Raw genomic sequence first — 324,380 nt, 5'->3', positions numbered from 1 at the left:
TGCGCGAGCTGCTGAGCAAGTACGACTTCCCGGGCGATGACACCCCGATCGTGTCGGGCTCGGCGCGTCTGGCGCTGGAAGGCGACCAGAGCGAGATCGGCGTGCCGGCGATCCTGAAGCTGGTGGACGCGCTGGACACCTGGATCCCGACCCCGGAGCGTGACGTCGACAAGGCGTTCCTGATGCCGGTGGAAGACGTGTTCTCGATCTCCGGCCGCGGCACCGTGGTGACCGGCCGCATCGAGCGCGGGATCATCAAGGTGGGCGACGAAATCGAGATCGTCGGTATCCGTCCGACCCAGAAGACCACCGTGACCGGCGTGGAAATGTTCCGCAAGCTGCTGGACCAGGGCCAGGCGGGCGACAACGCGGGCCTGCTGCTGCGCGGCACCAAGCGTGACGACGTGGAGCGCGGCCAGGTGCTGGCCAAGCCGGGTTCGATCACCCCGCACACCGGCTTCGAGGCCGAGGTGTACGTGCTGTCCAAGGATGAAGGCGGCCGTCACACCCCGTTCTTCAAGGGCTACCGTCCGCAGTTCTACTTCCGCACCACCGACATCACCGGTGCGGTGGAGCTGCCGGAGGGCGTGGAGATGGTGATGCCGGGCGACAACGTGAAGATGGCGGTCACCCTGATCAACCCGGTGGCGATGGACGAAGGCCTGCGTTTCGCGATCCGCGAAGGCGGCCGTACCGTCGGCGCCGGCGTGGTCGCCAAGATCACCAAGTAATCGCCAGGCGATCGCATGCTCCCCGTCCATGGGGAGCATGGAAGAAGGGCGGCCTCGGGGCCGCCCTTTTTTTGTGCCCGCGTCTGCTCCGTTGATGATCCTCCTTACGGGCATGCCATGCAGCTGGCGGCAGGGATGGCGTGGCCGGTGTCGAGGTCGATGCGCGTGGCGGCGGATGACGGGCCGGCGTGCCGCTGTCCGGGCGGCGGGTTCCGATCATCCGGCGCGGTCGGATTCCGGCGGCCTCCCTGTTCCGGGATGGCGGAAAAAGCGCGCAGCCCGCCTCTTGTAGGTACGGGCCGCGCAGCCGCGCGCCCTGGCCGCGGCATCCGCATGACCTTTGCTACGTGAAGCGGGGCCGCGACCCCGGCTAAGGTGGGTGCGATGGCCGCGGCCATCGGCAAGACAAACGCAAGGAGAACACGGGATGGTGCGAAGAGCACGACACGGGCGGCGCAGGGCGACGCTGGCATTGGCGCTGGCGGCATTGGCCGCCGTGGCACAGGCAGCGGTACCGGCGCCGAAGGAGCACTTCGGCTTCACCATCGGCGACGACTACATGCTCGCCACCTATACCCAGACCGAGGCGTACTTCCGCAAGATCGCGGCGAGTTCCGATCGCTTCCGGCTGGTCGAACTGGGCGAGACGTCGGAGGGGCGTCCGCAGTTGATGCTGGTCGCATCGTCGCCGGCCAACCTGGCCAAGCTGGACGAGTACCGGGACATTTCCGAGCGGTTGGCGCGGGCGCGCGATGACGAAGCCGTCGCACGCCGCCTGGCCGAGCAGGGCAAGGCGGTGGTGTGGATCGATGGCGGCCTGCATGCCAACGAGACCGTCGGCGCGCACCAGCTGATCGAGACCGTATGGCAGCTGGCCAGCCGCGACGACGCCGAGACCCGGCGCATCCTCGACGACACCATCGTGCTGCTGGTGCATGCGAATCCGGACGGCCAGGAGCTGTATTCCAGCTGGTACATGCGCGAGTCCGAGCCGTCCAAGCGCGTGCTGGACAAGCCGCCGCGCCTGTACCAGAAGTACGCCGGGCACGACAACAACCGTGACTTCTACATGGCCGCGCTGCAGGAAACGCGCAACCTCAACCTGGCCATGTACACCCGCTGGTACCCGCAGATCGTCTACAACCACCACCAGACCTCGCCGAAGGGCACGGTCATCGTCATTCCGCCGTACCGCGATCCGTACAACTACAACATCGACGCGATGATCCCGGTCGGGCTGGAGGCGCTGGGTTCGGCGATGAACCTGCGCTACCTGCAGGAGAACAAGCCGGGGGCGGTGTCCAAGGGCGGCAGCGTGTATTCCACCTGGTGGAACGGTGGCCTGCGCACCATGCCGTACTTCCACAACATGCTCGGGGTGCTGACCGAGATCACCGGCAACCCGACGCCGATGCAGATTCCGTTCCTGCCGGAGCGGCAGCTGCCCGACAGCAACCTGCCGGCGCCGGTGCCGGCGCAGACCTGGCATTTCCGCCAGTCCATCGACTACAGCCTGACCGCGAACTGGGCGCTGCTGGACTACGCGTCGCGCAACCGCGAGCAGCTGCTGTGGAACATCTACCGCATGGGCCGCAACTCCATCGAGCGCGGCAGTGCCGACTACTGGACGGCCAGCCCGAGCGCGCTGGCCGCGGCCAAGGAGGCGGCGGCACGCAATGCGCCTGGGCAGGTGGGGCTGGAGGCGGCACAGGTCGAGTCGATGCTGCGGCGTCCGGAACAGCGTGACCCGCGCGGCTACATCATCCCGGCGGGCCAGGCCGACTTCCCGACGGCAACGGCCTTCGTCAACGCCCTGCAGTTGGCCGGCGTGGAGGTGCAGCGTGCATCGCGGCCGTTCACCGTCGCCGGGCGCAAGTACGCCGCCGGTTCGTACGTGGTCAAGGCCGACCAGGCTTTCCGGCCGCACCTGCGTGACATGTTCGAGCCGCAGGACCATCCGCATGACTTCGAATACGACGGCGGACCGCCGATCGCGCCCTACGACTCGGCGGGCTGGACGCTGGCGCTGCAGATGGGGGTCGCTTTCGACCGCGTGCTGGAGGGCTTCGACGGCCCGTTCGAGCCGCTGCCGGCCGGGCAGTTGCAGGTGCCGGCGGATGCGCCGGTGCCGGCCTCGAACAGCGGCTATGTGCTCGACGCGCGCGCCAACAACAGCGTGATCGCCGTCAATCGCCTGCTCAAGGCGGGCGTGGCGGTGCAGCGCCTGCCGGCGCGTGATGGCGCGTTCTTCGTGCCCCGGGCCACGCCGGAGGCGATGGCGTCGGCGCTGCATGGAACCGGGGTGGTGGCCACGGCCGCCGGTCGCGGCGTCGGGGAGGGTGTGCCGGTCCGGGCGCCCCGGATCGCGCTGTGGGACCACTACGGTGGCTCCATGATCTCCGGTTGGACCCGCCTGGTGCTGGAGAACTTCGGCTTCGACTATGAGGTGGTGTATCCGCGGCAGATCCTGCAGGGGGACCTGCGCCGCCGCTTCGATGTGGTGATCCTGCCCAGCGGTGCCCTGCCGCTGCCCGAGGCGCTGGCGATCGAGGGCAAGGCCGGGCGCACCCAGAAATCGCCCGATCCGGCCGGCATCCCCGCCGAGTTTCACCCGATGCTCGGTGAGCTGGAGGGCGAGCCTGCGCTCGCCGCGCTGCGCGGTTTCCTGCAGGAAGGGGGGCATGTCGTCGCCACCGGTTCGTCCAGCGGGCTGGCGCTGCAGCTGGGCCTGCCGCTGCAGAGCCACCTGCGGGTGAAGGAGGGCGACGGCCGCCTGCGTCCGCTGAACCCGCGCGAGTACTACATCCCCGGCAGCGTGCTGGAAGTGGCGGTCGACAAGTCGCAGCCCGTCGCATGGGGGCTGCCGGCGCGGCTGGATGTCTATTTCTCCGATGGCCGCTGGGACAACGCGCCGGTATTCGACCTGCCGGCGGGGCGCGACGACATCCGCCCGCTGCTGCGCTTCGATTCGGCCGCGCCGCTGCGCAGCGGCTGGGCCTGGGGCCAGGGGTACCTGGAGGGCGGGGTGCTGGCGGCCGAGGCCGACGTCGGCCCGGGTCGGCTGACCTTCTTCGGTACCGACATCACCTTCCGCTCGCAGACCCACGGCTCGTTCAAGCTGCTGTTCAACAGCCTGCTGCAGGCTGGCGCCGGAGCGGTGGACTGAAGGATGGGGCGGGGCGCTGAACGGCGCCCCGCCCGCCCGGCGGCCGGCCGAGTGGCGGCCTGTCGCCGGCGCTTGCAAAGCGGAAAGAATGCTGACAGAATGCACGACCACTCGCGAAGATGCATGCCCTGCATGTGCTTCGCAGCCAGCGAAAGGAGGGGCAGGACGCGCCTCGTATTCGCCAGACTAAGGACAGGTCGCGTGGGGTCGCTCCGGAGCGTATCGGGGTGTTTCCGCGCGTTTGTTTGTGTCTGGGCGGGCCGGGTAACCGGGCCGCCTTGTCGTTTTGAAGGGATGCGCGCGTCGCACCGGGCCGGTTCGGGACGGGTGGCGCATTCACTGGGGGCCGGTACACAAGAGGCCGGGCCTGTCGCTCTTTAGACCTATAGGAACACCGTCATGGCGGACCAAAAGATCCGGATTCGGCTGAAGGCGTTCGATCATCGTCTGATCGATCGTTCGGCCAGCGAGATCGTTGAAACGGCCAAGCGGACCGGCGCGCAAGTGCGTGGCCCGATCCCGCTGCCGACCAAGATCGAGCGCTACACCATTCTCGTCTCCCCGCACGTCGACAAGGACGCGCGTGACCAGTACGAGACCCGCACGCACAAGCGCGTGCTCGACATCGTCGACCCCAACGACAAGACCGTGGACGCGCTGATGAAGCTCGAACTGGCTGCCGGCGTCGACGTTCAGATCAAGCTGACCTGAGGGCTGCGACCATGACGAAGAAGTATTCGTTGGGCTTCGTGGGCCGCAAGGCCGGCATGAGCCGCGTGTTCACCGAAGATGGCCGTTCCATCCCGGTGACCCTGATCGAAGCCACCCCGAACCGCATCGCGCAGGTCAAGACCGTCGAGAGCGACGGCTACAGTGCCGTGCAGGTGACCGTCGGCGCCCGCCGGGCCGCCCTGGTGAACAAGCCGCAGGCCGGCCACTTCGCCAAGGCCAAGGTCGAGGCCGGCCGTGGTCTGTGGGAGTTCCGCGTCGACGACGCCAATGTCGGCGACTACGCCGTCGGTGGCGAGGTCAAGGCGGACATCTTCGCCGTCGGCCAGAAGGTCGATGTCCAGGGTGTCACCAAGGGCAAGGGTTTCCAGGGCACCATCAAGCGCCACAACTTCACCATGGGCGACGCCACCCACGGCAACTCGCTGTCGCATCGCGCGCCGGGTTCGCTGGGCCAGCGCCAGACCCCGGGCCGCGTTTTCCCGGGCAAGAAGATGGCGGGTCACATGGGTGCCGTGCAGCAGAGCACGCAGAACCTGGAAGTGGTCAAGGTCGACGTCGAGCGTGGTCTGATCGCCATCCGCGGCGCCGTGCCTGGCGCAGCCGGTGGCGACGTGATCGTGCGTCCGGCGAGCAAGGCATAAGGAGAGATGACGATGGAACTCGTTATCACGGGTAGCAACAACAAGGTCTCGGTCTCCGACGCCGTGTTCGGCCGCGATTTCAGCGAGGATCTGGTCCACCAGGTCGTCGTTGCCTACCGCAACGCCGCGCGTGCCGGCACCAAGGCACAGAAGACGCGCTCGGAAGTGGCCGGCACCACCAAGAAGTCGAAGAAGCAGAAGGGTGGTGGCGCACGCCACGGTGCCCTGACCGCTCCGATCTTCGTCGGCGGTGGCGTCACCTTCGCGGCCAAGCCGCGCAGCTTCGAGCAGAAGGTCAACCGCAAGCAGTACCGCGCCGCCATGTGCGCCATCCTGTCCGAGCTGAACCGCCAGGGCCGCCTGACCATCGTGGAGTCCTTCGACGTCGAAGCGACCAGCACGAAGGGCCTGGTCGCCAAGCTGGCCGGCCTGGAAGTGGGCAAGCGCCCGCTGATCGTCACCGAAGAGGCTTCCGAGCACCTGTACCTGTCGGCACGCAACGTTCCCTACGTGGAAGTGCGTGACGTCCAGGGCCTGGACCCGGTGGCGCTGGTGGGTGCCGACACGGTCGTCATCACCGCCGATGCGGTCAAGAAGGTCGAGGAGTGGCTGGCATGAGCAGCAACGAAAAAATCTTCAGCGTGCTGCGCGCTCCGCGGGTTTCCGAGAAGACCGCGCGCCTGCAGGAACTCTCCAATCAGTACGTCTTCGAAGTTTCGAACGAAGCCACCAAGGCCGATGTAAAGGCCGCGGTCGAGCAGCTGTTCGACGTCAAGGTCGAGGCCGTCAACGTGGTCAACGTCAAGGGCAAGAACAAGTCCTTCCGTAACCGCGCTGGCCGTCGCGGCGATTGGCGCAAGGCGTACGTGCGTCTGGCCGATGGCCAGTCCATCGATGTAACGGCCAAGGCCTGAGGTACATCCCATGCCATTGATGAAATTCAAGCCCACCTCCGCAGGCCGCCGCTCGGCCCTGCGCGTGGTCACGCCCGATCTGCACAAGGGCGCGCCGCACGCGGCACTGGTGGAGCCGCAGAGCCGGTCCGGTGGCCGCAACCACCACGGCCGCATCACCACCCGCCACGTCGGCGGCGGTCACAAGCAGCACTACCGCATCATCGACTTCAAGCGCAACAAGGAAGGCATTCCGGCGCGCGTGGAACGCATCGAATACGATCCGAACCGCACCGCCCATATCGCCCTGCTGTGCTATGTCGACGGCGAGCGCCGCTACATCATCGCCCCGAAGGGCCTGAAGGCCGGTGACCAGGTCATCTCGGGTGCGCATGCCCCGATCAAGACCGGCAACACCCTGCCGCTGCGCAACATCCCGGTCGGTACCACGATCCACGGTATCGAGCTGAAGCCGGGCAAGGGTGCCCAGATCGCCCGCGCCGCCGGTGCTTCGGTGCAGCTGGTGGCCCGTGAAGGCGTCTACGCCACCCTGCGCCTGCGCTCGGGTGAGATGCGCAAGGTGCCGGTCGAGTGCCGCGCCACCATCGGCGAGGTCAGCAACGACGAGCACAACCTGCAGAAGCTGGGCAAGGCCGGTGCAGCGCGTTGGCGCGGCGTCAAGCCGACCGTCCGCGGTGCCGCCATGAACCCGGTGGACCACCCGCACGGTGGTGGTGAGGCCAAGGCCGGCCAGGGCAACCCGCACCCGGTCACCCCGTGGGGCGTGCCGACCAAGGGCTACAAGACGCGCCATAACAAGCGCACCCAGCAATTCATTGTTCGCGATCGTAGGGGTTAATCGACCATGGCACGTTCACTCAAGAAGGGTCCGTTCGTCGATCACCACCTCGTCAAGAAGGTGGAGGCCGCTGCGGGCAGCAAGAGGCCGATCAAGACCTGGTCGCGCCGCTCCATGATCCTGCCGGAAATGGTTGGATTCACCATCGCCGTGCACAACGGCAAGAACCACGTCCCGGTTCTCATCAACGAGAACATGGTCGGTCACAAGCTCGGCGAGTTCGCCATCACCCGGACCTTCAAGGGCCACGGTGGCGACAAGAAGTCGGGCAGGTAAGGAGAGATGACGATGGAAGCGAAAGCAATCCTGCGCACCGCGCGCATCTCCCCGCAGAAGGCCCGTCTGGTCGCCGACCAGGTGCGTGGCCTTCCGGCCGAGCGTGCGGTCAACCTGCTGAAGTTCTCGGACAAGAAGGCCGCCGCCCTCATCAAGAAGGTGGTGGAGTCGGCTATCGCCAACGCCGAGAACAACCAGGGCGCCGACGTCGACGAGCTCAAGGTCAAGACCATCATGGTCGACGAGGGTCCGACGCTGAAGCGCTTCATGGCCCGGGCCAAGGGCCGCGGCACGCGCATTCTCAAGCGCACCAGCCACATCACCGTGGTCGTGGGCGAGGGCAAATAAGATGGGTCACAAAGTACATCCGATTGGTATCCGCCTCGGCATCGCCAAGGACTGGAACTCCAAGTGGTACGCCAACAAGGCCGAGTTCGCCAGCTACCTGGCGGCCGACCTGAAGGTCCGCGAGATGCTTCGCAAGAAGCTGGCGCAGGCCGGTATCTCCAAGATCCTGATCGAGCGTCCGGCCAAGACCGCGCGCGTGACGATCCACACCGCCCGCCCGGGCGTGGTGATCGGCAAGCGTGGCGAGGACATCGAGAAGCTGCGCAAGGAAGTGAGCGAAGTGATGGGCGTTCCGGCGCACATCAACGTCACCGAAGTGCGCAAGCCGGAGCTGGACGCGCAGCTGGTTGCCGAGTCGATCGCGCAGCAGCTGGAACGCCGCATCATGTTCCGCCGTGCCATGAAGCGCGCGGTCGGCAATGCGATGCGTCTGGGCGGGCTGGGCATCAAGGTCAACGTCTCCGGCCGCTTGAACGGTGCTGAAATCGCCCGTTCGGAGTGGTACCGCGAGGGCCGTGTGCCGCTGCACACCCTGCGTGCCGACATCGACTACGGATTCGCCGAAGCCAGCACCACCTACGGCATCATCGGCATCAAGGTCTGGATCTACAAGGGTGAGATCTTCGATTTCGCCCAGGTTGGCCAGGAGAAGCAGGACGACAGCCCGCGCGGCGATCGCGGCGATCGCGGTGACCGTGGCGACCGTCCGTCGCGCCCGGCGCGTGAAGCGAGGTAACGGCAATGTTGCAACCCAAGCGAACCAAATACCGCAAGATGTTCAAGGGCCGCAACGACGGCCTGAGCTGGAGTGCGAATGCCGTCAGCTTCGGCGAGTACGGCCTCAAGGCCACCGCTCACGGCCAGCTGACCGCGCGCCAGATCGAGGCGGCCCGCCGCTCGATCAGCCGCTACGTCAAGCGCGGCGGCAAGATGTGGATCCGCGTGTTCCCCGACAAGCCCATCACCAAGAAGCCCATCGAAGTGCGTATGGGTGCCGGTAAGGGTGGCGTGGAGTACTGGGTCGCGCAGATCCAGCCGGGCCGCATGATCTATGAAATCGAGGGTGTCTCCGAGGAAGTGGCGCGCGAGGCGTTCCGCCTGGCGTCGGCCAAGCTCTCGGTCACCACCACTTTCGTGACCCGTACGGTGCGCTGATGGACATCAAACAACTCCGCGAGAAGTCGGCCGACGAACTGAAGGCCCACCTGACCGACCTGCGCAAGGAGCAGTTCTCGCTCCGCATGCAGGCCGCCACCGGCCAGTTGCCGAAGACCCACGAAACCCGCCGGGTGCGCCGCGAGATCGCTCGCGTCAAGCACCTGATCGGCAGCACGAAGTAAGGATGGCTGCTATGAGCGAAAATACCGAAAGCAAGACGCTGCGCACGGTCGAAGGCCGTGTCGTCAGCAACAAGATGGACAAGACGGTCACCGTGCTGGTGGAGCGCCAGGTCAAGCATGCGTTGTACGGCAAGTACATCAAGCGCTCGACCAAGCTGCACGCCCACGACGCCGAGAACACCTGCAACGAGGGTGATTTCGTGCGCGTGACCGAGATTGCGCCGCTGTCCAAGACCAAGAACTGGCGGGTGGTGGAAGTCCTCACCCGCGCAGCGAAATAAGGAGCCTGAATCATGATCCAGATGCAGAGCTACCTCGACGTCGCTGACAACTCCGGTGCCAAGGAAGTGATGTGCATCAAGGTGTTGGGCGGCTCGAAGCGCCGTTATGCCCACATCGGCGACATCATCAAGGTCACCGTGAAGGACGCGATCCCGCGCGGCAAGGTCAAGAAGGGCGAAGTGTACGACGCCGTCGTGGTCCGCACCCGCAAGGGTGTGCGCCGCGCCGATGGTTCGCTGATCCGTTTCGACGGCAACGCCGCCGTCCTGCTCAACAGCAAGCAGGAGCCGATCGGCACCCGCATCTTCGGGCCGGTGACCCGTGAACTTCGCAACGAGAAGTTCATGAAGATCGTCTCGCTCGCTCCCGAAGTGCTGTGAGCGACAGGAGATAATCATGGCTAACCGTATCAAGAAGGGCGACCAGGTCGTCGTCAACACCGGCAAGGACAAGGGCAAGCAGGGCGAAGTCGTCCGCGTCGACGGCGACCGCGTGGTCGTCGCCAACGTGAACATCGTCAAGCGCCACACCAAGCCGAACCCGCAGGCAGGTGTTGCCGGCGGCGTGGTCGAGCGTGAAGCGTCGATCCATATCTCCAACGTCAATGTCCTGAACCCGGCTTCGGGCAAGGGCGAGCGCGTTGGCTTCAAGGTGCTGGAGGATGGACGCAAACTGCGTGTGTTCCGCTCCAGCGGAGAGGCGATTGACGCCTGAGGAATGAGCTGATGACTCCCCGTCTCGAAAAAATCTACAAGGAAGAAGTGGTGCCGGCGCTGATGAAGCAGTTCGGCTACACCAATCCGATGGAAGTGCCGAAGCTGGTCAAGGTCACGCTCAACATGGGCGTCGGCGAAGCGGCCACCAACAAGAAGGTCCTGGAGAACGCCGTGGCCGACATGGCCAAGGTCACCGGCCAGAAGCCGGTGGTCACCAAGTCGCGCGTCTCGGTGGCTTCGTTCAAGATCCGTGATGGCTGGCCGATCGGTTGCAAGGTCACCCTGCGCCGCAAGACCATGTACGAGTTCCTCGACCGCCTGATCAACATCTCGCTGCCGCGCGTGCGTGACTTCCGCGGCGTGTCGGGGCGTTCGTTCGACGGCCGCGGCAACTACAACATGGGCGTGAAGGAACAGATCATCTTCCCGGAAATCGATTTCGACGCCGTCGATGCGATCCGCGGCATGGATATCGCCATCACCACCACCGCCAACAGCGATGCGGAAGCGAAGGCGCTGCTTGCAGCGTTCAAGTTCCCGTTCCGCAACTGATCCGTCGAGGAAACCGAAATGGCAAAGACCTCCATGGTCAACCGCGACATCAAGCGGAAGAAGCTGGCCGCAAAGTACGCTGAGAAGCGTGCGGCTCTGAAGAAGATCGTGTCCTCGGTGGACGCGAGCTACGACGAGAAGATCGAGGCTGCGACCAAGCTGGCCAAGCTGCCGCGCGATTCGTCGCCGTGCCGCCACCGCAACCGCTGCGAGCTGTCGGGTCGTCCGCGTGGCGTGTACAGCAAGTTCGGCCTCGGCCGCAACAAGCTGCGCGAAGCCACCATGCGTGGCGACGTGCCGGGCCTGCGCAAGGCCAGCTGGTAACTCCCCACCGGCCGGGCCGCAGGGTCCGGCCGGCGGACTTCCCGCCGGGTGCGGGAAGCGATTCAAAAAGTCCGACGCCAGTCGGACTTTTTGTCGTATAATCCCGCCCTTGCCCGTCCTGGGAACGGGGCGGGACACGCGACACAGGGCCCCGGCCCATTCCGGGAAAACTCGAGATTTTCGCGAAAGCGGATATCGGTGCACTCAGAGGTAGACACATGAGCATGACTGATCCCATCGCCGACCTGCTGGTCCGCATCAAGAATGCGGCCGCGGTGGGCAAGCAGACGGTGAAGGCGCCGTCGTCCAAGATCAAGGTGGCGATCGCCCAGGTCCTGAAGGACGAGGGCTACATCACCGACCTGCGCGTCAACGCGCTGGAAAACAACAAGGCCGAGCTGGAAATCGTCCTGAAGTACTACGAGGGCAAGCCGGTCATCGCGACCCTGAAGCGCTATTCGCGTTCGGGCCTGCGCCAGTACCGCGGCAAGAGCGAACTGCCGAAGGTCCTCAACGGCCTCGGCGTCGCCATCATTTCCACTTCCAAGGGCATCATGACCGATGCGCAGGCGCGCCAGCAGGGCGTCGGCGGTGAAGTCCTGTGCTTCGTGGCCTAAGCGAGAAGGAGTAGACCATGTCCCGCGTAGCCAAGAAGCCGATCAACCTGCCCAAGGGCGTTGAACTGAACATCCAGCCGGAATCCGTGAGCGTGAAGGGCCCGAAGGGCGCCCTGTCGCTGAACAAGGCCGCCGGCGTCGAAATCACCCTGGACAACGGCGTTGCCACGCTGAACCCGAAGGACGATACCTTCGCGGCGCTGACCGGCACCGTCCGCTCGCTGCTGGCCAACATGGTCCATGGCGTGTCCGAAGGCTTCGAGAAGAAGCTGGAGCTGGTGGGCGTGGGTTACCGCGCCGCCATGCAGGGCAAGGACCTGAACCTGTCGCTGGGCTTCTCGCACCCGGTGGTGTTCGTGGCGCCGGAAGGCATCACCCTGTCGACCCCGTCGCAGACGGAAGTCGTCGTGCAGGGCGCCGACAAGCAGGTGGTCGGCGAAGTCGCCGCCAAGATCCGCGGCTACCGTCCGCCGGAGCCCTACAAGGGCAAGGGTGTGAAGTACGTCGGTGAGAACATCATTCGCAAGGAAGCCAAGAAGGCGTAATGCGGATCCCCGACAGACGTCCGCCGCCTGCGTGCGGACGTCCCGGGGCAAGCAAGCCTTCAGCTTTCGAGGATAAAGACCATGAACAAGAACATCGCCCGCCTGCGCCGCGCCAAGTCGACCCGTTCGCACATCCGCACCCTGGGCGTTCCGCGCCTGTCGGTGCTGCGTACCGGCCAGCACCTGTACGCGCAGGTTTTCACCGCCGACGGCTCCAAGGTCCTGGCCTCGGCCAGCACCACCCAGGCCGACGTCAAGGATGGCCTGAAGAACGGCAAGAACGCCGACGCCGCCGCCAAGGTCGGCCGCATCGTCGCCGAGCGTGCCAAGGCCGCCGGCGTCGAGAAGGTCGCGTTCGACCGCTCCGGCTACCGCTACCACGGCCGCATCAAGGCCCTGGCGGATGCCGCGCGCGAGGCCGGCCTGCAGTTCTAAGGGATCAGGGCAGGGGGCTCCGGGCCTCCTGTCCGCCTGCTCGCCCGCCTGAGTGAGGCGGGGCGGCGCCGCTCTTCTGCAGCGGCCCACCGGAACGACGCGTCATTCCACAACCATAAGCGGCCCCGAGCCGTACATATCCAGACAACCAAGGAATCAACATGGCAGAAGAGCGTCAGCCGCGGGGTCGCGATCGCGACCGCAACCGCGAAGAAAAGATCGACGACGGCATGATCGAGAAGCTGGTCGCGGTCAACCGCGTCAGCAAGACCGTCAAGGGCGGCCGCCAGTTCACCTTCACCGCGCTGACCGTGGTCGGCGACGGCGAAGGCCGCGTCGGCTTCGGCTACGGCAAGGCCCGCGAAGTGCCGGTCGCCATCCAGAAGTCGATGGAGCAGGCCCGCAAGAACCTGGTCAGCGTGGACCTGCACAACGGCACCCTGTGGCACACCGTCAAGGACGGCCACGGCGCGGCCCGCGTGTTCATGCAGCCGGCGTCGGAAGGTACCGGTGTCATCGCCGGTGGCGCCATGCGCGCCGTGCTGGAAGCCGTCGGCGTGAAGGACGTGCTGGCCAAGGCCACCGGTTCGCGCAATCCGATCAACCTGGTGCGCGCCACCGTGAAGGGCCTGGCGGGCATGCAGTCGCCGGCACGCATCGCGGCCAAGCGCGGCAAGTCGGTGGAGGAACTCAACCATGGCTAATGAGTCCAACAAGACCGTAAAGGTGCGCCTGGTGCGCGGCCTGCGTGGAACCCAGTCGCGCCACCGCCTGTCGGTGCGGGCCCTGGGCCTGAACAAGCTCAACGATGTGCGTGAACTGAAGGACAGCCCGCAGGTGCGGGGTCTGATCAACACTGTTCACTACCTCGTCAAGGTTGAGGAGTAATCGATCATGACTCTGCGTCTCAATGAACTGAGCCCGGCACCGGGCGCCCGTACCGAGCGCACCCGCGTCGGTCGCGGCATCGGCTCGGGCCTGGGCAAGACCGCCGGCCGCGGCCACAAGGGTTCGTTCGCCCGCAAGGGTGGCGGCAAGATCAAGGCCGGCTTCGAAGGCGGCCAGACCCCGATGCAGCGCCGTCTGCCGAAGATCGGCTTCCGCTCGCGGATCGCCAAGGACACCGCCGAAGTGCTGTCCTACCACCTGGAGCGCCTGGAAGCGGGCGAGATCGATTTCGCGGCCCTGCGTGCGGCGAAGCTGGTCCCCTCGACGGCCAAGAAGGCCAAGATCGTCCTCAAGGGCGAGCTGACCAAGGCGTTCACCCTGAAGGGTGTTGCGGCGACCGCCGGCGCGAAGGCCGCGATCGAAGCTGCCGGCGGCAGCGTACAGGAGTAACGGAAACATGGCGCAAGCTGGCATCGGTAACCTCGCGGGCGGAATGGGCAAGTTCACCGAACTTCGCCAGCGTCTTCTGTTCGTACTCGGGGCATTGCTCGTCTACCGCATCGGCTGCTACGTGCCGGTGCCGGGCGTCAATCCCGATGCCATGCTTGCGCTGATGCAGGCGCAGGGCGGCGGAATCGTGGACATGTTCAACATGTTCTCGGGCGGCGCCCTGCACCGTTTCAGCATCTTCGCGCTGAACGTGATGCCGTACATCTCGGCCTCGATCGTGATGCAGCTGGCGGTGCACATCTTCCCGGCCCTGAAGGCCATGCAGAAGGAAGGCGAGTCCGGCCGGCGCAAGATCACCCAGTACTCGCGCATCGGCGCGGTGCTGCTGGCGATCGTGCAGGGCGGCAGCATCGCGCTGGCGCTGCAGAACCAGCTGTCCCCGGGCGGCGCGGCGGTGGTCTACAACCCCGGCGTGGCGTTCGTCTTCACCGCCGTGGTGGCGCTGACGGCCGGTACCATCTTCCTGATGTGGGTCGGTGAGCAGGTCACCGAGCGCGGCATCGGCAACGGCGTTTCGCTGATCATCTTCGCCGGCATCGTCGCCGGTCTCCCGGCCGCGGTGATCAGCACCCTGGGTGCCTACCGTGACGGCAACATGAGCTTCATCTCGCTGCTGCTGATCGTCATCGTGGTCCTGGCGTTCACCTATTTCGTGGTGTTCGTGGAGCGCGGCCAGCGCCGCATCACCGTGAACTACGCACGGCGCCAGGGCGGCCGCAACGCCTACATGAACCAGACCTCGTTCCTGCCGCTGAAGCTGAACATGGCCGGCGTGATCCCGGCAATCTTCGCCTCCAGCATCCTCGCCTTCCCGGCGACGCTGGCGATGTGGTCGGGTCAGGCCAGCTCGGCCACCTGGCTGCAGCGCGTGGCCAACGCGCTCGGCCCGGGCGAGCCGCTGCACATGATCGTGTTCGCGGCGCTGATCAGCGGTTTCGCGTTCTTCTACACCGCGCTGGTGTTCAATTCGCAGGAAACCGCCGACAACCTGAAGAAGTCGGGTGCGCTGATCCCGGGCATCCGTCCGGGCAAGGCGACCGCCGAGTACATCGACGGCGTGCTGACCCGCCTGACTGCGGCCGGCTCGGCGTACCTGGTGATCGTCTGCCTGCTGCCGGAACTGATGCGCACGCAGCTGAACGCCTCGTTCTACTTCGGCGGCACCTCGCTGCTGATCGTGGTGGTGGTGGTGATGGACTTCATCGCCCAGGTGCAGGCGCACCTGATGTCGCACCAGTACGAGAGCCTGTTGAAGAAGGCGAACCTGAAGGGCGGCAACCGCGGTGGTTTTGCGCGCGGTTGAGCTTGCCGTTATACTTTCCGCTTCATAGCGCGAAGGCCGCCCCGGTTCCCGGGGACGGCCTTCAAAACAGAAGGGCGGTCCCCGCAGCGGTCTCGGGTGGGGGTGTGATGTGGTTGTTCCGCGCAGGAGTAGCGCGGGCGGCCCGGGGAATCCTCTCCCCCGGCCAGGCACATCCGGCGCCGGAGCATGGGCACACTCCCCATGCCGGGCACATGGAACCTCGTGTTCCACGGGCTTACGCACGAACCGAGACCTTTGCTAGAATCGCTAGTTCACTTTTTTGATCCATCCTGCCGGAACGGCGCGCCGCGCGGTGCGCATTCGGCCATCACTCAGCTGGAGAACCGCGTCATGGCGCGTATTGCAGGCGTCAACCTGCCAGCCCAGAAGCATGTCTGGGTCGGGTTGCAAAGCATCTACGGCATCGGCCGTACCCGCTCGAAGAAGGTCTGCGAAGCCGCAGGCGTTACTTCCACCACCAAGATCCGCGACCTGTCGGAGCCGGAAGTTGACCGTCTGCGCGCCGAAGTCGGCAAGTACATCGTCGAAGGCGACCTGCGCCGCGAGATCGGCATCGCCATCAAGCGCCTGATGGACCTGGGCTGCTACCGCGGCCTGCGTCACCGTCGCGGCCTGCCGCTGCGTGGCCAGCGTACCAAGACCAATGCCCGTACCCGCAAGGGTCCGCGCAAGGCTCTGAAGAAGTAAGGGACCCTAGAAAATGGCTAAGCCCGCAGCTGCTAAGACCAAGAAGAAGATCAAGCGCGTCATCACCGATGGCGTCGCCCATGTCCATGCTTCTTTCAACAACACCATCGTGACCATCACCGACCGCCAGGGCAATGCACTGTCCTGGGCGACCTCCGGTGGTGCCGGCTTCCGCGGTTCGCGCAAGTCGACTCCGTTCGCCGCGCAGGTCGCCGCCGAGAAGGCCGGCAAGGCCGCGCTGGATTACGGCGTGAAGTCGCTGGAAGTCCGTATCAAGGGTCCGGGTCCGGGCCGTGAGTCGGCCGTGCGTTCGCTGAACAACGTCGGCTACAAGATCACCAACATCATCGACGTGACGCCGATCCCGCACAACGGGTGCCGTCCGCCGAAGAAGCGTCGCGTCTAAAGGAGCGATAAGAAATGGCTCGTTATATCGGTCCTACCTGTAAGCTCGCCCGTCGCGAAGGCGCCGACCTGTTGCTGAAGAGCCCCGCGCGTGCGCTGGACTCCAAGTGCAAGCTGGAGCAGAAGCCCGGCCAGCACGGCGCCACCGCCCGCAAGGGCAAGCTGTCCGACTACGCCACCCAGCTGCGCGAGAAGCAGAAGGTCAAGCGCATCTACGGCCTGCTGGAGCGCCAGTTCCGCAACTACTACAAGAAAGCGTCGACCAAGAAGGGCAACACCGGCGAGAACCTGCTTCAGCTGCTGGAAACCCGCCTGGACAACGTCGTCTACCGCATGGGCTTCGCCGTGACCCGCCCGGCCGCGCGCCAGCTGGTCTCGCACCGTGGCGTCACGGTCAACGGCAAGTCGGTCAACCTGGCCTCGTACCAGGTCAAGGCCGGGGACGCGATCGCCCTGTCGGAGAAGGCCCAGAAGCAGCTGCGCGTGCAGGAAGCTCTGACCATCGCCGAGCAGCATGACCTGAGCCCGTCGTGGGTCGAGGTCGATTCGAAGAAGTTCAGCGGCGTCTTCAAGGCCATCCCGGATCGTGCCGATCTGCCGGCAGACATCAACGAAGCGCTGATCGTCGAGCTGTATTCGAAGTAATTCACATTGGAGAATTCCTGGCGACGGCCAGGAATTCACTAGGAGAACCCGCAACATGACGGTTACCGCCAACCAGGTTCTGCGTCCTCGCGGCCCGCAGATCGAACGCCTCACCGACACCCGCGCCAAGGTCGTGATCGAGCCTTTGGAGCGGGGTTACGGGCATACGCTGGGCAACGCCCTGCGTCGCGTGCTGCTGTCGTCCATCCCGGGCTTCGCCATCACGGAAGTTGAAATCGACGGCGTGCTGCACGAATACACCACGTTCGAGGGGCTGCAGGAGGACGTGCTGGAAGTCCTGCTCAACCTGAAGGATGTGGCCATCCGCATGCATTCCGGCGACAGCGCCACCCTGTCCCTGTCCAAGCAGGGTCCGGGCGTGGTGACCGCTGCCGACATCAAGGTCGACCACAATGTCGAGGTCCTCAACGGGGAGCAGGTGATCTGCAACCTGACCAAGGACACGGCGATCAACATGCGCCTGAAGGTCGAGCGTGGCTTCGGCTACCAGCCGGCCGCCTCGCGCCGCCGTCCGGACGAAGAAACCCGCGCCATCGGCCGCCTGGTCCTGGATGCCTCGTTCTCGCCGGTCCGCCGGGTCGCCTACGCCGTGGAAGCGGCGCGCGTCGAGCAGCGCACCGACCTGGACAAGCTGGTCATCGACATCGAGACCAACGGCACGATCGACGCCGAGGAAGCCGTCCGCACCGCGGCCGACATCCTCAGCGACCAGCTGTCGGTGTTCGGCGACTTCACCCACCGCGACCGTGGTGCGGCCAAGCCGGCCAACAACGGCGTGGACCCGGTGCTGCTGCGTCCGATCGACGACCTGGAACTGACCGTCCGCTCGGCCAACTGCCTGAAGGCCGAGAGCATCTACTACATCGGCGATCTGATCCAGAAGACCGAAGTGGAACTGCTCAAGACCCCGAACCTCGGCAAGAAGTCGCTGACCGAGATCAAGGAAGTGCTGGCCCAGCGTGGCCTGTCGCTTGGCATGAAGCTGGAGAACTGGCCGCCGGCCGGCGTTGCCGCCCACGGCATGCTGGGCTGACACCGGCCGGGCCTGGAGGCTCCACCGCCTGCGGTGGAGCCTCAGGCGATTGCAGGGTCGGGCGATGCCCGACAGTTGTAACCGCGCGTCGAGCACGGCTCGGCGCCGCGGATTGCCACGACGGACCCCAGGTCCGCGGGCAGGTCGTCCAGGAGGGGCGGCCGGGACCATCCGCAGTCCATGCAGCAACGCCAGGAAGGCGACAACGACGTTCAACGCTCCACCATTCAACTTCAAGGACTCCATCCCATGCGCCACCAGAAATCCGGCCGCAAGTTCAGCCGCACCAGCGCCCACCGCGAAGCGATGTTCAAGAACATGGCCGCCTCGCTGTTCAAGCACGAGCTGATCAAGACCACCCTGCCGAAGGCCAAGGAACTGCGCCGCGTCGCCGAGCCGCTGATCACCCTGGCCAAGGTCGACTCCGTCGCCAACCGCCGCCTGGCGTTCGCGCGCCTGCGCGACAAGGAAGCCGTCGGCAACCTGTTCACCATCCTCGGCCCGCGTTATGCCGTCCGTCCGGGCGGTTACCTGCGCCTGCTGAAGTGCGGTTTCCGCGCCGGTGACAATGCGCCGATGGCCTATGTCGAACTGGTCGACCGCCCGGCCGTGGTTGCCGAGGAAGTCGCCGAGTAATCGGCCACCTCCGCTCCGCGATGCGGCAAGCAGAAGCCCGGCCCTGGCCGGGCTTCGTGCTTATGCGCGTTGGTCATGGCGGGTCTGCTGCTTAGCAGCGGCGGGCCTGTTACGCTTGCAGGCTCACTGGGTCGGAATGACGTGATGAACCCTCTGCGTTGGACTTTCCGCGCGCAGTTCCTGCTGGGCTTCCTGGCCTGTGCGGGGCTGTTGGCGTTCGCGATCTACATGCAGCTGCAGATGGGGCTGGAGCCCTGTCCGCTGTGCATCTTCCAGCGCATCGCGTTCGCTGCGCTGGGGCTGTTGTTCCTGCTGGGTGCGCTGCATGGCCCATCCTCGCGCGCGGGCCGCGGCCTGCACGGCACGCTGGCCTTCATCGCGGCGGCGGTCGGTGCCGGCATCGCCGCACGGCATGTCTATGTCCAGCTGCTGCCGAAAGACCTGGGCAGCAGCTGCGGCCCCCCGCTGAGCTTCCTCAGCCAGACCATGGGGCCGTTCGAAGTGTTCCGCACGGTCCTCACCGGTACTGCGGACTGCGGCAACATCGACTGGGTCTTCCTGGGCCTGAGCATGCCGATGTGGAGCCTGGTGTGGTTCGTCCTGCTGGCCGCCTGGGCGCTGTTCGCCGGGCTGCGCGCGCGCAAGACGCGGCTGTTCTGAGTCCCCCCGTATCTCCTTGCACCAAACGGTAACCGCATGAACCTGTCTCCGTCGTTGTCCCCGGCCGCCTCCCCATCGCACTGGGCGCCGGACAGCTGGCGTGGGCGGCCGGCGCTGCAGATGCCGAGCTATCCCGATGCGCAGGCGCTCGAGGCGGCACTGGCGCAGCTGCGGCAGCTGCCGCCGCTGGTGACCTCCTGGGAAATCCTGGCGCTGAAGCAGCAGCTGGCCGAGGCCCAGGAAGGACGCCGCTTCCTGCTGCAGGGCGGGGACTGCGCGGAGAACTTCGGCGACTGCGAATCCGCCACCATCTCCAACCGGCTCAAGGTGCTGCTGCAGATGAGCCTGGTGCTGGTGCACGGGCTGCGCCAGCCGGTGATCCGGGTCGGACGCTTCGCGGGGCAGTACGCCAAGCCGCGTTCGGCCGATACCGAGACCCGCGAGGGGCTGACCCTGCCCAGCTACCGGGGCGACGTGATCAACGGCCCGGCCTTCACCGCGGTGGCGCGGGTGCCGGATCCGCAGCGGATGATCACCGCGCATTCGCACTCGGCGTTGACGATGAACTTCGTGCGGGCGCTGATCGATGGCGGTTTCGCCGACCTGCACCATCCCGAATACTGGAACCTGGACTGGATGGGCTGCTCGCCGTTGGCGGCCGAGTACCAGAAGATGGTCGGTGGCATCGGCGATGCGGTGCGGTTCATGGAAACGCTGTCCGGCGCGCAGGTGCACAACCTCAACCGGGTCGACTTCTACACCTCGCACGAGGCGCTGCTGCTGCCCTACGAGCAGGCGCTGACACGCCAGGTGCCGCGCCAGTCCGGCTGGTTCAACCTGAGCACCCATTACCCCTGGATCGGCATGCGCACGGCGGCGCTGGACGGCGCGCACGTGGAATACCTGCGCGGGGTGCGCAATCCGGTCGCGCTCAAGGTCGGGCCGTCGGTGCAGCCGGACCAGCTGCTGCGGTTGATCGACGTGCTCAATCCGGACGACGAGCCGGGGCGCCTGAGCTTCATCCACCGCATGGGGGCGGGGCAGATCGCCGAGAAGCTGCCGCCGCTGCTGGAGGCGGTCAAGCGCGACGGCCGGCGGGTGCTGTGGGTATGCGACGCCATGCACGGGAATACCGAGAGCACCCGCAACGGCTACAAGACCCGCCGCTTCGACAACATCCGCCGCGAAGTGGAGCTGTCCTTCGAGCTGCATGCGGCGGCCGGCACCCGGCTTGGCGGCGTGCACCTGGAGCTGACCGGCGAGGACGTCACCGAGTGCACCGGCGGTGCGCGGGCGTTGACCGAGGTGGACCTGGAGCGGGCCTACCGGTCGACCGTGGATCCGCGCCTGAACTATGAGCAGTCGCTGGAGATCGCGATGGCGATCGTGCGCAAGCAGGGCGGTTGAGCGCAGGCGGCGGACGCTGCTTCTCCCTCGGGAGAAGCTGCCCGGAGGGCGGATGAGGTGCGGACGGCGGCGGTGATGCCCGCTCCGTCAGGACGCCATTTTCCCTTGCCGCACCGCCTCTCCCGGAGGGGGCGGGGCGCGATGCCCCGGGGGTCTACGGCGGCGTCCTGCCGCTGGCGAAGGTCGGTGGCCTGCGCGCGCGGGTGAGCTGTTCATAAGTGTGCCCCAGTTCCAGCAGGCGCGCGTCGCTCCAGGCGCCGCCCATGAACAGCAGCCCCAGCGGCAGTCCGTTGGCATGGCCCATGGGCACGCTCAGGCTCGGGTAGCCTGCGACGGCGGCCGCACCGTAGTTGCCGTCCGGGTAGCCATCGCCGTCGCCGAGGGCGGTAAGCCAGGCCGGGCCGCTGGTTGCAGCCACCAGTGCGTCGAGCCGGTCGGCGCGCAGCGTGGCATCGATGCCTTCCGGCCCGGCCAGGCGGCGCGCATTGGCACGGGCGGCGATGTAGGCCGGATCGTTGAGCGAGCCGCTGTCGCGTGCCTGCTCCAGCAGTTCCTGGCCGAAGAAGGCCAGCTCCCGGGAGGCGTGCGCACGGTTGAAGGCGATCACCGCGTCCAGCGAATCCACCGGTGTGCGCCATTCCCGGAAATAGCGCTCCAGCCCGGCCTTGAATTCATGCAGCAGGACGGTCAGTTCATCGCGGGCCCAGGCGTCCTCGTTGACCAGCCGGGTTTCCACCACGGTCGCGCCGGCCGCGCGCAGGGTGGCCACCGCCTGGTCGAGGACCGGGCGGATGGCAGGGTGGTCCGACAAGGCATTGCGCAGCACGCCGATACGCGCACCGCGCAGGGCATCGCCGTGCAACCGGGCGCCGTAGTCGTAGACCGCGCGCCCCGGGGTCGCCGCGGTGGCCGGGTCGGCTTCGTCGCGGCCGGCCATCGCGCCCAGCAGCAGCGCGGCGTCGGCGACGGTGCGCGCCATCGGTCCGGCGGTGTCCTGGCTGAAGGAGAGGGGGATGATGCCATCGCGGCTGACCAGGCCGACGGTGGGCTTGAAGCCGACGATGCCGTTGACCGCCGCCGGGCAGACGATGCTGCCGTCGGTCTCGGTGCCGACGGCGGCGGCGGCCAGGCTGGCGGCGACGGCCACGGCGCTGCCGGAGCTGGAGCCACAGGGATTGTGGTCCAGTGCATACGGGTTGCGGGTCTGCCCGCCGACCGCACTCCAGCCCGAGGTGGACCGGGGAGAGCGGAAGTTGGCCCATTCGCTCAGGTTGGTTTTGCCCAGGATCACCGCGCCGGCCTGTCGCAGGCGTTGCACCAGGAATGCATCGCGCTCGGGACGGAAGTCCTTCAGCGCCAGCGATCCGGCGGTGTTGTGCATTGGGGTGGCGCCGATGTTGTCCTTGAGCAGGATCGGCATGCCGTGCAGTGGGCCGCGGACGCGTCCCGCGCGCCGTTCGGCATCGCGCTGCGCGGCTTCCCGGCGTGCATCCGGGTTGATCTCCACCACCGACCGCAGGGTCGGGCCAGCGTGGTCGAGCAGGGCGATGCGCCCCAGGTAGGCCTCGGTGAGGGTGGTGCTGTCCAGCTCGCCGGCGGTCATGCGCGCCTGCAGTTCGGCGATGCCGGTTTCCTGGTAGGGGAAGACCGCTTCCGGGGCCGGTGCGGCGGTCTGCTGGCAACCGCTGGCGAAGGAGGCCGCGAGGAGGGGCAGGAGTGCCAAGTGTGCAGGGGTCCGGAAGTACGGCATGCCGGGCAGGCTATCGGGCCGCGACGGGCTTGGCAATCGGCCCCTCAGCGGTGCCCGCTAGGGCAGCGCGCGGGTGCCGCGGCGGCGGCCGAGATCGCGTGCCAGCACCCAGACCACCAGCAGGTTGACCGCGAGCAGCAGCCAGGAGGCCCAGCCGGGATGGCGGACGATGGCGTACACGTCCAGCGGCAGGTAGAGCGCGGCGGAAATGCAGCCCAGCCACGAGGCCCAGGCCCTGGCGCGCCACAGGCCCCAGGCCTCCAGTGCCCGCAGCAGGCCGTAGGCGGACAGGACCACGGCGCCGACATGCACGGTGTCCGGGGTGATCATTCCCAGCAGGGTGGAGAACGCGCCCTGCTCGGGATCGGCACCGATGCGCCGGATCAGCGCATCGATGAGGGTGCGCAGCGGCGCCGGCCCGGACACCTCCAGGCCGGCGGCGGCGAGGAAGGCCAGCAGGGCCTTCCCCGCTTCCAGCAGGGCGATGGCGGCAAGGCCCGGATGCGCGTGCGGATCCGGGTTGTAGGGCTTGCGCGCGTCCACCGCGTCAGGCGCTGCGCGAGGCCCGCTTGCGGTCGTTCTCGGTGAGGTGCTTCTTGCGCAGGCGGATCTCCTTGGGAGTGACCTCGACCAGCTCGTCGTCCTCGATGAAGTCCAGCGCCTGCTCCAGCGAGTACTTGATCGCCGGGGTCAGCTTGATCGCGTCGTCCTTGCCGGAGGCGCGCATGTTGGTCAGCGGCTTGGTCTTGATCGCGTTGACGGTCAGGTCGTTGTCCTTGGAGTGGATGCCGATCAGCTGGCCCTCGTAGACGTTGTCGCCCTCGGCGGCGAACAGGCGTCCGCGTTCTTCCAGCGGGCCCAGCGCATAGGCCGGGGTGGCGCCCGGCGCGTTGGCGATCATGACCCCGTTCGGGCGCTTGGCGATGGCGCCCTGTTCCTTCGGTCCGTAGTGGTCGAACACGTGGAACAGCAGGCCCGAGCCCTGGGTCAGGGTCTTGAACTCGTTCTGGAAGCCGATCAGGCCGCGCGCCGGAATCATGTAGTCCAGGCGCACGCGGCCCTTGCCGTCCGACTCCATGTTCTTCAGCTGGCCCTTGCGGATGCCGAGCTTCTCCATCACGCCGCCCTGGTGGATTTCCTCGATGTCCACCACCAGCTGCTCGACCGGCTCCATCAGCTGGCCGTCGATCTCCTTGATGATGACCTCGGGGCGCGACACGGCCAGCTCGTAGCCCTCGCGGCGCATGGTCTCGATCAGCACCGACAGGTGCAGCTCGCCGCGGCCGGACACCAGGAACTTGTCCGCGTCCTCCAGCTGCTCGACCTTCAGCGCCACGTTGTGCACGGTCTCGCGCTCCAGGCGTTCCTTGAGCTGGCGGCTGGTCAGGAACTTGCCGCCGGACAGGTCCTTGTTGCCGGCGAACGGCGAGTTGTTGACCTGGAAGGTCATGGAGATGGTCGGCTCGTCGACGGTCAGTGCCGGCAGCGCCTCGGGAGCGTCGGGGTGGCAGAGGGTGTCGGAGATGGTCAGCTCCTGGATGCCGGAGATGGCCACGATGTCGCCGGCCTGGGCCTCCTCGACTTCGATCCGCTCCAGGCCCATGAAGCCCAGCACCTGCAGCACCTTGCCCTGGCGCTTCTTGCCTTCGCGGTCGATGACCGTGACCGGCATGTTCTTCTTGAGCTTGCCGCGCTGGATGCGGCCGATGCCGATCACGCCGACGAAGTTGTTGTAGTCCAGCTGGCTGATGCGCATCTGGAACGGGCCCTCCGGATCCACGTCCGGCTGCGGCACGTACTTCATGATCGCGTCGAACAGCGGGGTCATGTCGCCGGAGCGCACCGTGTCCTCCAGGCCCGCATAGCCGTTCAGGCCGGAGGCGTAGACGATCGGGAAGTCGAGCTGCTCGTTGGTGGCGCCGAGCTTGTCGAACAGGTCGAACACCTGGTCGATCACCCATTCCGGGCGGGCGCCGGGGCGGTCGACCTTGTTGACGACCACGATCGGCTTGAAGCCCATCGCGAAGGCCTTCTGGGTGACGAAGCGGGTCTGCGGCATCGGGCCGTCCATCGCGTCCACCAGGATCAGCACCGAGTCGACCATCGACAGCACGCGCTCGACCTCGCCACCGAAGTCGGCGTGTCCGGGGGTGTCGACGATGTTGATGCGGTTGCCGTTCCACTTGATGGCCGTGTTCTTGGCCAGGATGGTGATGCCGCGTTCCTTTTCCTGGTCGTTGCTGTCCATCACGCGCTCGGCCAGCACCGTCCGCTCGGACAGCGTCTCGGAGTTCTTGAGCAGGCAATCGACCAGAGTGGTCTTGCCATGGTCGACGTGGGCGACGATGGCGATGTTGCGGAGATTTTCGATAGACATGCGAAAGACGGCCAGCCGGCGCCGTGGATGGGGAAAAGAAGTCCAAGATTATACCGGCATGCGGCGTATCCGCGAAAAGTACCCGGCCACCGCCGGTCCGGCGGGTATTCAGCCGGCAGCGGGCGGGGTGACGGGGACCGCGATGCCCGGCGGGGGCGGGTGTATCCTATGCCCCCTGCGAAAACCGTCTTCACCCACAAGGATTCCCATGTCCCTGATCGCCAACTTCGACACGTCCCGCGGCCCGATCAAGGTCGAGCTGTTCGCCGACAAGGCACCGCTGACCGTGGCCAATTTCGTCAACCTGGTCCAGCGCGGGTTCTATGACGGCCTGACCTTCCACCGCGTGATCGCCGACTTCATGATCCAGGGCGGCTGCCCGGAGGGCTCCGGCCGTGGCGGCCCGGGCTACCGTTTCGAAGACGAGACCACGAACGGCGTGCCGCATGAGCGCGGTTCGCTGTCGATGGCCAATGCCGGCCCCAACACCAATGGCAGCCAGTTCTTCATCACCCACATCAAGACCGACTGGCTGGACGGCAAGCACACGGTGTTCGGCAAGGTCCTGGAAGGCCAGGACGTGGTCGACTCGGTCAAGCAGGGCGACCTGATCAACGCGATCACCCTGGAAGGCGATGCCGCCGCCGTGCTGGCCGCCCAGGCGGCGCGTGTGGACGAGTGGAACAAGGTGCTCGCCGCCTGACCCGGCGCCGGCCGCCGCCCGGTGGCCGTTCCCGCGCGCCGCGCCGCCCGCGGCCCTGCCTCCGGTGACGTGACGGCAGGGCGCGGCGCCCGGCCTCCCCCTTTCTTAGCAGAGGAAACCCCCATGAAAGCTCCTGTACGTGTTGCCGTGACCGGCGCCGCCGGCAATATCGGTTACGCCCTGCTGTTCCGTATCGCTTCCGGCGAGATGCTGGGCAAGGACCAGCCCGTCGTCCTGCAGCTGCTCGAGATCGACAACGAAAAGGCCCAGGCCGCGCTGAAGGGCGTGGTGATGGAGCTGGAAGACTGCGCGTTCCCGCTGCTGGCCGGCGTGGTGACCACCGCCGATCCGATGGTGGCGTTCAAGGATGCCGACGTGGCCCTGCTGGTCGGCGCCCGTCCGCGCGGTCCGGGCATGGAGCGCAAGGACCTGCTGCTGGAGAACGCCAAGATCTTCACCGTGCAGGGCAAGGCCCTGAACGCCGTGGCCAAGCGCGACGTGAAGGTGCTGGTGGTCGGCAACCCGGCCAACACCAATGCCTACATCGCCATGAAGTCGGCACCGGACCTGGATCCAAAGAACTTCACCGCGATGCTGCGCCTGGACCACAACCGCGCGCTGAGCCAGCTGGCCGCCAAGACCGGCAAGAGCGTGGACAGCTTCGAGCAGTTCACCGTGTGGGGCAACCACAGCCCGACCATGTACCCGGACTACCGCTTCGCCAGCACCGGCGGTGCCAAGGTGGCCGAGCTGATCAACGACCAGGAGTGGAACGCCAACACCTTCATCCCGACCGTCGGCAAGCGGGGCGCGGCCATCATCGCCGCCCGCGGGCTGTCGTCGGCGGCGTCGGCCGCCAATGCCGCCATCGACCATGTCCATGACTGGGTGCTGGGCAGCAAGGGCAAGTGGGTGACCATGGGCGTGCCGTCCGACGGCTCGTACGGCATCCCCGAGGGCGTGGTGTTCGGCTTCCCGGTGACCACCGAGAACGGCAGCTACACCATCGTCAAGGACCTGCCGATCGACGACTTCTCGCAGAAGTACATCGACATCACCCTCGGCGAGCTGGAAGAAGAGCGCGCCGGCGTGGCCGACCTGCTGTAACCGCCCCGGCCTACGATGGAGCGATGAACGGGGAAGCCTTGGCTTCCCCGTTTTTTGTGATGCGGCGGCCGGCTCCGCCGGAGCATCGCCGGGGGGCACGGATGGAGCGGGGAATGACAGAGGAAGCGATCACGCTGCACTACATCGACGCGGCGCTGCTGGTCGTGGAGAAGGCCGCCGGCCTGCTGTCCGTGCCGGGGCGCCTGCCGGAAAACCGGGACTGCCTGGTGACGCGGCTGCAGGCGCTGTACCCCGGCGCGCTGACCGTACACCGGCTGGACCAGGTCACCTCGGGCCTGATGCTGTACGCCCGTGGCGCGCCGGCACAGGCCGCACTGTCGGCGCAGTTCCGCGAGCGCGGCGTGCACAAGCGCTACGAGGCGGTGGTGGAGGGGCTGCTCGAGGCCGATGCGGGCGAGATCGACCTGCCGCTGATCTGCGACTGGCCCAACCGCCCGCGGCAGCGGGTGGATGCGGTGCACGGCAAGCCGTCATTGACCCGCTGGCGCGTGCGTGAGCGGGATGCCGCGGGCCTGCGCACGCGGGTGGCGCTGGAGCCGGTCACCGGCCGCAGCCACCAGCTGCGGGTACACCTGGCCAGCCTGGGGCATCCGATCGTCGGCGATGTCTTCTATGGCGCGCAGGCGTCGTCGCGGGTGCACCTGCACGCCTGCGAGCTGGGGTTCGCGCATCCGGCAACCGGCGCGCCCCTGCGGTTCCGCTCGCCCGCGCCCTTCTGAGCACGGGCGGGGCCGGGTCAACCGGTCAGCCGCCGGTACCGGGCGGTGCGCGGTGGTCCGGGTCGACATCGCCGTCGAGCGTCCACACCACGTCCTTGCCGGCGGCATCGCGGCTCAGCGCGAAACGGGCCGGACGGTCGGTGTCGATGCGGCCGTCCTCGCCCGCCGCCGCCGGCAGCGGGACCAGGTACAGCCCCTGCGCATCGATCACGCGGCGGGCCCGGACCGCGCCGAGGTCGCCGATGTCGCTGATGCGTCCACCGCGTTCGGCCAGCGCATGCTTGAAATTGACCAGGACATCGGCGCGCGCGGTGGCGGTGCCGGGATTGGCCAGGGTCGCTCCCCGCACCAGCAGGTCCGGCCACACCTTGCCGTTCTCCGGAAGGTCGGCGTACAGCGCCCGCGGCGCCTGTGCATGGCTGCCGTCGGCGATGCTCTGCAAGCCCACCAGCAGGGCCAGGAAGTTGAGCTGGCGCAGGCGCTGCTTTTCCGGGTCGCCTTCGATGCCGCCGGATTCGATCAGCACCGTACTGGTGCCCCAGCGGGTCATCAGGTCGCCGAAGGCGCGCGGATTGAACTGGTCGTCCCACTTGGCGATGTGGCCGCCGATGCGCGGCTCCATCGCCGCGCGGATCAGTGCGGCCACGCCGTAGGCACGGCCGCGCACCTCGTTGACGTCGTTGTCCTCGTTGAACGGCGGTGCCAGCAAGGCCATCGCCGCCCCCTTGTCCGAGGCGCCGGCGCGGTAACCGGGGCGCTGGTCATGCAGGTTGAAGCCGAACGGGGGCTGCAGGCGGTCGCGCAGCGCCTTGAGGGCCCGGGCTTCGGGCGAGGCCAGCGCGGCGGCATCGCGGTTGATGTCGATGCCCTGGGCGTTGCGGCGCTGGAAGCGGGCGGCACCGTCGGGATTGAGGATCGGGACGACATGCAGGGTGGTCTCGCGGTGCAGCTGCTGCACCAGCGGATGCCGCGGGTTCTCGCCCAGGAAGCGGAAAAGGTCGGCAAGCGCCATCGTCGCCGTGCTTTCGTCGCCGTGCATCTGCGACCACAGCAGCACGCGGGTCGGGCCCTCGCCCCAGCGCACATGGCGCAGGGGCCGGCCTTCGGCGCTCTGTGCGATCTGTTCCACCGTGAAACCGCGATCGGTTGTCAGGAGCGGCAGTGCGATGGACCACCAGTCCTCGGCGGTGAACACCCGCGATTCGATGCCGGATACACGGTGATGCCGGTCGTAGCCGGCTTCGACATCGGCCAGCCAGGCCGGGGGGGCGGGCAGGGTCATCGCATTCTCGGAAGCCTGGGGCGCGGCCGGTGCGGGGGCTGCGGAAAGGGCGGCAGCGGGGATCGTCAAGGCGGTCAACAGGGCAAGGCGGCGCATGGTCACTCGGCACAGCGGATGAACAAGGAGGGTCGGCCAGCACCGGAGCCGTGTCAACGTGCCGGCCGCGGGACATCCGTGCCCGTGCCCGCGCGGGAAGGCGGGGCCGCGGAGTGTGCTCCGGCCCGTGCAGGAAAGGCGGTGTGCGATGGGACGTGGCAGCGCGGGTGCCGGCAGCGGTACCCGTGCTGCCGGGCCGGGAGAGACGTGGAGCCGTCGGGCCGGAAACGCGAAGGGCCGCCGGCATCGGCGCCGGCGGCCCCCAAGGACGTACCGACCGGGGCGGGGAGGTCAGTCCAGGCCTTCGGCCTTGAGCGCCGCCTTGACGGCCGGGTCGGCCTGCATCTGCTGTTCGAAGCGGTCCAGCGCGGTCATGCCGGCCAGGTCGAGCTTCAGTCCGCGGGCCCAGCGCAGGGTCACATAGGCATAGGCGTCGGCGATCGAGGCGCGCGGCGTGCCGCCCAGCCAGTCGGCCTGCGCCAGGCGGTCATCGAGGCGCTGGTACAGCGCCTGGAGCTTGTCGCGCGAATTCTGCTGGCTGCGCGCGATGGCGGCCTCGTCCTCCAGGTACTTGGTTGCCCCGAACAGCGGGTAGTACACCGGGTGCAGGTCGGCATTGACGAAGGACAGCCAGCGGTTGACCTCGGCACGGGTGCGCGGGTCGCTGCCGCCGTCCAGCCCGGCGCCGGGCGCCTTGTCGCAGATGTAGTGCAGGATCGCCGCGTTCTGGGTCAGTACCCAGCCGTCGTCCTCGAGCACCGGCACCGCGCCGGAGGGATTCATCGCCAGGAAGGCGGGCGACTTCATGGTCGCGCGGTCCACGATCTCCAGCTGGAACGGCAGGCCGGACCAGAGCAGCGCGATGTGGTCGGCCAGGGAGCAGGCGCCGGGCTTGGTGTAGAGCTTCATCGGGTACCTCACGGGAGAATGGCTCCCGCATTATGGCCGCTGCCGTGTGCCCCGGTGCGTGCACCGCGCCGGAAGCGAGACGGCCGGTTCAGGAGGTCCGCGGCTTGAGCGACTGCACCCGGTAGAAGGTATGTCCGCCGATGGTCGCCACCTGGTAGGCGTTGCGCCAGCTCGGGCTGGCGATGGCATGGGCGGCGAAGTGGCTGGCGCCGGGGACGATCTCCTGGCGCTGCCCGGCCGGCAGGGCCCAGTTGCGCTCGGCGGCGAAGGCCACGTCCACGGCCTCGGCCCATGCATCGTTGTTGCGCAGGCGCGTTTCCGGCGCCACCAGGGTGGGGGCGAACTGCTTGCGCGCGGTCACGACCTGGCACATGGAGTCGCCCCACAGGCCGCTGTCGAGGCGCCGCAGGGCGACTTCGGCCACGGCCTGCTGGCCGCGCAGGGTCTGGTCGCGGGCTTCGAGGTAGACGGTCGTGCTCAGGCACAACGAATCGGCGGCCGGCTGCGGCAACAACTGCGACAGCCAGAAAATCCAGGCCAGTTTCATGGTTCTCCTTGCTCCGTTTTGGCCGCAGCCTGCCGGTTCCCTCCTGCTGGAGCCTGGAACCGGGCGACGGGGGCTTGGCGTCATGGGGAGGCGGCGCTGGGATCGGGGCCGCCCCGTGGGCGGTCTCTCGATCAGGATCGGAGCGGCCGCGCCGCGCTCACCGGGTCTGGGGGGTGAGCGGAAAGTGGGGCGCAAGGTAGGGGGGCAATCCGAAACTCATCCTGAATGCGGAATCTTGACATTCAGCTTCGTTGCCGGGCGGCGGACCCCGGCGCTCGGGGTCACAGGGCCGCGGCGAGCCGGCTGCCCTGGTCGATGGCGCGCCGCGCATCCAGCTCCGCGGCGACGTCGGCACCGCCGATCACGTGCACTTCGCGGCCGGCGGCGCGCAACGCGTCGGCCAGGCTGCGCTCCGGCTCCTGGCCGGCGCAGACCACCACGGTGCCGACTTCCAGCAGCTGCTCCCGGCCCTCGACCCGGATGCGCAGGCCGTGGTCGTCCACCCCCAGGTATTCCACTCCGCCCAGCATCTGCACGCCCTTGGCCCTGAGCGTGGCGCGGTGGATCCAGCCGGTGGTCTTGCCCAGCCGGGCGCCGGGCCTGCCCGGGCTGCGCTGCAGCAGCCAGACCTTGCGGGCCGGTGGTTCGGGGCGGGCGTCGGCCAACGCGCCGCGGCTCTCGAAGCGGGCATCCACCCCCCACTCGGCCATCCAGCGCGCGCTGTCCAGCGCCGGTGACGGGCCGGCATGCACCAGGAATTCGCCGACATCGAAGCCGATGCCGCCGGCGCCGATGACGGCAACCGTATCGGCGGCCTCGACCCGGCCCAGCAGCAGGTCCAGGTAGCCGACCACCATCGGGTGATCGGCCCCGGGGAAGGCGGCCTTGCGCGGGGTGATGCCGGTGGCCACCACCACCTCGTCGAACTCCGTCAGCGCGGTCGCGTCGATGCGGGTGCCCAGGCGCAGCTCGACGCCGGTATCGGCCAGGCGGTGGCGGAAATAGCGCAGGGTCTCGTGGAACTCTTCTTTGCCCGGGATGCGCTTGGCGACATTGAACTGGCCGCCGACCTCGCGGGCCGCATCGAACAGGGTGACCCGGTGCCCGCGCTCGGCGGCCACCGTGGCGCAGGCCAGGCCGGCCGGACCCGCGCCGACCACCGCCACGCGCTTGCGGGCGGCGGCGGGACGGTAGACCAGTTCGGTCTCGTGCGCGGCCCGCGGGTTGACCAGGCAGGTGGCGCGCTGGTTGACGAAAATGCGGTCCAGGCAGGCCTGGTTGCAGGCGATGCAGGTGTTGATCGCGTCCGGCCTGCCGGCACGGGCCTTGGCCGGCCACTGCGGGTCGGCCAGCAGCGGGCGTGCCAGCGACACCATGTCGGCCTGGCCGTCGGCCAGCACCCGTTCGGCCACGTCGGGCATGTTGATGCGGTTGACCGCGATCACCGGCACGCCCACGTGCGGGCGCAGCTTGGCGGTGACCCCGGCGAAGGCCGCGCGCGGGACCGAGGTGGCGATGGTCGGTACGCGCGCCTCGTGCCAGCCGATGCCGGAGTTGATCAGGGTCGCGCCGGCGGCTTCGATGGCCCGGGCCTGCTGGAGGATCTCCTCCCAGTTGCTGCCGTCTTCCACCAGGTCCAGCAACGACAACCGGTAGATGAGGATGAAGTCCGGTCCGCAGGCTTCGCGGATGCGGCGTACGATCTCCACGGCGAAGCGCATGCGCCGGGCGGCGTCGCCGCCCCAGGCGTCCTCGCGCCGGTTGGTGCGCGGGGCGATGAATTCATTGATCAGGTAGCCTTCCGAGCCCATCACCTCGACGCCGTCGTAGCCGGCGTCGCGGGCCAGCCTGGCGGCGCGGGCATAGTCCGCGATATGGCGTTCGACCCCGCGTGCCGACAGCGCGCGCGGCGTGAAGCGGTTGATCGGTGCCTTGAGCCGCGACGGCGCCACCTGCAGCGGGTGGTAGCCGTAGCGGCCGGCATGCAGCAGCTGCAGGCAGATCTTGGCGCCGTGGCCGTGCACGGCGCGGGTCACCTGGCGGTGCCGGCTCACTTCCCACGGGCGCGACAGCTTGCTGCCGAACGGGGCCAGCCAGCCGACGACATTCGGCGCGAAGCCGCCGGTGACCAGCAGCGCCGCACCGCCTTCGGCGCGTTCGGCGAAGTAGGCGGCCAGCTTGGGGAAGTCGCGAGCGCGGTCTTCCAACCCGGTATGCATCGAGCCCATCAGGATGCGGTTGCGCAGCTGGGTGAAACCCAGGTCCAGGGGGGCGAAGAGGTGCGGGTAGGGCGTGTCGTTGGCGGGCGTCATGCTGGATACGCTTGCGTACGGATTGCCCCAGCCTGCCGTGAATCGTGCGCGGCGGCAAGTCCGCGCGCACGGTCAGTCGGGCGCGGGTCCGGCCGTGGGCAGCGCCTGGGCGGGCCGGTGGTCGAACAGGGGCAGGGTGATCCCGCACAGGGGGCCGATCAGCAGGGCGAAGGCCACGGTGCCCGGCCCGAGGTTGCCGCCGAGCCACCAGCCGACCGCCAGTGCGCTGGCCTCGATCAGCGTGCGCGCCTTCCAGACCGGCCACCCCAGCCGCGCGTGCAGCCCGGTCATCAGACCATCGCGCGGTCCCGGCCCCAAACGCGCACCTATATAGAGGCCGGTGGCGACGGCCATCAACGCCAGGCCGCCGGCGAACAGCAGCGACTGCCATGCCAAGCCCTGCACGGCGGGAAGGACGTGCAGCCCGAGCTGCGCGCTGGGACCGATCAGCAGGACGTTCAGCACCGTGCCGGCGCCCGGCCGCTGCCGCAGCGGCCACCACATCAGCAGGACCGCGACCCCGACCAGGTTGGTCACCAGGCCGAAACCCCAGCCGCTGCGCAGCGAGATGCCCTGTGCGAGCACATCCCAGGGGGCGATGCCGATGCCGGCACGGATCATCAGCGCCGACGCGATCCCGAACAGGAACAGGCCGAGCAGCAGTTGCAGCAGGCGTAGGGCGAGGGCGCGGCGGGGCATCGGCGGCAGGACCGGTCGGCAGGAGCGGGGCGCAACGGTATCAGGCCGGGGCCGCGCCGGGGGAGCCGCCGCAGCGGCCGCGCCATGGCCGGAAGGCGGACCTCAGTCCCAGCCTTCCAGCACCTGCTTGCCGATGCTGCGGCCGGATTCGGCGAGCCGGTGCGCATCGCGCAGGTTCGCCGCGTTGATCGGGCCGCTGCGCGCGGTCAGCGTGGTGCGCAGCTCGCCGGCGTCGATCAGGCTGGAAGCGCGGGTCAGGATGCGGTGCTGCTCGATCATGTCATCGGTGCGGAAGCGCGCCCGCGCGAACATGAACTCCCAGTGGATGCCGATGCACTTGGCCTTGTAGGGGTCGCCGATGCGCAGCTCGCCCGCCGGTTCGACGACCAGGCCGACATGCCCCTGCGGTGCCAGCAGCTCGCCGAGCGGTTGCCAGTAGCGGTCGGTATCGGCGAGGTTGAGGGCCGCGTCCACTTGCCCGATGCCGAGGGCCTGCAACTGCGGCGCCAGCGGCTGGCGGTGGTCGATCACCTGCTCGGCGCCCATCTGCCGGCACCACGCGCGTGTCGCCTCGCGCGACGCCGTGGCCACCACGGTGAAGCCGGCATGGCGGCCGAGCTGGATCGCCATCGAGCCGACCCCTCCCGCCCCGCCGATCACCAGCAGGACCTTGCCGGCATGGCGGCGGCCGTCCAGCTGGTAGGGCATGCGCTGGAACAGCAGTTCCCAGGCGGTGAGGGTGGTCAGCGGCAGGGCGGCGGCCTCGGCGAAGTCCAGCGTGGCCGGCTTGCGGCCGACCAGGCGCTCGTCGACCAGGTGCAACTGCGCGTTGCAGCCGGAGCGGGTGACATCGCCGGCGTAGTAGACCTCGTCGCCGACCGCGAACGCGGAGACGTCCGGCCCGGTGGCGATGACCGTTCCGGAGGCGTCGAACCCCAGGATGCGGGGCGGAGCCTGCTCCTCCGGCCCGCTGCGGCGCAGCTTGGTGTCCACCGGATTCACCGAGACCGCCTGGACGCGCACCAGCAGGTCGTGGCCGCGCGGCGCACCGGGCTCCGGCAGCACGATATCCTCCAGCGCCAGCGGGGCGTCGATCGGCAGGGGGTGGCGGAAGCCGACAGCGTTCATGGAGGTACCGTTCGGTGGAGGAGGGATGCCGGCATCATACGCAGGCGGCATGCCGTCCCGACGGGTGGAAACCGTGAGCGGCATTCCTTGCATGCTGAATAAATGCCGTATGATGCTGCAGTGCGTCGTATCTGGCCGCAGCCCCCGGCCCGCTTGGCTATTGCGCTGATTGATGAAGCTGTATACGGTGCGTTTCGCAGGTGGCGGGGTGTCGCGGGGGCGTTCTATTTGTTATGCGTCCGTTAACGTCGCCTTCACGGCCCAACGCATAATGTGCACCCCGTTGGCGTGCGGAACGGCCATCTTTCGGACGCGACGAACGAAATCGCTGTGCTCGACCATGCCTCTACCGGTTTCATACCCTCGAAACAAGGAGCTGTATTCATGAATAAGAAGATCCTTACCGCCGCGCTGTTGGGTGGTCTGGCGTTTGCCCAGGCTGCGTCGGCGCAGGAATTCGACGACCGCTGGTACCTGACCGGTTCGGCCGGCTTCAATTTCCAGAACAGCGACCGTGGCACCAATGACGCTCCGTTCGGCACGCTGGGCCTGGGCAAGTTCATCAGCCCGAACTGGTCGCTGGATGGCGAGCTGAACTACCAGAATCCGAACTTCGACGCCAACAAGGACCTGAACTGGTCGCAGTACGGCGCTTCGCTGGACCTGCGTCGCCACTTCATCCAGGACGGCCGTGGCTGGAACCCGTACCTGCTGTTCGGCCTGGGCTACCAGAAGGCCGAGGAAGAGTACGTCATCAATTCGGTGAACTCGCCGGCCAAGCGCAAGGACGGCAACTTCGCCGCCAAGGTCGGCGCCGGTCTGCAGACCACCTTCGACAAGCGCGTCGCCGTGCGTGCCGAAATTGCCTACCGCGGTGACTTCGACGACCAGAGCGTGAACCCGCGCCTGGCCGGCAAGGACAAGGACTGGTTCGGCGACGTGCTGGCCTCGGTCGGTGTCGTGATCCCGCTGGGCCCGGCCCCGGTCGCCGCTCCGGAGCCGGCTCCGGAGCCGGTCGCGCCGAGCTGCGCCGACCTGGACGACGACGGTGACGGCGTCAACAACTGCGACGACCGCTGCCCCGACTCCCAGCCGGGCCAGATCGTCGGTCCGGATGGCTGCCCGGTGCCGGTGTCGATCGACCTGAAGGGCGTGAACTTCGACTTCGACAAGTCGACCCTGCGCCCGGATGCCGTCTCGATCCTCAGCGAGGCCAGCGAGATCCTGAAGCGCTACCCGGAACTGCGCGTCGAAGTGGCTGGCCACACCGACGGCAAGGGCCCGGACGCCTACAACCAGAAGCTGTCGGAGCGTCGCGCCAAGGCCGTGTACGACTACCTGACCACCAATGGTGTGGACGCGTCGCGCCTGCAGGGCCCGATCGGCTACGGCAAGAGCCGTCCGATCGCCCCGAACACCAACCCGGATGGTTCGGACAATCCGGAAGGTCGCGCCAAGAACCGTCGTACCGAGCTGAACGTGCAGAACTAAGCCGCGCCGCGAGCAATCGCAACGCTGCTGAAGGCTCGGCTTTCTCCGAGATGCACGGAGTAGCCCCCTTGCCTGCGGGCGAGGGGGCGCTGTAGACGAAACCCGGCAGAAGCCTTGCGCTTCCGCCGGGTTTTTGTTTTCCGGGCCGCAGGGGAGTTCCTGGTCGCCGGGCAACGGGCAGGGAGCCCGGCCTGCCGACGCGCTGTCGGCCTTCCGCGCTTGGGCGTGTGATGTCCCGGGCAGGCGGCGGCGCTGCTCGTCCGGCGGTGGCGGAGAGCGCCCGGAAGAGCCTTGGGGTGTCCGTGGTGCACCCTGCGCATTTCAGGACCGATAGCCGGGCCGGGCGGTGCCGTGGCGGCGGACTGGTTGCGGTGGGACCCTGTCGCGGAGCAGGGAGAGGGGAATGAGCCCCTCGCGGGCGGACGGTGCGGGCCGGGCGCTGGCCGGCGTCTGGCCCCTGCGTGGCGCCTGGCACGCGAAAGGCGGCCCCGGCGCTGAAGGTCCGGATGCTGGACCCGGCGCGGGATGGACGATGGCGAGGATGGCGCTGCACCGCAGGGGCGGGCGGGTTTCCAGCGGAGGGAAGCGCGGATGCCGGCGGCGGTTGAAAGCCCCCGGGGCCATGCCTACACTCGCCCGATCTTCATTCCGAACTGGAAATAGCGATGCTGCGTACCGCACTGGCTGGCGCCCTGGCCGTGGTTCTTGTTCCCGCGGCGCATGCCGCGGTCGACTGTTCGGCCGGCGCCGTCGTGCCGCCGCCGCTGCCGGCGACGGTGGTCGAGCCGGTGGCGCAGGAGTTCCATGCGCGGCAGGGGCAGCTCGGCATGCCCTCGGGCGTACTGACCTCCAGTTTCAGCGACGACCAGTCCCTGGACCGGGTGTTGATGCGGCTGCGTGTGGAAAGCTGCAACAACGTCGCCAGCGCGGTGCCGGCGCGGCCGGCGATCAGTCCCGACGATCCGGCGGCGTACAAGCCGCAGACCGAGTTCGACAACAGCCCTTGGCGCTTCGACATGAGCCAGGGCGGCAAGCGCATGACCGCCGATGAGTTCGAGGCGTGGATGAAGGCGCGTGGTGTGCGGGTGGTCAAGGCGGCGGTCGCGCCGGTGGCCGAAGGCGCCGCGGCCGAGGCGCCGCCGGCGACCGAGGTCAAGTAAACGGTCAGGCCAGGGCGACCGCTCCGGCGGCGTGGAGAGGCGCAGGTGGCTGGGTACTGGCGTCCTTCAAGCGGCCGGAGAGCCCCGGAGGGGCCTCCGGGGCGGGGCGCAGGCGACAGCCGGGCCGGGTGCCGCGCGGATCCCCGGGGAGGGGCGGCGGCGCTTCTCGGATGGAATCGCAGGCCCCCAATTCATGAAATATCCTATGTATTTCATGCAAATAGCTTGATTTCCTGAGATTCTTGATTAGGCTGTGGTCCTAACTCAACGAAAGGTCCAGGGCCATGCAGGCGTTCGTCCGCACAACAGTCGTTTCATTCGGGGCCGTGGCGATCGCCGCCCTGGCGGGATGCGCCTCTTCCGGCAAGCCCGTGGCCAGTGTCGAGGAAAAGCCGATCACGGTGAGCGTGGAAGCGCCGGCGGTGGAGAAGGATGCGCTGGGCAACTACCGCTTCCTGATGCAGCAGGAAGGCAGGAACATGAGCGCCGACCAGTTCGATGCCTGGATGAAGGCCAATGGAATCCGGGTGGCGCGCGGTAATGGCCCTGCCGCCGATGCGGCGCCGCCGGCCGCCAAGAACTGAGGTTCTCTCGGTTGTCCTCCAGGAAAAAGGCGCCTTGCGGCGCCTTTTCTGTGGGCAGCGGTGCCACGCACGGGTCGGCGTGGACATCGCAGGCCGGAGCGGATCAGTCCTTGAGCACGCCCAGTTCGCGGCCGATCCGGATGAACGCATCGATGGCGCGGTCCAGGTGCGCACGGGTATGCGCGGCGCTCATCTGGGTGCGGATGCGCGCCTGGCCCTTGGGGACCACCGGGAAGAAGAAGCCGATCGCGTAGATGCCTTCTTCCAGCAGCCGCTCGGCGAAGCGCTGCGCCAGCGGCGCGTCGTACAGCATCACCGGGCTGATCGGGTGCACGCCCGGCTTCATGTCGAAACCCGCTGCGGTCATCTTCCCGCGGAAGTAGGCGGTGTTGTCCGCCAGCGTCCGGCGCAGGTCGTCGGCCTTGTCGAGCATGTCGAAGGCCTTGATGCCGGCGGCGACCACGTGCGGCGGCAGCGAGTTGGAGAACAGGTACGGCCGCGAACGCTGGCGCAGCAGCTCGATCACCTCGGCGCTGGCGCAGGTGAAGCCGCCCAGCGCGCCGCCCATGGCCTTGCCCAGGGTGCCGGTGATGATGTCGATCCTGTCCAGCACGCCCTTGACCTCGGCCGAGCCGCGGCCGGTGGCGCCGAGGAAGCCGGTCGCATGGCATTCGTCGATGTGCACCAGTGCGTTGTACTTGTTCGCCAGCGCGGTGATCTCGTCGAGCGGGGCGATGAAGCCGTCCATCGAGAACACGCCATCGGTGGTGATCAGCTTGGTCCTGCAGCCGGCGGCGTCGGCGGCCTGCAGTTGCGCTTCCAGGTCGGCCATGTCGCAGTTGGCGTAGCGGAAGCGCTTGGCCTTGCACAGGCGCACACCGTCGATGATCGAGGCGTGGTTCAGCGCGTCGGAGATGATCGCGTCGTTCTCGCCCAGCAGCGGTTCGAACAGACCGCCGTTGGCATCGAAGCACGCGGCGTAGAGGATCGTGTCGTCCTTGCCGAAGAAGCCGGCGATCTGGGCCTCCAGCCGCTTGTGCAGGTCCTGGGTGCCGCAGATGAAGCGCACCGAGGCCATGCCGAAGCCGTGGCTGTCCAGCGCGTCCTTGGCGGCCTGGACCAGGTCCGGGTGGTCGGCCAGGCCCAGGTAGTTGTTGGCGCAGAAGTTCAGCACGGTGCGGCCGTCGTCGAGGGTGATCTCGGCCGACTGCGGGCTGGTGATGATGCGTTCGGACTTGAACAGCCCCTGCGCGCGGATGGCGTCCAGTTCCTCGGCGTAGTGCCGGGTGAGCGGGGAAAGGTTCGCGGTGGCGGTCATGGCAGGGTCGTGCAGTGGAAAGAAGCCCCGATTCTAGCGGCCGCGGGCGATTGCCGCCGGTTTCATGGGGAATGGCTATAAGGGCGGCGCGCGAAGTCATTTCTCCCTCCGCGTGTGCGCACGCAGCATCGGGGGCCCTCCACGGCACGCAGGCGTCCGCCGATGACCGCACCGGCTTCCTCCCTCATCCCGACCCGGCCGTGCCCTCCGCGCCACCGGGCCGGGCAGGCGGCGTGGACCGTGACGGCCTGCCGGTCCGCTGGGCCGGGCCTCGTGGCCTCCGTTCCCCCATGCGGTGGATGCGCCGCGGTCCGGCGCCTGCCGGTGTCCTCCCGAGTGAGTCGTCCATGAATCCCACGTCCCCCCGCTTCTTCCGTGCCGGCCTGGCCATGCTGGCCGCGCTGTCGATGCTGCTTGCCGGCAGTGTCCAGGCCCGCGATGTCCAGCTGCTCAACGTTTCCTACGATCCGACCCGCGAGTTCTACCGCGATTTCAACGCCGCTTTCGCCCGGCACTGGCAGCAGGCGCGCGGCGAGACCGTCACCGTCGAGACCTCCCACGGGGGCTCGGGCAAGCAGGCGCGCGCGGTGATCGACGGCCTCCAGGCCGACGTGGTGACGCTGGCGCTGGCCTACGACGTGGATGCCCTCGCGCACCGGGCCGGGCTGCTGCCGGCCGGCTGGGCGGAACGCCTGCCCGACCACAGCGCGCCCTATACCTCGACGATCGTCTTCCTGGTGCGCAAGGGCAATCCCAAAGCGATCCGTGATTGGCCGGACCTGCTGCGCGCGGGGGTATCGGTGGTGACGCCGAATCCGAAGACCTCCGGCGGCGCGCGCTGGAACTATCTGGCGGCCTGGGCCTATGCTGACCATATCTTCAAGGGCGACCGCGCGCGCATCCTCGCCTACATGCGCGCGCTGTTCCGCAATGTGCCGGTACTCGACACCGGCGCGCGCGGCGCCACCACCACCTTCGCCCAGCGCGGCATCGGCGACGTGCTGCTGGCCTGGGAGAACGAGGCGCTGCTGGCACAGCAGGAGCTGGGGCCGGACCGCTTCGAGATCGTCGTGCCGCGGCTGTCGATCCTGGCCGAGCCGCCGGTGGCGCTGGTGGACCGCAACGTGGACCGGCATGGCACGCGCGAGGTGGCCCAGGCCTACCTGGAGTACCTGTATTCGGCGGAAGGGCAGCGCATCGCCGCGCGCCACTACTACCGCCCGCGCCATCCCGAACTGGCCGAACCGGCCGATGTCGCGCGCTTTCCCCGGGTGCGGCTGGTGACCATCCGCGACGCGTTCGGCTCGTGGGAGCGGGCCCAGGCCGAACACTTCGCCGACGGCGGCGTGTTCGACCAGATCCAGGCCGGCAGGTAGGCGGTGGATACCGTCGTGCGACCCCTGCCGCAGCGGCGGCGCGCGTGCCGGGTGCTGCCCGGCTTCGGCATCGGCATGGGCATCACCCTGGCCTGGCTGGGGGTGATCGTCCTGTTGCCGCTGGCGGGGGTGTTCCTGCGCGCGGCGGGACTGGGCATCGACGGCGTCTGGCGGATCTGGAGCGAGCCGCGGGTGCTGGCCGCACTGCAGCTGAGCTTCGGCACCGCCTTCGCGGCGGCGGCATTCAACGCCGTGATGGGCACCTGGGTGGCCTGGGTATTCGTGCGCTACCGCTTTCCCGGAAAGCGGCTGTTCGACGCCATGATCGACCTGCCGTTCGCGCTGCCCACGGCGGTGGCCGGCATCGCCCTCACTGCACTGTACGGCGGACAGGGCTGGGTGGGGCGCTGGCTCGAGCCGTTGGGCCTGAAGATCGCCTATACGCCGCTGGGCATCGTGGTGGCGCTGGTGTTCGTCGGCCTGCCGTTCGTGGTGCGCATCGTGCAGCCGGTGCTGGCTGAGGCCGAGCGCGAGCTGGAGGAGGCGGCCGCGGCCCTGGGCGCCAGCCGCTGGCAGACGGTCGTGCGGGTCGTCGTGCCCGCGCTGTGGCCGGCGGTGCTGACCGGCTTCGCGCTGGCCTTCGCGCGCGGCGTGGGCGAGTACGGTTCGGTGATCTTCATCGCCGGCAACCTGCCCAACGCCACCGAGATCGCGCCGCTGCTGATCACCATCCGCCTGGAGGAGTTCGACTATGCGGGGGCCACCGCCATCGCCGCGGCGATGCTGCTGCTGTCCTTCGCGGTGCTGTTGCTGGTCAACAGCCTGCAGGCCGGCCTGCAGCGCCGGGGTGCACGATGAACGGACGGGTGCTGGCCTTGCCGGCCCAGGCCGCGCATGAAACGCGGGCGCGCGCGCCGCACAGCGTCACCACCGAGCCGGCCTGGGCGCGGGGGCTGCTGATCCTCGGAGCGCTGGGGTTCCTGCTCTCGTTCCTGCTGCTGCCGTTGCTGCTGGTGTTCGCCGAAGCACTGCGCGGCGGCCTGCAGGCGTTCTGGAACGCGGTGAGCGATCCGGACGCACTGGCGGCGGTACGCCTGACACTGTTGGTCACGGCCGTGGTGGTCCCGCTGAACCTGGTCTTCGGCGTGGCCGCGGCGTGGGTGGTCAGCAAGCATGCCTTCCCCGGCAAACGCTGGCTGGTGACCCTGATCGACCTGCCGTTCTCGGTGTCGCCGGTGGTGGCCGGGCTGGTGTTCATCCTGCTGTTCGGCCGCGATGGCTGGCTGTGGCCGTTGATCGAGGATGGGCTGCGGGTGCCGCTGCCGCTGGTGGGGGAGGTGCTGCTGCGCTTGCCGCGCATCGTGTTCGCGGTGCCCGGCATCGTGCTGGCCACGGTGTTCATCACCTTTCCCTTCATCGCCCGCGAGCTGATGCCGCTGATGGAGCAGCAGGGCCGCGACGAGGAACTGGCGGCACTGACCCTGGGAGCCAGCGCGTGGCAGATGTTCTGGAAAGTGACCCTGCCCAACATCCGCTGGGGCCTGCTGTATGGCGTGCTGCTGTGCAGTGCGCGGGCCATGGGCGAATTCGGCGCGGTGTCGGTGGTGTCCGGGCACATCCGCGGACGCACCAACACGCTGCCGCTGCACGTGGAGATCCTCTACAACGAATACGCCTACAGTGCCGCGTTCGCCTGTGCTTCGCTGCTGGCGGCCAGCGCATTGCTGACGCTGGTGCTGAAGGCGCTGCTGGAAGCACGCCACGGCCGGAGACACGCATGAACATCCGCATCCAACAGCTGGGCAAGCGCTTCGGCGCGTTCCCGGCCCTCGACGGCGTGAGCCTGGACATCCACAGCGGCGAGCTGCTGGCCCTGCTGGGGCCGTCGGGATCGGGCAAGACCACCCTGCTGCGCGCGCTGGCCGGACTGGAGCCGCCCGACCACGGGCGCATCCTGTTCGATGGCGAGGACGCCACCACGCTGAGCGTGCAGGCGCGCCGCGCGGGCTTCGTGTTCCAGCACTACGCGCTGTTCCGGCATATGGACGTGCGCGCCAACATCGCCTTCGGGCTGGAGGTGCGCCGCGGTGCCGCACGCTGGCCGAAGGCGCGCATCGCCGCGCGTGTCGACGAGCTGCTGGCGCTGGTGCAGCTGGAGGGCCTGGGGGCACGCTACCCGGCGCAGCTCTCCGGCGGCCAGCGCCAGCGCGTGGCACTGGCGCGCGCGCTGGCCATCGAGCCGCGCGTGCTGCTGCTGGACGAGCCGTTCGGCGCTCTCGATGCCCAGGTGCGCCGCGACCTGCGCAGCTGGCTGCGCGCGCTGCATGACCGCACCGGCCTGACCACCGTCTTCGTCACCCATGACCAGGAAGAGGCGCTGGAGCTGGCCGACCGGGTCGCGATCCTCCACCGCGGCCGCATCGAGCAGGTGGGCAGCCCGGACGAGGTCTACGAGCGCCCGGCCTCGCCGTTCGTCTATGGCTTCGTCGGCGAGGTCAACCGGTTGCCGGCACGGCGTGCGGGCGCCGGGCTGGAAGTCGCCGGCGCGCACTGGCCGGGGCCGCTGCGGCTGCCGGCGGAGGATCCGCTGGAAGTCTATGTGCGCCCGCACGATTTCCAGGTGGGCGAGGCCGGCGACTGGGTGGGCACCCTCCTGTCGGTGCAGCGCAGCGGGGGCCGTTCGCGGCTGCGCGCGCGCCTGCAGCCGGCCGGGGTCGAAGTCGAGGTCGAGCTGCCGCCGGGGGCGCCGCCCTACCGGCCCGGGCAGAACGTCGCCCTGGTGGCGCGGCGGCACGGGGTGTTCGCGCGTCCGGCCGCCGCCGAACCACCGGCCCGGGGGCCGGAAGGCGATGTTTAGGAACTGTCCGATTCCGTCACGGGCCGGCGATGGGCACAGTTGACGTGCCAGCAACGGCGTTCTCCCCACGCCGGCCCGGCCCTTCCACTCCCCTGGAGGCCGGGTGCTGGCACCCGCACCTGCCGGGTCGCCGTGGGGCGGCGGATCCGGCCGCCGCCGAGCGCGGGCGACGACGCCCGCGCGCCGTACTACACCCAGCTGAGTACGACCTTGCCGGCCTTGCCCTGTTCCATCAGGTCGAAGCCCTCCTGGAAGCGCTCCACCGGCAACTGGTGGGTCAGCACCTTGCCCAGCGGGAAACCGGACAGCACCAGCTGGGTCATCTTGTACCAGGTCTCGTACATCTTGCGGCCGTAGATGCCCTGCACGGTCAGGCCCTTGAAGATGATCTTGTCCCAGTCGCAGCCGGCGCCCTTGGGCATGATCCCGAGCATGGCGATCTTGCCGCCGTGGTACATGCAGTCGAGCATGTCGTTGAACGCCCGCGGGTTGCCGCTCATCTCCAGGCCGACGTCGAAGCCCTCCATGTGCAGGTCGGCCATCACGTCCTTCAGCGACTGGTTGGCGACGTTGACCACCCGGGTCGCGCCCATGTCGGCGGCCAGCTTCAGGCGGAAATCGTTGACGTCGGTGACCACCACGTTGCGTGCGCCGATGTACTTGCAGATGCCGGCGGCAATGATGCCGATCGGGCCGGCGCCGGTGATCAGCACGTCCTCGCCGATCACGTCGAACTCCAGCGCGCAGTGCGCAGCGTTGCCGTACGGATCGAAGAACGCGGCCAGTTCCGAGGGGATCTGGTCGGGAATCGGCCACAGGTTGCTGGCGGGCATCACCATGTACTCGGCGAATGCGCCGTTGACGTTGACGCCGATGCCGACGGTGTTCGGGCACAGGTGCGGGCGCCCGCCCCGGCAGTTGCGGCAATGGCCGCAGACGATGTGGCCTTCGGCCGAGACCCGCTGCCCGACCTCGTAGCCGGTCACGCCAGGGCCGATCGCCGCGATGCGGCCGACGAACTCGTGGCCGATGGTCAGGCCCGGCGTGATGGTGCGCTGGCTCCACTCGTCCCACAGGTAGATGTGCAGGTCGGTGCCGCAGATCGCGGTCTTCTCCAGCTTGATCAGTACTTCGTTGGCGCCGGGCGTGGGCACCGGCACCTGTTCCATCCAGATGCCCTTGGCCGCTTCGCGCTTCACCAATGCCTTCATCGTCTGTGTCATCGCCGGGAAACCGCAGTGGGAAAGAACGTCGATTATATAGATGGTCTCCTCTGCAACGGTCGCCAATCCGGCCCTGGGCCGCAGCATGCGCGGAGGTCGGCGGCCGGGGCCGGGGCCGGGGATTCCGTTGCGGCCGGGGGCCGCCGGTTGCGGGGGGCGGACGGATATTCGAGAATCCGCAGGATTGGAAGTGGCTTTCGGCAGGCCCGGTGGAACCGGGCCTGATGCCGGCGGCGACGTCGAGCACGTCCGGCCGGATGCACGGTGACACAAGGAGAAGGTGTGGGAAATCAGGGGGCGCGGCCGCATCTGCGGCTTGCGGTAGTGGTCTGTGGCGCGCTGGCGCCATTGTTGCCGGCGATGGCACAGGTGCCGGCGGAACGGGGGACGCAGGAGCTGCTCAGGCAGCAGGAGCGTGAGCGCGCGCTGCGCGAACAGCAGGAGAGCCGGCCCGATGTCCGGCTCGAGCGCGACGCCCCCACCGACAGCGGCCGCCTGCCGCAGGATGAGCAGCCGTGTTTCCCGGTCCAGCGCATCCTCCTTGAGGGAGCGCTGGCCGGACGTTTCGACTGGGCGCTCAAGGCGGCCAACCCGGCCGGCGACCCGGCCATCGGCCGGTGCCTGGGCACCGCCGGCGTGGACACGGTGATGAAGCGCGTGCAGAACGCGCTCATCGCCCGCGGCTACGTCACCACGCGGATCCTTGCCGCCCCGCAGGACCTGACCACGGGCACCTTGACGCTGACGGTGGTGCCGGGGCGGATCCATGCACTGCGCTTCGCCGAGCGTCCGGACGCCGCGCCGGCGCTGTGGAACGCCCTGCCGGCCTCGCCGGGCACGCTGCTCAACCTGCGCGACATCGAGCAGGGGCTGGAGAACCTCCAGCGCGTACCGACGGCCACGGTCGACATCCAGATCGCGGTGCCGGAGTCGGGCGAGGCGGCGCAGCCGGGCGAGAGCGACCTGCTGGTCAGCTGGGCGCAGCGTTCGAGGCTGCGGGTCAACCTGACCCTGGACGACTCGGGCAGCACCGCCACCGGCAAGCTGCAGGCCGGTGCGACGGTCTCGCTGGACAACCCGCTGCGGCTGAACGACCTGTTCTACGTCAACGGCGGACGGTCGGTGTTCAACGGCAGCGGCCGCCAGACCGAGAGCTGGTCGGCGCACTACAGCGTACCGCTCGGCTACTGGCTGCTGGGCGTCAACGCCAGCGACTACGACTACCGGCAGTCCGTCGCCGGCGCCTACGAAACCTATGTCTACAGCGGCGCCAGCCGCAACGCCGAGGTGCGCCTGGGGCGCATGCTGCTGCGCAATGCCAGCGCCAAGACCAGCGCCCATGCGCGGGGCTGGTACCGCGACTCGGACAACTTCATCGACGACACCGAGATCGAGGTGCAGCGGCGGCGCATGGCCGGCTGGGAGCTGGGCCTGACGCACAAGCACTTCATCGGCGACAGCACCCTGGATGCCAGCGTCGCCTACCGCCGCGGCACCCGCGCCTTCGGTGCGCTGCCGGCCCCGGAGGAGGCGTTCGACGAAGGCACCGCGCTGGGGCGGATCTTCACCGCGGACGCACAGCTGACGGTGCCGTTCCGGCTGGGCCGGCAGAGCCTGCGCTACAGCGCCAGCTGGCGCGCGCAGTGGAACCGCTCGCTGCTGGTGCCGCAGGACCGCTTCTCCATCGGTGGCCGTTACAGCGTGCGCGGTTTCGATGGCGAACTGACGCTGACCGGCGAACGCGGCTGGCTGCTGCGCAACGAGCTGGGCGTCGCCCTGGGCGGTGGCCAGGAAGCGTATGTCGGGGCGGACTACGGCCATGTGGGCGGGCCGGCCACGCAATGGCAGATGGGCAATGCCCTGGCCGGCGTGGCGCTGGGCCTGCGCGGCGGGACGCCGCATGCGCACTGGGACGTGTTCGTGGGCAGCCCGGTGCACAAGCCGGTCGGATTTCCCACGGCGTACACGACGTTCGGTTTCAGCCTCGGCGCCTCGTTCTGAGCGGTGCCGGTCGCGGCGGCCGAAGCGGCCGCGACGCAAACGTGCAGGCGCCGGCGGCGGAACGCGCGGCGCCGACACCCTTACAAGGATAGAAAGGAAGCAATGCCATGAATCGTATCTACCGTCTGGTCTTCAACCGCATCCTCGGCGTCTGGCAGGTGGCATCGGAACTGGTGAAGGCGGCGCATGGCGGCGCGGACAGCGGCACGGGGGTGTCCACCGCGCTGCTGCGGCCGGTGAGTTTCGCGCTGTGGCTGGCGCTGGGCTGGGTCGGGCTGGCCGCGCCGCTGGCGGCGGCACCGCCGCAGGCCCGCACGGCCGCGGTGCCCGGGCGCATCGTCGGCGACCGCAGCGCGCCGCCGGCGCAGCGCCCGACCGTGGTCACCTCGGCCAACGGCACCCCGCAGGTCAACATCACCACGCCGAGCGCGGCCGGAGTCTCGCGCAACAGCTACCGGCACTTCGACGTCGGCAGCGACGGCGTCATCCTCAACAATGCCCGCAACAACGTGCAGACCCAGCTGGGCGGCTGGGTGCAGGGCAACCCGTACCTGGCGCGCGGCACCGCGCGGATCATCCTCAACGAGGTCAACAGCGCCGACCCGAGCCAGCTGCGCGGATACGTGGAAGTGGCCGGTGACCGCGCCCAGGTGGTGATCGCCAACCCGTCGGGCATCCAGGTCGACGGCGGCGGCTTCCTCAACGCCAGCCGGGTGACCCTGACCACCGGTACCCCGATCGTCACCGCAGGGGTGCTCGACGGCTACCGCGTCGATGGCGGCAGGATCGGCATCGGCGGCGCCGGGCTGGACGCCAGCCGGGTCGACTACACCGACATCATCACCCGCGCGCTGGACATCAACGCCGGCCTCTGGGCGGACCGCCTGCAGGCCAGCCTGGGCCGCAACACGGTCAGCGCCGACCATGGCCGGGTCACCGCCCATGGCGGTGGCGATGCCGCGCCGGCGCTCGCGCTGGACGTGGGCGCGCTGGGCGGCATGTACGCCAACCGGATCTGGCTGGTCGGCAACGAACATGGTGTGGGGGTACGCAACGCCGGCAGCATCGGCGCGCAGGCCGGCGAGCTGGTGGTCACGGTGGACGGCCGCCTCGAGAACACCGGCGCGCTGCACTCCCAGCAGGATGCGCGGGTGGCGGCGCGGGGCGGGATCGCCAACAGCGGCACGATCAGCGCGGCGCGCGAAGCGCGCCTGGACACGGCCGCCGACCTGGACAACAGCGGCGGCACGCTCAATGCCCTGCGCCTGGACCTGCAGGCGGCTTCGCTGCGCAACCACGGGGGAGCCATCGAGCAGGTCGGCGCGCAGGATCTGTATCTGCAGGCGGCGCATCTGCGCAATCGCGACCAGGGGCGCATCGGGACCCTCGCGCAGCAAGGTGAGGGAGAGCCGGGCCCCGGGGAGGGCGGGGCGACATCGCCAGGTGGCGGCAGCGGTGGCGGGGAGCCGGGGACGGGGGGAGGCGCGGGCGGGGGCGATACCCCGGGCAATGGCCTGTTGGCGGCCGGACGCATTGCCATCCACGGCGTGTTGGACAACAGCGCCGGGCGGCTGGTGGCCGGTGGCGATATCGACGCCACCAGCCATGGACTGGACAACAGCGACGGAAATGCCGTCGTACGTGATCTGCACGTGGAAGGCGACGGCGTGGACAACCAGGCCGGAAGCCTGGCGGTGCAGCGCACGCTGGCACTGGACGCAGAGAGGCTGGACAACCGGGGAGGACGGTTGGAGGTCGCCGATCACCTGGAGGTCCGGGTCGATCGGCTGGACAACCGCGATGGCCGGATCTCGCATGCTGGGGAAGAGGCGACGGCGCTGAGGGTCGCGGGTCTTCTGGACAACCATGGAGGGATGATCGCCAGCAACGCCGTGTCGCTGGACATCCAGGCCGACCGCCTGGACAACGGTGGCGGCGAGCTGCGGCACTCCGGCCGGCAGGGGCTCACCCTGAAGGTCGATCAACTGGATGGCCGGCAAGGGAGGGTCGCGACAGCCGGCGCTCTGCACCTGACTGCCGGGCAGGTGGATCACCGTGGCGCCGACCTGAGTGCCGAGCATCTGCAGCTGGAGGCACGGACGTTCGACAACCGCGGCGGCAGTGTACTGGCCACCGGCAGCGGATCCAGTGCCATCACCGTCCGCGATGCCCTGGACAACAGTGCCGGCGGTCTTATTGCAGGCAATGGCGACCTTGCCCTTTCCGCCCATCTCTTCGGCAATGCCGGCGGTGCCGTGCAGCAGGCGGGCGATGGTCTGCTGTCGATTGCCGCGTTCACGCTGCTGGGGCGGGAGGGGAGTCTGCTGAGCAACGGAACGCTGACGATCACCGGGAGCACCACCGACCTGCGTGGTGCGACCACATCGGCACAGCGCATCAACATCGCCACCGGAGACCTGACCACGGCAGGTGGCCAGCTGATCGCCAGTGGTGGAGAGGCACTTCAGCTCACCGCCCTTGGCACGCTGGACAACCGTGGCGGCGTGGTCGGCAGCAACGGTGTCCTGGCCATCCAGGCACAGGACATCGACAACCATGAGGGAAGGATATCCACCTCTGCGCTGGGCGCATCGACAGTCGCGGCCACCGCGACGCTGGACAACCACGGGGGCGAGATCGTTTCCGCCGGTGACTTGTCGCTGGCCGCGACAGCACTGGACAACCGTGGGGGCAGCGTCGCGCATGCCGGCACCGGCCTGCTCTCGATTGCAGCGCGGACGCTGGACGGAGCCGGAGGCACGGTGCTGGGCAACGGCGAGCTGCAGCTTGAAGGCGGCACCATCGACTTGCGGGGAGGCACGACCCAGGCCGCCCGTATCGAGATGAAGGCCGATGCGCTGACCACGGCCGAAGGCATCCTTGTCGCCACATCGGAGGAGCGGCTCCGGTTGCGGATCCGTGATGCGCTGGACAACGAGGAGGGCCTGATCGCAGGCAACGGTGCGCTGGAGCTCAGTGCGGGCGCACTGTCTAACCGTGCCGGCGGGATCGTCGCGTCGGGCCAGGGCGATACCCGTATCGACATCGCGGGGCTGCTCGACAATACCGGCGGGACCGTGGAGACAAATGCCCGTGTGCTCGATATCCAGGCGGCCCGCCTGTCCAACGAGCGCGGTACGGTCGCGCACGCCGGGGACGAACTGAGGATTGCCACCGGAGCGTTGCTCGGCAATCACGGCACCCTGTCCAGTGCAGGTGCACTGGTACTGCATGCCTCCGACGTGGCGCACCGCCAGGCGCAGCTCAGTGCGGTGCAGCTGACGATCGACACGGCGAGTCTGGACAACGCCGGAGGACGCATCATCGCTACCGGCGAGCAAGCCTCTTCGTTGACCGTGACGGGCCTGTTCGACAATGGGAGCGGGGGAACCCTGGCAGGCAACGGTGATCTTTCGATCCACGCCGGCACGTTCGGCAACGCCGGCGGAACAGTGCAGCATGCAGGTGAGGGTGAGCTGAGAATCGATGCGGCGACGTTGCAGGGCGCCGGAGGCACCTTGCTCGGCAACGGCACACTGCTGCTCAGTGGCGATACCCTCGATCTGCGTGATGGCACCACCTCGGCCAGGCACCTGGCCGTTGAAGCCGGCGACCTGACGACCGCGGGCGGGCAGCTGGTCGCGACCGGCGACGGTGCCTTGGCCCTGCATGTGCTGGGAAAACTGGACAACCGGGAGGGGACGATCGCCAGCAACGGCGTGATCGACCTTCATGCGGGCAACTGGGACAACCGGCAGGGCCTCCTGCAATCGGCGGCGCAGGGACACAGTGCGCTGACGGTCGCCGGTCAGATCGACAACGAGGGCGGAGCGGTCCTTTTTTCGGGCGATGCACGGATCGACGCAGGCAGCCTGTCCAACCGGGGCGGCACGGTGCAGGCCGCCGGTGCTTGGGGGTTGCGCCTGACCGTCGAAGGGCGCCTGGACAACAGCGGACAGGGGATCCTGGCCAGCGCGGGCGACCTGGAGGTCGGTGCGGGCGCACTGGACAACCACGACGGCACCCTCGGGGCGGGCACCGTACTCGATGTGCAGGTGGAAGACGCCGTCGACAACACCGGCGGCACCCTGCAGGCAGGGGAGGGACTCACGCTGCAGGCTGACGGCCTGGACAATACCGGCGGCACGATTGTGGGAGCCGCGGTCCAGGTGGATACCCGCGGTCGGGCCCTGGACAACACCCGCGGCCTGCTTGCCAGCAGTGCAGGCGCACTGGACATCCATAGCGGAGCCCTGCAGAACATCGCCGGCCTGCTCCAGTCGGCGGGTGACCTGTCCCTGGATGCGTCCGGGAAGACGATTGCCAACCGGCAGTCCGGCGACGCTGGCGGGATCGTGAGCGGGGGCCTCCTGGATCTTCGCGGAGGCACCCTGGACAACCGTGGCGGCGTGGTGTCCGCGCAGGCGGATGCGCAGCTCGCCGTCGGCGAGCTCGACAACACTGCCGCCGGCCTGCTTTCCAGCGGCAGGGACCTGGAGGTGTGGGCGACGTCGTTGTCCAACGCCGGAGGCACCGTGCAGGCCGGGGGCGGTGCCGACCTGGTGATTGGGGGCGACCTGCGCAACCGCGGTGGCCTGATCGCGGCCGCGGAGGCATTGACGGTGAGCGCGGCGACCGTGGACAACCGCGATACGTTGGCCGCCACAACCGGCCGGCCCTTGGGGCTGCAGGCTGACAGCCTGCAGGTGGTCGCGGATCGACTGGACAATCGCAATGGCCAGCTGATCGCCGATTCGCAGGCGCGCATCGAGGTCCAGGGACTGCTGGACAACGGTGGCGGCCAGGTGTCCTCGCGCGGGCAGCTGGACATCGGCGCCGATGCGATCACGAACACCGGGGGCACCCTGGTTTCCGGTGGCGACCAGACGCTGGTGGCGCGTGTGCTCGGAGGGGACGGAGCCTTGCTTTCGCGGGGTGACCTGACCGTCTCGTTGCAGCAGGACTTCACCAACAGCGGAGAGGTGAGCGCGAGTGGCACGGTGGCATTGACCACGGCCGGCAGGCTGGTCAATCGCGGTCGCCTCCAGGGCGGGAGCCTCGCGCTCAGTGCCGACAGCATCGACAATGCTGTCGACGGCGAGATCAGCGCCGCGGACAGGGCGTTTCTGGACGCCGCGCACAGCGTGGTGAACCGTGGCCTGATCGATGCGGGTACCGTCCATGTCGATACCAGAACGCTCGACAACCTCGGCACCGGCCGTATCTATGGCGATCATGTCGCTCTTGCCGCCGATACACTGCACAACCGTGCGGAAACCATCGATGGCAGTACCGTCTCTGCCGTGATTGCCGCCCGCGAGCAGCTGGACCTCGGGGCCCGCGTGCTTGCCAACACGGGCGAGGGGCTGATCTACAGCGGCGGCGCTGCCGCCATCGGCGGTGCGCTGGACGGCTCGCTCAGGGCCGTCGGTAGCGCCGAACGGGTGGACAACATCGGTTCGGTGATCGATATCGCCGACGCACTGACGATCGATGCCGGCGTGCTGAGCAACGTACGCGAAAACGTGGAGGTGACCCAGACCACCACCATCAAGGCCCCGGTGCGTCTGGACCAGCCTGCGTGGCACAACAATGGCAGGAACGACACCTACGACATCCGCAGCACCAGCAACTACCAGGCCTACGAGGTCTATTACCTCGACCCTGCCGACATTCTGGAGGACACCCCGTACATCACGCCCGACGGCTACCACGTGCGCAAGGCGGTTGTCCGCCTGACTCCGCAGACCACGGCCTACTTTTTCGGCCGCGGCGGATTGCATGCCGCCAGCGGTGAGCGTTCCCGCCTGTATCCACAGGACGGGACCATCACCCTCTACTATTTCGGACGACAGAATGGCCAGGCCAATCCGGACCAGGTGGCGATCGGCGCGGACGACCCGTTCCTAGAGCTGACCGGCATAGAGCCGGGGTCGCCGGCATTCCACTATGTCGACGACACCCTGACGTACTCCAGCGCCTATGGAACCTGCACGACCAACTGCGTGCAGATATGGGCCCCGCACGCGTACAACGATCCCGGGCGGATCCTGATCCATCCCCAAGGAATCGGTGGTTCCGGACTCGAGAACAACGAGAAGTACCGCGTCGCCAGCGGGACGGTGACCGACGATGTGCTGGTCCCGGGCATCGGTGCCGACGCGGTGATCCGGACCGGCGGGAAGATGAGCCTGACCGTGGACGAGCTGGTCAACCATTATGGTCAGGTCGTTGCGGGCGGCGATCTGGACCTCTTCGGCCACGGCGCGCAGAGCCACGTCGAGAACCTCGGTTTGACGCTCTACCGGACCCACAGTTTCGACAACGTGAGTTACGGCTACAACGGGTCGACCCGCCATTGGAGCAGGCCTTCGATCTCCGAGGAAATCGGCAAGGTCGGTGGCAGCATTGTCGCTGGCGGCACCTTGACGGTGGACGTCGGTGACCTGAGCAACCTGGACAAGGGACGCGACGCGCCGAATGTCCGCACCGGTGCGGCACTGGCGGGCCTGGGAACGCATGCGGAAGGAAGCGAGCTGGACACTTCCGGGCCGGCGATACAGGGGCCGGCACGGGTCGGTGGACGTTTGGCCGATGCGGTTGCCAGCGATCTTCCGGCAGCGGTCGCCGGAAACGGGGGGGCTGGTGCCACCGGCCCCGGTCGCCAGGCTGCCGACGGGGCCGCCCGGGCCGATGGCACATCGGTCGATGGCATCGCCATGGGAGCGGTGGATACCCACGCCCCCGGCAACAGCCTGTTCACCGTGGCCGTCAACGGCAATGGTCCGCTGGTGGAGACCGACCCGCGCTTTGCCGACTACCGGAACTGGCTCGATTCCGATTACCTGCTGTCGAAAATGGGTCTGGACCCGGCCAACACGCACAAGCGTCTTGGCGATGGTTTCTATGAGCAGAAGCTGGTGCGCGAGCAGATCGGCGAGCTCACGGGGCGCCGCTTCCTCGAGGGCCATGCCAACGACGAAGACCAGTACCGGGCACTGCTGGAAGCCGGTGCCACCTTCGCGCAGGCGTATGGTCTGCGCCCCGGCGTCGCCCTGAGTGCGGAGCAGATGGCGCAGCTGACCAGCGACATCGTGTGGCTGGTCGAACAGACCATCACCCTGGCCGATGGCAGCACCACCACGGCGCTGGTGCCGCAGGTCTATCTGCGCGTGCGCCCGGGCGATCTGAACGACAGCGGCGCGTTGCTGGCGGGGACCAATGTCGATCTCCGTCTGAGTGGCGACATGGTCAACGAAGGGAACATAGCCGGCCGCCAGCAGGTGAGGATCGAGGCGGAGAACATCCGCAACCAGGCGGGTGCCCGCATCGAAGGGCGGACAGTAGGCCTCAAGGCGCTGCAGGACATCGACATCACCGGCAGCCAGGTCCGGGCCGGTGAGGCGCTGGACGTGGTGGCGGGCGGGGATATCACGGTTGCCTCCACCCAGCGGACCCATCAGGGAGCGGGGCTGGATGCCACCGTGGTGGAACGCGTGGCGGGCTTGTATGTCACCGGAGGAGGGAGCGATGGTGGACTGAGGGTGTCCGCCGGCGGTGATGTGACCCTGCTGGGAGCCCAGGTGCGCAATGCGGGCGATGGCCTGACCGCACTCGCGGCCGGTGGCGACCTGAACCTGGAGACGCTGACTGTGCGCAGCGGCCAGTCGGTCAGCGGCGACGAGCGCAATTACCGGCGCAGTGAACAGGTGGGACACGTCGCCAGCGCCGTCCAGGGAGGCGGCAGTGTGCTCCTCCATGCCGGCAACGACGTGAACCTGGCCGCCGCCGGCGTGGCGGCGGGTGACGCACTGGTGATCCAGGCCGGACGCGACATCACCAGCACGGTGGTTGTCGACACCTCCACGGTGGAACAGGGTGAAGCGGGCAAGCGCTGGTCGACGAGCAGTTCCGCCACCGACGAGACCGTCCGTGGCAGCACCCTGCAGGCCGGTGGCGACATTGCTCTGGCGGCGGGCCGCGATGCCACGCTCACCGCGGCCGGGGTGTACAGCGAGGAAGGCGGCATCGCGCTGGCCGCCGGTCGCGACGTCAGCCTGCTGAGTGCGCAGGAACAGCACGACCTGAGCATCGACGAGCAGCGCACCAAGAAGGGCTTCCTCAAGCGCAAGACCACCACCACCCACGACGAGTGGCACGAAAGCCTGGCGGTGGGCAGCACCCTCAGCGGTGAGAGCGTGCAGGTGGCTGCCGGCCGCGACCTCATCGCGCAGGCCGCGCAGATCGCCGGGACCGGTGATGTGCTACTGGCGGCCGGGCGCGATCTGACGCTGACCACGGCTGAGAACACCTACAGCGAAGTGCACGACAAGACGGTGAAGAAGTCGGGGTTGTTTGGCAGCGGGGGTGTCGGCTTCACCATCGGTAAGCAGCAGACCGACACCGAGGCCGATGTCACCGGCGTCACTCACAGCGGCAGTACCGTGGGCAGTCTGGAGGGCGACGTGACGCTGGTGGCCGGTAATGCCCTGTCCATCGCCGGCAGTGATGTCGTTGCCTTGGAAGGCAACATCACCGCCAAGGCCAAGTCAATCGCGATCACCGAAGTGCACGACACCAGCACGGCCGGACAGCAGACCCGGTTCAAGCAGGGTGGGTTGACCGTTGCCGTGAGTGCCCCGGTGCTGAGCCTGCTGCAGACGGCGGACGACCTGAACAAGGCATCGAAGCAATCAGGTGGAGATGGCCGCATGCAGGCCTTGGCCGCCGGCGCTGCCGCCCTGAACGCCTACAACTCGGCCGGTGCATTGAGCGAACTCGGCCAGGGACTGGCCAGCGGCAATGCGGGCGACATGGCCAAGAGCGCCAACGTAAGCGTCTCGGCCACCATTGGCGGCAGCAAGAGCGAGAACCAGAGCAAGCAGAGCAGCAGCATGACAAAGGGCTCCACACTGCAGGCCGGTGGGGACGTCACCCTGATCGCCACCGGCGGCGGGCAGGACAGCAACATCGTGGTGCGCGGCAGTGACATCAGTGCAGGCAACGATCTGCTGCTGCTGGCCGACAATGCCATCACCCTTGAATCGGCACAGGACACAGCCGAGCAGCACAGCAGCAGCAAGAGCAGCAGTGCGGCCATCGGCGTGGCAGCCACCATCGGCAGCGGTGGCACGTCCTTCGGTATTACTGCCAGTGCAAGCGCTGCCCGTGGCAATGCCGATGGCGAAGACGTCAGCCAGCGCAACACCCATGTCAGCGCCGGCAACACCGCTACCGTCATCAGTGGGGGCGACACCACGATCAAGGGTGCACAGCTTTCCGCCGAGCGGGTGGTTGCCGACATCGGCGGCGACCTGAATATCGAGAGCCTGCAGGACACCAGTACCTACGACAGCAAGAGCCAGAGCGCTGGCGGCAGCGTGACGGTTGGTGCGGGTTTCAGTGGCAGTGCCAGCTACAGCAGCAGCAAGGTCAGTGGCGATTACGCCAGCGTAGGAGAGCAGAGCGGCATCTTTGCCGGCGATGGCGGCTTTGATATCCGCGTGGAAGGCAACACCGACCTGAAGGGGGCGGTCATCGCCAGTACGCAGGAAGCGGTGGATACCGGGATGAATCGGCTGCAGACCGGCACGCTGACCTATTCGGATATCGAGAACCACAGCGACTACAGCGCCAAGAGCGTGAGCCTGTCCGGTGGATACAGCGCCGGGGGGAGTAAGGGCGGTGATACCGGCTCACCCAGCACCACGAACAACGGTAGCGACTGGTCCTGGCAGAACTTCAACACCGGGGCGCAGGGCGCGGCGGCCGGTTATGGCAGCAAGAGCGGCAGCGACAGTTCCACCACGCACAGTGGTATCAGTGGCGGATCGCTGGTCATTACCGACCAAGCCGGTCAGCAGGAAAGAACCGGGCAAACCGCCGAGGAAGTGCTAGCCGGGCTGAACCGGGGGGTGATCAGCGGTGATGACGCCGATGGCCTGAGCAAAGCATGGGATGGGCAGCAACTGCAACAGCAGGTAGAGGCACAGGCGCAGATCACGGCCGTGTTCGGGCAGCAGGCGAGCAAGGCGGTGGGGGATTTTGCAAGCAAAAAAGCTCTGGAGCTTCGCTTGCAGGGTAATGAGGAGGAAGCTGCCAAATGGGATGAGGGTGGTGCCTATCGCGTGGCGGCCCACACTGTGATGGGCGCACTAGGCGGTGGCCTTGAGGGGGCACTGGGCTCAGGCTCTGCAGCGGCCGCAGCGCCTTACCTAACGGAGCTGACGAGCCACCTGCCGGATGGTGTTAAGGAAGCGGTGGGTGCGGGGCTGGCAGCAGGTCTGGGCGCGGCGGTGGGTGGCGGTTCAGGGGCTTCGATGGCTTTCAATGAAGATGCCAACAACCGAATGCTGCATCCTGATGCGGTGAAGTGGATTCGTGAGCATGCGAGCGAGTTTGCGGAGCAGCAGGGTATCTCCGAGCAAGAGGCTTACCGGATTTTGTTGGTTGAAGGTGCTGCCTATGTGGATCAAGGAATCCAAGACAAGCTGGCGCATTTGGGTAGCTACGACAATGAGGCTGCAATCGAATTCCTCCTGAATAATCAGGATGTCTATGGGAACCTTGCGGCATTCGACGGTGATCATCGAAATGTATCGATGTTTGACAACGAGTTGGGACGTAGTACTCAGGAGTTCATTGATGTATTCAATACGCTTGCCGCAACGGCGGGCACCAAAGATGACTGGCACATGGTTTTGGCCCCGGCAAATAATGCCTTTGCTGATGCTTCGGCCTCGCAATGGGGAGTGGCTAAATTACAAGCAGCCAGTGCAGTGGCAGGTATTTTGGCTGCGGGGGGAGTGGCTTTTTATCCGATGCTCCCGGAGTGGGCTGCAGCTGGAGCAAAAGGGGCCAGCATTAGTTCCTCAATTTATGCTGGCACCGTGGCAGGGAAAGCCACCTCCGAAACATGGGAGGGAGGAAGTTTTCTTGAAGCCTATGGAGATAATTTCTCTTGGGCAAGACTCGGGATTTCGGCGACTACTGGTGCGGTTGGAGGTATGTATACTCAGCAAATGCTGATGTGGTCAGGAGTGCCAGTTGGATTCTTTCCAAGTATCAAGACGGCTGGTGGCCTTGTTATAAGAGTAAATAGCATGCTGAAAAGTGCTGCTGTTTCAAAGGCGGCGAATGCTGTTGTTGATCAGCATGAGAATAATGTCAATGAGGAGGATAAGTGATGGATTTTATTGCTCAATTAATCGCGGCATTGATAAATCCAATTGAAGGTGGTTTTTTTAGAAAAACAGGATATCTAAAGTTGATTATTTGCGGGGTTTTTATTGGAGCTTTAATTTCCGCAATAATTAACACCTATGGATTTTTTTCCATGAGAGGTTCGGGGGGGGATTTGTTATCTTATTATGCATCATTTAATGGAATTTTTTCTATTTTGGTTTTTCCATTGGGAGGGGGCGTTCTTTTTTTTGTGATTAAATGGTTTAGTCTCCAGTGTCAGGAGCAGAGTGGATGGAGTGGTCGTTATAAAAAGTAAGCGGTTGGGGTAATCTGAGATGATGGCAATGATGGTTCCAGGCAATAATCAATAGCGGTCCCGGGTTCACTTATATGTACTGAAATTCGCTTGAAGCGAGGCAGTTGCACGCTCTTTTAAAATTCAGGTGGAACCAAATCGCCGGCAGTGACGTGCTCGGGCATCATCGGCCAGAACGTGACCATCGAGGCGGTGCAGAAATAACGGTTCCGCGTTCACTTGAGTCATCCAGCAAGTGAACGCGGAACCGTTATTGATGGGGAATTCGTCTCGCAAGGGTGCGGCCAAGTTTGGTTTTGTAGGAACGAATGCCAAGGGTGAAGTTCCTACGATTCATGTGGGAAGTGGAAATAGCTTCTGGAAGATGGTGAATGGGGATAGGGCTGATAGGTCATTAAGGAGCGTTTCGTGATTTTCTCTATTCTCGTTAGATCAATCAATTTTGATATTGAAGGGGAGGTTGATGTCGTTGTTGGTGGTATCCGATCGACATGCTATTGCGAGTAGCATCCCTTTCGAAATAAAGGTTGGGGGTTTTTACGAGGTTGAGTTTTATCCGATAGTTTTTGATGAATATTTTGTGGATGATGCCGGGGAGGTGGGTGAGTCCCTCGATGGGTGTGGAGAAAGATATTCATATAAGGTGGTTGGGAGATTGAAAGAAGGGTGTGTCAGTTCCGGTGAGTTAATGTTTTATGGCGAATTTTTGGCGGAAGAATTTGGGTTTCTTGACGGAAATATGGTTTCTTGGGTGATTGATCGAGTGGATGTTAGGTTTGTAAAAGAGATGGAGTGGTGTAAATAAATAACAGTTCCATATACAAATGACGGTTCCAGATTCACTTAAGTAATAAAATAAGTGAGTGTGGGGTCGTTATTGTTTGTTGTGGTTGATTGACTGGGTAATTTTGTTGCTGGATTTAAACTTTCCCCGCGGAGCTCCGCAATCACCGTGCGGACGTAGCAGGGCGCGGGGTTCGACAACACAGTGGTGGAGCGCGTGGCCGGGCTGTACGTCACCGCCGGCAACGGCACCACCCATGCCGAAACCACGGTGGATGCGGCCAACACCCTCACCCTGGTCAGCGGCCGCGACACCACACTGGAAGGGGCGCAGGCCCGTGGTGAAACCGTCATTGCGGACATTGGCCGCAGCCTGACGATGACCAGCCAGCAGGACACGAACGACTATGCGCGCAAGGACCAGAGCGCGGGCATCGACGTGGCCTTCGGCACCGGTGGCGGGCAGGTCAGCGCCAGCTACAACCAGAGCAAGATCGACAGCACCTACACCAGTGTGAAGGAGCAGACCGGCATCCAGGCCGGGGAAGGTGGCTTCGACATCCGCGTGGGAGGGCACACGCAGTTGAATGGCGCGGCCATCGCCTCGGCGGCGGACCCGTTACGCAATCGACTGGAAACCGGCAGCCTGGGCTGGAGCGACCTGGAGAACGAGGCCGAATACAAGGCCAGCAGTTTCGGTATCAGCGCCAGCGGGGGCAGTGGTGGTGGCAGCGTCAGCCCGAACATCAGCGTGCCGCAGCACGAGAAGTCCGGCAGCACGACGCAGGCCGGCATTGCCGATGGCACGTTGATCGTGCATGACGGCAGTGGTGAAGGCATCGCAAGAGGCGTGACCGAACTGCAACAGGACGGCCTCAAGGAAATCTTCGATCAGCAGAAGGTGGCTGAGCGGATGGAGATGGGGCAGGTGGCCGGGCAGGTGGGGATGCGGGCCGCGGGTGATCTGGCCCAGCAAATGGGCTGGGAGGAAGGCAGCAAGGAGAAGGTGATCCTGCACGGCATCGTGGGCGCGGGTATTGCCGCGCTGGGCGGTGGTGACGTGCTGGAAGGGTTGGCTGGCGCGGCGACCAACCAGTTGACGTCAAAGGCGATGCAGGGCTACCTGCGCGGCAACGACATCGATCCGAACTCCCCGGAAGGCAAAACCTTGATGGAGTTGGGTAGCTTGGCGTTGGGCGCTGTTGTTGGTGGTGGCAGTGGTGCTGCAACTGCATTGGCAGCGGAGCAGTTCAATCGGCAGTTGCATCCGGATGAGCGGCACGTCATCGAGAAGTTGATGGAGGAGGGTTATTCCGAAGAGCAACTGATGGCTGTGGCCTGTGTCATGGTCCAGTGTTTGCTCGGAAGAGACATGATTGAGCCGGGGACGTTGCTGGAGGGGGTAGATGGGATGTCCCTTACACCGGCAGGGACGTATCTGGCGTCGCAGTATCAATCAGTCCTGGATGGAATGACTGCTGGGCAGCAAGAAGAAATTACACGGGTACTGGCTGGGAGTGGCCTCTTCAAGTACACGAGAGCGGATGCCTATAAAGACGCCTTCCATGACGTTCAAACTGCCCAGCGCCTCGGTGGTGTGACTCAGGCTGGCCTCGGATTGCTGGGGGCTTGGGCATCAAGTGTGCTTTGTCCCTTCACTGTCTGGGGGTGCGCGGCGGCAGCTGAGTCAGCAGACAATATGTCAGCAGGCCTGACAACTTGGTATCAGGGACGGCCGGCGCTCACTTTGCAGAACCAGGCTTGGCAGGCAGTTGGTCTGTCGCCCGGGAACCCGAATCTGGTGGAGGCGCTAACTGGCATGGGGATAGCCGCAGGTGGAGCTTTTGCGGTTAATCGAACGCTTGCAGGGCAGGGTAAATATGCCGGGGCCGCGAGTGATGGAGCCGGTAGTGGCAGGAATACAGGGCGAACTGAGACGCCAGATCATCTGCTTCCGGATAATGTCAATGGGGATGGGTTGAGTCCTCCAAGTTTGAAGTTTACTGTAGTTCGGCCATCTTCAACCCCCTAAGAACGAGATTGTCTCAACCACTATTGGTGGGCAGAGGATCGAAATAAGTGGTCATGGATATTGTAATTCCCATAGTGGGTCTGGGTATAATTTCAGCGAGATGTCGGGCTTGTCAAAGAGTCGGATTGATAGTGTCATTGCTAATGATGCCGCGACTTTTATTGCGGCGGGAGGGAAGATTCCTGTCTCGGCAGTTCCTTCAACACGCACAGTTGTCGTGGAAGGGCAGAAGATTGAGTATCGTCTGCTCCGGATGCCTGACGGAGCAGTGCGAATTAGCAATTATCATCCTCCCAAGCGTTGAGGGATTTTGATGAAGAGTTATGTTTTTTCTGAGCTTATTCGTGCTTATTTTGTTGCGATAGCCGAAAGCGGGGGAGGGTTGGCTTTTCGAGATCCCATGCCTGAGGAAGGAGGGGATGTTAGAGGCGACATTGTCAGGCTGGGTGTGAATGAGATTGAGTCGTTAATAAGGCGCGAGATTGGCGACGTGGGAGAAGGGTACTCGCTTCTTAAAGTGCTTTATGCGCCTCTGGCTATTAGCATAGTGTTGACTCTTCCTGTGGATGAGATTGCCAAGCCATTTTTCGAGAGGCTTCTGTATTTGGCAGGGGGCGATCCATTGGTTCACTATTATTATGGATTGTTTGTTTTGAATTATAGTGATTCTCTTGAGATGGATGCTGTTGCTGCCAAGCATTATCGGCGCGCTGCTGAGCTGCATGAGGAAAAGGCTAGGAAGCTTCGGGAGTGGGCTGGGGACATTTGATAAGTGAATGAAGAGAGGAATAGGGGTTGGGGTGAATTAAATCCTGGCATCAACGAGCCCCTGCATACCAGCGCGTTGGTCGGTAAAGTTCTGGTTGAGTAAATATAGTTCCGGGCACGTCGTGGTGCAATAAATGTCAGGCTAACTTGAATTCCGAGTGTTTCCGTTCGGCTTGGGAGTGGCCGGTGGTTTGTCATGAGGAGGCCATTTGTTCTTTCAAAATTCGAGCCAAAACAGGGATCAGAGTTAATTAAATTAGCTCAGAGCGTGGCTCTCTGGTGCGGGATTTATCTTGACCTGTTTTCTGGCTCTGCCTGCTTTGCGCGGGGTGACGCTGCGATCGAGCTGGACTTAGATGGTGGTGCGGAAGCGGTCGTTGCCCATCGGCTGTTGGTGGTGCAGGTGCTTGGAAAAAAGCGAGGAAGGCGGCATCGCGCTGGCCGCCGGTCGCGACGTCAGCCTGCTCAGTGCGCAGGAACAGCACGACCTGAGCATCGACGAGCAGCGCACCAAGAAGGGCTTCCTCAAACGCAAGACCACCACCACCCACGACGAGTGGCACGAAAGCCTGGCGGTGGGCAGCACCCTCAGCGGCGAGAGCGTACGCATCGCCGCCGGCAGCGACCTCACCGTGCAGGGATCGCAGGTCATCGGCAGTGGCGATGTGGGATTGGCGGCCGGCAACGACCTGTTGATCGAGTCCGCGCAGGACACGTTTGCCGAACAGCACGCATCCCGGCAGACGAAGTCCGGGCTTACCGGTGGTTTCTCCGGCGGTGTGGCCAGCGTGGGATATGGCAAGTCCAGCAGCGCTGCGCAGAGCACCCTGGAAGGCACCACCCAGGTGGGCTCGGGGGTGGCGTCGCTGGACGGAAACCTGACCCTCAGCGCCGGCAACCAGCTGACCATCGCGGCCCCTGACGTCGCCGCCGGTGAGAACCTGACCCTGGCGGCCAGGGACATCGTGCTGGAAGCGCGGCAGGACACCGTCGAGAGCAGCGCCAGCCAGTCCAGCAAATCCAGCGGCTTTTCCGTGGGCGCCACCTACGACCCGGCCGCGGCCTACCGCAGCGGCCGGGACAACGCGACCGCCGGCAACCCGGGCAGTGGAAGCACGATCGGCAAGCTCACCCGTACCGCCGACGGCATCGCGGCCGGCAGCCATGCCGCGCTCACCCCGGTGGTGCTGAAGGCCGGCAGCCAGCGTTCCGGCGGCAGCCAGAACGAGGCCAGCAGCGACGCCCGCGTCAGCCAGCTGGCCGCCGGCAACAACCTGATCCTGCTGGCCAGCGACGGCTCCATCACCAGCCAGGGAGCGCAACTGTCGGCCGAGGGCGATGCCCTGCTGCTAGCCAGCCGGGACATCGTGTTCGACGTGGCGCACAACACCGTCACCAGCGACCAGCAGCGCAACCGTTCGGGGTGGAGCGTGGATACCAGCGCCTCGTTGCCGGTCGGCATGAATCGGCAACAGGGCGATGGCAGCGGCTACAGCGACACGGTGACCGGAACGCAGCTGTCGGTGGGCGGCAACGCAACGCTGCGCACGACCGAAGGCGACATCGCCCTGACCGCCAGCAACATCGTCGCCGAGGGCGACGTGGACGTGCATGCGGCGCGTGACCTGAGCATCCGCAGCGGACAGGACGTCGTGGGCAATGCCAACCGCTCGGACGACAAGGCCATCGGCACCGTGGCGATTTCCGACACTGAGCGCTTCTCGGGCTACCACACCGAGCGGCACCGCGACGAAGGCACACAGGTGTCGCAGGTGGCCAGCAGCGTGGGCAGCCTGGACGGCAACGTGCGCCTGAGCGCGGGCGGGGCCTACACCCAGCAGGCCAGCCACGTGGTGGCGGCCGGGGACGTGGACATCACCGCGGCCACGATCGACATCACCACCGCGGACGACCTCAACAGCGGCTCGCAGCAGGACAAGAGCCTCAAGGTCGGTGCGTTCGCGCGGGTGAACTCGCCGCTGATCGAGCTGGTGAACAACGTCGATGCCGCCCGCCAGTCCGACGGCCGGCTCAAGGCGATGCAGGGCATGGCCGCCGCGGCCAACGCCTACCAGTCGGCCAGCGCCATCAGCGGGATGGCAGGCGGCGCCGGTGGCGGATCGCTGCTCAGCGCCGAGGCCGGCGTGGGCGTGGCGACCAGCCAGAACCAGAGCCGGTTCAACGAGCGGCTCTCGCAGGGCTCCACGATCAGCGGCGGCGGCAACGTCACTCTGACCAGCACCGACGGGGACATCCACGTCACCCAGGGCAACCTGAGCGCCGGCAATGCCCTCAGCCTGGATTCGGCGGGCGACCTGATCCTGGAAGCGGGGCAGTCGCAGCTCAGCGACCAGAGCAGCGGGCACAGTGCCGGCGCGGAGGTGGGCGTGGGCGTGTCGGTGGGCGCGCAGACCGGCGTGTATGCCTACGCGCAGGCCAACGTGGGCAGCCACCGCAGCAACAGCGACAGCACCACCTACCAGAACACGCAGCTGTCCGGGCAGACGCTCACCCTGCGTTCCAAGGGCGATACCACCCTGCGCGGCGCGACCGGCACTGCGGACACGATCAACGTCGCCACCGGCGGCGACCTGACCATCGAGTCGCTGCAGGACACCGCGCACAGCCAGAGCAAGGACAGCAACGTGGGCGCGCGGGTGCAGGTGTCGTTCGGCACGGCGTGGAACGCCAGCGCCAATGTCAGCCAGTCCAAGGCCAGCGGCGACCATGCGGGCGTGGGCCAGCAGAGCGGGCTGTTCGCTGGCGACGGCGGTTACCATGTCGACGTCGGCGGTGCAGTGAACCTGGTCGGCGGCGCCATTGCCAGCACCAACGCGGGCAACAGCGAATTGAGCGCGGCGGAACTGAACTTCCGCGACCTCCGGAACACGATGGACTACAGCGCCAGCACGGCGAGCCTGGGAGCTGGATTCGGAGGCGCGGCCGGCGAGTACCAGGGTACCGGGACAGGGATGGGCGCCGCGGACCGCGCCAACGTCGGTGGCGGCGTGCCGATGCACGAGAGCGGCAGCGACAGCAGCACCACCTACGCCACCCTGACCGAGGGCGACATCACCATCGGCGGCAAGGCGACCACGGCAGCCGAACTGGGCATCAACACCGACGCGAGCAAGGCACACCAGCAACTGGACGACCTGCCGGACCTGCAGAAGGTGCTGGCCGACCAGCAGGCGATGGCGGCGGCGGCTGGGACGGTGGTTGCGACCAGCAGGCAGGTTGCCGATGACTTGGCGGCCCATGCGCAGGACAAGATGGTTGCAGCGGCCAATGCCTATCTCGATGGCCTGTCACCCGAACAGCAGGCGGCGTTTGGCACGTTGAGCGGGCCGGAGCAGCAGGACTACCTGCTGAGCCATAGTGCCGACTACCGCGATGCCTACGGCTCGTCCCTGCAATGGGGCATCGGCGGTGATTACAACCGTGCCTTGCAGGCGGTGACCACGGCGTTGGTGGGCAGCGTGGCCGGCCAAGGCGGTACGCAGGCCGTTGCCGACGCGCTGGCGCCCTATGCGGCGCAGTTGATCGGCAACAGGTTCGATGAAAACCACGGCAGCGATCCGAATGCAACGGCGCAGTTGCTGTCGCATGCATTGCTGGGCGCGCTGCTGGCGGAAGTGAATGGCGGCAATGCGGCCGGTGGAGCGCTGGCCGGTGCGGGCGGTGAACTGGCGGCCAACTATCTGACCCAGAAGTTGTATGGGGATGATCCCAATGCCTATGACGAGAACGGGCGGTTCGACCCGAATCGGTTGTCGGAAATGGACAAGCAGACGATCTCTGCATTGTCACAAGCCATCGGTGCGCTTGCGGGCGGAGCCAGTGATGGGGAGCTGAGACAAGCTGTAGTGGGGAGTTCCATTGCGCAGAATGCGGTGGAGAACAATTACCTCAGTCATGCCGAAAGGATGGATTACCTGAAAGAGATTCAGGCATGCGAGAAGGGCGATGGAGATGCTTGCGGCCGGGCCGCCAATCTGGAGTCGTTGTCCACCAATCGCAATGACGCCTTCCGTGCCGCCTGTGCGGACAGCGCCAGTGCTGCATGCGCGACGGAACTCCAGAAGGCCTATGACGCTCTCGACACGCAGCTGGCGGGACAGGTCGAATATATGGAGTGGCTATTCAAGAGCCCACTGGAAATGCACGACAGTCGTGACAACGAACGTGCCCTGGCAACGCATACCGGAATAGGTGATCTGGTCTGGAAGATCGATTGTGCTCAGGCCAGTACAAACTGCGGAACGTCTGGCTCGATTTGGTTGGCTGCGCAGGGTGATCCGCTAACGGCGATACGCCATGAGGCTATGCGGACGCTGGCGGAGGGGGCTGGAAAGGCTGATGGCGTTTTTGGTCGAGTGGGAGATTTGCTTTCCGGTGTCTATCAGGTAGGGAAGGATTCCAACGCACTAGTGCAGTTTGGCAAGATGTGGAGTGACGCTTCATTCATCAATGATCAGGGATTTGGGAAATATTTTGATGCAAAGCAGGCCCAGTCCAAGGCGATGCGGGAAGGTATGCTTAGTGGCTTGGAAGGCTACATTGGTGATATCAGTGGTGTGATAAGGGGGAATTTGAATGGGGGGGATTACTGGGATCTATATGACGTCTATGCACATGGCGACGCCGAAGGGCGAGTGGGTTTTGATGTACTGAGCATGTTTGTGGGCGGCGCGGAAGTAAATGCGCTGGCAAAATCGATTCTGGCAGAAAAGGTAATTGCCAAGGCATTCAGGGCGGCTGAAAAAGAGGCGCTGGAGAGTGCAAGGGTGGCAAATAATTTTTACCGTGATGGCAGCCCTCTTTTGTTCCCGCAAGAGCTGACAACATCAAGTGGTGTGATTATTAAGGCAAATCCCGATAAGATGACAACGGTGTTGGGGACCTATCTGGACGACACCAATAGCATCATAAATGGTCAGATTTCCATGCCGAAACGAATGGTCTACGACGGCCCCGCTCAGCCGGGCTCATTCAATCTCTTGAATACACCGGATGGAATTTATAAGGCGCTCGGCCCTGATGGTTTCTGGGAAAGAGTAAATAGGCCATTCATTGACTCTGCAATCAAGCGCGGTGACGATATTGTATTGGCAACAAGGCCTGTGGAGAAATCTCTGTTGAGGCCTGACGGATCTATGAGCGGCTTCGGAAAAGAATATGACTACCTCGTGAAGAAAGGTTATGTCTATGATTTTGATACCGGAAAGATGTGCTTTGGGGGGTGTAAGTGATTAATCTGAAAATTCTGATTGATAGTATGGCGCTGGCTGCCATTGAGCATTTTGCGCATGAATTTTCCCGATTGCCTTTAAGGGTTGAGGCGGGGGGGTATCGTATATCGATCCCTATGGGGAAATTTGAAATATCTATTTCTCAAAATGAGAGGTATGAAAAGTATATTTCATGCACCCTCGATTTTGAGGATGGCTGTTCGTTTCAATTTGAAACCATACGGGCTGCGATTTGTGGGGAGGGTGTGAGGCGGCTGGGGGGGGGGCTGCCGATTGGTAAAGGAGATCAAGTCACCCTTCAATGGAATAGCAAGTATGCGAAAGAGATAATTTATTTTTTAACAAAAAACATTGATTCGCTAGCTGGATTTCCTCCTTCTTGGTTTATTGGCGCTTGTGAGATAGAGCGTGATTTTGTGGGATCGATGTTTCCTGATGTTGCGGAAAAAGAATTGCAAAGAAAAATGTTGATCTGGAATAAGTGGAATAAATCAAAATAACGGTTCGATGTTGACTTGACGAATGGCGGTTCTAGATTCACTTAATCACGGAGAGAAGTGGTGGCTGGCGGTAATCCGAAACTGTCTCCGATGCCTGCCGGCCGACGGCGTCGGTTCCGCCGTAGTTCTGCCGCCACCCTGTGCACGACCGAAGGCGACATCGCCCTGACCGCCAGCAACATCGTCGCCGAGGGCAACGTGGACGTGCATGCGGCGGGCGACCTGAGCATCCGCAGCGGGCAGGACACGGCCGGCAACGCCAACCGCTCGGACGACAAGGCCATCGGCACGGTGGTGATTTCCGACACCGAGCGTTTCTCGGGCTACCACACCGAGCAGCACCGCGACGAAGGCACGCAGGTATCGCAGGTGGCCAGCAGCGTGGGCAGCCTGGACAGCAACGTGCGCCTGAGCGCGGCCAGTCGGCCAGCGCCATCAGCGGGATGGCAGGCGGCGCCGGTGGCGGATCGCTGCTCAGCGCCGAGGCCGGCGTGGGCGTGGCGACCAGCCAGAGCCAGAGCGGGTTCATCCAGGTCAACCTGAGCGCCGGCAACGCCCTCAGCCTGGATTCGGCGGGTGCCCTGATCCTGGAAGCGGAGCAATCACAGGTCAGCGAGCAGAGCAGCGGCCACAACGCCGGCGTGGAAGTGGGCGCGCGGGTGCAGGTGTCGTTCGGCACGGCGTGGAACGCCAGCGCCAACGTCAGCCAGTCCAAGGCCAGCGGCGACCATGCGGGCGTGGGCCAGCAGAGCGGGCTGTTTGCCGGTGACGGCGGCTACCACGTCAACGTCGGCGGTGCAGTGAACCTGGTCGGCGGCGCCATTGCCAGCACCAACGCGGGCAACAGCGAACTGAGCGCGGCGGAACTGAACTTCCGCGACCTCCGGAACACGATGGACTACAGCGCCAGCACGGCGAGCCTTGGTGCTGGGTTCGGAGGCGCGGCCGGCGAGTACCAGGGTACCGGGACAGGGATGGGCGCCGCGGACCGCGCCAACGTCGGTGGCGGCGTGCCGATGCACGAGAGCGGCAGCGACAGCAGCACCACCTACGCCCCCCTGACCGAGGGCGACATCACCATCGGCGGCAAGGCGACCACGGCAGCCGAACTGGGCATCAACACCGACGCGAGCAAGGCACACCAGCAACTGGACGACCTGCCGGACTTGCAGAAGGTGCTGGCCGACCAGCAGGCGATGGCGGCGGCGGCTGGGACGGTGGTTGCGAGCAGCAGGCAGGTTGCCGATGACCTGGCGGCCCATGCGCAGGACAAGATGGTTGCAGCGGCCAATGCCTATCTCGATGGCCTGTCACCCGAACAGCAGGCGGCGTTTGGCACGTTGAGCGGGCCGGAGCAGCAGGACTACCTGCTGAGCCACAGCGCCGACTACCGCGATGCCTACGGCTCGTCCCTGCAATGGGGCATCGGCGGTGATTACAACCGTGCCTTGCAGGCGGTGACCACGGCGTTGGTGGGCAGCGTGGCCGGCCAAGGCGGTACGCAGGCCGTTGCCAACGCGCTGGCGCCCTATGCGGCGCAGTTGATCGGCAACAGGTTCGATGAAAACCACGGCAGCGATCCGAATGCGGCGACGCAGCTGCTGGCGCATGCGCTGCTGGGCGCCGTGTTGGCGGAAGTGAATGGCGGCAATGCGGCCGGTGGAGCACTGGCCGGTGCAGGCGGCGAATTGGCGGCAGGAATGCTGATGAATGCCTTGCCAGGGGCGGACAAGCAGACTATCTCGGCGTTGTCGCAAGCCATAGGTGCGCTATCTGGCAGCCTGATTGGTAGCAGCATGAATGAGGCAGTGACGGGAGGGGATATTGCGAAGAATGCTGTAGAAAACAATCGGCAATTACACTGGGATCAGTATTTTGAGAAATTGGTAGGCTGCCAGGGAAATCCCAATGGCTCTGGTTGCGATGCGACTATGAAAATGGGCGATGGCACCCAGAGTTCTGTTATCTCGAGGGCGCAGGAAGGAGGTGTTGCGTATGGTGTCGTGGTCAACACGGACAGAGAGACGGGGGATGTTGTAAGTTATGTTTTAACTGACATGGAAGGTCGGCCGCGAATAATCATGGAAAAATATGAATGTAATGCATTCATTAATTCTGGGATTGGTTCGTGGTCCTTGGGTATGGCGCCAAGCTATGGGCTTGATCTTGGTTCGGCTGGGGTGCATGTGTTGGAGGGGAATTATTCCGAAGCGATTTCGGATTTGGGGAATATCTTTACCAATGGCGAATACTGGAGAGGTATGGTTATTTCTTTGGCTTTTAGTGCCGCGGCAATTAAGCCTGTTAAAGAGATTAAACTTGTTGGAGGTGCATATGAGGGGGGTTCGTATAAGTAAATCTTATTATGAAAGATTGTGGGGTGAGGGGGGTGCTCCGTTCTTGCAGACAAAGGGAATATTGAATTCATCGCCCAGAATATACCCTGATCCCAGGGGTGTGCCTGGATACTATAAATTCGAGTCCTCTGGATTGGAGATGATTTGTAATCCAAAGACTGGCGATATTTTGCATATTCAGCCAATAAGAGGTGGGTGATTGTGAATGATTTTGCTGATTTTAGAGGTGAGTTGGAAATTTATGCAGGCGCTGTTTTGTCTGTGAGTCGAATGATTCGGGCATTTGAGTTTGAATTAAAGGGTGGGTTTGATAGGGTAAAAAATAGTAATAGTTTTAACGATTGCGTTGATTCTTTTGATTTAATATTTTCTATACAAAGAATGCTTTCCGTTGCCAAGTATAAATATGAATTCCATTTAAGTGATTTTCTTGATGAGTTTGTATATAAGTTTGATAGAGATGATTTGTATAGTAGGGAATATTTGTACGAAGTGATAAAGGGGAGTTGTGGGATTGAGGATGCTGTTTCTAAGATTAGAGTGTGAGAAGGTATTAGTCCTAGGTCTGGAGTGATGCCGCGTATATTCACTTCGAAAGTCGCAGAGACAAATCAGGGCGGCGTTGCGATACCTGGTGGGGCACGGTAGGTGATTGTTCCGAATCGCACGCAATGGATGGATCCTAAAAGAGTAGATTCATTTGCATTTCGTCCTCCGGGTGGGGGTTGAGTATGAATGATGAAGTGGATGGGGAAATTAAATTACTCAAAAGAGGTCTAATGATTTTGAATTTATCTTAAGGCGATGCGCGGAGTTCGATTCGGATGCAAAGGCGGCCTGTCGGCGGCTCATTCATGTTTTTGATCGGATTGCACGTGGGGAGGTTGTGCTGCCATGCCATGTTGAGTATGGGGTGGTTTTAGTGCAGAAGGATCGCTGTTTAAGTATCGCGATCTTTGTGAGGCGGAAGCAAAATTTGTAGCCGCACTTAGAGATTGGTATTCACATTCATGGTTTAAATCCTTAGCGGATAGTAATTCCTAGCCAAATCGGTCGGAGTTATCAAGATGTTCCGTCCGAATTGGCATGAATAGCGGTTCCAAGTTCACTTAGTCACAGAGAGAAGTGGTGGCTGGCGGCAATCCGAAACTGTCTCCGATGCCTGCTGGCCGACGGCGTCGGTTCCGCCGTAGTTCTGCCGCCACCCTGCGCACGACCGAAGGCGACATTGCCCTGGCCGCCAGCAACATCGTCGCCGAGGGCGACGTGGACGTGCATGCGGCGCGTGACCTGAGCATCCGCAGCGGACAGGACGTCGTGGGCAATGCCAACCGCTCGGACGACAAGGCCATCGGCACCGTGGCGATTTCCGACACTGAGCGCTTCTCGGGCTACCACGCCGAGCGGCACCGAGACGAAGGCACACAGGTGTCGCAGGTGGCCAGCAGCGTGGGCAGCCTGGACGGCAACGTGCGCCTGAGCGCGGGCGGGGCCTACATCCAGCAGGCCAGCCACGTGGTGGCGGCCGGGGACGTGGACATCACCGCGGCCACGATCGACATCACCACCGCGGACGACCTCAACAGCGGCTCGCAGCAGGACAAGAGCCTCAAGGTCGGTGCGTTCGCGCGGGTGAACTCGCCGCTGATCGAGCTGGTGAACAACGTCGATGCCGCCCACCAGTCCGATGGCTGGCTCAAGGTGATGCAGGGTATGGCGGCTGCGGCATGCTTATCTCGATGGCCTGTCACCCGACCAGCAGGCCGCATTGGTACGCTGAGTGCGTTGGGCCAGCGGGACTACCTGCTGAGCCATAGTGCAGATTATCGCGATGCCTACAACCGATGCCCCCATTGCAAGCGGAGACCGCCGTTGCGGCCAATATGCTGGCCCCGTATGCAGCACAGCTGATCGATAACAGGTTCGATCTGGGCCACGGCAACGAACCGAATGCGGCGGTGCAGCTGCTGTCGCATGTGCTGCTGGGCGCCGGATGGTGGAGTGATGCGGCCATGGAAATTCTTGGCGGCGTTGAGGATCTCATGGGTGCTCAAGAGAGGATGAAGACAGGGTGCCGAAATATGGGAATGGATGAGAGCTGTGGAAGTGGAGATAAATAATATTTCAGGCCAAGTTGAGATGTGAGTATGCTAATGCTTTCTGGTGGATGGGAGTTTTTAGGGCTGATTGTTCAACCGTTCCTGTGCTTCTTTGGGGGGCTGTTTTTGTTGGTGCGTATTTTTTTGCGTAGAAGTGTGTCGGGATCGGCGCGGTTTTTATTCTTATTGTATTCTTTTAGTTGTATTGCCCAGCTTAGTTTTACAGTAAGGGTCATGGTTAGATTTTTTAAATGGGGTGGTGTTCGAAAGTTTGATTATTTCTCCATATGGATTTTGTGGGGTAGCGTATGCTTTCTGCTGGGGGTCTTGATGTTCTTTATGGAAAAAATTGGGCGGAAATTTGAAGAGAGAGAGTATTTTCTTCTTTTCTTTATTTTTGCAGTATTGCCATGGATTGGTTTATTTTTCTTTGATTGAATGCTTGTAGTTGATCTCCTCCTCGCATTGGGCTCGGGCAGAGCTAGAGAGACTCTGAATATCTTCCTGTCCGAGATGGAGCAGGTTGTGACGTGGAAAGGACTGTTGGCGTTGATCGATTCGCATTACCCAAAGACAGTGCGGCCCCAGCCGGAAGCCGTACTGGCTTGAAACCATTCTGCGTATCCACTTGCTGCAGCAGTGGTGTGCATTGAACGATCCGACGATGGAAGAAGCTTGGAGTGGATTTCCTTGGAAATAATTGGTTCGGGTGGCGTGGGCATTAGTCGGAATAGATCATTTTTTTCATATTTAATAATTTTACTATGGGGGTTGGTGTCGTTATTTTGGCTTTTTGTTTTAATAAGATTTTTATTGTGCGCGTGCTTGGAGGTCTTTTCGTGCCGCTCCTCATGGGGGGCGTTTGGTCGCATGTTTGATTATGCTGGAGTGGTTGCGTTATTTGCACTTCCTGTAATGACAGGGGTGCAGGTGGTTCGCATGTTTTTTGTTCGCAAGATATTGTCACTTGAGTTTGTGTTGATGATATCTGCTTGGGTCTTCTTTGTTTTTTGTTCTTTTTATTTTAGTTCGTCCTGAGGGTGGGGTGCAAAACAACGGCTCCAGATTCACTTAATCCCTGGGAGAAGTGGTGGCTGTCGGCAATCCGAAACTGTCTCCGAATCGTTGTGCGTTCTACGAGGGGGGGGCTCATCAACAAGGCTGGATTCTCTGGTTGTTGATTATTCTATAAATGGGGTTAAATTAAGGAGGTCTTTTAAGAATGAGGCGGGGCGGTGAGTATTGAGGATCAAGTGAAAATCTTGGAGCGCCTTGTTGAGATTATGAAGGCATCTGCTGCTGGCTCATATGAGAGACTTGAGTGTGAATTTGGTTATGAGACGTACGAGAATGGGTGGTCGGTTGGGTCGAAGTACTCGCAGGTTAAGAATGGACAGGTGATGAGTGAGCTCTTGGATGACCCAGGTGATGAAGCGTCTGACTTGGTTCATGAGCTGCATAGGTTGATGAAATCTCATGCTGGGGGGGCTTGGGATGGGTTTTTGTTGTCCGTTGATTTCTCTGGAAAGGCTGATGCGAAATTTATTTATTGATTGAATAATATTTATGTATTCGCAATAACGGTTTTAATGACGGTTCCAGTTTCACTTGATCGCAGGGGGAAGTGGCGGCTGGCGGCAATCCGAAACTGTCTCCGATGCCTGCTGGCCGACGGCGTCGGTTCCGCCGTAGTTCTGCCGCCACCCTGCGCACGACCGAAGGCGACATCGCCCTGACCGCCAACAACATCGTCGCCGTGGGCGACGTGGACGTGCATGCGGCGGGCGACCTGAGTATCCGCAGCGGACAGGACGTCGTCAGCAATGCCAACCGCTCGGACGACAAAGCCATCGGCACCGTGGCGATTTCCGACACTGAACGTTTCTCGGGCTGCCACACCGAGCGGCACCGCGACGAAGGCACACAGGTGTCGCAGGTGGCCAGCAGCATGGGCAGCCTGGACGGCAACGTGCGCCTGAGCGCGGGCGGGGCCTACACCCAGCAGGCCAGCCACGTGGTGGCGGTCAGGAAATAACCTAAAAGCGGCAGGTTCGGGTGAGTGAATCCGTCACTGGCGGCGCCGCAAGCGTTGACGCCCCCGGCTCGCGCTGCGATCGGCGGCGCGCTCCAAAGCCGGTGCGGCATGCTCCAGCCGGTCCAGGCAACCGCGTCCTTTGCCTGCTCAGTTCGTCCAGATCGCCGTCAGGGTGGATGGGTCGATACGGAGCACGGTCTCCAGCTTCTGCAGTTTCCGGAGTATCCGGCGCTGCTGCCCGGGAGTGCTTTCGCGGGCCGCGGCGAGCAGGCGCTCGACGACCGGCCGCAGGCTGCTGCGGGTCAGCCGAAGGTAGTCGTCATAACCGAGGTCCAGTGCGCGCTGTAGGTCCGATTGGAGCAGGGCTTCTGCCCTGTCGACCTGTTCGTCGGCGAGAATCCGCTGCATTTCCTGCGACAGGAGGTCGTGGATGGCCGCTTTCTGCAGGGCCAGCAGGTCGCCTTCTTCAATGGCGTAGATCCGTTTGAGCGCGGAAATGCTGTCCATTTCCGTCGGGGATATCCGGTGGTCGTCCAGGGCGGATGCGATGCAGTGGACGATGAGGGCGGAGGCGCCGTGCCGGACGTCCGGTGCGGAGGCATCCGGATCCCGAAGCAGTGAAAAGCCTTTGTCCTCGAGTCGCGCAAGGCATTGCGCGAAAAGCCCGGTGACGGCGTGTGTCTCACGATAGGCCTGGATGGCCTGCAACAGGCTGGCGTGCATCACGGTCATCTCCCCTCCCTGGCGATTCCGGCATCGGCCCCCTGGGTTCAGGCGTGGGGGCATGGAGAAAGAGTGCGGCGGAATCCGGGTGGTTGCAACCGCTACAATCGATCTACTCATTCTTCGGGGGTCCGCGTCATGCGTTTGAATATTCTCGCTTTTTCCGTATTGGCCGGCTTGGGTGCGGTCCAGTTGGCGCACGCCGCCGAAGGCATGTGGGTGCCGCAGCAGCTGCCGGAGATCGCCGGGCCGCTGAAGCGCGCCGGGCTGGAACTGGATCCGCAGCAGCTGGCCGACCTCACCGGTGATCCGATGGGGGCGGTGGTGGCGCTGGGCGGATGCACCGCCAGCTTCGTGTCGCCGCAGGGATTGGTGGCCACCAACCACCACTGTGCCTATGGCGCCATCCAGCTGAACTCCACCGCCGAGAACAACCTGATCAAGGAGGGTTTCAGCGCCGCGGCGCATGGTGACGAGTTGAGCGCCGGCCCGAATGCACGCATCTATGTGCTGGACAGCATCACCGACGTCACCGCGCAGGCGAAATCCGCGATCGCCGCGGCCGGCGCCGATCCGCTCAAGCGCACCGAGGCGCTGGAGGCGCTGGAGAAGACGCTGGTCGCCGGCTGCGAGGCCGATCCTGGCTACAGCTGCACGCTGTACAGCTTCTCCGGGGGCAACACCTACCGTCTGTTCAAGAACATGGAGATCAAGGATGTGCGGCTGGCCTATGCGCCGCCGGGCAGCGTCGGCAAGTTCGGCGGTGATGTCGACAACTGGATGTGGCCGCGGCATACCGGCGATTTCGCGTTCTACCGTGCCTATGTCGGCAAGGACGGCAAGCCGGCCGCGTTCGCGGCCGACAACGTGCCCTACCAGCCCCGGCATTGGCTGAAGCTGGCCGACCAGCCGTTGGGCGAAGGCGATTTCGTGATGGTGGCCGGGTATCCGGGGCGTACCGACCGTTATGCGCTGGCCAGCGAGTTCGAGAACACCGCGAACTGGACATACCCGGCGGTGGCCAAGGCCTACAAGGACCAGATCGCCCTGGTGGAGGCGGCGGGCCGCGGTGACAAGGACATCGCGGTGAAGTACGCCGCGAACATGGCGGGCTGGAACAACACCAGCAAGAACTTCGACAGCCAGCTGGAAGGCTTCGAGCGCAACGGCCTGGTGGCGCACAAGCGCCGGGAAGAGGCCGCGGTGCTGGAATGGCTGCGCGGGCAGGGCGACGCCGGGGCGCCGGCGCTTGCGGCCCATGCGCGGCTGCAGGCCCTGGGCGAGCAGGCGCGCAGCACCCAGCAGCGCGACTTCACCTTGGGCATGTTCAACCGCACCGGCACCCTCGGGACCGCGGTGCGCCTCTACCGGTTGGCCATTGAAAAGGCCAAGCCGGATGCGCAGCGCGAGGACGGCTACCAGGTGCGCGACCTGCCGGCCATCGAGGGCGGCTTGAAGCAGATGGACCGCCGCTATGTGGCGTCGATGGACCGTGAGCTCCAACAGTACTGGCTGCAGCGGTACATGGAACTGCCCGCCGACCAGCGTGTGCCGGCTTTCGATGCGTGGCTGGGCGGCGGCGATACCGCGGCCGCGGATGCGGCGCTGGCACGGCTCGATGGGTCGCGCCTGGGCGAGCTGGACGAGCGCATGAAATGGTTCGGTGCCGATCGGGCGGCCTTCGAGGCCAGCACCGATCCGGCCATCCAGTATGCGGTGGCGGTGACGCCGGCGCTGCTGGAGATCGAGCGCCAGGCCAAGCGCAAGCGCGGCGAGGAACTGGTGGCGCGGCCGTTGTTCCTGCAGGCCATCGCCGACTACAAGCAGAGCAAGGGCGAATTCGTCTATCCGGATGCCAACCTGTCGCTGCGCATCACCTTCGGCAACGTCAAGGGCTATACCGGCCTGGATGGCACGGTGCAGCCGGCCTTCACCGCGCTGGAGGGGGTGGTCGCCAAGGAAACCGGAGCGGATCCGTTCGATTCGCCGCAGGCGCTGCTCGATGCGGTCAAGGCCAAGCGCCATGGCGGGCTGGAGGACGCGCGCCTCGGCAGCGTGCCGGTGAACTTCCTCGCCGACCTGGACATCACCGGCGGCAACTCCGGCTCGCCGGTGCTGGATGCGCGGGGACGGCTGGTCGGGCTGGCGTTCGACGGCATCTGGGAAGCAGTGGCCAGCAACTGGGTGTTCGACCCGGTGATGACCCGGATGATCTCGGTGGATCAGCGCTACATGCGCTGGATCATGCAGGAAGTGGCCCCGGCCCCGGCATTGCTGCAGGAGCTGGAGGCGGCGGCGAAGTAGGCCGCGTTTCCGCCGGATCGAAAAAGGAACCCCGGGCGGTCTACCCCCCGGGGTTTTTTGTCGCCGGCTCTCCGTCACGGCCAGGTGGAGAGCCGCAGGACCATGATGGCCGGGAGCTCTCGAGAGCAAGGGCAGGGCCGCCCGCCGTTGCCGGCGGGCCGGACGAGCCACCGGCCACGGCCCCTGTAGAGCGGGGCCACGCCCCGCAGGGGCCTTCCCGAGGGATCGCCCAGCGCCACAGCCCACAAGAGCGCCATGCCGCAGTGTCCGGGGATGCGATCCGTCGCAGGAACGCGACCGTCCGTAGAGCGGGGCCACGCCCCGCTGGGGCCTTTCCGAGGGATCGCCCAGCGCCACAGCACACAAGAGCGCCACGCCACAGTGTCCGGGGATGCGATCCGTCGCTGGAACGCGACCGTCCGTAGAGCGGGGCCGCGCCCCGCTGGGGCCTTCCCGAGAGCTGTTCGGCCCACCCTGTCCGCTGCCTGGCGGCGGGCCGGTATGTGCCGCGCGTTGTCGATATGTTCGGATGCGTGGGGCAAGCCCGGCCCGGCGGCCTGCCGCAGCGGCGGGGATCAGCGGTAGGGGCCGGGGCCACGCCAGACCAGTTCGCCGCGCCGGTACACATACATCACGGTGACGACCTGGCGGGCATCGCCGATGGTCTGCAGTTCCGGTGCGTCGGGGGGCAGCAGGCGGCACTTGCTCGAGCCCCGCCTCAGGGCGACTTCCGCGGGGCAGACCATCAGGTAGGTGGTGCCGGGCAGCGGAATGGAGAGTTCCTTCATGCCCTGCGCCATCCAGGTGCGCAGCCGCGTCTCGGAGAGCAGGTCGTAGACGATCTGGTAGCCGCCGACCTCCATCGCCGGCTCGCCGGCCGCCATGTCGTTGCGGTAGCCATCGTCGCTGGGCGGTCCGCTGGTGCGGCCATGCTCGCTGGGTGCGGTGTCCTGCGGTTGCCAACCTGGTGGCCGCCCGGTCCAGGTCCGCGGGTGGCGCTGGGTGCCCTGTGGCGGCCGCGAGGCGGCCGCCGGTTGCGCGGCCTCGGCTTCGCGGCGGTCCTGCGGCTGGGGTTCCGGTTCGGCCGGGGGCTCGATATAGCGGGCCTCCGGCACCGGCTTGCGGGCCTCCGGGGCGCGGCGTGGTGCCGATCGCGGCTCGGGCCGCGGGCGCTGTTCGGGTGCCGGTGCCGGCGGGGTGTCGCTGGGCTCGGGTGTCGCCGGTGCTTCGCCGACGAAGTCCACCTTGACCCGGCCGCCGCCGGCCGTTCCCTGCGGCGTGGTCACCAGTGGCGGCGAGGAGTGCAGCAGCAACAGCACGATGAGTACATGCAGCAGCGCGCTCACAAGCGCGGCGGCCCAGGGGTACAGCCGTTCGCTCAGGGGCGCGGGTGTGGCGGGCGGCGTGGCCGGGGCGGTCGTCATGCGGCCTGGTGGACGTCGAAGTCGCGGACCCTCATCTGGAACTCGCCCTTTGCCGGCATCGGGGGGCGCTTATGGTAGCGCCTGCCCGCGCGTGCCGGCCTGTCCGTGGCCGGTGGCTGGCGGCCGCCTGTCGCCGAGTGCGGAGCAGGCCGGGCCGCGGCACCCGCCAGGCCGGGTTGATAACGGGCGCAACCGAGGCCGGCATCGCGCTGGCGACAGGCTATGATGCGGGCCCCACGACGGACATCCCGATTAAATGCGTATCCTGCTTGCCCGCCACGGTGAAACACCGTGGAACGCCGAAGGCCGCTATCAAGGCCAGATCGACATCCCGCTTTCGCCGACCGGCGAGGCCCAGGCCAAGGCTCTGGGCGAGCGCCTGCGCGCGCTGGACATCACCCGTGCGGTGGCGTCGCCGCTGTCGCGCGCGCAGAGCACGGCACGCGCGGCGCTGGGGACCGGGCGCGAGGGGATGCTGCAGACCGATGCGGACCTGCAGGAGATCGCCCACGGTGAATGGGAAGGCATGCTGTCCAGCGAGATCAATGCGAAGGATCCGGCGCGCCTGCGCGCCTGGCGCGAGGAACCGGACACGGTGCTGATGCCGGGCGGCGAGTCGCTGCGGCAGGTGCTGGACCGCAGCTGGCGTGGCCTGGCCAACGCCGCCGACGGTCTGGGCAAGGACGACACTCTGCTGGTGGTCGCGCACGACGCGGTCAACCGGGTGATCCTGTGCAAGGTGCTCGGCCTGCCGATCGGCAAGCTGTGGACGTTCCGGCAGGCGCCGGCCACCTTGAACCTGCTCGAAGGCCCGGACGTGGAGCACCTGGAGGTCGTGCGGATGAACGACTGCGCGCACCACACCGCATTCTTCGGCGAGGCCAAGCACCGGGCGCTCTGATGGCGGGGCGCCGGGCCAACCGCGGGTGGCTGGCGGCGTTGCTGCTGGCGGTGCCGCCGGTGCACGCCACGCAGGTGGAGCAGCCTCTGCCGGTGGACGCCGGCTGTCCGCCCTTCTCGGCGCAGGACAACCGCGCGCCGTCCTATCCGCCGTCGGAGTTGTGGCGGCTGCTCGGCTACGCGGTCGACATCGTCATCCAGGCCGATGCCTGCGGCCGCGTCACCGACACCGTCGTCGAGCGCTCCTCGGGCGTGGCCACGCTGGACGAGACGGCGCTGGCGGCGGCGCGCGGCTGGACCGTTCCGCCCTCGGCCCGCGGCCAGCCGCGCTACCGGCTGCCGTTCGCTTTCCAGCCCTTGCCGCCGGAGGTGGCCACGCAGGCCGGCCGGCGTCCGCCGGACCCGTTCTTCGACGAGCGCAGCAGCGGCCGCGTGCCGGCGCCGCCCGTCGCGGCCGACGGTGCGCTGCCCGGTTACCTGCCCGACCCGTATCCGATCGGCTACATGTACATCCCCGAGGCGGTCGCGGCGATCGGGCCGCTGGCGCTGTTCCGGCGCTATGGGCCACAGGCCCATTTCTGGCTGCGCGACGAAGAGGGCGTGAGCCTGTTCCAGACCGACGGCACGATGATGGTGCGCAACCGCCTGGTCGACGACGGCCGGCAGCGGTTCGTGGTCACCAGCGTGCTGTGCGGGAGCGACCTGGAGGCCTGCCGCCGCTCGCTGGCCGACCTGCGCGATCGTCGCGGTCCGCAACGGCCGCAACCGCTGCCCTGAGCGGCGCCGTGGGCGGCACTCCCTGAGCGGCCGCGGAGCGGCTGTATCATGTGCGCCCTCCAGCGCCCGCCGGCCGCGTGTGGCGCGACACATCCCCAAGAGGCCGCATGTCTCCGTCCCGTCCCGCCACGCTCGCGCAGTGGCTTGCCCATATCGAACGCCAGCATCGGCAGCCCATCGCGATGGGCCTGGAGCGCGTGCGCGAGGTGGCCGCGCGCATGGGCCTGGCGCGGCCGGCCCGGCACTGCATCGTGGTCGGCGGCACCAATGGCAAGGGGTCGACGGTGGCGTTCATCGAGGCCATCGGCCGGGCGGCCGGGTGGACGGTCGGGGCCTATACCTCGCCGCATCTGCGGGTCTACAACGAGCGGGTGCGCATCGACGGGGCCGAGGTGGACGATGCCGGGCTGGTGGCCGGGTTCAATGCGGTCGAGGACGCGCGTGGCGAGACGCCGCTGACCTACTTCGAGTACGGCACGCTGTGCGCGCTGTGGCTGTTCCAGCAGGCCGGGCTCGACCTGGCGGTGCTGGAGGTCGGACTGGGCGGGCGCCTGGACGCGGTGAACATCGTCGATGCCGACGTGTCGGTGATCACCACGGTGGACATCGACCATGCCGACTGGCTGGGCGGCGACCGCGAGGCCATCGGCGTGGAGAAGGCCGGGATCATCCGCGGCTGGAAGCCGGTGGTGCTCGGCGAGATCGACCCGCCGTCGAGCGTGCTGCGGCGGGCCTACGCGCTGGGCGCCAATGCACTCCGCTTCGGCAGCGACTTCTTCGCCGAGCCGATCGACGCGGGACGCTGGCGCTGGCGCGACGTGTCCTTCCAGGTGGAACTGCCGCAGCCGGCGCTGTGGGCGCCGGTCCAGAGGGCCAATGCCGCCACCGCCATCGCCGCGCTGCAGGCGCTGGACCGGACGGTACCGCGCGCCGCCTGGGCGCAGGGCGTGGCCGCGGCCCAGGTGCGTGGCCGCCTGCAACGCTTCGAGCGCGACGGCGTGGAGGTGCTGGTCGATGTCGGCCACAACCCGCAGGCGGCCGCGGCGCTGGCCGAGGCACTGCGTGCCCGGCCCGCCACCGGTCGCACGCTGGCGGTCTATGCGGCGCTGTCGGACAAGGATGCACCCGGGGTGGTCGCCGCGCTGCAGGCGCGGATCGACCGTTGGTACCTGGCCGGGCTGGGCGGTGAGCGGGGGCAGGACGGCGACCAGCTGCGCGCGCGCCTGGCCGGCACCGCGGCCGCCGCCGGGCTGGCCTGCGCGGATGTCGCCCAGGCCCTGGAAGCGGCCTTCGAGCAGGCCCGCCGTGGCGACCGGGTGCTGGTGTTCGGCTCCTTCCATACTGTCGCCGAGGCGCTGCCGCTGCTGGAGCCGGCAGCCTGAGCACGGTGCGGCCGGCACCTCCGGCGGCGCCGCCGTTCAGCTGATCGCCACGGCGTGGACGGACGCCCGCCTATAATCGCCGGACCCTCCGTTCCGCCGCCCAGACGCCCTGCCGTGGATACTTCCCTGAAACAGCGATTGATTGGCGCCATCGTCCTGGTGGCCCTGGCCGTGATCTTCCTGCCCATGCTGGTCAAAGGCCCGGCGCCGGACAGCGGCGTGCAGGACGTGCCACTGCGTGCGCCCGACGCGCCGGGCGATGGCCAGTTCGAAACCCGCGAGTTGCCGTTGGTCGCGCCCGGGACGCCACCGGCGGGTGGCGCCACCGGCATGCCGGCGGCCTTGCCGGCCACCGCCGCGCCCCCGGCCGGTACCGCCGGCACCGCGCTGCCGCCCAGTGCCGCGGCCGGCAACTATGCGGTGAATTTCGGCGCGTACGCCAGCGAGGCCGATGCCGATGCGGTGATCGCCCACCTCAAGCAGTCCGACCTGCCGGGCTTCCGGCAACCAGACACCATCAATGGGCGGTCGGCCTGGCGCGTGCGCATCGGTCCCTACGCCGACCGCGCGCAAGCCGAGCTTGTGCGGCTGGCGGCCGCCAAGGTCCGCAGCGACGTGAATGCGCAGGTCGTGGTGCTCGATGCGGACAAGGAGCCGGCGATGCCGGTTGCCACCGCCCCGGCACGCAGCGCTCCGCCGGCGGCCGAGCCGGCGCGCCCGGCGCCCGCGCCGCCCAGGACGGAGCCGCGCACCGCCGCCAAGCCGGAGCCGGCGCGGCCGGCCGCCAGCGAACGCCCCGCGCCCGCTGCGACCCCGGCCCCAGCACCGGCCACGCCGGCGGCGCCGTCGGTCGGGTTCGCGGTGCAGCTGGGGGCGTTCGCACAGCCGGCCGATGCCAATGCACTGCGCGACAAGGTCCGCGCTGCCGGTTTCAGCGCCTTCGTCGAGCAGGTGCGTACCGACAACGGGGTGCTCAACCGGGTCCGTGTCGGTCCGGTCGCCAACCGCGCCGAGGCCGAGCGGCTGAAGGCGCAGGTGGCGGCGAAGGTCGGCATCCCGGGCATGGTGCGGCCGCACCCTTGATGCGGCGCCCTGCCTGACGGCCGCCGGGACCGCGCGTGATCGACCTGCTGCTGCTGGGCCTGATCGCCGTGTCGGGGCTGTACGGCCTGAGCCGGGGCCTGCTGGCCACGGTGTTCGGCGTGCTGGCCTGGGTGCTGGCGGGCTGGGCGGCGCTGCGTGCCGGCCAGGAGGTCACGCTGATGCTGAGCGGCGGTGCCGCGCCGACGATGGTGCAGTACGCCACCGGGCATGCGCTGGCCTTCATCGCCGTGCTGCTGGTGGTGTCGGCGTTGGGGGCACTGGTATGCGGGGTGGTGGATTCGACCGTGCTGCTGCGCGGTCCGGACCGCCTGCTCGGGCTGCTCCTGGGCATCGTCCGCGGCGGCCTGCTGGCGGTGCTGGCGGTGCTGGTGCTGGGCTTCACGCCGGCGGCCGACGGCGAACCCTGGCGGCGTTCGCAGGTGGTGCCGTGGCTGCAGCCGGCGGCCGACTGGCTGCGCGGCCGCCTGCCGGCGTTGCCGGAGGTTCCGGATGATCTCCTGCTGGATTTGGGCAAGGCGGTGCTGGCAGGCGATAATGCCGCGCTCAGCGAATACGAAGCGGGCGGCGGGCGGCCGCGGGCGGTGCCGGACGAGGCGGAAGACGCCGGCCCGGCGGCGTCCGGGGACGGACGCCGGGACCCGGCGGAGGCGTGGCCTCCCAACATCGATCCGGCGCAGGTGCGCCCGGATCACACCGGCCCGGCACGGACCGGGCCAACGGGCCAGGCACGGCCTCCTTCACGTTAACCGGGCGCACGCCCAGCGGAGATCGCGCAACATGTGTGGCATCGTCGGAATCGTCGGCAACCAGAACGTCGCCGGACAGCTTTATGACGGCCTGACCGTCCTCCAGCACCGCGGCCAGGATGCGGCGGGCATCGCCACCGCGCACGGCACCCGGCTGCGGGTGGAGAAGGCCAATGGCCTGGTGCGGGACGTGTTCGACGAGCGCCGCATGGCGGTGCTGCAGGGCCGCGTCGGCATCGCCCATGTGCGCTACCCGACCGCCGGTTCGGAGGGGACCGACGAGGCGCAGCCGTTCTACGTCAACTCGCCCTACGGGATCGCGCTGGCGCACAACGGCAACCTGATCAACACCGAGGCGCTGCGTCAGCAGGTGTTCGAGGCCGACCGCCGCAACATCAATACCGATTCGGACAGCGAAGTGCTGCTGAACGTGTTCGCCTATGAGCTGGACGCGCAGCGCATGCTCACCCCGGAAGCAGCGATCCGTGCCGTGGCCGGCGTGCACCGCCGCTGCAAGGGCGGCTATGCGGTGGTCAGCGTGGTGCTGGGCCTGGGCCTGGTGGCTTTCCGCGATCCGCATGGCATCCGCCCGCTGGTGCTGGGCAAGCGCGCGCACGCCGAGGGCGACGAGTACATCGTCGCCTCCGAGTCGGTGGCGCTGGACGTGCTCGGCTTCGAGCGCGTGCGCGACGTCGCGCCGGGCGAGGCGGTGGTGATCACCGAGCGCGGCGAACTGTTCGCCGAGGTCTGCGCGACCACCACCCAGCAGACCCCGTGCATCTTCGAGTACGTGTACTTCGCGCGCCCGGATTCGATGATCGACAACGTCTCGGTGCACAAGGCGCGCATGCGCATGGGCCAGAAGCTGGGCGAGAAGATCCTGCGCCTGCGCCCGGACCACGACATCGACACCATCATCCCGATCCCGGACACCTCGCGCGATGCGGCGCTGGAGATCTCCAACGTGCTCGGGGTGAAGTACCGCGAAGGCTTCGTCAAGAACCGCTACGTCGGCCGCACCTTCATCATGCCGGGGCAGGGCGAGCGGGTGAAATCGGTGCGCCGCAAGCTCAACCCGATCCACCTGGAGTTCCGCAACCGCGTGGTGCTGCTGGTGGACGACTCGATCGTGCGCGGCACCACCAGCCAGCAGATCGTGCAGATGGCGCGCGACGCCGGTGCGCGCAAGGTCTACCTGGCCAGCGCCGCCCCGCCGGTGCGCCATCCCAACATCTACGGCATCGACATGCCCGCGGCCGAGGAGCTGGTGGCGCACGAGCGCAGCGTCGAGGACATCGAGAAGCACCTGGGCTGCGACTGGCTGGTCTACCAGGACCTGGAAGACCTGGAAGCGGCGGTGCGCGAGGGCAATCCGGCCCTGCAGGGGTTCGATTCGTCCTGCTTCAACGGGCACTACGTCACCGGCATCGAGCCGGGGTATTTCGGCCGCATCCAGCAACTGCGCTCGGACGAGGCCAAGACCCAGCGCCGCGCCTGACCGCCGGCCGGCAGCACCAGGCCCTTCCTGCGGATACCGATGAGCAATCCCCGCCGCCCCGTGGTTCCCGGCCCTGCGACCTGCCTGCCCGATGGCGTGCGGGCGCCGTCGGCGGCGGACGATCCCGGCACCGGGGTGGACGATCTCCCGGAAGAGGATCTCCATGCCGCGGCCTGCCACTGCCTGGACGAGGCCGACCCGCTGCGCAAGGTGGCATTGACGCGGGCCTACGCCGCGCGTTTCCGTGCAGGCCGCCTGAAGGCGCCGTTGCAGGCCCCGGCGCCGGCGCCGATCCGCATGCCCGGGCGCCCGGCGCACCTGGTGACGGTGCATCCGCGCGACCTGCCGCGGCGGGGGCTGGGCAGCGCGGAGGGCCGGGCGGCGTTCATCCACGCCATCGCCCATATCGAACTCAACGCCATCGACCTGGCCTGGGATGCGGTCTACCGGTTCCGGGGCCTGCCCGGCAGTTTCCACGCCGACTGGGTGAGCTGCGCCGACGACGAGGCGCGCCATTTCATGCTGCTGCGCGGACGCCTGCAGGCGCATGGCTACGACTACGCCGACTTCCCGGCCCACAACGGCCTGTGGGAGATGTGCGAGAAGACCGCGCACGACGGGCTGGCGCGGATGGCGCTGGTGCCGCGGGTCCTGGAGGCGCGCGGGCTCGACGTGACCCCGGGCATGATCGTCCGGCTGCGCGCGCTGGGCGACGAGGCCACCGCCGACGTGCTGGAGGTGATCCTGCGCGAGGAAGTCGCGCATGTCGCCGCCGGCTCGCGCTGGTACCGCTGGTACTGCGAGCGTGCCGGTGTCGAACCGCGCGCCCGCTTCAAGGAACTGCTGCGCGAATACGCCGGCGGGTACCTGCATGGCCCGTTCAACCTCGAAGCGCGCCTGCTGGCCGGTTTCGACGAGGACGAGCTGGCGGACCTGGTCGAGCAGGCCCGGTGAGCGGCCGGGCCTGACGGGCCCTGTGCGATGATGGCCCCCCAGCCCGTCTCCCTGGAGATCCCGCATGCGTTCCATCCGCCCGTTGTCGATGATCCTGCCGATGCTGTTGCTGCTGGCCTGCACGCCGGCGGTACCGGAGGCGGAGGCTCCGTCCGCAGAGGTGCCGGCGCCGCGTGACGGGGAGGGCACCGCGGTGTTCCCGGACGCGCTGCAGGCCGGCGGTGTCGAGCCGTTCTGGGGAGTGCGGGTGGATGGCCAGGTGCTGACCTACACCACGCCGGATACCCTGGACGCGCCGCGCCGGCTGCAGGCCGAGCGCAGCGTGGATGCCGAGGGCCTGCATCTGTGGGGCGAGGACGGCGGCTCGCCGTTCCGGCTGGATGTGCGCCGTGAACGCTGCTCGGACGGCATGTCCGACCAGGTCCATCCCTTCAGCGTGACCTGGCGGCTGGACGATGAAACCGCGCCGGGGTGCGCGTTCGATCCGGCTTCGCCACCGCCGCCGCAGTAAGCGGTTCCGCGGTGACCGCGGCTTCCCATCGGTGGCGGTGTGCGGCCCGCGCCTCCCGGCGCCTGGCCCGGCGTCGCCCGGGACGCGGAACGCGGTGCCCGTCGTGGCCGCGTGCGGGGAACGGCCGGGGCGCGGTGCCGACGGGGGCCACAGGAGCGGGCGCGGTGGGTTCCGGCCCGGTGCGGTTCCTGGCTCAGGCGGCGCTCAGTGCATCCAGCCGGTAGCCGTGGGCATCCACCCGCAGTACCGAGCCCTGTTCGTACCAGTCGCCCAGCACGATGCGGGTACAGTCCCGTCCGCCGACCTGAACGCGGTGCACCGCGGGGCGATGGGTATGGCCATGGATCATCGTGTCCACGCCGTAGCGGGCGAAGGTGGCGGCGACCTCGGCCGGGGCGACATCGGTGACGACCTCGAACTGCGCGCGGTCGTCCTGTTTCAGCTCCGACTGCCGGGCCTGGCTGGCGGCGCGGGCCTTCTGCGCGAAGGCGATGCGCGCGTCCAGCGGTTGCGAGAGGAACTGGGCGATGAAGGCCGGGTCGCGGGTCTGCGCCCGGAACGCCTGGTAGGCGGTGTCGTCGGTGCACAGCAGGTCGCCGTGCTGCAGCATCACCGGTTTGCCGTACAGCGTGATCACGCAGGGGTCGGGCAGGATGCGCATCCCGGCGCGTGCGGCATAGGCCTCGCCCAGCAGGAAATCACGGTTGCCACGGATGAAGGCCACCGGGACCCCGGCATCGGCCAGGCTGCGCAGCGCCGTGGCGACTGCATCGGCGGCCGGCGAGGGCGTGTCGTCGCCGATCCAGGCTTCGAACAGGTCGCCGAGGATGTACAGCGCCTCGGCCTGGCGCGCTTCCCCGTGCAGGAAATCCAGGAACAGCTCGGTGATGGCCGGACGGCTGGGGTCCAGGTGCAGATCGGAGATGAACAGCGTGGTCATGCCCGCATTGTAGGGGCATTGTCCATGGCGCCGCCCGGGGAGGTGGACGGCGGCCCACGGTCGGCCCCGCCGACGGGGCGGCTCAGGACGGCAGCGGCCACAGCTGCAGCGAGGCGGCGCCCAGCAGCAGGGCGATGCCGGTCGCGGCCAGCACATCGCTGGGATAGTGCAGGCCGAGCACCACCCGCGACACCGCGACGCCGGCGGTGAACGGCAGCAGCAGCGGCGCCAGCCAGGGGTAGTAGGCCAGCGCGACCACCGTGAACGACACCGCGTGCAGCGTGTGGCCGGAGGGGAAGCTGTATTCGTCCAGCGGCGCAACCCAGGCGCGGATGCGCAGGTCGGCGGCGAACGGCCGCGGCCGCCGGGTCCAGCGCTTGAGTACCTTGTACAGGGTGAGCGCGGCCAGGCCGGTGGCGGCCATGTGCGCCGAGGCGCGCAGGCCGTCCATGCCGTCGGCCAGGACCAGGGCGGCCATCAGCAGGTACCAGAACATGCCGTCGCCGAGCCGGCTGATGATGGCGAACACGGTGCGGACGCGGCGGTGGCGGCCGTACTGGTTGGCACGCCGGCACCAGCGCGCCTCGCGCGCGAGCAGGCCGTTACGCGGCAGCGGCGACATGATCGTTCTCCCGGTGGGCGAGCTGGAGCAGCAGGGCTTCGAACTCGGCGACGACCTGGTCGGGATGTAGTTGCTGCATGGCCTGGCAGGCGTGTCGGCCGAGTGCCGCCCGCAGCGGATCGTCGCCGGCCAGGAGCAGCGCCGCGTCGATGAAGCCGGCATCGTCCCCGACCGCCAGGCCGCTGTGCCCGTCCTGCAGGTGCTCGCGGGCGGCGCCGTAGTCGAAGGCGACGGTGGCCACGCCGCTGGCCATGGCCTCCAGGGTGACGTTGCCGAAGGTCTCGCTGCGGCTGGGGAACAGGAACAGGTCACCGCTGGCGAAATGGCGTGCCAGGTCCTGTCCGCGCTGCAGGCCGCAGAACACGAAGTCGGGGTTGTCGCGGGCGAGGCGTTCGCGCAGCGGGCCGTCGCCGACCCACACGAAGCGCGCCTCGGGACGCAGCCGCTGGAGGCGGCGGAACGCCTGCACGGCCAGGTCGAGGTTCTTCTCCGCGGCGATGCGCCCGACATGGATCACCGCCAGGTCGTGGTCGTGCAGGCCCCAGGCGCGGCGCAGGCCGGCATCGCGGTGCCGGGGCGAGAACTGCGATGCGTCCACCGCCCGGGCCAGGTGCCGGGGATGCCGGAAGCCGTTGCGGTGCAGGAAGTCCTGCAGTTCGCGGGTAGGGACCACGGTGGCATCGCCCTGGTTGTGGAAGCGGCGCATCCAGCCCAGCGCGGCCGGTTGCAGCCAGGTGGCGCCATAGTCGGGCAGGTAGCTGTCGAAGCGGGTATGCAGGCCGGTGGCGACCGGGATGCCGAGCCTGCGCGCGGCGCGCAGCGCCGACCAGCCCAGGGGGCCTTCGGTGGCCACGTAGACCGCATCGGGCCGTTCGCGGCGCCACTGCTGGGCAAGCCGGTAGGGGGCGGGCAGCCCGAAGCGCAGGCCCGGATAGCGTGGCAGGGCGAGGCCGGCGACCAGCAGTTCGTGCGGATTCTGCGCAGTGCCCGGCTGGCGTGGACGCACCAGGTCCACGGTGTTGCCGCGCGCGCGCAGGCCGCGCTCCAGGCCCTGGACGGTCAGGGCGACGCCGTTGACCTCCGGCGGATAGGTCTCGGTGACGATGGCATAGCGCATGGCGGCCTCCCTTTGCCGGCAAGCGTGCCGGGCCGCCGTGGCGGGAAGGTGTCCGTCCGGTGACCGCCGCATGACAGCGGCGGGGGCGTCAGGCGATGAACGGGCGGAAGGTGATGCCCAGGCCGCTCATGCCGTCGTGCTCGCCGGCCAGGTCGGCGCGCAGCAGCGGCCGGGCGTCGATGTAGGCCTGGTCCAGCACCAGCGACAGCGTGTTGCCGTCCACGCCCAGGTCCAGCAGCGGGATCGGGTCGTCCTCGCGGGCGCGGTGCAGCAGCACCGCCAGGCGCAGCAGGGCGGCGGTACGCCGGGCCGGCAGCACCAGGCGGTCGGGCAGGGCGTCGAAGACGGTCTTGGGGATGCCGCGGCGGTGGGTGCGGATCAGCGCGGCCAGCATCTGCTGCTCCTGGCGCGAGAACCCGGCGATGTCCGAGTGCTCGATCACGTAGCTGCCGTGGGTGTGGTAGCCGCTGTGGGCGATCATCAACCCCAGTTCGTGCAGGCGCGCGGCCCAGCCGAGCATGCGCGCGTCGTCCGAATCCAGCTTCCAGGACGGGGCGACCTGTTCGAACAGGCGCTGCGCCGTGGCTTCCACACGCTGCGCCTGGGCCTCGTCGATGGCGTACCGCCGGATCAGCGCGGCCACCGATTCGTCGCGCGGGTCGTTGTCGCCGGCACGGCCGACGATGTCGTAGAGGATGCCTTCGCGCATGGCCGCCTTGCTGACCAGCAGCTTCTGCAGGTCCAGCGCCTGGAAGGCGGCCTCCAGCACCAGCACCCCGCCGGCGATGATCGGCCGCCGTTCGCTGGCCAGTGTCGGCAGGTTGATGTCGTCGATGTGCTTGGCGCGCAGCAGCTCCTCGCGCAGTTGCGGGAGAGCCTGCGCGGTGATCGCGCCCTTGCTCAGCTTCATCGCCGCGCAGATCTCGCTGATCGCCTTGTGGGTGCCGGACGAGCCCAGCGCTTCATGCCAGCCCAGTGCCCGGAAGCGGGCGGCGAACGGCTGGAACTCGGCGCCGATCTCGGTCAGCGCCTCTTTCCAGCGCTTGCGGCTCAGCTTGCCGCCGGGGAAGAAGCGGCGGGTGCTGGCGATGCAGCCGGCCTGCAGGCTCTCGCGCTCCAGCGTCTGCATGCCGCTGCCGATGATGAATTCGGTGGAGCCGCCGCCGATGTCGACCACCAGCCGCCGCTGGCCGGTCCGTGGCGGTTGCGCATGCGCCACGCCCAGGTAGATCAGGCGCGCCTCCTCGCGGCCGCTGACCACTTCGATGGCATGGCCCAGCGCGGTCTCGGCCGGCATCAGGAACGACAGCGGCGAGCGCAGCCGGCGCACGGTGTTGGTGGCCAGGGCGCGTACCCGGTGCGGCGGGATGCTGCGGATGCGCTGGCCGAAACGGGCCAGGCATTCCAGCGCGCGCTGCCGCGCCTCGGCGGACAGCCCGCCCTTGCCGTCCAGGCCATCGGCCATGCGCACGGTTTCGCGCAGCCGGTCCACCACCCGCAGCTGGCCCATCAGGTAGCGGGCGATCACCATGTGGAAGCTGTTGGACCCCAGGTCGATGGCGGCCAGCAGGTCGCCGTCCTGCAGCGGGGGGAAGGTCGTGGAAGACTGGGGCATGGGCGAATGGTAGCGGATGGCGGAATCGGGAACATGGATGCCCGTGCCGGACGCGGCGGTGAAGGCGGGCGTGGCGCCGGCGGCTGTTTCCGGCGCCGGCGCGGGGCGGTGCCTACAGCGACTCGAGCAGCGCCAGCTGTGCCGAGTGCAGCGGCTGCCCGGGGGCCGGGACGCACTTGCGGTACTGGCCGTCGGCCTGCAGTTCCCAGGCGTTGAGGTTGTCGTCCAGGTAGTTCTGCAGCGCCTCGCGGTAGATGCGCCGGGCCACGTCGCTGTCCAGGATCGGGAAGCAGGTTTCCACCCGTCGCAGCAGGTTGCGTTCCAGCCAGTCGGCGCTGGCGCAGAACAGCTCCGGCGCGCCGTTGTTGCCGAACCAGTAGACCCGGCTGTGCTCCAGGAAGCGGCCGACGATCGAACGGACGCGGATGTTGTCCGAGACGCCCTCCACGCCCGGCCGCAGGGTGCAGGTGCCGCGCACGATCAGGTCGATCTGCACGCCGGCCTGCGAGGCGGTGTACAGGGCGCGGATCACCTGCGGCTCGTTGAGCGCGTTCATCTTGGCGATGATGCGCCCCGGCTTGCCGTCGCGCGCCAGCTGGGTCTCGCGCTCGATCCGCTGCAGCAGGCCCGGATGCAGGGTGAACGGCGATTGCAGCAGGCGGTCGAGCTTCATCTTCGGCGCCAGCCCGGACAGCTGCTGGAACAGCTGGTGGACATCGTTGCCGATGTCGGCGTCGGCGGTGATCAGGCTCAGGTCGGTGTAGGCGCGCGCGGTGCCGCTGTGGTAGTTGCCGGTGCCTAGGTGGACATAGCGGCGCAGCTTGCGCCCTTCGCGGCGCACGATCAGCAGCATCTTGGCGTGGGTCTTGAAGCCGACCACGCCGTAGACCACCTGCACGCCGGCGTCCTGCAGGCGGTCGGCGAGGCCGAGGTTGGCCTCCTCGTCGAAGCGCGCGCGCAGCTCCACGACCACGGTCACGTCCTTGCCGTTGCGCGCGGCCTGGATCAGCGCCTCGACGATCCCGGAGTCCTTGCCGGTGCGGTACAGGGTCTGCTTGATCGCCAGCACGTTCGGGTCCACCGCCGCCTCGCGGATCAGCTCCAGCACGGTGCTGAACGAATCGAACGGGTGGTGCAGCAGCACGTCGCGGCGCGCCACGGTGGCGAAGATGCCTTCGGAGGTCTTGAGCACCCGCGGCGTCATCGCCGGGTACTTCAGGTCCGGGCGTTGCACCAGGTCGTAGACCTGGATCACCCGGTTGAGGTTGACCGACCCGTCGATGCGGTAGGCGGCGTTCTCGGACAGTCCGAAATTCTGCAGCAGGGTCTGCATGATCGGGCGCGGGCAGTCGTGGGCGATCTCCAGCCGCACCGCGGGGCGGTAGCCGCGGTCGACCAGCTCGTCGCGCAGCGCCAGCGCCAGGTTCTCCACTTCCTCCTCGTCCACCACCAGCTCGGAGTTGCGGGTGACGCGGAACTGGTAGGCGCCGCGCACGTCCATGCCCGGGAACAGTTCATCGACGAAGGTGGACAGCACCGCCGACAGCAGCACGAAGTCCTGCGAGCCGCCCAGCGAGCGCGGCAGCTGGATGATGCGCGGCAGCGAGCGCGGCGCGCGCACCAGCGCCAGGTGGCCGGTGCGGCCGAAGGCGTCGGTGCCCTTGAGCACGACGACGATGTTCAGCGACTTGTTGAGGATCTTCGGGAACGGATGCGACGGGTCCAGTCCCAGCGGCGAGAGCACCGGCATGATCTCGTTGCGGAAATAGGCGCGCAGCCAGCGGCGCTGGCGCGCGGTCCAGGTCGAGGACGAGAGGATGCCGATGCCGGCCTCCTGCAGCGCCGGGCGCAGCACGTCGTTCCAGCAGCGGTACTGCTGGTCGACCAGTTCCGCGGCGCGCTCGTGGATCGCGCCGAGGATCTGCTGCGGGCTCAGTCCGTCCGGTGCCGGCGGCAGCCCGAACTCCTGCGCGTGGCGCACCGCGGCGGCGCGGATCTCGAAGAACTCGTCCAGGTTGGTGCAGGAGATGCAGAGGAAGCGCAGCCGCTCCAGCAGCGGTACCTGCGTGTCCATCGCCTGTGCCAGCACGCGGAAGTTGAAGTCCAGCTGCGACAGTTCGCGGTTGATGTACAGCGCCGGATCGCGCAGCGGATCGCTGGTGGCGCTGGGAGCGGCGGTGGCCAGAGGCGGGAGGGGCGCGTTCATGCCGGAGGGGCTTCCGTGGACGGGGGCGAAAGGGGGGCGCTGCGGGGGCGGACGTGCTCGGCGTCGAAGTGGCAGGCGAAGATGCTGCCGCGGCCGACTTCACTGTGGATCTCCAGCCGCGCCTGGTGGAGACCGAGGATGTGCTTGACGATGGACAGCCCCAGACCGGTGCCGCCGCTCTCGCGCGAGCGGCTGCTGGACACGCGGTAGAAGCGCTCGGTCAGCCGCGGCAGGTGGTTGGCGGGAATGCCGTAGCCGGTGTCGGTCACCGCCAGCAGCGCGCCGTCGCCTTCGTTGGCGAAGCGCAGGGTGATGCAGCCGCCGGCCGGGGTGTAGCGCACCGCGTTGGTGACCAGGTTGGAGAAGGCGCTGTGCAGCTCCTTGTTGGAGCCGGCCAGGTCGACGTCGGCGGTGTCCTCCACGACGATGGTGTGGCGGCCGTGGCTGTGCGCCTCGGCTTCGCGGCGCAGCGAGGCGAGCATAGAGCTCATCGCCACGGTGTCCAGCTCGGTGTGCTGCTGCGATTCCAGCCGCGACAGCGTCAGCAGGTCCTCCACCAGCTGCGCCATGCGCTGGGACTGCTTGCGCATCTCCGCCAGCATCGGCCCGGTGTCGGGGAAGTCCTCCGGGTCCATCATGTCCAGGTAGCCGTGCACCACGGTCAGCGGCGTGCGCAGCTCGTGGGAGACGTTGGCGACGAAATCGCGGCGCACCTGCTCCAGGTGCAGCAGCTTGGTGACGTCGCGCGCCACTAGCAGCCAATGGTGGTCGGAATAGGGGATCAGGCGCAGGTGCAGGCGGATGCCCGGGTCCACCGGCGAGCTGGCGTCCAGGATCGGTTCGGCATTGCGGCCGCCGGCCAGCCAGTGCGACAGCGGCAGCGGCTGCAGGCGTTCGACCAGGGCGGCGTCCATGTCCACGGGATGCCGCAGGCCAAGCAGCGACGTGGCGGCCTCGTTGAACCATTGGATGCGCTGGGTGTTGCGGTCCACCACCACCACCGCGTCGGGCAGCGCGGCGGCCGCGGCGCGGTAGCTGCGCAGCATGTCGATCAGGCGTCGCTTGCGTGCGCGCATTTCCTGCTGGTTGCGGTGGAGCAGGCGGTCCAGTTCGTTCCAGACGCCGGTGCCGTCGGCCGTCTCCCAGCGCTGGCGGGCGGTCAGCCGCCGCAGTACCTGGCGCAGCCGCCAGTAGTGCCAGGCGAGGATGCCCAGCGCGGCCAGCGCCACCACCGTCGCCGGGGCGCCGAGCAGCGCGCCCAGCAGCCCGGCCACCAACAACAGCGCGGCCAGGGTGGCCAGCGTCTTCAACCAGGCGGAGCGGAATTGGCGGGGCATTGCGGTCTCGAAAGGAGCGGCGGGCGCCGGCGGCGGAAGCAACGGGAGAGGCGGACCGGCCGGCGGCCGGCCGGCTCAGACCGACGCCGAGAAGCGGTAGCCGGCACCCCGTACGGTCTGCACCATGTTCTCCGCGCCGAACGGCTCGAGGGTCTTGCGCAGCCGACGGATGTGCACGTCGATGGTGCGTTCCTCCACGTACACGCTGCCACCCCACACGTGATCGAGCAACTGCGAGCGGCTGTAGACGCGCTCGGGATGGGTCATGAAGAAGTGCAGCAGGCGGTACTCGGTGGGACCGATCGCCACCGGCGCGTCGCCGGCGAACACGCGGTGCGCGGCACCGTCGATGCGGATCGGGCCGATGGCCACGCTGCCGTCTTCGTCGTCGTCGCGGGTGCGGCGCATGACCGCGCGGATCCGCGCCAGCAGCTCGCGTGCCGAGAACGGCTTGACCACGTAGTCGTCGACGCCGGCCTCGAGCCCGCCGACGCGGTCGTTCTCCTCGCCGCGGGCGGTGAGCATGATGATGGGGACGTCGCGGGTGAGGCTGTCCTTGCGCCAGCGCCGGGCCAGTTCCAGGCCGCTGGTCCCGGGCAGCATCCAGTCCAGCAGGATCATGTCCGGGACGCGGTCGGCGATGGCCGTCTGCGCCTCCAGCGCGTCACCGGCATGCACCGGCTCGTATTCCCCCTTGCGCAGGGCGAAGGCGACCATGTCACGGATCGCCGGTTCGTCGTCGACAATAAGGATGCGTTTCTGCACGTCGTGTCTACCGTAATGCCTGATCGGACTGGGATGTGCCCAGTAGACTACGGTTTGATGACGGGTTTGTGACAGGCGGGCGGCGGGGTGCGTCCGGCGCCGTCTGCGGTTCAGCAACGGGCCGGCGCGGGCCTCAGTGGCGCTGCATGTCCGGGTCGCGCACGCCCAGCCGACGCATCTCCAGTACGGTCGGCATGATCGCCTCGATCCGGGCATCGACCCGGGCGCGGTTGACGTAGTCCAGCCCCGGCTGCTTGAGCAGTGCCTGGAACTGCAGCAGCGCCTGCTCCGGGCGGCCGTTGAGGTAGGCGGCTTCGGCATAGGCCTCGCTGGCGCGGCTGGTGTCGCCGGCCAGCTCGCAGGCACGGGCGAAGGTGCGCTGGAACACCGGGTCGTCGCCGGCGCGGGCCAGCAGTGGCCGCAGCATCGCCTGGGCACGCTTTCCGGCGTCCACGCCCCCCTGCTCGTTGAGCACCTGGGCGTAGGTCAGGGCCACCGGCCGGCTCTGCGGCAGTTTCTGCAGCAGCGCGTCGAAGCGGCGATTGGCCTCGGCGTGGCGGCCGCTGCGCGACTCGGCCTGGCCCAGGGCCAGGCTCACCCACAGGTTGTCCGGGTGCTCGGCATGCAGCGCCTGCAGTTCCTCCAGCGCCTCGCGCACGGCGCCTCCGCCGTCGCGCAGCCGGGCGATGGCCACACCGTAGCGCTGCGGGTCGCTCAGGCCCTCGGGCTGGCTGCGGCGCAGGTCCTGGTATTCGCGCACCAGCTCGGCCGGCGTCGGCGCGCTGAGCACGCGCAGCCGTTCGCGGGCCCAGTCGAAGCGGCCACTGGCGCCGCGCGGCAGGTCGATCGACGGCAGCGTCAGCTGCATCGAGCCGGGCAGCAGCGGGTTGCCGCTGGCCGAAAGCGGGTCGGGGGCGGGGGCGGCCGGGTCCACCCGTTCGCGGCGGATGCCGGTCGGTGTCTGCGTGGTCAGCAGCACCGTGCCTTTCTTCATCTGCTCGGCGCGGGCCTTGGCCTCGCTGATGCGGGTGACCGTGACCGGGTGGGTGCGCAGGAAGTCCGGGGTGGAGTAACCGCCCTCGTTGCCGCGCATGGCCGCGGACATGCGTTCGAAGAAACCGGCCATCGCATCGACGTCGTAGCCGCTGCGGGCCAGGGTGCGGATGCCCAGCCGGTCCGCTTCGGATTCGTTGGAACGGGTGAAGTTGATCTGCAGCTGCTGCATCAGCCCCATGCCCGAACTGATGGCGGCCATGGTGGCGTCGCCGGACGAATTGCCGCCGGCCTGCTGGGCGGCGACCACCGCCGCCAGCATGCCGAGCAGGATGGGGATCTGGTCGCGCTGGGCCTTCTCCACGCTGCGCAGCACGTGCTGCTGGGTGACGTGGGCGATTTCGTGCGACAGCACCGCCGCGACCTCGTCTTCCTGCTCGGCGGTCAGTACCAGCCCGGCATTCATGCCGATGTAGCCGCCCAGCGTGGCGAAGGCGTTGATCTGCCGGTCCTTGAGCATGAAGAAGGTGAACGTCTGCTGCGGCTGGGCGCTGTTGGATCCCAGCCGGGTGCCCATCGCCTGCAGCCAATCGTCGATCAGCGGGTCATCGAGCAGGTAACCGTAGTTGCGCAGCTCGCGCAGCATCATGCCGCCGTACTCGGCCTGCCGCGCGGGCGTGAGCAGCTCGCCGGCGGACGAACCGATGTCCGGCAGCTTGCTGTCCTGGGCGCGGGACAGGGGCGAGGCCAGGGCCAGGGTGAGGGCAGTGGCGAGCAGCAGCGTGCGCAAGGGAACGCCTCGGGTAGGGTGTGCGGAGGATGGCGGGGAAACCGCGCCCGGGTGTGAAGCACAGGTTAACCCGCAGTGCCGCAGTCGCGGCCGGCGTGATCCGGCGCGCCGCTACCATAATGGGACAACTTTCCACGTCTGGAGTTTCCCGTGACTGGTCGGACCCCCGAAATCACCCTGTATTCCACCGCGGTGTGCCCGTACTGCGTGGCCGCCAAGAATTTCCTCAAGAGCAAGGGCCACAGCTGGACCGAGGTCCGCATCGACCTGGACCCGGTCGAGCGCGAGAAGATGCTCGGCCTGACCCGGCGTACCAGCGTGCCGCAGATCTTCATCGGCGACGTGCACGTCGGCGGTTACGACGACATGATGGCCCTGCATCGCGCCGGCAAGCTCGAACCGCTGCTGGCCGGCTGAAACCGGCATCCGCCGCGCCTGGCCGGCGTTGCCGGAGCGCGGTGCCGAGAGGCAACGCCGCGGGCAGCCGCGGCCCATATGGAAGAGGCCTCACGGAGGCCTGAGCGTAGCGGCGGCGTGGCCGCTGCCGCCGGCTTCCCGGAGCGCATGGGGCGTCATCCTTGCCGGGTCCAGCCGCGGTCGTCGCCCGGCGTTTCCGGGCGTGGGCGTGCCGCCCCGCATCGCCCGCTGGCGGGAGGCGGTCAGCGCCATCGATCCGGCGATCCAGGCGCCGGGGGTGCCTCCGGCCCCGCCCCCATGGCATGCGGTGGATGCCCTCGACCCGTCGGACGCCGTGGGCGCCGCGCCGCCGCCCGCGGAGACGCCTGGTCTGCCGTGGCCGTCGGAGCAGGCCATAGGCCAGCAGGCCGGAGCAGCATGGTCACCCCGGTGGGCGGCGGAATGCCGGCCGGGGCGCCGGTCCCGGGTCCGCGGCCCTGTCGGCGGTGCGGTTCCGGCCGGTCCCCGGGTGGGGACGGTAAAGGGGGGATCGGGCATAATTGTCCATTGAAACTTTCAGATGCGCTTGGATGCGGGCAGCCGAGCCGGCGCACCCCCCTCTCTCGTTCGGAACCCAAATCATGACGCAGACAATCACCGTCATCCGTGGCGATGGCATCGGCCCGGAAATCATGGACGCGACCTTGTTCGTGCTCGACAAGCTCGGTGCCGGGCTGTCCTACGAATTCGCCGACGCCGGTCTGGCCGCGCTGGAAAAGCACGGTGAACTGATTCCCGCCAGCACGCTGGAGTCGATCAAGAAGAACAAGGTGGCGCTGAAGAGCCCGCTGACCACGCCGGTCGGCGGCGGCTTCAGCTCGATCAACGTCGCCCTGCGCCGGCAGTTCGACCTGTACGCCAACGTGCGCCCGGCGATCTCGTTCCCCAATACCCGTGCGCGCTACGAGAACATCGACCTGATCACCGTGCGCGAGAACACCGAAGGCGCCTACCTGTCCGAGGGCCAGGAAGTCTCCGCCGACGGCGAGACCGCGTTCTCGGGCACCCGCATCACCCGCAAGGGTTCCGAGCGCATCGTGCGCTACGCCTTCGAGCTGGCGCGCAGCACCGGCCGCAAGAAGGTCACCGCGGTGCACAAGGCGAACATCATCAAGTCGACCTCGGGCCTGTTCCTGAACGTCGCCCGTGAGGTGGCCGCGAACTACCCGGACATCGAGTTCCAGGAAATGATCGTGGACAACACCTGCATGCAGCTGGTGATGCGTCCGGAGCAGTTCGACGTGATCGTCACGACCAACCTGTTCGGCGACATCATTTCCGACCTGTGTGCCGGCCTGGTGGGCGGCCTGGGGCTGGCGCCGGGTGCCAACATCGGCGAGGAAGCGGCCATTTTCGAGGCCGTCCATGGCACGGCGCCGGACATCGCCGGCAAGGGCATCGCCAACCCCGGCGCGCTGCTGCTGGGCGCGGCGCAGATGCTGGACCATCTTGGCCAGGTGGAGAACGCCGCGCGCCTGCGCAAGGCGATCGTCGCCACCATGGAGGCCAAGGATGCGCTGACCGGCGACCTGGGCGGCACCGGCGGCACGATGGACTTCGCCCGGGCCATCGCCAGCCGCCTGTAATCCAGCGGCCATGTGCTGCCGGGAACGTCGCGCGACGCGCGACGTTCCCGTTCATGGCGGCGCGCCTGCCCGGTCACCCGCCGGGCCGTGCCCCGGACGAAGAAAGGCGCCTCGCGGCGCCTTTCTTCGTTTCCGGAAGCGCGTCAGTTGCGCGACTGCAGCTTGGAGAGCAGGCGCAGGAACTCGATGTACAGCCATACGAGGGTGACCATCAGGCCGAAGGCCCCGTACCACTCCATGTACTTCGGCGCGCCTGCTTCCACGCCGTTCTCGATGAAGTCGAAATCCAGCACCAGGTTCAGTGCGGCGACCACCACCACGAACAGGCTGAAGCCGATGCCGATCAGCCCCGAATCGTGGATGAAGGGGATGCGGACACCGAACAGGCCGAGCACGATGGTCGCCAGGTAGACCAGGGCGATGCCGCCGGTGGCCGCGACCACGCCGAGCTTGAAGTTCTCGGTGGCCTTGACCAGTCCGCTGCGGTAGGCGAACAGCAGTGCGAACAGGGTGCCGAAGGTCAGCAGCACGGCCTGGAACACGATGCCCTGGAAGCGCGCTTCGTAGATCGCCGAGATGGCGCCGAGGAACAGGCCCTCGGCCAGGGCATACAACGGCGCGCTGACCGGCGCCCAGTGCTTCCTGAAGATGGTTGCCAGGGCGAGGATGAAACCGCCGATCGCGCCGCCCCACAGGTACAGCCGCGCGCCGGCGGCCAGCTCGCCGCTGGCGGTGAGGGTCTGGCTCCAGGCGAATGCCGCGGTGAGCACGGTCAGCAGGAGCAGTAGCCCGGTCTTGTTGACGGTGCCGTTGAGGGTCATGGCGTCGGCATGGCGTGCCAGCACCGCGCCGCTGGCGGGATCGAGGAAGGTGGAATCGGAAAGGGCGGGGTTGCCGCTGCGCATGGCCAGGCTCCGGAAGTGGGTGCGGGATGCCCGCAGCATAGCCAAGCGGATCGAACAGGGCATTCCCCCGTTGACAGGTTGCTCCACAATCCCGACAATGGCCGCCCTTTCGGGGGCAACCTCGAGAGATTCACCGCCGGGGTATAGCGCAGTCTGGTAGCGCGCCTGCTTTGGGAGCAGGATGTCGGGGGTTCGAATCCCTCTACCCCGACCATCCAGCGATCCAAGGCGCGTTGGAGTGCGACAATCCGGTCAGAGCGCCCGTAGCTCAACTGGATAGAGCACCGGCCTTCTAAGCCGGCGGTTACAGGTTCGATTCCTGTCGGGCGCGCCATCGGCGCAAGCGGTGGGCAGTTGTTTTTCAGTGGTGGCTGTAGCTCAGTTGGTTAGAGTACTGGATTGTGATTCCAGTGGTCGGGGGTTCGAATCCCCTCAGCCACCCCACTGATCCGAGGAGTCCGCGATGCGGGCTCGCAGGGTTGTAACGGAGGGCGGGTAGCGGTAGTATTCGCCCTCTGGTTTTTCAGGGCCGTTAGCTCAGTTGGTAGAGCAGTTGACTCTTAATCAATTGGTCCAAGGTTCGAATCCTTGACGGCCCACCAATTCGAGACAGCCATCCGGTACGCCGGGTGGCTGTTTTTTTCCGCCGGGCTCCGTCCCGCGGAAGCCGGCGCCGCAGGTGGCGCGGCCGTTGCATACGGGCTGTTAGCTCAGTTGGTAGAGCAGTTGACTCTTAATCAATAGGTCCAAGGTTCGAATCCTTGACAGCCCACCATCCAAGGGCATCCGCCGAGGCGGATGCCCTTTTTTCTGCCGGCAGGAGAGGGCAGTGGCCGGGTGCGGCGCTGAGGGTGCCGCGGCGTGCGGTTTTGCGCGCGGGACTGCGATAATGCCCGCCGGAAGCGAAAGTGGCGGAATTGGTAGACGCCCTGGATTTAGGTTCCAGTGCCGCAAGGCGTGGGGGTTCGAGTCCCCCCTTTCGCACCATCCGCGTGCCGGTCCGGCGGCCGCGCCGCCCTGTGCCGTCCTGCGGCAGGCTGGCAGCGCCGCCCGGAATCGGCGAAACTACAGGGCTGCGACGGAACCGTGTTTTCGTCGGAAACCGTTCATTTTCCACATCGAACCGGGGCACGGGTGCCGCCGGTGGCAGGAGTCCACATGCAAGCATCGATCGAATCCACCGGCAACCTGGAACGCCGCTTGACCTTCTCCCTGCCGGAGGAGCGCTTGCAGGGGCACATCGCGGGCCGGCTCGGCGAAATCGCGCGCACCGTCCGCATCAAGGGCTTCCGCCCGGGCAAGGTGCCGGCCAAGGTGGTCGAGCAGCGCTTCGGGCAGCAGGTCCGTGCCGAGGCGGTGGATGGCCTGCTGCGCGAGACCTTCGATGCCGCGCTGCGCGAGCATGAGCTGCGCATCGCCGGCAATCCCCGCATCGACAAGGCCGGCGAGGGCGAATTCGATTTCGTCGCCACCGTCGAGCTGGTGCCGGACTTCGGCGAGATCGATGTCGCCAAGCTCACCGTGGTGCGCCACACCGCGGAGGTCTCCGACGCCGACATCGAACAGATGATCGAGAACCTGCGCCAGCAGCGCCGCAGCTGGAAGGCGGTGGCGCGCGGTGCACAGCAGGGCGATCTGGTCGCCCTGGAAACCTGGTCGCAGGCCGGCGATGAGCGCCTGCCCGCCGAGGGTGTCGAGAAGGGCAGCATCGTCATCGGCCAGGGCATGATGTTCGAGCAGATCGAGCAGGGCCTGGTCGGGCTGGCCAAGGGTGAGGAAAAGACCCTGGACGTCGCCTTCCCGGCCGATTGGCGCGTTCCGGCGCTGGCGGGCAAGGAGGTCAAGGTCACGGTCAAGGCCACCGACGTGTCCGAGCCGGTGGTGCCGGAGGTCGATGCCGCCTTCATCAAGAGCTTCGGCGTGAAGAACGGCGAGGCGGAGCAGTTCCGCGCCGACATCCGCTCCAACCTGGAGCGCGAGCTGAAGGGGGCGCTGATGAACCGCCTGCGCCGTGAAGTGGGCGAGCAGCTGATCGCCGCCTACGCTTCGGTGGAGCTGCCGCCGCGCCTGGTCGAGAACGAGGCGCGCGGGATGCTGGCGCAGCAGGTCGAGGCCATCCGCAACCAGGGCGGCGACCCGGGCCAGGTGCCCGCCGACGCCCACGAGGGCTTCAAGGAGGCTGCGTCCAAGCGCGTGCTGGTCGGCCTGCTGGTCGGCGAGGTCGCGCGCCGGAACGACCTGCGCCTGGATCCGAAGCGCCTGAACGAAACCATGCGCCTGATCGCCTCCACCTACGAGGAGCCGGAGCAGGTCATTGAGATGTACCGCAATGATCCCCAGTTGATGGGGGGACTGCAGAACCGCGTGATGGAAGAGCAGGTCATCGACTGGATCGCCGAGCGTGCCCAGCACACCGAGCAGCCGCTGTCGTTCCAGGAAGCGATCCGCCCGTAAGGCGGCCGCGCCCCGGTCCGCCCCTGGCGGGCCGGGCGTACCCTCCCAAGATTAGGTGCCCTACGTAATGGACAACCGAGCCAAAGCCCTGAACATGGTGCCGATGGTGGTCGAACAGACCAGCCGTGGCGAGCGCGCCTACGACATCTATTCGCGCCTGCTCAAGGAGCGGATCATCTTCCTGGTCGGCCCGATCGACGACCATGTCGCCAACCTGGTGGTGGCGCAGATGCTGTTCCTCGAGGCGGAGAATCCCGAGAAGGACATCAACCTGTACATCAACTCGCCCGGCGGCGTGGTGACGGCGGGTCTGGCGATCTACGACACCATGCAGTTCATCCGGCCCGACGTCAGCACCATGTGCATCGGCCAGGCCGCCAGCGCCGGCTCGCTGCTGCTGATGGCCGGCGCCAAGGGCAAGCGCCTCGCGCTGCCGAACTCGCGGGTGATGATCCACCAGCCGTCCGGCGGCGCGCAGGGCCAGGCGACCGACATCGAGATCCAGGCGCGCGAGATCCTGTACCTGCGTCAGCGCCTGAACGGGCTCTATGCCAGCCACACCGGGCAGCCGATCGAGCAGATCGAGCGGGACATGGAACGCGACCGTTTCCTCAGCGCCGAGGGCGCCAAGGAATACGGCCTGATCGACCAGGTGGTCGAGCGCCGCTCGGAGGAGTCGATCCAGCTGGCATGACCACGGCAAGTAGCCGGAAATACGGTGTTTTCTGCAGGGTCGGAAGCGGACTGGCGTCCTTCCGGCCCTGTGTTATTCTCGAATTCGAACCCCCTGTTCATGGGGGGAGCAACTGGGTAAGCGAAGCATGAGCGAAGACCGGCAAGGTCGTTCCGGGGACAGCGGCAAGATTCTCTACTGCTCGTTCTGCGGCAAGAGTCAGCATGAGGTACGCAAGCTGATTGCGGGTCCGAGCGTGTTCATCTGCGATGAATGCGTGGAGCTGTGCAACGACATCATCCGCGAGGAGCTGGAGGAGAAGGCGCAGTCCGCGCGCAGCTCGCTGCCCAAGCCGCGCGAGATCCTCGAGGTCCTGGACCAGTACGTGATCGGCCAGAGCCGCGCCAAGCGCACGCTGGCGGTGGCCGTGTACAACCATTACAAGCGCATCGAGAGCCGCCAGAAGAGCGACGACGTCGAGCTGTCCAAGTCCAACATCCTGCTGGTCGGCCCCACCGGGTCGGGCAAGACGCTGCTGGCCGAGACGCTGGCGCGGCTGCTCAACGTGCCGTTCACCATGGCCGACGCGACCACGCTGACCGAAGCCGGCTACGTGGGCGAGGACGTGGAGAACATCATCCAGAAGCTGCTGCAGAAGTGCGACTACGATGTCGAGAAGGCGCAGCAGGGCATCGTCTACATCGACGAGATCGACAAGATCTCGCGCAAGAGTGAGAACCCGTCGATCACCCGCGACGTGTCCGGCGAGGGCGTGCAGCAGGCGCTGCTGAAGCTGATCGAGGGCACGGTGGCCAGCGTGCCGCCGCAGGGCGGGCGCAAGCATCCGCAGCAGGAATTCCTGCAGGTGGACACCAAGAACATCCTGTTCATCTGCGGCGGCGCGTTCGCCGGGCTGGACAAGGTGATCCAGGCCCGTTCCTCGGACAACAGCAGCATCGGCTTCGGCGCCAAGATCAAGAGTTCCGAGCGCAAGCAGGAAGTCGGCAAGGTGCTGGCCGGGGTGGAGCCGGAGGACCTGATCAAGTTCGGGCTGATTCCGGAGTTCGTCGGCCGCCTGCCGGTGGTGGCGACCCTGGAGGAGCTGGACGAGGAAGCCCTGGTCAAGATCCTGACCGAGCCCAAGAACGCCATCACCAAGCAGTTCCGGAAGCTGTTCGAGATGGAGGGCGTGGAGCTGGAGTTCCGCCCGGACGCGCTGTCGGCGATCGCCCGCAAGGCGCTCAAGCGCAAGACCGGTGCCCGCGGCCTGCGCACCATCGTCGAATCGGTGCTGCTGGACACCATGTACGACCTGCCGTCGCAGGACAACGTGAGCAAGGTGGTGGTCGACGAATCGGTCATCGAGCAGACCTCCGAGCCGTACGTGATCTACCAGACACCGCCGGCCAAGGCGGCGTCCGGCGACTGACGCGACGCCGTGGCGGCCGGGTGAAGACCGGTTCAGCTGGCCCCGCGGCCGCCACTTGCATCACCCCGCCGATGGCCCCATAACGGGGCCATCGGCTTTTTTACGGCCGCCCCATTCCTGTATCCCCGCGGAGCCCCCATGGCCCAGTCCCAAACCGAAGTCCTCGACCTGCCGGTCCTGCCACTGCGCGACGTGGTGGTGTTCCCGCACATGGTCATTCCCCTGTTCGTCGGGCGCGACAAGTCGATGCAGGCGCTGGAACGGGCGATGGAGGCGGACAAGCGCATCCTGCTGGTGGCGCAGAAGTCGGCCGAGACCGACGACCCCGCAGCCGCCGACCTGTACACGGTCGGCACGCTGGCCCAGGTGCTGCAGCTGCTCAAGCTTCCCGACGGCACCATCAAGGTGCTGGTCGAAGGGCTGGCGCGGGTGTCCGTTGACGGCATCCGCGAGCACGAGGGCGCGCTGCAGGGCACCGGCACCGAGCTGGAGTCGGGCGAATCGCGCGAGCCGCGCGAGCTGGAGGCGATCGCACGCTCGCTGATGTCGCTGTTCGAGCAGTACGTCAAGACCAACCGCAAGCTGCCGCCGGAGCTGCTGCAGACCCTGAGCGGCATCGACGAGCCGTCACGCCTGGCCGACACCATCGCCGCGCACATCGGCGTGCGCCTGGCCGACAAGCAGCGCCTGCTGGAAATGCTGCAGGTCGGCGACCGGCTGGAAATGCTGGTCGGCCTGGTCGATGGCGAGATCGACGTGCAGCAGCTGGAGAAGCGCATCCGCGGCCGGGTCAAGTCGCAGATGGAGAAGAGCCAGCGCGAGTACTACCTCAACGAGCAGATGAAGGCCATCCAGAAGGAACTGGGCGACCTGGACGATGCGCCGGGCGAGCTGGACGAGCTGGCGCGCAAGATCGCCGAGTCGGGCATGCCCAAGGCGGTCGAGACCAAGGTCAGGAGCGAGTTCAACAAGCTCAAGCAGATGTCGCCGATGTCGGCCGAGGCGGCGGTGGTGCGCAACTACCTGGAATGGGTGCTGGGCGTGCCCTGGAAGAAGCGCACCAAGGTGCGCAAGGACCTGAAGGTCGCGCAGGACACCCTCGATGCCGACCACTACGGCCTGGACAAGGTCAAGGAGCGCATCCTGGAGTACCTGGCGGTGCAGTCGCGGGTGCGGCAGATGAAGGGCCCGATCCTGTGCCTGGTCGGGCCGCCGGGCGTGGGCAAGACCTCGCTGGGCCAGTCCATCGCCAAGGCGACCAACCGCAAGTTCGTGCGCATGTCGCTGGGCGGCGTGCGCGACGAGGCCGAGATCCGCGGCCACCGCCGTACCTATGTCGGTTCCATGCCGGGCCGCATCGTGCAGAACCTCAACAAGGTCGGCAGCAAGAACCCGCTGTTCGTGCTCGACGAGATCGACAAGATGTCGATGGACTTCCGCGGTGACCCGTCCTCGGCGCTGCTGGAGGTGCTCGACCCCGAGCAGAACAACGCCTTCAACGACCACTACCTGGAAGTGGACCTGGACCTGAGCGAAGTGATGTTCGTGGCGACCTCGAACTCGCTCAACATCCCGGGCCCGCTGCTGGACCGCATGGAAGTGATCCGCATCCCCGGCTACACCGAGGACGAGAAGCTCAACATCGCCCTGCGCTACCTGGTGCCCAAGCAGTTCAAGGCCAACGGCCTGAAGCCGGAGGAGCTGGCCATCGAGGAGGATGCCGTCCGCGACATCGTGCGCTACTACACGCGCGAATCGGGCGTGCGCAACCTCGAGCGCGAGATCGCCAAGATCTGCCGGAAGGTGGTCAAGGAGATCGCGCTGGCCGGGCCGCAGCCGGCGAAGAAGGCCGCCAGGAAGACCGCGCGGAAGCCCAGGGCACTGGTCGTGGTCGACGGTGCCAACCTGGACCACTACCTGGGCGTGCGCCGCTTCGATTTCGGTCGCGCCGAGGAGGCCAACGAGATCGGGCTGGTCACCGGCCTGGCCTGGACCGAGGTCGGTGGCGACCTGCTGCACATCGAGTCGACGCTGATTCCGGGCAAGGGCGCGGTGACCCTGACCGGCCAGCTGGGCAACGTCATGAAGGAGTCGGCCACCGCGGCGCTGTCGGTGGTGCGCGCGCGCGCGGAGGTGCTCGGGATCGATGCGGACTTCCTGCAGAAGCAGGATGTGCACCTGCACGTGCCCGACGGCGCCACCCCGAAGGACGGGCCCAGCGCCGGCATCGCCATGGTCACCTCGCTGGTGTCGACCCTGAGCAAGGTGCCGGTCCGCGCCGATGTCGCCATGACCGGCGAGATCACCCTGCGCGGCCGCGTCACCGCCATCGGCGGACTCAAGGAAAAGCTGCTGGCCGCGCTGCGGGGCGGCATCCGCACCGTGATCATCCCCGAGGAGAACCGCAAGGACCTGGCCGACATCCCGGACAACGTGACGCGCGACCTGGAGATCGTCGCGGTGAAGTGGATCGACGAAGTGCTGGACATCGCGCTGGAGGCGCCGCTGGCGCCGAAGAAGGCCGGGAAGAGCGGTCCGCGGGTCTCGGTACGCACCCGTACGAAGGCAGTTCCAGCGGCGCGCGTCAAGCACTGATGATGAACGCGAAAACGCCCGAAACCCCTGTCGTTATTGGCTTTTCGGCTTGCGCGGGTAGGGGGGCGCTGGTATAAAAGTGCGACTCACACGCCCGCCGGATGAGCGGGCGTCGTGTTTGCAGGATCTTACGGTTGCCGCCGCTGCTGTGACGGGCGACGACTAACCCAATCTATTACGCGGGTTGCCGCATAGGGAGTTTTACATAATGAACAAGACCGAATTGATCGATGGCGTCGCTGCTGCCGCTGACCTCTCCAAGGCCGAAGCCGGCCGTGCGGTCGACGCCGTCGTCGCCGAGATCACCAAGGCGCTGAAGAACGGCGACGCCGTGACGCTGGTCGGCTTCGGCACCTTCCAGGTCCGCGAGCGTGCCGAGCGCACCGGCCGCAACCCGAAGACCGGCGACACCATCAAGATCGCCGCCTCGAAGAATCCCGCTTTCAAGGCTGGCAAAGCCCTGAAGGACGCTGTAAACTAAGCGGCTCACCGAGGGTGCTTAGCTCAGCGGTAGAGCGTCTCCCTTACAAGGAGAGGGTCGGGGGTTCGAAACCCTCAGCACCCACCACTAAGCAGCACCATCGAGAAGTATTGAAAGTGGAGCGGTAGTTCAGCTGGTTAGAATGCTGGCCTGTCACGCCGGAGGTCGCGGGTTCGAGTCCCGTCCGCTCCGCCAGTTTCAAGAAGGCCCCTGAGTGATCGGGGGCCTTAGCTTTCTCTACCCTCCCGTGGAGGCCGAGAAGGCGGAAAGTCAAGTGCGGAGCGGTAGTTCAGCTGGTTAGAATGCTGGCCTGTCACGCCGGAGGTCGCGGGTTCGAGTCCCGTCCGCTCCGCCAGTTCCACCCGCCGTCGCGGGCATCGCCTGTCCAGCAGGCATGCGGCGCCGGCCCAGTGTTTCAAGACGCGGAGCGGTAGTTCAGCTGGTTAGAATGCTGGCCTGTCACGCCGGAGGTCGCGGGTTCGAGTCCCGTCCGCTCCGCCATTGAATCCCAAGCCCCGGGCAGTGCCCGGGGCTTTTTTTTACTCCGGGGTGCCGTGCACGTGCCGGCGGCGGGCGGCGCGCCCCTGCCGCCGGGGCCGGTCCGGCTGGGAGTCGGGCGGGAAGCGGGGTACACTGCCGGGCTCGCCAATCAGGCCCGATGTGCCCATGCTGCAGAAACTCCGAGACAAGTCCTCAGGCTGGATCGTGACCGTGATCCTGGGGCTGCTGATGATTCCGTTCCTGTTCGTGATCGACAACAGCTATCTCGGCGGTGTCGGTGCGCAGAACGTGGCCAAGGTGTCCACGCCGCCGGGCTGGTGGCGTTCGGCGCCGTCGTGGTGGCCGATGTCGTTCCTGTGGAACCACCACGAAATCAGCAGCGACGATTTCCGTACCCGTTTCGAACAGGCGCGGATGGAGGCACGCGAGCAGCAGGGCGAGGAATTCGACCCGCGCCTGTTCGAGGCCACCGAGAACAAGCTGGCCGTGCTCGACCAGATGATCGACGAACAGGTGGTGCGGCTGGCCGCCGAGGATGCGCGGATCGTGGTCGGCGATGCCGCCGTGCGCGAGTACATCGCCAACATCCCGGCCTTCCAGCGCGATGGCAAGTTCGATCCGGAACAGTACCGCCTGGTGCTGGCGCAGAGCATGCCGCCGCGCACGCCGGCGATGTTCGACCAGGTCGTGCGTACCAGCCTGCAGCAGTCGATCATCCCGGTCGCGCTGGCGCAGTCGGGGTTTGCGACCAAGGGCGAGAGCGAGCGCCTGCTGAAGCTGCTGGGCGAGACCCGTGATGTGGAGTTCGCGATCCTGCCCGCGCAGCCCGCCGACACCGCGGAGGTCGACGAGGCGCAGGTCAAGCAGTGGTACGACACGCATGCCCGCGACTTCATGGCGCCGGAAAGCCTGGCCATCGAGTATGTCGACCTGGATGCGGCGGCGATGCCGGCACCGCCCGCGGCCGACGAGGCGACCCTGCGCCGCCGCTACGAGGACGAGAAGGCCCGCTTCGTCGCCCCCGAGGAACGGCTGGCCTCGCACATCCTGATCACCGCCGGCAGCGACCCGGCCGCGCAGAAAGCCGCTGAAGCCAAGGCCGCCAAACTGGCCGACGAGGCCCGGCAGCCGGGTGCGGACTTTGCCGCGCTGGCCCGTGCGAACTCCGAGGACCCCGGCTCCAAGGCCACCGGCGGCGACCTGGGCTGGGTGGAGCCGGGCATGATGGTGAAGCCGTTCGAAGAGGCACTGTTCGCGATGCAGCCGGGCGAGATCCGGGGTCCGGTGAAGACCGAGTACGGCTATCACGTGCTGCAGCTGCGCGAAGCCAAGGGCGGTGAAGGCCGGCCGTTCGAACAGGTGCGCGACCAGCTCGCCAGCGAGCAGGCGCAGGCCGATGCCGAGCGTGCGTACAGCGAGCTGAGCGGACGCCTGGTCGACCTCGTGTACAAGAATCCGACGGCGCTGGAGCCGGCGGCCCGGGAAGTGCAGCTGCCGGTGCAGACCCTGGGGCCGTTCACCCGCGCGACCGCCAGCGGCATCGCCGCCAACCCGGCGGTACTGCGCGCGGCGTTCTCCGATGCGCTGAAGGAAGACGGCACCGTCAGCGATCCGATCGAACTCGGGCCGAACCATGCGGTGATGATCCGCGTGACCGCGCATACCCCGGAGCAGGCCATTCCGCTGGCCGAGGCCCGTGACAAGGTGATCGCCGCGGTCCGCACGCAGCGGGCCGAAGAGGCGGCGCTGAAGGCGGCCGATGCCCTGCTGGCCAAGCTGGAGGCGGGGACGGCGCTGGCCGACCTGGCAAAGAGCGACGGCCTGCAGTTGTCGCCGATGCCGGGCCTGCCGCGCTCGGTGCCGATGCCGTCGGCCGCGGCCAACGCCGCGGTGTTCAGTGCGGCGCCGCCGGCCGAGGGCAAGCCCAGCTACGGCAAGGTCGCGCTGGACGACGGCCGCTACGCGCTGTTCGCGGTGACCAAGGTGGTCCCGGGCGACCTGGCGGAAGTGCCGGAGCCGCAGCGGGCGATGCTGCAGCAGCAGCTGAGCCAGATCGACGGGGCCGCGGCCGCCAAGGCCTTCGTCGACGGCATGCGCAAGCGGGTCAAGGTGCAGGTGCAGGAATCGCAGCTCTGACCCGGGACGGATGCCGCATGCCGGGGTGACCGGTGTGCACTGCGAAGAAGCCCGGGACCGAGGTCCCGGGCTTCTTCGTTCCTGCGGCCCGGTAACTGGGGGCGCGGTTCAGCGGCTCTCGTCGAAGCGCAGCACCATGCCGGGGCGGAGGATCGCGTTGGCATCCAGGTTGTTGCGCGAGAGCAGGGCCTTGAGCGGGATGCCGTAGCGACGCGCGATCGACCAGGCCGATTCGCCGCTGCGTACCGTATGCCGGCCCTTGCCGGTGCCAGCAGCACCGGCCGTCGTGGCTACCGCCACGCCGGTGGCGCCGGGAGCGGTGCCGGTGCGCGGCGGCGCGGCGGCCACCGCGACGGCCAGGGGGCGGGCGTCGCTTCCCGGCAACTGCCCGGGAAGGGCCGGGGCCAGCACCCGCGCGCCGGCGCGCTTGCCGTTGACCGCCGGGTTGAGGCGGGCGATGCGTGCCGGGTCCAGTGCGTTGCGTTCGGCCCAGCCGGCCAGGGTGGTGTCGCCGGGCAGGGTGTGGCCGCGCAGGATCGGCACCGGGCGGTCCAGGGCGGCCATCAGGGCGGGTTCGTCCTCGGCCTGTTCCAGCACGCAGGCCAGGGCGTGGAGCTTCTCCACGTAGGCATAGGTGACCGGCGACAGGCCGGGCAGCTCGGCGGGGCGGGCATTCTGTGCATTCATGCCGGCACGGCGCAGGGCCTGCAGGATGCGGTACTCCCCGGCGTTGTAGGCCATGACCGCCAACTGCCAGTCGCCGCCGAACATGCCGTAGAGGGTCTTGAGGTAGCGGACCGCGGCGCGCGTGGAGTCCACCGCCGACAGCCGGCCGTCGTAGCCGCTCTCCATCGGCACGCGGTGGTTGCGCGCGGTGGTGGCGATGAACTGCCAGAGCCCCGCGGGCCCGCTGGCATTGCGGGCGGCCGGCCGGTAGCCGCTTTCGACGAAGGGAATGAGTGCGAACTCGGTGGGCAGCCCGGCGGCACGCAGCTCGTCCACCACATAGCCGAACAGCGGCAGCGCATCGTCCTCGATGTTGCCCAGGCGCGCGGGGGCATGCGCGAACTGCTTGCGCCAGCGCGGGCTGGTCGCTTCGGCGTCGCACTGGGTCATCGCCAGGCCGTCGCGGAAATGCGCGAAGATCTGGCGGCCGTTGCGGGTCAGCGGGGCGGGCAGGGCGCTGGCGTCGCCGGGCAGGGCGGCCAGCGAGGCGATGTTCTGTGCCAGGCCGGCGCCGGCGGGCAGGGACTGTGCGTTGGCGCCGAGGCCGGCGCCGCCGCCGATCAGCAGCCCCAGCGCGACGGGCAGGGTGCGCCGCATCACGCGCGGAAACCGTCTTTCCAGCGCCGCAGTTCGGCGAAGGTCTCGGCCTCGTCCAGCGGCGCGCGGCCCAGGCGCGCGGCGACCGCCGCGCGGATGGCGGGTGTCCGGGTGCGCAGGAAGGGATTGCACGCCAGTTCGCTGTGCAGGTGGGATGGAACGGTGGCAAGGGAATGCTCGCGCATGTCTCTGGCTTCCTGTTGGCGGCGCTGCAGGGCCGCGTTGGCGGGATCGACATGCCGTGCGAACGCGGCATTGCCCAGCGTGTATTCGTGCCCGCAGCAGACCTCGGTCTGCGGGGGCAGCGCGGCCAGCCGCTGCAGTGACGCCAGCATCTGCGCGGGCGTACCTTCGAACATGCGGCCACAGCCGAGGCTGAACAGCGTGTCGCCGCAGAACAGGCGGCCATGGCCATGGAAGGCGACATGGCTGCGGGTGTGGCCGGGAACGGACAGCACGTCGAACACGAAACCGGCCAATTCTACCCGGTCGCCCTCGGCCACCGGCACATGCGCCAACGGGATCCGTTCATCGTCCGGCCCGAACACCGGCAGGTCCGGCCAGCGGGCCTGCAGCTCGCGTACGCCGCCGATATGGTCGTCATGGTGGTGGGTCAGCAGGATCGCCCGCGGCTGCATTCCCCCCGCGGCGGCCTCGATCACCGGCCGCGCCTGCCCGGGATCGACGAAGACCGTGCCCGCGTCGGGGGCCTGCAGCGCCCAGATGTAGTTGTCCTGGAATGCGGGCAGGGGGGTCAGTCGCATAGAATCGGACCATGCCTGCCGCCCCGTTCCCCCGTCAAGCCGCAGTCTCTTCCTGGTTTGAGAAGGCCGGGGCGCAGCGGATGCGGGCGGCCGAGCACGATTACCTGCTGGCCCGGGTACGTGCGGTCCCTGCGCAACCCTGGCTGTGGCTGGCGCCCAGTGCGTCGTGGCTGCCCCGGGAATGCCCGGACGGGCGCGGCGTGCGCCTGCATCGCAGCGCCGATGGGCGGCAGTGGCTGGGGGATGTCGCCTGTTCCCTGCCGTTGCCGCTGCCATCCGAGGCGGTCAATGCGATCGTCCTGCAGCACGCCGCGGGCAGTGGGCTGGACGGGCTGCTGTCCGAGTGCGCGCGGGTGCTGATGCCGGGCGGGCGCCTGTGGCTGACCGCGCTCAACCGCTACAGCCCTTACCGGGTGCGCTGGCAATGGCAGGATGCACGCCCGGCATCGCTGGCGCATTGCCGCCTGCGGCTGCGGCGCGATGGCCTGCAGGTCAGCGCGCGGACGCACTTCGGCCCGCTCTGGCACGAGTCGGGCGCGACCGGCGGCAAGGCGCTGCCGGGCCTGCGGGCGGTGTCGGTGATCGAGTTCGAGAAGCGCACCCGTGCGCTGATCGGACCGGAGGCGGTGCGGGCTGGCGGCTGGCGCGCGCCGGTGGCGACATGAACGCGGTGGACCGGGAGGGTGGCTGCACCCGGCGCCGCGACCGGCGACACTATGCGCCTGCCTGCCCATAACAGGGCAGGCGTGCGCCGGCGGCCGCCAGACACTGCCGCGCGGACGCCAGGCTCCCTCTCAACGGAACACCATGAAATCGATAGAAATACACACCGACGGCGCCTGCCTCGGCAACCCCGGGCCCGGGGGCTGGGCGGCGCTGCTGCGTTACCGCGGCCATGAGCGCGAGGTGACCGGCAGCGAGCCGCACACCACCAACAACCGCATGGAACTGATGGCGGCGATCGGCGGGCTGGAAGCGCTGACCGAGCCTTGCCAGATTACCCTGCATACCGATTCGCAGTACGTGCGCCAGGGCATCACCGAGTGGATGCCGGGCTGGGTGCGGCGCCACTGGAAGACCGCCGGCGGCGATCCGGTCAAGAACCGCGACCTGTGGGAACGGCTGCACGCGGCCAGCGGCCGCCACACCATCGACTGGCGCTGGGTGAAGGGCCACGCCGGCAACCCCGACAATGAACGCGTGGACCAGCTGGCCCGCGACGAAGCCATCCGCGTGCGCGCCAGCGCCGCGGCCAAGTGAGGTAGGCATGCGCCAGATCGTCCTGGATACCGAGACCACCGGGCTGGAGTGGAAGAAGGGCAACCGCGTGGTCGAGATCGGCTGCGTGGAGCTGCTCGAGCGCCGGCCCAGCGGCAACAATTTCCACCGTTACCTCAAGCCCGACTGCGACTTCGAGCCCGGAGCGCAGGAGGTCACCGGCCTGAGCCTGGAGTTCCTGGCCGACAAGCCGCGCTTCGAAGAGGTCGTCGACGAGTTCCTGGCCTACGTGGACGGGGCCGAACTGATCATCCACAACGCCGCGTTCGACATGGGCTTCCTCGAGAACGAGATGGCGCTCCTGGGCCGGGAGGGACTGGCCGGGCGGGTAACGGTCACCGACACCCTGGCGATGGCGCGCGAGCGTTTCCCGGGCCAGCGCAATTCGCTCGACGCACTGTGCAAGCGCCTGGGCGTGGACAACTCGCACCGGCAGCTGCACGGCGGCCTGCTCGACGCGCAGATCCTGGCCGATGTCTACATCGCCCTGACCTCGGGGCAGGAGGAGATCGGCTTCGGCCTGCCCGAGACGGAGGCGGCCGGCGGCGCGGGCGCGGCGCGGGTCTTCGATACGGCGGCACTGCTGCCGCGTCCGCGGGTGGTGGCCACCGCCTCGGAACTGGAGGCCCATGCGGCGCGCCTGGAGCGCCTGCGCAAGAAGGCCGGCCACGCCTGGTGGGACGGCCCCCGGCCGGAGGCGCCGGCCAGCGCCTGAGCCGGCAGCGGCTACTGGCAGCGGACCAGGATGGCGGTGATGTTGTCGGAACCGCCGCCGTCCAGCGCCGCGGCCACCAGCGTGTCCACGCACTCCTGGGCGCTGCAGTCGGCGCGCGCCAGGGTCAGGGCCAGGCGCGCGTCGTCGACCTCCTCGGTGAGGCCGTCGCTGCACAGCAGCAGCTGCATGCCCGGGCGCAGTTCCCCGGTCATCGTGGCGACGTTGAGGTGGGCCGGGTCGGTCACCCCCAGGGCCTGGGTGACCACGTTGCGGTGCGGGTGGGCGCGGGCCTGCTCGGCGGTCAGGGACCCCTGCGCGATCAGTTCCTGCACATAGCTGTGGTCCTGGCTGAGCTGGGCCAGCTTGCCGTCGCGCCACAGGTAGGCGCGGCTGTCGCCGACCCAGGCGACCTCGAAGCGGTTGCCCTGGACCCGTGCGGCGACCACCGTGGTGCCCATCGGCAGGCTGTCGTTGCGCCGGCGCGAGGTGCGGATGATCTCCTCGTCGGCGATCCGGATCGCCTGCGGCAGCGCGGTGCCGTTCTGGATCTCGCGGACGATGGTCTCGCGCGCCAGCGCGCTGGCGACCTCGCCGACGGCGTGCCCGCCCATGCCGTCGGCGATCAGCCACAGGCCCAGCTCGCCGTCCCCGTAGTAGGTGTCCTCGTTGAGGTGGCGGCGAAGGCCGACGTGGCTGAGGTGTCCGAATTCGATCATGGGCGCCGCGGAGCCGTTTCCAGCGTGAGGACGTTCATGATCGCGTCCGTACCGGCGATCGGCAATAGCCGGCGGCGCTTGTCCACGGGGGCAAGGCCCCGTATCATTCGCAGCCCGGTTCGCCGGGAACCACCGGGAAGGTGGCAGAGTGGTTGAATGTACCTGACTCGAAATCAGGCATACGTTAATAGCGTATCGGGGGTTCGAATCCCCCCCTTCCCGCCAGATCGCGAAAAAGCCGCACACCGTGCGGCTTTTTCTTTTCCCGGGGGCCGGCCATCGCCGGGAGGCGGCCGCGGGCAGGGGGCCATGCCTCCATGGGCGCCGGCGGAGGGCGCGGGCGGTCCAGGCCCGGCCGGGTCCGCCAGGCCGGGCGCCGGCCTCCGGCATGCGCCGCGGTACGGGCTATCATGGCGCCCCGTCTGCTGGAACCTTTCCCCTCATGGCCGCTGAAATCCTGGTCCCCGTTTCCTTCGGTGAACTGCTGGACAAGATCTCGATCCTGCAGATCAAGTCCGAACGCATGGACGACGCGGCCAAGCTGGCGAACGTGCGCACCGAGCTGGCCGCGCTCGAGCAGGCGTGGAGCCGGCATCCGGCCGCCGCGCGGGAAGTCGATGCGCTGCGTGCGCAGCTGAAGGCGGTCAACGAACGCCTGTGGGACATCGAGGACGCGATCCGCCTCAAGGACCGGGCGCAGGCCTTCGACGACGACTTCGTCGCGCTGGCGCGCCGGGTCTATCTGCAGAACGACGAGCGCGCGCGGATCAAGAAGGCGATCAACCTCGCGCTGGGCTCGGAGTACGTCGAAGAAAAATCCTACGCCGACTACCACGCGCGCTGAGCGTGGCGGCGCGGCGCCCTCAGGCGCCGTGGTCGTCGACGTAGCGCTCGAACGCGGCGATGGCGTCTTCCACCGAGACCAGCGCCATGACCCCGTCGACCTCGATCTTGGTGCCCCACTTCAGCGCGGCCGCGGGCCTGTGCAGGAAGCGCCGGGCCGCGGTGTCGTAGCGGTCCACGCAGTAGCGGCGGTCGGAGTAGGGGCCGCTGCGCTGCGGGTTGCTGGCCGCATGCAGGCCCAGCACCTTGGTGCCGACCGCGTTGGCGATGTGCATCGGCCCCGAGTCGGGAGTCATCAGCAGGTGGGCGCGGGCCAGCAGGGCCGGCAGCTGCTTGAGCGTGTCCTTGCCGACCAGGTCCAGCGCGGGCGCCTGCATCGCCGCCATGATCGCGTCGGCGGTGTCGCGTTCCAGTGCGCTGCGGCCGCCGCACAGCACCACCCGCCAGCCGCGGGCGGCCGCGTGGTCGGCCACCGCGGCGTAGCGGTCGGCATACCAGTTGCGGCGCGCATGGCTGGAACAGGGCGAGATCATCAACACCGGGCGGCCGTCGTCCTCCCATTGCGCCCGCGCCCAGTCGTGGGCGGCGGCCGGCGTGGCCAGGTCCCAGCCCACCGTGGTCTGCTTCAGCCCCAGCGGCTCGCAGAAGCTGCCGATCGCGTCGAGCACGTGCTGGCCGGGGCGGTCCGGAATCCGCTCGTTGACGAACAGGCCATGCAGGTCCTTGGAGCGCGACCGGTCATAGCCGATGCGCCGCTGCGCGGGAATGAAGGCCGACAGCAGGTTGGCACGGAAGGCGACCTGCATCTGCAGCAGCGCGGCGAAGCCTCCCGCGGGCAGCCCGCGGCGCAGCGCACGCATGCCTGCCAGCCCGGACGGCTTGTCGTAGACATGGAACACCACCCCGGGCAGCCCTTCCAGCAGGCGGTGCCCGGCCTTGTCGATCACCCAGTGCAGGTCGGTCTCCGGCCAGGCCTGGCGTAGCGTCCGCAGCAGCGGTACCACGTGGGTCACATCGCCGAGCGCGGAGAGCCGCAACAGGCACAAAGGGGAGGACGCTGAACGCATGGTGTTGTTAGACTCGCCGTGAATGGTCGCTTTCGACGCCACTGAAGCGCTGACGCCTTGCCGCGAAGGCCGCGGCTATGGCGCCATTCTGTTCGACCGCCAACACCTGCGGCAAGCCGACATGGCCTTGTTTTCGCCACAGCACTGGGCGGGGCGCTCACGCCCGGTGGGCGAGGGCGGGCGCGGCAGCGCCTGGTTCGTGGACGCGCCTTTCGGCCAGTGCGTGCTGCGCCACTACCGGCGCGGTGGCCTGGCCGCGCGGCTGAGCCGCGACCGCTATCTCTGGCAGGGCGCCGACCGCACCCGCAGCTTCGCCGAGTTCCGGCTGATGCGGGCGCTGGTCCAGCTGAAGCTGCCGGTGCCGCGGCCGCTGGCGGCGTTCTACATGCGCCAGGGCCCGAGCTACCGGGCGGCGATCCTGATGGAGCGCCTGGAGGGCGTGCGGTCGCTGGCCGATCGCGCGCAGGTCGCCGGGCGCGGCGCGCCCTGGGAGGAAACCGGGCGCTTGATCGCGCGCTTCCACCGGGCCGGGCTGGACCACGCCGACCTCAATGCGCAGAACATCCTGTTCGATGCCGGCGGCCATGGCTGGGTGATCGATTTCGACCGCGGCGTGCTGCGGATTCCGGCCACGCGCTGGCGCGAGCGCAACCTCAAGCGGCTGTTGCGCTCGCTGCTCAAGCTGCGTGGCGAGCGCAGCCGCGAGGACGTGCGCAAGGACTTCGCCCGCCTGCGCCGCGCCTACGACCTGGCCTGGAACCGGGGCGTGTGATGGGCTGGGCGCTGCGCTTCCTGGGGGTGGGCAATGCCTCGGCGGTCGAGCTGGGTTCGCCGATGGCGGTGATCGAGCGCGGCGGCCGGCCATGGTTGACCATCGACTGCGGCGGCGAGGGGCTGACCGCCTACCGCACCCATTACGGCGCGATGCCCGACGCGCTGTTCGTGACCCATGTGCACCTGGACCACGTGGCCGGGTTCGAGCGCCTGTTCGTCGATGCCTACTTCAACCGCCAGCGGCGCGGCCGGGTCCGGCTGTACGTTCCGGCCAGCGTGGTGCCCCTGCTGCACAAGCGGGTCGGCGACTATCCGAACGTCCTGGCCGAGGGCGGTGCCAATTTCTGGGACGCCTTCCAGCTGATCGCGGTGGGCGATGCGTTCTGGCACGACGGTCTCCGCCTGGAGGTGTTCCCGGTACGCCACCACTGGCCGGAAACCGCCTATGGCCTGCGCCTGCAGGGGGCGGTGGTATGGAGCGGGGACACCCGTCCGATCCCGGAGATGCTGGCCCGGCATGCCGGCGACAACGAGCTGGTCGCCCACGACTGCGGCCTGCACGGCAACCCTTCGCATACCGGCGTGGACGACCTGGAGCGCGAATACGACGCCGAGCTGCGCGCACGGATGGTGCTCTACCACTACGCCAGCGCCGCCGACGGTGACGCACTGCGCGCGCGCGGGCACCGCGTGGCGGTGCCGGGCGAGTGCATCGCCCTGGCCGCCCCCACCGCACCGGAAGTGCCGGCGGACGAACGGCCCTGAACCGCCCACGCCCGGCGACGGCCGCCGGTGCGCTGGCTGCGACCCTGGCGGCGCAGGTGCGGTATCGCAGCCGTTACCTGGATGCGCGCGGCGAACCGGGTGCCCGGGCCGAGCGCAGTTCGCTGTGGCGCGGCTGCGACGGGGATTGGCGGCTGCTGTTCCACCAGGCCACGCCAGCGGCGCGGCCGGCGCGCGGTTCCCGAAAAGGTGGCGGCCCCGCCGGCTGACCTCGGCGCCCGCGTCGATCGATACCGTTGCTGCCTTCCGGCCCTGGCGGGATTTTCGACCTAGCGTCGCGAGGGGCCGACGGGGCCACCATAGACACGGGCCACGCGTTGCGCGGCCAGGCAGACGATGCTCCGGGGATTGTCCCGGGAGCCTGAATCTGGCGGAGAGAGGGGGATTCGAACCCCCGAAGCGCGGTTTAGACGCTTACACACTTTCCAGGCGTGCTCCTTCAACCACTCGGACACCTCTCCGGTTCCTGCCGCTGCCCGAAGGCGCTGCAGGGGCGCAGATTCTATAGGGAGCGGGGCCGGGCCACAAGCGATCCGCGCGCGGCTGCGGCCGCCGCCGGCGGACATGGCACAATGGCGGCTCAGATGAAGACGGTTGCCTGATGTCCTATCTCGTCCTCGCCCGCAAGTGGCGCCCGAAGCGTTTCGCCGAGCTGGTGGGCCAGGAACACGTGGTCCGCGCGCTGAGCAACGCGCTGGACAGCGGCCGCGTCCACCATGCCTTCCTGTTCACCGGCACCCGCGGTGTCGGCAAGACCACCATCGCCCGCATCTTCGCCAAGTCGCTGAACTGTGACCAGGGCACCAGCGCCGACCCCTGCGGCCAGTGTGCGGCCTGCCTGGACATCGATGCCGGGCGCTACATCGACCTGCTGGAGATCGACGCGGCCTCCAACACCGGCGTGGACGATGTCCGCGAGGTGATCGAGAACGCGCAGTACATGCCCTCGCGCGGCAAGTTCAAGGTGTACCTGATCGACGAGGTGCACATGCTCTCCAAGGCGGCGTTCAACGCGCTGCTGAAGACGCTGGAGGAACCGCCGGAACACGTGAAGTTCCTGCTCGCCACCACCGATCCGCAGAAGCTGCCGGTCACGGTGCTCAGCCGCTGCCTGCAGTTCAACCTCAAGCGGCTGGACGAGGAGCAGATCCGGGGGCAGATGGAGCGGATCCTCGGCGCCGAGCAGATCGAGTCCGAGGCGGGCGCGCTGGTGCAGCTTGCGCGCGCGGCCGACGGCTCGCTGCGCGACGGATTGTCGCTGCTGGACCAGGCCATCGCCTATGCCGGCGGTGCGCTGCACGACGAGGTGGTGCGGGCGATGCTCGGCACCGTCGACCGCACCCAGGTGGCGGCGATGCTCGACGCGCTCGCCACCGGCGATGGCGCGCGGTTGCTGCAGGTGGTGGCCGCGCTGGCCGAATTCTCGCCGGACTGGAGCGGGGTGCTCGACGCGCTCGCCGAGGCCCTGCACCGCATCCAGGTGCAGCAGCTGGTGCCGGACGCGGCGGTGCCCGGCGACGGCATCGATGCGGCGGCGTTCGCGGCGCGGCTGCGCCCGGAGGTCGTGCAGCTCTGGTACCAGATGGCGCTGGGCGGCCGCCGCGACCTGCACCTGGCACCGAGCCCGCGCGCCGGTTTCGAGATGACCGTGCTGCGCATGCTGGCGTTCCGCCCGGCTGGCGCGGTGCCGGCCGTGCCGGAAGGCGACGGCCCGGGTGCCAGCGCCTCGTCATCGTCGGTGGCGGGGGCCGCGCCGGCCGTGTCGGCTGCCGCCGCCGCACCGGCGCTGCCGGCGGAAGCGGCGGCGTCCGTTCCCGCACCGGTGCCTGTCCACGCGCCCCCGGAACCGGAGGCGGCTGCCCGCCTGGCCGGCCGTGAGCCGCACACCGGGTCCGGGCCGGCGCCCGGGGCTCGGACACCGGAGCCGGCACGCAGCGACGACGACCTGCCGCCGTGGATGGTGGAGGGGGCGGAGGCCGCGCGCGACGCGTCGCCGGCCGCGGGCCGTACGCTGCCCGAGCCGCCGTCCGAACCGGCCAGGCCGGCAGCGGCGTCACGCCCGGCGGGGATCGCCATCGAACCGCCGAAGCCGGCCGCGCAGTCCCGCGGCGCTGGCGGCATGCGCGCGCTGGAGACCGCGGAGCAGTGGCTGGACCTGATCGCCGCCAGCGGCCTGTCCGGGCCGTCGCGCGAGCTGGCCGCCAATGCGGCCTTCGTCGCTTACCGCGAAGGCGTGCTGCGCCTGGCGCTGCCGCCGGGCTTCGAGTACCTGCAGTCCGAACGTTCGCTGGCGGCACTGGCGCAGACCCTGGCGCAGGCGCTGGGCACCCCTCCGAGGATCGTGATCCAGACCGGCGATGCCGGCGCGGAAACCCTGCACCAGCGTGCCGACCGCCAGCGTGGCGAGCGGCAGACCGCGGCCGAGGCCGCGTTCATGGCCGACCCCCAGGTACAGCACCTGCTCGCGCAGGGCGCCCGGGTCGTGCCCGATTCCATCCGTCCCTTTGAAGAGTAGGAAAGCATGCGCGGCAACATCGCCCAACTGATGCAGCAGGCCCAGAAGATGCAGGAGAACCTGCAGAAGGCCCAGGAAGAACTGGCCAAGCTGGAGGTCACCGGCAGTGCCGGCGGCGGCATGGTCAGCGTGACCCTCACCGGCACCAAGGAGTGCCGCAAGGTGCGCATCGACCCGTCGGTGCTGTCCGACCAGGAGATGGTCGAGGACCTGATCGCCGCGGCGTTCAACGACGCCTCCAACAAGATCGACGCCGAGTCGCAGAACCGCATGGGTTCGGCCACCGCGGGCATGAAGCTGCCGCCGGGGATGAAGCTGCCGTTCTGATGCCGCGGCGCCGGGCGCCATGCCCGGCCGCGTATCCCGCCTGCGCCGCGAAGCCCCCCGGGATTCGCGCGCGGGTTCCGACGATGAGCCCGACGCGATGAGCCTGCCGCTGCTGGAACAACTGATCGAAGCCTTCCGGGTGCTGCCCGGGGTCGGCCAGAAGACGGCCCAGCGCATGGCTTACCACGTACTCGAACGCGCACGCGAGGGCGGGCAGCGTCTGTCCGCGGTGCTGGCCGAGGCGATCGAGCGCATCGGCCACTGCACGCAGTGCCGCGACTTCAGCGAGACCGGGACCTGCCCGCTGTGCGCCAGCGCCAGCCGCGAGCGGCAGACGCTGTGCGTGGTGGAGTCGCCGGCCGACCGCCTGGCGATCGAACACGCCACCAGTTACCGCGGGCTCTATTATGTGCTGCAGGGCCGGCTGTCGCCGCTGGACGGCATCGGGCCGCGCGAGCTTGGACTGGACCAGCTGGAAACCCGCCTGGCCGAGGGCGAGGTCGCCGAACTGATCATCGCCACCAACGCCACCGTCGAGGGCGAGGCCACCGCGCATTACCTGGCGCAGCTGGCACGCCGCCACGGCGTGCGGCCGAGCAGGCTGGCACAGGGCCTGCCGCTGGGCGGCGAGCTGGAATACGTGGACCGCGGCACGTTGTCGCATGCCTTCGGCAGCCGCAGCGAAGTCGGCGAATAAGCCGCGGCGGGGCGGTAAGCTGTAGGCCGTTCAATGCCAGTGAGCCGTCGCATGACCGATACGATTTTCGGCAAGATCATCCGCCGCGAGATTCCCGCCAGCATCGTCTATGAAGACGACGAGGTGCTGGGCTTCAAGGACATCGCACCGCAGGCGCCGGTGCATGTGCTGTTCATTCCCAAGAACGACGTCATCCCGACCCTGGACGACCTCCAGCCGGCGCAGGCGCACCTGGTCGGCAAGCTGGCCCTGGCCGCCGCCGAGTACGCGCGCCGCGAAGGCTTCGCGCAGAACGGCTACCGCATCGTCATGAACTGCCGCGAGGATGCCGGGCAGACGGTGTTCCATATCCACCTGCACCTGTTGGCCGGTGCGGCACTGGGGCATTTCGGCGCGGCGTAGACCCGCATCCGCGGGGCCGGTGGGACGAACCGCGGAACCGGGTTCCGCGACAAGGAGGTGGTCGGTGGCTGGACGCATCCGTAGACGCATCGGCCTGGCGTTGCTGTGGCTGCCGGTGGTGGCATCCGCGCAGGCAGTGCCGGATGCGGATGCCGCCGACGCCGCCTTCCGGCGCATGCGGCAGCTGTGCGCGGCCGACGACGGCCGGGCCTGGGGCGTGCGCCTGTGCGGCCCGGTGCTGCTGGCCGATCCGGCCACGCGCCGGGTGGTCGCCGACCGCGACGGGGTGGACACCGCGCTGGAGCGCGACGGCACGGTGTTCCGTGGTCGGCTTCCCGATGACATGCCGGTGGCCAACACTGCGGTGGAATGGAACGGGCGCCGCTGGACGATGCTGATGCTGCCGTTGCCGGAGGAGGAGCCGGCCCGCTCCATCCTGTTCATGCACGAGGCCTGGCACCGCATCCAGGCGCAGGCCGGCCTGCCGCCCACCCATGCCGACCAGGACCATCTGGAGACCGCGCAGGGGCGTGCCGCCCTGCGGCTGGAACTGCGCGCGTTGCATGCGGCGATGGTGGCGACGCGCGCGGACCTGCGGCAACAGGCCGGCAGCGATGCGATGACCTTCCGTGCCTGGCGGCAGGCGCGCTTTCCGGGCGCGCGCGCGGCGGAGGAGGCGCTGGAGCGCCACGAAGGCCTCGCCGAGTACACCGGTCGCCTCCTCGCGCAGGATGCGGCGCTGGAGGCGCACCTTGCCGAGCACCTGCGCCGCGGCGACGGGCTGGCGGCCTATGCCCGTTCGTTCGCCTATTACACCGGACCGGCCTACGGGGCCCTGCTGGATCGGGCCGCGCCGGACTGGCGCAGTGCCTGGAACCGCGAGGATGGGCTGCCGCAGCTGCTGGCGGCCGCCTCCGGCGCGCAGCCCGACGCGAGCGATGCGGCCTTCCAGCTCGCCGGCAGGCGATACGGCCTGGCCGCGGTCGAAGCGGAGGAGGCCACCCGCGCCAGGCACCAGGCCGAGGCGGTGGCGGAGCTGCGTGCGCGGCTGGTCGATGGCCCGGTGCTGGGCGTGCCGGTGAACGGTGCCCGTTTCAGCTTCGATCCGAACCGGGTGACGCCGCTGCCGCCGCAGGGCGCGGTCTATGGCGTGATCCGCGTGGCGGCCGACTGGGGCGTGCTGGACGTGGATGGCGATGGCCTGCTGTCCAGCGACTGGAAGCGGCTGTCGGTGGCCCATGCCGGGGCCCGGCAGACGGCCGCGGGATGGACGGGCCCGGGCTGGGTGCTGACCCTGGCGCCCGGCTGGGAGCTGCGGCCCGCCGCCCGCGAGGGCGACTGGACGCTCCGCCGGCAGGAGTGAGCGGCGCGTCCCCGAATGGAAAACGCCGCCCGGAGGCGGCGTTTCCTGTCTGCTGCGCGCGCTGGGCTTACCACCAGCCGCCGCGCCAGCCCCAACCCCAGCCGGGGCCCCAGGCCGGACCCCAGGGGCCGTACGGGTAGGCCGGCACCACCTCGACTTCGCGCTGCACCGGCCACAGGTACACCACGTCGGCGGCGATCTTGGGCAGCGGATAGTCGTAGTCGCCGATCTTGGTGGTCTGGAAACCGTCGATGCGGCCGATGAAGGTCACGTCGCGGCCCGGTTCGAACACGGCCGGATCGTAGAAGCCGGCGCGGCAGGCGAGGAAGCGGCCGTCGCTGGCATCGGAGGACGTGGTACTGGGGCGGCCGCTGCCGTTGAGCGGCCGGGCGATCATCTGGAAGCAGGTCTGGCCCTGGCCGGGCAGGGTCTCGATGATGCGTCCGCCCCAGCGGACCGGGGTGCCGGTCTGCTTCTGCACGACGGTATCGCGCGGGGACACCGTGCTGAACTGCCCTTGCAGGGGTTTGGGAGCCGTGGCGCAGGCGGCCAGGACCAGGCTGGCGGCGAGGGTGACGAGGATGCGGGTCTTCATGTCGGTGCTCCGGTTCGTACTCCGGGTTGAGGGCGGTGCCTGTGCAGGTCACGCAATAATGAAGCGAGGTCCGGCGAAGAGCGAGCGTAGCGCGCATCACTGAAACGCCGGCTGAGCGCGACCAGCCCGTCCGGCGCCGGTGAAGGGGCGATCCGCGCCGCCCAGGCCGGCACGGGTTCGTGCGGCGGGCGGGCAAGGCCGATCCGGGCGTAGCGGCGTTCCAGGCGGCGCCACGCGCGCAGCAGCGGGTCGCGCTCGCGTTCGCCGCGGGCCAGGGTCCAGGCCATGGCGGCGATCGCCAGCAACGCGGCCGCGGCGAACAGGCCGATCAACTGCGCCGGCTGCAGCCGTTCGATGCCCAGTGCGCTCAACAGGCGCTGCTGGCGCCGGGCATCGAACGACAGCACCATCGTGTTCCAGTGGCGGCGCAGCCAGTCGCCCATCTGCAGCGCCTGCAGCCAGCGGGCGCCGATGTCGAAGCCGTCGCCGCCGTCGCCGGCGGCCGACAGGCGGTCCTCCACGGTGTCGAGGATGCGCTCGGGGGCCACCGCCGCGGTCGGGTCGATGCGGGTCCAGCCGCGCTGCGGCAGCCAGACCTCGGCCCAGGCATGGGCGTCGCTGCGGCGCAGCAGCCAATAGTCGCCATAGCGGTTGCGGCTGCCGCCGGCATAGCCGGTGACCACCCGCGCCGGCAGGCCGGCGCCGCGCATCAGCACCACGAACGCCGAGCTGAAGTGCTCGCAGAAGCCGGCCTTCCAGTCGAACAGGAACTCGTCGGCGCCATGCCGTCCGGGCAACGGGGTGCTCAGGGTGTAGCTGAAGTCGCGGCCGATCCATTCCAGTGCGCGGCGTACGATCGCCTCGTCGTCGCTGCCGGCTTCGCTGCGCCAGCGTCCGGCCAGCGCCCGCGTACGCGGATTGAACCCGTCGGGCAGTTGCAGTGCCTGCGCGCGAAGTGCCGGAGGCAGGGTGGTCTGGAAGTCCGCCGGCGCGGACGAACGCAGCCGCCAACGGGTCAGCGCGGTCAGCGGCCGCGCGCTCTCCAGCGTGTAGTCGGCATCCAGCATCGCGCCTTCGGGAGGGGTGCGCGGAAGGTCCAGCGCCACCAGTTCGCGGCGTTCGGTGGCTTCGTATTCGACCTGGTAGTCCCAGTGCACCGGACTGTCGGCGACCGGAGGCGGTGGCGCGCGGCGCTGGCCGGGCAGGCGCGTCCAGGTGCGGCCGTCGAAGCGGGTCAGCACCGGGCCGCGCCAGTAGCGGTCCTGCGGGGTGGGGGTGGCACCGAAGAACTGCACGCGCAGCGCCGGGCGGTCGTCGTTCATCAGGTCCAGCCATTGCCCCGGCGACATGGTGTCGGACAGGCCGGATTGTCCGCTGCCGCGTTCGGGCAGGCCCCACAACGGCGTGGGCAGCCGGGGCAGCAGCCAGAAGCCCGCCAGCGCCAGCGGCGCGGCGAGCAGCAGCAGCCGCGCCGCGGTCCGGACCTGGTGCGGGAACGGGGGAGGCGTGCTGCCGGTGTCGGCATCGGCCAGGTGCTGCAGGGCGAGCAGGGCGCCGGCCAGTGCCAGCAATGCCAGTACCAGGGTGCGGGGCCCCTGGTCGAGCAGGAACGCGCCGAAGGGGGCGAACAGTGCGAAGCCCAGCAGGCTGCGCGCGTCGCGCAGGCGGCGCAGTTCACTGGACTTGATCGCCAGCATCGCCGCCAGCAGCGCGCAGCCGGTATCGCGGCCGGGCGTGGAGCCCATCTGCCAGTGGATCGCCGCCAGCATGCCGGCCACCAGCAGCAGGCGCAGCGGCAGCGGGACCGGGCGGCGCCAGGCGACCCCGGCCGCGCTCACCGCGGTGGTGGCGATCACCGCGGTGAGCGCGGCCGGCAACAACGGCAGCAGCGGCAGCAGCGCCAATGCCGTGGCCAGCAGGACCCAGGCGCGTGCGTGCCGCTGCAGGGGCGGGGAGGGCGCGCGGCTCATGCGGCGGGCATCAGTGCCAGTGCGCGCTGGCACTGGTGGCGATGGGCCTCGCCGCTGCCGGGCCCCAGCGGCGCATGCCCGGGCAGCTGCAGCCGATAGCGCCGGCCGAGGCGTTCGGCCTCGTCGACCCAGCGCGCCAGCCGTGCGATGCGCTGTTCGTAGGGCAGCGGGGCCAGTGCGCTCCAGTCCAGCAGGACGGTCGCGCCCTGGGGGCGCTGGCGGTCGCGCACCAGCAGGGTGTCGCGTCGCGCCGAATGCCTCCAGGCGATGTGGCGGCGTGCATCGCCGGCGCGGTAGGGACGCAGCTGCTCCAGCTCGTCGCCATGCGGATCGGGCCGGGCGCGGGTCGCGCCGCCGCCACCGGTGGGCAGCGGCGGCGCGTCGGCCTCCGGTGCCGGGTAGACCAGCAGCGGGGCCTCGGGCCAGACCCAGCTCCAGGCGCGCACCAGCCCGAGCGGCTGGAGGGTGGATACGCGGATACGCGGCAGTTCCAGCCAGCCGCGGCGGGCGGTGGGCAGCCAAAGGTCGGCTTCGGTCCGGTCATCGACAATGAGCTCGGCCACGGTGCCGGCCGTTGCGGCGTCCAGGCGCAATCCGCGCCGGGGCCGGCGGTCGTGCCGCGCCAGCGCCAGGCGCAGGCGGAGCGGGGTGCCGGCCGCCACCGGGTCCGCGGAGGCCGCTTCCACGCGGAGACCGGCCAGCTGCAGGTGGGCCTGCAGGGCGCTGGCCAGCGCGGCGGCGGCCAGCAGCAGGGCCAGCAACAGGGCCGGGTTGTTGTTGTAGTTCAGCGCGCCGAGCAGCATCAGTACCAGCAGGGCGGCGAGGAACAGGCCGAAGCCGGTGGGCAGGACGAAGATCCGGTGGCGGTCCAGTACGGCCGGCAGCGGCTCCGGGCGGCGGGGCCGGGCCAGCATCTGCAGGGCCCGTACGCGGCCGCGCAGCCAGGCGCGCATCGTCAGTCGACCTGCACGCTGTGCAGGAGCGCGCCGGCCAGTGCGGCACCGGTGTCGGATTCCGCCTCGGCGACCAGGCGGTGGCCGGCCACCGCGACGAACAGCGCCTGCACGTCTTCCGGCAGCGCGTGGGTCCTGTCCGCCAGCAGCGCATGGGCGCGCGCGGCGTGCAGCAGGGCGATGCCGGCACGCGGCGACAGCCCCACGCGCACGCCGGGCTGCCGGCGGCTCTGCGCCAGCAGCCGCTGCACATAGTCGACCAGCGCCTCGCTGGCATGGACCTGCGCGACGGCCGCGCGCAGCTCGCCGATGTCCTGCGCGGTCAGGCTGGGACGGGTCTGCGCGATGAGCGTGCGGCGGCTGTGGCCGGCCAGCAGTGCGCGTTCGGCGCCGGCGTCCGGATAGCCCAGCGTCAGCCGCAGCAGGAAGCGGTCCAGCTGCGAGTCGGGCAACGGGAAGGTGCCCGACATGTCCACCGGGTTCTGCGTGGCGATCACGAAGAACGGCTCCGGCAGGGCGTGGCTGACACCGTCCAGCGTCACCTGCTGCTCGGCCATCGCCTCCAGCAGCGCGCTCTGCGTACGCGGCGGCGCGCGGTTGATCTCGTCGGCCAGCAGGACGTTGCTGAACACCGGGCCGGGATGGAACCGGAAACCGCGGCTTTCCGGCTCGTAGATCGATACGCCCAGCACGTCCGCCGGCAGCAGGTCGGAGGTGAACTGCACGCGCTGGAAGCGCAGCCCGAGGGTGGAGGCCATGGCGTGGGCGAGGGTGGTCTTGCCCAGGCCGGGCAGGTCCTCGATCAGCAGGTGGCCGGCGGACAGCAGGGCCACGAACGCCAGCCGCACCTCGGCGGTCTTTCCCAGCAACAGTGTGTTGACCTGCCGTATCGCCTGGTGCACTGCGGTACGGGCTGCATCGGTTAGCATTCTGCGTGGCCTCGGCACGATGGCCTTTTCGAAAACCATGATCCAGGGAGTGTAAGCGGCAATGCAGGCGGGGCAGCGGGCGCGCACGGCATTCCTCGTGCTTTGGACGGTGGTGACGGCCCTGAAGGTGGCCGTGGCGGCGCGTTTGCCGCTGTTTGTCGACGAGGCGTTCTACTGGCAGGAGGGGCAGCACCTGGCGGCCGCGTACTCGGACCTGCCGGGATTGACGGCATGGATGACGCGGCTGGGCGTGGAGCTGGTTGGCCACCATGCGCTGGGCGTGCGCCTGCCGTTCCTGGTGATGGGCGCGGCGCTGCCGTGGATGATCTCGCGCATCTCCTCGCACTGGTTCGGTTCGCGGTTCGGCTGGCAGGCCGGCTCGCTCACCCTGCTGATGCCGCTGTCGGCGACGCTGGGGATCCTGGCGGTTCCGGACGTGCCGATGGCCTTCGCCGCGGTGCTGTGCCTGGATGCCGGCGCCCGGCTGCTGCGCGGCGTCGATGCCGGCAGCGCGCTGAAGCTGGCCATCGGCCTGCTGCTGGGCGCGCTCAGCCACTACCGTTTCATCGGCGTGATCGGGGTGGGGTTCATCGCCCTGCTGCTGTTGCCCGACGGCCGCCGCATGCTGCGCGACGCGCGGGTGTGGATGGCGTTGACGGTCGGCATCGTCGCCTGGTTGCCATTGCTGGCCTGGAACCTGGACAACCAGGACGCCGGGCTGAAGTTCCAGCTGGTCGAGCGCCATCCCTGGGAGTTCCAGTACAGCGGCCTGTGGTTCCTGGTGATCCAGCCGCTGCTGGTCACGCCGTTGCTGTGCCTGGCGATGTGGCAGGCCGGCGCGGCGGGCATCCGCCCGCTGTCGGCCGGCCAGCGGCGGGTGCAGTGGCGCTATTTCGCGCTGGTGGGCGCGGTCTCCACGCTGAGCGTGTTCCTGCTGGGCTTCTTCACCGACGTGGAGCGGATCAGCTTCCACTGGCCGTTGCCGGGCTATTTCGCCCTGCTCGCGGCGGCGCCGCTGATCTTCATCCGTTGGCCGCGTTTCTGGCGCCGCCTCGCCTGGGGCATGGCGCTGGCCGGGCTTGCCTGTGCGTTCGGCTACTACCTGATGGCGGCATCGCCGGCGCTGCGTGAATCGCTGGCGGGCAACAAGTACTACCCGCGCAACTTCGTCGGCTGGCAGCCACTGGCCGACGCCGTGCGCGAGGAGCTGGCCGACATGCCGGCCGACACCCGGGTGCTGGCCGGCAGCTTCAAGGTCGGCGCCGAGCTCGGGTTCCTGCGCGACGACGCCGCCATCCGGGTGCTGCCGCATCCGCTGAACGACAAGCACGGGCGCACCGCGCAGCTGGCGCTGTGGCGGCTGGTCCATGAGGGCCCGGGGGACGTGCCGCAACTGCTGGTGCTGGCGCCGGGCGACCAGCGCTACCGCGACCTGCTGCAGCGCTATCACCAGGTGTGCGGCCTGGTGGGGCCGTTGCCGCCGCCACGGGTGGTGTCGATCGACCGCGGCCACCAGCGTTTCCTGCTGTTCCGGTTGCCGCCGGGCAAGCGCCGCGGTGCCTGCGTCACGCCGGCGATGGCCTGGGTCAACACGCCGCTTCCGGATGCGGTGGTCGACGGGGCGGTCGAGGTGCAGGGCTGGGCCTTCAAGGACGGGGTGGGGCTGGCCTCGGTGGAGGTGCTGGTGGACGGGCAGGTCGCGGCCGTCGCCGACTACGGCAGCACCTACGATGTCACCGCGTTCTGGAAGATCTCCACCGATCCGCACCACCCGCGGGTGGGGTTCGCCACCCGGCTGCGGACCACGGACCTGGCGCCGGGCCGCCACTGGCTGGGGCTGCGGCTGCACGGCGAGGACGGCAGCGTGGAGGAGTGGCGCGAGCAGCCGTTCATGGTCGCGCCGCGCTGAGCCGCGGTCGCGCGCTGCTCAGGGCAGCTGGAAGCCGGCCTCGCGCAACAGCCCGCACAGCGGGATCAGGGGCAGCCCCACCAGGGCGGTCGGGTCCTGGCTGTGGATCGCCTCGAACAGCGCGATGCCCAGGCCCTCGCACTTGAAGCTGCCGGCACAGTCCAGCGGCTGTTCCGCGGCGACATAGCGCTCGATCTCGGCCCCGGACAGGCGCCGGAAGCGGACCCGTGTCAGGTCCGCGGCTTCCAGATGCCGGGTGCCGTCGCTCAGGCACACGGCGGTGTGGAACAGCACCTCGCGCCCGGACATGGCCGCCAGCTGCGCCTGCGCCGCCTCGTGCGTGCCCGGCTTGCCCAGCGCGTGGCCGTCCAGTTCGGCGGCCTGGTCCGAGCCGATGGCCCAGGCACCGGGCTGGCGCGTGGCCACCGCGGCTGCCTTGGCGCGCGCCAGGCGCACCGCCAGCGCCGCCGGGGTCTCCCCGTCCCGCGCGGTCTCGTCCACCGCCGGCGGCAGGCAGCTGAACGGGAGCCCAAGCCGCGCCAGCAGGGCTGCGCGGTAACGGGAGGTGGAGGCGAGTATCAGTGCCGTCATGGACCGTGCCGGAGGGGGAAGCCGCTGCCGAGTCTGCGGTCGTGCCGTGTCCGGGGCAATGCCGGGGGGGCGTGTTTGACAGGCGGGGGGCGTATCCTTAACATTCTGCAGCTTATGTCCGCGAACGTGCCCGAGTTGCTGGATGCCTGGCGGATGGTCGCAGCGCGCAGGCGCTTCGACGGCCAGGTGCCCTTGTCCGCGCTTGGCCGCCTGCAGGGGCTGGTCGCCGATGCCGAAGGAGAGTGCCGCTACGCACTGGAATTCGGCCGCGACGAGGTCCTGCGGGTCGCCTATGTGGAACTGACCATCGAAACCGCGCTGCCGCTGACCTGTCAGCGCAGCATGCAGCGCTTCCTGTTGCCGGTGAACATGGTGCAGCGGCTGGGCCTGGTCGGCGACGAGGACCAGGAAGAGGCGCTTCCGCCGGATTACGAAGCGCTGCTGGTGCCGGAGGACGGCAGCCTGCGGCCGCTGGACCTGGTCGAGGACGAGTTGGTGATGGCGGTGCCGGTCGTGCCGGTGGCGCCGGGAAGCGAGGCGGTCGAGCGTGATTTCTCGGCCACTCCCGAAGAGTTGGGCAAGGCCAGTCCGTTTGCGGCACTGGCGGCGCTGAAGAAACAATAGCGGCCGGTTGTCGTCGGCGGCTGCGGCGAAAGCAAGGCAGGGCCGGGCATGTACCGGTGCTGCAACGACGAAACGAACGAACCGAGTTTGGAGCAATCCCATGGCTGTGCAGAAATCCCGTGTTACCCCGTCCCGCCGCGGCCAGCGCCGTTCGCACGATTCGCTGAGCGCCAAGCAGCTGTCCACCGACCCGACCACCGGCGAGGTGCACCTGCGTCACCACATCACCGCCGACGGCTTCTACCGCGGCAAGAAAGTGATCGCGACCAAGACCTCGGTCGTCGAAGAAGATTGATTCGTGACGGCCGCCATCCCTCGATGGCGGCCGCCGCACCGATTCTTCCGGGACCGCCTCAGGGCGGTTCCGCGCAACAGGAACCAGCATGAGCAAGCGGATCTACTCCAGGATCGCGGGCACCGGCAGCTATTTGCCCGAGAAGGTGTTGACCAACGAGGATCTGACCAAGATCGTCGACACCAGTGACGAGTGGATCCAGTCCCGGACCGGCATCCGCGAGCGGCATGTCGCCGCCGAGGACGAGACGACCGGCGACCTCGGCTACAACGCCGCGCTGCGTGCGCTGGAAGCGGCCGGCATCGCGCCGTCGCAGCTGGACATGATCGTCGTGGGTACGACCACGCCGGACCTGATCTTCCCGTCCACCGCCTGCCTGATCCAGGCGCGCCTCGGCGCGACCGGCGCGGCGGCGTTCGACGTCAATGCGGCCTGCTCGGGCTTCCTGTTCGCCCTGAGCGTGGCCGACAAATTCATCCGCAGCGGCGATGCCAGGCATGTCCTGGTGATCGGTGCGGAAACCCTGACCCGCATCGTCGACTGGAACGACCGCACCACCTGCGTGCTGTTCGGCGACGGCGCCGGCGCCGTCGTGCTCAAGGCCGACGAGGACACCGGCATCCTCAGCACCCACCTGCATGCCGACGGCAGCAAGAAGGAGCTGTTGTGGCACCCGGCCGGCGTGTCCACCGGGCTGGACAATCCGGGCAAGCTGACCATGAAGGGCAACGACGTGTTCAAGTACGCCGTCAAGGCGCTGGACTCGGTCGTGGACGAGACGCTGCGGGCCAATGGCCTGGACAAGTCCGACCTGGACTGGCTGATCCCGCACCAGGCCAACCTGCGGATCATCGAGGCCACCGCCAAGCGTCTGGACATGCCGATGGAGCGGGTGGTGGTGACCGTCGACAAGCACGGCAACACCTCCGCCGGCTCGGTGCCGCTGGCACTGGATGCGGCGATCCGTTCCGGACGCGTCGAGCGCGGCCAGCTGCTGCTGCTGGAGGCCTTCGGCGGCGGCTTCACGTGGGGTTCGGCGCTGCTGCGCTATTGATCAAACCGGTAGCGACCGGGGCATGCGGCCCCGGGCGCGTTCGGGTGGCCGTGCAGGCCGGGAGGTTTCGTCATGGCTGAACCCATCTCCATCGAGGGGCAGCGCGCATGGCTCAAGCATTACGGTGAGAGCAGTCGGGCACTGGCCCTGGGGCTGCTGAATTTCGTCGCCCGCCGTTTCCGTCTCGATGCGCTGCGGCCGCCGCCGCACCGCGGCGGCGCGCAGGCGCGCGAGGTCGAGGCCCGGCGCCTGCTCGAACTCAAGGCGCAGGGGGTCAACGTGCCCGCGGTCATCGGCGAGGGCAAGGCGGCCCTGCTGCTCGAACATACCGGTGCTTCGTTCAACACCTGCCTGCGCGAGGCCGATGCCGCCGGGCGCGACCGCCTGGTCGCGGCGGCCATCGCCGCGATCGCCAGCGCGCACCGCGACGGTGCCTATTTCGGCCAGCCGCTGCCGCGCAACATGACCTGGGACGGCCACAGCGTGGGGTTCATCGATTTCGAGGAGGACCCGCTGGAAGTGATGGACCTGGACCGGGCCCAGGCCCGCGACTGGCTGATGTTCGGCTATGGCGTGGCCAAGTACTACGAAACGCGTCCGCAGGTGCTGGAGGCGATGCTGGCCGAGGCCATGGAGGGCGCGGACCGGCCGGTGGTCGACCACGCCCATGAAGTGACCGGGCGGCTGCAGGCGCTGGCGCGCCTGCTGCAGCGGGCGGGCAAGTCGGGGCAGGCCCTGGCGCGCGCGATCCTGGTGGTGCATTCGGCCACCGCGTTCGGCTTCCTGGCACTGGTGGTGCTGTCGCTGGACTGGCTGGCCGACGGCGAGCTGGACCTGCTGGCCCTGCTCACCTGACAGGCTCCCGCGGCGCATGGCATACGCGACAGTACAGACGGCAGGGTGCATTCGCGCTTATGATGCGCCGCTTCGATTCATGCAGCAGATGACCGCGTGACTGATTCCCCACTCGCTTTCGTTTTCCCCGGCCAGGGCTCCCAGTCGCTGGGCATGCTGGCCGAACTGGCCGAACTGCACCCGCAGGTCCGCGAGACCTTCGCCGAGGCGTCCGACGGGGCCGGCGTCGACCTGTGGGCGCTGTCGCAGGGCGGCCCGGAAGAGCAGCTCAACCGCACCGAATACACCCAGCCGGCGCTGCTGGCCGCCGGTGTCGCGGTATGGCGCCTGTGGGCCGGGCAACGCGTGCAGCGCCCGCGGGTGCTGGCCGGGCACAGCCTGGGCGAATACACCGCGCTGGTCGCGGCCGGCGCCTTGTCGCTGCGCGAGGGCGCGCACCTGGTGCGCCTGCGCGGGCAGCTGATGCAGGAAGCCGCGCCGGCTGGCGTCGGTGCGATGGCGGCCGTGCTTGGCGCCGAGGATGCGCTGGTGCAGGACGTCTGCGGGCAGGCCTCGGGCAGCCAGGTGGTGGTGCCGGCCAACTACAACTCGCCGGGCCAGATCGTCATCGGTGGCGATGCCGCCGCGGTCGATCGGGCACTGGCGCTGCTGGCCGAAAAGGGCGTGCGCAAGGCGGTCAAGCTGGCTGTCAGCGTGCCCTCGCATACGCCGTTGATGCGCGAGGCCGCCAATCGTCTGGCCGAGGCGATGGCCGGGCTGGACTGGCGCCTGCCGGCGCTGCCGGTGGTGCAGAACGTCGATGCGCAGGTGCATGAAAGCATCGAGGCCATCCGCGACGCGCTGGTGCGCCAGCTGTACCTGCCGGTGCGCTGGACCGAGTGCGTGCAGGCCCTGGCCCTGCGCGGCGTCACCGGCGTGGCCGAGTGCGGCCCCGGCAAGGTGTTGACCGGACTGGTCAAGCGCATCGACAAGTCGCTGGAAGCCCGTCCGCTGGGCACCCCCGCCGATTTCGACGCCGCGCTGGACGAGTGGCCCCACTGAACAATGCGAGCCGCGATGGGGCACCGGGCGTGCCGCATCGCCTCCGGTGGCCGTTCGGCCGCCCGCCATCGAGGAAAATGCATGAGCAAGCCATTGCAGGGTGAAATCGCGCTCGTCACCGGCGCCAGTCGCGGCATCGGTGCGGCCATCGCCGACGAACTGGCCGCGCAGGGCGCGACCGTCATCGGCACCGCCACCACCGAGTCCGGCGCCGCCGCCATCGGCGAGCGGCTGGCCGCGCAGGGCGGCCACGGCCGTGCGCTGAACGTGACCGAGCCGGGTGCGGTGGACGCGCTGATCGACGCGGTGGGCAAGGAATTCGGTGCCATCACCATCCTCGTCAACAACGCCGGCATCACCCGCGACAACCTGCTGATGCGGATGAAGGACGAGGACTGGCAGGCCATCCTCGACACCAACTTGACCAGCGTGTACCGCACGTCCAAGGCGGTGATGCGCGGCATGATGAAGGCGCGCAAGGGCCGCATCGTCAACATCGCCTCGGTGATCGGCGTGACCGGCAACGCCGGCCAGGCCAACTACGCGGCGGCCAAGGCCGGCATCATTGCCTTCTCCAAGTCGCTGGCCAAGGAAATCGGCAGCCGCGGCGTGACCGTCAACGTGGTCGCGCCGGGCTTCATCGACACCGACATGACCAAGGACCTGCCCGAGGACGCCAAGACCGCGATGCTCGGCCAGATCGCGCTGGGCCGCCTCGGCGAGCCGGCGGACATCGCCCGCGCGGTGGCGTTCCTGGCCGGTCCGGCCGGCAGCTACATCACCGGCGAAACCCTCCACGTGAACGGCGGCATGTACATGGCCTGAGCGTGTGGCGCAGGGAGTGCGCCCAAGTGGTTGATTTCCGTCGCTTTTTTCAAGAATGCATGGCGCCGGTGCTTTCCACTACACTATCCCACGGCCATCGTTTCCGATGGCGCCTTTTGAACCACTACTCCATCTGGAGCGATATCCAATGAGCACCATCGAAGAACGCGTCAAGAAAATCGTCGTCGAACAGCTTGGCGTCAAGGAAGAGGAAGTCACCAACAGCGCATCGTTCGTCGATGATCTGGGCGCCGACTCGCTGGACACCGTCGAGCTGGTGATGGCGCTGGAAGAAGAATTCGAGTGCGAGATCCCGGACGAAGAAGCCGAGAAGATCAGCACCGTCCAGGCGGCCATCGACTACATCAAGGCCCACGTCAAGTCCTGACGGCGGGTGTGTGGCGGGGGCAAGGCCGCCCGCCGCGCATGGCAATCCATGGGGCCGCGTCAGCGGCCTCATCCATTTGAGAAAGTCCGGCCGCGAGGCGGCCACGTGCATCCGGGCGTCATGACGCCCGATCATCATGCGCGCATCGAGCATGGGCTCAGGAGAAACCGCAATGAAGCGTCGCGTCGTCGTTACCGGCCTGGGCATGGTCTCGCCCCTGGGCAATGATCTGGCCAGCAGCTGGAAGGGCATCACCGAGGGCCGTTCCGGCATCGGTCCGCTGACCCATGTCGCCGACGCTTACCTGGACCGCTTCACCACCAAGATCGCGGGCGAGGTCAAGGACTTCGACATCACCGCCGACAACGCCCTGTTCGGGCGCTACCGGGTCAGCGGCAAGGATGCCAAGAAGATGGACCCGTTCATCCACTACGGCCTTGGCGCCGCGTTCATGGCCCTGCACGATGCGGGCCTGGAGATCACCGAGGCCAATGCCGAGCGCATCGGTGCCATCGTCGGCGCCGGCATCGGCGGCCTGCTGGGCATCGAGGAGCAGACCATCGACTTCCACGAGGGGCGCAAGATCTCGCCCTTCTACGTGCCCAAGACCATCATCAACATGCTGCCGGGGCAGCTGAGCATCATCGCCGGCCTGAAGGGGCCGTCGTTCTCGGCGGTGTCGGCCTGCGCCACCTCCAACCACTCCATCGGCACGGCGATGCGCATGATCCAGTACGGCGACGCCGACGTGATGGTGGCCGGCGGCGCCGAGCGTGGCTCCTCGCCGACCGCGGTGGGCGGCTTCTGCGCGATGAAGGCCATGTCCACCCGCAACGACGACCCGGCCCGCGCATCGCGGCCGTGGGACAAGGACCGCGACGGCTTCGTGCTCGGCGACGGCGCCGGCATGCTCATCCTCGAGGAGTACGAGCACGCCAAGGCGCGCGGCGCGACGATCTACTGCGAGCTGGCGGGCTTCGGCGCGAGCTCCGACGCCAACCACATGACCGCCCCCAGCGAGGACGGCAGCGGCCCCGCGCGCTGCATGCTGGCGGCGATGAAGGATGCCGGCGTCACTCCGGAGCAGGTCGGTTACCTCAATGCGCACGGCACCTCCACGCCGCTGGGCGACCTCGCCGAGACGCTGGCGATGAAGCGCGCCTTCGGCGACCACGCCTACAAGCTGATGGTCAGCTCGACCAAGTCGATGACCGGCCACCTGCTCGGCGCCGCCGGCGGCGTGGAGGCCATCTTCTCGGTGCTGGCGCTGCGCGACGGCGTGGTGCCGCCGACCATCAACCTGGAGCAGCCGGGCGACGGCTGCGACCTGGACTACGTGCCCAACCAGGCACGCCAGGCGAAGGTCGACGTGGTGATGTCCAACGGTTTCGGCTTCGGCGGGACCAACGGCACCCTGGTGTTCAAGCGCCTCTGAGGCCACCCCGGCTGCGGAAGGCGTCTCCGTCTTCCGCAGCGGCGTGCGCGGGCGGGTCCAGGCCTGCCCGGGAGGCTCCGGCGTCGGCTCCGCGCCTGCCCGGAGCGCCCGCCGTTCCATCGACGACGATCCGCCGCCATGCCCATCCATTCCCTGCCTGCCGACATCGACCTGCTGGCCCTGCACCGGCTGGCCCCGGCGCGCTATCCGCTGCTGCTCGAATCCACCGCCAGCGGCCGCCAGGGCTGCTGGGACCTGCTGCTGATCGCCGATGGCGGCCAGCTGCGGCTGGACGCCGACGGCCGTGTGCGGCGCGAGGACGACACTGTCGTGGAGGGCGCCTTCCTCGAGGCGCTGGACCGGGATTGGCAGGCGCTGCGCGCCGCGGCCGATCCCGCCCTGGCGTCAGTGCCGTTCCGTGGCGGCTGGGCGCTGCTGCTGGACTACGAACTGGCCGCGCAGATCGAGCCGATACTGCGTCTGCCGCAGCGCGCCGACGGCCTGCCGTCGGCCCTGGCGCTGCGCTGTCCGGCCGCGGTCCTGCGCGACCGCCGCAGCGGCAGGTGCATGGCGGTGGCCGAAGCCGGCAACCGGCCCTTGCTCGACCAGCTGCAGCTGGACCTGGCGGCCATCGCGCGCCTGCCGCCGTTGCCGGCCTGGTGCCCGCCCGTGGCGATCGACGAGGATCCGGGCGAGCGCTTCACCGAGGGCGTCACCCGGATCATCGACTACCTGCACGCGGGCGACGTGTTCCAGGTGAACCTGTCGCGCGGCTGGCGGGCACGGTTTGCGCAGCCGCCGGCGCCGGCGGCACTCTACGCGCGGCTGCGGCAGGCCAACCCGGCACCCTTCGCCGGGCTGTTCGCCGCGGCCGGCCGTACGGTGGTGAGCTCCTCCCCGGAACGCCTGGTGTCGGTCAGCGGCGACCGGGTGCAGACCCGGCCGATCGCGGGTACCCGGCCGCGCTTCGACGGCGACGACGATGCCGCGCGCATCCGCGAACTGGTCGGCCATCCGAAGGAACAGGCCGAGCACGTGATGCTGATCGACCTGGAGCGCAACGATATCGGCCGCATCGCGGTGCCGGGCAGCGTCGAGGTCGACGAACTGATGACGGTGGAAAGCTATGCCCACGTACACCATATCGTCAGCAACGTGCGGGCCCGCCTGCGTCCGGGGACGACGCCGGGCCAGGTGATCGCGGCGACCTTCCCGGGCGGCACCATCACCGGCTGCCCCAAGGTGCGCTGCATGGAGATCATCGCCGAGCTGGAGGCGCGCGCGCGCGGTGCCTATACCGGTGCGTTCGGCTGGCTGGGGCGCGATGGCGACATGGACCTGAACATCCTGATCCGTACCGCCGAAGTGCAGGGGGCACAGGTGGGCTTCCGTACCGGCGCGGGCATCGTCGTCGATTCCGTTCCCTCCGCCGAGCTGGACGAGACCCGTGCCAAGGCGCGCGGGTTGCTGCGTGCCCTGTAGGCACACGGTAGCCGCCCGTTGCCGGCATCCCGCCGGGCCAGCGACAAGCGATGTCGGGAACCGCTCCCGGCGATTCCTTTGTTGCCGCCTTCCCTGACGGCACCCCGTTGGGCCATCGACGAGCGATGTCGGGAATCGCTCCCGGCGATTCCTTTGTTGCCGCCTTCCCTGGCGGCACCCCGTTGGGCCATCGACAAGCGATGTCAGGAATCGCTCCCGGCGATTCCTTTGGCGGCGGTGCGCTGGCTCGCGGTATCCTGCACCGCAGGATCGGACTTCGAGGTAATCCATGGCCGGAGCCAAACGCGGCTGCCTTCTGGCGGTATTGATGGTGCTGCTGACGCTGGCCGGAATCGTCGTCGGTGCCGGTGCCTGGTTCTACCAGCGCCAGGTGCAGTTCGCCGAGGTGCGGCTTGCACCCGCTGAGCCGAGCGTGGTGGTCGCCCGGGGCGACAGCTTCAACACGGTGCTGGGCAAACTGCGCCAGGCGGGCGTCGGCCAGGGGCGGGACTACCAGTGGAAACTGCTGGCGCGGCAGCTCGACGCCGCCGGGCAGATCAAGGCCGGCGAGTACGCCCTGGACGACAGCCTCACGCCCCGCGAACTGCTGGCGCGCATGCGCCAGGGCAAGGTGCTGCAGCATCGGGTGACCGTCGTCGAGGGCTGGAATTTCCGCCAGCTGCGCGCGGCCCTGCGCCGCGCGACGCCGCTGCGGCAGGAGACGGAAGCGCTGGACGATGCCGCCCTGATGCAGCGGCTGGGTTTTCCCGGGCAACACCCCGAGGGCCGCTTCCTGCCGGAGACCTATGTCTACCAGCGCGGCGACAGCGACCTGGACATCCTCAAGCGTGCCCATGCGGCGATGGAGAAGGCGGTGGCCACGGCCTGGGCCGGGCGCAGCGACGACCTGCCGCTGGCGTCGCCGTACGAACTGCTGATCCTGGCCTCGATCATCGAGAAGGAAACCGGCCTGGCGGCCGAGCGGCCGCAGATCGCCGGGGTGTTCGCGCGCCGTCTGGCGCTGGGCATGCGGCTGCAGACCGACCCGACCGTGATCTACGGCATCGGCAGTGCCTATGACGGCAACATCCGCAGGATCCACCTGACCACCGACACGCCCTACAACACCTATACCCGTGGCGGCCTGCCGCCCACGCCCATCGCCATGCCCAGCGTGGAGGCGCTGCGCGCCGCGGCGCAGCCGGCGCCGGGCGACGCGCTGTACTTCGTGGCGGTCGGCGACGGCAGCGGTGCGCACGTGTTCTCGGCGGACTATGCCGCGCATACCGCGGCCGTCGCCCGCTACCTGCAGCAGCTGCGGCGGAACCGTGCTGCGGAGGACGCGCCGTGAACGACGGTTTCGCGCCCTGGCAGCAGCGGGCGTTCGAGCAGACGGTGGCCGCGCTGGACGCCGGCCGGCTCGGCCACGGCCTGCTGCTGTGCGGTCCGGCCGGAATGGGCAAGCGCGCCGTGGCCATGGCCCTGGCCCGGCATGTACTGGCCGGCGGACAGGACGCGGCGGGCAGGGCGCGCGGCGAGCAGCTGATCGCCGCCGGCACCCACCCGGACCTGCAGGTGGTCTCGTTCATTCCCAACAAGACCGGCGACAAGCTGCGCACCGAGATCGTGATCGAGCAGGTGCGCGAGATTTCGCAGAAGCTGGCGCTGACACCGCAGTACGGCGTCGCCCAGGTGGTCATCGTCGATCCGGCCGATGCGATCAACCGCGCCGCCTGCAACGCCCTGCTCAAGACCCTGGAGGAGCCGTCGCCCGGCCGCTACCTGTGGCTGGTCAGCGCCGACCCGGCACGCCTGCCGCAGACCATCCGCAGCCGCTGCCAACGCCTGGAATTCCGCCTGCCGCCGCACGCGGAAGCGCTGGCCTGGCTGCAGCGGCAGGGGCATGACGAACGTGCCGCGCGCGAGGCGCTTGCCGCCGCGCGCGGCCACCCGGGCCTGGCCGACCGCTGGCTGCAGGGCGAGGGCATGGCGCTGCGGCGGCAGGTGGCCGACGAGCTGGACGCGCTGCTGGCCGGCCGCGGCACCGCCGTGGAGCTGGCCCAGCGCTGGAGCGGCGACGAGCATGCCGACCTGCGCCTGCGGCATGCCGCCGACCTGGCCCTGCACAGGGCCGCGGACGGCTTGACCGATCCGGACCGATTGCACAAGCTGGCCGCCTGGTTCGATGCGGCCAACCGCACGCGCGACCTGCTGCGCACCACGGTGCGCGCGGATCTGGCAGTGGTGGAGCTGCTGCTGGCCTGGACCGCGGCCAACCAGACATCCAAGGGGAACAACCGATGAGTGCGACCAACGCGCGCCAGGGCATCCTGTCCCTGGCGGTCAAGGACAAGGCGGCGCTGTACAGCGCCTACATGCCGTTCGTGAAGAACGGCGGCGTGTTCGTCCCTACCGCCAAGCGCTACTTCCTCGGCGACGAGGTGTTCCTGCTGCTGACCCTGCCCGATTCCAGCGAGCGTCTGCCGGTGGCCGGCAAGGTCGTCTGGGTCACGCCGCTGGGCGCCCAGGGCAACCGCCAGGCCGGCATCGGCGTGCAGCTGGCCGATGGCGTGGACGGCGAGGCGATCCGCAGCCGCATCGAGACCCTGCTGGCCGGCACCTCCAGTTCGGAAAAGGCGACCCAGACGCTCTAGCCGCGCGCGCCGGGCATGGGGCCGCAGCGCCCTCGCGGCGAGGTGGCCACGCGGTGAAGTACCCGCCCAGGCCGGGCGCTGGAGATCCGCGAAGAACCCGTTGACGCGTACGCGATTCCCCCTATAATGGGCGGCTCGCGACACGGGCGGTTAGCTCAGCGGTAGAGCATTGCCTTCACACGGCAAGGGTCGCAGGTTCGATCCCTGCACCGCCCACCATGAACGGAACGTGTTGCGGAAAAGCCGGCGAAAGCCGGTTTTTTCATGCCTGTCGTCCAGGCAGGGCCCTTGCGGGAGGCGGGTGCCGCGACTGCCGTCGTGGTTGCGCGCCGGCGCCAGGCCGGAGCGGCCCGGCAGGGCCTGGGGCATGACCTTGCACGAACGGGTGGATGGCGCCGGCAGGGGTGCCCGGCGATGGCCGGGGCCGCTATCCTGTGCGGCAGGCAGCCAGTCGATGCCCGCGCGTGCGGTGACGACCAGCCAACATCATTGACGCGGACCGGCGGTCCGCTGCTGATCGAGGCTGATTCCATGGCTGAGCGCTCCCCCTACCGTCTTTTCCACGTCCAGCTCAAGCAGCGCATCGCGCTGTCGCCGAGCATGGTGCGCATGGTGCTGACCGCTCCCGAGGTGGCGCACATGCGCAGCGACGGACCGGACCAGCGGATCAAGGTGTTCTTCCCGTTGCCGGGGCAGTCCGCGCCGCAGGTGCCGGAGGGCGAGGACTGGTATGCGCGCTACCGTGCGCTGGGCGACGACGAGCGTCCGCCGATGCGCACCTACACCATCCGTGCCCTGCGCCGGGGGCAGGCGGAGGTGGACGTGGACTTCGTCATGCACGGCGAGACCGGCCCGGCCTCGCGCTGGGCGGTGCATGCGCGTCCCGGCGACCGGATCGCGCTGATGGCGCCCGATGCCGAGGTCCCCGATCCGCAGGGCATGGGCTATGAGTGGAAGCCGCCGGCCGACGCCGGCGAGATCCTGCTGGTGGCCGACGAGACCGCGCTGCCGGCGGTGGCGGGCATCCTGGAGACGCTGGCCGGACAGTCGGCGCCGCCGCGGGTGCGAGCGTTGCTGGAGGTCGCCCACGGCGACGATGTGCAGCCGTTGAAGGCACCGGAGGGCGCGCAGCTGGTGTGGTGCGTGCGCGAGGGGGCCGGTTACGGCGAGGAACTGCTGCAGGCGGTCAAGAGCCGGATCGCGCCGCTGGCCGGCGGTCGCGGAGCGGCCGGCACTGCGCCCGACCTCGCCGAGGTGGACATCGACACCCAGATCCTCTGGGAGCAGGCCGCCGGCACCGATGCCGCACCGTTCTACGCCTGGGTGGCCGGCGAGGCCGGGGCGGTGATGGCGATCCGCCGCTACCTGGTGAAGGAGTGCGGCCTGGACCGCAGTACTATCACCTTCATGGGCTATTGGCGCCACGGCAAGGTGCTGGAGTAAGGCCGGGCGGCCCTTTGCCGGGCCGATGACGGCACGCGCGACGAGGGCATTGTCCGGCGGGTGCCGGGCAATGCCGGTCGCGGGGAAGGCGGGGCCTTCCGGCACGGCGGTGTGGTGCTGCCATGGGCCGGCCGTCGGCGACGAACCCGGCCGCGGCGCGTGCCCGCCGGCTGCGATGGCGTGGCGGGCACGGGCGGTCCGTGTGCCCTGACGGCGCTGACGGCGCGCCGCCGCCCCCGGCATGCCGCATGTCGTCGGGAATCCGGCAAGCGGCCGTCCGCCTCCGGCAGCGCGCCGCAGGGGCGGCGCCGGCATGACGTTGGTCATGCGCCAAATCCCTGCTGAATTGGCTAGCATTGTCGCCCCGTCGCGTGCGCGACGGCATCCAGCCAGCGCCGCGTCAGCGGCCCCGCCAGACATCCCTTCCCCCGCTGCCCGTGGTGCCGCGAATGCGCTGCCGGGCCCGCATGGCCCTGCGTGCGCAGGGCGCAGGATGCCCCTATGTCTGTCGCTGAAAACCCCCGCCGCCGTGGTGCCGGCCGCCTGCTGGCGGTGGCCCTGCTCGTGGTTGTCGCCGGCCTGGCCGGATGGATGTGGCTGCGTTCCGACGGCGGAGCCGGACCCGCGGCGGTGGACAGGACGGTGCCGGTACGTGTGGCCCGCGCCAGCGCCGAACCGCTGGTGCTGCGCCTGAAGGCGGTCGGCACCGTCACCCCGTTGCACAGCGTGGTGGTACGCAGCCGCGTGGATGGCGAACTGCTGCGGCTGCACTTCCAGGAAGGCCAGCAGGTAAAGGCCGGCGACCTGCTCGCGCAGATCGATCCGCGCCCGTATGAAGTGAAGCTGGCACAGGCGCAGGGCACCCAGCAGCAGAACCTGGCCGAGCTGGAGAACGCCGAGCGCCAGCTGCAGCGCTACCGCGAGCTGCAGAAACAGAACTACGTGTCCGGGCAGGAACTGAGCGACCAGCAGAGCAAGGTACGCCAGCTGCAGGGCCGGCGCCTCAGCGACCAGGCCTCGGTGGACGAAGCGCGCCTGCAGCTGCAGTACACCCGCATCACCGCACCGGTCAGCGGCCGCGTCGGCCTGCGCCGGCTGGACGTGGGCAACCTGGTGCGCGCCGGCGATGCCGACGGTCTGGTGACGCTGGCGCAGACCGCGCCGATCAGCGTGCTGTTCACCGTGCCCGAACCGGAACTGCCGGCGCTGCTCGATGCCGTGCAGGCGCAGCCCGGGCTGGTGGTGGAAGCCTGGGACCGCGGCGAAAGCCGGGCGCTGGCGCAGGGGCGGCTGTCCAGCGTCGACAACCGCATCGACACCGCCACCGGCACGCTGAAGCTGCGCGCGCAGTTCGACAACGATGGCCAGGCGCTGTTCCCCAACCAGTTCGTCAACGTGCGCCTGCAGCTGGGCGAACAGTCCGCGCTGCTGATTCCCGATGCCGCCGTGCAGTTCGGCAGCCAGGGCAACTATGTGCACATCGTCGACCGGGACAACAAGGCCCAGCGCCGCACCGTGGTGCTGGGCCCGGCCGATGCGGGCCGGGTGGCGGTGCGCTCGGGCCTGCAGGCCGGCGACCAGGTGGTGATCGAAGGCATCGACGGCCTGGAAGACGGCACCGCCGTGGAGATCGTGGCGGAGCAGCCCGCCGCCGGAGTGGCGGCCGCCAGGGCCGGCGAATGAACCTCTCGCGTCCGTTCATCCTGCGACCGGTCGCCACCACGCTGCTGATGGTGGCGCTGCTGCTGTCCGGCGTGCTGGCCTACCGCCTGCTGCCGGTGGCGGCGCTGCCGCAGGTCGACTACCCGATCATCCAGATCACCACGCTGTACCCGGGTGCCGGTCCGGAGCTGACCACCCGCACCGTCACCGCGCCGCTGGAGCGCCAGCTCGGGCAGATCCCCGGCTTGAAACAGCTCTCGTCCACCAGTTCCGGCGGCGCCTCGGTGATCACCCTGCAGTTCGGCCTGGACGTGTCGCTGGGGGTGGCCGAGCAGGATGTGCAGGCGGCGATCAATGCCGCCGGCAGTTTCCTGCCCGATGACCTGCCGGTGCCGCCGGTGTACCGCAAGGTCAATCCCGCCGACACCCCGATCCTGACCCTGGCGGTGACGTCGCACGGCCTGTCGCTGCCGCAGGTGCACGACCTGGTCGATACGCGCATCGCCCAGCGCCTGGCGCAGCTGCCCGGCGTGGGCCTGGTCAGCCTGGCCGGTGGCCAGCGCCCGGCCGTGCGCATCCAGGTGAACCCGGCCGCGCTGGCCGCCAACGGCCTGGGCATGGACCACATCCGCAGCGCCATCGCCGCGGCCAACGTCAACCTGCCCAAGGGCAGTTTCGACGGCCCGATCCGTGCGGTGATGCTCGACGCCAACGACCAGATGCGCAGCGTCGAGGAATACCGCGCCCTGGTGCTGGCCTGGCGCGACGGGGCGCCGCTGCGGCTGGGAGACGTGGCCACCATCGCCGATGGTGCCGAGAACCGCCAGCTGGCCGCCTGGAGCGGCACCGACCCGGCGGTGCTGGTGAACATCCAGCGGCAGCCGGGCGCGAACGTGATCGCGGTGGTCGAGCAGGTGCGCGCGCTGCTCCCGCAGCTTCAGGCCACGCTGCCGGCCGGGGTGCGGATGAACGTCCTGAGCGACCGCACCGAGTCGATCCGCGCTTCGGTGCGAGGCGTGCAGAAGGAACTGGTGCTGGCCATCGGCCTGGTGGTATTGGTGACCTGGGTGTTCCTGCGCAACCTGCCGGCCACGTTCATTCCCAGCGCGGCGGTGCCGCTGTCGCTGGTCGGCACCTTCGCGGTGATGCTGCTGGCCGGCTATTCGCTCAACAACCTCACGCTGATGGCGCTGACCATCGCCACCGGTTTCGTGGTGGACGACGCCATCGTGATGCTGGAGAACATCGCCCGTCACCTGGAAGAAGGCGCGCCCCCGCGCGAGGCGGCGTTGAAAGGGGCGAGCGAGATCGGCTTCACCCTGGTGTCGCTGACCGTGTCGCTGATCGCGGTGCTGATCCCGCTGCTGTTCATGGCCGATCTGGTGGGCGCGCTGTTCCACGAGTTCGCGGTGACCCTGGCGGTGGCCATCGGCATCTCGCTGCTGGTGTCGCTGACGCTGACGCCGATGCTGTGCGCACGCTTCCTGAAGGCGCAGGCCGCTCCTGCCGCCCCGGACCTGTTCGAGCGCGTCGTCGCCGTCTACGACCGCCAGCTGCGCTGGGTGCTGCAGCGCCAGCCGCTGATGCTGCTGGCCACGGTGGCGACGCTGGCGCTGACCGTGGCGCTGTACGTCGCCGTGCCCAAGGGCTTCTTCCCGGTGCAGGATGCCGGCCTGGTGCAGGGCATCAGCGAGGCGCCGCAGGCGATCTCGTTCCAGGCCATGCGCGGGCGCCAGCAGGCATTGGCCGCCGCCATCGAAGCGGACCCGGCGGTGGCCAGCGTGTCCTCCTACATCGGCGTGGACGGCAACAACGCCACGCTCAACACCGGGCGCCTGCTGATCGAACTGAAGCCGCACGGCGAGCGTGAAGGCGCGACAGCGGTGATGGCACGGCTGCAGCAGCGCGTGGCCAGGATTCCGGGCATCACCCTGTACCTGCAGCCGGTCCAGGAGCTGGGCATCGAAGACCGCATCAGCCGCACCCAGTACCAGTTCACCCTGACCACGCCGGATCTGGAGGCGCTGGAGGCCTGGACACCGAAACTGCTGCAGGCGCTGCGCCGGCAGCCGGCGCTGCGCGACGTGGCCAGCGACCTGCAGATGCAGGGCCGGCAGGCGCGGGTGGACATCGACCGCGATGCCGCCGCACGCCTGGGGGTGAGCGTGGAAGCGGTGGCCGATGCGCTGTACGACGCCTATGGCCAGCGGCAGATCTCGACCATCTTCACCCAGGCCAGCCAGTACCGGGTGGTGCTGGAGGCCGATCCGTCGCGGCAACCCGGGCCGGAGGCGATCAGTGGCCTGCGGGTGCGCAACAGCAGCGGCCAGACCGTACCGCTGGGCGCGCTGGCGCGGGTGGAGCTCGGTCCCGCGGCGCTGCTGCGCAACCACGTCGGCCAGTTCCCGGCGGCCACGCTGTCGTTCAACCTCGCTCCCGGCGCGTCGCTGGGCGAGGCGATCGATGCCGTCCACGCCGCACGCGCGCAGGTCGCCCTGCCGGACAGCATCGAGCTGCGTCTGCAGGGAGCCGCGGCGGCCTTCAGCAGCTCGCTGTCCTCCACGCTGTGGCTGATCCTGGCCGCGGTGGTGGTGATGTACATCGTGCTGGGGGTGCTCTACGAGAGCTTCATCCACCCGGTCACCATCCTGTCCACCCTGCCGTCGGCCACCGTCGGCGCGCTGGCCGCGCTGTGGCTGAGCGGGCGCAGCCTGGACCTGGTCGCGGTGATCGGCATCGTGCTGCTGATCGGGCTGGTGAAGAAGAACGCGATCATGATGATCGACTTCGCGCTGGACGCGCAGCGCAGCCGCGGCATGGCCCCGCGCGAGGCCATCCACCAGGCCGCGCTGCTGCGTTTCCGGCCGATCCTGATGACCACGCTGGCGGCGCTGTTCGGCGCCGTCCCGCTGATGCTGGCCAGCGGCTCCGGTGCCGAGCTGCGGCAGCCGCTGGGCTGGGTGATGGTCGGCGGCCTGCTGGTCAGCCAGGTGCTGACGCTGTTCACCACGCCGGTGATCTACCTGGCCTTCGACCGCCTGCAGCGCGGCCGCGGCGCCGTTCCCGGGGCGGCCGGCGAGGCACGCGCATGAGTCCTGTCGCACGCCTGGCCGAGGCCTGCGTGCGGCGCCCGGTGGCGACGCTGCTGCTGGCGGTGGCCCTGGTGCTGGCCGGGCTGCTGGCGCTGCGACTGCTGCCGGTGGCGCCGCTGCCGCAGGTGGACTACCCGGCCATCAAGGTCAGCGCCAGCCTGCCCGGCGCCTCGCCCGAGTCGATGGCGGCCACCGTGGCCACCCCGCTGGAGCGCGCGCTGGGCAGCCTGCCGGGGCTCGCGCGGATCGACTCGGCCAGCACTCAGGGGCAGACCGAGATCGACCTGAAGTTCGTGCTCGGCCGCGACATCGACGAGGCCGCGCGCGAGGTGCAGGCGGCCATCAACCTGGCCCGGGGCCAGCTGCCCAGTGGCATGCCCGGCATGCCGCAGTACCGCAAGGTGAATCCCTCGCAGGCCCCGATCCTCGCCCTGGCGCTGAGCTCGGACACGCGCTCGCCCGGGCAGCTGTACGACCTTGCTTCCACGGTGCTGGCGCAGAAGCTGTCGCAGGTGCCGGGCGTGGGGGAGGTGCGGGTCGGCGGCAGCGCCCTGCCGGCGGTGCGGGTGTCGCTGGACCCGGACGCGTTGAGCCACGCGGGACTGGCGCTGGACGAGGTGGCCCGGGCGATCGCACGGGCCAATGCGGTGCGGCCGTTGGGCGCGGTGGGCGACGAACACCAGCAGTGGCAGCTGGACGCGCCGCTGCAGCTGCGCCAGGCCGCGCAGTACCGGGAGCTGGCGCTGAGGGTGGACGACGGCCGCACGCTGCGGCTGGGCGATGTCGCGGCGGTCGCCGACGGCGTGGAGGACCGCTACGCCAGCGGCTTCCACAACGAGCGTCCGGCGGTGCTGCTGATCGTCAGCCGCCAGCCCGGTGCCAACATCATCGCCACCGTCGACGCCATCCAGGCGCAGCTGCCGCAGCTGCACGCGCTGCTGCCCCCGGGCGTGGACATGCGCCTGGTGATGGACCGCTCGCCGGTGATCCGTGCGACGCTGCACGAAGCGGAGTTGACCCTGGTGCTGGCCATCGCCCTGGTGGTGCTGGTGGTGCTGGCCTTCCTCGGCCACTGGCGCGCGGCGCTGGTGCCCAGCGTGGCGATCCCGGTGGTGCTGTTCGGCACCCTGGCACTGGTGGCGCTGCTGGGTTTCTCGCTCAACACGCTCTCGCTGATGGCGCTGATCGTCGCCGCCGTGCTGGTGGTGGACGATGCCATCGTGGTGCTGGAGAACATCGCCCGCCACCGCGAACTGGGCGCCGACCGCTGGCAGGCCGCCATGCGCGGTGCCGCGGAAGTTGGCGCGACACTGCTGTCGATGAACCTGGCGCTGGCGGTGGTGTTCGTCTCCATCCTGTTCCTGGACGACTTCGTCGAGCGCCTGTTCCGCGAGTTCTCGCTGACCCTGGTGGCGGCGATGGCGGTGTCGGTACTGGTCGCCCTGAGCCTGGTGCCGATGCTGTGCGCGCGCCTGTTCGTCGATGCCGTGCAGCCGCCCTCGCGCTGGCAGCGCGGCAGCACGGCGCTGTTCGAACGCGTGCGTGCCGCCTACCTGCGCAGCCTGCAGGCCAGCCTGCGCCGGCTGCACTGGCCGCTGCTGGCCTTCGTGGCGGTCATCGCGCTCAATGCCTGGCTGTTCCAGCAGGTGCCCAAGGGCATCGTGCCCAAGCAGGACACCGCCCAGCTGCGCGGCTTCGCGCGCGGCGATGACGGCCTGTCGTTCCAGGCCATGCAGCCGAAGATCGATGCCTACCGCAGACTGCTGCTGTCCGACCCGGCCATCGAGGACATCATCGGCTACATCGGCGGCAACAACGGGGTCAACAATGCCTTCATCATGATCAAGATGAAGCCGCTGGCCGAGCGCAAGGTGTCCAGCCAGCAGGTGATCGACCGTCTGCGTGCGCGCCTGCCCCGGCTGCCCGGCGGCAACCTGTACCTGTGGGTGGACCAGGACATCCGCCTGGAAGGCGCGGGCAGCAGCGGCAAGTACGAGTTCCAGCTGCTCTCGGCCGACACCACGCCGCTGCGCGAATGGGCGCCCAAGGTCGCCGCCGCGCTGCGCACCCTGCCCGAACTGGTGGACGTGGAGGCCCAGGGCGAGGCCGGCATGCGCCAGGTGGTGCTGGACATCGACCGCGAGGCGGCCGCACGCCACGGCGTGGACCTGCGCCTCGTGGCCGGCATGCTCAACAACGCCTTCAGCCAGCGCCAGGTCGCCACCCTGTACGACAGCCTCAACCAGTACCGGGTGGTGATGGAGCTGGACCCGAAGCACACCCAGGACCCGGGCACGCTGGCGCGCCTGCAGGTGATCGACGGCAATGGCCAGCGGATTCCCCTGTCGAGCATCGCGCGCTGGCGCTACGGCATGGCGCCGGACCGCATCTACCACAGCGAACAGTTCGCCTCGATCTGGATCGAGTTCGCGCTGGCCCCTGGCATCGGCCTGGAGCAGGCCACGCAGGCCATCGATGACGCCATGGCGCGGTTGATGCTGCCGCGCACGGTGCAGGGCAAGCTGGCCGGCGAGGCCGGTGGCCTGGACCAGCTGCGCACGCGCCAGCTGTGGCTGGTGCTGGGCGCGACGCTGGCGGTGTACCTGGTGCTGGGCATCCTCTACGAGAGCTTCCTGCAGCCGCTGGTGATCCTGTCCACGCTGCCCTCGGCCGGCATCGGGGCGCTGCTGGCGCTGTGGCTGTTCGGCAACGAGTTGAACCTGATCGCGCTGCTCGGCCTGTTCCTGCTGGTGGGCGTGGTGATGAAGAACACCATCCTGCTGGTCGATTTCGCGCTGGCCGGCGAGCGCGATGGGCTGGCCGCGCGGGATGCCGTGATGGATGCGGCACGGCTGCGTCTGCGGCCGATCCTGATGACCTCGCTGGCCGCGCTGCTGGGCACGCTGCCGCTGATACTGGGCCACGGCGAGGGCTGGGAGCTGCGGCAGCCGCTGGGCATCGCCATCGTCGGCGGCCTGCTGGTCAGCCAGTGGCTGACGCTGTACACCACCCCGGCGATGTATCTGGCCCTGGCCGCGCTGCAGGCGCGCTTCGCCCCCCGGTCCACGCGGGCCGTTGCGGCATCCGGCTAGCGTGCCGTGCCGCTGGGCGCGGGGGTCGTGCCGGGCAGGGCGCTGGCACGAAGCCGCTCCCGCTTCCGGCATCGCCTCCGTCAGGCGGCGCGCTCCGCCCCGGTCGAAACCGGGTCCGGGGCCGGCGGCCGGGGAGGCTGGCCGTGGCGCCGCGGGCCGGCCTGCGCATCGCCGGGAGAGGGCCGGGGCGGGCAACCGGCCAAGGGTTTTTGCGAGACACCACCCGCATCCCCGGCTCGACCCGCGGTGCGTGCAGGAAGCAGGAAAAGCGAAGGGCGCCCTCGGGCGCCCTCCGTCTCCCCGGTCGTGCCGGGCCTTACGGTGCCGTCGGCTGCGCCGTAGTGGCGGTACCGGCCTGCCAGCCGCAGGTCCGGCCTTCGTTCTGCTGCTTGAGCCATTCCTGCAGCGGGGCGAAGTAGTCCAGCATCGGAGCGGCATCGAGCTCCTCGGTGCCGGTCAGCTCCTTGAGGGTGGCCTGCCACGGCTGGCTGGCGCCCTTGCCGAGCATGGCCCAGTACTTCTGGCCGGCGTCCTTGTTGCCGTAGAAGGTGCACTGGTTGAGCGGGCCGGTATGACCGGCGGCATCGCACAGGCCCTTGTAGAACTGGTACTGCAGGATGCGCGCCAGGAAGTAGCGCAGGTACGGGGTGTTGCCCGGCACGTGGTACTTGGCGCCGGCGTCGAAGTACTCTTCGCCGCGCGCGCTGGCCGGGGCCACGCCCTGGTACTGCGCCTTCAGCTCCCACCACTTCTGGTTGTACTGGTCGGGCGTGATCGAGCCGTCGAACACGCCCCAGCGCCAGCGGTCGATCATCAGCCCGAACGGCAGGAACGACACGCCGCTCAACGCCATGCGCATCTGTGCATTGATGGTGGCCTCGCGGCTTTCCTGCGGCTTGTCGACCAGGCCGATGGAATTCAGGTATTGCGGGGTCATCGCCAGCACGATGGTGTCGCCGATGGCTTCGTGGAAGCCGTCGTTGGCACCGCCCTGGAACAGCGGCGGCAGCGGGTTGTAGGCCAGGTCGTAATAGATGTGGCCCAGCTCGTGGTAGATGGTGGTGAAGTTCTCTTCGGTGGGGGTGATGCACATCTTGGTGCGCACGTCCGGGCCGGTGTCCTTGCCGTCGCCGCCCATGTTCATGTCCCAGGCGCTGGCATGGCAGACCACGTTGCGGTCCAGCGGCTTGATGAACTGGGTGTTCTGCCAGTAGCTGTCCGGCAGCGTCGGCATGCCCAGGGACACGTAGAAGTCCTGGGCGCGCTCGGTCATCTGCCGGGCGGTGGCCAGCTCGGCCTCGCGCTGGGCGCGGAAGCGGGCAGCGACGTCGGCGTTGCCGTCGAGCTTGCGCAGGGCCGTGCTCAGGTTGCCCTGGTGCTGCTTCTCCAGCGCGGCGGTGATGTCCAGGCTGCCGGCACCGGGGTAGGGCTGCAGCTGGTCCCACAGGTTGCTCCAGTCCTGCTGCCACATGTTGCCGGTCAGGTGCGCGGCGATCAGGCCGCCGTCCACCTCGGCCTTGTCCTTGCCGTAGGTCTCGTCGAGCCTGGCGCGGGCGTAGCAGTGCAACTGCTCGTACAGCGGCTTGACCTGCTCCCACAGGCGGTCGGTTTCCGGCCCGACCTGTTCGGCGGGCATGTCGTAGCCGCTGCGCCACATCTGCCCGGCATCGCTGTAGCCGAGTTCGCGGGCGCCTTCGTTGACCAGTTCCACGAAGCGCTGGTAGGGCTGGCGCGAGGCCACGGCGGTGGCATGCCAGCCCTGCCAGGCATCGAGCTGCTTGGCGTAATCGTGCGAGCGCGCCAGCACCTGCTCCAGCTCGCCGAGCTGGCGGCAGTTCTGCGATGCGCCTTCGCCGGTGCAGTAGGTGCCGGCGCCGTAGTCGCCCTCCAGCCGGGTGGCGATGGCGGCCAGTTCGGACAGCTTGGCCGGGTCGCGCGGGGCCGGCATGGCGGTCATCAGCTTGAGCAGGTGCAGGGCACGCCGGGTGTCCTCGCTCATGGGCTGGCCTTCGTAATGGCCGGCCTGTTCGATCCAGCCGTTGAGGGTGGTCAGCCAGCGCTCGTTGGCCTTGGCCGCGACGCGCGCGGAATCGTCGTTGATGTAGGTGGACGACAGCCACTGCGCCGAGGTCATTTCCGGGTACATGGCCTTGTACTCGGCGTTGACCCGGGCGACGAACTGGTCGGCGCTTTCCGCGCGCGCGGCCGAGGCGGCGTCGCCGGTGGCGGCGTCCTTCTGGCAGGCGGTCAGCGACAGCAGGCTGGCGCTCACGGCGAGGGCCAGCAGCAGATGACGGTGTTTCACGCGATTCCCCGGTGGTGATGGACCGGCGGAAGGCTAGAGGGCGGCGGCGGCGCCGGCAAGTGGCCAAGGTCGGCGGCCACCGGCGGAGGCCCCGTTCAGCTGCCGCAGCCGGCGAACAGGTCGCGCTCGCGCTGGTAGACCCCGGTGCCGACCTGCATCAGCCCGAGCACGGACGGGAACAGGTTGTCATGGTCGCTGCGCTGCCGCGCGCGGGCCCGCAGGCAGGCCAGGTCCAGTCCGCGTGCGGCCGCGAAACCGGGCGAGAACCACATCGTCATCGGTACCCGGGTCTGTTCCGCAGGGGCGATCGCGTAGGGCATCCCGTGCAGGTACAGGCCCTTCTCGCCCAGCGATTCGCCGTGGTCGGACAGGTAGATCAGGGCGGTGTCGTAGTCATCGAGGCCGCGCAGGGTGGCGATGGTCCGGGCCAGGAAATGGTCGGTGTAGCGGACCGCGTTGTCGTAGCTGTTGACGATCTGCGCGCGGCTGCACTTGCCCAGGTCGGGGGTGTCGCAGGTGGGCGCGAACTGGCGGAACTGCGCGGGGTAGCGCTGGAAGTAGCTCGGGCCATGGTTGCCCAACTGGTGCAGGACGACGACGCGGTCGCCCGGCCTGGCGCGGACCTGGGCGGCCAGGTCGTCGAGCAGGATCTCGTCCATGCAGCGGCCGTCGGCGCACAGGCCGGGCCGGGCGGCGTCGCCCAGGCGCTGGATCTCCAGGCCGTCGCAGACGCCCTTGCAGCCGGACTGGTTGTCGCGCCACAGGGTGGCGATGCCCGCATGCTCGAGCACATGCAGCAGCGACTGGTGCGAGCGGATCCTGGTTTCGTCGTAGTCGTGGCGGCCGTAGGGGGAGAACATGCACGGCAGCGAGACCTCGGTGCTGGTACCGCAGGCGTGCATGTCGGGGAAGTTGATCACGTCGGCCTGCGCCAGTTCCGGCGTGGTTTGCCGCTCGTAGCCGTTCAGGCCCCAGTTCTGCGCACGCACGGTCTCGCCGATCACCAGCACCAGCAGCCGCGGGCGGCTGCCGGCGGCGCGCGGCGTGGTGCGGGCGTCGGTGCCCAGCGGCTGTTTCGGGGCACGCTTGATCGGGTGGGCGCCGGCCAGGTTCTGCTTCAGGGCCACCAGGTAGTTCACCGGCGTGGCCAGGTAGCGGACCTCGCGGTGGTTGCGCATCAGCGCGGAGAGGTCCTGGAACGCGCCCAGGGTGGCGATGCCGGTTGCCGCGGCCACGCCGGCCAGCAGCAGCAGGCGCCGCAGCAGGGCGCGGCCGCGGCGCGCAGGCCGCAGCCGCAGGCGCCACAGCAGCGCGGCCGGGATGAGCGCCTGGAACAGCAGCGGCGCCAGCAGGGCCGGGGTCAGCAGTTCGCGCGACTCCTTGCGATCGGTGGCCAGGACGTTGCGCAGCATGTCCGCGTCCAGGTAGACGTTGAAGCTGTCCATGTAGTGGCTGGCCAGCGCGGTCGCGACCAGCAGCACGGTCAGCAGCGGCTTGGCGTTCCAGCGCCACAGCAGCAGGCCGAACAGCAGCGCGTGCACGCCCACCAGCAGGGCGAACAGGGCCAGGGCGAACGCGGGGTCGCCGGGATGGCCGGCCATTGCGCTGCGCCAGAACGATCCGTTGCTGGCCAGGGCGAAGAACGCGCTGGCGGCCAGGATCAGCGTTTCGGTGGAGACCGTCGGGCGCCAGTGGCGCAGGCGGGCGATGCGGTCCGCGGGGGGCGGCAGGGAGGAAGCGGCGATGGTCATGCCGGCTCCTCCATCGTGGGGGCCACGGCCGGCGCCGGTACCACCAGCGGCAGGTAGAGCAGCACTGCCGTACTCCAGCACAGGGCCAGCGTGGCGACGTCATGGGACAGGAAATGCGCACCGCGCAGCTGCTGGGCGATGCCGAACACCAGGCCGGTGGCGAGCGCGACGCCGAGCGCCCGGCCGCGCCAGCGTGGCCTTGCCTGCAGGGCGAAGAAGTACAGCGCCACCCAGGCGTAGCCGGCACTGGCATGCCCGGCGGGAAAACAGGCCGCGGCGCCGAGCGTGGCCGGGCGCGGCTGGAACAGCCCGACGAACGGGCGCCCGCCGCCGTAGCGCTGCAGGTCCCAGGGGCAGTCCAAGCCGGTCAACGGCTTGAGCAGTGCCACGCCGCCGGTGGCCAGGCCCACCGCCAGCAGCAGGTACAGCAGCGGCGCGCGCAGCGCGCGCCAACGGGGATCCAGGCAGGCCCGCAGCAGCGCCAGCAGCACCAGCAGCGACGCCAGCACGCTCAGGTTCTTGCCGCCGCGGTGGATCAGCTGGCTGGTCCACCAGGCGTCCTTCAGCGCCCAGCGTCCGCCCTGGCCGCGGTAGAGCAGGTCGGCCAGCCACTGGTCGCCGTTGCCGGCCATCAGCAGCGTGCCGGCCAACAGGGCCAGCAGCAGGGGCGTCAGCAGGTGGCGGCGGAGGAAACGACGGCGGACGACGGCGCGGCAGGCGCGCGGCGTCTGGAGAAGACAGGTCGGGGAGGTGGCTGACACGGAAGCGGTACGCCATCGGCTGGGAATGGCGGCATGGTCGTTTCCGGTTTGTCGGAGAGCGGTGGGAGGGGCGTGGGAAAGCCGTTAACCGCGTGGCCGGTTCAGTCGTCGTTGGGCGCCGCCACCGCGGCCGGCAGGTGGCCCTGGCCGGCCGCCACGCAGGCGGTGTCCAGCGCGGTGCCGGGCAGCAGCCGCCAGTGGTTGCGGTTGGCGCTGCCGATGTCGACCACCCGGGCCGGATCGACGCACGCGCTCATCGCGTCGTCGAGCACGAACAACCAGCGCCGTGCCGGGTCCGCGGCCACCCAGTGCGCGGCCAGCCGCCATTGCGCGTCCAGTGGCCGCTTGAAGCCGAAGTCGGTGGCCTGGGGGCGGGTCTGCAGCAGGTTCTGCTCGCGCCAGCCGATCATGCCCAGTTCGGCGTCCGCGCCGATGTGCCGGCGGGTACGCTCCATCACCTGCGAGGACGAGCTGTAGGGGTCCAGCGCGGGCATCGCGCCCAAGCCGTACATCATCCACAACAGGGCGGTCGTGGAGACCACGGCCAGGCCCGCCCGCCGCTGCCGCAGCAGCGCGGCCAGCAGCCCGGCGGCCAGTGCGAAGCCGAGCAGCCAGCCGCCGATGCGCGGCACCACCGCCAGGTCGATGGCGCGCTTGAGTGCGTAGCGCTGCGCCCAGCCATCGCCATGGAGGGCGCCGACCCCGGCCATGAGGGCCACCGCGGCCAGCACCAGCACGTAGGCCAGCAGTGCCCGGCGCACGCCGGTGCGCCGCAGCAGGCCGGGCAGCAGTGGCGCGGCCGCGACCGCCAGGGCCGGCAGCATCGGCAGGATGTAGACCTCGCGCTTGCCCGGGCTGGCACTGAAGAACAGCAGGACCAGCAGGGCCCAGCCCAGCAGCACCACGTAGCGCGGGTCGCCGCGGCGCAGGCGGCGCCACCAGGCCGGCAGCAGCCAGGGCAGCAGCAGGCTGCCCGGCAGCCATTGGGCGGCGATCACCTCCAGGTAGTACCAGAACGGTTGGTGGTGGTGCCAGGCGTTGGCGTAGCGGGTACCGGTCTGCTTGAACAGCAGCTCCTGCGCGTAGGACTGCAGGGCCGGATCGGACTGGCGCAGCAGGGCGATGCCCAGCGGTGCCAGCCACACCAGCGTGCCGGCGACGAACAGCGGCAGGACCAGCCACCAGCCCCAGCCACGCCCCGCGCCGCGGGTGTCCGGGTGCCGCCAGCGCCAGGCCGCCCAGGGCAGCAGTGCCAGCAGCGGCAGAAAGCCCACGCCCTTGGTCACGGTGCCGACGCCGGCGGCGAACGCGCCCAGCGCCAGCAGCTTCCAGTCCGGTCCCAGCAGCAGGTGCCGCAACAGCGCCCACAGCGACAGCGTGGTCATGCCCACCAGCACCATGTCGATCTGTGCGCGCTTGGCCATCAACCCGAACTGGATGCAGACGAACAGGCCCAGCACCGCATAGCGCGCCACGCGCCGGTTCCACAGCCGCCGCGCCAGGTCCCAGACCAGCCACAGCGTCAGCAGCGCGGCGAGCAGCGAGGGCAGCAGGAAGGCGATCTCCCAGTCGCCGAGCAGCCTGTAGGTGGCCGCCTGGATCCACATGAAGGTCGGCGGCTTCTCGGCGTACAGCTCGCTGCCGCGGTGCGGCAGCAGCCACTGCCCGGTCTCCACCATCTGCCGGGCGGCCAGCACGAACCGCGGCTCGTCCGGGGGAGAGGGCTGGCGCAGGCCCAGCCCGGCCAGCAGGCTGGCCACGATCAGGGCCGGCAGCAGGAACCGGGAGGCGATGGCGTGGAGGCGGGATGGACGCACGCGGGGCTCGCTTGGGAACGGTGGGCAGCGGATCATCGCCCGCCGCCTGTTGGAAGGGTGTCGTGGTGGCATTGTCGCCTGTTCCGACATCGCTCCGACCGCGATACAGCTACGATGTGCGCGAACTCCCGGCCCCGGGACGTGTCCTGGTCCTCGCGCATGCGGCTGCTGGTCATCGAAGACAATCGCAACCTGATCGCCAACCTCTTCGACTACTTCGAGGCACGCGGGCATGTGCTCGACGCCGCGCCGGACGGCGTCACCGGCCTGCACCTGGCCGGCACCCAGCCCTACGACGCGATCCTGCTGGACTGGATGCTGCCGCGGCTGGAAGGGCCGGAGGTGCTGCGGCGGCTGCGCGAGGAATACCGTTCGGAGGTGCCGGTGATCATGCTCACCGCGCGCGACGAGCTGCCCGACAAGATCGCCGGTTTCCGCGCCGGCGCCGACGACTACCTGAGCAAGCCCTTCGCGCTGCCGGAGCTGGAGGTGCGGCTGGAGGCGGTGCTGGCGCGCACCCACGGGCGCAACCTGCGCCGTGCGCTGGAGGTGCACGACCTGCGCCTGGACCTGGCGACGCTGGAGGCCCAGCGCGCCGGGCGTCCGCTGCACCTGTACCCGGCCTGCCGCAAGCTGCTGGAAGTGCTGATGCGCGCCAGCCCGGCGGCGGTGCCGCGCGACCAGCTGGAGTACGCGCTGTGGGGCGATGAACCGCCGGACGGCGACATGCTGCGCTCGCATATCTACGAGCTGCGCCGCAGCGTCGATGGTCCCTTCGCGGAAAAACTGCTGCATACCCTGCCGCGGGTGGGCTACCGGCTGGGCCTGCGCGCCACGGCGGACGGGGAATGAAACGGCGGCCGCTGCGGCGCAAGCTGCTGGGCTGGCTGGCCAGCTACCTGGCCCTGCTGACGGTGGTGCTGTTCAGCGCCGCCAACTACGTGCACGAACATGCCGAGCACTCGGTCTGGCGCGCGCTGCTGGATTCGGAACTGGACAGCGTGCTGGCCAGCAAGCGCGAGGACCCGGATTACCGCTGGCAGGATTCGGACACCCTGCACTTCTTCGGCGAACGCGAGGCGCGCGAGGTGCCCGCGGCACTGGTGGCGCTGGAGCCGGGGCTGCACGACGGCATCCGCCTGGGCGGCCGCCGGAGTGCGGTGATGGTGCGCCAGACCCCCGACTTCGGGCGCGTCGCGCTGGTGCTGGACATCACCGATTTCGCGGCGCTGGAGCGCTTCATCACGCGCTGGGCGATGCTGGTCGGCGCGGTCATGGTGGTGGTCACGCTGGCCATGGTGTGGATCGGCGTGGGACAGCTGGTGAACCCGCTGGCGACCCTGATCAAGGACATCGCCGGGCTCAAGCCCGGGCGCAGCGACCAGCGCCTGCAGGTGGCCGCCCGCGCCAGCAGCGAGCTGGAGGTGATCGCCGATTCCCTCAACGACTACCTGGAGCGCAACGCGCGCTTCGTCGAACGCGAGCGGGCCTTCATCAGTACCGCCAGCCACGAACTGCGCACGCCGATGGCGGTGATCTCCGGGGCCGTGGAGCTGGCGCTGGAGCAGCCGGACCTGCCGCCGCGGGCGCGCCAGCAACTGCAGCGGGTGCGCGGCACCACCGCCGGCGTGGAGCAGCTGATCCAGCTGATGCTGGTACTGGCACGCGACCCGGCGCGGCTGGCGCTGCGGGCCGAGCCGCTGGCACTGGACGAGCTGCTGCCGGAGATCGTGGACGACCATGCCTACCTGGCCGTGGGCAAGGAGCTGACGGTCCGCCTGGAGGAGACGGCGGCCTGCACGATCCTGGCCCCGGTGGGGGTGGTGCAGTCGGCAGTGGGCAACCTGCTGCGCAACGCGCTGGAGAACAGTGCGCGGGGCGTGATCCGGGTAACGCTGTCGGCGCGCGCGGTGGTGACGATCGACGACCCGGGCGATGGCATGAGTCCGGAGGAGGTCGCCGCGGCCTATGCCAGGATCGCGCGCGGCGAGCGCGGCATGCGCACCGGGATCGGCCTGGAGCTGATCGGGCGCCTGTGCGAGCACCTGGGCTGGAAGCTGGACATCCACTCGGGCACCGGACGGGGAACCCGGGTCATCCTGGACATGGGTGCTTCGCTGCCATGACGGCGGCAGACCGTGCATGGCGCGGCCCACCGCCTTGCTGACGGGGCGCTGGTCGACTCCCGGTGGGCGTTCCCCGGCAAGGCCCCAGCGGGGCAGGGCCCCGCTCTACGAGAGGAGAGGGGGGCTGTAGCGCCGGGCCGTGCCCGGCGGCTTTCCCCGGCAAGGCCCCAGCGGGACAGGGGCCCGCTCTACGAGAGGAAGGGTGGTCCGTAGCGTCGGGCCACGCCCGGCGGCTTTCCCTGGCAAGGCCCCAGCGGGGCAGGGCCCCGCTCTACGAGAGGAAGGGTGGTCTGTAGCGCCGGGCCATGCCCGGCGGCTTTCCCCGGCAAGGCCCCAGCGGGGCAGGGCCCCGCTCTACGAGGGGAGAGGGGGGCTGTAGCGCCGGGCCATGCCCGGCGGCTTTCCCCGGCAAGGCCCCAGCGGGGCAGGGCCCCGCTCTACAGGAGGAGAGGGTGGTCTGTAGCGCCGGGCCGTGCCCGGCGGCTTTGCCCGGCAAGGCCCCCAGCGGGGCAGGGCTCTGCGCTACTGGCGGGGCTGGGCGGGCAGGCCGCGCTCGGTCAGCCATTGCTTCGCGTCTTCCGCATTCTGCTCGAACCGCGCCAAGCGGGCCTGAAGGCGCCGAGGATGTCTGGCGCGTCGCCACGCGCCGGGGTCATACCGCGCTTGCGGCTTTACGCCTCGAGCAGGCCGCGCTCGGTCAGCCATTGCTTCGCGTCTTCCGCATCCTGCTCGAACCAGGCCCGGGTGGACCCCAGCCGGTAGGTATAGCCCCAGGCGTCCATGTCGGCCATCAAGCGCGTGCTGCCGACGCCGGGAAGCTGCGCGGCCAGCACGATCTGCAGGTAGCAGGTGGCGTCTTCCTCGGGCACCGAGTCGGTGGCGTCGGTATGCACCTGCGCACGGCGCTCGGGCGGCAGCACGATCAGGTGGCAGGCTTCGTGCAGCATCGAGTGCACGGGGGTGTCGGCGCGCGCGTAGACGTCGCTGGCGATGATCCCGGCCTCCGGTTCGCCCCAGTAGCTGCCGGGGATCGGCTGCCCGTCCGCGACCCGGTTCAGGCGCAGGCCGTGGCGTGCCAGCAGGGCAGCGGCCTCCTCCCAGGCGATGTCGCCCAGGCACAGGATGGCGGCGCCGGGTGCGGGTGGGGAGGACAGGGACATCGCGGTCGACAGGCTGCCGGGGCCGGAGCCCCGGGGCAGGATCAGCCCTGCGGCCCTTCGGGCAGGGCCACGGAAATGTCGAGCACGTCGTGCTCGCCGTCCTTGACCAGGTCGACCTTGACCGCATCGGCGTCGATGTTGACGTACTTCTTGATCACGTCGAGCAGTTCGCGCTGCAGCAGCGGCAGGTAGTCGGGGCCGCCCCGGGTGCTGCGTTCCTGCGCGATGATGATCTGCAGGCGGTTCTTGGCGGTCTCGGCGGTGCTTTTCTTGGCCTTGAACAGGTCGAATATTCCCATCGTCAGCCTCCGAACAGCTTGCTGAAGAAGCCCTTCTTCTCCACGGAAGTGAAGCGCATCGGGCGCTCCTCGCCAAGGATGCGGCCGACCGCGTCCTCATAGGCCTGGCCGGCCACCGACTCGGTGTCCAGGATCACGGGCTCGCCCTTGTTGGAGGCGTTGAGCACGTCGCCGGATTCGGGGATCACGCCGATGGCCTTCAGCCCCAGCACTTCCTCGACGTCGCCGATGCTGAGCATCTCGCCGCTTTCCACGCGCGGGGGGCTGTAGCGGGTCAGCAGCAGGAAGGCGGGCACGTCCTTGCCGAGCTCGGCGTTGGCGGTCTTGGAATCGAGCAGGCCGATGATGCGGTCCGAGTCGCGCACCGAGGACACTTCCGGGTTCACCACGACCACGGCGCGGTCGGCGAAGTACATCGCCAGGAAGGCGCCCTTCTCGATGCCGGCCGGGGAGTCGCAGATGACGAAGTCGAAGCCGTCGGCGGCCAGGTCCTTGAGCACCTTCTCCACGCCGTCCTTGTTCAGCGCATCCTTGTCGCGGGTCTGCGAGGCGGCGAGCACGAACAGGTTGTCGAAGCGCTTGTCCTTGATCAGGGCCTGCTTCAGCGTGGCCTCGCCGTGGACGACGTTGACGAAGTCGTACACCACCCGGCGCTCGCAGCCCATGATCAGGTCGAGGTTGCGCAGGCCGACGTCGAAGTCGATGACCGCGACCTTCTTGCCGCGGCGCGCGAGGCCGCAGGCGATGCTGGCGCTGGAGGTGGTCTTGCCCACGCCGCCCTTGCCGGAGGTGACTACGATGATTTCAGCCAAAGGATTTCTCCTGAATGATTCGGGGTGGGCTGCGTCAATCCAGCGCAGCGATCATGATCTGGTCCTGTTCCAGCCAGACCTGCACGGCCTTGCCGCGCAGGGTGTCCGGGATATCGTCCAGTACCTTGTAACGTCCTGCAATCGCGACCAGTTCAGCATGGAAGTCGCGGCAGAAGATGCGTGCGCCGGTATTGCCCTGGGCGCCGGCCAGGGCGCGGCCGCGCAGGGTGCCGTAGATGTGGATGCTGCCGTCGGCGATCACCTCGGCGCCGGCGCCGACCGTGGCCAGCACGGTCAGGTCGCGGTTGTCGGCATACAGCTGCTGGCCGGAACGGACCGCGCCCAGCTGCATGCGGCCGGGCTGCGCCACGGGTGCGGGCGGCGGTGGCGGGACCGGCGCGGGCGCCGGCGCCGGGCGCGGCGCGGCGGGGGCCGGGGCGCCGTCGGCGCGTTCGTACTGCGCGCGGAACTTGGCCAGCAGCGGCAGCCCGAGCTGGACGGACAGCTGCTCGATCTCGCTGGTGCCGTAGGCCAGGGCCACCGGCAGCACGCCGGCCGCACGCAGTCCGTCGAGCAGTGCCTGCGCGGTCGCGGTATCGGGCGGGCGGCTCAGGCCGCCGAAGTCGAGGATGACCGCGGCGCGCCCGAACAGCTTGGGCGCGCGCGCCACGCGCTCGCGCATCTCCTGCACCAGCCGCTGCACATCGAGGGTGCGCACGCGCAGGTTGGCGATGCCCACCTGCCCGATCTTGAGTTCGCCCGCCTGTTCGTAATCCGGATTTGCTGACATGTATTCAGGTTCCCGTCGGCCGCGCTGCGAGCGGCCGCCGTGTGTGGCCCACCCAAGGAACGTCGGGCAGGTTCTCGCCATAGGTTTCCTTCACCCAGCCGTAGCTGCACAGGTCCTTGAGCAGCATGCTGGCGCGCACGTCGACCTCGGGCATGGTGTTCTGCCCGACCTCGCGGAAGCCGAAGCTGCCATGGAACAGCAGCGCGGCATCGGCGCCATGGTCGAGGAACACCTCGCAGGCCATCTGCGGGTAGCGCAGTTCCGCGTAGCTCTGGGCATCGGCATAGAACGCGCGGCCGACACCGCCGCCGCGGCGGCGGCTGGCGACCACGATGCGGTCGATGTAGAAGAAGCTCGGGTAGCGCTGCTGGAACCAGGCGAAATTGCAGCTGTCGTGCTCGCTGTCGCTGCCGTAGCCCACCAGGAAGCCGGCCATGTTGCCGTCGCGTTCGGCGATGCGGAAGTACTCGGCGGTCTCGTAGAACCGGCGGATCTTGGCGGCATCCAGCGGCAGGATGGCCAGGCCAGCGTTGTTGTTCAGTGCCAGGACGGAATCGAGCTCGTGCTCGCGCACGTCGCGGATGACAATCGACATTGTGACTCCGTGGGGTGAAACGGTCGGCCCCGAGCGGGTAAAGGGGCTGGCCGGCGATTATCGCATGGCCTGCCGGGAGCCGGCGAGCGGCAGCCAGGCATGACTTCCGTCGGGGGCCGGGAAGGCACCGCGCTCCTTACCATGCCCGCATGTTGGGATATCTCAGCCATACCCGAGTCCTGCGGCTGGCCGGCCTGTTTACCTGGGGCCTGGTCAGCCTGCCGTTGCTCTATACCCAGTACGCGCCGGCCGAGGGCGAGCCGCCGCCGAGCCTGGGCGAGGCGACCTGGCTGCTGGCGGCCTACCTTTCCTTCGGCGGCTGCTACTTCTGGCTGACGCGCGGGCTGAACGCCGGCGGCCACACCAACTGGTACGACCGGCTGGCGCTGCTGGTGCTGACGCTGTCGGGCCTGGCGGTGAGCTACCTGAGCGTCACCGGGCTGGGGAGCATCCTGCTGATGGTCGCCGCGGGCGTGATCCCGTGGCTGCTGAGCAAGCGGGTCGGCATCGTCTGGCTGGTGCTGAGCCAGCTGGCGGTGCTGCCGGTCTACAACCTGATCATGGGCCTGCCGCTGTTCGAGGCGTTGCTGCAGTCGCTGCTGTATGCGGGCTTCTCCATGTTCATCTTCGTGACCAGCCTGGTGGCACGGCAGCAGACCCAGGCCCGCGAGGAGCAGCGCCGGCTCAATGCCGAGCTGCGGGCGACCCGGCTGCTGCTGGCCGAGAGCGCGCGGGTCAACGAGCGCACCCGCATTTCCCGCGAACTGCACGACCTGCTCGGCCACCACCTGACCGCGCTCAGCCTCAACCTGGAAGTGGCCGGGCACATCACCGAGGGCCAGGCGCAGGAGCATGTGCGCCAGGCGCACACCCTGGCCAAGCTGCTGCTCACCGACGTGCGCGAGGCGGTCAGCCAGCTGCGCGAGAGCGGGGCGATCGACCTGGCCGCGGCGATGCGCCCGTTGGCCGAACGGGTGCCGGCGCTGGACATCCACCTGGACATGGACGACCCGCTCAGCGTGGAGGACCCGGAGCGCGCCCATGTGCTGCTGCGCTGCACGCAGGAGATCATCACCAACGCGGTGCGCCATGCCGGCGCGCGCAACCTGTGGATCCGGGTCGAGCGGGCGCAGGACCGGATCGTCATCGATGCCCGCGATGATGGCGTCGGCAGCGACCAGGATGCCATCCTGCCCGGCAATGGCCTGCGTGGCATGCGCGAGCGGCTGGCGCAGCACGGCGGCGACCTGGAGGTGGCGACCTCGCGCGGCGGCGGCTTCCGTCTTCGCGTCTCGCTGCCGGTGGCAACCGATATGATGCTGGCCTCCGGGCTGCAAGGAGAGGAGTGATGATCCGCGTCTGTCTGGTCGACGACCAAACCCTGGTGCGGCAGGGGATCCGCTCGCTGTTGGCGCTCGACGATGGCATCGAGGTGGTGGCCGAGGCCACCGATGGCCGCCAGGCGGTGGAGATGATCCCGGAGGTGGCGCCGGACGTGGTGCTGATGGACATGCGCATGCCGGTGATGTCCGGCCTGGAGGCGCTGCAGACCCTGTCGCGGCTGGGCCAGCTGCCCCCGGCCATCATCCTGACCACCTTCGACGACGACCAATTGGTGCTGGCCGGACTCAAGGCCGGCGCCAAGGGCTACCTGCTCAAGGATGTGACCCTGGAGCAGCTGGTCGGGGCGATCCGCACCGTGGCCGACGGCGGCTCGCTGGTGCAGCCGGCGGTGACCCAGCGGCTGCTGTCCGGGCTGGAGCACATGCGCAACGAGTTCGTCAGCCTGGACCGGCCGGATCCGCTGACCGACCGCGAGACCGAGATCCTGCGGCTGATGGCCTCCGGGTTCTCCAACAAGGAGATCGCCAATTCGCTGGGCGTGGCCGAGGGCACCATCAAGAACCACGTCTCCAACATCCTGAGCAAGCTCGGCGTGCGCGACCGCACCCGGGCGGTGCTCAAGGCCTTCGAGTTGCAGCTGGTATGAGCGGTGCGCTGCCGGTGCCCGGCACACCGTGGCACGCCAGGCATCCGCCGGCCGCACGCAGTGCTGGACGCGGCCGCGGCCGTCCGGTTCCGGGCGGGCCTGGCAGGCGCAACCGCGCCCGCGCTGCCCGGGCATTGCGGACCTCCCGGGGGACGAACGGCGCCCGGGTCTCATTTCCATTGAAACCAATCAGTGTCTGGTGCGGAGGCGGCAAGTGAAGCGACAATATTTCCCGTCCCGGCCCGTTCCTGGCAGGGCAATCGCACGGCATCGCACATGGTTGTGGAGGTGATGCGCTACGCTTGAAGCGCTTCAGCCAGCATGCCCGTATCGGTCACGGAAACCGGTGCGCCAAATCCGTCAACAACCTGCGAAAAGCCTGATAGGATGGGGGCTTCGCTTCAATCAACCCGGCCGTGGGATCGGCCCCGGAGACTCCTGAATGACCCGTATTATCGAGTTCCTGATCGCCTTGGGGATCGTGGCTGGCCTGTTCGTCGTCATCGGCGTCTGCCTGCCCGGCGAGCGCCATATTTCCGAAAGCATTGAAACCAACCGCAAGATGACGATCGTGTACGACACGGTCAACAGCCTGCGTCGGTTCAAGGACTGGAACCCGCTGGTGCTGCGTGACAAGGGCATCGAGCTGAAGTACAGCGGCCCGGACGCCGGCAAGGGCGCCCGCATGGACTACGCCTCCACCGACGGCGCGCTGGGCAAGGGCAGCTGGGAGATCACCGACAGCGAAGAGAACAAGCGCGTGGTGATCGCGATCGAGGACCAGAGCAAGGGGCGTGACAAGGTCACGACCTTCACCCTGGAACCGACCGGCAAGAACGACCGCAACGTCAAGATCACCCAGGAGTACTCGGTCGACTACGGCTTCGACCTGTTCGGCCGCTATGCGGGCCTGTATGTCAGCCGCCACATCGGCGACGACATGAAGATGGGCCTGTCGCGGATGGCCAACATGCTGGCGACGGTGCCGAACGTGGACTACCGTGCCGCCGAAGCGCCGTTGACCGACCTCAAGCTCGTCGACGTCCCGGCCGAGGACCTGCTGGTGGTCAACGCCGGCAACATCGACCGCAGCAACGAGAGCATCCGCAAGTCGATCCAGGACAACCAGGAGTGGATCAAGCGTGCGATGGATGCCAACGGTCTGGAAGCGGCCGGTCCGGTGCGCATCGTGACCACCGACTTCGGCGCCGAGAAGTATGCCTTCGACGTGGCCCAGCCGGTCCGCAAGAAGAGCGGCGCCGCGGCGGGCGACAAGAAGGACGGCGACGCCGACAAGGACGACAAGGCCGAGGCCCCTGCAGTCGCCGCGGCCAACGGCGAGCTCGACGTCAAGATCCCGTCGGGCAACCCGGTCACCTACGTGCACACCAAGGAACATCGTTCGGCGTTCGCCTCCTACACCGGCCACATGGCGGGTCTGGACGTGGCCCGCAATGCCCTGCGTGCCTGGGCGACCACGGCCGGCCATGAAGTGGTCGACCGTCCGTACGAGTCGTGGGAGGGGGGCGTCGAGAAGGCGTTCACCACCGACGGCACCTACGACGTGTACTGGTCGGTCAAGTAACCGCCCTGTCGCGAAGGATGAAGCGAGATACAGAAAACGCGCCGCTCCTGCGGCGCGTTTTTTTTGGGGCCGGCGGCCCGCGGGGGGCGGGGTTTGCCGCTGCGGGTGGCCTGGGGCCACACTAGGGCGGTCGCTACGCGGGGGAAGAAGGATGCTGGGGGAAAGAAGGGCACGCAAACCGTCGTTGCTGGGGGTCTGTGGGGGACTGTTGGCCGCGGCCGCGGTGGGCCTGTCGGCCTATGCCGCACATGCGGCGGACGGGCCGTCGATGCAGTCGCACCTGGACACTGCCGCGCTGTACGCCTTCGGTCACGGTGCGGTGCTGGCGGTACTCGGGCCGACCTCGTTGAACCGCTTCGCGCGTGTCGCGCTCTATGTGCTGCTGCTGGGCGTGCTGCTGTTTTCCGGCAGCGTGGCAGGCGGTGCGCTGGGACTCTGGCCGACGCGGCTGGCGCCAGCCGGAGGGACCGCGCTGATGGTGGGCTGGGTGATGTTGGCGCTCAGCGCATTGAAGCGCTAGCGCGACCACCACGGTAGGGACGCGGGGTCGAACCGCCGCCGGTGGCGGAGCCGGTGCGCCGGCCCATGGGAACAGGGGCGCGGATGCACCGACGGGCAGGTAGCGATCAGCCTGAGCGTCCCTTCTGGGCGGGGGGTACCGCCGGGTTCATTCGTCGTCGGGGAGTGCCGGAGCCGGGGCCGGATGCCGGGGCGCTCCACTGAACGCGGGGTCGTCGGCCAGCGACCTGCGCGGGGCGGGCGGGGCGCGCCGCCAGTTCCTGACGAAGCGGTGGTAACGGTAGGTGGCGGTCATCGCCCGGAAGTAGAAGATCGTGAACAGCAGCCCGAACACCAGGCCGTCGAACTGGCCGACGGCCAGCAGGAGCAGCTTCGGCAGCACCGACATCAGTACCATGAACGTGGCGGCGGTACGGCTGCGCTTGTAGATGCCGAAGGCCAGCACCGCGATGACCACCAGGTCGATGAAGAAGGCCGCCGCCCCTTCGGGCCTGTTGTTGGCCAGGTGGTACAGGGCGATGAGCAGGACCAGCACCAGGGCGACGCAGGCGGCGATCCAGCCTTGGCGGATCGGGCCGGTGATGCTGTCGGGGACATCGCGTTCCGGTGGCGTCGGGAGCGGTGCCACCGGGGTGGCGGGGCGTTCGTAGGGATTGTGTCCGTCCATGGAATCCTCTCTTGTGTCCATTGCGGGTAAGCGCTGCCGGGCGCCTGCGGACGGGCGTCGTGCCCGTCATCGCCGGCGCCGGCGGGGGTCATCAGGTTCCCCGCCAGCACCAGTGCCACGGCTCGTAGACGATGCCGTGTGGATTGTCGCGAGGGTAGCTCATGTGGAAGCCAGCGTCGCCGGCGTGCGCCCGCAGCCAGGCGAAGGCCGGGGTGCGCTCGAACGATTCTTCCGCCGGCGGTTCGCCGGGCGTGCCGATGTCCAGCGCGTTGCCGCCGTGGTGTTCGCTGTAGCCGGGCGCCGCATTGACGGTGAGGATCTCCGCCACGCTCAGTCCGCGTGCGCGCTTGCGCTCGAAGATGCCCAGTTGGTAAGCATGGCTGCGGTAGCCGGAGACCGCATCCAGCACGATGCCGTCCGCGGCGGCGGCGGTACGCAGGCGCCGCCAGGCATGCGCGGCGGCACGGGTCAGCCACAGCGCGCGGCGGTAGCGGTCCAGGCCGGCGAAGCACAGCCAGGACGGCTCGGCGACCAGCGACAGGCCGCTGGCGTCGGCATAGCCTTCGTCCAGCCCGAGCCGGTGCAGGTGTTCGTCGAGGCGGTCCAGCGGCAGCAGCGTTTCCGCGGGCGTACCGCGGCGGCGGAGCGGATCGTCGAGACGCTGCAGCGCGGCGTCGATGCCGGGCTCGCGGGCGAGGCGTTCGACCATCGGCATCAGCCCTTCCGGCAGCAGCGCCGCCAGGTAGCGGCCGTCCTGCTTGCGCCGCAGGACGGTGCGGGCGCGGGCCAGCAGGCGTGCATCGTGGCTGCTGCGCGCGCGCAGCAGCCCCCCCGGCCACAGTTCGATGTCGGGGGTGTTGAGCAGCAGGCGGGGGGCGGTGCGCATGCGGCCAGCTTGGGGGATCGCCGGCGGGTTGTCGATTGCCTGGACGGCGCACGCCGCCGGCGTCCTGCCGTGGAGGCATAGTGCGGCGCGCGCCCTCCCGCGTCATCGGCCGCATGCGTGGCCGGCGACGCGTCCTTGCTGGCTCGACGGAGAGCCAGCAGAGGGCGGGGTTCTCCGCCGGCGCTCCAGGTCCGCCGCCGCTGCGGCAGTCGCCGGTCTACGGTGCCGGTTTGCCGGCCCGCTGTTCCAGGGCGGCGAGCAGGGCGCGTGGCTGTTCGGGTGAGATCAGCACCCGTGAGCCATCGCGCAGCGGCAGCGACAGCACGCGGCTGTGGTCGGTGATCAGGCAGAACGCCTTGCCCCCGTCGCGCATGCGGTAGTGGCCGGAGCGGAAGCCGGGCAGGCCGTAGCCGTTGGTCTTGAGCGCCGGCTTCAGCTCGCCGTGTTCGGCCAGGTCGACGATGCGCGCGCTTTCCAGCCGCAGCGAGCCGATGGCGACGGTCCGGGTATAGAACGTGGAGCGGATGGTCAGCCCGGCGTCATCGAGCGTGATGCGCCGGCGCAGGTAGGCCAGGCTCACCGCCACGCCGGTCAGCGACACCAGCGCCGGGCCGAGCCACGCGCGGGCGCTCGCCAGATATGCCAGTCCCTTGTCGCCGAGCATCACGGCCAGCGGTCCTCCGATGGCCGCCAGCAGGATCGCCCACAGGATCAGCATCGGCATGCCGGTGGGCGGGGCGACCGGATGGTCTTGCGGTGTCGGTGATGGGGCTGTCATCAGGGGAATGCCTGCAGGAAGGTCATGGCGCGGCTGCGCTCAGCAGCGGCGCAAGCATGTGCAGCACGAGGTCGGCGCTGAAGTGGGCGAGCATCGCCATCTCCAGCCCCCGGCGCCAGTAGAGCCAGCCGCAGACGCCGCCGACCAGCGCGTTGAGGACGAGGGTACGCAGCACGACGATGGTGTCCAGCCCCCACAGGTGCGCGGCGGCCGGGAGGTGGCCGGCACCGAACAGCACGGCGGCGAGCACGAGGGCGATGCGGAAGCCGGTATCGCCGGGCAGGCGCCGGCGCAGCCGGGCGGCGACCCACAGCATCAGCGTCATCAGGAACAGGCGCAGCTGCAGTTCCTCGACGATGCCGCCGTAGAGCGACGCCAGCAGGCCGGTGAGCGCGGACAGGCCGGCGGGGGTGGCCTTCGGTGGATGGACCATGGGAGGCAGCCACGGGTCGATCCAGTGCGCGCCCAGCAGTACCAGCGCGCCCGAACCGATGCCCAGCAGGAGGGCCTGCGACACCGCAGGCCGTGGCAAGGTCTCCCCTTCCGCGCCGCACGCGCGCTGCAGCCACGGGGCGCCGAGGCCGAGCCGGTGGCCCATCCGCAGGCCGGCCAGCGCCAGCGCCCCGAGCAGCATGAACGCCTGCAGCGACTGTGCGGCCGCCAGCAGGGGAAGCGGCAAGGGCGCGTGCTCCAGCGTCTCCGGCATCAACTGCAGCAGGTAGGGGAATAGCACGGCCGTGGCCAGTGCCCCGGCCAGGCCGAGCACCGCCGCGGCCTTCAGGTCGACCCTCCACGGTGGCGTGGCCATGGACAGGGTCATGACCGGGCTGGCATCCGGCGGGGGAGCAGGCCGGCGTCGCGCCGGTCGGGCTGTGGGACGGCCGGCCCGCCCGCCGTGGCCACGGTCGCACTGCCGAAGATCCCTGCCCGCCGGCACGCCATCTCAGGCCGCCTTCTTGAAGACCAGGGCGGGCGTGGCATGCGCCGCGCTGCCCCGCTCCCCGCCGAGCCGTCGCGGCCGGTCGCGTTCCTCCCGCAGCGTTCCGGCCTTGAACCCGCCGGACATGCCGGGCTCCAAGCTGACGAGAAGGTGCGTCCCCTGGGCGCTCATGGGGCGTCCCCGCGGGATGTATCGTCCGGTTTGGGGAGCCGACCGGCCTTGCGCAGGGCATCGCGGATCACATACTCGATCTGCGCGTTCAGGCTGCGCAGTTCGTCATCGGCCCAGCGCTGCGCCGCCGCCAGCACGTCGGCGTTGATGCGCAGCGGATAGGCTTTCTTGGCATTCACCGCCGCGGCGTCCCCGCCGGCGCGCGGCGCAGGTGCAGGACCAGGGAGATTCCCAGCGCGTTGATGGCCAGTACCAGCACGGTGATCACCGCGTAGGTGCCGGTCCGGTGGCCATCCGCCAGGTACAGGGCGAGGGCGCCGACGAACAGGCACAGCGCGATCAAGGCCCAGCGCAGCCCCAGGCCGCGGGCCTGGGGGCTGCCGTCGCGGCTGCTCCAGGCGGCGACGGCGAGCGCCGGCAGGCCGGTGACGGCAATGACCAGCGACGCGGTCACGGCATCCATGAAACCTCCTTGGTAGTGCTTCCGCGGCCCGGGGAGCCGGGCCGCGCGCGGTGTGCGGACCGGCCGGGCAGGCCGGCGGCGGGGACAAGGGCCGCCTGCGTGGCCGGCAGCGCCCTCACCATCGGCTCAGTACAGCGAGCCGGCGTTGACCACCGGCTGGGTGCCGCGGTCGGAGCAGAGCACGGTGAGCAGGTTGCCGACCATCTGTGCCTTGCGCTCCTCGTCCAGTGCCAGCAGGCCGCTGTTCTGCAGTTCGGCCAGGGCCATCTCGACCATGCCGACCGCGCCGGCGACGATGCGCTGGCGGGCGGCGATCACCGCATTGGCCTGTTGCCGCTGCAGCATCGCCTGGGCGATCTCGGGCGCGTAGGCGAGGTGGCTGATGCGCGCGTCGAGCACCTGCACGCCGGCATTGGCCAGGCGCTCGGCCAATTCGTCCTTCAGGTGCTGGGAAATCTCGCTGGCATGACTGCGCAGCGACAGCTGGCCGTCCTCGTGCGCATCGTAGGGGTAGCTGGTGGCCATCGCGCGCAGCGCCGACTCGGACTGGATGTGCACGAAGCTCTCGTAGTCGTCGACGTTGTAGACCGCCTCGGAGGCATCCACCACCTGCCACACGATGACCGCGGCGATCTCGATGGGCGAGCCTTCCAGCTCGTTGACCTTGAGCTTGCCGCTCTCGAAGTTGCGCACCCGCTGGCTGACCTTCTTCTTGGTCAGGAACGGGTTGTTCCAGCGCAGGCCGTTCTCCTTGACCGTACCCACGTACTTGCCGAACAGGCTCAGCACCGCGGCCTGGTTGGGCTGGACCATGTACAGGCCGCAGCTGACGAACAGGCCGACGGTGAGCAGCACGATGCCGCCGAGGACCAGCAGCCCGCCGCCGCCCACGCCGGACTTGGTCAGCACGATCGCGCCGATCAGCGCGCCGATGCCGGCCAGCATCAGCAGCAGTGCGCCGAGCAGGGTGGAGATGCCGGGCAGGGAGTCGAGGGACTGCTCTTTCATCGCGTGTCATCCAGGGTGTTTGAATGGAAGATATCAAATTGATATCAACATGCAAGTGCCGTTGCCGGGAGGCCGGCTGGCTAGAATGTGCGGCCCTCGACTCCCGCCTGGACCCGTGCGATGACCACTCTCGGTACCCCGCTGTCTCCTTCCGCCACCCGCGTACTGCTGCTCGGCTCGGGGGAACTGGGCAAGGAGGTGGCGCTGGAACTGCAGCGCTTCGGCGTGGAGGTGATCGCCGCGGACCGCTACGCGGACGCGCCGGCCATGCAGGTCGCGCACCGCCGCCATGTGATCGACATGCTCGACCCGGCCGCGCTGCGTGCGGTGATCGCCAAGGAACAGCCGCACCTGGTGGTGCCCGAGATCGAGGCCATCCATACCCAGACGCTGGTGGAGCTGGAAGCCGCGCAGGGTCTGCGGGTGATCCCGACCGCGCGCGCCGCGCGCCTGACCATGGACCGCGAGGGCATCCGCCGGCTCGCTGCCGAGACCCTGGGCCTGCCGACCTCGGCCTACCGGTTCGTCGACACCGAGGCCGAATACCGCGCCGCGGTGCAGGCCATCGGCCTGCCGTGCGTGGTCAAGCCGGTGATGTCGTCCTCGGGCAAGGGCCAGAGCACGGTGCGCGGCGACGCCGATATCGGCGCCGCCTGGGAGTACGCGCAGACCGGCGGCCGGGCCGGTGCCGGGCGCTGCATCGTCGAGGGCTTCATCGATTTCGACTACGAGATCACCCTGCTGACCGTGCGCCACGCCGGTGGCACCGCGTTCTGCGATCCGGTCGGCCACCTGCAGAAGGACGGCGACTACCGTGAGAGCTGGCAGCCACAGGCGATGTCGGCCAGGGCGCTGGCGCGTGCGCAGGAGGTGGCGCGCGCGATCACCGACGACCTGGGCGGCTGGGGCGTGTTCGGCGTGGAGCTGTTCGTGAAGGGTGACGAGGTGTGGTTCAGCGAGGTCAGCCCACGTCCGCATGACACCGGGTTGGTGACGCTGGTATCGCAGGAGCTGAGCGAATTCGCGCTGCATGCGCGCGCCATCCTCGGCCTGCCGATCCCCGCGATCCGCCACCATGGTCCGTCGGCGTCGTGCGCACTGTTGGCGCAGGGCAATGGCGTGCCGTTCTTCAGCAACGTTGCCGAAGCACTGGTGCGCCCGGATTCGGCGCTGCGCCTGTTCGGCAAGCCGGTGGTGCAGGGCCAGCGCCGCGTCGGCGTCACCCTGGCGCGCGCGTCCGATGTGGACCAGGCCCGCGCCATTACCCGCGAAGCCGCCGCGGCCATCGGCATCGCGCTGCGCTGATGCCCCTGTAGAGCGGGGCAACGCCCCGCCGGGGCTGCCCGGCCAGGCCTTGCCGGGCAGCCCCGGCGCTACCGCGGTGCAGCCCCCCGTCGCGTTTGTAGAGCGGGGCGTTGCCCCGCTGGGGCGTGCCCGGTCAAGCTCCGCCGGGCGGGCCCCGGCACTACCGCACCACGGCGGCCGGCCTTCATGTGGAGCGGGGCATCGTCCCACCGGGGCATTGCCGCGCAGGCCAGGTGCGGACCTCAGTGCACGTCCACCCACACCAGGTGGTGGTCGCTGCCGTCGGCGATCGCTGCCTCCGGGCTGTTGTCGGCCGGCCAGAACACGCCGCTGCCGAGGTGGCGGAAGCCCGCTGAGGGCAGTACATAGTCGAGCCGCAGGGTGCCGGACTTCGGGCCGAAGTCGCCGGTGGCATGCTGCGGCGCGCCGCGGCGCGCAATGCCCTTGCCGGCATAGGCCAGGCTGGTCTGCTCGCCGCCGGCACTGCCGGGAGTCGGGTAGCGCAGCACGCGCGGGTGTTCGAGCAGTTCCAGGATGGCGTCGTGGCGCCCGTCGCCATCGATCGGGTCATTATTGAGATCGCCGACGATGACGAAGCGCGCGTCGGCCGGGAGGCCACCGCAGCGGCCCTGGTCGTCGCACAGCCAGGGCTTGTCACCGCCGTCGAGGTAATCCTTCCACAAGCGCAGCTCGTCGTGGTTGCGCGCGGCGTTGCGCTTCTCGGCGCCATCGAACACCGGCGGCGTGGGGTGCGAGGCCAGCACATGCACGGTGCCCAGCGGTGTCTGCACCGGCACGTCCCAGTGCGACTTGGACGACAGCCGCAGCTGCGACCAGACCGCGTCGCTCCAGAACGGTGTGCCGGTTTCCGGATCGAGCGGCCGCAGCGCGCCGGGCAGCGTGCTCCACTTCAGCAGCTGGAAGCTGCGCACGGCGGCTTCGTCGATCGGGTAGCGGGACAGCACCAGCATGCCGTACTGGCCCGGGTGCAGGCCGTAGCCCCAGGCATCGTTGCCGCGCTCGCGGCCTTCGCCGCCGACGGTGCCGTTGTTGTCCAGGTCCAGCCCGCTGGGAACGCCGGTGTTGACCGGGGCCAGGTAGCGGTAGGGGTAGCGCAGCGCGTCACCGCCGCCGGCCTGCGGCCGCTCCAGATAGCGGTGCTGGAACAGGTCCGCGGCGCGGTGGTCGGGATCGAAATCGAACTCGTTGAGCAGCACCAGGTCCGGCCGGACCCGCTGCAGTACCGCCGCGATCTTGCGTGCATGGGAACTGTCGCCCTCGAGCTCGCGGACCAGGCCGCCGGCGGTCTCGGCATACAGTGAAGTGTTGTAGGTGGCCAACCGCAGGGCCGCGGTGGCGGGCGGCTCGCCGGCGGCGGGCGCGGCCAGGGCCGAGCAGGCGGCAAGCAGCAGCGGGACGGGGAACAGGGAGGGTGGAATGCGCATGGGCGCAGTGTCCCACGGCGACATGACGGAGGCGAGAAAGCAGAACGCCCCGCAGAGCGGGGCGTCCGGCATGCAGCATTCAGAGGTGGCTCAGAACGAGCAACCCATGGCGCCGAAGCTGGCCTTGGCCTGCTCCATCGCGGTCTTGCACTGGTTGGCCAGCTCGCCCTTGTCGGCGACGCCCTTCCAGGCATCCTTGGACTGCTCGATGCCCTGCTTCATCATGTCGCGCTGGGCCTCGGGGACCTTGTCGCTGATGCAGGCGTAGACCTTTTCCAGGTACTGGTCGCACTCCGGCACGCCGGTGCCGGCTTCGACGGTATCGGTGCTCTGCGCGGGCGCAACTTCGGCCGGGGCTTCGGCGGTGTCGGCCGGCGCGGCGTCAGCGGCGGGAGTCTCGCCCTTGTTGCAGGCGGCCAGGGCCAGGGCTGCAAAAGCGACGATGGTCAGAGTCTTGATGTTCACGCATTGCTCCAGATTGGGCGGTGGGGGTCCTTGGGTCATCCCGCACGGGCGTGATGACCTGTCGATTTTGAGTGAATGCGCGATTAAGCGCAATGCCGCAACGCTCCGTTCTCAGGGCGCGGCGGTCGTCCAGTGGCGGCCGTCGAAGTATTCCAGCGGGCGGTAGCGGCGCTTGTAGTCCATCTTGCGGTGCCCTTCGATCCAGTAGCCCAGGTACAGGTGCGGCAGGCCGCTGCGCCGCGCCCAGGCGATCTGCTGCAGGATCGCGTAGGTCCCCAGGCCGCGTTGTGGCAGGTCCGGGTCGAAGAAGGTGTAGACCGCGGACAGGCCGTTGGCGGTGACGTCGGTCACCGCGACGGCCAGCAGCCGGCCGCGCTGCCCGGGATCGCCCGGGGCGCGGATTTCGAGGAAGCGCCCCTGCGACCAGTCGCCGATCAGGAACTGGTCGAACTCGATCGGGCCATGGTCGTCCATGCCGCCGCGGAGGTGGCGCGCAGCGAGGTAGCGCCGGTACAGGGCGAACTGTTCGTCGGTGCGCTCGGCGGGCAGTACCCGGCAATCGAGGTCGTCATTGCGTGCCAGGCAGCGGCGCTGGCTGCGGTCCGGCGTGTGCTGTGCGACCGGTATCCGCACCGGCACGCAGGCATGGCACCCCAGGCAATGCGGCCGGTAGACCAGGTTGCCGGAGCGGCGGAAGCCCCAGCGCAGCGCCAGCGGGTACAGCGCGTCCAGCCGGGTGTCGTGGGGATCGAGCACCAGGTCGCGTGCGCGCCGTTCGGGGAAATAGCCGCAGGCATGTTCGCCGGTCTGGAACAGGCGCGGTTCGTCGGAGTCGAGTTGCACGGCCATGGCTCCAAGCATAGCGGCAGGCCGCGGACCGCAGGTTGCAGTGCCGGCGCTGCATCCGCGTGCGCGGCGACGCCGTTCCCATGGCCGCCTGCCGCGGCAGCGCATGGATGCGGGGAGGGCGCGCCTGCGGCAACGGGCCGCGGGCGGTCGCGGGTGGCTGTCCGCCGGATGAATGCGCAGGCCCGGCCGTCAACGCGGAGGCCGTCGGGCCGTTGATGTCATCGGGCGCAGTGATGCGGCCTTTCATCCCTTACCGGAGTCCGATTCCATGACCTCTCGCAATCCCCTGATCCTGTTGGCCGTGCTGATCAGCGCCGGCCTGTCCGGTAGCGCGCTGGCCGCCGCACCGGCCCCGTCGAAGGCCGCGCCGGCGCGCCTGGACACCAATGCCGACGGCGTGATCGACCGCCAGGAGGCCGCCGCCAGCCCGCGCCTGCTGCAGCGCTTCGATGCGCTGGACCGCGACAAGAACGGGCAGCTGTCCGCCGAGGAGATGCCGCGCTGGCACGCGCGCGGCGGCGGCCACCGCGGCATGGGACGCGGAGCCCGCGGCCACGGGGGGCAGGGCTTCCTGCGGATGATGGACAGCGACGGCGATGGCCGCGTCAGTGCCGCCGAGTACCAGGCCTTCTTCGAACGCATGGACGTCAACAAGGACGGCTACATCGACCAGGCCGACCGCGAGGCGCGTGCCAAGGAACGGCGCGAGGCATGGTTCCGCGACGCCGATACCGACAAGGACGGCAAGCTCAGCCCGGCCGAACTGGAAGCCGCCCGCGCCAAGGCCGGCCCGCGCACCGGCCCCGGCCGCCGCTGAACCGTCCTGCCAGGGGAGCGCGGCCTGCGCTCCTCATGGCCCTGCCGCCACACCGTCCGACTCCCGGGGTGTGCCACCCCCGGGAGCGGGGTCACCCGGTGACGGCGGGCAGGCCCGCGCAGCCGGCGCAATGCAGGGTGCCCAGCCGGTGCTGGTAGCGCACCGGCCGGCCGGCGGGGATCTCGCCGCCGCAGCCGTCGCAGACACCGTCCAGATCGAGGGTCTCCACTTCGTCCACCTGCAGTGGCAGTTGCCGGCCATCGATGACCATGCCGCGGGCCACCGGTTTGACGATCTCGGCACGGAAGCGTTCGAGCAGGCCGCCGATGCGGTGGATCAGGTGCTCGGCCAGCCCGTGGTCGCGCAGCGCCGCCGCCAGCAGGGTCTCGTGGTGGTCGAACAGTTCGTCGGAAATCACCATCCAGTGGTGTGCGTTGTAGGGCTTGAGGCCGAAGAAGTCGCGCTTGCCGGAAAACAGGTCGGACAGGAAGGAGTACTGCTTGGAGACGATCCGCTCCTTGGGCACGCGGGTGAAGAACGGCGACAGCCGCTCGTCTTCGTAGACCCGGTCGTAGAAACGCTCGAGCGCGTGGCGCAGGCCGGGGCCACACGCCAGCGCGGCCCACAGCTCCGGATCGGGTGGTATCGCCGCTATCTTTTCCGCATCGCGCGGGCGCGCGGGTCCAGCGGGATCGAACGGGTCGGCATGGATGTGGGCGCGGGGGACGCCACCGGCGACCGCCAGGCAGCGTGCGTCCTCCACCATGGCCGGCCGTCCGCACAGGAACAGGGAGGTGTCGGCCAGGCCGTCGGCCTCGGCGAAGGCCTGGGTGACATGGCCGCGGCGCGCGTCCTCGCGACCGGCCTGGTGGCCGGCGCCGCTGATGCAGGCGGTGTAGCGGACGTTCGGATGCCGGCGCTCCAGGTCGCGCAGCGTGTCGTGCAGGTAGAGCCCGTCCGCGTCGCGCACCCCGTGGTACAGGTGGATCGGCTGGCGGTGGCCGGCGGCCAGGGCATCGCGCGCCACCGCCAGCAGTGCGCCGGCGCCGGCGCCGGTGGCGAGCAGCAACAGGCGGCGGGCGGCCATCCCGGGGTGGTAATGGCAGTCGCCCTGTGGCGCGAACAGGTCGAGGCGCTCGCCGATCGGTGCCAGTTCGCACAGCCAGTGGCTCAGTCCGCCCTTGCCGGTATGGCGCACGTGCAGGTGGAACAGGAAATCGTCCTCCGGCAGGCTCGCCAGCGAGTAGCTGCGGGCGAGCCCGTCGCTGCGCACCAGCTGCAGGTGCTGGCCACCCCGGTAGGACAGCTCGGTCAGGGGGGCGATGCCGATCTCGAACACGCCGCCGCCAAGGTGCCGCCGCGACATCAGCTCAGCGGGCGTGGCGACCCGCGCCATGTCCGCCGGCGCCAGCCGCACCTCGCCCTCGGCATGGGCGACGCAGGGCAGCAGGTGGCCGCTGGCCTGCAGCGTGGCGTCGAGGGCGCGCGCATGGTGGACGCGCCCCGCTTCCAGCTTGAGCACGCAGGTGTGGCAGCTGCCCTTGCCGCAGGAATGCGCCATCGGCGCGCCCTGGCGCAGCAGTGCGTCGAGGATGGCCTCGCCATGGGCCGCGTCGTAGCGCCGGCCCTGGTAGTGGATGATGGCTGGATGCCCCATGGTGTTTCCCCTGCTCAGGTCCCCGCACATCATGGTTGCCGCACACCGGGTGCCGGTGTGTGACCTGGCGCGGGTTTCGGCGTGTTCAATATGTCAGCAGCACGAACAGGACCAGGGACATCACCACCACGGTGGAGGCGACCACCACGCCGCGTCCGAAGAGGCTGCGGTATACCCAGCTCGGTGCGGTGCGGCCATGGCGGGCCGCATCGCGGGCGAGCATCGGCGCCATGATCCGCGGCAGCGTGACCAGGTACTGGTAGTTGATCGCGCTCACGCCCACGGCCAGGGTCGCCAGGACCGTGGTCAGGCCGGCCTGCAGCAGCACCGTGGCGAACACGCTGCCGCTGAACAGGGCGGTGGTCACGGTGTGCAGGCGCAGGAAGTAGCGGACCTGGATCCGTTCGTCGGGCGATTCCGCGTAGCGCAGCAGGTACAGCCCGCCCAGCCAGGCGGCAGCGGTGCCGATGAAGGCGGTGGCCAGCGCCACCCACAGGTGGTGGTTGCCGGTCGCCAGGCTGCCTGCCAGCAGGCCCAGGGAGCTGCCGGCGGCGCCGCCCCCGGCCGCTGCGCCGCCCAGGCTGCCGGCCCCCAGCTTGCCGGCGCCGGCCAGGCCCAGGCTGCTGCCCACGATCACCGCGTTGGCGGTGCCCGGTGCGGCCACCATCAACAGCGAACTGACGGTGGCGGCGAAGGCCGTGCCCGGCGCGCTCCGGCGCGCGAACTCGCCGAAGCGCTGCAGCATCTGGTCGCGCACGCTGGCGCGGGCGCGCGACAGGCGCTTGCGTACCGCGGCGTCGCTCAGGCCCAGCAGCGTGGCGACCTGCTGCGAACTCTGCCCTTCGCGGTAGAACAGCAGCAGGGCTTCGCGGCTGTCCACGGGCAGCGTGGAGATGATGTCCTCGGCCGCTTGCTCCTCCTCCACCCGCGCCAGCGCTTCGGCGGCGCCGGGGGACGGGTCGGCGGCCATGCCGATGGCGATCTCGGCGGCCTCGCCGTTGAGCGGGCGGTTGCGGTTGGCGCGCAGCCAGTCACGGGCCAGGTTGCGGGTGATCTGGCGCAGCCAGGGCAGGAAACTGGCGCTGCTGTGGAGCTGGTTGAGCTGCTGCCAGGCCTTGATGAAGGCCTCCTGGGCGATGTCCTCGCTGGCCTGGCGGTCGCGGGTGATGGCCAGGGCGATCGCGGTCACGGTGTTCTGGCAGGCCAGCACGATCCGCCCGTAGGACTGCGGACAGCCGTTGCGGGCGGCGGACAGTTCGTGCTGCAGCGTCGATTCGAGCGGTGTCGCGGTCATGGCGGGTCCCCGGGAACTGCAAGACAGGACGGCGGCCGGCCACCGATGTGACCGGTGGCGTGCTCAGCCGGGCGGCGGCGTCCCGCTGGGCTGGATGCGGACACGGAAGCCCTCGTCGCCATCCGGATCCTGCACCGGTGCGGCGGGTACCGGCGACGCCGGCGGCGGTGCACCGCGGTGGCGCAGCACCACCACCAGCGCCACGCCGGCGATCACCACCAGCAGGGCCACGCGCAGGCGCCAGGCCCAGCCGCGTCCGTCGCGCCGTGCGGGCACCTCGCGGAAGGCGTACTCGGCCACCGGATGGTCGCGGCGGGTGGTGTCGAGCAGGCGCGCATCGCGCAGGATCTCGCGCGCCCGCGGCTGGTCGTCGGCACGCACCACCCAGACCGAGGGCAGCTGGCTTTCGTCCTTCTTGTCCAGGTAGCTGAACTGGCCGCGGCGCCGGGTGCGGTAGGAACGGCCGTTGGTCACGCGGACTTCGATGCCGGCATCGCGCAGCATCTGCGCCACGCCCTCGGCATTCTCGACACGCTGGCTGCTGAAGATCTTGCGCATGCGCCTAGGCTCCGTCGCCGTGGGGAGCGGGGTCCGGCGGTGCCACCCGGATCAACCCCTCCTGCGCGCTGCTGGCCACCAGCAGGCCGTCGCGGGTGAAGAACTGGCCGCGCGCCAGGCCGCGTGCATCCTGCGCGCTGGGGCTGTCCAGCGAGTACAGCAGCCAATCGTCGGCGCGGAACGGGCGGTGGAACCAGAGCGCATGATCGAGCGAGGCCATCTGGACGTGCGGCTGGTAATAGCTGATGCCGTGCGGGAAGGTCGCCGTGCCCAGCAGGTGGAAGTCCGAGGCATAGGCCAGCAGCGCCTGGTGCAGCTCCGGGGCATCGCCGACCCGCTCGTTCAGCCGCATCCACACCTGGTGGTAGGGCGGGCGCTTGGGCGGATCGAGTTCATCGCGCGGGTAGACATGGCGGAATTCGAACGGGCCGCCGCGCGAGAGCCAGCGCTGCACCTTCACCGGCAAGCGCTCCAGCACGTCGGCCGGCAGCGGGCGGGTGGGCTCGATGTCTTCCGGTTGCGGCACCTCGGGCATCTTGTGCTGGTGCTCGGCGCCGTGCTCGGCCTGCTGGAACGAGGCCGCGCAGAAGAAGATCACCTTGCCGTGCTGGATCGCGGTGACCCGGCGCACCGAGAAGCTGCCGCCGTCACGGGTGCGGTCGACGTCGTAGATGATGGGGTGGTCGATGTTGCCGGCCCGCAGGAAATAGGCATGCAGCGAGTGCGCGCGGCGGTCGTTGCCGAGCGTGGCCTGGGCAGCGGCCAGCGCCTGGCCGAGCACCTGGCCGCCGAACACGTACTTGGTGCCGATGTCGCGGCTCTGGCCGCGGAACAGGTTGTCCTCCACCCGCTCCAGGCTCAGCAGGTCGATCAGTTCGGATACCACGGGTTCGGCATTGGCGGACAAGACGGCAGGCCTGGCGACGACAGGCCGCGATTATAGCGGGCGGGGGCCGGGGCACCGTGCCGCCGCGGCGACGGCGGCCGGCGCCGTCCGCGCGGTGCGCTCAGCGTTTGCCCAGGCGCGCCGCGAGCGCCTGCAGGGCGGCCTGCGCGTCGGCCGAGTACCAGGCCTCGGCGAAGCGCTCCAGGTGGATGTGCTGCGGCTGCATCGCCTCGTGCACGTCGGCACGCGCGATGGCGCGGGTCTGCAGCATCGGTTGCCGCGGCAGGGCCAGCTGCGCCTGCAGCCAGGCGATGGCCTGCGCGACCGTATCGGCGGCGCCGTCGGCCAGCACGTCCACCAGCCCGATGTCCAGCGCGCGTTCGGCGCTGACCAGTTGCCCGCCGGCCAGCAGCACCCCGGCGCGGTGCGCACCGACGGTGCGCCGCAACAGCCGCTGGATGCCTTCCGGCGCCACCAGTCCGACCTGGACCTCGTTCAGGCCGATCAGGTACGGCTTGGCCGGGTCGACGCTGCGGGCCATCACCCGGTAGTCGCAGCACAGCGCCAGCACGCAGCCGCCGGCCGGCGAGTGCCCGGTGAGCGCGGCGGCCACCGGCACGCGGCTTTCGGCAAGCATGCGCGCGGCGCCGAAAAAGGCCTGCCAGCTGTCGGCCAGGCGTTTCCGGTCTTCGCCATGGCCCAGCAGGTAGGGCACGTCCATGCCGCCGGTGAAGATGCGTTCGCTGCCGGACAGCACCACGCCCTGGACATCGTCGGCCAGGGCCTGGTCGAGGGCGGCGATGAGGGCGCGGCACAGTGCGGTATCCAGGGCGTTGACCGGGGGCCGCGCCAGGCGCAGTTCACGGAGCGGGCCATGGTTGATCACGTCGATGAGCGTTGTCATGCTGCGGCCTCGGGACGGCAGGGAGTCGAGGGGTCGATGATAACCAAACCATTCGCTTGCGTATTGTTGTCCGTTGCCGGCCTTGCCGCCGGCCCGCTGATGGCGCAGGAGGGCTGCGTACGCTTCGACGACGGCTGGATCCGCCTGCCGGCGATGCCGCACATGGCCGCCGGCTACGGAACGCTGCGCAACGACTGTGGCAGCGGGGTGGCGGTGGTGGCGGCGGGCAGCGACGCGTTCGCCGAGGTCACCCTGCACGAGACCACGCTGGACGATGGCGTCAGCCGCATGCGTGAGATCACCCGCCTGCCGCTGGCGGCCGGGCAGGCCGCCGAACTGAAGCCGGGGGGGCTGCACCTGATGCTGATGCACGGCAAGGCGCCCCTGCAGGAGGGACAGCGCGTGCCGATCCGGCTGTCGCTGGCCGATGGCACCCGGGTGGACGGCGAGCTGCAGGTGCGCCGGCCCTGATCGCGGCGGCCCGCGTCCGCCGGCGGCGGTGGCCGCGCGGGGGTGCAAGGGCCGGGCGCGGCTGCACGCGGTAAAATGGGCGCATTCCCACTTCCGCGCCTGTTCATGACCGTCCGTACCCGCTTCGCTCCCAGTCCCACCGGCTATCTGCACATCGGCGGCGCGCGCACCGCGCTGTACTGCTGGCTGGAGGCCCGCCACCGCGGCGGCGAATTCATCCTGCGGATCGAGGACACCGACCGCGAGCGCAGCACCCAGGCGGCGATCGACGCCATCCTGGAGGCCATGGACTGGCTGGGCCTGGACTACGACGAAGGTCCGGTCTACCAGACCGGGCGCGTCGCCCGTTACCAAGAGGTGGCCGAACAGCTGCTCGCCGACGGCAAGGCGTACTACGCCTACGAGACCCGCGAAGAGCTGGACGCGATGCGCGAGGCCGCCATGGCCCGGCAGGAAAAACCGCGCTACAACGGCGCCGCGCGCGACCTCGGGCTGCCGTACAGGGACGACCCGAACCGCGTCATCCGCTTCAAGAACCCGCTGGAAGGCACGGTGGTGTTCGATGACCTGATCAAGGGCCGCATCGAGATCGCCAACAGCGAGCTGGACGACATGGTCATCTTCCGCCCGGACGGCTACCCCACCTACAACTTCGCGGTGGTGGTGGACGACTGGGACATGGGCATCACCGAAGTCATCCGCGGCGACGACCACATCAACAACACGCCGCGCCAGATCAACCTGTACGAGGCCATCGGCGCGCCGGTGCCGACGTTCGGCCACATGCCGATGATCCTGGACGAGCAGGGCGCCAAACTGTCCAAGCGCACCGGCGCGGCCGACGTCATGCAGTACCGGGATGCCGGTTACCTGCCCGACGCGCTGCTCAGCTACCTGGCCCGGCTGGGCTGGTCGCATGGCGACCAGGAGCTGTTCAGCCGCCGGGAGCTGATCGACCTGTTCGACGTGAAGGACTGCAACTCCAAGGCCGCGCGCCTGGACATGGCCAAGCTGGGCTGGGTCAACCAGCACTTCCTGAAGACCGAGGCGCCGGCCGCCATCGCGCCGCACCTGCTCCACCAGTTGCAGGCACTCGGCCTGGACGTGGCCGCCGGCCCGGCGCCGGAGGACGTGGTGATCGCGCTGCGCGAGCGCGTGCAGACCCTGAAGGAGATGGCCGAGAAGGCCACGGTCTGGTACCAGCCGCTGACCGGGTACGACGAAGCGGCCGTGGCCAAGCACCTCAAGGCCGCGGCGGCGGCACCGCTGGGCAAGGCCCGCGAGCTGCTGGCGGCGCTGCCCGAGTGGACCGCCGAAGCCGTGGGGGCCGCGCTGCACGACACCGCCAGCGCACTGGAGATCGGCATGGGCAAGATCGCCCAGCCGCTGCGCGTGGCCATCACCGGCACCCAGGTCAGCCCGGATATTTCCCACACGGTCTACCTGGCCGGCCGCGAGGAAGCCTTGAAACGCATCGATGCGGCACTCATCAAGGTGGCAAAGGACTGAATCCGTCGAGGCAGACATGAGCGCACACGAGCATCCCTGTACCGCCCCCCACCATCACGTCGATGACGCGGCGGATTTCGTTGCGGTGGTCGAGCGGGTGTGCCGCGAGCGTGGACTCCGGCTTACACCGATCCGCGCCAACGTGCTGCGGCTGATCGCCGAGGCCGGCAAGCCGGTGAAGGCCTACGAGCTGCTGGACTGGGTGCGCGAAGGCAAGGGGGTCGGTGCCGACGCGCCGCCCACGGTCTACCGTGCGCTGGACTTCCTGATGGCCAATGGCTTCGTCCACAAGCTGGCGTCGGTCAATTCCTTCGTGGCCTGCCATCACCCCAGCAGCAATCAGCACTCGGTGCCGTTCCTGATCTGCGACCGCTGCCACAGCGCGGTGGAGCTGGAGGACCGCGACATCGTCCGGCAGCTCGACGCGCGCGCGCGCGAACTGGGTTTCAAGCCGCAGGCACAGACGCTGGAAGTGCACGGCCTGTGCGCCGCTTGCGCGGGGTGAGCGCAGGCCGGCGGGGCGGCGCCCGTCCCGCCGGGTACCCGGACACGGCATGAGCAACGCTCCGCGTGCGCGGTGTCTGCCGTGGACGGGCGGTGCCGGTGCCGGGCGCTGTGGATCGCCTGCGTGGCGGTGTTCTCCGAAGCCTGCGTGAGCGTCGGTGGCGGTGCCCGCCGAGGCCGGAGCATGTCCGCCTCCCCCGGAATCCTGCGCAGGGCCGCGGTCTGCGGCGTGGCGCTGGCCAGCTGGCGCCGGGCGGTGCGGAGCACACGGGCCTGACGTCCCACCGCCGCAGGCCTCACCTGCCGTCGTGTCCGTCCGCGGCGGTATCTACTTCCACCACCACCGACATGCCGGGACGCAGGCGTGCGGCCAACGGCTGGTCGGGATCGATGGCGATGCGGATCGGCAGGCGCTGTACGACCTTGGTGAAGTTGCCGCTGGCATTGTCGGGCTTGAGCACGGCGAACTCCGAGCCGGTGGCCGGTGCGATCTGTTCGACATGGCCGCGCAGGCGCTGGCCCTGGAAGGCGTCGACGCTGAACACCGCCGGTTGGCCGAGGGCCACCTTCCAGGTCTGGCCTTCCTTGAAGTTGGCCACGATCCACAGGGTGTCCGGCACCAGGAACAACAGCTGCGTGCCGGCGGTGACGTACTGCCCCAACCGTACGGAGGCTTCGGACAGCTGGCCGTCGCGCGGAGCACGGACCACGGTGTTGTCCAGGTCGATCCGCGCCAGCGCCAGCGCCGCCTCGGCGCTGGCGACCTTGGCGTCCAGGCCCTGGCGGGCGACGTGGGTGGCGGTGAGGTTCTCTTCGGCGATGCGCACGGCGGCCTGCGACTGCGCCACGCCGGCCCGCGCCGACTGCGCGCTGGCGCGCAGCTTGTCGCGGTCGCTGCTGGACACCAGTTGCTGCGCGGCCAGCGTCTCGTAGCGCTGCAGTTCGGCACGGCTGCGCTGCTGTTCGGCCTGCACGGCCGAGAGACTGGCGCGCGCGGAGGCGATCTGCGCCCGGTCCTGGGCCTGGCCCTGGTCGGAGTTGGCCAGCTGCGCGCGCGCGTCGGCCAGCGCCGCTTCGGCCTGGGCGACCTTCTGCCGGTACGTGCGGTCGTCGATGCGCAGCAGCGGCTGGCCCTGCGCCACGTGGTCGAAGTCCTTCACCAGCACCTCGGTGACATAGCCGCTGACCTGCGGCGCCAGTACCGTGACCTGGCCGCGCACGTAGGCGTCGTCGGTATGCACCAGACTGCTGTTGAACGGCCACAGCTGCCAGGCGCGCAGGATCAGGGTCAGCCCGACCACGGCGATGACGACCATCACCCCCACGCTGGTGCGGCTGGGAGTGTTGTACTTGGAGACCGGGGCGGGCGGCGCGCCGCCATCGCTGGCGTCGGTGATCTGGGCGTTGCCGTTGCCGGGAGGGTGCTGTTTGTCGCTCATGTCGGTGGTTTCATCTGGAGGGCGCGGCGGCCGCGGCCGGCCGGATCGCCTTTCTAACGGTGGGATTGCGGAACAGGACTTCCAGCAGCAGCCAGCTGAGGAAGCCGATCGCCAGCCAGCCGCTCAGCGCGAACACGTCGTTGAAGGCGCGCACGTTGGCTTCGCGTCTGGCGGCCTGGGCCAGTGAGGCGGCGGCCTGCGCCTGGCGCTGTGCCGGATCGGTGACCAGCCGGGCGTAGCCCTGCTGCTGCACGCGCAGGCGCTCGGCGACCAGCGGGTCGGCCGGATCCAGGCGGCCGACCAGCTGGCTGGAATAGACATGCTCGCGGTGCAGCTGGTAGCTGCCCAGCAGTGCCGAGCCGGCGAGGCCGCCGAAGGTCTGGGTCAGCGACAGCACCACGATGAAGGACACGATGTGGTCCAGCCCGCGGGCCATGGCCTGGCGGATGCCCATCAGCATCAGCGGGCCCATGAACATGCCGCTGCCTACCGCGGCCAGGAACTGGCTCAGCGCGAAATCCATCGGCCGGTCCAGGCTGGTGCGGTGCTGGTCGAGGAAGGCGGCGCTGCCGAGCAGGAGGATCGAGGCCAGCAGCTGCGGGATCAGCGCCTTCGGACCGAAGGTCAGGGCGCCGGCGGCGATGCCCACCAGCACGCCCAGCAGGATCACCGCGAACAGCGGCGCCATCTGGTCGGGCCCCATGCCCAGGGTGCGCATCATCGTGACCATGCCGTAGGACTGCTCGTTGGTCAGGAAGCGGATCAGGAATGCGCCGGCGATGAACCGCAGCATGGTGGGGCCCATCAGCCAGCGGATCTGCAGCAGCGGGTTGCGGCGGTGGTGCTCGATCAGGAAGGCGGCGAGGATCAGCAGCGTGGCGGCGGCCAGCAGGCCCCCCAGCCAGGGGGTGTCGAACCACCAGTGCAGGTAGCCCTGGCTGAGCACGATGACCAGCATCGCCAGCGCCGGCGCGAGCAGCGCGAAGGTGACGAAGTCCAGCGGTTCGAACACCTTGACCTGGATTCCCGGCGGCAGCTTGAGGATGACCACCGCGGCGAACGCGCACAGCGCCAGGCCGGCCTCGAACAGGTAGAGGTTGTGCCATTCACCATGGTCGAGCAGGCCGGGCGAGACCAGCCATGCCAACGGGACGGCCAGCTGCGACAGGCCCATGCCGACCACCAGCAGGTTGCCCACGTACTTCCGGGGCAGGGCCTGCAGCATGTACAGCGTGCCCAGCGTGGTGCAGGCGGCGGCGGCGAAACCGCTGGCCGCACGCACCAGCAGGGTGGTCGCCAGCCCGCCCACGGCGAGGTGCAGCATGGCCAGTGCGGCATATACACCGAGGCCGAGTTCGGCGAACAGGCGGATGCCGTATTCCTGGCGGAACTTGAACACCAGCAGGTTGGCGGTGACGTTGACCATCATGTAGGCGGCGACCAGCCAGTTGGCCTCGCTGGGCTGCAGGCCCATCTGCCCCTGGATCCAGGGCAGGTTGGCGCTGATCAGCGCGTTGCCGAGCCCGCCGGTGACCGCCACCAGCACCGCCACCGCCGCATAGGCGGCCCGCCGGTGCGGGGGGTGCCAGGGCATCGAGGCGGAGCCGGGCAGGGCGGGCTTCTCGTGCTCCTCCCAGTCGGGAATGGGCTTGAGCGGTTTCATGCGCCGGCTCCGGTGGCGGCCAGCCCCGGGCGCAGCAGGTCCAGGGCGCGCGCGGCCAGCCGGGCGCGGTCGGCGCGGGTCCGGCCGCGCAGCGCGGCGCCCAGCATGCTGGAGATCAGCGAAAGGTCGGACAGCTCCAGGTCGGCGCGGCACAGGCCGGTGGCGCGGGCGCGTGCCAGGGCCGGCGCCATCAGCGCCAGCACCCGTTCGCGGGCGGCGCGGATCGGCGGGTCGTTCTGGTCCACGGCGCGCCAATAGTCGGCCAGGGCCGGCGAACGCACGATGCGCCGGGCCATGCCGGCGAGCAGTTCGAACAGTGCGTCGTCACGCTCCCCCAGTTCGGCGGCATGGGCCTGGATCTTCTCGACCGTGCGCTGGAGCATCGCCTCGATCAGCGCCGCGCGGTCGGGGAAGTTGCGGTACAGGGTGGCGCGGCCAACGCCGGCGCGCGCCACCACCAGCTCCAGCGGAGCGGTGATGCCGTGTTCGCCGAACACGGCGTCGGCCGCGTCCAGCAACTGGGCGCGCCGCGCGGCGGCATCGGAACGGATCGAGGTCATGCGACGATGATCCGGACAGAAGTGTCCGCTTTCAATGGGCGTGTTGTGAAGCCCGGTGTGGGCACGGGCGTCCGTTCAGGGAGGCGGCTGGCCGCAGGGGGCGTCCCATGGGGGCGCCCGGACGACACAAGGGGCCTTGCGGCCCCTTGTGTGGTACTGCAGGCCGCGCGGTGGCGGTCAGAACCAGGCGCGGATGCCGAACGCGATGCCGCGGCCGGGCAGCGGCGAGTAGTCGCGCAGCAGCGAGGTGTGCGGGCGCACTTCGCGGTTGCTCAGGTTGCTGCCGTCCAGGAACACCTCGTAGCTGCTGTCGCCGCTCCGATCCCAGCGGTACGCCAGGTGCGCATCGACCAGGGTGTAGCCATCGCTGGGCGCTTCGTTCTGCGCGACATCCTTTTGGCTGCCATAGCGGATCGCGCCGACCGACGCGCGCCAGCCGCCGAGTGCCCAGCGCAGGTCCGCGCCGACACGCCCCGGGGTGATCCGCGGCAGGTAGCCGCCATTGGCCATGTCCACGGTGTAGTAGTGGCTGTGGTCGCCGTGCGGCACCGCGATGTCCTTGCGACGGCTGCCGCTGCCATCCAGCTCGGCCTTGACGTAGTCGCCGAACAGGCGCAGGTCCCAGTCGCCGCTGTCGCCCTGGGCCAGGTGCAGCATGGCTTCGGCCTCGGCCCCCTTGAAGGTCGCGTTGTGCTGGGTCCAGACCCGCACCGGCAGGCCGTGTTCGACCACCCCGGAATCGGCAAGGTAGATGAAGTCCTTGAACTTGGTCTGGTAGACCGAGGCCGAGACGTCGACGCGGTCGCTGTGCGCGTGCAGCCCCAGCTCCATGCGCTGGCCGCGTTCGGTCTTCATGTTCGCGTCGCCGATTTCCAGCGAACGGGTGGCGATGTGCGCACCGGCCGCGTACAGCTCCTCGTTGGTGGGCGCGCGCTCGGAGGTGTCCACGCCGAAGCGCAGGTCGAACGCGTCGCTGAGCGTCCAGATGCCGGCGGCGGAGAGGTTGGTGGCGCCGAAATCACGGTTGCGCTGGCCATCGACCGGGCTGAGCTTGATGCGGTCGTGGCGGCCACCGAGTTCCAGCTTGAGCGGGCCGAACTGCTTTTCCTGCAGCACGAACAGGCCCAGGGTATCGGTGCTGGTATCGGGCACGAAGGCTTCCTCGCCCCGGGCACCGAAATCGCTGCTGCCGAACTGCAGGCCGAATGCGCCGCTCCAGCCGGCGAGCGGGCGCTGCACCGCCTCGATGCGTCCTTCCACGCCCTTGTTGGTGAAGCGCGTGGCCGGCACGCCGGCTTCCAGCTCGGTGTGCTCGTAGTCGGTCCATGCCGCACGGGCGGAGAGGCTCTCCAGGAACGGCAGGGGGTCGTACAGGCCGCCCTTCAGTTCGAAGCGGTTCTGCACCATGTCGATGCGCACCGAGTGGTCGTCGTGGTCGCCATGGTCGTGGTCATGCCCATGGTCATGGTCATGGTCATGTCCGTGATCATGATCGTGGTCGCCCTCGGGATGGACATGGGCACCGTTGGGAATGCCGTAGTTGCTGCGGTAGGTGCCCAGGGAGGCGCCCAGGAAGCCCGAGTCGCCCAGCCAGGTCACGCCCACGCCGCCGGCACGGGTGCGCGTCGAGCTGTTTTCCAGGCGTCCGCGCCGGCCCAGTTCACCGCTGTGGTCGTCGGGATCGTCATGGCCGTGGTCATGGTCGTGCTCCAGGGCCGCCGGATCGATCGCATAGCCGGGGATGTGGTAGTCGTCGCCGTTGCGCACCAGGCCGTCGACGTGCAGCACCAGGTTGCCGCCGCTGACACCGTCGAGCCGGAACATGCCGCTGCGTTCGTTGTTGACGCTGTTGCCCCGCAGTTCGGCGCGGCCGCTGAGCGGCCGGTCGGGGACGTCGCTGGCGATGCGGCCATCGACCACGTTGACCGCGCCGCCGATGGCGCCGCTGCCGAACAGCAGGGTGGCCGGGCCCTTGAGGACCTCGATCTGGTCGGCCAGGAACGGTTCGATGCTGGTGGCGTGGTCGGCACTGACGGTGGACGCGTCCATGTTGCCGATGCCGTTGGCGACCACCGCCACCCGCGGACCTTCCTGGCCGCGGATGACGGGGCGGCCTACACCGGGGCCGAAGTAGGTGGTCTGCACGCCGGGCATCCGCGAGATGGTCTCGCCGAGGGTGGCGCCCTTCTGGGCGTCCAGCTCCTCGCCGGCCAGCACCGCGACCGGGTGGGCCAGCGATTCGGCATCGCGCTGCAACGGCGAGGCGGTGACCTTGACCGTGGACAGCTCGGTCATGTGGTGGCTCTGTCGACCGGGCTCGTCCGCCGCCTGCGCGGTGGAAAGCACGGTGACGAGGGCGGCCGCCAATGCGTGGCGGACGAGACGCGGAGTGCTGCGATGGGGCTTGGATGGGGTCATAGTAGGTGGTGTTACTTTGTATCAGTGAAGGGGCGAGGGACGATGCGGCGCGGGGACCGGACAGCAGGTGATTGCCGGAATGATTATGTTATATTATTCCATAACACCCGATGCCCCTGCTGGAAGTCATGCCTCCCACGCCCTCCCGACAGTTCCTTGACCGCTTCGGCGCTTTCGGCTCGCTGCTCTGTGCCGTGCACTGCGCGGCGTTGCCGGCCTTGCTGGTACTCCTGCCCTCGCTGGGGCTGTCCTTCTGGCTGAGCCATGACGTCGAGCAGGTGGTGGTGGTGTTCGTGACCGTGCTGGGCTTGTTCAGCCTGTTGTGGGGGTACCGCCGGCACCGCGCGCTGCATGCGCTGGCGCTGCTGCTTCCGGGGCTGGTGCTGCTGTGGACCGGGCTGCACGGGGGGCTGGAGCACGAACAGATGCCGCACGCCGTGGTGATGACCCTGGGCGGCCTCCTGGTGGGGGTGGCGCATCTGGCGAACCTGCGGCTCAACCGCCTGCACGTTCACGATGCCAGCTGCGCGCATTGAAGAGCGCATGCTAGGCTCTGGCGACATGCCGGCGGACCGCCGAGGCGGCCCGCGGCACCCGTGTCCGCACGGGGCAATCTGAATTCACAGCAAGGAGTTGACGACATGGGTAAAGGTGACCGCAAGACCGCCAAGGGCAAGCGCTACAACGCCAGCTATGGCAATGCGCGCCCGCATTCGGTGAGCAGGGCGGCCGTGGGCGCCGCGGCGCCGGTCGCCAGGAAGACCGTTGCCAAGGCGCCGGCCAAGAAGGCCGTCGCCAAGAAGACGGTGGCCAAGGCGGGGTGATCCTGCCGGGCTCCCACGAAAAAGCGGCGCTTGCGCCGCTTTTTTGTTGCCCGCGTTCCGGGCAGGCGCGCGTGGGCGCGCCGTCCGGGACATGGGTGGACGGGGTCAGTCGCGGCTGCGCAGCGCCTGCAGCAGTGTCTGCGGGTTGCCGTCGTTGGGCGCGGCGGTGATGCCGGTCAGCCGTGCCAGCAACGGGTAGAGGTCGACGTTGTCGAAGGTGGGCAGTACCTGGCCGCGGTTGAACGAAGGGCCGCGGGCGACGAAGGCCGCCTGCATCGAGGGCAGCGCCGGGTCGTAACCGTGCGAGCCGCGGTCGGCCGCCGGGCGCTGGGCGATCACCGCGCGGGGCAGTGCGTCCCAGCCCTCGTGCATCTGGCAGACGATGGCGGGAACGCGCGGGTGGCGGCCGTACTGCCAGCGTGCGGGCAGCTCGCCCTTGCGCCAGCAGTCGTAGTGCGCATGCGCACCCAGCAGGGCGTGCTCCGCTTCCGCCTCGCGGCCGGGGAGCGGGGCGAAACCGACCGACTGGCCGGCCGAGACCAGCCGCGCAAGGTCCGTCGCGACCATGTCCTCGGTGGCGACCACCTGCCCGGCCGGGACGCTGGCCATGCCGTGGTCGGAGACGATGATGATGTTGGTGTGTTCGAGCAGGCCCGAGCGGGCCATGCCGTCCAGCAACTGGCCGATCGCGGTATCGACCTCGCGCAGGGCCGCGGCGTACTCGGGCGATGCCGGGCCGTAGTAGTGCCCGGCCTTGTCCACGTGCTCCATGTAGGCGGCGACCAGGCGTGGCTTGCGGCCGTCGGGAGCGCCCTGCAGCCAGGACAGCACCAGCTGCAGGCGTTCGCTGAGCGACACCGTCTCGTCGTAGGGATGCCACTGGCTGGCCTGTCGGCCCTGGATCACGGCTTCGCTGCCCGGCCACGACCAGGTCGCGCTCCGGTAGCCGGCCTTTTCCACGCCGACCCAGATCGGCTCCCCGCTCCACCAGCCCGGGTCGCGCACCGCATCGCGGTCGCTGAGCCGGAAGTCGCCCAGGTCGGCATCGCTCATGCTGTTGTGGACGATGCCGTGGTGGTCCGGGCGCAGGCCGGTGACCAGGGTGTAGTGGTTGGGAAAGGTCAGCGAGGGATAGGACGGGGTCATGCCGACCGCCCGCACGCCTTCGCGCGCAAGGCGGGCGAGGTGGGGGCTGTGGCCGCGGTCGACCATGTCCGCGCGCAGCCCGTCGATGGACAGCAGCAGGACGGTCGGGGGCTCGGCGGTGGGCGGTGGCGCGGTGCCGGTCGAAGCGCAGGCGGCGAGCAGGGCGGCGCCGGCCAGCGCGAGGAGGGTACGGAACGGAATCATCGGGCAATGATAGTCCTGCCCCGATGACAGCTGGCGGACAGCGTGGCGGGGGCGGGACGGATCCGGCCACCGGCCCGGTGGCAACGGGCCGCTGTGGTTCAGCCGAACAGCGTCGGTGCGGCGGGCAGCGCGCCCTCCAGCCGCAGCAGCGCGGCCTTGGTCGGCAGGCCGCCGCCGAAGCCGGTCAGCGAGCCGTCGTTGCCGATCACCCGGTGGCAGGGCAGCACGATCGGCAGCGGATTGCGGCCATTGGCGGCGCCCACCGCACGGGTGGCACTGGGCCGGCCGATGCGCTGCGCCAGCTGCCGGTAACTCCAGGTGCCGCCGAACGGGATGTCCGCCAGCGCATGCCAGACCTGCAGCTGGAAGGCGGTGCCGACCGGCGCCAGCGCCAGGTCGAAGCCGCGGCGCTGGCCATGCAGGTACTCCAGCAGCTGCCGGCGCGGTTCGGCGACCGCGTCCGGGTCGTGCCGCCAGCGCTCGCGCCCCTTGGCATCGTGGCGGTTCTCGGCGAACAGGATGTGCCGCAGGCCGGCAGCGTCGGCGGCGACGGTGAGCAGGCCGATGGGGGTATCGAAACGGTCGTAGAAGAGAGGAGTCATCAGGTGCTCTCCGTGGGAGGGGGGCACGCCGCGGTGCGGGATGCGGCGAGGGCGGCGCTTGAATGCCAGAGGTGCAGGACGGCATAGGCCCGCCAAGGGCGCCAGGGCTGCGAGCGGGTCTCGGTGGCGCGTTCGCTCAGCCGCCGCCCGTCGGCGCCGGCCAGGGCCTGCTGCAGGATCAGGTCGCCGGCGGGGAAGGCGTCGGGCTGGCCGAGTGCGCGCAGTGCCATGTAGTGCGCGGTCCACGGGCCGATGCCGGGCAGTGCGGTGGCCTGCGCGACGAACTGGGCGAGCGTCTGCGCACGGCTGAACTGCAACCGCCCTTCGGCGCAGGCCCGTGCCACCGCCCTCAGGGTCGCGGCACGGGTGCGCGGCAGGCCGATCTGCTCCAGGGGAGCGTCGGCCAGCGCCGCCGGTGCGGGGAATTGCCGGTCCAGGCCTTCGGGCATGCCGGGCAGGACTGTTCCGAAGCGCTCGACCAGCCGCCGTGCCAGGGTGGTGGCCGCGGCCACGCTGACCTGCTGGCCGAGCACCGCGCGCGCGGCGACCTCGAAGCCGTCCCAGCCGCCGGGGACGCGCAGTCCCGGGCGCTGCGCGATGCTCCGGGCCAGCAGCGGCTCGTGCACCAGGCTGGCGTGGACGGCCGCAAGGTCGGCATCCAGGTCGAACACGCGCCGTACCTTCGCCACGATCGCCGGGATCGTGCATGCATCGGTGGTGCCCAGTTGCAGGCGCAGCTCGGGCCGTTTCGGATCGGCGGTGACGCGGATCAGGCTGGCGCGGCCGTCGGCGACGGTCACCCGCTGGTAGCTGTCCGCGTCGATGTGCTCGATGCCGGGAATCATGCGCTTGCGCAGGAAGCCGAGCATGGCCGGGAAGTCCAGGGGTGGGCGGTAGGCCAGCCGCAGCACCGGTTCGCCGCCGGCCACGGCGCCGTGGCGCCTGCGCAGCGCGCTCGGCGGCATCCCGCAGCCGGCCAGGAAGGCGGCGTTGAAGCGGCGCAGGCTGTTGAAGCCCGCGGCCAGCGCCACCTCGGTGACCGGCAGCCGGGTTTCGGTCAGCAGCTGCTTGGCCAGCAGCAGGCGGCGGGTGGCATGCAACTGCGCCGGGGTCGCTCCCAGCCGCGCCACGAACAGCCGCTGCAGCTGGCGCGCGCTGAGGCCCATCGCCTCGGCCAGGGCGCTCGCCGGCCGCTCCTGGAGGATGCCCTCGTCCAGCAGCGCCAGGGCACGGTGCAGGGTCTGGTCCTGGAGCAGGTTCGCGTCGTCCGGCGACAGCTCGGGCCGGCAGCGCAGGCAGGGCCGGTAGCCGGCGGCGGCGGCGGCGGCGGCCGTGGGGTAGTAGCGGACGTTGTCGCGGCGTGGAACCGGGGCCGGGCACACCGGCCGGCAGTAGATGCCGGTGCTGCGCACCGCGGTGAAGAACAGCCCGTCGAAGCGCGCATCGCGGGCCAGGCGCGCCTGTTCGCAGTGGTCGTGGCTGGGCATGGCGAGCGGTTGCATGGCCCCAGTCTAGGGCCGGCCGCAGGTCCGCACTGGCCATTTCCGGACAGCAATGCCGGTGGCCGGCGGCCAGTTCAGGGGCGGTTGCGGTGCAGGGGGCATTGCGCACTAGACTGTCGATTCCCTGGCGCCGCCCGGCGCCGCCCCACGGATCCGGTCGTTGTCCATGTTGCGCAGATTCTGGTGGTCGCCTCTGCTGTGTATCGGGTTGTCGGCCTGCCATCCCACGGATCCGGGCAGGACGCCCGCGGCGGCCGACCCGGCTGCCGCGCTGGCCGCCGACGGCGATCACATGGTGTCGATCAATGCGGCCGATGCGCCGCCGGCGCCGGCCGCCGTGAAGCCGGCGCGCGACGCGCCGTGGCCCGAGGTGGTGCTTGAGAACGGCAAGGTCTGGGTCAGCTGCGACGCCGACTACACCGGCGATGCCGGCGACGGTCCGCTGTTGGAGGCACTGGACCGGGAAACCCTCGATGCCGCCCTGGAGCCCTGCCGCGAGCGCGGCTTGGTGCGGGTGCGCTACGCGGGCAAGATCAACCCGTCCTTCGCCACCCTGGTGACGCGCCTGGCGGTGGTGGCCGACGCGATGAAGATCGGCAAGCGCATCCTCGACCTGGATTCCAGCGGCGGCCAGGTCGAGGCGGCGATCGTCGCCGGCGACAGCATCGGCGACGCCGGCTGGACCATCTGGGTGCGCGAAGGCTCGATCTGCCACAGCGCCTGCGTGTTCGTCCTGGCGGCCGGCGACAACCGCCTGATCTCCGGCAAGGTCGGCATCCACCGGATGATGCGCATCAGCTCCACGGCCACCTCGCGTGCCGAGCTGAACCGCGAGCTGCAGGAGGTCTACGGCAACGTCAAGGACTATCTGCAGCGCAACGGCGTGGCAGTGGGCGTGGCCGACCTGATGATGACCGTGCCCAACCGCAGCCTGCGGCTGCTGGGCAGCGAGGAGCTGAAGCAGTACGGCCTGGACGGCACCAACGCGGTCCAGGACGACCTGGAACGCATCAAGCAGATGCGCAAGTGCGGCGACGACTTCGTGCGCCGCAAGGATGCGTTCCTGATCGCCTTCGACCGGCAGTGCAAGCTCGAGGGCAGCGACCTGGAAACGGTCACCACCTGTGGCCAGGCGCTCAAGGAACACTTCGGATTTCCCGACGAGACCTGCCCGGACGAGAGTCCGCTGTCGGAGATCGATACCGCGCTGCTGGCCATGCCGGCCGAGCCGCTGCCGGCCCTGGCGCCGGCGGAGGTCGCCGGCGAGCAGCAGCGCAATGGATCGTGAGCGGCCGCATGCGCCGCCCATGATCCGGATCAAGGGCCGCGCCGTTCCCGGCGCGTAGGCTGTGGCGACACTGTAAGCGGAGGCGGACGATGCGCGTGTTCGATGTACTGGTGGTCGGGGCCGGCCCGGTCGGGCTGTGCCTGGCCCGTGGTCTGGCCGATACCGGGCTGGCGGTGGCGCTGGTCGAACTGCAGCCGGCGGCGGCGCTGGCCGGGCCGGCGTTCGACGGCCGCGAGATCGCCCTGACCCACGCCTCGCGGCAGATCCTGCAGGCGCAGGGGCTCTGGGCGCGCATCGATCCGGCGCAGGTCTCGCCGCTGCGCAGCGCCAGGGTGATGAATGGCGCGTCGCCGTTCGCACTGGGCTTCAGCGCCGGTGCCGAGAACGTCGAGGAGCTGGGCTGGCTGGTTCCCAACCATCTGATCCGGCGCGCCGCCTGGGAGGCGGTGCAGGGGCAGTCCGGCCTGGCGCTGTTCGACGGCGCCCGGGTGACGGCGATCGAAGGGGGCGGTGCGTCCAACACCGTGGTGCTGGACGACGGCCGCCGCCTGTCGGCACGGCTGGTGGTGGCCGCCGACAGCCGGTTCTCGGCGACCCGGCGGATGATGGGCATCGGCGCGCAGATGCGCGACTTCGGCAAGTCGATGCTGGTATGCCGGATGCGGCACGAACGGCCGCACCACCATGCGGCCTGGGAGTGGTTCGGCTACGGCCGCACCCAGGCGATGCTGCCGTTGCCGGGCGACCACTGCTCGGCGGTGATCACCCTGCCGCCGCAGGGCATCCAGGCATTGATGGCGATGGACGATGCGGACTTCGGCGAGGCGGTCACCGGTTTCTTCGAGCAGCGCCTGGGACGGATGCAGCCGGTAGGCAGCCGGCATGTCTATCCGCTGGTCGGGGTCTATGCGCACCGCTTCGCCGGGCCGCGCTATGCGCTGGCCGGCGATGCCGCGGTGGGCATGCACCCGGTGACCGCGCACGGGTTCAACTTCGGCCTGCAGAGCCAGCAGCGGTTGGTGAAGGAAATCGCCACCGCCGCCGCGCGCGGCGGCGACATCGGCGCCGCCGGTGTGCTGGCCCGCTACGAGCGCGGGCATCGGCTGGCGACACGGCCGCTCTACGAAGCGACCAACGCGGTGGCCACGCTGTACAACGACAACCGCTTGCCGGCACGGGTGCTGCGCAACGCCGCCCTGCGGGTGGCGCACGGCGTGACGCCCTTCAGGAAGATGATCGCCGCGCACCTGACGCAACGGCCGGCAACCTGAGGTACCAGGGATGCTGCTCCCGCAGGGGCCTGCGCGCCGAGGTCGCTGACGTCCACGGGCCCCTGGATGGGCCGCCGCCGCATGGGGCTTTCAGGAAGGGCGCTGCGATGCAACCGGCGCACCGGCCGGCAGCCTGAGGGGAAAGGCGGGGCTGGTGCCGCAGGGACGCTGTGTCGGTGCCTGCGGCCGCGCAGTCCCGGTGCCGGTGGAGGTTGCTCCGGCCTGCGCCGTTCCCGGCGTCAACGTACCCGGATGCGCACGTCGCCCAGCTGCACCTGCTGGCCGGCGCGGATCTTGCAGGCCTTGCGCAGTTCGATCTCGCCATCGACGCTCACCAGGCCGTCGCCGATGATCGTCTTGGCCTCGCCGCCGCTGGACACCAGGTCGGTCAGCTTGAGCAGCTGCTTCAGTTCGACGTACTCGCGGTCCAGTTCGAAATCGAGGGTCTGCATGGGGGTGCCGGCAAGGAAAGGGGGCGATTATCGCTCGTCGCGGCTAGTCCTGCTCGAACCGGCGCAGCTCCTCGATCATCCTCTGGGCCTGGCGCAGGCTGTAGCCGCCGACCAGATCCTCGGCACGCCGCGCCAGCCCCGGCCGTGGCGAGGTCCGCGCCCGGCGATACAGCGCCGCGGTACCCAGCCAGCCGAGCAGCCCGGTTGCCAGGCTGGCCCCGAACCAGGGCGCCATGGCCGGCGAAGCGGGCACGCCGGCGATGCCGGCCAGCGCGACCGCCAGCACCGCCCACATCACCCACCACGGCCAGCCGGCGAGCATGCCGTTGAGCGCCTGGAACCGGCGCAGGCGGCCCAGCCGGTGCTCGACCTCCAGCACCGGGCAGGGTGTCGAGCGGGTCGCCGGGCGCGGCCTGGAGCGTCGGCGTCCAGGCCCGTCCACGCAGCTGCGAGATCGCCACGTTCAGCGCGATCCGGTACATCCAGGTGGAAAAGGGCCGTGCCGGGTCGTAGCCAGGCCACGCCCGCCACAGTTGGGCGGCGATCTCCTGGGCGAGGTCTTCGCGGTCCTCGCGCTGGCGCGCATAGCTGCCGGCCACCTTGAGCAGGATGCCGCGGTGGCGCTGCAGCAGCTCGGTGAAGCGGGCCGGGGGCTCGGAAGGCGACGGGGGCAGGGCCGTGGACGCTCGCAAGAGGGACGATGCCGGGTGATTCGCTGGCCGCCGCCGGATATCACAGCTGAACGGCGCCATGGGGAGATTTCGACAGCGGCCGGCACAAGGCGCACAATACGCCCCATTTTCCCGCCCGCGGCGTTCGCCGCGGTGCCCCCGGAGTCCCCATGTCCCAAGAATCCCCCGCGCCGCTGCTGTTCGCAGACCTCGGCCTGTCCGAGGCTGTGATGAGCGCCGTGGCCACCATCGGCTACGAGACCCCGTCGCCCATCCAGGCCGCCACCATCCCGGCGATGCTGGAAGGCCGCGACGTGCTCGGCCAGGCGCAGACCGGCACCGGCAAGACCGGCGCCTTCGCGCTGCCGGTGCTGTCCAACATCGACCTGTCCGCCGGCAAGCCGCAGGTGCTGGTGCTGGCACCGACCCGCGAGCTGGCGATCCAGGTCGCCGAAGCTTTCCAGAGCTATTCGGTGGCCATGCCGGGTTTCCGCGTGCTGCCGGTATACGGCGGCCAGCCCTACGGCCAGCAGCTGTCGGCGCTGCGCCGCGGCGTGCATGTGGTGGTCGGTACCCCCGGCCGCGTCATCGACCACCTGGACCGCGGCACCCTGGACCTGTCCGAGCTGAAGACGCTGGTGCTGGACGAGGCCGACGAGATGCTGCGCATGGGCTTCATCGACGATGTCGAGGCGGTGCTCAAGAAGCTGCCGGAGAGCCGCCAGGTGGCGCTGTTCTCGGCGACCATGCCGGTGCAGATCCGCCGCATCGCGCAGACCTACCTGCGCGATCCGGTGGAAGTGACCATCGCCGCCAAGACCACCACCAGCGCCAACATCCGCCAGCGCTACTGGTGGGTGAGCGGCATGCACAAGCTCGATGCGCTGACCCGGATCCTGGAGGTCGAGACGTTCGACGCGATGATCGTCTTCGCGCGCACCAAGGCCGCCACCGAGGAACTGGCCGAGAAGCTGCAGGCGCGCGGCCTGGCCGCGGCCGCCATCAACGGTGACATGCAGCAGGCGCAGCGCGAGCGCACCATCGGCCAGCTCAAGGAAGGCAAGCTCGACATCCTGGTCGCCACCGACGTGGCCGCACGCGGCCTGGACGTGGAGCGCATCAGCCACGTGCTGAACTACGACATCCCCTACGACACCGAAAGCTATGTGCACCGCATCGGCCGTACCGGCCGGGCCGGACGCAGCGGCGAGGCGATCCTGTTCGTCACCCCGCGCGAGAAGGGCATGCTGCGGCAGATCGAGCGTGCCACCCGGCAGCCGATCGAGGAGATGCAGCTGCCCACCGTGGATGCGGTCAACGACCACCGCGTGGCCAAGTTCATGGAGCGCATCAGCCAGACCCTGGCGGGCGGCGATACCGATTTCTACCGCGACCTGGTGCAGCGCTACGAGGGCGAGTACAACGTGCCGGCGGTGGACGTCGCCGCCGCGCTGGCCAAGCTGCTGCAGGGCGATGCCCCGTTCCTGCTGGCCCCGCCGGTGCGCGAACGCCGCGAGCCGCGGACCGAGCGTCCCGAGCGCGGCGCCCGTGACGGCGGGTTCCCGCGCCACCGCGAGGAACGCGGCGAGCGTCCATCGCGCTTCGAGCCGCGCTTCGAGCGCGGCCCCCGCCAGGACGACGAGCGCGGTCCGCGCCCGCCGCGTGGCGAAGGCGAGTACGGCGAGCGCCCGCGCCGCGAGGTGCCGCCGCGCGGTGCGCCGGAGTTCGGCATGGAGACCTACCGCATCGAGGTGGGGCACCAGCACGGGGTGAAGCCGGCCAACATCGTCGGTGCCATCGCCAACGAGGCCGGCCTGGAAAGCCGCTACATCGGCCGCATCGACATCCACGAGGACCATTCGGTGCTCGACCTCCCGGCACAGATGCCGCCGGAGACCCTGCAGCACCTGCAGAAGGTCTGGGTGTCCGGCCAGCAGCTGCGCATGCGCAGGATGGAGGAGGGCGAAGGCCAGGCCGCGGCCCCGTTCAAGCCGCGCTTCGGCAAGGGCCCGAAGCCGGCCGGCCGTCCCGGTGGTCCGCGTTCCGGTCCCGGCGGACGCCGGGGCGGCTTCCGGCCCCGCGGCCCGCGCGACGCCTGACCCGCGTCCCGGCCCGCCGGCGGGCGGTGGCGACGCGCCGGCCGCTCGCGGCAGCGGGGAGACCCGCATGCGATAATCGCGGCCGCACGGGGGGAGTGCGCAGGGGGAGGACATGGCGATCGCGATCGCAGGCCGCTGGTGGACAGGGCGGGGCTGGCCCGTGGCGTTGTTCCTGCTGCTGGTTGTCCCGCCGCCGGCCGCCGCGCAGCCGCCGCAGCTCGGCCACGACTATCTCCTGGTCGGTGCGCCCACCGATGCCCAGACTCCGGTCCGCGCCTGCCCGCCCGAGGCGCTGGCGCGCCTGGACGAAAGTCTTCTGATCGCCGCCCCGGCCGGGGGCTGGTCGGGTGCGCCGCAGGCGGTGGACGTGTTCAACGTCTTCGCCGGTGAGGTGATGATCGCCCATGGCGACCGCCGGATCTGCGGCAACATGCAGGATGCGCGCACCCGCGATTCGCGCTTCCGCGCCGGCATCGGCATGGTGATGGTGCCCAGGCCGGGCGACCTGGAGCCGATCCGGGTCGCCTGGGAAACGCCGCTCAAGGCGCGCTGGATTCCCACGCTGCGGCTGGGCGCGCCCAGTCCGGTGCAGCAGATGGACACGATGCGGCTGCTGGTGCGCACCGCCTGCATCGCCATCGCCATCGCCCTGGCGTTGTCGGCCCTGATGGGCTTTTTCACCACCCGCGACCGCGACTTCCTGGTCTACACGCTGGTCACCGCGCTGCTGGTGGTCTGGCAGTCGGTGCTCAGTGGCCTGAGCGGCTATCCCGAACCGTGGCTGCCGGTCGGCGGCTTCGCGCCCTGGTGGCTGGTGTCGGCGTCGGCGCTGAGCATCGCGGCCATGGGCTGGGTGCTGTGGCGATTGTGCGGCGGGCTGCAGAGCTGGCCGCGGTCACGGCCCTGGGTGCGCGGGTTCGCGCAGCTGCTGCTGGTGCTGGCGCTGGTGACGCCGCTGCTGCCGTGGGCCGCGCTGGTCTGGGTGGCCGCGCGGCTGGACCAGGCGTTCACCCTGGTCTGCGTGCTGGCGCTGGGCGCGGGCATCGCCGCGCTGCGCCGTGGCGACTACCGCGCGGTGGAGGGCATCGCCGCGGTGCTGCCGCTGCTGCTGATGGCCCTGGCGGACATCGCCGGCCGCCCCGAGCTGCTGCGGTTCCGGGTCGAGGCGATACAGCTGTCGGTGACCTGGTTCCTGATGATGTACGCCTACGGGCTCAACCGCCGGCTCGGCCACCTGCGCCGGCAGCGCGACGAGATGCGCCAGCTGGCCGACACCGACGCGCTGACCGGGCTGCCCAACCGGCGTGCGGGCCTGCGCCGGCTCGAACGCCACATGCACCGTGCGCGCAAGCGTGGGCTGCCGCTGTCGATCGGGTTCCTGGACATCGACCTGTTCAAGCAGATCAACGACCGTTTCGGCCACGAAGCCGGCGATGCGGTGCTGGTATCGGTCGCCAACATGCTGGTCGCCGCGGTGGGCGAGCGCGAGGATGTGATCCGCATGGGCGGCGAGGAGTTCCTGGTGCTGCTGCCCGGGGCGCGGGCCTACCTCGCGCTGACGCGGCTGGAGCACCTGCGCGCGAAGATCGCGCGGCAGGCCTCGGCGCTGTGCCCGGACGGCCTGGCGATCACCGTCAGCATCGGCCTGGCGGAGATGCGCGCGCAGGACGAGGACGTGGCCGCGCTGCTGCGCCGGGCCGACAACGCCATGTACCGGGCCAAGCGCGGCGGCCGCGACCGGGTGGTCGATGCGGACAGCGCGGCACCGGTGCTGTCCGGTGCCCTGCGCGATGGCGGATAATCCGCCGATGACGACCCGACTCAACAAGCACATCGCCGACACCGGCTTCTGTTCCCGCCGCGAGGCCGACCGCCTGCTGGCCGCGCGCCGGGTGACCGTCAACGGCCTGGTCGCTGGCACCGGCGCGGTGGTCGGCGAAGACGACGAGGTCCGCGTGGACGGCCAGCCGCTGCGCGCGCGTGTGGTGCAGAAGAGCACCGGACGGCGGCACGTGTACATCGCGTTGAACAAGCCGGTGGGCATCACCTGCACCACCGAAAGCGCGGTCAAGGGCAACATCGTCGACTTCGTCGGCCATGAGCAGCGGATCTTCCCGATCGGGCGCCTGGACAAGGATTCGGAAGGCCTGATCCTGATGACCAGCAACGGCGACATCGTCAACCAGATCCTGCGTGCCGAGAACGGCCACCAGAAGGAGTACCTGGTGGCGGTGAACAAGCCGGTCACCGATGATTTCCTGCGCGGAATGGCGCGCGGGGTGCGCATCCACGACCAGGTGACGCTGCCGTGCCGCACCACCCGGATCGCCAAGTTCGGTTTCCGCATCGTCCTGGAGCAGGGGCTGAACCGGCAGATCCGCCTGATGGCGGCGGCTTTCGGCTACCGCGTCACCCAACTGCGCCGGGTCCGCATCGACAACGTCCGGATCGGTGCGCTCAAGCCCGGCCAGTGGCGCAACCTCAGCGAGCAGGAACTGCGCGGGCTGTTGCCGCAGCAGCACCAGTGGTGAGCGGCGGGCCGCGCCCGGCTCAGGCCTGGCCCAGCCCCGGGCCGGCCATGCCCCCGGGCGCGCGCTGGAAACGGTTGAGCAGCGGATGCAGGAACACCGCGCCCAGGATGATCGCCACGCCAAGGTAGAACTGCGGGGTGAGCTCGTGCTGTTCGCCCAGGAACAGCATCGCCAGCACGATGGCGTAGACCGGCTCCAGGTTGGTCACCAGCTGGGTGGTGTAGGCGCTGAGGTGGCGCAGGGCCACCAGCGCCAGTGCGAACGGCAACAGGGTGCACAGCCCCGACAGGGCCAGCAGCAGCAGGCCGTCGCGCAGGCCGGGCAGCCCCCAGGGCGTGCCGGCCAGCGCCGGCAGCAGCAGCGGCAGGGCCGGCGCCAGCAGGGTCAGGGTCAGGGTGCCGGCGCCCAGTTCCAGCGCGGTGACGGTCAGCGGGTCGGCATGGCTGACCAGGCGCTTGTTGAACGACCCGAACAAGGCCACCAGGAAGGCCGACAGGGCGCCGACCGCCACCCCCAGGCGCATGCCGCCGGGTACGCCGCCGACCACCAGGGCCACGCCCGGCAGGACCGCCAGGCCCAGCGCCAGCTCGCGGGGCCGGAAGGGGCGCTGGGCGATCCAGGGCTCGACGATGGCGGTGAACACCGGGGCCAGCGCGATGCAGGTCGCCGCGACCGAGGCGTTGGCCAGCTTCACCGCGCCATAGAACGTGAGCCAGTGCAGCGCCACCAGCGCGCCGATGCCGGCATAGCCCAGCGCCAGCCGTGGCGTCAGTGCCGACAACCCGCGCCACACCCGCGGCAGCAGCGCCAGCATCGCCACCACCAGCAGCATGCGCCACCACACCAGCGGCAGTGCGGGCAGGGAGATGAGTTTGCCGAGGATGGCGGTGACGCCCCACAGCAATACGCAGAAATGGACCTGCAGCAGGGCTTTGCGGGTGTCGTCGGTCGGCATCCGGATATTGTCGCCGATGCGCCTGCCGGGTGCCGCCCCCCGGGCTTCAGTTCGGCTGGATCCGTCGCTGCAGGCCGGCCACGTCGCGGGCCGCCTGCGTGCGGTCACGGTGCGCTTGGGGTCTTCGGCCGAGAACACGAGGCCGTGCGGCTTCCGGGTGGCGAAGCAGGTCCCGTCGATCCCGATGCAGGTCAGCGCGTGGCTGTTCCTGCCCGGCCGGATGGAGCGTGTCGCCGCGCCATGGCGCACAGGTCCAGCCAGCGATGTCGAAGTGGACGCCGGCGGTGGTGTCCGGCGTGGCGAACAGCCCGTTCAAGCCGGGCGCCGATGGTGGCGGCGCCGGCGGGCATGCCGCACCGGACGCAGGGCCGGCCATGCCCGGCATGCGCCTGTCGCGGGTACACGCCGGGCGGCACGGTCCATGGTGTCGTTCCGGTGGCGTCGAAGCCGAGGGCGGGCGTGGCCGCGTTACCATCGCGGGAAGGCCGGTGTGCCGGCATCGATCCCGAGGGAGAACGCAGTGAACAAGTGGCTGGGCGGCGGGCTGGTGCTCGCGATGGGGGCGGCGGCGCAGGTCGCCGGCGCACAGGAGACGGCGGTACCGGTGGAGCTGCAGCAGCTCGACGCCACGGTGGAACGGGTACGGCAGCAGTTCGACGTACCCGGCGTGGCGGTGGCGGTGGTCAAGGACGGCAAGGTGCTGCTGGAACGCGGCTGGGGCCTGCGCGAGATCGGCAGGCCGGAGCCGGTGCAGGCCGACACGCTGTTCGCCATCGCCTCCAACACCAAGGCGTTCACCGCCACCTCGCTGAACCTGTTGGCGGAGGAAGGCCGACTGAAGATGGACGACCGGGTGATCGACCACCTGCCGTCGTTCCGCATGTCCGATCCCTACGTCACCGGCGAGATGCGCATCCGCGACCTGCTCTCGCACCGCAGCGGCCTGGGCCTGGGCGCCGGCGATCTGCTGTTCTGGCCGACCACCACCTACAGCAATGCCGAGGTGGTGGCGCGGCTGGCGCAGGTGCCGCTGAAGAACGGCTTCCGCGACCGCTATGCCTACGACAACATCCTCTACGCGGTGGCGCAGCAGGTGATCGAGACGGTGTCGGGACAACCGTTCGCCGACTTCCTGCAGCAGCGCATCTTCGACAGGGTCGGCATGGCCGGCACCCGCTACAACGCCGACCACCTGCAGCCCGGCGACAAGGCGGCCGTCGGCCATGCCAAGTACGACTTCAAGGACCTGCGCCCGGTGGCGCCGCTGACCTGGTCGAACAACGCCGGCGCCGGCGGCATCTATTCCAGCGTGCACGACCTGGCCCGGTGGATGAACGTGCAGCTGTCCGGCGGCCGGCTGGCCGACGGCACGCCGCTGTTCTCGGAGAAGACCCAGCAGCAGATGTGGCAGATGCAGATCCCGCAGGTCGTGGCGCCGCCATCCGTGCCGGCGCTGGCACCGGCGGTGCCCAACTTCGCCGGTTACGGCGAGGGCTGGAGCCTGAGCGACTACCGCGGGCAGAAGCTGGTGTGGCACACCGGCGGCTGGCCGGGGCAGGTGTCGCGGCTGACCCTGGTGCCCGGCCGCAACCTGGGCGTGGTGGTGCTGACCAACCAGGAGTCCGGGGCCGCGTTCAACGCCATCACCCTGAGCGTGCTCGACGCCCTGCTGGAGGCGCCGGCGCACGACTGGGTCGCCGCCTACGCGGCGAGCGTGGCCAAGGCGCAGGACAGCGCCGACGAGGGCTGGCAGAAGCACCTGGCCGCGCGTGCGGCGAAGAGCCGGCCCTCCCTGCCGCTGTCCGGTTATGCCGGCACCTACCGCGATGCGTGGTATGGCGACGTGTCCGTGGAGCAGAAGGGCGGCGCCCTGCGCCTGCGCTTCGGTGCCACCGCCGACCTGGCCGGCACGATGGAGCATTGGCAGCACGACACCTTCATCGTGCGCTGGGACAACCGTTCGCTGAATGCCGACGCCTTCGTCAACTTCAGCCTCGATCCGGACGGCCGGGTGCGCGATGTCCGCCTGCAGGCGGTCTCCTCGCTGACCGATTTCAGCTTCGACTTCCAGGACCTGCTGCTGCGGCCGGTGGCTCCGTAGCCGGCGCCCCGGCGGCGGCGCGCGGGCCGTCGCCGCCGGGTGTCCACGGCGCGTCAAGCATGCCACGGGCCACGATGGGACAATCGCGGTCCGTCCTGTTCTGCGCGGTGTGATGATGTTCCGCTGGTTCGAATCGTTGATACCCGTGTTTCCGCCGGCCGATCCGCGGACGCCGCCGCGCGGCGTCGCCGGCTTCTACCTGCACTACCTGCGCCCGGTGTGGCCGGTGCTGCTGGCCACGCTGCTGGCCGGACTGCTGCTGGCGCTGGTGGAAGTGGCGATGTTCGACTTCCTCGGCCGCATCGTGGACATGGTCGCCGGTCCGCCGGGCCCGGGGTTCTTCCAGCGCCATGCCGACGGGCTGCTGTGGATGCTGGCGATCACCGTGGTGGCGCGGCCGCTGCTGGTGGCGCTGCACAACCTGCTGGTCAACCAGGCCATCGTGCCGGGGCTGAGCAACCGCGCGCGCTGGCTGATGCACAACTACGTGGTGCGGCAGAGCCTGACCTTCTTCCAGAACGACTTCGCCGGCAGCGTCGCCAACCGGGTGATGCAGACCGGCACCTCGCTGCGCGAATCGGCGGTGCAGATGGTGGACTCGCTCTGGTACATCGTGGTCTACACCGGCACCGCGCTGTACCTGTTCGCGCAGGCGGACTGGCGGCTGATGCTGCCGCTGATGCTGTGGCTGCTGGCCTACGCGGCGATCCTCGGCTACTTCGTGCCGCGCGCCAAGCAGCGCGCCTGGATCGCCTCCGAGGCCCGCTCGCGGGCGATGGGGCGGATCGTGGACGGCTATACCAACATCGCCACGCTGAAGCTGTTCGCCCACGCCGGCCGTGAGCAGGCCTATGTCGCCGAGGCGATCGGCGAACTGGCGGTCAAGCACCGCGCGCAGACCCGCATCACCACCGCGATGGACCTGACCATCGCCATCGTCAACGGCTTCCTGATCGCCGGTACCTGCGGCCTGGCGCTGTGGCTGTGGAACGGCGGCCACATCACCGTCGGCGCGATCACCCTGGCCACCGGCCTGGTGATCCGCATCCACAACATGTCCGGCTGGATCATGTGGACCATCAACGGCATCTTCGAGGACATCGGCACGGTGCAGGACGGCATCACCACCATCGCCCAGCCGCTGACCGTCCAGGACCGGCCCGATGCGCTGCCGTTGCAGGTGGCCCATGGCGGCGTGCGTTTCCAGGACATCCACTTCCATTACGGCAAGAAGGGCGGGGTGATCGCCGGCCTGGACCTGGAGGTGCGGCCGGGCGAGAAGATCGGCCTGGTCGGCCCGTCCGGTGCCGGCAAGTCGACCCTGGTCAACGTACTGCTGCGCCTGTACGACCTGGAGAGCGGCCGCATCCTGATCGACGGCCAGGACATCGCCGGCGCCACCCAGGAAAGCCTGCGCCGGCAGATCGGCGTGGTCACCCAGGACACCTCGCTGCTGCACCGTTCGATCCGCGACAACCTGCTGTATGGCCGTCCCGACGCGAGCGAGGCGCAGCTGCATGCGGCCGTGGCCAAGGCGCGCGCCGACGGCTTCATCGGCGACCTGCGCGACAGCGAGGGCCGCAGCGGCTACGACGCCCATGTCGGCGAGCGCGGGGTGAAGCTCTCCGGTGGCCAGCGCCAGCGCATCGCCATCGCCCGCGTGCTGCTCAAGGACGCGCCGATCCTGGTGCTGGACGAAGCCACCTCGGCGCTGGACTCGGAGGTGGAGGCGGCCATCCAGGACAGCCTGGACGAGCTGATGGCCGGCAAGACGGTGATCGCCATCGCGCACCGCCTGTCCACCATCGCGCGCATGGACCGGCTGGTGGTGATGGACCAGGGACGCATCGTCGAGACCGGCACCCATGCCGAACTGATCGCCCGGGGCGGGCTGTATGCCCGGCTGTGGGCGCGCCAGACCGGCGGTTTCGTCGCCGCCGCCACCTGAGCCGGCGGCCGCGGCCTGGCGTTCCTGTCCGGCGGCCGCAGGCGCCGGGATCCGGTGCGTCCCGGTTCCGTCGTTCCTGTCCGGCTTCGCCCCGTGATGGGGCGGCGCACGCGCCGGGCCGCTCCAGGGAGCGCAGTGCGGGAGCGGACGGCGGCCACCGCCGTGGCGCGAAGCCGCGGACGGCGCGCAGGGGGCGGCCGCGTGCCGGCGGAACCGGCTAGGCCAGCCGGGTGCCGAGCGGGACCTCGTGTTCGGGCACGCACAGCGAAACCCGGCCGTCGGCGTCGTGGAAACCGGTGACCAGGCATTCGGACATCAGCGGGCCGATCTGCTTGGGCGGGAAGTTGACCACCGCCACCACCTGCTTGCCGACCAGCGCCTCGGGCGCATACAGGTCGGTGATCTGCGCGCTGGACTTGCGCACGCCGATCTCCGGGCCGAAATCCACGTGCAGGATGTAGGCCGGCTTGCGGGCCTTGGCGAACGGCTCGGCGGCCACCACGCGGCCCACGCGCAGTTCCACCTTGGCGAAGTCGTTCCAGTCGATCGTTTGCACGTGTGCACCTCGGTCATGGGGGCCTCGATCAATAGCCCCGAGGGCCGCGCAGCGTCAATAGCCGGTGCCGGAAACGACGGAGGCCCGGTTGCCCGGGCCCCGCCGTGTTCCATCGGGCGTGTCCGCGCTTACTCGATCGGCTGCTCCAGCATCAGCTGACGGGCGAAGCGCACCGGCGGCGCCCCGTAGGACAGGATCCGGTCGTGGTAGGCCTTCAGGTCGAAACCGTCGCCCAGCGCCTCCTGCGCGGCCTTGCGGGTGTCGAAGTGCTCCTGCGCGCCGACGAAGTAGGTCGGCAGCTGGGCCGAGGTCAGCTGCGCGCGCACCCACTTGCCGGCGGCCTCGCTTTCCTGCTGGAAGGCGTCATGGGTCATCAGCTTCATGGCCTGTTCGCGGCTCCAGCCGTCCACGTGCACGCCCTGGTCGAGGAGGGCGTTGGCGATGGTGCGCAGGTAGAACTTCAGCTGCACCAGGTGGAACAGCGGGTCGTTGTCCAGGTAGCCCTGCTCCTGCATCATCCGCTCGGTGTAGACCGCCCAGCCCTCGGCGAACAGGCCCGAGCGCAGCACCGCGCGCAGGGTCGAGGGGAACTTGCCCGAATGCCAGCCTTCCAGGTAGTGGCCCGGGGTGCCTTCGTGGATCGACAGCAGGTGGATCATGCGGCTGTTGTATTCACGCAGGAACGAATCGACCTGCTGGTCGTTCCAGTCGTCGGGGATCGGCGACACCGCGTAGAAGGTCTTCAGTTCCTTGTCCAGCGGGCCGGGCGAATCGCAGTAGGCCACCGCCACGCCGCGCTGGAACTCGGGCATCAGGATGATGTCCACCGGCGCGTCGGGCAGGGTCACCAGGTCGTGCGCGCGGACGAATTCGGTGGACTGCGCCAGCGAGGCGCGGGCGTCCTCGACCACCTTGTCGCGGGCCGGCTTGTCGGCATAGGCCAGTTCCAGCGCGGCCTCGATGGCGGCCTGCTGCTGGGCGTCGTCCGGCTCGGCCGGCATCGCCGGCGCGTCCGCCCGGTCCTTCAGGACCTCCTGGGCGATGGCGTACATGTCGCGGCGCACGCGGGCCAGTTCGGCGCGCGCGCGCTCGCCGATCTCCGCGCGCGACAGCGAGGAGTTGAGCGAGAAGCCCAGCTTCTGGTCGTATTTTTCCGCGCCGATGCGGAAGTCGCCCTTGGCATTGGGCACCAGGGTCTTGTCCAGCCAGTCCTGCTGCTCGGCGACGGCCGTGTCGAGGGCGGCCAGGGCGGCCTTCAGGCGCGCCTGGCCGTCGGCATCCAGCTCGCCGATGTGCGGGGTGATGAAGGTCTCGACCAGGCTGAGGATGCCCTTGTTCTGCTTGGCCACGGTCTCGGCGTGGACCTTCGGCACGCGCGCCGGATCGAGGTTGGCGCGGGCGGCGGCGAAGATCTGCGGGATCTTCTCGATGCGCGAGGTGGCCGAGCGCAGGCGCTCGGGCAGCGGCGCGAACTCGCGCGCCATCAGGCTGTAGATGGCGCTGCCGGCCAGGCCGTTGTAGACCTGTGGGTCCCATTGCCAGGACTGCAGGGTCTCGCTGCTCCAGATGTCCGACTGCAGCTGGTTGCGCAGGATGGCGGCGTCGACCTGGTTCTCGCGGTCGAGGTGCGCGACGTCGATCTTCTCCAGCTCGGCGAGCAGCGCCTTGTTGGCCTCCAGGCGCTGTTCCCGGCCGGCGGCGCTGAGGTCGTCGAGCTCGCCGTCGTAGCGGTGGTCGCCGATCTGGGTGGCGTCGACCGGGGACAGCTGCATCCAGGTATCCAGGGCCTTCTTCGACAGTTCGGCGAACTGGCCGTCGGCCTGGCTCTGGCCGGCCTGCCCGGCGGCGCTGGACGGAGCGGTGGGGGCGTCGCCGTTCTGGCAGCCGGCCAGGCTGGTGAGGCCGGCGAGCAGGGCGGCGGCGAGCAGGTGCTTGCGCATCGGTATACCTGTTGCTTTTGGAGAAACCCGCAGCATAGGCCAGGGGCCGCGGCCCTGCCCCTGCCATTGGCTTACCATGGCCTCCGGTATCCGCGGAGGACGCACGATGCACTACGAAGGCAGCTGTCATTGCGGGCGCATCGCGTTCACGTTCGCCTCGGAAGGGCCGGTCACCATGGCGGTGTCCTGCAACTGTTCGCTGTGCCGGCGCCGCGGCGCGCTGCTGTGGTTCGGCCCGCGCAGCGGGTTCGAACTGCAGGGTGAGCAGGACGCACTGGCCAGTTACCGCTTCAACAGCGGCCACATCGAGCACCGCCATTGCCGCCATTGCGGGGTGGCCCCGTTCAGCGAGGCGCTGGACCCGGCCACGGGCGAACCGGCGGTGGCCGTCAACCTGCGCTGCGTGCCGGCGCTGGACCTGGACACCCTGGCGATCACCGCCTACGACGGGGCCAGCCGATGAGTCTATGCCTGCGGCGGTTGCCGGGGCTGGCGACGGCGCTGCTGGCGCTGGCGCTGGTGGGCGCCTGTGCGCGGCCCGGCGAAGGAGGCGGCGGCGCGGCGGCGGAGGCCACGCTGGCCTCGCCGCAGGGCGCGTTCCTGGCCTACGAACACAGCGTCCAGCTGCGCCTGCCCGGTCCCCGGATCCCGTCGCGGCTGAAGGCGCTGGCCGACGCCTGCCAGGGCGGCCGCTTCGGCGACTGCGCGGTGCTGCAACTTTCGCAGAGCGGAGGGGGCGCCGCGTCCGGGTCGATCGAACTGCGGATCGCGCCGCAGGGCGTGGAGCCGATCATCGCCCTGGCCAGTGAGCAGGGAGAGACGGTACACCGCGACACCCGCGCCGAGGATCTTGCGCAGCAGGTGGCGGACACCCGGCTGGCCGAGACCCGGCTGCGCAGCGAGCATGCGCGCCTGCTCGCCTACCAGCAGCGCACGGACCTGGCCGTGGCCGACCTGTTGACGATTTCCCAGCGCCTGGCCGAGATCGAGGCCGGGCTGGAACAGGCCGGCCGGGAAGCGGCCCAGCAGCACAGGCGGATCGACACGCAGAAGGTGACGATCCGCCTGGACGCCACCAGCGCGCAGCGCAACCGCAGCGAGATCGGCCGCGCTCTGGGCGAGTTCGGCGGCATCTTCACCACCAGCCTGGCCTACCTGATCCGCTTCGCCGCCGGCGTGCTGCCGGTGCTGATCGTCGCCGCCCTGCTGGCCTGGGGCGTGCGTGCAGGGTGGCGCCGGCGGAAGGCCCGCCGCGGCGGTTGAGCCGGCGCCGGGCGTGACCGACCGGCGGGCTACCGCGCCGCCACGCGATGCTCGCTGGTGATGCGCGCGCCCTGGGCCATCGCCAGGGTGACCGGTGTGCGCGTGGCCACGTCCAGCAGGCGTTGCCACTGAGCGTCGTCCAAGGCGCCGCTGGCCGAAAGCGTGCGGTGCACCTGCAGGCGGCCATCGCTGTCGCGGCTGGAGACCAGCTCGGCGCTGAAACGGCCCAGGTCCCAGCCCTTCTTCTCGGCGTACATGCGCAGGGTGATGGCGGTGCACGACGCCAGCGCCGCCAGGTACAGCTCGAACGGCGCCATGCCCGCGTCCTGCCCACCGAGCGCGGGCGGCTCGTCGGACACCAGGACGTGGCGGCCGTTGCCTATGCGGTGGGTGTGCGGCGTGCCGGTGGATTCGATGGTGACGCGGGCCATGCGGGTGCTCCGGTGCGGGGGGAGGCGTCCACGCTAGCGTCGGCGCGGCCGGGCCGATAGCCCTGCCGGAGGGTCGGCGCGTTGCAGGCCGTGCGCCGCCGCCGGGGCGGACGGCTCAGGAAGCGGTGCCGTCGTCTTCGTACTCGATGACCACGCCGCGCTCGCGTGCCAACCGCGCCAGCGCCGACTGCAGGGTGCGCGCGGTGGCGGCGTTGCCGACCTCGACCTCCAGCTCATGGAGGCCGGGCCCGAGGTCGTCGGAGAGGCCGGCGGAGCTGGAGTCCTCGTCGTCCATGCGCGGCATCAGGCCGTCGGTGTCCTCGACGTGCTCGATGCCTTCCAGGCCGTTCAGCAGGTCGCTGACGGCCAGCGCGTCGTCGTCGGTGCCGGTGAGGCGGATGCGCAGCAGGGACATGGGGTTCTCCGTTCGGTGTCGGGGCCAGCTTGGGCGGGGGCCGGGCAAGGGCACGTGAAGTGCGGGCGGCCGCGCGGCGCACCGGCGCGGGCCATGGGGAATTGTCAGCGCGGCCGGTTGCGCGGATGCTTGCGTTCCATTGCCGGAGGCGTGTCCATGGTGTGCGGGGCGAAGGTGGCGAAGAAGAGGGTTTCCCGGGAGGACCGGCGATGAGCGGAACGGCATCGCCGCAGGCGGCGCGTGACTGGGCCACGCCCTTGGAACTGCTGGGCCTGGGCATGGTGTGGGGCGCGTCGTTCCTGTTCATGCGCATCGCGGTGCCGGAGTTCGGCGCGTATGCGCTGGTGGAGGTGCGGCTGGCCCTCGGTGCCCTGGTGCTGATGCCGTTCCTGTGGCGTGCGCGGGCGCAGTTCCCGGCATGGCGGTGGCGCTGGCTGGCGCCCATCGGCTTGATCAACTCGGCATTGCCGTTCGTGCTGTTCGCCTGGGCCGCGGAGCGGGCGCCGGCGGCGATCGGGGCGATCTGCAATGCGATGACGGTGCTGTTCGCGGCGCTGGTGGGGTTCCTGTTCTTCGGCGAGCGGATCGGGCCGCGGCGCGCGCTGGCGCTGCTGATCGGCTTTTCCGGGGTGGTGGTGCTGGCCACGGCGAAGGTTTCCGGCCTGGCGATCGGCCCGGCGGTGGTGGCCGGCACGGTGGCGGCGCTGCTCTATGGCGTGGGCGCCAACCTGGTCCGCCGGCATATGGGCGGGCTGCCGCCAGCCGCGGCCGCGGCCGCGACCCTGGGTTGCGCGACGTTGTGGATGTTGCCGCTGGCCTGGAGCCACTGGCCGCGGCAGCCGCCGTCGGCGTCGTCGTGGGCCAGCGCCATCGCGCTGGGGGTGCTGTGCACCGGGCTGGCGTTCCTGGTGTTCTACCGTTTGATCGGGCGGGTCGGGCCGTCGCGCGCGGCGACCGTGACCTACCTGATCCCGCTGTTCGGCGCCCTGTTTGCCTGGGCTGCCCTCGGCGAACCGGTGACCGTGCAGATGCTGGTCGCCGGCGGCCTGATCCTGGGCAGCGTGGCGGTCAGCCAGCGCTAGGCGGACAGGCCCGGCACGCTGTCCGCCGGGACCGGCGGAGCCAGCGCCGGGTGGCCGGGGCGGGACCGCGGCCTGCTCAGCGCACCGGCAGCGGGATGTTGCACAGGTCGACATGCCCTGCCGGACGCTTGTAGAACGCGTCGCGGCGGTTGCGGCGGGCTTCCACGGTATCGGCGAAGGTCCTGGAATCGGTGCGCAGCACCTGCAGCGGGGTGCGCTGCCCGGCCGGCACGTCGCTGGCCAGGCGGATCGAGCGGATCGGGGTGCGTTGCGCGGGGTCCTCGTAGAAGCCCATCGGTTCCGGCCCGCGCCTGGTCGCGCTCAGCAGTTCCATGCCCTTGAGCACGCGGCCGACCAGGGTGATGTTGCGGTCGAGCTGGCGCGGCGACTGACCGATGACCACGTACAGCTCGGCACCGATGCTGCTGTCCTCGTCGTTGTTGCGGCCGGCGCCGACCGCGCCGTAGCAGTGCGCCAGCCAGGTGTGCCCGCCATCGCCGGCCACGGCGAAATCGCCGACGAAACCGGTGCGTGCGGCCCAGCCATCGCGGTCGGGCAGGGCGGTGATGGCCAGTCCCTGCGAGGGACGCTGGAACTCGGCGGGCAGGTGGGTCCGGGCGCTGCCCAGCGGCCGGGCCCTGGCCGGGTCCTCGCCGTCGACGTCGCCGAACTGGACCACGAAGTTGTCCTGCGCGCGGTAGATGCTGGTGCCGTCCCAGAAGCCTTCACGGGCCAGGGTGCGGATGTTGCCAGCATGCGCGGGAGCGAAGTCGGGCGCCAGCTCGATCACCACGCGGCCGTCGTCCAGGTCCATGTACAGCAGGTTCTCGGCCCCGGGCGTATGCCAATCGCTGTCCGGCGAGGCGTCGAGGATCTCCTGCACGCTGCGGTACCCGGCCGGCGCCTCGGCGGCGGCGGCCGGCATGAGCAGCATCAGGGCCAGGGCCGGCAGCAAGGCGTGTCGCGTCATCGGTGGCTTCCCGGAGTGAGGTGGGCCGATTCTGCGCGATCCGCGCGCCCGGGGGCCAGCGGGCCGGCGAGAGGGTGACTACCGGCACATCCACTATAGCGAGGTTCGTAATAGTGTCCTCTCCAGACTAGTGGGCAGGAGCAGGGCCATGGGCGAACCCGACGCCCACCTCCGCAAATTCCAGAAGGAACTCAGTACCGGCACGGTGTCGCTGGCCCTGCTGGCGGTGCTGGGCAAGGCGCGCGAGCCGCTGTACGGCTACCTCATCGCCAAGGAACTGGAGCGGATGGGCGATGGCGTGCTCAGCGGGAAGCAGAGCGCGCTGTACCCGGTGCTGCGCAACCTGGAGGGCGCCGGCCTGCTGGAAAGCCATGTGGAGCCGTCGGTGGCAGGCCCGCCCCGGCGGTATTACCGCATCAACGACAACGGTCGTGCGGCACTGCGGCAATGGATCGCAGCCTGGACTGCCACCCGGGACTCGCTGGAGTCCGTACTGGAGGGAATCACGCTATGAATACCGAACCCGCGGCCACCGGCCTGCCGACCACGATCGCCGAATACCTGGAGCAGCTGCGTGCGGCCCTGGCCGGCGCCGACCCGGCGATGATCCAGGATGCGCTCTACGACGCCGAGGAATACCTGCGCTCGGAGCTGGCCGAACAGGCCGGCAAGAGCGAGGCCGAGGTGATCGCCGGGGTGGCCGGCAGCTATGGCGCGCCGGAGGAGGTGGCGGAGATCTACCGCGAGACCGAAGCGACGGTCAGCCGCGCGCTGCGCACGCCGGGTGCAAGGCCGCCCGCGGCCCCCCCGGCGCCACCGGCCGGCATCGGCATCGCGACGCCCGCGGCGGCCTCCGGCCGGGCGCAGCCGTCGTGGCTGATGCGCTTTTTCGGCGTGGTCCAGGACCCGCACGCCTATGGGGCGCTGTTCTACATGCTGTTGTCGGTGGCCACCGGCACGTTCTTCTTCACCTGGGTGGTGGCCGGATTGTCGTTGTCGCTGTCGCTGCTGATCCTGATCGTCGGGCTGCCGATCCTGCTGCTGTTCCTCGGCTCGGTGCGGGTGCTGTCGCTGGTGGAAGGGCGCCTTATCGAGACCCTGCTCGGCGTGCGCATGCCGCGCCGCCCGGCCTATACCGACAGGAGCCAGGGATGGCTGGCACGCATCGGCGCGATGTTTTCCGATGCGCGTACCTGGCTGACGATGCTCTACTTCCTGTTGATGCTGCCGCTGGGCGTGGCCTACTTCAGCGTGGCCACGACGCTGCTGTCGCTGTCGCTGGGGATGGTGTTCGCGCCGCTGGCGCGGCTGCTGTTCGGCCACCACACGGCCGGCATCTGGATCAACGGCGTGGATTTCGGCGGGTCGGTCTGGCTGTGGCCGCTGTCGGTGACGGTCGGCGTGCTGCTGCTGTTCACCACTCTGCACCTGGCACGGGCCGTCGGCAGGGCGCACGGCGCCCTGGCCAAGCACTTGCTGGTACGCCAGTAGCCGCTGGCCGGCGGTCACGGCATCGGCGTGGTGGCGGGCGTTCCATGCGGGATGCCCGCGCGGTGGCGGCAAGGCGCTCCGCGGCGGCAGGGCGTGGTGGGCGCGAGCGCGTCGGCGCGGCCTGCCCGGACGTGATCTCCCGGACCGCAGGCTGCGGTCCGCGGGCGCAGCGATCGGTGGCATGCGGGACGCGCCGCCGCGCGGTGCGCCATAAGCCGGTGGCCGGGAGCCGGGAAGGGCGATGCTGGAGTGGTTGCGATTCCAGGATGCGGATGGGTCTTGCCCGGCAGGAGTCGTGCGCACCAGGAGCCTGGTGCCGGACGGAAGCGTGCAGCGGCCAGGAGCGGAGGTTGATGGGCGGCGGCAGACCGGTGCGCGACCGCGCGGGCAGTCCGCCGCGGCCGGTCGCGGGTTGCCCGTGCGGTACAGCCCAGACCTGCGCCCGCAGGCCCTTGCGGGCCGCTTGAACGCGTGCTGACCCGCCACGGCCGGTCGGGTTGATCGGCAGGAAATCGGCCCTAGAATGACTGACAATCAGTCATATGCGTGGGTCATGAGCAAGCGCGACACCATCATCGACGCCGCCCTCGCCGTGTTCGGCGAGAAGGGCGTGGAAAAGACCACGGTCTCGGACATCGTCAAGCGCGCGGGCATCGCGCAGGGCACCTTCTACCTGTATTTCCCGTCGCGGCTGGCGGTGATGGGCGGCATCGCCGAGCAGGTGCTCGCGCGGCTGCTGCGCCGGCTGCAGGAAGCGCTGGGCGCGCTGCCGCCGGCGGCGCAGCTGGATGGCCTGGTCGGCACGGTGTTCGCCGAAGTGGCGGCGCAGCACCAGGTGGTGGCGCTGCTGTACAGCGGGATGACGCAGACCGAGGAGATGCGCCGCTGGGAGCAGATCTACGCGCCATTGTACGACTGGCTGGAGGCGGTGCTCGAGAACGCGCGCGCCGAGGGGACGATCGCCGCCGGGGTGCGGCCGCGGCATGCCGCGCGGGTGCTGGTCGGCGCCATCGAGGCGGCTGCGGAGCAGGTGTACCTGTACGCCGCCACGTCGGCGGACGAAGCGCAGGCGCACCGGGCCGAACTGGAGCGCTTCATCCATGCCGGACTTGGCCGGACCGGGAACCCCTGAAGCATTCCCCGCGCCGTCCGGCGCATGCATCAACTGGAAAGAGGAGCACGACATGGCCGGCAAGGGCTGGATGTATGTGGCCCTGACCTGCGCCTTCGAGCTGGTCTGGGTCTACGGGTTCAACGTGGCATCGGCCGGCTGGCACTGGGCGCTGATCGTCGCGGTCATCATGGTGGACTTCCAGTGGCTGGCACGCGCGTGCCGGACGCTGCCCACCGGCACGGTGTACGCGGTATTCGCCGCGGTCGGCACGCTGGGCGCGGCGCTGATGGACATCCTGTTGTTCGACGGCCACTTCAGCATGGCCAAGGGCATCTTCATGGCGGTGCTGGTGGTGGGCGTGGTCGCGCTCAAGCTGGCCGATGGCCGCGGCGCCGAGGGCGCCGCGCAGGAGCACTGAAATGGGCTGGTTCCTCGTGGTCGCCGGTGCGCTGATGGAGACGGTGGGCGTGATCGGGCTGACGCGCTACAGCGGGCGCCGGAGCCTGCTCAACGGCGTGCTGTACGTCGGTGGATTCGCCGCGTCGTTCGTGCTGCTCTACCAGTCCTTCCGCTACCTCCAGCTGAGCGTGGCCTATGCGGTGTGGGTCGGCCTGGGGACGGCCGCGGCGGTCCTGGTGGGCATGCTGTTCTTCGGCGAATCGCGCCGTCCGGCGCGGTTGCTGAGCGTGGCCGTGATCGTGGTCGGCGTGGTCGGCCTGAAGGCGGTCTCATGACGCCGGTGCCGTCGCCGGTGCACCGCGGGTTCGGTGCCCGCGGCAGGCGGCGGGTCAGCGCTGCGCGCGGCGCGGCAGCGCGGTGACGTTGCTGGCGTCGGACGACTTGCGTGCCTTCCTGCCTGCGGCCGCCGGTTGCGACTGGGCAATGAAGAAGTCGCGTACCCGCGGGTAGACGACCTCGCGCCAGCGACGGCCGCTGAAGATGCCGTAGTGGCCGGCCCCCTCGACGATGAAGTGCTCGCGGCGTGCCGCCGGGATGCCGGTGCACAGCTTCTGCGCGGCCTCGGTCTGGCCCAGCCCGGCGATGTCGTCCAGCTCGCCCTCGATGCTCAGCAGCGCGGTATCGCGGATCGCCGACGGATCCACGCGCTCGCCGCGTACCCGCCATTCGCCGCGCGGCAGCAGGAACTCCTGGAACACCACGCGGATGGTGTCAAGGTAGAACTGCGCCGGCATGTCCAGCACCGCGTTGTACTCGTCGTAGAAGCGGCGGTGGGCGTTGGCGTCGTCCATGTCGCCCTTGACCAGGTCGGTATAGAAATCCCAGTGCGACATCAGGTGGCGGCTGGGGTTCATCGCCACGAACCCGGTGTGCTGCAGGAACCCAGGGTACACGCGGCGGCCCTGGCCCGGATAGGGCGCCGGCACCGTGTGGATGACGTTGTTCTCGAACCATGACAGCGGGTTGCGCGTGGCCAGGTTGTTGACCGCGGTCGGGCTGCAGCGGGCATCGATCGGGCCGCCCATCATCACCAGCGAGCGCGGGGTGGCCTCGCCGCGGCCGGCCATCAGCGACACCGCCGCCAGCACCGGCACGGTCGGCTGGCAGACGCTGACCACGTGCACGTTCTCGGCGCCCAGGTGGCGGATGAATTCCTGCACGTAGCCGATGTAGTCGTCCAGCCCGAACTCGCCCTGTTCCACCGGCACCATGCGCGCATCGATCCAGTCGGTGACATACACCCGGTGATCGCGCAGCAGGGTGCGCACGGTGTCGCGCAGCAGGGTGGCGTGATGCCCGGACAGCGGCGCCACCACGAGGACCGCGGGCTGCGCCAGCAGCGCCTCCACCCGGGTGCTCTCGTTGCTGTGGCGCTTGAAGCGCAGCAGCCGGCAGAAGGGCTTCTCGATCTCGGTGAGCTGGGCGATGGGGACGATCTCGCCGTCCAGCTCCAGCTCGTGGATGTCCCACTCCGGCTTTTCGTAGTCCTTGCCGATGCGGTGGAACAGCTCGTTCATCGCCGCCAGCCGGTCGGCCCCGGGCATCGACGACCACCAGTGCCCCGGGTTGTTGAAGAACGCCGCATTGGCCTGAGCCTGGTGGACCCAGGGCGCCAGCAGGTTGCGGGTCATCTCATGCAGTTGATAGAGCATGCCGGTCGATATGTACGGTCATATGATGCTGCGCAGCATAGCGCAAAGCCGGCCCGGCCGGGGCCGGAGAGCCGGCCGGCGTCAGCGGCCGCCTTCCAGGGCGGCCACGTCGTCGTCGAACGCCGGGCCCAGCCAGCAGTGCGAGCCCACCGCGCGGAAGCCGACGCCGCGCAGCTGGCGGCGGTACCACGCCGCGGTACGCGGCTGGAAACCCTCGCGGTCGCCCTGGAAGGCGTCCTCGACGCTGAAGGTCTCCAGGAAGGCCACCCCGCCGCACAGCTCGGCCAGGCCGGCCAGGCCCTGCCGCAGCTCGCGGCTGGGCACGTAGTGCATGACGTCCGAGCACACCAGCAAGTCCACCGGCGCACACGGGCGCAGCCACTGGAAATCGCCGAAGCGCGCCAGGTGCAGGTTGCGGCGGGCGCCATGCCGCCGCACCGCGTACTCGCTGCCGTCGAAGCCCAGGTAGCGCAGCGCCGGCCGCAGCTTCAGCAGTGGCGCCCGCCAGGCGCCTTCGCCGCAGCCGATGTCCAGCACGCTGCGCACGGGGCGCTCCAGGTAGTACTCGGCCGCGGCCACGGCGAGCTGCACCTTGCGCGCCAGGCGCGCCGGTCCACCGAGGTCGCCGCTGCGGTACCAGCGCTGGAAGTAGGCGGCGTCGTAGTGTTTTTCCTGCATGTGCGTGAAGGCGGCGGATGGGCGAAAATGCGGCCATCCTACGCCGCCGATGGAGCCAGCGCATGCAGTCGTACCTCTGGGTGAAAACCTTCCACGTGGTCTTCGTGATGGCGTGGATGGCCGCGGTGTTCTACCTGCCGCGGATCCTGGTCAACCTGGCCGAGGCCGGCGCGCAGGCGCAGGTCGCCGAGCGGCTGCAGCTGATGGGACGGCGGCTGTACCGGTTCGGGCATGTCATGTTCGGCCTGGCCTTCCTGCTGGGCCTGGCGCTGTGGCTGCATTTCGGTGTCGGCAAGGGCACCGGCTGGCTGCATGCCAAGCTTGGGCTGGTGGTGCTGCTGCTGGTGTATTTCGTGGTCACCGGCCGCTGGTTGAAGGGGCTGGCCAAGGGGCGGGGGCTGCCCTCGTCGCGTGCGCTGCGCTGGTTCAACGAACTGCCGCTGCTGCTGTTCATCGCGGTCGTCTACCTGGTGCTCGGCAAGCCGTTCTGAGGGCGGCGGCCAGCCGGCCGCCGGTCGCGCGCGCCGCGTCCGCGTGCTCCACGTGTGCCGTGCCGGGCGGTCCGGTCGCGGCGCCTGGCTGCAGCGCAGCCGGGCACTGGCTCCATCCGCTGCGCCGGCAAGGCCTGGCCCGGGTGCCGCCTTCTCGCCGGAGGGGTGGGGCGGGCGGCGCAGGGCAGGCAGGACGGTTCCGCCGTCGCCGCTGTGCTTCAGCGTGCGGATCCGTCGTCGCAGCCGGCTTTGATGGAAGAACGGAGGGAGGCGCCGGGTACGCCGGTGATCCGCCTCCCGGAGATGCGGTGCCCGACGGGCGCCAGCGCTGTCCCTTTGCGCGCTGGCCGGCTCCGGCATCCCGGACACAGCGCGGGGGTGCCGGTGGGGCGGTGTTTTCCGGATAGGGGGCGCCGCGGTGCCGGCATGCCCGCTGCTGGCAGGGCGCGAGGACCGGTTGTCCGGTGAGCCGCGCGTGTGCCCGGTTGCGGGCCGTACCGCCCGCTATCGGAGACGCCGTTCCGGCCGTCCCCGGCGATGCCAGGGAGCCGCACGGCCAGGTGCGGGAACGCCCGCAGCAGGGGGCCGTTACCGACGCCGCCCGCTGCACGCTATGTGCACGCCGCAGAGGGTGTGCAGGGGAGAGCGGGGCTTGGCCCGTCCAGCCCCGCAACGGGCTCAGGCGGCCGCGTAGGTGCCGTAGCCGCGCAGGCGCGCGTAGCGCCTGGCCAGCAGTTCGTCGAGCGGAAGCTTCTCCAGCGCATCCAGCTCGTTGAGCAGCACGGCCTTCAGGCGCCGGCCCATCTGCCGCGGATTGCGGTGGGCGCCGCCGATCGGTTCGCGCACGACCTTGTCCACCAGCCCCAGGCTCTTCAGGCGCGGCGCGGTCATGCCCAGCTGTTCGGCGGCCTCCTTGCTCTTGCCGGCGTCCTTCCACAGGATCGAGGCGCAGCCTTCCGGGCTGATGGTCGAATAGACGCTGTACTCGAGCATCACCGTGCGGTCGCCCACGCCCAGTGCCAGCGCGCCGCCGGAACCGCCTTCGCCGATCACGGTGCAGATCACCGGGACCTTCAGCTCGGCCATTTCCATCAGGTTGCGGGCGATGGCTTCGGACTGGCCGCGCTCCTCGGCGTCGATGCCCGGCCAGGCGCCGGCGGTGTCGATCAGGGTCAGCACCGGCAGCTTGAAGCGCTCGGCGAGCTTCATCAGGCGCAGGGCCTTGCGGTAGCCCTCGGGCTTGGGCATGCCGAAGTTGCGCTTGATCTTTTCCTTGGTGTCGCGGCCCTTCTGGTGGCCGATCAGCATCACCGGGCGGCCGTCGATGCGGGCCAGGCCGCCGACGATCGCCTTGTCGTCGGCGAACGCGCGGTCGCCGGCCAGTTCCTGGAACTCGTCGCAGAAGATGCCGATGTAATCCATCGTGTAGGGGCGCGACGGATGCCGGGCCACCTGCAGGACCTGCCACGAGGAGAGGTTGCGGAAGATCTGCGCAGTGCGCAGCCGCAGCTTGTCCTCCAGGGTCCGGACTTCCGTCTCGACATTGACCGCCGGGCCGGCGCTGGCACTGCGCAGGTCCTGGATCTTGGCTTCCAGATCGGCGATGGGCTGCTCGAAATCGAGGTAGTTCGGATTCATCGGAAACCGTCTTGAATGTAAAGGGAGGAAGTGTAGCCGAACGCGTTCGCGCAACCCGTACGCGTCCGTCCGGATGCCGTATGGCCGGCGCCGGAACGCTCCGGCGCGGGGAGGCGGCAGGCCATGCGGCGCCTCAGGTGGCCCAGGGCGGGCTGTAGGCCAGCTTGACGCGGCGTACCGCCGGGTCTTCGCGCAGGGCGTCGAGCAGCTGGGTGCTGGCGCGGATCGCACCGCCGCCGCCCAGGTCGAGCATGCCGGCGATGCCGCCGTCCGTCCCCTGCAGCAGCAGGTCCAGCCGCAGCGGCGTGCGTCCGGGGCGGTGGGCCGCCAGCAGGGGGTCGATCCGCTGCCAGATCGGGCCGCCGCGGCCGTCCACGCGCAGCGACAGGCGCACCGCATGGTCGGCGCACAGCTGCTCGAAGTCCCAGCACTGGCGGATGCGCAGCGCATAGCCGCCGTTGAACTCGTCCTCGCGCAGACCGCCCTTGACCACCAGGATGCGGTCCTTGGTCATCAGGTGGCCGAATTCGGCCAGGCCATCGGAAAAGGCGCTGCATTCCACCCGGCCCTTGCCATCCTCCAGCTGCATGAAGACCTGGCTGTCGCCCTTGCGGCGCACGCCCACGACCATGCCGGCCAGGATCACCTGGCTCTCCTGGCGCCAGCCGCGCTTCTCACCGTCGCGCGGCGGCGGGGCCGGCGCGACCAGCTTGTCCAGCGCGCCCAGGTCGGTGCCGACCAGCTCCTTGACGTCCTCGGCATACGGGTCGAAGGGGTGCCCGCTGAGGTAGAAACCGAGGGTCTCGCGCTCGCCGTTGAGCAGCTGCGCCACGGGCCACTCGCGGCTTTCCGGCAGCTCCAGCCGCGCGGCCGAGTTGACCGGGTCGGGGGCGCCGAACAGCGAATTCTGTCCGGAGGCCTTCTCGCGCGCCATCTGGTCGGTGGCCTTGAGCACTTCCGGCAGCTGCAGCATCAGCGAGGCGCGGTTGCGGCCCAGGCCGTCGAGCGCGCCGCACAGGATCATCGCCTCCAAGGTGCGGCGGTTGAGCTTGGCGCTCTCCACGCGGGTGCAGAAGTCCAGCAGCGTGGCGAACTCGCCGCCGCGCTGGCGCTCGGCGACCACCGCTTCGCAGGCGGCCTGGCCGACGCCCTTGATCGCCCCCAGCCCGTAGCGGATGGTGTCCGGGCCGGCGGCTTCGAACATGTAGGCCGATTCGTTGACCCGCGGCGGCAGCACGCTCAGGCCGAGGTTGCGCACCTCGGCGAGGAAGCCGACCACCTTGTCGGTGTTGTCCATGTCCGAGGAGAGGGTCGCGGCCATGAACTCGGCGGGGTAGTGGCGCTTGAGCCAGGCGGTCTGGTAGCTGACCAGGGCATACGCGGCGGCGTGCGACTTGTTGAAGCCGTAGCCGGCGAACTTCTCCATCAGGTCGAAGATCTCGTCGGCCTTGGGGCCGTCGACGCCGCCCTTGGCCGCGCCCTCGCGGAAGATCTCGCGGTGCTTGGCCATTTCCGCCGGCACCTTCTTGCCCATCGCGCGGCGCAGCAGGTCGGCGCCGCCCAGCGAGTAGCCGCCGACGATCTGCGCCATCTGCATCACCTGCTCCTGGTACACCATGATGCCGTAGGTGTCGCTCAGGATGGCCTCGGTGCGCGGGTCGGGATAGACGATCTCCTCCTGCCCGTGCTTGCGCGCGTTGAACGACGGGATCAGGTCCATCGGCCCGGGACGGTACAGCGACACCAGGGCGATCAGGTCCTCGAACCGGTCCGGCCGCGCGTCCTTGAGCAGGCGGCGCATGCCCGAGGATTCGAACTGGAACACCGCGCCGGTGTTGCCGTTGGCGAATACGCCGGTATAGGTCGGGGCGTCGTCGAGCGGGATGGTGGCGATGTCCACCGGCGGGATGCCGGCGCGCTCATGGCGCTTGTTGATCGCCTTCACCGCCCAGTCGATGATGGTCAGCGTGCGCAGGCCGAGGAAGTCGAACTTCACCAGGCCGACTTCCTCGACGTCGTTCTTGTCGAACTGGGTGACCGGGTTCTTGCCCAGGCTGCCCTCGTCGTGTTCGGCGTACAGCGGGCAGAACTCGCTCAGCGGCTCGGGCCCGATCACCACGCCGCCGGCGTGCTTGCCGGCGTTGCGGGTCAGGTCCTCCAGCTGCAGGGCCAGGTCGATCAGGTCGCGGACGTCGTCCTCGCTGGTGTAGCGCTGGATCAGTTCGGCCGAGGCCATTTCTGAATCCGCGCCTTCCTTGCCCCGGCCCAGCGCGTCCTTCAGGCCGATGCCGAGGATGTTGGGGATCAGCTTGGACACGCCGTCGACCAGGCCGTACGGCAGCCCGAGCACGCGTCCGGAGTCGCGCACCACCGCCTTGGCGGCCATGGTGCCGTAGGTGATGATCTGGCTGACGCGTTCGCGGCCGTACTTGCGCGCGACATAGTCGATCACCTCGTCGCGCCGGTCCATGCAGAAGTCGATGTCGAAGTCGGGCATCGACACCCGCTCCGGGTTGAGGAAGCGCTCGAACAGCAGGTTGTACGGCAGCGGGTCCAGGTCGGTGATCTTCAGCGCCCAGGCCACCAGCGAGCCGGCGCCCGAGCCGCGGCCCGGGCCGATCGGGATGCCCTGGTTCTTTCCCCACTGGATGAAGTCGGCCACGATCAGGAAGTAGCCGGGGAAGCCCATCTTGATGATGGTGTCGAGCTCGAACTCCAGCCGCGCGACGTAGTCCTCGCGGCGCATGCCCGGGGCCAGCGGGGTCTTCTCCAGACGCTCGTCCAGGCCGTCGCGCGACATCTTCCGGATCCAGGTATCCAGGGTCTCGTCGTCGGGCACCGGATAGTTGGGCAGGAAGTAGGTGCCCAGCCGCATTTCCAGGTTGCAGCGCTGCGCCAGCGCCAGGGTGTTGTCGATGGCGTCGGGGATGTCGGCGAACAGCTCGCACATCTGCTGGGGCGACTTCAGGTACTGCTCGCGGCTGTACTCGCGCGGGCGCTTGGGGTCGTCCAGCACGCGGCCGGTGGAGATGCACACGCGCGCTTCGTGGGCGTCGAAGTCCTCCGGCGACAGGAAGCGCACGTCGTTGCTGGCGACCACCGGCAGGCCGCGCTGGCCGGCGGCCATCAGCGCGAACTGGTTGAAGGCTTCCTCGCCGTCGCGGCCGGTGCGGGTCAGCTCCAGGTGCAGGCCATCGCCGAACACGCGCTGCCAGTCGGCCAGCTGCTGTTCGGCCAGGTCGTGGCGGCCCTCGCTGGCCAGGCGGCCGGCCAGGCTCTGGCGGCCGGCCAGCGCGAACAGGTTGTGGCAGCCTTCCTTGAGCCAGTGCGGATGCACCGCCACGCCGCCCTCCATGCGGTGGCCTTCCAGCCAGGCGCGGCTGATCAGGCGCGACAGGCTCAGGTAGCCCTCGCGGTCGCGGCACAGCAGGGTCAGGCGCCAGGGCGCGTGACCGTCCTCGGCGATCAGCAGGTCGGCGCCGGCGATCGGCTTGATGCCCACGCCCTCGGCGGCCTTGTAGAACTTCACCAGCGCGAACAGGTTGTTCAGGTCGGTGACCGCCAGCGCCGGCGCTCCCATCTCCACCGAGCGGCTGAGGAGGTTGGCCTGCTTGGCCTTCGCCGGGTCGGCCTGGTCCGGCTTGGCCGGCACGCGGAGGGTGGAGTCCACCAGCGAGAATTCGGTGTGGACGTGGAGATGGACGAAGCGGGAAGTAGTGGACATGCCGGACCAGAAGGTTGCCGGAGCAGGGTAGCGACGGCGGGAACGGGGAACAAGGGCCGCCCGCGGGACGGAGCGGGCCCGTGCGGGCCCGCACGCGGGAGGCGTGCGCGCGGCGGCGCTGGGAGCCGGGCGCCCGACCTTACCCTGGGGGCCGGCCGCGGGCCGCGTCGAGTGCCTGGCGCACCGGTGCGAAGGAGCGCCGGTGCGCGGGGCAGGGGCCGTGGGCCTTCAGCGCCGCCAGGTGGGCCGGGGTGCCGTAGCCCTTGTGCTGGGCGAAGCCGTACTCGGGGTGGCGCAGGTGCAGCGCCTGCATGTAGCGGTCACGGCTGACCTTGGCCAGGATCGAGGCGGCCATGATCGAGCGGTCGAGAGCGTCGCCGCCGACCAGGGCTTCGGCCGGGCACGGCAGGCCCTTGGGGAGCGTGTTGCCGTCGATGCGCGCGAACCCGGCGACGTGGGCGACCCCTTCCACCGCCCGGCGCATGCCCTGCAGGGTGGCCTGGAGGATGTTCAGGCTGTCGATCTCGGCCACCTCCACCAGCACGATGCAGTGGGCCAGCGCACGCTCGAGAATGCGCTCGTAGAGCTGCTCGCGGCGCGCGGCGGTCAACGCCTTGGAGTCGTCCAGGCCATTGAGGCGCGGCCGTTGCGGATCGAACACCACCGCGGCCACGGCGACCGGCCCGGCCAGCGGCCCGCGGCCGGCCTCGTCGACCCCCGCAACCAGGCGCGGCGCCTGCCGCGCATCCAGCGCGGCGTCGTCGAACAGCAGCAGTGCCGCCATGGCAGGGCCCTGCCGGCTCATGCCGCGGGCGCGGCCAGCAGGCCGGCCACCGCGTCGGCGGCGCGCGCCGAGGCGTCCTGGCGCAGCTGCAGGTGCAGGCGCTGGTAGGGGTCCTGCAGCCCGGCCACGCGGTCGGGCCGCTGGAACCAGTCCAGCACCGCCGCCGACAGGCGTTCCGGCGTGCAGTCGTGCTGGATCAGCTCCGGGGCGAGGTCGCGGCCGGCCAGCACGTTGGGCAGGGCATAGCGGTCCACCTTGACCAGCTTCAGCGCCTTGGCGATTCGGTAGGTGAGCGCGGCGACCCGGTAGCCGACCACCATCGGCCGCTTGACCAGCATGGTCTCCAGGGTGGCGGTGCCGGAGGCGAGCAGCACCACGTCGGCGGCGGTCACCGTGTCGCGGGCGCGGCCGTCGATCACGTGCAGGCGTGCCGCGGGCAGCGCCGAAGCGGCGATCTGCTGGTCGATCAGGCGGCGGCAGGCGGCGTTGGCCGCGGGCACCACGATATGCAGTTCGGGCATGCGCTCGGCCACCTGCCAAGCGGCCTCGAAGAAGGCCGGGCCGAGCCGGCCGATCTCGCCCAGGCGGCTGCCGGGCAGCACCGCCAGCACCGGCGCGGTGGCCGGCAGGGCGAGTCGGGTACGGGCGTCGGCGCGATCGCTGTGCAGCGGGATGGCATCGGCCATGGGGTGGCCGACGAAACGCGCATCGACGCCATGCTGGGCGTAGATCGGCGGCTCCATCGGGAACAGGCACAGCACCAGGTCGGCGCTGGCGCCGATCTTCTCGGCGCGCTTCTCGCGCCAGGCCCAGACCGACGGGCTGACGTAATGCACGGTACGGATGCCGCGCTGCTTGAGCCAGCGCTCCACGCCGAGGTTGAAATCGGGGGCGTCGATGCCGATGAACACGTCCGGGCGCCACTCCAGGGTGCGCTGGCGGAACGCGCGGCGCAGCTTCAGCAGGCGCGGCAGGTGGCGCAGGATCTCGGTCAGGCCCATCACCGCCAGTTCGCTGGCGTCGAACCAGGTCTGGCAGCCGGCATCGCGCATCGCGTCGCCGCCTATTCCGGCGAACTCGGCGTCCGGGAAGCGCTGGCGCAGGCCGGCGATCAGTCCTGCGCCGAGGAGGTCCCCGGAGGTCTCGCCGGCGACCAGCGCGATCCGCGGCGCGCGGCGGATCGCGTGGCCCGCGGTGGCGGCACCGGGAGCAGGCGTGGCCGGGCCCGGCGCGCGGGCCGGGCCGGTGCCGCTTCCGTTGTCGCCGCTGGGCTTCATCGCTGCAGCGGACGGTCGGAGTGTTCGATGAACTCCAGCATCTGCCGCACGTCGTCGCTGTCGCGCGCCTGTTCGGCCAGCTGCTGCTTGGCTTCGGCCAGCGGTATCCCGGCCACGTACAGCGTGCGGTACGCGCGCTTGATGGCGCTGATGCGGGTGGCGTCGAAGCCGCGCCGCTTCAGACCTTCGCTGTTGATGCCGCGCGGCCGCCCGTGGCCGTCGATGCCGACCATGGTGAACGGCGGGATGTCGCCGGTGCACAGCGCCCCCATGCCGAGGAAGGCGTGGTCGCCGATGCGGCAGAACTGGTGGGCGCCGGCGAAGCCGCTGATGATCACCCAGTTACCGATGCTGACATGGCCGGCCAGCGTGGTGTTGTTGGAGAACACGCAATGGTCGGCGACATGGCAATCGTGGGCCACGTGGGTGTAGGCCAGCAGCCAGTTGTCGTTGCCGAGGGTGGTGAGGCCGCCGCCACCGGCGGTGCCGCGGTTGACCGTGACGAATTCGCGGAACACGTTGCGGTCGCCGATCACCAGCTCGGTGCGCTCGCCGGCGTACTTCTTGTCCTGCGGCTCGCCGCCGATGGCAGCGTGGCCGATGAAGCGGTTGTCGCGGCCGATGCGGGTGGGACCGTGGATGCTGCAGTGCGGGCCGACCACGGTGCCGGCGCCGATCTCGACATCGGCGCCGATCAGGCTGAACGCCCCGACGCGGACATCGTCGGCCAGCCGGGCCGCCGGATCGACGACCGCGGTGGGGTGGATCAGGGGGGCGCTCTGGCTCATGCGCGGGCTCCAGTGGGGATCATTCGCGGGTGCCGGCGCACAGCACCTCGGCGTGCGCCACGACTTCGCCGTCGACCTTGGCCTCGCCGTAGTAGACGGCCATGTTGCGGATCACGCGCTTGACCTGCACGTGCAGCTCCAGCACGTCGCCGGGCACCACCTGCTTCATGAAGCGCACGTTGTCCACCTTGACCAGGTAGAACAGCTTGGACTGCGCGTCGCGGCCGAGGCTGAGCTGGGTCAGCACGCCGCCGGCCTGTGCCAGCGCCTCGATGATGAGCACGCCCGGCATGATCGGCTGGGTCGGGAAGTGGCCCTGGAAGAACGGCTCGTTGATGCTGACGTTCTTGTGCGCGACGATCGTCCGGGCCTCGGTGTCCAGGGCCACGACCTTGTCCACCAGCAGGAACGGGTAGCGGTGCGGGATCAGCGTGCGGACGGTGTTGACGTCGATGGGCAGCGGCAGGGGCGAGTTCATTCCTTCTCCTTGCTCACAGCCAGGACCCGGCGTGCCAGGTTGTCCAGCTGTTTGAAGCGCGCGGCATTCTTGCGCCACGTGCGGTTGTCGGTCAGAGGGGTGCCGGACGAGTATTCGCCCGGTTCGGTAATCGAGTTGCGTACCACCGAGCGCCCGGTGACGACGACGTGGTCGCAGATCTCCAGGTGCCCGACCACGCCGACCGCGCCGCCGAGCAGGCAGTAGCGGCCGATGCGGGCGCTGCCGGCGATGCCGGTGTTGCCGGCGATGGCCGAGTGCGCGCCGATGTGGCAGTTGTGGGCGATCTGCACCAGGTTGTCCAGGCGCACGTCCTCTTCCAGGACGGTGTCCTCCAGTGCGCCGCGGTCCACGCAGGTGTTGGCGCCGATCTCGCAGTCGTCGCCGATGCGCACGCCGCCCAGCTGCGGCACCTTGATCCAGCGTCCGGCATCCATGGCCAGGCCGAAGCCGTCCGCGCCCAGGACCGCGCCGGGGTGGATGCGCACGCGGCGGCCCAGGTGGACGCGGGTCACCAGGGTGACCCGGGCGATCAGCTCGCAGCCGGCCTGGAGCGTGCAGTCCTCGCCGATGAGGCTGCCGCTGCCGACGATGCAGTTCTCGCCGACCACGCTGCGCGCGCCGATGCTGACGAACGGGCCGACATGGGCGCTGGCGGCGACCTGCGCCGACGGGTCCACCACCGCGCTGGGATGGATGCCGGGCGCGCGCAGCGGCACCGCCTCGAACAGCGCGCCGATCTTGGCGAAGGCGGTGTAGGGATCCTTGGCCACCAGCGCGGTGCCGGGCGCATCGCCGGCATCGTCGGCACGCAGCACGACGATGGAGGCCTGGCTGTCGGCCAGCTGCGCGCGGTAGCGGGGGTTGGCCAGGAAGGTCAGCTGGCCGGGGCCGGCATGGGCCAGTGTGGCCACGCCATGGATCGCGGTGGACGGATCGCCGTGCACCTGCAGACCGAAGCGGTCGGCCAGTTCCTGTGCGGTATGGGTTGGAGTATTCACGCCGGGAGTTTAGCGCCTGGACGTGGCGCGGTCATGCGGCGGCAGCCAGGAGCCCGCGTGGGCGCGGGGAGCGGCCGGACCGTTCTGGAGGAAAGCCCCCCTTGGTGAAGGGGGCGCGCCGAAGGCGGGGGAATCGGAAGGCAAGAACGCGCCCCACCGTTCCGCCATCACGGAACGATGGATACCCGGGGCAACGCCCCGGGTGCGCGGGCAGTCCGTCAGAACTGTCCGCCGAAGGTGAACTGCAGCCGCTCGATCTCGTCGCCGTCCTTCTTCTTCAGCGGGAACGCATAGCTGATCGAGATCGGGCCCACCGGTGCGCGCCAGAGCAGGGCGACGCCGGCCGATGCGCGCAGCTCGCCGGTATCGAAGTCGCTGGTGCCGTTGTAGACGTTGCCGAAGTCAAGGAAGGTCGAGACCCGCGCCGAGGGGCTGTCGAACAGCTTCGGGAAATAGGCCTCGATCGCACCGACGGTCTTGACCGAGCCGCCCAGCGGCTGGCCGCGGTAGTAGCCGCCGATGGGCTCCGAGCGCGGTCCGAGGGTATTGTCGCGGAAGCCGCGCACCGAGTTGGTGCCACCGGCGTAGAAGTTCTCGAAGAACGGCAGGCCGCTGGCCCTGACCTGGCGGTGGTGGGCGGTCGGGTTGGTGGCGCAGTCGACCACCTCGGTGGTGTCCGGGGTGCGTTCGGTCGCCGGGGTGGTGCCGGTGGCCGGGGTGCCGGGCTTGCCCGGGATCACGTTCCAGCAGATGTCGCGGACCTTGTCGCTGCCGTACGAATCGCCGTAGCCCAGTTCCACGCGGGTGTTGATGACCAGCGACGGCATGATCGGCCAGTACTTGGAGAACTGGTAGTTGAGCTTGTAGTACTCCACGGTGGACCCGGGCAGCGTGGCTTCCAGGCCCAGGCGCTGGTAGGTACCGCGGGTCGGCATGAAGTAGTCGTTGCGGGTGTCGCGGGCCCAGCCCAGCTCGGTGCGCCAGGAGTGGAAGGTCTTGTTCCCGACGGCGTTGATGTAATCGATGATCGCCACCGGGGTGTAGCGGGGGTAAGTGGTGATCTGGTTGCTGTCGATGCCGAACATCAGCGAGAAGCTGTCGTTCTCGGTGATCGGCACGCCGAACACCATCTGCGCGGCACCGTTGGTGCTGTTGTACTGCGCGGTGTTGAAGTCGGAATAGTCCAGTTCGCGCCAGGACAGGTTGTAGCCCAGCGAGACGCCGTCGTCGGTGAAGTACGGGTTCATGTATGAGAAGCCGTAACGCTGCAGGTAGCTGCTGCGCGAGGCCTCCACCGAAACCCGGTTGCCGCCGCCGAGGAAGTTGTTCTGCGACAGCTGCACCGAGGTGGTCATGCCGTAGGACTGCGAGTAGCCCAGGCCGAACACGAAGCTGCCCGAGGTGGTTTCCTTGACGTTGTAGACCACGTCGACCTGGTCGTTGCTGCCGGTGACCGGGGAGGTCTCCACATCGACCGATTCGAAATAGCCCAGGCGCTGCAGGCGGATCTTGGAACGGTCGATCGCCGCCTGCGAGTACCAGGCGTTCTCGAACTGGCGCATCTCGCGGCGCAGCACCTCGTCGGCGGTGCGGGTGTTGCCCTTGAACACGATGCGGCGCACCGCCACGCGCGGGCCCGGCACCACCTGCATGTTGACCGCCACGGTGCGCTCGGCGCGGTTGCTGGTCGGGATCGGGTTGACCTTGGCGAAGGCGTAGCCGACGTTGGACAGGCTGTTGGTGATGGCGTCGGCGCTGAACTCCAGCAGGCCGCGCGAGAAGGTGTCGCCGGCCTTCTGGAACACCATGCGTTCGACCTCCTCCTGCGGGAGGATGGTCTCGCCGGTCACCTTGATCTCGGAGATCTTGTACTGCTCGCCCTCGCTGACGCCGGCGGTGATGAACATGTCGCGCTTGTCGGGACTGATCGAGACCTGGGTGGAATCGATGCTGAAATCGACATAGCCGCGGTCCAGGTACCAGGAGTTCAGCTTCTCCAGGTCGCCGGACAGCTTTTCCTTGGAGTACTGGTCGTCGCGGCGGTACCACGATGCCCAGTTGTGCTCCTTGGACTCCCAGGTGTCGAGGATGTCGCGGCCGTCGAACTTCTCGGTGCCGACCAGGTTGACGTGGCGGATCTTGGCCGCCTTGCCTTCCTTGACGGCAATGGCGACGTCGACGCGGTTGCGGTCCAGCGGGCTCACCGTCGGGGTGATCTCCACGGTGTACTTGCCGCGGTCGTTGTACTGGCGGCGCAGCTCCTGGGTCACCCGGTCCAGGCTCAGGCGGTCGAAGGTGCCGCCCTCGCTCAGGCCGATGTCGCTCAGGCCCTTGAGCAGCTGCTCGGTCTTGATGTCCTTGTTGCCGGTGACGGTCAGCTTGTTGATCGCCGGGCGCTCCTTGACCGTGACCACCAGGATGTCGCCCTGGCGGTCCAGCTGCACGTCCTCGAAGAAGCCGGTCTTGTACAGCGCACGGATGGTGTCACCCACCTTGGTGTCATCGACCCGGTCGCCGCGCTCCACCGGCAGGTAGGTGAAGACGGTACCGGAGGAGATGCGCTGCAGGCCGTCCACGCGGATGTCGCTGGCGGTGAAGGGCTCGGCGGCCTGCGCGAGCGCGGGCACGGCCAGGCCGGCGGCGAGGGCGAGGGCAAGCAGGCGGCGATTGGGAAGTCGCGTCATGTCACGTCCGGTTGGAGTCGATTTCAGTGGTGCGTGGGTGCCGGCGCATGGCGACGTCAGCGGGAATGAGGGTCATCGCGCGACCAGGCCGAGGATGTCGTTGTAGAACGCCAGCCCCATCAGCCCGGCCAGCAGGGCCAGGCCAAGGTATTGCCCGGTGGCCATGGCACGCTCGCTCAACGGGCTGCCCTTGACCAACTCGATAAGGTAATACAGCAGGTGACCGCCGTCCAAGATGGGGATCGGCAGCAGGTTGATGATGCACAGGCTCAGCGACAGCAGCGCCAGGAAGTACAGGAACCAGTCCAGCCCGCGCTCGGCCGAGGCATTGGCGACGCGGGCGATGGTGATCGGGCCGGAGATGTTCTTGACCGAGGCGTGCCCGGTGAGCATCCGCCGCATCATGCCCAGCGAATCGCCGGCCAGGCGGGCGGTTTCGCGCGCGGCGGCGGGCAGGGCCGCCAGCGGGCCGTACTGCTGGCGGGCGTCGTAGGCCGGGGCCTGGCCCTGGGCGAAACCCACCCCGATCAGCCAGCGTGGCGCGGCCGGGCCGGCTTCGGCAGCGGCCCGGTGCGGACGCAGCTCCAGTGCCAGCCGTTGGCCGTCGCGCTCGACCTCGATCATGCCGTTGCCGCCGCGTTCGCCCAGCTGTTGCACCAGCGGCGCCACCTGGTCGGCACTTTCCACGCGCTGGCCGTCGATGGCCAGGATCAGGTCGCCGGGGCGCAGCACGCCGCTGGCGGCGGACTGCTCGACCACCGAGTCGACCTGCGCCGGCTGCAGCCAGAACTGCCAGAGCAGGCCGGCCTGCACCGGCACGGTGCGCTCGTCGAAGCCGGCCGGCAGCGACGACAGCGGAAGCACCCGGGTCCGGGCGTTGCCGAGCGCATCCTGTACCCGCAGCCGGGCGTCCTGCCGGTCCATCGCCGCGGTGGTGAGGGCCATGCTGGCCTCGCCCCAGGTGGCGACGGTGCGGCCGTCCACGTCGAGGATGCGGTCGCCGGAGGCCAGGCCCGCGGCGGCGGCCATGCCGGTGGTGCGGCCGAGGGTCGCCGAATAGTCCTGGCGGCCGATCACGAACATCGCCCACAGCAGGGCGATGCACAGCAGCAGGTTGGCGATCGGACCGGCGGCGACGATGGCGATGCGCTGGCCGACGCGCTTGTTGTTGAAGGCGGCCATGCGCTCGCCCGCGGGGACCTCGGTCTCGCGCTCGTCGAGCATCTTGACGTAGCCGCCGAGCGGAATGGCGGCAATCGCGAATTCGGTGCCGTTGCGCCCGTGGCGGCTCCACAGCGGGCGGCCGAAGCCGACCGAGAAACGCAGCACCTTCACGCCGCAGCGCCGCGCCACCCAGTAGTGGCCGTATTCGTGGAACGTCACCAGCACGCCGAGGCTGACGATCATCCACCACACCGAGCCGAGCACGTCAGCCATGGGAAGCACCGGATTGGAAGGCGGAATCAGGCATGGGGCAGGCGGGCGATGGCGGTGGTGGTGATCTGGCGGCAGCGGGCATCGGCCGCCAGCAGGGCCTCCAGTGTATCGGCAGCGGTGTCGGGCAGGGCGGACAGGGCCTGTTCGACCAGCTCGGGGATCGACAGGAAGCCTATGCGGCCCTGAAGAAAGGCTGAAACAGCGATTTCGTTGGCTGCGTTCAGGATCGCCGGGGCGCTGCCGCCGGCCTCCAGCGCCTGCCAGGCCAGGCGCAGGCAGGGAAAGGCGTCCAGGTCGGGGGCCTCGAATTCCAGCCGCCCATGGGCCAGCAGGTCGAGCCCGGCGACCCCGGATTCGATGCGCCGCGGCCAGCCCAGGCCGACCGCCAGGGTGGTGCGCATGTCCGGCAGGCCGAGCTGCGCCAGGGTGGAGCCGTCGACGTATTCGACCAGCGAGTGCACCAGGCTCTGGGGGTGCACCAGCACGTCGATGCGCGCGCCCGGCACGTCGAACAGGTGGTGGGCCTCGATGACCTCCAGGCCCTTGTTCATCAGGGTGGCCGAGTCGACCGAGATCTTCGGGCCCATCGACCACTTCGGGTGCGCCACCGCCTGGGCCGGGGTCACCGCCTGCAGGTCGGCGCGCGACCGGCCACGAAATGGTCCCCCGGAGGCGGTCAGCACGAGCCGGCGCACCCCAGCGCCGGCGACACTGGCGTCGCGCGAGCGCAGGCACTGGAAGATCGCGCTGTGCTCGCTGTCGATCGGGATGATTTCCGCGCCGGCGGCCGCGGCCTCGCGGGTCAGCAGTTCGCCGGCCAGTACCAGCGCTTCCTTGTTGGCCAGCAGCAGCCGCTTGCCGGCGCGTGCGGCGGCAAGCGTGGAGGACAGCCCGGCGGCGCCGACGACGGCGGCGACCACGGTGTCGCAGTCCGGGCCGGCGGCGAGCGCGTCGATCGCCTCGGCGCCGGCATGGGCCTCGGTGGCCAGGCTGGCGTCGCGCAGACCGTCGCGCAAGGGGATGTACAGGGCCGGGTCGGCGATGGCGGCATGCTCGGGGCGGTGCGCCTGGCACAGGGCGATCAGCGCCTGCACGTTGCTGCCGGCGGCCAGCACGCTGGCGCGCATCCATCCGCGATGGCGGGCGATGACGTCCAGGGCCGAGGTGCCGATCGAGCCGGTGGCGCCAAGGACCGCGATCCGGCGCGCATCGTCCGCGCCGGCATCGTGCCGCGGGAGGGGCGAAGTGTCGGGCATGTCAGAAACCGAAGATGTCCTTGCCCAGCGCGAACACCGGCAGCGCGGCCAGCACGCCGTCGATGCGGTCCAGCACGCCGCCGTGCCCGGGGATCACGCTGCCCGAGTCCTTGGCGCCGGCATGCCGCTTGAGCAGGCTTTCGAACAGGTCGCCGAGCACCGAGGCCAGCACCGCCAGCGTGGCCACCAGCAGCAGCCCGGGCAGGCCGGCGGCCTGCACCCCCGCGAGCCAGCCGAAACCGGCCGCTACCAGCAGCCCGGCGACCAGCCCGCCCAGCAGGCCCTCGACGGTCTTGTTGGGGCTCACGCGCGGCGCCAGCTTGCGCCTGCCGAACGCGCGGCCGGCGAAGTAGGCGCCCGAATCGGCGGCCCAGACGATCGCCAGCGCGGTCAGCAGCCAGCGGTTGCCGTGGGGTTCGCCGGCATGGATCAGCACCAGGGCCGCCCAGGCCGGGATGATCGCCAGGGTGGCCGCGGCCAGTTTCAGCATCCGCGCCGCACTTTGCTCGCCATGCGCGCCGAAATCGAAGAAGCGCAGCCACAACAGCGCCAGCAGCCAGAAGCCGACGCCGGCCAGCACCGCCAGCTGGAACAGCACCAGGCTGCCGGCCGAGGCCCACACCAGCAGCACCATCAGCAGCAGGTTCAGCACCAGCAGCACCGTGCGCGGCAGGCCGTCCACGCCGGTCAGGCGCAGCCATTCCCACAGGCCGATGAGGAACACCAGAGCGGCGGCGGCGGCCAGCCACTGGGTGGGCAGCAGCAGGATCGCGCAGATGGCCGCGGGGGCCATGATCAGCGCGGTGATGACGCGGGTCTTGGTCATGGGGAAACGGTCTCCGTGGCCGGGGGGGCGACCTGGGCGCTGGTCAGGCCATAGCGGCGTTCGCGCTGGGCGAATGCATCCAGCGCCTGCTGCAGGGTGGCGGCATCGACATCCGGCCACAGCACGTCGGTGAACCACAATTCGGTATAGGCCAGCTGCCAGAGCAGGAAGTTGCTGATCCGGGTGTCGCCGCCGGTGCGGATGAACAGGTCGGGCGGCGGCAGGTCGGCCAGCGCCATGTGCCGGCCCAGCCGCTGTTCGTCGACCTGCTCCGGCAGCAGGGTGCCGGCGGCGACCTGCTCGGCGAGCCGGCGCGCGGCCAGGGCGATGTCCTGGCGGCCACCGTAGCTGGCGGCGATGTTCAGGGTCATGGCGCGGTTGCCCGAGGTCCGCTGTTCGGCGCGCGCCATGCGTTGCGCGATGCCCGGGGAGAAACGCGCGCGTTCGCCGATGAAGCACACCCGGACGTTGCGGCGTTCCAGCTCGTCCACCTCGCGGTCGAGCGCGGCCAGGAACAGCTTCATCAGCGCATCCACCTCGTCCTGCGGGCGTCCCCAGTTCTCGCTGGAGAAGGCGAACAGGGTCAGCACGGCGATGCCGCGCTCCAGGCAGAAGTCGATGGTGCGGTTGACCGCCCGCGCGCCGGCACGGTGGCCGATCATGCGCGGACGCCGCCGCTGCTGCGCCCAGCGGCCGTTGCCATCCATGACGATGGCAAGGTGCGCGGGCTGGCGCGGCACGGGCATGCCGCCGGGCGTGGCGGACGGCATGGGATCAGACCGCCATCAGTTCCTGTTCCTTGAGCTTGACCACCTCGTCGACGTCCTTGATCGCCTTGTCGGTCAGCTTCTGGATGTCGTCCTGGGCACGGCGGTCGTCGTCCTCGGTGATCGCCTTGTCCTTGAGCAGCCTGGCCACTTCCTGGTTGGCGTCGCGGCGGATGTTGCGGATGGCGACCTTGCTGTCCTCGCCTTCCTTGCCCACGGTCTTGGCCAGCTCGCGGCGGCGCTCTTCGGTCAGCGGCGGCAGGTTCAGGCGGATGGTGGTGCCCACGGTGGTGGGGGTCAGGCCGAGGTCGGAGGCGTAGATGGCCTTCTCGACGTCCTTGATCATGCTCTTGTCGAACAGGGTGATGACCAGCGAGCGCCCTTCGGACACGCTGATGCTGGCCACCTGGTTCAGCGGCGTGTCGGTGCCGTAGGCCTTGACCTTGATGCCGTCCAGCAGCGCCGGCGAGGCGCGGCCGGTGCGGATGGTGGTGAGGGTGTGGCGCAGAGCGTCGAGGCTCTTGGCCATGCGCGCCTGCGCATCTTGCTTGATGTCGTTGATCATCGCCGGGGTCCTGGATGTTTCTGGAACCGGCCGATTATAGGCGAACAGCCCCGGCGGCCGGACGGGAATCGAGAGGGCGGCGCGCGCCGGAAACGGGCGCGCACGGGAACCGGCGGCCGTCCGCGGAGCAGGGCGGCCGCCGGGAAAGCGGGGGTCAGTGGGCGTCGCGGCCGTGGACCAGGGTGCCGATGTTCTCGCCGCGCAGGATCTTCAGCAGCTCGCCCGGCTGGCCCATGTCGAACACGCGCAGCGGCAGGTCGCTGTCGCGGGCCAGGGCGAAAGCGGCGGTGTCCATGACTTCCAGCCCCTGGTTGATGACCTGGTCGTAGGTCAGGGTCTGGTAGCGCACCGCGTCGGCGTGCTTGTTCGGGTCCTTGTCGTAGACGCCGTCGACCTTGGTGGCCTTGAGCAGCAGGTCGGCGCCGATCTCGATCGCACGCAGCGCGGCGCCGGAGTCGGTGGTGAAGAACGGATTGCCGGTGCCGGCGGCGAAGATCACCAGCCGGCCCTTTTCCAGGTGGCGGATGGCGCGGCGGCGGATGTAGTCCTCGCACACGTCGTTGATCTTGATCGCGCTCATCACCCGGGCCTTGCCGCCGAGCTTCTCCAGCGCGTCCTGCATCGCCAGGGCGTTGATCACCGTGGCCAGCATGCCCATGTGGTCGCCGGTGACCCGGTCCATGCCGCCGGCGGCCAGGCCGGCGCCGCGGAAGATGTTGCCGCCGCCGACCACCAGCGCCACCTCGGCGCCGGCCTGCTGGGCCTCGATGACCTCACGGGCCAGGCGGTTGATGATCTTGGGGTCGATGCCGTAGTCCTCGTCTCCCATCAGCGCCTCCCCGGAAAGTTTCAGAAGGATGCGTTGGTAGGCGAGCTGGGACATGGCGACCTCGATGGCAGGAAAACGGTGGGGATTCTAACGGATAGCGCGCGTCACGGGCAGCGTCGTGCTGCAGTGCGCAAGCGGTTTTCATGGCGTGCGGCGTGGCGCCGCGGCGCTGCCTGCCGCCGGGCCGGCGCGTTGGCGGGCAGCGCCCGGGGCGGGGCTGCGGCAGGGGCTGAAACGCAGACGCCCGGTGCGCTGCACCGGGCGTCTGGATCGCATTCGGGAGGCCGGTGCCGCCGTGGCGGCCGGCCCCCGGGTGCGGTTGGCTCAGACCTGCATCGCCTTGGCGACTTCGGCGGCGTAGTCCTCCACCACCTTCTCGATGCCTTCGCCGACGGCCAGGCGGATGAAGCCGGCAACGTCGCCGCCGGCGGCCTTCACCGCCTGTTCGACGGTCTTGTCGCTGTCCAGCACGTAGTTCTGGCCGTACAGGGTGACTTCGCCGACGATCTTGTTGATCTTGCCGCTGATGATCTTCTCCAGGATGTCGGCCGGCTTGGCCTTGTCCTTTTCGCTCATCTTGGCCAGTTCGATTTCCTTTTCCTTGGCGATGAAGTCGGCCGGAACGTCGGCCGGCTTGTTGTGCGGCGGGTTCATCGCCGCCACGTGCATGGCCAGGCCGCTGGCCAGTTCGGCGTTGCCGCCGACCAGGTCGACCAGCACGCCGATCTTGCCGTTGGTGTGCACGTAGGCGCCGACGGTGTTGCCGCCGTCGATCCGCGCCAGGCGGCGGATCTGGATGTTCTCGCCGAGCTTCTGGATGGCGGCGGCGCGGGCTTCCTCGACGGTCTCGCCGGAGGCCAGCTTGGCCGACTTCAGGGCTTCGGCATCGGCGGCGCCCGAGGTCAGGGCGGCGGCGGCCACGCCATCGACGAACGCCTTGAAGTTGACGTCGTTGGCGACGAAGTCGGTTTCCGAGTTCACTTCCACCAGCACGGCCTTGCCGCCGTCCTGGGCCAGGCCGATGCGGCCTTCGGCAGTGACGCGGTCGGCCTTCTTGTCGGCCTTGGCGGCGCCGGACTTGCGCAGCGCCTCGGCGGCCGCGTCGATGTCGCCGTTGCTCTCGGTCAGTGCCTTCTTGCACTCCATCATGCCGGCGCCGGTACGCTCGCGCAGCTCCTTGACCAGGGATGCGGTGATTTCAGCCATGGGATTACCTCAACGATAGAAAGGGGCAGGCCGGCAATGGTTGCCGGCCGTTGTTACGTGGCCCTGTCAGCAGCCGCCGCGGAGCGGCGGCGCAGGGGTGCGGGCGCGTCATGGCGCGCCCGCGGGCTTGGGTCAGGCCGAAGCCTCGTCGCCCTTCTTGGCGGCCTTCTTGGCCGGCGCGCGGCGGGCGGGCTTGCCCTCTTCGGCGGCAGCGGCGTCGGCGAACTCTTCCTCGCGCACCGAAGCGGCGTTCGGCGCGGCGGCCTTGCCTTCCAGCACGGCGTCGGCGGCGGCGCGGGCATACAGCTGCACGGCGCGGATGGCGTCATCGTTGCCGGGGATGGCGTAGTCCACCAGCTCCGGGTTGTAGTTGGTGTCGACCACCGCGATCACCGGGATGCCGAGCTTCTTGGCTTCCTTGATGGCGATGTCCTCATGGCCGATGTCGATGACGAAGATCGCGTCGGGCAGGCGGTTCATGTCCTTGATGCCGCCCAGCGAGGCTTCCAGCTTGTCGCGCTCGCGGCGCAGGCCCAGCACTTCGTGCTTGACCAGGCGGTCGAAGCTGCCGTCGGTCTCGCCGGCTTCCAGTTCCTTCAGGCGGGCGACCGACTTCTTCACGGTGACGAAGTTGGTCAGGGTGCCGCCCAGCCAGCGCTGGTTCATGAACGGCATGCCGCACCGCTCGGCTTCTTCCTTGATGGCTTCGCGCGCGCTGCGCTTGGTGCCCAGGAACAGGATGGTGCCGCGCTTCTGGGCAACGGACGAGATGAAGTTCATCGCGTCGTTGAACAGCGGGACGGTCTTTTCCAGGTTGATGATGTGGATCTTGCCGCGGGCGCCGAAGATGTACGGTGCCATCTTGGGATTCCAGTAGCGGGTCTGGTGGCCGAAGTGGACGCCGGCTTCCAGCATCTGACGCATGGTGATCTGGGGCATTGCAGGAACTCCTGATGGGGAGCAGGGGCGCGGTGCACGGGTGGTTTCCGACGTGCCGGCCTTGGCCCTGGACCGCACTGGATGTAGTGGCGGCCCGGCGAAGGGGTGTGCGCATGCTCCGGGGTTGGGCTTCCCCGACGCCTCCGTGGCCGACGACATGCCCCCGGAGCCAGGCTCCTGCGGCACGCGCACCCCGGCACGGATGGGGGCGAAGGGTGTGGATTCACCGGTGACGCCCGGTGTGGGCGGCCCGTGCCGGCACACGGCAGGCAACGGAGCCGCGGAAGTATAGGGCGGCGGCGGCCTGAGCGCAAATGGCCGCCGGGCCGGCGCCGTGCGGTGGCCGGGGCGGTCGTTCAGGCGGGCGGCGATGGGTGATAATGGCGGCCATGAGCGTGAACCTGAAAACCCCCGAAGAAATCGCCAAGATGCGCATCGCCGGCCGCCTGGCCGCCGAGGTGCTGGACCTTGTCGGTGCCCATGTCCGCCCCGGTGTCAGCACCGAGGAACTGGACCGCATCTGCCACGACCACATCGTCAACGTGCAGGGCGCGGTTCCGGCCAACGTCGGCTACCGCGGCTTCCCCAAGACCCTGTGCACCTCGGTCAACAACGTCATCTGCCACGGCATCCCCAGCGACGCCAAGGTGTTGAAGGACGGCGACATCGTCAACATCGACGTGACCGTCATCAAGGACGGCTGGCATGGCGATACCAGCCGCATGTACTACGTCGGCACGCCGTCGGTGATGGCCCGGCGGCTGGTCGAGACGACCCGCGAAGCCATGTGGCGCGGCATCCGCGCGGTGCGGCCGGGCGCGACCCTGGGCGACATCGGCCATGCGATCCAGAGCTATGCCGAATCCGAGCGCTTCAGCGTGGTGCGCGAGTACTGCGGCCATGGCATCGGCAAGGTCTACCACGACGAACCGCAGGTGCTGCACTACGGCCGCCCGGGCCAGGGCCTGGTGCTCAAGCCGGGCATGACCTTCACCATCGAGCCGATGATCAACGAAGGCGCGCGGCATACCCGGGTGCTGCCCGACGGCTGGACCGTGGTCACCAAGGACCGCAAGCTCTCGGCGCAGTGGGAGCACATGGTGGCGGTGACCGAGGACGGCGTCGAGGTGCTGACGCTGTCGCCGGCCGACGCCGCCAACGCGCACAGCGCGACGGCATGAGCCGACCTCCGGGGGATCGGGCCCAGCACGTTCCACACGCGCCGGCCGATCCCGCCGGCGATGCGCAGTGGGCCGCCGAGGCACGCCAGGCGCTGGCCCAGGCCGACGCGCGGCTGGGCCGGCGCTTCGCCCAGGACGAGAACATCGAGCGCCTGCTGGCGCTGCGCGCGCGCGCCGTCGACCAGCTCCTGCAGCAAGCCTGGCAGCGCTGCCTGCCCGCCGACGGCGGGCTGTCGCTGTTCGCGGTCGGCGGCTACGGCCGCGGCGAGCTGTTCCCGCGCTCGGACATCGACCTGCTGGTCCTGGGCGAGCCGGCGGCGCAGCAGGCGCACGCGCCGGCGCTGGGGCGGCTGTTCGCGCTGCTGTGGGATGCCGGCCTGCCGGTCAGCCATGCGGTGCGTTCGGCCAGCCAGTGCGTGCAGGCCGCGGCGGACCAGACCGTGCTGACCGCGCTGATCGAGTCGCGGCCGCTGTGCGCCACAGCCGAGGCGCAGCAGGGGCTGTCGCGGGCGGTGTCGCCGACGCTGATCTGGCCGGCGCGCGACTATTTCCTGGCCAAGCGCGAGGAACTGCTGCTCAGGCACCAGCGCTTCGGCGACACCGCCGACAACCTGGAGCCGGACCTCAAGGACGGCCCCGGCGGCCTGCGCGACCTGAACACCCTGGGCTGGATGGCGCTGCGCGCGTTCGGCGTGGGCGACATCGATGCCCTGGTCGGCCTGGGCCACCTGGGGCTGGACGAGGCCGCGGCGCTCAAGCGCGAACGCGCGGTGCTGGCGCGGCTGCGCTTCGGCCTGCACCTGGTCGCCCAGCGCGCCGAGGAGCGTTTGCGCTTCGACTACCAGAAGGCGCTGGCCGAGCACATGGGCTTCGCCGACGACGCCGGCAACCTCGGCGTCGAGAAGATGATGCAGGGCTTCTACCGCAGCGCGGCGGTGGTGCGCCGGGTCAGCGACCGCCTGCTGCAGCGGTTCGAGGAGCAGTTCGACGGCGAGGCGGCACCGGAGCCGGTCGGCGACGGCTTCTCGTTGCGCCGCGGCTACCTGTCCGCCGACGACCCGCTGTGGCCGCACGGCGACATCGCGCGCCTCTTCGCGCTGTTCGCCTGCTGGGCGAGGGTTCCGCAGGTGCGCGGGCTGCATTCGATGACCGCCCGCGGCCTGGCCGAGATGCTGGACGAGATTCCCGCCTACGCCGAGGTCGGCGAGGCGGTGCGCGAGCAGTTCGTGGCCCTGCTGCGCGGTCCGCGCGCGGTGGACACGCTGGCGCGGATGGCGCGCCTGGGCGTGCTCGGGCAGTGGATTCCGGCGTTCGCGCAGGTCTCCGGGCGCATGCAGTTCGACCTGTTCCATGTCTATACCGTGGACCAGCACACCCTGATGGTGCTGCGGAACATCGGCGTGTTCGGCGCCGGCCGCGCCGACGAGCGGTTCGCCATCGCCCACGAGGTCTGGCCGCGGCTGCGCAAGCCGGAGCTGCTGCTGCTGGCCGGCCTGTTCCACGACATCGCCAAGGGCCGCGGCGGCGACCATTCCGAGCTCGGTGCGGTGGATGCGCGTGCGTTCTGCAGCGCGCACGGCCTCAGCGCCAGCGATACCGAGCTGGTCGCATGGCTGGTGGAACAGCACCTGCGCATGTCGATCACCGCGCAGAAGCAGGACATCACCGATCCGGACGTGATCCATGCGTTCGCCACCCGGGTCGGCAACCGCGAGCGCCTGGACTACCTGTACCTGCTGACCTGCGCCGACATCGCCGGCACCAGCCCCAAACTGTGGAACGCCTGGAAGGACCGGCTGCTGGCGGACCTGTACTTCGCCGCGCGGCGGGCCCTGCGCGAAGGCCTGGAAGCGCCGCTGCCGGAAGCGGAGCGGGTGCAGGAGGCCCGGGGCAACGTGCGCGAGCTGATGCGCGCGATGGGCCATGGCGACGCGGCCATCGAACGCCAGTTCGGCGCGATGCCGGACGAGGGCTTCGTGCGTTTCCGCCCCGAACAGCTGGCCTGGCAGGCGGTGTCGCTGATGGGCGTGCCGCGCGGCGGCACCCTGGTCAAGGCGCGGCGGATCGCCCCGGAAAGCGATGCGCTGGAAGTGTTCGTGCATTCGCCCGACCGCGACGGGCTGTTCGCCGCGATCGTGATGACGCTGGACCGTGCCGGCTTCAGCATCCACCGCGCGCGCGTGCTGGACGGCCCCGGCGGGACCATCTTCGATACCTTCGAGGTGACACCGGCCAGCCGTTTCGTCGACGGCGACAGCGCACGCCTGGAACAGCTGCTGCGCAAGGCGCTGGGCGGCAACATCCGCATCCTGCGGCCGGCGCGGCGGGTGATCCCGCGGCAGCTGAAGCACTTCCGGTTCGCGCCGCGCATCGAGTTCATCGACAGCGTCGAGCATGGCCGCACCGTGCTCAACCTGGTCGCCACCGATCGCCCGGGCCTGCTGGCCGACGTCGCGCACGTGCTGCGCGACCAGCAGCTGCGGGTCCAGGATGCGCGCATCGCCACGTTCGGCGAGCGCGCCGAGGACCAGTTCCAGCTCACCGACCACGACGACCGCCCCCTTACCGAAGCCGCCCGGCAGGCGCTGCGCGCTGCATTGCTGGCCTGCCTGGACCCCGAGAAGAAGCCTGGAGACCCGCACTGATGGCCACCAAGAAGACCGCCGCCAAGAAGACCGCCGTGAAGAAGACGACCGCAGGCAAGACGGCCGAACGGACGGCCGCCGCGCCCCGGGCCACGGTGAAGAAGGCGCCGGCGAAGAAGGTCGCCGCGCCGGCCAGGGCGACGCCGCGCCCGAAGGCCGCCGATCCGGCCGCCCGCAGCCTGCGCAAGCCGCCGGCGCCGGGCGTGGCGGAAATGAAGTTCGGCATCGACAGCGCGTTCGAGCGCCGCGCGATGCTGACCATGGACGAGATCGAGGGCTACACCCGGCCGCTGGTCAACCGCGTCATCGACGGCCTGGAGTCGGGCGAATTCCGCGTCGCCGAGCCGGACGGCAACGGCGGCTGGAAGGTCAACGAATGGCTGAAGAAGGCGGTGCTGCTGTACTTCCGGGTCAACGACATGGCGGTGATGGACGGCCGTCCGGCGCCGTTCTGGGACAAGGTCGAATCGCGTTTCGCCGGCTGCGGCGAGGCGGAGTTCCGTGCCGCGGGGGTGCGCGTCGTGCCCGGTGCCATCGCCCGCCGCGGCGCGCACTTCGGCCGCGACGTGGTGCTGATGCCCAGCTTCACCAACATCGGCGCCCACGTGGGCGAGGGCACCATGGTCGATACCTGGGCCACGGTGGGCTCGTGCGCGCAGATCGGCAAGCACTGCCACCTGTCCGGCGGCGCCGGCATCGGCGGCGTGCTGGAGCCGCTGCAGGCCAGCCCGACCATCATCGAGGACCACTGCTTCATCGGTGCGCGCTCGGAGGTGGTCGAGGGCGTGGTCGTCGGCCACCACAGCGTGATCGGCATGGGCGTGTTCCTCAGCCAGAGCACCCGCATCTACAACCGCGCCACCGGCGAGATCAGCTATGGCTACATTCCGCCGTACAGCGTGGTGGTGTCCGGTTCGCTGCCGAGCAAGGACGGCACGCATTCGCTGTACTGCGCGGTGATCGTCAAGCAGGTCGATGCCCGCACCCGCAGCAAGACCAGCGTCAACGACCTGCTGCGCGGCCTGGCCGACTGAGGGCCGCGCCGCAGCAGAACGCCGGCACCTTCACCACCGTGGAGAATGCAATGAAGACACGCACCCCAGCCGTCCTCCTGTCCGCCGCCCTGCTGGTGCTGTCCGCCGCCGTCCCCGCACAGGACCTCGGCCGCTACAGCGAGGAAGGCCTGCGTGCCGAGCTTGCCGGCCTCGCCGACGTCGAGACCGCGGTGCTGGTGCCGATGCGCGACGGCATCGGCCTGTCCACCAACATCTGGCGCCCCAAGGGCGCCACCGGGCCGCTGCCGACGGTGCTGTGGAAGACCCCGTACAACGAACACAGCCCACGCGGCACCAGTGCCCGGCTGGCCATCGAGGCGCTCCGCAACGGCTACGCGTTCGTGGTGCAGAGCGAGCGCGGCCGCTATCTCAGCCAGGGCAGGTACCAGATCCTGGGCCATCCGCAGACCGACGGCTACGACGCGCTGAGCTGGATCGCCGCGCAGCCCTGGTCCAACGGCAAGGTCGGCACCCTGGGCTGCTCGTCCTCGGCCGAATGGCAGCTGTCGCTGGCGGCGATGGACCACCCGGCGCACGCGGCGATGGTGCCGATGGCCGCCGGGGCGGGCATCGGCAAGGTCGGCCCGTTCCAGGAGCAGGGCAACTTCTACACCGGCGGCGTGCCCCGCACCCTGTTCGCGGTGTGGATGTACGGCGTGGACAACCCGCTGCGCGCCGAGCTGCCGCAGGACCTGGCCGGCCCGCTGCGCGCGCGGGTGGCGCAATACAACGACCTGGACGCGAAGAAGCCGGCGGTCGACTGGCAGCGGCACATCCGCCACCTGCCGTATGCGCAGCTGCTGTCCTCGCTGGGCGAGCCGCCGGCCACGTTCGAACGGATGATCGGCCGCGGGCCCGCCGATCCGGCCTGGGAGCAGGGCGGGCTGTACCGCGATTCGATGGGCTGGGGCGTGCCGGCGCTGTGGTTCAACAGCTGGTACGACGTGTCCATCGGCCCGAACCTGGCGCTGTTCAACCATGCGCGCGCGGCCGGCACCGATGCCCAGGCCAGCCAGAACCAGTACGTGGTGATCGGCCCCAATCCGCACTGCCAGTTCTGGCAGTTGGGCAAGGACTACACGGTCGGCGACCGCGCCATGGGCGACGCCAGCTTCCCGGTGAGCGCGCAGATCTGGGCGTTCTTCGACCGCTGGCTGAAGAACCAGCCCAAGGCGTTCCCCGCGTCCACCCCGCACGTGCGCTACTTCACGATGGGCGCGAACCGCTGGCAGTCCGATGCGCAATGGCCGCCACAGGCGGCCCGGCCGGTGCGCCTGTACCTGCGCTCGGGCGGTGCGGCCAATTCGCTGTATGGCGACGGGCGGCTCACGTTCGAGGCGCCGTCGGCGGAGGAGCCCAAGGACAGCTACCGCTACGATCCGGCCAACCCGGTGCAGACCATCGGCGGCGGCGACTGCTGCAACGGCGGGCTGGTGACCGCCGGCGCGTTCGACCAGCGCCCGGTCGAGGCCCGCCACGACGTGCTGGTGTATACCAGCGCGCCGCTGGATGCGCCGCTGGAAGTATCCGGCTTCGTCGATGCGGTGCTGCAGGTGTCCTCCAGCGCCCGGGACACCGACTTCGCGCTCAAGCTGGTGGACGTGGCACCGGACGACACCGCCTGGATCATCGGCGACACCATCCTGCGTGCGCGCTACCGCGACGGCTACGCGGCACCGGCGCCGATGCAGCCGGGGCAGGTCTACACGCTGAAGCCGACCCCGATCACCACCTCGATCCGCTTCGGCAAGGGCCACCGCATCCGTGTCGAGGTGACCAGTTCCAATTTCCCCAAGTTCGCGCGCAACCTCAACACCGGCGGCGCGAACGAGAGCGAGGACGTCCCGGTGGTGGCGGACAATGCCGTCCACCACTCGGCGGCGGCCGCCAGCTATATCGAACTGCCGGTGGTGGAGCACAGCAAACCATGACGACGACCCTCTACGGACTGAAGAACTGCGATACCTGCAGGAAGGCGACCAAGTGGCTGGACCGCTTCGGCGTCGCCTACACCTTCGTCGATTACCGCGACGCCAAGCCCAGCCCGGAAACGCTGGCGGAATGGGCCGGCAAGGCCGGCGGCTTCGACGCGCTGGTCAACAAGTCCTCGACCACCTGGCGGCAGCTGCCGGACGTCCGCAAGGCGCCCGGTTCCGACGCCGAGTGGAAGCTGCTGTTGCGCGAGTACCCGCAGCTCATCAAGCGCCCGCTGGTCGTCACCGGCGACGGCGCGGTGACGCAGGGCTTTTCCGACAACGGCTTCAAGCAGCGCTTCGGCATCGGCTGACGCACCGCCGGCCTGCCGGTGTGCGGCGGACGCCGCGCCAGGGCGGTGCCGCCCCGGCAGGAAGCATGGATCCGCGGTGGATGCATAGGCGCCCCTCCGCGGCCGCGACACCCCCTGCGCAGCGCAGGGACCTCTGGAGGCAAGCACGACATGAGCGACGTACTGCAGCTGGCCTGCGAACTGATTTCCCGGCCGTCGGTGACCCCCGAGGATGCCGGTTGCCAATCCTTGATCGGCGAGCGCCTGCGGGCGGCGGGCTTCGCCTGCGAGCACCTGCGCCTGGGCGAGGTCGACAACCTGTGGGCCACCCACGGCAGCGGCGCGCCGGTGCTGGTGCTGCTCGGCCATACCGACGTGGTGCCCAGCGGCCCGGCCGAGGCCTGGGCCAGCGCTCCGTTCACGCCTGACGTACGCGATGGCGTGCTGTACGGCCGCGGCGCGGCCGACATGAAGGGCAGCGTGGCCGCGTTCGTGGTGGCCGCCGAGCAGTTCGTCGCCGCCCATCCCGATCATCCCGGCACGCTGGCGGTACTGCTGACCAGCGACGAGGAGGGTGACGCCATCGACGGCGTGCGCCACGTCGCGCGGCTGTTCGCCGAGCGCGGACAACGGATCGACTGGTGCATCACCGGCGAGCCCTCGTCCACTGCCCGGCTCGGCGACCTGCTGAGGGTGGGGCGCCGCGGCAGCCTGTCGGCCACGCTGGCGGTCAAGGGTGTCCAGGGGCACGTCGCCTATCCGGAGAAGGCGCGCAATCCCATCCACCTGGCCGCGCCGGCGCTGGCCGAGCTGGCCGCGCATGCCTGGGACGACGGCTACGAGAGTTTCCCGCCGACCAGCCTGCAGATCTCCAACATCGCCGCCGGGACCGGCGCCAGCAACGTCATTCCCGGTGAGCTGCAGGTGCGCTTCAACCTGCGCTACAACCCGCACTGGAACGCCGCACGCCTGGAAGCGGAGGTCGGCGCGCTGCTGGACCGGCATGCGCTCGACTACACGCTGCACTGGCACCGCAGCGGCGAACCGTTCCACACCCCGGAAGGCCGCCTGCGCCAGGTCGCGCGCGACGTGCTGACCCGGTTCGCCGGCGCCGCGCCGGAGGAAAGCACCGGCGGCGGTACGTCCGATGCGCGTTTCATCGCGCCGCTGGGCGCGCACTGCATCGAGGTCGGTCCGGTCAACGCCAGCATCCACCAGGTGGACGAGAACGTGCGCGTGGCCGACCTGGAGGCGTTGCCCGGGTTGTACCGGGCACTGATCGCCGGGCTGTTGCTGGACGGCGCCGGCTGAGACCGGCCCCGGGGACCCGGGCACACGGGCCGTGGGAGGCCGGTGGGTACCCGCGGGGTAGTGGACGTGGACGGACCGGCAAGGAGAGGGCGCGGACAGCGCGCTGTCTTGTCGGCGTGCCGGTACACGTGCCGGCGGTCGTCGGCGCGGCCTGGGCCGGCGGTGCCGGCGAGGGTCGCGGCTCGTTTCCGCTGCAACAGTTGCGTGCCGGCCAGCGCCACGCTAGTGTCTGCCGCATGTCGCTGCTTCGTGCCAACGCCAACAACGCCAACCGCAATAATCTGCGTGCGAACAATCGTGCGCGGCCGATGCGGGTCCGCGACCAGGCGTAAAGAACGAAGCAGGCGCCAGGTCAAGAGAAAACCCGCATCGGCCGATGCGGGTTTTTTTGTGTCCGGGTGCCGGCAATGGCCGGTCGCGGTTGGCCACAGGATCCCCTTTCGCAGGCATCACTTCTTCCAGGAGCTTTCCCCATGTGTTCCATCTTCGGCATCTTCGGCCTGCAGCCCGGCGACGACCGGCAGGCCCTGCGTCGCCAGGCGCTCGAACAGTCCCAGCGCCAGCGCCACCGTGGTCCGGACTGGAGCGGCGTGTACGTGGATGCCCAGGCGATCCTCGTGCATGAGCGGCTGGCCATCGTCGATCCGGCCGGCGGCTCGCAGCCGCTGCTGTCCGAGGATGGCGGCCTGGCGCTGGCGGTGAACGGCGAGATCTACAACCACCGCGAGCTCAAGCAGGAGCTGGTGCAGCCCTATGCCTTCCAGACCGGTTCGGACTGCGAGGTCATCAATGCCCTGTACCGCGAATGCGAGGCCGCCGGCACCGGCCCGGCCGGCTTCCTCAACCGCCTCAACGGCATCTTCGCCTTCGCGCTGTGGGACAAGGCCCGTGGCCGTGCGGTGATCGCCCGCGATCCGATCGGCGTGGTACCGCTGTACTGGGGCCACGACAAGCAGGGACGGCTGTGCGTGGCCTCGGAAATGAAGTCGCTGGCCGACACCTGCGCCGACGTGGCGCAGTTCCCGCCCGGCCACTGGTACGACAGCGCCACCGGCGAGCTGTCCCGCTACTACCAGCAGCCATGGCGCGACTACGACGCGGTGCAGGGCGTGGAGGTGTCCACCGAGGCGCTGCGCGAGGCCTTCGAGGCGGCGGTGCATCGCCAGCTGATGACCGACGTGCCCTACGGCGTGCTGCTGTCGGGCGGCCTGGACTCCTCGCTGGTGGCGGCGGTGGCCGCCCGCTACGCCCGGCGCCGCATCGAGGACGGCGACCAGAGCGAGGCCTGGTGGCCGCGCCTGCACAGTTTCGCCATCGGCCTGAAGGGCTCGCCGGACCTGGCCGCGGCGCAGGTCGCCGCCGAGATGCTGGGCACCGTGCACCACGGCTTCGAGTACACCTTCGAGGAGGGTCTGGATGCGCTGCCGGAAGTGATCCGCCATATCGAGACCTATGACGTCACCACCATCCGCGCCTCGACCCCGATGTTCCTGCTGGCCCGCCGGATCAAGGCGATGGGGGTGAAGATGGTGCTGTCCGGGGAAGGCAGCGACGAGATCTTCGGCGGCTACCTGTACTTCCACAAGGCGCCGAACGCGCGCGAGTTCCATGAGGAACTGGTGCGCAAGCTGGACGCGCTGAACAACTACGACTGCCTGCGGGCCAACAAGTCGATGATGGCCTGGGGCGTGGAGCCGCGGGTGCCGTTCCTCGACCGCGAATTCCTGGACGTGGCCATGCGCATGGACGCCCGCCACAAGATGGTCGACATGGCCAGCGGCCGCATCGAGAAGGCGGTGTTGCGCGAGGCGTTCGAGGGCTACCTGCCGAAGGACATCCTGTGGCGGCAGAAGGAACAGTTCAGCGACGGCGTCGGCTATGGCTGGATCGACGGGCTGAAGGCGCATGCCGAGGCGCAGGTGAGCGACCGCGAGCTGGCCGCCGCCGACAAGCGCTTCCCCTACAACCCGCCGCAGACCAAGGAGGCGTACTACTACCGCAGCCTGTTCGAGCAGTTCTACCCGACCCCGGCCGCCGCCGAGACGGTGCCGGGCGGCAAGTCGATCGCCTGCTCGTCGCCGGCGGCGATCGCCTGGGACGCCAGCTTCGCGGCGCTGGCCGATCCGTCCGGCCGCGCCGTGGCCGGCGTGCATGCGCAGGCACTGGCCGGCTGAGCATCGGCATGGCCCGCGGCGACGCGGGCCATGCGGCCGGTGGCGCGGCCGCGGCGTATCATCGCCGGCGGATACGGGGGGAGTGTCATGGACGCAGGAGTCGACAGCCGTGCTCCACGGCTGAAATGGGGGTGGCTGTACCTGGCCTGGACGGGCCTGCCGCTGCTGCTTGGACTGGGCGTGGCGCGTTTCGCCGGAGGTGGGCCGCAGGCCGTGGCCACGGCGGTGCAGGGGGCGCCGGACAGCGCGGTTCCGCTGCAGTCGTCGTCGCCCTTGGGCGTGTTCCTGCTGCAGCTTCTGGTCCTGCTGTTGAGCGCCAAGGGAATGGGCCGGCTGCTGCGCTGGCTGGGACAGCCGGCGGTCATCGGCGAAATGGCGGCGGGCCTGATGATCGGTCCGCTGTTTCTTGGAAGCCTGTGGCCGCAGTTGCACGCTGCGGTGTTTCCCGAGGCATCGCTGCAGCCGCTGAGCCTGGTCAGCCAGTTCGGCGTCTTGATGTTCCTGCTGGCCGCCGGTGCGGAACTGGACCTGGGGCAGCTCCGCGGGCGCCGGCGGTTTGCGTTCGCGGTAAGCCATGCCGGCATCGCGGTGCCGTTCCTGGCCGGGGTGCTGACCGCCCTCTGGCTGTACCCGGAGCATGCCCCCGGCAACGTGGGGTTCGCCTCGTTCTCCCTGTTCGTGGGGATCGCGATGAGCATCACCGCGTTCCCGGTCCTGCTGCGGATCCTTGCCGACCGCGGCATGGTCCATACCGCGGTCGGCCAGACGGCCATCGCCTGCGCCGCGTTGGGCGATGCGACGGCATGGTGCCTGCTGGCGCTGATCGTCGCGGCCACGCAGGCCGCCGGCTGGGGAGCCGCGTGCGCCGGCCTGCTGGGCGTATGCGCCTTCGTCGTGCTGATGGTGAAGGTGGCCAGGCCGTGGTTCGCGCGCTGGTCGGTGATCCCCCCGCAGCGGGAGAACGCGTGGCTGCTCGGTATCCTGGTGCTCGCGCTGGGCAGCGCGCTGCTGACCGAGTGGCTCGGCATCCATGCCCTGTTCGGCGCGTTCGCGGCGGGGGTGGCGGTATCCGGCAATCCGCGGCTGCGCGAACTGGTGATGACCCGCGTGGAGCCGCTGGCCGCCACGTTGCTGCTGCCGTTGTTCTTCGCGATGACCGGGCTGCGCCTGCAGGCGGACGCGCTGCAGGCGGGGGACCTGGTGCTGTGCGTGGTCGTGATCGCCGTGGCGACCCTGGGCAAGACGGTCGGGACCGCCGCCGCCGCGCGCAGTGCCGGCATGCCGAGGACAGCCTCGTGGCGCCTGGGGGTCCTGATGAATACCCGGGGCCTGATGGAGCTGGTGGTCCTCAATCTCGGGTATGAGCTGGGCCTGATCGGCGACCGGTTGTTCGCCGTACTGGTGATCATGGCGCTGGCGACGACGGCCATGACCGGGCCTTGGCTGGGCTGGCTCGAACGCCGCCGCGGCTGAGCGCTGGCCGGGTGCCGGCCGCGGCACGCCGGCCCGGCAGGCGCCTGTGCGCGCGAACGGCGGTGGCCGTTGCATCGCCGCTGCGGGGTGTCCGGCAGGCCCGCGCGGGCAGGGCCTGTCCGTGTTCCGGTTGCGGGGTCACTGCGGGTGCAGGGTGAGGACATGCACCGCATCGCCGGGCAGGAACGGTGTCGGCCGGCCGTGTACCCAATCGTCGTGGCCGGCCGCCCAGAACGGCGACAGGGGATGGCCGCTCTGGCCGCCGGGCATGTGCACGATGCCGTCGGCTTCATGGCCGGGGGCGACCACCATGCGCTGCGAGGCACCGAAGGACGGGGTCTGCACGCGCGGCAGGTTGCCGTCGCCGGGCAGCGCTTGCGCCGGCATGCACAGCCAGCGCCTGGACAGGCGCGGCAGCGCCCGCGACAGCGGATGGCAGACGGCGGCGGTGTTGCGCTCGCCCCAGGTGCGTGCGGACAGGTCCGGGCCCTGTGCCGCGAGGTCGCGTTCCAGTTCCCGCGCGCTGTGCGCGAGCAGCGCGTCCCAGCTTGCGAATGACGGCGGCAGCAGGTGGGCGGGGCGCTGTTCCAGCATCGGCCAGACGATGCCTTCCAGCTGGGGCAGGCGCGGGGCGATGAAGGCGTCGCCGAGCGCCTGCCGTGCCGGTGCCAGCAGGCCCTCTTCCAGGGTGTCGAGCACGATGCCGCGGAAGCCGCGGGCGATCCGGTAGCTGGTCGAGTCGGTCGCCGCATGCCCGTCCCAGTGCCGGCTGGCGGCGGCCAGGCGCTGCAGCGCGGGGTCGTCGCTGGATTCGACCGTGTCCCGCAGCAGTGTCCACCAGCGCTGCATCAGCAGGGCGCGGTCGTCGAGCTGGATCGCCAGCAGGTCGCGTTCGTCGAAGCGGTCGCGGGCGAACAGGCTGTCGCGGATCTGGCGGGCGCGGGCGCCGAGGTCGTAGCCGCCGTCGCCGGCCTCGGCCAGCTCGGGGCCGGTGAGCACGCGCGCATTGGCGGTCCACAGGCGATGCGCGGGGGGGTCGCGCAGCAGCGGCGCGCGGTCGGTGCGCAGTCCCCAGGGGGCGCAGGCCGCGGGAGGCGCCGGTGCATCCACGGTGCGGTCGGTGCAGGCGCGGCCGCGGTCGGGGCGGGTGCCGATCAGCTGCCAGGCGATGCGGCCGGTGTGGTCGGCGAGCAGCAGGTTCTGCGCGGGAATACCGGAGCGGTCGGCGACGGCCAGGGCATCGTCGATGTCCCGGGCCTGCGCCATGTCGGCGAAGTCCAGCCGTACCGCGCCGGGCAGCTGTGCGGTCCAGCGCAGTGCCAGCAGGCTGCCGCCGGATTCCTCATGCAGCACCGGGCCCCAGTCGCTTTCGCGCACGAGCAGGGTCTCGTCCGCGGCGCCGGCGACGACCAGGGTTTCCTGGTGGCTGCGCAGTGCAGGGGCCTGTTCCGCGGGCAGCCGGACGAAGTCGGCGGTGTCGATGTAGCTGTTGGTGAAGCCCCAGGCGACGCGGGTGTTGCTGCCGACGACGACCAGGGGCAGGCCCGGCAGGCTGAAGCCGGCGACGTCCACCGGGCCGGCGGCCGGGTCGGCGTAGCGCAGGCGTACCCGGAACCAGAGGTTGGGTGCGCGCAGTCCAAGGTGCATGTCGTCGGCCAGGATGGCGCGGCCGTCGGCGGTCAGCGCGCCGGCGACGGCGAAGTTGTTGCTGCCCGGAGCGACGTCGGCCGGTATCGACGGGTCTCCGGCACCTCCGGTTGGCGCCGGAGGCGCCGCGCCGGTCCGCGCGGCGGCGGACGGCGCGGTCATGGCCCGCAGGTCCAGGGTGGCGGCGTCCGGCAGGGGGGCATCGCCGGTCGCGGCGCCGAACAGCGGCGCATCCCAGGAGCTGCCGCCGTGCGTGATCAGCGCATACAGCGCCGGCGGCACGACGTCGCGGATGCGGGCCAGCGCCAGTTCGCGGGTGTTGCCGGGGTCCTGCAGGTCGGCGTACATCGCCAGCCCGACCAGCACCGAATCGTCCACGCTCCAAGGGCGCGGCGCCTGGCGCAGCAGCAGATAGGGCCAGGGGCGCACGGGCAAGGCGGCGACGCCGGCATTCACCCCGTCGCGGTAGGCCTCGAGCAAGGCGCGCTTGCCACCCAGCGCGGCGTCCAGGTCGGCGCGTACGCGCGCGCGCAGGCGATGGACACGCATGCGGCGGTCCAGCGGGAGGGCGTCGGCTCCGAACAGCTCGGCCAGTTCGCCGGCGGCCGAGCGCCGCATCAGGTCCATCTCGAAGAAGCGCTCCTGGGCATGCACGTAGCCCAGCGCGCGCGCCATGTCGCGCGCATCGGCGGCCTCCACGGTCACCGTGCCGTTGCGGTCGCGCTGCACCTGCGCCGGCGCGCCGAGCCCGGCCAGCGGGTGCCCGCCGTCCAGCGGTGGAAGGCTCCCGCGCAGCAGCAGCCAGGCGCCGAGCAGGGCGATGAACGCCATGCCGACCAGGAGTACGAGCAACCGCAACAGCCAGCGCAGCATGGTCTTCTCCCGGTTCAGGAAGGGGCAGGGTGCGGGGCGGAGGAGGGGTGGAGCCGGAGTGCAACTGAAATTGATTCCGATTAGATCATTGTCGCGCCGGATCGGGCACCCTATGCCGGTCACGAACGATCAGGAGCATCCCATGCAAGGCCACCCGGACGTCATCGAATGCCTGAAGGAACTGCTGCGCGGCGAGTTGGCCGCGCGCGACCAGTACTTCATCCACTCCCGCCGCTATGAAGACCAGGGGCTGCAGGCGCTGTACGAGCGCATCGGCCACGAAATGGAGGAGGAGACCGAGCATGCCGACGCGCTGCTGCGCCGGATCCTGTTCCTGCAGGGCGATCCGGACATGCGCCCGCATGCCTTCGTCCCCGGCAAGACCGTGGTCGAGATGCTGGAGAAGGACCTGCAGACCGAATACCAGGTGCGCGCCAACCTCGCCGCGGGGGTCAAGCTGTGCGAGCAGCACGGCGACTATGTCAGCCGCGACATCCTGATCGCGCAGCTGCGCGATACCGAAGAGGACCATGCCTGGTGGCTGGAGCAGCAGCTGGGCCTGATCAAGCGCATCGGCCTGGAGCTGTACCAGACCAGCAAGATCGACGCGAAGGGCGTGCCGGCGCACTGATCGCCGCGAAGGCCGTTGCGCACGGGGAAGGCCGGGCGCATCCGGCCTTCCGCGTCCGGGGCTGTCCGCGGCGCCGCGCGCGCGGGCGGTCTGGAGGAACGCCGGCTAGGCGTTTCCGCTGTCGCGCCACAGGCGATAGACGGCGGTGGAGAGCGCGGTGACGCCCTCGGCGCGGAAGCCGGGCTCGTGGGCGAGGATGTCGCGGCGCTCGGCCTGTTCCACCCGCCACGAGGGGCCGAGCGATGCCATTTCCGCGGCGTCCACCGAGAACGGCGGGCCGGCCTTCTCCGCCTGCGGGTACTCGAGGGTGATCACCAGTCCGCGGCATCCTGCCGGCAGCCGCGCGTACACCGTGTCGCGGTAGCGTCGGCGCAGGTCCGGCGGCAGTGCGATCAACGCGGCGCGGTCATAGAGGCCGGCGATGCCGGCCAGGGTTTCGTCGTCGAGGGTGAAGGCGTCGCCGCAGAGGATCTCGATCGGCCCGGCGCTGTAATGCTCGCCCAGCCGGCTCGTGCGGCGCTGCGGCTGCAGCCCGGCCTCGGCGAAGAACTGTTCCACCGCCAGCGGCGACAGCTCGACGCCGAGTACGCGGTGGCCCCGTGCGGCCAGCCAGTGCATGTCCAGGCTCTTGCCGCACAACGGCACCAGGACCCGGCTGCCGGGCGCGGGCTGCAACGACGGCCAGTGCTTTTCCAGCAAGGGCATCACGTCGCCCCGATGGAAGCCGATCTGTCCCTGTTGCCAGCGTTGCAGCCAGAAATCGGAGTGCATGGTCTTTTTTCTCCTCAGCGGGTCTTCCGCCAGCCGTTCTCCGGCGTGATCCGCTCAAGCGCTTCGCTGCTTGCATAGCAGCGGACCAGGCCGCAATCGCGGCAGACGACACTGCGCATCTCGGCGCTGGCGAAGACGCCACTGGCGCCGGGCAGCAGGTCGGGGCCATGGCCGCCGCGGGTGTACAGATTGTCGCCGCGGCATTCGGGGCAGGTGGTCTGCGCGGAGGCGTCTTGCGGGAAGGTCATGGTGATTCCATGTAAAGCGGGTTTCCAGCGGTTGCCGCAGCCGACGCGCAGCATGGATCGCCACGCCGCACGCCGGTGAGATGAATGGCGGCACGGCCGCGCCGCCGTGCGCCAGTGGAGCGGGTTGCTGGACGTCCAGTCCTTCCACCTTCTGCCGCGCCACGCATGCGCATGGCGACGACAATGCCGGTCGCGCCGCCGCGCGCCAGTGGAGTGAGTTACTGGACGTCGAGGCCTTCCACCTTCTGCCGCGCCACGCATGCGCATGGCGACGACAATGCCGGTCGCGCCGCCGCGCGCCAGTGGAGTGGGTTACTGGACGTCGAGGCCTTCCACCTTCTGCCACCCCCTCGGCAGCAGATGCCCGCGGCTGGCCCGCGGCCCCACATAGGCATCCAGCTCCTTGAACGACAGGCTCATGGTGCGCTGGCCGCTGCGGATCTGCAGGGTGGCGCCGGGCGATACCGCGACCACCGCGACGACGCGCTCGGTGGCGAGCTTGGCCTTGGGGATCTCGATGATCTTGTTGCCCTTGCCCTTGTCCAGCTCGGGCAGTTCGCTGGCGGGGATGGCGAGCATGTTGCCGGCGCTGGTGACCGCGACGATGCGGTCGGCCTGCGGGTCGGCGACCGTCGCCGGCTGCAGCACCGCCGCACCGGGTGAGAGGTTGAGCATGGCCTTGCCGGCCTTGTTGCGGCCGGTGAGGTTCTCGAAGCGGGTGACGAAGCCGTAGCCGTGCGAGGACGCGAGCACGAAGCGGGCGTCGTTGTCGCCGCTGGCCAGGGTGAGGAAGCTGCTGCCGGCGGCGGGCGAGAAGCGGCCGGTGAGCGGCTCGCCGTTGCCGCGCGCCGAGGGCAGGGTGTGCGCGGGCGTCGAATAGGCGCGGCCGCTGCTGTCCAGGAACGCGACCTGCTGGGTGCTGCGCCCGCGGACGGCCGCGAGCAGCCTGTCGCCGTCGCGGTAGGAAAGGCCGGCGGCGTCGACCTCGTGGCCCTTGGCCGCGCGTACCCAGCCCTTCTCCGACAGCACCACGGTGACCGGTTCGCTGGCGACCAGTTCGGTCTCGTCGATGGCCTGGGCGGCGCCGCGCTGCACCAGCGGCGAGCGGCGCTCGTCGCCGAACTTCTTCGCATCGGCCAGCAGTTCGTCCTTGACCCGCTTCTTCAGCTTTGCGGCGCTGCCGAGGATGGCCAGGATCTTCTCGCGTTCGGCGGCCAGCTCGTCCTGCTCGCCGCGGATCTTCATTTCCTCCAGGCGCGCCAGCTGCTTGAGCTTGGTCTCCAGGATGTACTCGGCCTGGTCCTCGGACAGGCCGAAGCGGGCGATCAGCGCCGCCTTCGGCTCATCCTCGGTGCGGATGATGCGGATCACCTCGTCCAGGTTGAGGAAGGCCACCAACAGGCCTTCCAGCAGGTGCAGGCGGCGCTCGACCTTCTGCAGGCGGTGGTTGAGGCGGCGGGTGACGGTGTCCTGGCGGAAGCGCAGCCACTCGCTCAACAGCTGCCGCAGGTTCTTGACCTGCGGGCGGCCGTCCAGGCCGATGACGTTGAGGTTGACCCGGTAGCTCTTCTCCAGGTCGGTGGTGGCGAACAGGTGGCCCATCAGCTGCTCGGCGTCGACCCGGCTGGAACGCGGGATCAGCACCACGCGCACCGGATTGGCATGGTCGGACTCGTCGCGGATGTCCTCCAGCCAGGGCAGCTTCTTGGCGCGCATCTGCTGGGCGATCTGCTCGATCACCTTGGACGGCGACACCTGGTGCGGCAGTGCGGTGATGACGATGTTGCTGGCTTCCTTGCGGAAGGTGGCGCGGGCGCGCACGCTGCCGTTGCCGGTCTCGTAGAGCTGCCGCAGGTCGCTGGCCGGGGTGATGATCTCGGCGGTGGTCGGGTAGTCCGGCCCCTTCACGTGTTCGCACAGGTCGGCGACGGTGGCGTCCGGGTCGTCGATCAGCCGCACCAGCGCACTGACGATCTCGTTGAGGTTGTGCGGCGGTACGTCGGTGGCCATGCCCACCGCGATGCCGGTGGTGCCGTTGAGCAGCAGGTGCGGCAGCCGCGCCGGCAGCCAGCTCGGCTCCTCCAGGGTGCCATCGAAGTTCGGCGTCCAGTCGGTGGTGCCCTGGCCCAGCTCGCCGAGCAGCACCTCGGCGATCGGGGTCAGCTTGGATTCGGTGTAGCGCATGGCCGCGAACGACTTGGGGTCGTCGCTGGAGCCGAAGTTGCCCTGGCCGTCGATCAGCGGGTAGCGGTAGGAGAACGGCTGGGCCATCAGCACCAGCGCCTCGTAGCAGGCGCTGTCGCCGTGCGGGTGGTACTTGCCGATGACGTCGCCGACGGTGCGTGCGGACTTCTTCGGCTTGGCCGTCGCGCCGAGCCCCAGCTCGCTCATCGCGTAGATGATCCGCCGCTGCACCGGCTTCAGGCCGTCGCCGATGAACGGCAGGGCGCGGTCCAGCACCACGTACATGGAATAGTCGAGATAGGCGCGTTCGGCGTATTCGCGCAGCGGCTGCTGCTCGAAACCGTGGAAGGCGGGGCGTACGAGTTCGGTCATGCGGGGTGTTACCTGTGGCTGGGGGCGGCGACGGCGGTCGCCTCCGCGAGCGGTCGATTATCCGGATGCAGGGGGGGATGCCAAGCCGCGTGCGGGGAAAGCGCCGTCCTGCGCGTCGCGGCCGGCGCGGGCCAGGTAGCGGCCGGGCGGCAGCCCGAAATGGCGGCGGAACACGGTGACGAAGGCGCTGGAACTGCTGAAGCCCAGTGCATGGGCGATGTCGGCCACGCTGCGGCCGTCGCTGAGCTGGCGCAGAGCTTCGGCCAGGCGCGCCTGCTGCCGCCACTGCGCGAAGCTCAGGGTGGTTTCCTCGCGGAAGTAGCGGGTCAGGCTGCGTGGCGACAGGCCGGCCCATTGCGCCCACTGCTCCAGGCTGCGGCCGTCGGCGGGGTCGGCCAGCAGCTGCGAGGCGATCCGCCGCAGCCGCCGGTCGCGCGGCAGCGGCAGGTGCATGCGCTGCTGCGGGGCGTGGCGGATCTCGTCCTGCAGTACCGGCAGCAGGCGCTGCTGGCGGGGCGCGTTTTCCGCCTTGCCGGTGCACAGGCGCTTGGCCATCGCATGCAGCAGCGGGGAGATTTCGATGACGCAGGGCGCGTCCGGCAGGTCCCTGCAGGCCGGTGTGGCGAACGCCATGCCCCAGCCGCGCAAGGGGCCGTAGGCCGCGATGGTGTGGGGCTCGGCCGGGGGCATCCAGCCACCGGAGCCGGCGGGCAGCGACCAGGTGCCGTGGAGGGTGCGGATCGTCAGCAGGCCCTGTTCGACGCAGACCAGCTGGGCGCGGACGTGGTGGTGCCAATCCACTTCCAGGGCGACGCTGTGGGCGCCTTCGAGGCGGAAGCCGAACACCGCCGGGCCGTCGTCACTTTCGAACCAGTGCAGCTCGGCGTGGTCCAGCAGCGGTCTGGAGGGCGGGGCGGCAGGATCGGGCGCGTTGTCCATGGGAGTCGTCGAGTCGATCACGGGGTTGGCCCAAATATGCCATTTATTGGCTTGATTGTATTACCTGGCCATGCGATTGAGCCGTTACCGTAACCACCGTTCGATCATGCTGCGACCGCAACACAGCATTTGATGCCAGATCGGATATTTCCATTGAGAAATATTTCTTTTGGAATGAAGATGCCCGCCCATGATCTGCGCCACCGCCAATCCCCCCAGCTTCGGCCTGCTGCTGCGCCAGTTGCGCGACGGCCTGGCACGGCAGCTGGACGCGTCGATGGCCGAGGAGAACCTCGGCATCGGCTTCACCCACTACATCGGGCTCAAGACCCTGGCGCACATGGCGCCGTGCACGGCCAACGAGCTGGCGCAGGCCATCGACCAGGTACCCAGCGCGGTGACCCGCCTGCTGGACAAGCTCGAGGCGCTGGACTGCGTGCGCCGCGAGCCGCATGCGCTGGACCGCCGCGCGCTGCAGATCGTGCTGACCGACCAGGGCCGGGCGCTGTGCGAGCGGCTGAAGAAGCGGGGCGACACGGTCATGGACTACGCCACCCGCAACCTGAGTGCCGACGAACGGGCGCTGTTGATGTCCCTCCTCCTCCGGATCCGCGATTCCCTGACACCCCCATGATCCCCATTCCCGCTTCCTCCTTCCTGCCGCGCGCCGCGCGGCCGTTGTTGCCGGCCGTGCTGGCGCTGGCCCTGGCGGCGTGCGCCAGCAGCGGAGGCCTGCAGCCGCAGGGCCGCCTGCTCGAGGCCGACAGCCTGCGCAGCGAGCGCACCCTGGCCACCAGCGACCTGTCCGTGTCCGGCTTCCCCGCCAGCGACTGGTGGCGCAGCTTCGGCGATCCGCAGCTGGACGTGCTGGTCGCCGAGGGCCTGGCCGGCCATCCCAGCCTCGATGCGGCCGATGCACGGCTGCGCCAGGCCGAGGCCCAGGCGGGCCTGGCCCGTGCCGACCGCCTGCCCAGCCTGTCGGTGTCCGGTGGCTACACCGGCCTGCGCCTGCCCGAATCGATGGCCGGCGACGAGATGGGCGGGCACTACGCGGGCAGCAGCCAGGTGGCGTTCGACTTCAGCTATGGCATCGACCTGTGGGGCGGCAAGCGCGCCAGCTGGGAAGCGGCGGTGGATACGGTGCATGCCGCGGCGGTCGATGCCCAGGCGGCGCGCCTGGCCTTGTCCTCGGGCATCGTCCAGGCCTATGTCGAGCTGGACCGCGCCTGGCGCGCCAACGATGTCGCCGAGCAGGAACTGGAGCGGGCGCAGAAGGCGCTGCAGCTGGTGCGCCAGCGCCAGACGGCGGGAATCGACAGCGTCCTCCAGGTCCGCCAGGCAGAAGGCCGCATTCCCGTGGCGCACCAGCAACTGCAGGCCGCGCAGCAGCAGATCGACGCGGCGCGCACCGCCCTGGCGGCGCTGCTCGGCCAGGGCCCGGACCGCGGCCTGAGCATCGCGCGTCCGCTGGCCCTGCAGGTGGCCGCGCTGCAGCTGCCCGGGGTCCTGCCCAGCGCGCTGCTGGGCCGGCGCCCGGATGTCGTCGCCGCGCGCTGGCGGGTGGAGGCGGCCGACAAGCGGATCGCCACCGCCCGCACCCGCTTCTATCCCAGCTTCAACCTCACCGCCCTGGCCGGGGTGGTGGCGCCCAGCGTGGGTGACCTGCTTGAAAGCGGGTCGACCTTTGCCTACCTCGGCCCGGCGCTGAGCCTGCCGATCTTCGACGGCGGGCACCTGCGCGCCGGACTGGCGGAGGCCGATGCGCAGTACGACCTGGCGGTGGCCGGCTACAACCAGACCGTGGTGGACGCGCTGCGCGAGGTCGCCGACCAGGTCAATGCGGTGCGTTCGCTGCAGCAGCAGTCGCAATCGCAGCAGCAGGCGGTGGCCACCGCGGAATCGGCCTTCGACCTGGCCGGTCAGCGCTACCGCGCCGGCATCGGCAACTACCTGGACGTGCTGGCCACCCAGGCGCAGCTGCTCGACGCGCAGCAGGCGCTGACCACCCTGCACGCGCGCCAGCTGCTGGCCGCGGCGCGGCTGAGCCAGGCCCTGGGCGGCGGTTTCGAGCCGTCCGCCGGCGACGCCGGCGCCCCCGCGTCTTCCTCCTCCTCCGTATCCCCGCATTCCTGAGAACCGCCCCATGAGCCAGACCCCTTCCACCGAAGCCCCGGTCGTGCGCAGCCGCCGCAGCCGGCTGCTGCGCGGCCTGTCCGTCCTCGTCGTGCTGCTGCTGGCAGCGTTCGCGTTGTGGTACTTCGCCTTTGGCCGTTGGTTCGAGGAAACCGACGACGCCTATGTCCAGGGCAACCAGGTGCAGATCACCCCGCAGGTGGCCGGCACCGTGGTGGCCATCGCCGCCGACGACGGCATGCGCGTGGAGCGCGGCCAGCTGCTGGTGCAGCTGGACCCGGCCGACACCGAGGTGGCACTGCAGCAGGCCGAGGCCAACCTGGCGCGCACCGTGCGCGAGGTCCGCGGCCTGTACCGCAGCGTCGAAGGCGCGCAGGCGGACCTCAACGCGCGCCAGGTGACGCTGAAGCGCGTGCGTGAAGACGTCGCGCGCCGCCGGGACCTGGCCGCCAGCGGCGCGATCTCCAGCGAGGAGCTGGCCCATGCCCGCGACGAGCTGGCCGCGGCCGAAGCCGCGGTGGCGGGTTCGCGCGAGACCGTGGAGCGCAGCCGCGCGCTGGTGGACGACACCGTCGTGGCCACCCAGCCGGACGTGAAGGCCGCCGCGGCGCAGCTGCGCCAGGCCTGGCTCAACAACGCCCGCGCGGGCATCGTCGCGCCGGTGGCCGGCTTCGTCGCGCGCCGCTCGGTGCAGGTCGGCCAGCGGGTCCAGCCCGGCACCGCGCTGATGGCGGTGGTGCCGGCCGAGCAGATGTGGGTGGACGCCAACTTCAAGGAGACCCAGCTGCGGCACATGCGCCTGGGGCAGGAGGTGGCGCTGCGCGCCGACCTGTACGGCGGCGCGGTGAAGTACAAGGGCCGCATCGCCAGCCTCGGCCTGGGCACCGGCTCGGCGTTCTCGCTGCTGCCGGCGCAGAACGCCAGCGGCAACTGGATCAAGATCGTGCAGCGGGTCCCGGTGCGCATCGCCATCGATCCCAAGCAGCTGGCCGAGCACCCGCTGCGCATCGGCCTGTCGATGAAGGCCGAGGTGAGCCTGCGCGACCAGAAGGGCGAGGTGCTGCCGGCGGCCGCGGCCGAGGGCATGGTGTTCGACACCGACGTCTATGCCCGGCAACTGCATGACGCCGATGCGGCGATCGAGCGGATCATCCACGACAACCTGCCGCGCCAGAACACGGCCGGCTGAGGTAGCTGCGCATGTCCGCTCAAGCTCCGGCCGCGCCGCAACCTGCCGCCGGCTTCGTACCGCCCAGCGTGGCGCTGTGCACCGCCGGCCTGGCGATGGCCTCGTTCATGCAGGTGCTGGACACCACCATCGCCAACGTGTCGTTGCCGACCATCGCCGGCAACCTCGGTGCCAGTTCGCAGCAGGCGACCTGGGTCATCACTTCGTTCGCGGTCAGCACCGCCATCGCGCTGCCGCTGACCGGCTGGCTCAGCCGCCGGTTCGGCGAGAAGCGCCTGTTCGTGTGGGCGACGCTGGCGTTCACCGTCGCCTCGCTGCTGTGCGGCCTGGCGCAGAGCATGGGCATGCTGGTGGTGTCGCGGGCCCTGCAGGGCTTCGTCGCCGGCCCCATGTACCCGATCACCCAGTCGCTGCTGGTGTCGATCTACCCGCGCGAGAAGCGCGGCCAGGCGCTGGCGCTGCTGGCGATGATCACGGTGGTGGCGCCGATCTGCGGCCCGATCCTCGGTGGCTGGATCACCGACAACTACAGCTGGGAATGGATCTTCCTGATCAACGTGCCGCTGGGCATCTTCTCGGCGCTGGTGGTCGGCAACCAGCTCAAGGACCGGCCGGAGCAGGTCGAGCGGCCGAAGATGGACTACGTGGGCCTGATCACCCTGGTGATCGGCGTCGGCGCGCTGCAGCTGGTGCTGGACCTGGGCAACGACGAGGACTGGTTCTCGTCGACGAAGATCGTGGTGCTGTCGTGCGTGGCGGTGGTCGCGCTGGCGGTGTTCCTGATCTGGGAGCTGACCGACAAGGACCCGATCGTCGACCTGCGGCTGTTCCGCCACCGCAATTTCCGCGCCGGTACGCTGGCGATGGTGGTGGCCTATGCGGCGTTCTTCAGCGTGGCGCTGCTGATCCCGCAGTGGCTGCAGCGCGACATGGGCTACACCGCGATCTGGGCCGGGCTGGCGACGGCGCCCATCGGGTTCCTGCCGGTGCTCATGACGCCGTTCGTCGGCAAGTACGCCGCGCGCTTCGACATGCGCATGCTGGCCTCGATCGCTTTCGTGTTCCTGTCGTTGACCAGTTTCCTGCGCTCGGGCTTCAACCTGCAGGTGGATTTCCAGCACGTGGCCGGCGTGCAGCTGATCATGGGCGTCGGCGTGGCGTTGTTCTTCATGCCGGTGCTGCAGATCCTGCTGTCGGACCTGGACGGCCGCGAGATCGCAGCCGGGTCCGGCCTGGCCACCTTCCTGCGCACGCTGGGCGGCAGCTTCGCCGCCTCGCTGACCACCTGGCTGTGGGCGCGGCGTACCCAGGAGCACCACGCACACCTGACCGAGCACATCTCCACCTACGCCCCGGGCATGCAGGAGCAGGTGGCGGCGATGGGGCAGGGCAACCTGCAGCAGGGGGCGGCGCTGTTGAATGGGATGATCGACCACCAGGCATCGCAGCTGGCGTTCAACGACATCTTCTACCTGCTGGGCTGGATCTTCCTGGCGATCATCGCCTTCCTGTGGCTGGCCAAACCGCCGTTCGGTGCGGGCGCCGGCAGCAGCACGGCGCGTTCCGGCGGGCACTGACGCCGCGCGGCGTTCCGCCCTTCGGGACGGGCCCCGCGCCTGCCGTCCGCCCGCGCCGTGCGGGCGGCAGGGGCTGCAGCGGCTTCCGATGCTCCATGCCCGGCCAACAACGGGGCACAAAAAAACCCCGCTTGCGCGGGTTTTTTCTGCTGTGAGTCGTGGTGCCCAGGAGAGGACTCGAACCTCCACGGTTTTACCCGCTAGTACCTGAAACTAGTGCGTCTACCAATTCCGCCACCTGGGCGACTCAGAACGGGAATTGTGGCGTGGACAGGACATCCTGTCAATGCCCGGGCGGCTGTTCCGCCAGGTCCGGCATGCCCGCCGCCCTCCATGGCGTGACGCGCCGTGCGTGGTCGGAACGAGCATGAAAAAACCCGCTTGCGCGGGTTTGATCGGTCATGAGTCGTGGTGCCCAGGAGAGGACTCGAACCTCCACGGTTTTACCCGCTAGTACCTGAAACTAGTGCGTCTACCAATTCCGCCACCTGGGCGACTCAGGAGCGGAATTATGCGCAGGCCGGGCGAAAACGTCAATACGGCCGGTGCGGGACGGGGCGGTGGCGGGCGAGGGTCGCGATGGCCGGCGCCGGAAACGAAAAAACCCGCTTGCGCGGGTCCTGACGGTTCCGGATCGTGGTGCCCAGGAGAGGACTCGAACCTCCACGGTTTTACCCGCTAGTACCTGAAACTAGTGCGTCTACCAATTCCGCCACCTGGGCGATCCGGGCGGCGATTCTGGTGGCGCCGGCGCCGGTTGTCAACGGCCCGTACAAGCGGCGTCCACGTTGCAGCAGGTACCATGGGGGCCGATGAAAAACAAAAAGACCCCCGGGGCCGCCAAGTCCCCCAAGTCCGTCCCCGGTGCCAAGCCGGGCGCGTCCCGCGAATCCGCCGCGCTTCCGCCGTGGATGCCGGACACCCCCGCCGCCCCGGCCAGGGGCCCGCGCGCCAAGGGCGCCGACACTCCACCTGCCAAGCGCTTCGTCCGCGGCCGTTCGCGCCCCGCGCCGGGGCCGGCCTTCGACGATCCCTACGCGGCACGCGAGGCCGAGCGCTATGCGCAGCCCATCGCCAGCCGCGAGGCGATCCTGCAGCTGCTGGACCGCTGCGAGGGGCCGCAGACGGCCGCCGAGATCGGCGCCCAGCTGGGCCTCACCGAGCCGGACCGTGCCGATGCGCTGGGCAAGCGCCTGGGCGCGATGGTGCGCGACGGCCAACTGGTGCAGAACCGCCGCGGCGGCTTCGCCCCGGTGCTGGTCACCAACCTGATCCCCGGCGTGGTCATCGCCAATCCGGAGGGCTTCGGCTTCCTGCGCCCGGACGAGGGCGGCGACGACCTGTTCCTGCCGCCGTATGAGATGCGCAAGGTCATGCACGGCGACCGCGCGCTGGCCAACGTCACCGGCATCGATCGCCGCGGCCGCCGCGAGGGCAGCATCGCGCGCGTGCTGGAGCGCGGGATCAACCGCCTGATCGGCCATTTCAGCGTCGAGATGGGCATCAACTACGTGGTCCCGGACGACAAGCGCATCCAGCGCAGCATCCAGATCCCGGCCGACGCCACCGGCGGCGCGAAGGACGGCCAGCTGGTGGTGTGCGAACTGACCCACCCGCCGGATTCGCGGCGTCCGTCGATCGGCAGGATCATCGCCGTGCTCGGCGACCGGCTGACCCCGTCGCTGGTGGTGGAGACCGCCATCCACGGCCACGACCTGCCGCACGAGTTCCCGCCGGAGGTGCTGGACGAGGCCACCGCGATCCCGATGACGGTCGAGCCGGCGATGCTCGGCGGCCGCGAGGACCTGCGCACCCTGCCGCTGGTGACCATCGACGGCGAGGATGCCAAGGATTTCGACGACGCGGTCTACTGCGAGCCGAACCGCGACGGTTTCCGCCTGGTCGTGGCGATCGCGGACGTGTCCCACTATGTCCGCCCCGGCAGGCCGCTGGACGAGGAAGCGCAGCGCCGCGCCACCTCGGTGTACTTCCCCGGCTACGTGGTGCCGATGCTGCCGGAGACGCTGTCCAACGGCATCTGCTCGCTGCGCCCGGACGAGGACCGCATGTGCTTCGTCTGCGACATGCAGGTGGACCGCAAGGGCGAGGTCACCGCATCGCGCTTCTACGAGGCGGTGATGCGCTCGCACGCACGCCTGACCTATGCCCAGGTCTGGAGCGCGGTGGGCGAGGACGACGCCGGCGCCAAGGCCGCCCTCGGCCCGGTGCTGCCGCAGGTGCAGAGCCTGCACCAGCTGTACCGCATCCTGGCCAAGGCGCGGCAGCGCCGCGGCGCCATCGAGTTCGAATCCTCCGAAGTGCGCTTCGTGCTGGACAACCGCGGCGAGGTCACCCAGGCCGGCATGCTGGTGCGCAACGATGCGCACAAGCTGATCGAGGAGTGCATGATCGCCGCCAACGTGGAGGCGGCGCGCTACCTGCTGGCCAGCCATATCCCGGTACCGTACCGCGTGCACGAGCGGCCGCCGGAATCCAAGTACGCCGACCTGCTGGAGTTCCTCAAGGAGTTCAAGCTCAGCCTGCCGCCGTGGGGCAAGGTGCAGCCGGGCGACTACACCAAGCTGCTGAAGAAGGTGCGCGAGCGCCCGGATGCGGCGCTGCTGGAGTCGGTGCTGCTGCGCAGCCAGTCGCTGGCGGTGTACACCACGGAGAACAACGGCCACTTCGGCCTGGCCCTGGACGCCTACGCGCACTTCACCTCGCCGATCCGCCGCTACCCGGACCTGCTGGTGCACCGTGCCATCAAGTACGCGCTCAGCGGCGGGCCGCGCGACAAGTACGCCTACACCCCGCGGGAGATGGAGGCGCTGGCGCTGCAGTGCTCCGAGCGCGCGCGCCGCGCCGACGAGGCCGAGCGCGAGGTCGACGAGCGCTTCCGCGCAGCCTGGATGGAGAAGCATGTCGGCGGCCAGTTCGACGGCGTGATCAGCGGCGTGACCAGCTTCGGCCTGTTCGTTGAACTGGACGACTCCAAGGTCAACGGCCTGGCGCACGTGACCCAGCTGCCGCACGACTACTACCAGTTCGATCCGGTCCGCAAGACCCTGACCGGCGACCGCCGCGGCAACCAGTTCCGGCTCGGCGACCGGGTGCGCATCCTGGTGCTCAAGGCCAGCATGGAAGAGCGCAAGATCGACTTCCGCCTGGTCGAGCGGCTCGACGGCACCGTGCTGGAGGACGAGGTGCCGCCGCTGCCGCCGCGCGGCAAGCCGGCCAAGCGCACCAAGCAGAAGTACTGAGCGGCGGACATGGTGTCCCGGCCGCGGCCCCCGTGCGGGCCGCGGCGCACGCCGCGCATGCCGGCGGCGATGCCGCCGGCGCCGGGGGATGCACTACCATTACCGGCTCCCACCCTCCCGCGCGGGCCGCAATGAGCAAGCAGAACCAGTGGATCGTCGGCGTCAATGCCGTGGCCTCCTCGATCGAAAAGGACCCGGACAACGTCCGTGAGGTGCTGATCGAGGCCGGCAGCAAGAACGCGCGGCTGGTCGAGATCGAAGAGAACGCCCGGCGCAAGGGCATCGATGTGCGCCGGGTCGCCGCGCAGGCGCTGGGCGGCGTGGCCGGCCAGGTACGCCACCAGGGCGTGGTCGCGCGCTACGCCGCGGCCCGGCTGTGGGCCGAGGAGGAACTGGACGGGCTGGTCGAGGCGGCGGCCGGCAAGGCCCTGCTGCTGGTACTGGATGAAGTGCAGGATCCGCACAACCTCGGCGCCTGCCTGCGCAGTGCGGCCGCCGCCGGCGTGACCGCGGTGGTCATCCCCAAGGACAAGAGCGCGCCGGTCAACGCCACCGTGCGCAAGACCAGCGCCGGCGCGGCCGACCGCATCCCGGTGGTGGCGGTGACCAACCTCGTGCGCTGCCTGAAAGGCCTGCAGAAACAGGGCGTGTGGCTGTACGGACTGGCCGGCGAGGCGGAACAGACCCTCCACCAGCTGGACCTGCGCGGCAACGTTGCCCTGGTGATGGGCGGCGAGGCCGACGGCCTGCGCCGCCTGACCCGTGAGACCTGCGACGGCCTGGTACGGATCCCGATGCTCGGCGACGTGGAAAGCCTCAACGTGTCGGTCGCCACCGGCGTAGCGCTGTTCGAAGCCGTGCGCCAGCGCCTGGCGTAGGCCCGCGCTGCCGGCCGCTCATCCGGGCCATGCAGCGCGGGGCCGCGCCCCGCTGGGGCCTGGCCGGTGATGCCTCCGCCGGGCGGGGCCCGGCGCTACCGACCGTCCATCCGGGAAATGTAGAGCGGGGCCACGCCCCGCTGGGGCCTTGCCGGTGATGCCTCCGCCGGGCAGGGCCCGGCGCTACCGACCGTCCATCCGGGACATGTAGAGCGGGGCCGCGCCCCGCTGGGGTCTTGCCGATGATGCCTCCGCCGGGCAGGGACCGGCGCTACCGACCGCTCATCCGGGACATGCAGCGCGGGGCCGCGCCCCGCTGGGGCCTTGCCGGTGATGCCTCCGCCGGGCAGGGCCCGGCGCTACCGACCGCTCATCCGGGCCATGCAGCGTGGGGCAACGCCCCGCTGGGGCCTTGCCGGTGATGCCTCCGCCGGGCGGGGCCCGGCGCTACCGACCGCTCATCCGGTACATGTAGAGCGGGGCCACGCCCCGCTGGGGCCTTGCCGGTGATGCCTCCGCCGGGCGGGGCCCGGCGCTACAGGCCGCTCATCCGGTACATGTAGAGCGCGGCCTCGCCCCGCTGGGGCCTTGCCGATGATGCCGGGCCGGGCTCAGGCCTGGTCCACGGTGCTGGTCTCGTCGAGCTTCTCGCGCGGCGGCAGCGGTGCGTCGCCATGCACCAGGAACCAGACGTTCTCGGCGATGTTGGTGGCGTGGTCGCCGATCCGCTCCAGGTTCTTGGCCATGAACAGCAGGTGGGTGCAGGGGGTGATGTTGCGCGGGTCTTCCATCATGTAGGTGAGCAGCTCGCGGAACAGCGCGGTGTACTGCGCGTCCAGGCGGGCGTCGTCGCTGCGCAACGCCAGGGCGGCATCGGCGTCGTTGTCGCGGTAGGCCGCCAGTGCGCGCCGAACCTGCTGCGCGGCCAGCCGGCCCAGGGCGCGCAGGCCCTGGATCTGCGGCATCGGCGGGACCGTGACCAGCGCGATCGAACGCTTGGCGACATTGGCCGCGTAGTCGCCGATGCGCTCGATGTCGGAAGGAATGCGCAGGCCGGCGAGGATTTCGCGCAGATCGCGGGCCATCGGACCGCGCAGCGCCAGGCGCATCACGTCATGGCTGATCTGCTGCTCGATCTGGTCGATGGCCTCGTCGTTGGCGACGATGCGCTGGGCGGCCTTCTCGTCGCGGCGTTCGATCACGTCCAGCGCGGCTTCGAGCTGGGCGACGGACATCTCGCCCATGCGCACGATCTCGGCCACCAGGCGCTGCTGCTCTTCGTCGTAACTCTTCACGATGTGCTCGTTGGGATGGGTGTTCATGGAGGTCTCTGGGCGATGACGGATGCGGATGTGCCGAAGGCGGCGTGTTCGAGGGGCCGGGCAGGGCTGCGCCGGTCCCGGGGGGCCCGGTCGTGGCGCCGGCGTCATTGCGGTGGAGGTGGTGTACGCGCGGTGGCGGCCCGCTTCACCCGAAGCGGCCAGTGATGTAGTCCTCGGTCTGCTGCTTGGAGGGGTTGGAGAAGATCACGTCGGTACGGTCGTGTTCGATCAGGTCGCCCAGGTACATGAAGGCGGTGAAGTCGGACACGCGCGCGGCCTGCTGCATGTTGTGGGTGACGATGGCGATGGTGTAGTCGTTCTTCAGTTCCTCCACGAGCTGCTCGATGCGGCTGGTGGAGATCGGGTCCAGCGCCGAGGTCGGCTCGTCCAGCAGCAGCACGTCCGGCCTGAGCGCGACCGCGCGGGCGATGCACAGGCGCTGCTGCTGGCCACCGGACAGGCCCAGCGCGCTCTGGCCCAGCTTGTCCTTGACCTCGTCCCACAGCGCGCCCTGGCGCAGGGCCTGTTCGACGCGCACGTTCATCTCGGCCTTGGACAGCTTTTCATGGTGGCGGATGCCGTAGGCCACGTTCTCGAAGATGGTCATCGGGAACGGCACCGGCTTCTGGAACACCATGCCGACCTTGGAGCGCAGGCGGTTCATCGGGTACTTGGGCGAGAGGATGTTCTCGCCGTCCAGCAGCACCTCGCCGCGCGCTTCCAGCTTCGGGTACAGGGCATAGATGCGGTTGAAGATGCGCAGCAGGGTCGACTTGCCGCAGCCGGACGGCCCGATCAGTGCGGTGACGCGCTTCTCCGGGATCTCCAGGTGGATGTTCTTGAGCGCGTGGAACCTGTCGTAGTAGAAGTCCAGGCCGCGCGCGGCCAGCTTCACCGGTGCCGGCGCCTGCAGCTCCTGGTTGGAGGCATGCACGTTGATGCGCTGCATGGGCACGGGGTTGTTGAGGTCGTTCATGGCAAGGTCCATGGGATCAGTCGTTTGAGATTCGGTTGCGCAGCAGCAGGCCGCGTGCGGACAGGCTGACCAGCAGCACGAACAGGGTCAGCACCAGGGCACCGGCCCAGGCCAGCACCTGCCACGATTCGTAGGGGCTGCCGGCGAACTGGTTCATCACCACCGGCACCGAGGCCATCGGCTGGAACACGTTGCTGTTCCAGTACTGGTTGCCGAAGGCGGTGAACAGCAGCGGGGCGGTCTCGCCGCTGATCCGCGCCAGGGCGAGCAGGATGCCGGTGACGATGCCGGCCATGGCGCTGCGGTACAGCACCTGCACGATCACCTTCCACTGCGGCACGCCCAACGCCAGCGCCGCCTCGCGCATCTGCACCGGCACCAGCCGCAGCATCTCGTCGGTGGTGCGGATCACCACCGGCAGCACGATGAAGGCCAGCGAGAGCGCGCCGGCGAACGCCGAGAAGTTGCCGCCGGTCTGCATCACGTACAGGGTGTAGACGAACAGGCCGAGCACGATCGACGGCGCCGACAGCAGGATGTCGTTGACGAAGCGCACCACCGTGCCGGCCTTGCGGGCGTTGCCGTACTCGGCCAGCCAGGTGCCGGCGGCCACGCCCAGCGGGGTGCCGATGGCGATGGCCAGGGCGCACATCACCGCACTGCCGAAGAAGGCGTTGAGCAGCCCGCCCTCCTGCATCGGTGGCGGCGTCATCTTGGTGAACAGGTCCAGGTTGATGCCGGGCAGCCCCTTGGACAGCAGGGTCCACAGGATCCAGCCCAGGAACAGCAGCCCGAACGCGGCGGTGGCGCAGGCCATCAGCAGCGCCGCGGCGTTGAGCAGGCGGCGGCGCAGGTACAGCCCCTGCGAGGTCTTGATGACGGCGGACATCAGTTGCCCTCCTTGCGGGACAGGCGCAGCAGCATCAGGCGGGCGATGGCGAGCACCACGAAGGTGACGATGAACAGCACGAAGCCGAGCAGCAGCAGGGCCGAGCGGTAGGTCTCGGTGGCCTCGCCGAAGTCGTTGGCGATCAGTGCGGCGATGGTCGTGCCAGGCTCCAGCAGCGACGGCGTCAGGCGCACGCTGTTGCCGATCACGAAGGCCACCGCCATGGTCTCGCCGAGCGCGCGGCCGAGGCCGAGGAAGATGCCGCCGATCACCGCCGAGCGGGTGTAGGGCAGCACGATGTCCCAGCTCACCTCCCACTTGGTGGAGCCCAGCGCGTAGGCCGATTCCTTGAGCCGGGTGGGGACGGTGAGGAACACCTCGCGCATCACCGAGGAGATGAACGGGATCACCATGATCGCCAGCACGAAGCCGGCGGTGAGCATGCCGATGCCCAGCGGCGGCCCGCGGAACAGCGCGCCGATTACCGGCAGCTCGCCCAGGGTTTCGTTGAGCAGCGGAGTGACGTATTCGGTCATCACCGGCACCAGCACGAACAGGCCCCACATGCCGTAGATGATCGAGGGGATGCCGGCCAGCAGCTCGATCGCGGTGCCGACCGGGCCGCGCAGCCAGCGCGGCGCGACCTCGGTGAGGAAGAAGGCGATGCCGAAGCTGACCGGTACCGCGATCAGCATCGCGATCAGCGCGGTGACGAGGGTGCCGTAGATCGGCGCCAGCGCGCCGAAGCGGTTCTCCACCGGATTCCAGTCGGCGGAGTAGAAGAAGCTCAGGCCCTGCTCCTGCAGGGCGTGGCGGCCGCCCCACAGCATCGACAGCGCGGCGCAGGCCAGCGCGGTCAATACCAGGGCCACGGTGACGATCAGGACCCCGCGGAACAGACGGTCGTTGCGGGCGTCGCGCTGGTCGCGCGTGGAGGGCAGGGGAAGGGACGACGCAGTAGCGTTCATGGCAATGGCGTGGCCTGTAGGAAGGGGGACCGGCGAGGGCGCCGCGCGGCGTCCCCGCCGCGCGGTCCCGGGACTGCCATCACTTGAATTCGCTGGTCCAATAGCGCTCGATCTGCGTCACCAGGTCGGCCGGCAGCGGCACGTAGTGCAGCGCGTCGGCCTGCTCGCGGCCGTTCTCGAAGGCCCACTTGAAGAACGCCAGGGTGTCCTGGTTGCGCTTGGCATCCTTGGGCTGCTTGTGCATCAGCATGAAGTTGGTGGCGGTGATCGGCCACGCGTCGGCGCCGGGGGCGTTGGTGATGACCAGGTTGAAGTCGCGGGCGCCGGCCCAGTCGGCGCTGGCCGCGGCGGCGGCGAAGGTCTCGGCGGTCGGCTGCACCCAGTTGCCGGCGGCATTCTGCATCGAGGCATAGGGCATCGTGTTCTGCAGCGCGTAGGCCAGCTCCACGTAGCCCAGCGAGCCCTTGATCTGCTGCACGTAGGAGGCCACGCCCTCGTTGCCCTTGCCGCCCACGCCGTCCGGCCACTGCACCGAGGTGCCTTCGCCGATGCGCTGCTTCCACTCGTCGCTGACCTTGGACAGGTAGTTGGAGAAGTTGAAGGTGGTGCCCGAGCCGTCCGAGCGGTGCACCAGGGTGATCTTGGTGTCGGGCAGGGTCACGCCCGGGTTGGCCGCGGCGATGGCCGGGTCGTTCCAGGTCTTGACCTTGCCCAGGTAGATGTCGGCCAGCAGCGCGCCGCTCAGGCGCAGCTGCCCCGGCTGCAGGCCTTCCAGGTTGACCACCGGGACCACGCCGCCGATGGCCGACGGGAACTGGCCCAGGCCGGACTGCGCCAGCTCTTCGGAGGACAGCGGCTTGTCCGACGACCCGAAGTCGACGGTGCCGGCCTTGATCTGGGCGATGCCGCCGCCCGAGCCGATGGACTGGTAGTTGATCTTGGCGCCGGTGGCGGCGTTGTAGTCGGCCGACCAGCGCGACACCAGCGGGAAGATGAACGACGCACCGGCGCCGGAGATCTCGGCGGCCACCTTGTCGCCCGCGGGCGCAGTGGCCGGGTCCGCGGCGTTGCCCAGCGGCGGCGCGGCGGAGTCGCTCTTGCCGCCGCAGGCCGACAGGCCCAGCGCGATGGCCAGGGAAAGGGCGGCGAGGCCGGTCGTATGCAGTTTCATCGGGTACTCCATGGCGGGAGAAAGCCGGCGCGGCCGGCGGATGCGGCTATGAAATGATGTTTTTGTTACAGCCTGATTACAGGACGTGGCCAGGAAGGTTGCAGGGCCCGGGTCCCCCTGGCCGGGGCCGCGCACGGCGGGCGCGGAAGCAAAAAAAAAGCGCGGATCGCATGATCCGCGCCCGAGACGACGAGGGAGAGAGGGCCCGCCGACTCTTCGCTCATCCGGCGGTGCCGGTTACTTCAGGTTCTGCTGGTTCCAGTAGTTCTCGATCTGGCCGACCAGGGCGTCGGGCAGCGGGACGTAGTCCAGCTCCTGGGCCTGGGTGCGGCCGCTGCGGTAGACCCAGCGGAAGAAGTCGGTGGTGTTCTTCAGGCTGCCCGGGCGCGACTGCTTGCGGACCAGGATGAAGTTGGTAGCGGTGATCGGCCAGGCATTGGTGCCCGGGGCATTGGTGATCACCAGGTTGAAGTCGCGGGCGTTGGCCCAGTCGGCGCTGGCGGCGGCGGCGGCGAAACTCTGCTCGCTGGGCTGCACGAAATGGCCGGCGGCATTCTTCAGCTGCGCGTGCGCCAGACGGTTCTGCAGCGCATAGGCCAGCTCGACATAGCCGACACCGCCGCGGATCTGCTTGACGTAGGCGGCCACGCCCTCGTTGCCCTTGCCGCCGATGCCCACCGGCCACTGCACGCTGGTGCCTTCACCGACCTGGTTCTTCCATTCGGCGCTGACCTTGGACAGGTAGTTGGTGTAGTTGAAGCTGGTGCCGGAGCCGTCGGAGCGGTGCACCACGGTGATCTTCAGGTCGGGCAGGGACAGGCCGGGATTGAGCGCGGTGATCGCCGGGTCGTTCCACTTGTCGATCCGCCCCAGGAAGATGTTGGCCAGGGTCGTGCCGTCGAGCTTGAGCGCGCCGGGCTGGAGGCCGGGAACGTTGGCCACCGGCACCACGCCGCCGATCACCGACGGGAACTGCGCCAGGCCGGAGGACGCCAGGTCCTCGGACTTGAGCGGTGCATCGGAGGAGCCGAAGTCCACGGTGCCGGCCTTGATCTGGGCGATGCCGCCGCCGGAGCCGATGGACTGGTAGTTGACCCGGTTGCCGGTGGCGCTGGTGTAGTCGGCCGACCACTTGGACATCACCGGATAGATGAACGACGCGCCCGCGCCCGTGATGTCGGCGGCCTGCGCGGCCAGGGCGAACGAGGCAATGGCGGCGCCGGTGAGCAGGCGGAGTTTGAAAGAAGGCATCGCGGAGGGGCTCCTGAGGGTAGAGGCGGCCGGGGCTGGGCCGGCTCACCGCTATTGCAGTCCCTGGGCATGAATCTTTTGCGACACGGGGATGACCGCGGGATGACGGCGGCTCCCGGCGCGCGGCTGTCGGCATGCGGTCACGCGACTGTCTTATCACTGTCATCTTGTTAACGGAATCTTCGCAAACCGCCGGCCGGGTGCGCCGCCGGCCGGATGTCCACCGCAGCCCTTCCACCACACTTTGGAGAGATTCCCGATGCGTTCCCATTCGCTCGCCCTGGCCGTTGCCGCCGTGCTCGGCCTGGCCTCCGCGCCGACGCTTGCCGCCGGCCCGGCGGTGACGCCCGCGCAGCTCGAACAGTTGCAGGCGCAGATCGCCGCCCTGCAGGCGCAGGTACAGCAGTTGCAGTCCCAGTCGGAATCCTTGCAGGCGCAGTCCGACGCGCAGTCGGAAGTGAACATCACCCAGGCGCAGGCACTGGAAACGGCGCAGAAATCCCAGGCCAAGGTGGACGGCCTGGCCAAGCTGGTCAACGACACCAAGATCGGCGGCCGCATGTTCTTCGACCTCAGCACCATCGACCAGAAGCGTGACGGCCAGAAGACCGATGCCACCGGTACCGGCTTCGACGTCAAGCGCTTCTACCTGACCGTGGACCACAAGTTCAACGACATCTGGTCGGCCAACCTGACCACCGACTTCCAGTACAGCTCGGCCATCGGCAACACCGAGCTGTTCGTCAAGAACGCCTACGTGCAGGGCAGCTTCGATCCGGCCTTCGTGCTGAAGATCGGTGCGGCGGGCATGCCGTGGACCGGCTATGTCGAGAAGTACTACGGCTACCGCTACGTCGAGAACACCCTGACCGACCGCCTGAAGTACGCCAACTCGGCCGACTGGGGCGCGCATGCCAGCGGCGACCTGGGCGAAGGCTTCAACTATGCCGTCTCGGTGGTCAACGGCGCCGGCTACAAGAACCCGAGCCGCAGCAAGGGCGTGGACGTGGAAGGCCGCGTGGGCTGGGAGATCACCCCGGAATTCGCCGTCGCCATCGGCGGCTACAGCGGCTACCTGGGCCAGGACCGGCAGACCGACGGCGCCGAGAAGCGCTACACCCGTGGCGACGTGATGGTCGCCTATGCCAGCCCGGTCTTCCGCCTGGGCGGCGAGTACTTCACCGCCCGCAACCTGGGCTACGTGCAGCAGAGCACCCTGCCGGCGCTGAGCGACAAGGCCACCGGCTGGTCGCTGTGGAGCAGCGTGCGCCTGGCGGAAGTGGCCAACGGCGATGTCAGCCTGTTCGGCCGCTACGACAGCACCGATACCAGCAAGACCCTCAACCCGTTCCGCGAGGACAGCTACTGGAATGTCGGCGTCGAGTACCCGGTGCTGAAGAACTTCAAGCTGGCCGCGGTGTACAAGGACACCGACGCGCGTACCGGCGCGCTCGCCAGCCCGGTGCGGACCGAGACGCGGGAGCTGGGCATCTGGGGCGACCTGAAGTTCTGAGTGGCCGCTCCCCTGTGGAAGCGAACGACGACGGGCCCCGGCCCGTCGTTTTCGTTCCGGTCCCCGACCGCTGGATGGGGCGCTTCCCGGCCGCGCCGCGGTGTCAGGCGGCGGTCTTGTCCCGGTAATGGCACAGGTCGCGGATCACGCACTGCGGGCAATCGGGCTTGCGCGCCTTGCACACGTAGCGGCCGTGCAGGATCAACCAGTGATGCGCGTCCTGCAGGAACGCGTCCGGGATCACCTTCAGCAGGCCGTCCTCGACCGCACGCACGTCCTTGCCCGGCGCCAGGCCGGTACGGTTGGAGACCCGGAAGATATGGGTGTCCACCGCCATGGTCGGTTGCCCGAAAGCGGTATTGAGCACCACGTTGGCGGTCTTGCGGCCGACCCCGGGCAGGGCTTCGAGCGCGTCGCGGTCGGCGGGGACCTGGCCGCCGTACTTCTCCACCAGGATCGCGCAGGTGGCGATCACGTTCCTGGCCTTGGCGTTGAACAGGCCGATGGTGGCGATATAGGGCTTGAGCCCGGCTTCGCCCAGCGCCAGGATGCCCGCCGCGGTGTTGGCCACCGGGAACAGGCGCCGGGTGGCCTTGTTCACGCCGACATCGGTGGCCTGGGCCGAGAGGGTCACCGCCACCAGCAGCTCGAACGGGCTGCTGAACTCCAGTTCGGTGGTGGGGTGCGGGTTCAGCTCGCGCAGGCGGGTGAACATTTCGCGCACCGCTTCGCGGCCCATGCGCCGGCTGGCGCGCGGGGCGGCGGTTTTCGCGGGGGATTTCTTCGATGCGCGCGGCGTGCGCGGGGGCGGGGTGCGGCTCATGGCGAAGGCTTGCCGGCGCGCGCCTGCGCGCGTGCCAGGATCGCGGCCGCGGCCGCGGGCAGGGCCGGTCGGCGGTCGGGCAGCGGCGGTGGTGCGCGGCGCGCCTCGCGCTCGGCGGCGCGCCGGGCCAGGCGCGCGGTCCGCGCCTGGTGCCGGGCGCGGGCGGCCCAGGCCTGCTGCAGCCGTTGCTGGGCCTGCAGCAGCCGCTGCGGCAGGTCGGGATGGTGGGGGTCCAGCGCCTCGTCGCCGGGCCGCGGGACGTAGGCCATCAGCCCGGCCTCCAGCGCGGCATCCAGATCGTCCGCGGCGACAAGCCGCAGCAGCTGCAGGGCGGAAACGGAAAGCGGGTGCATGCGGTGCGGCTCAGCGGTTGCGGAATTCCGGCGCGCGGCGTTCCAGGAAGGCCGCGGTGCCCTCGCGCATGTCCTCGGTGGCGAACAGCAGGCCGAACTGCGCGCTTTCGTACTCCAGGCCTTCCTCGAGGGCGCACTCCCCGCCGACGCTGACCGCGTCCAGGATGCCGCGCAGCGCCAACGGCGCGGCGCCAGCCAGCTGGCGGGCGAGCTTCAGGGTCTCCGCTTCCAGGTCGGTGGCCGCGACCACCCGGTTGACGATGCCCAGCTGCTGGGCGCGGGCGGCGTCGATCGGTGTCCCCAGCAGGCACAGCTCCAGGGTGGCGGCCCGGCCGGCCAGGCGCAGCAGCCGCTGGGTGCCCCCGAAGCCGGGGATCAGACCGAGGTTGATCTCCGGCTGGCCGAGCTTGGCAGTATCGGCGGCGATGCGCAGGTGGCAGGCCATGGCCAGCTCCAGGCCACCGCCCAGCGCGAAGCCGTTGACGCTGGCGATCACCGGCTTGGGCAGGCGCTCGATGCGCCGCATCAGGCGCTGGCCGAGCAGCGAGAAGTCGCGCCCCTGGACCGGTGTCAGCGCATTCATCTGGGCGATGTCGGCCCCGGCCACGAAGGCCTTGGGGCCCGCGCCGGTCAACACCACCACGCGCACGTCATCGGCGTCCGCGGCCGCGGCGAAGGCGGCGTCCAGCGCTTCCAGGGTCTGGCGGTCGAGCGCATTCAGCTTTTCCGGCCGCTGCACGGTCAGGGTGCGGACACCCTCGCGGGTGCTGATCGAAACCGGTACGTCGGACATGCGGCGGACTCCAGGGGCAATGTTAAGGAAAAGTGAGCGGGAACTCGTGCCGGCGGCACCGGTCTCAAGGTCCGTGTCGTCGGTAGCGGTCCGCCGTTGTGACGGCTATCCTAACCCGTCGCCTCCAGCGGCATGGTTGCCCTGAGACATCATTTCTTGGAGAACTGTTTGATGAAGTTGCGTTCTATCGCGGTCGTCGTGGCCGCCCTGGCCCTCACCGGCCCTGCAATCGCCCAGGACATTTCGTCCGAGAAGGGCAAGTTGAGCTATTACTTCGGTTACGACTACGGCAACAACCTGGCCGAGCTCACCGGTCGCGGCGAACAACTGGATATTGCGTCGGTGGTCAAGGGTCTGCAGGACGCCTACGCCAAGCAGCAGCCGGCGATCACCAGCGACCAGCTGAAGCCGGCCATCGAGGCGTTCCAGCGCCGCGAGCAGGGCCGCGCCGAGGCCGCCAAGGCCGAGTACGAGAAGGCCGCTGCCGAGAACAAGACCCGCAGCGACCAGTTCATGGCCGCCAACCAGGCCAAGACCGGCGTGCAGTCGCTGGCCGGTGGCGTGCAGTACCGGGTGATCGAGGCCGGCAACGGCGCCAAGCCGACCCAGGCCAGCACCGTGGCGCTGGAAGTGGCCGGGCCGTTCCCGTACGGCCAGCGTCCGGAAGAAGCGCGCCCGGCGCAGCAGATCCCGTCGATCAAGGTCAGCGAAGTGGAGATGCAGGCCATGCGCGACGTCCTGCTGCAGATGCAGGCCGGTGCCAAGTGGGAAGTCACCCTGCCGCCGGAGAAGGCCTACGGTGCCGATCCGCGGACCCCGTTCCCGCCGAACGTGGCCGTGCAGTTCGAGATCAAGCTGGTCAGCGTCAAGTAAGTCGTACCGACAAGCAGTCTGGCGACGCGCCGGTGGTATCCACCGGCGCGTTGTCGTTTGTGGCAGGGCGGACGGGGCCGGGCCGAGCGCCCGCGGCTTCCGCGGCCCGTGGCCGGCACCGGGTCCCAGCGCGGTACCGGCGCGTCCGTTGCGGCGCGTTCCATGCCCGGCGACCGCCGGCGGCGTCGCCGCCGGGGCGTTTGCAGTAGGCTTGGAAGGATCGTGACCGATGGATGCCGTTCGCCGTGCCCTGCCTACTCCCTGCATCGGAATCTGCGCACTGGATGGGGAAGGGCGCAGCCGCGGCTGCCTGCGGACCGGCGAGCAGATCGTCGGCTGGCGTCACATGAGCGATGAGCGGCGCCAGCACCTGAGGCAGGGCGTGCTGCCGGTCCGCGCCGTGCAGCCCGGCACCCTGGCGGCGTCGCTGCCGGGACGCGAACGGCTGCTGCGCGCGCTGGCGCCCCTGGCGGTCGCACCCGCCGGCAAGGGCTGGAACCACGACGAACTGGCGGACCTGCTGCCGCCCGGCCCGCCGGCCGAGGCCGCGGTCCTGGCCGGGCTGGTGCCGCGGCCGCAGGGCGTGCAGGTCGTGCTGACCCGGCGCACCGAGACCCTGCGCAACCATGGCGGGCAGGTGGGCTTCCCGGGCGGACGCATCGAACCGGACGACCGCAATCCGGTGGCCGCGGCGCTGCGCGAGAGCCACGAGGAGATCGCCCTGCCGGCGGCGCAGGTGCAGCCGCTGGGCTACCTCGATCCGTTCGTGACGATTTCCCGCTTCCGGGTGACGCCGGTGGTGGCGGTGATCGACCCGGCCTTCGTGCCGGTGCCGCAGCCCGCGGAAGTGGCCGAAGTGTTCGAGGTGCCGCTGGACTTCCTGATGGACCCGGCGAACCTGCGGCGGATCGAGGTCGCACACCGGGGCCGCATCCGCGAAGTGCTCGAATACACTTGGCCCGGGCAGCGCATCTGGGGCGCGACCGCGGCCATCCTCTACAACCTGCGTCGCCGACTGGAGCAGACCCCATGAATCCCATCGCCCCACCCTGGACCACGCTGGTGGACGTGGCCTCGCTTGCCGCGGCGCTTCCATCCCCCGGCCACGCGGACACGCGGCCGTCCGCCGGCGCGGCACTGCGGCTGGTGGACGCGCGCTTTTCGCTGGCCGATCCCGCATCCGGCGCGGCCGGCCATGCCGCCGGGCACCTGCCCGGCGCGGTATACGCCGATCTCGACCGCGACCTGGCCGACCTGTCGCGGCCCGGGCATGGCCGCCACCCACTGCCGGACAGCGATGCCTTCGCGGCCACCCTGGGACGCTGGGGCATCGGCGCGGATACCCAGGTGGTGGTCTACGACGCCGGCGACGGCAGCATGGCCGCGGCCCGGCTGTGGTGGCTGCTGCGGCTGATCGGCCATCGCCGCGCCGCGGTGCTCGATGGGGGACTGGCCGCCTGGCAGGCCGCGGGGCAGCCGGTGTCGGCCACGGCCGTGGCGCCCGCGCCGCTGCCGCCGTATCCGGGGCGTTTCGATCCCGCCCAGGTCGTCACTGCCGGGGAGGTCGCCGCACGCCTGGCCGAGCCGCCGGGCTGGCTGATCGATGCACGGGCCGGCGAACGCTACCGCGGTGACGTCGAGCCGCTGGACCGTGTCGCCGGGCATGTGCCGGGCGCGCGCAACCGGCCCTTCGCGCTCAACCTGCGCGATGGCCGCCTGCGCCCGGCGGCCGAGCTGCGCGCGGAGCTGGAGCCGCTGCTGGGCGGGCATGCGCCGGCGCAGGCGGTGCTGATGTGCGGTTCCGGGGTCACGGCCTGCCACCTGCTGCTGGCATTCGAGGCTGCCGGCCTGCCCGGGGCCCGGGTGTTCGCCGACTCCTGGAGTGGATGGTCGTCGGACCCGTCGCGCCCGGTGGAACGCGGATAGGCGCGGCGCCCGCGACCGTGCGGTCCGGGGGCCGAGTGGGTCAGGGGCGCTCCGGCAGCCGCTGCAGCGGAATGGCCGCCAGCACCTCGGCCCATGGGAAGTGCGGTCCCGGATCACGCTTGCGCGGCACCCGCCGCGCCGGATCGTCGCTGGCCGGCACCTGTTCGGTGTCCAGCTCTTCGTGCCCGGCAATCCAGCGCAGTGCCGGCAGCTGTGCCGGCAGCGCGCGCAGCAGCGCGATCAGCGCATCGACCTGGGCCTGCGCGTAGGGCTCGTCCATCGCCTGGTGCCGGGAGTCCAGCCAGTGCGGATAACGGCCGCTGTTGACCAGCTCGATGCCCAGCGAGCGCGGGTTGATGCCGCGCACATGGTGGGCGGTGCGTTCGGCGGCGACGTACTGATGGATGCTGCCGTCGCGGTCGATGTAGTAGTGGCCGCTGTTGCCGGTGCCGCTGTCGTACAGCACGCGTTCGCCATACATGCGGGCGGTCGCCAGGTCCGGAAGCTCGGTGCAGTGGACCACCACCAGGTCGATCGCGGCCGGTGCGCGCAGCGGCAGCAGGTGCGCATACGGCAGCGGGTCGGGATGGACGGGAGGCATGGCGTTCATCGGTCGATGCTAGCATTGCCGGCCGTTCCGCTTTGCCTACCGGTGCCCCCAATGAGTCGTGGTCACTGCATTCTTTCCCATGGTTTCGAGAGTGGTCCAGAGGCGACCAAGGTCACCGCGCTGGCCGACGTCGCGCAGCGCCTGGGCTGGACCCACGAGCGTCCGGACTACACCGACCTGGACGCCCGCCGCGACATCAGCGAGGTCGGCGACGTGCCCGGGCGCCTGCAGCGCTTGGTGCGGCTGGCCAGCGATGCCGCCTGCCGTGGCCCGCTGGTGCTGGTGGGCTCCAGTCTCGGCGCGTACATTTCGGCCATCGCCTCGCTGCATGCCCCGGTACAGGGACTGATGCTGATGGTGCCGCCGACGACGATGGGACCGATGCCGGCCCTGGATGCGGCCCGCGTACCGACCAGCGTGGTGCATGCCTGGCACGACGAACTGATTCCCCCGGCCGAGGTGATCGCCTGGGCGCAGGCGCGCTCGGCGCGGCTGCTGCTGGTCGATGACGGCCACCGTCTGGACAAGCACGTCGACGACGCCGCACGCGAATTCGAAGCCCTGCTGCGCAGCCTGTAGAGCGCGGCGCCTTCCCGCGGCCATCCCGCCGGGCACGGCCCGGCGCTACCCGGGCGCGACGACCCGCAGGCGTCCTCCCATCCGCGATGCCTCCCTGTAGCGCGGGGCCACGCCCCGTTGGGCGGTCCCGCGGCCATCCCACCGGGCACGGCCCGGCGCTACCCGGGCGCGACGACCCGCAGGCGTCCTCCCATCCGCGATGCCTCCCTGTAGCGCGGGGCCACGCCCCGCTGGGCGGTCCCGCGGCCATCCCGTCGGGCACGGCCCGGCGCTGTCCGGGCACGGCGACCCGCAGGCGTCCTCCGATCCGCGATGCCTGCCTGTAGCGCGGGGCCGCGCCCCGCTGGGCGTTCCCGCGGCCATCCCGCCGGGTACGGCCCGGCGCTGCCCGGGCGCGGCGACCCGCAGGCGTCCTCTGATCCGCGATGCCTGCCTGTAGTGCGGGGCCGCGCCCCGCTGGGCGTTCCCGCGGCAGTGTCCGCCAGGCATGCCCCGCGCGTTGCACGCCGGTCGGCATGCGTCCGATGCCCGGCCTCGGGTGCGGCGGGCCGGGCACGTACAATACGCGCCCCGGCACCGCGCCCGTTTCTGTGATCGTCTTTCCGTGAAATTCTTCGTTTCCTGCGCCAAGGGCCTGGAGTACCTGCTGGCCGACGAGCTGCTGGCACTGGGCCTGCCCCGGGCCACGGCCACCATCGCCGGGGTCAATGCCGAAGGCGAGCTGCGCGATGCGCAGCGCGTGGTGCTGTGGTCGCGCCTGGCCAGCCGGGTGCTGTGGCCGTTGGCGGCGTTCGACTGCGCGGACGAAGCCGCCCTGTACCAAGGGGTGCTGGCGATGCCCTGGGAGCAGCATCTGGATGCCGGACTGACCCTGGCCGTGGATGCGCATGTCTCCGGTACCGCGATCACCCACGCGCGCTTCGCCGCGCAGCGGATCAAGGATGCCGTGGTGGACCGTCTGCGCGGGGAGGGCCTGGAGCGCCCGTCGGTGAACGTCGAGCTGCCGGACGTGCGCATCAACCTGTCGCTGCGCAAAGGCCGGGCCACGATATCCATCGACCTCGGCGGCGGCTCGCTGCACAAGCGCGGCTGGCGCCTGGCGCAGAACGATGCGCCACTGAAGGAGAACCTGGCCGCGGCGGTGCTGCTGCGCGCCGGTTGGCCGAAGATCCACGCCGAAGGCGGCGGCCTGCTCGACCCGATGTGCGGCGGTGGCACGCTGCTGATCGAAGGCGCGCTGATGGCGGCCGATGTCGCCCCGGGCCTGCAGCGCCACGGCAGCCTCCCGCCGAGCCGCTGGCGCGGCTTCGACCAGGAGCAGTGGCGGGAGCTGTTGGCCGAGGCGCGCGAGCGCGAGCGCGCCGGCCGCGCCGCGCTGACGCAGGTCATCCACGGCAGCGACCTCGATCCGCAGGCGATCCGCGCCGCCCGGCAGAACGCCGAGGAGGCCGGGGTCGGCGAGGCGATCTGGTTCGGCGTGCGCGACGTGGCCGACGTGCAGGTGCCGCCGCAGGCAACCGGCTGCGTGGTCTGCAACCCGCCCTACGACGAACGCCTGGCCGCCGACGCGGCGCTGTACCGCCGGCTCGGCGACGCGCTCAAGCAGGCGGTGCCGCAGTGGCGGGCGGGGCTGCTGTGCGGCAATGCCGAACTGGCCTTCGCCACCGGTCTGCGCGCGCGCAGGACCTACCAGCTGTTCAACGGCGCCATCGAGTGCACGCTGATCGTCTGCGACCCTGTCGCGGTGGCCGGGCGCGCGGACGATGACCAGCCGCGCGCGCTCAGCGAGGGCGCGCAGATGGTGGCCAACCGCCTGCGCAAGAACCTCAAGAAGTTCAAGAGCTGGCGGGCGCGGGAGGACGTGAGCTGCTTCCGCGCCTACGACGCCGACCTGCCGGAATACGCCGCGGCCATCGATGTCTACCAGGAGGACGGCGGCAAGCGCCGCACCTTCCTGCACGTGCAGGAATACGCAGCACCGGCCGCCATTCCCGATGCCGACGTGCGCCGCCGCCGCAACGAACTGCTGGCCGCCGCGCGCGAGGTGTTCCAGGTGCCGGCCGAGCAGGTGGCGCTGAAATCCCGCGAGCGCGGCAAGGGCGGCAGCAAGTACGGCCGCTTCGAGCAGCGCGGCGAGTTCGTGCTGGTGCGCGAGAACGGGGCCCTGCTGCGGGTCAACCTGTTCGACTACCTGGACACCGGCCTGTTCCTGGACCACCGCCCGCTGCGCCGGCACATGGCCGAGCAGGCGCGCGGCAAGCGTTTCCTCAACCTGTTCTGCTACACCGGTGTGGCCAGCGTCGAGGCCGCGGTGGCCGGCGCGGCGGCGACCACCAGCGTCGACCTGTCCGGGACCTACCTGCAGTGGTGTGCCGACAACCTGGCCCTCAACGGCATGGGCGGCAGCCGCCACCAATTGGTGCAGGCCGACGCGATCCAATGGCTGGAGGCCGAGCAGGGCCGGTACGACGTGATCTTCTGCGACCCGCCGACCTTCTCCAATTCCGCGCGCGCCGAGGACTTCGATGTGCAGCGCGAACAGCTGCGGCTGCTGCGCGCGGCGGTGGCGCGGCTGGCGCCGGGCGGCGTGCTGTACTTTTCCAACAACTTCCGCCGCTTCAAGCTCGAGGAGAACGCGGTCGCCGGGTTCGCCGAATGCCGCGAGATCAGTGCGCGCACCATCGGTCCGGACTTCGAGCGCAACGCGCGCATCCACCGTGCCTGGGAGCTGCGCCCGCGTTGATCCTGTCGCGGGCAGACAAAGGGAGCCTTGCATGACACCGTCCCCCCTGCGTTCCGAGGGACTCCTGCTGCGCCCGTTCGAGGAGGCCGATGCCGGGGCCTTCGCCGAGGCGGTGCGCGAATCGGTCGCCAGCATACGGCCGTGGATGGCCTGGGCCACGCCGGACTACAGCGTGGAGCAGGCCCTGGAATGGTTTGCCGTGTGCCGGGCCTGGCACCGTGCCGAAACCGCGCTGGAGCTGGGCCTGTTCTGTCCCGACAGCGGGCGTCTGCTGGGCGGGGCCGGGCTCAACGAGATCCGTGACGATCCGCGGTTCTGCAACCTCGGGTACTGGGTGCGGCAGTCGGCGCAGGGGCAGGGCATCGCCACGCGCTGCGTGCATGCGCTGGCCGGCCATGGTTTCACGCGGCTGGCGCTGCAGCGCATCGAGATCGTCGTCGCGGTGGGCAACCGTGCCAGCGAACGGGTCGCACGCAAATGCGGTGCCCTGCACGAGGGCATCGCCCGCAACCGGTTGGCGATCGATGGCCGTGCGCTGGATGCGCACATGTTCTCGCTGGTGCCCTGAGCCGGCGCCGGCGCTATACCGGCAGCCAGGCCACGCCCAGCGCGACCGCCGGCAGCGCCCAGGCCAGCGGCACGATCCAGCGCGGCCGGTACGGATGGAGGCCATAGGCCAGCAACAGCCCGGCCACGGTCAGCGCCCCCAGCCACACCACCGGGCCCAGCGCCCAGCCCTGGTCGCCGACGCACAGCGCGAAGGCGCCGGTCAGCAGCAGCCAGCCGAGCACCCGCCAGGCCCGCAGCCGACGGGCGCTGGCCGGCGCGGCGCCGGCCAGCACCGGACGGTGCTTTTCCATGCCCAGCGACAGGGCGGCGAAGGCCGAGAACGCCAGTGCGAGCGCGAGCAGGCTCATGCCGGGGCTCCCGCGGCGGCGGCCTGCTGGCGGCGCTTCTTCTCCGCCGCGCTCAGCGGCGGCTGCCAGCGCTGCATGCGCCATCCGCAATAGGCCAGCACGGCGCCGAACGCCAGCATGCACAGGTCGAACCCGGCCAGCACCCAGTCCCCCTGTGGCAGGGTCACGCCCAGGTGCGTCCGGGTGGTGATGGCGTTGAGCACCGGGACCAGGGCGAACAGGGCCGCGCCCAGATACAGCTGCCAGGCCCACATCATGCGCTTCGGCCAGACGAAGGCGGCCAGCAGCGCCGCGCCCCAGGCATAGAAGAAGACGTCGGCCTCGGCGGCGCTGCGTTCGGCCAGTTCCAGCGGCAGCAGGCGGTTCCCCCAGAAGTAGGCGGCGAAGGCGATCGGCAGGCCGGCGACGGCGCCGATGTTGAGCGCGTCCACCAGCCGCAGGCCGAACCCGGTCCTGCCGCTCTTGGCATGCTTGGGGCGTTCCTTCACCGCCCACAGGACCACGCCGCTGGCGACCATCAGGCAGCCGATCAGGCCGGAAACGAAGAACAGTGCGCGCAGGCCCCAGTCGGCGAAGCGCGCGAGGTGCAGGCCGTACATCACCCCGCGGGTGCGGGTGGCGCCCCCGGCCGCAGGGCTGGCGTCGATCCGCTTGCCGCTCACGGCGTCGTAGCGCAGCGAGGCGGTATCCACCGACAGGCGCCGGCCATCGCGCTGGTGCAGGTCGATGACGGCGTTGGCCGCGCCCGGCCGGTACAGGGTGAAGCCGGCCGCGCCGGTGCCGTTCCATTCGCGCCGCGCGCTGTCCAGCAGCTGCTGGATGGGGAGGGCGGCGGCATGCCCGGTGGCCGGGCCCTCGACCTCGGCCATGCGCGCGAAGGCCTCGCTGAAGAAGGCGTTCTCGTCCTTGGGGTAGGCCGCGTCCACGCCCCAGGGCAGGTACATGAACATCAGCGTGACCACCCCGGTGTAGGTGATCATCGCGTGGTAGGGCAGGGCCATCACCGCGCTGACGTTGTGGAAGTCCAGCCAGGAACGCAGGCCCTTGCGCGGGCGGAAGGTGAAGAAGTCGGTGAAGATCTTCTTGTGGGTGATCACGCCGCTGATGATCGCCACCAGCATGAACATCGCGCAGAAGCCGACCAGGTAGCGCGCCCACAGCACCGGGATGTAGTGCAGGTCGAAATGCAGCCGGTAGAAGAAGTCGCCGCCGCGGGTCTGGCGCGCGGTGACTTCGCCGCCGCTGGCCGGGTCGAGGGTGGCGTTGCCGAAACGGCCGCCCCCGCGGCGGCGGCGTTTCTCGCCGGGCGCCGGCGGGGTGGCCATCGATTCGGGATTGCGCCAGAACACGCGCAGGGCGGGATTGCGCGCGTCGGGCAGGGTCACGCTCCAGCTCTCGGCCAGTGGCGCCTTCTCCTGCAGGAAGTGCAGCGCGCGGGCGGCGGCCTCGTCGCTGCCGACCGTGCTGCGGGGCAGCTCCGGGCGCATCCAGCGGGTGATCTCGTCGCGGTAGTAGCTGGCGGTGCCGGCCATGAAGATCAGCAGCAGCAGCCAGCCGACCAGCAGGCCGCTCCAGGTGTGCAGCCAGGCCATCGATTGGCGGAATCCGTTCTTCATGACGCGGGTCCCAGCAGGCAGGCCCCGGCCCAGAACGCGGCGGTGGGCAGCAGGATGCCCACCCAGGCGCGCAGGGCGGTGCGGGTGGCGAAGGCCCACAGCGCGGCGCACGCGCACAGGGCGATGGCCACGAGCATGCCGGTCAGGACCGCCTGGCTGCGGGGCATCGGCAGCGCCAGGGCGAGGAAGGCGGCGCTGGTGGCGGCCAGCGCATAGCCGCCGAGGATGGCGGCCAGCGTGCGCGACAGCACGCCCATCCGCGGATGGGCGAAGACGGCGCCGAGCCGGCGCTGCAGGGGCGGGATGGAGAGTGGGGTATCCAAGGCGATCGCTATGGTCGGGTGGAGGGGAAAGACCGGTGCGGGCGGCCGCGCGGCCCTCCCTGGCCGGTGCGGCGCCGCTGCCGGGTGCTTACAGCTTCCAGCGCAGGCTCAGGCGCACGTTGCGCGGTTCGCCCCAGTTCACGCCGTCGTAGAAACCGACGTTGTTGTAGTACTTCTTGTCGAGCAGGTTGGTGATGTTCAGCTGTGCGGAAAGGTTGTCGCTGAAGCGGTATCCGGCGAAGGCATTGAGCAGCACCACCGCGTCCTGGGAGATGCGCGACTTGTAGGTCTTGCCGCTGCTGAGGTAGTCGTCGGCGGGGCGGTTGCCCAGGCGCCAGATGCCGCTCTGCCAGGTCAGCCCGCCGCCCAGCGACAGCCGGCTCCAGGCCCCGCCGGGGCGCCAGGCGCTGTTGAGGCGGAAGGTGTCCACCGGCGTGGTGGTGTTCTGGCGCTCGCCCAGGCGGTTGCGGATGACGGTATGGGCATAGCCGGCCGAGAGGTTCCAGTGGGCGCCGAGGCTGCCCTGGGCTTCGGCCTCCCAGCCCTTGACCTTGTTGCCCTTGCCGGTGGAGCGGTAGGCGCTGGCGCCGTCGGGCAGCGAGCCTTCGGGCACCGAGTCGTCGAGCTCGGCGACGTTGTCCTTCTCGCCTTCGAACAGGGCGGCGGAGAGGTTCAGGCGGCCGTCGAGCAGTTCGGCCTTGAGCCCGGCTTCCCACATGTCGCCGACCACCGGCTCCAGGTAGGCGTTGTGCTTGTCGCGGTAGTTCTGCGGCTGGAAGATGTCGGTGTAGCTGACATAGGCGCTGAGCGAGCGGGTGACGTCGTAGATGAGGCCGGCATAGGGCGTCAGCGTGTCGTCCGGCGCGTAGCCGCCGCGGGTGGTGCCCAGCAGCGTGCCGTCGGCGCCGCGCTGGTAGCTCCAGCTGCGGGTTTCCCAGCTGCCGTAGCGCGCGCCCAGCACCGCCAGCAGCGGGTCGGCAAGCTGCAGGCGGGCGGCGACGTAGGCCGCGCGCTGCTTCAGCTCGTCCCGCGAGGAGAGCCAGGGGTGGCGCACGATCTGCAGCGGTGCCACGTCGCCGGTCCAGTGGCGCCAGTCCGGCACCTGCGCGTAGCTGTCGGCATAGTCGAAGTCGGCGGCGGGCACCTCGCCCTTGCGCAGCGACTGGCCCACGCCGAACACCAGCTCGTGCTCGCGCCCGAACAGCCGGAACGGTCCGCCGGCGTTGAGGTCGAACACCTGCATGTCGCCGCGTTCGCCGAAGGCGCCGATGAAGGCGCCCACGCCGCTGCCGTCGGCGCGCGGATAGCCCGAGGCGCCGTACCAGACCTCGCCCTGGGTGTCGCGCTTGGAGCGGGTGTAGCTGGCCTTGAGCGTCCAGTCCCGGCCCAGGCCCTGCTCCAGGCGCGCGAACGCGGTCTTCTCGACGATCGGCCACTGGCTCCAGCGTGCGGACAGGTTGGTCGAGCGCGGCAGGCCGGCCGGCTTGCCGTCGGCGCCCCAGTAGGGGACCACGCCCCAGGTGACGCCGGAGGTTTCCGGCGACTGGTACTCGTAGCCGGCTTCGAGCAGGGTGCGGTCGCCGAGGTCGGCCTGGACGATGCCGTAGAACACGTCCTTGTCCAGACGGTAGACGTCGCGGAACGAGTCGCTCTGCTGTTTGGCGGCGACGAACCGGGCGCGGATGCGGCCGTCGAGCGCGACCGGGCCGCCGATGTCGGCTTCCAGGCGGTGGTTGCCCCAGCGCCCGAGCGTCATCCCGGCGCTCATCGCGAACTGGTCGCTGGGGCGCTTGCGCACGTAGTTGACGCTGCCGGAGGGGTCGCCGGCGCCGGTGGTCAGGCCGGTGGCGCCGCGGACCACCTCGATGCGCTCGTAGAGGGCGCTGTCGGTATTGGTCTTGATGTAGCCGCCGAAGGTGTTGAGCATCCCGTCGACCTGGAAATTGGTGATGTTGTAGCCGCGCGAGACGTAGTTGATGCGTTCGCTGTCGGTGACCGACACGTGCACGCCGGTGACCTGGCCCATCACGTCGGACAACGCGTACAGGCCCATGTCGTCGAGCTGCTGGCGGGTGAGCACGGTGACCGACTGGGGGGTGTGGCGCAGCGACAGGTCGAGCCGGGTGGCGGTACGTGCGTGCTTGACGGTGTAGGAGTCGCTGTCTTCGGCGACGACATTGACGGTGTCGAGGGTGGCCGCCTGCCCGGGTGCGCTCTGCGCCAGGACGGTGGATGCCTGCAGGAGCAGGGCGGTGGCGAGAGCAGCGGCAAGCCGCGCGGGCCGCGGCGACGGAACGGGGGACAGCGTCGGCATCGTACGATTCCTGGTGGCGGGGACACGGTGCCGGCCAACGACGGGAATCGTCTTCGGCGCGGCGTCCTGTCGGACGCGCGCCCTGCACGCTGTTGCTCCCGCCGGTTGGCCCGCATGCATGACGCGGCGCCGCTCGGCACCGCGTTGCGAAGGGGGTTCAGGGGTACACGGGGCTGGCGGCGGAGATCGGAGAAGCGGGCCGCGGGAGGCTGGGCGTACTGCCTAACTGGCAACGATAACGATTCTCAACAGTGCAGGCAAGCCGGGGGCGCTGGCCCGGGTGCGGTTGGCGCGCATCCGGCGATCCGGAGGCCGGTGGCCGGGCTGCTGGCCTCGTGGCGCGGCCTGTCGCAGCTGGCGCTGCCGGTGCGCTGCGCGGGGAGGAGGCTCCGCGGATGCGCCTGCGTCGGTTGCGGTCATCCGGCTCCCGCGTCCGCATCGCGCGCGTCGTCCCTGCGATCAGGGCGGCGAGGACGCACGCCGCGGCCGGCAGGTGGCGGCGCAGGGGCAAGGGTGTCGCTGGCGCAGGCGGTACCGCGGTGCCGGAGGGCGATGCCGCCGCGCGTAGCGCGGTGCGCTGCATGGCGCCGTAGGGACGCGCGCGGTGCATGCGCGCCGTGTCGACCGCGGCGCACGCGCGGCAGGCACGCGCGGTTCGCCGCGTGCATCGCGGTGGCCTGTCATCGGCGGGAAACGCTGCATGCCGACCATGCGCGTCCCGGGCCGGCGTCGCCGGCACGTTCCCCCCGTCCAACCGGAGTCCTCCGTGAAGCGTTGTCTGTTGCCGATGGCTGTCGCCACCGTCCTGTTTCCTCTTGTCTGTGCCGATGCGCATGCCGGGACCGCCGCCGGCGATGCCGCCGAACCGGCCACGCTCGACGCGATGATCGTCACCGGCACGCGCGGCTCGCACCGCACCCAGTTCGATACGCTGGCGCCGGTGGACGTGTTCTCGCAGGAGGACATCCAGGCCATCGAATCCACGGACCTGTCCGACGTGCTGGCGCAGCTGGTGCCGTCGTTCGTGGTGCAGCGGTTGCCGATGGCCGACGGCCAGGTCTTCGTGCGTCCGGCCACGCTGCGCGGGCTGTCGCCGGACCAGACCCTGGTGCTGGTCAACGGCCGCCGCTTCCACCGCTCGGCGCTGCTGGGCGCGCGCGGTGCGCAGGGCCCGGACCTGTCGCAGATCCCGACCTCCGCGATCAAGCGCATCGAGGTGCTGCGCGACGGTGCGTCGGCACAGTACGGTTCGGATGCCATCGCCGGCGTCATCAACATCCTGCTCGACGACAGCATCGGCAGCGAGTTCACCCTGGGACTGTCCGAGTACGCCGAAGGCGACGGCACGGCGCGCCGTTTCGGTGCCCGTACCGGCGTCGGCCTCGGCGAGACCGGCGCCCTGTCGCTGTTCCTGGAGTACGACAAGGCCGATGCCACCTCGCGCAGCCGCCAGCGCCCGGACGCGATCGCCTTCCAGCAGGCGCATCCGTCGCTGCAGGTGCCGGACCCGGTGCAGCGCTGGGGCCAGCCCGACCTGGAGAACCGGCGGCTGGGCTTCAACCTGCGGCTGCCGTTCGGCGCCACCTCCGAGGCCTACGCGTACGCGCTCTACAACAGCGGCGAGGGTGTCAGCGACTTCAACTGGCGCAACCCCGACGGCACCGCGTCGGTCTACGACACCACACCGCTGTTCCCCGGCTGGGACGTGCGCACGCTGTATCCGACCGGCTTCTCGCCGAAGTACGGCAGCGACCACGATGACCTGCAGCTGGTGGCTGGCCTGCGCGGCCAGTTCACGCCCGACCTGGGCTGGGACGTCAGTGGGTCCTATGGCCGCAACCGCATCCGCTACACGCTGGGCGACTCGATCAACGCCTCGCTGGGTCCGGACAGCCCGACCGCCTTCTACCTGGGGCGGTTGTCCCAGGTGGAGAAGAACGTCAACGCCGACCTGGTCTACAGCCTCCCGCTGGGCGCGTTGCCGGCACCGCTGAACATCGCCTTCGGTGCGGAGTTCCGCGAGGAGACCTACGGCGTCGATGCCGGCGACCCGGCCTCGTATGCGATCGGTCCGGGCGCGGCGGCGGGCCTAGCCGGCAACTCCAATGGCGCGCCGGGCTTCGGCCCGGACAACGCCGGGCGCTGGAGCCAGCGCAGCCATGCCGCCTACGTGGACGTGGAGGCGCCGCTGAGCGCCCGCTGGAACGCCGGTGCGGCGGTCCGCTACGAGCGTTTCTCCAGCTTCGGCGGGACCCTGGACGGCAAGCTTTCCACCCGCTTCGAGATCACCCCGGCGTTCGCCCTGCGCGGTTCGCTCTCCACCGGTTTCCGCGCGCCGACGCCCGGCCAGCTCTATACCACCAGCACGGTCCAGGGGCTGGACACGGTGACGCTGCAGGTGTTCACCTCGGGCCGGCTGTCGCCGAGCGACCCGCTGGCGCGGCAGCTCGGCGCCACCGCGCTCAAGCCGGAGCAGTCACGCACCGCGTCGCTGGGCCTGGCCTGGCGCAACGACGCCGGCTTCTCCGGGTCGATGGACCTGTACGACATCAAGGTCACCGACCGCTTCAGCCAGTCGGCCTCGTTCCAGATCCCGGCCGGGGTGGCCAACCCGATGGGCTATACCTCGGTGAGCTACTTCACCAACGATTTCGACACCACCACGCGCGGCGTGGACCTGGTCGGCAGCTGGACGGGCGAGGCCGGCCCCGGCCGCCTCACCCTGACCCTGGGCTGGAACTACAACCAGACGCAGGTGGACAAGGGCGCCACCAGCGTGGCCACCAGCCAGGCCCAGCGGGTGATCTTCGAGGAGCGCCTGCCGCGGCAGAAGGGCACCTTCAGCGCCAACTACGACATCGGCAACTGGAGCGTGCTGGGCAAGCTGCGCCATTACGGGGCCTGGACCGATTCGACCGGCAACGCCACCGGCGACATCTTCCAGCGCTTCGGCGACATGCAGTTCTTCGATCTGGCGCTGGCCTACCGCCTCAACGCCCACAACACGCTGCGCATCGGCGCGGACAACCTGTTCGACCGCTACCCGGACGAGGCGGTGTTCCAGGCCAGCCGCGGCCTGGTGTACTCCCGCAACGCGCCCTACGACACCGACGGACGCAACGTCTACGCCGAATACTGGGTCAGGTTCTGAGCATGGACATCCAGCGACGACGACTGCTGCGCGGCGCCGCGGCGCTGCCACTGGCCGCTGCCGCCGGCGCCTCCGCCTCCGCCGGCGCGGACCTGGAAGCGGCCCCGGTACTGCCGCCGGTCCCGCCCGGGCGCACGCCGGAGCAGTTGGCGCACGATGAGGACTACTGGGCGGCGGTGGCCGCCCAGTACGACCTCACCGACGAGGTGGCCATGCTCGACAACGGCTACTGGGGCGCCATGGCACGGCCGGTGTTGCGCGCCTATGCGCAGGCCACGGCCGAGGTGAACCGCGGCAACGCCTGGTTCGGGCGGGTGGCGTTCCCGCGCCGCCTGCACGCGGTGCGCCAGCGGCTGGCCGGCTTCCTCGGCGTGGGCGAGGACGAAGTGGTGTTCACCCGTGGAGCGACCGAGGCGCTGCAGGCGCTGATCGGCGGCTACAACCGGCTGCGCCCGGGCGACCAGGTGCTGTATGCCGACATCGACTACGACAGCACCATCACCGCGATGCGCTGGCTGGGCGCACGGCGCGGGGCCGAGCCGGTGGCCATCGCCCTGCCCGAGCCGTGCAGCCGCGAGCAGGCACTGGAAACCTACGCGCGGGCGCTGCAGCGGACGCCGCGGTTGAAGCTGATGCTGCTGACCCAGGTGAACCACCGCAACGGCATGCTGCTGCCGGTGGCGGAGATCGCGGCGCTGGCCCGGGCCCGCGGGGTCGACGTGATCGTCGATGCCGCCCATGCGATCGGCCAGGTCGACACCCGCATCGACCGCCTGGAGGCGGATTTCGCCGGCATCAACCTGCATAAATGGATCGGTGCGCCGGTCGGTGTGGGCGCGATGTACGTGCGCCGCGGGCGCGTGGACGCCATCGACCCCTACATGGGCGATCCGGACCGCGGCATCGACAGCCGCATCCACACCGGCACCGCCAACTTCGCCGGGTTCCTGGCGGTACCGGCGGCGCTGGACTTCCACGAGGCGATCGGCGTGCGCGCCAAGCGTGCGCGGCTGCTGCGGCTGCGCAACCAGTGGCGCGACGGCGTGCGGGATCTGCCGGGGGTGCAGTTGCTGGGCACGGACGCGGAGGCGTCCAGCAGTGCGATCGCGTCGTTCCGCCTGCGTGGCCAGGTCACGCTGGAGCAGAACATCCAGGTGGCCAGGCGCCTGCTGGAACAGGCCGGGGTGTTCACGGTGCACCGCGATGGGCTGGTGCAAGGGGCCTGCGTGCGGGTCACGCCGGGCGTCTTCACCTCGCCGGCGCAGATCGAGCGGCTGGTGGCCGGCCTGCGCCGCCTGCAGGCCTAGGGCGGCCGGGCCCGGCAGCGTGGGGCGGCGCGGGCCCGCCGGCGTCAGCCGCTGCCCAGCAGGGTGGTCAACGCATGCAGGGCCAGGCCGATCAGGCCGCCGACCAGGGTGCCGTTGAAACGGATGTACTGCAGGTCGCGGCCCACGCTCAGCTCCAGCTGTTCGACCAGCTTGCGCTCGTCCCAGCCCTTCACGGTCTGGGCGATATGCGTGGTCACGCCGCTGCGCAGCCGCGCGGTGAGCTTTTCCGCGCCGCTGAGCATGTGCTGGTTGAGCGCCTCGCGCAGTGCCGGGTCGCGGCCGATGGCGTCGCCGAGCTTGCCGAGGGTGCGCTGCAGGTGCGCGGCCAGCACCGACTCTTCGCGCGACAGGTCCTCGCGCAGCTGGCGCTGGATGCGCTGCCACAGGCCCTGCACGTAGTCCTGTACCGCCGGGTGTTCGAGCATCCGCTGCTTGAGGGTGTCCACCCGCGCGGCCAGCGCGGGATCGTCGCGCAGCCGCTGCATGTAGCCGTCCAGCCAGCGGGCATAGTCCTGGCGCAGCGGGTGCGCCGGCTGGGAGAGGATGTCCTGCAGCTCGTCCAGTCCGGCCCGGGCCAGGCGGTCGGCAAGCGAGTCGCCGATCTCGTCGATCGGCTTGATCCAGTCCACGGTGCTGGCCAGTTTCGGCCACTCCTTGCGGATGTAGCGCACGATCAGCGTCGACGCGCGCTGGCGCACCGCGTCGGTATCGAGCCAGTCGGCGATGCGGTTGAGGCCTTCGTCCAGCACCCGCTGGTGGCGGTTGTCGGCGGTGAGCAGGCCGAGCAGGTCGCCGGCGGTGGCCGCCGCGTTCCACTGCCGCAGCTGTTCGGCCACGAAGCCCTGGATCGTCCGGCGCACGGCGGCTTCGTCCAGCAGGTCCAGGGCCTGCAATGCCCAGCCGCGCGCCATGCCGGCCAGCATCCGCGCCTGCGGCGGCTGTGCCAGCCACTGCCCCAGGCGCGTGGCCGGGTCGAAGACCTTCAGCTTCGCCAGCAGTGCTTCCGGTTCGAGGAAGTGGTCGCGGACGAACACGGCCAGGCTGTCGGCGATGCGGGACTTGTTGCGCGGGATGATCGCGGTATGGGGAATGGGCAGGTTGAGCGGCCGCCGGAACAGCGCCACCACCGCGAACCAGTCGGCCAGTGCGCCGACCGTGGCGGCTTCGCAGAACGCGCCGACCCACGCCCAGGCGCCGCGTTCACCGTTGAGGTGGCTGACCACGAAGCCGGCCAGCATCGCCAGCAGCATCGCCAGCGCATAGCGCTTGAAGCGGCGCAGCTGTGCGTGGCGGGGATCGGCCGCGGGCATGCTCAGTCCCTGGCGCCCACGCTGCGCTGGAAGCAGTGCGCGCCGGCCGGGTGCGCCCATTCCCCGACGACCGGGGTGTGCCAGCGGGCTCGCGGCTCGCCGCTGTCGGTGGCGAAGTCGGCGCACAGCGCATAGCGGGTGGCGTCCAGGGGCCGGTAGCGGTAGTCGCTGCCGCCGTCCGGATCGTGGCGCGGCAGGTTGACGCCCGGCTGCGCGGCCAAGGCGGCCAGGTCGGCGGGCAGCGTCTGGTGCGCGCTCCACCAGAGCCGGACGGCGGAGTCCAGTGTCTGCAGCTGCTCGACGCGGGCATTGTCCAGCCGCAGCAGCCGCTGCCGCACCGGCGAGTCCATCACCGTCGCACCGGCGGCGATGGACAGCGCGGTGACGATGCCGGTGGCCCACAGCACGCGGCGCCCGGTGGCGCGCGGGGCGGTGCCGGCCACCTCCTCGCGGCGCAGGTCGCGCAGGTAGTGGCCGAGCACGGTGCCGGTGATGGCCGCCACCACGCCGACCTTGAGCAGGAAGCGCAGGCTCAGCTCGCCGCCGAGCAGGTTGTAGACCAGCACGGTCAGGTCGCCGATCAGGATCGCGGCGGCGGCGAACAGGGTCAGGTAGGTGAGCCAGCGGCGGATCGGCGACAGGCGCTTGATCGGGTGCCTGGCGACATCCTGCGCGAGGTGGCGGGCGAGGAGGGCGAACACCGGGAAGGCGATGAGCAGCGCCGAGACCGACCAGCGCATCGACGCGTTCAGCCGCATCGCCTGCCACTGCGCATCGGCCGGGTCGGGGAGCAGGCGCTCGAGCAGCGCGAACAGCAGGCTGCCGAGGTTCCAGGCGGAGAAGTACAGGGCGCTGAACAGCAGCAGGTAGAGGAAGGCTTCGCGGGCGGACAGCGAGGCGCGGGGACGCGGCACCGGCAGCGCGAACGCTCCCTCGGCCCAGCCATCGAGCACCCCCTGGATCTGCTCGGCGCTCCAGCCGGCGTCCAGCAGGGCCTGCCGTACCTGGTCGCGCGGGTGGCCGCGCATCAGCGCGTCGCGGACGAACCGTTCCAGTTCCGGGGATGCCGAGGCCATGGTGGATTCCTTGCAGGGTCGATGCATGGTGACCGCCCCGGCGGTGACGGAGCAAGCGGGGATTCCGGCGGCGCGGCCCGGCGTGGCGTGCCGCCGGGCGGGCCGGCATTCAGGTGCCGGGGTCGCCCAGTCGTGCACGCAGTGCGTCCAGCTCCATGCGCAGCGCCTGGTTCTCGGCGGTCAGCGAGGCCACGCGCTGGCGCAGGCGCTCCAGCTCGCCGTCCTCGGCGGCGGCCGCGACCGGGGTCCCGGTTTCGGAATCGGTTCCGCTGGTGGCCGGCCGCGGCCGGCGACGCGCTTCGCGCACCCGCTTGGCGGCCTGGCGCAGTTCGTCCTTGCCGCCCTGTGCGGCCGCGCGCTGCTCGTCCTCGGGCAGGCTGGCGACCGTGGCGGCGGCGCTGATCGAGATCGCCCCGGTCTTCACCGCTTCGATCAGCTCCGGCGCGGCCTGGCTGTGGATCTTCTCGATCATCGTCACCTGGCTGGCGCTGAGCTTGGCCTGGCGCGCCAGCTCGGTGCGCGACAGCCTGGGGGCCGGCGCCCACGGCGGCGCATCGTCCGCCGGGGTGGGCTCGGCCTGCGCCAACGGCGCCTCGCCGTCGTTCTCGCGCTGCAGCTGCGCCTGCTCGTCCGCGCGCCGCGCGTCCAGGATCGCGCGCTTGCGCAGCGCCAGCACGCCGCGCTGGAAGTCGGACACGCTGCGGCGCCCGAGGTGCTGTTCGATCATCCACAGGTGCACGTCCTCCAGCGACTGGAAGCGGGTGTTCTGCACGGTCTGGAAGGGAATGCCGTGCTTGCGGCAGATGCCGTAGCGGTTGTGGCCGTCCACCAGGACGTCGCCCCACAGCACCAGGGCGTCGCGGCAGCCTTCGGCCAGCAGGCTGCGCTCCAGTGCGTCGTGTTCGTCCGGTGTCAGTGGATCGATGTAGGCCTTGAGTTCTTGGTTGACGATGATGTCCATGTGCATGCCGCCGGAACGTGGGGGGGCGGCATTGTAAGGGGCCTGCGCGGGGTGGGCCGGACCGGCCTGCGGCCGTGGGCGGTGGCGGCGGCAGGGAGTTTGCCGGTCCGCGGAGAGGGGTTCATAGTGCGCGTTCCGGCGGTTCCGCAGCCTTTGCTGCGGCGCGCCGGGCCGGCGCCGCCGGCTCCCGGGCAGGACGCGCAGGCCGGTGGGGACATGCCGCCGCGGTGCGCTCCGGCCAGGTTCCCGTTCCGATCAGGAGTGCACATGGCAGCAGAGCAGGCAGTGAAGGGCCCGGCGTCCTATTTCCCGTCCATCGAGAAGACCTACGGCAAGCCGGTCGAGCACTGGTTCGCGGTCCTGGACGCGGTCAAGGACCGCCGGCACATGGAGCAGGTGGCCCTGCTCAAGGCCGACCACGGTCTCGGCCACGGGCATGCCAACGCCCTGGTGGCCTACCACCGCGCCCGCACCGGCGGCTGATCCGGCGCAGGTGCGGCCGGGCGCGACCGCGCTCGTCCCGGTGGGGCGGCGGGAGCCCGCGCGGGCGTGCGGTTTCCCGCGTCGCGGCATGCCCCCAAGGCACGGCGATCCGTTACGATGCGGCGATGCTTTCCCTGTTCCTGAAGTCGCTGCTGGGCGCGCTCGCGGTGCTGCTCATCGCCCTGTTGGCCCGCTCGAAGAGCTTCTTCATCGCCGGGCTGGTGCCGCTGTTCCCGACGTTCGCGCTGATCGCGCACTACATCGTCGGCAGCGAACGGTCCGGTGGCGACCTGCAGAAGACGGCCCTGTTCGGGCTGTGGTCGCTGTTTCCCTATGCCGGTTACCTGGCCGTGGTGTATGTCGGCAGCGTGCGCTGGCCGCTGGCGGTGACGCTGGGGGCCGCCACCGCGGTCTGGTTGCTCATGGCGGTGGCGATGATCCTGCTCTGGGGCAGGCTGCATCCCGCGCTCGCGGGAGGCTGAGCGGGGTGTGCGCGGCATGACCGGCCGGCTGTTTCCGCGGCCGTGGCCGGAAGCGCCACGGCGGGTGCTGGCCGGTGCGGCCACGGTGCTGGGCGCGGTCCTGGCGACGGCGCCGGTCGCCGCAGGGCCGCCGCCTGAAGCAGGGGCCGTCGAGGGCGGGCAGTGGCGTCAGGGGACGGCCGGCGGCCATTACCGGATACGGGTCGAGCGTGTCGGTTTCGAACATGTGAGCTGCCGCGTGGAGATCGCCTGGATCGCCACCGCGGGCGGCAGGGGGGCGCCGCGGGAGGTGGACCGGGTGCCGTTCGCGGAAGTGTCGAACGGCTTCTGGAGCTGCGGGCCGGAGACGGTCTCGCTGCAGCCGCGCACCGCGCGGCTGACGGTGCAGGCGACGCATGCCTATGCCGGCCAGCAGCGGACGTTCACCGCGCTGCTGGAAGGCCCGGGACGCTATCGCTGCCTGGACTGCGCGGTGCCCTGAGGCCCGGAGCAGGCCAGGCGGCGGTGCCTCGTCGTTGCCCGGGGCGGCCATCGGCGCGGCGCTGCACGGCGCCAGCGCCGCGTCGGCTCCGGCTCCCGCCCGCACGGTTCCAGGGCCGTGAAGGGCGCGGCGGACGGACGATTGGTTATCAGTCCATTCCCGGAAAGCAGCAGACGGTGGGGCGGTTTTCGCGATTAGAATAAGGGTTTTCCCCTAAAGGCCTCAGGGATCGAGATGACCACTTCCAGCGCCCCCCTCCGCGGCAGCATCGTCGCGCTCGTCACGCCCATGCTCGAGGACGGCGGCGTCGACTACCCGGCGCTGCGGCGGCTGGTCGACTGGCACGTGGCCGAGGGCACCGACGGCATCGGCGTGGTCGGCACCACCGGCGAATCGCCCACGGTGGAGGTGGAAGAGCATTGCGAGATCATCCGGATCGCGGTGGAACAGGCGGCCGGGCGGGTGCCGGTGATGGCCGGCTGCGGCGGCAACTCCACCGCCGAGGCCATTGCCCTGGCGCGGTACGCGCGGACGGTCGGCGCCGACAGCCAGCTGCAGGTGGTGCCGTACTACAACAAGCCCGGCCAGGAGGGCCAGTACCGGCACTTCAGGGCCATCGCCGAGGCCACCGGCGACCTGCCGATCGTGCTCTACAACGTGCCCGGGCGCAGCGTGGCCGACCTGCAGCACGCCACGGTGCTGCGGCTGGCGCAGGTGCCGGGCATCGTCGGCATCAAGGAGGCCACCGGCAACCTGGAGCGGGCGCAGTGGCTGGTCCGCGAGCTGCCGGGCGACTTCGCGGTGTATTCCGGCGACGACGCCACCGCGGTGGCGCTGATGCTCTGTGGCGGCCACGGCAACGTCAGCGTGACCGCCAACGTGGCGCCGCGGTTGATGCACGCGCTGTGCGCGGCGGCGCTGGCCGGCGATGTCCGCGCGGCGATGGCGATCCAGCAGCGGCTGCTGCCGCTGCACCGGCAGCTGTTCGTCGAGGCCAACCCGATCCCGGTGAAGTGGGCCGTGCAGCGCCTGGGCCTGTGCGGGGGCACCCTGCGGCTGCCGATGACCGAACTGGAACCGGGCAACCACGCCGGGGTGGAAGCGGCCCTGCGCGGCGCCGGCCTGTTGCACGACTAGGCCGGCAGGCGCCGCGCGGGCGGCGCGATCGGTGTCGTCTGCAACCGGGCGCCGCGGCGCCCGGTGCGCATGGCAGACTGCGCGGGTTTCCCCCGCCACGCCGCCCATGCCTGCCACTGCTCCCGCTCCGATCAACTCCCCGCGCCGGGTGCTGGCCGCCAGCCTGGTCGGCACCACCATCGAATTCTTCGACTTCTACATCTATGCCACCGCCGCGGTGCTGGTGTTCCCGACGCTGTTCTTCCCGGACAGCAGCAGCAATGCGGCGCTGCTGCAATCGCTGGCCACCTTCGCGGTGGCGTTCATCGCGCGGCCGGTCGGGTCGGCGCTGTTCGGCCATTACGGCGACCGCATCGGCCGCAAGGCCACGCTGGTGGCGGCGCTGCTGACCATGGGCCTATCCACGGTGGCGATCGGACTGTTGCCGACCCATGCGCAGATCGGCCTGGCGGCCCCGCTGCTGCTGGCGCTGTGCCGGTTCGGCCAGGGCCTGGGGCTGGGCGGGGAGTGGGGCGGCGCGGTACTGCTGGCCACGGAGAACGCGCCGCCGGGCAAGCGCGCCTGGTACGGCATGTTCCCGCAGCTGGGGGCGCCGCTGGGCTTCCTGCTGTCGGCCGGGATCTTCCTGCTGCTGGACCGGGGCATGGACGACGCCGCCTTCCTGGCCTGGGGCTGGCGGGTGCCGTTCGTGGCCAGCGCGCTGCTGGTGGGCGTCGGCCTGTGGGTGCGGCTGAACATCCAGGAGACCCCGGACTTCCGCCGTGCGGTGGAAGGCGGGCAGCGGGTGCGCCTGCCGATGCGCGAGGTGGTCGCCGGGCATGGTTTCGCGCTGGTCGCCGGGACCCTGGCCGCGTTCGCGACCTTCGTGCTGTTCTACCTGATGACGGTGTTCACCCTCGGCCATGGCACCTCGGTGCTGGCCTACACGCGCGAGCAGTTCCTGCTGCTGCAGATGGTCGGCATCCTGTTCTTCGGCGCCGGCATCCCGCTGTCGGCGGTGCTGGGCGACCGCCACGGCACGGTCCCGGCGATGCTGCTGGCGACCGTGGCGATCTTCGTGTTCGGGCTGCTGTTCCAGCCGCTGTTCCAGGCCGCGCATCCGTGGCAGGTGCTGGGCTTCCTGTCCCTGGGGCTGTTCCTGATGGGGCTGACCTACGGGCCCTGCGGGACCATGCTGGCCAGCCTCTACCCGGTGCAGGTGCGCTATACCGGGGCGTCGCTGTCGTTCAACCTGGCCGGCATCCTCGGCGCGGCGCCGGCGCCGTATGCGGCGACCTGGCTGGCGGGCACCTACGGCATCGGCGCGGTCGGCGGCTACCTGTGCGCGACCGCGGTGGTCACCGCCCTGGCGCTGTGGGCGATCCAGCGCCGGACTGCCGCGCGGCCTTGATGCCGCGCGGCCCGAGCCCGGACTTGCAACCCCGTCGTCGGCGGCGGCTCAGCGGAACAGGCGCTTGAGCGTGCGTCCGAGCCAGCCGCCTTCCTCGTGTTCGCGGGCGAACTTGTCCAGGTGGTGCTTGACCTGCCCGGCGTAGGCCTTGTCGTCGCCGCGGATGTGGTTGAACAGCCAGCGCGAGAGCATGTTGCGCAGCTCGTCGGTGATGTCCTCGCCGGCCTCGAAGCGCATCCGGTATTCGGTGACCCGCTTGATGAACACTTCGTGCACGCGCTTGTGCGCGGCGCAGAAGGGGTAGCCGGCCTCCTCCATCAGCTCTTCCTCGAAGGCGAAGTGCGACATGGTGTAGTCGATCAGCTCGTTGATCACCTCGCCCACGGCGACCCGCTCCAGGTTCTTCTGGGTCACATGCAGGTGGTTGAGCATCTCCACGATCCGCATGTGCTGGCGGTCGATGACTTCCACGCCCGTGTTGAGATCGTCCTGCCAGACCAGAAGTGCCACCGTCGTTTCTCCAGATAGATGTGCCGTCGGTGGGCACTCTAGGCAGGGCGGCGGCGGGGTGCGTTGATCTGGATCAAAGGCCGCCACGGCGCGGTGGCGGCGTCACCACAGCAGGTCGCGCAGCCTGTACCAGGACATCGCCGCCACCAGCAGCGGGCGGCGCAGGGCTCGGCCCCCGGGGAAACGCCGGTGGCCGATGCGCGCGAACACGTCCAGCCGCTGCGCCTGCCCGGCGATGGCCTCGGCGAGGATGTCGCCGGCCAGCCCGCTGCTGGCCACGCCGTGGCCGCAGAAGCCCTGTGCGAAGTAGATGCTGGGGGCGAGCCGGCCCCAGTGCGGGGCGCGGTTGCGGGTGATGTCGATGGCGCCGCCCCAGACATGCTCCAGGGCCACGTCGGCCAACTGCGGGAACACCGCCCGCATGCGCCGCGCCAATGTCGCGCGCAGGCCGGGCGGCGGCAGCGCCGAGTAGCTGGCCAGGCCGCCGAACAGCAGGCGGTGGTCGCGGCTGAGGCGGAAGTAGTCCAGCGCCCAGTTCACGTCGGCCACGGCCATGCCGTTGCCGATCAGCGCGCGTGCGCGCTCGCTGCCCAGGGGCACGGTGGCGCCGATGTAGGTGCCCACCGGCAGCATCCGCGATTCCAGTTCCGGGGCGATGCCGTGCAGCCCGGCGTTGCCGGCCAGCACCACGAAATCGGCGTCGACCCGCCCCTGCGCGGTGAGCAGCGCAGGGCGTGGGCCGCGTTCCAGCCGCACCACCGGGGAGTGTTCGTGCAGGCGCACGCCGGCGGTTTCCGCCGCGCGCGCCAGCCCCCGGGCATAGGCCAGCGGATGCAGGTGGCCGGCGGCCGGATCGTAGAGCGCGCCGAGGTAGCGGTCGCTGGCCAGCACCTGCCGCAGGCGGTCGCGGTCCCACCAGTGCAGCGGGTAGCCATGGCGTGCGGCCATGTCGGCCTGCTCCGCCCGCAGCGCACGCACCTGGCGCCGGCGGAGCGCCACGCTGGCGTGGCCGTCGCGCCAGTCGCAGTCGATGCCGTGGCGCGCGATGCGCTGCTTGAGCCTGCGCAGGCCGTCGCGGGAGAAGTCGAACAGCCGGCCGGCGTCGGCCTCGCCGAGCAGCGCGCGCAGGCGCGCCGGATCGCAGCCATAGCCGACCAGGGCCTGGCCGCCGTTGCGGCCGGAGGCGCCGTCGCCGACCTGGCCGGCCTCCAGCACGGTCACCTGGAAGCCGCGCTCGGCCAGCGCCAGCGCCGCGGTCAATCCGGTGTAGCCGGCGCCGAGCACCGCCACGTCGGCGCGGCCGCGGCCGCGCAATGGCGGGCGTACCGCGGGCGGTGGCAGGCTGGTCGTGTACCAGCTCGGGGCAGAGGGGGCACGGGGAGCGTCCACGGGCATCGGGGAGGGCAGCGGCCGGCCTTCCAGTCTACGCACCGGCGGTCGCCGCAGGCCGGCGCGCGGTTGCCTGAATGCCGGTGCAGGCGGTAGCGTGCCGGCATGCCCCGCCGCCGGGGCCGGGTTCCAGCGCCGGTGCGGGGCGGCATCCGTTTTCCGCCAGGTCCCCGCGCCATGCCGCCACGCCCGCGTCCCCGCCGAACCGCCACCGCCCAGGAGGACAGCGCGCTGCTGCGCTGGCTCAGGCAGCGCAACATCACCGAGGTCGAGTGCCTGGTGCCGGACATCACCGGCAACGCGCGCGGCAAGATCATCCCGGCCGACAAGTTCAGCCACGACTACGGCACGCGCCTGCCCGAAGGCATCTTCGCCACCACGGTCACCGGCGACTTCCCCGACGACTACTACGAACTGGTGGCGCCGGCGGACGCGGACATGGTGTTGCGTCCGGACCCGGAGACCGTGCGCATGGTGCCGTGGGCGACCGATCCCACCGCGCAGATCATCCATGACTGCTATACCCGCGACGGGCAGCCGCACGAGCTGGCACCGCGCAACGTGCTGCGGCGGGTGCTGGCGGCCTACGAAGAGCGGGGGCTGAAGCCGATCGTGGCGCCGGAGGTGGAATTCTTCCTGGTGCAGAAGAACACCGACCCGGACTTCCCGCTGCTGCCGCCGGCGGGCCGTTCCGGCCGTCCGGAGACCGCGCGCCAGTCGTATTCGATCGACGCGGTCAACGAGTTCGATCCCATCCTCGACCTGATGTACGACTACTGCGATGCGATGAAGCTGGACGTGGACACGCTGATCCACGAATCCGGCGCGGCGCAGCTGGAAGTGAACTTCACCCATGCCGACGCGATGGCGCTGGCCGACCAGGTGTTCCTGTTCAAGCGCACCATGCGCGAGGCGGCGATGCGCCATGGCGTGTACGCCACCTTCCTGGCCAAGCCGATGGAGACCGAGCCGGGCAGCGCCATGCACATCCACCAGAGCCTGCTGCGCACCCGCGACGGGGCAAACGTGTTCGCCGGCGCGGGCGAGGGCGACTACAGCGCGCTGTTCATGCACTACCTGGGCGGCCTGCAGGCGTATGTGCCGATGGCGATGGCGTTCTTCGCGCCCAACGTCAACTCCTACCGCCGGCTGGTGTTCGGCGAGGTCTCGCCCAGCAACGTGGAATGGGGCTTCGACAACCGCACCTGCGGCCTGCGGGTGCCCATCGACAGCCTGGAGAACAGCCGCGTGGAAAGCCGCTTTGCCGGCTCCGACGCCAACCCCTACCTGGCGATGGCCGCGACCCTGGCCTGCGGCCTGCTGGGCATCGAAGAGCGGCGCACGCCGGGCGCGCCGGTGGACGGCAACGCCAAGGCGCCGGGCTACACCCTGGTGCGCTCGCTGGGCGAGGCGCTGGACGGGCTGGAACGCTGCCAACCGCTGCAGGCCTTGCTGGGGCCGCGCTTCTGCCGTGCGTACGTGTCGGTCAAGCGCAAGGAGTACGAGACCTTTTTCCGCGTCATCAGCTCCTGGGAGCGCGAGTTCCTGCTGCTCAACGTCTGAACCGGCGCCGCGGCGGGCGAGGGCCGCCCGCGGTCCCGCACCGCCGGTGCATGGGACAATGCCGTGGCGGCCGGCCCGTCCGGCCGCCCTCCGCTCCCGGATCATCAATGGAGAGTCCATGAATCTGCGCATCCCGACCGTCGCGGTCGCCCTGTCCCTGCTGGCTGCCTGCAGTGGCGAGAACGCCGGTGGCCCGCGTGCCGGCGAGGGCGAGGCCAGGGTCCTGAACGTCTACAACTACTCGGACTACATCGCCGCGGACACGCTGCCGGGGTTCGAGAAGGCGACCGGGATCCGGGTGACCTACGACGTGTTCGACAGCGACGAGATGCTGGAGGCCAAGCTGCTGGCCGGCGGCAGCGGCTACGACGTCGTGGTGCCGACGCTGAACTTCTTCGGGCGGCAGATCCAGGCCGGGGTGTTCCAGCCGCTGGACAAGGGCCGGATCCCGAACCTGGGCAACCTGGACCCGGACATGATGGCGCGGATCGCCGGCCAGGACCCGGACAACCGCTACGGCGTGCCGTACATGATCGGCACCACCGGGATCGGCTACAACGTGGCCAAGCTCAAGGAGCGCTTCGGCGGCAGCGACGCCATCGCCCGCAGCTGGGACCTGGTGTTCAAGCCGGAGAACATCGCCAGGATGAAGGACTGCGGCGTCACCCTGCTGGACACCCCGGCGGACATGATTCCCATCGCCCTGCATTACCTGGGCGAGGATCCGCACAGTGCCGAGCCGGCGGCGCTGCGCCGGGCCGCCGACCTGCTGCTGGCGATCCGCCCCTACGTGCAGAACTTCCACTCCAGCCAGTACGTCGGCTCGCTGGCCAGCGGCGGCACCTGCCTGGTGGTGGGCTGGTCGGGCGACATCATCCAGGCCCGCGACCGGGCCGCCGAGGCGCGCAACGGCGTGCAGGTGGCCTATTCGATCCCGGAGGAGGGCGCGCCGCAGTGGTTCGACATGCTGGCGATCCCGAAGGACGCCGCGCATCCGGACAATGCGCACGCGTTCATTAACTACCTGCTCGAACCGCAGGTGGCGGCCGGCAACACCAACCTCACCCACTATGCCAATCCGGTGCGCCCGGCCACGCCGCTGGTGGACGCGGCGATCCGCGACGACGCCACCATCTATCCGCCCGAAGCGGTGGCCGCGAAGATGTTCACCTACGCGATCAACCCGCCGGACGTGGACCGGCAGTACACGCGGCTGTGGGGCGAGATCAAGCGCGGACGCTAGGCCGCGGCGCCGGCGCGGGTGCCGCCGCGGGAACCGGCGACTACACTACGCGCGTTCGACCGTCCCCCCTTTCGGAGCGTTCCATGCCCGTCGACGCCATGCCGGAGGCCCTTGCCGTACCGCCGGGTAGCGGCTACCTGTCCATCCGCGGCCTGCGCAAGGAGTTCGACGGCGTGGTCGCGGTCGACGACGTCGACCTGGATGTGCGCAAGGGCGAGATCTTCGCGCTGCTCGGCGGCTCGGGCAGCGGCAAGTCGACCCTGCTGCGGTGCCTGGCCGGCTTCGAGACGCCCACCCGCGGGGCGATCGTGCTCGATGGCCAGGCGATCACCGCGCTGCCGCCGTACCGGCGGCCGATCAACATGATGTTCCAGTCCTATGCGCTGTTCCCGCACATGACCGTGGAGCAGAACATCGCCTTCGGCCTCAAGCAGGACGGCCTGGCCCGGGACGCCATCGCCCAGCGCGTCGGCGAGATGCTGGAACGGGTGCAGCTGCAGGGGCTGGGCAAGCGCCGCCCGCACCAGCTCTCCGGCGGACAGCAGCAGCGCGTGGCGCTGGCGCGCTCGCTGGCCAAGGGGCCGAAGCTGCTGCTGCTGGACGAGCCGATGGGCGCGCTGGACAAGAAGCTGCGCGCGCGGATGCAGCTGGAGCTGGTCGACATCATCGAGCAGTCGGGGGTGACCTGCGTGATGGTCACCCACGACCAGGAGGAGGCGATGAGCATGGCCACCCGCATCGCGGTGATGGACCAGGGCTGGATCCAGCAGACCGGCAGGCCGGACGACATCTACGAGCAGCCGGCCAACCGCTTCGTCGCCGGCTTCATCGGCTCGGTGAACCTGTTCGAGGGCACGATCGACGAAGACCTGCCCGGGCGGGCGACCGTGCGCACGCCCGACTTCCCGGCGCCGATCCACATCGGCCACGGCATCACCGGCTACGAAGGCCAGCCGGTGGCGTTCGCGCTGCGGCCGGAGAAGGTGCACATCGCCAAGCAGGAGCCCGGGGGCGATGCCAACAAGGCGCGCGGGGTGGTCGAGGACATCGCCTATTTTGGCAGCCACTCGGTCTACCACGTGCGCCTGCCCAGCGGTGCCAAGGTGCTGGCCAACTTCGCCAACATGAAGCGCTGGGACAGCGACGGCATCACCTGGAACGACGAGGTCTGGGTGTCCTGGGGCGACAGCGACGGCGTGGTGCTGGGCGGATGAGCGCGCCGCGTCCCGGGCGCGCCGGCCGGCGGCGCAGGTGGCCGGGAGTGCGCGCCGCGGTGGCCGGCGTGCCCTACCTGTGGCTGCTGCTGTTCTTCGCCGTGCCGTTCCTGATCGTGCTGAAGATCTCCTTCGCCGGCGCATCGGTGGCGATGCCGCCGTACTCGCCGCTCGTCACCCACGTGGACAGGGTGCTGCGCATCGATCTGGAACTGGGCAACTATGTGCAGCTGTTCAGCGACAGCCAGTACCTGCTGGCCTACCTGGGCTCGGTCCGGATCGCGGCGGTCTCGACCCTGCTGGCGCTGCTCATCGGCTACCCGATGGCATACGCCATCGCGCGCCTGCCGCCGTCCTCGCGGAGCATCGCGATGATGCTGGTGGTGCTGCCTTCCTGGACCTCGTTCCTGATCCGGGTCTATGCCTGGATCGGCCTGCTGGACAGCAATGGCCTGCTCAACCGCGCGCTGCTGGGCGCGGGCCTGATCGACGCGCCGCTGCGGATCCTGTACACGCCGCTGGCAGCCCACATCGGCATCGTCTACTGCTACCTGCCGTTCATGGTGCTGCCGCTGTACGCCAACCTGGTGCGCCACGACCGGCGCCTGCTGGAAGCGGCCTACGACCTGGGGGCGGGCCCGTGGCGGGCCTTCGCGCGGGTCACCCTGCCGCTGTCGCGCAACGGCATCGTCGCCGGCTGCCTGCTGGTGATGATCCCGGCGGTGGGCGAGTTCGTGATTCCGGAAATGCTCGGCGGCCCCGGCACGCCGATGATCGGCCGGGTGCTGTGGAGCGAGTTCTTCGGCAGCCGCGACTGGCCGCTGGCCTCGGCGATGGCGATCGTGATGCTGCTGTTGCTGCTGGTTCCGATCCTGCTCTTCAACCGCTCGCGGCAGCGCGCGCTGGACGGGGGCGGGGCATGAGCGCGGCACGCCACCGTTGGCTGCGCTGGGCCGCACTGGTGCCCGGCTTCGCGTTCCTGTACCTGCCGATCCTGCTGCTGGTGCTGTACTCGTTCAACGCCTCGCGGCTGGCCACGGTGTGGGCGGGCTTCTCCCTGCGCGGGTACATGGAGCTGGCCGGCGACCGGCAGCTGCTGCAGGCGGCCTGGGTCAGCATCAAGCTCGCGTTCTGGACCGCGACCGCGGCGGTGGTGCTGGGCACCCTGGCGGCGCTGGCACTGGAGCGCGTCCGCCGGTTCCCGGGGAAGACCGTCTTCGCGGTGCTGGTGACCGCGCCGCTGGTGATGCCGGAGGTGATCATCGGCCTGTCGATCCTGCTGATGCTGGGGTCGCTGGGCAGCCTGCTCGGGCTGCCGTCGAAGGGGCTGGTGGCGATCTGGATCGCGCATGTCACCTTCACCCTGTCCTTCGTCACCGTGGTGGTGGCCTCGCGCCTGCGCGAGCTGGACCGCTCGCTGGAGGAAGCGGCCATGGACCTGGGGGCCAACCGGGTCCGGGTGTTCTTCCTGATCACCCTGCCGATCATCGCCCCGGCGCTGCTGTCCGGCTGGCTGCTGGCGTTCACCCTGTCGCTGGACGACGTGGTGATCGCCAGTTTCGTGGCCGGCCCGAACTCGACCACCCTGCCGATGAAGATCTTCGCCTCGGTGCGGATGGGGGTGAGCCCGAAGATCAATGCACTGGCGACGCTGATGGTGCTGGCGGTATCGGCGGTGGCCTTCGGGGTGGGCTGGATGTCGCTGCGCGCGGAGCGGCGGCGCCGGCGCGACCTGCAGCTGGCACTGCAGGCGCGGGACTGAGCGGCGGCGCCGGTAACGCCGGCATGACGGTCCGGGGGGTACGCTGGGGGCCTTGTTGCATACGGGTCTACCGCCATGGCGTCGTACCAGATATCCAATCCCTTCACCGGCCAGGCCGAGCGCACGGTCGAGCTCATGCACTCGGCCGACATCGAGCGCCGGCTGGCCGCCGCCGAGGCGGCATTCCCGGCCTGGTCGGAGGCGACGCTGGCGCAGCGCGGCACGTGGCTGCGCCGGGTGGCGGCCGGGCTGCGCGCGCGCGCCGAGGAACTCCAGCGCACGATGACCCGCGAAATGGGCAAGCTGCGGCGGGAAGCGCTGGCGGAGATCGAGAAAAGCGCGGCGGTCTGCGAGTACTACGCCGCGCATGCCGGCGACTACCTGCAGCCGCAGCCGATCCCAACCGAGGCGCAGCGCAGCTACGTGGTCTACCAGCCCATCGGCTGCGTGCTGGCGGTGATGCCGTGGAACTTCCCTGTCTGGCAGGTGTTCCGGTTCCTGGCACCGTCGCTGATGGCCGGCAACGTGGCGCTGCTCAAACACGCCAGCAACGTGCCGGGCTGCGCCGACCTGATCGCCGCGGTGCTGGCCGACGCCGGCGTGCCGGAGGGGGTGTTCGACGTGCTGCACATCGACAACGACCAGGCCGCCGAGGTGCTGCGCGACCGCCGGATCAAGGCGGTCACACTCACCGGCAGCGAGCGGGCCGGGCGCGCGATCGCCAGCAACGCCGGCGACCAGCTCAAGAAATGCGTGATGGAACTGGGCGGCAGCGACGCTTTCGTGGTGCTGGAGGACGCCGACCTGGACGCGGCGGTCGCCGCGGCGGTGGCCTCGCGCTTCGACAACGCCGGGCAGACCTGCATCGCCGCCAAGCGCTTCGTGGTGGTGGAGGCCATCGCCGACGCCTTCGTGCAGCGCTTCCTCGCGGCGGCCAGGGAGCGGGTGCCGGGTGATCCGCAGGACGCGGCCACCACGCTGGCGCCGATGGCCAGGAGCGACCTGCGCGACGAACTGCACCGGCAGGTGCGCGAGAGCATCGACCAGGGCGCGCGGCCGCTGCTGGGCTGCGCCCCGCTCGCCGACAGCCCGGCCGGCTATCCGGCCTCGATCCTGGACCACGTCGCGCCGGGCATGCCGGCCTATGCGCAGGAGCTGTTCGGGCCGGTAGCGGCGATCGTGCGGGTGAAGGACGAGGCCGAGGCGGTGCGGGTGGCCAACGACACCGACTATGGCCTGGGCGGCAGCGTGTGGACGCGCGACACCGCCCGCGGCGAGCGGGTCGCGGCGCGGCTGGTGTGCGGTGCCGCTTTCGTCAACGCGGTGGTCAAGAGCGATGCGCGGCTGCCGTTCGGCGGTACCAAGCGTTCCGGCTTCGGCCGCGAGCTGGCCGAGCACGGCATCCGCGAGTTCATGAACACCAAGACCGTCTATATCGCCTGAGCCGCATCCGCGGCGCCGCCCGGAGCGGGGACCGGGCCGGGGACGCCGCCGCATGCGGCCGCACGGCGGGGTGGGGCGCCACGGCAGCGGCCGGGCGTACGGGCGCGGCGTGCCCGCGGCGGCCCGCGTGTATTGCAGTGCAATATGCCGAAGTCGTCAGGGCGCGGAGCGCATTGCCCGGGGAGCGGGAAAAACGTTGCATTTGATACCTATCGGGGCGATCCACGGGCAATCCGCCGGCAAGTGATCGGAATTCCGGAATTGTGCCAATATCGGCATGTCGCTCGGTAAATTGCATCAAGACGATCGTTGCGGCGGATCCATACAGTCATGGTGCAGTTGCGGTTGCCCAGAGGTTGCTGGATGCCACCCACTGTCGTCCGCTTTTGGAGAGGAGCGGATGAAAGTGCTTCAAGGCACGGACGCGCGCATGGATATGTAGACCTTCGATTCGGAGTGTTGGATTCTTGCGTTGCGCTGGAAACAGAATTGATCGACTTGCCGGCTGGCCGGCTTCTTGCAGTACCCATTGCAGTACCCACTCGGAGAACGGTGATGCCACGGCATGCACCGGCCGGGATCCAACACCCGTGGCAGGAGTTCCTTTAGTTCCTTTCACTGGTATGGGGAAATCACCATGGCGTCGCTCGTTGGCAATACGCTTGCAAGTTCGGTATCCGTAATTCTGTCGACAATGGCTCTGGCCCTGCCGGTATCGGCCCAGGAAGCCGACGGCGACAAGCCCGTGACACTCAATTCGGTCGAAGTGACCGGCTCGCGCATCAAGGGCGCCGACATGGCGACCCAGGTGCCGGTGCTGGCGATCACCGGCGAAGACCTGGCGGCCACCGGCCTGACCAGTGTCGGCGACATCCTGCAGCAGCTCAGCTCGTCCGGCTCGGCGCTCAACACCAAGTTCAGCAACGCCGGCAACTTCGGCTTCCCGCCGGACGGCTCCGGCGTCGGCTCCGGCTCGGCGACGCTGGACCTGCGCCACCTGGGCTCGGGCCGCGTGCTGGTGCTGGTGGACGGCGTGCGCTGGGTCAATGAAAGCTCGGCGTCGGGCGTGTCCGGCTCGGTCGACCTCAACACCATCCCGGCCAGCATCATCGACCGCATCGAGATCCTGCAGGACGGCGCATCGGCGCTGTACGGCTCCGACGCGATCGCCGGCGTGCTCAACATCATCACCAAGCGCAAGCAGGACGGGGTGTCGATCAACAGTTACTGGGGCACCTATCCCAGCCTGAACGGCGGTACCACGACCCAGAACAACATTTCCTTCGGCAACTCCAGCGACAAGCTGGACCTGTTCGCCGACGTCAGCTATGTCACCCAGAAGGCCATGCACACGCGCGAGTGGGCCCGTGCCGCCAACGAGTGCATCCCCGGCACCGGCCTGGCCAACTGCAGCGCTTCCAGCCCCTACGGCCGCTTCCGCTTCGTCGATCCGAACACCGGGGTCGCGCGCGACCTGACCCTCAACCGCGACGCCGCCCCCGGCGTACCCAACTACGCCGGCGACTTCCACGACTTCACCAACGCCGACCGCTACAACTACGGTCCGGACAACAAGCTGCTCACCCCCAGCAACCGCGGTGCGATCTTCGTCAGTGCGCGCTACGCGGTGACACCGAGCACCACCTGGTACATCCGCGGCCTGTACAACAACCGCCGTTCGCGCAGCGAGGCCGCCGCGCAGTCGCTGGGCTTCGGGCCGAGCGGCAACACGATGGCGACCACCATCTCACTGGCGCAGGACAACATCTACAACCCGTTCGGCTTCGCCCTGGATCCGCAGACCAACCTGATCTCGGTCAACCGCCGGGTGGTGGAGGCGGGCAACCGGGTGTTCGAGCAGGATGTGGACACCTACACCCTCAACACCGGCTTCGAGGGCTCGTTCGGCTTCCGTGACCGCAGCTACTACTGGGACGTGAACGCGGGCTTCGGCAACAACCGCGCCAGCCAGCGGGTCACCGGCACCATGAACATGACCCACGTCAAGAAGGCGGTCGGCTCGCCGTCCGGCTGCCTGGCGATCGAAGGCTGCGTGCCGCTGAACCTGTGGGGTGCGCCGGGCTCGATCACCCAGGAAATGCTCGACTACATCCTGTTCGTGGAGCACGACCGCAGCCAGAACAAGATCAAGGCACTGTCGGCCAACCTGTCCGGTTCGCTGTTCACCCTGCCCGCGGGCGACGTGAACTTCGCGACCGGCATCGAGTCGCGCGACTACTTCGGCTCCTACGAGCCGGATGCGCTGATCGTGTCGGGCGAATCCAACAACGTGCCTTCGCAGCCGACGCGCGGCCGCTACGACATCCGCGAGGCCTACCTGGAGTTGAACGCGCCGCTGCTGGCCGACATCCCCGGCATCCGCGCGCTGGACCTGTCGCTGGCCAGCCGGTTCTCGGACTACTCGACCTTCGGCAACACCACCAACAGCAAGGTGGGCCTGCGTTGGCAGGTGTTCGACGACCTGACCCTGCGCAGCACCTGGGCGCAGGGCTTCCGGGCGCCGTCGATCGGCGAGGTCTACGGGGCCATGTCGCGCTTCGACGCCACCATCCAGGACCCGTGCTCGGCCGACGCGCCGGGGTTTGCCGGGGTCGCCGCCAAGTGCGCGGCGCTGGGCGTGCCGAACGGCTATGTGCAGAGTGGCCGCCAGGTCGGCGTGCAGACCGGCGGCAACGAGGCGCTCAAGCCCGAGGAGTCCACCAGCCTGACCATCGGTGCGGTGTACAGCCCGAGCTGGGCGCAGAACGTGGGCTGGGCCGACCGCATGGACATCACCCTCGGCTACTACCGGATCAAGCTGGACGGCGCGATCCAGGCGCTGGACGCCCAGACCCGGCTGAACCGCTGCGTCGCCGCCGGCGACCCGAACGCGGCCGCCTGCGAGAACATCGTGCGCAGCCGTACCGGTGACTTCGCGCAGTTCGACAACCTGTTGCTCAACCTGGGCTCGATCAAGACCAGCGGCTACGACTTCGGCGTGAACTGGATGGGCCCGGAGTCCGCCTATGGCCGCTTCAAGGTCAACCTGCAGGGCACCTACGTGGCCGAGTACGAGGCGATCGACGCCAACGGCCGGGTCGAGCCGCGCACGGTGGGCGTGGAGCTCAACAACACCGGCATGCCGCGGTTGACGGCCAACATGCGGGTGGGCTGGGCGCTGAAGGCCTGGGACGTGGACACCACGTTCCGCTACATCAGCCGGATGAAGGAGAGCTGCGCGGGGGCGGCCGGCTTCCCGATCTGCAACAGCGCGTCCAAGGCCCCGAACCGGCCCAACGGCACCCACGTGCTGGGACGCACGGTCTACCAGGACCTGCGCGCCAGCTGGAAGCTGCCGATCACCCTGGACATGACCGTGTCGGCCGGCATCAACAACCTGTGGGACAAGGAACCGCCGGTGTGCGTGTCCTGCTCGCTCAACGGCTTCGATGCGTCGACCCACGATCTTCCGGGCCGGTTCTTCTACGCGCAGGCCGGAATCGCGTTCTGACCGGCAACGGCCAGGACGATGGCGCGCGGCCCGTGACCGGGCCGCGCCGCCGCTGCCGGCGCACCCGCCGGACAACGTACACAACGGGAGCAAGCAACGATGTCGACGAATGATTCCTTCAACAGCGGGCGCCGCGGTTTCCTGCGCGCCGGCACCCTGGCCGGCGTGGCCGCGCTGCCGGCGGCGATGATCGGCAGCGCGTGCGCGGGGCCGGCCGCCGAAACCGCGGCCACCGGGGATGACGCACTGCCCGAGTCGATCCGTGCACTGGAGTCGGTCGCGCACCGGGTGGTGCCGATCACGGTGGACGAACGCCGCGAGCGGCTGGCGCGGGCACAGCAGCTGATGGAGGCGTCCGGCATCGATGCGATGTTCATCGGCGCCGGCAGCTCGCTGGTGTACTTCACCGGCATCCGCTGGGGCAACAGCGAGCGCCTGACCGGCATGGTGCTCACGCGCAGCGGCGATCCGGTCTACGTGACGCCGGAGTTCGAGCGCGAGCGCACCCTGGAGCAGATCACCTTCGGCCATGACGTGCGCGGCTGGCACGAGGACGAGGACCCCTACCGGCTGGTCGCACAGGTGGTGCGCGAGCGCGGCGTGGGCACCGGCACCCTGGCGATGGAGGAAATGGTGCCGTTCTTCCGTTCCAAGGGCATCGCCGACGCACTGCCGCAGATGAAGGTGGTCGATGCCTGGCCGGTCACCGCGGGCTGCCGGCGGATCAAGAGCGCGGCCGAGATCGCGCTGATGCGGCTGGCCAACGAGAACACGCTCAAGGTCTACGAGGCGGTGTGGCGCGCGCTGAAGCCGGGCATGAGCGAGAAGTCGATCTCCGGCCTGATCGGCACCGCCTACGCACGCACCGGCCTGCAGGGCGGGGCCAGCGTCAACGTCGGCAAGTACACCGCCTCCCCGCACGGGTCGCTGGCCCCGCAGACCCTGGTGGAGGGGACGCCGATCATCTTCGACGGCGGCTGCCGCGCCGACGGCTACACCAGCGACATCACCCGCACGGTGGTCGTCGGCGAGCCCAACGACAGCATCCGCAAGGTGTTCGACATCGTGCTGGAGGCGCAGAACGCGGCGCTGGCGGCCGCGCGTCCCGGCGTGGCGATGGGCGCGCTGGACGCGGCGGCGCGCAAGGTCATCTCCGACGCCGGCTACGGCCCGGACTACCGGTACTTCACCCATCGCCTGGGCCATGGCATCGGCCTGGACATGCACGAGTGGGACTACCTGGTGCGCGGCAACCAGCACCTGCTGGAACCGGGCATGACCTTCAGCAACGAGCCGGGCATCTACATCGAGGGCCAGTTCGGCGTGCGCCTGGAGGACATCCTGTATGTCACCGAGGACGGCGCCGGACTGATGACGCCGCAGAGCCCTTCGATCGACCAGCCGTTCGGCTGATCGCGGGCGTCACCCGCAGCAGGCGTACGCCGGAGGCCGCATCGGTGGCCGGCGGGCGCCGGTTTCCCTTCGCCGGAGGCAGTTGATGAAATCGCGAAAGAGCAAGTCGTTGATCCCGCTGTGCCTGTTGTCGATGGTCTGTGCAGTGCCCGTGGGCGTGTACGCTGGCGACCCTCCCCCGCCGTCGATCCGTGGCTTCAGTGCCGCATCGGCGGATGCCCAGCGTGCGCGCGAGGCGCAGCTCGACCGCAGCATCGACCCCGGGCAGATGGACCAATGGCTGCGACAACTGTCCTCCGCCCCCGGCCATGTAGGCTCCGTGCATGGCCGCGCCAACGCCGAGTTCGTCCTGGCGCGTTTCCGCGAGTTCGGCTGGGACGCCAGGATCGAAAGCTTCGATGTGCTGTATCCCACGCCCAAGCGGGTGCAGGTGCAGATGCTGGCTCCGCAGCGCTATGAGGCGGTGCTGTCCGAACCGCCGGTCGATGGCGATGCGTCCTCGGCGATCCGCGAGCAGGCGTTGCCGCCGTACAACGTGTACGGCGGCGACGGCGATGTCAGTGGCGAGCTGGTATACGCCAACTACGGCGGCCCCGACGACTACGCGGAGCTGGCGCGCCGCGGCATCGACGTGCGCGGCAAGATCGTCATCACCCGCTACGGCGGCGGCTGGCGTGGCCTCAAGCCGCTGTTGGCGCAGCGTCACGGCGCGGTGGGCTGCCTGATCTACTCCGACCCGCGCGAAGACGGCTATGCCCGCGGCGACGTCTATCCGGTGGGCGGCTTCCGGCCGGAGCAGAGCGTGCAGCGCGGCTCGGTGGCCGACATGATGATCTACCCCGGCGATCCGCTGACGCCGGGCTACGGCTCGGTTCCCGGCGCCAAGCGGATTCCGCTCGCCGAGGCCGAGACCGTCCTGAAGATCCCGGTGCTGCCATTGTCCTGGGGCGACGCCACGCCGCTGCTGAAGGCGCTGCAGGGCGACGTGGTGCCCGAATCGTGGCGCGGGGCGCTGCCGCTGACCTACAAGACCGGCCCGGGGCCGGCGCGGGTACGCGTGGTGGTCGAGTCCGACTGGGGGCAGAAGACCATCCACAACGTCATCGCGCGGCTGCCCGGCACGCAGCCGCAGGAACAGTGGGTGATCCGCGGCAACCACCGCGACACCTGGGTGATGGGCGCGCAGGACCCGCTGTCCGGCACGGTGGCGATGCTGGCCGAGGCCAAGGCCCTGGGCGAGCTGGCCAAGCAGGGCTGGAAGCCCGGCCGGACGCTGGTCTACGCCAGCTGGGACGGTGAGGAGGCCGGGCTGCTGGGGTCGACCGAATGGGTCGAAACCCATGCCGCGGAGCTGCGCGACAAGGCGGTGGCCTACATCAACACCGACAGCAACGGTCGGGGCTTCCTCGGCGCCGGCGGCAGCCATTCGCTGCAGCACATGATCAACCAGGCGGCCGCGTCGGTGACCGATCCGCAGACCGGGACCAGTGTCGCCGAGCGGCTGCGCGCACGGCTGCTGGTGTCCGGGTACGAGGGCGGTGCCGCCGACAAGGCGCGCGCGCGCGGGGTGTCGGCCAGCGGCGACCTGCCGATCTCGGCGCTGGGCTCGGGCTCGGACTATGCGCCGTTCCTGGCCCACCTGGGCATCGCCTCGATGAACCTGGGGTTCGGTGGCGAGGCCCAGAGCGGGGTCTACCATTCCCATTACGACACCTATGAGCACTTCCAGCGTTTCGTCGATCCCGGGCTGGCCTATGCGGCGGCGCTGGCGCGCCTGAGCGGCCGCATCGCCCTGCGCCTGGCCGACGCCGAGATCCTGCCGATGCGGTTCTCCGACATGGGCGAGCGGATCGATGCCTATGTCGGCGAGGTGCGCCAGCTCCAGGCGGACATGCGCAAGGAGGCCCAGGACCAGCACCGGCTGCTGGATGCGGGCCTGTTCGAGCTGGCGGCCGACCCGACCCTGGTGCGCGCGCCGCCGGCACGGCTGACGGCGGTGCCGGAGATCGACATGGCGCCCCTGGAACAGGCCGCGGCGCGGCTGCGCGAGAGCCTGGCGCGCCAGGAGCAGGCCTATGCGCGGGTGGCGGCCACCGACCTGCGGCTGGACCCGCAGCGGCTGGGCGAGATCAATGCGCTCGCCGCACGGATGGAGCGGGGCCTGACCCATGCGCAGGGCCTGCCGGGCCGGCCGTGGTACCGGCACATGGTGTACGCGCCGGGCGTGATGACCGGTTACGGCGTCAAGACGTTGCCGGGGGTGCGCGAGGCGCTGGAGGCACGGCGCTGGGAAGAAGCCAGCCGCTATGTGACCGTCACCGCGCAGGTGCTCGATGGCTACCGCGCCGAAGTCGACCGGCTGGCGGCGCTGCTGGAACGTTCGTAGCAAGGCGGCGGCCCTGCAGGCACCGGGGCGGTCCGGTGCCTGCAGGGCCTGTTCCGTCCCGGCCGGGGCGCGGGGCTCAGAGCCAGCCGGAGCGCTTGAACAGCCGGTACAGCACCGCGCAGACGGCGCCGACGATGAGGATCAGCAGCGGGTAGGCGAAGCGCCCGGCCAGCTCCGGCATGTCGGCGAAGTTCATGCCGTACCAGCTGGTGATCAGGGTGGGGGCCGCGAGCAGCGCCGCCCAGGCACCGAGCCGCTTGACCGTCTCGCCCTGGGCGAGGGTGACCAGCGACAGGTTGACGCTCAGGGCGGTGCCCAGCATCTCGCGCAGGGTGTCGATGGCGTCGTTGACCCGGGCCGCATGGTCCTGCACGTCGCGCAGGTACAGCCGCGACTCGTCGTCGAGCAGCTGCGCCGGATTGCGCTGCAGGTGCGCGAGGGCGTCCTGCAGCGGGCTGACCGCCAGGCGCATCTTGTTGAGCTCGCGCTTGAGGTCGTACAGGCGGATGACGGTCCGCCGCCGGTAGTTCTCGGCGAAGATGTCCTTCTCCAGCGAGTCGAGCGTGTCGCGGAAGCTGTCGGTGATCGGCAGGTAGTTGTCCACCACCGCATCGAGCACCGCATACAGGCAGAACGCGGGCCCCATCGCCGGCAGCACGTGCTCGCGTTCCAGGCGCATGCGTACCGGCGCGTACGACAGCGAGGCGCCGTGGCGCACGGTCACCAGGTAGCGGGCGCCGAGGAAGGCGTGGGTCTCGCCGTAGCGGATGCGCTCGTCCACCACCTGCGCGGTGTGCACCACCACGAACAGCGAATCGCCATAGGTCTCCACCTTGGGCCGCTGGTGCGCCTTGCGGGTGTCCTCGATGGCCAGGTCGTGCAGGCTGAATTCGGCCTGCAGCTGCTCCAGCACCGCGTCGTCGGGTTCGTACAGGCCGACCCAGACGAAGCCCTTGCCGGGGTCCTGCAGCTTGTCGCCGATGGCGTCCAGGGGCAGCTGACGGACGATGCCGTCCTCGCCATACCAGGTGCAGTTGATGACGCAGGCGGGGTTGGCGGAGGTCACCGCCGGCACGCTGTCGTTGTCCATGGGCTTCCTCCTGGCAGGGATCGCGGCCGTGGCTGTCGCACGGCCGCGGTGGTCAGGGCCGGGCGGGCGCCGGAGCGCGGCCCAGGGCCAGCGCCAGGGCGAGATGCACCGGGAGCAGCAGCATGATCCACTGCGCATTGGTCTGGGCCTGCAGCGACAGCCAGTGCAGCGGCAGCGCCAGGGTGGCGATGCCGGCCACGGTCCAGGCGGCCCACGCGAAGAGGCGCCCGGGCCGGCGTCCGCGCAGCAGCTGCCAGGCGCCGGGCAGCAACAGCAGCGCCAGCGGGTTGAGCAGCAGCAGGTTGCGGTTGGCCCAGGCTGCGCGGTGCTCGCTCAGGCCCCACAGGTAGGCCAGCAGCAGGCCGGCCACGCCGCAGAACAGCCAGAACGGCAGCGCGAATCCGCCCAGGACACGGCGGCGTCCGCGCGCGGCCCACAGCAGTGCGGCCAGCACCAGCCCGGTCAGCAGCCAGGGCCAGTCGGCGCGGGCGCGCTCGCCCGGTTCGGCGGGCAGCCGCTGTGGCAGCAGGGCCTGTTCGGCCTGGACCAGCGGGCGGCCCTCGCTGTTGCGGACCTCGCGCAGGCTGTCGGCCAGCCGCATCGGCACGAACGCCTCCTGCCAGCGCGACAGGGGCTGGTCCGCCCAGGGGCCGAGCCCGAGGTCGAAACCCAGCCACATCCAGGGCGCCGGCGAGGCCAGCCGCACGGCCTCGCTGCGGTAGGTGTTGCCGCGCGAGCGTCCGGACAGCTGCGACCGCAGGCCGCCGTCCATGGCCCGGTCGAGGGCGTCGCGGACCATCGTCGAGCAGTTCGCGGTGAAGTAGTCGTAGCGGTAGCGGGCGTTCTCCGGGCGGGCGCGTTCGGCCAGGTCGTCGGCCAGTGCCCGCGCCTGCGCGGGCGGCAGGTCCAGCCACTGGAGGCCGGCGCCGCGTCCGGCGTCGCGGTACCCCGCCAGGTCCTCGTCCAGCGGCAGCGCGACCAGGTAGTACATCATCCGGCCGCGCACGAAGTTGCCGATGAAGTCCGTCTCGGAAGGATCGAAGAAACCGAAGTTGTAGGACAGCAGGGGGCCGCCGCCGGCGGGCGCCACGACCAGCGCATCGTGGCCGAAGCGCTCGAAGAAGACCGTGCCGGGCTGCATCGTCACCACGCCGATGCGCGGGGCCGGGCCGTGCTCGTCCACCGCGGCTGCGGCGGGGCCTGCGGCCAGCAGCAGCCACAGCATCAGCAGCGGCGCCAGCAGCCAGGCGCGGCGCGGCGCGGTCACGCCTCGTCCTGCGGGTCGGGGGGCAGCACGGTGACGTGGAACGCCTGCACCCGCCGGGCATTGGCGCGCGCGACGCGGAACACGAAACGGTCCAGCGCGAGTTCGTCGCCGATCTCGGGCAGGTGGCCCACGGCCTCGGTGACCAGGCCGCCGATGGTGTCGTAGTCGTCGTCGGAGAACGTGGCGCCGAAACGCTCGTTGAAATCCTCGATCGCGGTCAGGGCGTCGACCACGTAGCGGCCATCGGCCTGGATGGCGATCTGCGCGGTGTGGTCCTCGGCCTCGTCGTGTTCGTCGTCGATCTCGCCGACGATCTGTTCCAGCACGTCCTCGATAGTGACCACTCCGGCCACGCCGCCGTACTCGTCGACGACGATCGCCATGTGGTTGCGCGACAGCCGGAACTCCTTGAGCAGCACGTTGAGCTTCTTGGCCTCGGGGATCAGCACCGCCGGCCGCAGCAGCTCGCGGATGCTGGTGTGGGTGGCGTCGGCGATGACGCCGCGCAGCAGGTCCTTGGCCAGCAGGATGCCGAGCACGTCGTCCTTGTTCTCGCCGTGCACCGGGAAGCGCGAATGGCCGGATTCGACCACCTGCTTCATCAGTTCGAGGAAGGGCTGCTCGACCGGCAACGAGACCATCTGCGAGCGCGGGATCATGACGTCGCCGACGGTGAGCTCGGCCACCGCGATGGCGCCTTCCATCATGCGCAGGGTGTCGGCGGCGATCAGGCCGTCCTGTTCGGCGGTCTTGAGCACGGCGACCAGCTGGTCGCGGGTATGGGGTTCACCGGAGAAGGCCGCGCTCAGGCGTTCGAGCCAGCCGCGTTTCTTTTCACCCTGCTCCGGGGCGGTACTACTGTCGTCTTCGGACATCGCTTCGTTCGTGGTACCCGGCAGGCCGGGCGGTGGGGGCAAGTCTAGCAGGCCGGCCGTTCAGGCCGATGGCGGGGGCGGGGCCCCGTCCTCGTCCGGCAGGTCGAGGCTGTAGGTGCAGCCGGCCAGGGTCTTGCCGGGGTGCGAGGCGACGGTGGAGACGCTCAGGATCACCGACTCGATCAGCGCCTCGCCGCTGTCCGGGTCGCTCACGTCGCGGCTGACCAGTTCCCGGCCGGCCATGAACTTGCCGTCGGCGTCGTAGCCGGTCTCCAGCGCCAGCGCCGTGGCCAGCGGCCGCGGGTCGGGCAGGTCGAGCACCGCCATCAGGCTGGCGCCGGCCACGGCGATCTGCCGGGTGGTGTGGCCGAAGACCGTCACCGGCGTATTCAGCATGTACTCGGTCATGAACAGGTTGCCCTGGGGCAGCGGCCGCCAGCCCAGCGCGACCGCCTTGAGCGGATCGCCGGTGATCGGCGCGAGCGCGGCGAAGTCGTCCACGCCCTGGCGGCATTCGATCAGGGCCGGCAGGTCGAGGCCGGGCGCGCAGGGCGCGCTGGCGGGCAGGGCGGTGGACAGGGCGAGCAAGAGCAGCCGGGGAGTCATCGCGTGCATCGGGGAACCGGGGAAAAGGCATGCGCCGCCCTGCTGCCTGCGACCGCCGGGGCGGGGTGGGCATCGGGCGCGCAGGCGAGGGTGGCGCGGCTCATGGCCGAGGCCGGGTCATCGTTCGCCCGCATAGGGGTCGGCGATGCCCAGCTCGGCGAGGATCTCGCGCTCCAGCTGCTCCATGGCCTCGGCTTCCTTGTCGTCCTCGTGGTCCCAGCCGAGCAGGTGCAGCACGCCGTGGACGGTGAGGTGGGCATAGTGGGCGTTGAGTGCCTTGCCCTGTTCCAGGGCTTCGCGCGCGACCACCGGCGCGCAGATCACCAGGTCGCCGAGCAGCGGGAACTTGATGCCCTTGGGCAGGCCCTCGGGCAGCTCGGCGGGGAAGCTGAGCACATTGGTGGCGTAGTCCTTGCCGCGGTAGTGGCGGTTCAGCGACTGGCCTTCCCGGGCATCGACCAGGCGGATCGCGAGATCGGCATCGCGGATGCGGTTCTTCAGCGCCGCGGCGACCCAGCGGCGGAAACTCACCGCGGCGGGCAGCCCGGCGCGGGGCAGCGCATAGCTGACGGCGACGTCGAGGTTGAGGGGACCCTTGGTCATGGCGGTTCCGGGAATCGGGCGGTGCGGAAGCACACAGTATCGCGCGCATGCGCGCCCACCGCGACCCGGCGCCGCGGCGATGGCCGGTGCCCGCGGGCCGGCGATGCCCGTGCAACGCGGGACCGGGGCCTGCGGCGCGCCTGCGCGGGTGGCGCCACGCGGTCACGCGGTGGACGGCGCCGCGCGCCGCCCGCGAGGCGCCCATGGGGCGGGACCTATTCGGCCGCGGGGTTGATCCGCTGCAGCTCGCGGCGGTCGTAGGCGCTGACGATGCGCGCCACCAGGGGGTGGCGGACCACGTCGCGCGATTCGAAGAAGGTGAAGCTCACGCCGTCGACCTCGCGCAGCACGTCGACGGCGTCGCGCAGGCCGGAGGTGAC

At 69.5% G+C, this 324,380-nt stretch carries 288 protein-coding genes, 16 tRNA genes, 1 other RNA gene and 2 pseudogenes (1 of these 307 cut by a window edge); 182 read left to right on the top strand and 125 right to left on the bottom strand.

Annotation, left to right across the window (positions count from 1 at the left end; genetic code table 11):
* The 31 genes from K5L01_RS07660 to K5L01_RS07510 form a co-directional block, all read left to right on the top strand.
* Positions 1–731 (top strand): EF-Tu C-terminal domain-related protein (locus K5L01_RS07660; RefSeq protein WP_250063380.1); only part of this gene is annotated, 731 nt, incomplete at its 5' end.
* 430 nt (positions 732–1,161) lie between these two features.
* Entirely contained in the window at positions 1,162–3,897 is a 2,736-nt protein-coding gene (locus K5L01_RS07655; protein WP_250063379.1) for a M14 family metallopeptidase, read from the top strand.
* A gap of 399 nt (positions 3,898–4,296) precedes the next feature.
* Positions 4,297–4,608, top strand: a complete 312-nt coding sequence (gene rpsJ, locus K5L01_RS07650; protein ID WP_010341589.1) for a 30S ribosomal protein S10 — start codon at positions 4,297–4,299, stop codon at positions 4,606–4,608.
* Between the two features lie 11 nt (positions 4,609–4,619).
* Positions 4,620–5,270 carry a 50S ribosomal protein L3 gene (gene rplC / locus K5L01_RS07645; RefSeq protein WP_250063378.1) on the top strand — a complete coding sequence of 217 codons (651 nt, stop codon included), beginning with the start codon at positions 4,620–4,622 and terminating at the stop codon, positions 5,268–5,270.
* 12 nt (positions 5,271–5,282) lie between these two features.
* Positions 5,283–5,888 (top strand): 50S ribosomal protein L4, encoded by a 606-nt coding sequence (gene rplD, locus K5L01_RS07640; protein WP_250063376.1) that lies wholly within the window; start codon positions 5,283–5,285, stop codon positions 5,886–5,888.
* Positions 5,885–6,184 (top strand): 50S ribosomal protein L23, encoded by a 300-nt coding sequence (gene rplW, locus K5L01_RS07635; RefSeq protein WP_049433641.1) that lies wholly within the window; start codon positions 5,885–5,887, stop codon positions 6,182–6,184. Before rplD ends, rplW begins: the two co-directional genes overlap by 4 nt.
* 10 nt (positions 6,185–6,194) lie before the next feature.
* Positions 6,195–7,022, top strand: coding sequence for a 50S ribosomal protein L2 (rplB, locus tag K5L01_RS07630; RefSeq protein WP_250063374.1), 828 nt, complete (start codon positions 6,195–6,197; stop codon positions 7,020–7,022).
* A 6-nt stretch (positions 7,023–7,028) separates the two neighbouring features.
* Positions 7,029–7,298 (top strand): 30S ribosomal protein S19, encoded by a 270-nt coding sequence (gene rpsS / locus K5L01_RS07625; protein WP_250063372.1) that lies wholly within the window; start codon positions 7,029–7,031, stop codon positions 7,296–7,298.
* Between the two features lie 12 nt (positions 7,299–7,310).
* A complete protein-coding gene (gene rplV, locus K5L01_RS07620) occupies positions 7,311–7,646 on the top strand; it encodes a 50S ribosomal protein L22 (protein ID WP_057639469.1) in 336 nt (111 codons plus the stop codon).
* 1 nt (position 7,647) lies between these two features.
* Complete coding sequence (gene rpsC, locus K5L01_RS07615; protein ID WP_250063370.1) at positions 7,648–8,382, top strand: 30S ribosomal protein S3; 735 nt, start codon at positions 7,648–7,650, stop codon at positions 8,380–8,382.
* Positions 8,383–8,387: 5 nt separating this feature from the next.
* Positions 8,388–8,801, top strand: a complete 414-nt coding sequence (gene rplP / locus K5L01_RS07610) for a 50S ribosomal protein L16 (protein WP_054663318.1) — start codon at positions 8,388–8,390, stop codon at positions 8,799–8,801.
* On the top strand, positions 8,801–8,986 hold the full coding sequence (gene rpmC / locus K5L01_RS07605) for a 50S ribosomal protein L29 (RefSeq protein WP_250063368.1): 186 nt from the start codon (positions 8,801–8,803) through the stop codon (positions 8,984–8,986). Before rplP ends, rpmC begins: the two co-directional genes overlap by 1 nt.
* 11 nt (positions 8,987–8,997) lie before the next feature.
* Positions 8,998–9,267 (top strand): 30S ribosomal protein S17, encoded by a 270-nt coding sequence (gene rpsQ / locus K5L01_RS07600; protein ID WP_250063366.1) that lies wholly within the window; start codon positions 8,998–9,000, stop codon positions 9,265–9,267.
* Positions 9,268–9,279: 12 nt separating this feature from the next.
* The gene (rplN, locus tag K5L01_RS07595; RefSeq protein WP_250063364.1) at positions 9,280–9,648 is read left to right on the top strand and encodes a 50S ribosomal protein L14; all 369 of its coding nucleotides are present in this window, start codon (positions 9,280–9,282) and stop codon (positions 9,646–9,648) included.
* Positions 9,649–9,664: 16 nt separating this feature from the next.
* A complete protein-coding gene (rplX, locus tag K5L01_RS07590) occupies positions 9,665–9,982 on the top strand; it encodes a 50S ribosomal protein L24 (protein WP_054663326.1) in 318 nt (105 codons plus the stop codon).
* An 11-nt stretch (positions 9,983–9,993) separates the two neighbouring features.
* A complete protein-coding gene (rplE, locus tag K5L01_RS07585) occupies positions 9,994–10,536 on the top strand; it encodes a 50S ribosomal protein L5 (protein ID WP_250063362.1) in 543 nt (180 codons plus the stop codon).
* Positions 10,537–10,554: 18 nt separating this feature from the next.
* Complete coding sequence (gene rpsN, locus K5L01_RS07580) at positions 10,555–10,860, top strand: 30S ribosomal protein S14 (RefSeq protein WP_250063360.1); 306 nt, start codon at positions 10,555–10,557, stop codon at positions 10,858–10,860.
* A 218-nt stretch (positions 10,861–11,078) separates the two neighbouring features.
* Positions 11,079–11,477 (top strand): 30S ribosomal protein S8, encoded by a 399-nt coding sequence (rpsH, locus tag K5L01_RS07575; protein ID WP_250063358.1) that lies wholly within the window; start codon positions 11,079–11,081, stop codon positions 11,475–11,477.
* 17 nt (positions 11,478–11,494) lie between these two features.
* Positions 11,495–12,022 (top strand): 50S ribosomal protein L6, encoded by a 528-nt coding sequence (rplF, locus tag K5L01_RS07570; RefSeq protein ID WP_250063356.1) that lies wholly within the window; start codon positions 11,495–11,497, stop codon positions 12,020–12,022.
* Positions 12,023–12,103: 81 nt separating this feature from the next.
* A complete protein-coding gene (gene rplR / locus K5L01_RS07565; protein WP_250063355.1) occupies positions 12,104–12,457 on the top strand; it encodes a 50S ribosomal protein L18 in 354 nt (117 codons plus the stop codon).
* Positions 12,458–12,618: 161 nt separating this feature from the next.
* Complete coding sequence (rpsE, locus tag K5L01_RS07560; RefSeq protein WP_250063354.1) at positions 12,619–13,161, top strand: 30S ribosomal protein S5; 543 nt, start codon at positions 12,619–12,621, stop codon at positions 13,159–13,161.
* Complete coding sequence (gene rpmD, locus K5L01_RS07555; RefSeq protein WP_004154497.1) at positions 13,154–13,345, top strand: 50S ribosomal protein L30; 192 nt, start codon at positions 13,154–13,156, stop codon at positions 13,343–13,345. The genes rpsE and rpmD overlap by 8 nt, the downstream gene beginning before the upstream one ends.
* A gap of 6 nt (positions 13,346–13,351) precedes the next feature.
* Complete coding sequence (gene rplO / locus K5L01_RS07550) at positions 13,352–13,795, top strand: 50S ribosomal protein L15 (RefSeq protein WP_250063353.1); 444 nt, start codon at positions 13,352–13,354, stop codon at positions 13,793–13,795.
* A gap of 7 nt (positions 13,796–13,802) precedes the next feature.
* Positions 13,803–15,158 carry a preprotein translocase subunit SecY gene (secY, locus tag K5L01_RS07545; RefSeq protein ID WP_250063352.1) on the top strand — a complete coding sequence of 452 codons (1,356 nt, stop codon included), beginning with the start codon at positions 13,803–13,805 and terminating at the stop codon, positions 15,156–15,158.
* A 351-nt stretch (positions 15,159–15,509) separates the two neighbouring features.
* Positions 15,510–15,866, top strand: coding sequence for a 30S ribosomal protein S13 (gene rpsM / locus K5L01_RS07540; RefSeq protein WP_250063351.1), 357 nt, complete (start codon positions 15,510–15,512; stop codon positions 15,864–15,866).
* Between the two features lie 13 nt (positions 15,867–15,879).
* The gene (gene rpsK / locus K5L01_RS07535; protein WP_054663352.1) at positions 15,880–16,272 is read left to right on the top strand and encodes a 30S ribosomal protein S11; all 393 of its coding nucleotides are present in this window, start codon (positions 15,880–15,882) and stop codon (positions 16,270–16,272) included.
* 14 nt (positions 16,273–16,286) lie between these two features.
* Positions 16,287–16,916 carry a 30S ribosomal protein S4 gene (gene rpsD / locus K5L01_RS07530; RefSeq protein WP_250063350.1) on the top strand — a complete coding sequence of 210 codons (630 nt, stop codon included), beginning with the start codon at positions 16,287–16,289 and terminating at the stop codon, positions 16,914–16,916.
* Between the two features lie 55 nt (positions 16,917–16,971).
* The gene (locus K5L01_RS07525; RefSeq protein WP_250063348.1) at positions 16,972–17,970 is read left to right on the top strand and encodes a DNA-directed RNA polymerase subunit alpha; all 999 of its coding nucleotides are present in this window, start codon (positions 16,972–16,974) and stop codon (positions 17,968–17,970) included.
* Positions 17,971–18,219: 249 nt separating this feature from the next.
* Entirely contained in the window at positions 18,220–18,606 is a 387-nt protein-coding gene (gene rplQ / locus K5L01_RS07520; protein ID WP_250063346.1) for a 50S ribosomal protein L17, read from the top strand.
* Between the two features lie 144 nt (positions 18,607–18,750).
* On the top strand, positions 18,751–19,266 hold the full coding sequence (locus K5L01_RS07515) for a disulfide bond formation protein B (RefSeq protein WP_250063344.1): 516 nt from the start codon (positions 18,751–18,753) through the stop codon (positions 19,264–19,266).
* A 36-nt stretch (positions 19,267–19,302) separates the two neighbouring features.
* Positions 19,303–20,673 carry a class II 3-deoxy-7-phosphoheptulonate synthase gene (locus K5L01_RS07510; protein ID WP_250063342.1) on the top strand — a complete coding sequence of 457 codons (1,371 nt, stop codon included), beginning with the start codon at positions 19,303–19,305 and terminating at the stop codon, positions 20,671–20,673.
* Positions 20,674–20,827: 154 nt separating this feature from the next.
* Here K5L01_RS07510 and K5L01_RS07505 read toward each other — a convergent pair whose 3' ends face one another.
* The 3 genes from K5L01_RS07505 to typA are packed head-to-tail and all read right to left on the bottom strand — an operon-like array spanning position 20,828 to position 24,800.
* Positions 20,828–22,423 (bottom strand): amidase, encoded by a 1,596-nt coding sequence (locus K5L01_RS07505; protein WP_425603846.1) that lies wholly within the window; start codon positions 22,421–22,423, stop codon positions 20,828–20,830.
* A 57-nt stretch (positions 22,424–22,480) separates the two neighbouring features.
* Positions 22,481–22,966: a DUF2127 domain-containing protein gene (locus tag K5L01_RS07500; RefSeq protein ID WP_250063338.1), complete on the bottom strand. Its 486-nt coding sequence runs from the start codon at positions 22,964–22,966 to the stop codon at positions 22,481–22,483.
* A 4-nt stretch (positions 22,967–22,970) separates the two neighbouring features.
* Entirely contained in the window at positions 22,971–24,800 is a 1,830-nt protein-coding gene (gene typA / locus K5L01_RS07495; RefSeq protein ID WP_250063336.1) for a translational GTPase TypA, read from the bottom strand.
* A 208-nt stretch (positions 24,801–25,008) separates the two neighbouring features.
* On the opposite strand from typA, the gene K5L01_RS07490 reads away from it, so the two are divergent.
* The 3 genes from K5L01_RS07490 to K5L01_RS07480 all read left to right on the top strand — a co-directional run bounded on the left by K5L01_RS07490 (position 25,009) and on the right by K5L01_RS07480 (position 27,350).
* The gene (locus K5L01_RS07490; RefSeq protein WP_250063334.1) at positions 25,009–25,503 is read left to right on the top strand and encodes a peptidylprolyl isomerase; all 495 of its coding nucleotides are present in this window, start codon (positions 25,009–25,011) and stop codon (positions 25,501–25,503) included.
* 123 nt (positions 25,504–25,626) lie between these two features.
* Entirely contained in the window at positions 25,627–26,610 is a 984-nt protein-coding gene (locus K5L01_RS07485) for a malate dehydrogenase (RefSeq protein WP_250063332.1), read from the top strand.
* A gap of 113 nt (positions 26,611–26,723) precedes the next feature.
* On the top strand, positions 26,724–27,350 hold the full coding sequence (locus tag K5L01_RS07480; RefSeq protein ID WP_250063330.1) for an RluA family pseudouridine synthase: 627 nt from the start codon (positions 26,724–26,726) through the stop codon (positions 27,348–27,350).
* Between the two features lie 25 nt (positions 27,351–27,375).
* On the opposite strand, the gene K5L01_RS07475 is transcribed toward K5L01_RS07480, so the two are convergent.
* The 6 genes from K5L01_RS07475 to K5L01_RS07450 all read right to left on the bottom strand — a co-directional run bounded on the left by K5L01_RS07475 (position 27,376) and on the right by K5L01_RS07450 (position 34,323).
* Positions 27,376–28,632, bottom strand: coding sequence for a M14 family zinc carboxypeptidase (locus K5L01_RS07475; RefSeq protein WP_250063328.1), 1,257 nt, complete (start codon positions 28,630–28,632; stop codon positions 27,376–27,378).
* A gap of 387 nt (positions 28,633–29,019) precedes the next feature.
* Positions 29,020–29,637, bottom strand: coding sequence for a glutathione S-transferase family protein (locus tag K5L01_RS07470; protein WP_250063527.1), 618 nt, complete (start codon positions 29,635–29,637; stop codon positions 29,020–29,022).
* 88 nt (positions 29,638–29,725) lie between these two features.
* Entirely contained in the window at positions 29,726–30,184 is a 459-nt protein-coding gene (locus tag K5L01_RS07465) for a cell wall hydrolase (RefSeq protein ID WP_250063326.1), read from the bottom strand.
* 281 nt (positions 30,185–30,465) lie between these two features.
* Positions 30,466–32,496, bottom strand: a complete 2,031-nt coding sequence (locus K5L01_RS07460) for an NADPH-dependent 2,4-dienoyl-CoA reductase (RefSeq protein ID WP_250063324.1) — start codon at positions 32,494–32,496, stop codon at positions 30,466–30,468.
* A 72-nt stretch (positions 32,497–32,568) separates the two neighbouring features.
* Positions 32,569–33,195, bottom strand: a complete 627-nt coding sequence (yczE, locus tag K5L01_RS07455; RefSeq protein ID WP_250063322.1) for a membrane protein YczE — start codon at positions 33,193–33,195, stop codon at positions 32,569–32,571.
* A 102-nt stretch (positions 33,196–33,297) separates the two neighbouring features.
* Positions 33,298–34,323 (bottom strand): zinc-binding alcohol dehydrogenase family protein, encoded by a 1,026-nt coding sequence (locus tag K5L01_RS07450; RefSeq protein WP_250063320.1) that lies wholly within the window; start codon positions 34,321–34,323, stop codon positions 33,298–33,300.
* A 384-nt stretch (positions 34,324–34,707) separates the two neighbouring features.
* Here K5L01_RS07450 and K5L01_RS07445 point away from each other — a divergent pair, with 384 nt between their 5' ends.
* From K5L01_RS07445 to K5L01_RS07435, 3 genes are all read left to right on the top strand, one after another.
* On the top strand, positions 34,708–35,814 hold the full coding sequence (locus tag K5L01_RS07445; protein WP_250063318.1) for an OmpA family protein: 1,107 nt from the start codon (positions 34,708–34,710) through the stop codon (positions 35,812–35,814).
* A gap of 665 nt (positions 35,815–36,479) precedes the next feature.
* Complete coding sequence (locus K5L01_RS07440; RefSeq protein WP_250063317.1) at positions 36,480–36,974, top strand: hypothetical protein; 495 nt, start codon at positions 36,480–36,482, stop codon at positions 36,972–36,974.
* A gap of 284 nt (positions 36,975–37,258) precedes the next feature.
* Positions 37,259–37,558 (top strand): hypothetical protein, encoded by a 300-nt coding sequence (locus K5L01_RS07435; RefSeq protein ID WP_250063315.1) that lies wholly within the window; start codon positions 37,259–37,261, stop codon positions 37,556–37,558.
* Between the two features lie 103 nt (positions 37,559–37,661).
* Here the strand turns inward: K5L01_RS07435 and kbl are convergent, their stop codons facing one another.
* On the bottom strand, positions 37,662–38,876 hold the full coding sequence (kbl, locus tag K5L01_RS07430) for a glycine C-acetyltransferase (RefSeq protein ID WP_250063313.1): 1,215 nt from the start codon (positions 38,874–38,876) through the stop codon (positions 37,662–37,664).
* Between the two features lie 347 nt (positions 38,877–39,223).
* Between kbl and K5L01_RS07425 the strand changes: the two genes are divergently transcribed.
* Genes K5L01_RS07425 through K5L01_RS07410 form a run of 4 tightly spaced genes read left to right on the top strand, consistent with a single transcriptional unit; the run spans position 39,224 to position 43,109 of the window.
* Positions 39,224–40,252, top strand: coding sequence for a sulfate ABC transporter substrate-binding protein (locus K5L01_RS07425; RefSeq protein WP_272494052.1), 1,029 nt, complete (start codon positions 39,224–39,226; stop codon positions 40,250–40,252).
* A gap of 15 nt (positions 40,253–40,267) precedes the next feature.
* Complete coding sequence (cysT, locus tag K5L01_RS07420) at positions 40,268–41,110, top strand: sulfate ABC transporter permease subunit CysT (RefSeq protein ID WP_336254085.1); 843 nt, start codon at positions 40,268–40,270, stop codon at positions 41,108–41,110.
* Positions 41,107–42,033 carry a sulfate ABC transporter permease subunit CysW gene (cysW, locus tag K5L01_RS07415; protein ID WP_250063310.1) on the top strand — a complete coding sequence of 309 codons (927 nt, stop codon included), beginning with the start codon at positions 41,107–41,109 and terminating at the stop codon, positions 42,031–42,033. The genes cysT and cysW overlap by 4 nt, the downstream gene beginning before the upstream one ends.
* Positions 42,030–43,109 carry a sulfate/molybdate ABC transporter ATP-binding protein gene (locus tag K5L01_RS07410; RefSeq protein ID WP_250063308.1) on the top strand — a complete coding sequence of 360 codons (1,080 nt, stop codon included), beginning with the start codon at positions 42,030–42,032 and terminating at the stop codon, positions 43,107–43,109. Before cysW ends, K5L01_RS07410 begins: the two co-directional genes overlap by 4 nt.
* A gap of 188 nt (positions 43,110–43,297) precedes the next feature.
* Here the strand turns inward: K5L01_RS07410 and tdh are convergent, their stop codons facing one another.
* On the bottom strand, positions 43,298–44,332 hold the full coding sequence (gene tdh, locus K5L01_RS07405) for an L-threonine 3-dehydrogenase (RefSeq protein WP_250063307.1): 1,035 nt from the start codon (positions 44,330–44,332) through the stop codon (positions 43,298–43,300).
* 360 nt (positions 44,333–44,692) lie between these two features.
* Between tdh and K5L01_RS07400 the strand changes: the two genes are divergently transcribed.
* The 17 genes and pseudogenes from K5L01_RS07400 (at position 44,693) to K5L01_RS07320 (ending at position 73,659) form a co-directional block, all read left to right on the top strand.
* On the top strand, positions 44,693–46,333 hold the full coding sequence (locus tag K5L01_RS07400; RefSeq protein ID WP_250063305.1) for a ShlB/FhaC/HecB family hemolysin secretion/activation protein: 1,641 nt from the start codon (positions 44,693–44,695) through the stop codon (positions 46,331–46,333).
* Between the two features lie 107 nt (positions 46,334–46,440).
* Positions 46,441–57,519: a hemagglutinin repeat-containing protein gene (locus tag K5L01_RS07395; RefSeq protein WP_250063302.1), complete on the top strand. Its 11,079-nt coding sequence runs from the start codon at positions 46,441–46,443 to the stop codon at positions 57,517–57,519.
* Positions 57,519–57,833, top strand: a complete 315-nt coding sequence (locus tag K5L01_RS07390) for a hypothetical protein (RefSeq protein ID WP_250063300.1) — start codon at positions 57,519–57,521, stop codon at positions 57,831–57,833. Before K5L01_RS07395 ends, K5L01_RS07390 begins: the two co-directional genes overlap by 1 nt.
* Positions 57,834–58,296: 463 nt before the next feature.
* The gene (locus K5L01_RS07385; protein WP_250063297.1) at positions 58,297–58,638 is read left to right on the top strand and encodes a hypothetical protein; all 342 of its coding nucleotides are present in this window, start codon (positions 58,297–58,299) and stop codon (positions 58,636–58,638) included.
* Positions 58,639–58,833: 195 nt separating this feature from the next.
* Positions 58,834–60,648, top strand: coding sequence for a hemagglutinin repeat-containing protein (locus K5L01_RS07380; protein ID WP_250063296.1), 1,815 nt, complete (start codon positions 58,834–58,836; stop codon positions 60,646–60,648).
* A gap of 313 nt (positions 60,649–60,961) precedes the next feature.
* Positions 60,962–61,417 carry a hypothetical protein gene (locus K5L01_RS07375; protein WP_250063294.1) on the top strand — a complete coding sequence of 152 codons (456 nt, stop codon included), beginning with the start codon at positions 60,962–60,964 and terminating at the stop codon, positions 61,415–61,417.
* Between the two features lie 406 nt (positions 61,418–61,823).
* On the top strand, positions 61,824–66,668 hold the full coding sequence (locus K5L01_RS07370) for a hemagglutinin repeat-containing protein (RefSeq protein WP_250063292.1): 4,845 nt from the start codon (positions 61,824–61,826) through the stop codon (positions 66,666–66,668).
* 26 nt (positions 66,669–66,694) lie between these two features.
* On the top strand, positions 66,695–67,168 hold the full coding sequence (locus K5L01_RS07365) for a hypothetical protein (protein WP_250063290.1): 474 nt from the start codon (positions 66,695–66,697) through the stop codon (positions 67,166–67,168).
* A gap of 60 nt (positions 67,169–67,228) precedes the next feature.
* Complete coding sequence (locus K5L01_RS07360) at positions 67,229–67,711, top strand: hemagglutinin repeat-containing protein (RefSeq protein ID WP_250063288.1); 483 nt, start codon at positions 67,229–67,231, stop codon at positions 67,709–67,711.
* A complete protein-coding gene (locus K5L01_RS07355; RefSeq protein WP_250063286.1) occupies positions 67,666–69,525 on the top strand; it encodes a VENN motif pre-toxin domain-containing protein in 1,860 nt (619 codons plus the stop codon). The genes K5L01_RS07360 and K5L01_RS07355 overlap by 46 nt, the downstream gene beginning before the upstream one ends.
* 201 nt (positions 69,526–69,726) lie before the next feature.
* On the top strand, positions 69,727–70,071 hold the full coding sequence (locus tag K5L01_RS07350) for a hypothetical protein (RefSeq protein ID WP_250063285.1): 345 nt from the start codon (positions 69,727–69,729) through the stop codon (positions 70,069–70,071).
* 612 nt (positions 70,072–70,683) lie between these two features.
* Positions 70,684–71,436, top strand: coding sequence for a hemagglutinin repeat-containing protein (locus K5L01_RS07345; RefSeq protein ID WP_250063283.1), 753 nt, complete (start codon positions 70,684–70,686; stop codon positions 71,434–71,436).
* Positions 71,409–71,645: a hypothetical protein gene (locus K5L01_RS07340; RefSeq protein ID WP_250063281.1), complete on the top strand. Its 237-nt coding sequence runs from the start codon at positions 71,409–71,411 to the stop codon at positions 71,643–71,645. The genes K5L01_RS07345 and K5L01_RS07340 overlap by 28 nt, the downstream gene beginning before the upstream one ends.
* 27 nt (positions 71,646–71,672) lie before the next feature.
* Positions 71,673–72,062 carry a hypothetical protein gene (locus K5L01_RS07335; RefSeq protein ID WP_250063279.1) on the top strand — a complete coding sequence of 130 codons (390 nt, stop codon included), beginning with the start codon at positions 71,673–71,675 and terminating at the stop codon, positions 72,060–72,062.
* Positions 72,063–72,315: pseudogene (locus tag K5L01_RS07330) on the top strand (transposase); the annotation flags it as partial.
* 544 nt (positions 72,316–72,859) lie between these two features.
* On the top strand, positions 72,860–73,177 hold the full coding sequence (locus K5L01_RS07325; protein WP_250063277.1) for a hypothetical protein: 318 nt from the start codon (positions 72,860–72,862) through the stop codon (positions 73,175–73,177).
* A 104-nt stretch (positions 73,178–73,281) separates the two neighbouring features.
* Entirely contained in the window at positions 73,282–73,659 is a 378-nt protein-coding gene (locus K5L01_RS07320) for a hemagglutinin repeat-containing protein (RefSeq protein WP_250063275.1), read from the top strand.
* 147 nt (positions 73,660–73,806) lie between these two features.
* Here the strand turns inward: K5L01_RS07320 and K5L01_RS07315 are convergent, their stop codons facing one another.
* Complete coding sequence (locus K5L01_RS07315) at positions 73,807–74,391, bottom strand: hypothetical protein (protein WP_250063273.1); 585 nt, start codon at positions 74,389–74,391, stop codon at positions 73,807–73,809.
* A gap of 129 nt (positions 74,392–74,520) precedes the next feature.
* On the opposite strand from K5L01_RS07315, the gene K5L01_RS07310 reads away from it, so the two are divergent.
* Positions 74,521–76,686: a S46 family peptidase gene (locus tag K5L01_RS07310; RefSeq protein WP_250063271.1), complete on the top strand. Its 2,166-nt coding sequence runs from the start codon at positions 74,521–74,523 to the stop codon at positions 76,684–76,686.
* 575 nt (positions 76,687–77,261) lie between these two features.
* On the opposite strand, the gene K5L01_RS07305 is transcribed toward K5L01_RS07310, so the two are convergent.
* Positions 77,262–78,110 (bottom strand): hypothetical protein, encoded by an 849-nt coding sequence (locus K5L01_RS07305; RefSeq protein ID WP_250063269.1) that lies wholly within the window; start codon positions 78,108–78,110, stop codon positions 77,262–77,264.
* Positions 78,111–78,366: 256 nt separating this feature from the next.
* Between K5L01_RS07305 and K5L01_RS07300 the strand changes: the two genes are divergently transcribed.
* From K5L01_RS07300 to K5L01_RS07265, 8 genes are all read left to right on the top strand, one after another.
* Positions 78,367–79,011, top strand: a complete 645-nt coding sequence (locus tag K5L01_RS07300) for a histidine phosphatase family protein (RefSeq protein WP_250063267.1) — start codon at positions 78,367–78,369, stop codon at positions 79,009–79,011.
* Positions 79,011–79,787: a TonB family protein gene (locus K5L01_RS07295; protein ID WP_250063265.1), complete on the top strand. Its 777-nt coding sequence runs from the start codon at positions 79,011–79,013 to the stop codon at positions 79,785–79,787. Before K5L01_RS07300 ends, K5L01_RS07295 begins: the two co-directional genes overlap by 1 nt.
* Before the next feature lie 107 nt (positions 79,788–79,894).
* Positions 79,895–81,169 carry a bifunctional tetrahydrofolate synthase/dihydrofolate synthase gene (gene folC, locus K5L01_RS07290; protein ID WP_250063263.1) on the top strand — a complete coding sequence of 425 codons (1,275 nt, stop codon included), beginning with the start codon at positions 79,895–79,897 and terminating at the stop codon, positions 81,167–81,169.
* 114 nt (positions 81,170–81,283) lie between these two features.
* Complete coding sequence (locus K5L01_RS07285; RefSeq protein ID WP_250063261.1) at positions 81,284–82,252, top strand: SPOR domain-containing protein; 969 nt, start codon at positions 81,284–81,286, stop codon at positions 82,250–82,252.
* A gap of 35 nt (positions 82,253–82,287) precedes the next feature.
* Complete coding sequence (locus K5L01_RS07280) at positions 82,288–83,019, top strand: CvpA family protein (protein WP_250063259.1); 732 nt, start codon at positions 82,288–82,290, stop codon at positions 83,017–83,019.
* Positions 83,020–83,050: 31 nt separating this feature from the next.
* Complete coding sequence (gene purF, locus K5L01_RS07275; protein WP_250063257.1) at positions 83,051–84,517, top strand: amidophosphoribosyltransferase; 1,467 nt, start codon at positions 83,051–83,053, stop codon at positions 84,515–84,517.
* A gap of 39 nt (positions 84,518–84,556) precedes the next feature.
* Positions 84,557–85,471 carry a ferritin-like domain-containing protein gene (locus K5L01_RS07270; RefSeq protein ID WP_272494049.1) on the top strand — a complete coding sequence of 305 codons (915 nt, stop codon included), beginning with the start codon at positions 84,557–84,559 and terminating at the stop codon, positions 85,469–85,471.
* Positions 85,472–85,535: 64 nt separating this feature from the next.
* Entirely contained in the window at positions 85,536–85,982 is a 447-nt protein-coding gene (locus tag K5L01_RS07265) for a hypothetical protein (RefSeq protein WP_250063254.1), read from the top strand.
* 193 nt (positions 85,983–86,175) lie between these two features.
* On the opposite strand, the gene lpxH is transcribed toward K5L01_RS07265, so the two are convergent.
* From lpxH to K5L01_RS07225, 8 genes are all read right to left on the bottom strand, one after another.
* Positions 86,176–86,922, bottom strand: coding sequence for a UDP-2,3-diacylglucosamine diphosphatase (gene lpxH / locus K5L01_RS07260; RefSeq protein WP_250063252.1), 747 nt, complete (start codon positions 86,920–86,922; stop codon positions 86,176–86,178).
* A gap of 82 nt (positions 86,923–87,004) precedes the next feature.
* On the bottom strand, positions 87,005–87,544 hold the full coding sequence (locus K5L01_RS07255; protein ID WP_250063250.1) for a phosphatase PAP2 family protein: 540 nt from the start codon (positions 87,542–87,544) through the stop codon (positions 87,005–87,007).
* Positions 87,525–88,661, bottom strand: a complete 1,137-nt coding sequence (locus tag K5L01_RS07250) for a glycosyltransferase family 4 protein (RefSeq protein WP_250063248.1) — start codon at positions 88,659–88,661, stop codon at positions 87,525–87,527. Before K5L01_RS07250 ends, K5L01_RS07255 begins: the two co-directional genes overlap by 20 nt.
* Positions 88,662–88,749: 88 nt before the next feature.
* Positions 88,750–90,276: an exopolyphosphatase gene (ppx, locus tag K5L01_RS07245; protein WP_250063246.1), complete on the bottom strand. Its 1,527-nt coding sequence runs from the start codon at positions 90,274–90,276 to the stop codon at positions 88,750–88,752.
* A gap of 112 nt (positions 90,277–90,388) precedes the next feature.
* Positions 90,389–92,482: a polyphosphate kinase 1 gene (ppk1, locus tag K5L01_RS07240; protein WP_250063243.1), complete on the bottom strand. Its 2,094-nt coding sequence runs from the start codon at positions 92,480–92,482 to the stop codon at positions 90,389–90,391.
* Complete coding sequence (gene phoR / locus K5L01_RS07235; protein ID WP_250063241.1) at positions 92,479–93,819, bottom strand: phosphate regulon sensor histidine kinase PhoR; 1,341 nt, start codon at positions 93,817–93,819, stop codon at positions 92,479–92,481. The genes ppk1 and phoR overlap by 4 nt, the downstream gene beginning before the upstream one ends.
* A 75-nt stretch (positions 93,820–93,894) precedes the next feature.
* Positions 93,895–94,584, bottom strand: a complete 690-nt coding sequence (phoB, locus tag K5L01_RS07230; protein ID WP_250063239.1) for a phosphate regulon transcriptional regulator PhoB — start codon at positions 94,582–94,584, stop codon at positions 93,895–93,897.
* Between the two features lie 133 nt (positions 94,585–94,717).
* Positions 94,718–96,367, bottom strand: coding sequence for a M48 family metalloprotease (locus tag K5L01_RS07225; protein WP_250063237.1), 1,650 nt, complete (start codon positions 96,365–96,367; stop codon positions 94,718–94,720).
* 138 nt (positions 96,368–96,505) lie between these two features.
* On the opposite strand from K5L01_RS07225, the gene grxC reads away from it, so the two are divergent.
* Positions 96,506–96,784, top strand: coding sequence for a glutaredoxin 3 (grxC, locus tag K5L01_RS07220; protein ID WP_250063520.1), 279 nt, complete (start codon positions 96,506–96,508; stop codon positions 96,782–96,784).
* Positions 96,785–97,404: 620 nt separating this feature from the next.
* Entirely contained in the window at positions 97,405–98,409 is a 1,005-nt protein-coding gene (locus K5L01_RS07215; protein WP_250063235.1) for an isocitrate dehydrogenase, read from the top strand.
* A 143-nt stretch (positions 98,410–98,552) separates the two neighbouring features.
* Here the strand turns inward: K5L01_RS07215 and K5L01_RS07210 are convergent, their stop codons facing one another.
* Positions 98,553–99,314: a Bax inhibitor-1/YccA family protein gene (locus K5L01_RS07210; RefSeq protein ID WP_250063233.1), complete on the bottom strand. Its 762-nt coding sequence runs from the start codon at positions 99,312–99,314 to the stop codon at positions 98,553–98,555.
* Between the two features lie 137 nt (positions 99,315–99,451).
* On the opposite strand from K5L01_RS07210, the gene K5L01_RS07205 reads away from it, so the two are divergent.
* From K5L01_RS07205 to K5L01_RS07130, 16 genes are all read left to right on the top strand, one after another.
* Positions 99,452–99,528, top strand: a tRNA-Pro gene (locus K5L01_RS07205).
* Positions 99,529–99,571: 43 nt separating this feature from the next.
* Positions 99,572–99,648: transfer RNA gene (locus K5L01_RS07200), tRNA-Arg, on the top strand.
* Between the two features lie 33 nt (positions 99,649–99,681).
* Positions 99,682–99,758: transfer RNA gene (locus tag K5L01_RS07195), tRNA-His, on the top strand.
* An 82-nt stretch (positions 99,759–99,840) separates the two neighbouring features.
* Positions 99,841–99,916 (top strand) — tRNA-Lys (locus tag K5L01_RS07190).
* A 97-nt stretch (positions 99,917–100,013) separates the two neighbouring features.
* Positions 100,014–100,089 (top strand) — tRNA-Lys (locus K5L01_RS07185).
* A gap of 127 nt (positions 100,090–100,216) precedes the next feature.
* Positions 100,217–100,301, top strand: a tRNA-Leu gene (locus K5L01_RS07180).
* Positions 100,302–100,472: 171 nt separating this feature from the next.
* Positions 100,473–101,768, top strand: a complete 1,296-nt coding sequence (gene tig, locus K5L01_RS07175; RefSeq protein WP_250063230.1) for a trigger factor — start codon at positions 100,473–100,475, stop codon at positions 101,766–101,768.
* A 67-nt stretch (positions 101,769–101,835) separates the two neighbouring features.
* Positions 101,836–102,462, top strand: a complete 627-nt coding sequence (gene clpP / locus K5L01_RS07170) for an ATP-dependent Clp endopeptidase proteolytic subunit ClpP (protein ID WP_250063228.1) — start codon at positions 101,836–101,838, stop codon at positions 102,460–102,462.
* Positions 102,463–102,589: 127 nt separating this feature from the next.
* Complete coding sequence (gene clpX / locus K5L01_RS07165) at positions 102,590–103,870, top strand: ATP-dependent Clp protease ATP-binding subunit ClpX (RefSeq protein ID WP_250063226.1); 1,281 nt, start codon at positions 102,590–102,592, stop codon at positions 103,868–103,870.
* Positions 103,871–104,008: 138 nt separating this feature from the next.
* The gene (gene lon / locus K5L01_RS07160) at positions 104,009–106,465 is read left to right on the top strand and encodes an endopeptidase La (RefSeq protein ID WP_250063224.1); all 2,457 of its coding nucleotides are present in this window, start codon (positions 104,009–104,011) and stop codon (positions 106,463–106,465) included.
* A gap of 208 nt (positions 106,466–106,673) precedes the next feature.
* Complete coding sequence (locus K5L01_RS07155; protein WP_250063222.1) at positions 106,674–106,946, top strand: HU family DNA-binding protein; 273 nt, start codon at positions 106,674–106,676, stop codon at positions 106,944–106,946.
* Positions 106,947–106,958: 12 nt separating this feature from the next.
* Positions 106,959–107,033, top strand: a tRNA-Val gene (locus tag K5L01_RS07150).
* A 31-nt stretch (positions 107,034–107,064) separates the two neighbouring features.
* Positions 107,065–107,141 (top strand) — tRNA-Asp (locus K5L01_RS07145).
* 83 nt (positions 107,142–107,224) lie between these two features.
* Positions 107,225–107,301, top strand: a tRNA-Asp gene (locus K5L01_RS07140).
* Between the two features lie 69 nt (positions 107,302–107,370).
* Positions 107,371–107,447 (top strand) — tRNA-Asp (locus tag K5L01_RS07135).
* A 165-nt stretch (positions 107,448–107,612) separates the two neighbouring features.
* Entirely contained in the window at positions 107,613–109,583 is a 1,971-nt protein-coding gene (locus tag K5L01_RS07130; RefSeq protein ID WP_250063220.1) for a peptidyl-prolyl cis-trans isomerase, read from the top strand.
* 108 nt (positions 109,584–109,691) lie between these two features.
* Here the strand turns inward: K5L01_RS07130 and K5L01_RS07125 are convergent, their stop codons facing one another.
* Both K5L01_RS07125 and gloB read right to left on the bottom strand, forming a co-directional pair.
* Entirely contained in the window at positions 109,692–110,909 is a 1,218-nt protein-coding gene (locus K5L01_RS07125; protein WP_250063218.1) for a lytic transglycosylase domain-containing protein, read from the bottom strand.
* Positions 110,906–111,670 (bottom strand): hydroxyacylglutathione hydrolase, encoded by a 765-nt coding sequence (gene gloB / locus K5L01_RS07120; RefSeq protein ID WP_250063217.1) that lies wholly within the window; start codon positions 111,668–111,670, stop codon positions 110,906–110,908. Before gloB ends, K5L01_RS07125 begins: the two co-directional genes overlap by 4 nt.
* A 200-nt stretch (positions 111,671–111,870) precedes the next feature.
* Between gloB and K5L01_RS07115 the strand changes: the two genes are divergently transcribed.
* From K5L01_RS07115 to dnaQ, 3 genes are all read left to right on the top strand, one after another.
* On the top strand, positions 111,871–112,335 hold the full coding sequence (locus K5L01_RS07115) for a class I SAM-dependent methyltransferase (protein WP_250063216.1): 465 nt from the start codon (positions 111,871–111,873) through the stop codon (positions 112,333–112,335).
* Positions 112,336–112,477: 142 nt separating this feature from the next.
* The gene (gene rnhA, locus K5L01_RS07110; protein ID WP_250063215.1) at positions 112,478–112,930 is read left to right on the top strand and encodes a ribonuclease HI; all 453 of its coding nucleotides are present in this window, start codon (positions 112,478–112,480) and stop codon (positions 112,928–112,930) included.
* 7 nt (positions 112,931–112,937) lie between these two features.
* The gene (gene dnaQ / locus K5L01_RS07105; RefSeq protein ID WP_250063214.1) at positions 112,938–113,663 is read left to right on the top strand and encodes a DNA polymerase III subunit epsilon; all 726 of its coding nucleotides are present in this window, start codon (positions 112,938–112,940) and stop codon (positions 113,661–113,663) included.
* An 11-nt stretch (positions 113,664–113,674) separates the two neighbouring features.
* On the opposite strand, the gene K5L01_RS07100 is transcribed toward dnaQ, so the two are convergent.
* Positions 113,675–114,379: a PP2C family protein-serine/threonine phosphatase gene (locus tag K5L01_RS07100; RefSeq protein ID WP_250063211.1), complete on the bottom strand. Its 705-nt coding sequence runs from the start codon at positions 114,377–114,379 to the stop codon at positions 113,675–113,677.
* 134 nt (positions 114,380–114,513) lie between these two features.
* Here K5L01_RS07100 and K5L01_RS07095 point away from each other — a divergent pair.
* Positions 114,514–114,604 (top strand) — tRNA-Ser (locus K5L01_RS07095).
* Between the two features lie 217 nt (positions 114,605–114,821).
* Positions 114,822–115,223 (top strand): DUF6165 family protein, encoded by a 402-nt coding sequence (locus tag K5L01_RS07090; RefSeq protein ID WP_250063208.1) that lies wholly within the window; start codon positions 114,822–114,824, stop codon positions 115,221–115,223.
* 19 nt (positions 115,224–115,242) lie between these two features.
* Here the strand turns inward: K5L01_RS07090 and K5L01_RS07085 are convergent, their stop codons facing one another.
* Complete coding sequence (locus K5L01_RS07085) at positions 115,243–116,289, bottom strand: glycosyltransferase family 9 protein (RefSeq protein ID WP_250063206.1); 1,047 nt, start codon at positions 116,287–116,289, stop codon at positions 115,243–115,245.
* Between the two features lie 22 nt (positions 116,290–116,311).
* Here K5L01_RS07085 and K5L01_RS07080 point away from each other — a divergent pair, with 22 nt between their 5' ends.
* Positions 116,312–117,061, top strand: coding sequence for a 3-deoxy-D-manno-octulosonic acid kinase (locus tag K5L01_RS07080; protein WP_250063205.1), 750 nt, complete (start codon positions 116,312–116,314; stop codon positions 117,059–117,061).
* Positions 117,061–117,828: an MBL fold metallo-hydrolase gene (locus K5L01_RS07075; protein ID WP_250063204.1), complete on the top strand. Its 768-nt coding sequence runs from the start codon at positions 117,061–117,063 to the stop codon at positions 117,826–117,828. The genes K5L01_RS07080 and K5L01_RS07075 overlap by 1 nt, the downstream gene beginning before the upstream one ends.
* Before the next feature lie 213 nt (positions 117,829–118,041).
* On the opposite strand, the gene ffs is transcribed toward K5L01_RS07075, so the two are convergent.
* Positions 118,042–118,138, bottom strand: an RNA gene (gene ffs / locus K5L01_RS07070) — signal recognition particle sRNA small type.
* Positions 118,139–118,214: 76 nt separating this feature from the next.
* A tRNA-Ser gene (locus K5L01_RS07065) sits at positions 118,215–118,307 on the bottom strand.
* Between the two features lie 140 nt (positions 118,308–118,447).
* Between K5L01_RS07065 and dnaX the strand changes: the two genes are divergently transcribed.
* The 5 genes from dnaX to K5L01_RS07040 all read left to right on the top strand — a co-directional run bounded on the left by dnaX (position 118,448) and on the right by K5L01_RS07040 (position 123,150).
* On the top strand, positions 118,448–120,361 hold the full coding sequence (gene dnaX / locus K5L01_RS07060) for a DNA polymerase III subunit gamma/tau (protein ID WP_250063203.1): 1,914 nt from the start codon (positions 118,448–118,450) through the stop codon (positions 120,359–120,361).
* 6 nt (positions 120,362–120,367) lie between these two features.
* Positions 120,368–120,688, top strand: coding sequence for a YbaB/EbfC family nucleoid-associated protein (locus K5L01_RS07055; protein WP_250063202.1), 321 nt, complete (start codon positions 120,368–120,370; stop codon positions 120,686–120,688).
* 97 nt (positions 120,689–120,785) lie between these two features.
* A complete protein-coding gene (gene recR, locus K5L01_RS07050; RefSeq protein WP_250063199.1) occupies positions 120,786–121,385 on the top strand; it encodes a recombination mediator RecR in 600 nt (199 codons plus the stop codon).
* Positions 121,386–121,436: 51 nt separating this feature from the next.
* Positions 121,437–121,787, top strand: coding sequence for a histidine triad nucleotide-binding protein (locus tag K5L01_RS07045; protein ID WP_250063196.1), 351 nt, complete (start codon positions 121,437–121,439; stop codon positions 121,785–121,787).
* Positions 121,788–121,851: 64 nt separating this feature from the next.
* On the top strand, positions 121,852–123,150 hold the full coding sequence (locus K5L01_RS07040) for an RIPOR family protein (protein ID WP_250063194.1): 1,299 nt from the start codon (positions 121,852–121,854) through the stop codon (positions 123,148–123,150).
* A 67-nt stretch (positions 123,151–123,217) separates the two neighbouring features.
* On the opposite strand, the gene K5L01_RS07035 is transcribed toward K5L01_RS07040, so the two are convergent.
* From K5L01_RS07035 to K5L01_RS07020, 4 genes are read right to left on the bottom strand one after another with little or no spacing between them, the layout of a single operon-like run.
* Positions 123,218–123,745 (bottom strand): Slp family lipoprotein, encoded by a 528-nt coding sequence (locus K5L01_RS07035; protein ID WP_250063191.1) that lies wholly within the window; start codon positions 123,743–123,745, stop codon positions 123,218–123,220.
* Entirely contained in the window at positions 123,742–125,715 is a 1,974-nt protein-coding gene (locus tag K5L01_RS07030; RefSeq protein ID WP_250063189.1) for a transglutaminase TgpA family protein, read from the bottom strand. The genes K5L01_RS07035 and K5L01_RS07030 overlap by 4 nt, the downstream gene beginning before the upstream one ends.
* Positions 125,712–126,668: a DUF58 domain-containing protein gene (locus K5L01_RS07025; protein WP_250063187.1), complete on the bottom strand. Its 957-nt coding sequence runs from the start codon at positions 126,666–126,668 to the stop codon at positions 125,712–125,714. Before K5L01_RS07025 ends, K5L01_RS07030 begins: the two co-directional genes overlap by 4 nt.
* Before the next feature lie 2 nt (positions 126,669–126,670).
* Positions 126,671–127,636 (bottom strand): AAA family ATPase, encoded by a 966-nt coding sequence (locus K5L01_RS07020; RefSeq protein ID WP_425603844.1) that lies wholly within the window; start codon positions 127,634–127,636, stop codon positions 126,671–126,673.
* A 22-nt stretch (positions 127,637–127,658) separates the two neighbouring features.
* Between K5L01_RS07020 and K5L01_RS07015 the strand changes: the two genes are divergently transcribed.
* On the top strand, positions 127,659–129,506 hold the full coding sequence (locus K5L01_RS07015; RefSeq protein WP_250063181.1) for a glycosyltransferase family 39 protein: 1,848 nt from the start codon (positions 127,659–127,661) through the stop codon (positions 129,504–129,506).
* 18 nt (positions 129,507–129,524) lie between these two features.
* Here K5L01_RS07015 and K5L01_RS07010 read toward each other — a convergent pair whose 3' ends face one another.
* Complete coding sequence (locus K5L01_RS07010; RefSeq protein ID WP_250063179.1) at positions 129,525–130,097, bottom strand: Maf family protein; 573 nt, start codon at positions 130,095–130,097, stop codon at positions 129,525–129,527.
* A gap of 114 nt (positions 130,098–130,211) precedes the next feature.
* Here K5L01_RS07010 and K5L01_RS07005 point away from each other — a divergent pair, with 114 nt between their 5' ends.
* From K5L01_RS07005 to K5L01_RS06925, 17 genes are all read left to right on the top strand, one after another.
* Positions 130,212–130,721, top strand: coding sequence for a YceD family protein (locus tag K5L01_RS07005; RefSeq protein ID WP_250063177.1), 510 nt, complete (start codon positions 130,212–130,214; stop codon positions 130,719–130,721).
* Between the two features lie 100 nt (positions 130,722–130,821).
* Positions 130,822–131,016, top strand: coding sequence for a 50S ribosomal protein L32 (rpmF, locus tag K5L01_RS07000; RefSeq protein ID WP_055767762.1), 195 nt, complete (start codon positions 130,822–130,824; stop codon positions 131,014–131,016).
* Positions 131,017–131,104: 88 nt separating this feature from the next.
* Positions 131,105–132,070: a beta-ketoacyl-ACP synthase III gene (locus tag K5L01_RS06995; protein ID WP_250063175.1), complete on the top strand. Its 966-nt coding sequence runs from the start codon at positions 131,105–131,107 to the stop codon at positions 132,068–132,070.
* A 72-nt stretch (positions 132,071–132,142) separates the two neighbouring features.
* Positions 132,143–132,925: a BUD32 family EKC/KEOPS complex subunit gene (locus K5L01_RS06990; protein ID WP_250063173.1), complete on the top strand. Its 783-nt coding sequence runs from the start codon at positions 132,143–132,145 to the stop codon at positions 132,923–132,925.
* A gap of 96 nt (positions 132,926–133,021) precedes the next feature.
* Positions 133,022–133,966 (top strand): ACP S-malonyltransferase, encoded by a 945-nt coding sequence (gene fabD, locus K5L01_RS06985; protein WP_250063171.1) that lies wholly within the window; start codon positions 133,022–133,024, stop codon positions 133,964–133,966.
* A gap of 81 nt (positions 133,967–134,047) precedes the next feature.
* Entirely contained in the window at positions 134,048–134,791 is a 744-nt protein-coding gene (gene fabG / locus K5L01_RS06980) for a 3-oxoacyl-ACP reductase FabG (protein ID WP_250063168.1), read from the top strand.
* A gap of 148 nt (positions 134,792–134,939) precedes the next feature.
* A complete protein-coding gene (acpP, locus tag K5L01_RS06975) occupies positions 134,940–135,179 on the top strand; it encodes an acyl carrier protein (RefSeq protein WP_250063166.1) in 240 nt (79 codons plus the stop codon).
* 172 nt (positions 135,180–135,351) lie between these two features.
* Positions 135,352–136,614: a beta-ketoacyl-ACP synthase II gene (gene fabF, locus K5L01_RS06970; protein ID WP_250063164.1), complete on the top strand. Its 1,263-nt coding sequence runs from the start codon at positions 135,352–135,354 to the stop codon at positions 136,612–136,614.
* 138 nt (positions 136,615–136,752) lie between these two features.
* Complete coding sequence (locus K5L01_RS06965; protein ID WP_250063162.1) at positions 136,753–138,096, top strand: aminodeoxychorismate synthase component I; 1,344 nt, start codon at positions 136,753–136,755, stop codon at positions 138,094–138,096.
* Between the two features lie 289 nt (positions 138,097–138,385).
* Positions 138,386–139,447 (top strand): endolytic transglycosylase MltG, encoded by a 1,062-nt coding sequence (gene mltG / locus K5L01_RS06960; RefSeq protein ID WP_250063160.1) that lies wholly within the window; start codon positions 138,386–138,388, stop codon positions 139,445–139,447.
* Complete coding sequence (locus K5L01_RS06955; RefSeq protein ID WP_250063158.1) at positions 139,444–140,400, top strand: DNA polymerase III subunit delta'; 957 nt, start codon at positions 139,444–139,446, stop codon at positions 140,398–140,400. The genes mltG and K5L01_RS06955 overlap by 4 nt, the downstream gene beginning before the upstream one ends.
* Positions 140,397–140,750: a PilZ domain-containing protein gene (locus K5L01_RS06950; protein WP_250063156.1), complete on the top strand. Its 354-nt coding sequence runs from the start codon at positions 140,397–140,399 to the stop codon at positions 140,748–140,750. Before K5L01_RS06955 ends, K5L01_RS06950 begins: the two co-directional genes overlap by 4 nt.
* A gap of 144 nt (positions 140,751–140,894) precedes the next feature.
* Positions 140,895–140,969 (top strand) — tRNA-Val (locus K5L01_RS06945).
* A gap of 312 nt (positions 140,970–141,281) precedes the next feature.
* Complete coding sequence (locus K5L01_RS06940; RefSeq protein WP_250063154.1) at positions 141,282–142,193, top strand: siderophore-interacting protein; 912 nt, start codon at positions 141,282–141,284, stop codon at positions 142,191–142,193.
* Positions 142,194–142,694: 501 nt separating this feature from the next.
* Positions 142,695–143,876 (top strand): MdtA/MuxA family multidrug efflux RND transporter periplasmic adaptor subunit, encoded by a 1,182-nt coding sequence (locus K5L01_RS06935; RefSeq protein WP_250063152.1) that lies wholly within the window; start codon positions 142,695–142,697, stop codon positions 143,874–143,876.
* On the top strand, positions 143,873–146,947 hold the full coding sequence (locus K5L01_RS06930; RefSeq protein WP_250063150.1) for a multidrug efflux RND transporter permease subunit: 3,075 nt from the start codon (positions 143,873–143,875) through the stop codon (positions 146,945–146,947). The genes K5L01_RS06935 and K5L01_RS06930 overlap by 4 nt, the downstream gene beginning before the upstream one ends.
* Positions 146,944–150,039, top strand: a complete 3,096-nt coding sequence (locus K5L01_RS06925) for an efflux RND transporter permease subunit (RefSeq protein WP_250063148.1) — start codon at positions 146,944–146,946, stop codon at positions 150,037–150,039. Before K5L01_RS06930 ends, K5L01_RS06925 begins: the two co-directional genes overlap by 4 nt.
* 316 nt (positions 150,040–150,355) lie before the next feature.
* On the opposite strand, the gene K5L01_RS06920 is transcribed toward K5L01_RS06925, so the two are convergent.
* The 4 genes from K5L01_RS06920 to K5L01_RS06905 form a co-directional block, all read right to left on the bottom strand.
* A complete protein-coding gene (locus K5L01_RS06920; RefSeq protein ID WP_250063146.1) occupies positions 150,356–152,344 on the bottom strand; it encodes a M2 family metallopeptidase in 1,989 nt (662 codons plus the stop codon).
* 95 nt (positions 152,345–152,439) lie between these two features.
* Positions 152,440–154,095 carry a phosphoethanolamine transferase gene (locus K5L01_RS06915; RefSeq protein ID WP_250063144.1) on the bottom strand — a complete coding sequence of 552 codons (1,656 nt, stop codon included), beginning with the start codon at positions 154,093–154,095 and terminating at the stop codon, positions 152,440–152,442.
* Positions 154,092–154,856, bottom strand: coding sequence for a phosphatase PAP2 family protein (locus K5L01_RS06910; protein ID WP_250063142.1), 765 nt, complete (start codon positions 154,854–154,856; stop codon positions 154,092–154,094). Before K5L01_RS06910 ends, K5L01_RS06915 begins: the two co-directional genes overlap by 4 nt.
* Before the next feature lie 101 nt (positions 154,857–154,957).
* On the bottom strand, positions 154,958–156,709 hold the full coding sequence (locus tag K5L01_RS06905) for an ArnT family glycosyltransferase (protein ID WP_425603842.1): 1,752 nt from the start codon (positions 156,707–156,709) through the stop codon (positions 154,958–154,960).
* 123 nt (positions 156,710–156,832) lie between these two features.
* Between K5L01_RS06905 and K5L01_RS06900 the strand changes: the two genes are divergently transcribed.
* Complete coding sequence (locus K5L01_RS06900) at positions 156,833–157,525, top strand: response regulator transcription factor (protein WP_250063518.1); 693 nt, start codon at positions 156,833–156,835, stop codon at positions 157,523–157,525.
* Positions 157,522–158,799 (top strand): sensor histidine kinase, encoded by a 1,278-nt coding sequence (locus K5L01_RS06895; RefSeq protein ID WP_250063138.1) that lies wholly within the window; start codon positions 157,522–157,524, stop codon positions 158,797–158,799. Before K5L01_RS06900 ends, K5L01_RS06895 begins: the two co-directional genes overlap by 4 nt.
* A gap of 671 nt (positions 158,800–159,470) precedes the next feature.
* Here the strand turns inward: K5L01_RS06895 and K5L01_RS06890 are convergent.
* Genes K5L01_RS06890 through K5L01_RS06870 form a run of 5 tightly spaced genes read right to left on the bottom strand, consistent with a single transcriptional unit; the run spans position 159,471 to position 162,455 of the window.
* Positions 159,471–159,959, bottom strand: coding sequence for a hypothetical protein (locus tag K5L01_RS06890; RefSeq protein WP_250063136.1), 489 nt, complete (start codon positions 159,957–159,959; stop codon positions 159,471–159,473).
* A 41-nt stretch (positions 159,960–160,000) separates the two neighbouring features.
* On the bottom strand, positions 160,001–160,258 hold the full coding sequence (minE, locus tag K5L01_RS06885; protein WP_250063134.1) for a cell division topological specificity factor MinE: 258 nt from the start codon (positions 160,256–160,258) through the stop codon (positions 160,001–160,003).
* A 2-nt stretch (positions 160,259–160,260) separates the two neighbouring features.
* Positions 160,261–161,070 (bottom strand): septum site-determining protein MinD, encoded by an 810-nt coding sequence (gene minD / locus K5L01_RS06880; RefSeq protein WP_250063132.1) that lies wholly within the window; start codon positions 161,068–161,070, stop codon positions 160,261–160,263.
* A gap of 34 nt (positions 161,071–161,104) precedes the next feature.
* Positions 161,105–161,860, bottom strand: a complete 756-nt coding sequence (gene minC, locus K5L01_RS06875; RefSeq protein WP_250063130.1) for a septum site-determining protein MinC — start codon at positions 161,858–161,860, stop codon at positions 161,105–161,107.
* Positions 161,861–161,864: 4 nt separating this feature from the next.
* A complete protein-coding gene (locus tag K5L01_RS06870) occupies positions 161,865–162,455 on the bottom strand; it encodes a GNAT family N-acetyltransferase (protein WP_250063128.1) in 591 nt (196 codons plus the stop codon).
* Positions 162,456–162,604: 149 nt separating this feature from the next.
* On the opposite strand from K5L01_RS06870, the gene K5L01_RS06865 reads away from it, so the two are divergent.
* The 4 genes from K5L01_RS06865 (at position 162,605) to K5L01_RS06850 (ending at position 166,550) form a co-directional block, all read left to right on the top strand.
* On the top strand, positions 162,605–163,804 hold the full coding sequence (locus K5L01_RS06865) for a sensor histidine kinase (RefSeq protein ID WP_250063126.1): 1,200 nt from the start codon (positions 162,605–162,607) through the stop codon (positions 163,802–163,804).
* The gene (locus K5L01_RS06860) at positions 163,804–164,445 is read left to right on the top strand and encodes a response regulator (RefSeq protein ID WP_250063124.1); all 642 of its coding nucleotides are present in this window, start codon (positions 163,804–163,806) and stop codon (positions 164,443–164,445) included. Before K5L01_RS06865 ends, K5L01_RS06860 begins: the two co-directional genes overlap by 1 nt.
* 442 nt (positions 164,446–164,887) lie before the next feature.
* Positions 164,888–166,030 carry a polyketide cyclase gene (locus K5L01_RS06855; protein ID WP_250063122.1) on the top strand — a complete coding sequence of 381 codons (1,143 nt, stop codon included), beginning with the start codon at positions 164,888–164,890 and terminating at the stop codon, positions 166,028–166,030.
* A gap of 151 nt (positions 166,031–166,181) precedes the next feature.
* Positions 166,182–166,550, top strand: coding sequence for a DUF423 domain-containing protein (locus K5L01_RS06850; RefSeq protein WP_250063119.1), 369 nt, complete (start codon positions 166,182–166,184; stop codon positions 166,548–166,550).
* A gap of 147 nt (positions 166,551–166,697) precedes the next feature.
* Here the strand turns inward: K5L01_RS06850 and K5L01_RS06845 are convergent, their stop codons facing one another.
* The 8 genes from K5L01_RS06845 to K5L01_RS06810 all read right to left on the bottom strand — a co-directional run bounded on the left by K5L01_RS06845 (position 166,698) and on the right by K5L01_RS06810 (position 171,462).
* A complete protein-coding gene (locus tag K5L01_RS06845) occupies positions 166,698–167,216 on the bottom strand; it encodes a hypothetical protein (RefSeq protein WP_250063117.1) in 519 nt (172 codons plus the stop codon).
* Positions 167,217–167,307: 91 nt separating this feature from the next.
* Positions 167,308–168,102, bottom strand: a complete 795-nt coding sequence (locus K5L01_RS06840; protein ID WP_250063115.1) for a M15 family metallopeptidase — start codon at positions 168,100–168,102, stop codon at positions 167,308–167,310.
* 217 nt (positions 168,103–168,319) lie between these two features.
* A complete protein-coding gene (locus tag K5L01_RS06835; RefSeq protein ID WP_250063113.1) occupies positions 168,320–168,826 on the bottom strand; it encodes a PH domain-containing protein in 507 nt (168 codons plus the stop codon).
* Positions 168,827–168,902: 76 nt separating this feature from the next.
* Positions 168,903–169,700 (bottom strand): CPBP family intramembrane glutamic endopeptidase, encoded by a 798-nt coding sequence (locus tag K5L01_RS06830; RefSeq protein WP_250063111.1) that lies wholly within the window; start codon positions 169,698–169,700, stop codon positions 168,903–168,905.
* 123 nt (positions 169,701–169,823) lie between these two features.
* On the bottom strand, positions 169,824–169,991 hold the full coding sequence (locus K5L01_RS06825; protein ID WP_250063109.1) for a hypothetical protein: 168 nt from the start codon (positions 169,989–169,991) through the stop codon (positions 169,824–169,826).
* Entirely contained in the window at positions 169,988–170,170 is a 183-nt protein-coding gene (locus tag K5L01_RS06820) for a type II toxin-antitoxin system antitoxin (protein WP_250063107.1), read from the bottom strand. Before K5L01_RS06820 ends, K5L01_RS06825 begins: the two co-directional genes overlap by 4 nt.
* Entirely contained in the window at positions 170,167–170,454 is a 288-nt protein-coding gene (locus tag K5L01_RS06815) for a hypothetical protein (RefSeq protein ID WP_250063105.1), read from the bottom strand. The genes K5L01_RS06820 and K5L01_RS06815 overlap by 4 nt, the downstream gene beginning before the upstream one ends.
* 126 nt (positions 170,455–170,580) lie before the next feature.
* On the bottom strand, positions 170,581–171,462 hold the full coding sequence (locus K5L01_RS06810; RefSeq protein ID WP_250063104.1) for an SPFH domain-containing protein: 882 nt from the start codon (positions 171,460–171,462) through the stop codon (positions 170,581–170,583).
* A 120-nt stretch (positions 171,463–171,582) separates the two neighbouring features.
* Here K5L01_RS06810 and purT point away from each other — a divergent pair, with 120 nt between their 5' ends.
* Positions 171,583–172,767: a formate-dependent phosphoribosylglycinamide formyltransferase gene (gene purT / locus K5L01_RS06805; RefSeq protein WP_250063103.1), complete on the top strand. Its 1,185-nt coding sequence runs from the start codon at positions 171,583–171,585 to the stop codon at positions 172,765–172,767.
* 242 nt (positions 172,768–173,009) lie between these two features.
* Here the strand turns inward: purT and K5L01_RS06800 are convergent, their stop codons facing one another.
* The 3 genes from K5L01_RS06800 to K5L01_RS06790 form a co-directional block, all read right to left on the bottom strand.
* On the bottom strand, positions 173,010–174,212 hold the full coding sequence (locus K5L01_RS06800; protein ID WP_250063102.1) for an endonuclease/exonuclease/phosphatase family protein: 1,203 nt from the start codon (positions 174,210–174,212) through the stop codon (positions 173,010–173,012).
* A 90-nt stretch (positions 174,213–174,302) separates the two neighbouring features.
* A complete protein-coding gene (locus tag K5L01_RS06795) occupies positions 174,303–174,677 on the bottom strand; it encodes a hypothetical protein (protein ID WP_250063100.1) in 375 nt (124 codons plus the stop codon).
* A 111-nt stretch (positions 174,678–174,788) separates the two neighbouring features.
* Positions 174,789–175,526 (bottom strand): arginyltransferase, encoded by a 738-nt coding sequence (locus tag K5L01_RS06790; RefSeq protein ID WP_250063097.1) that lies wholly within the window; start codon positions 175,524–175,526, stop codon positions 174,789–174,791.
* A 268-nt stretch (positions 175,527–175,794) separates the two neighbouring features.
* Here K5L01_RS06790 and K5L01_RS06785 point away from each other — a divergent pair, with 268 nt between their 5' ends.
* Entirely contained in the window at positions 175,795–176,343 is a 549-nt protein-coding gene (locus tag K5L01_RS06785; protein ID WP_250063095.1) for an EF-hand domain-containing protein, read from the top strand.
* Positions 176,344–176,434: 91 nt separating this feature from the next.
* Here K5L01_RS06785 and K5L01_RS06780 read toward each other — a convergent pair whose 3' ends face one another.
* From K5L01_RS06780 to K5L01_RS06760, 5 genes are all read right to left on the bottom strand, one after another.
* Entirely contained in the window at positions 176,435–178,000 is a 1,566-nt protein-coding gene (locus K5L01_RS06780; protein ID WP_250063093.1) for a 2Fe-2S iron-sulfur cluster-binding protein, read from the bottom strand.
* Between the two features lie 85 nt (positions 178,001–178,085).
* Entirely contained in the window at positions 178,086–179,294 is a 1,209-nt protein-coding gene (locus tag K5L01_RS06775; protein ID WP_250063091.1) for an RNA polymerase sigma factor, read from the bottom strand.
* A gap of 63 nt (positions 179,295–179,357) precedes the next feature.
* Positions 179,358–179,852: a DUF2007 domain-containing protein gene (locus K5L01_RS06770; RefSeq protein ID WP_250063089.1), complete on the bottom strand. Its 495-nt coding sequence runs from the start codon at positions 179,850–179,852 to the stop codon at positions 179,358–179,360.
* Between the two features lie 4 nt (positions 179,853–179,856).
* On the bottom strand, positions 179,857–180,759 hold the full coding sequence (gene tesB / locus K5L01_RS06765) for an acyl-CoA thioesterase II (protein WP_250063087.1): 903 nt from the start codon (positions 180,757–180,759) through the stop codon (positions 179,857–179,859).
* Positions 180,760–180,859: 100 nt separating this feature from the next.
* On the bottom strand, positions 180,860–181,642 hold the full coding sequence (locus K5L01_RS06760; RefSeq protein WP_250063085.1) for an enoyl-CoA hydratase/isomerase family protein: 783 nt from the start codon (positions 181,640–181,642) through the stop codon (positions 180,860–180,862).
* A 36-nt stretch (positions 181,643–181,678) separates the two neighbouring features.
* On the opposite strand from K5L01_RS06760, the gene K5L01_RS06755 reads away from it, so the two are divergent.
* The 3 genes from K5L01_RS06755 to K5L01_RS06745 all read left to right on the top strand — a co-directional run bounded on the left by K5L01_RS06755 (position 181,679) and on the right by K5L01_RS06745 (position 184,127).
* Positions 181,679–182,113: a copper chaperone PCu(A)C gene (locus K5L01_RS06755; RefSeq protein WP_250063083.1), complete on the top strand. Its 435-nt coding sequence runs from the start codon at positions 181,679–181,681 to the stop codon at positions 182,111–182,113.
* Between the two features lie 105 nt (positions 182,114–182,218).
* Positions 182,219–183,622, top strand: a complete 1,404-nt coding sequence (gene gltX / locus K5L01_RS06750) for a glutamate--tRNA ligase (protein WP_250063082.1) — start codon at positions 182,219–182,221, stop codon at positions 183,620–183,622.
* Between the two features lie 16 nt (positions 183,623–183,638).
* Positions 183,639–184,127, top strand: coding sequence for a transcriptional repressor (locus tag K5L01_RS06745; protein ID WP_250063081.1), 489 nt, complete (start codon positions 183,639–183,641; stop codon positions 184,125–184,127).
* Positions 184,128–184,422: 295 nt separating this feature from the next.
* Here the strand turns inward: K5L01_RS06745 and K5L01_RS06740 are convergent, their stop codons facing one another.
* The 4 genes from K5L01_RS06740 to K5L01_RS06725 all read right to left on the bottom strand — a co-directional run bounded on the left by K5L01_RS06740 (position 184,423) and on the right by K5L01_RS06725 (position 190,206).
* Positions 184,423–185,565, bottom strand: a complete 1,143-nt coding sequence (locus K5L01_RS06740; protein ID WP_250063080.1) for an HlyD family secretion protein — start codon at positions 185,563–185,565, stop codon at positions 184,423–184,425.
* 10 nt (positions 185,566–185,575) lie between these two features.
* Positions 185,576–187,228, bottom strand: coding sequence for an MFS transporter (locus K5L01_RS06735; RefSeq protein ID WP_250063079.1), 1,653 nt, complete (start codon positions 187,226–187,228; stop codon positions 185,576–185,578).
* The gene (locus K5L01_RS06730) at positions 187,225–187,788 is read right to left on the bottom strand and encodes a TetR/AcrR family transcriptional regulator (RefSeq protein ID WP_250063078.1); all 564 of its coding nucleotides are present in this window, start codon (positions 187,786–187,788) and stop codon (positions 187,225–187,227) included. Before K5L01_RS06730 ends, K5L01_RS06735 begins: the two co-directional genes overlap by 4 nt.
* A 177-nt stretch (positions 187,789–187,965) precedes the next feature.
* On the bottom strand, positions 187,966–190,206 hold the full coding sequence (locus K5L01_RS06725; RefSeq protein ID WP_250063077.1) for a TonB-dependent receptor: 2,241 nt from the start codon (positions 190,204–190,206) through the stop codon (positions 187,966–187,968).
* 128 nt (positions 190,207–190,334) lie between these two features.
* Between K5L01_RS06725 and K5L01_RS06720 the strand changes: the two genes are divergently transcribed.
* The gene (locus tag K5L01_RS06720; protein ID WP_250063076.1) at positions 190,335–190,742 is read left to right on the top strand and encodes a MerC domain-containing protein; all 408 of its coding nucleotides are present in this window, start codon (positions 190,335–190,337) and stop codon (positions 190,740–190,742) included.
* A 105-nt stretch (positions 190,743–190,847) separates the two neighbouring features.
* Complete coding sequence (locus tag K5L01_RS06715) at positions 190,848–191,030, top strand: 30S ribosomal protein THX (RefSeq protein ID WP_250063074.1); 183 nt, start codon at positions 190,848–190,850, stop codon at positions 191,028–191,030.
* 105 nt (positions 191,031–191,135) lie between these two features.
* Here K5L01_RS06715 and K5L01_RS06710 read toward each other — a convergent pair whose 3' ends face one another.
* The 3 genes from K5L01_RS06710 to K5L01_RS06700 form a co-directional block, all read right to left on the bottom strand.
* Positions 191,136–192,380: an alkaline phosphatase family protein gene (locus tag K5L01_RS06710; protein WP_250063071.1), complete on the bottom strand. Its 1,245-nt coding sequence runs from the start codon at positions 192,378–192,380 to the stop codon at positions 191,136–191,138.
* A 98-nt stretch (positions 192,381–192,478) separates the two neighbouring features.
* Complete coding sequence (locus K5L01_RS06705; RefSeq protein ID WP_250063069.1) at positions 192,479–192,982, bottom strand: methylated-DNA--[protein]-cysteine S-methyltransferase; 504 nt, start codon at positions 192,980–192,982, stop codon at positions 192,479–192,481.
* Positions 192,982–194,484: a DNA-3-methyladenine glycosylase 2 gene (locus K5L01_RS06700; RefSeq protein WP_250063067.1), complete on the bottom strand. Its 1,503-nt coding sequence runs from the start codon at positions 194,482–194,484 to the stop codon at positions 192,982–192,984. Before K5L01_RS06700 ends, K5L01_RS06705 begins: the two co-directional genes overlap by 1 nt.
* A 166-nt stretch (positions 194,485–194,650) precedes the next feature.
* Between K5L01_RS06700 and K5L01_RS06695 the strand changes: the two genes are divergently transcribed.
* A complete protein-coding gene (locus tag K5L01_RS06695; protein WP_250063065.1) occupies positions 194,651–195,772 on the top strand; it encodes a COG3904 family protein in 1,122 nt (373 codons plus the stop codon).
* Positions 195,773–195,861: 89 nt separating this feature from the next.
* A complete protein-coding gene (gene ubiM, locus K5L01_RS06690) occupies positions 195,862–197,043 on the top strand; it encodes a 5-demethoxyubiquinol-8 5-hydroxylase UbiM (RefSeq protein WP_250063063.1) in 1,182 nt (393 codons plus the stop codon).
* Between the two features lie 239 nt (positions 197,044–197,282).
* On the opposite strand, the gene K5L01_RS06685 is transcribed toward ubiM, so the two are convergent.
* The 3 genes and pseudogenes from K5L01_RS06685 to K5L01_RS06675 form a co-directional block, all read right to left on the bottom strand.
* Positions 197,283–197,495, bottom strand: coding sequence for an RNA-binding S4 domain-containing protein (locus K5L01_RS06685; protein WP_250063061.1), 213 nt, complete (start codon positions 197,493–197,495; stop codon positions 197,283–197,285).
* 43 nt (positions 197,496–197,538) lie between these two features.
* The gene (locus K5L01_RS06680; protein WP_250063529.1) at positions 197,539–197,874 is read right to left on the bottom strand and encodes a hypothetical protein; all 336 of its coding nucleotides are present in this window, start codon (positions 197,872–197,874) and stop codon (positions 197,539–197,541) included.
* A gap of 13 nt (positions 197,875–197,887) precedes the next feature.
* A pseudogene (locus K5L01_RS06675) lies at positions 197,888–198,187 on the bottom strand (RNA polymerase sigma factor); the annotation flags it as partial.
* A 149-nt stretch (positions 198,188–198,336) separates the two neighbouring features.
* On the opposite strand from K5L01_RS06675, the gene K5L01_RS06670 reads away from it, so the two are divergent.
* The 3 genes from K5L01_RS06670 to K5L01_RS06660 all read left to right on the top strand — a co-directional run bounded on the left by K5L01_RS06670 (position 198,337) and on the right by K5L01_RS06660 (position 202,796).
* Complete coding sequence (locus tag K5L01_RS06670; protein WP_250063059.1) at positions 198,337–200,265, top strand: DEAD/DEAH box helicase; 1,929 nt, start codon at positions 198,337–198,339, stop codon at positions 200,263–200,265.
* 112 nt (positions 200,266–200,377) lie between these two features.
* On the top strand, positions 200,378–202,066 hold the full coding sequence (locus K5L01_RS06665) for a sensor domain-containing diguanylate cyclase (RefSeq protein ID WP_250063058.1): 1,689 nt from the start codon (positions 200,378–200,380) through the stop codon (positions 202,064–202,066).
* Positions 202,067–202,073: 7 nt separating this feature from the next.
* Positions 202,074–202,796: a pseudouridine synthase gene (locus K5L01_RS06660; protein ID WP_250063056.1), complete on the top strand. Its 723-nt coding sequence runs from the start codon at positions 202,074–202,076 to the stop codon at positions 202,794–202,796.
* Positions 202,797–202,815: 19 nt separating this feature from the next.
* Here the strand turns inward: K5L01_RS06660 and K5L01_RS06655 are convergent, their stop codons facing one another.
* Positions 202,816–203,751, bottom strand: a complete 936-nt coding sequence (locus K5L01_RS06655; protein WP_250063053.1) for a DMT family transporter — start codon at positions 203,749–203,751, stop codon at positions 202,816–202,818.
* Between the two features lie 520 nt (positions 203,752–204,271).
* Here K5L01_RS06655 and K5L01_RS06650 point away from each other — a divergent pair.
* Both K5L01_RS06650 and smrA read left to right on the top strand, forming a co-directional pair.
* The gene (locus K5L01_RS06650; RefSeq protein WP_486669478.1) at positions 204,272–205,852 is read left to right on the top strand and encodes a serine hydrolase; all 1,581 of its coding nucleotides are present in this window, start codon (positions 204,272–204,274) and stop codon (positions 205,850–205,852) included.
* 115 nt (positions 205,853–205,967) lie between these two features.
* Complete coding sequence (gene smrA, locus K5L01_RS06645; RefSeq protein WP_250063052.1) at positions 205,968–207,800, top strand: multidrug efflux ABC transporter SmrA; 1,833 nt, start codon at positions 205,968–205,970, stop codon at positions 207,798–207,800.
* Between the two features lie 217 nt (positions 207,801–208,017).
* Here smrA and K5L01_RS06640 read toward each other — a convergent pair whose 3' ends face one another.
* Positions 208,018–208,356 (bottom strand): tRNA-binding protein, encoded by a 339-nt coding sequence (locus tag K5L01_RS06640; protein WP_250063049.1) that lies wholly within the window; start codon positions 208,354–208,356, stop codon positions 208,018–208,020.
* A 128-nt stretch (positions 208,357–208,484) separates the two neighbouring features.
* Positions 208,485–210,296, bottom strand: coding sequence for a DUF885 domain-containing protein (locus K5L01_RS06635; protein ID WP_250063047.1), 1,812 nt, complete (start codon positions 210,294–210,296; stop codon positions 208,485–208,487).
* A 106-nt stretch (positions 210,297–210,402) separates the two neighbouring features.
* On the opposite strand from K5L01_RS06635, the gene K5L01_RS06630 reads away from it, so the two are divergent.
* Positions 210,403–210,759: a GFA family protein gene (locus K5L01_RS06630; protein WP_250063045.1), complete on the top strand. Its 357-nt coding sequence runs from the start codon at positions 210,403–210,405 to the stop codon at positions 210,757–210,759.
* Positions 210,756–211,559, top strand: a complete 804-nt coding sequence (locus K5L01_RS06625; protein ID WP_250063043.1) for a DUF4349 domain-containing protein — start codon at positions 210,756–210,758, stop codon at positions 211,557–211,559. Before K5L01_RS06630 ends, K5L01_RS06625 begins: the two co-directional genes overlap by 4 nt.
* 29 nt (positions 211,560–211,588) lie before the next feature.
* Here the strand turns inward: K5L01_RS06625 and K5L01_RS06620 are convergent, their stop codons facing one another.
* Both K5L01_RS06620 and K5L01_RS06615 read right to left on the bottom strand, forming a co-directional pair.
* Complete coding sequence (locus K5L01_RS06620; RefSeq protein ID WP_250063041.1) at positions 211,589–211,990, bottom strand: OsmC family protein; 402 nt, start codon at positions 211,988–211,990, stop codon at positions 211,589–211,591.
* Between the two features lie 115 nt (positions 211,991–212,105).
* Complete coding sequence (locus K5L01_RS06615; RefSeq protein ID WP_250063039.1) at positions 212,106–212,405, bottom strand: hypothetical protein; 300 nt, start codon at positions 212,403–212,405, stop codon at positions 212,106–212,108.
* A 209-nt stretch (positions 212,406–212,614) separates the two neighbouring features.
* Between K5L01_RS06615 and K5L01_RS06610 the strand changes: the two genes are divergently transcribed.
* Positions 212,615–213,487, top strand: a complete 873-nt coding sequence (locus K5L01_RS06610) for a DMT family transporter (protein ID WP_250063037.1) — start codon at positions 212,615–212,617, stop codon at positions 213,485–213,487.
* A gap of 76 nt (positions 213,488–213,563) precedes the next feature.
* On the opposite strand, the gene K5L01_RS06605 is transcribed toward K5L01_RS06610, so the two are convergent.
* Positions 213,564–214,457, bottom strand: coding sequence for a peptidylprolyl isomerase (locus tag K5L01_RS06605; RefSeq protein ID WP_250063035.1), 894 nt, complete (start codon positions 214,455–214,457; stop codon positions 213,564–213,566).
* Positions 214,458–214,605: 148 nt separating this feature from the next.
* Between K5L01_RS06605 and K5L01_RS06600 the strand changes: the two genes are divergently transcribed.
* From K5L01_RS06600 to K5L01_RS06580, 5 genes are all read left to right on the top strand, one after another.
* Positions 214,606–214,971 (top strand): PadR family transcriptional regulator, encoded by a 366-nt coding sequence (locus K5L01_RS06600; RefSeq protein ID WP_250063033.1) that lies wholly within the window; start codon positions 214,606–214,608, stop codon positions 214,969–214,971.
* The gene (locus tag K5L01_RS06595; protein WP_250063031.1) at positions 214,968–215,948 is read left to right on the top strand and encodes a sensor domain-containing protein; all 981 of its coding nucleotides are present in this window, start codon (positions 214,968–214,970) and stop codon (positions 215,946–215,948) included. Before K5L01_RS06600 ends, K5L01_RS06595 begins: the two co-directional genes overlap by 4 nt.
* A 523-nt stretch (positions 215,949–216,471) precedes the next feature.
* Complete coding sequence (locus K5L01_RS06590; protein ID WP_250063029.1) at positions 216,472–217,080, top strand: TetR/AcrR family transcriptional regulator; 609 nt, start codon at positions 216,472–216,474, stop codon at positions 217,078–217,080.
* A 52-nt stretch (positions 217,081–217,132) separates the two neighbouring features.
* A complete protein-coding gene (locus tag K5L01_RS06585) occupies positions 217,133–217,480 on the top strand; it encodes a DMT family transporter (RefSeq protein WP_250063027.1) in 348 nt (115 codons plus the stop codon).
* Between the two features lies 1 nt (position 217,481).
* Positions 217,482–217,796, top strand: a complete 315-nt coding sequence (locus tag K5L01_RS06580; protein WP_250063025.1) for a DMT family transporter — start codon at positions 217,482–217,484, stop codon at positions 217,794–217,796.
* Positions 217,797–217,850: 54 nt separating this feature from the next.
* Here K5L01_RS06580 and K5L01_RS06575 read toward each other — a convergent pair whose 3' ends face one another.
* On the bottom strand, positions 217,851–219,173 hold the full coding sequence (locus K5L01_RS06575) for a polyhydroxyalkanoate depolymerase (protein WP_250063023.1): 1,323 nt from the start codon (positions 219,171–219,173) through the stop codon (positions 217,851–217,853).
* A gap of 81 nt (positions 219,174–219,254) precedes the next feature.
* The gene (locus K5L01_RS06570) at positions 219,255–219,851 is read right to left on the bottom strand and encodes a class I SAM-dependent DNA methyltransferase (protein WP_250063021.1); all 597 of its coding nucleotides are present in this window, start codon (positions 219,849–219,851) and stop codon (positions 219,255–219,257) included.
* A 62-nt stretch (positions 219,852–219,913) separates the two neighbouring features.
* Between K5L01_RS06570 and K5L01_RS06565 the strand changes: the two genes are divergently transcribed.
* Positions 219,914–220,342 (top strand): CopD family protein, encoded by a 429-nt coding sequence (locus tag K5L01_RS06565; RefSeq protein ID WP_250063019.1) that lies wholly within the window; start codon positions 219,914–219,916, stop codon positions 220,340–220,342.
* Positions 220,343–221,020: 678 nt separating this feature from the next.
* Here K5L01_RS06565 and K5L01_RS06560 read toward each other — a convergent pair.
* From K5L01_RS06560 to rpsB, 16 genes are all read right to left on the bottom strand, one after another.
* Complete coding sequence (locus K5L01_RS06560; RefSeq protein ID WP_250063017.1) at positions 221,021–221,980, bottom strand: acetyl-CoA carboxylase carboxyltransferase subunit alpha; 960 nt, start codon at positions 221,978–221,980, stop codon at positions 221,021–221,023.
* A 133-nt stretch (positions 221,981–222,113) separates the two neighbouring features.
* Positions 222,114–225,704, bottom strand: a complete 3,591-nt coding sequence (gene dnaE / locus K5L01_RS06555; RefSeq protein ID WP_250063015.1) for a DNA polymerase III subunit alpha — start codon at positions 225,702–225,704, stop codon at positions 222,114–222,116.
* A gap of 139 nt (positions 225,705–225,843) precedes the next feature.
* Entirely contained in the window at positions 225,844–226,509 is a 666-nt protein-coding gene (locus K5L01_RS06550; RefSeq protein ID WP_250063012.1) for a ribonuclease HII, read from the bottom strand.
* Entirely contained in the window at positions 226,506–227,765 is a 1,260-nt protein-coding gene (lpxB, locus tag K5L01_RS06545; RefSeq protein ID WP_250063010.1) for a lipid-A-disaccharide synthase, read from the bottom strand. Before lpxB ends, K5L01_RS06550 begins: the two co-directional genes overlap by 4 nt.
* A complete protein-coding gene (lpxA, locus tag K5L01_RS06540) occupies positions 227,762–228,553 on the bottom strand; it encodes an acyl-ACP--UDP-N-acetylglucosamine O-acyltransferase (protein ID WP_250063008.1) in 792 nt (263 codons plus the stop codon). Before lpxA ends, lpxB begins: the two co-directional genes overlap by 4 nt.
* A gap of 19 nt (positions 228,554–228,572) precedes the next feature.
* Positions 228,573–229,031, bottom strand: a complete 459-nt coding sequence (gene fabZ, locus K5L01_RS06535; protein WP_250063006.1) for a 3-hydroxyacyl-ACP dehydratase FabZ — start codon at positions 229,029–229,031, stop codon at positions 228,573–228,575.
* Positions 229,028–230,050, bottom strand: coding sequence for a UDP-3-O-(3-hydroxymyristoyl)glucosamine N-acyltransferase (gene lpxD, locus K5L01_RS06530; RefSeq protein WP_250063004.1), 1,023 nt, complete (start codon positions 230,048–230,050; stop codon positions 229,028–229,030). The genes fabZ and lpxD overlap by 4 nt, the downstream gene beginning before the upstream one ends.
* 218 nt (positions 230,051–230,268) lie before the next feature.
* The gene (bamA, locus tag K5L01_RS06525; RefSeq protein WP_250063002.1) at positions 230,269–232,734 is read right to left on the bottom strand and encodes an outer membrane protein assembly factor BamA; all 2,466 of its coding nucleotides are present in this window, start codon (positions 232,732–232,734) and stop codon (positions 230,269–230,271) included.
* Positions 232,735–232,806: 72 nt separating this feature from the next.
* Positions 232,807–234,171 (bottom strand): RIP metalloprotease RseP, encoded by a 1,365-nt coding sequence (gene rseP, locus K5L01_RS06520; RefSeq protein WP_250062999.1) that lies wholly within the window; start codon positions 234,169–234,171, stop codon positions 232,807–232,809.
* A 26-nt stretch (positions 234,172–234,197) separates the two neighbouring features.
* A complete protein-coding gene (gene dxr / locus K5L01_RS06515; protein ID WP_250062997.1) occupies positions 234,198–235,427 on the bottom strand; it encodes a 1-deoxy-D-xylulose-5-phosphate reductoisomerase in 1,230 nt (409 codons plus the stop codon).
* A 1-nt stretch (position 235,428) separates the two neighbouring features.
* Positions 235,429–236,253 carry a phosphatidate cytidylyltransferase gene (locus tag K5L01_RS06510; protein ID WP_250062995.1) on the bottom strand — a complete coding sequence of 275 codons (825 nt, stop codon included), beginning with the start codon at positions 236,251–236,253 and terminating at the stop codon, positions 235,429–235,431.
* Positions 236,250–237,023 (bottom strand): polyprenyl diphosphate synthase, encoded by a 774-nt coding sequence (uppS, locus tag K5L01_RS06505; RefSeq protein ID WP_425603838.1) that lies wholly within the window; start codon positions 237,021–237,023, stop codon positions 236,250–236,252. The genes K5L01_RS06510 and uppS overlap by 4 nt, the downstream gene beginning before the upstream one ends.
* Positions 237,024–237,027: 4 nt before the next feature.
* The gene (gene frr, locus K5L01_RS06500; protein WP_250062993.1) at positions 237,028–237,585 is read right to left on the bottom strand and encodes a ribosome recycling factor; all 558 of its coding nucleotides are present in this window, start codon (positions 237,583–237,585) and stop codon (positions 237,028–237,030) included.
* A gap of 154 nt (positions 237,586–237,739) precedes the next feature.
* Positions 237,740–238,468, bottom strand: a complete 729-nt coding sequence (gene pyrH / locus K5L01_RS06495; protein WP_250062991.1) for a UMP kinase — start codon at positions 238,466–238,468, stop codon at positions 237,740–237,742.
* Between the two features lie 270 nt (positions 238,469–238,738).
* Positions 238,739–239,620, bottom strand: a complete 882-nt coding sequence (gene tsf / locus K5L01_RS06490; RefSeq protein ID WP_250062989.1) for a translation elongation factor Ts — start codon at positions 239,618–239,620, stop codon at positions 238,739–238,741.
* A gap of 132 nt (positions 239,621–239,752) precedes the next feature.
* On the bottom strand, positions 239,753–240,559 hold the full coding sequence (gene rpsB, locus K5L01_RS06485) for a 30S ribosomal protein S2 (protein WP_250062987.1): 807 nt from the start codon (positions 240,557–240,559) through the stop codon (positions 239,753–239,755).
* A gap of 389 nt (positions 240,560–240,948) precedes the next feature.
* Here rpsB and map point away from each other — a divergent pair, with 389 nt between their 5' ends.
* The 8 genes from map to K5L01_RS06445 all read left to right on the top strand — a co-directional run bounded on the left by map (position 240,949) and on the right by K5L01_RS06445 (position 252,664).
* Positions 240,949–241,740 (top strand): type I methionyl aminopeptidase, encoded by a 792-nt coding sequence (map, locus tag K5L01_RS06480; protein ID WP_250062985.1) that lies wholly within the window; start codon positions 240,949–240,951, stop codon positions 241,738–241,740.
* Complete coding sequence (locus tag K5L01_RS06475; RefSeq protein ID WP_250062983.1) at positions 241,737–244,385, top strand: [protein-PII] uridylyltransferase; 2,649 nt, start codon at positions 241,737–241,739, stop codon at positions 244,383–244,385. Before map ends, K5L01_RS06475 begins: the two co-directional genes overlap by 4 nt.
* The gene (gene dapD, locus K5L01_RS06470; protein ID WP_250062981.1) at positions 244,385–245,419 is read left to right on the top strand and encodes a 2,3,4,5-tetrahydropyridine-2,6-dicarboxylate N-succinyltransferase; all 1,035 of its coding nucleotides are present in this window, start codon (positions 244,385–244,387) and stop codon (positions 245,417–245,419) included. The genes K5L01_RS06475 and dapD overlap by 1 nt, the downstream gene beginning before the upstream one ends.
* A 50-nt stretch (positions 245,420–245,469) precedes the next feature.
* On the top strand, positions 245,470–247,371 hold the full coding sequence (locus K5L01_RS06465) for a CocE/NonD family hydrolase (protein WP_250062979.1): 1,902 nt from the start codon (positions 245,470–245,472) through the stop codon (positions 247,369–247,371).
* The gene (locus tag K5L01_RS06460; protein ID WP_250062977.1) at positions 247,368–247,727 is read left to right on the top strand and encodes an arsenate reductase; all 360 of its coding nucleotides are present in this window, start codon (positions 247,368–247,370) and stop codon (positions 247,725–247,727) included. The genes K5L01_RS06465 and K5L01_RS06460 overlap by 4 nt, the downstream gene beginning before the upstream one ends.
* Before the next feature lie 150 nt (positions 247,728–247,877).
* Positions 247,878–249,017, top strand: coding sequence for a succinyl-diaminopimelate desuccinylase (dapE, locus tag K5L01_RS06455; protein WP_250062974.1), 1,140 nt, complete (start codon positions 247,878–247,880; stop codon positions 249,015–249,017).
* Positions 249,018–249,490: 473 nt separating this feature from the next.
* Positions 249,491–251,191 carry an asparagine synthase B gene (gene asnB / locus K5L01_RS06450; protein WP_250062972.1) on the top strand — a complete coding sequence of 567 codons (1,701 nt, stop codon included), beginning with the start codon at positions 249,491–249,493 and terminating at the stop codon, positions 251,189–251,191.
* Between the two features lie 87 nt (positions 251,192–251,278).
* Positions 251,279–252,664 carry a cation:proton antiporter gene (locus K5L01_RS06445; RefSeq protein ID WP_250062969.1) on the top strand — a complete coding sequence of 462 codons (1,386 nt, stop codon included), beginning with the start codon at positions 251,279–251,281 and terminating at the stop codon, positions 252,662–252,664.
* 138 nt (positions 252,665–252,802) lie between these two features.
* Here K5L01_RS06445 and K5L01_RS06440 read toward each other — a convergent pair whose 3' ends face one another.
* Positions 252,803–255,184 (bottom strand): penicillin acylase family protein, encoded by a 2,382-nt coding sequence (locus K5L01_RS06440; RefSeq protein ID WP_250062967.1) that lies wholly within the window; start codon positions 255,182–255,184, stop codon positions 252,803–252,805.
* A 142-nt stretch (positions 255,185–255,326) separates the two neighbouring features.
* Here K5L01_RS06440 and bfr point away from each other — a divergent pair, with 142 nt between their 5' ends.
* Entirely contained in the window at positions 255,327–255,815 is a 489-nt protein-coding gene (gene bfr, locus K5L01_RS06435; protein WP_250062965.1) for a bacterioferritin, read from the top strand.
* Between the two features lie 105 nt (positions 255,816–255,920).
* Here the strand turns inward: bfr and K5L01_RS06430 are convergent, their stop codons facing one another.
* The 4 genes from K5L01_RS06430 to K5L01_RS06415 form a co-directional block, all read right to left on the bottom strand.
* Positions 255,921–256,586, bottom strand: a complete 666-nt coding sequence (locus K5L01_RS06430; RefSeq protein ID WP_250062962.1) for a thiopurine S-methyltransferase — start codon at positions 256,584–256,586, stop codon at positions 255,921–255,923.
* 14 nt (positions 256,587–256,600) lie between these two features.
* Positions 256,601–256,834, bottom strand: a complete 234-nt coding sequence (locus K5L01_RS06425; RefSeq protein WP_250062960.1) for a hypothetical protein — start codon at positions 256,832–256,834, stop codon at positions 256,601–256,603.
* A 312-nt stretch (positions 256,835–257,146) separates the two neighbouring features.
* Positions 257,147–259,390 carry a DNA topoisomerase IV subunit A gene (parC, locus tag K5L01_RS06420; RefSeq protein ID WP_250062958.1) on the bottom strand — a complete coding sequence of 748 codons (2,244 nt, stop codon included), beginning with the start codon at positions 259,388–259,390 and terminating at the stop codon, positions 257,147–257,149.
* Between the two features lie 57 nt (positions 259,391–259,447).
* On the bottom strand, positions 259,448–260,329 hold the full coding sequence (locus K5L01_RS06415; protein WP_250062956.1) for a helix-turn-helix domain-containing protein: 882 nt from the start codon (positions 260,327–260,329) through the stop codon (positions 259,448–259,450).
* A 190-nt stretch (positions 260,330–260,519) separates the two neighbouring features.
* Here K5L01_RS06415 and K5L01_RS06410 point away from each other — a divergent pair, with 190 nt between their 5' ends.
* The 4 genes from K5L01_RS06410 to K5L01_RS06395 are packed head-to-tail and all read left to right on the top strand — an operon-like array spanning position 260,520 to position 265,228.
* Positions 260,520–260,963, top strand: coding sequence for a MarR family winged helix-turn-helix transcriptional regulator (locus tag K5L01_RS06410; protein WP_250062954.1), 444 nt, complete (start codon positions 260,520–260,522; stop codon positions 260,961–260,963).
* On the top strand, positions 260,960–262,462 hold the full coding sequence (locus tag K5L01_RS06405; protein WP_250062952.1) for an efflux transporter outer membrane subunit: 1,503 nt from the start codon (positions 260,960–260,962) through the stop codon (positions 262,460–262,462). The genes K5L01_RS06410 and K5L01_RS06405 overlap by 4 nt, the downstream gene beginning before the upstream one ends.
* A gap of 10 nt (positions 262,463–262,472) precedes the next feature.
* Positions 262,473–263,651 carry an HlyD/EmrA/EmrK family protein gene (locus K5L01_RS06400; RefSeq protein ID WP_250062950.1) on the top strand — a complete coding sequence of 393 codons (1,179 nt, stop codon included), beginning with the start codon at positions 262,473–262,475 and terminating at the stop codon, positions 263,649–263,651.
* A gap of 11 nt (positions 263,652–263,662) precedes the next feature.
* Positions 263,663–265,228 carry a DHA2 family efflux MFS transporter permease subunit gene (locus K5L01_RS06395; protein ID WP_250062947.1) on the top strand — a complete coding sequence of 522 codons (1,566 nt, stop codon included), beginning with the start codon at positions 263,663–263,665 and terminating at the stop codon, positions 265,226–265,228.
* Between the two features lie 159 nt (positions 265,229–265,387).
* Here the strand turns inward: K5L01_RS06395 and K5L01_RS06390 are convergent.
* The 3 genes from K5L01_RS06390 to K5L01_RS06380 all read right to left on the bottom strand — a co-directional run bounded on the left by K5L01_RS06390 (position 265,388) and on the right by K5L01_RS06380 (position 265,950).
* A tRNA-Leu gene (locus K5L01_RS06390) sits at positions 265,388–265,472 on the bottom strand.
* 165 nt (positions 265,473–265,637) lie between these two features.
* Positions 265,638–265,722, bottom strand: a tRNA-Leu gene (locus K5L01_RS06385).
* A 143-nt stretch (positions 265,723–265,865) separates the two neighbouring features.
* A tRNA-Leu gene (locus K5L01_RS06380) sits at positions 265,866–265,950 on the bottom strand.
* 90 nt (positions 265,951–266,040) lie between these two features.
* Here K5L01_RS06380 and rnr point away from each other — a divergent pair.
* Together rnr and rlmB are read left to right on the top strand one after the other, a co-directional pair.
* Positions 266,041–268,488, top strand: coding sequence for a ribonuclease R (gene rnr, locus K5L01_RS06375; protein WP_425603837.1), 2,448 nt, complete (start codon positions 266,041–266,043; stop codon positions 268,486–268,488).
* A gap of 131 nt (positions 268,489–268,619) precedes the next feature.
* Entirely contained in the window at positions 268,620–269,366 is a 747-nt protein-coding gene (gene rlmB / locus K5L01_RS06370) for a 23S rRNA (guanosine(2251)-2'-O)-methyltransferase RlmB (protein ID WP_250062945.1), read from the top strand.
* A gap of 611 nt (positions 269,367–269,977) precedes the next feature.
* Here rlmB and phoU read toward each other — a convergent pair.
* From phoU to pstS (K5L01_RS06340), 6 genes are all read right to left on the bottom strand, one after another.
* Positions 269,978–270,688, bottom strand: coding sequence for a phosphate signaling complex protein PhoU (gene phoU / locus K5L01_RS06365; RefSeq protein ID WP_250062943.1), 711 nt, complete (start codon positions 270,686–270,688; stop codon positions 269,978–269,980).
* 145 nt (positions 270,689–270,833) lie between these two features.
* Positions 270,834–271,664 carry a phosphate ABC transporter ATP-binding protein PstB gene (gene pstB, locus K5L01_RS06360; protein WP_250062941.1) on the bottom strand — a complete coding sequence of 277 codons (831 nt, stop codon included), beginning with the start codon at positions 271,662–271,664 and terminating at the stop codon, positions 270,834–270,836.
* A gap of 16 nt (positions 271,665–271,680) precedes the next feature.
* Positions 271,681–272,553 carry a phosphate ABC transporter permease PstA gene (gene pstA, locus K5L01_RS06355; RefSeq protein ID WP_250062939.1) on the bottom strand — a complete coding sequence of 291 codons (873 nt, stop codon included), beginning with the start codon at positions 272,551–272,553 and terminating at the stop codon, positions 271,681–271,683.
* On the bottom strand, positions 272,553–273,521 hold the full coding sequence (pstC, locus tag K5L01_RS06350) for a phosphate ABC transporter permease subunit PstC (protein WP_250062937.1): 969 nt from the start codon (positions 273,519–273,521) through the stop codon (positions 272,553–272,555). Before pstC ends, pstA begins: the two co-directional genes overlap by 1 nt.
* Before the next feature lie 79 nt (positions 273,522–273,600).
* Positions 273,601–274,692, bottom strand: a complete 1,092-nt coding sequence (gene pstS / locus K5L01_RS06345; RefSeq protein ID WP_250062934.1) for a phosphate ABC transporter substrate-binding protein PstS — start codon at positions 274,690–274,692, stop codon at positions 273,601–273,603.
* 237 nt (positions 274,693–274,929) lie between these two features.
* On the bottom strand, positions 274,930–275,943 hold the full coding sequence (gene pstS / locus K5L01_RS06340) for a phosphate ABC transporter substrate-binding protein PstS (protein WP_250062932.1): 1,014 nt from the start codon (positions 275,941–275,943) through the stop codon (positions 274,930–274,932).
* Positions 275,944–276,202: 259 nt separating this feature from the next.
* On the opposite strand from pstS (K5L01_RS06340), the gene K5L01_RS06335 reads away from it, so the two are divergent.
* Entirely contained in the window at positions 276,203–277,456 is a 1,254-nt protein-coding gene (locus K5L01_RS06335) for a porin (protein WP_250062930.1), read from the top strand.
* A 103-nt stretch (positions 277,457–277,559) separates the two neighbouring features.
* On the opposite strand, the gene nth is transcribed toward K5L01_RS06335, so the two are convergent.
* The 3 genes from nth to K5L01_RS06320 form a co-directional block, all read right to left on the bottom strand.
* Complete coding sequence (gene nth, locus K5L01_RS06330; protein ID WP_250063510.1) at positions 277,560–278,195, bottom strand: endonuclease III; 636 nt, start codon at positions 278,193–278,195, stop codon at positions 277,560–277,562.
* 80 nt (positions 278,196–278,275) lie between these two features.
* A complete protein-coding gene (locus K5L01_RS06325; RefSeq protein WP_250062928.1) occupies positions 278,276–278,632 on the bottom strand; it encodes a hypothetical protein in 357 nt (118 codons plus the stop codon).
* A gap of 10 nt (positions 278,633–278,642) precedes the next feature.
* Positions 278,643–279,425 (bottom strand): enoyl-CoA hydratase-related protein, encoded by a 783-nt coding sequence (locus K5L01_RS06320; RefSeq protein WP_250062927.1) that lies wholly within the window; start codon positions 279,423–279,425, stop codon positions 278,643–278,645.
* 171 nt (positions 279,426–279,596) lie between these two features.
* On the opposite strand from K5L01_RS06320, the gene K5L01_RS06315 reads away from it, so the two are divergent.
* From K5L01_RS06315 to K5L01_RS06305, 3 genes are all read left to right on the top strand, one after another.
* On the top strand, positions 279,597–280,298 hold the full coding sequence (locus tag K5L01_RS06315; RefSeq protein ID WP_250062926.1) for an FKBP-type peptidyl-prolyl cis-trans isomerase N-terminal domain-containing protein: 702 nt from the start codon (positions 279,597–279,599) through the stop codon (positions 280,296–280,298).
* A gap of 229 nt (positions 280,299–280,527) precedes the next feature.
* The gene (locus K5L01_RS06310; protein ID WP_250062925.1) at positions 280,528–281,331 is read left to right on the top strand and encodes a CoA pyrophosphatase; all 804 of its coding nucleotides are present in this window, start codon (positions 280,528–280,530) and stop codon (positions 281,329–281,331) included.
* A complete protein-coding gene (locus tag K5L01_RS06305) occupies positions 281,328–282,224 on the top strand; it encodes a sulfurtransferase (RefSeq protein WP_250062924.1) in 897 nt (298 codons plus the stop codon). Before K5L01_RS06310 ends, K5L01_RS06305 begins: the two co-directional genes overlap by 4 nt.
* Before the next feature lie 40 nt (positions 282,225–282,264).
* On the opposite strand, the gene K5L01_RS06300 is transcribed toward K5L01_RS06305, so the two are convergent.
* Positions 282,265–282,825: an N-acetylmuramoyl-L-alanine amidase gene (locus K5L01_RS06300; protein ID WP_425603836.1), complete on the bottom strand. Its 561-nt coding sequence runs from the start codon at positions 282,823–282,825 to the stop codon at positions 282,265–282,267.
* A gap of 60 nt (positions 282,826–282,885) precedes the next feature.
* Between K5L01_RS06300 and K5L01_RS06295 the strand changes: the two genes are divergently transcribed.
* From K5L01_RS06295 to K5L01_RS06285, 3 genes are all read left to right on the top strand, one after another.
* On the top strand, positions 282,886–283,413 hold the full coding sequence (locus tag K5L01_RS06295; RefSeq protein ID WP_250062922.1) for a YqiA/YcfP family alpha/beta fold hydrolase: 528 nt from the start codon (positions 282,886–282,888) through the stop codon (positions 283,411–283,413).
* Between the two features lie 604 nt (positions 283,414–284,017).
* Positions 284,018–286,156, top strand: a complete 2,139-nt coding sequence (rlmKL, locus tag K5L01_RS06290) for a bifunctional 23S rRNA (guanine(2069)-N(7))-methyltransferase RlmK/23S rRNA (guanine(2445)-N(2))-methyltransferase RlmL (RefSeq protein WP_250062920.1) — start codon at positions 284,018–284,020, stop codon at positions 286,154–286,156.
* A 31-nt stretch (positions 286,157–286,187) separates the two neighbouring features.
* Positions 286,188–286,724 (top strand): GNAT family N-acetyltransferase, encoded by a 537-nt coding sequence (locus K5L01_RS06285; protein WP_250062918.1) that lies wholly within the window; start codon positions 286,188–286,190, stop codon positions 286,722–286,724.
* A gap of 13 nt (positions 286,725–286,737) precedes the next feature.
* Here K5L01_RS06285 and K5L01_RS06280 read toward each other — a convergent pair whose 3' ends face one another.
* From K5L01_RS06280 to K5L01_RS06265, 4 genes are all read right to left on the bottom strand, one after another.
* Positions 286,738–287,073 carry a DUF3325 domain-containing protein gene (locus K5L01_RS06280; RefSeq protein WP_250062917.1) on the bottom strand — a complete coding sequence of 112 codons (336 nt, stop codon included), beginning with the start codon at positions 287,071–287,073 and terminating at the stop codon, positions 286,738–286,740.
* Positions 287,070–288,689 (bottom strand): PepSY-associated TM helix domain-containing protein, encoded by a 1,620-nt coding sequence (locus tag K5L01_RS06275; protein ID WP_250062916.1) that lies wholly within the window; start codon positions 288,687–288,689, stop codon positions 287,070–287,072. The genes K5L01_RS06280 and K5L01_RS06275 overlap by 4 nt, the downstream gene beginning before the upstream one ends.
* Entirely contained in the window at positions 288,686–288,946 is a 261-nt protein-coding gene (locus tag K5L01_RS06270) for a DUF3649 domain-containing protein (protein WP_250063508.1), read from the bottom strand. The genes K5L01_RS06275 and K5L01_RS06270 overlap by 4 nt, the downstream gene beginning before the upstream one ends.
* A gap of 154 nt (positions 288,947–289,100) precedes the next feature.
* On the bottom strand, positions 289,101–291,326 hold the full coding sequence (locus tag K5L01_RS06265; protein WP_250062915.1) for a TonB-dependent siderophore receptor: 2,226 nt from the start codon (positions 291,324–291,326) through the stop codon (positions 289,101–289,103).
* 787 nt (positions 291,327–292,113) lie between these two features.
* Between K5L01_RS06265 and K5L01_RS06260 the strand changes: the two genes are divergently transcribed.
* Positions 292,114–294,477, top strand: coding sequence for a TonB-dependent receptor plug domain-containing protein (locus tag K5L01_RS06260; protein ID WP_250063506.1), 2,364 nt, complete (start codon positions 292,114–292,116; stop codon positions 294,475–294,477).
* A gap of 2 nt (positions 294,478–294,479) precedes the next feature.
* Positions 294,480–295,784, top strand: a complete 1,305-nt coding sequence (locus K5L01_RS06255) for an aminotransferase class V-fold PLP-dependent enzyme (protein WP_250062914.1) — start codon at positions 294,480–294,482, stop codon at positions 295,782–295,784.
* Between the two features lie 44 nt (positions 295,785–295,828).
* Here K5L01_RS06255 and K5L01_RS06250 read toward each other — a convergent pair whose 3' ends face one another.
* The 3 genes from K5L01_RS06250 to K5L01_RS06240 form a co-directional block, all read right to left on the bottom strand.
* Complete coding sequence (locus K5L01_RS06250; RefSeq protein ID WP_250062913.1) at positions 295,829–297,115, bottom strand: DUF445 domain-containing protein; 1,287 nt, start codon at positions 297,113–297,115, stop codon at positions 295,829–295,831.
* Positions 297,116–297,117: 2 nt separating this feature from the next.
* Positions 297,118–298,191 (bottom strand): DUF5671 domain-containing protein, encoded by a 1,074-nt coding sequence (locus K5L01_RS06245; protein WP_250062912.1) that lies wholly within the window; start codon positions 298,189–298,191, stop codon positions 297,118–297,120.
* 109 nt (positions 298,192–298,300) lie between these two features.
* Complete coding sequence (locus K5L01_RS06240) at positions 298,301–299,152, bottom strand: plasmid replication/partition related protein (RefSeq protein ID WP_250063504.1); 852 nt, start codon at positions 299,150–299,152, stop codon at positions 298,301–298,303.
* A 267-nt stretch (positions 299,153–299,419) separates the two neighbouring features.
* On the opposite strand from K5L01_RS06240, the gene K5L01_RS06235 reads away from it, so the two are divergent.
* The 5 genes from K5L01_RS06235 to K5L01_RS06215 all read left to right on the top strand — a co-directional run bounded on the left by K5L01_RS06235 (position 299,420) and on the right by K5L01_RS06215 (position 303,125).
* On the top strand, positions 299,420–299,635 hold the full coding sequence (locus tag K5L01_RS06235; protein WP_250062911.1) for a DUF4287 domain-containing protein: 216 nt from the start codon (positions 299,420–299,422) through the stop codon (positions 299,633–299,635).
* A gap of 125 nt (positions 299,636–299,760) precedes the next feature.
* Positions 299,761–300,117, top strand: a complete 357-nt coding sequence (locus tag K5L01_RS06230; protein WP_250062910.1) for a GlpM family protein — start codon at positions 299,761–299,763, stop codon at positions 300,115–300,117.
* Between the two features lie 16 nt (positions 300,118–300,133).
* Complete coding sequence (locus K5L01_RS06225) at positions 300,134–300,598, top strand: hypothetical protein (protein WP_250062907.1); 465 nt, start codon at positions 300,134–300,136, stop codon at positions 300,596–300,598.
* Positions 300,599–300,832: 234 nt separating this feature from the next.
* Positions 300,833–301,735 (top strand): 4-hydroxy-tetrahydrodipicolinate synthase, encoded by a 903-nt coding sequence (gene dapA / locus K5L01_RS06220; protein ID WP_250062905.1) that lies wholly within the window; start codon positions 300,833–300,835, stop codon positions 301,733–301,735.
* 106 nt (positions 301,736–301,841) lie between these two features.
* On the top strand, positions 301,842–303,125 hold the full coding sequence (locus K5L01_RS06215; RefSeq protein ID WP_250062903.1) for an MFS transporter: 1,284 nt from the start codon (positions 301,842–301,844) through the stop codon (positions 303,123–303,125).
* Between the two features lie 48 nt (positions 303,126–303,173).
* Here K5L01_RS06215 and K5L01_RS06210 read toward each other — a convergent pair whose 3' ends face one another.
* Together K5L01_RS06210 and K5L01_RS06205 are read right to left on the bottom strand one after the other, a co-directional pair.
* Entirely contained in the window at positions 303,174–303,635 is a 462-nt protein-coding gene (locus tag K5L01_RS06210; RefSeq protein WP_250062901.1) for a bacteriohemerythrin, read from the bottom strand.
* A 102-nt stretch (positions 303,636–303,737) separates the two neighbouring features.
* Entirely contained in the window at positions 303,738–305,030 is a 1,293-nt protein-coding gene (locus K5L01_RS06205) for an NAD(P)/FAD-dependent oxidoreductase (protein ID WP_425603835.1), read from the bottom strand.
* Between the two features lie 171 nt (positions 305,031–305,201).
* Between K5L01_RS06205 and K5L01_RS06200 the strand changes: the two genes are divergently transcribed.
* The 9 genes from K5L01_RS06200 (at position 305,202) to K5L01_RS06160 (ending at position 319,559) form a co-directional block, all read left to right on the top strand.
* Entirely contained in the window at positions 305,202–306,587 is a 1,386-nt protein-coding gene (locus tag K5L01_RS06200; protein ID WP_250062899.1) for a glutamine synthetase family protein, read from the top strand.
* A gap of 118 nt (positions 306,588–306,705) precedes the next feature.
* Positions 306,706–307,830 carry a polyamine ABC transporter substrate-binding protein gene (locus K5L01_RS06195; RefSeq protein ID WP_250062897.1) on the top strand — a complete coding sequence of 375 codons (1,125 nt, stop codon included), beginning with the start codon at positions 306,706–306,708 and terminating at the stop codon, positions 307,828–307,830.
* 83 nt (positions 307,831–307,913) lie between these two features.
* Positions 307,914–309,044, top strand: a complete 1,131-nt coding sequence (locus K5L01_RS06190; RefSeq protein ID WP_250062895.1) for an ABC transporter ATP-binding protein — start codon at positions 307,914–307,916, stop codon at positions 309,042–309,044.
* Positions 309,041–309,967: an ABC transporter permease subunit gene (locus tag K5L01_RS06185; RefSeq protein WP_250062893.1), complete on the top strand. Its 927-nt coding sequence runs from the start codon at positions 309,041–309,043 to the stop codon at positions 309,965–309,967. Before K5L01_RS06190 ends, K5L01_RS06185 begins: the two co-directional genes overlap by 4 nt.
* A complete protein-coding gene (locus tag K5L01_RS06180) occupies positions 309,964–310,806 on the top strand; it encodes an ABC transporter permease subunit (RefSeq protein ID WP_250062891.1) in 843 nt (280 codons plus the stop codon). The genes K5L01_RS06185 and K5L01_RS06180 overlap by 4 nt, the downstream gene beginning before the upstream one ends.
* 75 nt (positions 310,807–310,881) lie before the next feature.
* Entirely contained in the window at positions 310,882–312,249 is a 1,368-nt protein-coding gene (locus K5L01_RS06175; RefSeq protein WP_250062889.1) for an NAD-dependent succinate-semialdehyde dehydrogenase, read from the top strand.
* Positions 312,250–312,943: 694 nt separating this feature from the next.
* Positions 312,944–315,760, top strand: coding sequence for a TonB-dependent receptor domain-containing protein (locus K5L01_RS06170; protein WP_250062887.1), 2,817 nt, complete (start codon positions 312,944–312,946; stop codon positions 315,758–315,760).
* Positions 315,761–315,859: 99 nt separating this feature from the next.
* Positions 315,860–317,173 carry a M24 family metallopeptidase gene (locus K5L01_RS06165; RefSeq protein ID WP_250062885.1) on the top strand — a complete coding sequence of 438 codons (1,314 nt, stop codon included), beginning with the start codon at positions 315,860–315,862 and terminating at the stop codon, positions 317,171–317,173.
* Between the two features lie 85 nt (positions 317,174–317,258).
* Positions 317,259–319,559 carry a transferrin receptor-like dimerization domain-containing protein gene (locus tag K5L01_RS06160; RefSeq protein ID WP_250062883.1) on the top strand — a complete coding sequence of 767 codons (2,301 nt, stop codon included), beginning with the start codon at positions 317,259–317,261 and terminating at the stop codon, positions 319,557–319,559.
* A 76-nt stretch (positions 319,560–319,635) separates the two neighbouring features.
* Here the strand turns inward: K5L01_RS06160 and K5L01_RS06155 are convergent, their stop codons facing one another.
* The 6 genes from K5L01_RS06155 to K5L01_RS06130 form a co-directional block, all read right to left on the bottom strand.
* Positions 319,636–320,649, bottom strand: a complete 1,014-nt coding sequence (locus K5L01_RS06155) for a magnesium and cobalt transport protein CorA (RefSeq protein ID WP_250062880.1) — start codon at positions 320,647–320,649, stop codon at positions 319,636–319,638.
* A 52-nt stretch (positions 320,650–320,701) separates the two neighbouring features.
* Positions 320,702–321,874, bottom strand: coding sequence for a lipoprotein N-acyltransferase Lnb domain-containing protein (locus tag K5L01_RS06150; protein ID WP_250063500.1), 1,173 nt, complete (start codon positions 321,872–321,874; stop codon positions 320,702–320,704).
* A gap of 38 nt (positions 321,875–321,912) precedes the next feature.
* The gene (locus tag K5L01_RS06145) at positions 321,913–322,791 is read right to left on the bottom strand and encodes a CorC family transporter (RefSeq protein ID WP_250062878.1); all 879 of its coding nucleotides are present in this window, start codon (positions 322,789–322,791) and stop codon (positions 321,913–321,915) included.
* A gap of 60 nt (positions 322,792–322,851) precedes the next feature.
* Complete coding sequence (locus K5L01_RS06140) at positions 322,852–323,397, bottom strand: hypothetical protein (RefSeq protein WP_250062876.1); 546 nt, start codon at positions 323,395–323,397, stop codon at positions 322,852–322,854.
* Between the two features lie 117 nt (positions 323,398–323,514).
* Positions 323,515–324,000: an rRNA maturation RNase YbeY gene (gene ybeY / locus K5L01_RS06135; RefSeq protein WP_250062873.1), complete on the bottom strand. Its 486-nt coding sequence runs from the start codon at positions 323,998–324,000 to the stop codon at positions 323,515–323,517.
* A gap of 215 nt (positions 324,001–324,215) precedes the next feature.
* Positions 324,216–324,380 carry the 3' end of a PhoH family protein gene (locus K5L01_RS06130; RefSeq protein WP_250062871.1) on the bottom strand. The gene runs 819 nt beyond the window's last position, so only the last 165 of its 984 coding nucleotides appear in the window; its start codon lies beyond the right edge, outside the window — the gene reads right to left on this strand; it ends in the stop codon at positions 324,216–324,218.

The organism is Stenotrophomonas mori, from assembly GCF_023556335.1.
Classification (GTDB): domain Bacteria; phylum Pseudomonadota; class Gammaproteobacteria; order Xanthomonadales; family Xanthomonadaceae; genus Stenotrophomonas; species Stenotrophomonas mori.
This window is presented reverse-complemented; position numbering and strand designations above follow the sequence as displayed.

What these genes read in the sequence shown, in the direction of transcription:
- dnaX (WP_250063203.1), top strand. Translation starts at nt 118,448, where the DNA reads ATGTCCTATCTCGTCCTCGCCCGCAAGTGGCGCCCGAAGCGTTTCGCC.
- K5L01_RS06760 (WP_250063085.1), bottom strand. Translation starts at nt 181,642, where the DNA reads ATGACAACGCTCATCGACGTGATCAACCATGGCCCGCTCCGTGAACTG.
- K5L01_RS06575 (WP_250063023.1), bottom strand. Translation starts at nt 219,173, where the DNA reads ATGCTCTATCAACTGCATGAGATGACCCGCAACCTGCTGGCGCCCTGG.
- rpsB (WP_250062987.1), bottom strand. Translation starts at nt 240,559, where the DNA reads ATGCCCCAGATCACCATGCGTCAGATGCTGGAAGCCGGCGTCCACTTC.
- K5L01_RS06825 (WP_250063109.1), bottom strand. Translation starts at nt 169,991, where the DNA reads ATGAGCGCCCAGGGGACGCACCTTCTCGTCAGCTTGGAGCCCGGCATG.
- K5L01_RS06605 (WP_250063035.1), bottom strand. Translation starts at nt 214,457, where the DNA reads ATGACGCGACACGCCTTGCTGCCGGCCCTGGCCCTGATGCTGCTCATG.
- K5L01_RS07310 (WP_250063271.1), top strand. Translation starts at nt 74,521, where the DNA reads ATGCGTTTGAATATTCTCGCTTTTTCCGTATTGGCCGGCTTGGGTGCG.
- rplX (WP_054663326.1), top strand. Translation starts at nt 9,665, where the DNA reads ATGGCTAACCGTATCAAGAAGGGCGACCAGGTCGTCGTCAACACCGGC.
- K5L01_RS06930 (WP_250063150.1), top strand. Translation starts at nt 143,873, where the DNA reads ATGAACCTCTCGCGTCCGTTCATCCTGCGACCGGTCGCCACCACGCTG.
- K5L01_RS07035 (WP_250063191.1), bottom strand. Translation starts at nt 123,745, where the DNA reads ATGAAGACCCGCATCCTCGTCACCCTCGCCGCCAGCCTGGTCCTGGCC.
- K5L01_RS06230 (WP_250062910.1), top strand. Translation starts at nt 299,761, where the DNA reads ATGCTTTCCCTGTTCCTGAAGTCGCTGCTGGGCGCGCTCGCGGTGCTG.
- bamA (WP_250063002.1), bottom strand. Translation starts at nt 232,734, where the DNA reads ATGACGCGACTTCCCAATCGCCGCCTGCTTGCCCTCGCCCTCGCCGCC.
- K5L01_RS06990 (WP_250063173.1), top strand. Translation starts at nt 132,143, where the DNA reads ATGGCTGAACCCATCTCCATCGAGGGGCAGCGCGCATGGCTCAAGCAT.
- K5L01_RS07335 (WP_250063279.1), top strand. Translation starts at nt 71,673, where the DNA reads ATGCTAATGCTTTCTGGTGGATGGGAGTTTTTAGGGCTGATTGTTCAA.
- K5L01_RS07210 (WP_250063233.1), bottom strand. Translation starts at nt 99,314, where the DNA reads ATGCGCAGCGGCAACCCCGCCCTTTCCGATTCCACCTTCCTCGATCCC.
- fabZ (WP_250063006.1), bottom strand. Translation starts at nt 229,031, where the DNA reads ATGAACTCGCCCCTGCCGCTGCCCATCGACGTCAACACCGTCCGCACG.
- rpmF (WP_055767762.1), top strand. Translation starts at nt 130,822, where the DNA reads ATGGCTGTGCAGAAATCCCGTGTTACCCCGTCCCGCCGCGGCCAGCGC.
- K5L01_RS06630 (WP_250063045.1), top strand. Translation starts at nt 210,403, where the DNA reads ATGCACTACGAAGGCAGCTGTCATTGCGGGCGCATCGCGTTCACGTTC.
- K5L01_RS06625 (WP_250063043.1), top strand. Translation starts at nt 210,756, where the DNA reads ATGAGTCTATGCCTGCGGCGGTTGCCGGGGCTGGCGACGGCGCTGCTG.
- K5L01_RS07080 (WP_250063205.1), top strand. Translation starts at nt 116,312, where the DNA reads ATGGTCGCTTTCGACGCCACTGAAGCGCTGACGCCTTGCCGCGAAGGC.
- rnhA (WP_250063215.1), top strand. Translation starts at nt 112,478, where the DNA reads ATGAAATCGATAGAAATACACACCGACGGCGCCTGCCTCGGCAACCCC.
- rpsS (WP_250063372.1), top strand. Translation starts at nt 7,029, where the DNA reads ATGGCACGTTCACTCAAGAAGGGTCCGTTCGTCGATCACCACCTCGTC.
- K5L01_RS06870 (WP_250063128.1), bottom strand. Translation starts at nt 162,455, where the DNA reads ATGTCGATTGTCATCCGCGACGTGCGCGAGCACGAGCTCGATTCCGTC.
- K5L01_RS06185 (WP_250062893.1), top strand. Translation starts at nt 309,041, where the DNA reads ATGAGCGCGCCGCGTCCCGGGCGCGCCGGCCGGCGGCGCAGGTGGCCG.
- rpmD (WP_004154497.1), top strand. Translation starts at nt 13,154, where the DNA reads ATGGCTAATGAGTCCAACAAGACCGTAAAGGTGCGCCTGGTGCGCGGC.
- K5L01_RS06780 (WP_250063093.1), bottom strand. Translation starts at nt 178,000, where the DNA reads ATGGGGCATCCAGCCATCATCCACTACCAGGGCCGGCGCTACGACGCG.
- K5L01_RS06815 (WP_250063105.1), bottom strand. Translation starts at nt 170,454, where the DNA reads ATGGATGCCGTGACCGCGTCGCTGGTCATTGCCGTCACCGGCCTGCCG.
- tsf (WP_250062989.1), bottom strand. Translation starts at nt 239,620, where the DNA reads ATGGCTGAAATCACCGCATCCCTGGTCAAGGAGCTGCGCGAGCGTACC.
- K5L01_RS06900 (WP_250063518.1), top strand. Translation starts at nt 156,833, where the DNA reads ATGCGGCTGCTGGTCATCGAAGACAATCGCAACCTGATCGCCAACCTC.
- K5L01_RS06145 (WP_250062878.1), bottom strand. Translation starts at nt 322,791, where the DNA reads ATGTCCGAAGACGACAGTAGTACCGCCCCGGAGCAGGGTGAAAAGAAA.
- K5L01_RS06285 (WP_250062918.1), top strand. Translation starts at nt 286,188, where the DNA reads ATGACACCGTCCCCCCTGCGTTCCGAGGGACTCCTGCTGCGCCCGTTC.
- K5L01_RS07515 (WP_250063344.1), top strand. Translation starts at nt 18,751, where the DNA reads ATGAACCCTCTGCGTTGGACTTTCCGCGCGCAGTTCCTGCTGGGCTTC.
- folC (WP_250063263.1), top strand. Translation starts at nt 79,895, where the DNA reads ATGTCTCCGTCCCGTCCCGCCACGCTCGCGCAGTGGCTTGCCCATATC.
- K5L01_RS06860 (WP_250063124.1), top strand. Translation starts at nt 163,804, where the DNA reads ATGATCCGCGTCTGTCTGGTCGACGACCAAACCCTGGTGCGGCAGGGG.
- K5L01_RS06155 (WP_250062880.1), bottom strand. Translation starts at nt 320,649, where the DNA reads ATGGACAACGACAGCGTGCCGGCGGTGACCTCCGCCAACCCCGCCTGC.
- K5L01_RS06995 (WP_250063175.1), top strand. Translation starts at nt 131,105, where the DNA reads ATGAGCAAGCGGATCTACTCCAGGATCGCGGGCACCGGCAGCTATTTG.
- tig (WP_250063230.1), top strand. Translation starts at nt 100,473, where the DNA reads ATGCAAGCATCGATCGAATCCACCGGCAACCTGGAACGCCGCTTGACC.
- secY (WP_250063352.1), top strand. Translation starts at nt 13,803, where the DNA reads ATGGCGCAAGCTGGCATCGGTAACCTCGCGGGCGGAATGGGCAAGTTC.
- pstB (WP_250062941.1), bottom strand. Translation starts at nt 271,664, where the DNA reads ATGAACGACCTCAACAACCCCGTGCCCATGCAGCGCATCAACGTGCAT.
- K5L01_RS06890 (WP_250063136.1), bottom strand. Translation starts at nt 159,959, where the DNA reads ATGTCCCTGTCCTCCCCACCCGCACCCGGCGCCGCCATCCTGTGCCTG.
- typA (WP_250063336.1), bottom strand. Translation starts at nt 24,800, where the DNA reads ATGTCTATCGAAAATCTCCGCAACATCGCCATCGTCGCCCACGTCGAC.
- ybeY (WP_250062873.1), bottom strand. Translation starts at nt 324,000, where the DNA reads ATGACCAAGGGTCCCCTCAACCTCGACGTCGCCGTCAGCTATGCGCTG.
- K5L01_RS07300 (WP_250063267.1), top strand. Translation starts at nt 78,367, where the DNA reads ATGCGTATCCTGCTTGCCCGCCACGGTGAAACACCGTGGAACGCCGAA.
- purF (WP_250063257.1), top strand. Translation starts at nt 83,051, where the DNA reads ATGTGTGGCATCGTCGGAATCGTCGGCAACCAGAACGTCGCCGGACAG.
- K5L01_RS07385 (WP_250063297.1), top strand. Translation starts at nt 58,297, where the DNA reads ATGTCGTTGTTGGTGGTATCCGATCGACATGCTATTGCGAGTAGCATC.
- K5L01_RS07470 (WP_250063527.1), bottom strand. Translation starts at nt 29,637, where the DNA reads ATGAAGCTCTACACCAAGCCCGGCGCCTGCTCCCTGGCCGACCACATC.
- K5L01_RS06170 (WP_250062887.1), top strand. Translation starts at nt 312,944, where the DNA reads ATGGCTCTGGCCCTGCCGGTATCGGCCCAGGAAGCCGACGGCGACAAG.
- K5L01_RS07475 (WP_250063328.1), bottom strand. Translation starts at nt 28,632, where the DNA reads ATGACCCTGCCCGCCCCCCCGGCCTGGCTGGCCGATGTCGAAGCCGGC.
- pstC (WP_250062937.1), bottom strand. Translation starts at nt 273,521, where the DNA reads ATGAACGCTACTGCGTCGTCCCTTCCCCTGCCCTCCACGCGCGACCAG.
- K5L01_RS06925 (WP_250063148.1), top strand. Translation starts at nt 146,944, where the DNA reads ATGAGTCCTGTCGCACGCCTGGCCGAGGCCTGCGTGCGGCGCCCGGTG.
- K5L01_RS06180 (WP_250062891.1), top strand. Translation starts at nt 309,964, where the DNA reads ATGAGCGCGGCACGCCACCGTTGGCTGCGCTGGGCCGCACTGGTGCCC.
- rplQ (WP_250063346.1), top strand. Translation starts at nt 18,220, where the DNA reads ATGCGCCACCAGAAATCCGGCCGCAAGTTCAGCCGCACCAGCGCCCAC.
- K5L01_RS07295 (WP_250063265.1), top strand. Translation starts at nt 79,011, where the DNA reads ATGGCGGGGCGCCGGGCCAACCGCGGGTGGCTGGCGGCGTTGCTGCTG.
- rplF (WP_250063356.1), top strand. Translation starts at nt 11,495, where the DNA reads ATGTCCCGCGTAGCCAAGAAGCCGATCAACCTGCCCAAGGGCGTTGAA.
- K5L01_RS06850 (WP_250063119.1), top strand. Translation starts at nt 166,182, where the DNA reads ATGCTGGGGGAAAGAAGGGCACGCAAACCGTCGTTGCTGGGGGTCTGT.
- phoU (WP_250062943.1), bottom strand. Translation starts at nt 270,688, where the DNA reads ATGAACACCCATCCCAACGAGCACATCGTGAAGAGTTACGACGAAGAG.
- K5L01_RS07525 (WP_250063348.1), top strand. Translation starts at nt 16,972, where the DNA reads ATGACGGTTACCGCCAACCAGGTTCTGCGTCCTCGCGGCCCGCAGATC.
- K5L01_RS07270 (WP_272494049.1), top strand. Translation starts at nt 84,557, where the DNA reads ATGAGCAATCCCCGCCGCCCCGTGGTTCCCGGCCCTGCGACCTGCCTG.
- frr (WP_250062993.1), bottom strand. Translation starts at nt 237,585, where the DNA reads ATGATCAACGACATCAAGCAAGATGCGCAGGCGCGCATGGCCAAGAGC.
- rlmB (WP_250062945.1), top strand. Translation starts at nt 268,620, where the DNA reads ATGAGCAAGCAGAACCAGTGGATCGTCGGCGTCAATGCCGTGGCCTCC.
- K5L01_RS06190 (WP_250062895.1), top strand. Translation starts at nt 307,914, where the DNA reads ATGCCCGTCGACGCCATGCCGGAGGCCCTTGCCGTACCGCCGGGTAGC.
- K5L01_RS06300 (WP_425603836.1), bottom strand. Translation starts at nt 282,825, where the DNA reads ATGCCTCCCGTCCATCCCGACCCGCTGCCGTATGCGCACCTGCTGCCG.
- K5L01_RS07025 (WP_250063187.1), bottom strand. Translation starts at nt 126,668, where the DNA reads ATGCGCGCCTGGCTGCGCGGCCGCGTACGGGCCCTGCAGATGCTGGCC.
- K5L01_RS06425 (WP_250062960.1), bottom strand. Translation starts at nt 256,834, where the DNA reads ATGACCTTCCCGCAAGACGCCTCCGCGCAGACCACCTGCCCCGAATGC.
- K5L01_RS06710 (WP_250063071.1), bottom strand. Translation starts at nt 192,380, where the DNA reads ATGATTCCGTTCCGTACCCTCCTCGCGCTGGCCGGCGCCGCCCTGCTC.
- K5L01_RS06595 (WP_250063031.1), top strand. Translation starts at nt 214,968, where the DNA reads ATGAATACCGAACCCGCGGCCACCGGCCTGCCGACCACGATCGCCGAA.
- K5L01_RS07390 (WP_250063300.1), top strand. Translation starts at nt 57,519, where the DNA reads ATGGATTTTATTGCTCAATTAATCGCGGCATTGATAAATCCAATTGAA.
- K5L01_RS06905 (WP_425603842.1), bottom strand. Translation starts at nt 156,709, where the DNA reads ATGATCCGCTGCCCACCGTTCCCAAGCGAGCCCCGCGTGCGTCCATCC.
- K5L01_RS06840 (WP_250063115.1), bottom strand. Translation starts at nt 168,102, where the DNA reads ATGCGCACCGCCCCCCGCCTGCTGCTCAACACCCCCGACATCGAACTG.
- K5L01_RS06695 (WP_250063065.1), top strand. Translation starts at nt 194,651, where the DNA reads ATGTTGCGCAGATTCTGGTGGTCGCCTCTGCTGTGTATCGGGTTGTCG.
- rpsE (WP_250063354.1), top strand. Translation starts at nt 12,619, where the DNA reads ATGGCAGAAGAGCGTCAGCCGCGGGGTCGCGATCGCGACCGCAACCGC.
- K5L01_RS06620 (WP_250063041.1), bottom strand. Translation starts at nt 211,990, where the DNA reads ATGGCCCGCGTCACCATCGAATCCACCGGCACGCCGCACACCCACCGC.
- K5L01_RS06560 (WP_250063017.1), bottom strand. Translation starts at nt 221,980, where the DNA reads ATGAATCCGAACTACCTCGATTTCGAGCAGCCCATCGCCGATCTGGAA.
- K5L01_RS07395 (WP_250063302.1), top strand. Translation starts at nt 46,441, where the DNA reads ATGAATCGTATCTACCGTCTGGTCTTCAACCGCATCCTCGGCGTCTGG.
- K5L01_RS07435 (WP_250063315.1), top strand. Translation starts at nt 37,259, where the DNA reads ATGCAGGCGTTCGTCCGCACAACAGTCGTTTCATTCGGGGCCGTGGCG.
- K5L01_RS06160 (WP_250062883.1), top strand. Translation starts at nt 317,259, where the DNA reads ATGAAATCGCGAAAGAGCAAGTCGTTGATCCCGCTGTGCCTGTTGTCG.
- rplD (WP_250063376.1), top strand. Translation starts at nt 5,283, where the DNA reads ATGGAACTCGTTATCACGGGTAGCAACAACAAGGTCTCGGTCTCCGAC.
- K5L01_RS06600 (WP_250063033.1), top strand. Translation starts at nt 214,606, where the DNA reads ATGGGCGAACCCGACGCCCACCTCCGCAAATTCCAGAAGGAACTCAGT.
- K5L01_RS06715 (WP_250063074.1), top strand. Translation starts at nt 190,848, where the DNA reads ATGGGTAAAGGTGACCGCAAGACCGCCAAGGGCAAGCGCTACAACGCC.
- K5L01_RS07425 (WP_272494052.1), top strand. Translation starts at nt 39,224, where the DNA reads ATGAATCCCACGTCCCCCCGCTTCTTCCGTGCCGGCCTGGCCATGCTG.
- rpsM (WP_250063351.1), top strand. Translation starts at nt 15,510, where the DNA reads ATGGCGCGTATTGCAGGCGTCAACCTGCCAGCCCAGAAGCATGTCTGG.
- lon (WP_250063224.1), top strand. Translation starts at nt 104,009, where the DNA reads ATGGCCCAGTCCCAAACCGAAGTCCTCGACCTGCCGGTCCTGCCACTG.
- K5L01_RS06240 (WP_250063504.1), bottom strand. Translation starts at nt 299,152, where the DNA reads ATGGACATCATCGTCAACCAAGAACTCAAGGCCTACATCGATCCACTG.
- ppk1 (WP_250063243.1), bottom strand. Translation starts at nt 92,482, where the DNA reads ATGAACGCGCCCCTCCCGCCTCTGGCCACCGCCGCTCCCAGCGCCACC.
- K5L01_RS06510 (WP_250062995.1), bottom strand. Translation starts at nt 236,253, where the DNA reads ATGACCAAGACCCGCGTCATCACCGCGCTGATCATGGCCCCCGCGGCC.
- kbl (WP_250063313.1), bottom strand. Translation starts at nt 38,876, where the DNA reads ATGACCGCCACCGCGAACCTTTCCCCGCTCACCCGGCACTACGCCGAG.
- rpsC (WP_250063370.1), top strand. Translation starts at nt 7,648, where the DNA reads ATGGGTCACAAAGTACATCCGATTGGTATCCGCCTCGGCATCGCCAAG.
- rplR (WP_250063355.1), top strand. Translation starts at nt 12,104, where the DNA reads ATGAACAAGAACATCGCCCGCCTGCGCCGCGCCAAGTCGACCCGTTCG.
- K5L01_RS06585 (WP_250063027.1), top strand. Translation starts at nt 217,133, where the DNA reads ATGGCCGGCAAGGGCTGGATGTATGTGGCCCTGACCTGCGCCTTCGAG.
- K5L01_RS07020 (WP_425603844.1), bottom strand. Translation starts at nt 127,636, where the DNA reads ATGGTTTTCGAAAAGGCCATCGTGCCGAGGCCACGCAGAATGCTAACC.
- K5L01_RS06550 (WP_250063012.1), bottom strand. Translation starts at nt 226,509, where the DNA reads ATGAGCCGGCAGGGCCCTGCCATGGCGGCACTGCTGCTGTTCGACGAC.
- rpsJ (WP_010341589.1), top strand. Translation starts at nt 4,297, where the DNA reads ATGGCGGACCAAAAGATCCGGATTCGGCTGAAGGCGTTCGATCATCGT.
- K5L01_RS06745 (WP_250063081.1), top strand. Translation starts at nt 183,639, where the DNA reads ATGAGCGCACACGAGCATCCCTGTACCGCCCCCCACCATCACGTCGAT.
- clpX (WP_250063226.1), top strand. Translation starts at nt 102,590, where the DNA reads ATGAGCGAAGACCGGCAAGGTCGTTCCGGGGACAGCGGCAAGATTCTC.
- K5L01_RS06320 (WP_250062927.1), bottom strand. Translation starts at nt 279,425, where the DNA reads ATGTCCGACGTACCGGTTTCGATCAGCACCCGCGAGGGTGTCCGCACC.
- K5L01_RS06395 (WP_250062947.1), top strand. Translation starts at nt 263,663, where the DNA reads ATGTCCGCTCAAGCTCCGGCCGCGCCGCAACCTGCCGCCGGCTTCGTA.
- K5L01_RS06195 (WP_250062897.1), top strand. Translation starts at nt 306,706, where the DNA reads ATGAATCTGCGCATCCCGACCGTCGCGGTCGCCCTGTCCCTGCTGGCT.
- K5L01_RS06685 (WP_250063061.1), bottom strand. Translation starts at nt 197,495, where the DNA reads ATGCAGACCCTCGATTTCGAACTGGACCGCGAGTACGTCGAACTGAAG.
- dapD (WP_250062981.1), top strand. Translation starts at nt 244,385, where the DNA reads ATGGCCACCAAGAAGACCGCCGCCAAGAAGACCGCCGTGAAGAAGACG.
- K5L01_RS06175 (WP_250062889.1), top strand. Translation starts at nt 310,882, where the DNA reads ATGGCGTCGTACCAGATATCCAATCCCTTCACCGGCCAGGCCGAGCGC.
- K5L01_RS06635 (WP_250063047.1), bottom strand. Translation starts at nt 210,296, where the DNA reads ATGCGCAAGCACCTGCTCGCCGCCGCCCTGCTCGCCGGCCTCACCAGC.
- K5L01_RS06335 (WP_250062930.1), top strand. Translation starts at nt 276,203, where the DNA reads ATGCGTTCCCATTCGCTCGCCCTGGCCGTTGCCGCCGTGCTCGGCCTG.
- K5L01_RS07075 (WP_250063204.1), top strand. Translation starts at nt 117,061, where the DNA reads ATGGGCTGGGCGCTGCGCTTCCTGGGGGTGGGCAATGCCTCGGCGGTC.
- K5L01_RS06150 (WP_250063500.1), bottom strand. Translation starts at nt 321,874, where the DNA reads ATGCTGTGGCTGCTGCTGGCCGCAGGCCCCGCCGCAGCCGCGGTGGAC.
- K5L01_RS07100 (WP_250063211.1), bottom strand. Translation starts at nt 114,379, where the DNA reads ATGATCGAATTCGGACACCTCAGCCACGTCGGCCTTCGCCGCCACCTC.
- dapE (WP_250062974.1), top strand. Translation starts at nt 247,878, where the DNA reads ATGAGCGACGTACTGCAGCTGGCCTGCGAACTGATTTCCCGGCCGTCG.
- K5L01_RS07480 (WP_250063330.1), top strand. Translation starts at nt 26,724, where the DNA reads ATGACAGAGGAAGCGATCACGCTGCACTACATCGACGCGGCGCTGCTG.
- K5L01_RS06665 (WP_250063058.1), top strand. Translation starts at nt 200,378, where the DNA reads ATGGCGATCGCGATCGCAGGCCGCTGGTGGACAGGGCGGGGCTGGCCC.
- K5L01_RS06270 (WP_250063508.1), bottom strand. Translation starts at nt 288,946, where the DNA reads ATGGGCGTGCTGTCGCGCACGCTGGCCGCCATCCTCGGCGGCTATGCG.
- K5L01_RS07340 (WP_250063281.1), top strand. Translation starts at nt 71,409, where the DNA reads ATGCTGGCCCCGTATGCAGCACAGCTGATCGATAACAGGTTCGATCTG.
- K5L01_RS06280 (WP_250062917.1), bottom strand. Translation starts at nt 287,073, where the DNA reads ATGAGCCTGCTCGCGCTCGCACTGGCGTTCTCGGCCTTCGCCGCCCTG.
- K5L01_RS06205 (WP_425603835.1), bottom strand. Translation starts at nt 305,030, where the DNA reads ATGCCCGTGGACGCTCCCCGTGCCCCCTCTGCCCCGAGCTGGTACACG.
- K5L01_RS07315 (WP_250063273.1), bottom strand. Translation starts at nt 74,391, where the DNA reads ATGACCGTGATGCACGCCAGCCTGTTGCAGGCCATCCAGGCCTATCGT.
- K5L01_RS07440 (WP_250063317.1), top strand. Translation starts at nt 36,480, where the DNA reads ATGCTGCGTACCGCACTGGCTGGCGCCCTGGCCGTGGTTCTTGTTCCC.
- K5L01_RS06295 (WP_250062922.1), top strand. Translation starts at nt 282,886, where the DNA reads ATGAGTCGTGGTCACTGCATTCTTTCCCATGGTTTCGAGAGTGGTCCA.
- K5L01_RS06615 (WP_250063039.1), bottom strand. Translation starts at nt 212,405, where the DNA reads ATGTCCCTGCTGCGCATCCGCCTCACCGGCACCGACGACGACGCGCTG.
- K5L01_RS06775 (WP_250063091.1), bottom strand. Translation starts at nt 179,294, where the DNA reads ATGACCGCGACACCGCTCGAATCGACGCTGCAGCACGAACTGTCCGCC.
- K5L01_RS06405 (WP_250062952.1), top strand. Translation starts at nt 260,960, where the DNA reads ATGATCCCCATTCCCGCTTCCTCCTTCCTGCCGCGCGCCGCGCGGCCG.
- K5L01_RS07250 (WP_250063248.1), bottom strand. Translation starts at nt 88,661, where the DNA reads ATGCGCTATGCCATCGTCACCGAGACCTATCCGCCGGAGGTCAACGGC.
- K5L01_RS06735 (WP_250063079.1), bottom strand. Translation starts at nt 187,228, where the DNA reads ATGAAACCGCTCAAGCCCATTCCCGACTGGGAGGAGCACGAGAAGCCC.
- dapA (WP_250062905.1), top strand. Translation starts at nt 300,833, where the DNA reads ATGACCACTTCCAGCGCCCCCCTCCGCGGCAGCATCGTCGCGCTCGTC.
- K5L01_RS06865 (WP_250063126.1), top strand. Translation starts at nt 162,605, where the DNA reads ATGTTGGGATATCTCAGCCATACCCGAGTCCTGCGGCTGGCCGGCCTG.
- K5L01_RS07010 (WP_250063179.1), bottom strand. Translation starts at nt 130,097, where the DNA reads ATGACGGCACTGATACTCGCCTCCACCTCCCGTTACCGCGCAGCCCTG.
- purT (WP_250063103.1), top strand. Translation starts at nt 171,583, where the DNA reads ATGACCACTCTCGGTACCCCGCTGTCTCCTTCCGCCACCCGCGTACTG.
- K5L01_RS06950 (WP_250063156.1), top strand. Translation starts at nt 140,397, where the DNA reads ATGAGTGCGACCAACGCGCGCCAGGGCATCCTGTCCCTGGCGGTCAAG.
- K5L01_RS06275 (WP_250062916.1), bottom strand. Translation starts at nt 288,689, where the DNA reads ATGAAGAACGGATTCCGCCAATCGATGGCCTGGCTGCACACCTGGAGC.
- K5L01_RS06265 (WP_250062915.1), bottom strand. Translation starts at nt 291,326, where the DNA reads ATGCCGACGCTGTCCCCCGTTCCGTCGCCGCGGCCCGCGCGGCTTGCC.
- lpxH (WP_250063252.1), bottom strand. Translation starts at nt 86,922, where the DNA reads ATGACCACGCTGTTCATCTCCGATCTGCACCTGGACCCCAGCCGTCCG.
- K5L01_RS07490 (WP_250063334.1), top strand. Translation starts at nt 25,009, where the DNA reads ATGTCCCTGATCGCCAACTTCGACACGTCCCGCGGCCCGATCAAGGTC.
- rpsD (WP_250063350.1), top strand. Translation starts at nt 16,287, where the DNA reads ATGGCTCGTTATATCGGTCCTACCTGTAAGCTCGCCCGTCGCGAAGGC.
- K5L01_RS06250 (WP_250062913.1), bottom strand. Translation starts at nt 297,115, where the DNA reads ATGCCCGCGGCCGATCCCCGCCACGCACAGCTGCGCCGCTTCAAGCGC.
- K5L01_RS06565 (WP_250063019.1), top strand. Translation starts at nt 219,914, where the DNA reads ATGCAGTCGTACCTCTGGGTGAAAACCTTCCACGTGGTCTTCGTGATG.
- K5L01_RS06935 (WP_250063152.1), top strand. Translation starts at nt 142,695, where the DNA reads ATGTCTGTCGCTGAAAACCCCCGCCGCCGTGGTGCCGGCCGCCTGCTG.
- rpmC (WP_250063368.1), top strand. Translation starts at nt 8,801, where the DNA reads ATGGACATCAAACAACTCCGCGAGAAGTCGGCCGACGAACTGAAGGCC.
- K5L01_RS07320 (WP_250063275.1), top strand. Translation starts at nt 73,282, where the DNA reads ATGCCTGCTGGCCGACGGCGTCGGTTCCGCCGTAGTTCTGCCGCCACC.
- rplN (WP_250063364.1), top strand. Translation starts at nt 9,280, where the DNA reads ATGATCCAGATGCAGAGCTACCTCGACGTCGCTGACAACTCCGGTGCC.
- K5L01_RS06570 (WP_250063021.1), bottom strand. Translation starts at nt 219,851, where the DNA reads ATGCAGGAAAAACACTACGACGCCGCCTACTTCCAGCGCTGGTACCGC.
- K5L01_RS07015 (WP_250063181.1), top strand. Translation starts at nt 127,659, where the DNA reads ATGCAGGCGGGGCAGCGGGCGCGCACGGCATTCCTCGTGCTTTGGACG.
- uppS (WP_425603838.1), bottom strand. Translation starts at nt 237,023, where the DNA reads ATGCCGTCCGCCACGCCCGGCGGCATGCCCGTGCCGCGCCAGCCCGCG.
- rpsK (WP_054663352.1), top strand. Translation starts at nt 15,880, where the DNA reads ATGGCTAAGCCCGCAGCTGCTAAGACCAAGAAGAAGATCAAGCGCGTC.
- K5L01_RS06235 (WP_250062911.1), top strand. Translation starts at nt 299,420, where the DNA reads ATGGCAGCAGAGCAGGCAGTGAAGGGCCCGGCGTCCTATTTCCCGTCC.
- K5L01_RS07400 (WP_250063305.1), top strand. Translation starts at nt 44,693, where the DNA reads ATGGCACAGGTGCCGGCGGAACGGGGGACGCAGGAGCTGCTCAGGCAG.
- K5L01_RS06440 (WP_250062967.1), bottom strand. Translation starts at nt 255,184, where the DNA reads ATGCTGCGCTGGCTGTTGCGGTTGCTCGTACTCCTGGTCGGCATGGCG.
- K5L01_RS06400 (WP_250062950.1), top strand. Translation starts at nt 262,473, where the DNA reads ATGAGCCAGACCCCTTCCACCGAAGCCCCGGTCGTGCGCAGCCGCCGC.
- pstS (WP_250062934.1), bottom strand. Translation starts at nt 274,692, where the DNA reads ATGAAACTGCATACGACCGGCCTCGCCGCCCTTTCCCTGGCCATCGCG.
- K5L01_RS06830 (WP_250063111.1), bottom strand. Translation starts at nt 169,700, where the DNA reads ATGACCCTGTCCATGGCCACGCCACCGTGGAGGGTCGACCTGAAGGCC.
- K5L01_RS07345 (WP_250063283.1), top strand. Translation starts at nt 70,684, where the DNA reads ATGCCTGCTGGCCGACGGCGTCGGTTCCGCCGTAGTTCTGCCGCCACC.
- lpxB (WP_250063010.1), bottom strand. Translation starts at nt 227,765, where the DNA reads ATGAAGCCCAGCGGCGACAACGGAAGCGGCACCGGCCCGGCCCGCGCG.
- dnaE (WP_250063015.1), bottom strand. Translation starts at nt 225,704, where the DNA reads ATGTCCACTACTTCCCGCTTCGTCCATCTCCACGTCCACACCGAATTC.
- minE (WP_250063134.1), bottom strand. Translation starts at nt 160,258, where the DNA reads ATGGGAATATTCGACCTGTTCAAGGCCAAGAAAAGCACCGCCGAGACC.
- K5L01_RS07485 (WP_250063332.1), top strand. Translation starts at nt 25,627, where the DNA reads ATGAAAGCTCCTGTACGTGTTGCCGTGACCGGCGCCGCCGGCAATATC.
- cysW (WP_250063310.1), top strand. Translation starts at nt 41,107, where the DNA reads ATGAACGGACGGGTGCTGGCCTTGCCGGCCCAGGCCGCGCATGAAACG.
- fabF (WP_250063164.1), top strand. Translation starts at nt 135,352, where the DNA reads ATGAAGCGTCGCGTCGTCGTTACCGGCCTGGGCATGGTCTCGCCCCTG.
- K5L01_RS06895 (WP_250063138.1), top strand. Translation starts at nt 157,522, where the DNA reads ATGAAACGGCGGCCGCTGCGGCGCAAGCTGCTGGGCTGGCTGGCCAGC.
- bfr (WP_250062965.1), top strand. Translation starts at nt 255,327, where the DNA reads ATGCAAGGCCACCCGGACGTCATCGAATGCCTGAAGGAACTGCTGCGC.
- K5L01_RS07055 (WP_250063202.1), top strand. Translation starts at nt 120,368, where the DNA reads ATGCGCGGCAACATCGCCCAACTGATGCAGCAGGCCCAGAAGATGCAG.
- rplV (WP_057639469.1), top strand. Translation starts at nt 7,311, where the DNA reads ATGGAAGCGAAAGCAATCCTGCGCACCGCGCGCATCTCCCCGCAGAAG.
- K5L01_RS06315 (WP_250062926.1), top strand. Translation starts at nt 279,597, where the DNA reads ATGAAGTTGCGTTCTATCGCGGTCGTCGTGGCCGCCCTGGCCCTCACC.
- K5L01_RS06730 (WP_250063078.1), bottom strand. Translation starts at nt 187,788, where the DNA reads ATGACCTCGATCCGTTCCGATGCCGCCGCGCGGCGCGCCCAGTTGCTG.
- K5L01_RS06245 (WP_250062912.1), bottom strand. Translation starts at nt 298,191, where the DNA reads ATGGCCTCGGCATCCCCGGAACTGGAACGGTTCGTCCGCGACGCGCTG.
- K5L01_RS07445 (WP_250063318.1), top strand. Translation starts at nt 34,708, where the DNA reads ATGAATAAGAAGATCCTTACCGCCGCGCTGTTGGGTGGTCTGGCGTTT.
- K5L01_RS06445 (WP_250062969.1), top strand. Translation starts at nt 251,279, where the DNA reads ATGGACGCAGGAGTCGACAGCCGTGCTCCACGGCTGAAATGGGGGTGG.
- lpxA (WP_250063008.1), bottom strand. Translation starts at nt 228,553, where the DNA reads ATGAGCCAGAGCGCCCCCCTGATCCACCCCACCGCGGTCGTCGATCCG.
- yczE (WP_250063322.1), bottom strand. Translation starts at nt 33,195, where the DNA reads ATGCCCCGCCGCGCCCTCGCCCTACGCCTGCTGCAACTGCTGCTCGGC.
- K5L01_RS06255 (WP_250062914.1), top strand. Translation starts at nt 294,480, where the DNA reads ATGGACATCCAGCGACGACGACTGCTGCGCGGCGCCGCGGCGCTGCCA.
- K5L01_RS06790 (WP_250063097.1), bottom strand. Translation starts at nt 175,526, where the DNA reads ATGGCCGTGCAACTCGACTCCGACGAACCGCGCCTGTTCCAGACCGGC.
- minC (WP_250063130.1), bottom strand. Translation starts at nt 161,860, where the DNA reads ATGTCAGCAAATCCGGATTACGAACAGGCGGGCGAACTCAAGATCGGG.
- pyrH (WP_250062991.1), bottom strand. Translation starts at nt 238,468, where the DNA reads ATGTCCCAGCTCGCCTACCAACGCATCCTTCTGAAACTTTCCGGGGAG.
- dxr (WP_250062997.1), bottom strand. Translation starts at nt 235,427, where the DNA reads ATGCCCGACACTTCGCCCCTCCCGCGGCACGATGCCGGCGCGGACGAT.
- K5L01_RS06260 (WP_250063506.1), top strand. Translation starts at nt 292,114, where the DNA reads ATGGCTGTCGCCACCGTCCTGTTTCCTCTTGTCTGTGCCGATGCGCAT.
- K5L01_RS07130 (WP_250063220.1), top strand. Translation starts at nt 107,613, where the DNA reads ATGCTGCAGAAACTCCGAGACAAGTCCTCAGGCTGGATCGTGACCGTG.
- pstS (WP_250062932.1), bottom strand. Translation starts at nt 275,943, where the DNA reads ATGCCTTCTTTCAAACTCCGCCTGCTCACCGGCGCCGCCATTGCCTCG.
- K5L01_RS06590 (WP_250063029.1), top strand. Translation starts at nt 216,472, where the DNA reads ATGACTGACAATCAGTCATATGCGTGGGTCATGAGCAAGCGCGACACC.
- parC (WP_250062958.1), bottom strand. Translation starts at nt 259,390, where the DNA reads ATGACCGAACTCGTACGCCCCGCCTTCCACGGTTTCGAGCAGCAGCCG.
- K5L01_RS06770 (WP_250063089.1), bottom strand. Translation starts at nt 179,852, where the DNA reads ATGCGCAAGATCTTCAGCAGCCAGCGTGTCGAGAATGCCGAGGGCGTG.
- asnB (WP_250062972.1), top strand. Translation starts at nt 249,491, where the DNA reads ATGTGTTCCATCTTCGGCATCTTCGGCCTGCAGCCCGGCGACGACCGG.
- rplB (WP_250063374.1), top strand. Translation starts at nt 6,195, where the DNA reads ATGCCATTGATGAAATTCAAGCCCACCTCCGCAGGCCGCCGCTCGGCC.
- rpsH (WP_250063358.1), top strand. Translation starts at nt 11,079, where the DNA reads ATGAGCATGACTGATCCCATCGCCGACCTGCTGGTCCGCATCAAGAAT.
- K5L01_RS06740 (WP_250063080.1), bottom strand. Translation starts at nt 185,565, where the DNA reads ATGAGCGACAAACAGCACCCTCCCGGCAACGGCAACGCCCAGATCACC.
- K5L01_RS06215 (WP_250062903.1), top strand. Translation starts at nt 301,842, where the DNA reads ATGCCTGCCACTGCTCCCGCTCCGATCAACTCCCCGCGCCGGGTGCTG.
- rplC (WP_250063378.1), top strand. Translation starts at nt 4,620, where the DNA reads ATGACGAAGAAGTATTCGTTGGGCTTCGTGGGCCGCAAGGCCGGCATG.
- K5L01_RS06465 (WP_250062979.1), top strand. Translation starts at nt 245,470, where the DNA reads ATGAAGACACGCACCCCAGCCGTCCTCCTGTCCGCCGCCCTGCTGGTG.
- K5L01_RS06310 (WP_250062925.1), top strand. Translation starts at nt 280,528, where the DNA reads ATGGATGCCGTTCGCCGTGCCCTGCCTACTCCCTGCATCGGAATCTGC.
- rplO (WP_250063353.1), top strand. Translation starts at nt 13,352, where the DNA reads ATGACTCTGCGTCTCAATGAACTGAGCCCGGCACCGGGCGCCCGTACC.
- K5L01_RS06225 (WP_250062907.1), top strand. Translation starts at nt 300,134, where the DNA reads ATGACCGGCCGGCTGTTTCCGCGGCCGTGGCCGGAAGCGCCACGGCGG.
- K5L01_RS06430 (WP_250062962.1), bottom strand. Translation starts at nt 256,586, where the DNA reads ATGCACTCCGATTTCTGGCTGCAACGCTGGCAACAGGGACAGATCGGC.
- gltX (WP_250063082.1), top strand. Translation starts at nt 182,219, where the DNA reads ATGACCGTCCGTACCCGCTTCGCTCCCAGTCCCACCGGCTATCTGCAC.
- rplE (WP_250063362.1), top strand. Translation starts at nt 9,994, where the DNA reads ATGACTCCCCGTCTCGAAAAAATCTACAAGGAAGAAGTGGTGCCGGCG.
- clpP (WP_250063228.1), top strand. Translation starts at nt 101,836, where the DNA reads ATGGACAACCGAGCCAAAGCCCTGAACATGGTGCCGATGGTGGTCGAA.
- rplP (WP_054663318.1), top strand. Translation starts at nt 8,388, where the DNA reads ATGTTGCAACCCAAGCGAACCAAATACCGCAAGATGTTCAAGGGCCGC.
- rseP (WP_250062999.1), bottom strand. Translation starts at nt 234,171, where the DNA reads ATGGCTGACGTGCTCGGCTCGGTGTGGTGGATGATCGTCAGCCTCGGC.
- rplW (WP_049433641.1), top strand. Translation starts at nt 5,885, where the DNA reads ATGAGCAGCAACGAAAAAATCTTCAGCGTGCTGCGCGCTCCGCGGGTT.
- K5L01_RS07410 (WP_250063308.1), top strand. Translation starts at nt 42,030, where the DNA reads ATGAACATCCGCATCCAACAGCTGGGCAAGCGCTTCGGCGCGTTCCCG.
- K5L01_RS07085 (WP_250063206.1), bottom strand. Translation starts at nt 116,289, where the DNA reads ATGCGTTCAGCGTCCTCCCCTTTGTGCCTGTTGCGGCTCTCCGCGCTC.
- rpsQ (WP_250063366.1), top strand. Translation starts at nt 8,998, where the DNA reads ATGAGCGAAAATACCGAAAGCAAGACGCTGCGCACGGTCGAAGGCCGT.
- K5L01_RS06810 (WP_250063104.1), bottom strand. Translation starts at nt 171,462, where the DNA reads ATGAAAGAGCAGTCCCTCGACTCCCTGCCCGGCATCTCCACCCTGCTC.
- K5L01_RS06940 (WP_250063154.1), top strand. Translation starts at nt 141,282, where the DNA reads ATGGCTGAGCGCTCCCCCTACCGTCTTTTCCACGTCCAGCTCAAGCAG.
- K5L01_RS07030 (WP_250063189.1), bottom strand. Translation starts at nt 125,715, where the DNA reads ATGAGCCGCGCGCCCTCCCCGCCCCTGCAGCGGCACGCACGCGCCTGG.
- K5L01_RS06705 (WP_250063069.1), bottom strand. Translation starts at nt 192,982, where the DNA reads ATGACTCCTCTCTTCTACGACCGTTTCGATACCCCCATCGGCCTGCTC.
- ubiM (WP_250063063.1), top strand. Translation starts at nt 195,862, where the DNA reads ATGCGCGTGTTCGATGTACTGGTGGTCGGGGCCGGCCCGGTCGGGCTG.
- K5L01_RS06835 (WP_250063113.1), bottom strand. Translation starts at nt 168,826, where the DNA reads ATGCCGATGCTGATCCTGTGGGCGATCCTGCTGGCGGCCATCGGAGGA.
- K5L01_RS07365 (WP_250063290.1), top strand. Translation starts at nt 66,695, where the DNA reads ATGGCGCTGGCTGCCATTGAGCATTTTGCGCATGAATTTTCCCGATTG.
- nth (WP_250063510.1), bottom strand. Translation starts at nt 278,195, where the DNA reads ATGGGCCGCGAAGCGGTGCGCGAAATGTTCACCCGCCTGCGCGAGCTG.
- K5L01_RS07265 (WP_250063254.1), top strand. Translation starts at nt 85,536, where the DNA reads ATGCGTTCCATCCGCCCGTTGTCGATGATCCTGCCGATGCTGTTGCTG.
- K5L01_RS07375 (WP_250063294.1), top strand. Translation starts at nt 60,962, where the DNA reads ATGAAGAGTTATGTTTTTTCTGAGCTTATTCGTGCTTATTTTGTTGCG.
- acpP (WP_250063166.1), top strand. Translation starts at nt 134,940, where the DNA reads ATGAGCACCATCGAAGAACGCGTCAAGAAAATCGTCGTCGAACAGCTT.
- gloB (WP_250063217.1), bottom strand. Translation starts at nt 111,670, where the DNA reads ATGCGACTGACCCCCCTGCCCGCATTCCAGGACAACTACATCTGGGCG.
- mltG (WP_250063160.1), top strand. Translation starts at nt 138,386, where the DNA reads ATGGCCGGAGCCAAACGCGGCTGCCTTCTGGCGGTATTGATGGTGCTG.
- pstA (WP_250062939.1), bottom strand. Translation starts at nt 272,553, where the DNA reads ATGTCCGCCGTCATCAAGACCTCGCAGGGGCTGTACCTGCGCCGCCGC.
- tdh (WP_250063307.1), bottom strand. Translation starts at nt 44,332, where the DNA reads ATGACACAGACGATGAAGGCATTGGTGAAGCGCGAAGCGGCCAAGGGC.
- K5L01_RS06415 (WP_250062956.1), bottom strand. Translation starts at nt 260,329, where the DNA reads ATGGACAACGCGCCCGATCCTGCCGCCCCGCCCTCCAGACCGCTGCTG.
- K5L01_RS07255 (WP_250063250.1), bottom strand. Translation starts at nt 87,544, where the DNA reads ATGTCGCCGCTGCCGCGTAACGGCCTGCTCGCGCGCGAGGCGCGCTGG.
- K5L01_RS06720 (WP_250063076.1), top strand. Translation starts at nt 190,335, where the DNA reads ATGCCTCCCACGCCCTCCCGACAGTTCCTTGACCGCTTCGGCGCTTTC.
- K5L01_RS07155 (WP_250063222.1), top strand. Translation starts at nt 106,674, where the DNA reads ATGAACAAGACCGAATTGATCGATGGCGTCGCTGCTGCCGCTGACCTC.
- fabG (WP_250063168.1), top strand. Translation starts at nt 134,048, where the DNA reads ATGAGCAAGCCATTGCAGGGTGAAATCGCGCTCGTCACCGGCGCCAGT.
- K5L01_RS06475 (WP_250062983.1), top strand. Translation starts at nt 241,737, where the DNA reads ATGAGCCGACCTCCGGGGGATCGGGCCCAGCACGTTCCACACGCGCCG.
- K5L01_RS07450 (WP_250063320.1), bottom strand. Translation starts at nt 34,323, where the DNA reads ATGAACGCTGTCGGCTTCCGCCACCCCCTGCCGATCGACGCCCCGCTG.
- K5L01_RS07045 (WP_250063196.1), top strand. Translation starts at nt 121,437, where the DNA reads ATGACCGATACGATTTTCGGCAAGATCATCCGCCGCGAGATTCCCGCC.
- recR (WP_250063199.1), top strand. Translation starts at nt 120,786, where the DNA reads ATGAGCCTGCCGCTGCTGGAACAACTGATCGAAGCCTTCCGGGTGCTG.
- K5L01_RS06610 (WP_250063037.1), top strand. Translation starts at nt 212,615, where the DNA reads ATGAGCGGAACGGCATCGCCGCAGGCGGCGCGTGACTGGGCCACGCCC.
- K5L01_RS06580 (WP_250063025.1), top strand. Translation starts at nt 217,482, where the DNA reads ATGGGCTGGTTCCTCGTGGTCGCCGGTGCGCTGATGGAGACGGTGGGC.
- K5L01_RS07465 (WP_250063326.1), bottom strand. Translation starts at nt 30,184, where the DNA reads ATGAAACTGGCCTGGATTTTCTGGCTGTCGCAGTTGTTGCCGCAGCCG.
- K5L01_RS07215 (WP_250063235.1), top strand. Translation starts at nt 97,405, where the DNA reads ATGACGCAGACAATCACCGTCATCCGTGGCGATGGCATCGGCCCGGAA.
- dnaQ (WP_250063214.1), top strand. Translation starts at nt 112,938, where the DNA reads ATGCGCCAGATCGTCCTGGATACCGAGACCACCGGGCTGGAGTGGAAG.
- K5L01_RS06670 (WP_250063059.1), top strand. Translation starts at nt 198,337, where the DNA reads ATGTCCCAAGAATCCCCCGCGCCGCTGCTGTTCGCAGACCTCGGCCTG.
- phoR (WP_250063241.1), bottom strand. Translation starts at nt 93,819, where the DNA reads ATGCCCCGCCAATTCCGCTCCGCCTGGTTGAAGACGCTGGCCACCCTG.
- K5L01_RS07005 (WP_250063177.1), top strand. Translation starts at nt 130,212, where the DNA reads ATGTCCGCGAACGTGCCCGAGTTGCTGGATGCCTGGCGGATGGTCGCA.
- K5L01_RS06460 (WP_250062977.1), top strand. Translation starts at nt 247,368, where the DNA reads ATGACGACGACCCTCTACGGACTGAAGAACTGCGATACCTGCAGGAAG.
- K5L01_RS06800 (WP_250063102.1), bottom strand. Translation starts at nt 174,212, where the DNA reads ATGCGCATTCCACCCTCCCTGTTCCCCGTCCCGCTGCTGCTTGCCGCC.
- K5L01_RS06755 (WP_250063083.1), top strand. Translation starts at nt 181,679, where the DNA reads ATGATAACCAAACCATTCGCTTGCGTATTGTTGTCCGTTGCCGGCCTT.
- K5L01_RS06845 (WP_250063117.1), bottom strand. Translation starts at nt 167,216, where the DNA reads ATGGACGGACACAATCCCTACGAACGCCCCGCCACCCCGGTGGCACCG.
- smrA (WP_250063052.1), top strand. Translation starts at nt 205,968, where the DNA reads ATGTTCCGCTGGTTCGAATCGTTGATACCCGTGTTTCCGCCGGCCGAT.
- map (WP_250062985.1), top strand. Translation starts at nt 240,949, where the DNA reads ATGAGCGTGAACCTGAAAACCCCCGAAGAAATCGCCAAGATGCGCATC.
- K5L01_RS07505 (WP_425603846.1), bottom strand. Translation starts at nt 22,423, where the DNA reads ATGCCGTACTTCCGGACCCCTGCACACTTGGCACTCCTGCCCCTCCTC.
- rpsN (WP_250063360.1), top strand. Translation starts at nt 10,555, where the DNA reads ATGGCAAAGACCTCCATGGTCAACCGCGACATCAAGCGGAAGAAGCTG.
- K5L01_RS07460 (WP_250063324.1), bottom strand. Translation starts at nt 32,496, where the DNA reads ATGACGCCCGCCAACGACACGCCCTACCCGCACCTCTTCGCCCCCCTG.
- K5L01_RS06965 (WP_250063162.1), top strand. Translation starts at nt 136,753, where the DNA reads ATGCCCATCCATTCCCTGCCTGCCGACATCGACCTGCTGGCCCTGCAC.
- K5L01_RS06305 (WP_250062924.1), top strand. Translation starts at nt 281,328, where the DNA reads ATGAATCCCATCGCCCCACCCTGGACCACGCTGGTGGACGTGGCCTCG.
- K5L01_RS06200 (WP_250062899.1), top strand. Translation starts at nt 305,202, where the DNA reads ATGCCGCCACGCCCGCGTCCCCGCCGAACCGCCACCGCCCAGGAGGAC.
- K5L01_RS07510 (WP_250063342.1), top strand. Translation starts at nt 19,303, where the DNA reads ATGAACCTGTCTCCGTCGTTGTCCCCGGCCGCCTCCCCATCGCACTGG.
- K5L01_RS06725 (WP_250063077.1), bottom strand. Translation starts at nt 190,206, where the DNA reads ATGACCCCATCCAAGCCCCATCGCAGCACTCCGCGTCTCGTCCGCCAC.
- K5L01_RS06140 (WP_250062876.1), bottom strand. Translation starts at nt 323,397, where the DNA reads ATGACTCCCCGGCTGCTCTTGCTCGCCCTGTCCACCGCCCTGCCCGCC.
- ppx (WP_250063246.1), bottom strand. Translation starts at nt 90,276, where the DNA reads ATGCCCCAGTCTTCCACGACCTTCCCCCCGCTGCAGGACGGCGACCTG.
- K5L01_RS06410 (WP_250062954.1), top strand. Translation starts at nt 260,520, where the DNA reads ATGATCTGCGCCACCGCCAATCCCCCCAGCTTCGGCCTGCTGCTGCGC.
- K5L01_RS07090 (WP_250063208.1), top strand. Translation starts at nt 114,822, where the DNA reads ATGGCCGCTGAAATCCTGGTCCCCGTTTCCTTCGGTGAACTGCTGGAC.
- K5L01_RS06325 (WP_250062928.1), bottom strand. Translation starts at nt 278,632, where the DNA reads ATGCACCCGCTTTCCGTTTCCGCCCTGCAGCTGCTGCGGCTTGTCGCC.
- K5L01_RS06915 (WP_250063144.1), bottom strand. Translation starts at nt 154,095, where the DNA reads ATGACCATCGCCGCTTCCTCCCTGCCGCCCCCCGCGGACCGCATCGCC.
- K5L01_RS06655 (WP_250063053.1), bottom strand. Translation starts at nt 203,751, where the DNA reads ATGCCGACCGACGACACCCGCAAAGCCCTGCTGCAGGTCCATTTCTGC.
- K5L01_RS06700 (WP_250063067.1), bottom strand. Translation starts at nt 194,484, where the DNA reads ATGCAACCGCTCGCCATGCCCAGCCACGACCACTGCGAACAGGCGCGC.
- K5L01_RS06855 (WP_250063122.1), top strand. Translation starts at nt 164,888, where the DNA reads ATGACCCGTATTATCGAGTTCCTGATCGCCTTGGGGATCGTGGCTGGC.
- rnr (WP_425603837.1), top strand. Translation starts at nt 266,041, where the DNA reads ATGAAAAACAAAAAGACCCCCGGGGCCGCCAAGTCCCCCAAGTCCGTC.
- K5L01_RS07305 (WP_250063269.1), bottom strand. Translation starts at nt 78,110, where the DNA reads ATGACGACCGCCCCGGCCACGCCGCCCGCCACACCCGCGCCCCTGAGC.
- K5L01_RS06660 (WP_250063056.1), top strand. Translation starts at nt 202,074, where the DNA reads ATGACGACCCGACTCAACAAGCACATCGCCGACACCGGCTTCTGTTCC.
- K5L01_RS06785 (WP_250063095.1), top strand. Translation starts at nt 175,795, where the DNA reads ATGACCTCTCGCAATCCCCTGATCCTGTTGGCCGTGCTGATCAGCGCC.
- K5L01_RS06165 (WP_250062885.1), top strand. Translation starts at nt 315,860, where the DNA reads ATGTCGACGAATGATTCCTTCAACAGCGGGCGCCGCGGTTTCCTGCGC.